445 protein-coding genes, 10 pseudogenes and 3 riboswitches (1 of these 458 running past the window's edge) are annotated in these 441,781 nt (G+C 72.1%); of the genes and pseudogenes, 218 read left to right on the forward strand and 237 right to left on the reverse strand.

The genetic code is table 11. The features are described from left to right. Together OG928_RS02305 and OG928_RS02310 are read left to right on the forward strand one after the other, a co-directional pair. Entirely contained in the window at window positions 1-1,173 is a 1,173-nt protein-coding gene (locus tag OG928_RS02305; protein WP_406278374.1) for an SMI1/KNR4 family protein, read from the forward strand. Between the two features lie 41 nt (window positions 1,174-1,214). After that, window positions 1,215-1,928 carry a TetR/AcrR family transcriptional regulator gene (locus OG928_RS02310; RefSeq protein ID WP_406278377.1) on the forward strand — a complete coding sequence of 238 codons (714 nt, stop codon included), beginning with the start codon at window positions 1,215-1,217 and terminating at the stop codon, window positions 1,926-1,928. Between the two features lie 39 nt (window positions 1,929-1,967). Here the strand turns inward: OG928_RS02310 and OG928_RS02315 are convergent, their stop codons facing one another. Then, the gene (locus OG928_RS02315) at window positions 1,968-2,357 is read right to left on the reverse strand and encodes a glycine cleavage system protein H (protein ID WP_406278380.1); all 390 of its coding nucleotides are present in this window, start codon (window positions 2,355-2,357) and stop codon (window positions 1,968-1,970) included. Window positions 2,358-2,458: 101 nt separating this feature from the next. After that, the gene (locus OG928_RS02320) at window positions 2,459-2,725 is read right to left on the reverse strand and encodes a helix-turn-helix domain-containing protein (RefSeq protein WP_406278383.1); all 267 of its coding nucleotides are present in this window, start codon (window positions 2,723-2,725) and stop codon (window positions 2,459-2,461) included. 47 nt (window positions 2,726-2,772) lie between these two features. Between OG928_RS02320 and map the strand changes: the two genes are divergently transcribed. Next, window positions 2,773-3,540, forward strand: coding sequence for a type I methionyl aminopeptidase (gene map, locus OG928_RS02325; protein WP_406278386.1), 768 nt, complete (start codon window positions 2,773-2,775; stop codon window positions 3,538-3,540). A 94-nt stretch (window positions 3,541-3,634) separates the two neighbouring features. Here map and OG928_RS02330 read toward each other — a convergent pair whose 3' ends face one another. After that, on the reverse strand, window positions 3,635-4,588 hold the full coding sequence (locus OG928_RS02330) for a Gfo/Idh/MocA family oxidoreductase (protein ID WP_406278389.1): 954 nt from the start codon (window positions 4,586-4,588) through the stop codon (window positions 3,635-3,637). 126 nt (window positions 4,589-4,714) lie between these two features. Here OG928_RS02330 and OG928_RS02335 point away from each other — a divergent pair, with 126 nt between their 5' ends. The 4 genes from OG928_RS02335 to OG928_RS02350 all read left to right on the forward strand — a co-directional run bounded on the left by OG928_RS02335 (window position 4,715) and on the right by OG928_RS02350 (window position 7,416). Next, the gene (locus tag OG928_RS02335) at window positions 4,715-5,407 is read left to right on the forward strand and encodes a hypothetical protein (RefSeq protein WP_406278392.1); all 693 of its coding nucleotides are present in this window, start codon (window positions 4,715-4,717) and stop codon (window positions 5,405-5,407) included. Window positions 5,408-5,416: 9 nt separating this feature from the next. Next, complete coding sequence (locus OG928_RS02340) at window positions 5,417-6,019, forward strand: TetR/AcrR family transcriptional regulator (protein WP_406278395.1); 603 nt, start codon at window positions 5,417-5,419, stop codon at window positions 6,017-6,019. Between the two features lie 106 nt (window positions 6,020-6,125). Further along, complete coding sequence (locus OG928_RS02345) at window positions 6,126-6,869, forward strand: L,D-transpeptidase family protein (RefSeq protein ID WP_406278398.1); 744 nt, start codon at window positions 6,126-6,128, stop codon at window positions 6,867-6,869. A gap of 28 nt (window positions 6,870-6,897) precedes the next feature. Beyond that, complete coding sequence (locus OG928_RS02350; RefSeq protein WP_406278402.1) at window positions 6,898-7,416, forward strand: HD domain-containing protein; 519 nt, start codon at window positions 6,898-6,900, stop codon at window positions 7,414-7,416. Between the two features lie 79 nt (window positions 7,417-7,495). Here the strand turns inward: OG928_RS02350 and OG928_RS02355 are convergent, their stop codons facing one another. After that, window positions 7,496-8,257 carry a decaprenylphospho-beta-D-erythro-pentofuranosid-2-ulose 2-reductase gene (locus OG928_RS02355; RefSeq protein WP_406290725.1) on the reverse strand — a complete coding sequence of 254 codons (762 nt, stop codon included), beginning with the start codon at window positions 8,255-8,257 and terminating at the stop codon, window positions 7,496-7,498. Window positions 8,258-8,482: 225 nt separating this feature from the next. Between OG928_RS02355 and OG928_RS02360 the strand changes: the two genes are divergently transcribed. Both OG928_RS02360 and OG928_RS02365 read left to right on the forward strand, forming a co-directional pair. Next, on the forward strand, window positions 8,483-9,532 hold the full coding sequence (locus tag OG928_RS02360) for an acyltransferase domain-containing protein (protein ID WP_406278404.1): 1,050 nt from the start codon (window positions 8,483-8,485) through the stop codon (window positions 9,530-9,532). A gap of 162 nt (window positions 9,533-9,694) precedes the next feature. Next, a complete protein-coding gene (locus tag OG928_RS02365) occupies window positions 9,695-10,489 on the forward strand; it encodes an APH(3') family aminoglycoside O-phosphotransferase (RefSeq protein WP_406278407.1) in 795 nt (264 codons plus the stop codon). Between the two features lie 72 nt (window positions 10,490-10,561). On the opposite strand, the gene OG928_RS02370 is transcribed toward OG928_RS02365, so the two are convergent. Further along, entirely contained in the window at window positions 10,562-11,182 is a 621-nt protein-coding gene (locus OG928_RS02370) for a TetR/AcrR family transcriptional regulator (protein WP_406278410.1), read from the reverse strand. 194 nt (window positions 11,183-11,376) lie between these two features. Between OG928_RS02370 and abc-f the strand changes: the two genes are divergently transcribed. From abc-f to OG928_RS02400, 6 genes are all read left to right on the forward strand, one after another. Beyond that, window positions 11,377-12,993: a ribosomal protection-like ABC-F family protein gene (gene abc-f, locus OG928_RS02375; RefSeq protein ID WP_406278413.1), complete on the forward strand. Its 1,617-nt coding sequence runs from the start codon at window positions 11,377-11,379 to the stop codon at window positions 12,991-12,993. Then, window positions 12,990-13,877, forward strand: a complete 888-nt coding sequence (locus OG928_RS02380; protein ID WP_406278416.1) for a virginiamycin B lyase — start codon at window positions 12,990-12,992, stop codon at window positions 13,875-13,877. The genes abc-f and OG928_RS02380 overlap by 4 nt, the downstream gene beginning before the upstream one ends. A 229-nt stretch (window positions 13,878-14,106) precedes the next feature. Further along, entirely contained in the window at window positions 14,107-14,301 is a 195-nt protein-coding gene (locus OG928_RS02385; protein ID WP_406278419.1) for a hypothetical protein, read from the forward strand. A 78-nt stretch (window positions 14,302-14,379) separates the two neighbouring features. Further along, window positions 14,380-15,141: a hypothetical protein gene (locus OG928_RS02390; protein WP_406278422.1), complete on the forward strand. Its 762-nt coding sequence runs from the start codon at window positions 14,380-14,382 to the stop codon at window positions 15,139-15,141. Next, window positions 15,138-16,067 carry a DUF6895 family protein gene (locus OG928_RS02395; protein ID WP_406278425.1) on the forward strand — a complete coding sequence of 310 codons (930 nt, stop codon included), beginning with the start codon at window positions 15,138-15,140 and terminating at the stop codon, window positions 16,065-16,067. The genes OG928_RS02390 and OG928_RS02395 overlap by 4 nt, the downstream gene beginning before the upstream one ends. Further along, on the forward strand, window positions 16,064-17,134 hold the full coding sequence (locus OG928_RS02400; RefSeq protein ID WP_406278428.1) for a serine hydrolase domain-containing protein: 1,071 nt from the start codon (window positions 16,064-16,066) through the stop codon (window positions 17,132-17,134). Before OG928_RS02395 ends, OG928_RS02400 begins: the two co-directional genes overlap by 4 nt. A 17-nt stretch (window positions 17,135-17,151) precedes the next feature. Here the strand turns inward: OG928_RS02400 and OG928_RS02405 are convergent, their stop codons facing one another. Both OG928_RS02405 and OG928_RS02410 read right to left on the reverse strand, forming a co-directional pair. After that, on the reverse strand, window positions 17,152-17,484 hold the full coding sequence (locus OG928_RS02405) for a hypothetical protein (protein ID WP_406278431.1): 333 nt from the start codon (window positions 17,482-17,484) through the stop codon (window positions 17,152-17,154). After that, a complete protein-coding gene (locus OG928_RS02410; protein WP_406278434.1) occupies window positions 17,465-19,159 on the reverse strand; it encodes a dihydroxyacetone kinase family protein in 1,695 nt (564 codons plus the stop codon). The genes OG928_RS02405 and OG928_RS02410 overlap by 20 nt, the downstream gene beginning before the upstream one ends. Window positions 19,160-19,366: 207 nt before the next feature. On the opposite strand from OG928_RS02410, the gene OG928_RS02415 reads away from it, so the two are divergent. Further along, the gene (locus tag OG928_RS02415; protein WP_406278437.1) at window positions 19,367-19,747 is read left to right on the forward strand and encodes a peptidoglycan-binding protein; all 381 of its coding nucleotides are present in this window, start codon (window positions 19,367-19,369) and stop codon (window positions 19,745-19,747) included. A 161-nt stretch (window positions 19,748-19,908) separates the two neighbouring features. On the opposite strand, the gene OG928_RS02420 is transcribed toward OG928_RS02415, so the two are convergent. Further along, on the reverse strand, window positions 19,909-20,250 hold the full coding sequence (locus OG928_RS02420) for a S26 family signal peptidase (RefSeq protein ID WP_406278440.1): 342 nt from the start codon (window positions 20,248-20,250) through the stop codon (window positions 19,909-19,911). Window positions 20,251-20,376: 126 nt separating this feature from the next. Here OG928_RS02420 and OG928_RS02425 point away from each other — a divergent pair, with 126 nt between their 5' ends. From OG928_RS02425 to OG928_RS02435, 3 genes are all read left to right on the forward strand, one after another. Beyond that, a complete protein-coding gene (locus tag OG928_RS02425; RefSeq protein ID WP_406278443.1) occupies window positions 20,377-20,832 on the forward strand; it encodes a hypothetical protein in 456 nt (151 codons plus the stop codon). A 152-nt stretch (window positions 20,833-20,984) separates the two neighbouring features. After that, window positions 20,985-21,914 (forward strand): antibiotic ABC transporter ATP-binding protein, encoded by a 930-nt coding sequence (locus OG928_RS02430; protein ID WP_406278446.1) that lies wholly within the window; start codon window positions 20,985-20,987, stop codon window positions 21,912-21,914. A gap of 541 nt (window positions 21,915-22,455) precedes the next feature. Further along, complete coding sequence (locus tag OG928_RS02435) at window positions 22,456-23,100, forward strand: LysE family translocator (RefSeq protein ID WP_406290727.1); 645 nt, start codon at window positions 22,456-22,458, stop codon at window positions 23,098-23,100. 10 nt (window positions 23,101-23,110) lie between these two features. Here OG928_RS02435 and OG928_RS02440 read toward each other — a convergent pair whose 3' ends face one another. Together OG928_RS02440 and OG928_RS02445 are read right to left on the reverse strand one after the other, a co-directional pair. Further along, complete coding sequence (locus OG928_RS02440) at window positions 23,111-24,178, reverse strand: DUF2332 domain-containing protein (protein WP_406278448.1); 1,068 nt, start codon at window positions 24,176-24,178, stop codon at window positions 23,111-23,113. 80 nt (window positions 24,179-24,258) lie between these two features. Continuing rightward, window positions 24,259-24,960, reverse strand: a complete 702-nt coding sequence (locus OG928_RS02445) for an MOSC domain-containing protein (protein ID WP_406278451.1) — start codon at window positions 24,958-24,960, stop codon at window positions 24,259-24,261. 206 nt (window positions 24,961-25,166) lie between these two features. Between OG928_RS02445 and OG928_RS02450 the strand changes: the two genes are divergently transcribed. After that, on the forward strand, window positions 25,167-25,331 hold the full coding sequence (locus OG928_RS02450; protein ID WP_406278454.1) for a hypothetical protein: 165 nt from the start codon (window positions 25,167-25,169) through the stop codon (window positions 25,329-25,331). 190 nt (window positions 25,332-25,521) lie between these two features. Here the strand turns inward: OG928_RS02450 and OG928_RS02455 are convergent, their stop codons facing one another. From OG928_RS02455 to OG928_RS02485, 7 genes are all read right to left on the reverse strand, one after another. Further along, window positions 25,522-25,899 carry a VOC family protein gene (locus OG928_RS02455; protein WP_406278457.1) on the reverse strand — a complete coding sequence of 126 codons (378 nt, stop codon included), beginning with the start codon at window positions 25,897-25,899 and terminating at the stop codon, window positions 25,522-25,524. Between the two features lie 173 nt (window positions 25,900-26,072). Then, a complete protein-coding gene (locus tag OG928_RS02460) occupies window positions 26,073-27,050 on the reverse strand; it encodes a ribonucleotide-diphosphate reductase subunit beta (protein WP_406290730.1) in 978 nt (325 codons plus the stop codon). Between the two features lie 17 nt (window positions 27,051-27,067). Further along, entirely contained in the window at window positions 27,068-29,401 is a 2,334-nt protein-coding gene (locus tag OG928_RS02465) for a ribonucleoside-diphosphate reductase subunit alpha (protein ID WP_406290732.1), read from the reverse strand. 76 nt (window positions 29,402-29,477) lie between these two features. Further along, window positions 29,478-29,729, reverse strand: a riboswitch (cobalamin riboswitch). Window positions 29,730-29,892: 163 nt separating this feature from the next. After that, window positions 29,893-30,081: a hypothetical protein gene (locus OG928_RS02470; protein ID WP_406278460.1), complete on the reverse strand. Its 189-nt coding sequence runs from the start codon at window positions 30,079-30,081 to the stop codon at window positions 29,893-29,895. 189 nt (window positions 30,082-30,270) lie between these two features. After that, window positions 30,271-30,825: a G/U mismatch-specific DNA glycosylase gene (gene mug, locus OG928_RS02475; protein ID WP_406290734.1), complete on the reverse strand. Its 555-nt coding sequence runs from the start codon at window positions 30,823-30,825 to the stop codon at window positions 30,271-30,273. Between the two features lie 86 nt (window positions 30,826-30,911). Further along, entirely contained in the window at window positions 30,912-31,736 is an 825-nt protein-coding gene (locus OG928_RS02480) for a GNAT family N-acetyltransferase (protein WP_406278462.1), read from the reverse strand. Between the two features lie 165 nt (window positions 31,737-31,901). Next, on the reverse strand, window positions 31,902-33,617 hold the full coding sequence (locus OG928_RS02485) for an alkaline phosphatase D family protein (RefSeq protein WP_406278465.1): 1,716 nt from the start codon (window positions 33,615-33,617) through the stop codon (window positions 31,902-31,904). 178 nt (window positions 33,618-33,795) lie between these two features. On the opposite strand from OG928_RS02485, the gene OG928_RS02490 reads away from it, so the two are divergent. Continuing rightward, window positions 33,796-34,596: an amidohydrolase family protein gene (locus OG928_RS02490; protein WP_406278468.1), complete on the forward strand. Its 801-nt coding sequence runs from the start codon at window positions 33,796-33,798 to the stop codon at window positions 34,594-34,596. Here OG928_RS02490 and OG928_RS02495 read toward each other — a convergent pair. From OG928_RS02495 to purB, 3 genes are all read right to left on the reverse strand, one after another. Further along, a complete protein-coding gene (locus OG928_RS02495) occupies window positions 34,585-36,126 on the reverse strand; it encodes an ATP-dependent DNA ligase (RefSeq protein ID WP_406278471.1) in 1,542 nt (513 codons plus the stop codon). The genes OG928_RS02490 and OG928_RS02495 overlap by 12 nt on opposite strands. A gap of 92 nt (window positions 36,127-36,218) precedes the next feature. After that, the gene (locus OG928_RS02500) at window positions 36,219-36,647 is read right to left on the reverse strand and encodes a hypothetical protein (RefSeq protein ID WP_406278474.1); all 429 of its coding nucleotides are present in this window, start codon (window positions 36,645-36,647) and stop codon (window positions 36,219-36,221) included. Between the two features lie 358 nt (window positions 36,648-37,005). Beyond that, window positions 37,006-38,448, reverse strand: a complete 1,443-nt coding sequence (gene purB, locus OG928_RS02505) for an adenylosuccinate lyase (protein WP_406278477.1) — start codon at window positions 38,446-38,448, stop codon at window positions 37,006-37,008. 47 nt (window positions 38,449-38,495) lie between these two features. Here purB and OG928_RS02510 point away from each other — a divergent pair, with 47 nt between their 5' ends. The 3 genes and pseudogenes from OG928_RS02510 to OG928_RS02520 form a co-directional block, all read left to right on the forward strand. Next, on the forward strand, window positions 38,496-38,768 hold the full coding sequence (locus tag OG928_RS02510; RefSeq protein ID WP_406278480.1) for a hypothetical protein: 273 nt from the start codon (window positions 38,496-38,498) through the stop codon (window positions 38,766-38,768). Window positions 38,769-38,804: 36 nt separating this feature from the next. After that, a complete protein-coding gene (locus OG928_RS02515; RefSeq protein ID WP_406278483.1) occupies window positions 38,805-40,067 on the forward strand; it encodes a YihY/virulence factor BrkB family protein in 1,263 nt (420 codons plus the stop codon). A 12-nt stretch (window positions 40,068-40,079) separates the two neighbouring features. Continuing rightward, a pseudogene (locus OG928_RS02520) lies at window positions 40,080-40,487 on the forward strand (class I SAM-dependent methyltransferase); the annotation flags it as partial. Between the two features lie 10 nt (window positions 40,488-40,497). On the opposite strand, the gene OG928_RS02525 reads toward OG928_RS02520, so the two are convergent. The 5 genes from OG928_RS02525 to hpnH all read right to left on the reverse strand — a co-directional run bounded on the left by OG928_RS02525 (window position 40,498) and on the right by hpnH (window position 44,867). Further along, complete coding sequence (locus tag OG928_RS02525) at window positions 40,498-41,589, reverse strand: EamA family transporter (RefSeq protein WP_406278487.1); 1,092 nt, start codon at window positions 41,587-41,589, stop codon at window positions 40,498-40,500. A 49-nt stretch (window positions 41,590-41,638) separates the two neighbouring features. Further along, window positions 41,639-42,265, reverse strand: a complete 627-nt coding sequence (locus OG928_RS02530; protein ID WP_406278490.1) for a GPP34 family phosphoprotein — start codon at window positions 42,263-42,265, stop codon at window positions 41,639-41,641. Window positions 42,266-42,312: 47 nt separating this feature from the next. Then, the gene (locus tag OG928_RS02535; RefSeq protein WP_406278493.1) at window positions 42,313-42,606 is read right to left on the reverse strand and encodes a hypothetical protein; all 294 of its coding nucleotides are present in this window, start codon (window positions 42,604-42,606) and stop codon (window positions 42,313-42,315) included. A gap of 9 nt (window positions 42,607-42,615) precedes the next feature. Next, window positions 42,616-43,539 (reverse strand): SPFH domain-containing protein, encoded by a 924-nt coding sequence (locus OG928_RS02540; protein WP_406278496.1) that lies wholly within the window; start codon window positions 43,537-43,539, stop codon window positions 42,616-42,618. A gap of 323 nt (window positions 43,540-43,862) precedes the next feature. Continuing rightward, window positions 43,863-44,867 (reverse strand): adenosyl-hopene transferase HpnH, encoded by a 1,005-nt coding sequence (gene hpnH / locus OG928_RS02545; protein WP_406278499.1) that lies wholly within the window; start codon window positions 44,865-44,867, stop codon window positions 43,863-43,865. Window positions 44,868-45,006: 139 nt separating this feature from the next. Between hpnH and OG928_RS02550 the strand changes: the two genes are divergently transcribed. Then, the gene (locus OG928_RS02550) at window positions 45,007-45,615 is read left to right on the forward strand and encodes a TetR/AcrR family transcriptional regulator (protein ID WP_406278502.1); all 609 of its coding nucleotides are present in this window, start codon (window positions 45,007-45,009) and stop codon (window positions 45,613-45,615) included. Between the two features lie 8 nt (window positions 45,616-45,623). On the opposite strand, the gene OG928_RS02555 is transcribed toward OG928_RS02550, so the two are convergent. From OG928_RS02555 to OG928_RS02570, 4 genes are read right to left on the reverse strand one after another with little or no spacing between them, the layout of a single operon-like run. Next, a complete protein-coding gene (locus tag OG928_RS02555) occupies window positions 45,624-47,093 on the reverse strand; it encodes a penicillin-binding transpeptidase domain-containing protein (RefSeq protein WP_406278505.1) in 1,470 nt (489 codons plus the stop codon). Beyond that, complete coding sequence (locus tag OG928_RS02560; RefSeq protein WP_406278507.1) at window positions 47,090-48,469, reverse strand: FtsW/RodA/SpoVE family cell cycle protein; 1,380 nt, start codon at window positions 48,467-48,469, stop codon at window positions 47,090-47,092. The genes OG928_RS02555 and OG928_RS02560 overlap by 4 nt, the downstream gene beginning before the upstream one ends. 50 nt (window positions 48,470-48,519) lie before the next feature. Further along, a complete protein-coding gene (locus tag OG928_RS02565) occupies window positions 48,520-49,305 on the reverse strand; it encodes an ABC transporter permease (RefSeq protein ID WP_406278510.1) in 786 nt (261 codons plus the stop codon). Continuing rightward, window positions 49,302-50,027, reverse strand: a complete 726-nt coding sequence (locus tag OG928_RS02570) for an ABC transporter ATP-binding protein (RefSeq protein WP_406278513.1) — start codon at window positions 50,025-50,027, stop codon at window positions 49,302-49,304. The genes OG928_RS02565 and OG928_RS02570 overlap by 4 nt, the downstream gene beginning before the upstream one ends. 175 nt (window positions 50,028-50,202) lie before the next feature. Between OG928_RS02570 and OG928_RS02575 the strand changes: the two genes are divergently transcribed. From OG928_RS02575 to OG928_RS02585, 3 genes are all read left to right on the forward strand, one after another. Continuing rightward, window positions 50,203-51,462, forward strand: coding sequence for a sensor histidine kinase (locus tag OG928_RS02575; RefSeq protein ID WP_406278516.1), 1,260 nt, complete (start codon window positions 50,203-50,205; stop codon window positions 51,460-51,462). After that, entirely contained in the window at window positions 51,459-52,109 is a 651-nt protein-coding gene (locus OG928_RS02580; protein ID WP_406278519.1) for a response regulator, read from the forward strand. The genes OG928_RS02575 and OG928_RS02580 overlap by 4 nt, the downstream gene beginning before the upstream one ends. A 104-nt stretch (window positions 52,110-52,213) precedes the next feature. After that, window positions 52,214-53,212, forward strand: a complete 999-nt coding sequence (locus OG928_RS02585; protein ID WP_406278522.1) for a hypothetical protein — start codon at window positions 52,214-52,216, stop codon at window positions 53,210-53,212. Here the strand turns inward: OG928_RS02585 and OG928_RS02590 are convergent. The 4 genes from OG928_RS02590 to tgmA form a co-directional block, all read right to left on the reverse strand. Beyond that, complete coding sequence (locus tag OG928_RS02590; protein ID WP_406278525.1) at window positions 53,154-53,444, reverse strand: hypothetical protein; 291 nt, start codon at window positions 53,442-53,444, stop codon at window positions 53,154-53,156. The two genes, OG928_RS02585 and OG928_RS02590, sit on opposite strands and share 59 nt — an antisense overlap. Before the next feature lie 679 nt (window positions 53,445-54,123). Further along, window positions 54,124-55,197 (reverse strand): methyltransferase domain-containing protein, encoded by a 1,074-nt coding sequence (locus tag OG928_RS02595; protein ID WP_406278528.1) that lies wholly within the window; start codon window positions 55,195-55,197, stop codon window positions 54,124-54,126. Window positions 55,198-55,262: 65 nt separating this feature from the next. Then, window positions 55,263-56,246, reverse strand: coding sequence for an ATP-grasp ribosomal peptide maturase (gene tgmB / locus OG928_RS02600; protein WP_406278531.1), 984 nt, complete (start codon window positions 56,244-56,246; stop codon window positions 55,263-55,265). Then, window positions 56,240-56,464 (reverse strand): putative ATP-grasp-modified RiPP, encoded by a 225-nt coding sequence (gene tgmA, locus OG928_RS02605; protein WP_406278534.1) that lies wholly within the window; start codon window positions 56,462-56,464, stop codon window positions 56,240-56,242. Before tgmA ends, tgmB begins: the two co-directional genes overlap by 7 nt. A gap of 253 nt (window positions 56,465-56,717) precedes the next feature. Between tgmA and OG928_RS02610 the strand changes: the two genes are divergently transcribed. Both OG928_RS02610 and OG928_RS02615 read left to right on the forward strand, forming a co-directional pair. Then, complete coding sequence (locus OG928_RS02610; protein ID WP_406278537.1) at window positions 56,718-58,073, forward strand: tetratricopeptide repeat protein; 1,356 nt, start codon at window positions 56,718-56,720, stop codon at window positions 58,071-58,073. 71 nt (window positions 58,074-58,144) lie between these two features. Further along, window positions 58,145-58,597, forward strand: coding sequence for an NUDIX domain-containing protein (locus OG928_RS02615; protein WP_406290736.1), 453 nt, complete (start codon window positions 58,145-58,147; stop codon window positions 58,595-58,597). Between the two features lie 385 nt (window positions 58,598-58,982). On the opposite strand, the gene OG928_RS02620 is transcribed toward OG928_RS02615, so the two are convergent. Continuing rightward, complete coding sequence (locus OG928_RS02620; protein ID WP_406278540.1) at window positions 58,983-60,239, reverse strand: tannase/feruloyl esterase family alpha/beta hydrolase; 1,257 nt, start codon at window positions 60,237-60,239, stop codon at window positions 58,983-58,985. A gap of 521 nt (window positions 60,240-60,760) precedes the next feature. On the opposite strand from OG928_RS02620, the gene OG928_RS02625 reads away from it, so the two are divergent. The 3 genes from OG928_RS02625 (at window position 60,761) to OG928_RS02635 (ending at window position 63,588) form a co-directional block, all read left to right on the forward strand. Beyond that, window positions 60,761-62,053, forward strand: coding sequence for a sensor histidine kinase (locus OG928_RS02625; RefSeq protein ID WP_406278543.1), 1,293 nt, complete (start codon window positions 60,761-60,763; stop codon window positions 62,051-62,053). 44 nt (window positions 62,054-62,097) lie between these two features. After that, complete coding sequence (locus tag OG928_RS02630) at window positions 62,098-62,859, forward strand: response regulator (RefSeq protein WP_406278546.1); 762 nt, start codon at window positions 62,098-62,100, stop codon at window positions 62,857-62,859. Between the two features lie 84 nt (window positions 62,860-62,943). Next, window positions 62,944-63,588 carry a hypothetical protein gene (locus OG928_RS02635; RefSeq protein WP_406278549.1) on the forward strand — a complete coding sequence of 215 codons (645 nt, stop codon included), beginning with the start codon at window positions 62,944-62,946 and terminating at the stop codon, window positions 63,586-63,588. Between the two features lie 166 nt (window positions 63,589-63,754). On the opposite strand, the gene OG928_RS02640 is transcribed toward OG928_RS02635, so the two are convergent. From OG928_RS02640 to OG928_RS02655, 4 genes are all read right to left on the reverse strand, one after another. After that, window positions 63,755-64,960, reverse strand: coding sequence for a cation:proton antiporter (locus OG928_RS02640; RefSeq protein ID WP_406278552.1), 1,206 nt, complete (start codon window positions 64,958-64,960; stop codon window positions 63,755-63,757). 82 nt (window positions 64,961-65,042) lie between these two features. Next, on the reverse strand, window positions 65,043-65,264 hold the full coding sequence (locus OG928_RS02645) for a hypothetical protein (RefSeq protein ID WP_406278554.1): 222 nt from the start codon (window positions 65,262-65,264) through the stop codon (window positions 65,043-65,045). 775 nt (window positions 65,265-66,039) lie between these two features. Beyond that, on the reverse strand, window positions 66,040-67,254 hold the full coding sequence (locus OG928_RS02650) for an acyl-CoA dehydrogenase family protein (RefSeq protein ID WP_406278557.1): 1,215 nt from the start codon (window positions 67,252-67,254) through the stop codon (window positions 66,040-66,042). Window positions 67,255-67,460: 206 nt separating this feature from the next. Beyond that, the gene (locus OG928_RS02655; protein ID WP_406278560.1) at window positions 67,461-67,856 is read right to left on the reverse strand and encodes a VOC family protein; all 396 of its coding nucleotides are present in this window, start codon (window positions 67,854-67,856) and stop codon (window positions 67,461-67,463) included. A 32-nt stretch (window positions 67,857-67,888) separates the two neighbouring features. Here OG928_RS02655 and OG928_RS02660 point away from each other — a divergent pair, with 32 nt between their 5' ends. The 6 genes from OG928_RS02660 to OG928_RS02685 all read left to right on the forward strand — a co-directional run bounded on the left by OG928_RS02660 (window position 67,889) and on the right by OG928_RS02685 (window position 74,821). After that, window positions 67,889-68,935: an ADP-ribosylglycohydrolase family protein gene (locus tag OG928_RS02660; RefSeq protein WP_406278563.1), complete on the forward strand. Its 1,047-nt coding sequence runs from the start codon at window positions 67,889-67,891 to the stop codon at window positions 68,933-68,935. Between the two features lie 265 nt (window positions 68,936-69,200). Further along, window positions 69,201-70,688 carry a phosphatase PAP2 family protein gene (locus OG928_RS02665; protein ID WP_406278566.1) on the forward strand — a complete coding sequence of 496 codons (1,488 nt, stop codon included), beginning with the start codon at window positions 69,201-69,203 and terminating at the stop codon, window positions 70,686-70,688. A 195-nt stretch (window positions 70,689-70,883) separates the two neighbouring features. After that, the gene (locus OG928_RS02670; protein WP_406278568.1) at window positions 70,884-71,318 is read left to right on the forward strand and encodes a hypothetical protein; all 435 of its coding nucleotides are present in this window, start codon (window positions 70,884-70,886) and stop codon (window positions 71,316-71,318) included. A 642-nt stretch (window positions 71,319-71,960) separates the two neighbouring features. Further along, a complete protein-coding gene (locus OG928_RS02675) occupies window positions 71,961-72,641 on the forward strand; it encodes a uracil-DNA glycosylase (RefSeq protein ID WP_406278571.1) in 681 nt (226 codons plus the stop codon). Window positions 72,642-72,797: 156 nt separating this feature from the next. After that, window positions 72,798-74,087 carry a MurT ligase domain-containing protein gene (locus OG928_RS02680; protein ID WP_406278574.1) on the forward strand — a complete coding sequence of 430 codons (1,290 nt, stop codon included), beginning with the start codon at window positions 72,798-72,800 and terminating at the stop codon, window positions 74,085-74,087. Beyond that, complete coding sequence (locus OG928_RS02685; RefSeq protein ID WP_406290738.1) at window positions 74,087-74,821, forward strand: type 1 glutamine amidotransferase; 735 nt, start codon at window positions 74,087-74,089, stop codon at window positions 74,819-74,821. The genes OG928_RS02680 and OG928_RS02685 overlap by 1 nt, the downstream gene beginning before the upstream one ends. Before the next feature lie 158 nt (window positions 74,822-74,979). Here the strand turns inward: OG928_RS02685 and OG928_RS02690 are convergent, their stop codons facing one another. After that, the gene (locus OG928_RS02690; protein ID WP_406278577.1) at window positions 74,980-76,029 is read right to left on the reverse strand and encodes a cation diffusion facilitator family transporter; all 1,050 of its coding nucleotides are present in this window, start codon (window positions 76,027-76,029) and stop codon (window positions 74,980-74,982) included. Continuing rightward, window positions 76,026-76,412, reverse strand: a complete 387-nt coding sequence (locus OG928_RS02695) for an ArsR/SmtB family transcription factor (RefSeq protein WP_406278580.1) — start codon at window positions 76,410-76,412, stop codon at window positions 76,026-76,028. Before OG928_RS02695 ends, OG928_RS02690 begins: the two co-directional genes overlap by 4 nt. Before the next feature lie 298 nt (window positions 76,413-76,710). Here OG928_RS02695 and OG928_RS02700 point away from each other — a divergent pair, with 298 nt between their 5' ends. Then, window positions 76,711-78,132, forward strand: coding sequence for a S41 family peptidase (locus OG928_RS02700; RefSeq protein ID WP_406278583.1), 1,422 nt, complete (start codon window positions 76,711-76,713; stop codon window positions 78,130-78,132). An 83-nt stretch (window positions 78,133-78,215) separates the two neighbouring features. On the opposite strand, the gene OG928_RS02705 is transcribed toward OG928_RS02700, so the two are convergent. After that, window positions 78,216-79,106, reverse strand: a complete 891-nt coding sequence (locus OG928_RS02705) for a PaaX family transcriptional regulator C-terminal domain-containing protein (RefSeq protein ID WP_406278586.1) — start codon at window positions 79,104-79,106, stop codon at window positions 78,216-78,218. Between the two features lie 180 nt (window positions 79,107-79,286). On the opposite strand from OG928_RS02705, the gene OG928_RS02710 reads away from it, so the two are divergent. The 4 genes from OG928_RS02710 to OG928_RS02725 all read left to right on the forward strand — a co-directional run bounded on the left by OG928_RS02710 (window position 79,287) and on the right by OG928_RS02725 (window position 83,480). Then, window positions 79,287-80,450, forward strand: a complete 1,164-nt coding sequence (locus OG928_RS02710; RefSeq protein WP_406278589.1) for an LLM class flavin-dependent oxidoreductase — start codon at window positions 79,287-79,289, stop codon at window positions 80,448-80,450. Between the two features lie 143 nt (window positions 80,451-80,593). After that, window positions 80,594-81,676: a zinc-binding dehydrogenase gene (locus OG928_RS02715; RefSeq protein ID WP_406278592.1), complete on the forward strand. Its 1,083-nt coding sequence runs from the start codon at window positions 80,594-80,596 to the stop codon at window positions 81,674-81,676. Between the two features lie 345 nt (window positions 81,677-82,021). Next, window positions 82,022-82,450: an ATP-binding protein gene (locus OG928_RS02720; protein ID WP_406278595.1), complete on the forward strand. Its 429-nt coding sequence runs from the start codon at window positions 82,022-82,024 to the stop codon at window positions 82,448-82,450. 154 nt (window positions 82,451-82,604) lie between these two features. Further along, complete coding sequence (locus OG928_RS02725; RefSeq protein ID WP_406278598.1) at window positions 82,605-83,480, forward strand: sigma-70 family RNA polymerase sigma factor; 876 nt, start codon at window positions 82,605-82,607, stop codon at window positions 83,478-83,480. A gap of 54 nt (window positions 83,481-83,534) precedes the next feature. Here OG928_RS02725 and OG928_RS02730 read toward each other — a convergent pair whose 3' ends face one another. Continuing rightward, window positions 83,535-84,041 carry a GNAT family N-acetyltransferase gene (locus OG928_RS02730; RefSeq protein ID WP_406278600.1) on the reverse strand — a complete coding sequence of 169 codons (507 nt, stop codon included), beginning with the start codon at window positions 84,039-84,041 and terminating at the stop codon, window positions 83,535-83,537. A 49-nt stretch (window positions 84,042-84,090) separates the two neighbouring features. On the opposite strand from OG928_RS02730, the gene OG928_RS02735 reads away from it, so the two are divergent. After that, entirely contained in the window at window positions 84,091-84,726 is a 636-nt protein-coding gene (locus OG928_RS02735) for a TetR/AcrR family transcriptional regulator (RefSeq protein ID WP_406278603.1), read from the forward strand. 213 nt (window positions 84,727-84,939) lie between these two features. Here the strand turns inward: OG928_RS02735 and OG928_RS02740 are convergent, their stop codons facing one another. The 3 genes from OG928_RS02740 to OG928_RS02750 form a co-directional block, all read right to left on the reverse strand. Next, window positions 84,940-85,926: an NAD-dependent epimerase/dehydratase family protein gene (locus tag OG928_RS02740; RefSeq protein ID WP_406278606.1), complete on the reverse strand. Its 987-nt coding sequence runs from the start codon at window positions 85,924-85,926 to the stop codon at window positions 84,940-84,942. Between the two features lie 202 nt (window positions 85,927-86,128). Continuing rightward, the gene (locus OG928_RS02745; protein WP_406278609.1) at window positions 86,129-86,593 is read right to left on the reverse strand and encodes a MarR family winged helix-turn-helix transcriptional regulator; all 465 of its coding nucleotides are present in this window, start codon (window positions 86,591-86,593) and stop codon (window positions 86,129-86,131) included. Between the two features lie 57 nt (window positions 86,594-86,650). Then, window positions 86,651-87,454 (reverse strand): ATP-grasp domain-containing protein, encoded by an 804-nt coding sequence (locus OG928_RS02750; protein ID WP_406278612.1) that lies wholly within the window; start codon window positions 87,452-87,454, stop codon window positions 86,651-86,653. Window positions 87,455-87,528: 74 nt separating this feature from the next. On the opposite strand from OG928_RS02750, the gene OG928_RS02755 reads away from it, so the two are divergent. From OG928_RS02755 to OG928_RS02765, 3 genes are all read left to right on the forward strand, one after another. Next, window positions 87,529-88,362, forward strand: a complete 834-nt coding sequence (locus OG928_RS02755; RefSeq protein ID WP_406278615.1) for a HipA family kinase — start codon at window positions 87,529-87,531, stop codon at window positions 88,360-88,362. Beyond that, window positions 88,362-88,754, forward strand: coding sequence for a DUF3037 domain-containing protein (locus OG928_RS02760; protein WP_406278618.1), 393 nt, complete (start codon window positions 88,362-88,364; stop codon window positions 88,752-88,754). Before OG928_RS02755 ends, OG928_RS02760 begins: the two co-directional genes overlap by 1 nt. Window positions 88,755-88,822: 68 nt before the next feature. Continuing rightward, window positions 88,823-88,999: a hypothetical protein gene (locus OG928_RS02765; RefSeq protein ID WP_406278621.1), complete on the forward strand. Its 177-nt coding sequence runs from the start codon at window positions 88,823-88,825 to the stop codon at window positions 88,997-88,999. Between the two features lie 72 nt (window positions 89,000-89,071). Here the strand turns inward: OG928_RS02765 and OG928_RS02770 are convergent, their stop codons facing one another. Together OG928_RS02770 and OG928_RS02775 are read right to left on the reverse strand one after the other, a co-directional pair. Further along, window positions 89,072-89,911, reverse strand: coding sequence for an N-acetylmuramoyl-L-alanine amidase (locus OG928_RS02770; RefSeq protein WP_406278624.1), 840 nt, complete (start codon window positions 89,909-89,911; stop codon window positions 89,072-89,074). 238 nt (window positions 89,912-90,149) lie between these two features. Then, window positions 90,150-90,404: a hypothetical protein gene (locus OG928_RS02775; RefSeq protein ID WP_406278627.1), complete on the reverse strand. Its 255-nt coding sequence runs from the start codon at window positions 90,402-90,404 to the stop codon at window positions 90,150-90,152. A 29-nt stretch (window positions 90,405-90,433) separates the two neighbouring features. Between OG928_RS02775 and OG928_RS02780 the strand changes: the two genes are divergently transcribed. The 3 genes from OG928_RS02780 to OG928_RS02790 all read left to right on the forward strand — a co-directional run bounded on the left by OG928_RS02780 (window position 90,434) and on the right by OG928_RS02790 (window position 93,266). Then, on the forward strand, window positions 90,434-91,066 hold the full coding sequence (locus tag OG928_RS02780; RefSeq protein WP_406290741.1) for a response regulator: 633 nt from the start codon (window positions 90,434-90,436) through the stop codon (window positions 91,064-91,066). Between the two features lie 181 nt (window positions 91,067-91,247). Then, complete coding sequence (locus OG928_RS02785) at window positions 91,248-92,471, forward strand: beta-ketoacyl-[acyl-carrier-protein] synthase family protein (RefSeq protein WP_406278630.1); 1,224 nt, start codon at window positions 91,248-91,250, stop codon at window positions 92,469-92,471. 297 nt (window positions 92,472-92,768) lie between these two features. Further along, window positions 92,769-93,266 carry a hypothetical protein gene (locus OG928_RS02790; RefSeq protein ID WP_406278633.1) on the forward strand — a complete coding sequence of 166 codons (498 nt, stop codon included), beginning with the start codon at window positions 92,769-92,771 and terminating at the stop codon, window positions 93,264-93,266. A 21-nt stretch (window positions 93,267-93,287) separates the two neighbouring features. Here OG928_RS02790 and OG928_RS02795 read toward each other — a convergent pair whose 3' ends face one another. The 3 genes from OG928_RS02795 to OG928_RS02805 form a co-directional block, all read right to left on the reverse strand. Next, entirely contained in the window at window positions 93,288-93,737 is a 450-nt protein-coding gene (locus OG928_RS02795) for an RICIN domain-containing protein (RefSeq protein WP_406278636.1), read from the reverse strand. A gap of 289 nt (window positions 93,738-94,026) precedes the next feature. Then, the gene (locus tag OG928_RS02800; RefSeq protein ID WP_406278639.1) at window positions 94,027-95,265 is read right to left on the reverse strand and encodes a cytochrome P450; all 1,239 of its coding nucleotides are present in this window, start codon (window positions 95,263-95,265) and stop codon (window positions 94,027-94,029) included. Between the two features lie 121 nt (window positions 95,266-95,386). Beyond that, complete coding sequence (locus OG928_RS02805) at window positions 95,387-95,968, reverse strand: TetR/AcrR family transcriptional regulator (protein WP_406278642.1); 582 nt, start codon at window positions 95,966-95,968, stop codon at window positions 95,387-95,389. A gap of 212 nt (window positions 95,969-96,180) precedes the next feature. Here OG928_RS02805 and OG928_RS02810 point away from each other — a divergent pair, with 212 nt between their 5' ends. Beyond that, on the forward strand, window positions 96,181-96,789 hold the full coding sequence (locus tag OG928_RS02810) for a hypothetical protein (RefSeq protein ID WP_406291329.1): 609 nt from the start codon (window positions 96,181-96,183) through the stop codon (window positions 96,787-96,789). Between the two features lie 4 nt (window positions 96,790-96,793). Here OG928_RS02810 and OG928_RS02815 read toward each other — a convergent pair whose 3' ends face one another. Together OG928_RS02815 and OG928_RS02820 are read right to left on the reverse strand one after the other, a co-directional pair. Next, a complete protein-coding gene (locus OG928_RS02815; RefSeq protein ID WP_406278645.1) occupies window positions 96,794-97,252 on the reverse strand; it encodes an NUDIX domain-containing protein in 459 nt (152 codons plus the stop codon). 121 nt (window positions 97,253-97,373) lie between these two features. Further along, window positions 97,374-97,964 (reverse strand): TetR/AcrR family transcriptional regulator, encoded by a 591-nt coding sequence (locus OG928_RS02820; protein ID WP_406278648.1) that lies wholly within the window; start codon window positions 97,962-97,964, stop codon window positions 97,374-97,376. Window positions 97,965-98,234: 270 nt separating this feature from the next. Here OG928_RS02820 and OG928_RS02825 point away from each other — a divergent pair, with 270 nt between their 5' ends. Then, window positions 98,235-99,143, forward strand: coding sequence for a TIGR03620 family F420-dependent LLM class oxidoreductase (locus OG928_RS02825; RefSeq protein ID WP_406278651.1), 909 nt, complete (start codon window positions 98,235-98,237; stop codon window positions 99,141-99,143). Between the two features lie 64 nt (window positions 99,144-99,207). Beyond that, window positions 99,208-99,732 carry an N-acetyltransferase gene (locus tag OG928_RS02830; RefSeq protein ID WP_406278654.1) on the forward strand — a complete coding sequence of 175 codons (525 nt, stop codon included), beginning with the start codon at window positions 99,208-99,210 and terminating at the stop codon, window positions 99,730-99,732. On the opposite strand, the gene OG928_RS02835 is transcribed toward OG928_RS02830, so the two are convergent. The 3 genes from OG928_RS02835 to OG928_RS02845 are packed head-to-tail and all read right to left on the reverse strand — an operon-like array spanning window position 99,724 to window position 101,569. After that, the gene (locus OG928_RS02835) at window positions 99,724-100,356 is read right to left on the reverse strand and encodes a hypothetical protein (protein ID WP_406278656.1); all 633 of its coding nucleotides are present in this window, start codon (window positions 100,354-100,356) and stop codon (window positions 99,724-99,726) included. The genes OG928_RS02830 and OG928_RS02835 overlap by 9 nt on opposite strands. Beyond that, on the reverse strand, window positions 100,353-101,066 hold the full coding sequence (locus OG928_RS02840) for a 2OG-Fe(II) oxygenase (RefSeq protein ID WP_406278659.1): 714 nt from the start codon (window positions 101,064-101,066) through the stop codon (window positions 100,353-100,355). Before OG928_RS02840 ends, OG928_RS02835 begins: the two co-directional genes overlap by 4 nt. Next, entirely contained in the window at window positions 101,063-101,569 is a 507-nt protein-coding gene (locus OG928_RS02845) for a methylated-DNA--[protein]-cysteine S-methyltransferase (RefSeq protein WP_406278662.1), read from the reverse strand. The genes OG928_RS02840 and OG928_RS02845 overlap by 4 nt, the downstream gene beginning before the upstream one ends. A gap of 119 nt (window positions 101,570-101,688) precedes the next feature. Here OG928_RS02845 and OG928_RS02850 point away from each other — a divergent pair, with 119 nt between their 5' ends. Then, a complete protein-coding gene (locus OG928_RS02850; protein ID WP_406278665.1) occupies window positions 101,689-102,240 on the forward strand; it encodes a GNAT family N-acetyltransferase in 552 nt (183 codons plus the stop codon). A 162-nt stretch (window positions 102,241-102,402) separates the two neighbouring features. Continuing rightward, complete coding sequence (locus OG928_RS02855; protein WP_406278668.1) at window positions 102,403-103,632, forward strand: serine hydrolase domain-containing protein; 1,230 nt, start codon at window positions 102,403-102,405, stop codon at window positions 103,630-103,632. Between the two features lie 156 nt (window positions 103,633-103,788). Here the strand turns inward: OG928_RS02855 and OG928_RS02860 are convergent, their stop codons facing one another. The 5 genes from OG928_RS02860 to OG928_RS02880 all read right to left on the reverse strand — a co-directional run bounded on the left by OG928_RS02860 (window position 103,789) and on the right by OG928_RS02880 (window position 107,604). Continuing rightward, complete coding sequence (locus OG928_RS02860; protein WP_406278671.1) at window positions 103,789-104,439, reverse strand: hypothetical protein; 651 nt, start codon at window positions 104,437-104,439, stop codon at window positions 103,789-103,791. 11 nt (window positions 104,440-104,450) lie between these two features. Then, the gene (locus tag OG928_RS02865; protein WP_406278674.1) at window positions 104,451-105,017 is read right to left on the reverse strand and encodes a SigE family RNA polymerase sigma factor; all 567 of its coding nucleotides are present in this window, start codon (window positions 105,015-105,017) and stop codon (window positions 104,451-104,453) included. Window positions 105,018-105,154: 137 nt separating this feature from the next. Then, window positions 105,155-105,490, reverse strand: a complete 336-nt coding sequence (locus OG928_RS02870) for a VOC family protein (RefSeq protein ID WP_406278677.1) — start codon at window positions 105,488-105,490, stop codon at window positions 105,155-105,157. 65 nt (window positions 105,491-105,555) lie between these two features. Continuing rightward, window positions 105,556-106,842, reverse strand: a complete 1,287-nt coding sequence (locus tag OG928_RS02875) for a hypothetical protein (protein ID WP_406278680.1) — start codon at window positions 106,840-106,842, stop codon at window positions 105,556-105,558. 126 nt (window positions 106,843-106,968) lie between these two features. Then, window positions 106,969-107,604 carry a TetR/AcrR family transcriptional regulator gene (locus OG928_RS02880; protein ID WP_406278683.1) on the reverse strand — a complete coding sequence of 212 codons (636 nt, stop codon included), beginning with the start codon at window positions 107,602-107,604 and terminating at the stop codon, window positions 106,969-106,971. Between the two features lie 102 nt (window positions 107,605-107,706). Between OG928_RS02880 and OG928_RS02885 the strand changes: the two genes are divergently transcribed. Together OG928_RS02885 and OG928_RS02890 are read left to right on the forward strand one after the other, a co-directional pair. Next, window positions 107,707-108,342, forward strand: a complete 636-nt coding sequence (locus OG928_RS02885) for an NAD(P)-dependent oxidoreductase (protein ID WP_406278685.1) — start codon at window positions 107,707-107,709, stop codon at window positions 108,340-108,342. Window positions 108,343-108,476: 134 nt separating this feature from the next. Further along, window positions 108,477-108,842 carry a DUF488 domain-containing protein gene (locus tag OG928_RS02890; RefSeq protein ID WP_406278688.1) on the forward strand — a complete coding sequence of 122 codons (366 nt, stop codon included), beginning with the start codon at window positions 108,477-108,479 and terminating at the stop codon, window positions 108,840-108,842. Window positions 108,843-108,901: 59 nt separating this feature from the next. On the opposite strand, the gene OG928_RS02895 is transcribed toward OG928_RS02890, so the two are convergent. After that, a complete protein-coding gene (locus OG928_RS02895) occupies window positions 108,902-109,531 on the reverse strand; it encodes an NADPH-dependent F420 reductase (RefSeq protein ID WP_406278691.1) in 630 nt (209 codons plus the stop codon). A gap of 106 nt (window positions 109,532-109,637) precedes the next feature. Between OG928_RS02895 and OG928_RS02900 the strand changes: the two genes are divergently transcribed. Continuing rightward, window positions 109,638-110,009, forward strand: a complete 372-nt coding sequence (locus OG928_RS02900) for a winged helix-turn-helix transcriptional regulator (protein WP_406278694.1) — start codon at window positions 109,638-109,640, stop codon at window positions 110,007-110,009. On the opposite strand, the gene OG928_RS02905 is transcribed toward OG928_RS02900, so the two are convergent. After that, window positions 109,995-111,374 (reverse strand): MFS transporter, encoded by a 1,380-nt coding sequence (locus OG928_RS02905; RefSeq protein WP_406278697.1) that lies wholly within the window; start codon window positions 111,372-111,374, stop codon window positions 109,995-109,997. The two genes, OG928_RS02900 and OG928_RS02905, sit on opposite strands and share 15 nt — an antisense overlap. Window positions 111,375-111,475: 101 nt before the next feature. On the opposite strand from OG928_RS02905, the gene OG928_RS02910 reads away from it, so the two are divergent. Next, window positions 111,476-112,417, forward strand: coding sequence for a helix-turn-helix transcriptional regulator (locus OG928_RS02910; protein ID WP_406278700.1), 942 nt, complete (start codon window positions 111,476-111,478; stop codon window positions 112,415-112,417). Window positions 112,418-112,582: 165 nt separating this feature from the next. After that, entirely contained in the window at window positions 112,583-113,677 is a 1,095-nt protein-coding gene (locus tag OG928_RS02915) for a hypothetical protein (protein ID WP_406278703.1), read from the forward strand. Here OG928_RS02915 and OG928_RS02920 read toward each other — a convergent pair. Further along, window positions 113,665-114,462 (reverse strand): exodeoxyribonuclease III, encoded by a 798-nt coding sequence (locus tag OG928_RS02920; protein ID WP_406278706.1) that lies wholly within the window; start codon window positions 114,460-114,462, stop codon window positions 113,665-113,667. The genes OG928_RS02915 and OG928_RS02920 overlap by 13 nt on opposite strands. A 295-nt stretch (window positions 114,463-114,757) precedes the next feature. Next, window positions 114,758-115,273: an NUDIX hydrolase gene (locus tag OG928_RS02925; RefSeq protein ID WP_406278709.1), complete on the reverse strand. Its 516-nt coding sequence runs from the start codon at window positions 115,271-115,273 to the stop codon at window positions 114,758-114,760. A gap of 274 nt (window positions 115,274-115,547) precedes the next feature. Between OG928_RS02925 and OG928_RS02930 the strand changes: the two genes are divergently transcribed. Continuing rightward, entirely contained in the window at window positions 115,548-115,754 is a 207-nt protein-coding gene (locus OG928_RS02930; RefSeq protein WP_406278712.1) for a hypothetical protein, read from the forward strand. A gap of 350 nt (window positions 115,755-116,104) precedes the next feature. Continuing rightward, complete coding sequence (locus OG928_RS02935) at window positions 116,105-117,100, forward strand: asparaginase (protein ID WP_406278715.1); 996 nt, start codon at window positions 116,105-116,107, stop codon at window positions 117,098-117,100. 58 nt (window positions 117,101-117,158) lie between these two features. Here OG928_RS02935 and OG928_RS02940 read toward each other — a convergent pair whose 3' ends face one another. Then, window positions 117,159-117,632 (reverse strand): DUF6228 family protein, encoded by a 474-nt coding sequence (locus OG928_RS02940; protein ID WP_406278718.1) that lies wholly within the window; start codon window positions 117,630-117,632, stop codon window positions 117,159-117,161. A 256-nt stretch (window positions 117,633-117,888) separates the two neighbouring features. Here OG928_RS02940 and OG928_RS02945 point away from each other — a divergent pair, with 256 nt between their 5' ends. After that, complete coding sequence (locus OG928_RS02945) at window positions 117,889-118,476, forward strand: hypothetical protein (RefSeq protein ID WP_406278721.1); 588 nt, start codon at window positions 117,889-117,891, stop codon at window positions 118,474-118,476. A gap of 107 nt (window positions 118,477-118,583) precedes the next feature. On the opposite strand, the pseudogene OG928_RS02950 reads toward OG928_RS02945, so the two are convergent. From OG928_RS02950 to OG928_RS02965, 4 genes and pseudogenes are all read right to left on the reverse strand, one after another. Next, window positions 118,584-119,587 (reverse strand): annotated as a pseudogene (locus OG928_RS02950) (IS5 family transposase). 102 nt (window positions 119,588-119,689) lie between these two features. Beyond that, a pseudogene (locus OG928_RS02955) lies at window positions 119,690-120,238 on the reverse strand (S1 RNA-binding domain-containing protein); the annotation flags it as partial. Between the two features lie 140 nt (window positions 120,239-120,378). Next, entirely contained in the window at window positions 120,379-122,064 is a 1,686-nt protein-coding gene (locus OG928_RS02960; protein WP_406278724.1) for an ABC-F family ATP-binding cassette domain-containing protein, read from the reverse strand. 154 nt (window positions 122,065-122,218) lie between these two features. Beyond that, window positions 122,219-122,779, reverse strand: a complete 561-nt coding sequence (locus OG928_RS02965; protein ID WP_406278727.1) for a MarR family winged helix-turn-helix transcriptional regulator — start codon at window positions 122,777-122,779, stop codon at window positions 122,219-122,221. A 98-nt stretch (window positions 122,780-122,877) separates the two neighbouring features. Here OG928_RS02965 and OG928_RS02970 point away from each other — a divergent pair, with 98 nt between their 5' ends. From OG928_RS02970 to OG928_RS02980, 3 genes are all read left to right on the forward strand, one after another. Next, window positions 122,878-124,161, forward strand: a complete 1,284-nt coding sequence (locus OG928_RS02970) for a multidrug effflux MFS transporter (protein ID WP_406278730.1) — start codon at window positions 122,878-122,880, stop codon at window positions 124,159-124,161. A 216-nt stretch (window positions 124,162-124,377) separates the two neighbouring features. Then, window positions 124,378-125,589, forward strand: coding sequence for an LLM class flavin-dependent oxidoreductase (locus OG928_RS02975; RefSeq protein WP_406278733.1), 1,212 nt, complete (start codon window positions 124,378-124,380; stop codon window positions 125,587-125,589). Further along, window positions 125,586-126,452 (forward strand): SDR family NAD(P)-dependent oxidoreductase, encoded by an 867-nt coding sequence (locus OG928_RS02980; RefSeq protein ID WP_406278736.1) that lies wholly within the window; start codon window positions 125,586-125,588, stop codon window positions 126,450-126,452. Before OG928_RS02975 ends, OG928_RS02980 begins: the two co-directional genes overlap by 4 nt. A gap of 414 nt (window positions 126,453-126,866) precedes the next feature. On the opposite strand, the gene OG928_RS02985 is transcribed toward OG928_RS02980, so the two are convergent. The 4 genes from OG928_RS02985 to OG928_RS03000 all read right to left on the reverse strand — a co-directional run bounded on the left by OG928_RS02985 (window position 126,867) and on the right by OG928_RS03000 (window position 131,707). Then, entirely contained in the window at window positions 126,867-128,168 is a 1,302-nt protein-coding gene (locus OG928_RS02985; RefSeq protein WP_406278739.1) for a phosphatase PAP2 family protein, read from the reverse strand. A 402-nt stretch (window positions 128,169-128,570) separates the two neighbouring features. Beyond that, entirely contained in the window at window positions 128,571-129,083 is a 513-nt protein-coding gene (locus OG928_RS02990; protein WP_406278742.1) for a GNAT family N-acetyltransferase, read from the reverse strand. 145 nt (window positions 129,084-129,228) lie between these two features. Next, window positions 129,229-130,680 (reverse strand): MFS transporter, encoded by a 1,452-nt coding sequence (locus tag OG928_RS02995; protein ID WP_406278745.1) that lies wholly within the window; start codon window positions 130,678-130,680, stop codon window positions 129,229-129,231. Window positions 130,681-130,921: 241 nt separating this feature from the next. Beyond that, entirely contained in the window at window positions 130,922-131,707 is a 786-nt protein-coding gene (locus OG928_RS03000; RefSeq protein ID WP_406278748.1) for a histidine phosphatase family protein, read from the reverse strand. Between the two features lie 219 nt (window positions 131,708-131,926). On the opposite strand from OG928_RS03000, the gene OG928_RS03005 reads away from it, so the two are divergent. From OG928_RS03005 to OG928_RS03015, 3 genes are all read left to right on the forward strand, one after another. Then, window positions 131,927-132,799, forward strand: coding sequence for a RimK family alpha-L-glutamate ligase (locus OG928_RS03005; RefSeq protein WP_406278751.1), 873 nt, complete (start codon window positions 131,927-131,929; stop codon window positions 132,797-132,799). 153 nt (window positions 132,800-132,952) lie between these two features. Continuing rightward, window positions 132,953-133,741, forward strand: a complete 789-nt coding sequence (locus OG928_RS03010; protein ID WP_406278753.1) for a ferritin-like domain-containing protein — start codon at window positions 132,953-132,955, stop codon at window positions 133,739-133,741. A gap of 264 nt (window positions 133,742-134,005) precedes the next feature. Continuing rightward, window positions 134,006-134,821 carry a hypothetical protein gene (locus OG928_RS03015; RefSeq protein ID WP_406278756.1) on the forward strand — a complete coding sequence of 272 codons (816 nt, stop codon included), beginning with the start codon at window positions 134,006-134,008 and terminating at the stop codon, window positions 134,819-134,821. 82 nt (window positions 134,822-134,903) lie between these two features. Here the strand turns inward: OG928_RS03015 and OG928_RS03020 are convergent, their stop codons facing one another. The 3 genes from OG928_RS03020 to OG928_RS03030 form a co-directional block, all read right to left on the reverse strand. Further along, window positions 134,904-135,482 (reverse strand): dihydrofolate reductase family protein, encoded by a 579-nt coding sequence (locus OG928_RS03020; protein WP_406278759.1) that lies wholly within the window; start codon window positions 135,480-135,482, stop codon window positions 134,904-134,906. 113 nt (window positions 135,483-135,595) lie between these two features. Continuing rightward, a complete protein-coding gene (locus OG928_RS03025; RefSeq protein WP_406278762.1) occupies window positions 135,596-136,639 on the reverse strand; it encodes a phosphotransferase in 1,044 nt (347 codons plus the stop codon). 81 nt (window positions 136,640-136,720) lie between these two features. Beyond that, window positions 136,721-137,194: a hypothetical protein gene (locus OG928_RS03030; protein ID WP_406278764.1), complete on the reverse strand. Its 474-nt coding sequence runs from the start codon at window positions 137,192-137,194 to the stop codon at window positions 136,721-136,723. A 368-nt stretch (window positions 137,195-137,562) separates the two neighbouring features. On the opposite strand from OG928_RS03030, the gene OG928_RS03035 reads away from it, so the two are divergent. After that, on the forward strand, window positions 137,563-138,336 hold the full coding sequence (locus OG928_RS03035; protein WP_406278767.1) for an aminotransferase class IV family protein: 774 nt from the start codon (window positions 137,563-137,565) through the stop codon (window positions 138,334-138,336). Between the two features lie 58 nt (window positions 138,337-138,394). Here the strand turns inward: OG928_RS03035 and OG928_RS03040 are convergent, their stop codons facing one another. Beyond that, window positions 138,395-138,895 (reverse strand): hypothetical protein, encoded by a 501-nt coding sequence (locus tag OG928_RS03040; RefSeq protein WP_406278770.1) that lies wholly within the window; start codon window positions 138,893-138,895, stop codon window positions 138,395-138,397. Window positions 138,896-138,947: 52 nt separating this feature from the next. Continuing rightward, window positions 138,948-139,553 (reverse strand): HD domain-containing protein, encoded by a 606-nt coding sequence (locus OG928_RS03045; RefSeq protein ID WP_406278773.1) that lies wholly within the window; start codon window positions 139,551-139,553, stop codon window positions 138,948-138,950. A gap of 129 nt (window positions 139,554-139,682) precedes the next feature. Between OG928_RS03045 and OG928_RS03050 the strand changes: the two genes are divergently transcribed. The 3 genes from OG928_RS03050 to OG928_RS03060 all read left to right on the forward strand — a co-directional run bounded on the left by OG928_RS03050 (window position 139,683) and on the right by OG928_RS03060 (window position 142,669). Continuing rightward, window positions 139,683-139,820, forward strand: coding sequence for a hypothetical protein (locus OG928_RS03050; RefSeq protein WP_406278776.1), 138 nt, complete (start codon window positions 139,683-139,685; stop codon window positions 139,818-139,820). 78 nt (window positions 139,821-139,898) lie between these two features. Further along, a complete protein-coding gene (locus OG928_RS03055) occupies window positions 139,899-141,203 on the forward strand; it encodes an MFS transporter (RefSeq protein WP_406278779.1) in 1,305 nt (434 codons plus the stop codon). Between the two features lie 110 nt (window positions 141,204-141,313). Next, entirely contained in the window at window positions 141,314-142,669 is a 1,356-nt protein-coding gene (locus OG928_RS03060; RefSeq protein ID WP_406278782.1) for an NAD(P)/FAD-dependent oxidoreductase, read from the forward strand. 48 nt (window positions 142,670-142,717) lie between these two features. On the opposite strand, the gene OG928_RS03065 is transcribed toward OG928_RS03060, so the two are convergent. Continuing rightward, on the reverse strand, window positions 142,718-143,137 hold the full coding sequence (locus tag OG928_RS03065; protein WP_406278785.1) for an SRPBCC family protein: 420 nt from the start codon (window positions 143,135-143,137) through the stop codon (window positions 142,718-142,720). A 121-nt stretch (window positions 143,138-143,258) separates the two neighbouring features. Between OG928_RS03065 and OG928_RS03070 the strand changes: the two genes are divergently transcribed. Further along, a complete protein-coding gene (locus OG928_RS03070) occupies window positions 143,259-144,395 on the forward strand; it encodes a hypothetical protein (RefSeq protein WP_406278788.1) in 1,137 nt (378 codons plus the stop codon). 37 nt (window positions 144,396-144,432) lie between these two features. Here the strand turns inward: OG928_RS03070 and OG928_RS03075 are convergent, their stop codons facing one another. The 3 genes from OG928_RS03075 to OG928_RS03085 form a co-directional block, all read right to left on the reverse strand. Continuing rightward, window positions 144,433-144,789, reverse strand: coding sequence for a VOC family protein (locus OG928_RS03075; RefSeq protein ID WP_406278791.1), 357 nt, complete (start codon window positions 144,787-144,789; stop codon window positions 144,433-144,435). Window positions 144,790-144,844: 55 nt separating this feature from the next. Further along, window positions 144,845-145,543: a hypothetical protein gene (locus OG928_RS03080; RefSeq protein ID WP_406278794.1), complete on the reverse strand. Its 699-nt coding sequence runs from the start codon at window positions 145,541-145,543 to the stop codon at window positions 144,845-144,847. Window positions 145,544-145,832: 289 nt separating this feature from the next. After that, complete coding sequence (locus tag OG928_RS03085) at window positions 145,833-147,002, reverse strand: winged helix DNA-binding domain-containing protein (RefSeq protein ID WP_406278797.1); 1,170 nt, start codon at window positions 147,000-147,002, stop codon at window positions 145,833-145,835. 255 nt (window positions 147,003-147,257) lie between these two features. Here OG928_RS03085 and OG928_RS03090 point away from each other — a divergent pair, with 255 nt between their 5' ends. Further along, window positions 147,258-147,683, forward strand: a complete 426-nt coding sequence (locus tag OG928_RS03090; protein WP_406278800.1) for a hypothetical protein — start codon at window positions 147,258-147,260, stop codon at window positions 147,681-147,683. A gap of 77 nt (window positions 147,684-147,760) precedes the next feature. Here OG928_RS03090 and OG928_RS03095 read toward each other — a convergent pair whose 3' ends face one another. The 3 genes from OG928_RS03095 to OG928_RS03105 form a co-directional block, all read right to left on the reverse strand. After that, complete coding sequence (locus OG928_RS03095; RefSeq protein WP_406278803.1) at window positions 147,761-148,810, reverse strand: hypothetical protein; 1,050 nt, start codon at window positions 148,808-148,810, stop codon at window positions 147,761-147,763. Then, the gene (locus OG928_RS03100) at window positions 148,807-150,351 is read right to left on the reverse strand and encodes a prenyltransferase/squalene oxidase repeat-containing protein (RefSeq protein ID WP_406278806.1); all 1,545 of its coding nucleotides are present in this window, start codon (window positions 150,349-150,351) and stop codon (window positions 148,807-148,809) included. The genes OG928_RS03095 and OG928_RS03100 overlap by 4 nt, the downstream gene beginning before the upstream one ends. Before the next feature lie 412 nt (window positions 150,352-150,763). Next, complete coding sequence (locus tag OG928_RS03105) at window positions 150,764-151,057, reverse strand: YciI family protein (RefSeq protein WP_406278809.1); 294 nt, start codon at window positions 151,055-151,057, stop codon at window positions 150,764-150,766. Window positions 151,058-151,627: 570 nt separating this feature from the next. Between OG928_RS03105 and OG928_RS03110 the strand changes: the two genes are divergently transcribed. Beyond that, window positions 151,628-151,894, forward strand: a complete 267-nt coding sequence (locus OG928_RS03110; RefSeq protein WP_406278812.1) for a hypothetical protein — start codon at window positions 151,628-151,630, stop codon at window positions 151,892-151,894. Between the two features lie 123 nt (window positions 151,895-152,017). Continuing rightward, complete coding sequence (locus OG928_RS03115) at window positions 152,018-152,551, forward strand: DinB family protein (protein ID WP_406278815.1); 534 nt, start codon at window positions 152,018-152,020, stop codon at window positions 152,549-152,551. Between the two features lie 81 nt (window positions 152,552-152,632). On the opposite strand, the gene OG928_RS03120 is transcribed toward OG928_RS03115, so the two are convergent. Next, window positions 152,633-153,325 (reverse strand): class I SAM-dependent methyltransferase, encoded by a 693-nt coding sequence (locus OG928_RS03120; RefSeq protein ID WP_406278818.1) that lies wholly within the window; start codon window positions 153,323-153,325, stop codon window positions 152,633-152,635. A gap of 210 nt (window positions 153,326-153,535) precedes the next feature. Between OG928_RS03120 and OG928_RS03125 the strand changes: the two genes are divergently transcribed. From OG928_RS03125 to OG928_RS03170, 10 genes and pseudogenes are all read left to right on the forward strand, one after another. After that, the gene (locus tag OG928_RS03125) at window positions 153,536-154,339 is read left to right on the forward strand and encodes an enoyl-CoA hydratase (RefSeq protein ID WP_406278821.1); all 804 of its coding nucleotides are present in this window, start codon (window positions 153,536-153,538) and stop codon (window positions 154,337-154,339) included. A gap of 218 nt (window positions 154,340-154,557) precedes the next feature. Beyond that, a pseudogene (locus OG928_RS03130) lies at window positions 154,558-154,968 on the forward strand (ATP-binding protein); the annotation flags it as partial. 851 nt (window positions 154,969-155,819) lie between these two features. Further along, window positions 155,820-156,533, forward strand: a complete 714-nt coding sequence (locus OG928_RS03135) for a hypothetical protein (protein WP_406278824.1) — start codon at window positions 155,820-155,822, stop codon at window positions 156,531-156,533. Next, window positions 156,488-157,021, forward strand: coding sequence for a hypothetical protein (locus tag OG928_RS03140; protein ID WP_406278827.1), 534 nt, complete (start codon window positions 156,488-156,490; stop codon window positions 157,019-157,021). Before OG928_RS03135 ends, OG928_RS03140 begins: the two co-directional genes overlap by 46 nt. 484 nt (window positions 157,022-157,505) lie before the next feature. Next, window positions 157,506-158,432 carry a hypothetical protein gene (locus tag OG928_RS03145; protein ID WP_406278829.1) on the forward strand — a complete coding sequence of 309 codons (927 nt, stop codon included), beginning with the start codon at window positions 157,506-157,508 and terminating at the stop codon, window positions 158,430-158,432. A 101-nt stretch (window positions 158,433-158,533) separates the two neighbouring features. After that, complete coding sequence (locus OG928_RS03150) at window positions 158,534-158,668, forward strand: TMEM175 family protein (RefSeq protein ID WP_406278832.1); 135 nt, start codon at window positions 158,534-158,536, stop codon at window positions 158,666-158,668. Next, window positions 158,665-159,381: a response regulator transcription factor gene (locus OG928_RS03155; RefSeq protein ID WP_406278834.1), complete on the forward strand. Its 717-nt coding sequence runs from the start codon at window positions 158,665-158,667 to the stop codon at window positions 159,379-159,381. The genes OG928_RS03150 and OG928_RS03155 overlap by 4 nt, the downstream gene beginning before the upstream one ends. A 315-nt stretch (window positions 159,382-159,696) precedes the next feature. Next, window positions 159,697-160,860: a sensor histidine kinase gene (locus OG928_RS03160; RefSeq protein ID WP_406278836.1), complete on the forward strand. Its 1,164-nt coding sequence runs from the start codon at window positions 159,697-159,699 to the stop codon at window positions 160,858-160,860. A 56-nt stretch (window positions 160,861-160,916) separates the two neighbouring features. Next, window positions 160,917-161,309, forward strand: a complete 393-nt coding sequence (locus OG928_RS03165; RefSeq protein WP_406278839.1) for a hypothetical protein — start codon at window positions 160,917-160,919, stop codon at window positions 161,307-161,309. After that, a complete protein-coding gene (locus OG928_RS03170; protein ID WP_406278842.1) occupies window positions 161,306-161,539 on the forward strand; it encodes a hypothetical protein in 234 nt (77 codons plus the stop codon). The genes OG928_RS03165 and OG928_RS03170 overlap by 4 nt, the downstream gene beginning before the upstream one ends. Before the next feature lie 148 nt (window positions 161,540-161,687). On the opposite strand, the gene OG928_RS03175 is transcribed toward OG928_RS03170, so the two are convergent. The 3 genes from OG928_RS03175 to OG928_RS03185 form a co-directional block, all read right to left on the reverse strand. After that, window positions 161,688-162,332, reverse strand: coding sequence for a response regulator (locus OG928_RS03175; protein ID WP_406278845.1), 645 nt, complete (start codon window positions 162,330-162,332; stop codon window positions 161,688-161,690). A gap of 32 nt (window positions 162,333-162,364) precedes the next feature. Continuing rightward, window positions 162,365-163,657 carry a sensor histidine kinase gene (locus tag OG928_RS03180; RefSeq protein WP_406278848.1) on the reverse strand — a complete coding sequence of 431 codons (1,293 nt, stop codon included), beginning with the start codon at window positions 163,655-163,657 and terminating at the stop codon, window positions 162,365-162,367. A gap of 122 nt (window positions 163,658-163,779) precedes the next feature. Then, complete coding sequence (locus OG928_RS03185) at window positions 163,780-165,087, reverse strand: aminotransferase class I/II-fold pyridoxal phosphate-dependent enzyme (protein ID WP_406278851.1); 1,308 nt, start codon at window positions 165,085-165,087, stop codon at window positions 163,780-163,782. A gap of 241 nt (window positions 165,088-165,328) precedes the next feature. Here OG928_RS03185 and OG928_RS03190 point away from each other — a divergent pair, with 241 nt between their 5' ends. Continuing rightward, window positions 165,329-165,985: a pyridoxamine 5'-phosphate oxidase family protein gene (locus OG928_RS03190; protein WP_406278854.1), complete on the forward strand. Its 657-nt coding sequence runs from the start codon at window positions 165,329-165,331 to the stop codon at window positions 165,983-165,985. 208 nt (window positions 165,986-166,193) lie between these two features. On the opposite strand, the gene OG928_RS03195 is transcribed toward OG928_RS03190, so the two are convergent. Beyond that, the gene (locus OG928_RS03195) at window positions 166,194-167,588 is read right to left on the reverse strand and encodes an alpha/beta hydrolase (RefSeq protein WP_406290743.1); all 1,395 of its coding nucleotides are present in this window, start codon (window positions 167,586-167,588) and stop codon (window positions 166,194-166,196) included. 550 nt (window positions 167,589-168,138) lie between these two features. Beyond that, window positions 168,139-168,900 carry a group II truncated hemoglobin gene (locus tag OG928_RS03200; protein ID WP_406278857.1) on the reverse strand — a complete coding sequence of 254 codons (762 nt, stop codon included), beginning with the start codon at window positions 168,898-168,900 and terminating at the stop codon, window positions 168,139-168,141. Window positions 168,901-169,122: 222 nt separating this feature from the next. Between OG928_RS03200 and OG928_RS03205 the strand changes: the two genes are divergently transcribed. After that, window positions 169,123-169,971: an alpha/beta fold hydrolase gene (locus tag OG928_RS03205; protein ID WP_406278860.1), complete on the forward strand. Its 849-nt coding sequence runs from the start codon at window positions 169,123-169,125 to the stop codon at window positions 169,969-169,971. Between the two features lie 76 nt (window positions 169,972-170,047). Here the strand turns inward: OG928_RS03205 and OG928_RS03210 are convergent, their stop codons facing one another. Next, complete coding sequence (locus tag OG928_RS03210; RefSeq protein WP_406278863.1) at window positions 170,048-170,194, reverse strand: hypothetical protein; 147 nt, start codon at window positions 170,192-170,194, stop codon at window positions 170,048-170,050. A 75-nt stretch (window positions 170,195-170,269) separates the two neighbouring features. On the opposite strand from OG928_RS03210, the gene OG928_RS03215 reads away from it, so the two are divergent. After that, window positions 170,270-170,401 carry a hypothetical protein gene (locus OG928_RS03215; RefSeq protein ID WP_406278866.1) on the forward strand — a complete coding sequence of 44 codons (132 nt, stop codon included), beginning with the start codon at window positions 170,270-170,272 and terminating at the stop codon, window positions 170,399-170,401. A 256-nt stretch (window positions 170,402-170,657) separates the two neighbouring features. Then, window positions 170,658-172,964, forward strand: coding sequence for a WD40 repeat domain-containing serine/threonine protein kinase (locus OG928_RS03220; RefSeq protein WP_406278869.1), 2,307 nt, complete (start codon window positions 170,658-170,660; stop codon window positions 172,962-172,964). 72 nt (window positions 172,965-173,036) lie between these two features. Here the strand turns inward: OG928_RS03220 and OG928_RS03225 are convergent, their stop codons facing one another. Beyond that, a complete protein-coding gene (locus OG928_RS03225) occupies window positions 173,037-174,842 on the reverse strand; it encodes a serine/threonine-protein kinase (RefSeq protein WP_406278872.1) in 1,806 nt (601 codons plus the stop codon). Between the two features lie 157 nt (window positions 174,843-174,999). On the opposite strand from OG928_RS03225, the gene OG928_RS03230 reads away from it, so the two are divergent. Further along, complete coding sequence (locus OG928_RS03230; protein WP_406278875.1) at window positions 175,000-175,488, forward strand: GNAT family N-acetyltransferase; 489 nt, start codon at window positions 175,000-175,002, stop codon at window positions 175,486-175,488. A 25-nt stretch (window positions 175,489-175,513) separates the two neighbouring features. Here OG928_RS03230 and OG928_RS03235 read toward each other — a convergent pair whose 3' ends face one another. Then, window positions 175,514-176,509, reverse strand: a complete 996-nt coding sequence (locus OG928_RS03235) for a helix-turn-helix transcriptional regulator (protein WP_406278878.1) — start codon at window positions 176,507-176,509, stop codon at window positions 175,514-175,516. 379 nt (window positions 176,510-176,888) lie between these two features. Between OG928_RS03235 and OG928_RS03240 the strand changes: the two genes are divergently transcribed. Then, window positions 176,889-177,380 carry a nuclear transport factor 2 family protein gene (locus tag OG928_RS03240; protein WP_406290745.1) on the forward strand — a complete coding sequence of 164 codons (492 nt, stop codon included), beginning with the start codon at window positions 176,889-176,891 and terminating at the stop codon, window positions 177,378-177,380. 143 nt (window positions 177,381-177,523) lie between these two features. Here OG928_RS03240 and OG928_RS03245 read toward each other — a convergent pair whose 3' ends face one another. Continuing rightward, a complete protein-coding gene (locus tag OG928_RS03245) occupies window positions 177,524-178,276 on the reverse strand; it encodes an aldo/keto reductase (RefSeq protein ID WP_406278881.1) in 753 nt (250 codons plus the stop codon). 90 nt (window positions 178,277-178,366) lie between these two features. Here OG928_RS03245 and OG928_RS03250 point away from each other — a divergent pair, with 90 nt between their 5' ends. Together OG928_RS03250 and OG928_RS03255 are read left to right on the forward strand one after the other, a co-directional pair. Next, the gene (locus OG928_RS03250) at window positions 178,367-179,260 is read left to right on the forward strand and encodes a DUF5753 domain-containing protein (protein ID WP_406278884.1); all 894 of its coding nucleotides are present in this window, start codon (window positions 178,367-178,369) and stop codon (window positions 179,258-179,260) included. A 37-nt stretch (window positions 179,261-179,297) separates the two neighbouring features. Continuing rightward, window positions 179,298-179,414, forward strand: a complete 117-nt coding sequence (locus tag OG928_RS03255) for a DUF397 domain-containing protein (RefSeq protein ID WP_406278887.1) — start codon at window positions 179,298-179,300, stop codon at window positions 179,412-179,414. A gap of 124 nt (window positions 179,415-179,538) precedes the next feature. On the opposite strand, the gene OG928_RS03260 is transcribed toward OG928_RS03255, so the two are convergent. Continuing rightward, window positions 179,539-181,221, reverse strand: a complete 1,683-nt coding sequence (locus OG928_RS03260; protein ID WP_406278890.1) for an amidohydrolase — start codon at window positions 181,219-181,221, stop codon at window positions 179,539-179,541. After that, a complete protein-coding gene (locus OG928_RS03265) occupies window positions 181,218-182,753 on the reverse strand; it encodes an APC family permease (RefSeq protein WP_406278893.1) in 1,536 nt (511 codons plus the stop codon). The genes OG928_RS03260 and OG928_RS03265 overlap by 4 nt, the downstream gene beginning before the upstream one ends. 193 nt (window positions 182,754-182,946) lie before the next feature. On the opposite strand from OG928_RS03265, the gene OG928_RS03270 reads away from it, so the two are divergent. Both OG928_RS03270 and OG928_RS03275 read left to right on the forward strand, forming a co-directional pair. After that, window positions 182,947-183,573: a TetR/AcrR family transcriptional regulator gene (locus tag OG928_RS03270; RefSeq protein WP_406278896.1), complete on the forward strand. Its 627-nt coding sequence runs from the start codon at window positions 182,947-182,949 to the stop codon at window positions 183,571-183,573. Window positions 183,574-183,720: 147 nt separating this feature from the next. Beyond that, the gene (locus OG928_RS03275) at window positions 183,721-184,401 is read left to right on the forward strand and encodes a lysophospholipid acyltransferase family protein (RefSeq protein ID WP_406278899.1); all 681 of its coding nucleotides are present in this window, start codon (window positions 183,721-183,723) and stop codon (window positions 184,399-184,401) included. 165 nt (window positions 184,402-184,566) lie between these two features. Here the strand turns inward: OG928_RS03275 and OG928_RS03280 are convergent, their stop codons facing one another. After that, window positions 184,567-185,205 carry a hypothetical protein gene (locus OG928_RS03280; RefSeq protein ID WP_406278902.1) on the reverse strand — a complete coding sequence of 213 codons (639 nt, stop codon included), beginning with the start codon at window positions 185,203-185,205 and terminating at the stop codon, window positions 184,567-184,569. Beyond that, window positions 185,202-186,080 (reverse strand): annotated as a pseudogene (locus OG928_RS03285) (NAD(P)-dependent oxidoreductase); the annotation flags it as partial. The gene OG928_RS03280 and the pseudogene OG928_RS03285, both read right to left, overlap by 4 nt. Before the next feature lie 160 nt (window positions 186,081-186,240). Here OG928_RS03285 and OG928_RS03290 point away from each other — a divergent pair. Continuing rightward, a complete protein-coding gene (locus OG928_RS03290; RefSeq protein ID WP_406278905.1) occupies window positions 186,241-187,302 on the forward strand; it encodes a GlxA family transcriptional regulator in 1,062 nt (353 codons plus the stop codon). A 199-nt stretch (window positions 187,303-187,501) separates the two neighbouring features. After that, window positions 187,502-188,230 carry a spermidine synthase gene (locus OG928_RS03295; protein WP_406278908.1) on the forward strand — a complete coding sequence of 243 codons (729 nt, stop codon included), beginning with the start codon at window positions 187,502-187,504 and terminating at the stop codon, window positions 188,228-188,230. A 156-nt stretch (window positions 188,231-188,386) separates the two neighbouring features. Here OG928_RS03295 and OG928_RS03300 read toward each other — a convergent pair whose 3' ends face one another. Beyond that, window positions 188,387-189,253, reverse strand: coding sequence for a spermidine synthase (locus OG928_RS03300; RefSeq protein WP_406278911.1), 867 nt, complete (start codon window positions 189,251-189,253; stop codon window positions 188,387-188,389). A 174-nt stretch (window positions 189,254-189,427) separates the two neighbouring features. On the opposite strand from OG928_RS03300, the gene OG928_RS03305 reads away from it, so the two are divergent. Further along, the gene (locus tag OG928_RS03305) at window positions 189,428-189,751 is read left to right on the forward strand and encodes a DUF4190 domain-containing protein (RefSeq protein WP_406278914.1); all 324 of its coding nucleotides are present in this window, start codon (window positions 189,428-189,430) and stop codon (window positions 189,749-189,751) included. A 214-nt stretch (window positions 189,752-189,965) separates the two neighbouring features. Here OG928_RS03305 and OG928_RS03310 read toward each other — a convergent pair whose 3' ends face one another. Next, window positions 189,966-191,063 carry a winged helix DNA-binding domain-containing protein gene (locus OG928_RS03310; RefSeq protein WP_406278917.1) on the reverse strand — a complete coding sequence of 366 codons (1,098 nt, stop codon included), beginning with the start codon at window positions 191,061-191,063 and terminating at the stop codon, window positions 189,966-189,968. Window positions 191,064-191,124: 61 nt separating this feature from the next. Between OG928_RS03310 and OG928_RS03315 the strand changes: the two genes are divergently transcribed. Further along, complete coding sequence (locus OG928_RS03315; protein ID WP_406278920.1) at window positions 191,125-192,078, forward strand: helix-turn-helix transcriptional regulator; 954 nt, start codon at window positions 191,125-191,127, stop codon at window positions 192,076-192,078. A gap of 84 nt (window positions 192,079-192,162) precedes the next feature. Here the strand turns inward: OG928_RS03315 and OG928_RS03320 are convergent, their stop codons facing one another. Further along, window positions 192,163-192,513, reverse strand: coding sequence for an MmcQ/YjbR family DNA-binding protein (locus tag OG928_RS03320; protein ID WP_406278923.1), 351 nt, complete (start codon window positions 192,511-192,513; stop codon window positions 192,163-192,165). A gap of 145 nt (window positions 192,514-192,658) precedes the next feature. Between OG928_RS03320 and OG928_RS03325 the strand changes: the two genes are divergently transcribed. The 4 genes from OG928_RS03325 (at window position 192,659) to OG928_RS03340 (ending at window position 196,017) form a co-directional block, all read left to right on the forward strand. Then, window positions 192,659-193,243 carry a TetR/AcrR family transcriptional regulator gene (locus OG928_RS03325; protein WP_406278926.1) on the forward strand — a complete coding sequence of 195 codons (585 nt, stop codon included), beginning with the start codon at window positions 192,659-192,661 and terminating at the stop codon, window positions 193,241-193,243. A gap of 223 nt (window positions 193,244-193,466) precedes the next feature. Beyond that, the gene (locus OG928_RS03330) at window positions 193,467-194,849 is read left to right on the forward strand and encodes an MFS transporter (protein WP_406290747.1); all 1,383 of its coding nucleotides are present in this window, start codon (window positions 193,467-193,469) and stop codon (window positions 194,847-194,849) included. Between the two features lie 90 nt (window positions 194,850-194,939). After that, a complete protein-coding gene (locus tag OG928_RS03335) occupies window positions 194,940-195,701 on the forward strand; it encodes an SDR family NAD(P)-dependent oxidoreductase (protein ID WP_406278929.1) in 762 nt (253 codons plus the stop codon). Between the two features lie 172 nt (window positions 195,702-195,873). Further along, a complete protein-coding gene (locus OG928_RS03340; protein WP_406278932.1) occupies window positions 195,874-196,017 on the forward strand; it encodes a hypothetical protein in 144 nt (47 codons plus the stop codon). Window positions 196,018-196,037: 20 nt separating this feature from the next. Here OG928_RS03340 and OG928_RS03345 read toward each other — a convergent pair whose 3' ends face one another. The 3 genes from OG928_RS03345 to OG928_RS03355 all read right to left on the reverse strand — a co-directional run bounded on the left by OG928_RS03345 (window position 196,038) and on the right by OG928_RS03355 (window position 198,517). Continuing rightward, entirely contained in the window at window positions 196,038-196,856 is an 819-nt protein-coding gene (locus OG928_RS03345; protein ID WP_406278935.1) for an alpha/beta fold hydrolase, read from the reverse strand. Between the two features lie 224 nt (window positions 196,857-197,080). Next, window positions 197,081-197,587 (reverse strand): hypothetical protein, encoded by a 507-nt coding sequence (locus OG928_RS03350; RefSeq protein ID WP_406278938.1) that lies wholly within the window; start codon window positions 197,585-197,587, stop codon window positions 197,081-197,083. Window positions 197,588-198,004: 417 nt separating this feature from the next. After that, window positions 198,005-198,517: a DUF6817 domain-containing protein gene (locus OG928_RS03355; RefSeq protein WP_406290748.1), complete on the reverse strand. Its 513-nt coding sequence runs from the start codon at window positions 198,515-198,517 to the stop codon at window positions 198,005-198,007. A 249-nt stretch (window positions 198,518-198,766) separates the two neighbouring features. Between OG928_RS03355 and OG928_RS03360 the strand changes: the two genes are divergently transcribed. Beyond that, complete coding sequence (locus OG928_RS03360) at window positions 198,767-199,348, forward strand: hypothetical protein (protein ID WP_406278940.1); 582 nt, start codon at window positions 198,767-198,769, stop codon at window positions 199,346-199,348. 34 nt (window positions 199,349-199,382) lie between these two features. On the opposite strand, the gene OG928_RS03365 is transcribed toward OG928_RS03360, so the two are convergent. Then, window positions 199,383-200,624 carry a cytochrome P450 gene (locus OG928_RS03365; RefSeq protein ID WP_406278943.1) on the reverse strand — a complete coding sequence of 414 codons (1,242 nt, stop codon included), beginning with the start codon at window positions 200,622-200,624 and terminating at the stop codon, window positions 199,383-199,385. A 103-nt stretch (window positions 200,625-200,727) separates the two neighbouring features. On the opposite strand from OG928_RS03365, the gene OG928_RS03370 reads away from it, so the two are divergent. The 4 genes from OG928_RS03370 (at window position 200,728) to OG928_RS03385 (ending at window position 203,984) form a co-directional block, all read left to right on the forward strand. After that, window positions 200,728-201,588, forward strand: coding sequence for an IclR family transcriptional regulator (locus OG928_RS03370; protein WP_406278946.1), 861 nt, complete (start codon window positions 200,728-200,730; stop codon window positions 201,586-201,588). A 31-nt stretch (window positions 201,589-201,619) separates the two neighbouring features. After that, on the forward strand, window positions 201,620-202,507 hold the full coding sequence (locus OG928_RS03375; RefSeq protein ID WP_406278949.1) for a TIGR03854 family LLM class F420-dependent oxidoreductase: 888 nt from the start codon (window positions 201,620-201,622) through the stop codon (window positions 202,505-202,507). A gap of 374 nt (window positions 202,508-202,881) precedes the next feature. Further along, complete coding sequence (locus OG928_RS03380; protein ID WP_406278952.1) at window positions 202,882-203,538, forward strand: ester cyclase; 657 nt, start codon at window positions 202,882-202,884, stop codon at window positions 203,536-203,538. A 179-nt stretch (window positions 203,539-203,717) separates the two neighbouring features. Continuing rightward, entirely contained in the window at window positions 203,718-203,984 is a 267-nt protein-coding gene (locus tag OG928_RS03385; protein WP_406290751.1) for a DUF6461 domain-containing protein, read from the forward strand. Here the strand turns inward: OG928_RS03385 and OG928_RS03390 are convergent. The 3 genes from OG928_RS03390 to OG928_RS03400 all read right to left on the reverse strand — a co-directional run bounded on the left by OG928_RS03390 (window position 203,938) and on the right by OG928_RS03400 (window position 206,431). Beyond that, a complete protein-coding gene (locus tag OG928_RS03390) occupies window positions 203,938-204,360 on the reverse strand; it encodes a hypothetical protein (RefSeq protein WP_406278955.1) in 423 nt (140 codons plus the stop codon). The genes OG928_RS03385 and OG928_RS03390 overlap by 47 nt on opposite strands. Before the next feature lie 176 nt (window positions 204,361-204,536). Beyond that, window positions 204,537-205,208, reverse strand: a complete 672-nt coding sequence (locus tag OG928_RS03395) for a response regulator (RefSeq protein ID WP_406278958.1) — start codon at window positions 205,206-205,208, stop codon at window positions 204,537-204,539. Continuing rightward, a complete protein-coding gene (locus OG928_RS03400) occupies window positions 205,208-206,431 on the reverse strand; it encodes a sensor histidine kinase (protein ID WP_406278961.1) in 1,224 nt (407 codons plus the stop codon). The genes OG928_RS03395 and OG928_RS03400 overlap by 1 nt, the downstream gene beginning before the upstream one ends. 332 nt (window positions 206,432-206,763) lie before the next feature. Between OG928_RS03400 and OG928_RS03405 the strand changes: the two genes are divergently transcribed. After that, window positions 206,764-207,057, forward strand: coding sequence for a type II toxin-antitoxin system PemK/MazF family toxin (locus tag OG928_RS03405; protein ID WP_406290754.1), 294 nt, complete (start codon window positions 206,764-206,766; stop codon window positions 207,055-207,057). Window positions 207,058-207,129: 72 nt separating this feature from the next. Here OG928_RS03405 and OG928_RS03410 read toward each other — a convergent pair whose 3' ends face one another. From OG928_RS03410 to OG928_RS03425, 4 genes are all read right to left on the reverse strand, one after another. Next, window positions 207,130-208,548 carry an ATP-binding protein gene (locus OG928_RS03410; RefSeq protein WP_406278964.1) on the reverse strand — a complete coding sequence of 473 codons (1,419 nt, stop codon included), beginning with the start codon at window positions 208,546-208,548 and terminating at the stop codon, window positions 207,130-207,132. Continuing rightward, the gene (locus OG928_RS03415; RefSeq protein ID WP_406278967.1) at window positions 208,545-210,236 is read right to left on the reverse strand and encodes an FAD-dependent oxidoreductase; all 1,692 of its coding nucleotides are present in this window, start codon (window positions 210,234-210,236) and stop codon (window positions 208,545-208,547) included. The genes OG928_RS03410 and OG928_RS03415 overlap by 4 nt, the downstream gene beginning before the upstream one ends. 134 nt (window positions 210,237-210,370) lie before the next feature. Continuing rightward, window positions 210,371-211,054 (reverse strand): response regulator, encoded by a 684-nt coding sequence (locus tag OG928_RS03420; RefSeq protein WP_406278970.1) that lies wholly within the window; start codon window positions 211,052-211,054, stop codon window positions 210,371-210,373. A gap of 98 nt (window positions 211,055-211,152) precedes the next feature. Then, on the reverse strand, window positions 211,153-212,655 hold the full coding sequence (locus OG928_RS03425; RefSeq protein ID WP_406278973.1) for a sensor histidine kinase: 1,503 nt from the start codon (window positions 212,653-212,655) through the stop codon (window positions 211,153-211,155). A gap of 96 nt (window positions 212,656-212,751) precedes the next feature. On the opposite strand from OG928_RS03425, the gene OG928_RS03430 reads away from it, so the two are divergent. From OG928_RS03430 to OG928_RS03440, 3 genes are all read left to right on the forward strand, one after another. Next, window positions 212,752-213,012: a hypothetical protein gene (locus OG928_RS03430; protein WP_406278976.1), complete on the forward strand. Its 261-nt coding sequence runs from the start codon at window positions 212,752-212,754 to the stop codon at window positions 213,010-213,012. An 86-nt stretch (window positions 213,013-213,098) separates the two neighbouring features. Continuing rightward, window positions 213,099-213,671 carry an ArsR/SmtB family transcription factor gene (locus tag OG928_RS03435; RefSeq protein ID WP_406278979.1) on the forward strand — a complete coding sequence of 191 codons (573 nt, stop codon included), beginning with the start codon at window positions 213,099-213,101 and terminating at the stop codon, window positions 213,669-213,671. After that, window positions 213,668-214,984, forward strand: coding sequence for an MFS transporter (locus tag OG928_RS03440; protein ID WP_406278982.1), 1,317 nt, complete (start codon window positions 213,668-213,670; stop codon window positions 214,982-214,984). Before OG928_RS03435 ends, OG928_RS03440 begins: the two co-directional genes overlap by 4 nt. Before the next feature lie 87 nt (window positions 214,985-215,071). On the opposite strand, the gene OG928_RS03445 is transcribed toward OG928_RS03440, so the two are convergent. After that, on the reverse strand, window positions 215,072-216,394 hold the full coding sequence (locus tag OG928_RS03445) for a nitrate/nitrite transporter (RefSeq protein WP_406278985.1): 1,323 nt from the start codon (window positions 216,392-216,394) through the stop codon (window positions 215,072-215,074). 288 nt (window positions 216,395-216,682) lie between these two features. Here OG928_RS03445 and OG928_RS03450 point away from each other — a divergent pair, with 288 nt between their 5' ends. Further along, window positions 216,683-218,104 carry an FAD-binding oxidoreductase gene (locus tag OG928_RS03450; protein WP_406278988.1) on the forward strand — a complete coding sequence of 474 codons (1,422 nt, stop codon included), beginning with the start codon at window positions 216,683-216,685 and terminating at the stop codon, window positions 218,102-218,104. A 138-nt stretch (window positions 218,105-218,242) separates the two neighbouring features. On the opposite strand, the gene nirD is transcribed toward OG928_RS03450, so the two are convergent. Beyond that, complete coding sequence (gene nirD / locus OG928_RS03455; RefSeq protein ID WP_406278991.1) at window positions 218,243-218,611, reverse strand: nitrite reductase small subunit NirD; 369 nt, start codon at window positions 218,609-218,611, stop codon at window positions 218,243-218,245. Beyond that, entirely contained in the window at window positions 218,608-221,112 is a 2,505-nt protein-coding gene (gene nirB, locus OG928_RS03460; RefSeq protein WP_406290756.1) for a nitrite reductase large subunit NirB, read from the reverse strand. Before nirB ends, nirD begins: the two co-directional genes overlap by 4 nt. Before the next feature lie 462 nt (window positions 221,113-221,574). On the opposite strand from nirB, the gene OG928_RS03465 reads away from it, so the two are divergent. Both OG928_RS03465 and OG928_RS03470 read left to right on the forward strand, forming a co-directional pair. Next, window positions 221,575-222,702 (forward strand): uroporphyrinogen-III synthase, encoded by a 1,128-nt coding sequence (locus OG928_RS03465; protein ID WP_406278994.1) that lies wholly within the window; start codon window positions 221,575-221,577, stop codon window positions 222,700-222,702. A 292-nt stretch (window positions 222,703-222,994) separates the two neighbouring features. Beyond that, a complete protein-coding gene (locus OG928_RS03470; protein ID WP_406278997.1) occupies window positions 222,995-223,684 on the forward strand; it encodes an ANTAR domain-containing protein in 690 nt (229 codons plus the stop codon). Between the two features lie 178 nt (window positions 223,685-223,862). On the opposite strand, the gene OG928_RS03475 is transcribed toward OG928_RS03470, so the two are convergent. Together OG928_RS03475 and OG928_RS03480 are read right to left on the reverse strand one after the other, a co-directional pair. After that, a complete protein-coding gene (locus OG928_RS03475) occupies window positions 223,863-225,371 on the reverse strand; it encodes a helix-turn-helix domain-containing protein (RefSeq protein ID WP_406279000.1) in 1,509 nt (502 codons plus the stop codon). A 168-nt stretch (window positions 225,372-225,539) separates the two neighbouring features. Beyond that, window positions 225,540-226,493 (reverse strand): helix-turn-helix transcriptional regulator, encoded by a 954-nt coding sequence (locus OG928_RS03480; RefSeq protein WP_406279003.1) that lies wholly within the window; start codon window positions 226,491-226,493, stop codon window positions 225,540-225,542. A gap of 152 nt (window positions 226,494-226,645) precedes the next feature. On the opposite strand from OG928_RS03480, the gene OG928_RS03485 reads away from it, so the two are divergent. Then, window positions 226,646-226,960, forward strand: a complete 315-nt coding sequence (locus tag OG928_RS03485; RefSeq protein WP_406279006.1) for a DUF1330 domain-containing protein — start codon at window positions 226,646-226,648, stop codon at window positions 226,958-226,960. A gap of 474 nt (window positions 226,961-227,434) precedes the next feature. Here OG928_RS03485 and OG928_RS03490 read toward each other — a convergent pair whose 3' ends face one another. Next, window positions 227,435-228,283, reverse strand: coding sequence for a helix-turn-helix domain-containing protein (locus OG928_RS03490; protein WP_406279009.1), 849 nt, complete (start codon window positions 228,281-228,283; stop codon window positions 227,435-227,437). A gap of 377 nt (window positions 228,284-228,660) precedes the next feature. Here OG928_RS03490 and OG928_RS03495 point away from each other — a divergent pair, with 377 nt between their 5' ends. Then, window positions 228,661-229,008, forward strand: coding sequence for a DoxX family protein (locus OG928_RS03495; RefSeq protein ID WP_406279012.1), 348 nt, complete (start codon window positions 228,661-228,663; stop codon window positions 229,006-229,008). A 29-nt stretch (window positions 229,009-229,037) separates the two neighbouring features. Here the strand turns inward: OG928_RS03495 and OG928_RS03500 are convergent, their stop codons facing one another. Both OG928_RS03500 and OG928_RS03505 read right to left on the reverse strand, forming a co-directional pair. Then, window positions 229,038-229,286 carry a hypothetical protein gene (locus tag OG928_RS03500; protein ID WP_406279015.1) on the reverse strand — a complete coding sequence of 83 codons (249 nt, stop codon included), beginning with the start codon at window positions 229,284-229,286 and terminating at the stop codon, window positions 229,038-229,040. Between the two features lie 159 nt (window positions 229,287-229,445). Further along, entirely contained in the window at window positions 229,446-230,153 is a 708-nt protein-coding gene (locus OG928_RS03505) for a TetR/AcrR family transcriptional regulator (protein ID WP_406279018.1), read from the reverse strand. Between the two features lie 99 nt (window positions 230,154-230,252). Here OG928_RS03505 and murJ point away from each other — a divergent pair, with 99 nt between their 5' ends. The 3 genes from murJ to OG928_RS03520 all read left to right on the forward strand — a co-directional run bounded on the left by murJ (window position 230,253) and on the right by OG928_RS03520 (window position 233,856). Further along, window positions 230,253-232,121, forward strand: coding sequence for a murein biosynthesis integral membrane protein MurJ (gene murJ / locus OG928_RS03510; protein WP_406279021.1), 1,869 nt, complete (start codon window positions 230,253-230,255; stop codon window positions 232,119-232,121). 264 nt (window positions 232,122-232,385) lie between these two features. Next, window positions 232,386-233,000 (forward strand): sigma-70 family RNA polymerase sigma factor, encoded by a 615-nt coding sequence (locus tag OG928_RS03515; protein WP_406279024.1) that lies wholly within the window; start codon window positions 232,386-232,388, stop codon window positions 232,998-233,000. Beyond that, window positions 232,990-233,856 carry a hypothetical protein gene (locus OG928_RS03520; RefSeq protein ID WP_406279027.1) on the forward strand — a complete coding sequence of 289 codons (867 nt, stop codon included), beginning with the start codon at window positions 232,990-232,992 and terminating at the stop codon, window positions 233,854-233,856. The genes OG928_RS03515 and OG928_RS03520 overlap by 11 nt, the downstream gene beginning before the upstream one ends. A 16-nt stretch (window positions 233,857-233,872) precedes the next feature. Here OG928_RS03520 and OG928_RS03525 read toward each other — a convergent pair whose 3' ends face one another. The 3 genes from OG928_RS03525 to OG928_RS03535 form a co-directional block, all read right to left on the reverse strand. After that, entirely contained in the window at window positions 233,873-234,556 is a 684-nt protein-coding gene (locus OG928_RS03525; protein WP_406279030.1) for a L,D-transpeptidase family protein, read from the reverse strand. 250 nt (window positions 234,557-234,806) lie between these two features. Beyond that, a complete protein-coding gene (locus OG928_RS03530; protein ID WP_406279033.1) occupies window positions 234,807-235,802 on the reverse strand; it encodes a GlxA family transcriptional regulator in 996 nt (331 codons plus the stop codon). A gap of 183 nt (window positions 235,803-235,985) precedes the next feature. Continuing rightward, window positions 235,986-236,834: a S1 family peptidase gene (locus tag OG928_RS03535; RefSeq protein ID WP_406279036.1), complete on the reverse strand. Its 849-nt coding sequence runs from the start codon at window positions 236,832-236,834 to the stop codon at window positions 235,986-235,988. A gap of 143 nt (window positions 236,835-236,977) precedes the next feature. Between OG928_RS03535 and OG928_RS03540 the strand changes: the two genes are divergently transcribed. Next, window positions 236,978-237,976 carry a GlxA family transcriptional regulator gene (locus OG928_RS03540; RefSeq protein WP_406279039.1) on the forward strand — a complete coding sequence of 333 codons (999 nt, stop codon included), beginning with the start codon at window positions 236,978-236,980 and terminating at the stop codon, window positions 237,974-237,976. Window positions 237,977-238,042: 66 nt separating this feature from the next. Here OG928_RS03540 and OG928_RS03545 read toward each other — a convergent pair whose 3' ends face one another. Continuing rightward, window positions 238,043-239,479, reverse strand: coding sequence for an MFS transporter (locus tag OG928_RS03545; protein WP_406279042.1), 1,437 nt, complete (start codon window positions 239,477-239,479; stop codon window positions 238,043-238,045). Window positions 239,480-239,808: 329 nt separating this feature from the next. Between OG928_RS03545 and OG928_RS03550 the strand changes: the two genes are divergently transcribed. The 5 genes and pseudogenes from OG928_RS03550 to OG928_RS03570 all read left to right on the forward strand — a co-directional run bounded on the left by OG928_RS03550 (window position 239,809) and on the right by OG928_RS03570 (window position 244,601). Beyond that, window positions 239,809-240,444: a TetR/AcrR family transcriptional regulator gene (locus OG928_RS03550; RefSeq protein ID WP_406279045.1), complete on the forward strand. Its 636-nt coding sequence runs from the start codon at window positions 239,809-239,811 to the stop codon at window positions 240,442-240,444. Window positions 240,445-240,508: 64 nt separating this feature from the next. Further along, window positions 240,509-240,712 (forward strand): annotated as a pseudogene (locus tag OG928_RS03555) (RNA polymerase sigma factor); the annotation flags it as partial. A gap of 170 nt (window positions 240,713-240,882) precedes the next feature. Beyond that, window positions 240,883-241,152 (forward strand): hypothetical protein, encoded by a 270-nt coding sequence (locus OG928_RS03560; RefSeq protein WP_406291330.1) that lies wholly within the window; start codon window positions 240,883-240,885, stop codon window positions 241,150-241,152. A gap of 461 nt (window positions 241,153-241,613) precedes the next feature. Then, window positions 241,614-243,401, forward strand: coding sequence for an LCP family protein (locus tag OG928_RS03565; protein WP_406279048.1), 1,788 nt, complete (start codon window positions 241,614-241,616; stop codon window positions 243,399-243,401). A 753-nt stretch (window positions 243,402-244,154) separates the two neighbouring features. Further along, window positions 244,155-244,601: a CBS domain-containing protein gene (locus OG928_RS03570; RefSeq protein WP_406279051.1), complete on the forward strand. Its 447-nt coding sequence runs from the start codon at window positions 244,155-244,157 to the stop codon at window positions 244,599-244,601. A gap of 91 nt (window positions 244,602-244,692) precedes the next feature. Here OG928_RS03570 and OG928_RS03575 read toward each other — a convergent pair whose 3' ends face one another. Then, window positions 244,693-244,896 (reverse strand): hypothetical protein, encoded by a 204-nt coding sequence (locus tag OG928_RS03575; protein WP_406279054.1) that lies wholly within the window; start codon window positions 244,894-244,896, stop codon window positions 244,693-244,695. Window positions 244,897-245,101: 205 nt separating this feature from the next. Next, window positions 245,102-245,536, reverse strand: coding sequence for a RidA family protein (locus OG928_RS03580; RefSeq protein ID WP_406279057.1), 435 nt, complete (start codon window positions 245,534-245,536; stop codon window positions 245,102-245,104). A gap of 139 nt (window positions 245,537-245,675) precedes the next feature. Here OG928_RS03580 and OG928_RS03585 point away from each other — a divergent pair, with 139 nt between their 5' ends. Beyond that, the gene (locus OG928_RS03585) at window positions 245,676-246,122 is read left to right on the forward strand and encodes a MarR family winged helix-turn-helix transcriptional regulator (protein WP_406279060.1); all 447 of its coding nucleotides are present in this window, start codon (window positions 245,676-245,678) and stop codon (window positions 246,120-246,122) included. On the opposite strand, the gene OG928_RS03590 is transcribed toward OG928_RS03585, so the two are convergent. Beyond that, window positions 246,108-247,148 (reverse strand): alpha/beta hydrolase family protein, encoded by a 1,041-nt coding sequence (locus tag OG928_RS03590; RefSeq protein ID WP_406279063.1) that lies wholly within the window; start codon window positions 247,146-247,148, stop codon window positions 246,108-246,110. The genes OG928_RS03585 and OG928_RS03590 overlap by 15 nt on opposite strands. A 156-nt stretch (window positions 247,149-247,304) precedes the next feature. On the opposite strand from OG928_RS03590, the gene OG928_RS03595 reads away from it, so the two are divergent. Both OG928_RS03595 and OG928_RS03600 read left to right on the forward strand, forming a co-directional pair. Further along, window positions 247,305-247,967 carry a GNAT family N-acetyltransferase gene (locus OG928_RS03595; RefSeq protein ID WP_406290758.1) on the forward strand — a complete coding sequence of 221 codons (663 nt, stop codon included), beginning with the start codon at window positions 247,305-247,307 and terminating at the stop codon, window positions 247,965-247,967. A gap of 38 nt (window positions 247,968-248,005) precedes the next feature. Then, the gene (locus tag OG928_RS03600; RefSeq protein ID WP_406279066.1) at window positions 248,006-248,875 is read left to right on the forward strand and encodes a PaaX family transcriptional regulator C-terminal domain-containing protein; all 870 of its coding nucleotides are present in this window, start codon (window positions 248,006-248,008) and stop codon (window positions 248,873-248,875) included. A 36-nt stretch (window positions 248,876-248,911) separates the two neighbouring features. Here OG928_RS03600 and OG928_RS03605 read toward each other — a convergent pair whose 3' ends face one another. Beyond that, window positions 248,912-249,793, reverse strand: coding sequence for a LysR family transcriptional regulator (locus OG928_RS03605; protein ID WP_406279069.1), 882 nt, complete (start codon window positions 249,791-249,793; stop codon window positions 248,912-248,914). Between the two features lie 116 nt (window positions 249,794-249,909). On the opposite strand from OG928_RS03605, the pseudogene OG928_RS03610 reads away from it, so the two are divergent. The 7 genes and pseudogenes from OG928_RS03610 to OG928_RS03640 all read left to right on the forward strand — a co-directional run. Further along, window positions 249,910-250,173, forward strand: a pseudogene (locus OG928_RS03610) (aldo/keto reductase); the annotation flags it as partial. A gap of 72 nt (window positions 250,174-250,245) precedes the next feature. Further along, window positions 250,246-250,956, forward strand: a complete 711-nt coding sequence (locus tag OG928_RS03615; RefSeq protein WP_406279071.1) for an SDR family NAD(P)-dependent oxidoreductase — start codon at window positions 250,246-250,248, stop codon at window positions 250,954-250,956. A 116-nt stretch (window positions 250,957-251,072) separates the two neighbouring features. Then, a complete protein-coding gene (locus OG928_RS03620) occupies window positions 251,073-252,446 on the forward strand; it encodes a PLP-dependent aminotransferase family protein (RefSeq protein ID WP_406279074.1) in 1,374 nt (457 codons plus the stop codon). A 183-nt stretch (window positions 252,447-252,629) separates the two neighbouring features. Next, complete coding sequence (locus OG928_RS03625) at window positions 252,630-253,550, forward strand: branched-chain amino acid transaminase (RefSeq protein WP_406279077.1); 921 nt, start codon at window positions 252,630-252,632, stop codon at window positions 253,548-253,550. A gap of 125 nt (window positions 253,551-253,675) precedes the next feature. Further along, window positions 253,676-253,873, forward strand: a complete 198-nt coding sequence (locus OG928_RS03630; RefSeq protein WP_406279080.1) for a hypothetical protein — start codon at window positions 253,676-253,678, stop codon at window positions 253,871-253,873. A gap of 495 nt (window positions 253,874-254,368) precedes the next feature. Next, on the forward strand, window positions 254,369-256,102 hold the full coding sequence (locus OG928_RS03635) for an ABC transporter ATP-binding protein (protein WP_406279083.1): 1,734 nt from the start codon (window positions 254,369-254,371) through the stop codon (window positions 256,100-256,102). Continuing rightward, window positions 256,099-258,000: an ABC transporter ATP-binding protein gene (locus tag OG928_RS03640; RefSeq protein WP_406279086.1), complete on the forward strand. Its 1,902-nt coding sequence runs from the start codon at window positions 256,099-256,101 to the stop codon at window positions 257,998-258,000. Before OG928_RS03635 ends, OG928_RS03640 begins: the two co-directional genes overlap by 4 nt. Before the next feature lie 54 nt (window positions 258,001-258,054). Here OG928_RS03640 and OG928_RS03645 read toward each other — a convergent pair whose 3' ends face one another. After that, window positions 258,055-258,555: a TetR family transcriptional regulator gene (locus tag OG928_RS03645; protein ID WP_406279089.1), complete on the reverse strand. Its 501-nt coding sequence runs from the start codon at window positions 258,553-258,555 to the stop codon at window positions 258,055-258,057. Continuing rightward, on the reverse strand, window positions 258,552-259,871 hold the full coding sequence (locus OG928_RS03650; protein ID WP_406279092.1) for an MFS transporter: 1,320 nt from the start codon (window positions 259,869-259,871) through the stop codon (window positions 258,552-258,554). The genes OG928_RS03645 and OG928_RS03650 overlap by 4 nt, the downstream gene beginning before the upstream one ends. 135 nt (window positions 259,872-260,006) lie before the next feature. On the opposite strand from OG928_RS03650, the gene OG928_RS03655 reads away from it, so the two are divergent. From OG928_RS03655 to OG928_RS03670, 4 genes are all read left to right on the forward strand, one after another. Continuing rightward, on the forward strand, window positions 260,007-260,711 hold the full coding sequence (locus tag OG928_RS03655) for a FadR/GntR family transcriptional regulator (RefSeq protein ID WP_406279095.1): 705 nt from the start codon (window positions 260,007-260,009) through the stop codon (window positions 260,709-260,711). A gap of 11 nt (window positions 260,712-260,722) precedes the next feature. Further along, a complete protein-coding gene (locus OG928_RS03660; protein ID WP_406279098.1) occupies window positions 260,723-261,931 on the forward strand; it encodes a pyridoxal-phosphate dependent enzyme in 1,209 nt (402 codons plus the stop codon). 165 nt (window positions 261,932-262,096) lie between these two features. Further along, window positions 262,097-262,759, forward strand: a complete 663-nt coding sequence (locus tag OG928_RS03665; RefSeq protein WP_406279101.1) for an RNA polymerase sigma factor — start codon at window positions 262,097-262,099, stop codon at window positions 262,757-262,759. Next, entirely contained in the window at window positions 262,756-263,520 is a 765-nt protein-coding gene (locus OG928_RS03670; protein ID WP_406279104.1) for a hypothetical protein, read from the forward strand. Before OG928_RS03665 ends, OG928_RS03670 begins: the two co-directional genes overlap by 4 nt. Window positions 263,521-263,616: 96 nt before the next feature. Here OG928_RS03670 and OG928_RS03675 read toward each other — a convergent pair whose 3' ends face one another. The 3 genes from OG928_RS03675 to OG928_RS03685 form a co-directional block, all read right to left on the reverse strand. Beyond that, complete coding sequence (locus OG928_RS03675; RefSeq protein WP_406279107.1) at window positions 263,617-264,231, reverse strand: DJ-1/PfpI family protein; 615 nt, start codon at window positions 264,229-264,231, stop codon at window positions 263,617-263,619. 208 nt (window positions 264,232-264,439) lie between these two features. Continuing rightward, entirely contained in the window at window positions 264,440-264,841 is a 402-nt protein-coding gene (locus OG928_RS03680; protein ID WP_406279110.1) for a TIGR03618 family F420-dependent PPOX class oxidoreductase, read from the reverse strand. A 132-nt stretch (window positions 264,842-264,973) separates the two neighbouring features. Further along, on the reverse strand, window positions 264,974-265,831 hold the full coding sequence (locus OG928_RS03685; RefSeq protein ID WP_406279113.1) for an isocitrate lyase/phosphoenolpyruvate mutase family protein: 858 nt from the start codon (window positions 265,829-265,831) through the stop codon (window positions 264,974-264,976). A 198-nt stretch (window positions 265,832-266,029) separates the two neighbouring features. Next, window positions 266,030-266,101, forward strand: a riboswitch (cobalamin riboswitch). Between the two features lie 193 nt (window positions 266,102-266,294). Here OG928_RS03685 and OG928_RS03690 point away from each other — a divergent pair. From OG928_RS03690 to OG928_RS03715, 6 genes are all read left to right on the forward strand, one after another. Next, entirely contained in the window at window positions 266,295-267,797 is a 1,503-nt protein-coding gene (locus OG928_RS03690; protein ID WP_406279116.1) for a prenyltransferase/squalene oxidase repeat-containing protein, read from the forward strand. Then, window positions 267,794-268,861, forward strand: a complete 1,068-nt coding sequence (locus OG928_RS03695; protein WP_406279119.1) for a hypothetical protein — start codon at window positions 267,794-267,796, stop codon at window positions 268,859-268,861. The genes OG928_RS03690 and OG928_RS03695 overlap by 4 nt, the downstream gene beginning before the upstream one ends. Window positions 268,862-268,872: 11 nt before the next feature. After that, on the forward strand, window positions 268,873-270,051 hold the full coding sequence (locus OG928_RS03700; protein WP_406279122.1) for a CbiQ family ECF transporter T component: 1,179 nt from the start codon (window positions 268,873-268,875) through the stop codon (window positions 270,049-270,051). Further along, entirely contained in the window at window positions 270,048-271,670 is a 1,623-nt protein-coding gene (locus OG928_RS03705; RefSeq protein ID WP_406279125.1) for an ABC transporter ATP-binding protein, read from the forward strand. Before OG928_RS03700 ends, OG928_RS03705 begins: the two co-directional genes overlap by 4 nt. Next, window positions 271,667-272,572, forward strand: a complete 906-nt coding sequence (locus tag OG928_RS03710; RefSeq protein ID WP_406279128.1) for an ECF transporter S component — start codon at window positions 271,667-271,669, stop codon at window positions 272,570-272,572. The genes OG928_RS03705 and OG928_RS03710 overlap by 4 nt, the downstream gene beginning before the upstream one ends. Before the next feature lie 251 nt (window positions 272,573-272,823). Next, window positions 272,824-274,290 (forward strand): class I adenylate-forming enzyme family protein, encoded by a 1,467-nt coding sequence (locus OG928_RS03715; protein ID WP_406279131.1) that lies wholly within the window; start codon window positions 272,824-272,826, stop codon window positions 274,288-274,290. Between the two features lie 172 nt (window positions 274,291-274,462). Here the strand turns inward: OG928_RS03715 and OG928_RS03720 are convergent, their stop codons facing one another. The 3 genes from OG928_RS03720 to OG928_RS03730 all read right to left on the reverse strand — a co-directional run bounded on the left by OG928_RS03720 (window position 274,463) and on the right by OG928_RS03730 (window position 276,458). Continuing rightward, complete coding sequence (locus OG928_RS03720) at window positions 274,463-274,885, reverse strand: SSI family serine proteinase inhibitor (RefSeq protein WP_406279134.1); 423 nt, start codon at window positions 274,883-274,885, stop codon at window positions 274,463-274,465. A gap of 192 nt (window positions 274,886-275,077) precedes the next feature. After that, a complete protein-coding gene (locus tag OG928_RS03725; RefSeq protein ID WP_406279137.1) occupies window positions 275,078-275,740 on the reverse strand; it encodes a helix-turn-helix transcriptional regulator in 663 nt (220 codons plus the stop codon). 109 nt (window positions 275,741-275,849) lie between these two features. Beyond that, window positions 275,850-276,458 (reverse strand): superoxide dismutase, encoded by a 609-nt coding sequence (locus OG928_RS03730; protein WP_406279140.1) that lies wholly within the window; start codon window positions 276,456-276,458, stop codon window positions 275,850-275,852. 125 nt (window positions 276,459-276,583) lie between these two features. Between OG928_RS03730 and OG928_RS03735 the strand changes: the two genes are divergently transcribed. The 3 genes from OG928_RS03735 (at window position 276,584) to OG928_RS03745 (ending at window position 278,774) form a co-directional block, all read left to right on the forward strand. Continuing rightward, window positions 276,584-277,636 carry a questin oxidase family protein gene (locus OG928_RS03735; RefSeq protein ID WP_406279143.1) on the forward strand — a complete coding sequence of 351 codons (1,053 nt, stop codon included), beginning with the start codon at window positions 276,584-276,586 and terminating at the stop codon, window positions 277,634-277,636. A 198-nt stretch (window positions 277,637-277,834) separates the two neighbouring features. Then, entirely contained in the window at window positions 277,835-278,101 is a 267-nt protein-coding gene (locus OG928_RS03740) for a hypothetical protein (protein WP_406279146.1), read from the forward strand. 31 nt (window positions 278,102-278,132) lie between these two features. After that, entirely contained in the window at window positions 278,133-278,774 is a 642-nt protein-coding gene (locus tag OG928_RS03745; protein ID WP_406279149.1) for a uridine kinase, read from the forward strand. A 52-nt stretch (window positions 278,775-278,826) separates the two neighbouring features. On the opposite strand, the gene OG928_RS03750 is transcribed toward OG928_RS03745, so the two are convergent. Continuing rightward, the gene (locus OG928_RS03750) at window positions 278,827-280,098 is read right to left on the reverse strand and encodes an MFS transporter (RefSeq protein WP_406279152.1); all 1,272 of its coding nucleotides are present in this window, start codon (window positions 280,096-280,098) and stop codon (window positions 278,827-278,829) included. A gap of 136 nt (window positions 280,099-280,234) precedes the next feature. Between OG928_RS03750 and OG928_RS03755 the strand changes: the two genes are divergently transcribed. Continuing rightward, window positions 280,235-280,681 (forward strand): MarR family winged helix-turn-helix transcriptional regulator, encoded by a 447-nt coding sequence (locus OG928_RS03755; protein ID WP_406279155.1) that lies wholly within the window; start codon window positions 280,235-280,237, stop codon window positions 280,679-280,681. Window positions 280,682-280,756: 75 nt separating this feature from the next. Here OG928_RS03755 and OG928_RS03760 read toward each other — a convergent pair whose 3' ends face one another. Both OG928_RS03760 and OG928_RS03765 read right to left on the reverse strand, forming a co-directional pair. After that, entirely contained in the window at window positions 280,757-281,809 is a 1,053-nt protein-coding gene (locus tag OG928_RS03760; RefSeq protein ID WP_406279158.1) for a lactonase family protein, read from the reverse strand. A 159-nt stretch (window positions 281,810-281,968) separates the two neighbouring features. Further along, window positions 281,969-282,649 carry a TetR/AcrR family transcriptional regulator gene (locus tag OG928_RS03765; RefSeq protein WP_406279161.1) on the reverse strand — a complete coding sequence of 227 codons (681 nt, stop codon included), beginning with the start codon at window positions 282,647-282,649 and terminating at the stop codon, window positions 281,969-281,971. Window positions 282,650-282,745: 96 nt separating this feature from the next. On the opposite strand from OG928_RS03765, the gene OG928_RS03770 reads away from it, so the two are divergent. Beyond that, window positions 282,746-283,531 (forward strand): ABC transporter ATP-binding protein, encoded by a 786-nt coding sequence (locus tag OG928_RS03770; protein WP_406279164.1) that lies wholly within the window; start codon window positions 282,746-282,748, stop codon window positions 283,529-283,531. A 17-nt stretch (window positions 283,532-283,548) separates the two neighbouring features. Then, the gene (locus OG928_RS03775; protein ID WP_406279167.1) at window positions 283,549-284,346 is read left to right on the forward strand and encodes an ABC transporter permease; all 798 of its coding nucleotides are present in this window, start codon (window positions 283,549-283,551) and stop codon (window positions 284,344-284,346) included. 25 nt (window positions 284,347-284,371) lie between these two features. Here the strand turns inward: OG928_RS03775 and OG928_RS03780 are convergent, their stop codons facing one another. Continuing rightward, window positions 284,372-285,349, reverse strand: coding sequence for a helix-turn-helix transcriptional regulator (locus OG928_RS03780; RefSeq protein WP_406279170.1), 978 nt, complete (start codon window positions 285,347-285,349; stop codon window positions 284,372-284,374). A 91-nt stretch (window positions 285,350-285,440) separates the two neighbouring features. Between OG928_RS03780 and OG928_RS03785 the strand changes: the two genes are divergently transcribed. Together OG928_RS03785 and OG928_RS03790 are read left to right on the forward strand one after the other, a co-directional pair. After that, window positions 285,441-285,863, forward strand: a complete 423-nt coding sequence (locus OG928_RS03785; protein WP_406279173.1) for an SRPBCC domain-containing protein — start codon at window positions 285,441-285,443, stop codon at window positions 285,861-285,863. Between the two features lie 107 nt (window positions 285,864-285,970). Then, window positions 285,971-286,237: a hypothetical protein gene (locus OG928_RS03790; protein WP_406279176.1), complete on the forward strand. Its 267-nt coding sequence runs from the start codon at window positions 285,971-285,973 to the stop codon at window positions 286,235-286,237. A gap of 129 nt (window positions 286,238-286,366) precedes the next feature. Here OG928_RS03790 and OG928_RS03795 read toward each other — a convergent pair whose 3' ends face one another. After that, complete coding sequence (locus tag OG928_RS03795) at window positions 286,367-287,098, reverse strand: DedA family protein (protein ID WP_406279179.1); 732 nt, start codon at window positions 287,096-287,098, stop codon at window positions 286,367-286,369. Window positions 287,099-287,303: 205 nt separating this feature from the next. On the opposite strand from OG928_RS03795, the gene OG928_RS03800 reads away from it, so the two are divergent. After that, window positions 287,304-287,774: a GNAT family N-acetyltransferase gene (locus OG928_RS03800; protein WP_406279182.1), complete on the forward strand. Its 471-nt coding sequence runs from the start codon at window positions 287,304-287,306 to the stop codon at window positions 287,772-287,774. Here the strand turns inward: OG928_RS03800 and OG928_RS03805 are convergent. Then, window positions 287,764-288,171, reverse strand: coding sequence for a PPOX class F420-dependent oxidoreductase (locus tag OG928_RS03805; protein WP_406279185.1), 408 nt, complete (start codon window positions 288,169-288,171; stop codon window positions 287,764-287,766). The genes OG928_RS03800 and OG928_RS03805 overlap by 11 nt on opposite strands. A 158-nt stretch (window positions 288,172-288,329) precedes the next feature. Between OG928_RS03805 and OG928_RS03810 the strand changes: the two genes are divergently transcribed. Next, window positions 288,330-288,845 (forward strand): GNAT family N-acetyltransferase, encoded by a 516-nt coding sequence (locus OG928_RS03810; protein WP_406279188.1) that lies wholly within the window; start codon window positions 288,330-288,332, stop codon window positions 288,843-288,845. Here the strand turns inward: OG928_RS03810 and OG928_RS03815 are convergent. Both OG928_RS03815 and OG928_RS03820 read right to left on the reverse strand, forming a co-directional pair. Beyond that, a complete protein-coding gene (locus OG928_RS03815; protein WP_406279191.1) occupies window positions 288,829-289,500 on the reverse strand; it encodes an SDR family oxidoreductase in 672 nt (223 codons plus the stop codon). The two genes, OG928_RS03810 and OG928_RS03815, sit on opposite strands and share 17 nt — an antisense overlap. Window positions 289,501-289,803: 303 nt before the next feature. Beyond that, entirely contained in the window at window positions 289,804-290,412 is a 609-nt protein-coding gene (locus tag OG928_RS03820) for a PadR family transcriptional regulator (protein ID WP_406279194.1), read from the reverse strand. Between the two features lie 138 nt (window positions 290,413-290,550). Here OG928_RS03820 and OG928_RS03825 point away from each other — a divergent pair, with 138 nt between their 5' ends. The 4 genes from OG928_RS03825 (at window position 290,551) to OG928_RS03840 (ending at window position 292,849) form a co-directional block, all read left to right on the forward strand. After that, window positions 290,551-291,003 (forward strand): hypothetical protein, encoded by a 453-nt coding sequence (locus OG928_RS03825; protein ID WP_406279197.1) that lies wholly within the window; start codon window positions 290,551-290,553, stop codon window positions 291,001-291,003. Window positions 291,004-291,084: 81 nt separating this feature from the next. Further along, entirely contained in the window at window positions 291,085-291,537 is a 453-nt protein-coding gene (locus tag OG928_RS03830) for a hypothetical protein (protein ID WP_406279199.1), read from the forward strand. Window positions 291,538-291,542: 5 nt separating this feature from the next. Further along, window positions 291,543-292,067 (forward strand): DCC1-like thiol-disulfide oxidoreductase family protein, encoded by a 525-nt coding sequence (locus tag OG928_RS03835; protein ID WP_406279202.1) that lies wholly within the window; start codon window positions 291,543-291,545, stop codon window positions 292,065-292,067. 11 nt (window positions 292,068-292,078) lie between these two features. Continuing rightward, on the forward strand, window positions 292,079-292,849 hold the full coding sequence (locus tag OG928_RS03840; protein WP_406279205.1) for a TetR family transcriptional regulator: 771 nt from the start codon (window positions 292,079-292,081) through the stop codon (window positions 292,847-292,849). A gap of 87 nt (window positions 292,850-292,936) precedes the next feature. Here the strand turns inward: OG928_RS03840 and OG928_RS03845 are convergent, their stop codons facing one another. Further along, the gene (locus OG928_RS03845) at window positions 292,937-293,815 is read right to left on the reverse strand and encodes an NAD(P)-dependent oxidoreductase (protein WP_406279208.1); all 879 of its coding nucleotides are present in this window, start codon (window positions 293,813-293,815) and stop codon (window positions 292,937-292,939) included. A gap of 354 nt (window positions 293,816-294,169) precedes the next feature. Here OG928_RS03845 and OG928_RS03850 point away from each other — a divergent pair, with 354 nt between their 5' ends. Both OG928_RS03850 and OG928_RS03855 read left to right on the forward strand, forming a co-directional pair. After that, window positions 294,170-295,219 carry an alpha/beta hydrolase gene (locus tag OG928_RS03850; protein ID WP_406279211.1) on the forward strand — a complete coding sequence of 350 codons (1,050 nt, stop codon included), beginning with the start codon at window positions 294,170-294,172 and terminating at the stop codon, window positions 295,217-295,219. A 12-nt stretch (window positions 295,220-295,231) separates the two neighbouring features. Then, on the forward strand, window positions 295,232-295,948 hold the full coding sequence (locus tag OG928_RS03855; protein ID WP_406279214.1) for a helix-turn-helix transcriptional regulator: 717 nt from the start codon (window positions 295,232-295,234) through the stop codon (window positions 295,946-295,948). Between the two features lie 4 nt (window positions 295,949-295,952). Here OG928_RS03855 and OG928_RS03860 read toward each other — a convergent pair whose 3' ends face one another. Together OG928_RS03860 and OG928_RS03865 are read right to left on the reverse strand one after the other, a co-directional pair. Next, window positions 295,953-296,357, reverse strand: a complete 405-nt coding sequence (locus OG928_RS03860; protein WP_406279217.1) for a VOC family protein — start codon at window positions 296,355-296,357, stop codon at window positions 295,953-295,955. Window positions 296,358-296,528: 171 nt separating this feature from the next. Further along, window positions 296,529-297,779, reverse strand: a complete 1,251-nt coding sequence (locus tag OG928_RS03865; RefSeq protein ID WP_406279220.1) for an MFS transporter — start codon at window positions 297,777-297,779, stop codon at window positions 296,529-296,531. Between the two features lie 183 nt (window positions 297,780-297,962). Between OG928_RS03865 and OG928_RS03870 the strand changes: the two genes are divergently transcribed. The 3 genes from OG928_RS03870 to OG928_RS03880 all read left to right on the forward strand — a co-directional run bounded on the left by OG928_RS03870 (window position 297,963) and on the right by OG928_RS03880 (window position 299,924). Continuing rightward, window positions 297,963-298,856, forward strand: a complete 894-nt coding sequence (locus OG928_RS03870) for a LysR substrate-binding domain-containing protein (protein ID WP_406279223.1) — start codon at window positions 297,963-297,965, stop codon at window positions 298,854-298,856. Window positions 298,857-298,980: 124 nt separating this feature from the next. After that, window positions 298,981-299,601, forward strand: a complete 621-nt coding sequence (locus OG928_RS03875; RefSeq protein ID WP_406279226.1) for a YigZ family protein — start codon at window positions 298,981-298,983, stop codon at window positions 299,599-299,601. Between the two features lie 110 nt (window positions 299,602-299,711). Next, a complete protein-coding gene (locus tag OG928_RS03880; protein WP_406279229.1) occupies window positions 299,712-299,924 on the forward strand; it encodes a hypothetical protein in 213 nt (70 codons plus the stop codon). 88 nt (window positions 299,925-300,012) lie between these two features. Here the strand turns inward: OG928_RS03880 and OG928_RS03885 are convergent, their stop codons facing one another. The 8 genes from OG928_RS03885 to OG928_RS03920 form a co-directional block, all read right to left on the reverse strand. Further along, window positions 300,013-300,606, reverse strand: a complete 594-nt coding sequence (locus tag OG928_RS03885) for a DUF1349 domain-containing protein (RefSeq protein ID WP_406279232.1) — start codon at window positions 300,604-300,606, stop codon at window positions 300,013-300,015. Between the two features lie 111 nt (window positions 300,607-300,717). Further along, complete coding sequence (locus OG928_RS03890; protein ID WP_406279235.1) at window positions 300,718-301,512, reverse strand: oxidoreductase; 795 nt, start codon at window positions 301,510-301,512, stop codon at window positions 300,718-300,720. Between the two features lie 109 nt (window positions 301,513-301,621). Continuing rightward, the gene (locus tag OG928_RS03895; protein ID WP_406279238.1) at window positions 301,622-302,383 is read right to left on the reverse strand and encodes a nucleotidyltransferase domain-containing protein; all 762 of its coding nucleotides are present in this window, start codon (window positions 302,381-302,383) and stop codon (window positions 301,622-301,624) included. Between the two features lie 29 nt (window positions 302,384-302,412). Beyond that, entirely contained in the window at window positions 302,413-303,030 is a 618-nt protein-coding gene (locus tag OG928_RS03900) for an HD family hydrolase (protein ID WP_406279240.1), read from the reverse strand. Between the two features lie 29 nt (window positions 303,031-303,059). Beyond that, window positions 303,060-304,454: a GMC family oxidoreductase gene (locus OG928_RS03905; protein ID WP_406279243.1), complete on the reverse strand. Its 1,395-nt coding sequence runs from the start codon at window positions 304,452-304,454 to the stop codon at window positions 303,060-303,062. 92 nt (window positions 304,455-304,546) lie between these two features. Continuing rightward, on the reverse strand, window positions 304,547-305,221 hold the full coding sequence (locus OG928_RS03910) for an ABC transporter (protein WP_406279246.1): 675 nt from the start codon (window positions 305,219-305,221) through the stop codon (window positions 304,547-304,549). Further along, on the reverse strand, window positions 305,221-306,048 hold the full coding sequence (locus OG928_RS03915) for an ATP-binding cassette domain-containing protein (protein ID WP_406279249.1): 828 nt from the start codon (window positions 306,046-306,048) through the stop codon (window positions 305,221-305,223). The genes OG928_RS03910 and OG928_RS03915 overlap by 1 nt, the downstream gene beginning before the upstream one ends. A gap of 113 nt (window positions 306,049-306,161) precedes the next feature. Beyond that, window positions 306,162-306,854 (reverse strand): helix-turn-helix domain-containing protein, encoded by a 693-nt coding sequence (locus tag OG928_RS03920; RefSeq protein ID WP_406279252.1) that lies wholly within the window; start codon window positions 306,852-306,854, stop codon window positions 306,162-306,164. A gap of 75 nt (window positions 306,855-306,929) precedes the next feature. Here OG928_RS03920 and OG928_RS03925 point away from each other — a divergent pair, with 75 nt between their 5' ends. Further along, window positions 306,930-307,169 (forward strand): hypothetical protein, encoded by a 240-nt coding sequence (locus OG928_RS03925; RefSeq protein ID WP_406279255.1) that lies wholly within the window; start codon window positions 306,930-306,932, stop codon window positions 307,167-307,169. On the opposite strand, the gene OG928_RS03930 is transcribed toward OG928_RS03925, so the two are convergent. The 3 genes and pseudogenes from OG928_RS03930 to OG928_RS03940 all read right to left on the reverse strand — a co-directional run bounded on the left by OG928_RS03930 (window position 307,157) and on the right by OG928_RS03940 (window position 310,467). Further along, entirely contained in the window at window positions 307,157-307,765 is a 609-nt protein-coding gene (locus tag OG928_RS03930) for a GNAT family N-acetyltransferase (protein WP_406279258.1), read from the reverse strand. The genes OG928_RS03925 and OG928_RS03930 overlap by 13 nt on opposite strands. Continuing rightward, window positions 307,723-308,384 (reverse strand): annotated as a pseudogene (locus OG928_RS03935) (tRNA (adenosine(37)-N6)-threonylcarbamoyltransferase complex transferase subunit TsaD); the annotation flags it as partial. The pseudogene OG928_RS03935 and the gene OG928_RS03930, both read right to left, overlap by 43 nt. Before the next feature lie 100 nt (window positions 308,385-308,484). Continuing rightward, entirely contained in the window at window positions 308,485-310,467 is a 1,983-nt protein-coding gene (locus OG928_RS03940) for a HEAT repeat domain-containing protein (RefSeq protein WP_406279261.1), read from the reverse strand. Between the two features lie 167 nt (window positions 310,468-310,634). Between OG928_RS03940 and OG928_RS03945 the strand changes: the two genes are divergently transcribed. From OG928_RS03945 to OG928_RS03970, 6 genes and pseudogenes are all read left to right on the forward strand, one after another. Beyond that, window positions 310,635-312,917: an ATP-binding cassette domain-containing protein gene (locus OG928_RS03945; RefSeq protein WP_406279264.1), complete on the forward strand. Its 2,283-nt coding sequence runs from the start codon at window positions 310,635-310,637 to the stop codon at window positions 312,915-312,917. 238 nt (window positions 312,918-313,155) lie between these two features. After that, window positions 313,156-313,914 (forward strand): TetR/AcrR family transcriptional regulator, encoded by a 759-nt coding sequence (locus OG928_RS03950; RefSeq protein WP_406279267.1) that lies wholly within the window; start codon window positions 313,156-313,158, stop codon window positions 313,912-313,914. 11 nt (window positions 313,915-313,925) lie between these two features. After that, a pseudogene (locus OG928_RS03955) lies at window positions 313,926-316,684 on the forward strand (DEAD/DEAH box helicase). Beyond that, a complete protein-coding gene (locus tag OG928_RS03960; RefSeq protein ID WP_406279270.1) occupies window positions 316,681-317,844 on the forward strand; it encodes an SWIM zinc finger family protein in 1,164 nt (387 codons plus the stop codon). Before OG928_RS03955 ends, OG928_RS03960 begins: the two are co-directional and overlap by 4 nt. Before the next feature lie 89 nt (window positions 317,845-317,933). Continuing rightward, the gene (locus OG928_RS03965) at window positions 317,934-318,638 is read left to right on the forward strand and encodes an HAD family hydrolase (protein WP_406279273.1); all 705 of its coding nucleotides are present in this window, start codon (window positions 317,934-317,936) and stop codon (window positions 318,636-318,638) included. 44 nt (window positions 318,639-318,682) lie between these two features. Further along, window positions 318,683-319,135 (forward strand): NUDIX domain-containing protein, encoded by a 453-nt coding sequence (locus tag OG928_RS03970; RefSeq protein ID WP_406279276.1) that lies wholly within the window; start codon window positions 318,683-318,685, stop codon window positions 319,133-319,135. A gap of 340 nt (window positions 319,136-319,475) precedes the next feature. Here the strand turns inward: OG928_RS03970 and OG928_RS03975 are convergent, their stop codons facing one another. Next, the gene (locus tag OG928_RS03975) at window positions 319,476-320,390 is read right to left on the reverse strand and encodes a galactosyltransferase-related protein (RefSeq protein WP_406279279.1); all 915 of its coding nucleotides are present in this window, start codon (window positions 320,388-320,390) and stop codon (window positions 319,476-319,478) included. Between the two features lie 792 nt (window positions 320,391-321,182). Further along, on the reverse strand, window positions 321,183-321,761 hold the full coding sequence (locus OG928_RS03980) for a TetR/AcrR family transcriptional regulator (protein WP_406279282.1): 579 nt from the start codon (window positions 321,759-321,761) through the stop codon (window positions 321,183-321,185). 99 nt (window positions 321,762-321,860) lie between these two features. Here OG928_RS03980 and OG928_RS03985 point away from each other — a divergent pair, with 99 nt between their 5' ends. Together OG928_RS03985 and OG928_RS03990 are read left to right on the forward strand one after the other, a co-directional pair. Further along, the gene (locus OG928_RS03985) at window positions 321,861-322,748 is read left to right on the forward strand and encodes an SCO6745 family protein (protein WP_406279285.1); all 888 of its coding nucleotides are present in this window, start codon (window positions 321,861-321,863) and stop codon (window positions 322,746-322,748) included. 85 nt (window positions 322,749-322,833) lie between these two features. Next, window positions 322,834-323,262, forward strand: coding sequence for a type II toxin-antitoxin system PemK/MazF family toxin (locus tag OG928_RS03990; protein WP_406279287.1), 429 nt, complete (start codon window positions 322,834-322,836; stop codon window positions 323,260-323,262). A 7-nt stretch (window positions 323,263-323,269) separates the two neighbouring features. Here OG928_RS03990 and mnhG read toward each other — a convergent pair whose 3' ends face one another. From mnhG to OG928_RS04025, 7 genes are all read right to left on the reverse strand, one after another. Beyond that, window positions 323,270-323,632, reverse strand: a complete 363-nt coding sequence (gene mnhG, locus OG928_RS03995; protein ID WP_406279290.1) for a monovalent cation/H(+) antiporter subunit G — start codon at window positions 323,630-323,632, stop codon at window positions 323,270-323,272. A 1-nt stretch (window position 323,633) separates the two neighbouring features. Next, window positions 323,634-323,897 carry a monovalent cation/H+ antiporter complex subunit F gene (locus OG928_RS04000; protein ID WP_406279293.1) on the reverse strand — a complete coding sequence of 88 codons (264 nt, stop codon included), beginning with the start codon at window positions 323,895-323,897 and terminating at the stop codon, window positions 323,634-323,636. Then, on the reverse strand, window positions 323,894-324,271 hold the full coding sequence (locus OG928_RS04005) for a Na+/H+ antiporter subunit E (protein WP_406279296.1): 378 nt from the start codon (window positions 324,269-324,271) through the stop codon (window positions 323,894-323,896). Before OG928_RS04005 ends, OG928_RS04000 begins: the two co-directional genes overlap by 4 nt. Next, window positions 324,268-325,053, reverse strand: a complete 786-nt coding sequence (locus tag OG928_RS04010) for a Na(+)/H(+) antiporter subunit C (RefSeq protein ID WP_406279299.1) — start codon at window positions 325,051-325,053, stop codon at window positions 324,268-324,270. Before OG928_RS04010 ends, OG928_RS04005 begins: the two co-directional genes overlap by 4 nt. Further along, on the reverse strand, window positions 325,050-327,947 hold the full coding sequence (locus tag OG928_RS04015; protein WP_406279302.1) for a Na+/H+ antiporter subunit A: 2,898 nt from the start codon (window positions 327,945-327,947) through the stop codon (window positions 325,050-325,052). Before OG928_RS04015 ends, OG928_RS04010 begins: the two co-directional genes overlap by 4 nt. A gap of 87 nt (window positions 327,948-328,034) precedes the next feature. Further along, the gene (locus OG928_RS04020) at window positions 328,035-328,391 is read right to left on the reverse strand and encodes an arsenate reductase family protein (RefSeq protein WP_406279305.1); all 357 of its coding nucleotides are present in this window, start codon (window positions 328,389-328,391) and stop codon (window positions 328,035-328,037) included. A gap of 145 nt (window positions 328,392-328,536) precedes the next feature. Then, window positions 328,537-331,764, reverse strand: coding sequence for a BTAD domain-containing putative transcriptional regulator (locus OG928_RS04025; RefSeq protein WP_406279308.1), 3,228 nt, complete (start codon window positions 331,762-331,764; stop codon window positions 328,537-328,539). A gap of 153 nt (window positions 331,765-331,917) precedes the next feature. Between OG928_RS04025 and OG928_RS04030 the strand changes: the two genes are divergently transcribed. Continuing rightward, the gene (locus OG928_RS04030; RefSeq protein ID WP_406279311.1) at window positions 331,918-332,967 is read left to right on the forward strand and encodes an NADP-dependent oxidoreductase; all 1,050 of its coding nucleotides are present in this window, start codon (window positions 331,918-331,920) and stop codon (window positions 332,965-332,967) included. A 42-nt stretch (window positions 332,968-333,009) separates the two neighbouring features. Next, window positions 333,010-333,615, forward strand: a complete 606-nt coding sequence (locus OG928_RS04035) for an NAD(P)H oxidoreductase (protein ID WP_406279314.1) — start codon at window positions 333,010-333,012, stop codon at window positions 333,613-333,615. Window positions 333,616-333,730: 115 nt separating this feature from the next. Here the strand turns inward: OG928_RS04035 and OG928_RS04040 are convergent, their stop codons facing one another. The 5 genes from OG928_RS04040 to OG928_RS04060 all read right to left on the reverse strand — a co-directional run bounded on the left by OG928_RS04040 (window position 333,731) and on the right by OG928_RS04060 (window position 339,976). After that, window positions 333,731-336,274, reverse strand: a complete 2,544-nt coding sequence (locus OG928_RS04040) for an ABC transporter permease (protein WP_406290761.1) — start codon at window positions 336,272-336,274, stop codon at window positions 333,731-333,733. Continuing rightward, complete coding sequence (locus tag OG928_RS04045; RefSeq protein ID WP_406279317.1) at window positions 336,274-337,023, reverse strand: ABC transporter ATP-binding protein; 750 nt, start codon at window positions 337,021-337,023, stop codon at window positions 336,274-336,276. Before OG928_RS04045 ends, OG928_RS04040 begins: the two co-directional genes overlap by 1 nt. A 49-nt stretch (window positions 337,024-337,072) precedes the next feature. Further along, window positions 337,073-337,675, reverse strand: a complete 603-nt coding sequence (locus tag OG928_RS04050; RefSeq protein WP_406279320.1) for an ArsR/SmtB family transcription factor — start codon at window positions 337,673-337,675, stop codon at window positions 337,073-337,075. Window positions 337,676-337,756: 81 nt separating this feature from the next. Beyond that, a complete protein-coding gene (locus OG928_RS04055) occupies window positions 337,757-338,284 on the reverse strand; it encodes a DUF1697 domain-containing protein (RefSeq protein ID WP_406279323.1) in 528 nt (175 codons plus the stop codon). A 90-nt stretch (window positions 338,285-338,374) separates the two neighbouring features. Beyond that, a complete protein-coding gene (locus OG928_RS04060; RefSeq protein WP_406279326.1) occupies window positions 338,375-339,976 on the reverse strand; it encodes an ABC-F family ATP-binding cassette domain-containing protein in 1,602 nt (533 codons plus the stop codon). A gap of 235 nt (window positions 339,977-340,211) precedes the next feature. Between OG928_RS04060 and OG928_RS04065 the strand changes: the two genes are divergently transcribed. After that, a complete protein-coding gene (locus tag OG928_RS04065; protein ID WP_406279329.1) occupies window positions 340,212-341,363 on the forward strand; it encodes a winged helix DNA-binding domain-containing protein in 1,152 nt (383 codons plus the stop codon). A gap of 54 nt (window positions 341,364-341,417) precedes the next feature. On the opposite strand, the gene OG928_RS04070 is transcribed toward OG928_RS04065, so the two are convergent. After that, window positions 341,418-341,990 carry a TetR/AcrR family transcriptional regulator gene (locus tag OG928_RS04070; RefSeq protein ID WP_406279332.1) on the reverse strand — a complete coding sequence of 191 codons (573 nt, stop codon included), beginning with the start codon at window positions 341,988-341,990 and terminating at the stop codon, window positions 341,418-341,420. Between the two features lie 94 nt (window positions 341,991-342,084). Here OG928_RS04070 and OG928_RS04075 point away from each other — a divergent pair, with 94 nt between their 5' ends. Beyond that, the gene (locus OG928_RS04075) at window positions 342,085-342,579 is read left to right on the forward strand and encodes an FBP domain-containing protein (protein WP_406279335.1); all 495 of its coding nucleotides are present in this window, start codon (window positions 342,085-342,087) and stop codon (window positions 342,577-342,579) included. Between the two features lie 40 nt (window positions 342,580-342,619). Here the strand turns inward: OG928_RS04075 and OG928_RS04080 are convergent, their stop codons facing one another. Then, a complete protein-coding gene (locus OG928_RS04080; RefSeq protein ID WP_406279338.1) occupies window positions 342,620-343,186 on the reverse strand; it encodes an NUDIX hydrolase in 567 nt (188 codons plus the stop codon). 142 nt (window positions 343,187-343,328) lie between these two features. Here OG928_RS04080 and OG928_RS04085 point away from each other — a divergent pair, with 142 nt between their 5' ends. Continuing rightward, the gene (locus OG928_RS04085) at window positions 343,329-344,174 is read left to right on the forward strand and encodes an SDR family oxidoreductase (protein WP_406279340.1); all 846 of its coding nucleotides are present in this window, start codon (window positions 343,329-343,331) and stop codon (window positions 344,172-344,174) included. 291 nt (window positions 344,175-344,465) lie between these two features. Here the strand turns inward: OG928_RS04085 and OG928_RS04090 are convergent, their stop codons facing one another. Further along, on the reverse strand, window positions 344,466-345,509 hold the full coding sequence (locus OG928_RS04090; RefSeq protein ID WP_406279343.1) for a helix-turn-helix transcriptional regulator: 1,044 nt from the start codon (window positions 345,507-345,509) through the stop codon (window positions 344,466-344,468). Window positions 345,510-345,571: 62 nt separating this feature from the next. Here OG928_RS04090 and OG928_RS04095 point away from each other — a divergent pair, with 62 nt between their 5' ends. Beyond that, window positions 345,572-346,183 (forward strand): TIGR03086 family metal-binding protein, encoded by a 612-nt coding sequence (locus OG928_RS04095; RefSeq protein WP_406279346.1) that lies wholly within the window; start codon window positions 345,572-345,574, stop codon window positions 346,181-346,183. A 699-nt stretch (window positions 346,184-346,882) separates the two neighbouring features. Next, window positions 346,883-348,205 carry a hypothetical protein gene (locus OG928_RS04100; protein ID WP_406279349.1) on the forward strand — a complete coding sequence of 441 codons (1,323 nt, stop codon included), beginning with the start codon at window positions 346,883-346,885 and terminating at the stop codon, window positions 348,203-348,205. A 30-nt stretch (window positions 348,206-348,235) separates the two neighbouring features. On the opposite strand, the gene OG928_RS04105 is transcribed toward OG928_RS04100, so the two are convergent. After that, window positions 348,236-348,694 (reverse strand): flavodoxin family protein, encoded by a 459-nt coding sequence (locus OG928_RS04105; RefSeq protein ID WP_406279352.1) that lies wholly within the window; start codon window positions 348,692-348,694, stop codon window positions 348,236-348,238. A gap of 371 nt (window positions 348,695-349,065) precedes the next feature. Here OG928_RS04105 and OG928_RS04110 point away from each other — a divergent pair, with 371 nt between their 5' ends. The 5 genes from OG928_RS04110 (at window position 349,066) to OG928_RS04130 (ending at window position 354,780) form a co-directional block, all read left to right on the forward strand. Further along, entirely contained in the window at window positions 349,066-349,398 is a 333-nt protein-coding gene (locus tag OG928_RS04110; protein ID WP_406279355.1) for a hypothetical protein, read from the forward strand. Between the two features lie 25 nt (window positions 349,399-349,423). Further along, on the forward strand, window positions 349,424-349,618 hold the full coding sequence (locus OG928_RS04115) for a DUF2304 domain-containing protein (RefSeq protein WP_406279358.1): 195 nt from the start codon (window positions 349,424-349,426) through the stop codon (window positions 349,616-349,618). Window positions 349,619-349,723: 105 nt separating this feature from the next. Continuing rightward, window positions 349,724-351,385 carry a hypothetical protein gene (locus tag OG928_RS04120; protein WP_406279361.1) on the forward strand — a complete coding sequence of 554 codons (1,662 nt, stop codon included), beginning with the start codon at window positions 349,724-349,726 and terminating at the stop codon, window positions 351,383-351,385. A gap of 187 nt (window positions 351,386-351,572) precedes the next feature. Next, a complete protein-coding gene (locus OG928_RS04125; protein WP_406279364.1) occupies window positions 351,573-354,092 on the forward strand; it encodes a SpoIIE family protein phosphatase in 2,520 nt (839 codons plus the stop codon). A gap of 313 nt (window positions 354,093-354,405) precedes the next feature. Next, window positions 354,406-354,780 (forward strand): RNA polymerase-binding protein RbpA, encoded by a 375-nt coding sequence (locus tag OG928_RS04130; protein ID WP_406279367.1) that lies wholly within the window; start codon window positions 354,406-354,408, stop codon window positions 354,778-354,780. A gap of 132 nt (window positions 354,781-354,912) precedes the next feature. Here OG928_RS04130 and OG928_RS04135 read toward each other — a convergent pair whose 3' ends face one another. From OG928_RS04135 to OG928_RS04150, 4 genes are all read right to left on the reverse strand, one after another. Then, complete coding sequence (locus OG928_RS04135) at window positions 354,913-355,473, reverse strand: FxsA family protein (protein WP_406279370.1); 561 nt, start codon at window positions 355,471-355,473, stop codon at window positions 354,913-354,915. A gap of 4 nt (window positions 355,474-355,477) precedes the next feature. Beyond that, the gene (locus OG928_RS04140) at window positions 355,478-356,359 is read right to left on the reverse strand and encodes a polyprenol monophosphomannose synthase (RefSeq protein ID WP_406279373.1); all 882 of its coding nucleotides are present in this window, start codon (window positions 356,357-356,359) and stop codon (window positions 355,478-355,480) included. After that, window positions 356,356-358,194: an apolipoprotein N-acyltransferase gene (gene lnt, locus OG928_RS04145; protein ID WP_406279376.1), complete on the reverse strand. Its 1,839-nt coding sequence runs from the start codon at window positions 358,192-358,194 to the stop codon at window positions 356,356-356,358. The genes OG928_RS04140 and lnt overlap by 4 nt, the downstream gene beginning before the upstream one ends. Before the next feature lie 888 nt (window positions 358,195-359,082). After that, window positions 359,083-360,570 carry a PLP-dependent aminotransferase family protein gene (locus tag OG928_RS04150; protein WP_406279379.1) on the reverse strand — a complete coding sequence of 496 codons (1,488 nt, stop codon included), beginning with the start codon at window positions 360,568-360,570 and terminating at the stop codon, window positions 359,083-359,085. Between the two features lie 169 nt (window positions 360,571-360,739). Here OG928_RS04150 and OG928_RS04155 point away from each other — a divergent pair, with 169 nt between their 5' ends. Then, window positions 360,740-361,366 (forward strand): YitT family protein, encoded by a 627-nt coding sequence (locus OG928_RS04155; RefSeq protein ID WP_406290764.1) that lies wholly within the window; start codon window positions 360,740-360,742, stop codon window positions 361,364-361,366. Window positions 361,367-361,377: 11 nt separating this feature from the next. Here OG928_RS04155 and OG928_RS04160 read toward each other — a convergent pair whose 3' ends face one another. Next, entirely contained in the window at window positions 361,378-362,991 is a 1,614-nt protein-coding gene (locus tag OG928_RS04160) for an amidohydrolase (RefSeq protein ID WP_406279382.1), read from the reverse strand. Between the two features lie 159 nt (window positions 362,992-363,150). After that, a complete protein-coding gene (locus OG928_RS04165) occupies window positions 363,151-363,591 on the reverse strand; it encodes an Lrp/AsnC family transcriptional regulator (RefSeq protein ID WP_406279385.1) in 441 nt (146 codons plus the stop codon). A 71-nt stretch (window positions 363,592-363,662) separates the two neighbouring features. Here OG928_RS04165 and OG928_RS04170 point away from each other — a divergent pair, with 71 nt between their 5' ends. Both OG928_RS04170 and OG928_RS04175 read left to right on the forward strand, forming a co-directional pair. Further along, window positions 363,663-364,667: a tyrosine-type recombinase/integrase gene (locus OG928_RS04170; protein ID WP_406279388.1), complete on the forward strand. Its 1,005-nt coding sequence runs from the start codon at window positions 363,663-363,665 to the stop codon at window positions 364,665-364,667. Between the two features lie 181 nt (window positions 364,668-364,848). Beyond that, window positions 364,849-365,217 carry a hypothetical protein gene (locus OG928_RS04175; RefSeq protein WP_406279391.1) on the forward strand — a complete coding sequence of 123 codons (369 nt, stop codon included), beginning with the start codon at window positions 364,849-364,851 and terminating at the stop codon, window positions 365,215-365,217. A 35-nt stretch (window positions 365,218-365,252) separates the two neighbouring features. Here the strand turns inward: OG928_RS04175 and OG928_RS04180 are convergent, their stop codons facing one another. From OG928_RS04180 to OG928_RS04200, 5 genes are all read right to left on the reverse strand, one after another. Further along, a complete protein-coding gene (locus tag OG928_RS04180; protein WP_406279394.1) occupies window positions 365,253-366,398 on the reverse strand; it encodes an acyl-CoA dehydrogenase family protein in 1,146 nt (381 codons plus the stop codon). A 376-nt stretch (window positions 366,399-366,774) separates the two neighbouring features. Continuing rightward, window positions 366,775-367,890, reverse strand: coding sequence for a M24 family metallopeptidase (locus OG928_RS04185; RefSeq protein ID WP_406279397.1), 1,116 nt, complete (start codon window positions 367,888-367,890; stop codon window positions 366,775-366,777). Window positions 367,891-367,942: 52 nt separating this feature from the next. After that, window positions 367,943-368,797, reverse strand: coding sequence for a DUF3050 domain-containing protein (locus tag OG928_RS04190; RefSeq protein WP_406279400.1), 855 nt, complete (start codon window positions 368,795-368,797; stop codon window positions 367,943-367,945). A gap of 253 nt (window positions 368,798-369,050) precedes the next feature. Beyond that, window positions 369,051-370,160 (reverse strand): CaiB/BaiF CoA transferase family protein, encoded by a 1,110-nt coding sequence (locus tag OG928_RS04195; protein ID WP_406279403.1) that lies wholly within the window; start codon window positions 370,158-370,160, stop codon window positions 369,051-369,053. A 289-nt stretch (window positions 370,161-370,449) separates the two neighbouring features. After that, window positions 370,450-371,664 (reverse strand): PucR family transcriptional regulator, encoded by a 1,215-nt coding sequence (locus tag OG928_RS04200; RefSeq protein WP_406279406.1) that lies wholly within the window; start codon window positions 371,662-371,664, stop codon window positions 370,450-370,452. A 753-nt stretch (window positions 371,665-372,417) separates the two neighbouring features. On the opposite strand from OG928_RS04200, the gene OG928_RS04205 reads away from it, so the two are divergent. Both OG928_RS04205 and OG928_RS04210 read left to right on the forward strand, forming a co-directional pair. Next, the gene (locus OG928_RS04205) at window positions 372,418-374,217 is read left to right on the forward strand and encodes an AAA family ATPase (protein ID WP_406290766.1); all 1,800 of its coding nucleotides are present in this window, start codon (window positions 372,418-372,420) and stop codon (window positions 374,215-374,217) included. Window positions 374,218-374,323: 106 nt separating this feature from the next. Then, window positions 374,324-374,452, forward strand: a pseudogene (locus OG928_RS04210) (hypothetical protein); the annotation flags it as partial. Window positions 374,453-374,542: 90 nt separating this feature from the next. Here the strand turns inward: OG928_RS04210 and OG928_RS04215 are convergent. The 8 genes from OG928_RS04215 to ribD form a co-directional block, all read right to left on the reverse strand. Next, complete coding sequence (locus OG928_RS04215; RefSeq protein WP_406279408.1) at window positions 374,543-375,007, reverse strand: PH domain-containing protein; 465 nt, start codon at window positions 375,005-375,007, stop codon at window positions 374,543-374,545. A 46-nt stretch (window positions 375,008-375,053) separates the two neighbouring features. After that, window positions 375,054-375,917: an ATP phosphoribosyltransferase gene (hisG, locus tag OG928_RS04220; protein WP_406279411.1), complete on the reverse strand. Its 864-nt coding sequence runs from the start codon at window positions 375,915-375,917 to the stop codon at window positions 375,054-375,056. An 85-nt stretch (window positions 375,918-376,002) separates the two neighbouring features. Further along, window positions 376,003-376,266 (reverse strand): phosphoribosyl-ATP diphosphatase, encoded by a 264-nt coding sequence (locus OG928_RS04225; RefSeq protein WP_406290768.1) that lies wholly within the window; start codon window positions 376,264-376,266, stop codon window positions 376,003-376,005. Window positions 376,267-376,357: 91 nt separating this feature from the next. After that, window positions 376,358-376,831, reverse strand: coding sequence for a 6,7-dimethyl-8-ribityllumazine synthase (gene ribH, locus OG928_RS04230; RefSeq protein WP_406279414.1), 474 nt, complete (start codon window positions 376,829-376,831; stop codon window positions 376,358-376,360). A 155-nt stretch (window positions 376,832-376,986) separates the two neighbouring features. After that, the gene (locus OG928_RS04235; protein WP_406290770.1) at window positions 376,987-378,288 is read right to left on the reverse strand and encodes a bifunctional 3,4-dihydroxy-2-butanone-4-phosphate synthase/GTP cyclohydrolase II; all 1,302 of its coding nucleotides are present in this window, start codon (window positions 378,286-378,288) and stop codon (window positions 376,987-376,989) included. 41 nt (window positions 378,289-378,329) lie between these two features. After that, on the reverse strand, window positions 378,330-378,992 hold the full coding sequence (locus OG928_RS04240) for a nicotinamide riboside transporter PnuC (protein ID WP_406279417.1): 663 nt from the start codon (window positions 378,990-378,992) through the stop codon (window positions 378,330-378,332). Further along, on the reverse strand, window positions 378,989-379,600 hold the full coding sequence (locus OG928_RS04245) for a riboflavin synthase (RefSeq protein ID WP_406279420.1): 612 nt from the start codon (window positions 379,598-379,600) through the stop codon (window positions 378,989-378,991). The genes OG928_RS04240 and OG928_RS04245 overlap by 4 nt, the downstream gene beginning before the upstream one ends. 3 nt (window positions 379,601-379,603) lie before the next feature. Further along, on the reverse strand, window positions 379,604-380,680 hold the full coding sequence (gene ribD, locus OG928_RS04250) for a bifunctional diaminohydroxyphosphoribosylaminopyrimidine deaminase/5-amino-6-(5-phosphoribosylamino)uracil reductase RibD (RefSeq protein WP_406290772.1): 1,077 nt from the start codon (window positions 380,678-380,680) through the stop codon (window positions 379,604-379,606). 164 nt (window positions 380,681-380,844) lie between these two features. Beyond that, window positions 380,845-380,989, reverse strand: a riboswitch (FMN riboswitch). 233 nt (window positions 380,990-381,222) lie between these two features. Here ribD and rpe point away from each other — a divergent pair. Beyond that, the gene (gene rpe, locus OG928_RS04255; RefSeq protein ID WP_406279423.1) at window positions 381,223-381,897 is read left to right on the forward strand and encodes a ribulose-phosphate 3-epimerase; all 675 of its coding nucleotides are present in this window, start codon (window positions 381,223-381,225) and stop codon (window positions 381,895-381,897) included. A gap of 126 nt (window positions 381,898-382,023) precedes the next feature. On the opposite strand, the gene OG928_RS04260 is transcribed toward rpe, so the two are convergent. The 5 genes from OG928_RS04260 to def all read right to left on the reverse strand — a co-directional run bounded on the left by OG928_RS04260 (window position 382,024) and on the right by def (window position 386,254). Next, a complete protein-coding gene (locus OG928_RS04260) occupies window positions 382,024-382,422 on the reverse strand; it encodes a hypothetical protein (protein ID WP_406279426.1) in 399 nt (132 codons plus the stop codon). Between the two features lie 82 nt (window positions 382,423-382,504). Beyond that, a complete protein-coding gene (locus OG928_RS04265; RefSeq protein ID WP_406279429.1) occupies window positions 382,505-383,206 on the reverse strand; it encodes a hypothetical protein in 702 nt (233 codons plus the stop codon). Between the two features lie 163 nt (window positions 383,207-383,369). Beyond that, window positions 383,370-384,764 (reverse strand): RsmB/NOP family class I SAM-dependent RNA methyltransferase, encoded by a 1,395-nt coding sequence (locus OG928_RS04270; protein WP_406279432.1) that lies wholly within the window; start codon window positions 384,762-384,764, stop codon window positions 383,370-383,372. A gap of 5 nt (window positions 384,765-384,769) precedes the next feature. Then, window positions 384,770-385,702 carry a methionyl-tRNA formyltransferase gene (gene fmt / locus OG928_RS04275; RefSeq protein ID WP_406279435.1) on the reverse strand — a complete coding sequence of 311 codons (933 nt, stop codon included), beginning with the start codon at window positions 385,700-385,702 and terminating at the stop codon, window positions 384,770-384,772. Between the two features lie 6 nt (window positions 385,703-385,708). Next, window positions 385,709-386,254 (reverse strand): peptide deformylase, encoded by a 546-nt coding sequence (gene def / locus OG928_RS04280; RefSeq protein WP_406279438.1) that lies wholly within the window; start codon window positions 386,252-386,254, stop codon window positions 385,709-385,711. 237 nt (window positions 386,255-386,491) lie between these two features. On the opposite strand from def, the gene OG928_RS04285 reads away from it, so the two are divergent. Both OG928_RS04285 and OG928_RS04290 read left to right on the forward strand, forming a co-directional pair. Further along, complete coding sequence (locus OG928_RS04285; protein WP_406279441.1) at window positions 386,492-387,097, forward strand: RNA polymerase sigma factor; 606 nt, start codon at window positions 386,492-386,494, stop codon at window positions 387,095-387,097. Further along, window positions 387,094-388,314, forward strand: a complete 1,221-nt coding sequence (locus OG928_RS04290) for a hypothetical protein (protein WP_406279444.1) — start codon at window positions 387,094-387,096, stop codon at window positions 388,312-388,314. The genes OG928_RS04285 and OG928_RS04290 overlap by 4 nt, the downstream gene beginning before the upstream one ends. A gap of 20 nt (window positions 388,315-388,334) precedes the next feature. Here the strand turns inward: OG928_RS04290 and OG928_RS04295 are convergent, their stop codons facing one another. Continuing rightward, window positions 388,335-390,587, reverse strand: coding sequence for a primosomal protein N' (locus OG928_RS04295; RefSeq protein WP_406279447.1), 2,253 nt, complete (start codon window positions 390,585-390,587; stop codon window positions 388,335-388,337). Between the two features lie 368 nt (window positions 390,588-390,955). Beyond that, entirely contained in the window at window positions 390,956-392,158 is a 1,203-nt protein-coding gene (locus tag OG928_RS04300; RefSeq protein ID WP_406279450.1) for a helix-turn-helix domain-containing protein, read from the reverse strand. Window positions 392,159-392,344: 186 nt separating this feature from the next. Here OG928_RS04300 and OG928_RS04305 point away from each other — a divergent pair, with 186 nt between their 5' ends. The 3 genes from OG928_RS04305 to tgmC all read left to right on the forward strand — a co-directional run bounded on the left by OG928_RS04305 (window position 392,345) and on the right by tgmC (window position 394,903). Next, a complete protein-coding gene (locus OG928_RS04305) occupies window positions 392,345-392,782 on the forward strand; it encodes a hypothetical protein (RefSeq protein WP_406279453.1) in 438 nt (145 codons plus the stop codon). 394 nt (window positions 392,783-393,176) lie between these two features. After that, the gene (locus tag OG928_RS04310) at window positions 393,177-393,782 is read left to right on the forward strand and encodes a hypothetical protein (RefSeq protein ID WP_406279456.1); all 606 of its coding nucleotides are present in this window, start codon (window positions 393,177-393,179) and stop codon (window positions 393,780-393,782) included. Then, on the forward strand, window positions 393,779-394,903 hold the full coding sequence (gene tgmC, locus OG928_RS04315; protein WP_406279459.1) for an ATP-grasp peptide maturase system methyltransferase: 1,125 nt from the start codon (window positions 393,779-393,781) through the stop codon (window positions 394,901-394,903). Before OG928_RS04310 ends, tgmC begins: the two co-directional genes overlap by 4 nt. 299 nt (window positions 394,904-395,202) lie before the next feature. Here the strand turns inward: tgmC and OG928_RS04320 are convergent, their stop codons facing one another. Further along, window positions 395,203-395,490 (reverse strand): hypothetical protein, encoded by a 288-nt coding sequence (locus OG928_RS04320; protein ID WP_406279462.1) that lies wholly within the window; start codon window positions 395,488-395,490, stop codon window positions 395,203-395,205. Window positions 395,491-395,563: 73 nt separating this feature from the next. Then, on the reverse strand, window positions 395,564-397,690 hold the full coding sequence (locus OG928_RS04325) for a restriction endonuclease (protein ID WP_406279465.1): 2,127 nt from the start codon (window positions 397,688-397,690) through the stop codon (window positions 395,564-395,566). 365 nt (window positions 397,691-398,055) lie between these two features. On the opposite strand from OG928_RS04325, the gene OG928_RS04330 reads away from it, so the two are divergent. Further along, on the forward strand, window positions 398,056-399,246 hold the full coding sequence (locus OG928_RS04330; RefSeq protein WP_331765748.1) for an IS110 family transposase: 1,191 nt from the start codon (window positions 398,056-398,058) through the stop codon (window positions 399,244-399,246). Between the two features lie 207 nt (window positions 399,247-399,453). Here OG928_RS04330 and OG928_RS04335 read toward each other — a convergent pair whose 3' ends face one another. Further along, on the reverse strand, window positions 399,454-399,891 hold the full coding sequence (locus OG928_RS04335) for an excalibur calcium-binding domain-containing protein (protein WP_406279468.1): 438 nt from the start codon (window positions 399,889-399,891) through the stop codon (window positions 399,454-399,456). Window positions 399,892-400,068: 177 nt separating this feature from the next. On the opposite strand from OG928_RS04335, the gene OG928_RS04340 reads away from it, so the two are divergent. After that, window positions 400,069-401,472, forward strand: coding sequence for a WS/DGAT/MGAT family O-acyltransferase (locus OG928_RS04340; RefSeq protein WP_406279471.1), 1,404 nt, complete (start codon window positions 400,069-400,071; stop codon window positions 401,470-401,472). Here OG928_RS04340 and OG928_RS04345 read toward each other — a convergent pair. Beyond that, window positions 401,464-402,468, reverse strand: a complete 1,005-nt coding sequence (locus OG928_RS04345; RefSeq protein ID WP_406279474.1) for an alpha/beta fold hydrolase — start codon at window positions 402,466-402,468, stop codon at window positions 401,464-401,466. The two genes, OG928_RS04340 and OG928_RS04345, sit on opposite strands and share 9 nt — an antisense overlap. 133 nt (window positions 402,469-402,601) lie before the next feature. On the opposite strand from OG928_RS04345, the gene pip reads away from it, so the two are divergent. Together pip and OG928_RS04355 are read left to right on the forward strand one after the other, a co-directional pair. Next, window positions 402,602-403,558: a prolyl aminopeptidase gene (gene pip, locus OG928_RS04350; protein WP_406279477.1), complete on the forward strand. Its 957-nt coding sequence runs from the start codon at window positions 402,602-402,604 to the stop codon at window positions 403,556-403,558. Window positions 403,559-403,583: 25 nt separating this feature from the next. Continuing rightward, complete coding sequence (locus OG928_RS04355) at window positions 403,584-404,369, forward strand: alpha/beta hydrolase (protein WP_406279480.1); 786 nt, start codon at window positions 403,584-403,586, stop codon at window positions 404,367-404,369. A 37-nt stretch (window positions 404,370-404,406) separates the two neighbouring features. Here OG928_RS04355 and OG928_RS04360 read toward each other — a convergent pair whose 3' ends face one another. The 4 genes from OG928_RS04360 to OG928_RS04375 all read right to left on the reverse strand — a co-directional run bounded on the left by OG928_RS04360 (window position 404,407) and on the right by OG928_RS04375 (window position 408,064). Next, on the reverse strand, window positions 404,407-404,934 hold the full coding sequence (locus tag OG928_RS04360) for a MarR family winged helix-turn-helix transcriptional regulator (protein ID WP_406279483.1): 528 nt from the start codon (window positions 404,932-404,934) through the stop codon (window positions 404,407-404,409). A 71-nt stretch (window positions 404,935-405,005) separates the two neighbouring features. Continuing rightward, window positions 405,006-405,473 carry a cupin domain-containing protein gene (locus tag OG928_RS04365; RefSeq protein WP_406279485.1) on the reverse strand — a complete coding sequence of 156 codons (468 nt, stop codon included), beginning with the start codon at window positions 405,471-405,473 and terminating at the stop codon, window positions 405,006-405,008. Between the two features lie 71 nt (window positions 405,474-405,544). Next, window positions 405,545-407,479 (reverse strand): hypothetical protein, encoded by a 1,935-nt coding sequence (locus tag OG928_RS04370; protein ID WP_406290773.1) that lies wholly within the window; start codon window positions 407,477-407,479, stop codon window positions 405,545-405,547. Window positions 407,480-407,860: 381 nt separating this feature from the next. Then, entirely contained in the window at window positions 407,861-408,064 is a 204-nt protein-coding gene (locus OG928_RS04375) for a hypothetical protein (protein ID WP_406279488.1), read from the reverse strand. Between the two features lie 607 nt (window positions 408,065-408,671). Here OG928_RS04375 and OG928_RS04380 point away from each other — a divergent pair. After that, a complete protein-coding gene (locus OG928_RS04380; protein WP_406290775.1) occupies window positions 408,672-409,400 on the forward strand; it encodes a ZIP family metal transporter in 729 nt (242 codons plus the stop codon). A gap of 71 nt (window positions 409,401-409,471) precedes the next feature. On the opposite strand, the gene OG928_RS04385 is transcribed toward OG928_RS04380, so the two are convergent. Both OG928_RS04385 and OG928_RS04390 read right to left on the reverse strand, forming a co-directional pair. Next, the gene (locus tag OG928_RS04385) at window positions 409,472-409,876 is read right to left on the reverse strand and encodes a VOC family protein (protein WP_406279491.1); all 405 of its coding nucleotides are present in this window, start codon (window positions 409,874-409,876) and stop codon (window positions 409,472-409,474) included. Beyond that, entirely contained in the window at window positions 409,873-410,301 is a 429-nt protein-coding gene (locus tag OG928_RS04390; RefSeq protein ID WP_406279494.1) for a DUF3995 domain-containing protein, read from the reverse strand. Before OG928_RS04390 ends, OG928_RS04385 begins: the two co-directional genes overlap by 4 nt. A gap of 169 nt (window positions 410,302-410,470) precedes the next feature. Here OG928_RS04390 and OG928_RS04395 point away from each other — a divergent pair, with 169 nt between their 5' ends. Both OG928_RS04395 and OG928_RS04400 read left to right on the forward strand, forming a co-directional pair. Then, window positions 410,471-410,998, forward strand: coding sequence for a hypothetical protein (locus OG928_RS04395; RefSeq protein WP_406279497.1), 528 nt, complete (start codon window positions 410,471-410,473; stop codon window positions 410,996-410,998). A gap of 169 nt (window positions 410,999-411,167) precedes the next feature. Continuing rightward, a complete protein-coding gene (locus tag OG928_RS04400) occupies window positions 411,168-411,584 on the forward strand; it encodes a YrdB family protein (protein WP_406279500.1) in 417 nt (138 codons plus the stop codon). A gap of 38 nt (window positions 411,585-411,622) precedes the next feature. Here the strand turns inward: OG928_RS04400 and OG928_RS04405 are convergent, their stop codons facing one another. Further along, window positions 411,623-412,540 carry an anti-sigma factor RsbA family regulatory protein gene (locus OG928_RS04405; protein WP_406279503.1) on the reverse strand — a complete coding sequence of 306 codons (918 nt, stop codon included), beginning with the start codon at window positions 412,538-412,540 and terminating at the stop codon, window positions 411,623-411,625. Next, entirely contained in the window at window positions 412,537-412,887 is a 351-nt protein-coding gene (locus OG928_RS04410) for an STAS domain-containing protein (RefSeq protein ID WP_406279506.1), read from the reverse strand. Before OG928_RS04410 ends, OG928_RS04405 begins: the two co-directional genes overlap by 4 nt. A gap of 399 nt (window positions 412,888-413,286) precedes the next feature. On the opposite strand from OG928_RS04410, the gene OG928_RS04415 reads away from it, so the two are divergent. Continuing rightward, window positions 413,287-414,123, forward strand: coding sequence for an undecaprenyl-diphosphate phosphatase (locus OG928_RS04415; RefSeq protein ID WP_406290778.1), 837 nt, complete (start codon window positions 413,287-413,289; stop codon window positions 414,121-414,123). Window positions 414,124-414,157: 34 nt separating this feature from the next. Here the strand turns inward: OG928_RS04415 and OG928_RS04420 are convergent, their stop codons facing one another. After that, the gene (locus OG928_RS04420; protein WP_406279509.1) at window positions 414,158-415,003 is read right to left on the reverse strand and encodes a hypothetical protein; all 846 of its coding nucleotides are present in this window, start codon (window positions 415,001-415,003) and stop codon (window positions 414,158-414,160) included. Window positions 415,004-415,062: 59 nt separating this feature from the next. After that, on the reverse strand, window positions 415,063-415,416 hold the full coding sequence (locus OG928_RS04425; RefSeq protein WP_406279512.1) for an ATP-binding protein: 354 nt from the start codon (window positions 415,414-415,416) through the stop codon (window positions 415,063-415,065). Window positions 415,417-415,782: 366 nt separating this feature from the next. On the opposite strand from OG928_RS04425, the gene OG928_RS04430 reads away from it, so the two are divergent. Continuing rightward, window positions 415,783-416,631 (forward strand): SAM-dependent methyltransferase, encoded by an 849-nt coding sequence (locus tag OG928_RS04430; protein ID WP_406279514.1) that lies wholly within the window; start codon window positions 415,783-415,785, stop codon window positions 416,629-416,631. Between the two features lie 54 nt (window positions 416,632-416,685). On the opposite strand, the gene OG928_RS04435 is transcribed toward OG928_RS04430, so the two are convergent. Both OG928_RS04435 and OG928_RS04440 read right to left on the reverse strand, forming a co-directional pair. Beyond that, window positions 416,686-417,327, reverse strand: a complete 642-nt coding sequence (locus tag OG928_RS04435; RefSeq protein ID WP_406279517.1) for a hypothetical protein — start codon at window positions 417,325-417,327, stop codon at window positions 416,686-416,688. Beyond that, window positions 417,324-418,118 (reverse strand): hypothetical protein, encoded by a 795-nt coding sequence (locus OG928_RS04440; protein ID WP_406279520.1) that lies wholly within the window; start codon window positions 418,116-418,118, stop codon window positions 417,324-417,326. The genes OG928_RS04435 and OG928_RS04440 overlap by 4 nt, the downstream gene beginning before the upstream one ends. Before the next feature lie 180 nt (window positions 418,119-418,298). Between OG928_RS04440 and OG928_RS04445 the strand changes: the two genes are divergently transcribed. From OG928_RS04445 to OG928_RS04455, 3 genes are read left to right on the forward strand one after another with little or no spacing between them, the layout of a single operon-like run. Next, window positions 418,299-419,126 (forward strand): MerR family transcriptional regulator, encoded by an 828-nt coding sequence (locus OG928_RS04445; protein ID WP_406279523.1) that lies wholly within the window; start codon window positions 418,299-418,301, stop codon window positions 419,124-419,126. 57 nt (window positions 419,127-419,183) lie between these two features. Further along, window positions 419,184-419,948, forward strand: coding sequence for a tyrosine-protein phosphatase (locus OG928_RS04450; RefSeq protein ID WP_406279526.1), 765 nt, complete (start codon window positions 419,184-419,186; stop codon window positions 419,946-419,948). After that, complete coding sequence (locus OG928_RS04455; protein WP_406279529.1) at window positions 419,945-420,721, forward strand: GNAT family N-acetyltransferase; 777 nt, start codon at window positions 419,945-419,947, stop codon at window positions 420,719-420,721. Before OG928_RS04450 ends, OG928_RS04455 begins: the two co-directional genes overlap by 4 nt. A 275-nt stretch (window positions 420,722-420,996) precedes the next feature. Here OG928_RS04455 and OG928_RS04460 read toward each other — a convergent pair whose 3' ends face one another. Together OG928_RS04460 and OG928_RS04465 are read right to left on the reverse strand one after the other, a co-directional pair. Continuing rightward, complete coding sequence (locus OG928_RS04460) at window positions 420,997-421,557, reverse strand: hypothetical protein (RefSeq protein WP_406279532.1); 561 nt, start codon at window positions 421,555-421,557, stop codon at window positions 420,997-420,999. Between the two features lie 6 nt (window positions 421,558-421,563). Then, window positions 421,564-421,833, reverse strand: coding sequence for a DNA/RNA non-specific endonuclease (locus OG928_RS04465; RefSeq protein WP_406290780.1), 270 nt, complete (start codon window positions 421,831-421,833; stop codon window positions 421,564-421,566). 333 nt (window positions 421,834-422,166) lie between these two features. Between OG928_RS04465 and OG928_RS04470 the strand changes: the two genes are divergently transcribed. Continuing rightward, window positions 422,167-422,685, forward strand: coding sequence for an SMI1/KNR4 family protein (locus OG928_RS04470; protein ID WP_406279535.1), 519 nt, complete (start codon window positions 422,167-422,169; stop codon window positions 422,683-422,685). Window positions 422,686-423,517: 832 nt separating this feature from the next. Here the strand turns inward: OG928_RS04470 and OG928_RS04475 are convergent. After that, a complete protein-coding gene (locus OG928_RS04475; RefSeq protein ID WP_406279538.1) occupies window positions 423,518-423,910 on the reverse strand; it encodes a hypothetical protein in 393 nt (130 codons plus the stop codon). Between OG928_RS04475 and OG928_RS04480 the strand changes: the two genes are divergently transcribed. After that, on the forward strand, window positions 423,909-424,118 hold the full coding sequence (locus OG928_RS04480) for a hypothetical protein (protein WP_406279541.1): 210 nt from the start codon (window positions 423,909-423,911) through the stop codon (window positions 424,116-424,118). The two genes, OG928_RS04475 and OG928_RS04480, sit on opposite strands and share 2 nt — an antisense overlap. A gap of 284 nt (window positions 424,119-424,402) precedes the next feature. On the opposite strand, the gene OG928_RS04485 is transcribed toward OG928_RS04480, so the two are convergent. The 3 genes from OG928_RS04485 to OG928_RS04495 are packed head-to-tail and all read right to left on the reverse strand — an operon-like array spanning window position 424,403 to window position 425,930. Next, complete coding sequence (locus tag OG928_RS04485) at window positions 424,403-424,654, reverse strand: hypothetical protein (protein WP_406279544.1); 252 nt, start codon at window positions 424,652-424,654, stop codon at window positions 424,403-424,405. A 25-nt stretch (window positions 424,655-424,679) separates the two neighbouring features. After that, entirely contained in the window at window positions 424,680-425,216 is a 537-nt protein-coding gene (locus OG928_RS04490) for an SMI1/KNR4 family protein (protein ID WP_406279546.1), read from the reverse strand. Between the two features lie 9 nt (window positions 425,217-425,225). Beyond that, on the reverse strand, window positions 425,226-425,930 hold the full coding sequence (locus OG928_RS04495) for a DNA/RNA non-specific endonuclease (protein ID WP_406279549.1): 705 nt from the start codon (window positions 425,928-425,930) through the stop codon (window positions 425,226-425,228). Window positions 425,931-426,123: 193 nt separating this feature from the next. Here OG928_RS04495 and OG928_RS04500 point away from each other — a divergent pair, with 193 nt between their 5' ends. Both OG928_RS04500 and OG928_RS04505 read left to right on the forward strand, forming a co-directional pair. Continuing rightward, complete coding sequence (locus tag OG928_RS04500; protein WP_406290783.1) at window positions 426,124-426,444, forward strand: DNA/RNA non-specific endonuclease; 321 nt, start codon at window positions 426,124-426,126, stop codon at window positions 426,442-426,444. After that, window positions 426,429-426,965, forward strand: coding sequence for an SMI1/KNR4 family protein (locus OG928_RS04505; RefSeq protein WP_406279552.1), 537 nt, complete (start codon window positions 426,429-426,431; stop codon window positions 426,963-426,965). The genes OG928_RS04500 and OG928_RS04505 overlap by 16 nt, the downstream gene beginning before the upstream one ends. A gap of 531 nt (window positions 426,966-427,496) precedes the next feature. Here the strand turns inward: OG928_RS04505 and OG928_RS04510 are convergent. The 5 genes from OG928_RS04510 to OG928_RS04530 all read right to left on the reverse strand — a co-directional run bounded on the left by OG928_RS04510 (window position 427,497) and on the right by OG928_RS04530 (window position 430,750). Beyond that, entirely contained in the window at window positions 427,497-427,754 is a 258-nt protein-coding gene (locus OG928_RS04510) for a GNAT family N-acetyltransferase (RefSeq protein ID WP_406279555.1), read from the reverse strand. Window positions 427,755-427,846: 92 nt separating this feature from the next. Then, entirely contained in the window at window positions 427,847-428,251 is a 405-nt protein-coding gene (locus OG928_RS04515) for a hypothetical protein (RefSeq protein WP_406279557.1), read from the reverse strand. Between the two features lie 9 nt (window positions 428,252-428,260). After that, on the reverse strand, window positions 428,261-428,452 hold the full coding sequence (locus tag OG928_RS04520; RefSeq protein ID WP_406279559.1) for a hypothetical protein: 192 nt from the start codon (window positions 428,450-428,452) through the stop codon (window positions 428,261-428,263). 259 nt (window positions 428,453-428,711) lie between these two features. Beyond that, complete coding sequence (locus OG928_RS04525; protein WP_406279562.1) at window positions 428,712-429,512, reverse strand: family 1 encapsulin nanocompartment shell protein; 801 nt, start codon at window positions 429,510-429,512, stop codon at window positions 428,712-428,714. Window positions 429,513-429,628: 116 nt separating this feature from the next. Continuing rightward, on the reverse strand, window positions 429,629-430,750 hold the full coding sequence (locus tag OG928_RS04530) for a Dyp-type peroxidase (RefSeq protein ID WP_406279565.1): 1,122 nt from the start codon (window positions 430,748-430,750) through the stop codon (window positions 429,629-429,631). 339 nt (window positions 430,751-431,089) lie between these two features. On the opposite strand from OG928_RS04530, the gene OG928_RS04535 reads away from it, so the two are divergent. After that, on the forward strand, window positions 431,090-431,713 hold the full coding sequence (locus OG928_RS04535) for a DivIVA domain-containing protein (protein ID WP_406279568.1): 624 nt from the start codon (window positions 431,090-431,092) through the stop codon (window positions 431,711-431,713). 241 nt (window positions 431,714-431,954) lie between these two features. Here OG928_RS04535 and OG928_RS04540 read toward each other — a convergent pair whose 3' ends face one another. From OG928_RS04540 to OG928_RS04570, 7 genes are all read right to left on the reverse strand, one after another. Further along, entirely contained in the window at window positions 431,955-433,088 is a 1,134-nt protein-coding gene (locus tag OG928_RS04540; RefSeq protein ID WP_406279571.1) for a zinc-binding dehydrogenase, read from the reverse strand. Next, a complete protein-coding gene (locus OG928_RS04545) occupies window positions 433,085-433,381 on the reverse strand; it encodes a putative quinol monooxygenase (RefSeq protein ID WP_406279574.1) in 297 nt (98 codons plus the stop codon). The genes OG928_RS04540 and OG928_RS04545 overlap by 4 nt, the downstream gene beginning before the upstream one ends. Next, a complete protein-coding gene (locus tag OG928_RS04550; RefSeq protein WP_406279577.1) occupies window positions 433,378-434,040 on the reverse strand; it encodes a glycerol-3-phosphate responsive antiterminator in 663 nt (220 codons plus the stop codon). Before OG928_RS04550 ends, OG928_RS04545 begins: the two co-directional genes overlap by 4 nt. 29 nt (window positions 434,041-434,069) lie before the next feature. Continuing rightward, window positions 434,070-435,623 (reverse strand): FAD-binding oxidoreductase, encoded by a 1,554-nt coding sequence (locus tag OG928_RS04555; RefSeq protein WP_406279580.1) that lies wholly within the window; start codon window positions 435,621-435,623, stop codon window positions 434,070-434,072. Next, entirely contained in the window at window positions 435,620-437,323 is a 1,704-nt protein-coding gene (locus OG928_RS04560) for an FAD-dependent oxidoreductase (RefSeq protein WP_406279583.1), read from the reverse strand. Before OG928_RS04560 ends, OG928_RS04555 begins: the two co-directional genes overlap by 4 nt. 157 nt (window positions 437,324-437,480) lie before the next feature. Further along, window positions 437,481-439,007, reverse strand: coding sequence for an FGGY family carbohydrate kinase (locus OG928_RS04565; protein WP_406279586.1), 1,527 nt, complete (start codon window positions 439,005-439,007; stop codon window positions 437,481-437,483). A gap of 163 nt (window positions 439,008-439,170) precedes the next feature. Further along, a complete protein-coding gene (locus OG928_RS04570) occupies window positions 439,171-440,670 on the reverse strand; it encodes an MFS transporter (RefSeq protein ID WP_406279589.1) in 1,500 nt (499 codons plus the stop codon). Window positions 440,671-440,929: 259 nt separating this feature from the next. Between OG928_RS04570 and OG928_RS04575 the strand changes: the two genes are divergently transcribed. Beyond that, on the forward strand, window positions 440,930-441,781 hold the 5' portion of the coding sequence (locus tag OG928_RS04575; RefSeq protein WP_406279592.1) for an aldo/keto reductase. 141 nt of this gene lie beyond the right edge of the window; the window shows 852 of its 993 coding nt (coding positions 1-852); it begins with the start codon at window positions 440,930-440,932; its stop codon lies off the right edge, out of view.

Here is a 441,781-nt window from a genome sequence, read left to right on the forward strand (position 1 = left end):
ATGGGGGATCGAGTGAGTGACGTGGACTGGGGTCCGTTCCTGCGGACGTGGAGCGCGGAGTGGATCGAGGCGCTGGAACCGGCGGAGGCCGAGGTCTTCCCCGAGGAGGCCCGCGCGGCGGGCTGGCTCGGCTTCGCGCCGGCGACCGAGGAACGGATCGTGGCCTTGGAGGAGCGGTTGGGGCTGCGGTTGCCGCCGTCGTACCGCTCCTTCCTGGCGGTCTCCGACGGGTGGCGCAATGTCGGGGAATTCATCCAGTCGCTGGGCTCCACGGAGCAGGTGGGCTGGTTTCGCGACCTGTCGCCGCAGTGGTGCAAGACCCTGATCGGGATCGAGGACGACGCCTTCCACCGCGGCCTCTACCGCCGGGTGCTGCAGATCTCGCTGGAGGGGGACGCGGCGGTGCTGTTCCTGGATCCGGGCCGGATCGACGCCGACGGCGAGTGGACCGCCTACTTCCACGCGTCGTGGACCGGCGACCTGCCGCGGAAGCACGCCGACTTCGCGGCTCTGATGCGGAACGAGTACCGCTCGTTCCACCGACTGCGCAAACCCGACAACGCGACCTCGCGGGCGATCGAGGACCAGGTCGAGCGGGCGCGCGTGGCGTGCCTGGCCGGCGCGGTCGACGAGCCGCTCGCGGTGTTCGAGGAGGGCAGCGCGTTCGGGCGCTTCCGGGCGGAGCTGATGCGGTTCCAGGTGCACGCGCTGCTGGGGAATCGGGACGAGGCCCGGCGAGCCTTCGGCACCATCACGCGCGGCGACCAGGACGATCCGGCATGGCGCGCGCTGATCGCCGGCGAACTCGTCCCGGTCTTCGGCGCACTGCACCGCGACGAGCCGATGTCGGCGCTGCGGCGGAGCATCTTCGAACGCGAACTCGACGAGCTCGGTGAGCGGTTCGGCGGCGAGGCGGAGGCGGCAGGCGAGATCGCGGGCGAGGGCTCGGGCACCGAGGGGTGGCGGGCGGCGATCGCCGCGGCGCGCGAGTCGGCGGTGGCGGGTGACGACGCCGCGGCCTGGCGCATCGTGTCGGCCGGTCTGGCCAGGTGGCGCCCGATCGGGCCCGACCACGTCGCGCCGGTGGCACTGCTGGCGGATCCGGTACTCGGCCCGCTGCTGACCCCCGAACGGGGCCGCGAGCTGCTCGGCGTTCCCCGCGCGGGCCGATGACCCGGCGGGGCCGATGACCCCGCGGCCCTATCCTGGGCGGCATGTCCACCGGTTCGCCCCGTAGGCGCCCCACCCATCGCGGCGGGCGGCCGACCCTCACCCGTGAGGGCATCGGCCGCGCCGCGCTGGAGCTGGTCTCGCGCGACGGCGGGGTCGAACTGACCATGCGCTCGCTCGCCGAGCACCTGGGCGTGTCCCCGCGCGCGCTGTACAACTACGCGGCCGACCGCCGGGCCGTGCTCGAACTGGCCGCGCTGGTCTGGCAGTCGGACTGGCACCTGCCGCCGCTGGACCCGGCCCGCCCGGCCGAGTCGCTGCGCGCGCTGTGCGCCGGGATGCGCGCGTGGTACCGGCTGCATCCGCGCGCGGTGACGATCGCGGTCGACGAGAACCTGACCGCGGCCGTGCATCCGCGGACGCTGCGCAACAACGAGGCGATCCTGTCGTTCCTGGTCGCGATCGGTCTGAGCCCGGCCGACGCGCAGCGGATGTACCGCGAGCTCGTGCTGCGCGTCGCAGCCTTCGTCCGCCTCAACGACGCCTGGCACGACGCGCCGCCCGGCGACCTGCGGCCCGAGGTCTGGGACGGCACCCCGGCGGCCTGGCCGATCGCCGATCCGGCCTTGGCGGCCGAGCTGCCGACGACCCGGCGGATCACCGAGTCGGTGCCGGTCGAGTCGGTGGACGAACAGTTCGCGTTCACGGTGGAGCTGCTGGTGGGCAGCGTCGAGGCACTGCTGCGGCGCGACCCCTGAGCGGGCTCGGGTCCCCGAGCGCGTCCCCGGAGGACACCGTCAGCGGCGCGCCCAGTCGCGGGTGTAGTCGTCGTACGTGTCGACGTCCATCAACGCGTCGTACTCCGCCGGATCGAGGAACCACCCCTCGGCGATCCAACCCGCGCCGTAGGGGTCGGCGTTGATCGCGCCGAACGTCCAGAGCAGGTCCTCGTTGACCGCCGTGACCTCGGCCGAGACCGGCATCCGAAGCTCGTAGTCGGACCGGCCCGAGGCGATCAGGCCGATCGGCTGCCCCGCCGCGCACCGATCGCCGGGCCGCGGCGTCAGTTCCACGAAGTGGCTGTCGGGCACGGCCCGCTGCAAGAAGTCCGAGACGCCGAGCCGGAAGGCGGCACCGAAGCGGGCCACCCACAGGTGCCGTCGCGAGAATCGCACGGACTCGGCCAACCGTCGCTCTCCTTGTATGCGTTGCACCTGTCGTACCTGTTGTACCTGTCGTATCTGTTGTACGCGTTGTACCCGCTTATTCGGTGTAGGCGCGACCGCCGCTAGGCGGACAGCGCTCCAGGGTCCTCGATCACGCATGCCGCGGCGACCTCGTCCAGGGAGAGGCCGAGTTCGAGGGCGAGCGCGGCGATGGTGAAGAAGGCCGGCGTCGGGGCCCGGCCGGTCTCGATCTTGCGCAGCGTTTCCGGGGACAGCCCGGCGGCGACGGCGACGTGGCCGATGCTCCGGTCGCCGCGCGCGCTGCGGAGCAGGGCGCCCAGATGCAGGCCGCGCTCGCGCTCCAGTGGGGTCAGCGGGGTTCGAACCATGAGCGTGATACTAATACCGGTATAAGAATTGGTCGAGGAGGGACCTCGTGGTCGAGATCAAAACCCGAGCCGAAATCGCCGCGATGCGCGAGGCCGGCCGCGTGGTGGCGAACGCATTGGCGGCGACGCGCAAAGCCGCCGCCATCGGCGTGTCGCTCAAGGAGTTGGACGAGGTCGCGCACTCGGTGCTGCGCGAGGCCGGGGCGACGTCCCCGTTCCTGGGCTACAAGCCGTCGTTCGCGCCGGTCCCGTTCCCGGGCGTGATCTGCGCGTCGGTGAACGACGTCGTGGTGCACGGCATCCCGACGGACTACCGACTGCGCGACGGCGACCTGCTGAGCGTCGACTTCGGCGCGACGCTGCGCGGCTGGACGGGCGACGCGGCGATCACGTTCACGGTCGGCACGCCCCGGCCCGCCGACCTGAAGCTGGTGGCCGCGACCGAACACGCGTTGGCGGCGGGCATCGCGGCGGCCGTCCCGGGCGGCCGACTCGGCGACATCTCCGCCGCGATCGGCGCGGTCGCGCGCGACGCGGGCTACGGCATGCCGCAGGATCTGGGCGGCCACGGCATCGGCCGCACGATGCACGAGGACCCGCACGTCCGCAACGAGGGCCGCCCCGGCCGGGGCATGCACCTGCGTCCGGGCCTGGTGCTCGCTCTGGAGCCGATGCTGATCGCGGGCGGCAAGGATCGCTGCTTCACCGCGAAGGACGGCTGGACCATCCACAGCTCCGACGGCTCCCGCGCGGCGCACGCCGAGCACACGGTCGCGGTCACCGAGGACGGCCCGAAGATCCTGACACTGCCATAGCCGAGCCGTCCGCAAGCGGCGAACGGGCCGGGATCCGCCCGTACGGCGCTCGCGGACGCGGGCCGGACAGCGCGGTCCGCGTCCCGGACCGGACCTACCGCACGCGCACGGGTCGCCCCTCGCGTCGTGACACCACGCACGCCTCGGCGACCGCCTGTGCGGCCAGTGCCTCGGCGCCGGTGCACGGGCTCGCCGCGCGGCCGGCCACCATCGCGACGAACGCGGCGAGTTCCGCGCGATACGCGTCGCCGAAGCGGGTCAGGAAGTCGCCTTCGGTCACCCCGCCGCACGCGTGCGTACCGGCGGTACCCGCGACCTCCAGGCGTACGTCGTAGCCGGGCGCGTGTTGTCGGCCCGCGTGCGCGGTGCCGAGCGTGTCGTCGGCGAGCCGGAACAGCACCGCCGACACGTCCACGTCGTCGTTCTCGCGGAACACGTCCGCGCCCCGGTTCGCGCCGATCGCGGTGACCTCGACGATCGGCACGCCGGTGACCCACGGCACGATGTCGAAGTCGTGGATGTGCGTGTCCCGGTAGATGCCGCCCGAGCCGGGCACGAACGCGGGATGCGGCGGCTGCCGGTCGACGCTGACCGCGTGCACCCGGGTGAGCGTGCCGACCGCGCCCGCCCGGACCGCCGCCCGGGCCGCGACGTACATCGGATCGAACCGGCGCTGGAAACCCACGTGCAGGCCGGCGCCGCGCGCGTGCACGTACGCGACGACATCGCGCGCGATCGCCGGGTCGAGCGCGATCGGCTTCTCGCACAGGATCGGCAGCCCCGCGTCGGCGGCCCGGCGCAGCAGGTCGGCGTGTACCGCCGTGGGCGCGGCGATCACGACCGCGTCGACCTTCGCGTACACGTCCGCCACGGACGCGGCCTCGACTCGGGCGTCGGCCCCGGCCTCGACCCCGGCCTCGACCGCGAAGGCTTCGGCCCGCGCATGGTCCGCGTCCGCGACGACGACCTGCTCGACCTCGTCCATCGCGGCCAGCGCCCGCGCGTGGAACGCCCCGATCCGTCCTACCCCGAGTACTCCGACGCGCATGTCCCGCTCCCCTTAGGCCGTGCCTTCGACGTGGTCGATCATGCCGCTCCGGGCCGGGTTTTTCATAAACCGCGCAGTCAGTCTAAGATTGAATCGACGGATTCACCGCTCGCGGGGAGGCAGCAGATGGGGACGAAGACGCCGTTTCGATACACGCTCGACCACGACGGCAGGCGCCTGGAGGTCGAGTTCTCGTCGGCCGGTCTCGCCTCCACCGCGCGCCTGCTCGTGGCCGGCGAACAGGTGGCCGAACAGACCACCAGGGGCGATTCGGCGACGCTGCGCGCGGAGGGGATCAAGGTCGAGGTCCGATGGGGGTGGCTCGGCCAGGTCACCCGGTGCGAACTGCGCTCGTCCGGCATCGCGTTCGATCCCCCGCCGGGATCGCGCGCCGCGCGGCTGCTCGAACTCGCCGAGGCCCGGCCGACGTTGTACGCCTCCCGGCACGTCGTGCTCGCGGTGGGCCGGATCGTGCTGCCGCTGCTCGGCCTCGGCGTGCTGTTCCGGTTCGTCGCCCCGGCCCTGCCGCTGCCGTCGATCCCGGTGCCGGAGGTCGACCTGCCCTCGATACCGTGGCCCGACCTCGACCTGCCGTCGATACCGTGGCCCGGTTGGGTGCGCGCGATCATCGAGTCGTCGAAGTATTGGGGTCCGGTGCTGTTCGGGCTCCTGATCGCGGCCGACGAGGTGCGCAAGCGTCGCCGCAAGGCCGCCGCCCGAGCCGGGTCCGCGTCGAGCGACGCCGGCGACAACACCACCAGCACCACCAACAGCACCACCAACAGCAACAGCGGGAACAGCGCCGACAACGAGAGGTGATCCGCGCCGATGCGCACCATCGACCCGGTGGCCCAGGCCGCCAAACGGCGCGTGATCCTGGACGCGGCGGCGGCCTGCTTCGCCGCGAAGGGGCTGCACGGCACGCGCACCGCGGACATCTGCGCGCGGGCCGGGATGAGCTCGGGCAACGTGTTCCACTACTTCGCGAGCAAGCACGCGATCGTCGCCGCGCTGGTCGAGCGCGAGGGCGTGGAGACCGCCGCGGCCCTGGCCGAACTCACCGCCTTCGCCGATCCGATCGCCGCCCTGTTCCGGCTGCTCGACGGCGCGATCGCGATCGCGGCGGACCCGGCCGCGGCGAGCCTCGCGCTCGACCTCGCCGCGGAGGCGCTGCGCGATCCGGAGATCGGCGCGCTGTGCAACCGCAACGACCTGGACCTGCGGGTGGCCACGGCCGACCTGCTGCGCCGGGCCCGGGCCGCGGATCGCGTCGATCCCGCGCTGGACCCGGACGACGCCGCGACCTGGGTCGCCGCGCTGATCGACGGTCTGTTCTCCCGCGTCGCGAGCGACCCGGCCTTCGATCCGGCCGCACAGGCCGCCAACCTGCGCCTGATGGTGACCCGCTTCCTGCGGATCGACGAGGCCTGAGCACACACCCCGGAAGGTCCCATACGGCACGGCCGACCGGGTGATGCCGGCGAACACACCGTCAGGGTGCACGGTCGGTTCGCCGCGAGCGGGTAGTCGTGGACGGATGACGATCTCGCGCCGTTCGCTGCTGCTCTCCGCCCCCGCCGCACTGGGCCTGGTCGGCCTCGCGTCGATGCGACCCGCGTCCGGGTACGAGCCCCTGCCGATGGTCGCGCCGGGTCCGATGGTCCCGGGGCCGGCTCCGGTGCCCGTCCCACCCGGGATCGGGCCGCGTTGGGCCGCCGAGATCCCGGTCGAGACCACCCAGCTGCTCCTGGTGGTCGGCGAGCACCAGGACTCCGATCGATGCACGGGAGCGCTGTGGTCGCGGACTGCGCGCGGTTGGCGGCCGCAGGGGGTCTGGCCCGCGCACAACGGCCTGCGCGGCTGGACGACGGGGCACCGCGAGGACGATCTGCGCTCGCCGGTGGGCCTGTACACGCTCACCGACGCCGGCGGACTCCTGCCGAATCCGGGCACCAGGCTGCCGTACGACCACTCGGACGGCTTCGAAATCGACGGCACGGGCTTCGGCGGCGAACCCCTGGCCGGCACGTTCGACCACGTGGTCGCGATCGACTACAACCGGGTCCCGGGCACGTCCCCGCAGGACCCCGGCCGTCCACGCGGCGACGAGTTCGGCGGCGGGATCTGGCTGCACATCGACCACGGCGGCGCGACCCACGGCTGCGTGACGCTGCCGCGCGAGGGCATCGTGGCACTGCTGTGCGCGCTGGATCCGACGGCCCGGCCGGTGGTGGTGATGGGGGACGCGATGGCGCTGGCCCTGGGCGGCCCGGCTTCCTGATGCCGGATCGGCCTCTTACCCTGTGCGGGTGACCTCCGCCAAGCTCCGTCCGTTGCCCACCGAAGTGCTCACCCTCCTGGACCAACTGACCCCGTGCACACGCCTGATCGCGCATCTGCGCATCGTGCACGACGTCGCGTACCGGCTCTGCGACTGGGTCGCGACGACGTACCCGACGGTGGTCTTCGACCGCGACGCGGTGCTGTTCGGGGCCGCCACCCACGACATCGGCAAGTCGCTGTACCCGCAGGAGCTGTCCGGCCCGGGCAGCTGCCACGAACAGGCCGGCTACGACCTGCTGCTCGCCCAGGGCGTACCCGCCGATCGGGCCCGCTTCGCCCGCAACCACGCGGCATGGGATCCGACCGATCCGGACGAACTGCTGGTGAGCCTGGCCGACAAGGTATGGAAGGGCAAGCGTGTCGAGGCCCTGGAACAGGCCCTGACCACCGTGCTGGCCACCGCCTCCGGCCGCCCGGAATGGGAGGTCTTCCAAACCCTGGACGACTTCGTGACCAGCATCGATTCGGACGACCTGCTCCTGTAGGCCGGACCGACCAGGCCACCGCAGGAACGGCCGGACCGCCCGGGCGCAGCCGCGCGCGCACCCGGCCGGCCCGCGCCGCTCAGCGCGGCAGCCTGCGCCACACCCCGCGCGGCAGCATCCGCATCCCGAAGAACACCGGGTGCAGCGCGGCCGGCACCCACACCTCGCCCTTGCCGCGCGCCAGCGCCCGGACCGTGGCGTCGGCGACCTGGTCGGGCGTGCTGGACAGCGGTGCCGGGGACATCCCCTTCGTCATCCGGCCCACCACGAAGCCGGGCCGAACCAGGAGCAGCCGGACCCCGCTTCCGGCGAGCGCGTCGGACAACCCGCTCGCGAAGCCGTCGAGGCCGGCCTTGGCCGACCCGTACACGTAGTTCGCCCGCCGCACCCGTACCCCCGCGACCGACGAGAACACGACCAACCGGCCGTGTCCTTGCGCGCGCAGCACCGCCGCGAGATGGGTCAGGATGCTCACGTGCGCGGTGTAGTCGGTGTGCACGACCGCGACCGCGTGCTCCGCGTCCAGCTCGGCTCGCCGCTGGTCGCCGAGGATGCCGAACGAGGTCACCACGACGTCCAGCGGCCCGTGCCGGGCGATCACGTCGTCCAGCATCGGCCGATGCGAGGCGAGGTCGTCGGCGTCGAACTCGACCCGGTCCACGTGCCGCGCCCCGGCCTTGCGCAGCACCGCCTCCTCGTCGTCGAGGTCGTAACTGCGCCGCGCCGCCAACACGACGGTCCGCGCCCCGCGCCCGACCAGCCGCTCCGCGACCGCCAACCCGATCTCACTGCGGCCCCCGAGGACCAAAACGGTTCCACTCACCCCCACAGTCTGCCGGATCCGAACACCGCGACCGTTCCCCGAGCCGGCGCTCCCGGCCCGACCACGGGTGCATAGCCTGGCGTGCGGCCGGCTGACCGACTTCGTCGCGGTCCACGAAGCGCGCTTCGACAAGGTCTTCTACGCCATCCATCTGCGTACTCCCCCGGCGTGACCCCTCGGCACGTGCACCGGGGAGCGTCGCCGGTTCCGGTTCGGCGGAAATCGGGCCCGAAGGCGTGTTGAATGGAGGGTCTGGGTCGGGTCGGGGTCGGGTGCGGCGAGTCGTTGGGGGACGTGCCGGTGGGAAGCGTGCTGAGCGTGCTGCGGTCGGACGAGTGCCTGTCCGCGTGGATCGACGGGTTGGCCGGTTTCGGTTCGGGGATCGAGGTCGGGCTGCCGGCGGGTGACGAACTGGTGTCCGTGCTGCTGGATCTGGCCGTGCCGCACGAGGACGTCAACGAGCTGCTCGCCGCGCGTGCGGCGGTGTACGCGGATCCGGGGTTGCACGACCTGTTCGAGCGCAGCGTCCGCGCCCTGGTCGCGGGCATCGGCACGATCGATCAACGGCTGGAACTCCCGGCCCTGCCCGACGAGTTGGGTGCGGTCGGCCGCTACTTCCACATCTGCGTGTTCATCGCCGCGCGGCCGCACGTGCTGGCCTACCACCACGACCTGGGCATCCCGGCGGACGTGTCCCGCCGTACGCTCGCCGACCTCGGTCGGCACCTGGCCGTGCACCGTCGGCGGCGCGGTACCGGTGGGCTGATCGCGCGGTTCTGGCCCAAGTTGCACTTTCGCGGCGAACTCTACGAGCTCGGCCGACTCCAGTTCCAACGCTCGCTGCTGGGGCGCGGCGCCGCGAGTGCCGCCGCGGCGGGGCTTCCCTACGGGCCGCGGGACCCCGCGCTGGCGCTGCACATCCCGGACTTCCACGGCCCGCTGACCCCGGCCGCGTGCGACGAATCCCTGGCCCTGGCCCGCGCGTTCTTCCCGCGCCACTTCCCCGAGGAGCCCTATCGGGTCGCGGTGTGCGGATCGTGGCTGCTCGACCCGCAACTGCGCGAATACCTCCCGGCCGACTCCAACATCATCCGCTTCCAGCGCCGCTTCCACCTGGAGACCGACCCGACCGGCGGCGACCCGGAGGACACCGCCGCCATCGGCTTCGTCTTCGGCGACCCCGCCCTGCCCCCCGAGACCCTCCCCCGCCGCACCTCATTGGAACGCGCGATCGGCGACCACCTCCGCGCGGGCCGCCACTGGTACGTGAACGTGGGCTGGTTCGAACTCTGACCACCCACGCCAACCCCTCGACCAAACCGCCGACACGCCACTTCGAACGCCTCGTACACCTCTTCGTCGAACAACACGAACCGCACCTCCTCTCGTCGAACTCGCCGGGTCCCGCGAATTAATCCGCCGGCGTTCCGGGGGCGTGTCGGGTGAGGATGAAGTGTGATCAACGATCTTCGGCGCCGATTCGCGGCGTACACATGGGAATCGGTCACGGACGGCGAGTCGGGGGCCGACGTGTACCGCCTGGAAGGCCGCGACAGCCTGTACCTCAAGGTGGCCCGGACCGGCCCGCATACCGACTCCGGCCTCGATCTCGCCGCAGAGGTGGCACGCGGGGAGTGGGCGGCGAAGCAGGGGATCCCGGTCGCGGAGATCCTCGACCACGCGGTGGACGCGACCGGTGGTTGGCTGCTGACCCGGGCCGTCCCCGGGCGGTCGGCGGCCGACCCGTGGCCGGTCGACCAGCGCGCCGCGGTCGTCGACGCGGTCGCCGACGCGGCCCGCGCCCTGCACGAACTCCCGCTCGACACCTGCCCGTTCGACCGCAGCCTCGCCGTCACGATCCCGATCGCGCGACACGCGGTCGCGGCCGACCTCGTCGACTTGGCGGACCTGGACAAGCACCGCCTTGGCCGCACCGCCGAGGACCTGCTCGACGAGTTGATCGCGACCACCCCCACGACCGAGGACCTCGTCGTCGGCCACGGCGACTACACCCTGCCCAACGTCCTGCTCGACCCCGAGACCCGGCGCGTGATCGCCCTGATCGACCTCGGCCGGCTCGGCCGCGTCGATCGCCACGCCGACCCGGCCCTGGTCACGCGCCAGTTGCTCGACCCCGAGGACGAGCAGTACGGCCCGGCCTACGCCGACCGCTTCCTGGCCCGCTACGACCCGGCGGGCGACCTGGACCCGGACCGCATCGAGTTCTACCGCCTCCTCGACGAGTTCTGAGCCCGCGTCGCCGGCCTGCCCTCGCCGGCCCCGATCCGCCGGCCTGCCCGTGCCGTGCCGCCCGGGCCTGCCTCACGCGCCATCGATCACGAAGACGCCCGCACGGGCCGCCGACACCGCCGCGTCGGCGGCCCGCAGCGCGTGTGCGGCGTCGACCGGCTCGCGGGTGATGAACAGTCGGTAGTACACCGGCGCGACCGCGCTCCGGAGCACCTCTCCCGGGTTCGTACCGACGGGCAACTCGCCGCGTTCCACCGCGCGTTCGACGACCGGTTCGGCCTGCGCCAGGCGTCCGATCAAGAATCCGCGCAACGCGGCGGCCGTGGTCGGGTCGTGCACCGCGGCGGACACCAGGGCCCGCGCGGTGGGGCCCTGATCGGGATCGGCGAAGCCGGTCCGGACCAGTTCCGTGATCGCCCGCAGGTCGCCGCGGATCGTGCCGGTGTCGGGCACCGGCCACGGCTCGTCCGCCGCGAGGTCGAGCGCGTCGGCCGCGAGCCCCGCCGCGTTGCGCCAGCGGCGGTACACCGTCGTCTTGTGCACGCCCGAGCGCGCCGCGACCGCCTCCACGGTCAGCCCGTCGAAGCCCTTGTCGGCCAGCTCGCCCAGCGTCGCCCGCCGGACGGCGTCCCGCGTGCGCGCGGTCCGACCACCGGGGCGGGCGCTGCCGGCCAGTCCTTCCCCGTCGCTCAAAGACAACCCAGTTGCATTAGTGCGTCTCCATCCGTCACACTCATCTTAACGCAACCGCGTTGCATTAATTTGCTCGAACCCTTTCCCGTCGCACCGCACACCGCCAAGGAGCGCAGCAGCCATGACCTTGATCCCGAACATCAGCACCGCCACCACCCCCGCACCCCGTTCGCATCGTCACCCGGAGGCCGCCCTTGTCCGGTTCCACGCAGCTCACTCTGCGCAACGTCTCGAAGACCTACGCCGACCGTCCCGTTCTCGCTGACGTCTCACTGACCGTCAAGCCCGGCGAAAGCGTCGGGATCGTCGGCGAGAACGGCTCCGGAAAGACCACCCTCCTGCGCCTGATCGCCGGCCTGGAGACCCCCGACGACGGCACCGTCACAGTCACGAGCCCCCACGGCATCGGCCACCTCGGCCAGACCCTCGCCCTGCCCGGCACGCACACCGTGCGCCGGGCCATCGACGCCGCGCTCGCCGACCTGCGGGCGATCGAGCGCCGGCTGCGCGAACTGGAGGCCGGGCTCGCCGAGGCCGGGCCCGAACACGAGCACCTCCTGGCCGAGTACGGCGACCTGCTCACCACCTTCGAGGCCCGCGGCGGCTACGACGCCGACGCCCGCACCGACCGGGCCGTCCAGGCCCTCGGCCTCGGCGCCATCCCGTACGACCGCACGCTCGACGCCCTGTCCGGCGGCGAACGCGCCCGCCTCGGACTCGCGTGCCTGCTCGCCGCGGCGCCCGAGGTGATGCTGCTCGACGAGCCCACCAACCACCTCGACGCGCCGTCCCTGACCTGGCTGGAGGACCGGCTGCGCGAGCACACCGGCACGGTTGTGGCGATCTCGCACGACCGCCTGTTCCTCGACCGGATCGCCGGCGCGATCGTCGAGGTCGAGGGCGGCACGGTCACCAGGTACGGCGGCAACCACACCGCCTACGTCGCCGCGCGTGCCGCCGCCCGCCGCCGGCACGAGCAGGCGTACGCCGACTGGCGCCGCGACGTCCGCGCGGCCGAGGTCTTCGCCGCCGGCACCGCCCATCGGGTCGCACCGGGGCGGGCCGCCAAGGACAACAACAAGATGGCCTACGACCGCAACGCGGGCCGGGTGCAGAACTCGGTCGCGAGCCGGGTCCGGCAGGCCCGGGAACGGCTGCGCCGGCTGCACGACGAGGCCGTGCCCGCCCCACCCGAGCCACTGCGCTTCACCGGCGGCTTCGGCACCGGTGCGACCGCGGGCGTCCTGCTCGACGCGCGGGCCGTCCGGGTCGCCGACCGCCTCGCCGAAACCGACCTCCGCGTCGAGGCCGGCGACCGGGTCCTGGTGCACGGCGCCAACGGCGCGGGCAAGTCCACCCTCCTGCGGGTCCTGTTCGGCACCCTCGAACCGGACGCCGGAACGGTCCACCGGCGCGGCCGGATCGGCTACCTGCCCCAGGACCCGGTCTTCGCCGACCCGACCCGAACCGTCCTGGCCGCCTACGCCGCGGGCCGCGCCGGCTATCCCGACGAACACCGCGCCCGCCTGGTCGCCACCGGCCTGCTGCCCGCCGACGTCCTCGACACCCGAGTCGGTGCGCTCTCGATCGGCCGGCGCCAACGCCTCGCGCTGGCCCGCCTGTTGGCCCGGCCGGTCGACCTGCTGCTGCTCGACGAGCCCACCAATCACCTCTCCCCCACCCTGGTCGAGGAGTTGGAGCACGCCCTGGACGCCTACCGGGGCGCCCTCGTCGTCGTCTCCCACGACCGCACCCTGCACGCCCGATTCACCGGAACCCGGATCCACCTGAGCGATGGAGCACTCGTATGACTCCCCCCACCATCGACGAACTCCCGCTGTTCGAGGCCGAATCCGGCCCCTACGCGATCACCCCCGGCCCCGACGGCGCGCTGTGGTGCACGCTCGTGCACGCGGGTCGGATCGCCCGGATCGACACCGCCGGCGGATGCACGACGTTCGACCTCGACGACCCGACCTGCGGACCGACGGTGATCACCGCGGGGCCGGACGGCGCGCTGTGGTTCACCGAGTACAAGGCACACCGGATCGGCCGGATCACCACCGCCGGCGAGGTCACCCACTTCGACCTGCCCACCGGGAAATCCGGCCCGTTCGGGATCACCCTCGGGCCGGACGGCGCCCTGTGGTTCACCGAGACCGCCGCGAACCGGATCGGCCGGATCGACCCGGACGGCGACATCACCGGCTTCGCACTGCCGATCGAGGACGCGTTCCCGTCGGCGATCACCGCGGGCGCCGACGGCGCGTTGTGGTTCACCCTGAACGCGGCGAACGCGCTCGGCCACATCACCACCGCGGGCGATGTCACGATCCATCCGCTGCCGACCGAGGGCGCCGCGCCGGTGGGGATCGCGGCCGACCCGGACGGCTCGGTGTGGTTCACCGAGATCGGCGCGGGCGCGATCGGTCGCCGCGCGGCGACCGGCGAAATCGTCGAATTCCCGCTCCCGGACCGCGAATCGCGTCCGCACGCGGTCGCGCTCGACGCGGCCGGCGACTGCTGGTTCACCGAATGGGGCACGAGCCGGATCGGCCGGCTGACCCCCGAGGGCACTCTGACGGAGTACGACTTGCCGACCTCGGCGGCCGAACCGCACGGCCTCGCGCAGGGCTCCGACGGCGCGATCTGGGTCGCCCTGGAGATCGGCACGGTGGCCCGGATCGCCGGCTGATCCGCGTCGGGAAGCCCTGGTCGGCACCGATCCGCCCGGATCCGGCGGGCTTTCGCCCCGCCCGGACCCGTCGTGGGCGGCCCCGTACGCCTCCCGGAACGCGCCCGCGCGGCCAATGCGGACGAGACGCGCCGCGCATTCCCAAATGGTGCATAACTTCCCAAAAGGTGCATATCGTCAAAACGGCACCGTCGAGCCCGGCGGTGAAGTCACGATGAGGGAGCACCCGATGCTTACTCAACCCATCCGTCAGCCCGCCCAGCGGTCGCCGATCACGCCGAACCAGGCGGGAACGGTCGCGACACTCATGATCGAGGAGGAGACGACCATCAGTGACGCGCCGCTGTACACACCGGAAGACATCGGCGGCGGACTGCTCCTGCTCGGCCTGCTCTTGTCGCCGAAGCCCCCGAAGGAGCGGTAGGTCGAGTCCGATGTCCCAGACATCACCGGATCCGATGCCCCCGACATCACCGGCTCCGACGGGAAGTTGATCACCACCATGCCCTTCGCCGACACCTCGTCGCACGAGGAGTACACGGCGGCGGTCGAGCGGGTGGCAGGCCGTGCCCTCGGCGTCCTCATGGACACCGAGGGCTCGGTCGTGCCCACCGGATGCGCGACCGACCCCTCCCACATCGATCCCGCCGCCGGCGGATCGCGCGACCGCGGCGCCGACCCCGACGCCGACCTGCCGGGTCTGCGCGTCCTCGGCTCCGACATGCTGGCCCCGCACGTCCTGCGCGGCACGCCGCTCCCGGCCGACCAGGCCGAGGCCGCCGCGCGCGCGTTCACCGTGTTCCCGCCCGAAACGCTGGGCACGTCCGCCGACACGGCGTGGATCCTCACCTGGCGGGACTGGGCCACCGCCCGCACGCTGACCCGCTTCGGCCTGAGCGTGGACGTGCCCGTGCCGGGCGACGGCGCACAGGTCGCCGACGCCACGACCTGGCAGGCGTGGTCGGTCCGGATGGCCCAGCTGTCGCCGCTGGCCCTGCCCGGTCTGGACGGTCCGATCCACGCCGCCGCCCGCCGCAACGCCGACTCGCTCGCGCGCGGGACGGTCCGGGCGATGCTGCGCCGCGACTACCGCACGGCCGCCCGGATCGCCCGCTGGCTGGCGTTCGTACGCGCCGACGGCGTCACGTACCCACTGGACCTGGCGCCGCTGTTGCGGCACATCCGCGTCTTCGGCGGCGGCAGCACCCGGACCGTGCTCGACACCCGCATCGCGCAACACGTGACCGGGCTGGAGGGCTCATGAACGCGGACGTGCTCAAGACCGCGCACACCGTGGGCTCGCGCGCACTGCGCTGGCTGCACGAGAACGCCGAGTTCGGCACCCTGCCGACACACACCGTGGTCGACTTCGACGACCGCGACAGCGCGTACAAGCCGCTCGGCGAGGCCGCGCTGGCCACCTCGCTCGTGCTGCGCGAGGGGGTCGCCGGACCGGGCGACCTGGCCGCCGCGCGCACGTTGATCGACTTCGCGTGGGAGCAGTTCCGGCACGGGGACTTCCTGTACGAACGCCAGGTTCGACACACGCTGGTCACCGATCCCCTGGAAACCTACGCGCACTTCGCCCGGGCGGGCATCCGGCACGAGCGGATGGACGACCTGCTGACCCACCTGGACGGGCTGCGCTCGGTGCGCGCGATCGAGATGATGCCCAACCGGCGGCTCGGGGTCGCCAACGCGTCTCGCGTCGTCGGGCTGCCGCATCGGCCGGACTGGGCCGCGCTCGCCGCCGCCACCTGGCTCGGCACCACCCCCGAGCCGTGGGTGATCGACTGGATGACCGCCTACAACATGACCCACACGGTGTTCCACCTCACCGACTGGGGCGCGCACCCCGAGCTGCTGCCCGCCGACATCCGGGACTACCTGCGGATCTGGCTCCCGGTGTGGGTGGACGTGTGGCAGGAGGTATCCCAATTCGACCTCGTGGGCGAGTTGTTGATCGTGGACGCGTGCCTGGAGGAGCCCGTATGCGACTCCCGGGGTTGGGATCGACTCGCGGCGGCGCAGCACGCCGACGGCCTGCTCCCGCGCGACGCGGACCCGGTGGACAAGGACGCCCGGCAGGCGTTCAAGGACCACGAGCACACGGCGGTGGTGGCGATCGTCGCGGGCACCATCACGCTCTCGCGCTCGCTCGGCGCCAAGCCCGCCGCCGCGCTCGCGTGAGCGCGGTGGCGGGGGCGGGGGCGGGCGCGAGGAGCGGGGGCAAGGTCACGGCGGACCTGCTCGCACCGCTGATGCGGTGTGCTCCGGCGGGCGACGCGATGGTGGTGGCGACGATCCGCGGCGGCGAGCGGTCGGTGCTGACCCGGGGCACGGCGGTGGACGCCGACTCGCGGTTCGAACTGGGCTCGGTGACCAAGACGTTCACCGCGCTGCTGCTCGCGGACGCGGTCGCGCGCGGCGAGGTGCGGCTCGACGACCCGCTCATCACCTACCTGCCGCCGGGGTCGCGGCCGCGCTGGTCGTCGGGCGTCACCCTGCTGCACCTGGCCACGCACACGGCCGGGCTGCCGCGGCTGCCGCCCGGTTCGCTGCGGACCGCGTTGCCCGCGTGGTACTCGAATCCGTACGCCGGCTACGACGAGAGTCGTCTGTTCGAACTGCTCGGCCGGACCCGGGTGCACGCGCGCCCGGGTACCCGGGTGACGTACTCGAACCTGGGCGTCGGACTGCTCGGGCACCTGCTCGCGCGCGCCGCCCGTCTGCCGTACCCCGACCTGGTGGCCGACCGGCTGGGCGGGCCGCTCGCCCTGACGATGACCACGTGCGACCCGAACGAACCGCAGCTGACCGGTCATTGGCACGGCCGGGCCCGACCGCCGTGGGACATGCCCGGACTACCGGCGGCGGGGGCGCTGCGCAGCACCGCGACGGACCTGACCCGCTACCTGGCGGCCCACCTGGACCCGGCCGTGGTCGCGCCGCCCTCCCTCGCCACCGCCCTGGTCGAGGTCCGCCGCCCGCGCCTGCTCCGCCCCGACACCGGTGACCGGCTGTGCCTGGTCTGGAACCTGCGCCCGCGCGCCGACCACGACCTGATCTTCCATGGCGGCGCCACCCGCGGCTTCACCTCGTTCGTCGGCTTCAGCCCCCAGGCGGGCATCGCGCTGGCCGCCCTGGTGAACACGACACCGGGGCCCCGCGGCACGTTCGTGCAGACCGCCTACGAGACGCTGCGCGCCTTGGCGGCGGACGCGATGGGCGGCGGACCCGCCCGCCCGCTCATGTGAGGGGCGGGGTGCACGCCCTACGCGTGGGGGCCGACGGTCACCTTGCCGATGGTGAGGGTCGGGGTGGCTTCCAGGATCTCGCCGACGCGGCCCACCTGGGCGTCGAGGGCGGCCAGGTGGGGCCCGGTGAGGTCGGTCAGGGGTTCGACGGCTCGACTGCTCGGCGGCTCGACTGCCGGTTGCTCGACTGCCGGTTGCTCGACGGCCGGTTGCTCGACAGCCGGGTTGCTCGGTTGCTCGACTGCCGGGTTGCTCGGTTGGGGGACGTCCCGGCCGAGCGAGGCCCGGGAACGTCCCCAACCGTAGAGCCCATATAGGCCGGCTTCCGTCCTACTGGTCCATCCAGCCATCCCCGTCCAGGGATTCCGCGACCGCGCGCAGCCAGATCACGACCGCCTCGGCGCCCGGGTCGACGGTGCCGATGGCGCGGTCGCCGAGGTAGCTGCTGCGCCCGCGGCGCGCGCTGTGTGTCGCGGTCGCCTCGGTGCCGGCGGCGGCCGCGTCGATGGCCTCGGCCAGACTCCCACCGCCGGTCAGCACCTCGGCCGCCGGCACCAGCGCGTCGAGCATCGTGCGATCGCCCACCCGGGCGCCGCCGAGTTCGCCGATCGCGCCGGCACCGGCTTCGAGCGCCCGGCCCCAGCCGCGCGCCGACGTGTCCTTGTCGAGCACGGTGGCGGCGCGCAGGAGCAGCACCGAGTACAGCGGGCCCGAGGTTCCGCCGAGCGCGCGGCGCAGTGTGTCGGCGAGGCCGCGCAGCACCGCGGCCGGGCTGCCGCCGCCGTAGCCGGCGAGCTCGCGGCCGATCGCCTCGGCGCCGCGGTCGAGGCTGATCCCGAGGTCGCCGTCGCCGACGATCCGGTCGAGCTCGGTCAGGTGCGGTTCGGCGGCGGTCAGCGCGGCGCACGCGGCTTCGACGGCGCGGGTGAGCGGGGTCGGGCTGGTGAGCGGCGTGGAGGTGTCGGCGGTGGTGGGGGCGGGGGCGGGCGGGAGCACGGTGATGTCGCCCACTCGGCCCACTACGGGCGTCGGCCACGCCGGGGCCGTGGTCGGCGCGTCCAGGCGGGCGAGCCGGGCGTCGTCCACGCGCAGCAGGGACAGCGACACGCCCGCCATCTCCAGCGCGGTCAGGAACGAGCCGCGCCACGCGCGTTCGAGCACCAGTCCGCGCGCGGCCAGATCGCGGACGGCGCCGCGCAGCACGATGTCCAGTTCCATCGTGGGGGTGCCGCCGAGGTTGTTGACGAGCAACGCGACGCGGTCGCCGGCGGCGAGTCCGGTCTCGGTGACGACCCGGTCGAGCAGTTCGGTCACGAACTCGTCGGCGGACGCGATCTTGTCCCGCCGGATGCCCGCCTCGCCGTGGATGCCCAGACCCAACTCGACCTCGTCGTCCGCGAGTTCGAACCCGGCTCGGCCCGCGGCGGGAACCGTGCACGGCGTCAGCGCGACGCCCATCGTGCCGACCGCGCCGGCCGCCGCCTCGGCCTCGCGCTTGACCTCGGCCAGGCTCGCGCCGGAGTCGGCGGCGGCGCCCGCGACCTTGTGCACGAACACGGTGCCGGCGATCCCGCGGCGCCCGGCGGTGTCGTCGCCGGTCGCGAGCGCGACGTCGTCCGCGACCACGACGACCTCGACCGCGATGCCCTCGGCGCGGGCCAGTTCGGCGGCGAGCCCGAAGTTGAGCCGGTCCCCCGTGTACGACTTCACCACCAGCAACACCCCGGCCGGACCCGCGACCGTCCGGATCGCGGCCAGGATCGTGTCCGTGGACGGCGACGTGAACACGTCCCCCGAGACCGCCGCGGTGAGCATGCCGGGCCCGACATACCCCGCGTGCGCGGGTTCGTGACCGGCACCGCCGCCGGAGAGCACCGCGACCCGGCCGCTGTCGGCGTACGCGCGGGCGTCGGCCCGCAGCGCGACGTGCGCCCCGTCGAGCAACGCGATGCCCGGGTTGGCGAGGGCGAGCCCCTCGAGCATCTCGGGGACGACGTCGCGCGCGGAGTTGATCAGTTTCTTCATGGCCGGATCCCTACCTGGAACGGCGCCGAACCAACCCCTGTCACGGGCCGGACCGACGCAATCTGCATGGACTTGTGCCGAATCGGTACTCCGGCGCGGTTCGCCTTCCGGCTTGGCGGCCCGGCGCCGACACTGCTGCGATCGAGCACGCCTCCCACATCCTCGGCCGCATCCGCCACCGGTGTCGACGGCCGGAGAGGAGAAGCCATGCTGATCGAACGCGTCCGGCGCTTGCTGGTGTGCGGTGCCGTCGGAGCGGCCCTGGCCCTGGGCGGACCGGCGATCGCACCGGCCTCCGCCGCCCCCGGTGTGCCCGACATCGGGCCCGGGAGCGAGCCTGGGTGGCCGGTGCAGTGCGTCCAGGCGATCTACTACATGACGGGGTTCAGCACGTTCTTCCCCGACACGGTGTACGGCCCCCAGACCGAGGCCGACACCCGTCGCCTGGAGCGGCTGCTCGGCCTGCCGGAGGACGGGATCGTGGATCCGGTCGTGGGCGAGGTGATGTACCTGGTGATGGAACTCGGCTCCGGCCCCGGGTCGTGGAAGACGATCGGATGCTGGGACGTGGTGCCGTCGCTGCACTGAGCCGGCGGATCCGAACGGCGACGCATGGCGTGCCCGGCCCGCCGGGTGCCGGGCGCGTGATGCGTCGCCGCGCGGAACTCGACGAGGGCGGCGGTTCCCCCGGTTGGGGGTGGGCCAGGGCCAGGGTGGTGTTGCCCGTGCCCTGCGGCGGGCCGGGCGGCCTACTCGGTCGCCACCGGTGTCCGCACCTTCCTCGCGGCGCCCGATCGCGGCACCCCGTCGACGGACACGCAGATCCCGTACACGCGGGCCTGTGACGTCCAACCGTTGGCGCGGCCGCGGTTGTTGCTGATCTGCACGCGCGAGCGGTTGACATCCAGCGCGGAAATCAGGTGCAGGTAGACCCGCCCGGCGACTCTGGCCAGGACGATGTCCCCGATTTCGAGGTGGGCCGGATCGACCGGCGCGACGGTCACGAGTTGGCGACTGCGGATAAGCGGGACCATCGAGGCCCCGCTCGGGCGAAACTCGACGGTGGCGCCGTGCGCCACCTTGGCGGCCATGCTGTCCATCATCGTCATCGCGGAACAGGATGACGGATGAACGCCGAGTCGGCCACGGGTTTTTTTCGGCCCGCCGCCGGCGCCGGAAGCCGCCCCGATCCAGCAGATCCGTCCGGAAGGTCGCAGATGAGTACACGTCAGCACCACTACCGATTCGCGCACGTCGTCTTCCGCTCCATCGCGCTGCGCAACGCGGCGGGCCTGCTCGCGGCGCCGATCGACGAGCTGAACTCGCGGACCGTGGACCTGTGGATCGGGGTCGGCAGCGCGCTGCCCGAGGAGGACCGGCTGTCGGCCGACGGCCTCGCGCTCAGCCACGTCCCGTTGGGCGCGGGCACGGGGCTGCTGGTCCGGTTCCCGCCGGCGCTGTATCCGCCGGAGGCGCACTTCGCACTGCTCGTGGGGCCGGACGTGGTCGGCGAACCGCGCTATTTCGTGCTGGAGGAGAGCGTCGACGTCTTCGGCGGCGGCCGCTCCACCGTCCTCGGCGGGTGGGACGAGGACACCCACCTCAATCTGGGTCCCGGCCCGGCCGTGGACGCGGACGCCTTCGTCGCGGCGGTCGCGGCGCGCCTGGCGTAGGGCGCGTCCTCGCGTACGGGAATCCCCACCCGGTCTCCGCCGTGCCGGTCCATGACGCCACCCTGGAACCGCCTTTCGGACCGACGTGGGGACGGTCCGGCACGGGCCGGCTAGGGTGGCCGCAAGGACCGAGGCAAGACCGGGGAGAGTCAGTGACCAAGGTCGTTTTCGTACACGGCGTGGGCAAGCAATATCTGAGCGAGGACTCGCTCGCGCGGGACATCGTGCCCGAACTCCGGGGCGGGGCAAGGCTGGCCGGGGGGCCGGTGCCGGCCGCCGAGGAGGTCGGCCTCGCCTTCTACGGCGACCTGTTCCGCCCGGCGGGCACCCGGTCGGCGGGCGACGAGCCCTTCGACGCGGCCGATGTCGAGGACGACGTCGAGTTCGACCTCCTCATGGCGTGGTGGGCCGAGGCCGCCCGCACCGATCCGGACGTACCGGGCCCGGACGCGGCCGGCACGCGCGGCGGGGTGTCCTGGGCGGCCTCGCAATCGTTGCGCCTGAAGACCGTCCGGGCCGCGCTGGACGCCCTGACCGGCGCCAGGTTCCTGACCGGCGTCCTCGATCGGGCGCTGATCGGCGATCTCAAGCAGATGGCGCGCTACCTCACGGACGACGAACTCCGCGCCCGGGCGCGGGCCCGGGTCGCGGCCCGGATCACCCCACAGACGCGCGTCCTGGTGGCCCATTCGCTCGGCTCGGTGGTGGCGTACGAGACGCTGTGCAACACCGCCCACCGCGTCGACACGTTCGTCACCCTGGGCTCGCCGTTGGGCATGCGCGCACTGGTGCACGGCCGCCTGCGGCCGGCCCCGATCGAGGGCACGGGTTGGTGGCCGCAGGGCCTGCGGACCTGGACCAACATCGCCGACTCGACCGACGTGGTCGCCGTCGTCCGCGAACTGCGCCACGCCTTCGGCGACCGGGTAACGGACGTACCGGTCCACAACGGCAGCCACATGCACGACGCGACCCGATACCTGACGGCGGTGGAAACGGGCCGCGCGATCACGGCCGGCCTGGTCACGGGCGAATCGGCCGACGAGGCGGTCCTGGCCAGACTCACCGGCCTCGCCGAGTGACCGAACCCCACCGCTACCTCATCGCCGCCGGCACCCGCCACTACGCGAGTGCCGCCGTTCTTCCCGAACCCGAGTTTCGACCCGGCGGCGGAGGTGGGCCCGGACGGCCGCCCCGACCATGAATCCACCGACCTGACCACGCACTTCGAGCCACGCGGACGCGGCGTGGAACACGTCCACGACCCGGGCTCGTACTTCACGGGTCGCACGCACGCGCTCACCACGATCCGGGCCCACCTGGAGAGGGCGCGGCCCTTTGGCCGTCACGGGCGCGCCGGGGTCGGGCAAGTCCGCAGGGATCCTCCGCACCGATGCCCGGTCGCCGTATGCCCAGTACCCGACCACCGCCCGGACCATCGCGAGCCGTGCTCCTGCGGCCTCGCCTGTCCGCCCGCCGGCGGGGTCGGCTCGGGCTCGCCCGGGGGTAATGCGGGGTGACGCGGGGGCGCCCGGTCGACAATTCGGTTGCCGGGGGGTTGTGGGGACCCGGAGAATTGCGCCCGCGGGGGCGCGGAACGCAAAGACGGCGAGGGCAAGTGTGATCATCGACGCGGGCGCGATACTCGGGGTGAGCGCGGTGGCGCTCGGGATGGTGCTGACTCCCGGGCCGAACATGATGTACGTGACGTCGCGCAGCATCACCCAGGGGCGACGGGCCGGGATGGTGTCGTTGCTCGGGGTCGGGCTCGGGTTCCTGATCTACATGTCGATGGCCAATCTCGGGCTTTCGGCGGTGTTCATCGTCGTGCCCGAGTTGTACGTCGCGGTGAAGCTCGCCGGTGCGGCCTACCTCGGCTGGCTCGCGTGCCAGGCGCTGCGGCCGGGCGGGCTCTCGGTGTTCGCGCCACAGGAGCTCACGCCGGACTCGAACCGGCGGCTGTTCACCATGGGGCTGCTGACGAATCTGCTCAACCCCAAGGCCGCGATCATGTACCTGTCCCTGATCCCGCAGTTCATCGATCCGAAGGCGGGCCACGTCCTGCTCCAGGGGTTCGTGCTCGGCAGCATTCAGATCGTGATCAGCCTGCTCGTGAACGGGGCCCTGGTCATGGCCGCCGGCACCGTCGCGGTGTTCCTGGCCCGGCGACCGTCGTGGCTGCGGATCCAGCGCTACGTCATGGGTACCGTTCTCGGCGGGCTCGCGGTCAAGCTCGCCACGGACCGGGCCCACCCCGCGACCGCGTAGGAGCGCGGCACTAGAAGGTCAATGCCTCGGTGACGAGCCGAGCGGGGAGGCCGTGCGGATGCGCCCGGGCGAGGACCGTCGCGGGGGGGCCGCCGTGGCGCACCGTCAGCAGGAAGCGGCCACCCCCCGCCGGCTCGAACGCGACGTGCGCGAAGGCCGCGTCCGAAGTCGCGGACCCGACCAGCCGGTCCACGGCCGCCTCCACGCGCGCCCATTCCGCGGCGGGTACGTACTGGCGCATGATCGAGTGCCACAGCACCGTCAGCGTGCCCGGCTCCGGCCGCAGGGCCTCGACGAAGTCACCGGCGCCGACCCGCTGGACCTCGACCGGGACCCGCGCCGCGAGCGCCAGCGCGCCGTCGAGGCGAGCGGCGCGCACGGTCTGGTCCGGCCACAGGTACGCGCGCAGCGCGAGCGCGCCGTCCGACGACAGCGGGTCGATCGGTGTGAGGTCGCAGCCGCCGCGGTCGGCGATCGTCAACGCGGGCGGGTCGCGCAACCACTCGGGGACCGCGCCCTCCCATGCCTCGGTCAGGACGACGGCCGAGTCCCGCGCACCCCACCCGAAGTCGGCCGCCTCGTAGCGGAACAGGTCGGGCCGCAGGTTCAGCCCGGCGCTCGCCCCGATCTCGAACAGCCGTACCGGCAGCGGGCTTTCGCGAAGGGCCCACAACAGCCCCGTGAGCAGCAGCGAGGCCCGGCCCACCTCGTTCGTCTGCGGCGGCCGGGTCAGCCAGTCCGCCACCCACCCGGGCCAACCGGCCACGGCCGCCCGAAACGCCGGCCACGCCGCGCCCGGGTCCGCCGGATCGAATACGCCGCCCGCGCTGGGGTAGTGCGCGGCCAGGTCCGGCGCCCGCCCCGACAACGCGAGCGCGTGTACCCCGCCCATGAGCCGCAGCGGCACCGCGTCGTCCATCGGCGCGTCCGCGTACCCGGCGACCGCGTCGGCGCACGGCCCGCCGGCCCGGATGTCCTGCGCGACGCGTGCCACCAACGCCGCGTACTGCGGCGAACCGAGCACCGCGCAGGCATTGGCCTGACGCTCCGTCAACGCGCTGAGCCGATCAAGGGACATGCTCGACCTTCCTGCGGCCGGACAATGCGGGGCCGCGGCTGGTGCGGTGACCGGACCCAGGCATGTCCGGCGGATCGAACCTAGTCGGCCGCGGGCGTGAACGGCGCGGGGGCCAGGATCGCGGCCGCGGTTCGTTTGCGGGCGAGTTCGCGGGCTACGCCCGGGAGCGCCTCGATGTCGAGCAGCAGGGGCAGCAGTTCGGGCTCGATGGTCAGCGCCCGAAAGCACTTCCCGACGGTGAGGTCGTGCTCGGGCCGGTACTCGACCGTGATCCGGTCCCCCGCCCGCACCTCGCCGGGTTCGAGCACGCGCAAGTAGGTTCCGGGCAGCGCCCGTTCGGTGAAGGTACGGACCCAGCGCCGCTCGTCCAGCCAGGACGCGAACGTCGCGCACGGGATGCGCGGGACGGACACCTCCAGGAGTGGCCCGGCCGCGCCGACCCGCCAGTGCTCGCCGATCAGCGCGGCCTCGACGTCCACGCCGGAGGTGGTCAGGTTCTCCCCGAACATGCCATTGGTCAGCGTGCGCCCGAGGTCGCGTTGCCACAGGTCGAGGTTCTCGCGCGAGTACGCGTACACGGCCTGGTCGTCGCCGCCGTGGTTCTGCCGGTCGAACACGCCGTCCCCGACCAGCCCGCTGCCGAGGCCGCCGTAATTGGGTCCGGGCGCGCGGACCTCGACCGGATGGTCGACCGGACGCTTGTCGATCCCGGTGGTCCCCACCCCGGACTTCGCCGGGTTGGGATGCGGGTTGGCCAGGTTCACGGAGATCACGTGAGACATACCCGCAGGCTACCGAACGGCCCGCCGGCGTCTGCCGGGGCACCGAACGACGTATCCCGCACTCGCCGACGCCCCGATCTGCGGTACTGGTGCGCTTCCCACCCATATCGGCCGCGTAGACCGGCCGTACCCGGGCACAAACCTGTCATCGGCGCCCTCGGGGCGGCCGATGCCCGCGTGTCCGGGCTCCAGGGAGGGACCACGACATGAGTTCGTTGTCGAAGACCATCAGCAAGATACGCAACTACATCCGCCGCAATCCGCAGCAGGTCGAGCGGGGCCGTCGACTCGTGCGCGACCGCCTCTCCCGCCGCCGCAACGGGCGCGGCCCGGGCACCGGCACCGGCACCCCGCCGGGCGGCTCGCACTGATCCTGTCGGCGCATCACGATGTCGCCCCACGCGCGGCGACGTTCGGCCCCGCACCGCTCACGCGCTCGCGCGGAGTGCACCGGCCACGGCCGAACGGCCACGCGTAGGGCGACGTCGCGCGGTCGGGACGCCCCGGCCCCCCGACCGCGCAACCGCACGACCCCGCGACCCCGCGACCCCGCGACCGATCTCAGTCGATCAAGGTCTTCTTCACCCGCACCACGCAGAACTCGTTCCCCTCCGGGTCCGCGAGCACCGTCCACGACTCGTTGCCGGTCTGCCCGACGTCCACCCGGCGCGCCCCGAGCGCGATCACCCGCTCGATCTCGGCCTCGCGCTCACCGGGCCCCGCGCCCGTGGTCAGGTCGAAGTGCAGCCGGTTCTTCACCTTCTTCACATCCGTCACCGGCATGAAGCAGATCCCGATCGGCGCCCCGGGCTCGGTTCCGATGACGACCTCGCGCTCCCGCTCGGAGAGCACCTCCCACCCCAACACCTGGGCCCAGAACCGCGCGAGCCCCGGCAGATCGTGTGCGTCGATGACAAGGTGATGCAACGAAATGGCCATACCCGCCAGTGTGCGACACGAACCGGCCCAGCCTCAAACCTCCCACCCGCAACACCCACCGCACCCGCCGCACCCGCCGCACCCGCAACATCCACGCGTCCCCGAACGCCGAACCGCCGCGCCACCCCGTTTCCGGGACGACGCGGCGGTTCGATCACGCGAAGGCCGTGCGGTCAGAAGTCCTCGTCGAAGGACACCGAGCCGGTGACCGCGACCTGGTAGGCCGACACCCGACGCTCGAAGAAGTTCGACAGCTCCTGGACGTCCTGGAGTTCCATGAAGCCGAACGGGTTCGACGAGCCGTACATCGGGGCCATCCCCAGCTGGGCCAGCCGCCGGTCCGCCACGTGCTCCAGATACGAGCGCATGTCGGCCACCGTCATGCCGGAGACGCCGCCCGCGAGCAGGTCCTCGGCGAAGGCCGTCTCCGCCTCGACCGCCTCGGCCAGCATCCGGCGGACGTCCTCGGCGAGTTCGTCGTCGAACAGGTCGGGCTCCTCGGCGCGGACCGTCTCGACCACCGCGAACGCGAAGTCCATGTGCGCGGACTCGTCGCGGAAGACCCAGTTGGTGCCCGAGGCCAGGCCGTTGAGCAGCCCGCGCGAGCGCAGGAAGTACACGTACGCGAAGGCGCCGTAGAAGAACAGGCCCTCGATGCACGCCGCGAAGCAGATCAGGTTGAGCAGGAACTGCCGCCGGTCGTCCCGGGATTCGAGCCGGTCCAGGCCCATCGCCGAGTCGATCCAGCGAAAGCAGAACTCCGCCTTGCGCCGGATCGACGGGATGTGCTCGACCGCGGCGAACGCCTGCTCGCGCTCCTCGTGGTCGGGCATGTAGGTGTCGAGCAGCGTCAGGTAGAACTGCACATGGACGGCTTCTTCGAAGAGCTGCCGCGACAGGTACAACCGGCCCTCGGGCGAGTTGATGTGCCGGTACAGGTTCAGCACCAGGTTGTTCGCCACGATCGTGTCACCGGTCGCGAAGAACGCGACCAGGCGCTGCACGAGGTGTCGCTCCGCCGGGCTGAGCTTGTCCAGGTCGGCGAGGTCGCTGTGCAGGTCGACCTCTTCGACCGTCCAGGTGTTCCGGATCGCCGCGCGGTACTTCTCGTAGAAGTCCGGGTACTGCATCGGGCGCAGCGTGAGGTTCATTCCGGGATCGAGCAGGCTCACGTGCACGCCTCACAGGCTTCGGGGTTCTCCAGCGAGCAGGCAATGATGTCGACATCGGAAGCGGCAAGGTCGGAGATCTCTTCGACCGGAGCGGCCGACGCCTGCGCCGGCACCGTCGCCTGCTGGATCCGGGTCGCGGGCCGCGAGCGCAGGTAGTACGTGGTCTTCAGGCCGGTCGACCACGCGTAGCGGTACATCGACGACAGCTTGCCGATCGTCGGGTCGGCCATGAACAGGTTCAGCGACTGCGACTGGTCGATGTACGGCGAGCGGGCCGCCGCGAGGTCGATCAGCGCACGCTGCGGGAGTTCCCACGCGGTGCGGTACAACTCGCGGACGTCGTCCGGGAGTTCGGCGATGCCCTGGACCGAGCCCTCGGCGCGCTTGATCCGGTCGCGGACCTCGGGGGTCCACAGCCCGCGGGCCTTGAGCTCACGCACCAGGTACGCGTTGATCTGCAGGAACTCGCCCGACAGCGTCTCGCGCTTGAACAGGTTCGACACCTGCGGCTCGATGCACTCGTACGCGCCGGCGATCGAGGCGATCGTGGCGGTCGGGGCGATCGCGACGAGCAGCGAATTGCGCAGGCCGTGCTCGGCGACGCGGTCGCGCAGCGCGTCCCAGCGCTTGGTCTGGGTCGGGTACACGCCCTCCCACAGGTCGGGCTGGAGCCGACCGCGCGCGGCGTGCGTCTCGGCGTAGGCCGGGTGCGGGCCGTGCACCTCGGCGAGCGCCGACGAGGTCTCCAGCGCGGTCAGGTAGATCTCCTCGGAGATCAGCGTCGACAGCTCGCGCGCCTCGACCGAGTCGAACGGCATCCCGAGCGTGAAGAACACGTCCTGGAGGCCCATCAGGCCCAGGCCCACCGGACGCCAGCGCGGGTTGGACGCGGCGGCCTGGTCGGTCGGGTAGTAGTTGATGTCGATCACGCGGTCCAGGAAGACCACGGCGGTGCGCACGGTGGCGCGCAGCTTCTCCCAGTCCATGCCCTCGCCGGCGACGACATGCGCGCCGAGGTTGACCGAACCCAGGTTGCACACGGCGGTCTCGCCGTCGCTGGTGACCTCGAGGATCTCGGTGCACAGGTTGGACAGGTGCACCACGTTGCCCGGCTCGGCGGCCTGGTTGCAGGTGCGGTTGGCGGCGTCCTTGAAGGTCATCCAGCCGTTGCCGGTCTGCGCGAGCGTGCGCATCATCCGGGCGTAGAGGTCGCGCGCGGGCAGCTGCCGGACGAACCGGCCGTCCCGCTCGGCGGCTTCGTAGACCTTGTCGAACTCGGCGCCCCACAGGTCGGGCAGTTCGGGGATCTCGTTCGGGTCGAACAGCGACCAGACGCCGTCCTCCTCGACCCGCCGCATGAACAGGTCCGGGACCCAGTTCGCCAGGTTGAGGTTGTGCGCGCGACGCGCGTCCTCTCCGGTGTTCTCGCGCAGTTCGAGGAACTCGAGGATGTCGGGGTGCCAGGTCTCCAGGTACACGCAGGCCGCGCCCTTGCGCCGGCCGCCCTGGTTGACCGCCGCCACCGACGAGTCGAGCGTCTTGAGCCACGGCACGATGCCGTTCGAGTGGCCGTTGGTGCCGCGGATCAGCGAGCCGCGCGAGCGCACCCGCGACCACGCGACGCCGATGCCGCCGGCGAACTTCGAGAGCCGGGCGATCCGCCCGTACATCTCGTAGATCGACTCCAGCTCGTCCTTGGGCGAGTCGAGCAGGTAGCACGAGGACATCTGGGTGTGCACGGTGCCGGAGTTGAAGAGCGTCGGCGAGCTGGGCAGGTAGGCCAGCGACGACATCAGCCGGTAGAAGCCGATCGCCTCGCCGGGCTCCCGGGACAGACCGCACGCGACGCGCAGCAGGAAGTGCTGCGGGGTCTCGACGACCTTGCGCGACACCGGGTGGCGCAGCAGGTAGCGGTCGTACACGGTGCGCAGCCCGAAGTACTCGAACCGGCGGTCGCCGAACGCGTCGACCGCGGCGTCCAGTTCGGCGGCGTGCTTCGCCACGAACGCGGCGGTCTCGGCGCCGATGATGCCCTCGCGGCGGCCCAGCGCGATGCCGGCGCTGAACGACGAGACCCCCGCCTCGGCGGCCTCGGCGGCGATCCGGCCGGCGAGCAGGCGCGCGGCGAGCCGCGAGTAGGCCGGCTCCTCGGCGATCAGCTCGGCGGCGGTCCGGACCGCCAGGTCCGCGGCCGCACCGGGGTCGGCACCTTCGTTCAGGCCCGCGACGACCCGGCGGACGACCCGATCCGGATCGACCTCCGGCAAATCGCGCGCCTGGGTGCGTACCAGGGTCGCCAGTTGGTCCTCGGGGCTTTCGTCGATCCGCATCCGGGTCGCGCCCACGCTGTCCACAACGGTCACGTGCTCTCTCCTCGCGAGCTCGTACGTACAAGTGACCCCGCGCCCGTGGGCGCGGACAGCCGGCAGGTATTCGGACTCGCGGGCATGCCGGGGCGCCGCCGGGCACGGCGTGCTCGGCGGACCGCGGAGTTCCCAGTGGTCGTCGCTCCCCGAACGCCTCTCGGCGTTCGGTGTCGCGTGACGACTATCGTTCCCGCTTACCGCTGCGGGGCAGTCCCGGCTTCGCACCGGGTTCCCTCTCTCGTCACCTTTCCAACGAACAACGGAAAGGTGAACCAGCTGCGTCGCAGAGCATATATGTAGTGGCGGGGTCGTCGTCGCACCCCCAGGTGTTGTGTCGCGTCGCAATTCCCGACGTGTCACAGTTCGCCAAAGACGTGCGGAGATGGTACGGCGAGAACCGTCTCATCCCGCCGTACGGCCGCCCCGACCTCGCTCGATGGACCGTCGCCGACGGGTCACGGCCGACCACTTCGGGGCCCCGCCCCGAGCGGGCGGGCGTGTCGGGGCGGGCGGTCGCGCGGGCGGTCCGTCGACTGCGGCACCTCCCGACCCGAGTCGCGCCACTCCGCGACCAGCGCCTCGTACAGCGGGGTGTCGAACGTCTCGGTGGGCCACGGCCCGAATGGTGCCCGCAGGATCTTCATGGCGGCCCAACAGCGCGAGGAGGCGTGAAGTAATCGCCAACCGGGTGATGCCACTCGGTCGGTTGACGTGTCGACTCGGATACATAGTCGATTCGGAGGCGATTCGGAGGCGATACGTGGGCCGTACGCGACCCTCGAACGGCGGCCGGAGCCCGCCGTCGGCCCCGATGGCGGGCAACCGCGTCCGAGCTACTCGAACGCCGCCTCGCGCAATTGCCCGAACGCCGCCGCGAGGGTCGCCGCCGTCCAATGCGCGTTGAGGCCGCTGGGGTTCGGCAGCACCCAGATCCGGGTGTCGCCGATCGTCTCGGCCTGCTCGCCGACCACGGCCTTGGGCCGCCCGAAGCCGGTCCGGTACGCGCCGATGCCGAGCACCGCGAGCCAGGCCGGCCGGTACGCGCGCACCCTGGCGGTGAGCGCCCGGCCGCCGGCCCGGTACTCGTCCTTGGTCAACTCGTCGGCGCGGGCGGTGGTCCGGGCCACCACGTTGGTGATGCCGAGCCCGAGCTCGATCAGCTCGTCCTGTTCGGCCGGCGCGAACAGCCGCGGCGTGAGGCCGGCCGCGTGCAGCGCGGGCCAGAACCGGTTGCCGGGCCGCGCGAAGTGCCGCCCCGTCGCGCCGGACCACAGGCCGGGGTTGATCCCGCAGAACAGCACCTTGAGATCGGGCGCGAGCACGTCGGGGATGGTCACCCCGTGCGCGGCGGCCAACTCGGCGGCGGTCGGGTTGCGACCGGGCGGAATCGGCAGGACCGGCTTGGGGGTGGTGGGCTCGGACCCGGGAGCGGGGGTGGGCTCGGACCCGGGGATGGGGGTGGGCTCGGGCGCGCTCACGATGCCTCCCCGATCAGCGCCGTGCCCACCGACCGAAAGCCGAGCCGGTCGTACACGCGGGCGACGTCGTCGTCCCCCGCCGTCAGGAACACCGTGTCGCTCCCGCCCGCGAGCGCGTGCTCGGCCAGCTCCCAGGTCAGTGCCGACGCGAGGCCCCCGCGCCGGGCCGCGGGCAAGGTGGCGACGCCGACGATCTCCGTCGTGTCGTACAGCTGCTGGTAACTGCCCACGCACAACGGCCCCGTCGGGCCGTACGCCGCGAACATCACCGTCTCGCCGCTGCGCAGCCGCTCGTTGAGATACGACAGCAGCCCCGGGTCCTGCCCGATCGCGACGGTGTCCCGCTCGGCCGTCCCGTCGGTCCCCGCGTGGGTGCCCGGGTTCGCGAAGCCGACCGCCGCGACGCTGTGCACGATCGCCAGGTCGGTCGCGTCCGCCCGAACCCGGCGCAGCGTCACCAGGTCCGGCAGCGCGGGTCGTTCGGCCGGCCGCTCGCTCGGGTCCAGGACCATCAGCGGGTGCTCGTGCACGTGCAGCTCGGCCTCGATCGCGGCCGACCGCAGCGCGGGGGTGGTCTCGTCGACCCATTCGAAGGTCTCGGGCACTTTCAACTCTCTCTGCCGCGCCCGCACCGCGCGGACATCCGCAGCGGTGGGCTCGGTGTCACCGCCGAGCGTGGGTCGCGCGTAGTAGGGCCAACCCTTGCCCTCGTGGACGAACAGGGTCAGCGCGCCGATCGGCTCCGCCCGGGCGGCCCGGCGTGCCGTCGCGTCGTAGTACGTCTCCAAACGGGCACGCAGTTCCGCGGCGGTTTTCGGCACGCGGGTCAGTCTGACACGGCGCCCGGCGCCGGCACGGGCCGGTGTCCGGGGCCGGTTCGGGGTCCCGCCGTCCGGGAGCGGCCCGGTCGCGGCCGGGCCGACGCGCCTCGACGGCCGGCAGCGCGCGGCGCGGCCCGCACGCCTCGCGCGACCGTCTCCGGCCCCTCACTCCGCCCGCAGCACCGCCCGTCCCACCCGACGCAGCCGGGAGTCACGGCCCTTGCGGCCGCCCTCCGCGCGGTCCAGGGACAAGGTCGCGCGGCGGCCGCGCAGGGTCAGGGTCATCAGGTGGTTGCCGAACCACGGGCCGCCGAGCTTCGTCCAGGTGACCGGAAGCGGGGCGAGCCTCGCGTGCCGGGCGAGGGCGTGGCCGATCCGGGTGGCCGTCCCGCCCCAGCCGAAGCGGAAGCCGATCCGGATCGCGGGCGGCACCGAGTTGTGCACCGGCGAGCAGGTCAACTGGTACACCCGGCCCGTGTCGCCCGTGTCATCCGCCGCGCGCGGCCCCTCCCCGGGGCCGACCCAGTGCGCCTCGGCCGCGTAGGCGTGGTGCACATCGCCCGACAGCACGCACACCGTCGCGGGGGCCGGTCCGCCCGAGCGCGGCCCGTGCAGCGCGATCCGCCCGATCAGCGCCGACAGCGCCTCGAACGAGTCGCGGAACGCCGCCCAGTGCTCCAAGTCGCTCGCGCGCCGCAGCTTCTCGCTCAGCGCCGCGAGCCGCGGCCCGCGCACACCCGCGCACAGCGCCTCGTTCCAGGACTCCAGGTCGTGGATGCCGTGCGGCAGCAGCCACGGCAACGACGTACCGATCAGCAGGTGGTCGTACCCGCCCTCGTCGGCCTGCCGGGTGATCCAGGCCAGCTCGTCCGCGCCGATCATCGCGCGCTCGTCCCCGGTCAGCACGCGACCGGCGCGCGAGTCGATCATCAGCAGCCGGGTCCGGCCGAAGTCGCGCCGGAAACTCCAGCGCGTGGCCCTCTTGCCCTCGGCCTCGGCGTCCGCGCGCAGCGCGAACTCGTGCAGGAGCGGGCCCACGTCCGTACCCGGATCCGCCTCCCGGATCGTCGCGAGCATCTCGTCGTTCGCGAGCGCGGCCGGGTCGAGGTTGCCGATGTGCTGGTACACCCAGTACGACGCGAGCGCGCCCGCGATCCGCTCGGACCACCACTCCGTCGCGGCCATCTCGGTCCGCCACGCGTGCGAGGTGTTCCAGTCGTCGATCACGTCGTGGTCGTCGAAGATCATCGCGCTCGGCACGGTCGACAGCAGCCAGCGGATCTGCGGATCGGACCACGACTCGTAGTAGAGCAGCGTGTACTCGTCGAAGTTCGCGATCTGGCCACCCGGCGGCTTCGAGAGGTCGCGGCGCCGGGCCAGCTGGTTCCGGATCGACCGCGAGGTCTCGTCCGCGTACACCTGATCGCCGAGCAGCAGCAGCGCGTCGGGCAACGGCTCGTCGGGCGCGCGGATCAGGCGGTGCGCGAGCGAGTCGAGCGCGTCGGGGTCCAGGTGGCGTTCCTCGGAGTCCTCGGTGCTCGGCGGGCTGGACCACCGGCACGAGCCGAACACGACGTTGAGGTCGCGCCCACCGTCGTCGACCGCCTGGGTACGGATCACGCTCGGTGGATAGGGCGACCGTTCCTGCGGCCAGCAGGTCCGCTCGTCCAACGCGACCCGGTACTCGCGCACCCGCCCCGGCGTCAGGCCCTCGACGACCACGAGCACGTAGTGGCGCCCGAACACGTTCCAGGTGGCGGCGCTCGCCACGCCGTCGTCGCACGCGACGGTGACGACACACGGGGTGTCGGTCTCCACCCAAACGGTCGCACTCGTTCGGTCCACGTGCCGCAGCACGGGTCCGAGCAGCAACTCGGCCATCGTCCTCGGCCCTCCCCAACAGTCGTCGACGTTCCCCGGTGGCATGTGCCTGCCCGGCGCGGCCGGCGGCAATACTCTCCGCGGCCCCGGGGTCATCGCTACCGTATGCCGCAATCCCGAGCGCCGAGCCGCGCTCGCGGACACCGCCGGCAGCCCGCGATCCGACGGAGGACCCGCAGTGCCCGATCCGCCGCCGAGCCCGCGCCGCGTATTCGACGCGCACCTGCACGTCGTCGACCCGCGTTTCCCGCTCGTCGCCAACCACGGCTACCTGCCGCCGCCCTTCACCGCCGACGACTACCTGACCCGCGCGACGCCCCTGGGCGTGCGCGGCGGCGCGGTGGTCTCCGGCTCGTTCCAGGGCTTCGACCAGGAGTATCTGCTCGCCGCGCTGCGCCGACTCGGCCCCGGCTTCGTCGGGGTGACCCAGCTCCCGGTCGGCGTCGCCGACGAGCGGATCCTGGCCCTCGACGCGGCGGGGGTGCGCGCGGTCCGCTTCAACGTCCGGCGCGGCGGCTCCGAGCGGCTCGAACACCTGGATCGACTCGCCCGCCGGGTGTACGAACTGGCCGGGTGGCACACGGAGTTGTACGTCGACGCGGCCGACCTGCCGGACCTGGCCCCGGTCCTGGACGCGCTCCCGAAGGTGAGCGTCGACCACCTCGGCCTGTCCCGGGCCGGCCTGCCGCACCTGCTGCGCCTGGTCGAACGCGGCGCGCACGTCAAGGCGACCGGCTTCGGCCGGGTCGACCTGGACGTCCCCGCGGCCCTGCGCGCGGTGGCCGCCGTCGCCCCGCACGCGCTGATGGCCGGCACCGACCTGCCGTCCACCCGCGCATCCAGGCCGTTCGCGGACACCGACCTGGACCTGATCGCCGACGCCGTGGGCGCGGACCTGGTCGACGCGGTGCTGTACGCGAACGCGCGGGCGCTGTACGAGCCGACGCCGCGCGTGGGAGGCGCCGCGTCACACGAGTGATCTGACCGTGTCCATGTCGTCGGCCTCCGCCGCCGTCTTGTCCTCGCGGTAGCGCAGCACCCGCGCGAACCGCAGTGCGAGCCCACCCGGATAGCGGGTGCTGGTCTGTAGTCCGTCGAAGGCGATCTCGACGACCAGCTCGGGCCGCACGTACACGGTCCAGTCGTCACTGCGTACCACGAGCTGCCGCAACCGCTCGGTCTGCCACGCCAGCAACTCGTCGGTGAGCCCCTTGAACGTCTTGCCGAGTATCACGAACCCGTCGCCGCCCGGATCCCGCGCGCCCAGGTGCAGGTTGCTGAGCGTGCCGCGGCGCCGGCCGTGCCCCCACTCGGCCGCCAGCACGACCAGGTCGAGCGTGTGCCGGGGCTTGACCTTGACCCACCCGGCGCCGCGCCGCCCGGCCGTGTAGGGCGTGTCGAGCGACTTGACCACCACGCCCTCGTGCCCGCGCGCGACCGCGTCGGCGAAGAACGCGGCGGCCGCCTCGGTGTCGTCGGTGACCAGCCGCGGCACCAGCGACTCGGCCGGCGCGAGCGCTTCGAGCGCGGCCCAGCGCTCGGCGGCGGGCCGGTCGATCAGGTCGACGCCGTCCACGTGCAGCACGTCGAACAGGTACACCGTCAGCGGCGTCTCGGCCCGCAGCCGCGCGGCGTCGCGGGTGCCGGTGCGGGACGCGGTGATCTGGAACGGGTGCGGCCGAGCGTCCGGGCGCAGCGCGATCGCCTCGCCGTCGAGCACCGCGGTACGCGGCGGCAGCGCGCGCACGGCCTCGACGAGTTCGGGCACCCGGGCGGTGATGTCGTCGAGGCTGCGGGTGAAGACCGCGACGTGGTCGCCGTCGCGATGGATCTGGACCCGGATCCCGTCGATCTTCCATTCGAGCGCGACCGCGGCCTCGGGGTGCTTGGCGCGCAGCTTGTCGAGCGCGCCGGACACGTCGGGCGCGGAGGCGGCCAGCATCGGGCGGACCGCGTGGCCGACCTCGAGCGTGAACGCCGCGAGCGCGGCCTTGCCGCCGGTCAGCGCCGCGGCCGCCACCGGCCCGGCCGCGCCACGCAGCATGAGCGCGCGGCGGACCGCGGCCACCGGCACCTCGGCCGCGCGCGCGATCGCGTCCGCCATCACCCCGTCCAACGCACCCTGTCGCACCTCGCCGACCAGCAGCCCGGTCAAGAACCGCTGCTCGACCGCCGTCGCCCGGGCGAACAGGGCGTCGATCAGCGCCCGCCGCGCGGCCTGCGACCCGGCCCCGGTCGTGGCCCCGACCGCTTCGAGCGCCGCGTCCACCTCCACCAACGACAGCGACGGCTCGGCGGCCGGCGCCGGCACCTCCCGCAACGCGGCCGGCCCGACGCCGATCTGCCGCTGGGTCAACGCCCCGGCCAGGTAGGCCACCACGACGGTCGCCTCGGCCGGCTCGGCCCGCCGCAGACACCCGGCCACCAACTCCGCCTTCGCCGACCGCCCGGACTCCGCGGCGATCTCCCGCGAAGCCACCGCCACCTCATGAAACGACAGCGACCCCATGCCCACGACTCCTCACGCCGGACGGTTCCCTCGACCATCGCCGCTGCGAGCCTCGCCCATGCCACCGACAGCCGTCCGAGTGAGCCGCCGTCTCAGAAATTCCCGTTGGAAAGGACGGTGCCGGCCGCGCTGTACACCGTCACCAGCCCGTTCCTGGCGTCCTTCCAGTCCGCGAACAGCCCCACGAGCAGCCTGGCGGATCCGGCGTTCGGCCCGGAAAGACCCCCGCTGTAGTCCGTCGTGATCTCCGCGATCGTCACGAACCCATCGAGTTCCCCCTCGATCCGAACCTTCTGCACATGCTCGGACGCCGCCTTCTCCGCCGCAGTCCCATTGGCATCGGCAAACGCCTTGAACTCATCGGCCAGACTCGGCGCCGTGGGCGACACCGTGGGCCCCACACTCGTGACCTCGACGGAGGGCGCCTCCGCGCCACCGCCCCCACCCCCACAACCCGCGACAAACACAACCAGCGAAAACACCAACACCCCACCGACCCGCTGTCCCCTGTGGACACCCATGGCATCCGCTCCTCGCTCGGCTCCCCCCTCCAAGCCTGCGCCGAACCCACACCACACACAAAACGCGAAACCCAGCCCACTCGGCGCTCGCGGACACGCAAAACGCCGGACGAACAGAAGCCAGCCCGTCCGGCACTTGAGGACACGCGAAACGCCGGACGAACCAAAGTCAGCCCGTCCGGCGTTTGAGGACACCGGCAACCCCACGCCACACGCAAAACGCCGGACAAGCCAAACCCAGCCCGTCCGGCGCTTGAGGACACGCAAAACGCCGGACGAGCCAAAGTCAGCCCGTCCGGCGTTTGAGGACACCCACCGGCCGAAGGCCGGCCGCCGTCGCCACCACAGAGCCGTCCGGCTAGAGGATGGCTCCAGGGCGATACGCCGCCGCCTCCGGATGCTTGGCCGCAACCGCCTCGACCCGACGGACGACCTCGGCGACCTGCCCCGCCGCCGCCCCCGTAAAGGCCAACCGGTCCGCCAGCAGCGCGTCAAGCGCCGCCCGGTCCAACGGAAGACGCTCGTCGGCCGCAAGGCGATCAAGCAGCTCGTTGCGCTCGACGCCTTCGCGCAGAGCCAGCGCCGACGCGACCGCGTGCTCCTTGATCACCTCGTGCCCGGCCTCCCGACCCACGCCGCCGCGGATCGCGGCCATCAGCACCTTGGTCGTGGCCAGGAACGGCAGGTAGCGGTCCAACTCGCGCGCGACCACGGCCGGGAACGCGCCGAACTCCTCCAACACCGTCAGGAACGTCTCGATCAGCCCGTCGAACGCGAAGAACGCGTCCGGCAGCGCGACCCGCCGCACGACCGAGCACGACACGTCGCCCTCGTTCCACTGGTCGCCCGCGAGCTCGCCGACCATCGAGGCGTAGCCGCGCAGGATCACCGTGAAGCCGTTGACCCGCTCGCACGAGCGCGTGTTCATCTTGTGCGGCATCGCCGACGAGCCGACCTGGCCCGGCTGGAAGCCCTCGGTGACCAGCTCGTGCCCGGCCATCAGCCGGATCGTCTTGGCCAGCGACGACGGCGCGGCCGCGAGCTGGACGAGCGCGGTGACCACGTCGTAGTCGAGCGAGCGCGGGTAGACCTGACCGACCGACACGAACGCGTGGTCGAAGCCCAGGTGCGCGGCGACGCGACCCTCCAGGTCGGCCAGCTTCTCCTCGTCGCCGCCGAGCAGGTCGAGCATGTCCTGCGCGGTGCCGACCGGGCCCTTGATGCCGCGCAGCGGGTAGCGCGTGATCAGGTCGTCGAGCCGGTCGTACGCCACGAGCAGCTCGTCGGTCGCGGACGCGAACCGCTTGCCGAGCGTGGTGGCCTGCGCGGCGACGTTGTGCGAGCGGCCCGCCATGACCAGCTCGGCGTGCTGCGCGGACAACTCGCCCAGGCGGACGAGCAGCGCGACGACGCGGTCCCGGACGAGTTCGAGCGAGGAGCGGATCTGGAGCTGCTCGACGTTCTCGGTCAGGTCGCGCGAGGTCATGCCCTTGTGCACGTGCTCGTGGCCGGCGAGGGCGTTGAACTCCTCGATCCGGGCCTTGACGTCGTGCCGGGTGACCCGCTCGCGCTCGGCGATCGAGGCCAGGTCGACCTGGTCGATCACCCGCTCGTAGTCGGCGACCGCGCCCTCGGGCACATCGATGCCCAGGTCGGCCTGGGCGCGCAGGACCGCGAGCCACAATCGGCGTTCGAGCACCACCTTGTGCTCGGGGGACCACAGTGTCGCCAGTGCCGGGGAGGCGTAGCGGTTGGCCAGAACGTTCGGAATGCGGGGCTTGCGCACAGGCTGGGACGTCACGACCGGCGAGTTTACCGAGCCGGTGACCCCGCCTTTGACGGACGTCCATGATCGCCGCGCGTTCCCTCTTCCTGTTCGCCCTCGCCGCGGTCGCCGAGATCGGCGGCGCGTGGCCGGTGTGGCAGCCGGTGCGCGAGCATCGGCCGTGGCGGGTGGCCGGGCTCGGGGTGCTCGCGCTGGGGCTGTACGGGTTCGTCGCGACCCTCCGGCCGGACGCGCACTTCAGGTACGCCCCGCGTCGCCGACACCTACGCCCCACAACGCTGACACCACGTCACAACCCTTGCCTCGTACGGCATGTGCCGACCGGTGCCGGGTAGGCGCCGGCCATCGCGGGACGAGGTTGGGGGCGGCTCATGGGCAGGTGGCGGAGTGCGCGGGACGAGCGCCGGGCGCGCGCGGAGCGCGAGCGGCGGACCGCCCGCGCGTTACGCGGAGACACCCGCGAGGGCGGCGACCCGGAGCGGCTCGACGGACGAAGCGCGGCCGCACCTCCGGACGCGGAGGGGAACGATCGCGGCGGGGCCGCCGCCGTCCCGGGGCCGCGTGGGCGCCCCGGCCCCGACGATCCGAAGGAGCCCGCCGACGCGGTGCGGCTCGCCAAGACGGACGACCCGGACCCCGTCCGCGAGGAGGACCTCCCCGCTCGGCCCGCCGACCTGCCCAAGTCGTCGTGGTTCAAGGCCGCGTGGCGCACGATCCGCGAGTTCAAGGAGGACGACCTCAACATCTGGGCGGCGGCGCTCACCTACCAGAGCGTGCTGTCGATCTTCCCCGCGCTCCTGGTCGTGGTCTCGCTGGTCGGCCTGGTCGGCCGGTCCGCGACCAACGCGCTGACCGAGAACGTGCAGACCGTCGCCCCCGCCGAGACGCACGACATCGTGATCAACGCGATCCAGAACCTCGAACACAGCCGCGGTACGGCCGGGCCGCTCGCGCTCGCGGGCCTGGGCCTGGCGCTGTGGTCGGCGTCGGGCTACGTCGCGACGTTCATGCGCGCGTGCAACACGATCTACGACGTCCCCGAGGGCCGGCCGCTGTGGAAGACGGTGCCCACCCGGATCGCGGTCACGATCGTGACCCTGCTGCTGCTGTCGATCTGCGCGATCGCCGTCGTGTTCACCGGTTCGCTCGCGAAACAGGCCGGGCACGCGCTGGGCGTGGGCGAGGCGGGCGTGCTGCTGTGGGACTACGCGAAGTGGCCGGTCCTGATCGTCGTGGTCAACTTCCTGTTCGCGCTGCTGTACTGGGCCGCCCCGAACGCCAAGCAGGGCTTCAAGTGGGTCACGCCGGGCGGGGTGCTCGCGGTGGTCCTGTGGGCGATCTTCTCCGCGGCGTTCGCCTACTACGTGGCCAACTTCGGCACCTACAACAAGACCTACGGCACGCTCGCGGCCGTGATCATATTCCTGATCTGGCTGTGGCTGACCAACATGGCGATCCTGCTCGGCGCGGAGTACAACGCCGAACTGGAACGGGCCCGCGCGATCGCGGGCGGCCACCCGCCGACCCTGGAGCCGTACGTCCGGATGCGGAACACGCCGAAGCCCAAGGGCGCGTGGAAGAAGTGGTTGCGGTTCGGCCGCCGGCCCACGACGGACGAGGAATCGCGAGAGTAGACAATCGTGGGCATGGACAAGATCCGGCCCGCCTACGAGGAACTGGGCGCCGAGGGCTTCTACGCCCTGCACGGGGCGGCGTACCGCAACCCGCACGAACCGCGCGTACAGGCGGTCCTGGCCGCGGTCCTGGCCGAGCCGCTCGCCGCCGAACCCGAGGTGCTCGACGCGGTGCTCGACCTGGCGTGCGGGAGCGGCGAGGCCACCCTGGCGCTGCTCGGGCTCGGTGCGCGCGACGTCGCCGGGGTGGATCCGTACACGGGTGCCGCGTACCGCGAGCGGACCGGGAACGACGCCGAGCCGCTGCGCTTCGAGGAGATCGCGGCGGGCGCGCTCGCGGGCCGGACGTACTCGCTCGTGGTGTGCAGCTACGCGCTGCACCTGCTCGCCGAGTCGCGGCTGCCGGCCCTGGCCTACGCGATGACCGACGTCACGAGCGCGTTTCTTGTGGTGACTCCGCACAAGCGACCGACGCTGCGCCCCGAGTGGGGCTGGCACCTGCACCGGGAACTGGTCGTGGATCGGGCCCGGGCCCGGTTGTATCGGACATCCGCGCCGGAGCCCTCTCGGCATTCGGAGCCGGACTCCGAGCCGGGGGCGCGGCCGGAGTCGGGGGCGGCGTCGGCGACTGGGTGATCGTCACTCCCGCGCTCGCGACCACCACCAGCGCGATGCCGGCGACCTGGATCAGCGCCAGCGACTGGTTCAGGACCAGCAACCCGGCGATCCCGGCCACGGCCGGTTCCAGGCTCGCGAGCAGGCCGAACGTCGCGGGCGGCAGGTGCTTCATCGCGAGCATCTCGAAGCTGTACGGCAGCGCCGAGGACAACAGCGCCACGCATCCGCCGAGCGCCAGCACCTTCGGCTCGACCAGCGCGCTGCCCGCCGTGGCCACACCGAACGGGGTGACCAGCACGGCCGCGACCGCGAAGCCGAGCGCGAGGCCCTCGATGCCGTCGAAGCGCCGGGAGATCTTCGAGGCCACCATGATGTAGCCCGCCCAGCAGGCCGCCGCCGCCATCACGAACCCGACGCCGAGCGGGTCCAGACCGCTGAAGCCGCCGCGCCCCAGCAGCAGCACGCCGACGGCGGCGAGCACGATCCACACCATGTCGCGCAGCCGGCGCGAGAGCACGACGGCCAGGCCCAGCGGGCCGAGGAACTCCAGCGTGACCGCCGGACCCAGCGGGACTCGGTCGATCGCCTCGTAGAAGAACATGTTCATGCCGGCGAACATCACGCCGAGCCCGAGCACCACGAGCCAGTCCCCGCGCGAGCGCCCGCGCAGTCGCGGGCGCGAGAACCCGAGCAGCATCGCGGCCGCGAGCACCAGGCGCAGGGTGACCGCGCCGGCCGGCCCGACGTACGGGAACAGCTTGGCCGCGAACGCCGCGCCGAACTGGATCGAGCACGCGCTCCCCAGTACCAGCAGCACCGCGCGCCCCTGCTGTCCCGGCAGCAGTCGGTCGACGAAGGCGGGGAGCGCGCGCGGCGTGGCGTCGGGGGCGGTGCGGGAGGTCATCCTCCGACATTACGGATCTCGTCAAGCCGGTTCAGCCGCCGCCCCCGAACTACGTGCTGTTGCGATCCCGGACCACCCTGCGCAGGGCGTCGGGGACCGGGCCGAGACCGGCTTCGAGCTCGCGGACCCGGCCCTTGGCCGCGCGTCGTTCCCGGCCGCCGAGCACGACCCGGAGCTCGCCCTCGTAGGCCATCGCGGTGAGCGCGGCGTCCCGGGACGAGATCCGCGCGACGGGCCGGACGGGCTTGAGGGTGTCCCACATCGCCTGGGTGGCCGCACCGCGCAGTTGCGGTTGGCGCAGCAGCATCCGGTGCCCGGGGACGATGCCGAGGAAGCGGTGCGACTCGAACCTGATCACCCGCTCCCGCTTCAGCTGGTCACCGACCAGTCCGGTCGCGCCCCGGTCGCCCTTCTTGATCCAGTGGCGCCACGGGCGGGCTCGGTCGCTCGCGACGATCCGGGTGAGCAGCGCCGCCGCCAGGTCACACCCGGGCGTCGCGCCACGGGCAGCCGTCGCCCGCACCTTGCCGTCGTCGTCCGCGATCAGGCCCTGCTCGCGCAGGTCCTGCATCGCCGCCGCCTGCAGGGTCGACCCGAGGTGTCGCCTGCTCAGCAGTCGCCGCTTCTCGGGGCTGTAGGCGAGCAGGAACACCCGCTGTGCCAGGGACACGTTCACATCGGCCTCCTCGGCGCCATTGCGTCACGTCGTCGTCGGGGTGCTCGTCACGGCGCGGCGTCGACGTCGCCAACGTCGCCAGGGCCGCCGTCACGCTCGCCAGGATCGCCAGGGTCGTCTCGATCGCCACCGTCGCCTCCGACGGGCTCGTTCTTGCGGGGTCGGCCCCGTCGGGCCGGGCGACCGGCATGGCCGGGCATCCGACCCGCGTCGCCGAGGGCTCGACGCAGCAGGAACTCGATCTGGGCGTTCGTACTGCGCAGCTCGTCGGCCGCCCACTTGGCGATCGCGTCGTGGATCGCCGGATCAAGGCGGAGCAGGATCTTCTTGCGCTCGGTCACAGGGCCGGATTACGAGTACAGGGAGCCGGTGTTGACCACCGGCTGCGTCGCCTGCTCGCTGCACAGGACCACGAGCAGGTTGCTGACCATCGCCGCGCGGCGGTCGTCGTCGAGCTCGACGAGGTCGCCCTCCTCGAGCCGGGTCAGCGCGAGTTCGACCATGCCAACGGCACCCTCGACGATCCGCTGCCGGGCCGCGACGATCGCGCCCGCCTGCTGCCGGCGCAGCATCGCCTGGGCGATCTCGGGCGCGTAGGACAGCCGGGTGATCCGCGACTCGACCACGCTGACCCCGGCGGACGCGACGCGCGCGCCGATCTCGGCGGACAACTTGCCGGTGATCTCGTCGGCGTTGTCGCGCAGGGACAGGCCGCCGTTGCCGTGGTTGTCGTACGGGTAGCTGTTGGCGATGTGCCGGACGGCGGTCTCGGTCTGGATCGCGACGAACTCCTCGAAGTCGTCGACCTCGAACTTGGCCTGCGCGGTGTCCTGGACCTGCCACACCACGACGGCCGCGATCTCGATCGGGTTGCCGTCGTTGTCGTTGACCTTGGCGGGCTGTGTCTCGTGGTTGCGGATCCGGGTGGAGACCTTGGTGCGGTCGGTGAACGGGTTGACATAGCGCAGGCCGTCGGTGCGCAGGGTGCCCTTGTAGTGCCCGAAGAGCTGGAGGACGCGGGCCTCGCCGGGCGCCACGGCGGTCAGACCGCACAGGCCGAACAGCGCGACGAGCGCCACCAGGACGCCGACGGTGATCGCCGCGGCCTTGGCCTCGCCGTGGAGGGTGCCGCCGTACACGGCCAGGATCACGCCGCCGAGCACGAACACCAGCCCTATGCCCAGCGCCGGCAGCCCGGATTTGCCCTGCACGAGCTCCTCCCGGACCTGTGGCGCCGGCATTTCCACGATGGCTTCGGAGTCGATGTCACTCATTGTGGTCTCCCGCTCGAGTCGATGTGGCATCACCACCATAGCAAAGTGATATCACTTTTTATCGAACGACAAACCTTCCGCTCCGCTGCCGGGAAACCCGTGCCGGCCGAGGTGACTCGCCGCCAGGGCGACGACCGGAACTACTCCGTGCCCTTCCGTCGGGGCGACGCGATCCTCACGGTCATGGTTCGGTTCCGCATGGAGGTCGGGACGGACACCCCTGTGGCGCGCCGCGGCCTGACGCGTCGAGGGAAGGCTTCCGGGGATCGCCGACCCGGGGTCCTTCCCTCGACCGATGCACCCGTCGGTGGCAGGCCCCGGCCTCAGCCCGCGACGACCGCGCGCAGGCTCTCCTTGAGGGAACCCATCGTGGCCAGCACGGCCGTCGGCTCGTAGCCGCAGTGCGCCATGCAGTTGTCGCAGCGCGGGTCCTTGCCGCGGCCGTAGTTCGCCCACTCGGTGTCGTCGAGCAGTTCCTTGTAGCTCTGCACGTAGCCGTCGCCCATCAGGTAGCACGGCTGCTGCCAACCGAGCAGCGAGTAGGACGGGATCGCCCACGGCGTGCACTCGAAATCGCGCTTGCCCTCGAGGAAGTCGAGGAAGAGCGCCGAGTGGTTGAGCCGCCACTTCTTGCGGTTGCCGCCGGAGAAGGCCGCGCTGAAGAGCTTCCTGGTCTGCTCGACGCCGAGGAAGCGGTTCTGCACCGGCGCCTTCTCGTACGCGTATCCCGGGGAGATCTGGATCCGGTCGACCTTGAGGTCGTCGTTGAGGAAGTTGAGCACGTCGACGATGGTCTCGGGCGAGTCGGTGTTGAAGAACGTGCTGTTCGTATACACCTGGAACCCCGCGGCCTTGGCCATCTTGATCGCGGCCACCGCCTCGTCGAACACGCCGTCCTTGTCCACGGCCTGGTCGTGCTTCTCGCGCAGGCCGTCGATGTGGACCATCCACGCGAAGTTCTTGTTCGGCTTGAACTTGTGCAGGTGCTTGGGCAGCAGCACCGCGTTCGTGCAGATGATCACGAACTTCTTGCGCTTGAGCAGTTCCTCGACGATCAGGTCGATCTGCTTGTGCATCAACGGCTCACCGCCGGCCAGCGACACCATCGGCGCGCCGCACTCCTCCACGGCCGCCACCGCCTGCTCGACCGACATGCGCTTGCGCAGGACGTCGTGCGGCTGCTGGATCTTGCCGCACCCGCCGCACTTGAGGTTGCAGGCGAACAGCGGCTCGACCTCCACGATCATCGCGAACTTGTCGACGCGCTTGATCTTCTGCTTGACCAGATGCGTGCCGATTTTCACAGCCAGGTTCAGCGGCAGGCCCATGACCGTCGCATCCTCTCTATCCCCGAACCCGGGGGCGTCGGCGTCCGCTGAAGAGTTGCTCGGCGTGGCGTCGTTGCCCGGGGGTGCCCGATGATGACAACATCCTCAACATACAGGCTGTACGTCACGTGGGGGTTGTATGGCGGTCACGCGTCGGGCACAACATGTCGCCGACACCCGTGCGGCCCTGTTGGGCGCCGCTCGCGCGCTGTTCGCGACCCAGGGTTACGCCGGGACCGGCACCGAGGAGATCGTGGCCAAGGCCCGGGTCACGCGCGGTGCGCTGTACCACCACTTCAAGGACAAGGCCGACCTGTTCCGCGCCGTCATGGAGACGGTGGCGCGCGAGGCGGCCGAAACGCTGGTGTCCCACGAGCTGCGTCATGCCCAGGACCACCCCGGCGAACCGTGGGATCAGCTGCGGCACGGGTTCCAGTCGTTCCTGGACGTGTGCACGACCGGGGACTTCCAGCGGATCGTGCTCGTGGACGGGCCGGCCGTGCTCGGGCCCGGCTCGTGGGACGCGCTCGTGGACGAGCACGGGCACGGGCTGCTCGCGGCGTGGTTGCGGCAGGCGATGGACAACGGCGAGATCGACGAACTCCCGGTGCCGCCGTTGGCGCGGCTGCTCGCGTCGCTGATCTCGGAGGCGAGCATGTACACCGCGCGCGCCGAGGACCCCGCGCTCGCACGCCGCGAGGTGGGGCAGGTCATCGATCGCGTGCTGGCCGGGCTGCGCAAGGGTTGACGCACGGCTCATCGGGCCAGCACGGCGGTCATGACCGCCTTCGCGATCGGGGCCGCGAGGCCGCCGCCGGTGATGTCGGCGCGGTCGGCCGCGCCGTCCTCGACCACGACGGCGACCGCCACGGCGGGCCGGTCGTCGTCGGCGGGCTTCGCGTACGCGATGAACCACGCGTAGGGCACGGCGCGGTTGCGCTCGCCGTGTTGCGCGGTGCCGGTCTTGCCGCCGACGACCGCGCCGTCGATCCGGGCGTTGCCGGCGGTGCCGGTGGTGACCACGTCCTGCATCATCTTCTGGAGTTGGCGCGCGACCGGTGGGGTGACCGCGCGGCCCATGGTCCGGTGGTCGGTGGTCTCGACGGTGGTGCCGTCGCTGCGGGTGAGTTTGTCTACCAGGTACGGCCGCATGACCTCGCCGTCGTTGGCGATGCCCGCGGCGACCATGGCCATCTGGAGCGGCGTGGCGCGGGTGTCGAACTGGCCGATCGAGGACAGCGCGGTCTGCGGCCGGTCCGGGTCCTTGGGGAACACGCTCGCGGTGACCGCCACCGGGATCCGCAGCGTGGCGTCGTCGAAACCGAACGCGTCCGCCTGCCGACGCACCGTGTCGGCGCCCATGTCGACGCCGAGCTTCGCGAAGACCGTGTTGCAGGACGCCGTCAGCGCGTAGCGCAGCGAGGCGTCGCGGCAGCCCGAGGACCCGTTGCCCAGCGGCGTGCGGGTGTCCGGCAGCAGGTAGGGGTCGGGGGAGGTGGTCGGCGCGTCGGGATCGGTGACCGTGCCGGAGGTCAGCGCCGCCGCCGCGGTGACCACCTTGAAGGTCGAGCCCGGGGGGTAGGTCTCGCGCAGCGCGCGGTTGAGCATCGGGCGGTCGGGGTCGGTGTCCAGCGCGCTCCAGGCGGACCGGGCCGCCTTGTTCACGCCGGCCAGCACGCCCGGGTCGTACGACGGCGTGCTGACCAGGGCCAGGACCGCGCCGGTGACCGGGTCGATCGCGGCGACCGCGCCCTTGTTGCCGGTGCTCGCGAGGCCGGCGAACGCGGCGCGCTGCGCGGCGGGCAGGATCGTCGTCGCCACGTTGCCGCCGGGGTTGCGCGCGCGGGTGACCGCGGTGATCACCGGCCACGCGCCCAGGCGGGCGTCGGTACCCGCCAGGATGTCGTCCTCCACACCCTCGATCAGCGAGGTGCCGTAGAGCTGCGACGCGTAGCCGGTGATCGGCGCGTAGAGCGGGCCGTCGGTGTAGCTGCGGGCGTAGGCGAGATCGGAGGACGCCGAGGTGCGCTGCGAACCGGTGATCGGCTTGCCGGCCACCAGGATGTCGCCGCGCGCCTCCTGGTAACGAACGATCTGCGGGCGGCGGTTGCCGGCCATGTGGTCGTAGTCGTCGGCCTTGTACGCCTGCACCCAGGTCGCGTTGCCGAGCAGCGCCAGGAGCAGCAGCAGGCAGAATCCGGCGGCCCGGCGGGCGGTGATGATCACAGGTACGCCTCCACGGCCTGCGGCTGCTGCGGCTCGTCGACCGGTGCGGGGGGTCGGCGGCCCCGGTCGCTGACCTTCATCAGCAGCGCGATCAGGGCCCAGTTGGTGACCACGGACGAGCCGCCCTGGGCGAGGAAGGGCATCGTCATGCCGGTCAGCGGGATGAGCGCGGTCACCCCGCCCGCGACCACGAACACCTGGATCGCGAGCACCGCGGACAGCCCGTGGGCGAGCAGCGAACCGAACGGGTCGGGGGCCATCAGCCCGGCCCGGAAACCGCGCGCGACCAGGAGCGCGTAGAGCACGAACAGCGCGGCGATGCCGGTCAGTCCGAGCTCCTCCCCCACCGTGGCCAGGATGAAGTCGCTCTTGGCGGCGAAGCCGACCAGGATCGAGTGCCCCAGGCCGAGCCCGGCGCCGATCAGACCGCCGGCGGCGAAGCAGAACAGCGACTGCGCCAGCTGGTCCGGGCCCAGGCCCGCGTGGATGCTCGCGAACGGGTCGAGCCAGTTCTGCACCCGACTGTGCACGTGCGGTTCGGTCGAGCCGACCACGAACGCGCCGACCGCGATCAGGATCAGGCCCACCAGGATCCAGCCGATCCGGGCGGTGGCGATGTAGAGCATCACGACGAAGGCGCCGAAGTAGAGCAGGGAGGTGCCCAGGTCGCGCTCCAGGACCAGGATGCCGACCGAGGCCAGCCACACCGCGACCACCGGCCCCAGGTCGCGCCCGCGCGGCAGGTTCACCCCCCAGAACCGGTGCCCGATCATCATCAGCGTCTCGCGCTTGGTCGCGAGGTAGGACGCGAAGAAGACGACCAGGAGGACCTTGGCGAACTCGCCGGGCTGTAGCGAGAACGGGCCGAGCCGGATCCACACCTTCGCGCCGTTGATGGCCGGGAAGAACACCGGGACGATCATCAGGAACAGCGCGACCGCCGCCGCGAGGTACGCGTACTTGCCGAGGGCGCGGTGATCGCGCACCGCGATCAGCACGACCGCGAACAGGATCACCCCGATGGCCGACCACATCAGCTGCGAGGACGCCGCCTGCACCTTGGGCGTCTCCAGGTCGAGCCGGTAGATCAGCACCAGCCCCAGGCCGTTGAGCAGGGCGGCGATCGGCAGCAGCACCGGGTCGGCGTACGGCGCGAAGAAGCGCACCAGGATGTGCGCCACCAGCACCAGGAAGCCCAGGCCCAAGCCGTACTTCGCGGTGTCCGGGGGAATCGTGCCGTCCGTGGCGAGACCGACGTTCGCGTACGCGAAGACCGGGACCAGGACCGCGAACGCGAGAAGCACAAACTCGGTGTTGCGCCGCGTCGGCGGCAGGGGTTCCCCTGCCGCCGTCTCGCGCCGCCGCCATCTGGACATGCGCTCTGGGGTTCCCCCAAGTGACCCTGGGTAATCGGAAGCCGCGGTGCCTACGCGTCGCGCCGGCGGATCACCGTCGTGGCCGCGGCCACCGCCGCGATCCCCCACAGCGCCATGACGCCGATGCCGATCCACGGGTCGAGCTCGTAGGCGTTGAACTCGCGGAGCCGCATGATGCGTTGCCCGGCCTTGTCGGGCAGGAACCGCGCCACCTCGCGCACCCCCGGTATCGCCGTGAGCGCGGCCGTGCCCAGGAAGAACAGCGGCATCAGCAGGCCCATCGCGGCCATCGGCGTGCGCAGGACGAACGTGGCGCCCGCGGACACCACGGCCAGCAGCACGAGGTAGGCCACCTGACCGAAGGCCGTGCGCCACGTCTCGGCCGCGGTCAGCGAGATGTCGCCGGCGGGCATGAGCAGGCGGGCCAGCAGTGTGCAGGCCAGGCTCGACACGATCGCCGTGGCCAGCGCGATCGCGGTGATCACGGTCAGCTTCGCGGCGGCGAACACCCGGCGGTCGGGCACCGCGGCGAGCGAGGCGCGGATGGTGCCGGTGCCGTACTCGCTCGCCACGGCCAGCACCGCGAAGGCCACCAGCGCCATCTGGCCGAAGTTGACCCCGTAGTGCACGAGCGTGAAGGCGTCGTATTCCGCGCCGTCCTCACGGCGCTGCCCCTCTGCGACGAAGGCGTCGACGAGGGCGCCGGCGCCGGCGATCAGCACCACCGTCACCAGGGGCAGCCAGCGGGTCGAGGGCACCGAGCGGATCTTGGTCCACTCGGCGCGCAGCGCGGCCGGGAAGATCGGGCCTGCCGTAACCACCGTCGCCGTGCTCATGCGCGGCCACCTCCCACGAACTGCTCGCTCCCGGCGGTCAGCCGGAGATAGACGTCTTCCAAGGTCTGGTCCTCGCCGACGAAGTCGGCCATGGACGTGTCGGCGAGCAGCCGCCCGCCGGCGATCACGACGAGGTGATCGGCGGTCAGCGCCATCTCGCTCATGAGGTGACTGGACACGAACACCGTGCGCCCCTCGGCGGCCAGCGAACGGATCAGGTCGCGGATCCATCGGATGCCCTCGGGGTCGAGGCCGTTGACCGGCTCGTCGAAGATCAACACGCCCGGATCGCCCAGCAGCGCGGCGGCGATGCCCAGGCGCTGGCTCATCCCCAGCGAGTAGGTGCCCGCCCGGCGGCGGGCCGCGTCGGTCATGCCGACCTCCGCGAGCACCTCGTCCACCCGGGATCTCGGTATCCGGTTGGACTGCGCGAGAAAGAGCAGGTGGTCGTAGCCGCGGCGGCGCTTGTGCACGGCGCCCGCGTCGAGCAGAGCCCCCACGTGCCGCAGCGGGTCGCGCAGTTCGCCGTATGCCCGGCCGCCGATCGTGACGGTGCCGGAGGTGGGCCGGTCCAGACCCAGGGCCATCCGCATGGTCGTCGACTTGCCCGAACCATTGGGGCCGAGGAAGCCGGTGACCGTGCCGGCCGCGACCTCGAAGCCGAGGTCGTCGACCGCGAGGACATCGCCGTAGCGCTTCGTCAGATTCCGGATCCGGATCATGTGCTTCGCTCCCTGAACTGGGGTGGCCGGGCGGTTCGCCGGGTGATTCGCCGGGCGGCTGCCGCGGTGCCTCAAGCTTGCGATTTCGGGGGCTGCCGCCGGATCCCCCAACCGTGGGGACGGTCTCCCCCGGGCGGGGGAGGCCCGGAGCGTCCCGACCGGGCAGGATGGCGGGGTGTTCCAGCCCGCGCCCCGCCGCCTAGAGCTCGCCCGCCTCGTGCGGCCACTCATCGCGCCGACCACCTACGCGCGCGGTTTCCACCTGTTCACGGGGCTGCTCCTGGGCGTCGCGGTCGCCATGGTCTACCCGGGTCTGGACGGCAGCGGGGGAACGGAGATCTCCCACGGCATCGCGCTGCTGCTCACGCCGATCCCGATCCTGACCGCGTTCGGCCTCGTCGCCGAGGCGCGCCGGTTCGAGGGGTTCCAGGCCCGGCTCCTGCTGCGACCGGGCGACGAGAGCGACATCGCCGTGACGAGGTCGCAGACCTGGCCGGATCGGTGGCGTACCGCCCTGTGGCTCGTGCTGCGCGTCAATCTGGGCTGGCTGGGCCTGATGCCGGCGGGCAACGCCATACTCCTGGCAGGCGCGATGATCGTGTCGCCGACCACGCGTGAGGGCGTGACGTTCAACGGGCTCACCTTCGGGAGCGGCGCTGCGAACTGGTGGCTCGTCCCGCTGGGCCTGGCCCTGATCGTCGCGGCGATCTACTACGTGGCCGGCGCGGGCGTGGTGCTGACCAAGCTCGGCAAGCGCCTCCTGGGCCCGTCCGCGAGCGAGCGGCTCGTCGCACTGGAGCGCCGCACCGAGCAACTGCTCGAACACAATCGCCTCGCCCGCGAACTGCACGACTCGATCGGGCACGCGCTGTCGGTGACGGTCCTGCAGGCCGGTGCCGCGCGCCAACTTCTGGCCACCGATCCCGGCTTCGCCGAGAAGGCGCTGGACGCGATCGAGGAGACCGGGCGGCGGGCCCTGGAAGACCTGGAACGGATGCTGTTGCTGCTGCGCGACTCGCCGGAGCCGGCCGCGCCGCGCCCGGGCCTCGCCGAGTTCGACTCGCTCGTGGAGAGCACTCGGGGCGCGGGCGCGCGCGTCGAGTTCAAGATCGTGGGCGCGCTCGACGCGGTGCCGCCGGTGATCTCGCGCGAGGGCTATCGCATCCTGCAGGAGTCGCTCACGAACGTGCTGCGGCACGCGGGGCCGGTGATGATCAACGTCACCATCGGGGTCGACGCGCACGATGTCGAGCTGACCGTGACCAACAGCGTGCCCACCCCCGACGACGAGCGCCGGTTGACCGGCAGCGGCAGCGGCAGCGGGCTGCGCGGCATCCGTGAGCGGGCGGCGCTGCTCGGCGGGGAGGCCACCGCCGGGGCGCACGACGGCCACTGGCGGGTGCACGTCCGGCTGCCCCTACGGTGGACGTCGTGAACATCAGGATCCTGCTGGTCGACGACGACGAACTGGTCCGCGCGGGGCTGCGGGCGATCATGGACGCCCAGCCCGACCTGGAGGTCGTCGGGGAGGCCGACGACGGCGCGGGCGTGCTCTCGCTGGTGCGGTCGCTGCGCCCCGACGTGGTCGCGATGGACGTGCGGATGCCGCGCGTGGACGGCATACAGGCCACCCGCGACCTGCTGGCCCACCTCGAACAGCCGCCCAAGATCCTGATCATCACCACCTTCGAGAACGACGAATACGTCTACGAGGCGCTCAAGGTCGGGGCGCACGGCTTCCTGCTCAAGCGGGCCCGCCCCGCCGAGATCACCGGCGCCGTGCGGGCCCTCGCCACCGGCGAGTCGCTGCTGTTCCCGGCCAAGCTGCGGGCGATGGCCGCGCGCTTCGGCCGGGAATCGCGCAGCGACGCGGTGAAACGGGCGAATCTGACCGACCGCGAGGCCGACGTGCTGCGGTCGATGGCCCGTGGGCTCAACAACGCCGAGATCGCCGGCGAGTTGTTCCTGGGCACCGAGACGGTCAAGACCCATGTGAGCGCCGTGCTGGCCAAATTGGGCGCGCGTGACCGCACCCAGGCGGTCATCGCCGCGTACGAGTCCGGCTTCGTCGGACCCGCCTGACGCACGGCCGGACCGGCCGGCCACGGATCGACCGCGCGGGTCGCGCGTGGATCGCGCGTGGATCGCGTGGGCCGCGCGGACCGCGCGGACCGCGCGTCGACCGCGTGGGCTGCGGCGACCGGGCCGCCTCCGCCGCGCAGCCGGTCGGCGGGCTGCCCCAGACGATCCCGGCGGGCGCCTGGACCACCACGACCCGCCTCGACTTCGCGGCCTGGTCCACCCGCGGGGCCCGCGCCGGCGACACGGCACTGCTCCGCCGCGCCGCCCGCGCATGGGCCGACCCCGACGCCAAGGTCACCGTCGCCCTGGGCCCGGGCACCGCACCGGGGCCGCCGTTGGGCCCGCCGCGCCGCCCCGGCCCCTGCTCGGCCCCGGTCCACCGTTCGATGCGCGGGTCTCATGCCGGCTTCGTGCGGACGAACGTGTCGCTCTCGCCTTCCGTCCAGTCGAACGTGAGCGCCTTCCCACTGCCGCTCACCACGGCCTTGCCGCGGGCCGTCATCCCCGGGCAGTTCAACGTCACGCTCGCGGTCGCGGACAAGGTTCCCGAGCACTTCGTCGAGCCCGCCGTCAGCGCCACCGCACTGCCGTCCACGGTCAGCACGCCCAGCGCGCCGTCCGGACGCCGCACGGGCACGTACCAGGTGCCCTGGAAAGCCGCGCCCGCACCGCCGCCCGGGGCGGTGGTGCGGGGTTTCGTGGTCGTGGGACGGGACGACGGCGCGCCGCCGGCGCCCGACGACGAGGATGGCCTCGGGCTTCCGCTCGCGGCCGGTGTCGGCTCCCGCGTGCCCGGGGACGGCGTCGGCGCCACGGTGTCGGGGCTCGCCGCCGCGGACGCGGACGCCGCACTCGGCGCGGGCGTGCCGGACGCCTTCGCCCCACCACTCTTGCCGTCCGAGCAGCCCGCCGCGGCGATAGCCGCCAGCACGGCTGCGGCGACCGACACGCCGCGGCGCACACGGATGGCGGTCGTACAGTTACCGCCGGTTCGGTTTCCGGCGGTTCGGGTCCCGGCCGAGCGGGCCATGGTCGTCACCCGGATCACCGCTTCGACAAATCGGCCTCGCACTGCAAGACCTCGGACGTCTCGCCCCGTTTGAGCGTCTTCTCGTCCACGACCTTGCCGTCCAGACGCACCCGACACGTGACGGTCTCCTCGGGCGCCTCCGACGCGGACGCGTACACGGTCATGTGCATGAGCGTGTCGGGAGTGGTCACCTCGATGCTCTTCGTCCACCCGGACGGGACGGCCTTGGCCTCCTCCCCGTCGGAGCGCGGGTCGTCGACGGCGTACCGCACGTCAACCGGCCCCCGTCCGCCCACCTCGTACACGACGGTGTGTTTCGACGACGCCCCACCACCGTCACCCGAACAACCAACCAAAACAACCGACCCCGCAAGCACAACGGCCGCGGCGGTAACTGCACGCAAAACTATCCCCCGTCTTCCTGTCTCCTGGCGGATTCACGGGTCGGCCCACACTCGAGGACACATCACCCACAGCCGGGACCAGCCGCAATCGGCAATCCCACAAAGGACGTTCGACCCCTGACGGCCGAACACGCCCACGACGCTACACGCAACCCCCGCCAACGCCCGCCCCGTTGTCCATTTCACGCACCACACCCCGACGGCCCACGACGCCACGATCACCTCCACCCAACCCGCCCCCTCGCATTCCCCACCACCCCCGGCGCCCACGCGCACGAATTCCCGCCCCCGAACCCGAACCCGATCCCGATCGACCTGCTCGCAGCCATGTCCACACACCCAACACGGCACCGCGCTGCGGCGCTGAAACCTGGCTGTCTACGCGGCGCTGGTGATCGGCGCGTCCGTCGCCTCACCTCCCACCTGCGTGGGGACTTCCCAACCCCATTTTGTCTCTGGATCCCAGCCGCCTTTCGCTGAAGTTGCGCGCGCCAACTGCCAAAAGGGACATGCGACTCCTTGCCCACGATGGAACACGGCCCCGGTCATCCGGAGCGGGGCCGCGAGACGTTCGGTTTGGTCAGAGGGGCAGGGACAGGCCCGCCGTGGACCAGGCGATCTGCTGACTGCCGGAGTTGATCTCCAGGCGGAGCGAAGCCGGGTCGATCGGTCCGTGCTCCGCGACCAGGTGCCGTGCTCGTTCGAGCTGCCCCCACAAATCCAGCGGCCCCGACGAATGAACGATCGAGGGTCCGGAGGTCGGCACTTCGGCACGGGCCCACGAGCCGGACGGGTGGAGCAGCCAGACCATGGAACGGTCGTCCAGATTGATGGAGCGGTGCTCGATCCCCGGCTTCAGCAGCTCAAGCAGAAGAACGAGCTGCCAGTCCTTCCAGAGGTCGGGCAGATCCCCGGCAAGGTTCGTGGTCTCGTCGCCATGCGCCGTGCGGGCAGATTGGTAGACCTGATCCAGAGCGCCTCCGTCGTCCGGCCCGCGGCGGGCCGGCATGAAGTGGGCCTCACTCGATACGACCACGCCCGTGGCGTGCGCTTCGTCCTCTACCTCCACGCGAAGGTGTAGCGAAGTTCCCTTCAGGGTCGTTGAGATCGTCCCTCCGGGACGGACAGCGCACAGCCAGGACTCGGGGATGCTCCGAGTCGAGAACATCGCTACGGCAGCGTCGAAGCCGTGTCCTGGGATATCTCCAAGGGCGTCGATCGCCGCCACCTTGGGGGCGAGGCCGGCTGCGGTAAGTCTGCGCTGCGCGGCCGTTACAAGGTAGGGGTCCACATCGACCGACACCACTTGTGTGTCACCCAAGCGGCGCGCGAGGAGAGCCGACGAGTATCCGCTCCCCGTCCCCAGGTCGAGGACTTTCATTCCCTCTTCGATGCCGGCGACGCTGAACATCCTGAGCACGAGCGACGGCAACGTGGACGACGAGGTCGACGGCGCCGCGCCCGGGACTGTGGAGTCGTCGGGGGCGGTATCCGCGTGGAGGTCTCCAACCTGCGCAACCAGGGTTCTGTCGTCGTACGCCGCAGCCAGCCATGCCGGTTCGTCGCGATCGCCCCGGTGCTGCCGCCAGTCACCAATGTTCTTGTCGCGTTCCCACCACGCGGGAACGAGGTGATGCCGCGCGGTGCCGGCCACGACGTCGTGCCATGGGGACGCCGCGGCAACCTCGTCCGCGAGGGCCGCGGCGGCTTTGTGCCACCTCAAGACATCTTCCCATCTGCCAGGGCATCGGCCAGGGCCTTGGAAATACCCAATCCGACGCACTTCTTTTCGAGCCAGCGGTACTGGCCGTTGGCGTTGATCTCGAAGAACACCCACTGGCCGTCCGGTTGCACGGCGAAGTCGATTGCCCCGTAGTACAGATGAAACACGCTCATCAGGGCGCGGACGCCTGCCGCGACCACCCCCGGAACGTCCACGACCCGGTACGTCAGCGACCCGTAGTCCACCCGGAAGTCCAGCCGTGATTCCTCCGTGTGGGCCTCGATCGCTACCGCGAACATGTGAGGGCCCACGACCGTCAGTCGCACCTCGTGCGCCTTGACGATTCGCTCCTGAAGCAGCACCGCAGTCGAGCCGATCGAGGCGTCCACGTCGCCCACATCGACCACCGTCGTAGGCACCGTGGCAGCCAGAGACTCTGAGCGCACCCCGCCACCCAGCGCCTTGTAGATCACCTGGCGACCTCCGGCGTGGTGTGCCTGAACGAACGCCTTCGCCTGGACTACGTCGGTGGTGATGATCGTGTCCGGGATGTCGAGCCCTACCCGAGCCGCGGCTGCGAGTTGCAGTGGCTTGTAGTTTGTGGACATGTTCGCCAGCGGGTGGTTGACCCACAACGCGGGCACTGATCCGAGTACGCCCAGCAGGCCCGCTCTGGCCTCGGATGCTGCAAACTTCCGGGTCGTGTCGTCCCACTCGTCGGGAAGCCGGAATTCCGAGGGTCGGCGCCACCACCAGCTCTTGATACGTGTCAGGTCGAGAGTTCTGGTTCCGACGTGCAGCGTGCCGCCCCAGCCCCCTCCCGTCAGGGAGGAGGCCAGGACAGCGCGCCCGGGGAAATCGGCGGTGTCGAACCGCACGACGTGCTCGCCACGTTCGGTCAGATCCAGAACGACCGGATCAACAGTGGCGTCGTCGGGCGACGTGACGACGACGATCGTCCCCGATGGGGGCGTCACCATACGTCGGTGCCGTCTCCGTCGGTCCCGGACCCGGACCCGTCCGGCGTCGTCTCCGTCTGGGTGTCTCCGTCCGCGAGACCCTGCCACGGGTTGCCTTCGCGGGTAACGCCGATCTGAAGGCGGGGGTCGAGCGTTACTCCGTGGTCGGGTCGGGTCGGTGCCTCGGTCAAGTGCCTCATGCCGAACGGTGCCGGCATGACGGTCGTGTAAGACAACATCCAGTTCCCCTATCGGTCGTTCCCGCCTTACCGCGGTTGACCGCAAGGAATCATTGAGGAGGCGGTGTCCGCCGGCTCCGGGCGGGGCGCCCTCCGCGCGTGGATCACTCCTAACGATGAGGTGCTGATCTACTGCCAGGCCCCCGCGACCCTTGGCGGCGTAACAATCAGTCAACTCCCGTGTACTTGTTGTCGGTACCGTGGTGGGGATGGCACGCGGTTTAACGGGTTTAAAGCCAGGATTCAGGGAGCCATGGCGACCGCACGTACACCGAACACGGCCCTCGTGGACGTGATCGCGCAATCCGGTTGGACGTACGACAGGCTCGCGCGTGCAGTGCGCGCGGTTGCGGCCGAGAACGGCGAGGTTCTGCACACCAACAAGTCGGCCATTGCGCACTGGACGTCCGGCGTGCAGCCAGGCAGCCGGACTCGGCGATACCTTGCGGAAGCGCTGTCGAGACGCATTGGCCGAACGGTCACACTGGTTGAGATCGACCTTGCGCAGGCCGAGGACTCACACCCGCTCACCGTCGATCCGATCGCGGCTGCCACAGACCTCGGCCGGGCGGGGATGCGGCGGGACAGCTTCCTCAGCGCGGCGGCGTTTACGGTCGGCTCGATCGGCGCACCGCTGTCCTATGACCACGAATCCGTGTCGCGGATGTTGCGTGCCCGCCGGCCGGGCGCCGCAGTCGGTGTGGAGGAGGTCGCCACCATCCGTCATGTCACGGCCGCACTCGGCGCCGCAGACGAACGTCACGGCGGAGGCCATGGCCTGACCACGGTCATGGCCTACCTTGCCGACACCGCCGCCCCGTTGTTGTCCGGGCGATTCTCCTCTGAGTTCGTACGGCGCGATGCTTTCGGGGCCGTTGCCGAACTCGCATATCTCGCAGGCTGGAAATTCCACGACCTTGGGAGCGAGGGAGCCGCGCAGCGCTACTACCTCACCGCCTATCAGCTCGCCTATGAGGCGGACCCGTTCGGTCACAGCGCGTGGATGCTGCGCGTTCTGGCGCACCAAGCGCTCCATCTCAAGCGTGCTGACCACTGCATGGACCTGACGAACGAGGCGCTGCGGCGCGCATCGGGACGCGTCGACGGGGGCATGGAGGCCGTCTTGTACGTAACGCGTGCGCGTGCCTGCGCGGCCTCCGGCCGGCCCATCGAGGCCGCGCAGGCACTCCTTGACGCGGCCGACGCCGTGGCCCGCGCAGACGGGCCGACCCCGTCCTATGCCACGGCAACCGGCCCGGCTTCAGGCACCGTGGCCAGTCAGACAGCGAGGACCCTCAAAGATCTCGGTGATCACCGCAATACAGAACGGCACTACCGCGCCGCCCTGTCCGAACGCGATCCCGAGGCTTTCCGCCGCATTCACGCCCTCACCTTCGTCGACCTCGGCGCCTCGCTTGCCTCGCAAGCCCGCGCAGATGAGGCCGTCGCTACATGGGGTCAGGCGATGGAACACCTCGGTGGCGTCGCATCGTCGAGGCACCGTGAAGCGGTCGCGGCCATGCGGCGTACCCTCACGACCTACAAGCGACGACGAGTTCCGGGCGCGGCCAACCTCGACGAACGCGCGCGGGGCCTGCTCGCCACGTGACCGGCTCAACGCCGGCACCACGAGGAAGGAGTTCGAACGTGCCCCATGAGGTCCGCCGAGACCAACGTCTGATGGTCATGCTCGCCGTCTCCGTCATCGTCCATGACCGGACGAACAAGCGAGTCGTGCTCCTGCGTCGGGGCGACGACAAGGCGTTCGCGCCTGGGATGTGGAGCCTGCCCAGCGGCAAGGGTGCGCCCGGTGAACCAATTACGCACACGGCCGTCCGCGAACTCCGCGAAGAGACGGGTCTGGAGGTCAAGCCACAGGCACTGCGTCTAACCCACGTAACGCACAGCGCGAACAGCCCGGAAGCCCCGGAGGGGTTCATCGTCCTGGTGTTCGCCGCGGAGGAGTGGGATGGCGAGCCGGTCAACGCCGAGCCCGGCAAGCACTCGGCCGTGGCTTGGGTCGACACAGACGGTCTGCCGACCAACTTCGTTCCGTCGACCCGGCACGCATTGGAGCGTTATCTCGCGGGCGAACGCCCCGAGGTGGCTGTCGACGGATGGAGCGACGTATAGAGCCGCTCAGGTCGGCTCCCGGTCGTTACGCACACCCCCCGCACATGCCTGGCGCAGGCCGGCGGAAGGCGCACGGGCGATGGTGCTGGTGATCGGGCTCACCCCCACCTGCCTGAGGACTTCACTTGCCGACCTGCGACTTCGCGGTGGCGATATCAATCCGTGACCGAATAGCGGTAGTCAGGCAAGGGCTTGCCTGACTGGGGTTTGCTCTCGTTGATCGCGCCCTCGTACAGCCCGAAGAGCCTAACCGTCCCTCGCCGCCTGGCCGGCGGCCCCAGCGCCGTGTTCCCACTGCCGGGCGGTGGCGACCCGGTGGCGGGCCGCCGGAACTTCCCGGCACGCAACTACGACCGGACGTCCCACCGCTGCTGTGGCTGGGGGGCTACAGCGCGCAGGTGTTGATTGTGTCGGTGTTGGGGGGTGGGGTTGGGATGGTTCGGCTTGTGGGGGGTGGGGTGCCTTTTGTGGTCCAGGATGTTAGGGCGTCGAAGGCTGATGTGAAGCAGGGGGACATCGGGCGGAGCAGGGCGGGTTGGGCCGCGTAGAGGCCGTCGGCGTGGGTGCCGCCGGTGATGCGGTAGTAGCGGTGCAGGTCGCCGCGCTGGGAGTCGTCGATCATCTTGGCGTAGACGTCGCCGCTCTTGGTGATCGGCAGGAGGGCGTCGAGGGTGCCCTGGAGGCTGATCAGAGGGCGCTTGATGCGTCCGGTCAGGGAGAGGCGTTCGACCGCCTTGTGGACGCGGGCCGGTCGGTCGGCGTAGACGTAGTCGGTGTCGCAGCCCGCGCCGGTGCCTTCCTTGCAGAACGGGGTGCCCGCCTCGCGGTCGCCGTCGTACGTCGGGTCGATCTCCTCGCGCATGATCCGCTGGAGTGGGTCCCACAGGTTGCGGTAGTGGAACTCCCACAGCGGTTCGGAGCCGACCGGGTAGCCGGCGGCGTACATGGCCTCGCGGGCGCCGGGTTCGCCGGCGAGGTAGCGCGGGTAGGCGCGCAGCGCGGCCGGGGCGGTGGTCAGGATGTTGGGCTCGTCGGGCGTGAACAGCACGCCGTGCAGCTCGATTCCGCCGGTGAAGAGGTTCGGGTTGTTCTCCAGTTGCCAGCGCACCAGGTAGCCGCCGGCCGACGCGCCCGCCATGTAGGTGGTCGCCGGCTTTCGGCCGTAGTGGCGTGCGGCGACCTGCTTTGCGGCCACGGTCAGTTGGGCGACGCGCTTGTGCCATTCGGCGACGGCGTCGCCGGGGCGGCGGCCGTCCTGGTAGATCTGCGTGCCGGTGTTGCCCTTGTCGGTCGCGGCGTAGGCGAAGCCGCGGGCCAGGGCTTGGTCGGCGATGAGGCGGTCGTTGGCGTACTGCTCCCGGACGCCGGGTGGCCCGGCGACGACGAGTCCGCCGTTCCACTTGTCGGGCAGTCGGATCACGAACTGACTGTCGTGGTTCCAACCGTGGTTGGTGTTGGTGGTGGAGGAGTCGGGGAAGTAGCCGTCGAGTTGGACGCCCTTGACCCCCGACGGGTTGATCGTGCCGGGGGCTTCGAGTCCGGCCCAGTCGGCCGGGTCGGTGTGTCGGGACGCGATGGTGCCGGCCGTGGTCAGGTCGGCCAGGCAGGCGCCGATCACGTGTTCGGCGCCGGGGACGCGCACCTTGCAAGGCGACGTGGCGGCGGTTGGGCGGCCTGACTCGGGCACTGCGTTCGCGATGGTCACACCGAGTGTCGCGGCCAGCAGGGTGGCTACTGCGGCGGCGAGTGGTCGGGCGGGTTTCACCAGGGACTACCTCTCGTTGGGGAGCGGGTTGGTTCCGGCGTTGGTTCCGGGATCGGGTCTGGCGTTGGTTCCGGGATCGGGTCTGGCGTTGGTTCCGGCGTTGGTTCTACGTCCGGGTTCGGGTGAAGCCGGAGCTGTCGGCGGCCGGCAATGCGAGGTTAGGAAGGCCCGTTGGGCGGCCCACAGATGCCGAGTGGCCACATCGCCGGGGCTGGGCATGCGCGGCCGGCGGGTGGGCCGGCCGAACGGCACATGACCTTTGGCCAACGTTCGTCACGAGCTGCCGTCGAGGGGGCGGTCGTCGATGTGCGCGCGGGTATCGTTCGGCGCACACCGGCTCGAATCGGGACGGGTGAGTCGCAGCGAGTCGGGGCGGGACAGGCACAAAGGGGAATCGGATGACCACGTCGTCGCCGTCGGATTCGGCCGTGGGGTTGTCGCGCCCCATGCCGTGGGTGCCGCCCATGGTCTACGTCGCCGTGCTGGTCGGCGGACTCTATGGCGGCGTCGTGGCGGACGGGCCGGTCGGCCTGCCGCGGCTCGGCGGGTTCGCCACGTGCCTGCTGCTGCTCTTGGTGCTCGACCACCTCGAACGCCGCCGGCACCCGGTTCGGACCCCGTCCCGCGCGGCGGTGGTACTGCTCGTCGCGCGCCTCGCGTTGTTCGCCGCGGCGGCCGGGTCGGACCGGTCCGGGGTGTCACGGGTGCTGTTCGTGCTGGTGCCGTTCACCGCGTTCTTCGCGTTCGGCCGCCGGGTCAGCGTCGCGCTGAGCATCGCGTGCGTCGGGCTGATGCTGGTCGGGAACGTCCTGACGGTGCCCGAGTGGTACCTCCGGACCGACATCGTCACCGACCTGCTGATGTCCGGCCTCGGCCTGGTACTCGCGGTCGCGATGGCCGCCATCGCGGTGGGTGAACAGGCGGGACGCGTACGGCTCGAACACACGCTGGACGAACTCCGGTGCTCGCACGATCAGTTGGCGGACTACGCCGCCCGGGTCGAGCGCCTGTCCGCCGCGCAGGAGCGCAACCGGCTCGCCCGCGAGTTCCATGACGGGCTCGGCCATCACCTCACGGCCATCGCCATCCAGTTGGAGAAGGCTTCGGCCTTCCAGGACCTGGACGCGGGCGTCGCGCAACGGGCGATCGCCGATGCCCGGTGGTCGGCGGGCAGGGCGCTCGACGAAGTCCGGGTCGCCGTACGAGCGTTGCGTGACGAGGCCGAACCGTTCTCGCTGTCCGCCGCGCTCGCGGATCTGGTCCGCCACATCGACGGCGGGCCGTCCCGGGTGACCCTGGAGGTCTCCGGCGAGGAGTTGGGCTACCACGTCGAATCCCTCACCGCGCTGTATCGGGCGGCGCAGGAAGGCCTCACCAACGCGCATCGGCACGCCGGCGCCACACACGTCGCGGTGTCGGCCCGGTACGGCGACCGCGAGGCGCGGCTCGTGGTCGCCGACGACGGACGCGGCTTCCAGGCCGGCGCGGGCATCGAGGAGGGTGGAGGTGGGCGCGCTGAGGCGACCGCGGACGACGCCGGCGGTCGGGGCGGCTTCGGGCTTCGGGCGATGCGCGAACGCCTCGACCTGCTCGGCGGTCGGGTCGACGTCGCGGCGGCACCGGGACGGGGCACGGTGGTCACCGTGACGGTGCCGCGCGTTCCCGTACGCACGGCGGCGGTCGCCCGATGACCGAGAGCACGAGCACGAAGACGAAGACGAAGACGAACGCAAACGTGAACACGAACACGAACGCGGACGCGGACGCGGCAGCGGACGACTCCGTGCGAGTGCTGGTGGTCGACGATCAGGAGTTGGTACGGGAGGGAATCGCCTCCCTGCTCGGCATCCAGCCCGGCATCACCGTGATCGGCGCGGTCTCGGACGGCAAGCAGGCCGTGGAGGCCGCCGTCGCCCAGCACCCCGATGTGATCCTCATGGACGTCCGGATGCCGGTCATGGACGGCGTCACCGCCGTCGAGGTGCTGAGCAGACGCGCGCCCCTGTGCCGGGTGGTCATGCTGACGACGTTCGACGACGACGAGTACGTGGCCGACGCGTTGCGGGCCGGCGCGGTCGGCTACCTCCTCAAGAACCTGCCCTCGGCCCAACTGGCCGCCTCCGTACGCCTGGCCCATGCCGGCGTCGCCCAACTCGATGCCTCGGTCACCCGCCGCCTGGCCGCCAACCTGGCGGCCGGACCGGGACCGGACGCGCCGCGCCCGGACGTACCGCCCGCCACACCGCAACCACCGCCCCCGCCCACAGATCCGGGGCGGGGGCCGGGGCCGGGCCCGGGGCTCGCCGTCCTCACCGAGCGCGAAACGGAAGTCCTCCGCCTGATCGCCACCGGATCGACCAACCGCGAGATCGCCTCCCGCCTCTTCCTCAGCGAAGGCACGGTCAAGAACCACATCTCCCGCATCCTCGCCCGACTCGGTCTCCGCGACCGCACTCACGCCGCGATCTACGCCCACGACCACGGCCTTCTCCCGTGACCGGCGTCGGGCGGGCCGGTGTCGGCGGTGGGTCCGGCGGTGGCGGAACTTGGTTCGGCCGAACACGTAGGCGACACTGAGGTGATGTTGCCCGTACCGGAAGTCGTGCCGAAGTACCCGGAATACGCGGCCGAGATCGACCACGCCTGGCTGGTGCGTTCACGGGCCAAAATCCTGCGCGCCCATCGCGTCGGCGCCTGGGGAACGGTGTCCGGCGGGGTGCTCATCGTCGTGATGTGCTTCGGGGCCATTTTCGGCCTCGGGCTCCCGTTTGCGGCCACGTTTCCGTTGCTGCTGTCCTCGGTCTCCGGGCTGTTCCTGATCGTTGCCGGCCGACGCCAGTTCCTCGACGTGCGGCGTCGACGCGCGGCGTGGGACGCGAACGCGCTTCCTCAGGTGGCGATCCGCATGTCGGCCGAGGGTGTGTGGTGCGCGACCAACTCGCTTCTCGGGCCGTTCCTGGTGCCATGGTCGGCGCTCGCGGGGGTTCGCCTGTTGCGTCGATTCGGTCGGACGGGGCTCGTACTGGATCTCGCCGCCGGGGTCACCGCGACCTCGCCGGGAGTCGTCGTGGATCTTCCCGCCGACGCACACGAGCGCCGCGCCAAGGCCAGGATGTTCCGCGCCAAGGGCATGCTGGGGATTCCGGAGGAGGCGCTCCGCTCGCCGATCTCGGACATCGACCAGGCGTTCGCTCGGTTCACCGAGGGCCGAGTGCGAATCCGCTGACCCGCCGCCGGTCCCCACCCGCCCGACCGTCGAGGGTCCGGATGGTGGGGGGCCGACGTTCGCGGCGTGCATCAAGTCGAGTCGCGTCGGGCCGACTCGACTCGAGCTACAAACCGAGCTACAAACCGAGCCACAGATCGCGCTACAAACCGAGCCACAGAACGAGCTACAGAGCAGTCAAGTCGTCGTCGTCCTCCTCCACCGGAGCCGGCACCGCCTTGGGTCCGAACATGCGCCGCATGACCGGTTCGGCGTAGCGGGCCGTGAAGGGGCCGGCGATGACGAGGATCAGGACGTAGGCCGTGGCGAAGGGGCCCATGCGCGGTTCGACGCCGGAGGTGGCGGCGAGGCCGGCGATGACGATGGAGAACTCGCCGCGCGCCACGAGGGCGCCGCCGGCCCGGTAGCGGCCGGGTTTGGCGATACCGGCTCGGGCGGCGGCCCAGTAACCGGTGGCGACCTTGGTGAGGGCGGTGACGACGGCCAACGCGGCGGCGGGCAGCAGGACGTGCGGAAGGTCGGCCGGGTCGGTGGAGAGGCCGAAGAAGACGAAGAAGACGGCGGCGAACAGGTCGCGCAGTGGGGCCAGGAGGGTCTGGGCGTGTTCGGCGACGTCGCCGGAGATGGCGATGCCGACGAGGAAGGCGCCGACCGCCGCCGAGACTTGGAGTTTGTCGGCGATGCCGGCGACGAGGAGGGTCAGGCCCAGCACGCCCAGGAGCAGCAGTTCGGGTTGGTCGCTGGAGAGGGCCTTGGAGATCCGGCCGCCGTGCCGGAGGGCGAGAAACAGGACGATGCTGATCGTGCCCAGGGCGATGGCGACGGTGACGGAGCCGCCGAGCAGACCGACGCCGGCGAGGAGCGCGGTGAGGATGGGCAGGTAGAGAGCCATCGCGAGGTCTTCGATGACCAGGATGGACAGCACGACGGGGGTTTCGCGGTTGCCCAGGTGTCCGAGGTCGCCGAGGACTTTGGCGATCACGCCGGAGGAGGAGACCCAGGTGACGCCCGCCAGCGCGAGGGCGGCGATGGGTCCCCAACCCAGGAGGAGGCCGGCCAGGAAGCCGGGGACGGCGTTGAGCAGCGCGTCGATGCCGCCGGCCGGCGCGGCGGCGCGCAGGTTGGTGACGAGTTCGCCGGCGGTGTACTCCAGGCCCAGGAGCAGCAGGAGCAGGACGACGCCTATCTCGGCGCCGATCTCGATGAAGTCGTCGCTTTGGGAGAGATCGAGGAGGCCGCCGTGTCCGAACGCGAGGCCGCCGAGAAGGTAGAAGGGGATGGGTGACATCCCCATCCGACCGGCGACGCGTCCCAGGATGGACAGCGTCAGGATGATCCCGCCGAGTTCGATGAGCAGAGTTGCTGGGTGCATGGGTGGTATGTGCTCGTGGTGTTCGCAGGGGCAGGGGTTCTGCGGCTCGAACGCGGGTGAGGGTGGTCCGCGGGCGGTGGGGTCAGTCCTCGGCGAGGAGCTCGGCCAGAGCGACGGCCTCGGCGCGGGTGAGGCGAACGCCGGGGCCACAGGCGTCGGGGTCGTCGACGTTGTAGAAGGCGATCCGGCGTACGCCGTCGCGGCCGGCGACCACGGAGATGGCCCGGCCGGCCGCCGTGGAGAGGGTGTACTGGGTGCCGATGCCCGGGAGGGCGGTTTCGCTGATGGGGACCTGGCCGGCCATGGGGGTTCTCCTGTTCGAATGAGGAGTTTCAGGTTAGGTGCAACAGAGGGATGGGTGGGGTTCTTCCTGGAGTGTTGGTGGGCGTTTGGGCGGTATTTGAGGTCTGTTTGATCGGTCGGCCGGGGGCGTTGTTCGACCGGTCGACTCGGGACGTCGTGACGCGGACTCGTCGGGGTGACCCGGGGCTCGCGGCGTCCGCGTCACGACGTCCCGAGTCGACCGGGGCGGACGGATTCGCGGTGGCGCAGTGAGGTGGCGCGCGCGGGGGTATTCGCCAGGTGACGCCGTCGTCGCGGCGTGTCCGGATTCGTCCGGATGTGTTTCGTCTCGTGGAGGTTGTCGTGACTGATCCGTGGCCGGACCCCCTGCCGCCGGTGCCGCCGATGCCGGCTCCTCGGCCGCTACCGGAGCCGGGTCCCGAGCCGCTGCCCCCGGACCCGGGCTCTCCCCCGGTGCCGGACGAGCCGGATCCGGTGCCCCAGCCGGGGCCGCTGGACTGAGCGAAGGGGCGACGCGGGCGCGGTGTGGCGCGGCACGGCACGGCCCGCCGCGCCAAGGCGTGACATGGCGCGGCCCGGGCGGCGCGCGGCGGCCGTACGGGCTCACCCGCTCGGCCCAGGCGCGACGACGCCCGGCCGCGTCGGGGGACCGGGCGTCACGGTGTCGGGTCGCGGGGCCCGACACTCTCGGGGTCAGCGAATCGGCGTCAGCGAATCCGGGTCAGCGAATCGGGGCCGCGAATCCGGGTCGGCGAATCCGGGTCTGCGAATCGGCGTCAGCGAATCGGGACGTCCGACAACGTGCGGGCGATGACCAGGCGTTGGATCTCGCTGGTGCCCTCGAAGATCGTGTAGATGGCACTGTCGCGGTGCATGCGCTCGACCGGGTACTCGCGGGTGTAGCCGTTGCCACCGAGGATCTGCATCGCGGCGGAGGTCACCCACTTGGCGGTCTCGCCCGCGTACAGCTTGGACATCGAGCCCTCGGCGGCGGTGAAGGGCTGCCCGGTGGCGGCCATCCAGGAAGCGCGCCAGGTGAGCAGGCGGGCGGCGTCGATGCGGGTGCGCATGTCGGCGATGGTGAAGGCGACGCCCTGGTTGTCGATGATGGGGCGGCCGAACTGTTCGCGGGTCTGCGCGTAGTCCAGGGCGACCTCGTAGGCGCCGCGCGCGATGCCGACGGCCTGGGCGGCGACCGCGGGGCGGGAGGACTCGAAGGTGGCCATCGCGGCGTTGGAGCGCGCCGACGTGCCGGACTTGGCGCGGGCGATCCGCTCGTCGAGCCTGTCCTTGCCGCCGAGCAGGCAGTTGCCCGGGATGCGGACGTTGTCCAGGACGACCTCGGCGGTGTGCGAGGCGCGGATGCCGTGCTTCTTGAACTTCTGCCCCTGGGACAGGCCGGGGGTGTTCGGCGGGATGACGAAGCTGGCCTGGCCGCGTGAGCCGAGCGAGGGGTCGGTGGTGGCGACGACGACGTGCACGTGGGCGATGCCGCCGTTGGTGGCCCAGGTCTTGACGCCGTTGAGGATCCAGTCGCCGGTGGCCTCGTCGTAGGTGGCGCGGGTGCGCATGGAGGAGACGTCGGAGCCGGCGTTGGGCTCGGAGGAGCAGAACGCGGCGACGCGGACGTCGTCGGGGCCGCCGAACAGTTCGGGGGCCCAGGTCAGGATCTGCTCCTGGGTGCCGTTGGCGACCAGGCCGGCGGCGGCCAGCGCGGTGCCGGTCAGGGCGAGGCCCAACCCGGCGTCGCCCCAGAAGAGTTCCTCCATGATGAGCGGCATGCTCAGGCCGGTGGGATCGAAGGCCTGGGTGGTGAAGAAGTCGAGGGAGTACAGGCCGATCTTGGCGGCCTCCTGGATGATCGGCCAGGGGGTCTCCTCGCGTTCGTCCCATTCGGCGGCGGCGGGGCGCATCGTCTCGGCGGCGAAGGTGTGCACCCAGTCGCGGATGGTGGTCTGGTCCTCGTTCAGGGCGAGGCTGAAAGCGGTCATGGGTGGGTGGCCCCCGGGCGTCGTCGAAGATGGTCACCAATTGTCACCGGTGTTGTTACCGGCTGGTAGCTGGAGTGTGTCGCCGCCGGATCGAGGGCGTCAAGGGCCAAGGGGGCAGGCGGCGTACGGCTGTTGCCGCCTGCCCGGGTCCCGGGACGGTGCCGCCGGCGCCCGGGTCCCTACCGTCGCCTCCCGCGGCGGCGTCGTCAGGTCTCCGGGCGGTACCGGATGGGGTGGTCGTCGGGGACCTGGACGACACAGATCCGCACCCCGTCGGGGTCGGCGATCCACATCTCGTCCAGGCCCCACGCCTCGCGGCGCGGTTCGCGCAGGACGGTGGCGCCCTTGCCGAGGAGTTCCTTGTGGGTGGCGACCAGATCGCGTACCTGGAGCCACAGTCGCAGGTCCGCGGACGCGGGCCCCGGCCCCGACGCGGTGCCCGAGACCTCCAGGAAGCCGCCCCCGAGGAAGAAGACGGTCCCGCGTTGGCTGCCGGTGCCGAACTCGCGGGCGATCGCGAGCCCGAGCACGTCGCGGTAGAAGGTCAGCGAGCGGTCGGGGTCGATGGGGCGCAGGAGGATGCGTCCGGAAAGTACGTCCATGCCATCAAGCTTCGCCCCGAGGCCGGCAGGCTATGCGTTCGACGAAGGGTGGTGGCGACGTGGTGGGGAACGCGGAGCGGGTGCGCGGCAGCATGTTCGGGTTGGCGTACGGGGACGCGCTCGGGGCGCCGACGGAGTTCCTGTCGTACGCGCAGATCGTGCGGCGGTACGACCTGCCGGGGCCGATGGACCTGGAAGGCACGCCGGCGCTGGTCACCGACGACACCCAGATGGGCCTGGCGGTGGCGCACGCCCTGGTGAACGCGCGGGCGGGCGGGACGCACCTGCCGGTGGACCGGTTCGAGCGATTGGTGGTCCAGCGGTTCCTGGCCTGGTGGGACTCCCCCGACAACACGCGCGCGCCCGGGCATACGTGTATGTCGGCGTGCGCGGAGCTGGCGGCGGGGCATGCCTGGATCGACGCGACGCGGCGCGGGTCCAAGGGGTGCGGGGCGAACATGCGGGTCACCCCGTTGGGGCTGGCGGACGGGCTCGACGAGGCGACGCGGTGCGGGGCGGCGCAGTTGCAGGCGGCGGTCACGCACGGGCATCCCACGGCGCTGGCGGCCTCGGATCTGACGGCGACGGCGGTACACGCGCTGCGGGCGGGGGTCGCGATCGCGGAGCTGCCCGCGTACCTGCGCGCTCACGCGCAGGCGCAGCGCACCGTGTATCGGGGCGATTGGCTGGGCGACGACCTGTGGCGGGGGCCGTTCGCGGACTCCCCCGAGGGGTTCATCGCGCGCGGCTGGGACGAGTGCCTGGGCGTGCTGGAGCGATTGGACCGCGCGGTGCTGGAGGGCGATCGACGCTCGGATCCGTGCCAGGTCACGGGTGCGGGGTGGATCGCGGAGGAGTCGTTGGCGACCGCGGTGTTGTGCGTGGTGCTGTACGCGGACGACCCGCGGTCGGCGCTCGCGCGGGCGGCGGCCACGTCCGGGGACTCGGACTCGATCGCCGCGTTGGCGGGGGCGATGATCGGCGCCGCGCACGGGATGGACGGCTGGCCGGCGGAGTGGCTCGATCGGATCGAGTACCGAACGGACTTGGACGCGCTGTCGGCGGCGCTTTCGGGGTGACCTGGCGGGCAGGGACGGGGCCGGACCGGGCCGGAGTCGCGTGTCGTCCTCGGTGGCGCGGTCGCCTGGTCGACCGGGCTCGGCGAGCTCGGTGATGCCATGTCGGGGAGATCGGCGAGCTCGGGGAGATCGACGAGCTCTCTGATATCGACGAGCTCGCCGATCTCGGCGATATCGGCGGTTTGACCCGGGTCGTGGCGTGTGGGGGCGGCTGCGGGACGGGCGCATTTGCGGGTTGGAAGCGGTTGCGGGTAGGGATGGCGCCATGGGAAAGATCCATGCCGCCGACCGGGCGGCCTTCGCGTGGGTGGCCTCGCATCATGTGCCGTGGGCGAACAAGGCGTTGCCCGCCTTGTCGCGCGCTGCCAACCATTCGCGACTGTGGGCGGTGACCGGTGCGGGCATGGCGCTCTCCGGTGGGCGCAGCGGGCGTAGAGCGGCGTTGCGGGGCCTGGGATCGGTGGCGCTCGCGTCGACCGTGACCAATGTGGTCCTCAAGAGCTGGGTACGGCGGCCCCGGCCGGTGATAGACGCGGTGCCGCTGGCCCGCCGGTTGCACCGGCAGCCGTGGACGACGTCGTTCCCCTCGGGGCACGCCGCGTCCGCCGCGGCGTTCGCGACCGGGGTCGCGCTGGAGTCGCGCCCGTTGGGGATAGCGGCGGGCGCGCTGGCCGGATCGGTGGCGTTCTCGCGGGTGTACACCGGCGTGCACTACCCCGGCGACGTCCTGGCGGGCGCGGCGATGGGCGCGGGCCTGGCGGCGGTGACGCTGCGGTGGTGGCCGACCCGGCCGGCGGAGGCGGCGTCCGCTCCGCAGCCGCGTAGCGCGGTGCCCTCGCTGGGTGAGGGCGAGGGCCTGATCGTCGTCGTCAACCGCTCCGCGGGTCCCGAGGGCGACACCGCGCAGCGGCTGCGCGAGTTGCTGCCCGGGGCCAAGGTCGTCGAACGCGGGGCGGACGGCGACCTGGTCGCGCTGCTGTGCGAAGCGGCGGACGAGGCGCTGGTGTTGGGGGTGGCGGGTGGTGACGGGAGCGTGAACTGCGCGGCGCGCATCGCGTTGGAGCGCGGGATGCCGTTGGCGGTGTTCCCGGCCGGGACCCTCAACCACTTCGCCGGCGATCTGGGTCTGACCCGGCTGGACGACACGGTGCGGGCGCTGTCGGCGGGTGAGGCGGTCCTGGTGGACGTCGCCGAGCTGCAGCGCGACCACTCGCACCCGTTCCACGACGATGGGCAGGTCCTGGGCCCGGAGCTGTTCCTGAACACCTTCTCGCTGGGCGTGTACCCCGATCTGGTGCGCTTCCGCGAGGAGTTGGAGGGCCGGATCGGGAAGTGGCCGGCCATGGCCGTGGGCCTGGTCCGGGTGCTGCGCGACGCGCGCCCGGTGAAGATGCGGGTCAACGGGCGGCCGCGGTCGCTGTGGCTGTTCTTCCTGGGCAACGGCGAGTACGCCCCGCAGGGGTTCGCCCCGACCTACCGGCCGGACCTCACCGACGGCCTCCTGGACGTGCGCATCGTCGACGCCTCGCGCCCGTTGGCCCGTACCCGCCTGGTGGCGGCGGTGCTGTCGGGGACGCTGGGGACGTCGCGCGTGTACGAGGCCTCCACGACGCGGACGGTGCGCCTGTCCGAGATCCAGGAGGGCGCGGAACTGGCCGTGGACGGCGAGGTACGCCCGGGGGCATCGCAGCTGCGCATCGCGAAGGGACGGCGGCTGGTGGTGTACCGGCCGGAGGGGGCGCAGCGGGACTGACGTGGTGCGGGTGGGGGCGCCCGCGTCGCGTACATCGGCTCGCCGCCGAGTCCGGTCCGGTCCGGTCCGACGGAGCCCGGTCGGGCGGGCCGGGAAACCGCCACCCCGGTATTGCGCGTCATGGGGGTGCGCAGGGCGCTGTACGGGGCACCGCTACGGTGTGGGCCGCCGGTCGATGGGCCGGGGGTTGCGGGTATGGGTCGAACGGGGGATGTGGTGGCGGTTTCGGGGTCGATATCCGGGTCGGCCGAGCGAGTGGCCGCGGTGTTGGCGGCCGGCCGGCTGGCCGCGGGCGTGGTGTCGTTGGTGGCGCCGCGTGGCGGGGTGTGGCTGCGGCCCGCCGCGGTACGCGAACAGTCGATCCTCGGACGCGGACTCGGCGCGCGCGACGTGCTGTTGGGGGCGGGCGTGCTGCGCGCGCTGGCCTCCGGGCGCGGTGGCGCCGAATGGGGCTGGCTGGTCGTCGCCTCGGACGTGGCCGACGGCGCGGGCGGCGCGATCGAGTGGCGCCACCTCACCGCGGCGGACCGCGCATGGGTCGCGGCGGCCTTCGCCTTGGCCGCGTGTGAGGCGGCGGTCGCACTGTCCCTGGCGGGCGTGGACGTGGAGGAGGCGTGGGACGCGCTGTAGCCATGCTCGGTGCGCATCCACCGGGCACGGCCCACGGCTTGGGTCGCGCGACGTGGCTGCGGTTGCGTCTCGGTCGGGAAGTTGCACCCACCCGCTCCGCCCGTTGCCTATGCGTTTCAGGCTGCGGTTCTACAGGCGAGGGGTGGGCCCGATCGGGCCTGGCTGCCCGGTGCGTGGGGTGCGGGTCGCTGCGGTTGCATCTTGGTCGGGTTGGGATGTTGCGCCCACCCGCTCCGCCCGTTGCGTTGTGCGTCTCGGGCTGCGGTTTTAGGGGCGACCGGTGGGCCCGGTCGGGCCTCGTGGCCGCCGGTGTGGCTGGGTGAGGTCGGGTCGGTGGGTTGGCTGCGGTTCTACCGCGTGGGCCGACCCTGGGTCGCCGGTTGTGGCTGCGGCCCTGGCGCGTCAGCGCCCACCGACCGGGTCAAGCTCGTGATCGACGAGCGCAGCGAGGAGAGCGGCCGGAGGCCGCTGGTTTTCATCGACGTCGATGGCCCGGAGCTTGCGGAGGGACATCGACGTGCGAGCGGAGTGCCGCTTTTTCTCGGAGGAGCGCAGCGGGGGAGAGAAAAAGCGGTGCTTCGGGAGCCGGCGGCGAAGCCGCCCAAATAAGGCTGTCCCCCGGTTGCCCTATGCTCTCGGCCCATGGTGGCGCGGCCGTTGGGCGAGATTGTCGAGGCAGGATGGGCCAAGGCCCTGGAACCGGTGGCGGGCCGAGTGGCTGCCATGGGTGACTTTTTGCGGGGTGAGATCGCCGCGGGGCGGCGGTATGTGCCCGCGGGGGCGGACGTGTTGCGGGCGTTCACGCAACCCTTCGCCGATGTGCGGGTGTTGATCGTGGGTCAGGACCCCTACCCCACGCCCGGACACGCGGTGGGCCTGAGTTTTTGCGTCGCCCCGGAGGTACAACCGCTGCCGGGGTCGCTGATCAACATCTTCACCGAGATGGGCCACGACCTGGGCCACCCGATGCCCTCCAACGGTGACCTGACCCCGTGGGCCGCGCAGGGCGTGTTGCTTCTGAACCGGGCGCTGACGACCGCGCCGCGTCGGACCGCCGCGCACCGCGGGAAGGGCTGGGAAGAGGTCACCGAGCAGGCCATCAAGGCCCTTGCCGCGCGCGGGACTCCGCTGGTGTCGATCCTGTGGGGCCGCGACGCCCGCAATGCCCGGCCGCTGCTGGGGCCGGGGGCCGCGGTGGTGGAGTCGGCGCATCCGTCGCCCATGTCGGCCAACGGCGGGTTCTTCGGATCGCGGCCGTTCTCGCGGACCAACGAACTGCTGGTGGGACAGGGCGCGGAGCCCGTGGACTGGCGCCTGCCCTGACGCGGCGCGTCGCCCCCGACGCGGACCTGCGGTGACCGTCTCGGCACGCCGGGCCACCGGCGACGGGAGGGGGCGTGATCTCGATAGGGTGGCGGCCGGTACAACGGGTCATCGGCCACCGCCGGTCGGGGCCGTCGCTTGGAGGATCCTTCTTCGATGTCAGGCAATAGCGTTCCCGGCCAGGGGGGTGCGCCGCAGCGCTCTCCCGAGGCGTTGCCGCCGCGTTCCAAACTGGCGATCACCGCGAGTCGGGTGACCGCGGCCATCTCACGGCGCGCCGGCAAGGGCAGCGGTTCGGTCATCGGGGGCAAGATCGCACTGCGGCTCGCCCCCGACCTGCTCGCGCAATTGTCGGTGGGCCTGCAGGTGGTGCTGGTCTCCGGGACCAACGGCAAGACCACCACGACCCGCCTGATCGCCGAGGCCATGCGCGCCGCCGGCCCGGTGGTCTCCAATGCGCTGGGCGCGAACATGCCCGCCGGGATCACCTCCGCGCTCGCCGGCGCCGGCGCCGAGGCGCGGTACGGCGTGATCGAGGTCGACGAGAAGTACCTCTCCGGTGTCGCCCGCGACTCCGACCCCGTCGCGGTCGCGCTGCTCAACCTCTCGCGCGACCAGCTCGACCGGGCCGCCGAGACGCGCATGCTCGCCGAGAAGTGGCGCGAGGGCCTGCGCGGGCGCGACGCGATCGTGGTCGCCAACGCCGACGACCCGCTGATCGTGTGGGCGGCCTCCTCCAGCAAGGACGTCCTGTGGGTCGCCGCCGGGCAGACCTGGCAGGAGGACTCGTGGTCCTGTCCGCAGTGCGGCGGCGTCATGCAGCGCCCCGGTGACGACTGGTTCTGCTCGCAGTGCGACTTCCGCCGCCCCTCCCCCACCTGGTCGCTCGCCGGTGAGCAGATGGTCGACCCCGACGGGCGCGTGTGGCCGCTGCACCTGCAGCTGCCGGGCCGAGCCAACCGGGCCAACGCGGTCACCGCCGCCGCCGTCGCGTCGCTGTTCGGCGTCCCCGTGGAGGCGGCGCTGGAGCGGATGAAGCACGTCACCGCGGTCGCCGGGCGCTACGACGTCGTCGACTACAAGGGCCGCAAGCTGCGCCTGCTCCTGGCCAAGAACCCCGCCGGGTGGGTCGAGACGTTCTCGCTGATCGACGCCCCGCCGACGCCGGTGATCCTGTCGGTGAACGCGCTGGACGCGGACGGCAAGGACACCTCCTGGATCTGGGACGTCGACTTCACCCAGCTCGCCGGCCGGCCGTTGTTCGTGCTCGGCCAGCGCCGGCTCGACCTCGCGGTCCGGCTGGAGGTCGCGGGTCTGCAGTTCCAGGTCTTCGAGTCGGTCGCCCAGGCGGTCGCGGCCTGCCCGCCCGGCCAGATCGAGGTCATCGCCAACTACACGGCGTTCCAACAGCTGCGCAAGACGATCAAGGAAGCGGCACAGGCATGATCGGTGAGAGCAGGCTGCGCCTGGTCTGGATCTACCCGGACCTGCTCAGCACATACGGCGACCAGGGCAACGCGCTCATCGTGGAGCGCCGCGCGCTGATGCGCGGCATCGAGGTCGAGCGCGTGGACGTGCGCTCGGACCAGGCCGTGCCGACGTCCGGCGACATCTACCTGATCGGCGGCGGTGAGGACCGGCCGCAGCGACTGGCCGCCGAGCGGCTCCGCCGCGACCCGGGCCTGGCCACGGCGATCGGCGCGGGCGCCGCACTGCTCGCGGTCTGCGCGGGCTATCAGATCATCGGTAACGAGTTCATCGACGACCTCGACCAGGTCGAGCCGGGCTTGGGCCTGCTGGACGTGAAGTCCGGACGGGGCGCGCCCGGCAAGCGCTGTGTCGGCGAGGTCCTGGCCGAGGTCGACCCGGCGCTCGGCCTGCCGGTGCTGTCCGGGTTCGAGAACCACCAGGGCGTCACGTACGTGGGCCCCGGCGCCAAGCCGCTGGCCCGCGTCACGCACGGCAACGGCAACGGCACGGGCGACGGCACCGAGGGGGCGTACGCGGGTCGGGTGATCGGCACGTACATGCACGGGCCCGTGATGTCCCGCAACCCCGCGCTCGCCGACCTGCTGCTGACCTGGGCCACCGGCGTCCCGCTCACTCCGCTGGGCGACCACTGGCACGAGCAGCTGCGCTCCGAACGCCTGCGTACGGTACGCGCGGCGGCGGCCAACTAGGCCACCGGGCGGAATCGGACACGACACGACGAAGGGCCCGCACACCATCACGATCACGGTGTGCGGGCCCTTCGTCCACCCACGTTCCCAACCGGAGCAACCGAGTCGGCCGGACGACCGGGTCAACCGGGTCAACCGCGTCAACCGGGTCAACCTGGTCAACCGAAGTGGCTCGCCCCGTGTGGGTCCTCGCAGTGGCCGCGGGTGGTGCCGATGGCCAGCACGGGTGGTTCCGCGTGGTCGACCTGGAGGGTGGTGTGCGTGATCGCGTAGCGGTCGCGCAGGCGTTCCTGCAGGCGGTCGCGGACCCGGTGGCAGTCGTCGCCCGGCTGGACCAGTACGTGCGCGGACAGCGCCGGGAACCCGGACGTGATCGTCCAGATGTGCAGGTCGTGGATCTCGGTGACGCCCTCGATGGCGACCAGGTCCGCGCCCATGGCGTCGGGGTCGATGCCGGCGGGGGCGGCCTCCAGGAAGATCCGCCACGACTCGCGCACCAGCGCGATCCCGGACTTGAGCATCAGCGCCGCCACCACCAGGGAGGCGATCGCGTCGGCCCGGGCGAACCCGGTGGTGAGGACCACGATGCCCGAGACCAGCGTGGCGATGAACGCCCACAGGTCGTTGAGGATGTGCTGGTAGGCGCCCTCGACGTTGAGGCTGGAGCGATTGGCGCGCGAGATCAGCCACGCCGCGATCACGTTGATCACGATGCCCACCGCGGCGGTGACGATCACGAGCCCGCCCTCGACGTCGGGCGGCGAGATCAGTCGGCGTACGGCCTCGTAGATGAACCAGACCGCGAGGACCAGGAACGTGATGCCGTTGATCTGCGCGGACAGGATCTCCGCGCGCTTGAACCCGTACGTCCAGCGCCCGCGCGCCGGCCGCGCCGCGAGCCGCATCGCGACCAGGGCCAGGCCGATCGCGAACGCGTCGGTGACCATGTGCCCGGCGTCGGTGATCAGCGCGAGCGAACTCGCCAGGATGCCGACCGCGACCTCGACCACGATGAACACGCCGATCAGCACGAGCGCGGCGGTCAGATAGCGCCGATCCGCGTCCGCGGCGACACCGTGCGAGTGGCCCGCGTGTCCGGAACCCCCGTGGTCGTGGCCGCCGTGATCGTGGCCGCCGTGGCCTTCGTGTGCACTTTGGCCCTGATGCCCGGGCGCGTCCGGACCGTGGTCGTGCTCGCGGGTGCTCATGAAGTCCCTCCGGAGATCTCGCTCGCGCAGCCGGTGTGGTCGGTGGCGGGGGCATGGCCGATGTGGGCGAGTGCCACGTCCAGCAGCAGGCGCACGTGCGCGTCGGCGAGTCGGTAGTAGGCCATCCGACCCGCGCGGCGCACCGTCACCACCTGGTGGGCGCGCAGCAGCCGCAGCTGGTGCGAGACCGCCGATTCGCCCTGCCCGCACGCGGCGGCGAGATCGCGCACGCACAGCTCGCCCTCCAGAAGCGCGACCAGCAGGGTCAGCCGCCCCGGGTCGCCGAGCAGCGCGAAGACGTCCGCGGTCTCCGCCAGGTGCGCGCCGTCGGGCAACCGCGACCGCACCGAGTCCACCAGGTCGGCGTTCACGGGCAGCGCCATCGGGTCACCTCCCCTTCTTCCCCTTCGCGTCGATGCCGTGCCGTGACGGCATCGACATCGTAACGTCTGAACAGCTCTTCATACGAGAAAACAAGGTAGGGGGTGGGGGTATCGATGCGCAACCGCACCGCCGGCGGACGGGGGGCTCGCCCCACCCCATGAGGACCGGGTGGCGCGCTCCAAGGAGACCGGGTGGCGCCCTGTCCCATACCGACCGATGCGCCCGATCCTGGTCGGGTTCCACGCACGAAGGCACCGACAGGAGCAACCGCACCGGCCTCGGGAACGGGATGAAGCGATGACCAAGCTGCTCAAGACCTGCGTGGCGGTGGCGACCGCCACCCTGCTCGCGACCACCCTCGGCGGCGGCACCGCGACCGCCGCCGAGCACGCGCGACACCCGTCGCCGACCCAGGACGGCGTGTGGCGCATGGACGGCTACGGCACCGTCCTGACCATCCGCCGAAACGGCGCGATGCAGCTGTACGAGACCACGTCGATCAGCTGCCTGAAGGGACCCTCCGCGACCCGCTCGGCGGTCGACGGCCGTACGACCACCTACGACGCCGGCGACGGCGCGGTGCTCACCGTGGAGGTCCGGCCGGATCCGCGGCAGGCCCGGCTGCGGTTCACCTACGCGCCCGGGTACCGCGGTCTGCGCCGCGTGGCGTCCCTCCCGGCCGCCTGCTCGCGCCCCGCGCCGACGGATCCGCGTGCCGTCTTCGACGTCTTCTGGCAGACCTACGCGGAGAACTACCCCTTCTTCGCCGCCAAGGGCATCGACTGGCAGTCGGCCCGCGACCGCTACCGGCCCCGGGTCGGCGCCCACACGACCGACGACGAACTGTTCGCGATCTTCCGCGAGATGCTCGATCCGCTGAACGACGCGCACGTCTTTCTCGCGGCCCGCCCCGACCTGTACTTCGCCGAGGGCCGCCCCGGCACCGTCGTGCCCGACGCCGAGCTGGATCGACGGACCAGGGACTACATCCGGGATCGCGACCTCGGCGGCCGCCCGTTGAGCGAGTACGGGCAGGGCCGGATCGGCTACGCGGACCTGCCCGGCGACCAGGGCTACCTGCGGGTCTCCACCTTCATCGGCTACGTGGAGGACCCGTTGGCGGGCTACGCCGCCGAGAGCGCCGAGCTCGACCGAGCCCTGGACGCCGTCCTCACCCCCGAACGCGTGCGCCGGCTGCGGGGGTTGATCGTCGACCTGCGGGTCAACGGCGGCGGTTCGGACAAGCTCGGGCTGCGACTCGCCGCCCGCCTGACGGACCGGCCGCACTTCGCGTACGCCAAGCGGGCCCGCAACGACCCGCACGACCCCACCCGCTTCACCCGCCCGCAGCCGATGGAGGTGCGGCCCGCCCCAGGCGCGACCCGGTACTCGGGGCCACTCGCGGTGCTCACCGGCGGCTCGACCGTCAGCGCCGGCGAGACCTTCACCCAGGCCCTGATCGAGCGCCCCGGCTACACGATCCGGATCGGCGAGCCCACCCAGGGCGTGTTCTCCGACGTGCTGGAGCGGGTACTGCCCAACGGCTGGCACATCGGCCTGCCCAACGAGGAGTTCCGGACCGCCGACGGCCGCACCTTCGACGGCGCCGGCATCCCGCCGCACCTGGCGGAACCGGTCTTCACCGACGAGGAGTTCGCCCAACACCGCGACTCCGCGTTCGACCGGGCGGTCGCCACCTTGCGCACCGAAGGCACCTGACGCAAACGCGCCGAAGCCGCCCGCCCGACGCCTGAGCCGGTTGAGCCGGCTGACCCTGGCCGGGACGACCGCCCGGGCCCGGGTCAACCCACCCGGGGGTCCCGGTCCAGGTGGGCCCACCAGCGTTCGGCCGGCTCGTGGATGCCGCGCCAGGTGGCGACGAACAGATCGCTCGCCGCCCGGCCCGGCCAGTCCGCCGGCAGCAGGGCGGCGGGCAGGCGCGGGTCGCGTTCGAAGGTCAGCCGCCAGGCGTGGACCAGGCGGGTACGCAGCTCGAACGCCTCCTCGTCGGTGTCCGCCCGCGCGCCGGCGAAGCGGGCCAGGAACGCCTCCAGGTCCGCGCGCACCGCGTCCAGGTCCCACGCCTGCTCGACCAGGGCCCGCTCGCGCGCCGCGTCGCACACGCTCGACGTCATCCAGGTCGCGTGCCCGGCCAGGCCGCGCTCGGCGAGCAGCGCCCGCAACGCGTCCACCCCGCCCGGATCGGCGGCGATCCACACCCCGCGGCCCAGATCGCCGAAGCCCTCGAACGCCAGCTGCTCCTCGACCACCGCGCGCGCCTCGCGCAACGCCGCCGGCGGGCGCAGCAGCAACTGCTGCCACTGCCCCGACCAGGGGGTCTCGCGCATGGCCCGGGACAGCCGCTCGGTCCACCCGGTGAGCAGCCGCGACAGCGGCGGGGCGAGCGTCAGCCGGGTGTACCGCCCCTCGGCGCGGGCCAGCAGCCACCCTTCCTGGGTCAGCCGGGTGATCGCCCGCCGGGTCGCCGCCTCCGGAACGCCCAGGGCACCGAGCGCGGCCACCGCCGTCGGCGACCACACGCCGTCGTGCCCGGGCCAGCGCACGTACTCCCCCAGCACGGTCAACAACAGCGTGCGGGCGCTGGGCCCGCCGTCGGCGGTCCGTCGGGTCCGCGGCCCCGCGGCGGAAGGCGAGCCGGCCGCGGACCCGGACGCGGACCCGGGCGATGACATGGGCGTGGGTGTGGAGGTGCTGATGACGGTCTCCGAAGACGGCTCGGGATTCGGGGGTCGATCACTGCCGGGGTCAATCTAGGCCGCCCCTTGTTTCCTCGACACCCTCCATGTAGGACATAACTTGTTCATGCTTGATCTTATGTCCTACAACCCGTGTCCCAAGAAAGGTCGAGGCTCGTGTACGCAGCCCCGCCGACGCGCTTCGGCGCGTTCATCGCCCCCTACCACGGCATCGACGGCAACCCCGCGCTCCAGATCCGCCGGGACCTCGACCTCGTCGCGCACCTGGACGCGCTCGGCTTCGAGGAGGCGTGGATCGGCGAGCACCACTCGGCCGGGTACGAGACCATCGCCTCCCCCGAGGTGTTCATCGCCGCCGCCGCGGAGCGCACCACCCGGATCCGGCTGGGCACCGGCGTCAACTCGCTGCCGTACCACCACCCACTGGTACTCGCGGACCGCATCGTCCAGCTCGACCTGCAATCGCGCGGGCGCGTGATGTTCGGCTCCGGGCCCGGGCAGTTGGCCTCGGACGCGTTCATGATGGGCATCGACCCGATGCGCCAGCGCACGATGATGGCCGAGGCGCTGTCGGCGATCGTCCCGCTGCTGCGCGGCGAGACGGTCACGATGCGGACCGACTGGTTCACCCTGGACCAGGCCCGCCTGCACCTGGGCCCGTACACCCGCGAGGGCATCGAGGCCGTCTGCGCCTCCACCGTCTCGCCCTCCGGTTCGGTCCAGGCCGGTACGCACGGCATGGGACTGCTCTCGCTCGCCGCCTCCGACCCCTCCGGCTTCGAGGCGCTGTCCGCGAACTGGGACGTGTACGCCAAGACTTGCGCCGAGCACGGCCATGTCGCCGACCGCGACCGCTGGCGCCTGGTGGTGCCGATGCACCTCGCCGAGACCGAGGCCCAGGCCCGCGAGCAGGCCGAGTACGGCGTGCACCATCTCGTCGACTACATCCAGGGCCTGTCCGGGATGACCATGCCCTGGGGTACCCGCCCCGAGGACGCGATCGCACAGTGGACGGGCGAGGGCTTCCCCACGTTCGGCGTCGCGATGATCGGCACGCCCGCCCAGGCGATCGCGCGGATCGAGGCGATGGCCGAGAAGTCCGGCGGCTTCGGCACGCTGCTGCTGCTCGACTTGCCGATCGCGCGCCCCGCCGACAAGCGGCGCAGCTACGAGTTGTTCGCCGAGTACGTCGTCCCGCACTTCACCGGCGCCAACCGGCCCCGGCATGCCTCGATGGCCTGGGCCAACGACAACAGCGAGCGCTTCATCGGCGCGCTGCGCCAGGCGGTCGTGGCCGCGATGACGCCGCCCGCCTCGTGAACGTCCGTACGTCCTCCCGAACGTCCGTACGCCCTCGTGAGCATCCGTACGCCCTCGTGAACGTCCGTACGTCCTCGTAAGCATCCGTACGTCCTCGTGAGCATCCGTACGCCTTCCTCGACACTGCAAGGAGAATCCCCATCATGCGAGCAGCGGTACTGCGCGGCGGCACATTCACGGTCGAGGACATCGCGGCCCCCGAACCCGGCGAGGGCCAGGTCCTCGTGGAGACGGTGGCCTGCGGGATCTGCGGCTCGGATCTGTCCGCGTACAAGCACACCGCCGAGTTCCTGCAGGCCTCCATCGACTCCGACACGCCGTCGTTCGTCTTCGACCCGGACGCCGACCTGGTGATGGGACACGAGCTGTCGGCGCGCGTGGTGCGGCCCGGCCCGGGCGTGAGCGGGTTCGAGGAGGGCGAGGTCGTGGTCGGCCTGCCGTGGGCGCTGGACGGCGGCGGCGTGCTGCGCACCATCGGCTACTCCAACATCTTCCCCGGCGGGTTCGGCGAGCGGATGGTGATGCAGGCCGCCGCCCTGGTCAAGGTGCCCGGGCACGTGCCGGCGCACGTCGCGGCGTTGACCGAGCCGCTCGCGGTCGGCTTCGGCAACGTGGCCCGCTCGGGGGCCGAGAAGGGCGGCGCGGCGATCGTGATCGGCGCCGGTCCGATCGGCCTGGGCGCGATCGCCGGTCTGATCGAACGCGGGGTGGCGCCGGTGGTGGTGTCCGAGCCCTCGCCGCGCCGCCGCGAACTCGCCCGCGCGTTCGGCGCGCACGTGGTGGTCGACCCGGCCGATCGCGACCCCTTCGACGCGTGGCGCGAGATCGCCGAGCAGGGGCAGCCGCTGACCATCTTCGAGTGCTCCGGCAAGGCCGGCATGTTCGACCGGATCACGTACGCCGCGCCGCGCGGCGCCACCGTGCTGCTGATCGGCGTGTGCATGACGCAGGACACCTTCCGGCCGGTGGTGGGGATCTACAAGGACCTCACGGTCAAGATGTGCCTGACCTATCCGCCCGAGGAGTACCCCAAGACCCTCGCCCGGATCGCCGCCGGCAGCGTGGACGCCGCGTCGCTGATCACCGGCCAGGTCGGCTTCGGCGGCGTCGCCGCGGCCATCGACACCCTCGGCCGGCCCGACGAGCACGTGAAGGTCCTGGTCCGGCCGCACCTGGAGGGGGCCGGCGTGCACCCCGCCACGACCGCGCACCCCACCACGCCCTAGCGGCGGTCGCCCGGCGGGTGCGGGTCGGCCGTTCGGCGCGGGCGGGGGCGCGCGGGGCGGGTGTCACGCGTACGGGTGGAGCCGGCCGGTCGCCCCCGGCCCCCGCCATGCGTGGGTGGCGCGCCCGCCAGGGCGTTTCGCCCACCCGCGCCCCCGAACGCCCCGCCGAGAGGGGTACGGATGTGTCGTAAACGGGACGCGTCGGGTGTCGGAATCGGTACGCTCCGAGGGAATTCCCTGGAAGATCCGCACACCCGCCATCGGGGACATCATGAGCCACACCAGGCACCGCCACGGTGCCGCGTCCGTCCATCGCGTGCCCGCCACCGACCCGGGGAGCGCGGCATGACCGTGCTCAACGACGCCCAGCCGGTGTGCCGGTTCGATCTGCCACCGCACGAGGCGGAGGTGTCCGCGGCCCGGCGCAAGGTGGTCGCGGTCGCCGTCGAGTGGGGCATGCCCGCCGACGGCGATCTCGTGGACACCCTGCGCCTGGTCGTGTCGGAGTTGGTGACCAACGCGATCCGGCACGCGGGCGTGCTGACTCCCGCCATCGTGGTCACCGTGCGGGGCACCGGCGACGGCGTCCTGCACGTGGGCGTGCACGACCGCCACCCGTTCTGCCCCAAGGCCCTCCTCCAGACGGTCGACGACGACAGCGGGCGCGGCCTGTTGATCGTCAAGGCCCTGGTCGCGGAGGCGGGCGGGTACGCGGGGATCGAACCGGACGCGTACGGCGGCAAGACCGTGTGGGTGGCGCTGCCGATGCCGTGAAGCCCGGGCGACGCCGGGCCCGAAGCCCGGGTCTCTCGGACGTGCCGAACCGCGTCGTCGAACGTCCCATCGACAGCCTTGCCTCCGGCCTTGTCACATCTACCGGATTTCGTCGGTCAGTGCTGTGACACGACGCGACGAGGGAATGTGACCGATGGACGAGACCGAGTTCCTGGCACGGCAGTTCGAGCAGCACCGGGCGCACCTGCGGGCGGTGGCCTACCGCATGCTGGGCTCGCGCGCCGAGGCCGACGACGCGGTGCAGGACACCTGGCTGCGGCTCAGCGGCTCCGACTCCGAGGACATCGAGAACCTCGGCGGCTGGCTGACCACGGTCGTGGCCCGGGTGTCGTTGAACATGCTGCGTTCGCGCCGGACTCGGCGTGAGGACCCTCTGGAGACGCACGGCCCCGATCGGGTCGTCGAATCCGCGGGCGGCACCGACCCCGAACACGAGGCGCTGCTGGCCGATTCGGTCGGGCTCGCGCTGCTCGTGGTGCTGGAGACGCTCGCGCCCGCCGAGCGGCTCGCCTTCGTACTGCACGACATGTTCGCGCTGCCCTACGACGAGATCGCCCCCATCGTGGACCGCAGCCCGACCGCGACCCGGCAGCTCGCCGGCCGCGCCCGTCGCCGGGTGCAGGGCACGCCCACCGACCACGAGATCGATCCCGCCCGTCAGCGCGAGGTCGTCGACGCCTTCCTGGCCGCCTCGCGCGGCGGCGACTTCGAGGCGTTGCCGGCGCTGTTGGACCCGGACGTGGTCCTGCGGGCCGACGGCGCGGCCGTCGCCGCGGGCGCGGAGAGCGAGGTCCGCGGCGCGCGTGCGGTGGCCGAGACGTTCTCCGGCCGGGCCAAGGCCGCGCAGACCGCGCTCATCGACGGAGTCGCGGGCGCGGTGTGGGCGCCGGGCGGGCAACCGCGCGTGGTCGTCGGGTTCACCGTCTTCGACGGCAGGATCACCGGGATCGAACTGCTCTCCGACCCGGACTACCTGCGCGAGGTCGACGTCGCCATCCTCGGCGGCTGAGCGGCCGGCGCGCGATCGACCGCCCGCCCGCTCCCATCGGGCGGGCGGGTCGCGTCAGAGTTTCAGGTCCAGGCGTTGTTCGACCGCGTCGATGCCCCAGGACCGGGTCGGGTGTTCCTCGGTGAGGGTGAACCCGGCCTCGTCGTACAGGTGCCTGGAGGCGGGCAGGCCCGCGATCGTCCACAGGTACACGCCGGCGGCGGCGCGGCGGCGGGCCTCGGCCAGGGCGGTGGTCAGCAGGGCGCGGCCGATGCCCCGGCCGCGGGCGGCGGGGTCCAGGATCACCCAGCGCAGCCGCATCAGGTCGTCCTGTTCGCGGGTCAGGCCCACCGCGCCCAGCACGCGCCCGTCGTCGGCCACCCACAGTCGCCCGGGGCCGTCGTCGCCCTCGCGGGCCCGGGCCAGCACCAGTTCGGCCATGCCGGCGGCGACGGTCGCCTCCATGGTGGCGTCCATGCCGTACTCGCGGCTGTACAGGACACCGTGCAGCGCGGCGACCGCGCCCAAGTCGCCGGGGCGGGTCGCGTCGCGGATCGTCACGGTGTTCGGCGTTGCGGTCATGGCCCCGAAACCCTTCACTGAAACAGTCGTTTCAGTGAAGGATAGGCGCATGGCCACCGACGCGAAACCCCCCGCCGCCGAACCCCCCACCCCGGAATCCGCCACCGCCGCGCGACCCCCGTCCGCGCGCCGCGACGAGCTGTTGGCCGCGAGCGTGGCCTATGTCGCCGCACACGGCCTGTCCGAGTTGTCGCTGCGTCCGCTGGCACAGGCGATCGGATCCAGCCCGCGCGTGCTGCTGTACCTGTTCGGCTCGAAGGAGGGCCTGGTCCGGGCGATCCTCGAGGTCGGCCGGGTCGAGCAGTTCGCGATGGTGGAGCGCGCCGACGGCCATCCCGGCGGCGCGCGCGAGACGCTCGACCTGCTGTGGGGGTGGTTGGTGGCCCCGGAACGGCGGGGCTCGCTGCGGCTGTTCTTCGACGGCTACGTCCGGCAGTTCGAGGGCGAGGGCCCGTGGGAGGACTTCGCGACGGCGTCGCTGCGCGAGTGGCTGCCGCCGTTGGAGCGGGTCCTGGCCGGGCATCCGCTGCCGCCGACGCTGGTGCTGGCCGTACTGCGCGGCCTGCTCCTGGACCATCTCGCCGGCGACACCCCCGAACACGCCCGCCGCGTACAGGACGCGTGGACGGCCTTCATCGACCACGCGTTCCCAAACCCCGCCCCACTCCGACCGACCCGACCATGAGCGCCGGCCGAGCGCGCATCTGCCCGGACTTCGCGACGACGCCGTCCACAACCCGCAGAGCGCGAACGGGGCGATCCCATCCGGGCCCAGACCTACGCCCCCGCGACCAATTCGCTTCGTCCGCCCGGCCCGTGACGGACCGGGCGGCGGGTCCTCGGGCGACGGCGACCGAGCCCGGGCGACCACGGGCCGCCCGGGCTCGGTCGAACCGGCCTACTCCGCCAGGAGCTTGGCCTCCTTCTCCGGTGCCAGGCCCACCGTCGGGCGGTCCGGGCGGCGCGGGGCGGCGCCGCCGAAGGGCTGCAACCAGGTCCAGGTGTCGGCGACGGTCTCCGCCACCGGGCGGCAGCGCAGGCCGGTGGCCAGCGCCCTGGAGACGTCGCGGCGGTGGACGGTGTCGTAGTCCTCGCCGGCCGGGATCCAGATCGGCAGTTCCATCCACGGCTCGATACCCGCCGCCAGGATCGTGTCGGGGTCGGTCCAGCGCAGCTCGGCGTCGGACCCGGTGACCGCCACGCACAGGTCCAACAACTCGCCCATGGTGCTGTGGCCGGTCGGGGCGACCAGGTTGTAGCCACCGCTCAGACCCGACTCGGCGGCGTCCAGGGTCCAGCCGGCGAGGTCGCGGGCGTCGATGTACTGCAACTGGGACTCGCGGGGGCCGGGGGCCAGGACCGGGCCGCCGCGGGCGATCCGGTGGAGCCACCACGGCAGCCGACCGATGTTCTCGCGCGGGCCCAGGATCAGGCCGGCGCGCGCGTGCACGTGCCGGTCGCCGAACGCCTGCTCCACCGCCAGTTCGGCGCCGCGCTTGGCCTTGGGGTAGACCACGTCGCCGTCGTCGGGCGAGCAGTCCGCCACCAGCGGGGCCTCCTCGCCCAGGCCGGCCACGGTGGGGTATGCGTACGCCGAGCAGCTGGAGACGTACGCGTACCGACCGACCCGGTCGGCGAGCAGGTTCGCCGAGTCGCGGACCACGCGCGGCGCCGCGCTCCAGGTGTCCACCACCACGTCCCACTCGCCGCTCTCCAGCGCGGCCAGGCCGCCCTCGGCGGTCCGGTCGCCGACCAACGACCGTGCACCCGGCGGCAGCTCGTGCCGACCGCGGTTGAACACGGTCACCTCCCAGCCCCTGGCGAGCGCGTCGTCGGTCACGGCGCGCCCCACGAACTCGGTGCCGCCCAAAATCAGAATCTTCATGATCCGACTCTGCCCGGGCGCTGCGGCCGCGTGAACCACCTCACGCTGTGGGCGGAATCGCTGTCAGCGTAAGTCGCTCGCCCGGGCCGATCTTCGGACCCGCCGGGTCCGCGACACCTCGCGCGGCGCGATCAGCGGACGCCCGCCCGCACCCCCGGGCCGGCACGTCCGGACCGGCACGTCCGGGACCGGCACGTCCGCGTCACGCCCGGGACCCGCGCGGGCACGAGTGCTCGTCGCAGTCCTCGTCCAACAGACGCAACAGCCGCAGCAGTTCCGCGCGGTCGGCCTCGCCCAGCCGGTCGAAGACCGCGGCGCCCGCGCCCTGCCGGATCTCGCGGATCCGGCGCAGCTCGGTCCGCCCCGACTCGGTCAGCTCGACCAGCGTGGCGCGCCGGTCGCGGTCGCACGTGCTGCGCCGGACCAGGTCGCGCGCGACGAGGTCGTCCACCACGGTGGTCGCCGAGCGCGGCACGATCTCCAGGCGCGCGGCCAGCTCCGCCATCCGCAGCGGCGCCTCGGCGTGCGAGAGCACCTTGATGGCGTGTGCCTGGGCGGGCGTCAGACCCAGTGGGGCGAGTTCACGGCCGGCGCGGACGCGGATGCGTTTGGCCAGGCGCATGAACAGCTCGCCGATCGGCGCCGAGGTGGATTCCGGCGAGCTCACGCGTGTCACGTCCCGGGGGCGGGGATCCGGGTGGATCCGGGTGCGCCCATTGTCGCGTCAGGACCGGTGCCGGGTGACGGGGGCGTACCGAATGAACGGCGTGTCGCGGGGTCTCTGTTCCCGACGCGGCCCGCCGGCCCGCAGCACGACGTCGAGGACCCGGTCGATGTCGCACCCGTAGCCGCCCGACGCCCACGCGGCATTGGCCTCCACGACCGCCCACCCGGCGTCGGTCTCGCCCACGTCCACCACGATCGCCGACGGCAGGTCGGCACGACTCGCGGCGAGCACGTCGGCGCCGAACGCGAGCGCGTCGGAGCCCCGGGCACACGCGTGGATCGGGGCGATGTCCAAGTCGCCGGCCGTGGCGTAGCGGGAGGCCGCGTGCACGGCGCCGTCGAGGCAGAACAGCCGGTACTCGGTGTGGAAGACGATCGGGTCGCTGACCAGGACGGCCGTGCCGGGGTCGACGATGTCGTCGCCGGGGAGTTCGGTGCCGTCGCGGTACACGCGCGCGGCGAAGGACTTGTCGTTGGGCGGCTTGACGAACGCCGGCCGGCGCAGCGTCCGGGCGTGTTCGAGGGTGGTGGCGGTGATCGCGCGGTGGGTCAGCGCGGGCGGCAGACGCGCGAGCCAGTCGTCGGGCACCTCCAGCAGGGCCAGATCCAGGTCGCGGGCCGTGGCGTCGGCGAAGAGCGGGCCCGCGTACAGGTGTGCGCGGGTGCCCGCGAGGTCGTCGGGGACCCGCCAGGTGTGCAGGCGGCGGACGGGGAGGTCGCGGCGGTGGGCGGCGCCGATCAGGGCGCGGTCGGTGTCGGTGCCGCGCGGGCCGAGGACCAGGACGCGGTCGGCGGGGGTCATGGCGCCAAGGGTGCCGGGGGCGGGCGTGGCGGGGCGAGTGTTTTTCGGCCTGTGGGGCGTGGCATTGTTCGAGGATGCTTCCCCTCGTCCATGCCATTCGATACGTCACGCCGATGCGTGAGGGCGGTTCGCTTCCCGGTCTCGTGGAGGCCGACGATCTGGGCACCTATGTCGTGAAGTTCCACAGTGCCGGGCAGGGTCCCAAGGTCCTGGTCGCCGAGGTCGTGGTGGGCGAGCTGGCCCGCCGGCTCGGCCTGCCGGTGCCGGCCCTGGTGCGCGTGGAGGTGGATCCGGTGATCGTGCGCGGCGAGCCGGACCAGGAGGTCCAGGAGTTGGTCCAGGCCAGCGCCGGGCTCAACCTGGGGATGGACTTCCTGCCGGGCTCGGCCGACTTCACCCCGGCCACCTGGGAGCCGGACGGCGATCTCGCGGCGCGGGTGCTGTGGCTGGACGCGCTGACCTCGAACGTGGACCGCTCGTGGCGCAACCCGAACCTGCTGGTGTGGCACGGCCGGTTGTGGCTGATCGACCACGGCGCCGCGCTGTGGTTCCACCACGCGTGGCAGGCCGCGAGGTCCGCCGCGGCGCGCCCCTTCGACGGCACCGACCACGTGCTGGCCGGCGTCGGCGGCCCGGGCCTGGTCAAGGCGGACGCGGAGCTGGCGCCGCGGGTGACGCGCGAGCTGCTGGAGGAGGTGCTCGCACTGGTGCCCGACGAGTGGCTCCGATCCGGCGAGGCGGAGGTCGCGCTCGGCCTGGACACCCCGAACGCGCTGCGCCGCGCGTACATCGAGCACCTGCTCGCGCGGGTGGCCGCGCCGCGGGCGTGGCTGCCGGAGATCTCGCCCGAGGTGATCGCGCGCCAGGGCGCCGCGAAGCCGTCGAACCGCCCGGATTGGCTCAGGTGATGGCGATGACGCCGCGGCGGGAGTTCTTCGAGTACTCGATCATCCGGTTGGTCCCGCGCGTGGAGCGCGGCGAGTGTCTGAACGTGGGGGTGGCGCTGTACAGCCAGGCGTTCGCCTTCCTGGGCGCGCGCACCCATGTGGAGCAGTCCAGGCTGTGCGCGTTGGACCCGGACGCGGACGTGACGCAGGCGCGCGCGGTGCTGGCCGCGTGGGAGCTGGTGTGCGCGGGCAGCGAGGCGGCCGGGGCCCCGGGGGCCGAGCCGGTGGGGCGCCGGTTCCGCTGGTTGACCGCGCCGCGCAGCACGATCGTGCAGCCCGGGCCGGTGCACGGCGGGTTGACGGCCAACCCCGCGGCCGACCTCGATCGGCTCTTCGATCTGTTGGTGTTGTGACCCCTGCGCTACCGTGCGAAGCACCGGATCATTCCGGACACCGGATCTTTCCGGACGTGGAGGCGACGATGGCGATCCGCACGTACGGTCCGCAGAGTCAGGGCATGGTGGTGTGCACGCTGGTGCTGCTGTCCATGCTGGGTTTGTACAGCGCCCTGTACGACGCGGCCGGGTGGATGTGGCTGCTGTGGTCGGTGATGGCGATCGCCACCGGCCTGCTGGTGGCCACCGACCGCGGCGTATGAGGCACGAGGCTCAGGGGTTCCGGGGTTCCGGGGTTCCGGGGTTCAGGGGCAAGGGCTCAAGGGCTCAAGGGCTCACGCGACGGTGAAGCCGTGTTTGGCGCCGAGTCGGGACAGCGACCGGCGGCCGGGGATGCCGTCCGCGTCGGAGCCGTTGTAGCCGAGTCGGCGCTGCCATTCGGCGTAGGCCCGGACAGTCGCGGTGCCGTAGTGGCCGTCGGCCAGGCTCGGCGCCAGCAGGCCCTCGGCAACCAGCGCGTTCTCGACCATGCGGGTGCCCACGTAGGTGACGGGGGCGCCCTTGCGGGCGGGGTCGGACCTGGCGGCGGCGACCAGCTCGGCCAGGTCGACGGCGGGGCGCGGGGCGGGGATCACCGGGACGGGGTCGCCGCCGGCGGCGGCCACGATGGCGGGGAAGAGCCGCTGGTCGAACTGTCGCACCCGCGCGTCGCCGGGGCACGCGGTGCCGTCGACCGACCACTTGGCGAAGAGTCGGTGGTAGCCGAAGCCGGGGTCGTCCCAGGTGCGGCAGACCCGCAGCGGCACGCCGTGGTGCTGGTGCATCCACACGCCCAGCGCGGTCAGCGTGTCGAGCTGAGCCTCGGTCCAGGGGTCGGTGTGCTGGAGGTTGCTCGCAGTCTCGACGCTGACCGCGCCGGTGCCGTCGGCGCGCCGGTTCGCGCTCGCGTTGGCGTCGGCGCGGGTCTGGGTGCCGATGAACTGGAACAGGCCGCCATCGTAGGCGCAGCCGAAGTGTGATTCGAGGTTGGTGGAGTCGCGCCAGTACTCGTACATCCGCTCCCCCGACCACGGCGCGGCGATCGAGTGCAGGATCAACTGGGTGGGGCGGATCGCGGGTTGGTTGTCCGACTCGGGTTGCAGCTCGCGCTTGGTGGCGCCGGGGTACCAGGCCATGGCGGTCTCCCTGAGGGTGTGCGGCGAGGTCGGGCGGTGTGCCGGGCAGTCGGTCGGAGTGCCCGAGGGGGTCGATCGGGGGGTACCGGAAGGCTGAGGCATGCGGTGAAGTCGTGAATGCCCATGATCACGACGATTCGCAGGGTTTTCGGGGATCTTTATGGAAATCGAGCCAACCGGAACGGCGGTGGCGTACAGTGCGCCCGCCTACCTCCCGGACCTCCGCCCGGGCCGGTACTCAGGGGGCCGTCGAACGCATCGCCCGCCGGGCCGGAAGCACGCTCGCGGCGAGCGCGAGGGCCAGGCAGGCCAAGGCCGCGCCGGTGACCGGGGCCCACGGCACCACCTCCTGGTGGTGGAGGTCGCGGACGACGGGTGCGGGGGTGCGGATCCGACGGGCGGTTCCGGGTTGACCGGGCCGGCCGATCGGGTCGCGGCCGTGGATGGTCGGATGCTCCTGTCGAGCCCGGTGGGCGGGCCGACCCTGGTGCAAGTGGAGATTCCGTGCGGCGTTTGACGGTGGTGATCGCGGAGGACGCGGTGCTGCTGCGCGAGGGTTTGGTGGGGCTGCTGGAGCGCTTCGGGCACGTGGTCCCGGCGGCGGTGGGCGACGGGCCCTCGTTGGTGGCGGCGGTGCGCGAGCACGCGCCGGACGTGGTGATCGCGGACGTGCGGATGCCGCCGGACTTCACCGACGAGGGGCTGCGGGCGATCCGCGAGATCCAGGCCCTGCGTCCGGGGTTGGCGGTGCTGGTGCTGAGCCAGTACGTCGAGCAGACGTTCGCGGACGAGTTGATGGACTCGCGTGACGGCGTGGGCACCGGCTACCTGCTCAAGGACCGCGTCGGTGACGTCGCGGAGTTCATGGCCGCGGTCGAGCGGGTCGCCGACGGCGGCATGGTGGTGGACCCGGAGGTGGTGCGGCAGTTGCCGGCGCGCCGCCGGGATCCGCCGGCGCGGGTGACGCCGCGCGAGCGCGAGGTGTTGGCGCTGATGGCCGAGGGCCGCTCGAACGCGGCGGTGGCGCGGGCCCTGGTGGTCAGCGAGGCGGCGGTGTCCAAGCACATCGCGAGCATCCTGACGAAGCTGGATCTGCCGCCCGCGGCCGACGACCATCGGCGGGTTTTGGCCGTTCTGGCGTATTTGCGCGGCTGACCTCGACGAACGTCGATTGTTGGTTCTCTACAAGTAATAGGACGTCCTCTTTATCGAGGGCAATACCGGCATGCCATCTTCTCCCTGACAGCGTTGCAGAACGTAAAGATCGACTCGTCACGTACGGTTGATCGCAGATGTCGTGTTCCGACAATGCTTCGACAGGACTGAGGTGCGCTCGATGACGGTTGGCAGGACGGACGTGGTGGTGACGGGGATGGGTGCGACCACGCCGCTGGGCGGGGACGTGGCATCCACGTGGGCCGCGATGCTCGCCGGCGAGTCGGGGATCACGCTCCTCGAGGACGCCTGGGCGGACGGGTTGCCGGTACGGATCGCGGGCCGCATGCGGGTCGCCCCGGACACCGTCCTCGACCGGGTCCAGGCCCGGCGCCTGGACCGATGTCAGCAGGCGGCGCTGGTCGCGGCCCGCGAGGCGTGGGCCGACGCGGGCAAGCCCGAGGTCGCGCCCGAGCGGTTCGCGGTGGTGGTGGGCACCGGCATGGGCGGCGCGATGACGATGCTCGCGCAGCACGACGTGCTGGCGGAGTCGGGGGTGCGACGGGTGTCCCCGCACACGGTCCCGATGCTGATGCCCAATGGTCCGGCCGCGCAGGTCAGCATGGAACTGGGCGCGCGGGCGGGTGCGTTCACCCCGGTGAGCGCGTGCGCGTCGGGCTCGGAGGCGATCGCGTACGGCCTGGACCTGATCCGGCTCGGCCGGGCCGACGTCGTGGTCGCGGGCGGCGCGGAGGCCACCATAGGCGCCCTGCCGATCGCGGGCTTCGCGCAGGCCCGCGCGCTGTCCACGCGCGACGGCGACCCGGCGACGGCGTCGCGGCCCTTCGACACCGGGCGGTGCGGCTTCGTGATGAGCGAGGGGGCCGCCCTGGTGGTGCTGGAGCGGGCCGATTTCGCGGCGGCGCGCGGGGCTGTCGTCCAGGCGTACCTCGCGGGCGCCGGCGTGACCTCGGACGCGCACCACATCACCGCCGGGTACGGCCCGGGCCAGGTGCGGGCCCTACGGATGGCGATGGCCGAGGCGGGCGTCACGGGCGCCGACGTGGACCACGTCCAGGCGCACGCGACCTCGACGCAGGGCGGCGACGCGCTGGAGGCCGCCTCGATCGCGGAGGCGATCGGCAAGCACGCGGCGGTGACCGCGATCAAGTCGATGGTCGGCCACCTGTGCGGCGCGGCCGGCGCGATGGGCGCGGTGGCGGCGGTGGCGGCGCTGCGCGACGGCGTCATTCCGGCCACGCTCAACCTCGACTCGCAGGATCCCGAGATCGACCTGGACGTGGTCGTGAAGGAACCCCGCGTGGGCCCGCTGTCGGTGGCGGCGGCGAACGCCTTCGGGTTCGGCGGTCACAACGCGGCGCTGGTGTTCACGGCGGCGAACTGAGGCTTGCGGCTGCGGGGGTCGACGGCGGCTGTCGCCGTCGTCGACCCCCGCAGCCGGCCCCGCCACCCGGACAACCGGTCGGTGCGGACAACCCCGACCCGGAAAACCGGATGCGCCGCCGGGGCTCTTCCAGCAGGCTTGCGGGTACCGCAACCGCCCCGCGCCGAGGGTCGTGTTGCCGCAAACAGCCTTGTCGGAGAGGGGTTTCGGCGATCCGCCATGTTTTTACCGAGCACCACGCGCGCACCTCGTGAATCAGGAACGTCTCTGGCCTCATTCGTTCATAGCCTTGAGGACATGAAGACCACGGGGAACACCACCGCAGACACCACTCCGAAGGCCGGGAAGGCCGGATCGATCGCCGCCTTCGCCCGCTTCGTGGTGTTCGGTGGTGGCACCGGGATCGCTTCCTCGGCGGCGCTGATCGCGCTGTCCGGGACGCTGTCGATCGCGGTCGCCAACGCGATCGTGACCGTGCTCTCCACGATGCTGGCCACCGAGCTGCACAGCCGGTTCACCTTCGGCGGCGGCCGGGCGGGATGGCGCACCCACGCGCAGTCGGCGCTCACCGCGCTGGTGGCGTACCTGTTCACCACCGCCGCGATCCTGGGCCTGCACGCGGCGGCCCCGGGCGCGGGCGTGCTGGTCGAGCAGGGTGTGTACCTGAGCGCCTCGGGGCTCGCGGGGATCGGGCGATTCGTGGTCCTGCGCGTGTTCGTGTTCGCCCGCCCCGCCGCCGCGCCGCGCTCGCTCACCCCGACCCTGGCCCGCACCCAGGTCGTCGTCGCCGCCTAGGCACTCGAACAATGTCCGCGGTCAGCGGGGTTCGAGGGTCCACCACTGCGAAGGCTGGTCGGTGTCCTCCCACTGGCGTACGTTGCCGCCGACCTCGGTACTGGCGTCGGCGACCTCCAGGAGCAGCCCGCTGACGTAGTTGATCAGCGTGACCCGCCCCGGCGCGTCCGCGTGCTGCTCCAGGATCCACTCCTGGGCGCCGAAGTTGTTGGCCCGCCACAGCTGCACGTTGGCCCCGTTCTCGACGGAGGCTCCGGTCACGTCGAGGCGCTTGCCGCTGGTGACGTGCTCCAGGTGATACACGGCTCCCCCGGCGTGCACCGCGGTGATCCGCCAGTGCTGCCCGGCCCCGCCGTCGTCCCGGCCCTGCCACACGTTCGCACCGCTGTTCGTACGCCCGCCCTCGACCTCCAGGACCAGGCCGCTGTGCACGTTGCGCAGTACGTACAGCCCTTCGGTGATACCGCTCACGAACCGTCCCTCGCTAGCAACAACCGATCTTGAACCAGCCACCCTGCCACCCCACCGACACCGACCCCGCATCGGCTTCGCGAGCGCGCGCCCTCCGCATGCGCCGTTCGCACGCCGACTACCGGCACCGGCCCGAGCAGTGCGCCCCTGGACGGTGGACCACAGCGAGGAGGAACGGTCGCGAGCGCGATGAAAGGCGCCGTCCGCTGCTCCCGTTGGCGGACGGCGCCTTGTGTGTTCGACCGGGGCGGGTGATTGTCTTCCGCCGTCCCGGTCGAAGCGGAGTGGGCTACTTGCCGGTGTAGTTGACCTGGAGTTCCTTGATGCCGTTGATCCAGGCGTGGCGCAGTCGCCGCGGGTCGGCGGCCTTGGTGATGTCGGGCATCGCGTCGGCGATCGCGTTGAACATCAGGTTGATCTCCATGCGGGCCAGCGAGGCGCCGAGGCAGAAGTGCGGGCCGCCGCCGCCGAAGCCCAGGTGCGGGTTCGGGTTCCGGGTGATGTCGAACTTGTTCGGGTTCTCGAACACGTCGGCGTCGTAGTTGGCCGAGCTGTAGAAGATGCCGACCCGCTGGCCTTCCTTGATCTCCTGGCCGCCGAGCACGGTGTCCTGGGTCGCGGTGCGCTGGAAGGACATCACCGGCGAGGAGTAGCGGACGATCTCGTCGGCCGTGGTCTCCGGGCGCTCGGCCTTGTACAGCTCCCACTGGTCGGGGTTGTCGAAGAACGCGAGCATGCCGTGCGTGATGGCGTTGCGCGTGGTCTCGTTGCCGGCCACGGCGAGCAGCAGCACGAAGAAGCCGAACTCGTCGGAGGACAGGCTGCCGTCGGTCTCGGCGGTGATCAGCCGGGTCACGATGTCCTGCGCGGGGCACGCCTTGCGCTCCTCGGCCATGCCCATCGAGTACAGCATCAGCTCGGCGGCGGCCTGCGCGCCGACCTCGGTGGACTCCGCGTACTCGGGGTCGTCGTAGCCGAGCATCTTGTTCGACCACTCGAAGATCTTCTGGCGGTCCTCCTGCGGAACGCCGATCAGTTCGGCGATCGCCTGGAGCGGCAGCTCGCACGCGACCTCGGTGACGAAGTCGCCGGAGCCCTTCTTCTTCGCGTCCGCCACGATCTGCGCGGCCCGCTCGGTCAGCGCGGCCTGCAGCGCGTTGATCGCCCGCGGCGTGAAGCCGCGCTGGACGATGCTGCGCAGCCGGGTGTGCTCCGGCGGGTCGATGTTGATCATGATGAGCTTCTGGGCATCGATGTTGCTCATGTCCATGCCCTCGGCGAATCGGATGATCGCCGTGTTCTTGTTCGTCGAGTAGATCTCCGGCTTGGTGGAGACCTCCTTGACGTCCGCGTGCCGGGTGACCAGCCAGTAGCCGTCGTCGCCGAAGTTGGAGACCTCGGGCGTCTGCGGGACCCACACCACCGGGGACGTCTTGCGCAGCTCGGCGAACTCGTCGAGCGGGATGCGCGCGGTGTACAGGTCGGGGTCGGTGGGGTCGAAGCCGTGGTCGAGGACCGGACACGTCATGGTGGAACTCCCGTTGCCGGAGGGTGTGCGAGGTCGCCGCGGGGACCGGCCGGGGACGGGTGCCGGGTCGCGGTGGTGCGGGGTGGTGCGGGTGGTGCGATCGCCTGGGGCCGCGGGACGGTCAGGCGGTGGTGCCGATCGGGCCCGGCGCACGGCGGCGCGGGCCCAGCAGCTTGCGGACGACGCCGCGCAGGATGCGGGCGAGGTCGTCGTCGGGCAGTTCCGGGAACGCGGCGACGGCCGAGTAGATGCCGCCCATGGCCACGGCCGTGGACACGCGGTACTCGACCGAGTCGTCGACGTCGTCGAGCACCTCGCGCACCCGCGCGGTGATCGAGGCGAGTCGGGGCTGGATGGCGGGGTGGCGTCCGATCGCGACGTCGCGGTCGAGGATGACGGCGAGGGTGCGGTACCGGATCAGGAAGTCGACGTAGCCCTCGAACAGCAGGCGTTGCCGCGCGGTGGTGCCGCGTCTGCTCTCGGCGACCTCCAACACTCGGTCCAGATCGTTCAGGGCCGGGCGCAGGAGGGCGTCGAGGAGTTCGTCCTTGGTGCGGAAGTGGTAGTAGAGGGCGGCCTTGGTCACCCCGACCCGATCGGCGATGGCCTGCAGCGAGGTGCCGGCGAAGCCCTGTTCGCCGAACAGCTCCTCTGCCGCCTGGAGCACCTTGTCGTAGGTGTCCTCCGGTGCCGGGATCGCCACGGGTCCCCCTTCCTGTTGGGCATGAACATACGTCGACCTTTGCCAATCAACAAGGCTGATGGGCCGTCAATTTTGATCTCCGCACCGCTGTTCACAAGGAATATGGCTTGACGATCGGTCAGGGATCGGTCCGATTCGACTGACATCGCAGCAAGCCCGGCGGCGCGACCGCATCTGGTCGGGTCGGGCGCCCGGCCCTAGGTTTGACGGACATGAGCGACTTCGACGCCCGCATCGGGGCGGAGCGGCAGCGGTTGGCGGCCCTGGGCGAGGGTGGGGTCGGGGGCGGCGAGGCCCCGGACGGGGTGCGATCGGTGGACTGGACGCGGACGATCCGGCGGGTCAAGGAGGCCCTCGCGGCGGCCGTGGTCGCCTTCGAGAGCGAGCAGGTGGCGCCGGTGGCGGTCGTGACCCGGCCGCAGAAGCGGCTCTTCGGGCGCGTGCCGCGACTGGACGTCGTCGGCCGGCACTGGCCCGTGCTCGGACTCTTCGCGTTGGACGGGCGGGGGCGACCCTTCCGGGAGACGGACACCCTCCGGGTGGAGGACGTCTGGCTGCGCACCGGCAACGCCGGCCGCGCGAGGGCGCTGCGCGAGGCCCTGCGCCGGACCGGCCTGGCGGCGGAGGCGCGCATGGTGTGGCAGGGCCCGCCGATCGTGCTCGACCCGGTCGAGGCCACGTCGCGGGGCCGGGCCGGCGGCTGCTTCGGGGTCGCGGGCGACGGCGCGCTGCTGGTGTATCCGTCGGACGACCGGCGCGACCCCGTCCCCCTGGCGGAGGCGCTCGCGTCGGCGGTGGCGGGCTCGACATCGGAGCGTTGACGGGTCAGGGCGGCCCTTCGACGTACAGGCCGGTGCCGGTCTCGCGTGCGCGCAGCGCGGCCCGGAGCCGTTCGGCGCGCTCGGGCGGCATCGCGGCGGCGCCCTGGGCCGGAGTGAGGAAGTGCCAGGCCCGCAACTCGTCGGCCTGGAGCCGGATCCCCGCGCTCTGACGAGGAGTCAGGACGCCGCCGTCGAACAGCCAGCGCATGCCGCCGCGGTGGCTGTCGGCGGGCGCCAGCCATTGCGCGACGAGCAGGCGCGGCGGACCGGTCAGCACGATCCCCAGCTCCTCGCGGACCTCGCGGACGCAGCCCTCCCACGGTGACTCCCCCGCCTCCAGGATCCCGCCGGGGAACTCCAGGCCGGGCTTGTAGTCGGGCTCGACGAGCAGCACGCGCCCGACCGCGTCGAAGAACAACGCCCCGGCGGCGGTGGTCAGTCGGGTCTCCAGATGGTTGTCCATGACACCGAAGTCTGGCGCAGGGCATCCTCGCGGGCGCGGCGCGGGGAGTGCCGTGCCGTCGGGCGACCTTCGAACGGCGCCACCCGGCGTCCGGATGGGCGACCTCACCCGGGTTCGGGCATCACCGCGCCGGATCGAGGTCGGATCGAGGCCGCGTCGCGAGGCCGAACATGACCACCTCCATGAGCCGGGCCAGGCGGTGCGGGTCGTCGGTGTCGCGCTGTTCGTGGGCCCAGGCGATGCCGTGGGCGAGGGTGAAGAGCTCGTCCGTGTCGATGTCCGGGCGGACCTCGCCGGCCCGCTGCGCGCGGGTGAGCAGGTCCGTGCCGGCGGCGCGCATCGCGTGGCAGGAGGCGTACAGCTGCGAGGTCTCGTCGGCGAGCGTGGTCATCAGCGCCGCGCTCATCCCCCGGAACGTCCCCGCCCCCTCGATCAGCAGACGCAGCCACGTCGCGAGGGCGTCGCGCGCGGCATCGGCGTCGCGAAGCGCCTCGGCGCGCGCGGCCAGCCGGTCGAAGCGGTCCCGGACCACGGCCTCGATCAGCGCGTCGCGGGTGGGGAAGTGCCGGTACAGCGTGCCGATCCCGACGCCGGCGCGGCGCGCGAGCTCCTCCAGCGAGGCGTCGGTGCCGTGTTCGCCGAACACGACCTGCGCCTCGGCGAGCAGTCGGTCGTAGTTGCGGCGGGCGTCGGCCCGCATGGGTCGCGTCATCGGTGCTCCCTTCCGGATGCCTTGCCGCCTGACGCCTTGCCGGCGGATGCCTTCGTGTTGCCAAACGGAGCCTGCCTCCATATGGTGAGCGAAGCAAACCGGAGGATACCTCCGGAAGGTGTGAGGCGGAGCCGTGCCGTACGACGCGCCGGTACGCGCCGAGTCGCCCGACACGCACGGCACCGCACCGCACCGCCGAGACCGACATGACGGCATGACCGGGGTGGACCGGCTGGACCGGCTGGACCGAATACACGAGACGGGGAACCGATGAAGCACGACAAGGCCGCCCTCGGGCGGCTCGGCCTGTGGACGTTCGCGTTCGACGGGCAGCCGGCCGGCGCGGTACGGGAGGCGGCGGCCGAGATCGAGGAGCTCGGCTACGGCGGGCTCTGGGTCGGCGAGGGCATCGGCCGCGAGGCCACCACGCACGCGCAGCTCCTGCTGTCGGCGACGCGTACGCTGCCGGTCGCGACCGGGATCGCCATCATGTCCGAGCGCACCCCGCGCCTGATGGCCGCCGCCGAGCGCACGCTCAACGAGGCATATCCGGACCGGTTCGTCCTCGGCCTCGGCGGACACCGCGCGACCGGCCAGGCCGATGTGCCGGGCATGCCCAAGGCCAACACCGCCCCGGCGGTCGCGACCGTCGGCGCGTACCTGGACGACATGGACGCCGCCGTCCTGATCGGTACCCCGCCGGAGCGACCCGGGCGCCGGGTCCTCGCGGCCCTGGGCCCCAGGATGCTCGCGCTCGCCGCCGAGCGCACGTGGGGCGCGCACACCTATCTGGTCACCGTGGACCACACCGCGCAGGCCCGCGAGACTATGGGCAAGGACGCCTACCTGTCCGTGGCGCTGTCGGTGTCCCTGGCACCGGACCGCGCCCAAGCACTCGCGACCGCGCACGCCGTCGCGGCCGCCTACCGGATCGCCCGGCACCAGATGAACAACCTGCGCCGCCTCGGCTTCAGCGAGGCCGAGCTCGACGGTCGGGGCGATCGCCTCGTCGAGGCCCTGTTCGCCCTCGGCGACGTCGACGCCGTCGCCACCCGCGTCCGCGAACACCTCGACGCCGGCGCCGACCACGTCTGCCTCCAGGTGCTCACCCCGGACCAGGACCGGATGCCCCTCGCCGAATGGCGCGAACTGGCCGGACTCGTGGGCGAGTTCGACTGACCGCAGCCGCCGTACGAGCACCCGCGGGTGCGCCGGTTCCGCCCGATCCACGTATGCTCCCGGGATGCCCGACAGCACTTTCGTCCCGGACTCGTTCGTCGTCCCGCCGCCGCCGTCCACACCGTCGTTTCGGCTGGAGCCGCTGGCCGCGCGGCACAACGCGGCCGACCTCGCCGCCTGGTCGTCGAGCATCGAACACATCCGGGCCACGCCCGGGTTCGCCGACCGGCACTGGCCGCCGGCCGAGGGCATGCCCGCGGCCGACAACCTGCGCGATCTCGTGCGCCACGCCGACGACTTCGCGCGGCGCACCGGCTTCACGTACACCGTGCTGGACCCCAAGAGCGACGCCAAGAGCAACGGCAAGAGCGACGGCAAGAGCGACAGCGAAGGCGACGACGGTACCGCCGAAGGCGACGTGATCGGGTGCGTCTACATCTACCCCGACCGCGACGATCCGGCCGTCACCCAGGTGCGTTCGTGGGTCCGGGCCGACCGCGCCGAGCTCGACGAACCGCTGTACCGCGAGGTCTCCGCGTGGCTGGCCGAGTGCTGGCCGTTCACGAATGTCCGGTACGCCTCACGCTGACCACCAGGTCTCCGCGTCGTCGCCCGGCTCGGTGATCGCGTCCGCCAACGACGCGAAGGCGTAGGTCCGGCCCGGATCCCAGTCGGTGCTGCGCAGCAGCCGTTCGCGCATCCCCGTCCAGCCCGGGGTCGTCCCCGCCACCACCCAGGCGTCGGGGGCGTGCGCGGTCAGCCGCAGCGCCGGGCGCAACCAGGAGGCGGCCTGCTCGGACCAGGACACGATCGCGACCACCTCCCCCGGCCACGCCGCGGCCAGCGCGTGCGCCGCCGCGGTCGAGGCGCGGTCCCGGCCGTGGCCGATCGCCAGCGTGCGGCAGCCGGTCAACCGGCCCAACAGCGCGGCGAGTTCGGCCTCGGTGTGCGGGGTCGGCGGGCGGCCCCGCCAGCGCGCGTACTCCGCCGGCAGGCACACCGCGCACGGCCGGAACCCGGCCGCGATCGCGTCCGCCTCGGCGGCGAAGAACACCCGGCTCGCGACGTATCCGCCGCGTTCTATCGCGCGCAGCGCGGTACGGCAGTCCAGTCGCCCGTACAGGCGACCGCTCGTGGTTCCGCCGAGCGTGCCGGGCGTCGTGCTGCGGTACGGCTGCCCGTCCGGCCCGATCAGCGTGTACACCCGGCTCACGCCGCGTCGTGGAAGACGAGGCCGAGGGTGCGGCGCAGTCCGGACCGAACCGTGCTGACCCCGTGTCGCATCGGCGCCGCCGACCAGCCGCGCGCCGAGCGGATGGGCCGGTCCCGGGTCGTGAAGACCAGTCCGTGCCCCTGCGGCAGAGCGATCGCGGTGCCCCGCGACTGGGCCCGGAAGCGCTGCTCGGCCATCAGGAACTCGCCGCCGGTGTAGTCCACGCCGGGTTCGTCCAGGCCGATCACCACCTGCAACGGGAACACCAGGTCCCCGTACAGGTCGCGGTGCAGCGCGTTCCAGTCCCCCGGCCCGTAGCGCAGCAGGATCGGCGTCGGCCGTCGCTGGCCCGCCGCATGACACATCGTCAGCCACTCGGCCAGGGTGTCCGGCCAGGGCGCGGGCCGGCCGAGCCGCTCGGCCCAGGCACGGGCGACGGGTAGCAGGTGCGGGTAGCACGAGGCGCGCAGCGCCGCGATCGGCTCCGGCACGGGGTCGGCGAAGTAGCGGTACTGCCCGGCCCCGAACCGGTGCCGGGCCATGTCGATCGTGGCGCGGAAGAGTTCGGGGCGGTCGTACAGGGCCGCGATCTCGCGACACGCGGCCGGGTCCAGGATCCGGTGGGTCAGCGCGTGGCCGTGCTCGTCGACCTGTGCGGCGAGCTCCGAGCCGACCGGCTCGACGGCGAAGAGCGTGTCCACGGCGGTCACCCGAGCCGCGCCGGCAGCGCACCCTCGTGGGTGAGCAGGTACTCCTTGCGGTCCAGGCCGCCCGCGTACCCGCGCAGCGCGCCGTCCGCGCCGATCACGCGGTGGCACGGCCGGACCAGGAGCAGCGGGTTGGCGCCGATCGCGGTGCCGACCGCGCGGACCCCCGCCCGCGAGGTGCCCACACGTTCGGCGATCGCGCCGTAGGTGGTGGTGGTGCCGTACGGGATCTCGTCGATCGCGGCCCAGATCTGCTCCTGGAAGATCGATCCACGGGTGGTGAAGGGGAGGTCGAAGTCCCGCAGTTCGCCCGCGAAGTAGGCCCGGAGCTGGCGCAGGACGTCGGCGAACGGCGCCGCGTCGGCGCGCGAGTCGGCGGGCGGTGTGGCACCGCCCTTCTGGCCCGGCACGGAGAGCGAGGCGAGGGCGAAGGTGCCGTCGGCGCGGACGTCGCCGATCAGGAGCAGCTCGCCGAGCGGGCTGTCGAGGGTGGTGTGGACGGTCATGATCGCTTCCTTCGTCGTAGGTGCTTCCATCACCCACTGTGCGTCCTCGCGGGCGCGCCGTCCGGCGGGAATCGGACATCGCGTTTCGGCCCGTCGCGGTGGTCGGGCAGGATGGTTCGATGATCGAGACGGGCCGACTCCTGCTGCGCCGCTGGCGCGACGACGACTTGGACGCGCTCGCGGCGATGAACGCCGATCCCGAGGTGATGCGCTATGTGGGTGACGGCAACCCGCGCACCCGGGCACAGAGCGAGGCCGCGCTCGCGCAGTACGAACGGGACTGGGACGCACGCGGGTTCGGCCTGTTCGCGGTCGAGCTGCGAACCCCCGAGCCGGGCCCGGTCGGCGCGCTCGCGGGCTGGGCCGGCCTGGCCGTCCCGGAGTTCCTGCCCGAGGTCATGCCCACCGTCGAGATCGGCTGGCGGCTGGCCCGCCCCTGCTGGGGCCACGGAATCGCCACCGAGGCCGCCCACGGGGTCCTGCGCTTCGCCTTCGAGTACGCGCGCGTCCCGCGCCTGGTCGGCATCTGCCACGTCGACAACACGGCGTCGGCCCGGATCATGACGAAGCTGGGCATGACCGAGGAACGCCGCACCACGGTCCCCGGCCACGGCCGACCGGTCCTGGTCACCGAACTCGCCCGGGGCCGCTACCTCCGCTCGCGTACCTGAGCCGACCGACCCCGAACAAATCACCCGGCCGCCTTCGGCACTCCCGGGACGCCCGCAATTAGGCTTCGCTCGTCATTGCGCCGAATTGCGCCGAGTGGTGCCCGGTGGTCTCGGTCCCCCGTGGGGACGGCCGGGTCCGATGCGAGCGGTAGGGAGAACGACGTGGACGCGACTTCGTCGAGTGCCCGGCGGTGGCTCGGGAGGGCTCCGGCGCTGGCCGGGGCCGTGGCCGGGAGTGTGTGGTTGTGGCGGAATCAGGGGGACCTGATGATGCGCCGGCCGGTGAACGAGTGGACGTTCACGCACATGCACGCGTTGATGCCCAAGACCGTCGTGCCACGCGCCGCATCGGTGTCGGTGTTGCCGGAGCGGTCCCCGGGGGCCGAAGGGGCCGGGGAGATCGACGCGCGCTACACCTTCGGCGGCTTCGAGCGGTCGTTGGCGGACCTGCACAAGCGCACGTTCACGACGTCGTTCCTGGTGCTGCATCGCGGAGCGATCGTGCACGAAAGCTATCCGGGGCGGTTCGCCGGGCCCGGCGTGCGGTTCCAGGCGTTCTCGTTGACCAAGTCGGTGACCTCGATCCTGATCGGGATCGCGCTCGCCGAGGGAGCGATCAAGAGTGTGGACGACGCCGTCGTCGCGTACTGTCCCGACCTGGTCGGGTCGGCGTTCGACGGGCCGACCGTCGAGCACCTGTTGAACATGTCCAGCGGCGCCGGCGCGATCGAGGACTGGACGATCCCCGAGAGCGCGATCAACCGGTTCGAACGCGCGGTCACCGCCGGTGGATCCGTGTTGGAGGTGATCCGGTCGCTGCCGACGATGAGCGAGCCGGGTATCGCGTTCAACTACTCGACGATCGACACGCAGGTGCTGGGCTGGGTCCTGGAGGGCGCGACCGGCATGCCGATGGCGGAGTACGCGGCGACCCGGCTGTGGAACCGGATCGGCACCGAGCACGACGCCTACTACTTCCTCACCCGGGGCCGGCCGCGGACCGCGCTCGGCGGTGGCTCGCTCAACGCCAGTACGCGCGACCTGGCCCGGATCGGCCTGCTGATGGCGCGTGGCGGCGCACACGGCGGCGAGCAAATCGTGCCCGAGGCGTGGGTCGCGCGCAGCCGTGGCCACGATCTGCCGCATGTGGCGGTCGGCGCGCTCGGGCCCAGTGGATATCCGCACTACGGGTACGCGAACCAGTGGTGGACCCTCGGTGGGGAGCGGCGCGCCTTCACCGGCATCGGCGTGTTCGGCCAATACCTGTACGTCGATCCGGACGCGGACGTGGTGATCGTCAAGACCAGCGCGTGGCCCGCGGCGGACGACGAGGGCCTCGATCGCGAGACGATCACCGCCTTGCGAGCGCTCGTCGCGCACCTGGCCGGGTAGGACGGGCGGGCGCGGTGCCCGGTCCGGGGGGTCGACCTCCGGCCCCCCGTCCTCGAACACCGGACGGTACTGGATGCCGCTTGGCCCGAGCGTTTGATGCCGCTCGGCCCGAGCGCCGCCGGACGGGCTTCATCAGTCCCGTCCGGCGGCGGGCGATCAGTCCTTGGCCGGCGGGTCGATGCTCGGAAGTTGCCGGTCGGCGGCGTCGTAGCCGGTGACCGTGAACTTCGGTGAGCCGCCCTCGGCGGTGACCCTGGCGTGGAACACCCGGATGTCGGCGGTCATCGGCGCGGATCGCACCACGACGGGGGCCTGGGCGCCGTCCCAGGTGATCCTGAGGTGGTCGACCGCGGTCGACGTCGTGCCGTTGAGCTGATAGCTCCACGTGCCGTCGGGATTGGGCTCGGTGCTGCCCGACCAGTTCATCCGCTCCCCGGGGTTCCGCTGGTAACAGGCTCCGCCGCCCTCGACGCCGGTCGGCTCGATTTCGCGCTGGCAGAACATCCCGTCGGCGCGCAGATAGGAACGGATCCGCCAGACCTGGCCCCGGGTGGTCCCCTCCGTCACCACCGAGCCCGGTTCCGTCGACGGCAGCGTGGTCCCCGGGTCCACCGAGATGATCGCGGACGACTCCCCGTTCTCGTCGACGATCGAGGACGCGATGACCGTGCCGCCACCGCCCGCGAGCACGCACGCCGACACCGCCGACGCGAGCAGCAACCGGCGTCGCTTCCCGCGCGCTTTGCCCGCGCGGATCACCTCTTCCGCGCCGGGTACGCGCAGCTCCGCCGTCTCGATTTCCGCCATCAATGCCTCCCTCAGTGCGGCGCCGTGGTCGGCCATGACCGCACCTCCGTGTCGTGAAGCGAGGGGGACACCGCCTGATATGGGATCAGGTCGGCGAGTTGGGGATCCTTACGAAGTTGCGCGAGTCCGCGATGGGCCTGGCTGCGCACCGTACCGATCTTGCAGCCGAGGATCTTCGCGACCTCGGACTCCGATCGATCCTCCCAATACCGCAACACCACCGCGGCCCTGCGCCCGGCCGGCAATCGGCCCAGGGCCGCCACCAGGACGCCGCGTCCCGCCAGGTCGGCGGTGGAATCGGGCCCGGCCCGGTCCGGCAGACGGTCCGTCAGGAAGTGGGCGACGCGGCGTCTTCGGTGCCGGGACACGTTGGTGTTGATCAGTATTCGGCGCACGTAGGCGTCCCGATCGTCCCTGCTCGCGACGCGCGACCAGGCGCCGTAGACCTTGACGAGGGTCGCCTGCGTCAGATCCTCGGCGTCGTCGCGGTCGCCGCACAGCAGGTACGCGGTGTTCACCAAGCCCCTGCGACGGGACTCGACGAACGCCCGAAACTCGTCTTCCTCATGGGATTTCAACGCTCCCTCCCTCACCCGTAAAGACGCCTGGAGAGGGTCGGATCTATGCTCGGGACAGCCACCCGTGCTCGGGACGACGAACCCCGGCGTTCGTCACCGAGACCTCCGCCGGGGGTGAACGGACCTGCGCCACGCCGCTATTCCGAAACGCAGAACTCGTTGCCCGCGGGGTCCTGCATCGTGGTCCAGGCGAGCCCCGGCACGCTGCGGTCGGCGACGACCGACGCGCCAAGCCCGACCAGACGCTCGACCTCGCCGGGCCGGTCGGGGGTGGAGAAGTCCACGTGTACGCGGTTCTTGCCGACCTTGTCCTCGGGCACGCGCTGGAAGCCCAGGAGCAACGGCGTGGCGGCGACGATCACGAACTCACCGAAATCCTTGGCGATCTCCACCCCCAGCGCGTTCGCCCACCAGGCGGCGAGGGTGCGCGGGTCGGCGCAGTCGATCGTGATCATATGTGCGGTCAGTTCCATCTGCGCACGATAGGGGGAGCCCCCGACGCATCGGCGGCTGCCCGACTCGTTCGGGGTGTCGCGGCCTATCCGACCAGGAACTCGCGGTTGGCGCGCACCGGTCCCGGGGCCGCGGGCCGGTCGCGCGTGCCCGTCAGCCAGTGCGGCGCGATCGCGGTCGCGAACGCGGTCAGGGTCTCGTCCGGGTCGGGCGCGGTCGTGCCGTCGCCCGAGGCGTCGTAGGGGCCGGCGGCGACGATGTCCCGCGCGACCTCCTCGACCGCCCGCTCGTCGGCCGCGATCCGCTCGACGCCGTCCCCGCCCCGGCGCGGCCGCTCACCCCACGGTGCGACCACCGACTGGACCAGCAGCGTGCTCAGGTCCGGGGCGATCGGCGACGGTTCGCTCCAGCACGTCGCGTGCTCGAACAGGATCTGCTCCGGGGCCCGGTCGTACACGGCCCGCAGCGTGGGGCGGCCGACCGTGTTGAGGTCGTACGCCACCACCACGGTGTCCCGACGCCCCGGCGCGAACGGCAGCGCGGGCAGGCCCAGGATGTGGCTGTCGCGATCGGACAGCAGCGAGACGGTGGTCGGCGCACGGCCGGTCGCGGCCGGCACCAGCCGCAGCCGGCGCAGGCCGTGCAGGCACATCGCGTAGTCGTCCCGGAGGCGGATCCACCGCCCGGACTCCCCGGCGCCGGAGCCGTACGGGGACAGCGTCGCGAGCACTCCGCCGGTCAGCACGAAGTGCCAGCCGCGCAGGTCCCGGTCGTCCAGCGGGCCGACCGCGCGCGCCGCGCCGACGTTGCCGAGCGCGCTCCGGAGGCGGTCGTCCAGGTGCTGCCACTGCGGGTCCTCGGGAGGGGACATCCGGGCATAGCGCGCCGCGGCACCCTCGATGTCGCCGGTCAGGAGCGTGTTGTAGGCCAGCGAATAGCCTTCCGGCCATTCCGGCAGCTCCGCCTCGTACTCGGTCAGCACCGCGACGGCCTCGGCGTACCGGTACTCCTGCTGATACGCGGCGACCAGTTCCCCGCGCACGTTCTCGGCGTCCGGGTACATCCGCAGCGCCTCGCGCAGCGCCGGTATCGCGAGGAACGGCGCGTTGTGGTCGTTGCACGCGCAACCGAACTTGTACAGCGCCTCGGCGTTGCCCGGATAGGCCATCAACACCGAGGCGTGGATCACGAGTTCGAGGTATTGCACGCGCTGGGCCAGTGCCTCGGTGACGTGCGCCAGGTCGGCCGAGTCGATCGTGTCGGCGGTGCGGCGCAGATGGTTCAGCGCGCCGCCGACGTCGCCGGCCGCGATGAGTGCCCGGGCCCGGTCCGCGTCGGTGGGCTCGGCGGCTCCGGTCGCGTGTTCGCTCATGCTCGTTCCCCCGTGCTCGGTGCGGTCGCGCGTCGTCGGGTGCGGGCGTGGGGGCCCTGGGATCGAGCGTGCCGAGTCCCGTGCCGAACGGGAACACGGCCCGGCCCACCCCTTCTTGACGCCTGGTCAGGCGATCCCCCGGACCAGCGTAGCGGCCGCGGCCGCGGCGAATTCCTCGGCGGTGGGGCCGTCCTCGACGCCCATGAAGTGGCGCAGGAACGCCCGTTGGTAGCACGCGCCGAGGAGCAGTTCGGCTGCCGCGTCGGGGTCGGCGGTCGCGGCGATCCGGCCGCGGTCGCGCTCCACCCGCAGGTAGCCGGCGAGCGCGCGCAGCGGCATGTGCGGACCGGCGCCGATCCCCCGCAGCGCCTCACGGTGCCGGACCAGCAGCGCGGGGTCGGCGAACAGCGACGAGGCGATCGGCATGCTCTGCTCGTAGAACAGCGCGGCCTGGAGCGCGATCGCGGCCAGCCGCTCCTCCACACCTCCCGCGCCGGGCGCGTCGGGATCCGCGGTCAACCGGGCGAGCAGCGGGCCGAGCGGGGGCAGCCGTTCCTGGAGGACCGCGACGAACAGCTCCTCCTTGCCGGTGAAGTGCTTGTACAGCGCGGCCTCCGAACAGCCCGCGGCGCGCGCGATCTCCTTCGTCGTGGTGCGGGCGAGCCCGAGCGTCCGCATCAGCTGCTCGGCGGCGTCGAGGATCCGCTCCCGGGTGGGGACCGCCGGGCGCGGCTGCGTCGGGGGCTGCGTCGGGGGCTGCATCGAAGGGGTCGTCCGTTCGTCGGGGCCGGGACTTGACGTGTGGTGAGTAAGTATTCACCATAGAGAGGTGAGTGAACGCTCACCCACCTCGGGAGGATTGACATGAGGCTCACCGTTTTCGGAGCCACGGGTGCCACCGGCGGGCACATCCTGCGCCAAGCCGCGGCCGCCGGGCACAAGGTCACCGCCGTGGTCCGCGCACCGTCGCAGCCCGCGGTCGAGCATCCGAACATCGACGTCGTCCGGGCGGACGTGACCGATCCGGCCGAGCTGCGGACGGCCCTCGAAGGCCGCGACGCGGTGCTGTCCGGGCTCGGGCCGCGCAACCGCAAGTCCACCGGCATCGCCGAGCGGGGCACCGCCGCGATCCTGGCCGCGATGGCCGACACGGGCGTCCGGCGCCTGGTGACGATCAGCGCCGCGCCGGTGGGCCCCACCCCGAGCGAGGACTCGCTGTTCGTGCGCGGCATGCTGATCCCGATCCTGCGCGCGGTACTCAAGGACGTGTACGCCGATGTCGGCGCGATGGAGGCCGAGATGGCCCGCAGCGACACCGACTGGACCGCGATGCGGCCGCCGAAGCTGACCGGCGCGAAGGTCACCGGCACCTACCGCACGCACATCGGCGGCAGCGTCCCGCGGGGCGCCACCATCGCGCGGGCCGACCTGGCGCACGCGATGCTCGCGGTCCTGGACGACCCGGCGACCTACCGGCAACCGGTGGGCGTGGCCTACTGAGGCCGCGTACCGGCGCCGCGGGCGGGCGCCGCGAAGCGCCATCGGCTCCCGTTGCCGGCGGGCCGGCGGCGTCGCCCGGTGAATCGGCCCCGGCGCGGGTACACGCCGGCACCGATCCCCGCCCGGGAGGCGCCATGGCCGAGCCCACGTTCACCGTCCGCCGCGTGTACGACCCCGCCCGACCCGACGACGGTCTGCGCGTGCTCGTCGACCGGCTCTGGCCGCGCGGCATTCGCAAGGAGGACGCCCTCCTGGACGACTGGGCCAAGGACCTGACCCCGTCCGGCGACCTGCGCCGCGCCTGGCACGCGGGCGGCCTGGCCGAGGACGTGTTCCGGGCCCGCTACCGCGACGAACTCGACACGGAGGAGGCCCGCGCGGCACGCGCGGGCCTCCTCGCCCGAGCGGGCGACGGTCGGGTGACCCTGCTCACCGCGGTACGCGACCCCGACCACAGTCACGTCCCGGTCCTGCTCGACTTCCTGCGCGAGAGCCCCTGATCGCGGCCCTCACCGCGCTCTGCTCCCTCTCCCCGATCCCTCGCCCCCGACCGCGCCGCTCAGCCGTGCGCGTTCTCCGCGAGCGGCAGCATCGTGCGCGGGTCCTGCCCGGCGAACCACATCCCGATCACGATCGCCGCCGTCGCCTCCAGGTACCCCGCGCGTTCCAGGCCGCCCACCGGCAACGGGACCGACCCCACGTCCGCGACCAACTCCCCTGCCACATCGAGCGCGTCCGCGTCGTCCCCGCATAGCGGCACCGCCAGGCCGTCCGCGAGCGCCCCGGCCCACACCTCCGCCGCGCACAGGTGGAACGCCTTGACCACGTGCGCGCCCGGCGCCGCGTCCGCGAGCGCCCGCGCCGCCGAAGGTCCCCCGCCCGTGGTCAACATCAGCCCACCCGGGCCGGGCACGATCGGGTTCGAACAATCCAGCAGGGCCTTGCCCGCGAGCCGCTCGGCCGCCGGCCCGACCACCTCTGCCGCCGCGCCGTGCCCGACCGCCGACAGCACCGCGTCCCCGTGCCCGGCCGCCTCGGCGAACGTCCCCGCCCGGGCCCCGATCCGCTTCGCGAGCACCTCGGCCCGCTCCGCCGACCGCGCCCCGATCACCACGTCGTGCCCGGCCCGGACCCACTTGGCGCCCAACGCGCCGGCCATGTTGCCCGCACCCAGAATCCCGATTCGCATACCGATCCCTCGACTCGATCCGCCTGTTGCCGCCGTTTCCTCGTCCTCGAAACTAGGCGGGTCGATGGGAACCGTTCGGTATCCATCGGCGGGCCAGAATGGACGCATGACGGAGCACGAGGGCGAGTACGTCGCGGACTGCCGCGCCAGGATCGGTTTCGACCTGCTCACCAACCGGTGGAACAGCGTCGTCGTGTACGCGCTGGCCGACGGCCCGATGCGGCCGATCGCGTTGCGCGCGCAGATCGGCGGAATCAGCGCGAAGGTCCTCAACGAGACGCTGCGCCGGTTGGAGTACCACGGCCTGGTCGCCCGACACGCCTACGCCGAGGCCCCGCCCCGCGTCGAGTACGAACTCACCGACCTCGGCCACACCCTCCTGATCCCCTTCCGCGCCCTGGGCGCCTGGTCCGTCGAACACGGCCACCGCGTCCTGGCCGCCCAGGACGCGGCAGACACCGACTCAGCCACGGGATAGCCGGGCCGCCGGGGCGGTGGTGAGGAGGACTGTGGCGGCGATGGCCGTCGCGGTTACTTCGCCCGCGTGGTGGAAGTCGGTGCCGATCGAGAGGTACAGGGTGCCGAAGGCGGCCACGCCCAGGACCTGGCCGAGTTGGATCATCGTCACCATCAGGCCGGACGCGTCGGGCGCCTGCGGCAGCGGGACGCGGCGCAGCGAGAGCATCATCACCGGGCTGTACGCGACGCCCAGGCCGAAGCTGCCCACCACCATCACGGCCAGCAGCACCGCGAGCGGCTGCCCGGTGCCGAACGCCCAGGCGCTGAGCGCGAACCCGACCGCGCCGATCGGCATCCCGATCATCGGGAGCCGCGGGTGCCACGCCGCCGGGAGCAGCTGCCAGCGCAGCGAGACCCCCGCGAAGACGACCGAGGACGGGATGAACGTGAGCCCCGCCTCCAGCGCGCTGTAGCCCAGGCCGTTCTGCACGTACAGCGCGGTCGCGAACATCAGCCCGCCGAACGCGGTCATCACCAGGAGCAGCGTGATCGCGCCCGCCAACACCCCGGGCACGCGCAGCAGCGATACCGGGATCAGCGGTGCCGGTGCCCGCCGCTCGACCGCCGCGAAGGCCACGAACAGCACGACGCACGCCGCCAGGCTCAGCCAACCCCAGGTCGGCCAGTCCAGTTCGTGACCCATCACCAGCGGCACCACGAGCGCCAGCAGCGCGGGGGCCAGCAGCGCCAGGCCCGGCCCGTCCAGGCCGCGCGCCGAGGACGTCCCGCCCGCGGGCAGCGCGCGGCGGGCCAGCACGTACAGCGCGATCCCGACCGGGATGTTGATCAGGAACACCGGCCGCCACGACAGGCCGAACAGGTCGGCGCTGACCAGCAGCCCGCCGACCACCTGCCCGGCGACCATGCCGCCCGCGATCACCGCCGCGTAGCGGCCCATCGCGCGGGCCCGGTCGACGCCGGTGTAGGTGGCCTGGATGAGGTTGAGCACCTGCGGCACCATCAGCGCCGCGCCCGCGCCCTGGACGGCCCGCGCCCCGATCAGCGACGCGTCGTCCCACGCGAGCCCGCACAGCAGTGACGCGAGGGTGAAGACGATCAGTCCCGCGTTGAAGACCCGGCGGAAGCCGAGCCGCCCGCCGAGCCGCGAGCCGGTGACGATCAGCATCGCGTAGACGATCGTGTAGCCCGAGATGACGAGTTGGAGGCCCGCGCCGCTGGTGTCCAGGTCGGTACGAATCGTGGGGCCTGCGACGTTGACGACGGACGTGTCCAGCAACGCCATGAACTGTGCGGTGAGCAGGGCGGTCAGCAACAACGGATGAACGGCTCGCGCCGTGGCCGGCGCCGCGGTGGTGGTGGTCATGGCACGAGCGTGGAGGCGGGCCCATCCTGTTGCCGAGAGCCTGTCGATCCTGGTACCGAGAGCACCTGGCACCCGCCGCGCACTCGCGCGAGGATGGCCGCATGACCACGAACACGGCGAGCCGACGCACGGAGTTGGGCGCGTTCCTGCGCAGCCGCCGCGAGCGCCGCACGCCGGAGCAGGTCGGCCTGCCGCCGGGTTTTCGGCGCCGTACCCCGGGTCTGCGCCGCGAGGAGGTCGCGCTGCTCGCCGGGGTCGGGGTGACCTGGTACACGTGGCTGGAGCAGGGCCGCCCGATCAACGCGAGCGTGCAGGTGCTGAACGCGGTCGCGCACACACTCGGCCTGGACTCGGCCGAGCGCGCGCACCTGTACCGGCTCGCGCAGGTCCGCTGGGAGGTCGAGCCGACGCCGGGCACCGAGCTGCCGGAGGAGGTCCAGGGGATCCTGGACCAGCTCGGCCCGATGCCCGCGGCGGTGTACAACGCGCGCTACGACGTGCTGGCGTGGAACACGGCCTACGCCAAGCTGTTCCCGCCGATCACCCTGCGCCCGCACGGCGAACGCAACGTGATCTGGGCCTCGTTCATGGCCCGGGACTGCTGCAACCCGTTCGTCGACCGCGAGTACGAGATGCCGCGCATGGTCGCCGAGTTGCAGACCGCCTTCGGTCGCCATGTCGGCGAACCGGACTGGGAGCGGTTCGTCGAGCGGCTCTCGCTCGCCAGCCCGGACTTCGCGCGGCTGTGGGAGCGGCGCGAGGTCGCCTCGCCGAATCGGCATGTCAAGCGGCTCCGGCACGGCGAGGTGGGCGAGCTGAGCCTCGCGGGCACCCGCCTGCAACTGGCCGTGCCGGAGACCCGGATGCTCGTGTACACGCCGGCCGACGAGGTGACCCGGGAGCGGCTGGACCGGCTGCTGGCGATGGAGAACCCGCGGACGTGCTGCGAGCGGTGCAAGCAAGCGGACGATTCCGTGGGCCTGCCGCAGGCCGAGCTCATCGGCGCCGCCCCGGGAGCGTCCGCCGGCCGTGGGTCGCGGTGATGTCCTGGTGTCGGACCGCCGTGCGAGGGTCGGCGGATGAGTACGTGCAACCCACCCGCCGGTCGGCTGCGGGCCGACTCCGGTGCGGGCGCCGCTGATTCCGGCCTGACTGCGGGTCGGGAGCTGTTCGCTGCCGAGTCGCTGCGCGGGTAGGTCGGCGTGTCGGTGAGCCGCCCGAGCGGGATCGAGGTCCCCGGATTCGTGGACGCGGACCAGGAACGGCGGTGGTGGGCCGCGCGGCGAACGGCGTTGGACCACGTGTTGCGGCTGTGCGTGGAAGGGTCGTCCGGGGGCGCGTTGGTGCTGCGCGGGAGCATGGCGCTGACCGCGTGGCTGGGCGACGCGGCGCGCGAACCGGGTGATCTGGACTGGGTGATGGCACCCACGTGGGTGTGGCCGATCGACCCCTGCATCTGCCACCCCCACGTGGACCGCGCCGCGGTGCAGCAGTGGCCGGAGGCGTACGACGGCGCGGGCGCGGGCGAGCTGTGGCGCGACGACGAGTTCGACACCCGGGGCATCCGGGCCTACCCGCCGCCCGAGGGGCTGAGCTGGCTGGCCTCGGAACTCGATCCGTACGCCGACGACGACCACGGACTCGGAGACCCTCGGCCGGACCTGCCCGAGCTTCCGGACCTGGAACTCATCGAGGCGCTACAGCTGCACCCGGACGCCGGCGCCGGCGTCGAGCTGGCCGCGGCGGACGCGGAGCGCGAGTACGTGGGGAACTACGACCACTACGCCGTGACCGGCGTCCGTCTGGTCCTGCCCTGGCGCGCGGACGGCGTACCCGACGGGGTGATCCACGTCGACTACGCCATCGAGGAGCGGCTCGCGGAGCCGGCCCGATGGACCGCGATCCCACGCGGCGACGGCGGCCCGCCGGTGGCCGCGGCCACGGTGAGCCGGGCGCTGTCGCTCGCCTGGAAGCTGCTGTGGCTGCGTACGGACGCGGCGGCCGTGGCGGCGGGAGTCGACGGGGCCGCCGGCGCCTTCGGCAAGGACCTGTACGACGCGGTCCTGCTGGCGGAGTCGCCGGACACGCGTCTGGATCCGTCCCTGCTCGGGCGGGTGCTGGGCGCCGAGCCCCTGCCGGCCGGCGAGATCGTGCGGTGGCGGGTCGACTGGGACCGGTTCCGCGCGGATCACCCGTCGGTGCTCGGCGACGGCGAGGCGTGGTTGGCCCGCCTGGCCCGGGCGCTGGAACCGGTCCTGGGTCGAGGGACCCCGCGCGGTGTCGAGCCCGGTCAGATGTCGTAGGCGACGGTCACCGGCGCGTGGTCCGACCAGCGCTCGGCATAGGTGTCCGCGCGCTCGGTCACGGCGGTGAGCGCGACGTCCGCCAGGGCCGGGGTCGCGACGTGGTAGTCGATCCGCCAGCCGGCGTCGGTGTCGAACGCCTTGCCGCGGTAGGACCACCACGAGTAGGGGCCGGGGCCCTCGGGGTGGATTCGCCGGACCACGTCGTGCCAGTCGGCCGCGCCGAACAGCTCGGTGAGCCACTCCCGCTCCGCCGGCAGGAAGCCGGACTTCTTGACGTTGCCCTTCCAGTTCTTGATGTCGTGCTCGGTGTGCGCGATGTTCCAGTCCCCGCACACGAGCGACTCGCGCCCGCCGATCGCCGCCGTCGCCCGCATCACCTTCAGGTGCGCGACCAGGTCCGTCATGAACCGGACCTTCTCGTCCTGCTTGGGGGTCTCCGCCTCGCCGGTGGGCAGGTACAGGCTCGCCACGGTGACCTGGGGCAGATCCACCTCGATCCACCGCCCGGCCGCGTCGAACTCGGCCGACCCGAACCCGATCCGGACCGCGGTGGGCTTCACCCTGCTGTACACGGCCACCCCGGCCCGACCCTTGGCGGCGGCCGGCGCGTAGTAGGCGTGCCACCCCTTGGGATCGCGCACCTCGTCGCTGAGCTGCTCGGGCATGGCCCGCACTTCCTGGAGGCACACGACATCGGCCGAGGTCGCGTTCAACCACTCCGTGAAGCCCTTGCCGGAGGCGGCCCGAAGCCCGTTTACGTTCGCGGTGGAGACGGTGATCATCGGGGCAGATTAGCCCGTTTCGGGTCGAGGCGCGGATGCGGGGGTACCGCTGCCCGGAGACGCTACGCCGAGGCACCGGGGGACGACGCAGCGAATCATTGCCACGAGGTCCGGGGCCTGTTGATCGGCGGTCGGGTCAGTGCGGGTCCGGGCCGGGGGCGAAGTGTTCGGGGGCGAGGCCGCATCTGCCGGACCACTCACCGTAGGGGCGGGGTCGGCCGCCGGGCCGGGCAAATACCCGCAGCGATACACGGTGGTGACACGAGGGGCCCGGCAGCGCGTGGGGGCCGTCGGGTCAGCCGAACAGCGCGGCGTGCAAAGGCAACCACGCGGCGTCGGGGCACCGGCGCGCCACCTCGTCGCGTGCGAGCCACTCGGCGGCATCGCACTCGGAGTCGGGGTCGGGCGCGGTCGCCGCGCCTTCGTGGTCGAGGCGTACGGAGTAGAAGGCCTGGAACGCGTGTGTGGGGTAGCCGTAGTCGGCGGGCGGCGGGGCCAGCAAGGTGATCCGCTGCCCACCGAAGAGGGTGAGCCGGTCGGCCGCCAACCACAGCCCGGCCTCCTCCCCGAGCTCGCGCGCCCCCGCGACGACGGGCGACTCACCGGGGTCCAGATGCCCCCCGGGCACCTCCCAGCCCCGCCCCGGTCGATCCACCCGAGTCAGCAACGTCCGCCCCATGCCGTCCAGGACGAGAACGAAGGCGGTGGTGACGACATATCCCTCCGGGAGGTCTCCGGAGAGCAGCAGGTCGACCCGGTGCGACACCGGGATCCAGGGAACCGTCGTCGAATCGATCACGATCTCAGCCATGGGGCCATCTTCCCGGCCCGGGAAACCTTGACCACCCCCACCGCCCTGTTCCACCATGTACGACCAGGGCTCAGCGGGTGCCTTAGGTCACCCGGGCCCGCCTTAGGCCGCCTTAGATCGCCTTAGATCGTCTTGGTCCGCCTTAGGCGATTGCCCAGGCCCCGGGCCCCGCGATAGATGCGGCATCCACCCCATGTCTGCGACCCCACTGGGCCGCGAAGCTGTTACCACGAGCCGGAGAGACCGGGTCGGAGGCAACAGGAGACAGACAGACATGATCGAGTACGAGATGTTCAAGGCCCGTCAGCGCGACATCCTCGCCACCGCCGACCACGACCGCCTGGTCGTATCGGCGCTGCGCGCTCGGCGCGCCGAGGCCAAGGCCCGCCGCGCCGAGCGTGTGGAGCGCGAGGCCGTGGCCGGCGCCGCCGCGCAGGAGTCCGGGCGGATGCGCCGCAACCTGCAGCTGCTCACCCGGTGACAGCGGCGATGGCCCGGCGCGAGAGCCCGAGCAAGCGGCCCGCCGTGCGATGTCGGAACGAACCGGACCGACATCGCGCCCGGCGGGGCGGCACCACCGCACCGAGCGGTGAACGCGACAAACGCAGCACGACACGGCAGGCAGCGACCCCGAGTGGACCACGGTCCCTCGGGGTCGCCGCACGTCCGGGGCCAAGTCGGGGCGCAGCCGCGAGTTCCCGGTACCCGGAACCCCTTGGGGCCGGCCCCGGACACCGCGTAGCCTCACCGGGTCCGAGAAACGAGTCGGTAAGGTGCGGCGGCGGTCGACCCGACGGCCGTCGGTGGTGGTAAGCGATGGGAGAACCGGCAATGAGCGTCGCGTTGTTCACTCTCGGTGGCACGATCGCGATGGCGGGGGCCGTCGGCTCCGCCACCGGTACGGTCGTGAACCGTCTGACCGGCGCGGACCTGACCGCCGCGGTTCCCGGCCTCGCCGAGCTGGGTGTCACGCTCGACGTGCAGGACGTACAGGCCGTGCCCAGCGGGGATCTGACGTTTGATCAGGTGCTCGACGTGGTCGCCGCCGCGTCCCGCGCGGTGGCCGCGGGCGCCGTCGGCGTCGTGGTCACGCAGGGCACCGACACCCTGGAGGAGACGGCGTACCTCGTCGACCTGGTCTGGCCGCACCCGGAGCCGTTCGTCCTCACCGGCGCGATGCGCAACCCGACCCTGGCCGGCCCCGACGGACCCGCGAACCTGCTCGCCGCGGCCCGTGTCGCGGCCGCCGACGCGGCCCGCGGGCTGGGCGCGCTGGTTGTCCTGGGCGACGAGATCCACGCCGCGCGCCGGGTCCGCAAGGCGCACAGCACCAGCACGGCCGCGTTCACGTCGCCCAACGTCGGCCCGATCGGTCACGTGATCGAGGGCGCCGTACGGGTGTTGGCCACGCCGACGCGGCCCGCGCCACTGGCCGTCCCGTCGCCGACGGCCGCCCTCGCGGGGACCCGGGTGGCGCTGTACACGGTCGCCCTGGACGACGACGGCGCGCTCCTCGCCGGCCTCGCGGACACGCATCAGGGCCTGGTCGTCGCCGGGTTCGGCGTCGGCCACGTCCCGTCCGCGCTCGCGCCGGTGCTCGGCGCGCTGGCCGGGCGTATCCCGGTCGTGCTGACCTCGCGCACCGGCGCGGGCTCGGTGCTGCGGCACACGTACGGCGCGGTCGGCTCGGAGACGGACCTACAGCGGCGGGGGCTGATCAACGGCGGCCTGCTCGACCCGTACAAGGCAAGGGTGTTGCTGCGCCTGCTCCTGGCGACCGGCGCCGACCCGAAGGCGGTCGCGGCGGGATTCGCCGAACACGGCTGAACGGTGGGCGGGTCCGACAACGGTCTACGAGAAGACGCCCGCGTACCTCGGCAGACAATCAGCCGGACAGGAAGTGCCGCACGTCCGCCGCGAGCGCCGCCATCTGTTCGCCCGCCTCCAGAACGGTGGTGACGGACGCCGTCCACGTGCCGTCGGCGGCTCGGCACGGGCGCAGCGTCCAGGTGAGTTCGACCCGCCCGCCCGAGCGGAAGACCGCCGAGACGGCGAAGTCGCGATCGTCGGTGTGCCAGCGGCGCGCACCGTCCCAACCGCCGAAGTCGCGGGCCACGTCGGTGAGGAAGGCGTCCAGCTCGCGCGCCTCCCCGGTCCAGCCGACCACGCGGTCGAGTCGGGCCGTCATTCCGGGCGCGTGGAGTTCGACGGCGTAGTTCACGAGGCGCCCGGCGGCGGCGTGGTGAGTGGCGCCGGCGTCGTCGTCCGGATGGACGGCGTCCCCGAGGCGGATGCCCACGCCTCGGTCGTCGTTGCACCGGACGGTCACGTCGCTCGGTTCGTCGATATGGGAACGCATCCGCCGAACCGTAGGGCAGACCACCCGGTGCCGTCATGCCGATTGCGCGGACTGCGCGTAGCTGACCGACATCCGAATCCGGCCACGAGCCAACCCGACGTGCGGCCTCCAATTCCCCTGCCAGACCGCCTCCATAGCATATTCGTGTCCGTATTTTCGGTGAAAAGGCAATAAAGTCCAACCTCTTGACGACCTGTCAGACCCGCAGGAGTCTGCGCAAGGGGGTGCCGCAACGAGCACCCGAGGGGGGTCGGATATGCCCATCGAACAAGACCTGGCCGCGACCGAGAAGCTGGTCGCCGGCAGCGCCGCACAGATGACGGCGTACGGCAGGATCTGGAACGTGTACGTGTGGATGGCCTCGGACAGCGGCAAGACGTCCGGCCACCGCCAACTGATCATCGACTCGATGAACACGCACCTCGCGTCGGCGAAGCTGCGCATCAGCGGCGGCTGGCAGGCGTACGACCCGACCGTGCGACGCGGTCGGCCGCGCAGGTACGTCGACCTGGCGACGACGCTCTCGGCCGGCGCGGACGGCGGCGCGGGTCAGGCGAAGCTCATCCTGGAATGGGCCGGCGGCACCCGCACGATCGCGGACCTGGGCGCGGAGGCCCAGGAGTTCGTGGTGATCAGCCACTTCGCCGAGGTCGGCCGCAGCTACAGCTCGGCGCTGCCGGACCTGTACGCGCGTCTCAAGCTGATCGCGGCCGCGAAGTCCGCGGCGACGGCGCGGCAGGAATGGTCGGGACTCGCGACCGGCTGGGCACCGACGCTGACCTACAAGCAGGACTCGGCCACCGACTTCATCCCGGACCCGAACGACACGGACAGCGAAGACTGACACCCACACCCCGATGCGGCGCCCCACCCACCCCGGGCCGCCGCATCGGCGTGCCGCTACGTGCCGCCAGTGCCGTGACCGGAACTAGAGCCTGTTCTGGGTTCGGATCATGTGGTGGGTCGGAGGCTGCGGAGCCAGAGGATTGCGCCGCGGAGGTGGAGTCCGGCGAGGTAGCTGTCGGGCGTCTTGTCGTATCGGGTGGCCAGGCCTCGCCATGCCTTGATCTTGTGGATGCAGCGCTCGACGGTGTTGCGGTCCTTGTAGAGCGTGGCGTCGTGGCCGATCGGTCGACCTCCGCGTGAGCCCTTCTTCTTGCGGTTGGCGGCCTGGTCGACCTTCTCGGGGATGACCGCCTTGATCCGGCGTCTGCGCAGGTAGAGGCGGGTGGCGCGACTGGAGTAGGCCTTGTCGGCGGCGACGGCGCCGGGTCGGGTGCGAGGTCGGCCGACGGGGCCCCGGACCCGGATCCCCTCGACGACGGCGACGAAGCGCGGGTTGTCGGCGGCTTGTCCGGGAGTGACCACGAAGGACAGCGGCCGGCAGCGGCGGTCGGCCGACAGGTGGATCTTCGCGGAGAGTCCGCCGCGCGAACGGCCCAATGCGGCCGTCCTCAGCCTGGCCCGGTGTCGGCGCCGCACCCGCCGACGCTCCGCGCGCGCCGCCTCGTCCCCCGCTGCGGGCACCCCCTCCGTCACCGGCCCCTTTTGCCCCTTTCGAGAATCCCCTTTTCCTCGTCGACGGCCTTCTCCACCTCCCGCAGGAGTTCGGCGTCGACGACCATCCCGGCCGCGTCCTGATGCGCACGAACGACGGTGGAGTCCACGCTCACCAGGCCGAGTTCGACCTGCCCGCGGGCGGCGGCCTCGGCGATCATCGCCTCCATCAGGGCCCGGAACGTCCCCGCCAGGGCCCACGCGTGGAACCGCTGGTAGACGGTCTGCCAGGGCCCGTACCGCTCGGGAACGTCCCGCCACGGACTGCCCGTGCGAAAACGCCACATCACCCCGTCGAAGCAGTCCCGCAACCGCCCCGGATACGGGCCGCGCTCCCCGATCGGGAGGAACGGCTCGACCAACTCCCACTCGCCATCGGCCAGATCACCACGCGTCATCCCGACCTTGTATCAAGCAACCGCCCTCCCGCGCAGGAAAACCAGTCCGAAGATTGGAACCCAGAACAGGCTCTAGGGAACCCCCGGTGCCGCCTCCGGCGGCTCCGGACGCCCCGGCCCGGACCCGGGCGACCCCGCGACCTGCTTCATCGAAAGCGCGATCCGCCGCCGATCGAAATCCGTCTCGACCACCCTGACCGCGACCTCGTCGCCCACCCGGACGACCAGTTCGGGGGACGCGACATCGTGATCCGAGAGTTCGGACAGGTGCACCAGACCTTCGACCCCGTCCGCGACCCGCACGAACGCGCCGAAGGGCACCAGCATGGTGACCGTTCCCGGCAGAGTTCGACCCGGTGGGTGGTCGGCGGCGAACTGTCGCCATGGGTCCGGCTGTTGGGACTTCAGCGACAACGAGATGCGCTGTCGGTCCATGTCGACGTCGAGGACCTCGACCCTGACCTCGTCGCCGACCGCGGCGACCTCGGACGGGTGCGAGATGTGTGTCCAGGACAGTTCCGCGACGCTGACCAGACCATCGACGCCGCCGAGGTCGACGAACAGGCCGAGGTTCGGGATCGCGGAGACGATGCCGGTGCGGATCTCGCCGCGTCTCAGATCGCGGAGGAAGGCGAGTCGGAATGCTTCTTGGTTGTCGCCCGTCATCTACCGGGCTCGCAGGGAATCATCACGGCCGGACCGTATCGCGGCTGCTCGGCGACGTCCATCATGCGACCGGGTGGGCGCGGAGGTGATGGGCCCACCCGGTAGGCGGTCGGGTGTGGGGTTGGTCAGCCTCGGGCTCGGTCCACTCGGGCCTCGTCCCAGACCGGGCCGTCGGTTTCGCGGACTCGGCCGTCGGCGCCGAAGACCATGAAGCGGTCGAAGGAGGAGGCGAACCAGCGGTCGTGGGTGACCGCCAGTACCGTGCCGTCGAAGGCTTCCAGGGCGTCCTGGAGCGCTTCGGCCGAGACCAGGTCGAGGTTGTCGGTGGGCTCGTCGAGCAGCAGCAGGTTGGCGCCGGAGAGTTCGAGCAACAGGACCTGGAATCGGGCCTGTTGGCCGCCCGACAGGGTGTCGAAGGGCTGCTCGGCGCCGTACGCGAGTTCGTAGCGGTCGAGCACCTTGGCCGCGCCCTCGCGGCCCAGGCCGCTGCGGTGTTCGTCGCCGCGGCCGAGGATGTCGACGAGCGTCCTGCCGGCGAACTCGGGGTGGTCGTGGGTCTGCGCGAACCACCCCGGCCGGACCCGCGCGCCGAGCCGGGCCCGGCCACTGTGCGCCACCGGCGGGATCACCGTGTCGCCGACCGGCTCGTGCTCGACCTCGGGGTCGGTGCCGCCGGCCGCGAGCAGCCGCAGGAAGTGCGACTTGCCCGAGCCGTTCGAGCCCAGCACCGCGACCCGGTCGCCGTACCAGACCTCGCAGTCGAACGGCTTCATCAGACCGGTCAGTTCCAGCCCCTCGGCGATCACCGCGCGCTTGCCCGTGCGCGAGCCGCGCAGCCGCATCTTGACGTCCTGCTCGCGCGGGATGTTCTGCGGCGGGCCGGCCTCCTCGAACTTGCGAAGCCGGGTCCGGGCGGCCTGGAGCCGGGACGCGAGGCCGTCGTTGTACGCCGCCTTGTTCTTGTACATCAGGACCAACGCCTTGAGCTTGGCGTGCTCCTCGTCCCAGCGTCGGCCCAACTCCTCGAACCGCTCGAACCGCGCGCGTCGCGCGTCGTGGTAGTTCGCGAACGAACCGCCGTGGATCCAGACGGTGTTGCCGGCCGCGCCGAGTTCGATCGTGACGATCCGGTCGGCGGCCTGGGCGAGCAGTTCGCGGTCGTGCGAGACCAGCAGGACCGACTTCTGGGTCTCCCGCAGGGATTGTTCCAGCCAGCGCTTGCCGGGGACGTCGAGGTAGTTGTCCGGCTCGTCGAGGATCAGCACCTGGTCGGGGCCGCGAAGCAGGGCCTCCAGTGCGAGCCGCTTCTGCTCGCCGCCGGAGAGCGTGCGGATCTCGCGCCACTTGGCCCCGTCGTACGTCGTGCCCAGCGCGGACTGACAACACTGGTCCCAGGCCGGCTCGATGTCGTAGCCGCCGGCGTCGCCGAACTCGGCGAGCGCGGTGGCGTACCGCATCTGGTGCTTCTCGTCGTCGTTCTCCATCAGCGCCAGCTCGGCCTCGTCGACCGCGCGCACCGCGTCCCGGATCCGCGGCGGGGCGAGCGAGATGAGCAGGTCGCGCACGGTCGAGGCGTCCCGGATCCGGCCGACGAACTGCGGCATGATGCCCAGCCCGCCGGTGCGGGCGACCGCGCCGCTGTCGGGTTTCAGCTCACCCGTGATGATCCGTAGCAGGGTGGTCTTGCCCGCCCCGTTCGCGCCGATCAGCGCGACGGTCTTGCCGTCGCCGACACGGAAGGACACCTCGTCCAGGAGGACGCGCCCGTCGGGGAGGGTGAAGCCGATGGTGTTGACATCGATGTAGCCCATGGCGTGCGCGCGTCCTTCGTCCTGCTGTCGGCGGTGTCGGTATCAGTGGCGGTATCGGTGGCGGTCAGATCGGCGCCGGCGGCGCCGTTCGTGCGGTCGGTCGGTCGGGTCAGTCCCGGCGTCGGCGCGGGCCGATGCCGGCCGACGTCCCTTCCTATCTGCTTCGCGCCGGACGGGCCAGTGCATTTCGGACCGCCCGGCCGCGCAGCCCGGGCCGCGCCGGCCGGGACTCACCGCCGGGGCCCGGTGTCCCGCTGTGCGCGCAGCGCGCTCCCAGGGCCCGCAGCGCCGGGACCGCCGCGGCGAGCGCGGCGCGCTGCTCGTCGTCGAGGGTCGCGAGCGAGTCCGCGAAGACCTCCGCCCAGGCCTGCTCGATCCGCGCCATGCCGTGCATCGCGTCGGTCGTGGGCAGCAGCCGCACCGCGCGGCGATCCCGCGGGTCCGGCTCGCGGCGGAGCAACCCGGCGGCCACGAGTCCGCGCACGGTCGTGCTCACATTGCTGATCTGGAGGCCGAGCTCACGGGCGAGTACGCCGACCCCGACGCCGGGTGATTCGAGTACATAGCGCAGCACCTCCAGGTCGGAGGGCGGCAGCGGGCGCAGGCCGGCCTCGTCCACCCCGCGCAGGCGCAGCACGCGGGCCAGCGCGTACAGCGGCGGGGTGAGTTCGCCGGCCTCGCGGCGCAGCGCGGCGTCGGTTGTCGTGTCGTCCACCCCTTGATCCTAGCTTTAGTTATAGCTATATAAGTATAACTGGTGTCGACGGGGCCACCCCGACGCCGATTCCACCTGTCGCCCGGGAAGGCACACCCATGTCCATCGAGCCCGCCGCAACACATCCCACGCCGCCACAGTCGCCACCACCGCAGTCGCCGCGGTCACCCGTTCCGCACCCCGGCGCAGGCGCCGACCCGACCCCACTCGCGCTCACCGCCGCGCTCGCCCTCCTGTCGTTCGTCGTCCCGCTGGCCACCGACATGTACCTGCCGGCCTTCCCACGGATGGCCGACGAGCTGCACACCGACGCGTCGGGCCTGCAACTGACGCTCACCGCCTTCCTGTTCGGCCTCGCCGCCGGGCAGCTGGTACTGGGGCCGCTCTCCGACCGGTGCGGCCGGCGGCGGCCGATCCTGATCGGGGCGGCGGTGTGCACGGTGGCCACGGCGCTGTGTGCGGTGGCGCCCTCGCTGTGGACACTGATCGCGCTGCGGTTCGTGATGGGCTTCAGCGGCGCGGCGGGTGTGGTGGTCGGCCGGGCGGTCGTATCGGATCTGGCGTCGGGGGCGGCCGCGGCCCGGCTGTTCGGCGTGCTGATGGCGCTGGGCGGGATCGCGCCCATCGTGGCGCCGCTGGTGGGCGGGGTGGTCGTCGCGGGCGCGGGTTGGCGGGCCGTCTTCGGGATACTCGCCGGCGCGTCGCTGCTGACCTTCCTGGCCGCGCTGTTCGCGGTGCCCGAGAGCCTGCCGGTCGAGCGGCGCGGCGGAGGCGGCGTGCGGGCGGTCGTCCGGGCATCGGCCGGCGTCCTGCGGGACCGGGCCTATCTGGGCTACGCGTTCGCCTTCGCGTTCGGGTGCGGCGCGCTGTTCTGCTACATCGCGGCATCGCCCTTCCTGCTCCAGAACGTGCTGGGCTTCGGCGTACGCGAGTCGTCGGTGGCCTTCGCGGTCGGCGCGCTCACGGCCACGCTCGCGAGCGTGGCGAACGTCCGGCTCGTGGCCCGCTACGACCCCCGCCTGCTGCTCCGGGTGGGCCTGCTGACGATGTCCGCGACGAGTGCGTGCGCGCTGCTGATCACCCTCGCGGGCCGGCTCGACCGCTTCTGGGCGCTGGGCCTGGTCGGCGTCGGCTTCCTCGGTCTGGGGCAGGTCTTCGCGACTGCCACCGCGCTGGCGATCGAGCGGGTGCCACAGGCCACGGGGGCCGGCTCGGCCGTTCTCGGGACGCTGCAGAGCGTGCTCGGGGCGGTCGTGGCCCCACTGATGGGCGTGGCGGGCAGGCATACGGCGGTGCCGCTGTTCCTCGGCATGACGGTGTGCTCGGCGGCGGCGGTGGCGGCGCTGGCGCTGACCCGGGGGCGGGCAGGGGTCGAGGCGTGAGGGGCCGCGGCATGCGGGCATCGGCGCTTCCGAGGTGATTCCGAGGTGATTCCGTCGCGCTTCCGCCGCGATTCCGCGGCGATTCCGCGGCGATTCCGACGCGATCCCGAGGCACCTCCCAGGCAACTCCTTTCGCATAGTGCGTCTATTGATTCGCGCATCGCAACCTGAAACCGTGACGGGTCATCAGTTTCGGGGTTAGGCAAGGGAGTCGCGGTGGCGCACACGGAACCGCAGCAGATCGCTCAGCAGGTCGTCCAGGGCACGCGCAGTCCGCTCAAGTTCGGAGTGTTCCTCGCCCCGTTCCATCAGGCGGGACGCAACCCGACCCTGATGCTGGAGCAGGACCTCGCGCTCGTCGAGCACCTGGACCGGCTCGGCTACGACGAGGCGTGGATCGGCGAACACCACAGCGGCGGATGGGAGATCGTCGCCTCCCCCGAGCTGTTCATCGCGAGCGCGGCGGCCCGCACCCGGCACATCCGCCTCGGCACCGGCGTCGTCTCGCTCCCCTACCACCACCCCCTGCACGTCGCGGACCGCATGGTCCTGCTCGACCACCTCACCCGCGGCCGGATCATGCTCGGCGTCGGCCCGGGCCAGCTCGCGTCCGACGCGCACATGCTCGGCATCGACACCGCGCGCCAGCGGGCCATGATGGAGGAGTCGCTGGAGGCGATCATCGAGCTGCTGGCCGGCCGCGAGCCGGTCACCCGCGAGAGCGACTGGTTCACGCTGCGGGACGCGCAGTTGCAGCTGCGGCCCTACACGCACCCGTCGTTCGAGATCGCGGTCGCGGCGACGTTCTCGCCGGCCGGACCGCGTACCGCGGGGCGATTCGGCGCGGGCATGCTGTCGATCGCCGCGAGCCAGGAGGGCGGCTTCGACGCGCTCGGCTCGCACTGGGCGGTCGCGAACGAGGTGGCGGGTCGGCACGGTCGGACCATGGACCGGTCCAAGTGGCGGCTGATGGGCATGATGCACATCGCCGAGACCGAGGAGCAGGCGCGCCGGGAGGTCGCCTACGGGCTCAAGGGCATCCAGGACTACCAGGCCAAGGTGCTCCCGATCTCGCTGGACCCGAACACGCCGCTCGAGGAGCGGATCGAGCACGGCAACGCGACCGGCTCCTTCATCTGCGGCACGCCCGAGATGGCGATCCGACAGATCGAGCGGCTGTGGCAGAAGTCGGGCGGCTTCGGCACGTACCTGTTCATGGGCGCCGACTTCGCGGACCCGGAGGCGACCCGGCGCTCGTACGAGTTGATCGCCCGCGAGGTGATCCCGTACTTCACCGGCGCCTCGCACGGCCCGATCGCGTCGCACGACTGGCAGGTCGGCCTGTCGCAGACCTGGCGCGACCAGACCGCGCAGGCGGTCGGCGGCGCGATGAAGGACTACGAGAACACGAAGGGGACCACGGCATGAGCACGGCTCGGGACGGGCGCGTCGTCGCCGGTGTCGCCGGTGTCGGCGGTGTCGCCGGTGTCGGCGGGCGGATCGACGGCAAGGTCGCACTGATCACCGGCGCGGCGGCGGGCATCGGGCAGGCGATCGCGCGGCGGTTCGCGGCCGAGGGCGCGTACGTGGTCGCGGGCGACATCGACGCGGCCGGGTTGGCGGCGCTCGCCGAGGAATTGGGCCCGGAGCGGTGCGTCACGCGGCTGTGCGACGTCACCGTCGAGGAGGATGTGGCGGCGCTGGTACAGGCCGCCGTGGACGCGTTCGGCGGCCTGGACGTCGCGGTGGCCAACGCAGGCGGCGGCACGGCGGCGGAACTGGCCGACCACGACTACGCGGTCTGGCGGCGGGTGGTGGACCTGTGCCTGAACGGCGCGTTCCTGACCGTCAAGCACGCGGGGCGGGTGATGCGCGCGCAGGACGGCCGAGGCGGCTCGATCATCAACATGGCCTCGCTCAACGCGGTCCAGGCCGGTCGGGGCATGGGCGCGTACTGCGCGGCCAAGGCGGGCGTGGTCGCGCTGACCGAGGTCGCGGCGCTGGAGCTGGGGTCGGCGGGGGTGCGGGTCAACGCGGTGGCGCCGGGGCTGATCCGGACCCAGGCGACGTCGGGGATGTGGCACGTCCCCGGGGTGGTCGAGGAGTACGTGGAGAACGCCCCGCTGGGCCGCTTCGCCGAGCCCGCGGAAGTCGCGGCGGTGGTGCTGTTCCTGGCCTCGGACGAGGCCGGGTTCGTCTCGGGCAGCGTGTACGGCGTCGACGGGGGCGCGCGGACGCGGCGCTATCCGGACCTGATCGGCGCGTTGGATCGGTTGTCGGCCGGTGGGTGACGGGCGCGTGCGCAGCGGGTGAGGGGGCGGGGGGCCTGCGGTCGAGCGGGTCCGGTGGCTGTCCTTCCGCTTCCTGACGAGGCGTCATGTTTCTGACCGGTAATGACGTTATCGCCTTCGAATGGTCGTGCGCGCGACCGCTTGGCGGCCTGGTCCGGCCGGGTTCGACCTCTTCGATCCGCGCCGTTTTTCCACCCCCGGAGCCGGGAAACCAAAGGGCACCTACCGGGGCGGCCGGGGACCTGACACCCCCAGTGCGCGACGGCGCATCAACCGCCCCGAGGTATCGAGACGCCGACGGCCGGGTCCACTCCCCCGTGCCCGACCGTCGGCTGTCTTTCTTTTCGAGCTTTCGAGCGGCTCCGCCGCCCGTTCGCGGCTCCGCCGCTCTCCTCGGTCGTGGCCGCACAGCGATCACGCCGGCAGGAGTTGCGGTTCCGGTTGCTCCGCTGGTGCGGTTTTCGGCTCCCACAGCTTGGTGGTCCGCACGAAGCAGTAGATGACTGAGGTCATCGCCAGGATGAGCAGTGGTCCGAACACCCACGGATGTCTGGCCATCTCCATCGGCAGATAGCGGTACGACACCAAGAGCACAGCGAAAACCAGCGCGCCGTAGACGACCAGCAGGATTCCTGCCCGGTCCCAGCCACGGTCGAGCGAGCGCATCCCTGCCTCGATCGTCAGCGCGAACACCACACCGGCCACGAGATCCACGCCGTAGTGGTAGCCGAATCCCAGCGTGGCCGCGAGCGTGGCAATCAGCCAGAACGTTCCCGCGAATCGGAAGAACCGCGAGCCCTTGCGGGAATGGATGAAGATCGTGGTAGCCCACGCCGTGTGCAGGCTGGGCATGCAGTTGCGAGGGGTGATGTCGTCGAACCGTATCGAGTGCGGGGTATCGATCGGCGGCGGCGTGTCCGGCCACAGGTTGGCCACCGCCCATTGCCCGCCCTCGGCGCCGTAGGCGTAGATCGGTCCGACCACCGGGAAGATCATGTAGATGGCCGGACCGAGCAGGCCGATGACCAGAAAGGTGCGCACCAGGTGATGGCGCGGGAAGCGGCGCTCGACCGCCACGTGGCGCAGTTGGTACAGCGCAACGATGGCCGCTGCCAGCGGGAGTTGACCATAGACAGAGCCGAGAACATGGGAGCCGATCGGGCCGCCGGCCTCAACCATCCGGCCCATCAGCCACGACGGGTCACCCAGCGCGTGGTCGGCAGTCGCCACGTACGGGTCGAGCACAACCGGGCGGGTCTCCGACGTGATGACCAGCCAGGTATCGCCAGTCTTGTGGCCTGCCACCAGCAGCATTCCCAGCCCGACGCCCTTCAGCAGCAGGGTCCGTTCCCGGCCGGTGCGGCGCGTGATGGCAATGACCGCATAGGCCAAAATCACCAGGAACGCGCCGTTGCCGTACTTCATCTTGGCGTCGACCAGCCACCGCACCAGCCAGAAGGCGAGGTCGATGCCGATCGCGGCACCAACCGCGATGAGCCGTTGCCGCCAGGTGAGCACCACCATCATCAACGCCAAGCCGGCATACAGCAGCGGCCCCGAATGGGGGGCGACTATCACCTCCCGCACCTGGCCTACGACCGGCCCTGGCAGGCCGTAGCTATGTGAGGCGATCTCCAAGGCGACGAGGAATCCGAGGACCGACACACCCGCTGCGGCCCACCGAATCGCCCGCGAATGACGCTGCACGGCGACCATGGTTCTGCGACTTATTCGCGAAAACATTCGCAATACTATGAATATCAATCACTTAGCCGATTTGTGAGATTTTAGTAAAGAGATCACCCTTCGTGCTAGATTGCGCGGCTTTCTAGTGAAGGTTGGCGCTCAGGGCGATCGTTATTGGGTTGATCATGTTATCGGAGCGGCGCGGGTGGGTTTCGCCGGCCTGTCCATCCCAGGATCCGCCGCCCGCGACGACCAACCCTCGGCGAGGCGGCCCAGCGCATGGCCAACGGTGTCGCCATCCGCGGGGCCTCGCGCACTCCGGGCAGACACACGGCGTGGGCGGTGGGCGGTGGGCGGCCTCGATCACACGCGTCGGATCGACCAAGATCGCACCGACTCGCCGAAGAAAGATCTAAATCGCCGATATTGCGCCTATTCGGCGAGTGTGGACCAGTTCGTCTTGATCAGGTGCATTTGCAGTGCAGTCCAGGACTTGCCGTTCACCCGCTCCACGTCCGGCAGGACCATGTACACCTCGAAGCCCAGGCGTTCGTAGAGGCGCCGCGCGTGTTCGTTGTGCGCGAATACTCCCAACTCGACGCGTTCCAGGTGCAGTTGATCGAAGGCGATTCGCAGCACTGCGGTCAGTAACGCCTCGCCCACGCCGCGGCCCCGAGCGTCCGGAGCGACCAGTACGCGTTGCAGCCTGCCGGATGTGCCCTCCGCGTCCAGTCGCAGCGACGTATGCGCCAGGGACCGTCCCGTCTCCGGATCGACGCCCATCCAGGTTCGACGACCCGACTCCGCCGCGTACCCGGCCAGCTGCGACTCGTCCAGCGGCCAGGTGAATGTGGGGCCGGCCCACGTCACCAGCTCCGCCGGCCCGTCGATCCATGCGACGAGGTCATCCGCGTCCGCGACCGTGAACGCACGCAGCTCCACCACGGCTCCACCCACCTTCAAGCTCAAGATCGGCCCCATTGTCTTCCAGTACAGCGGTGAATGCCGCTGCACCTCGACCACGCACACCGAGCACTCGGGGTTCTCCGCGATGAACCGCGCCGAACGGAACGGCGCCCGATTCCCGATGTCACCGTCGCGTGGTGGCGGGTGGCTCGGTCGGCACGACGATCGTGCGCGAGCGGGTACGTGAGCCGCGGCGGTGCAGTGTCGTCAGGAGGGCGACGGCCAGGGCGAAGAGGACGAGCACCGCGATGCCGGCGCGGAATGCCGCGTCCCAGCGTGGGGCGTTCGCGGGTATGGCCCCGGTCGGGCCGCCGAGCACACCGAAGAAGGCCGAGGCCGCGACCGCGCCGCCCAGCACTCCGCCCATCTCCTGGAACGTGCCCACCACCCCGGACACGGCCGCGACCCGCGCGGGAGCGACGCCGGCGAGTACGGCCGAGGTCAGCGGCGCCATCACCAGCCCCATGCCGGCCCCGCTCAGCAACAGCCCGAGCATCAGTACCGGCACGGCGACGCTCCCCGCGCCGGGGGCACCCGCGGCCACACCGAGCCCGCCCGCGAGCAGCAGCGCGCCGCCGGTCGAGAGCCGGTCGCCGAACCGGCCGTACAGCCACCCGGTCCCGGCCGCGGCGACGAGGAAGCCGACGTTGAGCGCCGCGGCCACCCCGCCGGCGGCCAACGGGCCTATCCCGCAACCGAGTTGGAGGTACAGCGGCAGCACGGTCGACAGCGCCGCCGAGGCGCCGAACAGCAGCGCGACCGCGGCCAAGCCGAGCGGGAGGCCGCGCTCGCGAAACAGCGCGGGATCCAGGAGCGGCCGCCGGCCGGTACGGACCCGACCGTGTTGGTGCCGGACGAACCCGGCGAGCAGCACCACCGCGCCCGCCGTGCAGAGCAGCCGCCACGACGCCGGGCCGGCCCCACCGCCGTGCAGGAACGGCCAGGCGGCGGCGGTCAGTCCGGCCGCGACCAGCAGCGCCCCGACGGGGTCGAGCGATTCCTCCGGCGATGCGGATGGCGGCGTCGCGGACGGGGGCGGCGCCGGGATCGATCGCGGGGTCAGGACGAGGGCGGCGATGCCGAGCGGGAGGTTGACGAGGAAACAGGTCCGCCAGCCGAGCCCGGCCGGATCGGCGGCGATCAGCAGCCCGCCGACCACCTGGCCGCCGACACCGGCGAGCCCGACGGTGGCCCCGTATCGGCCGAACGCACGCGCCCGGCCGGCTCCCGCCGGGTACAACTCGCCGATCAGCACCAGCACCTGAGGGGCCATCAGGGCCGCGGCCGCCCCCTGGACGATCCGGCAGCCGACCAGCCCCGCCGCGTCCCCGGCCAGCCCGCAACCGGCCGACGCGCCCGTGAACGCCGCCACGCCGACGCTGAACACCCGCCGCTGACCGTACAGTTCGCCCAATCGTGCGGCGGTGATCAGCCCGGCCGCATAGGCCAGACCATAGCCGGCCACGACGAACCGCAGCGCGGTGTCACTCGCGCCGAGGTCCCGTTCGATCGCGGGCAGCGCCGCGTTGACGACGAAGAAGTCGAGCGTGGTGACCAGAACCGCGCTCAGCAACACCGGCAGCGCCCACCGTGACCCGACCCCACGCGGATGAGGGACCTGCGGGCATGGGACATCGATCGACACGGTCGGGGCTCCAGTTCGGCTGCGCGAGAGACGGCGGCACCCGGCAGAGGCCCACCCGACTCCCATGCAATCGATCGGCGCGAGCGCTTGCCGGCGCATATCGGCCGTCCAGTTGCCCGACCGCGTCGGCCTGGGGCCCCGCCCGGGCCGCGTTCTGCGGTGGAGCGCGGGCTCAATGCACGTCGATGCCCCGAAGGTGGCGCATGTCGTTGTAGCGGATGGCGCGCAGGCGTCCGTCGCGGGCGCGCCAGCGGGAGATCGAGGCGTTGCCCACCGGGTCGGTGCGGACCAGGCGGTCGACGTCGGTCTCGGTGAGACCCTCCAGGATGTACCGCAGCATCAGGACGGTCGCGTCGTGCCCGACGATCAGCACATGCGCTCCCGGCGCGTCATGGCGCAGATCGGTCAGCAGCGTGCGCAGGCGAAGGGCGACGTCGGCGAGCGATTCGCCGCCGGGCGGGCGGTAGTACAGGTCGCCGACCCGGCGCCGACGCGCGGCCTCGTCGGGGTACAGCCGCTCGATCGCGGCGGTCGTGTGCAGTTCCAGGACGCCCATCTCGCGATCACGCAGCCGCTCGTCGCGCCGCGGTCGGGGCAGGAGCAGGCCGACCCGGGCCGCCTCGCGGGCGATGATGCGCATCGTCGAGCGGGCCCGGCGGTAGGGCGAGACCAGGACCACGTCCGGGGTCTCGCCCTTGAGCGCCAACCGGCGTCCGACGGCGGTGGCCTGGTCCTCGCCGAGCGCGGTGAGCGAAATATCGGCATCGCGACCGGTCATCGCGATATCGGGATCGATGTCGGGATCGATGTCGGCGTCGTCGCTCTCGCGGCCGGCCTCGATCGCGGCGGCGGACGCGGCGGCGGACGCGGCGAACGCCGCGTTGGCGGTGCTCTCGCCGTGTCGTACGGCGACGATCTCGGCCGGCCCGAAGGGCGCGGTGTCCGGAGTACTGACCACGGTGCCCCCAAGGCTTCGGTTCCTGAAGTGGTTCTCACCCCCGGGGACGGGCCGAAACTAGACGCACTGTCGCCGCCGTACGTCGTGTTCATCACTCTCACCGCACCAACACCGTCGTAAATCAGTGCGAATCGCGCTTTTCGTCGGACGGGCCGCCTCGGCGGAGACACTGCCGGACTTGTGCGATGATCCATCCGCCTGTCCGGATAATCTGACCTCATGATCGAACCCCGCGTCGCCCTCGCCACCTGCGCCGAGCTGCCCGCCCTCGACCCGGACGAGCGCCTGCTCCTCGAACCGCTGGCCGCGCGCGGCATCCTGGTGGAGCCCGCGGTATGGAACGACTCGACGGTGGACTGGGCCGCGTACGACCTGGTGGTCCTGCGCTCGGTGTGGGATTACCCGACACGCCGCAAGGAGTTCGTCGCGTGGGCCGAGTCCGTGCCGCGCCTCGCGAACCCGGCCGCCGTCGTGGCCTGGAACACCGACAAGACCTACCTGCGCGACCTCACCAGGGTCGGCCTGCCCGTGGTCGAGACGATGTGGTTGGAACCCGACTCCACGGTCACGCTCCCCACCGCCGGCGTACACGTGGTCAAGCCCGCGGTCAGCGCAGGTTCGCTCGACACCGCGCGGTACGACCTGGGCTCCCCCGAGGAGCGGGCGCTGGCCGCCGGCCACGCCACCAGCCTTCTCGCGGCCGGCCGCACCGTCATGATCCAGCCCTACCTCGAGGCCGTCGACACCGTCGGCGAGACCGCGCTCGTCTACTTCGACGGCGTCTTCAGCCACGCCGTCCGCAAGGGCCCGATGCTGGACGGCTCGGCCGAGCCGGTCGAGGAGGGCCTGTACAAGGACGAGCAGATCGAACTGCGTGAGCCCTCCCCCGCCGAACTCGCGGTGGGCGCACGGGTCCTGACCGAGATCCCGGTCGGCCCGCTGCTGTACGCGCGCGTGGACCTGATCCCGGCCGCCGACGGCGCCCCCACCCTCCTGGAACTCGAACTGACCGAGCCGTCCCTGTTCCTCGGCTACGCCCCCGGCGCGGCCGACCGCTTCGCCGACGCGATCGTGACGGCCCTGAACCCGTAGGCGCTTCTTCGAACCGCCTCCGATCCGGCCGGTCGGCGGGGCCGACAACCGGTCGACCCTCCGGTGCGTCCTCCGCAAGGACATCGCAGGGACGTCGACGCGTTGACATCGGATGCGTCGACACCGGACGCGTTCGGATCGGGAGGGGAGCCCATGACGGCGATCGAGGACTTCGGCGGGTGGCTGCGCGACTTCGAGGCGCAGGCGTTACGGCGCGCGGAGCGGGGGGATCCCGCGTGGGAGGCGGGCGCGCGCCTGGACCCGGCGGTCGTACGCAGCATGCAGCGGTTCCAGGTCGGTGAGGGCAGCGACGGCCGCATCCTGATCGCGAAGGCCGTCGACGCGGCGGACCCGGACTACACGGCGGCGATCCGGCTCTTCGTGGCCGAGGAACAAAACCACGCCCGCCTGCTCGAACGCCTGCTCGCCGCGGCCGGCGAGCCCACGATCGCGGGCCACTGGTCCGACGCGGTCTTCCGTCGCCTGCGCCGCTCACTCGGCCTGCGCCTGGAACTGATGGTCCTGATGGTCGCCGAGGTCATCGCGCTCCCCTACTACGGCGCGATCCGCGACGGCATCGACGACCCGTTGGCGGCCGAGGTCGCCGCCCGAATCCTGGCCGACGAGGAACGCCACGTCCCCTTCCACTGCGACCGCCTGCGCGCGTCCTTCACCGACCTGACCCCGGCAACGCGCGCAGTGGCCGTGGCCGGCTGGTGGGCCATCACCGCGGGCGCGACGGCGGTGGTCCTGTACGACCACGGCAAGGCCCTGACCAGCCTGGGCACCACCCGCCGCCACTTCGCCGGACGGGTCGCCACCCACTTCCACCGGGCCACGACCCACGTCCGCGGCCCACGCCCGGCCACCTCCCGCCGGCCGGCCCCGGCCGCCGGCACGATCCGGCGGCCCGACACCGGCCGCGCGTACGCGCACATGTAGCGGGCCGCGAGCGTCGGGGTCGGCGGGGACGGCGGGGACGGCCGGCCTTATGCCTCGTCGAGCACGTCCCACTTGATGTCGGTCATGATCGAATGCATCTGCGGGTCAACTTTCTCCCACGGGCTTCGTCGAGCCCAACTCGGCGCCCCGGCCGCCTATTTCGAACCTAAATCGATCACAATGGATCAGATTCCTCCAATGCCGGGTCAGTCGGTCGGCGGTACTAGATCGGTGCCGAGCCGCCGAGCGAGGGACGATGGATTCATGAAGCCTGATATTTCACTCGAATGGGACAGCGGGCCGGCGGCCGAACACCGCTCGGCCGCCGAGATCTACGCCTCCGTCGGGCTCGCGGTACCGTCCGCGACGCATGCCGGCGTCGACGACGCGGACGACCGGATCGGGACGGTGAGCGCCCGGCACGAGGGGCGGCTGCTCGGCTGGGTGAGCCTGTACCGGCAGAGCGACGCCGGCCTCCGGGCCCAGGGCGAGCGGGCCGGCCGACTGGCCCGCCGCCTGGTGCGCGGCGCCTACGACGGGGACGCCCCGACGACCGCCGAGGAGCGGGAGGCGGTCCGGATGATGTACCGCCGGGCCGCGGAACAGGCCCGCGCGGCCGGCGCGCACGTCCTGCGCTGGACCGGTACCGACACCGGCCCGGAGGGCGAGGCCGCGCACGAGCTCGCGGCCAAGGCCACCGGCGAGATCGCCCGGATCTGGACGATCGATCCGGCCGACTGGCTGCTCCCCGGCGGACTGCCCGCCGTCCGCGTCCGGTCGCTGCCCACGCCGCACGTGGGCGTGATCGGCGAGGGAGCCGAGATCATCGCCACGCTCGCCAGCGGGGAGGCCTACATCAACGCGGCCGAGGCGATCGTCGCCCCCGGGGTCGAGGCCGACATGCTCGCGGCCGTGCTGGCGGAACTGGTCAGGCTGCTCCGCCGGGAATACCCCGACGTGTACGAACTCGCGGTATTCGAGTTCGACGGCGACATCGGCGGCACGGTGCGTCAGGCGCTGCCGCTCGCCGGCCTGCGCATCGAACACCGCCTGCTCGACTACGAACTCCGCCTCGCGTGACCTCGCCGGTCCTCGCCCGACCGCAACCCGACCTCACCGGGCCCCACCGGACCTCGCCTACCGAGACACCGTCACATCGTCGTCACGTCCTGCTGTACGTCGCCACCGACGTCCCGCTCGCCAGCACCGTACCGCCCGTACGGGTGAACGGCGTCACGTCCAACTCGCCTGCCAGCATGGGGATTCCGGTGCCCATCAGGATCGGGTACGTCTTGATGACCAGTTCGTCGATCTCGGCCATCAGGGCGCCCGCGAGCTGTGCGCCGCCGGCCAGCCAGATGCCCTTGCCACCCGATTCGGCCTTGAGTTCGCGCACCTTCGCGACCGGGTCGTCGGCAACGAGGGTGACCGTGGGGTCGGGGCTCTCGACGATGCTGCGCGTGACGACGTACGTGCGCAGGTGGCTGTACGGGCTGGTGATGCCGGCCTTCAGGCCCGGGTCGTACGTGGCACGGCCCATCACGACCGTGTCGAAGTGCCGGAACTCGGCATCCGGGGTGACGCCCACGTGCGGGGCGACGTGCACCGGGATCGTCTCGGGATACTCGGCGACGAGGTGTGCCAGGACATCCTCCCCGACCGGGAAGAAGTCGAAGTTGCCGTCCTTGTCGGCGATGAAGCCGTCGAGGCTGGCGCCGACGAAGTACGTGAGCTTTCGCATGCGGACTCTTTCTGTAGCAGGCCGAACACGGGCCCGGGCGATGATGACTACGTTTATAGTACTTCAAGCGTAGTGGTCGCAACTCTTTCTTCCGCCCGGAATCCGCCTCGGCCTCACCAGGGACGCGTAGCCGGCCCCGGAAGCGGCCGCAGCCCGGGCCACGCGGTGAGCATTCGTCCGCGCAACTCGCGGGCCAGCGAGCCGAGTTCGCGCAGCGATTCGGGTGCCGTCCCGGCAACCGCACCGAGCCGGTGGACCAGGCGCTCGCGGGCCGAGACGTAGCCCCATTCGAAGTCCTCGACCGGGACCCGGGCGAGCTGGTCCACGCTCTCCCGGTGGGCACGCTCGACCAGCGCGTCGCCACGGATCAGCCAGGCCGCGCACGCGTCCCCGACGCCCTCGGCCACGTCGACGTCGCGTCCGGTCAGGTCGCGCCACGTCGAGCGGTACACCGCCTCGACCTCGGCCAACGGCGGCCCGGCGACCGCCATCGCGCACCAACAGGTGGGGAACCCGATCCGGAAGTAGGCCAGTTCGATCAGCCCGTCGCCGAGCGCGGCCTGCTCGAAGTCGACGAAACGGACACCGTCGGCGGTCCGCAGGTCGTTGCCCGGACACGGGTCGCCGTGCAGCAGCGCGTGCTTGCCGGCCGGATCCAGGCGCGCCAACAGCGCGGCGAGCTCGGCCGGTACGCCCGGCGGGACCGGCACCTCCAGCGCCGCGGCAAAGGCCAGGAACGACTCGACGTCGGTGGGCGAGGGCGGCTTCCACGCCGGCAGCGCGCCCGCGTCGGCCGGACCGGTCAGCGCATGCAGCCGCGCGAGCGCCGCGGCGTAGCCGGGCATCCAGTCGTCGACGCGCCCCAGGTCGTCGAGGTACTCCAGGACCATGACGCACGCGGCGGGGTCGGTGCCGAGGACGGCCGGGCCGACCGGGCCGCGGGCGGCCAGGCGCAGACCGGCCACCTCGCGGGCGAAGCGGGCCGGGGCGCCGTGGCGGTTGTCGCCCGCGTCGGTGATCTGCTTGACGATCGCCCGATCGCCGCCGAACTCGACCCGCCACACCCGCGAACGCGGGCTGCTGTCCAGGAGTTTCGCCTTCTTCGGTGCCCCGAACGAGGCCTGCAACTCATCGCCGATCGGCACCCGGTTCCCCATGGGACAGGCACCCTACCCGCTCGATACGCGACGGCGAGCCCCTCCGCCGAGGCCCCGCCCCCGGCGGTGTCCGACCGGGTGTCAGGGCCGCACGGGGATGTCGCTCAACCGGGCCTTGGCGATCAGCACCGGGCGGTCGCCCAGGTCGTCCTCGGTGGTCACGGGCGAGCCCGTGGCCGGGCCGGTGCGCGGCGGGGTCATGACGACCGCGAGTTCATAGCGGGACGGGTGCGCCCACACGTTCGCCCACGTGTCGTCGCACAGGCCCTCGGTGGCGCGTTGGCGCTCGACCGCCGGCCATTCGTACCGCGGTCCCCAAAGGGGCTCCCTGAGCATCCTCGACTTCATCCGGCCCGGACCGACGACGACGCCGTCGCGCAGGACCAGCACGGTCGGATAGATCTCGGACGGGTTCATGCCCATCGGTGTGGGCGCGTTGATCACGGCCTCCACCTCGGCCGGCAGGTCCGGCCGCTCCACGTGCACCGATCGGATCGTCACCGAGAACCCGTCCGCCTCCGACACGGTGTGGCCGGCGATCGGCCTGCCGCACATGAACACGTCGTATCGCGTCTCGTCCAGGTTGTGCGTCGGCCGGTCGCCGCGGCCGACCCGCCGTCCCGAACCGCCCCGACCGCGAGCACCCCGCCGACGAGTTGTCCCCGCACAGCACGAAGGCGTAGCGCTTGAGGGACCGTCCCCTCGTGGTGATCAGCTCGCGGAGGACGTCCTCCTGGTCGCTCATGCCGGCCGTCCCCTGTCCCCCTGTGTCTGGCTTCCCACGCTTCCCAACCCATGACAACGAACGGCCCGCGGGATCCGTTGGGTCGAATCCTGCGGGCCGTGCCTTCGCGCCGGAAAGAAGGGGCGACGGGGAGGCGAGCCACCGCCGGGTGGTCCGCGATGCCTGGCACACTCGCCGCGTGGAGATCAACGGCGCCCCCGCCCACCCCGAAGACCTCGCCGCGCTGGCCCTGTCGAACATCGGCCATTTCACCTCGATGCGCGTCGAGGACGGCCGCGTACGCGGCCTCGGCCTGCACCTGGACCGCCTGGTCCGGGACTGCCGGACCGTGTTCGACGCCCACCTCGACCCCGCGCGGGTGCTGACCCTGGTCCGCCGGGCGGCCGCCGATCGCGCGGGGGCGTTCGTCGTCCGGGTGACGGTTTTCGACCCGGCGATCGGCCTGGCCGACGTGACCGCCCCGGCCACGCCGCACATCCTGGTCACCACCCGGCCGGCCGGGCCCACGACGCTGCCACCGTTGCATGTCCTGCCCGTCACCTACAGCCGCGACCTGCCCGAGGTCAAGCACGTGGGCCTGTTCGGCCAACTCCACCAACGCCGCCTGGCGATCCTCGCCGGTTACGACGACGCGCTGTTCGTCGAGCCGGACGGGAGGATCTCCGAGGGCGGTACATGGAACATCGCCTTCGTCGTAGGCAACCGCGTCCACCGGCCGGACGGCCCCAGCCTGCGCGGCGTCACGGCCGAGCTGCTGCGGGCCGGCCGGCCCGGCTCGACCGGCCCCCTTCGGATCGACGAACTCGCGGCGGTCCAGGGCGCGTTCGCCACCAACACGGCAATCGGGGTGCGCCCGATCGGCGCGATCGGCGAACACGAACTGCCGACCGACCACCCCCTCCTGGCCGAGCTGGCCGAGACCTACCGCGCGATCCCGGGGGATCCCCTCTAGCTCGCGGAAACCAGGTCGCGCGCCCGGACCGCCACGCCACGAATGTCCGGCCGGCACGTCACGGGTAGTCGAAGAACCGGATCCACCACGTGGGCGCGTCCTCGACGGTGTACCGCTCGGTGAGCCGGCTCGCCCCGTCGTACGTGCTCCGGACGACGTCCTCCGGAACGACGGTGTAGCCGAGTTCGTCGAGCACGGCGGCGATCCGGCCGAGGTCTTCCGGCGCCACGCGGGCGGGCGCCGCGCCGCCGCGTTCGTCCGGAGGGCCGACGCTCGCCACCACCAGGTCGCCGAAGTTGCTGACGGTGAGGGTGACTCGCGCCGTTTCGCCCAGGGCCGCGGCCGGTACGACGATGGTGCCGTGCCGGCTCGCGTCGCCGTCCTCACGGTCCACGGCGCAGTCGCACCCGAGGTCCGCGTCCAGCCGCGCCGCGAGCCGGTCGAAGCGGGCCCGCGTGGCGACGTGGTCGTAGTCGAGCGGGCGTGCCAGGCGCTCCGGGTCGTCCAGGGCGCGCAACAGCGCCCATGCCTGGTCGTCGTCGAGCGCGCCGAGGGTCATGTCTCCGCCGATCCGTCCGGTCCGCAACGAGTACCGCCCGCCCCCGATCCCGTCAGCGATCCAGCGGGTTCCCCATGATCCGCTCGGCCCACCCGCCCGGCATCAGTCGCCCCGCGGCGCTCTCCGGCTTGCGCTCCGCCTGATCGCGCGCGGCGTGCAGGAACGCCGACGCGAACCCCGCCCGGGGCACGGCCGTCAGCAGCGCGGCCGAGAACTCCGGGTCGAACGCGTCCAACCCGACGCCCGACACGTCGGCGCTCACCGCGAGCTGGAGCAGGTGGCTCTCGGGATCGACCTCCGCCGCGACGTGGTCCCGCATGTGCAGCACGATGATCTCCGCCAGCCGATCCCGGCGCGCGTCCGCCCACCCGGCGCCCGCCGCGAAGACCCGGGCCAGCTGCGCGCCCGCCTCCTCGAACGCGAGCCGGTGGCTGTCGAACGGCGCGGTCAACGCCAGATCGTGCAGCAGCGCCGCGACGTAGAGCAGTTCGGCGTCGTAGCCGATCCCGCGCTCGTCCCCGATCCACGCGGCCCAGAAGTACGACCGCAGCGAATGGTTCAGCAGCCCGACCTCCGCGTACTCCCCGCACACCCCGGACGCGGCCCGAGCGGCAGCCGTATCCGGCGCCTCGACCCCGCCCACCTCGGCAACGAACATCCCCACTCCAAGTGATCGCGGACCCATTGCGGACCGATGCGGACCGATCGCGGACCGATGACAGACCGATCGCCGACGGAACGACGGCATCCTCGCACAGGCCCCGGAGCGCCCTCCACCGTAATGATCTTGGCGTTTCTGCTCGCCGACCCGTGGGCCAACGCGCGTGCCGACGGCGCCGTGCTCCTGTGCGTGACGGTCGCCGGGATTGTCGCGCGGCCCCCGGTGAACCGGGCCGTGCGGCCCGTGGAGCTACGGTACGAATGACCCGACTCGGGCGAGGCCGACGCCATCCGCCACCCTGTGGGTCTGTCCGTACCTCTCAGACCGGTGGTGAACCACGCTATGACGGCCCTGGATCCGGCCATACCCGAGTCGGTCGACCCGCCGAAGCTCGATCCGCCGCGGGTCGACCGCACCGCATTGCAACGCCGGACCGTGCGCACGCTGATCGCCGCGCAGATCGTCGGCGGTGTGGGCATGGGCTCGGCCCTGACCGTCGGCGGGCTGCTCGCCGAGGACCTGTCCGGCTCCAAGAGCTGGTCCGGCCTGGCGACCACGGCGATCACGCTCGGCGCGGCCGTGTTCGCGATCCCGATGTCGCGCGCGGCCACCCGCCACGGCCGGCGCGTCGCGCTCACCGCAGGATGGGCGGTGGCGGCGGTCGCGGCCGGCGGGGTGGTCCTGGCGGCGGTCCTGGAGTGGTTCCCGCTGCTGATCGCCGCGATGCTCGTGTTCGGCGCCGGTACCGCCGCCAACCTCCAGTCCCGGTACGCCGCGACCGACCTCGCCGACGACACCGGCCGGGCCAAGGCGCTGTCGATCGTGGTGTGGTCGACCACCATCGGCGCGGTCCTGGGCCCCAACCTCAACGAGCCCGGCGCCGTCGTCGGCCGCGCGCTCGGCCTGCCCGAGCTGGCCGGCCCGTTCCTGTTCTCGATCCTGTCCTTCGGCGGCGCCGGCCTGATCCTGTGGATCGCGCTGCGCCCGGACCCGCTGCTGATCGCGCGCGCCGACCTCGGCGACACGGAGCAGGTCAAGGGCAGCCTGCGCGCGGCGTTGGCCGTGGTCCGCCGGGCACCGCGCGCGATGCTGGGACTGGCGACGGTGGCGTTCGGGCACGTGGTGATGGTGTCGGTGATGGCGATGACGCCGGTGCACATGAAGGACCACGGCACCGCGCTGACCCTGGTCGGGCTCACTATCAGCCTGCACATCGCGGGGATGTACGCCCTGTCCCCCGTGGTCGGCTGGGCGGCCGACCGGTTCGGCCGGATCCAGGTGATCCTGAGCGGCCAGTTCATCCTGCTGCTCGCGGTGTTCGTCGCCGGCACCTCGGGCACGTCCACGTGGCGCACGATGGTCGGCCTGGTCCTGCTGGGCTTCGGCTGGTCCTGCTGTCTGGTCGCGGGCTCGGCGCTGCTCGGCGAATCCGTCCCGGCGCACGAACGCCCGGGTGTACAGGGAGTCTCGGACCTGCTGATGAACCTGGCCGGCGCGGCCGGCGGCGCCGTCTCGGGCTCCGTCCTGGGCCTGGCCGGCTATGGCGGCCTCAACCTGGTCGCCGGCCTCCTGACCGCCCCGGTCCTGTGCGTCGCGGCGGGCTTCGCGCTGGGCCGCTCCCGCCGTGCGAGCCGCCCCGCGGCATGACCCCGGATGGCCCGCCCCGGTCGTGAGGCACGATTTGCGCCCATATGTTGGGGACAAAATGTGCCAAACGGTCGCGGGTTCCTGCCCGGGCCATCCCGGAAGGGGCAACCATGGTGCAGCGGGTGGTCGTCGTCGGAGCAGGATTCGCCGGGTTCGAGACGGTGCGCAAGCTGGAACGTTCCCTCGGTCCCCGCGAGGCGGAGATCGTGCTCGTGAGTCCGATGGACTACATGGTGTACCGGCCGCTCCTGCCGCAGGTGGCGGCCGGCGTGCTGTCGTCGCGGACCACCGCGGTGCCCCTGCACCGGATGTTCAAGCGCACGCACGTGCTCCCGGGCGGCGCGATCGGGGTCGACCTCGCCGCCAAGGTCTGCGTGGTCCGCAAGATCTCCGGCGACGTCACCAACGAGCACTACGACAAGCTCGTGCTCGCGCCCGGCAGCGTCACCCGCACGTTCGACATCCCGGGCCTGACCACCTACGGGCACGGCATGAAGAACCTGGCCGAGGCGGTGTACCTGCGCGACCACGTGATCGCCCAGCTGGAGATCGCCAACTCCAGCATCGACCCCGACGAGCGCGCGTCGCGCTGCCGGTTCATCGTGGTCGGCGGCGGCTACGCGGGCGTCGAGACCGCCGCGTGCCTGGAGATGCTCACCACCAACGCGCTCAAGCACTTCCCGCGCCTGGACCCCGCGCAGGTGCGCTGGATGATCGTGGACCTCGCGCCGCGGCTGATGCCCGAGCTGGGCGAGAACCTCGGCAAGGCCACCCTCCAGATGCTCGCCAAGCGCGGCGTGGACGTGCGGCTCGGCATCAGCGTGCAGGACATCACCGAGGACTCGGTGACCCTGACCACCGGCGAGAAGCTGCCCTGCCGGACCCTGGTGTGGACGGCGGGCGTCACCGCGAGCCCGCTGGTGGGCACGCTCGGCACCGACCTCGTCCGCGGCCGGCTCGCGGTGGCGGCCGATCTGGCGGTGCCCGGCCACCCGGACGTGTTCGCGCTCGGCGACGCCGCGGCCGTGCCGGACCTGGCCAAGGGCGAGGGCGCGGTCTGCCCGCCCACCGCGCAGTACGCGCACCGGCAGGCCAAGGTCGCCGCGCACAACGTGGTCGCGGCACTGCGCGGGCAGCGGCTGACGCCGTTCCGGCACAAGGACCTCGGCCTGGTGGTCGACCTCGGCGGCACCCAGGCGGTGGCCCGCCCGCTCGGCCGCGAGATGCGCGGCCTCCCGGCGCAGGCCGTCACGCGCGGGTACCACCTGATGACGGTCCCCTCGATCCGGGCCCGCACCCGCGTGCTCTCCAACTGGCTCCAGCACGCGATCGCGGGCGACGACCTGGTCCGACTCGGTTTCATGTCCGACCAGGACGGGCGGATGGGCAACCTGGAGAAGACCGACGCCTACCTGTCGCAGGCCGAGATCACCGCGCGGACGGGGTCGCGCGCGCCACACCCGTGAAAGGCCGGGCCCGGCGCGTCACGCGTCGCGCCCGGGACCGCGCCGCCGTCAGGACGCCCGCTCGCTGCGCTCCTTGAGGCCGGCCGCCTCCATCCGCAGGTAGGCGCGGATCGACTTGCCCGCGATCAGGCCGATCAGCGGGGTGAGCAGGCCGCTCTGGCGGATGGCCAGCGACACCGTGACCCCCTCGCCGGCCTCGATCCGGTGATCGGCGATCGTGGTCACCCCGCCGCTGCGGGAGATCCAGGTGAACGAGCGGCCCTCCTCGACGTCGGTGACCAGCCAACGCGACGCGGGCAGCCGGGGCTGCTTGACGTAGACGCGGCTGCCGACGCCGAACGGCTCGCGGTCGAGCCGGCGGACGACGCTCATCGATCGGGTCCAGGTGGGCCATTGCTCGACGTCGATCAGGATCTCCCAGACCCGCTCGGGCGCCGCGTCGATGTGGATGCTCTCGTCGTAGGACATCGTGATCCCCCATCCCGCCGGCGAACGGGGCCGGCCGCCCATGTCATGGTCCACAACAAGGGCATGTCCCGACAAGACCGGCGTGCGGGTGCGTCGCGGCCCGCGCGGGTACACGGGGGCCATGGACGACGAGCACGCGGCGGCCCGGCTGCGGACGGCACTCGTGAATCGGTTGCGGGCGGGCGGGAGCGTACGCACCGAGGCGGTCGCGCAAGCCCTGCTCTCGGTGCCCCGCGAGCTGTTCACCCCCGGCTCGACCTCGCTCACCCGCTCCTACGAGGACCGGGTCGTGGTGCTGTACACCGACGAGAGCGGCATGGCGGACAGCACGGTCAGCCAGCCGGCCATGGTCGCGCTGATGCTCGAACAGCTGGACGTGCGGCCCGGTGCGCGGATCCTGGAGATCGGTACCGGCAGCGGGTACAACACGGCGCTGCTCGCGCACCTGGCCGGGCCGGACGGCGAGGTGGTCAGCATCGAGATGTCCCCCGAGCTGGCCGGCTCGGCCGCGCGGCGGCTGGCCGGGATCGGAGTGCACCCGGACGTGCGCACCGGCGACGGCTGGGCCGGGGTCGCCGATCGGGCGCCGTTCGACCGGATCGAGGCCACGGTGGGGGTGCCGGACCTGCCGCCGGCGTGGGTGGAGCAGCTCGCGCCCGACGGGGTCCTGGTGACGCCGCTGTGGCTGCGCCCGGGGCTCGAACTCGCGGTCGCGTGGCGGCGGGCCGCGGGCGGGACGCTCACGAGCGTGTCGGTGACGCCCTGCGGGTTCCTCCAGCTGCGCGGCCCGCACGCGGGTCCCGGTCGCACGCACGCGCTCACCGGCGAGCTCGCGGTGATGGGCGACGAGCTGCCGGCGGCGGCCTTGGACGTGCTGCGCGAGCTGCTCGATCGCGGCGCCGTGGACGCCGGGCCGGTCCTGGGCGAGGTCGAGTCGCGGGTCACCGGGTTCGCGCTGGCCGAGCCGCGCACGGTGCTGTTCCTGGGCCATCCGGGCGACGAGACGACGTGGGGCCTGTTCGACCCCGAGCGGCCGGCCCTGGCGGTGCTGGCGCGCGGGCGCGTGGTGGTCTACGGCGATCTCGACGCGGCGACCGAGCTGTACTACGGCGTCGCGGGCGCGCCGTACGTGGACGCGGATCGGCTGAGGGTCGAGGCGGTCCCGGCCGGGACCGCCTTCGGCGACGCCCCGTTCTCGGACGGCCGGTCGTGGACGGTGGAGCGGGCGCAGTTCCGCTACCGGCTGACCGAGATGTGACGGGCGTCAAGCCCCGGGCGCGGGCCGGTCGGGCGCGCTATTTGGGCGTGCGCAGCAGGCAGAACTCGTTGCCCTCGGGGTCGGCGAGGACGTGCCAGGTCTGCTCGCCCTGGCCGATGTCGATCCGCTTGGCCCCCAGCGCGAGCAGTCGCTCCAGCTCGGCCGGCTGATCCGAGCCCAGCGCGGGGCTGACGTCGAGGTGCAGCCGGTTCTTGACCGCCTTGGTTTCCTCGACCGGCTGGAACAAGATCGTGGGCAACGAGCCGTCGGGCGGGCTCAGTTCGACGTCGTCGCCGTGCTCGGTCGCGTCCCAGTCGAGCACGCGGCGCCAGAACTCGGCCAGGGCGGGAACGTCGTTCGCGTCGACGACGAGTTCGGAAAAGACGGCGGGCATGGCGGCACCTCGAACATGGTGGGGACGGGCGGGCGGGGTTCGGTCGCGCCTTCGCTCACTGGGCCGGTAGCGACTGCACGACCCGACCGAACCTGGCGGACCCCGTGAGCGAGGCGCGATCGGGCGCCGGCCAGTTGATCTCCAACTCCTCCAGAATGCCCTCGTGCCACCAGAACATGCCGGTGGACAGCGGCTGCTGGTCACGCGTCAGCCCCTGGGCGGTCTGGATCACGAAGCCGGCCATGCCGACCGTGCGCTGCGAGTTGAGCGGCAGCGCGAGCAGGGCGTTGTCGGTGGGCAGCACGACCAGCGCGCCCGCCGGAAGCGGGTCCCCGATCGCCTCGCCGAGCCGGAAGAGCTGGGCCGAGCCGGGCCAGCCCTGACCGAGCAGCGAGTGCAGCGTGCTGCCGGTGGAGATCTCCATCGGCGTGCCGCCGTAGCCCTCCATCCGCAGGTTGGTCGCGGCCTGGAGCCACACGTCCTCGACGGCCATCCCCCAGTGCTGCACCATCGGCGCCTCGACCGTGACCGCGGTTCCGTCGGGACCCTTGACGCAGGCCACGGCGACGATCTCGCCGCGATTGCCCAGCGGCCACACCATGCCCTGGGCCCCCAGGTGCGGCCCGGGGCGGCTGATCATCAGCCGCAGATCCTGTCGGATCCGATCCGGCGGCGCGCTCATGAGGACGCCGCGCACGTCCTGCCCCCAAGCGGTGTTCTGCTGGTTTCGGGGCTGGCGACGGAACAACGCCACGGAAGACTCCTCGTGCGAGTGGCGGACGGGCCTGACAAGTTGTAGTCAACACCCACAGCGCTACGCAACATCACCCCCGGCGAGCAGTCCCGATCCGGGCCCCGGGCCGGCCCCGACAGGTACCGACGGCCCACTTGCCCGATACGCGCGTCCGAACGAAGCCGCGCGCACGATCCCGAGGAATGTGCGCGCGGCCGGTGGGACGGATCGAGCCCGTCGGCGTTCGCGAACGGCGGGCGTCCGTCAGCGGTCGGCGATCGGGCCGGCCGGTGGCCGTCGGCCCGCCCCGCTACGCGGTGAGTTCGCGGTCCAGGGGCACCCGGAACCGTGGCGTGATGCACGCGCCGTCGAGCCAGTTCGCGTGTCGGGCCACTTCGGCCTCGACGGCCTTGGTCGCCTCCGGTTCCAGGTCCACCAGTGCGCGCCAGACGAGTTCGCCGTCCGCGCGGGTGGCCCACCCGCCGACGACGCGGCCGTTCCACCACACGGTGGGACCGATGTTGCCCATCCGGTCGAACAGCCGCTCGCGCAGCTCGGGCGTGATGTACCAGTCGCGCTCCTTCCAGCCCATCGGCGTGGCGTCGAGGGCGGGCAGCAGCGCGGCCCACGGCTCGGGCGCGGCGATCGGGTCCTCGTCGCCCGGCAGGACGTAGCCCACGGTGCCGTTGTCGAGCCGGACCTCCACGGCCCGCACCGCGGCCAGCGCGTGCCGGGTGTCGGTGAGTGTCCAGCCGGTCCACCACTTGAGGTCCTCGAGCGTGCCGGGCCCGAACGCGGCGAGCCAGCCCCGCACCAGTTCGGCCTTCGCCTCGGTCTTGCCGATCTCCGGCAGCTCGGGCGCGATCGCGTACCGGAACCGGCTGGAGAGCCAGGATCCCTGTGGCCGGGCCCGGACGATCCTGCCCTCGCACGAGAGCGTGAACAACAGCCGCGTGGACACGCCCTGGTTCGCCTCGTACGGCTTGCCGATCGCGACCCGGATCTGGGTGCGCAGCAGCGGTACGACCGCGCCCAGCTCCATGGCGGTGGCCTCGCCCAGCTCGGTGAGCGCGGCGACGGTGTCCTTCTCGACCTGGTCCAGCCACGCCTCGTCGTAGCCGCCGGAGGCGAGGAACTGGAGCATCACCCGGCGCTGGGTGACGGCGACCGCGTCCGTGCTGGAGCGCTGCACGACGTGTGTGATCTCGCGCGGGACCACGTAGACGGTGCGCCGCATGCCGGGCATCCGGATCAGCGACTTGTCCTCGTAGAGCGCGCGTTGGACCTCGGCGCGCGACGGCTCGGCCAGGCGCGCGCAGGTCGACGCGTACACCGTCGCGGGGTCGGTGGCGTGCAGCAGGAGCACGGCACGGGCCGCGTCCTCGGCACACGCGGCCCGTGCGCTCGGCGCGAGCCGGTGCCGCGCACCCAAACGCGCTCTTCGTTCGTCGTCGGAGATCCGTGGCAACGCAGAGGTCATGGGCCGACCATAGGGGTCCGAACCGACATGTGGCCGGGAATCATGCGGCGCGGCGATTCCTGATCGCTTTACCGTGGCGGGGTCGGCGCACGGGACAATCGGGCGCCGGGTTCGCCGAGTACGACCGCACGTCTGTGTGAAGGAGTCGCCATGCCGCCTGCGGGTGCGCCACGGTTCGATTGGCGTCGGATGACGCTTGCCCGCAGGGCCGCGAACGCGGGTGGCCCGCGGCCGCCGAGAGCCGGGAACGGTCTGGTGATCGGCGCCGTGGTCCTGTCCGTACTGGTGGTCCTGGGGTGGTGGTTGTTCTCCGACAGCGGGAGCGACAACGGCAAGAAGGGCAACGTCGAGAACGTCAAGACGAACGCGTCCTCGTCCTCGACCGCGAGTCACACGGCCGTGCCCAAGCCGGTGTCCACGGTCAAGGTCCCGGTGACGACGCGGCAGGCGATCGGGCTGGAGATACGCGAGAAGCCGGGCAAGGGCAAGACCATCGCCGAGGTGAGCGAGGGCACCGACCTGACCGCGACCTGCACGGCCGACGGGCCCAACGTGTACGGCTGGCGCGGCGGCAAGAGCAACCAGTGGGTGCTGGTGACCACGGCCAAGGGTGTGGGCTACGCGCCCGAGGCGTGGCTGGAGACGACCGCGTCGGCCAAGGAACTGCTGCCCGCCTGCTGAGTGTTCCGCGCTCGCGGCCGGCGTCCGCGCGGCTTTCGGGCCCGGCCGATCAGGACCGGGCCCGGCGGGGTCGACCGTTAGGGGCCGCCCGGTGGGTCGGGGACGAACACCGCGCGGTCCCGGTGGAAGGTCATGGTGCCGGCGGTGGAGCCGTCCCAGCCCAGTCCGCCCGGTTCGTAGCGCTTGCTGACGGTGGCCCACCACAGGTTGGACGTCATGACGTGGCCGACCTCGTCGAGGTAGGCGCGCATGCCCGGTTCGCCGCCGTGCGGGCCGGCCATGATCCGGTCGCGCAGGCCGAGGAACTTGCGTTCGGTCGCGTCGATCAGGCCGCAGATCTTGTTCATCGCGCCCTCGAGGTCCAGGCCCTCGGCCTCGCCGAGGTAGTAGACGAGGTTGACCCGATCGTCCATGACCAGCTCCTTGCGGTAGGAGACCAGGTCGTTGATGAGCGTGTACCCGTCTATCGCGGTGTCGTGGATGGCGACCATGTCGGCGGTGCGGAACGCCTCCTGGGACAGGGCCACGCCGGGGACGCCCTCCTCGGCGAATCCGAACAACCAGCGCACGCCCAGACTGTGCCGGCGATCGTCCATGTACGTCTCGTAGTCGGATATCCCGGCGTCGCGCCAGCTCTCCAGCTCGGTGGTGAAGCCGTGCGCGAAGTCCTCCATGTACGACACGAACCGAATCCAGCGGGCCGGCGGCATCCGGTCGCGCAGCCAACCGAAGTCCTCGCGCAGCGGCGTCGAGCCGTCGCCCCAACCGAGCAGGTCGGACATGAACCGGCCGAAGACGTTGCGGGTCGCGAACGAACTGCCGCCCAGGCCCGCCTTGTCGACGAGGCTGTTCTCGATGCCGATCAGGTAGTTCATCACCTTCGCGGTGGTCAGCGCGAGTTCGTAGTCGGCGTGCGGGACGGACAGCGAAACCAGGAGGGTGCCGTCGACGTTCTTGTCTATTCGAGCCGCGTCGCCGGCGTAGGCGAAACCGAGGTGGCGGTGTGCCCACCAGCGGGATTCGCGCATCAGGCGGTCCGTCTCGGGATGGAACTCCATCGGCAGCAGATTCGCGAGCTTCGGCAGGTGGAAGCTGATCGGGAGGTCGACGACGGTCGGTGTGCTCACGCCGGGCTCCTTTCGCCGGTCTGCGTCGGTGCGGTTCGGCCGGTGCCGGGGGTCCGGGGGCCGGGTGTGGAGGTCCTCAGGGCCGAGGGCTGCGCCTGCCGCACGCCCGGACCGCGCGGTGCGCCCGGGTCGTGCGAGCGGCCGGTCAGGCGGTTGGCCAGGTGACCGAGGGCGAGCAGGGTGAAGTGGTCGGCCAGGCATGGGATCACGTACAGGAAGGGTCTGGTGCCGAGCATGTCCGGTACCGACTCGATGCCGCCGTCCGGGCGTTGCGCCCGGAGCAGGTGCTCGACGCCGCGGACGAGGGGACGCGGGTCGCTCTGCCGGCACAGCGCGATCAGCGCGTACGCGGTGCTGATCGCGTCGCTGGGGTCGCCGGGCTGTTGGCCCCAGCCGCCGTCGGCGTTCTGACCCTCGCGGACCGCGGCGAGCGCGCGCTTGACGGTGGCCCGGTAGGCGTCCGGTCCCCACGCGTCGGTGGCCAGCAGCGCGCGGAAGATCGCGTGGTAGCGGCTGCGGCTCCAGTCCGGCTCGAACGTGCCGTCGGGGTGCTGTGCGCCGGCCAGGAACCGGCGGGCGGCGGTGATCCGTTCGACGTGCCGGGTGGTGCGGACACTGAGCGCGTTGACGGCGGCCGCGGTCATGCACGCCTCCGAGGGGGCGCCCGCGATGTAGGTGGGAAATCCGCCGTCGGGACCCTGGTACCCCCATAGCGCGCGTAAGCCGAAGTCGATCGACCGGCGGTAGCGGATGGGGTCGGTGGCGTGCAGGAACTCGATCGCCACGGACGTGTCGTCGACGTCGGCGAGCGCGGCGGCGTCGGTGTACGACCAGCCGCCGTCCACCCGTTGGCGCGCCGCGAGGTGGTCGGCGATCCGTCGGCGGACCTCGAACGGGGCGCCCGCCGCGTCGAGCGCGACGCCCGCGGTGACGGCGCACCAGGTGTCGGTGTCGGTCACGAACGGCAGCCCGCCGTCGGCGCGTTGGTGGGCCAGGGCCTTGGCGACCCCCCGCACGATCAGGCCGTCCAGGTGCGGCCGGTCGGCGAGCGCGTGCAGCACGAGCAGGTGGACGAGCAGGTTGCCCTCCCACACGCCCGGCGCCTGCTGGGTGTCCACGAGCAGGCGGAGTTCGGCGGGGGTGACCGCGTCCGCGTGGCCGGTGAGGTCGGCGAGGGCGACCTTGAGCGCGACCGTCTGCACATGGGCCCACGGGTGCAGATTGCCGGTGTCGAACGCGTCCGGATCGAACGCTCGGTAGGCGCGACGGGGCGGGCCGAGCAGGGTGAGGACGGTCTCCAACATGACCCGTTTCCGGACGTTGAGGAAGGCCGGCGCGCGTTCGAGGAAGCGGTCCAGCAGGTCGCCCGCGCCGTGCTCGAGGGCGTCGTCCCAGGGGCGTAACGCGATCGTCGCAAGCAACCGGTCGAGCGGTTCGGCGCTGTCTAGGCGACCGGAAAGGAACACCGCGACACGGCGGTGGTGATCGGACTCGATACCGGCACGTTCCAAAAGGCGCAGGAGCAGTGCCGATTCGAGCACTCGGCTCCGACAGGGCCCCCGGACGGCGCCGTCCGGACGCACGGAATCGGCGACTCGCCCGCGGAGCCGCGCGGTGGCCTCGGGCAGCTCGGGCACAAACATCTCCGCAGGCCACCGCGGCATCCGGGTATCTCGCACGCGCATCGGTCAGCGCCTCCCCCACACGTCCTGTCGCAAGCATGTGCCGTTGTATTCGGGTATGGCGCCGAGTGCGGAATGGGGTGAAGCAGTTGGGACACCCGGCGCGGAATTCACGCCCCGGCGCGTGCGCAACCCCCATCGCCCCACCGGGTGTGTTCCCAACACGAAATCACTCGAAGGCGTGAATGCGGAAGCCTGTACTCGTTTGTTGTCTGAATTGGTGAGTTATCGCCATCAAATGTGCTGGAAATGAACGGCTATTGACGGCGCATCAGGCCATCGGGAGCAGTCCTTCGAGCCCCGGAGCCGTCCTGGTGGGCGCGAATTCGACCACGTCGTACGCGGCTGCACCGGCGCGCGCGAACGGATCCTCGGCGAGCACCGCGTCCAGCGCGGCGCGGTCGGCCGCCCGCGCGAGGATCACCCCGCCGGTGCGGGGGACGCGGCGGCCGGAGGCGAGCAGGGTGCCGGCCGCGTAGTGCCGGTCGAGCCACTCGAGGTGGTCGGCCATCAGCGCGTCGATCTCCTCGACGGGGACGGCGTAGGTCAGCGTGATCACGAACATGACTCGATCGTAGGGGCGGCGGCCGGGCCGGACAGGCAGTGTGGCGAATCGGGGAGAAATCGGGGCCGTGACGGGGGTGCAACACCGGCGAATCATGGACGTATCGGCGGCATATCGGCGCGATTTCGACTGAGTTTCGGCGGAGTTCCGACCGAGTCCCGACCGAGTCCCGACGGAGTTCGGGCGCAGTTCCGGCGGAGTTCCGGCGGAGTTCCGGCGGAGTTCCGGCGGAGTTCCAAGGGGCGGGAATGATCGGCCGGGGGCGTGGGTTGTATCCGGCGGTCGGTGAGATCGGTGCCCCCGGGCCCACCCATAGCCGCTGTGGACTACCGTCCGGCTGGAGCCACAGTGTGCCTTTCGCCGCGAGGCGGCCCATCTCACCGACCGCTTGCGTGACGGGTCCCCGCGGTGTCCTCGCGGGGGCCCGCTCTTCGTGGGCGCGGCGGTGGCGGCGCGGTCGGCGGGTGCGACGAAGGTAGCGGCCGACCCGGGGCAGGACTCGACTTTGGTCGAGCAAGTGTGGCCGCTCGGCCGTGTCGCCGACCGAAGGCCGTCACTAGGTTCGGGGATATGCGCAAGATCCTCGACATTTTCGGATTGTTCGTCGTCCTCTCGGGCGTCGGTGGTGTGATCCACCACTTCTTCGGTTGGTTCCGGGCCTGGACGCTCGTGACCCGCCAGGCATTTCTGGACGGCCACGAGTTGGCGGCGGGCTTCGTCCTGATCATTTTCGGCTTGCTCGTGTGGATCCTGGGCGAAGCGCTATTGCCCACCGAGAAGGAGAGGAACAAGAAGGCGGAGAAATCGGCCACTCGCGCCCGCCGAAGCGGCCGATAGTCGTCGACGTCCGCGCCGGCGCGGGTGCCGCCCGCGGCGCGTATCGGCGCAGATCCCCGGTTGCGCCCGAGTGTGAGCAGAAATGCCTTGTTGGTTCGGCGCCGGCTGGGCCATTCTCGGCGCATGATCACACCCGAGACCAAGAGCTGGACATGGGTCCTGGAGACCGCCTGTCCCGACTGCGGCCTGGACACCCCGGCCGTCCCCACCGCCCGGGTCGCCGCCCTGACCCGCGCGAACGCCGCCGCGTGGCACGAACTCCTCGTCGGCGGCGGCGACGAGTTGCGCACCCGCCCGAACCCCGACACGTGGTCCCCGGTCGAATACGCGTGCCACGTCCGCGACGTGTTCCGCCTGTTCGACGAGCGCCTGCGGCTGATGCTGGAGCAGGACGCGCCGGACTTCGCCAACTGGGACCAGGACGCGACGGCGGTCGAGTCGCGCTACGCCGAGCAGGACCCGGCGACGGTCGCGGCCGAACTCGCCGAGGCGAGTGCCGTGCTCGCCGACCGGTTCGCGGCGGTGGCCGACGACCAGTGGACCCGCACGGGCAACCGCAGCGACGGCACCGTGTTCACCGTCGAGTCGTTCGCGCGGTACTTCATCCACGACCCGGTCCACCACCTGTGGGACGTCACGGGCGTGCGGGCGGGCTGACCCGCCGTCAGGGGGCCGACGCCGCGCGCGGGCCGCGCGCGGCCGCGCGGCGCAGTCCCGGCGCACCCGCTCCGCCGCCGGTCAGGCCGCCTGCCGGCGCCAGCGCATCGCGATGGCGAAGGGGAGGTCGACGAAGTCGGCCTCCGGGAAGACCGCGGCGTAGCGATCGCGATACTCGGCGGGCGTCAGGTAGCGATCCGACATCAGGTGGTCGAGCCAGGCGCTGCCGGTGCGGAAGCGGTACAGCCACCACGCGTCGCGGATCGGCAGCCGGCGCACGTCCCGGGCCAGTTCGCGGGCCGCGCTCGCGAAGTATTGCCGGCGGGTCGCGCCCGGCACTGTCACGACGTTGTCGACCAGGACGATCTCGCCGCCGGGCCGCACCAGCGACTTGAGGTGGGCCAGCGCGGCGGCCAGGTCCGGCAGGTGGTGCAGCGTGCCCATGCTCAGGACCAGGTCGAAACCCTCGTCGTCGCGGACGTCGGTGAGCGAGGCGATCTCGTACCGTATGCGCTCGTGCGGCCGGCGCACCCGCGCGACCTCGATCAGCGGCGCGCTCACGTCCGCGGCCACCACCTCCGCGTAGGACGCGGCCAGCGCGAGCGCGTGCCGGCCGGAGCCGCAGCCGGCGTCCAGGGCCCGACCGCCGGTCAGCTCCAGCTCGGCGAGCCAGTCGCCGAGCGGGTCGCAGAGTCCCGCATACCGGTCGTAGTCGCCCGCGAAGGCGTCGAACAGGCGCGGATCGACCTTGAGCGGTTTCGTTGACTTGGTCAACAATGGCTTGCGTGTCCCGAACCACCGACGCCTTGCCGAGCGATCCTCGGCGGCACAGTCGTGGCCGGTCGCCCGATGCGCGGCCGTGCGCTCCGTCGCGATCCGATCCAACGGGGTCGGACGCTCGGTCGCCGGTTCCCCGGCCGTGCGGTCCGACGCCGTGCGATCCGAAGTCCTTCGCCCCTCAATCATGCCGAGGATGACGCCCCCATGTCCTTCGTACTCGTCGACAAGCCCCGCCCCCACGTCACGCTCATCACCCTCAATCGGCCCGACCGAATGAACGCCATGGCCTTCGACGTCATGGTCCCCTTCCGCGAGGCCCTGGAGGCGGTGAGCGCGGACAACGATACGCGTGTCGTCATATTGACCGGCGCCGGGAGGGGATTCTGCTCCGGGGCGGATCTGGAGAACTCCGGACGAATCCCCGGCATCCAGGGACTGACCCGCACCAGTATCGCCCGCCGTTCGATGGAGATCCTGGACGATGTGATCCTGGGTCTGCGCCGAATGCACCAGCCGGTCATCGGAGCGATCAACGGCCCCGCGATCGGCGGCGGGTTCTGTCTCGCGACCGCCACCGACATCCGCATCGCCTCCGACACCGCGTACTTCCGCGCGGCCGGCATCAACAACGGACTGACCGCCAGCGAGCTCGGAATCAGCTATTTGCTCCCCCGGGCGATCGGGTCGTCTCGGGCATTCGAGATCATGTTGTCCGGACGGGACGTCGACGCGACCGAGGCCGAGCGAATCGGACTGGTGTCGCGCGTGGTCCCGGGCGACAAGTTGCTCGACGACGCGTACGAACTCGCCGAGCGAATCGTGGGGTTCAGTCGAGTGGGAGTGGAAGTGACCAAACGGTTGCTGTGGTCCGGCCTGGAGGCCGGCAGCATGCACTCCCACATGGACCACGAGGGACACGCCCAGTTGTACGTACGCATGACGACGCAGAACTTCGAGGAGGCCATTCGGGCCCGCAAGGACAAGAGGGAGCCGGAGTACAAGGATTGACAAAGAGCTCGGGAAACACGGGGAGCAGGGCGTGATTCTCGCGCGGTGTCGGTGTCTTGTGTCCGTAATTTGTTGGTCCCGACTTCACACGTTGAGTGAATGTTGAACATGTGTTGACCGGGAACGGGCAGGCTCACGCTCATAGTGCGGCGGCCCAACCGATTCCGGCAGGGCCGGCCACACCACGGGGGTGTGAGCGACATGCGAGGAGAGTTTCCGTGCTGCACGGAGGGAACGACGAACTGGCCGCCGTCACGGCACTGCTGCAACGGACGCGCGCCGGCGACGGCGGAGCCGTCGTCCTGCGCGGGGCCGCGGGCGCGGGCAAGACGACGCTCCTGGCCGAGGCGCTGTGGGAGGCCAAGGGGATGACCGTCCTGCGGACGGCCGGCCCGCGCGGGGGCGGGGCCCTGCCCTACACGGCGTTGCGCCAACTGCTGGCGACGCTGCACCCGAGGATCGGCCGACTGCCCTACACCCGGGCCCAGGCGCTGCGCATCGCGCTCGGCCTGGCACCGGGTGCCGCCGACCGCGACGTGGTGGCCGCGGCGGCGTGCGCGCTGGTGACGATCGCCGCGCGCGAGCAGCCGGTGCTCGTGCTCGTGGACGACGCGCACTGGCTCGACGCGGCCTCGGCGGCGGTGATCGGCTGCCTCGCGGGCCGTGCCGAGGGGCTGCCGATCGCGGTCCTGCGGGCCACCCGGGAACGGGCCGACACGCGCGCGAACACGACGACGCCCCAGGCGGATCCGACGTCCCGGGCGGCGGCGGAGGCCGCCCGGGACGCGGACGACACGACGAGCGCGGCTGCGGACGACGCCGCGCGCACCCCCACGCAGGGCGCTCGGACGACCGAGTCCGCGGGCGGCGGGGAACTCGCGGCCACCGGCGAAGCGGCCGTCGCCGACGGCGGGTTCGAGGCGGGTACGCCGGCGGACCACGACGCGGCGGGCCGGGCCGCGGGTACCGACGTCTTCCGGGGCGGCGGACCGAGCGAGGACGCGCGGCCGCAGAGCCCCGCGGCACAGGCGGCGGCGGGCGCCGAACCCGCCGCGTGCGCGCCGCCGGACGCCGCCCTGGACCGGGCTACGCGCGGTGCGGACGCCGCCGCCGTCGAGGACCGGCCGGTCGAGGAGACCCGGGCCCCGCGCCGGTCGGCCGTCGGAACCGGTGTCGCGGGCGGCGACGTGGCGTTCGCCACGCTGCCCGAGGACGCTCGGCGACTGCTCGCCCTGGCGGCGCTCGAACCGGCCGCCGACCTGGACCAGTTGGCCGTCGCCGGGCGACGAATCGGGATCGGGCGCTCGGCCCGGCTCGCTGTGCTGCGGGCCGGTCTGGTCGACGCGGCCGAACACCGCGTGCGGTTCCGCAACGCGTCCGCGCGCGAGGAGGTCCGCCGGTCGCTGAGCGCCACGGAGCGCCGATCCCTGCACGGGGCACTGGTCTACGCCGCGAGCGGTGCCCTCGCCTACCGGCGGCCGTGGCACTTGGCCGCCCTCGCGACCGGGCCCGACGCCGAACTCGCCGCGGCCCTGGAGGCCGCGCCGGCCGCACCCGCCGCGAGCTCGGCGCGGGCGCCGCCGCCGCGACCTGGGAGCAGGCCGCCCGACTCACCGCGGACCACCCGGTCGCGCGCCGCCGCTACGTCGCCGCGGCCTACGCCGCATGGGAGGCCGGCTTCCCGGTCCGGGCCCGCACCCTGTTGGACACCGCCGACGCGACCGACGTCGACGGCGCCGCGGACGACGGCAGCTCGGCCGGCTCGTCCGGCACCGCGATCCGGCTGCGCGCCGCGCTGCGGCACGCGGAGGGACACCGCTCCGAGGCGGGCGCGCTGCTCCTGGACGCCGCGCACGGGCGCGCCGCGCTCCTGCTCGCCGCGACCGGCGCCGCGTGGGAGGCGGGCGACCGGGCCCGCACGTCGCAGGCGCGCACGGCGCTCTCGGCGCTGCCGCTGGCCGACGACGACCCGCTGCGCACGGTCGTGGCCGCGCTCGGCGCCGACGGCGTCTCCCCGCGTTGGTGGCGCCGACCACCCGGGCCCGGCTGTACGGCCTGGGCATCGCGCTGTGGGAGGTCACCCCGCTCGCGGTGCACGCGGCGGCGACCGACCAGGCCGCCTACGACGTCCTGCTCGACGAGGCCGCGGTGCTGCGTACGCACGGGGCCCGCGGTGCGCTGGCCGCGGCGCTGATGCCGCTCGCGGTCGCGGGCGCGCTGTCGGGCCGGGCCGTCGAGGCCGAGACGCACGCGGCCGAGGGGCTGCGGCTGGCCCGCTCGACCGGGCAGGGCACGTTGGCCGCGTGGTTCCTGGCCGCGCTGTCGATGGCGGCGACCACCCAGGGCCGGATCGCCGAGGCCCGGGACGGTGCGTGGCAGGCGCTGCGGCTGACCGGCACCAAGGGGCTGACCCCGGTCGGCGCGTACGCGCTCTACGCGCTTGCAGTGGTGGAACGGGCCGAGGGTCGCGTCGACGCGGCCTGCGAGCTCCTGGCGACGGCGCTCTCGGCGCCGGCCGGCGCGCTGATGGAGGTCCGCATCCGGGCCGAGCTCGCCATGGCGGGGCCCAACCGCACCGGGGTCGCGGCCCTCCCCCCGCGGTCGACCCAGCACGAGGCCCCGGTGCTCGCGTTGGCTGGCCGCATCGCGCGGGCGCCGCAGCTCGCGGTCGGCGGCGCGTAGCGCGATACCGCCCACCGCGGGGCCGTCCTCGACCGCCGTGGGGACGGTCCTCCTCGACCGCCGGACGAGCCGGCGGCCCGGGGCGCACCCGGGTTCGGTTCGGCCCGCTCCCGCGCCCCTCGCGCGACCCTCGGCCCGGCATCCGCCGCGACAGCGGATCCGCTCGTAGTGTGGGCAGCACACCGGGTCACGCACGTCTCGCACCGCGCGATGAGAGGGGAGCGCATGCGCCATGACATCGAGTGCCACTGCGCCGGCGGCACGCCGCGCGCGCGGCGGTACGCCCCGGACCTCCCGGCGGCATCGGGCCCGCACCCCGCCGTCGGGGTCACGCACGGAGTCGGCGCGGTCGGTGCACGCGCGCCGCGCCCCGGGTGCCCGGAAACCCCGCGCGGCGGACGCCTCACGGTCCGCGGCGATGGGTTCGAACAGGCGGCGACCCGATGACGGAGTTCTTCCGCGGCCGGCTGGGTAGATCGTCGGCGTGACGGAACCAGGCGCGATCGAGGACTGGGACACCCGGCTGGGCTGGATGCGCGCGCTCGTGTCGGACGACGAGGTCGCCCATCGGCGCGCGCTCGACCGCTACCTGGGCCTGGCCCGGGAGACCCGCGAGACCCGGGCCGCGTACGACATGATCGTGGTGCGGATGCCGCGCTCGGTGTCGGCCGAGGAGGACGCGTGGGAGCGCTTCCGGACCGCGTGGGCGAAGACGCCCGCGGCGGTGCTGCTGACCGAACCCCTCGCGCCCGAGGACGTGCCCTCGTGGCCGGGACTGCCGTACGCGCTCACGTACCTGGAGTGGGAGGCCCACTACCCGGTCGAGTGGACCCGGCACGCCAAGGTGTGGAGCACCAAGCAGCGGCTGATCCGCCGGCTGGCCGTGCCCGGCCACGACGACGCGACCCGGGCGCGGCTGACGGACCTGGTGGAGCTCGTGGTCAACCGCCGGCACCGGTGCAAGGACCGCGAGTACTCGCGGATCGCCCGCGCCGTGGACGGCGAGGACCTGCGCGCGCGGCTGGAGAAGATCCGGGCGACGGGCGCGCCGTGGGCCCGGGACCAGGCGGGGCACGTGCTGTGGCTGCTGCGCAATCCGCAGGTGCCGATCAACCGGGCGAACTGGTTCCGGTGGCTGTCCGCGCACGGAACGGACGCGAAACCGACCCCCGTGCCCGAACCCGAACCCGACGGTCCCGACGGTCCCGACGGTGCGCCCGAACCCGACGGTCCCGACGGTGCGCCGGCCCCGGTCGGCGAACCCGAACAAGAACCCGAACAAGAACCCGAACCGGAAACCGGACAAGAACCCGAGCCCGAGCCCGGATCCGCGCCCCGCCGCACCCTCGATTCCGTCCGCGACATCGCCTCCGCGCGTCGTCCTCCCCCGCCCGGGGACAACCAGTCCTGACCCGGCGTCATTCGCCTTACAGGAGACGGGTTCCCGCCATAGGTTGTGCCACGGCGACTACGGCACGCATTCGGGGGGCGACATTGGGCCGCACGACTGACATGGGCGATACGAATCGCGTCGAGGCGTTCAGCGACGGCGTGTTCGCCATCGCGATCACGCTGCTCGTCCTCGAGATCAAGGAGTTGCGTGTACCGCGCCCGGCGGTGCCGGAAGAGGAGGCCGCGAGCCTGTGACCGATGCTCCGCCCCGCGTATTGGTCGTGGACGACGATCCCTCCATCCGGCGCGCGCTGGAGCGCGGTCTGCGGCTCGCCGGGTACGACGTGACCCTCGCCGCCGACGGCGCCCGCGCGCTCGAACTGATAGCGGTCGACGCGGCCGCGCCCACCCCGCAGGTCGTGGTGCTCGACGTCGCGATGCCCGGCATCAGCGGCATCGAGGTGTGCGCGGCGCTGCGCGCGGGTGGCGGGCAGACGCCCGTGCTGATGCTGTCCGCACGAAACGAGACGGCCGACCGGATCGCCGGCCTCGAAAGCGGTGCGGACGACTACCTCGTCAAGCCGTTCGATCTGCGCGAACTCGACCTGCGGCTGCGCGCGTTACTGCGCCGACGTCCCGAGGTACGCCCCGGCGAACCGGCGCTTCGGGTCGGCCCGGTCACCGTGGACGCCGCCGCGCACGTGGCGACCTGTGCCGGGGCCGCCCTGGAGTTGACCCGCCGCGAGTTCGCGCTGCTCGAGGTCTTCGCCCGCAACCCGGGTCTGGTGCTGACCCGGGATCAGCTCCTGGACCGGGTCTGGGGCTACGACTTCGAGGTCCGCACCGACGTGGTCGACACCTTCGTCAGTTATCTGCGCCGCAAGCTGGAGGCGGACGGTCGCCCGCGCGTGCTGCACACCGTGCGCGGCGTGGGCTTCGTGCTGCGCTCGATGGGCGGTCCCCGGTGAAGCTGTCCACGCGGGTCGCGATCTCGGTCGCGGTCCTGGTGCCGCTGCTGGTGCTCGGCGCGGGCACGCTCGTGGTGCGCTGGGCCCGGCACGACCTGACACAACGCCAGGACCAGCAGCTCCAGCAGCGGGCCAACCGGCTGGCGCCGCCCGCGCGGGCACTGGCCCGGGCCGACCTCGACGAGCGGCAACAGGCGGCGCGGACCCGGCAGTACCGGATGCTCGGCCTCGCGCTGGACGTGGGCGTGCGGGTGGACACCCCCACCGGGCCGCTGGTGGTCGGGCCGCAGCCGCCGGACGGCACCGCGCTGCCCGATGGCGCCGGGCCCGGTGACGGTGCGCGCGGGCGGGCGTTCGTGGCGCATGGTGACCCGGCCGGTGCCGGGCGGGCTGCTGTACGTGTTCCTGTCCTCGGGCGAACCGGAGGCGCAGGCCGCGCTGTTGCGTCGGCGCGTGTACGTCGTGACGGCGTTCGCGGTGCCGCTGTCCGGGCTGGCGGGGCTGGCCGCCGGGGCCGCCGCGACCCGTTCGCTGCGGGCGCTGCGACGGCGCGCGGCGCGGCTGGATCCGGACGACGGCACGGAGGACGCGGTGTTCGTGCCCTCGGGCGTGGTCGAGGTGGACGAACTCGGGCGCACGCTCGACGACGTGCTGGGGCGCTACGTGGCGCAGACCGCGCGCACGCGCGAGGCGCTGGAGACGGCGCGCTCGTTCGCGGCGACCGTCGAGCACGAACTGCGCGGCCCGCTCACGGGGATGCGCACCGACCTGGACGTGCTCGCGACGTATCCGGACCTGGCCGAGGCCGAGCGGGTGGACGTGATCGCGGATCTGCGGGTGGGCCATGAGCGCGTGTTGGCGGTGCTGAGCGCGTTGCGTGCGCTCGCGCAGGGCGATCTGGTGGACGCGGCCGCGTTCGGGCCGGTCGAGTTGGGTGAGGTGGCGCACGCGGCGGGGCGGGCCGGGCCGGCCGGGCGGCCCGGGGCCGACGTGCGGGTGGAGGCGCCGCACGAGGTGGTGGTGTACGGGCTCGCGGCGGGGCTGCGGTTGCTGGTGGACAACCTGGTCGCGAACGCGCTGGTGCACGGGGCCGGTCGGGTGCTGGTCAAGGTCCTGCCGGGGATGGATTGCGGCGTGGTGTGCGTGGACGACGACGGGCCGGGGATCGCGCCGGAGCTGCGCGAGGTGGTGTTCGAGCGGTTCCGGCGCGGCCCGGACAGCCCCGGCGCGGGGCTCGGGTTGACGCTGGTGGCGCAGCAGGTGGCGTTGCACGGCGGCCGGGTCACGGTGGGGGTGCCGCCGTCGGGGCGCGGGACGCGGGTCGAGGTGGTCCTGCCGCTGCGGGCCGATCCGGGCGCCGCGCGAGGGCGGGAGTGGTTGGCGGTGCGGCCGCCGGAGCCGCACGTACCCGAACCCCGCTCGCCGGTGACCCTCGCGCGGGATTCCCACTCACAGGAATCCCACAAGGAAGGCATCTAGTGTCGAGGCACGCCGTGCCCGCCCGGGGTGGGGCGGGCCCGGCGTGCGGGAGGCCCATGATGCGAGCTCTCACCGTTCGGCGGGGCGCGGTCCTCGCCGCCTTTGTGACCTTCGGGGCGCTGCTCTCGGCGCCCCCGGCGTATGCGGGAACGCCCGGTGGCGGCGGCCACCGGGCGCCCGCCCTCTGCGGTCGGCTCCCGCAGCTCGAAGCGCGGATCGACCGGGCACTGGCCCGGCTCGACGGCGACGCGAGCGTCAAGGGATCGATCGCGCGGATTCGAGAGCGCGCCACGGTGGCCGAGGGGAACGGCCATCCGCAAGTGGCGGCGTATCTCGAAGGGGTGCTGGCCACTCGCCGGCACCTGGCACCGGAGCTGCGGCAGCGCAAGGCGGACCTGGCGTTGGTCAAGGCGTGGTGCGCCGCACGCCCGGTGGGCACGACGACGTGAGCCGGGGATACGCGCTGCCGGGGGCGGCGGTGTGTGTCCTGTCGGCGGTGCTGCTCGCGATCGTCGTGCTCACGGCGTGCGGTGGTGGTGGCGACGCGGGCCGGCCCGAGGTGGGAACCACGACGCCCGCGGCGGCGGTGCCGGTCGAGTTCGCGTCGATGGTGGCCGGCGCGCAAGGGGCGGTCGAACGCGCGGAGGCGGACGCGATGGTGCCGGACGCGGTGCCCTGAGTCCGCGGGGGTCCGCGAACGCCGGTGTGGGGTGCGCGGATCACGGAGGGGGCGATCCGGGCATCCCACACCGGCATGCGGACGGCCATGGGGTCCTCGGTCGGTTCGACCCGGCGGTCCGTCGACCCCGCGACCGCTCGGTCGCCGGTCAGAGCTGGAGGTAGCGCAGCACCGCCATCACTCGGCGGTGGTCGGTGTCCGAGGGTGGCAGGTCGAGCTTGGTGAAGATGTTGCCGACGTGCTTCTCCACCGCGCGCTCGGTGACCACGAGCTTCTTGGCGATCGCCGCGTTGGTCCGGCCCTCGGCCATCAGGCCGAGCACCTCGTGCTCGCGCGGGGTGAGGGTGCTCAGGCCGCCGCTGCGCAGGCCGGCGCCGAACAGCTGGGTGACCACCTCGGGGTCGAGCGCGGTGCCGCCGGCCGCGACCCGCTCCAGCGCGTCGGTGAAGTCCCGCGTGTCCACGACGCGTTCCTTGAGCAGGTAGCCGACGCCGGCCGCATTGCCGCCGAGCAGTTGGGCGGCGTACCGGGTCTCGATGTACTGCGAGAAGACCAGGACGCCGATGCCGGGGTGTTGCCGGCGGATGTCGATCGCCGCCCGCAGGCCCTCGTCGGTGTGCGTGGGCGGCATCCGGATGTCGACCACGCACACGTCGGGCTTGTGCTCGGCCACCGCCACCCGCAGTGCGTCGGCGTCGGCGACGGCCGCCGCGACCTCGTGGTCGCGGTCGAGGAGCAGTTGGACCAGGCCGTCCCGCAGGATCGCGGCGTCCTCGGCAATGACGATACGCATGCGCATGATCGTCCCATGGCCCGGGCACCCGATCATCCCCCCGTGGGCAACTCCACCGTCACCTCGGTCGGTCCGCCCAGTGGGCTGACGATCCGCAGCACGCCGTCCACCGTGCGCACCCGCTCGACCAGGCCGGTGAGGCCGCTGCCGCGGCCGGCGTGCGCGCCGCCGCGCCCGTCGTCGGCGACGGTCAGCCGCAGCAGCCCGTCCCGGACCACGACGGTCACCGTGGCGATGCTCGCGCCGGAGTGGTGCGCGACGTTGGTGAGCAGTTCGGCGGCGCAGAAGTAGGCGATCGTCTCGATCGTGGCGGGCGGGCGGACCGTGATGTCGGTGCGCACCTCGACCGGTACGGCGCTGCACGCCGCGAGGGTCGCGAGCGCGGCGTCCAGGCCCTGGTCCAGGACCGGCGGGTGGATGCCGCGGGCGAGGTCGCGCAGTTCGACGATGGCCTCGCGGGCGTTGCCGAGGGCGCTGTCGACGAGCGTGCGCGCCCGGTCGACGTCCATCGGGCGCTGGGTGTCCTCGTCGTCGAGCTTCTCCTTGGCCATGCTCAGGTTCATCGCGAGCGCGACCAGCCGGGCCTGCGCGCCGTCGTGCAGGTCGCGTTCGATCCGGCGCAGCGTGGCGGCGGAGTCGTCGACGGCGAGCGCGCGGGTCTCCTCCAGGTCGGCGACCCGCTGCGAGGTCTTGGTCGGGCCGAGCAGCGCGGGGATCAGGAGTCGGTCGAGCGCGACCACCCCGCGCACGAACCACGGCGCGACCAGCAACAGCACGAGGCCGACGGCACTGACCGCGAACCCACGCTGCCAGGTGTCGACGTACCAGTCGCCGAACTGGATCAGCGAGCGGTGCTCGACGCCCTTGTCGTCCGTGTTGCTCGGGTCGAACACCACCAGGAGCAGCGGGTACGCCAGTGCCGCCAGGCCGTAGAACCAGAACGAGAACGTGACCAAGAACATCACCATCGCGAGCGGGAACTTGAGCACGGTGTACGCGATCGCCCGCCATCCTTCGGCGTTGCCGAGCGAGGAACTCAGCAGTCCGAGCGGGCCGCGCTTGGGCCGGAACTCGCGCAGCGGCGCGACCTCGACCCCGAGCATCTTGCGCGCCAGGCCCTTGTGCAGGCCGCCCCACGACCGGGAGCCCACGACCACGGCACCGATGATCGGCAGGCCGACGAGCGTGACGGTCAGGAAGGCGCCGGTCGCGGCGAGCGCGATGGTCACCATGAAACCCACCACCGCGAGGGGCAACGCGGCGACCGTGTAGCCGGCCTCGGCCCACGTTCGACGTGTGAACGGGGCCTTCAGGAACGTGTTCATGGAGACATCCTCGGAGCGTAAAAGTGGAGGGTTCCCATGCTCCTCGCACGGGGGGACCGGTCGCGAGGGTGACACCCCCCGACCCTGCGGTTCGGTTTGCCCCACCCAATGAATGCGGACATTCAGCGCGACTGGCCGCGCGGGCCGATCCGTAGCGCCGCCGCGACCGCGTCGGCCAGGTGTTCGGTCTCGGTCGCGGTGAGCGTGGCCACCGTGATCCGGAGGCCGGGCGCGGAGGTGATCCGGTAGCGCGAGCCGGGGGCGACGGCCCAGCCGCGGGCGAGCAGCGTCGCCACGGCGGCGGTCTCGTCGGGGACCTCGACCCAGACGTTGATGCCGGTCCGGCCGGTCGCGGCCACGCCGCGCGCGCGGAGCGCGTCGATCAGGCGGGTGCGGCGCAGGCGGTACGTCTCACGCGCGACCTCGGTGGCGTGGGCGACCTCGGGGGTGGCCCAGGCGTGTGCCACGGCGTGCTGGAGGGCGTGGCTGACCCAGCCGGGGCCCAGGCGCTGCCGGCCGGCGATCCGTTCGATCGTCACGGCGTCGCCGGACACGATCGCGCAGCGCAGGTCCGGGCCGTACGCCTTCGCGGCCGAGCGGATGTGCGCCCAGTGCGTGCTCACGCCGGTCAGGGTGTACAGGTCCTCGCCGGCGATGTCGTTGCCGTGATCGTCCTCCAAGAGCAGCACGTGCGGGTGCGCGGCCAGGATCGGGCGCAGCGCGGCGGCGCGGCGGGCGGACACGGCGGCGCCGGTGGGGTTCTGCGCGCGTGCGGTGACGATGAACGCGCGGGCGCCGGCCCGCAGCGCTTCCTCGGTGGCGGCGGGGTCGGGGCCCTGGTCGTCGACGGGTACCGGGCGCGGGGTCAGGTTGAGCGCGGCGAGCAGGTCGAGCAGGTTGCCCCAGCCGGGGTCCTCGACCGCGATCAGGTCGCCCGGGCGCAGGTGCGCGGCGAGCGCGCGCTCCAGGCCGTCGAGCGCGCCGGAGGTCGCGGCCAGGTGCTCGGTGGTGACGCCGACGGCGTTCAGCACGGTCCGGCCGGCCTCGGCGAACGGCTCGTACAGCGCGTCGTGCCGGTAGAGCGGGCGCCATCCGGCCGGGTCGGGGAAGGCCGGCGAGGGCAGCAGCGCGGGGTCGGGCTCGCCGGCGGACAGGTCGCGGGTGCCCGGCGGCACGGTCGGGCCCAGGCTGTCGCGCCGGGTGGTCGGGGGGCGCGCGCGGATCCGGGTGCCGGCCCGGCCGTGCGTCTCGACGATGCCGCGGTCGCGCAGCGTGCGGTAGGCGGCGGCGACGGTGTTGGGGTTGACGCCGAGTTCGGCCGCGAGGGTGCGGACGGGTGGCAGCGCGTCGCCGGGGGCGATCGTGTGGGTGTGGAGGTCGCGCTCGACGGATGCGGCGATGTCGGCGGCGGTGCGACCGGTGGGGGCCATGCGTCTCCTGCGTGTCGCGCTCGGTGCGGTTCGGCCGGGTGGCGGGGCGGGCGTGTGTGCGGGTGGAGGTGTGGGTGTCCGGATGCGTGGATGCGTGGATGCGTGGATGTGCGGTTGTGCGGGCGTGCCGCGTGGCCCGCGGGTGCCGGTGATCGAGGTTATGCCGTTGACACCATCCCCCGACCGAGGCTTATTGTACTACCTCATTAGGAGATTTGAACTAGTACAAAGGATCTTCATCATGGTCGAGTACGCCGCAGCCGAGGCCACCACCCCCAACCGGCACCGCGACCGGATGCGCTACGACGTCGAGGCGGTGCACTCGATCCTGGACGCCGGCTTCCTGGCGCACGTCTCGTTCACGCTGGCCGACCGGCCGCAGCTGATCCCGCTCGCGTTCGGCCGCGACGGCGAGCACCTGTACATGCACACCTCCAGCGGCTCGCAGCTCGCCCTCGCGGTGCGCGCGAGCGGGGCCGAGGGTTTCCCGGCGGCGGTGGCGGTCACCCACGTGGACTCGCTCGTGCTGTCCCGCTCCGCGATGCACCACTCGATGGACTACCGCTGCGTGATCGCGCACGGCCCGCTGACCTACGTCGCCGACCCGGCCGAACAGCTGCACGCCTACCGGGTGATCATCGACCACCTCGTCCCGGGCCGGGCCGACGACTGCCGCGAGCCGAACCCGAAGGAGAACGCGCAGACCGCCGTCTTCCGGCTCGACCTCGATCGGGTCGCCGCCAAGATCCGCGACCACGGCCTGGACGAGGACCCGGCCGACCTCGACCTCCCGCACTGGGCGGGCGTGGTGCCGATCACCACCACCCGCGGCCCGGCCCGCCCGGACACCGGCCAGGACACCCCGGCCTACCTGACCAAGTGGCTCGACGCGTCCTGATCGCACGACCCCCACGCACCGCGGCCGTCGAAGCCGGTGAATGGCGCGCCGTCGAGGACCCGGCCGCGGGCTGCGGTCGGCTGCACGTCCCGGCAGCCTCCGGATCGGACCGGTGGCCTGGAGAGGTGGATTCGACGTGCGGCGCGGACGCCGACGGGCCCGGTCGCCGGGGCGATCGGGCCCGCGTGGGGCGTGTGGTGGGAGTCGGTTACATGGCGGTCTTGGAGACCTTTCCGGGGTTGGCCTTCAGGGTTGCCGCGGCGCCGGTCGGGACCGGGTCGGGGAGCTTTTGGCAGACCGCGTCGGGTCGGCCGTGGCCTCCGCCGCTCGGGGTCTTGCCGGTGACCAGGTACTCGTTCAGGTAGTTGTCCAGGCAGCTGTTGCCGCTGAGCGAGATGCCGTGGTTCCGGCCGCCCTGCTCGACCACCAAGGCCGAGTCGCGCAGCAGGCGATGCATGGTGGCGCCACCCTCGTACGGGGTCGCGGCGTCGTTGGTGGCCTGGAACAGCAGCGTCTTGGGCAGCTTGGTGTTCGCGACGTTCGTGGGCTTCAGGCTCGAGGTCGGCCAGAACGCGCACGCCGCGTTGAACCACACGTTGTTCCACGCCAGGAACGGCGCCTTGCTGTAGACCTTCTCGGCGTCCCGGTGCCAGGTCGCCCAGTCCTTGGGCCAGCTCGCGTCGCGGCACTGGGTGGCCAGGTAGCCGCTGTTGACGTTGTCGTTGGCCGGGCTCGCCGCCGCGAGGTCCTCGTACGCGGTACGCAGCGGAGCGGTGTCGTTGTTCACGACGTAGCCCGAGAAGCCCTCGGCCAGTTCGGCCCAGGTGGAGTCGTTGTACCCGCCCTGCGCGAACGCGTCCTCGACCTCGGCGCCGCCGACGACGCCCTCGGCCGGGTTCTTGCTCAGCTTCTCGCGCATCGCGTACCAGGCGGCCTCGACCTTGGCGGGGTCGGTGCCCAGGTGGTAGTTCGCGTCGTACTTGGCGACCCACCCGAAGAAGGCCTTCAGGTTGGCGTCGAACGCGTAGTCCTGGGAGAGCTGGCCGCCGTACCAGACGCTGTCCGCGCTCGGGTCGACGATGCTGTCCAGCACCAGGCGCTTGACCCTGGACGGGTACAGCTTGGCGTAGACGGAGCCCAGGTAGGTGCCGTACGAGTAGCCGAAGTAGCTGATCTGCTTGGCTCCGAGGGCGGACCGGATCGAGTCCATGTCCGCCGCGTGGGCCGGGGTGTTCATGTACTTCAGGAAGTCGCCGTACTTCTCACCGCACGCCTTGGCGTAGTCGGACGCCCGCTTGATGTTGGTGAGCTCGTCGCGGAAGTTGTCCGGGACGGTGTCCGGGCGGACCGGGTTGTTGAAGCCCGGGACGCAGTCCAGGTGCGGTTCGCTCGCACCCGCGCCGCGGGGGTCGAAGCCGATCACGTCGAACTGCGCGGCCACCTCGGGACTCAGGTTCTTGGCGACGTAGCCGGCGAGGCCGCGGCCGGGGGCGCCGGGACCGCCGGGGTTGACCAGAAGCGGGCCGAGCGACTTCTCGGCGGTGTGCGGAATCCGCGACACCGCGATGGTGATCTGCCGGCCGCCGGGGCGGCTGTGATCCATCGGTACCTGGAGCGAACCGCATTCCATTTTGGGGTAGTTCGCACTACCGCAGTTCTTCCAGGCGATGGGCGTGGACGAGGACTCGGCCAGGGGTTCCGGCGAGTCGTCCGCCAAGGCCGGTGGGGCGAGGGTCAGTAGCCCGCCCACCAGAGTCGTGGCGGCCGCGAACGCGACGAGAGTATTTCTCTTCACGTGTTGGTTCCTCCATGTGACGGAGTTGTCACGAGTGACATCGACGCCGCAGATGCTGCCGTGTCAACGATGTGCGGGACGAGGGGCGGTTGGGCCGTAGTGGGATTCCTTGCCAAGGGGAGTGGATCCCATTACCCAGATTTTGGGTTTGCCAAGAACTTCGCCCGATCGGCCGCATTTGCGAGTGCCTTGAAGGGACGTCAACCGAATCGATGCCGAAGCGACGCGCGTAGCTCGGGCGATCTCCCACCGCTTCCTCACATACCTCGCAATGCCCACCGAACGCGGCAACGCCCGTGAGCGGCCTTGCGGCTTGTCTCGCTCACGGGCGGTCGCGGTCCCCGGTGGGGGCGTGTCTTCAGCCGGTGTAGGGCGGGGTCTGGCCCCAGTCCCAGCGCGGCATCGGCGTCTGGGGCAGCGGCGGCGGGTTGGGGCCGGAGTACATGATCGCCATCCGGGTGCCCCACTCGAGGTAGTAGGCCAGGACGCCGCGGAACTCCGGGTCGGCCGGCAGGCCCACGTCGTCGGCCGTCTCCAGGAGCAGGGCCACCCACCGGCGGCGCTGCGTCTCGGTGATGCCGCGGCCCAGGTGCCGGGACGCCATGTGGCTGTGGCCGCCCAGCTCGGTGCTGTAGCCGGCCGGGCCGCCGAAGACCTCACCCAGCCAGACCGCGACGTGCTCGGCGTGGTGCGAGTCCATGCCCGCGAACACCGGGGCCAGGATCTCGTCCTTGAGCACGCGCTCGTAGAAGGTCGAGAACAGCCGCTCGAACGCGGGCGCGCCGCCGGCCCACTCGTACAGCGTCGGCGTCGAACCGCCGCGGCCGACCACGCCGGTCACGGCGTAGTGCCGCATCTCCTCGATCGACGCCACGTACGGCCGGATGGCGGCGAAGAAGGCGGCGAAGTGCGGGCCCTTGCGGAAGCCCTCGAGGTGCGCCTCGGCGGACTTCCAGCGAATCCGCAGGATGTAGGCGGACGGTTCCTCCGTACACCGGCTCAGCTCGTAGTCCACACACTCCGGCGCGGCCGCGAGCGACTCGGCCGCGCGCACGTAGGCGGCCTCGAATTCCGCGCTCGACGATTCGGCGATCGTGTAGCGGATGTATTCGACGATCATGGGCAGCCCCCGTGGCAGATGGTGCGTCGGTCTCGCCCACTGTAGACAGAATCGGGCTCGATTCGATCATCGCCACGGCCGGATTTCGCCGACCGCGTAAGGGAATTCGCGTTCCCATCCGAGTGGGTGACAGTGGCTTACGCCGCCGAACTGCGGCAGGGTGGCGGCCTTGGCGTCGGGGCGCACCGACACGCTCCGACGCACGCACAACAGGAGGTTCACGTGGACTCGGTCGTGGTCGACGGCGTACGGATCGCGTACCAACGAGTCGGCGAGGGACCGACCGTGGTCCTGGCGGGCGGCACCGGGATGCCGATCGTGGCGTGGGAGCTGTCCGGGCTGCGCGACGCGCTCGTGCACGCGGGCTTCGAGGTGATCGCGTACGCCGCCCGCGGCGTCGCCCCCTCGGCCGCGCCACCGGCGCCGTACACCATCGCGGAACTGACCGGAGACCTCGCCGGCCTGCTGGACGCGCTCGGGGTCACCCGCGCCTCCGTGGTCGGCTACTCGCTGGGCAGCTTCACCACCGAGCTGCTCGCCCGCACCCGCCCCGACCTGGTGCACACGGCCGTACTCCTGGCCGGCGCGGGCCCGGCGACCCCGCTCCTGACCGCGGTCCTGGCCACCGAGGCCGAACTGATCGCCGCGACCGGCCACATCCCGCCGGCCACCGGATCGCTCCTGACCGTCCTGACCGGGCTCTCGCCGACGGTGCTCCGCGACGACCCCGAACAGGTCGCCACGTGGGTCGAACTCGCGGGCACACAGGGCGCGATGTGGACCTCCGCCGAGGGCGAGTGCGGTCAATCGGCGGCGTCGTCGGGCTGGATCCACGACCCGGGTCGGATGGCCGCCCTCGCCGAGATCACCGCCCCGGTCCTGGTCGCCGCGTTCGAACACGACCTCTACTTCCCGCCGGCCGGCGGCCGGGCCGCCGCCGCCCTGCTCCCGACCGCCGAGTTCGTCCGAATCCCGGACGCCGCCCACGCCGGCCTGATGACCCACCCGAAGGAGACGATCGAGGCACTCGTCGGCCACCTGCTCCGACACCGGGACCAGGCCCGGAACTGAGCCCCGGACCGGAACTGAGCCCCGGACCCGGACCGGGACCGGCGACCGGGCCGCCGTCCGCCCCGTCGCGCGATCGTCAGCTCCGGTCGCGCCGAGTCCGCACCTCCGGAACATCCCGTACACCCAGTACATCCAGCACGGCCTTGCCCGTCACCCGCCGCCCCGCGAGCGCCGCGACCGCCTCCGCGACGCGCTCCAGGGCCCGACCTACCTGCGCTGGCACGACCACATCACCGGGCTGCTCGCGCGGTCGCACCCGGACCTGGACGTCGACTTCCTCGCGCACACCCTGCTGGGCATGTTCGACGCCGCCCTGGTCCGACACATCACCGACCACGGCGGCGCCGAGCGCCTGGCGGGCTCGGTCCGTTCCCTCACCGCATCGCTGCTCGGCCTCCGACCGCACGACGAACAGCCCGGCCGGCGCTAGCGGGTGTCGATGGCGCGAGTCCTCCACCGCCGCCGGCTCATCCCCGTACAGCGGTGCGGGACCTCCTCGCGGGGTACGCGGGGCGCGCGGCGGAAGTCGGTGCCGATGATCCGGTCACCGGTGGCGCACGGCCTGCGGGTGGAGGCTGCGGGCGCTGCGGCTTGAGGCGGGTGAGGCCGGTGGGAGAAGGTTGGTGTGTCAGGGGAGCAAACCCGGCCGTCGGGGGCGTGGGTTCGGCCGGGAAGGTGGTTGCGGCGTGGAGCCGTTGCAAGCGGGGGACCCGCTGCGGATGGGACCGTTCAGGGTGCTGCGGCGCCTGGGGTCCGGGGGCATGGGCCGGGTGTATCTGAGCGGCGGCCCGGACGGTGCGGCGGTGGCGGTGAAGGTGGTGCACCCACATCTGCTGGAGGACGGCGCCGGGGGCGAGTTCCGGCGCAGGTTCGCGCAGGAGGTCGGTGCCGCGCGGGCGGTGGACGCGGCGTTCACCGCGGCGGTGGTGGACGCGGATCCGGATGCGGAAGTTCCGTGGCTGGCAACCGAGTTCATTCCGGGGGTATCGCTCGACGACGCGGTGGCGCGCTTCGGGCCGCTGCCCGAGGCGTCGCTGCTCGACCTGGCTGTCGGCCTGTTCACCGCGTTGACGGGGGTCCACGCACCCGGGCTGGTGCACCGGGACATCAAGCCGTCCAACGTGATCCTCGGCGCCGACGGCCCCAAGGTGATCGACTTCGGCATCGCACGACTGGCCGGGGCCACCGCGGTGACCCGTACCGCCCAGACGGTGGGCACCTGGGGCTACATGTCGCCCGAGCAGTTCGAGCGCTCCGACGTCGGGCCGGAGAGCGACGTGTTCTCGGCCGCCGTGTCGCTGGCGTATGCGGCCACCGGGCGGCGGCCGTTCCCCGGCGACAGCCTGCCGGTGCTGTTCGCGAACGTGACCACGCGCGAACCCGATCTCGACGGCCTCCCCGCCACGCTCGCCCCTGTGGTCATGGCGGCGCTCGCGAAGGATCCCGCCGCCCGCCCCACCGCACACCAGGCCCGCGCCATGCTTCCCGCGGCGCCGACCGGGGGCAGCGCCGGCTCCGACTGGCTTCCGTCGGCCCTGACGCGGGCCATCGTGCAGGTCGCCGGCAGCATGCGCGCCGCAATGGACTCGGTGACGCCCGCGGATGCCGACGAGGCGGCCATCCGACCGGTGCCGGAGACTGCGGTGAACGGCCGCCTGAACCCTGCTCCGCCACCTCCGCCCTCGGCGCCGCCCGGCACGTCGGCGCCACACCCGGCGGCGGGAGCGGCGACCCCCGCCACACCCCAACCCGACCCCGATCCATCCATGGTCCCGACGCAGAGTGGTCCGGTCCGCCCACGGCCCTCGGATGCCGTCCTCCGGGACGGCGACCGCCCGGCTCGCAGGCGTGCCGTGCGCTTGTCGATCATCGGTGCGGTCACCGGGCTCGCGGTGGTCGGCGGCGCCGTGGCCTGGACGGTGTCGCCGCTGTCCCAGGGCCGGGCGGACAGCCCGGCGGCGTCCCGAAGTGGCGTCAGTCCTACTCCAACGCCCGGCCACGCCGGCCTTGCACCCACGCCCGAGCCTGCCCCCAGCCTGGTCACCGTCCTGGCGGTCCAGAGCGCGCCCGCAGGGGGCTACACCGACGAAATCCTGGAAGTGGCGTTCAGCCCGGACGGCCGGAAGATGGTCACCAGCGGCACGGACAGCACCATCAAGTTGTGGGACACGAGCTTCCACGCGCAGATTCGAACGCCTATCGACATGAGCGCGAATCCGGTGTTCGAAATCATGGCTTCGACTGTGGTGTTCAGCCCCGACAGCCGGACCATGGCCAGTGGCAACTCGGACGGCACCGTCAGGCTGTGGAATGTGGCCGACCACGGGCAGATCGGCGAACCTCTCTTCGGACACCTCAAAGACGTGGACGGCAACTGGACCGTGCCGGCCCCGGAACGCCGTTGGGGGGCAGTGGCGTTCAGCCCGGACGGCCACACGCTCGCCGCCGGTGCCGACGACGGCGCGGTCGTGCTGTGGGACGCGGCGAGCCGCCGGCAGATCGGGGAACCCCTGACCGGGCACACCGAGGCGATCTGGAGTCTGGCGTTCAGCCCCGACGGCCGCACCCTGGCCACGGGCGGCGGCGACGGCACCGCGAGGCTGTGGGATGTGGCGACCCGCCGACAGGTCGGCCGGCTTCGCGCCGACCGTTTCGTGGCCTTCAGCCCCGACGGCCGCACGCTGGCCGCCGGGAGTTCGGACGGCGCGCGGCTGTGGGACGTGGCGACCCAGCAGGAACGCGGCCTCCTCGACATCGCCAACTTGTCGAGCCTGGCGTACAGTCCCGACGGCCGCACCCTGGCGACCGGGAGCGGGAGCGGGAACGGAAACGTCCGCTTGTGGGACGTGGCAAGCCATCGACAAATCGGCCAACCCCTGGACAGCCATACCAAGAAGATCTGCTGTGTGGCGTTCAGTCCCGACGGCCGCACCCTGGCAACTGCGGGTTCCGGCGGCACCGTGACGCTCTGGGGAATCCCTGTCCGCCCATGACCATCGCACCGCGCATGACGGGCACGGCGGGGCGTTGGGAGCCTCGCGCCTTCGCGCGATGGCGCGCCGGGCTCAGCGGGAAACGCGGCGCAGCTGCGTCGCCCCCTCAGGCCCCAGTACGGTCGCCCGGAGCGCCAGGTAGTCCTTGTTCGTGGTCGTGCCCATGAGCGACTTCCGTTCCTGGGCACACCCGGGATCGGACTTCATACCGGGGTCGAAGCCGGCTATGCCAAGGTGAAGCACACCAGCCCTCACGGAGAACACCTCTCCGCTGTAGTAACACCGTCGCCCGTCCTGCGTTCCGTACTGGAGCAGGACGGGGCTGGTGCCGACGGAGCCCGGGTCGATCCGGACGGACGCCAAGCGGTCGGAGTCCGGCCCCCCGAAAGGCTCCTCCGCCAACCATTGGCCCGTGAAGTCGTCGGGTACCGGCGTGGTGTCCGGTGGCGGCGCCTTCATGTACTGGACCTCGTGCCCACCGGAGAAGTCGAGCCTGTCGTCCACCGTGCGGGTCACGAGGGTGAAGCGCGGGTACGGCGGGCACTGGGCGGCCTTGGGGGCGGAACTCTTGAGCCTTCCGTTTCCGAACGTGACCTCCTGCACCCCGCGTTCGGAGTCCTGGGCCGTGGACTCGAGGGTGTAGGTCCAGGTACAGCGGTGGGACTGATCCAGCCAGGAGAATTCGGCGACCCGGTCGCCGCCACCGCCCGCCCGGATCTGCATTCGCGTGGGGTTGACGCCCTGCGCGCCCGGCTTCGTCGCGTCGCTCAGGTGCCCCTCCCACGTACCGACGAAGGCGTTCGGCACGACTCGGCGCTTCTCCTTCTTCGACGGACCGAGCGCGATCAGCCCGGCGCCGGCGGCGATGACCGCGACGACCAGAGCGGCGAGGAGGACGGCCCGGGTGCGACGCCGACGCCGGGCCCGCGTAGGCATCACCGGTGACAACGGGGGCGACGCGGGCATGGGTGGCGCGGGCATCGGCGGCGTGGGTGTCGGCGGCACGACCTGCGTGGGTTCCGTGTCCGGCGGCGTCGGCGTCGGCGTGGGCGGCCCGGCCGGATCGAAGTCCAGCAACTGCGCCGCGTGTCGACCCAGTTGCCCCAAAACCCGGGCAGGCAGCCAAAGCTCCACATGGTCCGTTCCGGTGCGGGCGGCCACCTCTGGTGGCGTGGGTCGGCGGGCCGGGTCCTTCTCCAGGCAGTCCCGGATGAGATCGAGCAGAACGTGCGGCACGCCTTCCAGGTCGGGCTCTTCCGCCGCGACCCGGTACAACTGCGCGTGCAGCCCATTGCCGTTGCCGGCGAACGGCGGTCGCCCGGTGGCCGCGTAGGCGAGGACGGCCCCGAGGCAAAACACGTCACCGGCCGGCGTGACATCGAGCCCGCGCACCTGCTCGGGTGCCATGAAGCCGGGAGATCCGATGATCACGCCGGTGCGGGTCTGCAGGCTGTCGGCAAGGGTGTCGAGCGCGCGTACGATGCCGAAATCGATGACGCGCGGGCCGTCCACGGTGACCAGGACGTTCGACGGCTTGAGGTCTCGGTGGATCAGCCCGGCGTCGTGAATGGCCGTCAAGGCGAGTGCGAGCCGATTGCCGAGCACCCGCACCGAGTGCTCGGGCAGGGCCCCGAAGTCCTCGGCCACGACGTCGTAAAGCGACGGGCCCGGAACATACTGCGTCGCGACCCACGGCACCGGAGCCTCGGTATCGGCGTCGAGGACAGCCGCCGTCCACTCCCCACCGACCCGCCGCGCCGCGTTCACCTCGCGCCCGAACCGCCTGCGGAACTCGGGGTGCCGGGCGTACTCGGCGTGCACGACCTTGACCGCGACGGTGCGCCCGCCCTCGGACCTGGCGAGATAGACGCGTCCCATGCCGCCCGCACCCAAGCGGGCGATCAGGCGGTACGGCCCAATGTGAGAAGGGTCTTCGGCAATGAGCGGATCCACGCGAGAACGGTAGACCACATGGTCGGCTCCGAACGCTCGGATGAACGATTGGCGGACGCGGCCGGTTCATAGGATTGTCGGCATGGACGCCACGGACTCCGCCGCGACCGCGGACGCCCTTGCCCTCGCGCCGTCGACCGCCGCCGATCTTCCGGGCCTGCACGACTTCCTGGTTCGCGCGGACCTCACGCTCAGCGGCCTGGACGCGCCGACGGTTCGCCTGTGGCTGCTGCGCGACGCGGCCGGAACCGTTCGCGGCAGCACCGGGTACGAGTTGTCCGCCGGGGGCGAGCACGCGCTGATCCGCAGCGTCGCGGTGGATCACGCCGCGCGCGGACAGGGCCTGGGCATGGATCTGGCTCGGTACGCGCTCGACCGCGCCGCCGACGCCGGTGCCCGCCGCGCGTGGCTGTTCAGTCGCCGATCGGGGCCGTTCTGGCGGAAGTTGGGCTTCGAACCGGCCGACCGCGCGCACCTCGCGGACGTGCTCGCCGACACCCACCAGGTCACCCTGTTCCGCAGCACCGGCCAACTCGACCGCGAGGTCGCCTGGGCCCGCGACCTGAGCTGAGGCCCGCACGCCGGCCGCGCGTTCGTCACCCGTACACCCGACCCATCGCCCGCACCGTCTCGGCCATCCGCGCGCGCAGGTCCGCCGGGCCGACCACCTCCACTTCCGGGCCGAACACCAGCAGGCTCTTGACCGCCCCGTCGACCGACTCGATCGGGATGACCACCTCCACCCACCCGGCCGGATCGGGCGCGGACGCGCTCTCCCGCGCGGCGCGGGCGACCGTCGGCTCCACCAGGTCCACCAGCCGGCCGACGGCGGTCGGTGACATTCGGACCGTGGCCGACGCGCGGTATCGGCGACGGTCGAACCGGACCAGGTACTCCTGCCAATGACGCCCCAGTTCGAAGTCGGCCGGCCGCTCGAACACCTCGGGACGGACCTCCAGATCCAGGATCCGCGACACGCGGTACGTCCGGAGCCGGTCCACGTGCCCGGGCAGGTCGGGGCCCGTGTGCGCGGCCACCAGGTACCACGCGCCCGCCTTGAGCACGACCCCGTAGGGGTCTACGACGCGGGTCGTCTCGTGCGGTTCGGCCCAGCGCAGATAGCGGATCCGCACCCGGCGTCGGTTCCACACCGCGTCCGCGACCGCGGTCAGGTGCGGGGTGGGCTCGTCGGCGCCGTACCAGGTCGGCGTGTCCAGGTGGAAGCACTCGGCGATCCGGCCGGCGCGGTCGCGCAGTTCGGCCGGCAGCGCGGCCATCAGCTTCAGGTGCGCGGTGGTCACGACCGATCCCAGGCCCAGGTCGGCGGCGGCCGTCGGCAGCCCGGTCAGGAACAGCGACTCGGCCTCGCCGGCGGTCAGGCCGGTCAGCCGGGTCCGATATCCGTCGAGCAGTTCGTATCCGCCGCGATGGCCCGGATCCGCGTACACCGGCACGCCGGCCGCGCCGAGCGACTCCATGTCGCGGTAGATCGTCCGGACCGACACCTCCAGCGTGTCCGCGATCTCCTGGGCGGTCAGCCGCCCCCGGGTCTGCAACAACAACAGGATGGACACCAGCCGACTCGCCCGCATGGACCCGAGTCTGCCCGAATCCACTGACAGTAGGTGTCAGTGGATCGCGATTACGGTCCCGACCATGAACGACATCGACACCATCAACGCATTCGTGGACTGCTACGTCGCCGTATGGAACGAGTCCGACCCGGTCGCACGCCGGGCCGCCGTCGAGGCGTTGTGGGCCGAGGACGGCATCGAATTCGTCGGCACCGCCCGGCACAGCGGACACGACGCGTTGACGGCACGGGTCACCTCCGCGTACGAACAGCTGGTCCACGAGGGCGGGTTCGTCTTCCAGTCGGCCGGCGACGCGGTCGCGGACGGCGAAACGATCAGCTTCAGGACACACATGCGGCCGGCCGCCGGCGGCGACATCGCGTGGACCGGGCAGATCATGGTGGTCCTGGCCGAGGACGGCCGGATCCGGCACGACGTCCAACTCGCGGTCGCGACCGACCCGACGCCAGGCACCCGCGCCGTCGTCGACGAATTCCTGCGCCGACTGGTCGGCGGCGACCCGGAGCACGTCGCCGAGCTGTTCGCCGAGAAGGTGGACTGGCGGCTCGACTGGCCGGCCGACGGCCACCCCGCGACCCCCTGGATCCGCCCGCGCTCGACCCGCGCCGAGGTGGCCGCCCACTTCCGCGAGCTCGCCGCCGTACACACCCCGCACCCGGACCCCGCACCCGGCTCCCCGCCGCACACCGTCGTCGAGGGCCCACACGCGGTGGTCCTGGCCGAACTCCGCCACACCGCGAAGCCCACCGGCAAGCCGTACACGGCCCACTGCGCGGTCCACATCACCGTCGAAGCCGGCCACATCACCCGCTACCACGTGTACGAGGACAGCCTCTCCGTGGCCCAGGCCCACACCGCCGACGCCTGATCGGCCGCAACCGGCCGCAACCGGCCGCCTGATCCGAGCTTCAGGCCGACCCACTCGGTGACGGTGACGGTGTCGGCGCCCGTGGCCCGGTCCGCGCCCGCAGCGCGGTCCGGGCCGCGCTCACGTCTCGGTCCGGGCCGCGCTCACGTCTCGGTCCGGGCGGTCATGCCCGCCCCGAACGCGTGCCGGTCGCCGACCCATGCCGAGCGTGGGGCGGCGGCCTCCAGGCGGGCCAGGTCGGCGGGCGAGAGTTCGATCGCCGTCGCGGCCGCGTTCTCGGCCAGCCGCGCGGCGTTGCGCGTGCCCGGGATCGGGACGACGTCGTCGCCCTGGGCCAGCAGCCAGGCCAACGCGAGCGGGCCCGGCTCCGCGTCGCGTTCCGCGGCGATCTCGCGGACCGCCGCGACGATCGCCCGATTGCGTTCCAGGCTCGCGCCCTGGAAACGCGGATCGTTGTGTCGGAAGTCGTTCGCGGCCAACGCGGTCGTGTCCACCTTGCCGGTCAAAAAGCCCCGCCCGAGCGGGCTGAACGGCACCAGACCGATCCCGAGCCGCCGGGCCGTGGGGACCACGTCGTCCTCCAACTCCCGCCACCACAACGACCATTCCGACTGCAGCGCGCTGATCGGATGGGTCGCGTCGGCCCGCACCAACTGCTCGCCGTCGGCCTCGGACAGTCCCAGGAACCGCACCTTGCCCTCGGCCACCAGCTCCGCCATCGCGCCGACGCTCTCCTCGATCGGCACGTCCGGGTCGACGCGGTGCAGGTAGTACAGGTCGATTGGTCGACCCCGAGGCGCTCGCGGGACGTCGCCGGATAGCCACGCACGTCGACGGGCCCGGCCACGGAACTCCTCGTAGTGGCCGCGTCCGAGAAGCCGCGGTCCCCGCGCCACGCGAACAGGATGATTAATTACGAAAGCCGTGTGCGATATGCCCGAATCGCTACGGTGGGCGCCGGAATACGAATGACCTCGGGGGTCTTCATGAAGCATCCGAAAACACCGCCCGCCAACCCGGCACTGGTTCGTGCACGACACGCGCTCCAGCTCTATAGCCAGGAGGCGTTTGCCGCCGCCTATGACGACGCCGCACGCGCCCTGGGTTGTCGTACCTCCATCTCCGTCAGGCAGGTTCGCCGCTGGGAGACCGCGTCGCCGCCTTGGCCACACCCTGAGGCGCGACGGGTCCTGGAGGCGCTCTTCGGGTGTCCTGTCGCAATGTTGGGATTCGTGGCACCCGGCACGGCGCCCAACGGCGAACCCCACGACGACTGCACTCGGCTTTTCGACGAGGGGCCCGAACGACTGCGCCGCCTCATGGATTTGGAGGCCGACTCGCTCTCGATCCGCTCGTACGAACCGCAGGTTGTTCCCGGGCTGCTCCAGAGTCCGAACTACGCTTTGGCGAACGCGTATATGAACAAACCCACGCTCACCCTCACCGCCGCCTACGAACGTCAACGGCTGCGCTTGGAGCGCTCTCAGCGCCTTCTTTCCCGAGACCTGCCAACATCGTTCATCATTCCCGAAGTTGCCCTACAGCGCCCGGTGGGTGGTCTCGCGACCATGGCCGAGCAGCTCGACCACCTGCTGGGAATCGTGACCCGCTATGAACACGTCCGCATCCAAGTCCTGACCACGTCGGCGCCCATCGTCGAATCGGTCCCGCTCTACCTTCTGGACATGCTCCCGGGCAGGATGGTGGCGTGGATCGAGGGCCGGCCGGGATCGGTCCTGATGACCAGCCCAAACGACACCGCCGACTTGGAACTGATCTTCGATCGCCTGGCAACCGTCGCCCTCGATCCGGCGGCATCGCTGGAGTTGGTCGACAGGATGAGGCGAGAAGCGTGCGTAGCGATCGAGACCCGCTTGTGAACTGACGTAGGTCTTCGTAACTGAACAACGAAACTGCGTGGAGGCCACCATTCTCGGCCGAACCACAGGGCTTCGGGACAGCAAGTCCCCCGCATTGGCCGTGCTCATCGAACGAGCCGCGTGGACTCGGTTCCTGGCAGAAGTCTCACGCTGAAGCACGGCATGGCCGTGTTCCATGGGGCCGACATCCCACTCGGCGCCACAGCCTCGGGGGCGCGGTCACCCACGTGGGTGACCGCCCCTGAGGCCGCGTCAGGTCCTCGCCCGGACCACCGCGCCTACTCCGCCGCGTACACCCGCTCCCCCGCCACGAACGTCTCCAGCACCCGCGTCGCGCCGATCTCCGCCGTCGGCGCCGCGAACGGGTCGCGGTCGAGGACCACGAGGTCGGCGTGCTTGCCCACGGCGATGCTGCCGGTGTCGTCGAGGTGGTTCACGTACGCGCTGCCCGCCGTGTACGCCGCGAGCGCCGTGCGCAGGTCGAGGCGCTGCTCCGGGAAGAAGACGGGGGCGTCCTCGCCGAAGGTCTGGCGATTGACCGCGACGTGGATGCCCTGGAGCGGGTCCGGGCTCGACACCGGCCAGTCGCTGCCCGCGGCCAGCGTCGCGCCGCTGCGGGCCAGGTCGCCGAACGGGTACTGCCACGCGGCCCGTTCCGCGCCCAGGAACGGGATCGTCAAGGTGTCCATCTGCGGCTCGTGCGCGGCCCACAGCGGCTGCATGTTCGCGCTCGCGCCCAAGGCCCGGAATCGGGCGACGTCGGCCGGGTGCACCACCTGCAGGTGCGCCAGGTGCGGTCGGGTGTCCCTCCACCCGTTCGCCGCCCGCATCGCCGCGACCGCGTCCAGCGCCTCCCGGACCGCGCGGTCGCCCAGCGCGTGGAAGTGCACCTGGAAGTCGTGCGCGTCCAGGGCGGTGACGTACGTGGCCAGCGCCTCGGGGTCGATGAAGCTGATCCCGCTGTTGTCCGACGCGCACCCGCACGAGGTCAGGTAGGGACTCAGCATCGCGGCGGTGAAGTTCTCCGCGATCCCGTCCTGCATGATCTTGACGGTCGTGCACGAGATCCGCCCGCGCGTGCCCGCCGCCCGCCGCGCGATCAGGTCCTCGATCTGTTCGACGCCGCGATCGCGCTCCCACCACAGCGAGCCGACCACGCGCGCGGTCAGCAGCCCGCGGTCCACCGCCGTCAGGTACGCCGTCGTCGCGTCGGTGATGTTCGCGTGCGCGCCGAGCAGCGCGTCCTGCCAGGCCGTGACGCCCAGCGAGTGCAGCAGCTTCTGCGCGCGCAAGAGCCCTTGGAGCTGGTCCTCGGCGGTCACCTTGGGCAGCAGCCGGCCCACCAGGTCGGCCGCGCCCTCCTGGAGCACGCCGGTCGGCTCGCCGTCCGCGTCGCGCTCGATCCGGCCGTCGGCCGGGTCCGGGGTGTCGCGCGTGATGCCCGCGAGGCGCAGCGCGAGGCTGTTCGCCCACGCGCCGTGGTGGTCGCGGTTGGGCAGGTACACGGGGCGGTCCGGGACGATCTCGTCGAGCATCGACCGGTGCGGCAGGCCGCCCGGGAACGCCTCCATCGACCAGCCGCCGCCGGTGATCCACTCGGCGTCCGGGTTGGCGTCGGCGTACGCGCGCACGGTCTGCCGGTACTCCGCGAGCGTCTCGTGCTCGGACAGGTCGCACTGACCCATCTCGGTGCCGCCACCCACGGGGTGCACGTGCGCGTCCTGGAAGCCGGGGATCAGCAGCTTGCCGGCGAGGTCCACGACCTCGGTCCGGGCGCCGATCAGCTCGCGGAGCTCGTCGTGCCCGACGGCGACGATCCGCCCGTCGCGTACCGCCACCGAGGAGGCCCGGCTGCGCGCGGCGTCGACCGTGTACACGGACCCACCGGTGAAGACCACATCGGCGAACCCGGAGGAACCGGCTGCGGTGGAGGTGGCGGAAGTGGTGGTGGCGGTGCTCATACCCGTCCCTTGAACGCGTTGAAGTCTTCGGTGTCGTTGAAGCGGTCCATCGGGAGCTCGATCGCGTCGCCGTCGGTGCCCTGACCGGTCACGAAGTACGGCGACTTGCGCACGTACTTCGCGTACGCGGCGAACGCCAGTCCGCTCAGGATCACCGCCATCGGGACCGAGAACATGAACCAGCCGTTGTCCGGGCTGAGTTCGAAGCTGTCACTCATCGTGAGGTAGTCGTACGCCAGGTAGGCCCCCACCCCGAGCAGCGAGAGACCGCTCACACCCGGAATCACGACGGCGCGGAAGCCCTCGCGCGGGTCGGTTCGCATGGTCGGCCAAAAGCGCACGGCGCACGCGATCGCGGTGAGGCCGTAGTAGAACGCCACGATCAGACCGATCGAGTTGACCGCGGCCAGGATCATGTCGTTGAGCTTGGGGATGCCGATCGCGAGCACGGCCGTGCCGGCGGCGATCGCCATGATCAGCACCGTGCCGATCGCGGGCGAGCCGAAGGTCGGGTGGATCCGGGTCCACACCTTGCCGAGCGTCTGGTCGCGGCCCATCGCCAGCATGCCGCGCGCGGTGGGGATGACGCCGGACTGGAGCGACGCGACTGCGGAGAAGATCAGCGCCAGCAGCGGCAGGCTCGCCCACGGGTCGGCGGCGAGGTGCGCGCCCAGGAAGGTCAGGCCCTGCGGGCCGTTCTCGGCCATCTCGGGGGCGGTCATCACGCGCTGGAAGGCGATCGCGCCGAGCAGGAACATGCCCAGCATCACGAACAGCGCGATCAGGCCGCCGCGCGCCGAGTCCTCGGGGTTCTTGGTCTCCTCGGTGACGCTGAACGCCGCGTCCCAACCCCAGAAGAAGAACACCGCGAGCACCAGGCCCTGGGCGAAGCCCGACGCCGAGTCGATCTCGAACGGGTTGAACCACGAGAACGAGAACGGCTGGTCGCCGGAGGCGATCGCCCACACGCAGAACACCAGCAACACGGCGTACTCGAAGACGAGCAGGTACGTCTGCAGCCGGGTGGCCTGGTGCACGCCGGTGATCGCGAGCACGGTGACCACCACGAGGACGACCAGGCCCAGGATCGTGCTCAGCTTGGTCGAGTTCGGGTCGAGGGCGACACCGACGAAGTCGTGCCAACCCGCCTTGTTGGCGAATTGCAGCAGCACCGAGCCGGTGATCGCGCTGGTGTATGCGAGGAAGATGATCGAGCCCGCGAGGGCGACCCAGCCGGTCAGGAAGCCGGACCACGGGCCGATCGACTTGCCGACCCACACGTAGCCGCTGCCGCAGTTCTGCTCGACCCGGTTCAGCCGGGCGTAGGCGCCGGCGATGCCGAGCATCGGCAGGAAGGCGATCAGGATGATCGCGGGCGTGGCCAGCCCGACGGTGGCGGCCAGGCTGCCCATGCCGACGCCGATGCTCGTGGTGGCGGCGGTGCTCGACGCGGCGACCGCGATGCCGTCGATGACGCCGAGCGACTTGCGCAGCTCGGGCGGGTGGTCGTCCCGCGGCAGGTTCGTGGACATCGGCGCTCCAAGGGAGGCGTGGGCTGACAGTGGGTGGACGCCGATGAAACAACCTGCGTCAGAATTACGTCAATGGTGTTGACATAAGGTGGAGCGGGAAGCCGGGCGGACGAGCGGACGAGCAGTGGAGGATCGAGTGGATCGCATTGTGGGTGAGCGTCGCCGGCGCCGACCGACCAAGTCGGGTCAGGTTTTGTCCGAGGATGTCATCATCGAGTGTGCGGTACGCCTGATCGGACACCACGGGGCGGAGGCCCTGACGATGCGCAAGCTCGGTGCCGCGCTGGGCTGCGACCCGACCGCCGTCTACCGATACTTCCGCGGCACCGACGACCTGCTGCTCGCGATCGCCGACTTCCTGATCGGCGAGACGCTGGAGGGCTACGAACCGGGCCCCGACTGGGTCGCTTCGTTGCGCGAGCTGGGCCTGCGGGTGCGCGCGGGATACCTGCGCCACCCGCGCGTGGCCGCGATCGCGGCTTCCCGGGTGACCCGGCGGCACAACGAGTTCCGGGCCGTGGAGATAGGTGTCGGGCTGCTGCTCGGGGCGGGCTTCACACCCGTCGAGGCGGTGCGCTACTACCGCGCTTTCATCGACACCGTGCTCGGGCACGCCGCCTTGGAGGCGTCCTACGCCGCGCTCGACGTCGACGTGCGCACCGCGGACGACCGGTCGTGGGATGAGACGTACAACACACTGCCGAGCGCCGACTACCCCGCGATCGGCGCGGTGCGCGGACACCTGGCCGCGGGGATGGCCGGGAGCCCGTTCGAGGATGTCCTCGACCTGTTGCTGGAGTCGCTCGCGCGGCGGGTGTGAACAGCGCGAACCACGCCTGTGACGAACATTTGACGCTCCGTCAACAATGCAGGTGGGTACACGCGTCGTGGGGGGTGCCGCAGACTCGATAAGGTGGCCCGTGTCTCCAGACCTCACCCACTTCCGACCCACTCCCACGGGGGATCCGTGCTGATCGACAAGTTCATGCATGGCGTCGTGGCGCCCACCGCGAGGGCGATCTACCGCCCGCGCACCGAGGGCCGCGAGAACGTACCGATGACCGGCCCGGTCATCATCGCCAGCAACCACCTGTCGTTCGTTGACAGCGTCGCGATCCCCATCGTCATGCCGCGCAAGGTGTCGTTCCTCGCCAAGGCCGAATACTTCGACGGCCCCGGGCTCAAGGGCCGCGTCAGCAAGAGCTTCTTCACCGGCATCGGCGCCGTGGCCGTCCCGCGCGGCACGCACAGCGCCGCCAAGGCAGCCCTGGAAACCGCGCTCGGAGTGCTCGAACGGGGCGACGCGTTCGGCATCTACCCCGAGGGCACCCGCTCGCGCGACGGCCGGCTGTACCGCGGTCGGACCGGCGTCGCGTGGCTCGCGCTCGCCGCGCGCTGCCCGGTCGTACCGGTCGGGATCATCGGCACGGACAAGGTCCAGCCGATCGGCTCGAACATCCCCAAGCTCTCCCCGCGCGCGCTCGCGCGGTTCGGCGAACCGCTCGACTTCTCGCGCCACTACGGGCGGACCGACGTCGCACGGGCCCGCCGCGAGATCACCGACGAGATCATGGAAGCGATCCAGAAGCTCTCGGGGCAGGACTACGCGGGCGTGTACAACGAGACGCCGGCCGGATCCGAGGACTGACTGCCGTCGGCCGCGCCTGCGGCCTGATCATTTTGTGACCGAATGTGTCGACTGAAGCCCGGATCGCGTCGCGATCCGGGCTTCTTCGTCCTCATTCGGGCGTATTCGGCGCTCTTCGAACCGGCCCATCGAGTGCGGGTCGACGAAGTGATGGGTACGGCCGGGTCAGCGCACTCGGCCGTCCCAGCTCCACTCCGTTGCCGACACCCGAGCCCGACCGGGCAGCTCGCCCCGGCCCGTGCACCACAACAGGGTGTCGGCCGGGGCGTGCCCCGTCGGGGCGTTCGGGAACAGCCGGGCCAGTGCGGGCGCGGCGAGCTCGGCCGGTGGTGTCCACGCGATGCCGAGCGCCCGGGTGATGTCGTCCGTGTGCATGAGCAGTTCGACCACGCTCATCGCGGCGAAGCCTGCGCCGTCGGAGTGCCCCCACGGATGCCACGCGCGAACCTCCGGCGGCGCGTCGCGCACGGTCGAGGCGAGCAGCGATCCGGCGATCCGGATCCCGTCGAGGCAGGCCCGGATCGGCGCCGCCGCGTCGAGCGACGCGAACAGCGTGATGTAGCGGTCGGTCGGCCGGGCGATCAGCAGGCCGGCGTAGCCGACGAGGCCGAGGGCCAGGTGGTCGAGGAGCTCCCGACACGAGCGCTCGTCGGCGCCGGGGCCGGTCCGGCGGGACCAGTCCGCGTCGGCGCCGCCGACGAGGGCTTCGACGGCCGCCTCGGTCGCCGCCGTGACGCGCGCGGGCCACGTGGTCTCGCCCGCCGGCCAAGCCGTTTCGTCTGGGGCCCTGGTCGCTGTGGTCACGGGCGCAGGCCCTCGATCAGGCGGGCGAAGCCGTCCCCGCCGTGGCCGGCTCGGATCGCGCGCTCGGCGTAGCCGCGGTACAGCTCCGGCAGCGCGGTGTCCACGCCGCGCGCGTGGGCCGCGTGGACCAGGTGGTCCATCGTCGCGAGGTGCACGTCCAGCGTGGCGTCGTCGGCCGGGTAGGCGCCGGCGTCGACCTGGCGGGCGTACAGGTCGATGAATCCGGACACGGAGCGGGTCAGCCAGCGGTTGGCGATCGGCGTGAAGTCGGCCGCGCTCACGCCGTCCGCGCCGACCACGGCGGTGCCGTGCAGCCAGCCGGTGAACGCCGCCCACATCACCCCGAGCAGGGCAACGTCGTACAGGCTCGCGGCGCCGGCGTCCGGACCCAGCTCGATCGGGTCGCCGAGCGTGGCCAGCGTCGCGGCGTGCCGGGCGAACGCCTGCGGGTTGCCGCTGTACAGCAGCATCGCGTCCGACGAGCCGATCCCGGGCGGGGTGCTCATGATCGCGCCGTCGATGTAGTCGATGCCGAGCTTCTCCGCCCACGCCGCGCTCTCGCGGGCCTGTTCGGGCGAGCCGGAGCTGAGGTTGACGAGGGTCCGGCCGGCGAGCGCGGCCTCGTCGGCGCCCAGGATCGCCTGGTTCGTGGCGTAGTCCAGGACGCAGACGACGATCAGCGGGCTCGCCGCGATCGCCTCGGCGACGGTGTCGGCGCGGACCGCGCCCCGGGCGACCAGGTCGTCGGCCTTCCCCGGGGAGCGGTTCCAGACGGTGGTGGGGTGGCCCGCCGCCCGGAACGCCTCGGCGAGGGCGGTACCCATCATTCCCAGACCGATGACCGTCACGGCTTCGTGGTTCATGTTCGTCCTTCGTCCTTCGTCTTTCGTCGTGGAGCTCGCGGCGCTCGTGACGCTCGTTGTAGATCAGTTGTTCGACCGACACGGACAACATTCGCAGCGCCGAAAGCCCGCCGACAGTGGCAGGAATGCCTACCAGCGCAAAATTCGTGCCACGTGATCTAGGCTGTCCCGCATGAGTCATCGACCCGTCGACGCCCGACCCGCCGGCCCCGGAACCGTCGCCGTGGCGGTGATCGAGGAGGCCGACATCCCGCCGTGGGACATGTACGAACTCGGGATCTCCTGCGCGGTGTTCGGCACCCCTCAGCCGGAACTGACGGACCGCTGGTACGACTTCCGGCTGTGCGCGGAGGGGGCGGCGGCCGGAGCGGGCGGCGGCTCGGGAACAGCCGCGGCGGGCTTCGGTTTCGGGATCCGCACCCCGTACGGGTGGGACGGGCTGGCCGGCGCGGACACGGTGATCGTGGCTGCGGTACCGCAGGCGTGCGTCGACGAGGACCTCGAACTGCCGGCCGAGTTCCTGACCGCGCTGCGCGCGGCGGCCGACGCGGGCGCGCGCATGGTGTCGCTGTGTACGGGCGCGTTCGCGCTGGCCGCCGCCGGCATCCTGGACGGCCGGCGGGCCACCGCGCACTGGGCGCATACCGAGGACCTGGCCCGGCGATACCCGAGCGTGACGGTCGACGACAGCGTCCTGTACGTGGACGACGGCGCGGTCCTCACCAGCGCCGGCATGACCGCCGGCCTCGACCTGTGCCTGCACATCGTGCGCACCGACCTCGGCGCGCACATCGCGAACCAGCTCGCCCGCAAGATGGTCGTCCCGGCCCATCGCCCGGGCGGCCAGGCCCAGTTCGTGGACCTGTCGGTCCCGGTGACCGACGACGACGGCCTGGCCCCGGTGCTGGAGTGGGCCGGCGCCAACCTGGACCGACCGCTCACCGTGGAGGACCTGGCCCGGCAGGCCGGGACGAGCCCGCGCACGTTCTTCCGCCGGCTCCAGGCCGCCACCGGCACGACGCCGCTGCAATGGCTGCTCACCCAGCGACTCGCCCGCGCGCAGTCGCTCCTGGAGACCACCGATCTGCCGATCGAGCAGATCGGCGAACGCAGTGGTCTGGGCACCGCCGCCAACCTGCGCCATCACTTCGCCACCCGCGTGGGCGTGTCCCCGGCCGACTACCGCCGCGCCTTCGCGTCGGCGGCCGGGCGGTCGGCTTCGGGCCGGACCTGACGGGGACGACGGGGCAACGGGGCAATCGAAGCCGGCGTCGGATCGGCGCAAGGGTGGTGGTGACCGTCATGCGGTGCGGTTCGGCGCATATGCCTCGCCATCCCTGTCATCATCATCGAGGCCTGAATCAAGGCCCGACCGGCCCGATCCCTGCTCTCGCCGGCGCCGGCGACACAAAGAAGGATGAACGGGTGAACCGATGAGCGCGCGCTTCGAGGAGATCGACTGGCGTCCGACCCCGATGGGCGACATCAGCCTGCGGCGTCGACGGGATCCGGCGACGGGCGACGACGTGTACGAGGTGAAGCTCGGCGACGAGTTCCTGATGTCCAGCCTCTTCACGGCGGGCGAGATCGCGCTCACCCGGCTCGGCCTGGCGGAGCTCCCGGGTACCGAACTCGACATCGTCGTGGGCGGACTCGGCCTCGGGTACACCGCCCGGGCGGCCCTGGACGACCCGCGCGTGCGCTCGCTGATCGTGGTCGACGCGCTCGGCGAGGTCATCGACTGGCACCGGCGCGGCCTGGTGCCGCTGGGCGCCGGCCTGGCCTCCGATCCGCGCTGCCGCCTGGTCCAAGGCGACTTCTTCGCGATGGTCGGCGATTCCCGCGGCCTGGACCCCGAGGAACCGAACCGGCGCTTCCACGGCATCCTGCTCGACGTCGACCACTCGCCGCGCCATGTCCTCCACCCGAGCCACGCGGCCCTGTACCGACTCGAGGGCCTGCGCACGCTCGCCGACCGCCTGCACCCCGACGGCGTCTTCGCGCTGTGGTCGAACGACCCCCCGGACGAGGAGTTCACCTCGGTACTCGCGCGGGTCTTCCCGGAACCGCAGTCCCACGTCGTCACCTTCGACAACCCGCTCCAGGGCGGAACGGCGACCAACACCGTCTACGTGGCCCGAAACCCGGCCGCCGCCGGCTGAGGCGAATCCGGCGAACGCGACGTTCCGCCGGACGACGACCGGGCCCGACCGTCCTCAAGGCGGCGTGACCCGAACACCCCGGCGCGGGACCGGCCCACTCTCGGGCCGGTCCCGCGGTGCGTTGTCCGACCGGGACCGAGTGCCGCGCCCGGCGGGTCAACCGATGCGGAAGGTGCCGCCCGGCGGGGACGGGGACGGGGTCGCGGTCTTGTCGGTCACCGGGGCCACGTCGCGGGAGAAGACCCGGGCCTCGATGCCGGACAGGACCCGGGCCGTCACGTTGTCGCAGGCGGTGCGGCGGGCCAGTTGCGACACCGGCAGGGCGGCCGTGGAGGCGACCACGACGAGGTTGCCGAAGCGGCGGCCGCGGAGCACGCCCGGCTCGGCCATCAGGGCCACCTCGGGGAACACCGCACGCAGCGTGGCCACCTGGGCGCGGGCGAAGTCGAGGTCGCCGCCGTCCGCGATGTTCGCCGCGTACACGCCGCCCTGGCGCAGCACCCGGGCCGCCTCCGCGGCGAATTCGCGCGAGGTCAGGTGGGCCGGGACCTGGGCGCCGCCGAACACGTCGACGATCACCAGGTCGGCCGAGTCCTCGGGCCGCGCGGTCAGCTCCTCGCGGGCGTCGCCCGTCCGGACGTCTATCGCCGCGCCCGCCGGCAGCGGCAGGTATTCCAGGACCAACGAGGCCAGTTCGCCGTCGAGCTCGACGACGGTCTGGAGCGAGCCGGGGCGGGTGGCCGCGACGTAGCGGGGCAGGGTCAGGCCGCCCCCACCCAGGTGCAGCGCGGCGAGCGGTTCGCCGGGCTCGGCGGCGAGGTCGACGACGTGTCCGAGCCGCCGCGTGTACTCGAATTCCAGGTGCTCGGGCTCGTCGAGGTCGACGTACGACTGGGGCGAATCGTTGAGCGTGAGCAACCACGCGTGTGGCCGGTCGATGTCGGGCATCAGCAACGCCGCACCGAGATCCGTCGCCCGCCCCACCGGAATCGACTCGGTCGGTTCTTGCTGGTCGTCGTACATGAATCGATTGTCTCGCAGCCGAGCGACCCTCCTCGACGCGCACCGCGGATCGGAACGGACTGTCGATCACCGGGTGGGGGAAACCCCCGTGGTTGACCGGAATCACTTGTCGCCGCCGGCTGCGGGCCAGCACTATATGCAGCTAACCGATCGGAATTTTTGGGGGGAACCAACATGTCCGGTGGATACGACGGCGGCGGGTACGGGGGCGGCTATGGCGGAGGGTACGGAGGGGGTTACGGTCCGCCGCCGCAGAACCGGTCCAACGGTCTGGCGATCGCGGCGCTCGTCTGTGGCATCGTCGGGCTCCTGTGTTTCGGCTTCATCCTGGGCCCGCTCGCGATCATCTTCGGCGGCATCGGCCTCAGCAAGGCTGAGAACGAGGGCGCCGAGCACAAGGGTCTGGCCGTCTCCGGCCTCGTCCTGGGGATCATCGACGTCGCGCTCCTGGTCCTGATCTTCGCCATCTACGGCACCCTCATCCCCTACGCGGACTGACCACCCCGCGACCCACACGCGCGCCCGCCGACGGGAAGGCGGACCTCGCGGAGATCGGCACCGGCACGCACCACCGCCCGGCCCGACCTCCGCGACGTCCGCCTTCGCGTCTTCGCGTCTTCGCGTCTTCGCGTCCTCTCCTTCCGCACCGGGCGGTTCGGCTCGGTTTCGGCTCGGCTCGGATTCGGTTCGTTTTCGGTTCGGCCATCCCGCGTCAGACGAAGCGAATCTCCGCCCCGTCCGCCCCGTGGAAGGTCAACAGGCGGCTGCCCTCTTCCGCGAGGGCCGACCGGTCCGATTCGCTCGGCTCGCGGAACGGCTCGATGTCCAGCGTGGTCGTGCCGCCGGATCGGGTGAGGCGCCACATGCCCGCGACGAAGCCGTCGATCAGGAACGTGGCGCGGATGATCCCGTTGACGGTGAACACGCGCTTGCGGTCCTCGTCGGAGATGACGCGGGCGCGGTTCGCGTGGGACAGGAGCAGGTTGTCGAACTCCGGGAGGAAGCGCACCGGTGCGGGGGCGTCCTCCTCCGGGAGCGGGGCGTCGGGGAGGTCGAAGAGATCGCGGCCGTTCTCGTCGCGGTACACGGTCAGCTCCGGGCGCAGCCGGTCGATCGCCGCGCGCAAGCCGCCGAGGCCCGACCACGCCTGCATGTCCGCGACCGTGGCCGGCCCGAACGCGGCCAGGTAGCGCAGCAGCGTCGCGTCCGGTGCGGTCTCGGTCCCCAACGGCCGCCCCAGCCAGTGCTCCGCCGTCGTGCACGCCGCCTGGCCGCTGCGTCCCCACAACGCGCGCGGCGGGACCTGGACCAGCGCCGCCTGGCTGCGCAGCGCGTGCGCGAGTGCCTTCGGGTCCTCGTCGGGGAAGCGTTCCACGAGGGCGAGCCCGAGGGCCTTCGCCGTCATCGGCCGCTCCGCCATCAACTCCCGCCCCGCCGCCACCAGTTCGTCCAGGTCCACCTTCGAGTCGCCGAGGCCGTGGGTGGCGTTGCGGTACAGGTCCGCGTCGTAGATCGACTGCACGACGGGGCGGAGCGCGAGGCAGTCCGACGCCGTCACGAGGTGGACCGTGCCGCGCATGAGGCCCAGTCGGACCACCCGACGCGTCGTCAGCAGGTCGGACAGCTCGGCCGGGTCGAAGTCGGCGAGCCGGGTCCACAGTCCGGTGTACGGCGGGTGCGGGGCCTGGGCCTGCATGCCGACCAGGTGCGCGATCGCCGCCTCGGCCGGCATCATGTGCCGCCGCGTCAACAGCTGGCGTTCGAGCAGTATCCGGTTGAGTCGGCGCGCGTTGAGGGTGGTGATCTCCATCCCCGAAGACTAGGACGGAATGCGGTCGGAACCTTGCCGCATTGACCTCCAGACTGGTCACATGATGGAGAACTCGGCACGCCTGCTTCGTCTGTTGTCCCTCCTCCGATCCCGCCCCGACTGGTCCGGGCCCGACCTCGCCGAGCAGCTGGGGGTCAGCCCCCGGACCGTCCGGCGCGACGTCGAGCGGCTGCGCGAGGCGGGGCATCCCGTGCACGCCTCGACCGGTGCGTCCGGCGGCTACCGGCTGGTCCGGGGCGCCTCGTTGCCGCCGCTGTTGCTCGACGACGACGAGGCGGTCGCCGTCGTGGTGGGGCTGCGGACGGCCGCCGGCGGTACGGTCGCCGGCATCGAGGAGACGTCCGTACGGGCCCTGGCCAAGCTCGAACAGGTGCTGCCCGCCCGTCTGCGACACCGGGCCGGCGCACTGGGCGAGGTCACCGTGGCGCTGCCGGTCCGGGGCGAGACGGTGGCCCCCGACGACCTGGCCGCGATCGCCGCCGCGTGCCGGTCGTCCCACACGCTGCGCTTCGACTACCGCACCCACGACGGCGCCGAACGGACGCGCACCGCCCAGCCGCACCGGCTCGCGTGCACGGGTCGGCGCTGGTACCTGCTCGCGTGGGACGTCGAGCGCGCCGACTGGCGTACCTACCGCGTCGACCGGATCCGGCTGCACGCGTCCGCGGGACCACCCTTCACGCCGCGCGAACTCCCGGACCCGGACGTCGCCGCGTACATCTCGGCGGGCATCTCCACCCGCGCCTTCACGCACCACGCGGTGGTGGTCCTGCACGCCCCGCTGGAGGTGGCCGCGAGCGTGGTCGGCGCGGCCGAGGGCGTCCTGGAGGCGATCGACGCCGAGACCTGCCGGTTGACCACCGGGGCGTCCTCGATCGACGCGCTCGCGATCCACATCGCGTTCATGGACCTGGACTTCGAGGTCGAGAGCCCGCCCGAACTCGCCGACCGGGTGCGCCGGTTGGGCCGCCGGTGGACACGCGCCGCCGGTTGAGCCCGGGGCGCCGGTCGAGCTCGCGCCGCCGGTTGAGCCCGGGGCGCCGGTCGAGCCGGGCCGCCGGTCGGGGCGCGAGCCGGCTCAGGCGCCGGTGCCGTGCTCGGCGGCCAGCCGCTTGGGCGCGGTCAGCTGCCACGCGTCGACGACCATCGCCCGCAGCTCGTCCTGGTCGTCGACGGCCGACAGGTGCACGCGGATCCAGCCGCCCATGTCGTCGTGGCCGTCCTTGAGGAAGAACTTGTGCGGCTCGGCCGCGATCAGCTCGGCGCGCTCCTCGGCCGGGCATTTCATGCCCATCGACGCGTCGTCCTCGCCCAACCAGACGAAGATCTTGCCCGCGACGCGGAACGTGGGCATGCCCCACGCGAGCTTCTCCGTCGTCGAGGGCAACGCGAGCGCCAACCGACGCACGTCGTCAGCGTCCACTCCCACCGCACTACCTCCAGAATCGCCGCCGGACCGACCCGCAACGCACCCTATTCCGAGCCGGGGACCGCGGCATTCCGAGACGGCGGCGACGGTTCGCCGCATCGATCTTTCTTGACTGCTCGTTCTCGAATGATCTAGGGTCTTGCTCGTGGCCAGGACCAAGGAATTCGATCCCGACGCCGCCTTGCAGTCCGCTCTCGAACTCTTCTGGGAGCGCGGATACGAGGCCACGTCGATGGCGGACCTCGTGGCTCGCCTCGGGGTCGCCCGAGCGAGCATCTACGCGACGTTCGGAAGCAAGCACGACCTCTACCTCGCGGCGCTCGACCGCTACCGCGACTGGCGCAACCCCGGGCTGGTCGAGGAGCTGTCGCAGCCGGGACCGGTGTTGCCGGCCATCCGCGCGATCGTCGAGCGGTTCGCTCGCCAGTCGCACGAGGAGCCGACCAGGTTGCATGGCTGCTTCATGACCAACACCGCGGTCGAGCTCGCCGCGCATGACGCGGGTGCGGCGCGGATCGTCGAGCAAGGCTGGAACGAGATGGAGACCGCCTTCACCGCCGCGCTCATCCGGGCCAGGGCACAGGGCGAGCTGGGCCCGGACCGGGACCCGCGGGCGCTCGCGCAGTTCCTGCTCGTGCTGATGCAGGGCATGCGCGTGGTCGGCAAGGCCGGACCCGACCCGCAACGACTGCGAGCCGCGGCGCAACAGGCGCTCACGCTGCTCGACTGACCCCCGAAGCACGCACGACGCGGGCCGAACGCCTGCCCTTATTCAAGAACGATCGGTCTATAAAGAGCTGTCGTCAACGGGGGTAACGGACATGAGCAGCACGGAAACACCACAACGCGGAGAGCGGAGATCGACCGTCGCATCGGTCGCATCCGCCGCAACCTCCGGGGCGGACGCCACCGCCGGGACGGACGGCACCGCCGGACCCGCCGCATCCGCCGGAATGGACGGCACCGCCGCACCCGCCCCGACCACCCCACACGCCCCGGCCGCGTTCGCCCTGCTCGGCACCGTGCAGGCCACCCTCATCTTCACCATCACGATCATCGGCGTGCCGCTGCCCGACATCGGCCGGGAGTTCGGCCTCGGATCCGCCGACCTGGTGCTGCTCAGCGCCGCGTACGGACTGCCGTTCAGCGGGCTGCTGCTGTTCGGCGGTCGGCTCGCGGACCGGTACGGCGGGCGCCGGATCTTTACGGCGGGCCTGGTCGTGTTCGGCCTCGCGTCGGCGATCGCCGCGTTCGCACCGGGATTCGCGGTACTGGTCGCGGTCCGGTTCGCACAGGGCCTGGGGGCCGCGCTGACCGCGCCCGCCGCGATGGCCGTCCTGCGCGCCGTGTACCCCGAACCCGCCGCGTACCGGCGGGCGATGGCGACCTGGGGCGGCCTGTCCGTGCTGGGCGCCGCCGCCGGCAACCTCGCCTCCGGCGTGCTCACCACCTGGGTGTCGTGGCGGTGGATGTTCGCCGCACCGGTCGCCGTCGCCGCCCTCGCGCTGCTCCTGACGACTCGTCACCTGCCCACCGCCCGCCCGGTGGACGCGCGCCGCCCCGGCCTGGATCCGCTCGGGGCCGTGCTCGCCACCCTCGGCATCACGCTCGCGGGCTACGGCCTGACCGTGACCGGGGAGCACGCGTGGACGTCGACGACCGTACTGGTCCCGCTCGCCGTCGCCGCGGTCCTGCTCGGCGCGTTCCTGATCGTCGAACGCCGGGTCACCGACCCGCTGTTGCCGCCCGGCTTCATCGCCGATCCCCGGCGCGTGCTGGGCCTGGTCGGCGTCCTGCTCGCGGCGACCGGGACCGGCCTGGTCAGCTTCCTGCTCTCGCTCTACCTGCAACAGGAGCGCGGCTGGTCGCCGCTCGCGACCGCCGGCGCGTTCGTCCCGTTCACGCTCGCGCTGATCGTGACGAGCCGGGTCGCCGGCCCGCTGATCGGGCGGTACGGCCCCGGCCGGATCACGGTGGCGGGCCTGGCGGTCGGCGGCGTCGGCCTGCTCCTGTTGGCCGGCCTCGACGACACGACCGGGTACGCCCTGGGCCTGGCCCCCGGCCTGGTCCTGCTGCCCGCCGGCGCGTCGCTGATCTTCGCCGGCACCGCCGTCCTGGCCACCCGCGACGTACCCGCCCACCAGGCGGGTCTGGCCGGCGGCGTACTGAACACCGCGATGGAACTCGGGCCCACCGTCGGCCTGGCCGCGCTGATGTCGGTGGCGGCCACGCGGGCCGACGTGATCGTCGGCTACGCGTGGGCCTTCGGCGCCGGCGGCGCCGTGTTCCTCCTGGCCGCCCTGGCGGCACTCCGCTCGGTCCGTACCGAGCACTGAACCAACCCGACAGACCCGTCACACCGGGTCAAGCAACAAGCACCGTCAAGCAATCCACCACACAGCACACGCACACCTCGGGAGCCCGTCATGACCGCACGATTCACCGCCAAGACCGTCCTCGTCACCGGCGCCGGCCAGGGCGCGGGCCGCGCGATCGCACTCGCCTTCGCCCGTGAGGGCGCCGCCGTCGTGGTCGCCGGCCGGAGCGCCGCACCGCTCGCGGAGACCGTCGCCCTGATCGAGGCGGAGGGCGGCCGGGGCGCGGCGGTCACCGCCGACGTCACCGACTCGGCGAGCCTGGCCACCCTCGTCGCCCGCACCGTCGAACTGTTCGGCGGCCTCGACATCGCCGTCAACAACGCCGGCGTGATCCAGGGCACGGGCCCGATCGGCGACCTCACCGAGGAGGACTGGCGCGCGACGCTGGACGTCAACGTGACCGGCACGTGGCTGTCGATGAAGCATGAGATCGCGTACATGCGGGCCAACAGCGGCGGCGCGATCGTCAACATCGCGTCCAACCTCGGCGCCCACGCGCGGCTCGCCAACCTCGGCGCCTACGTCACGTCCAAGGCCGCCGTCAGCGCGCTCACCCGCAACGCCGCGCTCGACCACATCGGCGAGGGCGTGCGGATCAACGCGGTCAGCCCCGGCCCGCTGGCCACCACGATGTCGCTGCGCCCCGGCGAGACCGAGGCCGACCGGGCGGACCGGATGAAGACGCAGAACCCCTCGGGCCGGGTCGGCACGTTGTCCGAACTCGCAGCCGCAGTCCTGTACTTGGCATCCGACGAGGCCGCCTTCGCGGTCGGCACCGACCTCGTCCTCGACGGCGGCGCCACAGCCTGACGCGGCCCGACAGCTGACACTTGGCACCCGCCACGCGCTCACCGCCACCGAACCCCGGCCCGACCGCCGTCGCCATCGCGACACGGCCGGGCCGCTTCGGCGTGTCCGGGTCGAGCCGGCACGCCGTCGCGGACACCACCGGCGCCGGATCGGGCCGATCCTGGATCGGCGCGTGCTGATCACCGGCGCGGGCGGCGGCGGGCGGTTCGCGGTCCAACTCGCCGCGCGCGGCGGCGCCGAGGTGGTCGCCGCGACCGGAAACCCGGACCGGGTCGACGAGTTGCGCGCTCGGCACGACCAAGTCGACGGCGACTGACCCGATCGACGCGCGCGCTCCTACCCCTTGCCGTCCAGCACCTCGCGCAGGGTCACGGCGAATTCGTCCGGCACCATCGCGTAGCCCATGTGGCCGCCCGGGAACTCGACGCACCGGCGGTCGAGTTGCTCGGCCAACCGGACCGCGATGCCGTACAGCAGGGTCTCCCGGCCACCGGCTCCGGCCGCGAGCGCGATCGGGGCGTCGCGCAGCGCGGCCAGGTCCGGCTCGTAGCGGGTGAACGAGCGCAGTTCGTACGCCAGGCCGAAGTCCACGTTGACGATCACCCGCTCGACCATCTCGCTTACCCACGAGGGCAGTTCGGCGGGCACGGACGTGGGTGGCGCGGCCACGCCGAAGAGCGCGGACAGCTCACCCATCGCCGCCGCGCCGCCCTCGCGCCGGTACAGCTCGTACACCTCGTCGAACCGCGCGCGCCAGCGCACCGGGTCGGGCGACAGGCCGACCACGAGCGGCTCGTGCGCGACCACCGTGTTGACCCGGTCCGGGTGACGAGCCGTCAGATCCAGCGCGATCGCCGCGCCGGAGCTGGTGCCGAAGACGTCCGCCGGCTCACTCGTGAACGCGCTCAGCAGGCGGAGGGCGTCGTCGGCGTGCTCGGCGATGCGCTGCTCGACCGGCGGCCGGGAGAGCAGGCTGCGGGAGTTGCCGCGCCGGTCGTAGGTGACGACCGTATGGCGCTCGGAGAAGTGGTCGGCGACCGCCGCGAACATCTGCGCGTCGCCACTGCCGCCGGGAATGAACAGCAGGACCGGCCCGGCGCCACGCACCTCGTAATAGAGGTCGGCGCCGGGCACGGTCAGGATGCCGGTGTCCATGAGCAATCGCCTTCCATCCGGAAACCGGGTCGTTGCCACGCTATGCGACGAACCGCGCTCCGTCCGGAGAACGAGCCGATCGGCGGGTGCACCGCAAGGCTGGAGCGGCTCGACGGCACTCGACGGCTCTTGCCCGCCCCACCGTTGACGTTCGGCACCCGGCCCGTGACGTGCCTGGCCGCCGGGGAGGTCGGGAAGGCGACCGCACCCGCGATGTCCTCGCCCTAGGGGCAGACGATGTTGAGCGCGCGCTGCTGCTCCTTGACCGGTTCGGTGTCGGCTTGGAACTTCTCGCTGGTGGTTTGGAACGCCGGGTCGTTGCCCGCGGTCAGCGCCGCGGCTGCCTCGCTGAACGCTTCCACCCTGGCGCCGTACGCGTCGCGCCACCGCGTGTACGGCTGGGCTGCGGTCGCGTCCGCCGGCATCGGCACCGCGCGAATCCGGGTCATCGTGTTCTTCAACTCGCTGCTTGCCTCGTTCATCGCCGTCTTCATCTTCACCTTGTCGTGCGACACGAGGCTCGCCTTGAGATCGTTCAGCCGCTGCGTGATGGTGTCGGTCCGAGCGAGGCAGACATCGTTGATCGCCTGGACATAGGACTCGGGCGTCTGCTTCTTGGGATCGACACCGGTCGGCGCGGCCGCATCGGCCTTGCCGTCGCCGTCCGACAGATCGAACGGCCCGATCCCCATCGCCAAGAGCACACTGACGACGGTCGCCAGTGTGCCCACGAGGGTGAGAATCAGCATGAGCCTCCCGTTGCCGCCACCGTCACCGCCACGCTGTGGAGGTGGTTGCTGCGGCACCGGCGGCATCTGCGGCGGATACGGCCCGTGGGGCTGTTGCTGGTGATATGGAGGTTGTTGTCCATATAACGGAGGTTGTTGTCCATATGATGGTTGCCCACCATAGGGATGCTCCTGGTATGACATGACCGGCTCCCCCTGCTCCGTGCCTCAGCGCGTGCCGCGCAAGGGCGTTCGTAGCTTAGCCACAGGCACACGTGCTGTTGGCGCCGATACCGCAGGCACAAGGGAGGCAGGGGCCACAAGACACCCGGGATCCGGTTGGGTGCCGGATCGTGGGGGTGGCGGGCAGCCGGCCCAGCCCTCGGCCCCTATCCCCACCACTCCAAGGACACGACGCCCCTACGGCGAGGCGATCTCCGCTCCCGCGAAGACCCGCACGCACTCGTCCCGAGCCGGCTCGCTCAGCAGTGGTCCGAACCGGGTGAGCAGGGCCAGGAGTTCCGTGCCCCACCGGGCGCCGAATTCCGGGTCGACCCGCACGATGTCGAGTTCGTTGGCCGCGGTGAGCTCGGCGAAGTCGCGGCGCTCGGCCTCGGTCGGCGTGTACGTCCGGCCGGTGAACCGGTCCCGGAAGGTGCCCTCGACGACCGAGCCGTAGCTGGCGGCCCGGTCGCAGCTGGCGTAGAAGTACACGATCCGCTCGGCGTCCACGCCGATCCGGGTCGCGAGCTCGGCCCGGCGGTCGAGCGGAAGCAGCGCGGTGGCGAATCCGTCCGTGCCGTAGAACGCGTGGCACAGGCCGGCGGTGCGCAGTTCGGGTCGGGCACCCCAGGTGCCGAGCAGCGCCTCGACCCGGCTCAGATGTGCCAGCAGGGTGCCGCCGGGATGCTCGATGCGGTCCGCGCCGAGCATGCGTATGTAGTCGACAATCACGTGCAACCCCTTGCCATGTAATGGGTCGGCGCCGACTGACCGGTGGCCGCCCGATGACCTCGCCCACACGATAGCGCTGACGAACCGTCAGTTCCCAGGGTCTCGGGTGTACACATTGTGAGGTGTCGCTCTCGTGGAATCGGGCCAGAATGCGGGCAATCAAGGCGGGAGTCGCCGGTTTGTGGATACCGTCGACCCCGCCGCCGCGACCGAGTTCGGAGATACCTCGTGGGACCTGATCAGTTCTGTCTGGTTTTGCTGCGCCGGATGGGCGACTACCAGCCCGACCTGGTCGCCGACGCCGTCCGCGAGCTGGAGTTCACCCGCACCCGGATGCGCGAGGTCAACGCGCAGTGGCAGCGGATGGTGCGCAGCCGCTCGGTGGGTGGCTCGGGGCGGGCGTATCGGGCCGCGCTCGGCGAACCGGCCGGGCGGGCGCAGCGCGCCATCGGGGACCTGATCGCCGACGCGCAGTGGTGGGTGCTGCCGTTGTGGCCGGATCTGCGCTTCGAGATCCTGACCGGCCCCGACGGACGGGTCTGGCAGGAGTGGCTCGTACGAGCCGATCCCGCCACGATGCCGCCCGTCGAGGCGGTATCCGAGCTCAGGCCCTGGGAGTACGTGATCGGGGACGTCGCCCGGGCGTTCCCGCAATTGCGTCACATGGAGGGTTCCGCGCCGAGTCGGTGGTCGAGCCTGATCACCGAGGGCGAGGCGACCTACCGGGTCGACTTCGTGTGGGGCCTGCTCCAGGAGGTCGTGCGGATCGACGCGGAGTCCGGCTCGGTACTCGAAGCGCACGCGCGGTAGCGCTCGACGCGCGAACCACGGCCCGCCGCGGCCCTCAGGGCTCCGCCCCGAAGCGCACATGCAGCGATTCCGGTCCGCGCAGCGCCGTACCGAGCAGGCCCCGGACCCGCGTCGGGGTCGCGAGCCGCATCGTCGGCAGCCGCCGCAGCAGCACCGCGAGCGCGGCCCGGATCTCCGCGAGGGCTAGCCAGGCCCCCAGGCACACGTGCGGCCCGTCGCCGAATGCCAACGTCGGGCGGACCCGGCGGCGGATGTCGAACACGTCCGGGTCCGGGTACAGCGCCGGGTCCCGGTTCGCGGCGGTGATCGCGAAGATCAGCGGCGTCTCGGCGGGGATGTCCAGGCCAAGCCCCTGCCAGTCGCGAACCGGCTCGGGGCACATCCGCGGCAGCAGACCCACGGGAGGCTCCCAGCGCAGCGCCTCCTCGACGGCCCATTGCAGTTCCTCGTCCGGGTTCGCGAGCACCCGCTCCAGCTGCTCGGGGTGGGTGAGCAGCGCGTACAAGGCGTTGCCCAGGCCCAGGTAGGTGGTGTCGGCGCCGGCCGGGAAGAGCAGCCGCAGGAACGACATGATCTCCTCGTCGGTCAACCGGCGCCCCTCCGCCTCGGTGGTCGCCAGCGTCGAGAGCAGGTCGTCGCCCGGGTCGATCCGGCGGCGCGCGAGGATCGGCGTGACGTACTCGGTGAATTCGCGCGAGGCCCGCTCGGCCGCGTCGGGCGCCATCGGAAAGTGGAACAGGTCGACGGCCCAGCGCCGGAAGCGCTCCTCGTCGTCCATCGGCAGCCCGAGCAGGCGGGTGATCACCCGGACCGGGTAGCCGTGCGTGAACTCGGTGACCAGGTCGGCCTCGCCGCGCGCCTCGAAGCGGTCGACGAGTTCGTGCGCGAGCGGTTCGAGGATCGCCTCGACCTGCTCGGTGACGATCCTGCGGCGGAACGCCGGGACCACGAGCTTGCGGTTGATCCGGTGCTCGGCGCCGCGCATGCACTGGATGGTGTTCCCGAGCACCGGCTCGGTCGTCGCGGCGTAGATCGCGGCGGCGGGGAACGACTCCTCGTCCTTGAACGCGGCCGTGACCAGGTCGTGGGTCAGGAACAGGACCGCCGGCATGCCCAGGAACGGCACGATCGCGTACGGCTTGCGCTCGCGCGCGGCGGCGATCAGCGCGTGCAGATCCGGGATGTCGTCGAACGCGAAGTCGTGGCCCTCGATGTCGAACGGGCCGAGCGGGCGGAGCCGGCCGAGCCGGTCGGGCGTTTCACGTGTCTCGGTCATGCGGCCTCCCTGGCCGAACCCTTCGGCGACGAATATTCGTCGTCAAAGTGACGTATATTCGTTGACTCTAGGGATGGTCCCGAGCCCGGACAAGGGGTGCCCGATGGTCGCTTCACCACCCACCGATCGCGTCGTCGCGGTCGTCGAGCTGCTGGCCGCCGCGCCGCGCGGGTTGAGCGTGTCCGAGGTGGCGGCCCGGCTGGACCAGAACCGGTCGACGGCGACCGCGGTGCTCGGTGCGCTGGAGCGGCCGGGGTGGGTGCAGCGCGGGGCGGATCGGAGGTACGTGCTCGGGCCGGGGCTGCTCGCCGTCGCGGACGCGGTGCGGGGGCGGGTGCGGTTGCCCGAGGGCGCGGCCGAGGTGTTGGCCGAGCTCGCGACGCGGGTCGGGTGCGGGGTGGCGCTGTCCCTGGTGGGCGTGGATCAGGTGGTGTTCCTCGCGGTCGAGCCCGGCCCGGGGCGGGTGCCGGCGGGCATCGCGGTGGGCACGCGGCTGCCGTTGCGGCCGCCGGCCGGCGCGGCGGTGCTGCCCTGGCGACCGGCCGCCGAGCGCGCCGCGTGGCTCGCGCACGCGCCCGAGTTGGCTTCGACCCTGGACACCATCCGCGCGCACGGGGTCGCCGCGTGGCGGCCGCGCGGCGACTCGGTGGCGCTCCTGGAGATCCTCCGGGACGTGGTCGGCCTGCTCGACGAGCATCCGGGGCGGGCCGGGTTGCGCACGCGTGTCCTCGATCAGCTCGCGCTGATCAGCGCGCACGCGTACACCGAGGCCGAGCTGACGGCGGATCGGGCACTGCCGCTGAGCTACCTCGCCGCGCCGATCCGGGACGCGCGCGGCACACCCACCCACGAGCTCCAGATCGGCCCGTTGCGCGCGGCGGTGGGTCGGGTGGAACGGCGGGAGTACATCGACGCGTTGCGCGCGGCGGCGGATCGGCTCTCCGGGGCGCCGCCGGTTGCTTGACCAGGTCTGACATTCGGGTTTGGCTGAGGTCATGAAGCTCCGTATCGGCGTCGGCCTCGGGCCGCGCGACCCCGCCGACCCCGCGACATTCGGACAGCTCGTCGACCACATGGAACGAATCGGGGTGGACTCGCTGTGGCTGCCCGATCTCATCGGCGGTGACCTGCCCGACCCGCTCGTGGGCATCGGCTACGCGGCCGGCCGGACCGAACGGCTCAAGCTCGGCAGCGGCGTCACCGTGCTGCCCGGCCGCAACCCCGTCGCCGTCGCCAAGGAACTCGCCACCCTCGCCGCGCTCGCGCCGCGCCGGATCCTGCCGGTGTTCGGGGTGCAGCACGCGACGGCGCGCGAGCGTCCGCTCTTCCCCATCCCCGGGCCGCGCGGCGAGGTGATGGACGAGGCGCTCACCCTGGTGCGGCTGCTCCTGGCGGACGAGGACGTCACGTTCGAGGGCAAGTACTACGCGTGCGAAGGGGTCACCGTACGCCCGCGCCCGACCCGGCCGCTCGACCTGTGGCTCGGCGGCAGCGGCCCGAAGTCGCTGCGCCGGGTGGGCCGACTGGCCGACGGCTGGCTCGGTGCCGCGCTGACCCCGGACGAGGCCGGCCTGGGCAGGCGCGCGATCGAGGCCGCCGCCGCGGAGGCCGGGCGCGGCATCGACGACGACCACTACGGGATGAGCCTGGTCGTCGCGTTCGACGGGGTCACCGGCCGCGACTTCGGCGCACTCCGCCGGCAGCGGCCGGACGTGGACATCGCCGACCTGGTCCCGTCCGGGTGGGCCGCGACGCGCGCGTTGATCCGCCGCTACGCGGACGCCGGGTTGAGCAAATTCGTGGTTCGACCGGCGGCCCCACCGCGCTCGTGGACCGCGTTCCTGGACGAGTTCGCCGCCGAACTGCTGCCGCTGGAGAAGTGAACGATCTTCCCGTACACGACAACTGACGCTGTGTGAGCAAAATATTACGCCCGTCGGGGTCAGCCGGAATCGTGCGCTCCATGTGTACGTTCGATTGCCCAGCGTGCCGGCACGTCGATCCCGCACCCCCCTCCGACCTGCGCCGGAGCACATGTCGACACGTGAACAGTCCCTGTATGCCCGGGAGTTGGACGCACCCTCCCATTGGCCGGATTACGTACGGCACCGGCGATCGAATCCGGCCAATCGAGGTGGATCCAAGGCGCCGACGGAGGCTTGCGCACTGTCTGACACTGAGTCAGGATCGCCACCGTTCCCCTCCGGATGGCGCGCGCCACCGAGCGCTGCCGCCGGCAACGAAGGATGGAAATCACGTGTCGACTTCCCCCGCCACCCCGCTCTGGCTCCAGGGACGGGACGCCGTCGTCGCCGCGGCCGCCCCCGGCGACTGGCGCGAAGAGGCCCCCGACTACCACCTTTCGCACACGGTGATGCCGGGTCAGCGGAGCACGCAACACGCCCCCGACTCGCTGGAGGCGATCGTCGAGAGCATCGTGCAGGTCTTCGAGATGGAGGTCTCGCACAAGAAGGACCCGAAGACGTGGGTCTCGATGGTCACCGAGCGGTTCCGCACGAACGTCAACGGCGGCCCGTGGGCGAGCGCCCAGGACATCGTGGACCAGGGCAGCTACAACATCCTGATCGGCGACAGCGTCTTCTACTCGCCGGGCCGGGAGAGCTTCGAGTCCTCGCACCAGATCTTCCACACGGCGTTCCCCGAGGGCTTCTACTGGGAGGTCCTCGAAGTCCTGTCGCCGCCGCCCGTGGTCACCTTCAAGTGGCGCCACTGGGGCAGCTACACGGGCGAGTACAAGGGCTTCGAGCCCACCGGCGAGACGATCGAGATGTTCGGCATGAGCGTCGCGAAGGTCAGCGACGACCTCAGGCTCGTCGAGGTCGAGCACTACTACGACCCCAACGCCTTCCTCGGCAAGCTCACCGGCGGCTGCCCGGTGGCCCACGGCAACTAGCAACCGACGGCTACGGCTACTAATGTCCGCCCGCCCGTCCGGCCGGCGGGCGGGCGGGCGGCGGGCGGCGGGCGGCGGGCGGCGACGATCGAACGACGACGGGCTGTCGGGGGAACTCGCGACAGCCCGTCGACCGCGCCGGGGCCACCTCTCGGCCGGGCGAGCACGGGGGGCACATGATGAGCGTGGGGCCGCAGGCGTACACATGGCTGCACGATCGGGGGCAACGCGTGGCGTTCTGCATGACGTTCGTGCGCGGACTCACGCCGGACGAGGTGCTGCGCCGGATGGGCGCCGATCCGCGGCCCGGCCCGCTGCGCGGACGTCCCGAGGCCGGCCGGCTGATCCGCGCGCGGTGGAGCCCCGCCGGAACCGGTGCCGGCCAAGCTCGGGGACAACTCACAGGCGGGGCAGGCGCGTTCGGGCCAGTCGGGCCCGCTCGGTGATGGCGTCGTCGGCCGTGCGGACGGTGAGCGAGCGGTAGGTGCCCGGGACCGTCGAGACCCAGAAGCGGCCGCCGAAGATCGTCGCCGGGACCGGCAGCGCGAAACGGCCCCGGCGGAACTCGACGCGCGGTGGCACTTCGTCCTCCGGAAGGACGCCCCACGCGAGCGCCCACGGCCGCTCGCCGCGCCGCGAACGCAACGCGCCGCGCACCAGGGTCGGGCCCAGCGCGGCCCCGGCGACCGCCACGTCGACCAACCGGTAACCGGCGTACACCTCGAGGGCCGGCCGGCCGCGCGAGCCGCGGCCCAGGCGCATCGTGTAGTCGCTGAGGCGCAGGTACAGCTCGGTCGTCGGCTCCTGCAAGACGTCGCGCATGGCGCACTCCCCCGGTTCAGGCGGTCCGACGGGCGTTCCATCGGACCCCCCAAGGATTCGCCGTGACGGCCGCACGCCGCATCGGCTGAGCGAACCGTTTCCCGGGACCCGCGTACTTCCCTCGTACGACGGAGGCGCCCGCCCACCTCGCTCGCGCGAGCGATACGAGAGGCCGCTCAGGTCGCCCCCGGGACGGCGAGCCCGGTCTCGTACGCGCAGATCACCGCGTGCACCCGATCGCGCAGCCCGAGCTTGCCCAGGAGGCTGCTCACGTGCGTCTTGACGGTGTGCTCGCTGACCACGAGCGCGTCCGCGATCTCCGCGTTCGACATCCCCTGCGCGAGGCAGCGCATCGTCTCGCGCTCGCGCGCGGTCAGCACGGACAGGCGCTCGGCCGGTTCGGCGGGCGCCTCGGTGCGCGGGAGCCGGCGGGTGTAGTCGGCGATCAGCCGCCGCGTCACCGACGGCGCGAGCAGCGCCTCGCCGCTCGCGACCATCCGCACCGCGTGCACCAGGTCGTCCCGACGCACGTCCTTGAGCAGGAAACCGGCCGCGCCCGCGTACAGCGCGTCGTAGACGTACTCGTCGACGTCGAACGTGGTCAGCATGACGATCCGACACCCCGCCGCCTCGGCCGACACCACGCGCGCCGCCTCGATGCCGTCCATCCGCGGCATCCGGATGTCCAGCAGCAGCACGTCGGGCCGGTGCTCGCGGACCGCGTCGATCGCGGCCAGCCCGTCGCCGGCCTCGGCGACCACGTCGATGTCGGGCTGCGCGTCGAGGATCATCGCGAAGCCACTGCGCACGAGCCCCTGGTCGTCGGCCACGACGACGCGAATCGGCATCACGCGACCCGGGCCGCGTCGAGCGGGATCCGCAGCGCGACCTCGAACCCCCGGGCGTCCGCGCGGGGTCCGGCCGTCACGCTCCCACCGCACGCGGCGGCGCGCTCGCGGATGCCGATCAGCCCGTGGCCCCCGCCGGGCCGAGGCAGCCCACCGCGTCCATCGTCGGTAATGGTCACCGTCATCGTGTCGTCGCCCCATTCGAGCCGCACGTGCACCGTCGTGGCGTGCGCGTGTCTGACCGCGTTGGTCAGCGCTTCCTGGACGACACGGTACGCGGCGATCTCCGCGTCCGAACGCAGCGGACGGCGGGTGCCGACGCTCTCGTACAGCACCCGCAGATCGGTCCGGCCGACCTCGGCGACCAGTTCGGCGATGTTGGCGACGGTGGGCTGCGGCGCCCGCGCGGCGCACTCGTCCTCCTCCTTGAGCGTGCCCAGGATCCGGCGGAGCTGGACCATCGCGTCCCGCCCCGCGTCGGCGATCGCGTCGAACGCGGCCTCCGCACGGGCCGGATCGCTGCGCACGACCACCGGCCCGGCCTCGGCCTGGACAGTCATCAGGCTCACCGCGTGCGCCAGGATGTCGTGCATGTCCCGGGCGATCCGGGCCCGTTCGCGCGCGGCGGCCCGCGCCACCTCGGCGCTCGCCCGCCGGGCCTCCAGGTCCCGCTCGTGCTCCAGCCGCCGGGTGCGCTGCTCGATGCCCTCGATATACGCCTGGCGATGCCTGGTCGCCAGCCCGAACGCCGCCGCCGCGGTGAGTGCCAGGACGTCGAACGTGGCCATCTGGAACGGTTGGTGCTTGGCGTACTCGACGGCCAGCACGATCGGCAGGGTCAGCACCGCGACGGTGATCCGCTGCCACCGCCGACCGATGGCGAAGACCGTGTAGATCGCGATCGTCATCCCGAACTGGAACGGCTGGCCGGGCCGATGGTGCAACGACACCGGGATCGTGGACATCGCGACCACGATCGCGACGGTGAACGGCGCGCGACGCCGCCAGATCAGCGGGATCGCGGTGCCGGACAGGAGCAGGAACCCGAGCCGGTAGGGCGAGCGCCACCACACCAGGAACGGGAGCGACACGAGCAGCCATACGGTCAGCCCGATCATCAGGTCGAGCAGCCGCGGGTCGATCCGGCGCAGGATGTCCAGGGTGTGCCTGGCCCGCTCGCGGACGTGGTGGTCGGCGCCGTGCTCGGTGGGGTGGTCGGACATGCGGCTTACTCCCGGTGGTGTGTTCCCGCCAGTGTCGCGGGTGCGCCCGTTCCACCGCCTCGCTCGCGCGAGGGATCTGCCGAAGTGGTCGGGCGGGGCGCGCCGGCCCCGTTCCCGGCTCGGCGAATCGGACGAATCAGGCCGCCGCCGGCGAACGCGGCCCCCGATGGCATTTCGGGTACCGTCGCGTCTGGTACGACTGGTGCCATGGCTACCGGCAACCGCTTCGTCCCCGACCCCGACCACCCGACCCGGGTGCCCGTGACGTGGTCGGCCGTCGCCGTCTCGGGCCCGACGGGGGCGGAGCCGTGCGGCCACTGAAGCGGGGCCAGGTGTGGACGATTCCCACCGTCGGCCGGGAACGGACGTTCATGATCGTGCAGAACGACCATGTCGCCGCGCTGCATCCCGGCGCGGCGCTGTGCGCGCTGGTCGACACCATCGGCGACCGTCAGGAGTCCCTGGTCACGGTCCGGATCACCACGCCCGTCGAGGGCGTGGTGCTCGCCCCCGACCTGTACACGTCCCGGCACCGCCGCTTCGAACAGGGCACCTACCTGGGCGATGTGGCCCCGGAGGAGATGGAACGCGTGGACATCGCGCTGCGAGCCGTCCTGGGTCTGTGACCCCGGACGACCCGGCGCGACTCGGCGCGCATTCGGCGCAACTCGGCGCGGATCAGCGCGAATCAGCCTGAATCAGCGCGGCAGCGTGATCCGGAAGGTCGTGCGGCCCGGTTCGGAGAAGACCGCGACGCTGCCGGCGTGGCGTTGCACGATGATCCGGTAGGAGATGTCCAGGCCGAGCCCGGTTCCTTCGCCGAGGGTCTTGGTGGTGAAGAACGGCTCGAAGATCCGGTCCTGGATGTCGCGCGGGATGCCGGGGCCGGTGTCCTCGATCTCGATCACCACCGAGACCGGGTCGGAACTCGCCCGCAGGGTCAGCGTGCCCTCGCCGGCCATCGCGTCGGCGGCGTTGTCGATCAGGTTGGTCCACACCTGGTTGAGCTCGGCCGGGTAGGCCTGGATCCGCGGCAGGTCGGCGGCGTAGTCGCGCTCGATCCGGATGTCGCGCAGCGGACCCGCGAGCATCGCGACCGTGCTGTCCAGGCCCTTGCGCAGGTCGGTTTCCTGGTACGGGGCGCGGTCCATCTGGGTGTACTGCCCGGCGGCGGCCAGGAGTTCGGTGATCCGGCCGAGCGCGTCGGCGACCTCGTCCAGCAGCGCCTCGCCCTCCAGGGTCGCCGCGAGCCAGCTCAGTCCCGGTCGCGCGGCCGGGCCCAGGGCCGCGCCCGCTGCCCGCGCCCAGTCCTCGTACAGGCCCACGTGCACGAACGCCGGCGCGGTGTCGTACGCCTCCGGGATGCCCAAGTCCTCGAAGAACTCGGCCACTTCGTCGGTCCGGTCGGAGAACTCCAGCGGGCGCAGCCGCGGCGGCTCGACCTCGCGGTGTGCCAACACGTCGTCCTGTAGCCGGGCCAGCGCCTGTATCGCGGCGGCGTCGGCGCCCGCCTCGGCCAGTTCGGCACGGGCGCGGCGCAGTTCGCCGAGCCGGCCGCGCAGCCCCGCGGCGGCCCGCTCGGCCGCCGCGGCCGGGTTGCCCAACTCGTGGGTGAGCCCGGCGGTGAGCGTGCCGAGCGCGATCATCCGCTCGCGCTGGCCGACCGCGTCCCGATTGCGCTGCCCGCCCAGGAACATGCCCGCCACGAGGTGCGCGGCCATCGGGAACCACTCGGTGAACGCCTGCGCCAGTTCGCCGGCCGGCAGCACGAAGAAGGTCGAGTCGGTGTGCGTGCGCGCGGTGTTGCCGTACGCGTGCGCGGCCGGCGTGTCGCCGTCGCCGTTCAGGGCCAGGGCCGCGCCGACGTACGCGCCGCGCATCGACGAGCGGTGCACCTCCAACTCGCCGCCGCGGACGACCCGGTTCATGGTGACCTCGCCGGTCAGCAGCACGAAGAAGCACTCGCCGGGGTCGCCCTCGTTGTAGAGCGTCGTGTTGGCCGGGAACGCCTTGACCTTGCCGTGCTCGCACAGCCAGTTCAGGTGCTCGTCGGCGAGCTTCTCGAACAGGAAGAGCGTGCGCAGTTCCTCGGGCGGCAGCGCGTCGCACACGCTCATCGGGAGCCCTCCTTCGCCGGGGTCCGGGTGCCCAGGGTGTCGAGGTAGCGGTGCACGAGCATGACCGTCATGGCGCCCTCGCCGACCGCCGACGCGACCCGCTTGACCGACGCCGCGCGCGAGTCGCCCGCGGCGAACACGCCCGGCACCGCGGTCTCCTGGATGAACGGCGGGCGGGCCCAGCCGTCGAGCTCGCCGTCGCAGTCCTCGACCAGTTCGCCGCCGGTGAGGATGTAGCCGTCGTCGTCGCGGCGCACGCCGCTGCCCTCCAGCCACGTGGTGCGCGGGCTGGCGCCGATGAAGACGAACAGCCAGGACGCGGGGACGGTCTCCTCCTTGCCCGAGTCGCGATCGCGCAGGGTGAGTTCGCGCAGCCGGTTGGTACCGTGCGCCCGGGTGATCTCGGTGCGCACGCGCACCTCGACGTTGGGGATCTGCGCGAGCTGCTCGATCAGGTAGTGCGACATGGAGGCTTCCAGGCCCGCGCCGCGGACCAGGATGATCACCCGGCGGGCGTAGCGGGCGAAGAACACCGCGGCCTGCCCGGCCGAGTTGGCCGCGCCGACGATGTACACGTCCTGGTCGCGGGTGTCGGGGCCGGTGGTCAGCGCGGCGCCGTAGTAGACGCCGCGGTCGGTCAGTTCGGCCAGGCCGGGCGCGTCCAGGGTGCGGTAGGACACGCCCGTCGCGAGCACGATCGCGTGGCCCTTGGCGACCACGTCGCCGTCGCAGGAGACGGAGCGGACGTCACCGTCCACGATCAGGCCGGTGACGTCGCGCGTGCTGACTATCTCCGCGCCGAACTTGAGCGCCTGGCGGCGCGCGCGGCCGATGAACTGCGAGCCGGAGATGCCGTCCGGGAAGCCGAGGTAGTTCTCGATCCGCGAACTCTGCCCGGCCTGCCCGCCGGTGGCCTGGCGTTCGACGAGCAGCGTGCGCAGTCCCTCGCTGGCCGCGTACACGGCGGCGCCCAGTCCCGCCGGGCCGCCGCCGACGATCACCACGTCGTACAGGTCGCCGGTCGGCGTCACGGACAGGCCGACGTACTCGGCCAGTTCGCCCTTGGACGGGGCACGCAGGACGGTGGAGTCGGGCGCGATCACGACCGGCACGTCGGCCTCGGTGGTGCCGGTCTCGCGCAGCAGCCGGCGGGCCTCGGCCTGGGTGACGTCGTACCAGCGGTAGGGCACACCGTTGTTGGCGAGGAAGTCGCGCAACTCGAAGGACGGCGCGGAGAAGCGCGCGCCGATCACCGTGGCCCAGCTCTCGTCCGGCACCGGCGCGGTCTCCCACGCGGTGATCAGCGAGTCCAGGACCGGGTAGAGCCGTTCCTCCGGTGGGTCCCACGGCTTGAGCAGGTAGTGGTCGATGTCCACGTCGTTGATCGCCCGGATCGCCGCGCCGGTGTCCGCGTACGCGGTCAGCAGGACGCGTTTGGCGCGCGGGTACAGGTGCGCGGCCTGTTCGAGGAAGGCGACGCCGTCCATCTGCGGCATCCGCTGGTCGGCGATCAGCACCGCGACGTCCTCGCCGCGCTCGTGCAGTTCGGCCAGCGCCTCCAGCGCCTGGTCGCCCGATTCGGCGCGGACGACGCGGTGCCGGTCGCCGTACTGTCGCCGCAGGTCACGGGCGACGGCACGGGAGACCGCCGGGTCGTCGTCGACGGTCAGCAAGACGGGCTTGTCCACGGATGTCCTTACGGGATGGGCGGAGCACGGAAGGGGACGACTGCCCGAAACCGGCCGCGGCCATGCGCCGGGCAGTGCGTCCGCCACGTTATCCTCCCGGCCGAACCCGCAGGTGGGGAGTGTCGTGCCTGCCGTCAGGGCGCGTGCCCGCCGACGATGCCGCTCTCGTACGCGAGGATCGCGGCCTGAACCCGGTTGCGTACGCCCAGGCGGGCCAGGATGGCGCTGACGTGCGTCTTGACCGTGCCCTCGACCAGGTGCAGGCGCTGGGCGATCTCCAGGTTGGACAGGCCCTCGCCGACCAGGGCCAACACCTCGCGCTCGCGGGCGGTCAGCAGGGCCACCCGCGCGCCGCCGTCGGAATCGCGGACGGGTCGGGTCGGGGCCCGGTGGGCGATCACCCGCTTGGCCACCTGCGGGGACAGGTACGCGCCGCCCTCGGCGGCCGCCTTGACGCCCGCGATCAGCTCGCGCGGGTCGCCGGACTTGAGCAGGAAGCCGGTGGCCCCGCTGTCGAGGGCGGTGGAGATGTAGGCGTCCTCGCCGAACGTCGTCAGGATCACCACGGCGGTCTCGGGCACCACCCGGCGCAGCTCGGCGGTCGCCGCGAGGCCGTCCATGTTCGGCATCCGAATGTCCATCAGGGCCACGTCCGGGCGGAACCTGCGGGCCTGTTCGACCGCCTCGCGACCGTCGGCGGCCTCGGCGACCACCTCGATCTCGGGGTCGGCGGCCAGGACCAGGTGGACGCCGGCGCGAATCAGCCGTTCGTCCTCGGCGAGCAGGACTCGGATCCTGGGCCGTTCGGTGGTGCTCAACGCTGCTCCTTGGGGATGGGGCGGGGATCCGGGCGGATCGGGCGGATCGGGTGGATCCGATGGAAGTCGTGGGATCCGTGGGGAAGTCGGGCCGGTCGTCAGGGTCGGGTCGCGTCGCGTCGTCGTTCGAGCGGGACGACGTCCTTGGCCACCAGCACGTCGTGTGCGAAGCACAGCCGGAACACGCGGCTGGGGAAGACATCGCCGTTGGTGTAGTACTCGCAGCGCGCGTCGGCGGGGATCGGCGGCTCGCTCTCGGGGCGGTCCCGGTACTGGTCGTCCGGCAGCGTCGCGGCCAGCTCCGCGCGGGTCTGGCCGATCCGCATCCGGTCGTAGTCCTCCGGGGCCACGGCCGCGCCCGTGGTGGAGAACGCGTACGCGGACGCGGCCAGGACCACCCCGGCGCCGGTCCACGCCAGCGCCTTGACGAAGCCGCGGCGCAGTCGGCGGCCCTGCTCGAACCGGCCCGCGGCGGTGTCCGGGCTCGCGGGCGCGGCGTGGTGCGGGAGGCGGGCCACGACGCGGAAGCCGTCGTCGGTCGGGGCGGCGTCCAGGGTGCCGCCCAGGAGCCGGGCCCGCTCGCGCATGCCGACCAGGCCGTAGCCGCTGCCGGTGGGGGCGACGTCGCCGACGCGGACGGCGGGGCCGTTCGCGACCTCGACGGTGCTGAGGTCGCCCACGTGGGTGACAGTGACCCGGACCACCGCGCCCGGCGCGTGCTTGGCCGCGTTGGTCAGCGACTCCTGCGCGATCCGGTGCACCGCGAGGGCCACCATCGGCGGGATCGGGGTCGGCTGTGCCGGCACGACCGTGTACCGCACCACCATCCCCGACGCCCGGCACCGTTCGACGAGCGCGGCCGGGTCCTCGTGGACCGGATCCGCGGGCGCCGACTCGTCGCTCTCGCGCAGCACGCCGATGATCTCGTGCAGGCGCTGGGTCGCGGCCCCGGCGCCGGCCCGCAGCTCGCCGGCCCGTTCGCGCTGCTCCTCGCCCAGCGTGCGGTCGAGTTCGAACGCGGCGGCGCGCAGCGCGAGCAGGCTCAGGTCGTGGCCGAGCGAGTCGTGCATGTCCTGCGCGATCCGGGCCCGCTCGCGCAGCCGGGTCCGCTCCTCGACCAGGTCCCGCTCGCGTTCGAGCCGGGCGGCCCGCTCCCAGCCGCGCTCGTGCAGCGCGACCCACTGGTGCCGGTAGCGGCCGACCAGCCAGGGCAGCACGGCGAGCATGAGCAGCTCGGCGGGCAGCACCGCGAACTCGGTCGGCAGCGGATCCTCGATCCACGCCCCCACCAGCGCCGGCACGATCAGCGCGGCGAGCCGGCCGGGCAGGCCGGGGCCGTCCGTGGACCGCCGTCCCGCGAGGAACGCGGCGAGCACGACGGCGGCGTAGAACCGGGGCTCGCCCTGGGCGAGGAAGACGGTGACGGTGACGGCCGCGGGCGGATACATCCGGCCGAGCACGGCCGCCGCGCCGAGCCCGATCGCGAATGTCGCGGCGTGTGCGGAGGAGATCGGCAGCGGCGAGTTGACCGTCAGCATGCCGACCGCGACCAGGGACCACAGGGCCAGGTCACCGGCCCAGGCGGCGGGGGTTGTGCGCATGTCCCAGACGGTAGCGAGCCCCGTCGCGACGACACCTCTGTCGAAAGTCCCGGACTTACCCTGCTGGCGCGCCGCCAAGACGCCTAACGTGGCGCTATGTCCGAGAATCGGCGGCCGCCGCATCGCGAGACCGTGCAGGCGTTGGTCGGGGTGACCGTGATCGTGATCGGTCTGGTGGTGACCCTCGTCCTGCACTTCACGCACGACTCGGACGGGCCGCACCCGACCCCGGTCCCGGTGTCGATCAGCCCCACCGAGACCGCGTCCACCGCACCCCATGTGCCGGGCGCGAGCGGGGAAACCGGGGCACCGTGCTGCGGGCCGCCGGCGCCGGCGGCCCTGGGCGGCACGCCCTGAGATCGGGCGACACACCCCGAAATATTGCAGAGGATTCTTTGCAGAGAGTCCTTTGCAGAGAAGTCTCTGCCTATTAGAGTCGGGGCATGCCCAATCCACTCCCGCGGATGGACGCCCGCAGCCTGCGTGGCCTCGCCCACCCGCTGCGCATGCGCATAGTCGAACTCCTCAAGCTGGACGGCCCCGCCACCGCCACCCACCTCGCCGCGCGACTCGGCGAGAGCACCGGCACGGTCAGCTGGCACCTGCGCACCCTGGCCGAGCACGGCTTCATCGAGGACGACCCCGACCGCGGCACCAAGCGCGAGCGCTGGTGGCGAGCCGTCTACAACCCGCGACAGCTGAACACCAGCGACTTCCGTGACGACCCGGCCACGAGCGGCGCGCTGGCCGTGTTCGAGGACGAGTCCCTGCGGCAACAGGCCGAGCGGATGGTCGCCACGTACGGCGACGCCCAGGAGATGGGCCCGGAATGGGTACGCGCCCGGTCCGTCTCGGACTGGAGCGGCGTGCGCCTGACGGCCGATCAGCTCGCCGAGCTCAACGACCGCGTGGTCGCGCTCGTGAGCGAGTACACGCAGGCACCGGAGCAGCCCGGCGCGGTCACGGTCGTGCTCCAGTACCAGTCCCTTCCGCGCCGATCCGAGGAACCGACATGAGTGGACTGCTGCGCAGACACCGCGACTTCCGCCTGTTGTGGTTCGGTGAGACCACCGGCAGGTTCGGTGCCTCGGTCACCGGCGTCTCGATGCCGCTGATCGCGGTCTCCACGCTGGACGCGAGCACGTTCCAGGTCGGCCTGCTCAGCGCGGCGGCCTGGCTGCCGTGGCTGCTGATCGGGCTGCCGGTGGGCGTGTGGGTGGACCGAATGGCGCGCCGGCCGATCATGCTCGGCGCCGCCGCGACGTCCTTCGCACTGTTCCTGTCGGTCCCGCCGGCGCACTGGGCGGGGATCCTGAGCGTCGGCCTGCTGTTGGCGATCACGCTCGCGACCGGGGCGTCCGCGGTCTTCTTCCAGACCGCCTACACCGCCTACCTGCCGAGCCTGCTCGAGCCGGCCGACCAGTCCGAGGGCAACAGCAAGCTGCACGGCAGCGCGTCCGCCGCGCAGATCGCGGGGGTCGGCGCGGGCGGTCTGATCGCGCAGTTCGTGGGCGCGGTCAACGGGATGTTCGTCAACGCGGGCACGTTCCTGACCTCGTTCGCGTGCCTGTCGAGCATCCGGCACCGCGAACCGCCGCCCGAGACGGCCAGGGCGGGCGGGGCGGGCGGGGTGACCGACCGGGCGGCCGACGCGAGAGCCGGGCGCTCGGTGGTCCGCGAGATCGGCGAGGGTCTGCGGCTGGTCGCCCACGACCGGTGGCTGCGCACGTTCGCGCTGTTCGGCGGCGCGTCCAACCTCGGCCTGGTCGGGCTGCAATCGATCCAGGTGGTGTTCCTGGTCCGGACCGTGGGGGTCAGCCCCGGCGCGGTCGGCGGCCTGATCGCGATCGGTTCGATCGGCGGCGTCGCGGGGGCGTTCGTCGGCCGCCGGGTCGCGGCACGAATCGGCACCGCGCGGGCCACGATCGCGTTCGAACTCGGTCTGCCGGTGCTCGTCCTGCTCGTGCCGCTGACCGGCGAGGGCGTCCGCCTCGTACTGTTCGCGGTCGGCAACTTCGCGATGGTGGCCGGGGTCGTGGCGGGCAACGTGATCAAGGCGGGCTTCCAACAGCGCTACTGCCCGCCGCGGTTGCTCGGTCGGATGACCGCGAGCATGCAGTTCATCAACTACGGCACCATCCCGCTGGGCGCGGTCCTGGCCGGCACCCTGGGCTCCACGATCGGCGTCCGCCCCACGGTGTGGGTGATGGCGGCGGCGATCCCGTCCGCCGCCCTGATCCTGCTCTTCTCGCCGGTGGCCCGCCACCGCGACCTGCCGACGACCAGGGAGGCGGGCGTCGACACGCGCGTGGCGGAGCAGGTGGCGTAGGGCATGTCCCGGGCCGGTCCGGGACGTGCCGCCGGTCCCGAGTCCCACCCGGGACTCGGGACCGGCGGTGGTCGGCGACCGACCGTGTCACACCCCGACCAGCCGGTGCTTCGACGGGCGCAGGTAGACCGCCCAGGTGACCACCATGCACAGGCCGTAGAAGCCGAGGAAGGTGAGGTAGGCGGAGTCGCCCCGGCCGGAGTTCAGGAACGATTCCCGGAAGGCGATGTTGACCAGGACCCCGCCGAGCGCGCCGACCGCGCCCGCGATGCCCATCAGGGCGCCGGACAGGCGTCGCGCGGCCGCGCCGGGGCCGAGCTTGGCCGCGAAGATCGCCGGGATCATCTTGTACGCCGAGCCGTTGCCCACGCCGCTGAAGATGAACAGCAGCACGAAGCCGGTCAGGAACAGCGCCAGCGACTCCTGCCGCGACGCGACGTAGACGATCAGCGCGCCCGTCGCCATCGCGACGAAGTTCCAGAAGGTGACCCGCGCCCCGCCCCACCGGTCCGCGAGCAGGCCGCCGATCGGCCGGACCAGGGAGCCGAGCAGCGGCCCCAGGAAGGTCAGGTACGCGGCCTTGACCGGGGTCGCGAACTCGGCGTGGAACTGCACCTGCAACACCTGGCCGAACGCGAACCCGAAGCCGATGAACGAACCGAACGTGCCGATGTACAGCAGCGACATCACCCACGTGTGCGGATCGCGCGCCACCTCGCGCATCGCGCCCTTGTCGTTGCGCAGCGCCGGGAGGTTGTCCATGTACCGCGCGCCCAGCAGCGCCGCGATCACGATCAGCGGGACGTACACCGCGATCAGCAGCCGCGGGTGCTTCGCGCCCGCCGTCGCCAGCACCGCGAGGCCGACCAGCTGCACCGCCGGGACGCCCAGGTTGCCGCCGCCCGCGTTGATCCCGAGCGCCCAGCCCTTGAGCCGCTGCGGGTAGAAGGCGTTGATGTTGGCCATCGAGGAGGCGAAGTTGCCGCCGCCGACGCCCGCGACCGCCGAGACCCACAGGAGCGTCTCGTACGAGACGCCGGGTTCGAGCACGATCGCGATCAGCGTCGTGGGCAACAGCAGCAGCAGCGCGCTCACCACGGTCCAGTTCCGGCCACCGAAGCGGGCGACCGCGAACGTGTACGGGATCCGCATCGCCGCGCCGACCAGGGTCGGCACCGCGGTGAGGGTGAACTTCTGCGCGGGGTCGAACCCGTACGCGGGGCCGAGGAACAGCACGATGACCGACCACAGGCTCCAGACCGAGAAGCCGATGTGCTCGGAGAGTACCGAGTAGATCAGGTTGCGCCGGGCAATCTTGGCGCCGGCGGCGGCCCAGAACGCTTCGTCCTCGGGCTGCCAGTCGTCGAGCGGGCGAACTGCCTGGGTCGAGGCGCTGACGGTTGTCGTCACGGGGACCTGCCTGTCCGGGAGGGCTTGGTAGCTGACGTTCCCTCACGCTAGGAACGTCAGGTTTCGGCCCGGTGCGCCGTCCCGGTCGGCGACGCTACAACTCGCTCAATGTCGCGATAGGCGCGCTGTGAGGAATCGCGGCCGGACCCGGGCGGAAGCTCCCCGCCCGGTGACAGCCGTTCGACAACGGCCGGAAAACTTGACGGCGGGTGTCAAGTTATCGAGGCAGGGTGTCTCGCACAGGAACAAGGGGCGTGCAGACTGCGCCCCGCACGAAGGGAGACACCCATGGCCGAGAACAACGCTCATCGTCACGAGGGCGACCCGGCGTTCGCCGCCGCGATCACCGTGCTGGCCGAGCGGGTGGACGGGCCGGTGTACGTGCCGGGCGATGCCGAATACGACGAGGAGCGGTCCGGATTCCAGGCCGCGTTCCGGCCCCGCCCCGACGTGGTCGTGGGCGCGGCCGGCGCCGAGGATGTGCGCTTGGCGGTGGAGTTCGCCGGGGCGCACGGGCTGCGGGTCGTGGTCCAGGCCACGGGCCACGCCCCGGCGGACGCCGGCGCCGGCGGGCTGCTGATCTCGACGCGGCGGATGGACGGGGTGCGCGTGGATCCCGGGGCGCGGACGGCGCGGGCCGAGGCGGGTGTGCGCTGGGCGGCCGTGGTGGCCGCGAGCACCCCGCACGGCCTGGCCCCGCTCAACGGCTCGGCCCCGCACGTGGGCGTCGTCGCGTACACGCTCGGCGGCGGCCTGGGCCTGCTCGCCCGCGAGTTCGGCTACGCGGCCGACCACGTCCGCGCGATCGACGTGGTCACCGCCGACGCGACGCTTCGACACGTCACCGCCGACAGCGACCCCGACCTGTTCTGGGCGCTGCGCGGCGGGCGGGACAACTTCGGCATCGTGACCTCGGTCGAGTTCGACCTGGTGCCGGTGGCCCGGGTCTACGGCGGCTCGCTGATCTTCGACAGCCACCTCGTCGAGGCGGCGACGGCCGCGTACCTCGCGTGGACCGAGACCCTGCCCGACGAGGTCACGTCGTCGATCTCGTTCATCGGCCTGCCCGACATCGCGCAGGTCCCGCCGCCGCTGCGTGGCCGGCACACCGCGAGCATCAAGATCGTGTACACCGGCGCAGCCGCCGACGGGGAGCGCCTGGTGGCCCCGCTGCGCGCGGTCGGCCCGCGGCTGATCGACGACCTCGCCGACCTGGCGTACGCCGACTCGCACACGATCCACAACGACCCGGCGCATCCGCACGCCTACCTCGGCGACAACGTGATGGTCCGCGACCTGGACCCGGCCACGCTGCGCGAGGTGTACGAACTCGCCGGTCCCAACGCGCCGTTGATGGTCATGCACGAGGTCCGGCAACTGGGCGGCGCGCTGTCGCGGCAGCCGGCCGTCGGCAACGCGGTCGGGCACCGCGATGCCCGCTACATCGTCCGCGTGGTGGCCATGCTCGACGGCCCCGCCGACCTCGACGTCGCACGCGAACTCCAGGCCAAGGTGCAGTACGTCCTGAAGCCGCTGTCGGTCGGCCGCAACCTCAACTTCGTCTACGGCGACGGCGTCCCCCCGACCCAGGACCAGGTCGCCGCGATGTACGACCCGAAGGCCCGCACACGTCTGGCCACCCTCAAGGCGACCTACGACCCGACCAACCTCTTCCCCGGCAACCACAACCTCGACACCACTTCGAGGTGACCCACCTCCCCGGCCCCGCGATCACGAACGCCGAACAGGGTCGGCGGGGCCGTGGGGTCGGGGAATCCCCGTGATCCGCAGGAACAACGCACGAGCGGGTGCGCACGACGTTGGGCGCGCCCGCTCGGCGGTTCGGGACTACCCCCGCGCGCGCACGCGCCACGTGCGCAGTGTGGGCGAGGTGCCGTCCGGGGCGGTCTCCTCGTCCAGGCACTCCCCCGTGCGGAGGTCGAAGACCTGCTTGTACATCGGCGACGCGACGGTCGGCACGTCGCCGCGTCGGCCCACGATGCCGCGCGACATGACGTACGCGCCGCTGAACGGGTCGCGGTTGGCGAGGGCGTACAGCTCGCCCGAGCGGTCCCGGAAGACGGCGACCTGCTCGCCCTCGATCAGGGCCGCGACGCCGCGGCCGGGGATCAGGTGGGTGTACGGGCAGACCGCGGTCCAGCCGGTCCCGGTCGCGATCTCGACGGTCGTCTCGACGGTGGTCTCGGTGGTCGTCATCGGCTGCGTACCTCCAGCTTTTCGAACAGCACGGGCTTGATCTGGTCCCGCTCGGCGGTGAACCGCACGGTCGGGTCGGGCGTACCGGGCGCGTTGGCGAACGACACGAAGCGGCGGACCCGTTCGGGGTCGGCCAGCGTCGCCGCCCATTCGTCCGCGTAGGTCTCGACGTGCCGGCCCATCAGCTCGTCCAGGTCCGCGCAGATGCCGAGCGAGTCGTCCATGATCACCGCGCGCACGTGGTCGAGGCCGCCCTCGATCCGCTCCAGCCACGGCGCGGTGCGCTCCAGGCGGTCGGCGGTGCGGATGTAGAACATCAGGAAGCGGTCGATCGTGCGGATCAGCGTGTCGTGGTCGAGATCGGTCGCCAGCAGGTCGGCGTGCCGCGGGGTCATCCCGCCGTTGCCGCCGACGTACAGGTTCCAGCCCTCGGAGGTGGCGATCACCCCGAAGTCCTTGCTCTGCGCCTCGGCGCACTCGCGGGCGCAGCCGCTCACCGCCGACTTGAGCTTGTGCGGCGAACGCAGGCCCCGGTAGCGCAGTTCGAGCTCGATCGCGAGCGCGACCGAGTCCTGCACGCCGTAGCGGCACCAGGTCTGCCCGACGCACGACTTCACCGTGCGCAGCGCCTTGCCGTACGCGTGGCCCGACTCGAATCCGGCCGCCACGAGCCGGCTCCAGATCAGCGGGAGCTGGTCCACGGTGGCACCGAACATGTCGATCCGCTGCCCGCCGGTGATCTTCGTGTAGAGGCCGAAGTCGCGGGCGATCTCGCCGATCGTGATCAGCCCCTCGGGGGTGACCTCGCCGCCGGGGATCCGCGGCACCACCGAATAGGAGCCGTTGCGTTGGATGTTGGCGAGGAAGTGGTCGTTGGTGTCCTGGAGCGAGGCCTGTTCGCCGTCCAGGATGTGGCCCTGGGCCAGACTGGCCAGGATCGAGCCGACGGTGGGCTTGCACACGTCGCAGCCGTCGGCGTCCGGGCCCTGGACGGTGCCGTGTTCGTCGATCAGGCGGGCGAACGTGGTGATGCCCTTGACCCGGATGATCTCGTACAGCTCGGCGCGGGTGTGGTTCGCGAAGTGCTCGCACACGCCGCGCATGGTCTCGATGCCGGCGGCGGCCAGTTCGTCCTTGACGATCGTGCCGATCAGCTTGACGCAACTGCCGCAGCCGGTACCGGCCTTGGTGCACTTCTTGACCGCGGGCACATCCACGCAGTCGTGCGCGGTGACCGCGTCGCGGATCGTCCCCTTGGTGACCGCGTGGCACGAGCACACCACGGCCGCGTCGGGCAGCGTGAACTGCACGGGCGCGCCGAGCGAGGCCGGCAGCACCAGTTGTTCCGGCGGCGCGGGGAGCGGGCTCCCGGTCAGCGGGCGCAGCGTGCCGTACGCGTCCGCGTCACCGACCAGCACGCCGCCGAGCAGGACGCCGTCCGCGCCGATCACGAGCTTCTTGTACACGCCGGCGAGCGCGTCGGAGTACACCACATCCAGGCAGCCCTCGGCGACGCCGTGCGCGTCGCCGAAGCTCGCCACGTCCACGCCGAGCAGCTTGAGCTTGGTCGAGAGGTCGGCGCCGGTGAAGGTCTTGTCGGGGTCGTCGACCTCGTCGGCGAGTTGTGCGGCGGCCACCTCGGCCATCGCGTAGCCCGGCGCCACCAGGCCGTACACCCGGCCGTCGACGGTCAGCGCGCACTCGCCGATGGCCAGCACGCTCGGGTCGCTCGTGCGGCAGTACTCGTCGACCACGATCCCGCCGCGCTCGCCGACGTCGAGGCCGGCCGCGCGGGCGAGCTGATCGCGCGGGCGTACTCCGGCGGAGAAGACCACCAGGTCGGTGGCCAGTTCGGTGCCGTCGGACAGGATCATCCCGGTGACCCGGCCCGCGGTGTCGGTGATGGCCTGGGTACCGGCGCCGGTGTGCACGGTCACGCCCAGATCCTGGATCTTGCGGCGCAGCAGCTCGCCACCGCCCTCGTCGATCTGCAGGGCCATCAGGCGCGGCGCGAACTCGACCACGTGGGTGTCCAGGCCCATCGCGGTGAGCGCCCCGGCGGCTTCGAGCCCGAGCAGTCCGCCGCCGACCACGACTCCGATCCGGGCGTCGGCGGCGGCGGCCTTGATCGCCTCCAGGTCCTCGATCGTGCGGTAGACGAAGCAGCCGGCGGTGTCGTGGCCGGGCACGGGCGGCACGAACGGATACGACCCGGTCGCCAGCACGAGGGTGTCGTAGGGGAAGGTGTGGCCGGCCCCGGTGGTGACGGTGCGCGCGGCGCGGTCGATCGTCTCGACGGGGTCGCCGAGTCGGATGTCGATCCCGTTCTCCCGCGCGAACTCCGCGCTGCACATCGATAGTTCGTCCGCGCTGGTGCCGGAGAACCACGAGGTCAGGTGCACTCGGTCGTAGGCGCGCCGGGGCTCCTCGGCCAGGACGGTCACCCGCGCGCCGGCCGGTGACCGCTCGGCCAGCGCCTCCAGGAAGCGCTGTCCGACCATCCCGTGGCCGACCAGGACCACGTTCGTCTGCTTGGCATCGGTCACGAGTGGGCTCCTTGAGTGGTGGAACGAGCGGGCCGGTCCGCGTCGGCGCCGGCGGCCTCCCGCGTGGGCGCCCTCGGCGGCCGGCCCTGGGCGCCGGCGGCCCCGGACCCACCGGACGGCCCGCCGGACAGCCCGCCGCCGGTCGAGGCGCGTGGGCCCGGACCGCTTCGCGTGGCGCGGCGGCGGAGGCCGGGTGTCCCGATCGGCACGACGAGTGGCGTCTTCATGTCGGAAGCCTCGCGACTCGCTGTTACGCATCCTGGTCCCGGATGTTGCGCGAGCGGTACGGCTGCCTCACCCCGGCGGGTGGAGACGGTGAGAACGGCGACACGATCGGGCGCCATTCGGATTCGAGCCCTAACCCCCAGGTGATCGGCCCGCAACACCCCCGTAACGCCGATCCGTCAACCTCACGGCATGGTTACTCGTACAGGCGCGACCGAACCCCTCGTCGGGCTCACGGTCGGGGTCACGGCCGCTCGACGCCGCGACGAACTCGTCACACTGCTGGAGCGGCGCGGCGCGAAGGTCGTGGGCACTCCGACGATGAGCATCGTCCCGTTGCGGGAGGACCACGTCCTGCGGCGGGCGACCGAGCGCTGCCTGACGGAGCGGCTCGACTACGTCGTGGCGACCACGGGCGTGGGCTGGCGCGGCTGGATGAACGCGGCCGAGGGGTGGGGGCGGTCGGACGAGGTGCTGCGGCTGTGCGCGGCGGCCACGGTGATCAGCCGCGGCCCGAAGGCCACCGGCGCGGTGCGCGCGTCCGGCCTGCGCGAGATGTACTCGCCCGGTTCGGAGGCCAACGACGAGCTCCTGCACTGGTTGCTCGCCCGGGATTTGCGGGGCCGGCGGATCGCGATCCAGGAGCACGGCGCGCCGCTGGAGGGCTTCGCCTCGGCGCTGCGCGAGCGCGGCGCCGAGGTGATCGAGCTGCCGGTCTACCGCTGGGGTCCACCGGAGGATCCGGCGGCGGTCCGCCGGTTGGTCGAACAGGTGGTCCGGGGCGAACTGCACGCGCTGACCTTCACGAGCGCGCCCGCGATCAGCGCGTTCCTGGAGACCGCCGGGGAGCTGAATCGGCGCGAGGAGGTGCTGGCCGCCTTGCGGACGGAACTCCTGCCGGTGTGTATCGGTTCGATCTGCGCGAAGCCGCTGCTGGACGAGGGCGTGGACGCGGTGTGGCCGGAGCGCGGCCGGCTGGGCTCGCTGGTGCGCACCGTGACCGAGACGCTTCCGGAGCGGGTCCGGCGCGAGTTGGACACCGGCACCGATCGGCTGGTCCTGCAGGGCAACGCGGTCCTGGTGCGGGGCGGGGTGATCTCGCTGTCACCGGTGCCGGCCGCGGTGCTGCGCGCGCTGGCCGAGAAGCCGGGCTGGGTGCTCAGTCGGGCCGAACTCCTGCGCCGGGTCTGGCGCGGAGCCTCCGCCGACGAGCACGCGGTGGAGGCGGCGGTCGCGCGCCTGCGCACCGCGTTGGGGCCGCACAAGGGTTTGATCAAGACCGTCACCAAGCGTGGTTACCGGCTGGCCGTGGCGAGCTGACCGAACCGCGTGACCACCCGAACCGCGTGGACCCTCCGGATGGCGTGGACCCTCCGGACGGCGTGCGCTCGCCGAACCGCTTGCGTTTGCCGTCGCGTCGACGGATCGCCGGGGCGCCGGAGCGCCGCCCAGGGCACGATACGCCGGAACTCCGGAGCGCCGCGCCCAAGGCGCGATTGCGGCGATTGCGCGGCCGTGCGCGAGTAGGCTTCCGGGGACGGAGCCCTCGGTCGAGTGGCGCGCGGTGTGGTGACTTCTGGGAACGGTGGACGCGGTGGCCTCCGGCGCGGACATGGCTCGTGTCCTGCGGAACCTGTCCGCCGGTTCCGGTCCGGATCTCATCGGTGGCGATCCGCACGACTGCGCCCGCGCGCTGGACGTCGACGGGATCGCCGTGTCGCTCGTCGTACCCGGCGCGGCCGGCGAACTGGTGTGGTCGACACCCGGTGTCGGCACCGCGTTGGACGACCTCCAGTCCACCCTCGGCGAAGGTCCGACGCCGGACGCGACCAGGAGTTGTGCGCTCGTCCTCGAATCCGATCTGACGCGGGTCCGCCGCGATCGCTGGCCGATCCTGTTACCCGCCGCGATCGAGTTGGGCGTGGGCGCGGTGTTCTGCTTCCCGCTGCGGCTCGGCGGCGCGTGTCCGGGTGTGCTGACTCTGCATCGGGGGGCGGTCGGACCGCTGTCGGCCGCCACGATGGACGACGCGCTCATCGTCGCGACCGCGTTGACGGCGGTCGTGCTCGACGGCGGTGCACGCGCCGACGCGTTCGCCGACGCGGAGTCGCCGACGCACCTGCATCGGGCGGTGGTGCATCAGGCCGGCGGCATGATCAGCGTGCAGGCGAGCGTGTCGGTCGAACAGGCGTTGGTGCTCTTGCGCGCGCACGCCTACCGCCACGATCGGCCGCTCCTGGAGGTCGCCGAGGACGTGGTGCGAAGGCGGTTGCGGTTCGCGCCGACGGACGGGGGCGCGTGAGGGCTCGCCGGCCGCGGCCGTGGGCGACACGCGAGATTGCGTTAAATGTCGGAATTGATGACAAGCCGAGCCGACCATGGACACGAAATGCGGACGAAAGCCGCTTCGATCCTCCTGGGAGTGCCCGTGCCATCGCCGCTCCACGCCGGTGATTCCCCGCGTCGAGGGTGCCCCACCCTCAGGAGTCCGCCCCGGTCCCCGCGGGCCGTACCGATTCCAGTGCCAGCAACAGGTCCACCCGATCCCGCGCCGAGAACAGGTCACGGCCCGTCAGATCCCGGACCCGGCCCATCCGTTGATGCAGCGTGCTCACGTGCACGCGCAGCATCGCCGCGCAGCGCTGCCACGAGCCGTTGACCGCCAGGAACGCCGCGAGCGTGCCGACCAGATCGGTCCCGTGCTCGGCGTCGTACCCGCGCAGGCCGCCCAGGACGCGGTCGGCGAACACCGCGCGGACGCGCTCCGGCACCGCCGCGAGCAGGGCCGGGTACGCGTCGATCTCGTGGCCGGCGGCGACCGCGAGCCGGCCGGGGCGCGCCCACGCGAGGTCCCGCGCGCCCCTGGCCTCGGCCAATGCCGTCCCCCACGTGGGGGACGTGCCCCCGATCCCCACCGCGACCCGCTCCCGCCCGAGCAAGGGCTCCCACCACCGCGCCGCCCGCTCCAAAGCGCGGGCGATCCGCCCCGCCCCGCCGGGCCCGGCCGACGCGAACACGACCGACTCCTCCTTGCCGTGCGCCACCACCCACCGCGCCGCCGGATCGGCCGCCAGGACGTGCTCGATCAGATCCTCGACCAGCCGCCCCGTCACCGCGTCCGCCGCCTCGCCGGCCGAGCAGCACACGATCGGCACCGCCTCGGCCGCGACGCCCGCCGCGGCCAGCCGGGCCCGTACCTCTGCCGGCTCGGCACCCGATTCGACCAGGTCGACGAGCTCCCACGCGTGCGCGCGCTCGGCGGTCAGGCGTTCGGCGCGCCGCGCGCCCGCGAGGACGAGCAGGTCGGTGCTCTGCGCGAGCGCCGGGTCGGCGGTCCGGTCGCCGGCGCACACCAGGTAGCCCACGAGGGCCGGCCCCCGCCCGAGCGCGAAGACCGTGTTCCCGCCGACCACGACCGGCAGGCGCTCCGCCGCGAGCGCGGCCCGCGCGATCTCGGCCGCACCCGACATCGGGCCCGCCGCCGCGAGCACCCGCCCGGCGGGCGACACCACCCGGCAGGCCGCGCCGAGTTCGCTCGCCAGCAGGTCGACCAGGTCCTGGGTGTCCGCGCCCTCGGCCACCGCCGCGATCAGGCCGCGCTGCCGGCGCAACAACCGCTCGGCGCCGAGCGCGCGTTCGGCGCCGACCCGGGCCGCGACGACGGCCGCGATCCGGTCGTACGCGAGCGCGCGCGGCGCCAGGAACAGCGGCAGCCCGGCCCGCCCGCACGCCTCCACCAGCGCGTGCGGCACATCGCCGAGCACCACCATCGCGGCCGCGCCGCCGCCCGCGAGGACCCGGACGAACCGCGCGGGGTCCTCGCCGCAGCCGGCCGCGCCGACCACCACGAGCTCGCCGGCGGCGAGTTCCCGCCCCGAACCGGGCAGGTTGGCCGGATACACACCGCGCACCTCGCGCCCGGGCCCCTCCGTACCCGCCAACAGGGCCAGTCGCAGCTCGGGTATGCCCAAAAGTTCCTCGACCCGCACCGCCGTGCCCCCAAGCCCTCGCCCATCGTCGTCCGATGATCGTATGAACACGGAGCGGCACGGACACTGTCCTTCCGGATCCACGCGACACGCCTCACACCCGAACCCCGATCGCGCCGGCCCGGGTGCGCGAGAAGCACGCCGGGTTCGGGACCGACGAGCGCGCGGTCAGGCGTACAGCCCGATGATCGCCGCCGCGGTCTCGGCGGCGGTCCGGCGGGCCTCCGGCGGGTCCAAGACTTCGACGTCCGTGCCGAACTGGAGCAGTTGGCGGACCGCGCCCAGCGCGGGATAGCCGAGCTCGACCGTCACCCACTCGGCGTCGTACTCCTCTGGCGGTGTCGCGATCCAGGCCCCGATGATCCGGACGAACATGTCCAGCCGCGACCGCCGCACCCGGGCCCGGACCCGGACCGCGGCCGGCTGCTCGTCGACGTCGCGGCGCAACCCGTGCCACACCTGGGCCAATTCGACCCCGTCCCGGCGCCGCACCGGTTCGTCGGTGACGGTCAGCGCGGTGAGCCGGTCGGTGTGGAACAGCCGCGGCGCGCCGGCCCGGTCCGCGACCAGGTACCACGTGCCGGCCTTGGCCACGAGCCCGTACGGGTCGACGGTGTACGTCCGCGCCGTGCTCGCGCCGCTGCGCCGGTAGCGGATCCGCAGCCGCCGGTCCGCGAACACCGCGTCCTGCAACGCGCCGACGTCCACCGAGGGGCGCGGCCCCACCATCCACCGCTGGGGGTCGATCAGCACCCGGCGGGTCATCTCCTCGGCGGCCGGCCGATGCGGCGCGGGCAACGCGACCATCACCTTGCGCAGCGCCGAGCCGAGCGCGCCGTCGAGCCCGAGGGCCGCGTGGGCGCCCTGCTCGGCGAGCACGAACAGGGCGCGGGCCTCGTCCGAGGTCAGGCCCGTGACATCGGTGCGGAACCCGGGCAGCAACGAGATCCCGCCGTGCCGGCCGCGCTCGGCGTACACCGGCACGCCGGCCGTGGACAACGCCTCGACGTCGCGGTAGATGGTCCGCGCCGACACCTCCAGCCGCTCGGCCAACTCGGCCGCCGGGACGCGGCCTCGGGTCTGGAGGAGCAGCAGGATGGAGAGCAGCCGATCGGATTTCACGCGTCCAAGGATGCGCCCTCGACGTGGTCGACCGACCCCCGCCAAGTACCTATACACGACTGATTCCGTGGCGCCCGCGCGTCCGTAGCGTCTTCCTTGTCGGACCGAGGCCCTCCTCGAACCGTCTCGAAGCCCCTCACGGAGGACGCATCATGACCGCCTACGCGATCGCCCAGCTGACCATCAACGAGCAGCACCCCGACATCCAGGTCTACATCGACAAGATCCAGGCCACGATGGACCCGTTCCAGGGGCGCTTCCTGGTCCACGGCGGCAAGCACGAGCTGCTCGAGGGCGAGCCGAACCCCGACTACCTGGTAATGCTCGAGTTCCCGTCGACGGAGCTCGCGAAGGACTGGTACGCCTCCCCCGCATACCTGGAGATCCTGCCGCTGCGCACGGACCACATCTCGGGCACCGTAATCGTCGTCGAAGGCGTCCCGGAGGGCTACCGCACGGGCGCGTGACCCGGCCGCGCCGCGGACCGGCCCACGACGACCGACCCCTGATCTCCCCCCGGCCGCGCTTCCTTCCCCATGGGCGCCGCCGGACCTGGGAAAAGCCTCGCCCGGCCCGACCAACGTCATCGGCCGGGCGAGGCCATGCCCACGTGCGCCGACTGCCGGTCACGACTGGCCGCCACTCCCGGGTACGGGTACGGGTACGGCTACCGGACCGTGCCGCTCACGCCGCCGAGGTCGACCGCTGGTCGCGGCCCCGATGCCGGCGGAGGGTCCGGGCCGCGCGTGGTGGACCCGGCGTCAGGGGGTGATTCGGAGGCTACGACGATCTTCCCGATCAATGGTCGAGCCCTCCACCGCGCGGTGGACTTCGCGGAGGGTTTCCGGGGTGATCGGGGTGAGCTTGCGGGTCGGGTCGTACGCGGGACGCCCGCGTCGAAGAGCTCGGCCGCCGCGTCGAGCCGTTCGCGCCGCTCGGCGTCAGACCGCGCGCAGCGCTCCCGGGTGCCGGCCCGTCAGGTGGTCGAGGGCGGCGGAGGTGGCCTCGTCGACCGGGAGGTAGACCAGCAGGCTCTGGTCGGCGTCGGCCAGGTCGAGGATCTCGCGCTCCAGGCGCAGCTCGCCCGCCTCGGGATGGACCAGGCGTTCGACACCGACCCGGCGGGGTGGGGCGGAGGGGGCGGCGAGGCGGGTGGTGAAGGGGGTCCCGGCGGAGACGGCCAGGCCGTCGAGGAAGTCGAGGACGTACGGGTCCGAGAAGGAGGACGCCATCCGCAGGACCGCGGCGTGTTCGTCGGCTATGCGCTCCCAGTCGGGGTAGGCCGCGCGGGCCCGGGGGTCGGTGAACACGTAGCGCGGGAGGTTGGGCTCGTCGTGGTCCAGGATCCCGAGCGGGCCCGCGAGCCGTTCGTAGCCGTTGGTGCAGGCGAGTACGTCGCCGAGCCGGTTGACCAGCAGCGCCGGCGCCGGTTCGAGCCGGTCGAGCAGCGCGCGCACGGTGGGCCGTACCGAACGCGCCGGCGGGGCGCCGGCGGTGCAGGGGAACATGTCGCCTGCGGCCGTCTTGGCGAGGTGGCGCACGTGGACGCGCTCGTCCGCGGACAGCCGGAGCGCGTCGGCGAGCGCCGCGAGGACCTGGCCGGACGGGCGGCGGTCCCGCCCCTGTTCGAGGCGCGCCAGGTACTCGACGCTGACCCCCGCGAGGGTCGCCAACTCGGACCGGCGCAGGCCCGGAGTACGCCGTCGGGCGACGTCGGGCAGCCCGACGTCGGCGGGCTTGACCGCCTCGCGACGGGCGCGGAGGTAGGTACCCAGTTCGTTCTCGCTCACGGCTCGCAGTCTAGGCCGAGCGAGGGCGCGCGATCGTAGCCCTGGCAGTGCCCGTCTGGGCGCGGCCTTCCTCGGTCGCGGACGAACGACGACGGTGGAGGCACGCACTCGGCCGCCATGGGACCGGGGGCTTGCCAGTGCCGCGCCAGTTCGCTTCGGCACTCGCCTCGACACGCGCTTCGGAGACCACTTTCGGGTCGGCTTCCGAACGCCAGGAAGGCCCGTCTCCGAGTGCCGCCCGGGCCTTCTCGGGAGCTTTCTTTCGAACCTTCTTCCGAATCTCCTGTCGAACTCCCCGCCGAACCCCTCTCGAACTCCCTGCCGACCCCCATTTCGAACTCTCGTACGAACTCCCGTTCGCCACACCGAGGAATCGCATGTTCATCGCGTACATCGTCGTGGGCGGCCTGCTCGCCGCAGTGCTCACCGCCTCCGCGGTACTGACCTTCACCCGCAACGCACAGATCGTCACCGAGATGGCCGAACTGGGCGTCCCCGTCGGCTGGTTCCCGGGCCTCGCCGCGGCCAAGGCGGCCGGCGTCGTCGGCCTGGTCGCCGGCCTGGTCGTACCCGCGTTGGGGATCGCCGCCGCGGTCGGCCTGATCCTGTACTTCATCGGCGCCGTCGTCACCCACCTCCGCGCGCACAACCACGCCATCGCCGTGCCGACGGTGATCTGCCTCGCCGCGGTCGCGGCCCTGGTCCTGCGGGTGGCGTCGGCATGACGCCGTGGGCCGCCGTCGCGGTGCTCCGCTCAGTGGTCGTGACGTCTCACCGGCAGCCGTTGGATGTCGGTGACGGCGTCGGCGAGCACGGCGAGTTGGCGGCGGAAGGTGACGAAGTCGCGGGACTGCCATGCGGCGGCGGCGCGTTCGAGCGCGTCCTCGACCGCATGCTCGTAGTGCGCCCGAGTCGCCTCGTCCACGACGGACAGCACCGCGGCGTCGATGTGCGGGCGCAGCGGACTGTCGTCGATGACGATGCGAACGTTCGGGCGGTCCATGGGTTCACGGTGGCAGCACCGCATCGTCTTCGGCAGCCGGCGCACAGGGCGCGCATCGGGGCGGGCGGCACGTCGTTCGGGCCCGACACCGGCGCCTTCGGCGCTCGCCGAGCGCCCGGGCGCGAGTCGCCGGTCGATGGCGGCGGTCAGTCGATGCGGTCAGTCGCCGGTCGGTGCGGTCGGGGTCGTTGATGCGGCCGGTGCTTGGGTCGGTGCTTCCTTTGCTGCCTCGTCTGCTGCCTCGTCCGGTATCTCGACCGCCGCGCGCAGGGCCGCGACCGTGGTCGTGGTGAGGCGGTCGAGATAGTCGTCGGTCAGCGGCGTTCGGGTCACGGCCAAGCGCCAGTAGAGCGGGCCGATGATGAGGTCGAGGGCAGGCTCGACGTCGGTGTCCGGGGGGAGTTCGCCGCGCTCGCCGGCGGCCAGGAGCACGGTGGTGCCGAGCCGGCGCTGGGTGCCGTGCAGAACGGTGTCGAGCTTGCGGGTGATCTCCGGGTTGCGGGCCGCCTCGGCCAGCAGGTCGGGGATGATCTGCGACGCCAGCGGGTGCAGCAGGGCGCGCGCGGCCATGCCGAGCAGCAGCCGCAGATCGCCGCGCAGGGTCCCGGTGTCCGGGGCGGGGAGGTCCTGTACCGCGACCGCCAGGATCAGGTCGACGACCATGTCGAGCTTGGCCGGCCAGCGACGGTAGACCGCCGTCTTGCCGACGCCGGCCCGGCGCGCGACCGCCTCGATCGACATCCGCCCGTACCCGACCGCGGCCAACTCCTCGAACACCGCGCCGCGGATCGCCGCGGTGACGTCCTCGCGCAGGACTGCGGCTCCGGCGGGGGCTCGGCGGGGCGCGGATCTCGGGGCGGGGGGCATGCGGCGATCCTACTGCGACACGACGATACGGTTGCGTTCTATCGTAACTCTGGCTACCGTCCCGGAAGGGGGTCGACGGACAAGGGTGGGTGAGCGGCGATGACCGAGCGGACCCCTGGGGGCAGCGACCCCGACGCGGAGACGGTGCTGTTGGCCAGGCTCGACGCGCTGGGCGTCCTCGACGGACCCGGCATGTCCGGGACCTCCGGCACCCCTGGCACCCTTGGCGCCTTCGGCACCCCCACCGCCGCCCGCGACCCTCGCGGTCCCGAGACGCCGTCCCGACCGCGCCCCGCGGTCGGCCCCGCCCGGCTCCCGGGCCGGCATCGCCGCAAGCGCGGCCCCGCCGGCGGCGTGGCCGGCGCCGGCCTGATGATGGCGGCCGGCACCATCCTGTCCCGCGCCACCGGCATGCTCCGTACGGTGCTGATCGTCGCGGCACTGGGCACCGCCGGCGCGGCGGACGCGTACAACGTGGCCAACACCATCCCCAACATGCTGTTCACGCTGCTCGCCGGCGGCGCGCTCAACGCCGTGTTCGTGCCGCGGATGATCCGCGCGATGCGCGACGAGCGCGAGGGCGAGGCCTACGCGAACCGCCTGCTGACCCTGACCGTGCTGGTCCTCGGCACGGTCACCGTGGTCGCGATGTTCGCCGCGCCGCTGCTCATCCGACTGACCGGCGGGCAACTGCCCACCGGCACCTCGGGACAGGGCTACGAGTCGGCGGTGACGTTCGCGCGCTACTGCCTGCCGCAGATCTTCTTCTACGGCGTGTTCACCGTCGTCGGGCAGATCCTCAACGCCCGCGGCCGGTTCGGCTCGATGATGTGGACGCCGGTGCTCAACAACGTCGTGGTCATCGCCACGTTCGCCCTGTTCATCGCGTTCACCAGGGACGGCGGCGCGCAGGGCCTGTCGGCGGAGCAGACCCGACTGCTCGGGATCGGCACCACGCTGGGCATCGTGGTCCAGGCGGCCTGCCTGTTCCCCTACCTGCGGGCGACGGGCCTGCGCCTGCGGCCCAGGTTCGACTGGCGCGGCAGCGGGCTGCGCCAGGACGCCCGACTCGCGCGCTGGACGCTCCTGTTCGCCCTGGTCAACCAGATCGGGTTCACCGTCGTGGTCAATCTGTCGGTGGCCGCGGGCGCGGCTGCGGAGCGGGCCGGCGCGAGCGGCGGGTCCGGGTACACGCCGTACGGGAACGCGCAGACACTGTGGATACTGCCGCAATCGGTGATCACCGTGTCCCTGGTGACCGCGCTGTTCCCGAGGATGTGCCGGGCCGTCTCCGACCACCGCCCCCACGACCTGCGCGAACAGCTCTCGCGGAGCCTGCGCGTGTCCGGCGTGGCGATCGTGCCGGCGGCGTTCGCGCTGTTGTGCTTCGGGCCGCAGCTCACCGAGCTGTTGTTCCGACACGGCGGCACGGGCCACGCCGACGTCACCGTGATGGCCCAGGTGCTGGCGGGGTTCTCGCTCGGCCTGATCCCGTTCTCCGCGCAGTACGTGCTGCTGCGCGGCTTCTACGCGATGGAGGACACCCGGACACCGTTCCTCGCCGCCGTGTGGATCGCCGCCGTGAACGCCGGACTGTCCGGCCTGGCCTATCTTGTGCTGCCGGCCCGGTGGGCGGTGGTGGGCATGGCGGTCGCGTACACGCTGGCCTACACCGTCGGCCTCGCGGTGACCGCGCACCGGCTGCGCCGCCGGATCAAGGGTGCCCGGGGCCGAATCACCGCCCGGACGTACGGCCGGCTGATCATCGCCGGCGCGGTGGCGGGCGCGGCGGGCCTGGCCGCGACCCGGCCGCTGACCGCCGCACTCGACGGGGCCGACCTGGCCGCGCTCCAACTCGCCCTGGGCGGGGCGGTCATGGCGGCGGCGTTCGTCGGGCTCGGCCGGGCGCTGCGCATCCACGAGGTCACGGCGGCGGTCGGCACGGCCCGAACCCGATTGGGTTGGTAGGGCGAGTACGGCGTCACGCCGCCACGAGCACGAGCGCCCCTACGCGGACTGAGACCGAATCCACCGCCGCCGCAGCCTTCGCGGCCGGCGGGAGGTCCGCTTCTTGCCGGCGGGCTCGCCGGTCGTAGCTGATCCGGACGCCGAACGCGCGACGAAAGAAGCCGCAGGCATGGGCGGGAGGGCCCACCAAGATTTCTTCGGCCCCGGTCAACCGATCCGACGCGTCCCGACTCGTAACGGGTGTAGGTCGAGAGCGGGGGACGGATGCACAGAGACGACAGTAAATCGGCCGACACCGAGGTCCGGGCCGAAGCCTCCGCCAAAGCCGGAAGCAAGGCTGGGACCAAGGACGAGACCAAGGATGAGACCAAAGGCCCGACCGATGCCGAGCGGGAGTTCGTCGACTACGCCGAACGCAGCCAACGCGGCCTCTACCGCCTCGCCTTTCTGCTGTCGGGCAGGCGGGAGAGCGCGCAGGACCTGACCCAGACGACGCTCGCCCAGATGTACCGCTACTGGCGCCGGGCCACCCAGGTCGCCGACCTGGACGCCTACGCCCGCACCATCCTGCTTCGGGCCTTCTTCGCCGAGCAGCGCCGATTCCGCCGCGAGCGGGACCTGCACCTGCTGATGGACGCGCCCCGAGCCCCCGACCACCCCGAGGTGCGGCTCGCGCTCCTCGACGCGCTCGCGCAACTGCCGCCGCGCAGCCGCGCCGTCGTGGCCCTCCGGCACTGGGTGGACCTGAGTGTCGAGGACACCGCCGCACACCTGGGCTGTTCCACCGGAACGGTCAAGAGTCTGAATTCGCGTGCGCTGGTACGGCTGCGCGAACTGCTGCCCGAGCACGTATGGGAGGAGTACAGGCATGGAGCATGAACACGTCCACGCGCTGCTGGACGACCTGGTCCACGACGAGGAACCGGACACCGCCACAACGCTGTTGGCGCTCCGGGCCGGCCGGCGCGCCCGCAAGGCGGCCCGCGTGCGCACCACGATCCTCGGCGTCGCGGCCGCCATCGTCGTGCTCGTCCTCGCCGGCTGGGCGGCGACGCGGATCGGCGACGACGCCGCGCGCACGCACGAACTCAGCCCCGCCGCATGGCCGTCCGACTCGCCGCTCGCGCCACCGACCAAGTGGTACCCCACGGTCCACATGTCGGCCGGCGACGACTCGAAGCCGCCCCGACAGAGCGACGAACAGCGCGCACTGCGCCGGTCGTTCGAGCATCGCGCGGCCGAAGTCCTGGGCGAGGTACTGCCCTTGGCCGGTCGGACCAGCGTCGCCGACGACCTGTTCGCGACCTACCGGATCGACACGCCGCAAGGGCGCTACGCGATCAGGATCTCCGCGCTGCCGCTCCAGGGGAGCGTCATTCCCGACTACGAGTCGTGCGCCGCGTACAACCGCCTGCGTTCCGCCGATCGGAACTGCGTACAAGCGGCACTTCCCGGCGGCGCCACCGCCCTTGTCGCCCGGTCCGAATCCCAACCGCCTGGGGGCCCGAATACCCCGGAAGCCAACTTCCTGTACCGGGACATGTACGTGACGGTGCGCTTCCCCTCCGTCGGCGACCACCAGATCGCGCCGCCGATCGCCCCCGACGCCCTGCTCGCCGCCGTCGTGGACGCGCGCTTCGTGCGACTCCTCGACTTCCTCGCCGAGCACCCCGGCCTGGACGGCTACGAGCACACCCGAGTGTCCGCGTCGCGGGGGCCTTCCGACTCGCCCTGAGCCGGCCCTCGGCCGGTCACGTCCCGGGCTTGCGGCCGTACACGTACACCTCGTCGCCGGTACGCAGCAGGCCCCAGTACGCCTTGGCGTCGCCCGGTTGCATGTTGACGCAACCGTGCGATCCGGGCGGGGCCGTGATCGCGCCGGTGATCGAGTGGAACGCGATGCCGCCGTCGAAGAATTGGCTGTAGGGCATCTCGACGTCGTAGATCGTCGACCGGTGGTTCTGCGCACGCCAATAGACCTTGTGCAGGCCGGTCCGCGTCTCGTAGCCGTCACGGCCCGAACGGATGGCGACCGGGCCGTAGACCGTCTTCGCGCCGTCCTGGATCCAGCTGACCTGTCGGCCGAGGTCCACGCACGCGATCCGGCCGACGTCGGTCGGACATGTGCCGTCCGTGCCGGCCGCCTTGCGTTGGAGGGCGCGGTACGTGATGGGGCCGGCGTACCCGGCGGCGGGACGGACGCCGTTCTCGGCCTGGAACGCGCGGATCGTCCGGCAGTCGGCGGCGGACTGCCGGCCGTCGACCTTGAGCCCGAGCGCCTTCTCCACTTGACGCTGGTACGGCCCGGTCCCGGCATTGCAGGCCGAACCGGCGGCACTTGCGGGCGCGGCCAGGACGACGGTCAACGGCACGACGACACCGGTGACGGCGGCGACCACGCCCGCTCGTAGGCCCACGCGGGTGAATATGCTCATCGGTTCCCCTTGGCTCGTTCGACTGGTCACTGACGGATGTGACACCTTGTACGATCCGTCATTCTGACGCAGGGTCATCGAAGCCGTAAACCAACCGGGCGATTCGACCGCATCGGCGAGGCATGTCGCCGCCCGCGAACTCCGGCGCCGAAGGAACCCCGTCCGGCAGAGCAAAGGCGAGGGCGAAGGCAAAGACCAAAGCAAGGACCAAGGCAAGACCCGGGTGATCACCCGTGCGATCGGCCCTCGCTCACGGACGGCCCGGCTCCCCGCCGTTGTCGCGGCCGCCGCGCTGCCCGCCCGAGGCGTGGTGCGCTCGGCGGTAGGCGCGAGGGCTGGTGCCGGTGAGGGTGCGGAAGTGGAGGCGCAGGGCGGCCGGTGAGGTGAACCCCGTGCGGGCCGCTACGCGCTCGATGGGGATGTCCGTCTCCTTCAGCAGACGTTGCGCCTCTTGGAGGCGTGCGCGGAGCAGGTATTGAAGCGGGCTCAGGCCGGTGTGGGCACGAAAACGGCGGGTGAGACTGCTGATGCTGGTCTGCGCGTGGTTGGCGATGTCGGAGAGGGTGAGGGGGAGATGGAGGCGGGTCTCGATCCACCGCAGGGTCGGTTCGAGGCCGACGCTTTCCGTGATCTCCCGGTCGATGGTCTCCCGCACGTCGTCCGCGTAGAGGTGCAGCGGCGTGACGAGTTCCCGGCCCGTCTCGTCGGCCACCCGGCGACCGTGATCACGGCCCAGGATGTGCAGGCAGACGTCCATGCCCCCGAAGACGCCCGCGGCCGTGAGGAACGGCCCGTCCTCGACCGCGGTGCCGAGCGGCTCGACGTCGATGCGGGGATGGAGTCTCGCCAGTTCCTCGGCGTGGCGCCGGCCGGTCGTGGCGCGCCGCCCGTCGAGGAGCCCGGTGGCCGCGAGGGTGAACGTCCCGGTGCCGACGGCGGCGATCCGGCTCCCGCGGTCCGCCGCCGCACGGAGCGCGGCGAGAACACCCGCCGGCGGCTCGTCACGATAGCCGCGGTGGCCGAGGACCAGCACGATGTCCGCGTCCGCGAGGCCCTCCAGGCCCAAAGGCGTGCCGACGCGGAGCGGGGCCGGGGCGCCGGTCGCCCGCAGGCCGGGCGCCGCACAGAGCCTGATCTCGTACCTCACGTCGTGGTGATCGCGGCAGGCGGTCCCGAACACCAGGCCGGGGGTGGTGAGCTGATGCCCCGGGACCCCGTCGAGGGCGAGGACGGCGATCACTGACATGGCTCGAATCTAGTGCCCTGACCGGAAAGGCTCGCCGCGGCCGCATCGGCGCCGGCTCCTGTGCCGGCAACGGCGGGCCGGAGCCCGGGCCCCGGCCCGCGCAACGGTGGGCCCGAACCCGAGCGCCGGCGGCCCGGGACGGGGGCCGCCGGCGCGGAGGCGGGGGCGACCCCCGCCCTCAGGTCAGCTGTTCTCGCGGATCGTCTTCCGGATCCACTCCGCGTACGCGGGCACATTGCTGTAGAGCCCCGGGCCGGTCGAGCACTCCGGCTTCCAGTCGCCGTCCCCCGAGGTCGCCCCGATGAGTTCCCAGCGGCCGTTCTTCGCCCGCTGAAGCTGCGGGCCGCCGGAGTCCCCGAAGCACGCCATGGCTCCCGGCTTCGGGCTGACCGTGCACAGCCGGGTCGCTCCGGCGCGGCCGAAGCACTCGGCATCGGTGCCCACGCGGGTGTTCAACTGCTGGAGCCGATCGGGGAACACCGCATCGTCGAGCGGCCCGTCGACGATGGTGCCGAAGCCGAGAATCCGGGTGGGCGTACCGGCCGGTCCCGCGTTCTTGGCGATCTTGATGGGCTTCTGGGAGACCGGGCGGTCCAGGCGGATCAGCGCGAGGTCGTTCACGTTGGGTCCGCCGTCCTCACCACCCAGCTTGTAGCCCGGGTGGGTCACGATCCTGTCGATGCCCCGGACCGTGCCACCCGTGGTGCGGTTCGGGCTGCCGATCCGCACCTTGCCCTCCAGGACGATCGGCAACTCGGGATCGACACAGTGCCCCGCGGTGAGCACCCACTGCCGATCGATCAGCGTCGCCCCGCACTGGGCGTCGACTCCTGCCGCCTTCTGGGGAAGCGTCGCCATGAACGGATAAGGCTCGGTCGAGTCCTTCCCGTTGACGATGGCTCCGGCGCTGCCGACCATCGCCGTGGTGCCCAGGACGGCCGCCGCGCCGACCACGGCGACCGCTTTCGCGAGCAGGCGGCGCCTGCGCGGGGGCTGGGCTTCGGGGGCCGGCCGGGAGTTCGCGTTGCGCATGTGACGACCTTTCGAGAGCTGTGGTACGGCGGTGTACGGGCCGGGCGCTCTTCCCGCGCCTCCGTCCCTGACCACTGCCATCCTCTGCACCGGGGCCGGCCGGAAAAAGCCGCCACAATGTCATCCTCGGCTAGATTCCGGACATGTCAGTGATCGCTGTCCTCGCCCTCGACGGGGTCCCCGGGCACCAGCTCACCGCGCCCGGGTTCGCCTTCGCCACCGCCGCGCGGCATCACCCCCCAGTCGCCTACGACCTGCGGATCTGCACCGCCCCGGGGTTCAAGGGGACGGGCGGTCCCGGTTCCTTCCGCGTCGAGACCCCCTGGGGTCTGGAGGGACTCGACGACGCCGACACGGTGCTACTGCCGGGACACGAGGGCTTCCGCGACGAACCTCCGCCCGAAATCGTCGACGCCCTCCGCGCCGCCGCCGCGCGCGGAAGCCGCATCGGCGCCGTCGGCACCGGGACGTTCACGCTCGCGGCCACCGGTCTCCTCGACGGCCGCCGCGCCGCCACCAGCCGCCGGAACACGGAAGAACTCGCCCGTCTCCACCCTCTTATCGAGGTCGACCCCGAGGGTGCGGTCGTCGCGGACGGCCCCTGCCACAGCGCCGCCGGTGTCTTCGGCGGCATCGATCTCTGCCTCCATCTGATCACTCTGGACCACGGCGAGCCCGTGGCCATCGAAACCGAGCGGCAGCTGTTCATGCAGCTTCACGCCCAGGCCGACGACCCCGCGTTCGATGCGGCGACGAACGCGCTGTACAACGCCGTCACCCCGCCCGGCAGCAGCATCGAACCGACCACACGGTGGATGGAGGCCAACCTCCACCATCCGCTGACTCTCACCGACATCGCCGCCCACGCGGGACTCGGCGTCCGCAACCTGACCCGCCGCTTCCGCGCCGAGACCGGCCTCACCCCGCTCCAGTACCTGCTCCGCACGCGTATCCAGCGGGCACAACGACTCCTCGAACGCACCGATGACCCCGTGGAGCGCATCGCGGCACAGACCGGCCTCGGCACACCCGCCAACCTGCGCGGTCACTTCCAGCGCTTGACGGGCACCAACCCCAGCACCTACCGCACGGCCTTCCGTTCACTCGTCGCCACCTTCACCGGGTCGGATCCGGTGCCGTGACCGGGAACATTCACCGATTCCCGGCCACGGCACCGGCGGAAGCCGGGCCGTAACGACCCCGGTCGTTCAGCCGCCCCCCGCCCGCGGCCCGGCCGGCACCAACAGCAGCGCGAGCACCGCCGCCACCGCGAGCAGGCCGCCCGCCGCGCCGATCGCCACCGCGTATCCGTGCGCGAGCGCGTGCGCCCGATCGCCGCCGTCGTCCGCGATCACCGACGCGGACAGCGTGACCAGGCCGGCCAGACCGATCGAACCGCCGATCTGCCGCGAGCTGTTGATCAGCCCGCCCGCCATGCCGGCCTCGTGCGGCGCCACGCCGGACATCGCGGCGGTGCCCAGCGGAACGAAGCACAGACCGGCGCCGATGCTCGCGACCATCGACGGGCCCAGGATCGAGCGCAAGAACGTACCGTCGGCGTCGAACGCGAGCCCGAACCACCCGAAGCCGACCGCCGTGAGCGCCCCGCCCAGCGCGAGCAGCGGACCGAGGCCCACCCGCGCGACGGTCTTCGTCGCGATCACCGAGCCGATCGCGATCCCGATCGAGAACGGCAGGAACGCCACCCCGGCGGCGGCCGGTCCGTACCCGAGCACCTGCTGGAGGTACAGCGACGTGAAGTAGAACGCGGCGAACTGGCCGGAGAACAACAGCATCATGAACAGGTTCGCGCCGAGCACCGGACGATGCGTCAGCAGCCGCATCCGCAACAGCGGTTCGGCCGTCCGCAGTTCGACCAGTACGAAGGCCACGAGCAGCGCCGCCGCCACCGCGAGCGTGCCGAGCGTCGTGCCGGAACCCCAGCCCTGCCGCTCGGCCCGCACCACACCCAGGACCAACGCCGTGGCGCCCGTGGTGACCAGCAGCGCCCCGGCCAGGTCGAGCCCCGGCGCACTGCCGGCCGCGGGCTGGTCGGCCGGCAGCCGCCGCGCCACCAACAGCGCGAACACCACGATCGGCACGTTGATCAGCATCACCGCTTCCCAACCCACCGACTGCGTGAGCAGCCCGCCGATCAGGACCCCGAACGCACCGCCGGCGGCGGCCGTCGCGCCCCACAGCCCCAGTGCCCGCGATCGCGCGGGCCCGGCCGGGAACGTCACCGTGATCAGCGCGAACGCCACCGGCGCGAGCGCGGCGGCGCCGATCCCCTGCACCGCGCGGGCGGCGATCAACGCGCCGGGCGTGGGCGCGAAGCCGCCGAACAGGCCGGCCAGGCCGAACACCGTCAGACCGGCGACGAGCGTCCGGCGGCGGCCGACGATGTCCCCGATCCGGCCGCCGAGCATCATCAGCCCGCCGAAGGTCAGCGCGTACGCGTTCACCACCCACGGCAGCCCCTCGGCGCTGAACCCGAGGTCTGCGCCGATGTCGGGCAGGGCGACATTGACCACCGACATGTCGAGCGCCACGGTGAATTGCACGGTCAGCACCACGACGAGCAACATCCGCGTCGCGCGGGACGAACTCGCCCGCTCGGCCGCCGGGTTCGCGATCGTGGTCATGCCGCCTCCCCCGCGCCGACGCGGTCGCCGAGCCGGGTGCCGGCGCGCGGCGCGATCGATATCGGTGTGAACAGGTCGACGGTGGCCATCGAAGCTCCTTGTGATGCGGGCGTGCGGACACGAGGTCACGCGGACGCGAGGGGGTTGAGATCGACACGAAATGACGGACGGGGATGGTGATGGGTATCGAGCGAGGTCGGAGCCCGTCCGATCCGTCCGAACACGCCGAGGAAGCCCGGTGAAGGCCGCCGGGACAGGCGTTGACGTACTCTGTACGTGAACAGCATCAGTCGAACACGTACGTTGTACGTACGTCAAGGAGGGGGATCGTGCCCGCACCCCGAAAGTTCAGCCAGGAGCAACTCCGCACCGCCGCGCTCGCGCTGGTCGACCAACAGGGCCTCGCGGCGCTGACGATGCGCAGCCTCGCGGCGGCGCTCGGGACCGGGGCGATGACGATCTACAACTACGTGGACGGCCGCGAGGGCCTCGACGCGCTGCTCGTCGAGGCGGTCATGGCGTCCGCGCAGCCCGCGGACGAGCCGGCCGGCGACTGGCGCGCGGACGTACGCCGCCACGCCGAGGCGAACTGGCGCGCGGTACGCGCCCATCCGGACGTCATCCCACTGATCCTCACCCGCCGGATCCTGGACGAGGTGACGATGTCCGGCGCGGAGGCCCTCCTTGACGCACTCGCCCGCGGCGGTCGGCACGGCCGGGATCTGCTGATCGCCTTCCGAACGGTGTCCGGCTTCGTGATGGGCTTCGCGCAGGCCGAACTGGCGGGACCACTGTCGATCGCGCCCGACGAGGACGTGGCGGCGATCACCGCCCGGGCTCGCGCACTCCCGACCGGCCGCTTCCCCCGCCTGGTCGAACTGGCCACCGCCGCCGCCGACAGCACTGCGGAAGCCGAGTTCCACGCCGGCCTCGACATCATCATCGCCGGCCTCGCCCGCGAGTGATCGCCCACCACCGGCTCGCCGAACCGCTCGGGAACCTCGACCCGCCCGCCGCACAAGTCAGGGTGTGACCATCACTCCCGTAACCGATCGCGAATTGTGGGAGAGAGCCTGCCGAGGTGAGCCCGAAGCGTTCGGAGCGATCTTCGACCGGCACTCCCACGCGGTCTACAACTACCTGTCCCGTCGTACCGCGTCGTGGTCCGAGGCCGAGGACCTGACCTCGGTGGTGTTCCTCCAGGCGTGGCGGCATCGGAAGGCCGTCACCCTCGATCGCGAGAGCGCGCTGCCCTGGCTGCTCGGGATCGCGCGCAACACCGCCGCCAACGGCGGACGCGCGGTCCAGCGCTACCAGGCGCTCAAGGCCCGTCTGCCGACCCCGTCCCCGGTCCCCGACCACGCCCAGGACGTCGCCGAACGGATAGACGACGACGCGCGATCATGGCGGGCGGCATCTGGTATTCGTCCGAAACCGCCCCGGTCAGGGCGGAACTCTCCGACGACGAGCCTGATTTCGGTCCCCGGATCCGCGGTTACGACGCGGCCGGAAACCTCATCTGGGACTCCGCCCGGGACGCGCCGAAGCCGGGACCGGCGGACTGCGTCCGAACGCCCGACGGACGGCTCCTGGCGTACCCGGGCGACGTGGCCTCCGCCCCCGATCCCGCCACGTGCCGCCCGGCCGTCCCCTGGACCGCCGGCGTCCGCTGAGCCCGCTCCTGAGCCCTCTCCCGAAACTCGAGACCCCCGACCCGAATGTCGGGAATGATCACCAATGCCCGCTCGTTGTACAGAACAGTCGGTGAACGGGTGTCCCCGGGCCCAACCTTTTGCCGCCGCGAGATACCGGTTCGGCCGGAAGCGCGGTGTGCCACCCGCCGAGAGGTGATCTCGCTCACCGACGCCTGAGCGACGGCGCTGCCCCTCCCCCCGAGGGCAGCGTCGTCTTCGTCGTTTCCGGGACGCTTTGCCCTCCCGGGCCGACGGCCTTAGCCGGCCCGGATCGACTCGATGCAACCGCCGCGCGCGGATTGTCGTCCGTTCCCCCGAAAGCTGCCGACGCAACGGTCGGCGGCCGGCACATGAACGGTTCGTTCCGGTCGCCCGGTACGGTGTCGGGCTACCACGCGCCCACGCGGCGGCGGCCCGACGACAGCACTTTCGGGGGCGTTATGAATTCCGCATCGGAGCACGGCGGTCGCCGGCGTCGGTCGCACGCGTCGCAGGCCGACCCGGACGCGACCGACGCCACGCCCGTCGGCGACGTCCCCGATCCGACCGGAGCCGACGACCCCGCCGCGGCCCCCACCCCCGTCGTACCGCGCGCCCGCCGCGCCGACGGCGGGCGGGGCGGCCGGGGCAATCGGGGCGGCCGCAAGGGCAAGCGCACCGGTCACGGCAAGCCGCGCCGCTTCCGCAAGCTCAAGATCACCGCTCTGGTGATGTCGCTGGTCCTGGTCGCGATAGGCATCACGGGCTTCGTCGTCTACCAGAAGCTGAACGGCAACATCAAGCACAGCAAGCTCAACACGAGCGACGTCGAGGTGCCCAAGGAGGCCCCGGACGAGTTCGGTCGCACCCCGATCAACATCCTGATGATCGGCTCGGACGGCCGGAACGACCCGACCGACTGCAAGCTCGGCGGCGCCTGCGACGGCGGCGCGCCGCGCGCGGACGTCCAGATGTTGTTGCACGTGTCCGCGGACCGCAGCAACGCGTCGGTGATCAGCATCCCGCGCGACACCCGCGTGCCGATCCCGTCCTGCACCGACCCCAAGACCAAGCAGAAGTTCCCGGCGACGAACGCCCTGATCAACGAGAGCCTGGGCCGCGGTGGACCCGGCTGCGTGGTCGGCACGTGGCAACAGCTGACCAAGATCCACATCGATCACTTCATGATGGTCACCTTCTCCGGCGTGGTCTCGATGGCCGACGCGGTCGGCGGGGTCAAGGTCTGCGTCCTGTCCAACATCCAGGACGAGCGGGTCGAGTACGTCAACGGCGAGCGGCACGTGGTCGGTTCGCACCTCAAGCTGACCGCCGGCGAGCACGAGATCCAGGGCGAGGACGCGCTGAAGTGGCTGCGCACGCGGCACGCGTTCGAGGACGGCAGCGACGTCGGCCGCGCGCACGCGCAACACATGTACCTCAACTCGATGGTGCGCACGCTGAAGGCGAAGAGCACGATCACCAACCCGGTCAAGCTGTTCAAGGTCGCCGAGGCCGCGACCAAGGCGCTCACCGTCGACGACGGTCTCGGCGGCATCCCGAAGCTGACCTCGCTCGCGACGACGCTCAACAAGGTGCCGACCAACCGGATCACCATGACGACCATGCCGCACGACCCGGACCCGCAGGCGCCCGAGGCGCACCTGGTTCCGTCGGCGGGCGCCGAGACCCTGTTCAAGCTGGTCCGGGCGGACGTGCCGTTCGACAAGAACGGCCCGCCGCCGGGCAGCGAGACGCCGCCCCCCACCACCGAGGCGCCGCCCGCGCCGCCGACCGTGGACAAGGCGGCGATCCGGGTCTCCGTCGTCAACGCCACGACCGGCACCAGCCGAGCCGACGCGGTCGCCGCGGCCCTGGTCGCCCAGGGCTTCACCAAGGCGACCAAGGAATCCACCACGGCCAGGCGCCAGACCAGCTCGGTGATCTACCCGGCCAAGGACCAGGAGCAGGCCCAGGCCGTCGCCGACGCGCTGGGGCTGCCCGCGACGGCGCTGTCCTCGCAGCCGAACGCGACGCACGTGACGGTCCAGCTCGGCACGGACTGGGGCACGGGCACGACCTACAAGGGCGCCAAGCCCACCACCTCCAAGCCGCCCACGACGCCGCCCCCGCCGCCGGCCGGCGAACTGCCCAAGGACTCCAGGGCGCTGAACGCCTCCGACGAGAGCGCGTGCATGAAGGTCTACACCGAGGCCAAGGACCGCAACGGCAAGCCGATCTACACCTGGTGAGCCGAGTGCCTTGACGGCCGGCCCGACAACCGGGCCCCGGCCGCCCGCGACCCGCGGCTCACCGACCTCGAACGCCGGACGGACCGATCCAGGTCCGTCCGGCGTTCGCCGTCTGCCGGCCCCTCGCCGTCCACCGCCCGGCGCCCACCGCCGCAACGGTCACTCACAGCAGTCGACGCGACCCGCGCCCGGCCCCGCCAGTGCCACGAATCGGCCGGATCCCGGACCTCGCGCCGGCCGAAATCGGCGACGCCTTATGCCATTTCGGGGCGGTCCGTCCGGCCGGGATGTCGGTCGACTGTTCGATACACGGTAAGGTGGCCGTACCGAAGACACTTCGTACGTCGGCTGCCCAGTCGACGCCGTTCTCGGTGAGTGACGACGCCGGGCCGTTTACGGCCGGGTCCGCGGGCGGGTTCGACGCATGATCGCGACCGCCCATCGCTCGCCGACCACCGCTCAGCGCCACCTGCCGAGGGCCGCCCCGCCCTCGTCGAGCCCCACGACGTCGACGCCTCACGGCGCATCGTCGGTCCGGCCCGACGATGCGCGGCGGCCGTACCCGCGTGACCTCGCCGCCGAACTCACGTCCCCGATCCGGACGTTCGAAGATTCGGGCGAATCGCCGGGGACCGGTGCTTTCCCGGTCCGACCCGCAGCCGGTACATGCCGGCCGCGGCCCCCCGACTCGACCGACGGCGCCACGGGCCGAACGCCCCGATCCGCCGGACTACTCGAAACCAGGTGCACTCTGTGACGTCCCTCCCCCACCATCCCCGTCGCGCCGCAGCCCCCGGCACGCCCACCGTCGCGCACGCCATGCAGCCGGCCGAGTTGCAGATCGGCGCGGACATCATGGTCGACAAGGCGATCGACATCGTCACCGTCGCCGATGCCGACCACGTGACCCTGCACGCCGCGGACGGCCGCTGCGTCGGCGTCGTCCGCCGGGCGCAACTCGCGCCGTTCTGGAACCGGTCCTGGTACACCGCGCGCACGCCGATCGGGAACATCTCGCACGACCGGGCCCCGTTCGCCCGCCCCGCGATGCCGGCCGCCGAGGCCGCCGCGACCATGCGGGCCCGCGGCCTGCGGGTGTGGGCCGTGACGGACGAGGGCGGCCACGTCGTCGGCGTGCTGACCCTCGACGCCCTGCGCGCCGTCCTCGACGCCGACCCCGCCCTGGACGCGGTCGCGTGATCGGGCGGCGGACGCCGAGGGCGACACCGCCGACGACGTCCGCGCCACCGCACCGTCGAGACGTGACGGTGCGCGGAGGTATCGACCCGGGCTACGCGACGAGCCCCGTTGCCGCCGGGTAATCCACATATCCGCGGGCCCCGCCTCCGTACACGTCGGCCGCCGGCGGCGGTGCGAGCGGGAGGCCCGCGGCGATCCGCTCGGGCAGGTCCGGGTTGGAGATGAACAGTCGGCCGAAGGCCACCGCGTCGGCGAGCCCGGCGGCCACCAGCCGCTCGGCGGTCGCGGGGTCCACCGGCGTCGGTCCGTTGTGGTTCGCGATCAGCGTGCCGGACCAGCGCGGGCGCAGGTCGGCCAGGGCGGCGTACTCCCCGCGTTCGAGGATGTGCAGGTAGGCGAGACCACCGGGTTCGAGCGCGTCGACCAGCAGCCGGTAGGTGTCGCGCGCGTCCGGCTCCTCGATCCGGTCGACTCGGTTCCGTTTCGTGTCGGGGGCGGTGTCAGCGGTCCAGGGCGGTGACCTCGACCTCGATCAGCCACTCCGGCCGAGCGAGCGAGGACACCTCCACGAGCGTGTCCGCCGGGTACGGCAGGGCCAGGAACTCCTTGCGCAGGAGGATCAGCTTGTCGAGGTCCTCGGCCATGTTCCGGACGAAGATGCCGACCTTGACCACGTCCGCGAACGTCGCCCCGGCGGCGGCGAGCACCCGTTCGACGTTGCGGAAGGCCTGCCGGCCCTGTTCGAGGAAGCCGCCCTCGACGGTGCGCCCGGTCTCGTCGAAGCCCGCCTGACCCGAGACGAAGATCAGGCCGCCGGCCCTGATCGCCTGCGAGATGTTGTACGACTCGTACCAATCGGGCGTGGTCGCGACCTGCTCGATTGTGTTGGCGGCGGAAGCGGTGACCTCGGATGCGGTACCGGCGGGAACGGTCATCGTGCGAACTCCAAACGTGTATGCACATACATTGTTTGCTTGTGCATGCATAATCTGGCACTGCATGTAATCTGTTGTCAACACGACCCTCGGTGACCCGCCGGGCGGCCGAGCGGGATCGGCGAGAGAGGACGTGCCCGTGGACACGAGGCTCTGGGATCAGGTCGTCGTGCTGCACGCACGCGTCGAGCACGACCTCGGCAGGGCGTTGCAGCGCCGGCACGGGATCGGCCTGTCCGAGTTCCGCGCGCTGTCCAAACTCGCCGTCGCGCACGACGGCGAACTGCGGATGCAGGAGCTCGCCGACTCGATCGGCCTCAATCAGAGCTCGGTCAGCCGGCTCGCGGTCCGCCTGGAAACCGACGGCCTGACCCGCCGCGACCTGTGCCCCAAGGACCGGCGCGGAGTGTACAGCGTGATCACCGACGAAGGCCGCACCCGACTCGCCGAGGCCCGCGCGACCTACGCCGACGCACTCGCCGCCGCCCTCGCGAAGGCCGCCGCCGACCCGCAACTCGCGGATGTGGCAGCGGCCTTGGGTACGACTGCGGCGGTCGCGGATCGAGTCGGCTCAGTGTCCCTGTAGAAAGCGGCGCTGGTCGCCGAGGTAGCCGGCGACCAGCAGCTCGCGCGGCGCGAAGATCGCCGTGAAGTAGGTCTTCAGGGTCGAGTCCTCGATGCTCTTGCCGACCATCGAGTGCGTGGCGCCCGGGTAGTGGGTGACCGTCAGTTCGGCGTGCCCGCCGAGCAGCCGGCGGTACTCCGTCTCGGTCTCGGCGACGTCCACGTTGACGTCGTGGCCGGCCAGCATCAGCAGCACCGGAACGCGCACGCGCGCCAGGTCCTCGCTCGCGTCGGCCGTGAAGTTCCTGCGCACGAAGTCCCACCGGTTCGCCGCCATGTCCGCGCCGTCGCCCAGCGCCGCGCGATACTCCGCGTGGCTCGCTCCCCGCGCGATCAGCGCGCGGGTCGCGTCGCTGCGCCGGACCGCCTCGTCGATCCGGGCCGCGGACGCGTGGTCGGCACGCAGCTCCGCGAGCAGGTTGAAGCGGCCCTGCCGCAGCCAGTTGATCGCGGGCGACACGGCGATCAGGAACTTCACGTCCGGCGTCCGCGCGGCGACCTTGGGCAACACCCAGCCCGCCTGGCTGGCGCCCCACAATCCGACCCGCGCGTGGTCCACGTCCGGCCTGGACCTGCTCCAGGCGATCGCGGCCTCGGTCTCCCGGGCGCGATCCTCCATGCTCTGGTCGAGCCAATCGCCGGGCGTGCCGTCGATCCCCGGCTTGTTCCAGGACAGCGTCGCGAAGCCGGCCCGCGCGTACGCCTCCATCTGCGGGCGGTAGAAGCCGTCGTTGGTGGCGTTCTTCGGTCCGTCGCCGTGCACCAGGAGCACCAGGCCGTACGGGCCCCGCCCGTTCGTGGGCTTGGCCAGCACGCCGTCCAGGCGCTGCGCCCCGTCCTGGAAGGCGATCCGCTCCTCCTTGATGTCGTACTGGTTCGCGTAGTCCGCGTACACCGCCGCGCCGAGCCCGACGATCAGCAGCATCGCGACGATCGCGGCGCCGATCGTGAGCCGGCGATGGCGTCGTATGACCGGTCCGAGCCTCATGTCGTCGTCTCCTTCATGGTGCGTCCTCGTCCCATAAAACTATCGCGATCGAAACGCTCGTATGTCAAACGAACGTTATGGGTATGATGACCCCAGCAGGGCGGAACGACGACGAACGCGGAGATCGCAGTGAACGAGCCGAACGAGATAAACGAGATGAACGAGCCGAGCGAGCCGAACCCGGCGGACGAGCCGGACGGGCAGCCCTTCCGGCCGCTGCGCGTCGGGCGGGCGTTGCCGCCCGAGGCGCGGGGGCGGGCGGCCGAGCTGTACTGGGAGGCGTTCGGCCGCAAGCTCGGCGCCGCGCTCGGCCCCGCCGAGGCCGGCACCGCGTTCCTCGCCGAGCACTTCAACGCGGACCGCGCGGTGGTCGCCACCCGCGACGGCGTGCTCGTGGGCCTGGCCGGATACACCCACGGCGATCACGGCCTCACCGGCGGACGGCCGCGCGACGTGCTGCGCGCCTACGGCGGGCTGCGCGCGCTGCCTCGGCTCGCCTTGCTCGCGCTGCTCGAACGCAAGCCCGCGGCGGGCGAGTTGGTCATGGACGGAATCGCCGTCGACCCCACGCTGCGCGGTACGGGCATCGGCAGCCTGCTGCTCGACGAGGTCGCGATCGTGGCCGCGGAGCTCGGCTGCCGGCGGATCCGGCTGGACGTGATCGACGTCAACCCGCGCGCCCGCGCGCTGTACGAGCGGCACGGCTTCGTCGCGACCAAGACCGAGCAGACGCCCTATCTGCGCAAACTCATGGGATTCGGGGCCGTCACGACGATGGTCCGGCGGATCGTGCCGGCCGGCACGCCCGCGCGCGGGTGAGCGCGATGGACCGCCGACCGCGCTCGTATGCTCGGGCCATGCCAGGAACGTCAGGAACGGGTCCGGTCGAGATCCCGACCCGCACCCTCGTACACGCGCTCGTCCGCCCCGACGGCAGCGTCGACACCGGCGAGTTGTACACGGTCGCGGGCGTGCTCGGGATGACCGACCAGCAGGTGCGCCTGTGCGTCAAGCGGCTGGTCGCCGAAGGCCGGTTCACCCACGAGGGCCGCGGCCGCAAGGCCGTGTTGAACGCGACCGACGCCACCCGGCGAACCCTCGAACCCAACGTCGAGTTCGTCCGCTTCGCGTACCGTCAGGACCGCGGCCTGGAGCCGTGGGACGGCGCGTGGCGACTGGTCGCGTTCGCGATCCCGGAGTCGGCGCGCGCGGCGCGCGACGCGTTGCGCGACGCGATCCTGCGCCTCGGCGGCGCGCCGCTGCACGGCGGGCTGTACGTCTCCGCGAACGAGTGGGCCGACCTGATCGACGCCGAGGCCCGACGCCTGGACGTGTCCGCCGCGGTCAGCCTGCTCACCAGCCGGGACCTGCGGATCGGCGGGCTCGAGGAGCCGTCCGCGCTGGCCGCGCGGCTGTGGCCGCTGGAGGAGATCGCCGAGCGCTATCACCGGTTGATCGAGGTCGCCCGGCCGCGACTGGAACGGCTCGAATCCACCGACGCGTTCGACGACGTCGAGTTGCTCACCCTCGGCGTCGAGCTGGCCGTCGAGTTCGGCCGCGCGATGGAGCCCGACCCGTTGCTGCCGCCGGAACTGCTGCCCACCCCGTGGCCCGGCGCCGCGGCCCGCGACCTGCTCGCCCGCTCGTGGTCCGCCCTCGCGGCCCGCGACCGCGCCGAGACGACGCGGAGCCTGTACCGGATGTACGAGGACGTGATCGGCCCCTGATCCACCGGATTCGCGAGCGCCGCCCGGCCCGCCCGGCTACGCCGAGCCGAGCGCGTCGACGAAGTCCCGGACCGGGCCGCGGTGATCGTCCGACCGCCACGCGACGGCCAGTTCGCTGGGCGCCAGCCCGGTGACCTCGATCGCGACCGTCCCCGGGCGCTGGTAGATCGCGGCGTTGCCGGCGGCCAGCAGCACGACGCCGCTGCCCTCCTCGATGGCGGCGAACGTCTCGTCCACGTTCGACACGACGGCACCCACCCGGACGGGACGATCGCCGCGCTGGTCGAGCGCGAGCCAGTAGTCGCGCAGCGGCCCCGCGGTGCTCGGCAGCGCCAGGAACGGCTCGTCCAACAGCTCCTCGAACGCGATGCTCTCGCGCCCCGCGAGCGGGTGGTCCTCGCGCAGCATCACCCAGCGCGCCTCGCTCGCCACGACCCGGAACGAGAACGCCTCCGCGTTCGGGATCGGCAGCCACACCAGCGCGACGTCCACCGTGCCGTCGGCGAGCCCCACCGTCGCGTCGTCCCAGTCGATCTGGCGGAACTGCAGACGCCCGTTCGGCCTGCGCACCGCGAAGCCCTCCCTGGCCCGCTGCAAAAGCCCGCGCCCGACGCTCGTGGACAGCCCCACCCGCAGCAGCGCGGCCTCGGCGGCGACCGCGTCGCCCACCACCCGCTGCGCCTCGTCCCAGCAGCGAATCACCTCACGCGCGGCGGGCAGCAGCGCCGCGCCGGCCGCGGTGAGCGCGACGGCCCGTCGGTCCCGGTCGAACAGGCGGGTCCGCAGGCCCTCCTCCAACTGCCGGATCTGCTTGCTCAGCGCGGGCTGGGACACGAACAGCCGCTCGGCCGCGCGGGTGAAGTTGAGCTCCTCGGCGGTCGCGACGAAGTACCGAAGATCGCGCAGATGCGTGTCCATAGCCATTGGTTATCACAACCGCCCTTGGACGCGGAACGAGCACTCGGGCAATGATCGTTGCCCGTCGGGCCGGCACGAAGGGCACCCGGCCGCCACCACCACACCGAGGAGATCCCATGCGCTATCGCCTGTTCGGCAACACCGGCCTGCGCGTCTCGGAGCTGTTCCTCGGCGCGATGACCTTCGGCGGCGAGGGCACCGTCGGCGCCGGGCTCGACGAGAGCCGGCGGATGGTCGACCTGTACGCGGACGCCGGCGGCAACGTAGTCGACACCGCGATCAACTACCGCGGCGGGGAGAGCGAGCGGATCCTCGGCGAGGTGCTCGACGGCCGCCGCGACCGGTTCGTGCCGGCGACCAAGTACACCGTCACGCGCGACCCGTCCCTCGCCGACACGAGCCCGTGGGTGTTCGGCGAGGCGTCCGGGCGCGTCGACGGGCGGCGCTGACCGATGGCCGGCACCTCCGCCCCGCCGGTGGCCCTGGTCACCGGCGCGAATCGCGGCATCGGCCACGAGGTGGCCCGCCAACTCGCCCGGCGTGGGCACACCGTCCTGGTCGGCGCCCGCTCGGCGGAGGCCGCCGAAGCCGCCGCGAGCACGTTGCGCGCGGCGGGCCTGGACACCCACCCGCTGCTCCTGGACGTGACCGACCCGGCCGGCGTCGTGCGCGCCGCCGCGGTGGTCGAGGAACGCTTCGGCCGCCTCGACGCGCTGATCAACAACGCCGCGATCACCTACGACACCTGGCAACGCGCCGCCACCGCCGACTTGGAGGTGGTGGCCGAGGCCGGCGACACCAACCTGTACGGCCCGTGGCGCACCGTGCAGGCGTTCCTGCCCCTGCTCCGCCGCTCGGCCCATCCCAGGATCGTGAACGTGAGCAGCGAGGCCGCGTCACTGACCAACATGGGCGGCGGCACCCCCGCGTACACGGTCTCCAAGGTCGGCCTCAACGCCCTCACCCGCATGCTCGCCGCCGAACTCCGCGCGGACCGCATCCTGGTCAACGCGGTCTGCCCGGGCTGGGTCGCCACCGACATGGGCGGCCCGGGCGGCCGTCCCCCTGCGGCCGGCGCGGCCGGCATCGTGTGGGCCGCGACCCTCCCCGACACCGGCCCCACCGGCGGCTTCTTCCGGGACGCCCGCCCCCTCCCCTGGTGACCCGACCGGTTGGGCCCGCGGCCGCTCCGGTCCCCCACCCCACCTCCCCGGTTCGCCCCGGCCCGCACCATGCCGACATCATCGTGCCCGGCGAACCACACAACGAGGGAGTGCCCATGGAAGTCGACCGGTTCGCCGTCGTGGTCAAGGAGCGCATGGGCCGCCCCCGCCGCAACGAGCGCCGATCACGCGGCGATCGCCTCTTCGACGCCCTGCGCGACCTGGTGGAAACCGGCGACCTCCTCGCCGACACCCGCCTGCCCTCCGAACGGGCGCTCGCCGACGCCCTGGGCCTCAGCCGCGGCACCGTCGCGTCGGCCTACCTCGCGCTCAGCCGGGTCGGCCTGGTCGAGCGCCGGCACGGCAGCGGGTCGTACGTGCGCGCCGGCGGCCGGCCGACCTTCGCCCGCTGGCTGCGTGAGGGGACCATCGTGGTCGACCTGGCCAAGTCGGTGGTGCCGGACACGTCCCTGCTGCCCGACCTGGCGCTGCGGGTCGAGGACCTGCTGGACGCCCGACCGCAGGACGGATACGGCCCGGCCGGCGACGCCCGGCTGCGCGAGCTGATCGCGGCGCACGAGCTGCCCGCCGGCTTCGCGGCCGAGGACGTCGTGGTGACCACCGGGACACAGCAGGCCATCCACCTGGTCGCCGACGCGCTGCTGCGGACCGGTGATCGGGTCCTGGTCGAGCCGACCACCTATCCCGGGATGCTCGCCGCCGTGCAGCGCTTCGGCGCCGAGGCCGTACCCGTGCCGAGCGACCGGCACGGGTTCGAGGTCGACGCGCTGCGCTCGGCGATCCGCCGGCACCGGCCCGCGTTCGTGTTCTCGCTGCCGGTGCACAACCCGACCGGCGCGGTGGTGTCGGCCCGGCGCGCGGAGGCGGTCGCGCGGGTGGCCGCGGCGGAGGGCGTGCTGCTCGTGGAGGACCGCACGCTGGCCCACCTGGCCGGCGGCCCGGTTCCGTCCGCGGCCGCGCACGCGAGCGACCGCACGATCTGCCTCGGGTCGCTGTCCAAGACCACGTGGGGCGGGCTGCGGCTGGGCTGGGCCGCCGCGCCGGCGCCGGTGCGAGCGCTGCTCCTGGAGGCCAAACAGCGCACCGACCTGGCCTGTTCGGCGCTCGACCAGCAGCTCGCGATCCACCTCCTGCGCGACCCCGACCGCCCGGCGCGGGTCCGCGCGTGGTCCGACACGCTCACGGTCCGGCGCGATCACTTCGCCGCCGAGCTCACCGAGCACCTGCCGGAGTGGGAGTGGACCCTCCCGCGCGGCGGCCTGTCCCTGTGGGCCCGGCTGCCCGGCGTGGACGGCGAGGACTTCGTCGCGATCGCGCTGCGACACGGCGTCGCGGTCTCGCCCGGCGCGGTCTTCGCGCCCGTCCCCGGCGCCGCCGCCGACCGGATCCGGCTCAGCTACGCGTGGCCGGAGCCGGTGTCGTCGCAGGCCGTGGAGCTGCTGGTGGCCGCATGGCGGGCCGCCCGGTAGCCGACTCCCGCACCGACCGTTTGGGCAACTCTCGTGCCCGGCCGTCCACCTGACGGACGATCACTAGTGGACCAATAGCGATACGACTAACGTGCCACTCGACAAGTGGCTCATCGTCGTGCCTGCCAACGAGCCACTTGTCGCGACCCCATTCACGGGGCCACGGGACGACGGGAGCAGCCGATGGCACTGACCGAAGCGGACTGGATCTGGATGGACGGCGCACTCGTGCCGTGGCCCGACGCGAAGGTCCACGTGCTCGCGCACGGGCTGCACTACGGCACGGGCGTCCTGGAGGGCACCCGCGCGTACCCGACGCCGCGCGGCCCGGCCGTGTTCCGACTCGACGACCACCTGCGCCGATTCCGCGACAGCGCGCACATCCTGGGCTTCCCGGTGCCCTACGGCCTGCCCGCGCTGCGCGCCGCGACGGTGGAACTCGTCGCGGCGAACGGACACGCCTCGTGCTACCTGCGCCATCTCGCGCACATCGGCTACGGCGAGATGGGACCGTCCTTCCGTCCCTCGATGGACGTCAACGTGGCGATCGCCGGCTGGGAGTGGGACGCCTACCTCGGCGAGGACTCGGCCGAGCGCGGCATCCGATTGGCCACCAGTTCGTGGCGGCGCAACGACCCCAACGCGCTGCCGCCCGCCGCGAAGGCCACCGCCGGCTACCTCAACGCCACGCTGGCCAAGACCGCGGCGCTGCGGGCCGGTTACGACGAGGCGCTGATGCTGTCCGCCGACGGCTACGTCAGCGAGTGCAGCGCGGCCAACGTCTTCGCGGTCCGCGACGGCGTGCTGTTCACGCCGCCCGCGAGCGCGGGCGCGCTGCGCGGGATCACCCAGGACACCGTGCTCACCCTCGCGGCCGACCTCGGCCTGAGCGTGCGGATCGAGAACCTCCTCCGCTCGGACCTCTACACCGCCGACGAGGTGTTGGTCAGCGGCACAGCCGCGGGGGTCGTCCCGGTCGCGTCGCTGGACGACCGCGAGATCGGCACCGGGCCGATCACCCGGAAGCTGCAATCCGCGTACACCGCGGCGGTCACCGGAACGGACGAGCGCTACGCGCACTGGCTCACCCTCGTGCACCAGTAGCGACGGGCCGAACGGGTCGTAACGAGTGGGCGACACGCCCCAAATGGTCGAAATTACCCATGATGTAGCTGTTTTCCGGATATCTGTATACATGTCCAGCTGACGCACACTTATGGGAGATCACCATGCGCATCCGTACCACGCTGATCGCCGTCGCCGGCGCCGCCCTGTTCGCCTTCGCCGGTGCCGGTACGGCCCAGGCGTACGAGCACAGCGATTTCGTGCTCGACCACAACACGAGCGCGGGCGCGTTCCTGGCGGACGGTCACGGTGGCAAGATCGCCGCGTGGTCCGCGACCAACACGTTCATCAAGTTCGACTGACGTTCGCAAGCCCGCACACCGGCGGCCCGCGCACCCCTGGGGGTGAGCGGGCCGCTTCGCTGTGTACGGTTCCGGACGGACGGCGAGACCGGGGAACCGGCCGCCAGGGCGCGTGGATGCCGTCCTTGACTTCAAGTCGACTTGAAGTTCTACGGTTGCGGCACGCGGCTCCGAGGAACCTCCGGGGCGGGCCGAACAAACCGATCGACGGGACTCGGGGGAGACCGACATGATGGCAGCGTCGACACTCGTGTGTGAGTACGACCACAGCGTTCCGACCGCGATCGAGAAGTCGACCCATCCGCACTACGGTCGAGGCGCGGACGGTCTCGGCACCCGCGATCGAGACACAGGCGGTCGAGACACCCGCGGTCGAGACACAGGAGGGCCCTCGGCCGCGTCGCACGGCCCGATACCCCGCGCGCGGCCCGCGCCGAAATCCCGTACGGCAACTGACGAAGGTCGGCTGTACTTCCCCGACCCGAGGAGGGTCCCGTGCTGATCCGATTGATCCGCGCGCATCTGCGCCCGTACGCCAAGCCGATCGGCCTGGTGGTGCTGCTGCAACTGGTGCAGACACTCGCGACGTTGTATCTGCCCACCCTCAACGCCGACATCATCAACAACGGCGTGATCAAGGGCGACACCGGCTACATCCTGCGGATCGGCGGGGTGATGATCGGGGTCACGCTCGTCCAGATCGTCTGCGCCGCGATCGCGGTGTACTTCGGTGCCCGGATCGCGATGGGCCTGGGGCGGGACGTGCGCGCCGCGGTGTTCAACCGGGTACAGACCTTCTCGGCGCGCGAGGTCGGCGAGTTCGGCGCACCGTCGCTGATCACCCGCACGACCAACGACGTGCAGCAGGTCCAGATGCTGGTGCTGATCGCGCTGACGCTGATGGTGTCCGCGCCGATCATGTGCTTCGGCGGCATCCTGATGGCGCTCAACCAGGACCTGCCGATGTCCCTGCTGTTCCTGCTCATCGTGCCGGCGCTGGTCCTGGCCGTGGGTTGGATCGTCCGCGCGATGCCGCCGCTGTTTCGCACCCTGCAGGACCGGATCGACAACGTGAACCGGGTCATGCGCGAACAGATCACCGGGATCCGGGTGATCCGCGCGTTCGGCCGGGACGGCCACGAGCAGGCCCGGTACGCGGACGCCAACGCCGAGATCCGCGAGGTGTCGCTCGGACTCGGCCGGCTGATGGCCTTCATGTACCCGTCGGTCCTGCTGGTGTGGGAGACCTCGGCGATCGTGATCGTCTGGATCGGCGGGCACCGGATCGGCAACGACTCGATGGACATCGGCGCGCTGATCGCGTTCATGAGCTACCTGATGCAGATCCTGATGTCGGTCATGATGGCGACGTTCATGACGATGATGATCCCGCGCGCGGCGGTCTGCGCCGACCGCATCGTGGAGGTCCTGGACACCGAGTCGAGCCTGACCGTGTCGAAGGCGCCGGTCACCGCGCTGCACGAACACGGCCGACTCGAACTGCGCGACGTGAGCTTTTGCTACCCCGGCGCCGAGGAGCCGGTGCTGCGCGGCGTCGACCTGATCGCCCGGCCCGGCGAGACCACCGCGGTGATCGGCAGTACGGGCGCCGGCAAGACCACGCTGCTGGGCCTGATCCCCCGGCTGCTCGACGTGACCGGCGGGTCGGTCCTGATCGGCGGGGTGGACGCGCGCGAGATCGAACCCGCGCTGCTGTCCCGCACGGTGGGCCTGGTGCCGCAGAAGCCGTACCTGTTCTCCGGCACCGTCGCCTCCAACCTCCGCTACGGCAACCCGGACGCGACCGACGAGGACCTGTGGCGGGCGCTGGAGACCGCGCAGGCCCGGGAGTTCGTCGAGGCGCTGCCCAAGGGCCTGGACTCGCCGATCGCCCAGGGCGGCGGCAACGTGTCCGGCGGCCAGCGGCAACGACTGGCGATCGCCCGCCTGTTGGTGGTCCGCCCCGAGATCTACCTGTTCGACGACTCGTTCTCCGCCCTTGACTACGCCACCGACGCGGCACTGCGCGCGACGCTCGTGGCGGAGACCGCGGACGCCACGGTGGTGATCGTCGCCCAGCGGGTGGCGACCATCCGGCACGCGGACCGGATCGTGGTGCTCGACGAGGGCCGCGTGGTGGGCACCGGCACCCACTCCGAACTCATGGCCGGCAACGACACCTACCGCGAGATCGTGCTGTCCCAGCTCACCGAGGAGGAGGCGGCGTGACCACCACCGACGAGACCATCGAGTCGAACGAGTCGACCGAGACCACCGACGGCCCCGCCCGCCGACCCGGCCCACCGCCCGGCGGCGGCCCCGCCGCGCGGATGATGGGCGGTGCGCCGACCGAGAAGTCGATGCACTTCAAGGCGTCCAGCCGCCGGCTCCTGGGCATGATGGCCCCCGAGCGGCGGCACCTGATCGCGCTGCTGGTGTCGGGCGTCGCGGGTGTGGGCCTGTCGGTGCTGACCCCCCGGCTGCTCGGCAAGGCGACCGACGCGATCTTCACCGGCGTCGCGAGCGGCAAGGGCATCGACTTCGGTCACATCCGGGTCATCCTGCTGACCACCTTCGCGGTCGTGCTCGGCTCGGTGGTGTTCTCGTTCGCGCAGGGCCGACTGACCACCACGATCGTCCAGCGGATGACGTACCGGCTGCGCGAGGACGCCGAGACCAAGTTGTCCCGGCTGCCGCTGAACTACTTCGACAAGCAGCCGCGCGGCGAGGTGCTCTCGCGCACCACCAACGACATCGACAACATCGCGCAGACCCTCCAGCAGGCGATGGGCCAGATCGTCCGCTCGCTGCTGACCATCATCGGCGTGCTCGTGATGATGTTCTGGATCTCGCCGCTGCTCGCCCTGGTCGCCCTGGTCAGCGTGCCCACCTCGGTGGTGGTGACGATGCTGATCGGCAAGCGCGCGCAACCGCAGTTCGTCAAGCAGTGGTCGAGCACCGGCAAGCTCAACGCGCACATCGAGGAGATGTACACGGGCCACGCGCTGGTGAAGGTGTTCGGCCGGCAGAAGGAGTCCGCGGAGGTCTTCGACGAGCACAACGAGGCGCTGTACGCGGCCGGGTTCAAGGCCCAGTTCATGTCCGGTCTGATCCAGCCCGCGATGACCTTCGTCGGCAACCTCAACTACGTGCTCGTCGCGGTGATCGGCGGCCTGCGGGTGTCCTCGGGCGCGATGACGCTCGGCGACATCCAGGCGTTCGTCCAGTACTCGTACGAGTTCAACGGACCCGTCACCCAGGTCGCCGCGATGTCCAACCTGCTCCAGTCCGGAGTCGCCTCGGCCGAGCGGGTGTTCGCGCTGCTCGACGCCGAGGAGCAGTCCCCCGACCCGAAGGACCCGGCCCGGATCGAGAAGGTGACCGGCCGGGTCGCGTTCGAGAAGGTGTCGTTCCGGTACGAGCCGGGCAAGCCGCTGATCGACGGCCTCGACCTGGAGGTCCACCCGGGCCAGACGGTCGCGATCGTCGGTCCGACCGGCGCGGGCAAGACCACGCTCGTCAACCTGCTGTTGCGCTTCTACGAGGTCACCGGCGGCCGGATCACGGTCGACGGCGTGGACATCGCGACGATGACCCGCGAGGACCTGCGGGCACCGATCGGCATGGTGCTCCAGGACACCTGGCTGATCGGCGGCACGATCGCCGACAACATCGCGTACGGCGTCGACGGCGTCTCCCGCGAACGGATCGTCGCGGCGGCCAGGGCCACGCACGCCGACCGGTTCGTGCGGACCCTGCCCGAGGGGTACGACACGGTCCTCGACGACGAGGCCGACAACCTGAGCGCGGGCGAGAAGCAACTCCTCACCATCGCCCGGGCGTTCCTGACCGAGCCGCAGATCCTGGTGCTGGACGAGGCGACCAGCTCGGTCGACACCCGGACCGAGGTGCTGATCCAGAAGGCGATGAACTCGCTGCGCCAGGGCCGGACCAGCTTCGTGATCGCGCACCGGCTGTCCACGATCCGCGACGCGGACGTGATCCTGGTGATGGAGTCCGGCTCGATCGTCGAACAGGGCACGCACGACGCGCTGTTGGCGGCCGAGGGTGCGTATGCCCGGCTGTACGCCTCGCAGTTCGCGCAGCCGGTGGCCGAGATTCAGTAGCGGGCCCGGATGCCCCGGGGCGTTGTCGCCCCGGGGCATCCGCGCGAGCGGGGGTCAGAACGGGAAGCCCTCGGCGAGCAGCGCCCACGACTCGTCCACCCGGGCGAAGACGTCCGCGCCCGGGTCGCCCTCGATCGACACCAGCACCACCATCGCGACGCCGAGCACCGCCCCGGCCAGCGTGCGCACCTCGGTCGAATCGGCCGCACGCCCGGTGCGCCGCGCGACGGCGTCGGCGAGCAGGGTCGCCGCGCCGGTGAGCTGGTCCACCAGTGCCGAGCGCAGCTCGGGCACCGCGAGCACCAGCGCCGGCAACTGCCGGCGCTCGGCGATCTCCGCTTCGGGCAGGTCCGCGAGGACCGTGCGCAGCGCCGCCCGGATCGCCTCGATCGTGCCGAGTCCGGCGGGCTGCGCCTCGAACGCCGCGACGAAGGCCGGATCGAGGTCGTCGCTCAGGACCAGGTCTCGCTTTGCCGGGAAGAAGCGGTACAGCGTGCTCTCGGAGACCTCGGCCGCCTCGGTGATCGCGTCAGGAGGCGGCGGGCCTCTTCTCACTCCTCACGCCGGTTCCCGGTGCGCGGGCCGTCGGTGTCGCCGGCGGCGGTATCGGGCGCGCCGGCGCCGGGCCCGGACAGCACCAGGCCGACGACGAGTTGGCCGAGCGCCGTGACGACGAGCGCGGCCATCGGGACCGCCCAGCCGCCGGTGGCGCCGTGCATCAGGCCGAGCGCGAACGGGCCGGTCGCCGCGACCGCGTAGCCCAGCGACTGGGCGAGCGTCGACAGCGCGGTCGTCTCGGCGGCGTTGCTTCCGCCGCCGCCGATCACCGACAGGACGAGCGGGAACGAACAGAAGCCGAGCCCGACCGCCGCCGCCCACAACACGGGCACGGCGACCGGAGCCACGAGCAGTCCCACGAAGCCGATCAGCATGCTTACCGACACCACGACGAACGCGGGCCGGAGCCGACCGGTGGCCCGGACGAAGGCCAGGATCGCGAACGTGGCCGGGATGCCGGCGCCCTGCGTGATCGCCAGCATCGCGCCCGCGCCGCCGCGGCTCATGCCCTCGTCCGAGAGGAGCGTGGGCAGCCATCCGACGAGCGCGTAGCAGTTGAGCGCCTGGAGCGCGAAGTAGGCGGTGCACAGCCGGCCGATCCGGGTGCGCGCCATCGTCCACGGCGAGACGTAGGCGGCCTGCCTGGCCGCGGCTGCCGCTTCGGCTCCGGCCGCCGTCGCGACCTTGGGCGTCAGCGCGTGCGGCGCCCGGACCAGGGACCAGACGAGCAGCGCGACAACCGCCGGGAGCGCCCACACCGCGAGCCCGAGCGACGGCGACCCGAGCCCGCCGGCCACCGGCACGGCCACCGCGGCGGCGAGCGTCGCACCCAGCGCCATCACCGTCGTGTACACGCCGGTCAGCATCGATACCCGGCGCGGAAAATGCGCGCGCAGCAGCGCGGGCAGCAGCACGTTGCCCACCGCCAGGCCGGACATCCCGAACACGGTCCCGGTCAGCAGCGCCCACGTCGAGGGCACCGCCCGGACACCGAGCCCCGCGGCGAGCGCCACCAGGGCCACCAGCACCGCGCGCTCGGTGCCCAGCCGGCGCGCGAGCGGCGCGGCGGTCAGCCCGGCGGCCGCGAAGCACAGGGTGGGCAGCGTGGGCATCAGCGACGCGGTCACCGGGCCGAAGCCGAGCGTGCCGCGCAGCGCCTCCAGGAGCGCGGCGGCACTGCTGATGCCGAGCCGCAGGTTGAAGGCGATCAGCACGATGCCCGCGCCGGCCAGCCACGCGGCGCGGGCGCGGGCGGCGGTGTCGACGCTCGGCGCCGTACGCGTGGCGGTGGTCGGTGCGGGTGCGGTAGCCATTGCTCAAAGGTAAGACGTCTGATGAATTGTGTCCAGGTGACGTCCAATCATCAGATGTATCCTGGAAGCCCTTCCCCACAGCCCTCCCCCACAGCTCTCCCCCGCTCTCCGTCCGTCCCAGGTCAGGAACCTCCGATGAGCCTCGAATCGGTGCGCCGTCCGGCGTTGTCCGCCGAGGTGATCGCCCGCCTTCGCGAGCGGATCACCTCCGGCGACTGGCCCGTCGGCAGCCGCATCCCGCCCGAGCCGGAGCTGATGACTCGGCTCCAAGTGGCGCGCGGGACGCTGCGCGAGGCGATTCGCGCCCTCGCACACGCCGGGCTGCTCGACGTCCGGCAGGGCGACGGCACGTACGTCCGCGCGGTCAGCGAACTGTCCGGCGCCGTCGAGCGGTTGTACGGCGACAGCGGGCTCGGCCATGTGCTGGAGGTGCGGCAGGCGCTCGACCTCCAGGCCGCCCGGCTCGCGGCGGTGCGTGCCGAGGAGGCCGACCTCGACGCGTTGGACGAGGCGCTGCGGCTGCGCCGTGCGGCGTGGGACGCGCGCGACTTCGACGCGTGGATAGCGGCCGACTGGGACTTCCACCGCGGGGTCGCGGACGCGGCGCACAATCCCCTGCTGGGCGAGCTGTACCGAAATCTGTCGGGGCCGGTGCGCGAATCGGTGGCGCACTCGTGGAGGGATCCCGACTACGAGGGCGCGAACCCGGCCGGCCACGAGGACCTGCTGCTGGCACTGCGCGCCCGTGACCCCGCCGAGGCGGCCCGGCAGGCGGACGCGAACCTGACGGACACGCACGACTGGCACGCGGCGCGGCCGGCGGGCGGGGAGACCTCGTAGGCTCGGTTTCCATGATCTCCGAGGACTCCCTGGCCACGGTCCAGCGCTCGATGGGCGACCCGGCGGTGACGTATCCGCTGTGGCCGCCGCTGGTGCGGGGGTGTCCGGCGACGAGTACGGCCGAGATCGCCTACCCGGTCGAACTGGACTACGACTACGACCGGGTCAAGCCCGAACTGTTCGAAGCGACCGGGTCGCGCGGCGGGTTGGAGCGCTGGGCCCCGTTGCTGCCGCCGTTGCTCGCCCCCGGGTTGGGCGAGGGGAACACGCCGCTGATCGAGTTCGGCGAGGGCGTGTACATCAAGGACGAGTCGCGCAATCCGACCTGGAGCCACAAGGACCGGATCAACCGCTGCACGGTGTCCGCGGCCGTCGGGATCGGCGCGCCGGGCGTGGTCGTGTCGTCCTCGGGCAACCACGGCGCGTCGGCCGCGGCGTTCGCGGCCCGGGCCGGGCTGCCGTGCGTGGTGCTCGCGTCGGCGGGGGCGCCGCCGGCGGTCGACTCGTTCCTGCACGCGTACGGCGCGACGGTGCTGACCGTGCCCGCGCCGGCGCGGTGGGAGCTGATGCGCGAGATCGTGGACCGGCTCGGGTTCCATCCGCTCGGCAACCTCACCGACACCCACACGGGGCACGCGTTCGGGCCCGAGGGCTACAAGACGATCGCGTACGAGATCCACGCCGAACTCGGGGTGCCGGCCGCGGTGTTCGTGCCGACGGGATACGGCGAGCTGTTGTTCGGCGTGTGGAAGGGCTTCCGGGAACTGCGCCGCCTGGGCGTGACCGATCGCACGCCGCGGATGTTCGCGTGCGAACCGGCCGCCGGCGGGCCGCTGGCCGCGGCGCTGCGGATGGGCGTACCGGCCGCGCATGTCCCGGTCGGGGCGACCACGGCGTACGCGATCGACTGCCCCGTCGGCGGTTACCGCGGCGTGGTCGCCATCCGCGAGAGCGGCGGCCGGGCCCTCCTGGTCACCGACGCCGACATGGCCGCGGCGCGCGCGGAGCTGGCCGACCAGGGCCTGTGGACGGAAACCTCGGCCGCCGCGGCCCTGGCCGGCCTCCGCATCCACGGCCCGATCGACGGCCCGACCGTCTGCATCACCACCTCGAGCGGCTTCAAGGACCAGGACGTCGCCGCCCACCGACCCCCAACCCCCATCGACCCGACCTGGCCGGCCATCCGAAAGCACCTGAAAGCCGCGGGAATCAACCCCTGACCCCCAACCCCACGACCAACCCCACGACCAAGCCCACGACCAAGGCACCGACCAAACCGACCCGGCCCTCGACCAAGCCCGTACGGCGTTCGAGCCCGTGGCGAAAGAACTTCCGCAGACCCTGAAACGCTCCGGGAATCACGACCCACATACCGGTGACAGGAAATGGCGTCGGAACGGGGAGTGGCTTTGGATGGGTCGGGAGTCGAAGGGGTTGCCGGGATCGGTAGGGATCCGGCGCTCTTGGAGGCGTTCTATCGCAGACACATCGACGCGGTGGGGCTGTTCGTGGCCCGGCGCGTCGGGGATCCGCACAGCGCCGCCGATCTGACCGCCGAGGTGTTCCTGGCGGCGATGGGGTCGGCGGCGGGCTATCGGGGTGGCCCCGGTGGTGAGCGGGCCTGGTTGTACGGGGTCGCGCGCAATGTGGTCGCGAGCGAGCGGCGGCGGTCCGCGCGGGCCGCGGACGCGTCGCGGCGGATCGCCGGGCGTCGGCTGCTGGACGCCGACGACATCGAGCGGCTGGAGGAGCGGATCGACGCCGAGGCCGCCGCACGACGGACGTATCAGGCGGTCGAGCGGTTGTCCGAGGCCGACCGGGCGGTGTTCGAGCTGGTCGGTGTCGACGGCCTGGAAGTCGCCGAGGCCGCCGCGGCGTTGGGGATCCGACCGGTGTCGGCCCGGGTGCGGCTGCATCGGGCGCGGCGGCGACTGGCGAAGGAACTGGGCTCGCCGACGGCGGAGCCGCATCGAGCGACCCGGAAATCAGCAGCGGCACCGGCTCTGACGCAGACACGGACACAGGCACAGGCGGAGGCGAAGGCATGACCGACTTCGAGGAACGACTGCTGGAAGAGCTGAAGGTGCTGGCCGCCCGGGGTGAAGTGCCGGCGGTGGCCGAGCAGCCCGTGCGGACCGCGATGCCGCGCGGTCGCAAGGTCGTGTACGGCCTGGCCGCGTCGGCGGTGCTCGCGGCCGGGCTCGGGGTCGGGCTGCCGATCGCCATTGGCGGAAACAGCGCCGAGGCACGGCCGTTCGAGGTGAAGAAGCAGCCCGACGGGGGCGTGCTCTTCAAGATCAACGAGTTCCGGAACCCCAAGGGGCTCGAACAGCGGCTGCGTGACCTGGGCGTGCGGGCCGTCGTCGACTATGTGCCCTGGGGCAAGAAGTGCGCCGAGCCGCGGTTCACCGAGCACGAACTCCCCGATGACGATCTCGGCGCGATCTACCACTGGCTCAAGTTTCCGGAGGGCAAGCTGACCGACGAGGAACTGGAAACCGTGCAGGAGAGTTGGACGGAGATCCGCCCGGAGCTGATGCCGGCGAACACGACCCTCGTGGTCACCGCGACGCTCTACAAGGTCGACGCGAAAGACCTGCCGGACCCGGGATATCACCAGGCCGGCCCTCGTATACACAACACGGACCAGAGCGGCAGCACCGGTTCCTACGCGCTGGCCGACGGCCCGATCGGGCCCTGCGTCCTGGTCGACGACGAACGGCTGAAGGGCGTGCCCGGACGTGACGACGGGCCCGCCGCCGGCGCACCGGGCGCCGCAACGCCCGCACCGACGGCCTCTACGTCGTAGGGCCGATCCAAGACCGGCGGGAACGGCCACACTCCGGCCCGTCGCCGCCCCCGCCGGGGGCAAACTCCCTTGCGGGCGGCGCGGGTCGGTGGGCGGTCAGGTCACCGACACCCGGTCCCCCGTTCGCAGCACCGAGAAGACGTGGTCGACCGTGGACTGCTTCTCGCCGACCGGGGCGACGTAGTCGATGGCGGAACGGGCCGCGGCCGCACCAAGCGTGCGGGCGATGGTCCAAGCCCCCAGATACGTCGACGCCATGCAGCCGCCGGCCGTCGCGATGTTGCCCCGGGCGTGGAAGGGGGCGTCCAACACCTCGACGCCCGCCGCCTCGACCCAGGGGCGCGACGTCGCGTCCGTGCACGCCGGCAGGTCGGTCAGCAGGCCGAGCCGGGCCAGGACCAGGGCGCCGGAGCACTGCGAGCCGATGATCTGCCGGGCCGGGTCGAGCGGCAGCGCGGCGAGCAGCGTGTCGTCGGCGACGACGTCGCGGGTCTTGATGCCGCTGCCGATCAGGACGACGTCGGCCTCCGGGACGAAGTCGAGCGGCCGTTGGCCGGTGACCTCGACGCCGTTCATGGAGGTCACCGTCGGGGTGGGCGTGGTGATGTACGCCGCCAGACCGTCCTTGCGGCAGCGGTTGATGATCGCCGCCGCGATGAAGCTGTCGAGTTCGTTGAAGCCGTCGAACGTAACCACGGCAACCTGCGTCATGGGTCGAGCCCCCCTCCGGGTCGCTGCGTCGAGACCAATACCGGCAGGCTACGCCTCGGCCTGCGCACCCCGGATCGAGGCCCGGATCGAGGCCCGGATCCGGGGCCGGGCGGGTCGCCTCCCGCCCGGCCCCCGGCCGGTTCGTCACACACGGCGCAACCCAACGCCGCGCGGCACGGCACGGCACGGCACGGCACAGCCCCGTCGACTACACCGTCCCCATCCGCCTGGTCACCGCGATCTCGATCACCACGCGCTCCGGGTTCGCGCGCGGCTGCTTGTAGCGCTCCTCGTAGCGGCGGACCGCGTCGGCGACGGCCTCCGGGTCGCCGTTGACCGTGGCGACGCCTTCGAGGGTGGACCAGCGCGCGCCGGCCACCTGGGACACCGCGACGCGGGCGCCGGAGCCCGCGTCGCGGACGTTGCGGGCCTTCTTGCTGGCGCCGTGCGTGATGATCCGCACGATCCCGGCCTCGTCGTCGTACGTCGCGCCGACGGGGACCAGGTGCGGGGTGCCGTCGGGGCGGTGGGTGACGAGCAGACACAGGTGTCGTTCCCGCCAGAAGGCGAGGAAGTCCGGGGTGGTGCTCGGCGGGACGTGCAGTGTCATCGAACGTTCTTTCGCACTGGACCGGTGGAAGCGGACGGGAGCGGACGGGAGCGGACGGAGCCGTTCCGGTCCGCCGGTCAGCAGTATGACCGCCCGCCGGACGGACGAACCGTCAACGCCCCGAACCCGACGTCAGTCCTCCCGGTAGACCTCCGTCATCGCCTGCGCCTCGGCGTACGACGGGACGGCGCTCGGCGCCGCCTCCGACTCGCCCTGCGCGATCGCCCACGCGAGGTCGACCGCGCTCTGCACGGCGACCCGGAACAACAGCGAGCCCACGCTGATCCGGCGCACGCCCAACTCGCCTAGCCGATCGCGGGACAGCCCGGTCGCGCTGTAGAGGATGTTGAGCGGCGCATCGGTCTCGGCCACCACCGCCCGGATCGCGGCCTCGTCCTGCAGGCCCGGGACGAACACGCCGTCGGCGCCGGCCGACCGGTACGCCGCGATCCGCCGCATCGTCTCGTCGAGCGAGGCCGCCGCGCCGCCCACCCAATAGGTGTCCGTACGCGCGTTCACGAACAGCGTCGGCGCGGCCTCCTTGAGCGCGGCGACCAGCTCGACCTGCCGCCCGAGATCGGTCAACGTGCCGTCGGCCCGCCCGTCCTCGATGTTGATCCCCGCCACCCCGGCGCGCACCAGCTCGACACCCACCGCCGCGACGTCCTCCGGGCGTTCGCCGAAGCCGCCCTCGATGTCGACGCTGACCGGAACGGGCAACCGGGCGATGCCGGCTCCGAGCCGCACCGTCTCCTCGCGCGTGCCGCCGACCCCATCCGGCTTGCCCGCCGCGACCGCGACGCCCAGGCTCGTCGTCGCGATCGCCGGGAAGCCGCGTTCGACCAACGCGGCGGCCGTGGCGTGGTCCCACGCGTTGGGCAGGAAGAGCGGGGCCGCCGCCTGGTGCAACGCCCGGAACTCCTCGAAGCGCGCGCGCTGGGCACGATCGACGGAAGGAGTCGTGCTGCTCGGGGGAATCGTGCTGCTCATCGGCGTGGACCTCCGGATCGGCGACGGACTGCTGATCTTGGTACCCGCTCATCATGCCGCCGTCCATGCCGTCGCGGCGCCGCCGCGTCCGCCGACTTTTCCGCGCGCACCGCTCGCTTGTGCGAACCGCGAACGGTCTCATACGCTCCGAACGCCGGCCTCGGTCGGCACCACTCAACTCCATAGCCGACACACCAGGGGAAGCCGGTCCGAATCCGGCGCTGACCCGCAACCGTGGACGGTGGCCCAGCCACCGTGAGCCGGAACACCTGGGTGAAGGCATTCAAGGCTTCCAGCTGTCGTGGACTGCACGCCGAAGCCCGGACCACGGATCCGCACGCCACCCCCACCCGCGGCCGACGATCTGAAGACCCGTAGGTCACCGGCTCGTTCGCGCAGGCACGAGGGTGATCGCGGCGCTCCGTCGCCGGGACTCTCCAGCAGTCCCGGAAGGGTCCCCCTGATGTCCTGGCTCACCGTCGGAAACACCTGCGCCGCCGCGGTCTGCGGCGCGGTGCTCATCGCAGCCGCGCCCGCCCTCGCGGGTCCGTCCGCCGCGGCCCCCACGAACCCGTACGCGGAACAGGCCACCGCCGCCGCCTCGTGGCAGGCCCACGAACTCGTCGACGGCGGCATACCCGGCTTCGCCGGCTCCGACTGGGGCCTGACGATCGACACCGTGTTCGCGCTCGCCGCGACCGGCGCGAATCCGGCCGCGCTCAATGCCTCGACCGACGCCGTGGCCGCGAACGTCCGCAAGTACAACGGCGCGGGCGACGAATATCCGGACGTATGGATCGCCGGCGCCACCGCCAAGATCCTGGTCGGCGCCGTCGCGGCGGGCCGGGACCCCAAGGCGTTCGGCGGCTTCGACCTGCGGCGGAAGACGCTCGACCTGGTCGCCGGACCGGAGGCGGGCAGCGCCGCGGGTCGGGTCCGGGACAAGATCCCGAACGAGCCCGGCTGGCTCGACAACAGCAACGCGTTCGGCCAGTCCCTCGCGGTCATCGGCCTGGCCCGTTCGGGCGGAGTACCGCAGCCCGTCGTCGACTTCCTGCTCAAGCAGCAGTGCGCGGTCGGCGGCTTCCGGCTGTCCCCGGACGCGTTCGGCAGTGCCGGCGCGACGTGCGACGAGACCCCGAACCAGACACTCGACCCGGACTCGACCGGCATGGCCGTCCAGGCGCTGCTCGCCGCCGACGCCGAGAGCAAGTCGCCCGGTGCGCGGGCCGCCGCCGACAAGGGCGCCGCGTGGCTGGTGTCCATCCAGCGCGCCGACGGCTCGTTCGGCGGCTCGGGCCCCACCGTCGAGTCGAACACCAACAGCACCGGCCTGGCCGGCCAGGCGCTGGCCGCCATCGGGCACAAGGCCGAGGCCGCGAAGGCCGCCGCGTGGGTCGCCAAGCACCAGATCACCCGGGCCAACGCGGGCAAGGCGGACGCCGAGATCGGCACGATCGCGTACAACGAGGCGGCCCTGACCTCGGCCCGGACCGAGGGCATCCCGGACTTCCAGCGCGACCAGTGGCGCCGGGCCACCCCGCAGGCCCTGCTCACCCTCGCCGACGTGGCCCTCGGCGACCTCGGCCGCAAGCCGGTCGAGCCCGAACCGAGCACGACCGTTTCCGCGTCGCCCACCGCGACCGCCACACCCACCACGACCACGTCGGCCACCGCCACACCCACCACGTCGCTCACCCAGACCGCCAGTGCGTCCGTGACCACGTCCGCCACCGCGTCCGCCACCGCTTCCGCGAGCACGTCCACCACCGCGGCCGGCACCGTCGGCGGCGCGGCGGGCGGCTCGGTCTCCGGCGGCGGCTCGCACAGCGGCACCACCGGCACCGGCGGCCTGGCCAAGACCGGCGCCCGGATCGGCGGTCTGCTGCTGCTCTCGCTCGGCCTGGTCGGCACCGGCATCGCCGTCCGCGCCGGCGCCCGCCGCAAGAACGGGACCCACACGTGAGGGGCACCGGGCGGATCACCCGCCTCGTCGCGGCGTTCGCGATCCTGATCGTGCCCGCGGCCGCCCAGGTCACCGCGACCGCCCCCGCGGCCTACGCCGTGGACACCGCCAAGGGCACTCCCGGGTTCTGCCCGACCGCCAACGGCGTGACCGTGATCGTCGACTTCCAGGAGCTCGGCGGCACCACCATCGTCCGCTGCGCGCCCGGCGATCAGGCCACCGGGCACGCCGCGCTCAAGAACGCCGGCATCAACATCGCCGGCACCAGCCGGTGGGGCGAGGCGTTCATCTGCCGGATCGAGGGCAAGCCGGGGCCCAACTCCGAGCCGTGCATCGACACGCCGCCGGCAAAGGCCTACTGGTCGTACTGGCACGCGCCGAACAACGGCTCGTGGACGTACAGCCAGTGGGGTGTGATGAACCGCAAGCCCCCGCTCGGCAGCTTCGAGGGCTGGTCGTTCTCGAAGGACAAGACCGAGACCACCAACCCGCCGCCGCGCGTGGCCCCGCTGCGACCGGCCGCCCCGCCGGTGCACACTCCCGACCCGCCGAAGGCGAACGACCCGCAGCCGGACCAGAACACCTCCCGCGGCGCGCAGGGCACCACGGGAAGCGCGAACGGCGGTGCCACCACCGGAGGAACCAACAGCGGGGGAACAAGCAGCGGGGGGACCACCACCGGCAGCGGCACCACCGGCGGTACGACCGCCGCCGGCGGCTCCACCGGCGACACCTCCGCGAACGCCGACCCACTCGCCCCCGGCCCCGGCGTGTCCGGCAACCCGATGGAATCCCAGCCGGCCGAACCCCCGCCCGCCGCACCGGCCGAAACCGCCGCGGGCCCCGCCCCCGACCCGGCCGCCGCCGGCCCCACCGCGGCCGGCCGGCCCTCCGGCGTCACGCCGCAGGGTCAAACCTGGACCGGTGGCGAGGAGTTGGCCAACGCCGAGAACCGGTCCGGCGTCCCGATCACCACGATCGGCGGGGTCTGCCTGCTCGTCGCGTTCGCCGCGGCCGCCGGCTTCACCGCGTGGCGTCGCCGAAGCACGGACGGGACGACCTGACCGTGCCCGCCATGAGCGACCTGTCGGCCGCCGTCGCGTCCCGTCGCGGCGGCGGCCGGCTGCCCCGCACGGTGCATCCGGGCGCCTGGTGGCTGTGGGCACTGGGCCTGGCCACCGCGGCGAGTTGTACGACCAATCCACTCCTGCTCGCGCTCGTCCTGGCGGTCGCCGGGTACGTCGTCGTCAACCGGCGCGGCGACGCGCCGTGGGCGTTGGCGTTCCGGATGTACCTGATGCTCGGCCTGTTCATCATCACCATGCGCGTGCTGTTCCGGATCGTCTTCGGCGCGGGCGCCTCCGGCGGTCACCTGGTCCTGGACCTGCCGGAGATCCCGCTGCCCGAATGGGCGGCGGGAATCCACCTGTTCGGCCCGGTCACCCTGGAGCACGTGCTCGGCGGTTTCTACGACGGCCTGCGGCTGGCCACGATGATCGTCTGCCTGGGCGCGGCCAACGCGCTCGCGAGCCCCAAGCGCATGCTCAAGGCCGTCCCGGCGGCGCTGTACGAGGTGGGCGCGGCCGTCGTGGTCGCGCTGTCCGTCGCGCCGCAGTTGATCGAGAGCGTGCAGCGGGTCCGCCGCGCCCGTCGGCTGCGCGGCGGCGCGCAGAAGGGCATGCGCGCGCTGCGCTCGATCGCGATCCCCGTGCTCCAGGACGCGCTCGACCGCTCACTGGCCCTCGCGGCCGCGATGGACTCGCGCGGCTACGGCCGCAATCGCCATCTCCCGCGCGGGATCAGGATCCTGACCGGCGTGCTCACCCTCGTCGGCCTGATCGGGGTCTGCGTGGGCGTGTACGCGCTGCTCGACGGCAGCGCGCCGCGGCTGCTCGGCGCGACCATGCTCCCGGGCGGAATCGCCTGCGCGACCGTCGGGTTCGTGCTGACCGGGCGGCGGATCAATCGCAGCGTGTACCTGCCGGACCGCTGGCGGCTCGCCGAGTTCGCGGTCGCCGGCTGCGGGATCGCCGCGGGCGCGCTGGTGTATCTGACCAGCCGGATCGACGCGGGCAACCTCTACCCCTCGCTCAGCCCGCTCGCGTGGCCCGAGCTGTCGCTGCTGCCCACCGTGGGCCTGTTGATCGGCGCGCTGCCCGCGTGGCTCGCGCCGCCGCCCCCGCCCACCACCCCGCGCACCGGAGTCACCATGCCCGCGACCGAGCCCGCCCGTACCGAGGAGCTCGTCCGGTGATCGAATTCCGCGACGTCACCATCACCTACGCGGACGCACCGGCCGCCGCCCTGCGCGATGTTGAACTGCACATCCCGGAGGGCGAGTTGTGCCTGGTCGTCGGCCACACCGGGGCGGGCAAGTCCACCCTGCTCGGCGCGATCAACGGCCTGGTCCCGCACTTCACCGGCGGCACGCTGCGCGGCAGCGTCCTGGTCGACGGCATCGACACCCGTACCCGGCCGCCGCGCGAGTTCGCGCACCTGGTCGGCGTGGTCGGGCAGGACCCGCTCGCGGGTTTCGTCACCGATACCGTCGAGGAGGAACTCGCCTACGGCATGGAGCAGTTGGCCATCCCCTCGGCCGTCATGCGCAAGCGCGTCGAGGAGACCCTCGACCTGCTCGGCATCGCCGAACTGCGGCACCGACCGCTGCGCACGCTCTCCGGCGGACAGCAGCAACGCGTGGCGATCGGCAGCGTGTTGACCGCGCACCCCCGGGTCCTGGTGCTCGACGAGCCGACCTCCGCGCTGGACCCGACCGCCGCGGAGGACGTCCTGGCCGCGATCACCCGCCTCGTGCACGACCTGGGCATCACCGCGGTCGTCGCCGAGCACCGGATGGAACGTGTCGTGCAGTACGCCGACCGGCTCGTCCACCTGCCCGGCGACCGCACCGTCCGCGACGGCCTTCCCGCCGAGATCCTCCGGACCTGCGACATCGCGCCGCCGGTGGTCGAACTGGCCCGCTACGCCGGGTGGTCGCCGCTGCCGCTGTCGGTGCGCGACGCCCGCCGACTGGCCGGACCGCTGCGCGAGCGACTGCGCCCGCTTGCCCCGGAACGCCGCGAACCGGCGGCCGGGGAGACTCTGCTGACGGCCCGTCGGGTGATCGTGCGGTACGGCGACGTGATCGCGGTCCGCGGCCTGGACCTGGACCTGACGGCCGGTCGGGTGGTCGCGCTGATGGGCCGCAACGGGTCCGGCAAGTCCTCGCTGCTCTGGGCGTTGCAGGGCTCGGGGCCGCGCCAGGGCGGGACGGTCCGGGTCGCCGGCGCCGATCCGGCCGCGCTGACGCCGGCCAAGGCCCGAGCGCTGGTCGGCCTGGTCCCGCAGACCCCCGGCGACCTGCTCTACCTGGAGACCGTGGCCGCCGAGTGCGCCCAGGCCGACCTGGAGTCCGGCGCGGCCCCAGGCGCCTGCCGGGCCCTGCTGGATCGGATCGCGCCCGGCATCGACGGCGCGGCGCACCCGCGCGACGTTTCCGAGGGGCAGCGGCTCGCGCTGGTGCTCGCGGTACAGCTCGTCGCCGCGCCCGACGTGGTGCTGCTGGACGAACCGACCCGCGGGCTCGACTACCACGCGAAGCGGCGGTTCGCCGAGGTCGTGCGCGAACTCGCGGACGGTGGGCGGGCGTTGGTGCTGGCCACGCACGACGTCGAGTTCGTCGCGCGGGTCGCGGACCGGGTCGTGGTGATGGCCGAGGGCGACATCGTCGCCGACGGGCCGACCGCCGAGGTCGTGGTGTCCTCCCCCGCGTTCGCGCCGCAGACCGCCAAGATCCTGGCCCCCGAGCCGTGGCTGACCGTCGCCGAGGTGTCCTCGGCGCTCGCGGAACCCGTCCCGGAGGCGGCGATATGAGCACGACCCCCGGCCTGATGCCGGCCGTCGACCCCGACCACCTCCCGCGCCGCAACGCGGTCCGGATCACCCCGCGGACCGCCGTCGTGCTCACGCTCGCGTCGATCGCGGGTCTGGCGATGTTCCTGTGGCCGCTGTTCGGCTCGCCCAGCCCGGAATCGGCCGCGCACTCCGGCGACGCGCCGCTGATCTTCGCGGTCACGCTGCCGTTCCTGGTGGCGATCGTGCTCGCCGAGATGACCAGTGGCGGGCTCGACGCCAAGGCGCTGGCGATGCTCGGTGTGCTGTCCGCGATCAACGCCGCGCTGCGCCCGTTGGGCGCGGGGACGGCGGGCATCGAGACGGTGTTCTTCATGCTCGTGCTCGCCGGGCGCGTGTTCGGACCCGGCTTCGGCTTCGTGCTGGGATGCACGTCGTTGTTCGCGTCGGCGCTGCTCACGGCCGGGGTCGGGCCGTGGCTGCCGTTCCAGATGCTCGCGTCGGCGTGGGTGGGACTCGGCGCGGGGCTGCTGCCGCGGAGTCCTCGCGGGCGGCGCGAGATCGCGATGCTCGCGGCGTACGGCGTGTTCTCGGCGTACGCGTTCGGGTTCCTGATGAACATGTGGTTCTGGCCGTTCCTGGCCGACCCGACCGGCGAGCCGGGGATGGCGTTCGTGCCGGGCGGGTCGATCGTGGAGAACCTGCACCACTTCTTCGTGTTCAGCGTGGTCACCTCCACGTTCGGCTGGGACACCGGGCGGGCGATCACCAACTGCACGGCGATCCTGCTGGTCGGCCCCGCCGTACTGGCCGCCCTTCGGCGGGCCGCGAGGAAGACGGCGTTCGAGGCGCCGGTGGTGTTCGAGGCGGGGGCGGGCGCGGGCGGCCTGCGGCCCGCTGTCCTCAAACGCCGGACTGGCTGAGTGGCCTCAAGCGCCGGCCGGGCTTGATTCGTCCTCAAACGCCGGACGGGCTGATTAGGCCTCACACGCCAGACGGGCCCGATTCGGCCTCGAACGCCGGACGGGCTGATTTCGGCCTCGAACGCCGGCCGGGCTGATTTCGGCCTCGAACGCCGGCCGGGCTTGGGCCTGAGGCCGGCGTTGGAGGGCCAACCGGTCGCGGGGTGGATCTTGGGCTGCGGTAGCGTCCCCGCGAGAAGGTTGGAGGCCCGATGCTGCTGCACGAGATCCTGGTCGACGCGGCTCGGGAGGTACCCGAGCGCACCGCGCTGATCGTGCCGGGACACGCGTCCTGGACGTTCGCCGAGCTGGCCGCGCACGCCCGCGCGCTCGCCGCGACCGTCGCCGCGCGGACCTCGCCGGGCGCCCGGGTCGGGATCCTCGCGTTCAACCGGGCCGAGTACGTCGCCGCGTACTACGGCGTGCCGTGGGCCGGGCGCGTGCTGGTCCCGCTCAACCCGCGCCTGCATCCGCGCGAGTGGGCCGATCAGCTGGCCCGATCCGGCGCGGAACTGCTGTTCGGCGACGCCGACCTGCTCGACCGCCTCGGCCGGCCCGAGGTGCCCACGCTCGACCTCGACACGGTCGCGTCGATGCCCGCTCGCGCCTTCGCGCCCGCCGCCGACGAGAGCGCCCTGACCTGGTTGCTGTTCACGTCGGGCACCACCGGGCGGCCCAAGGGCGTCCGGCTCACCCATCGCAGCCTGACCGCGGCGATGCGCGCGTCGCTCGCGTGCCGGCCGGTGGGCGCCGACACGGTGGTGCTGACCCCGTTCCCGCTCGCGCACGTGGCCGGCTACCAGGTGGGCGCGCACCACCTGGCCCGCCGGCCGGTGGTCGTCCTGCGCCGCTACGAGCCGGCCGAACTGGCGGCCGTCGTTCGCGAGTTCGAGGTCACCAACCTGTCCCTGGCGCCGACCATGATCGACGCGCTGCTCGACCACGTGCGCGAGGGCGACGGGCTGCGCGAGCGGATCCGCTCGATCAGCTACGGGGCCTCCCCCATCACGCCCGACCTGATCCGCCGGGTCGACGAGCTGCTCGGCTGCGGCCTCGATCAGGGCTACGGGATGACCGAGCTGTCCGGCAACGCGGTGTTCCTGGCCGCCGCCGACCACCGGCCCGAGCTGTACGCCGCCGCCGGCCGGCCCGGTCCCGGCGTCGAGATCCGGATCGTCGACGACGCCGGGCGCCCCGTCCCGACCGGCGACACCGGCGAGATCTCGGTGCGCTCCGAGCAGGTCGCCGACGGCTACTGGCAGCTGGACACCGGCGAGTTCGCGGACGGCTGGTTCCGCACCGGCGACCTGGGCCGGCTCGACGCCGACGGCTACGTGTACGTCCTGGACCGCAAGAAGGACGTGATCATCACGGGCGGCGAGAACGTCAGCGCCCGCGAGGTCGAGGCGGTGCTGCGCGAGCACCCGGACGTCCGCGACGTCGCCGTGGTCGGCGAGCCCGACACCCGGTGGGGCGAACGGGTGGTCGCGGTCGTCGTCGCGGCGCCGGGGGCGTCCGTCGCCCCGGACGCGCTCGTCACCCTGTGCCGCTCGCGGTTGGCCGGCTTCAAGGTCCCCCGGCGGGTGCTGTTCACCGACGCGCTGCCGGTGACCGGGACCGGCAAGATCAGCAAGCCCGCCCTGCGCGAACAGGTCGCCGAGGGCTCCCTGCGCGCCTGAACCGCGTCGGCCGGCCACCGCCGGGGCGGCCCTTCGGTCCCGGAATGGCCGGAGGACGCCCGCAGCGGGTGTGGAGCCGGTGGCGCGGCCCTCGACGCGCCACCGACAGGTGTGCCGAGCGGCAGGCCCCGACCCGGGAGACCGGTAGGCGGAAGACTCGGAATGGACGGCCTCAGAAGTCGAACAACGGCGCCTTCGCGAAGCGCAGCGCGCACCGGTTGCCGTAGGTCTCGGTGAAGTCGACCAGCCGGACGCCGCCCCACCAGTAGCCCTCGGCCACGGCGGTGACCGGCTCGTACTGCATCGTGCACGCGCCCGAGGTCCCCGGAACGTTCGCCGGGTCGCCGTCGGCGGCGTCGAGCACGCCGCACGCCCCGTCCGGATCCGGATGGGTGCCGCCGTTGGCGTCGCACCACAGCTCGACCCGGCCCAGCGCGTCACCGTCGGTGTCCTCGCCCTGGTACACCGTCAGGTACAGGTGCCCGTACGCCGGCGGCGTGGCCGACGCGGGCGCCACGCCGCCGAGCATGGTCGCCGCCGCCAACACCGCGCACCCGAATCCGTAACCGAACCGGGCCGGCACTTTCCCGCTCATCGCCTCGCCTTCCGCGGCGGCGCCCGGACCACCCAACGGCCGTCCATCGGGACCCCACCTACGGGGTGGTATCGGCCACGAACGGCCCGACCTTGAGCCGAGCGGGCCGGCCGGCCACGCGGCCGTGTGCGCGAGCGTCCACGCGGCCGTCCCCACGACCGCCCGCCCGCGACCCGAACTCCCTTGCCGCGCCTACTCGTCGCCCGCGGTTTCGACCGGCCGGATCTCGTACGCGCAGTGCGGCGCGCCCGCGACCATGTGGCTGACCCGGACGATCTCGGTGTCCGGCAGGGCCTCGCGCAGGAAGGCCAGCTCCGACGAGCAGGCCGTGCCGCAGCGCACGGCGACGTCGAAGATCGCGCAGTTCTGTTCGACGATCAGCCAGCCACCGCCGTCGGCGAGCGGCTCGGCACCCGCGAGGTAGCCGTCCTCGTCGAGGATCGCGGCAATCGCGGCGACCCGGCTCGCGAGGTCCGGCTCGGTCATCCGGGTTCGGGCGCGTTCCAGGCGGCGTTCGCGGCGACGGTCGAACAGGCGGTCCACGAAGCCCGGATCCTCCGCCTGCGCGGTCTCCAGGAGGTCGCCGACCAGATCGCCGTAGCGCCGCGGGAACAGGTTCTCGCCGGCCGCGGTCAGCCGATAGACGTGCTTGGGCCGGCCCGGGCCGAGCCGGGCCTGACGGTGGGTGACGTAGCCCTCGGCGACGAGGCCGGCCAGTTGTTGGCGCATGCCGCTCGCGGTCATCCCGATCGCGTCGGCCAGTTCCTCCGCGCGCAGTTCACCCGCGCCCTTGAGGTGCCGCAATATCTCGCGCCGAGTCTCGGGCAACAGTGCGAACGCGTCCTGCTCGGTCACCCGCCTGCCCCTCTCGTCGGCCCCGAGTGCGTGCTCGTACACATGGTCGACAACGTCGGACAGGGCCGCACGGGGAACACCCGCGCGACCCTGTGCCGAAGGCCGAACCTCAGGCGCCCTTGGCGGCCGCGAGGCGGGTGGCGACGTCGTCCCAGTTGAAGACGTTCCAGACGGCCTTGAAGAAGTCCGCCTTGACGTTCTTGTACTGGAGGTAGAAGGCGTGCTCCCAGGCGTCGATCGCGAGCAGCGGGACGGTGCCCTGGGGGATGTTGCCCTGGTGGTCGTAGACCTGGGTGACCACGATGCGCTGCGAGAGCGGCTCCCACGCGGCGACGGACCAGCCCGAGCCCTGCACGGTCATGGCGGTCTGCGTCATGTGCGCGCGGAACTGCTCGAAGCCACCGAAGTCCACACCGATCTGCTCGGCGAGGTCACCGGCGGGCTCGCCGTTGCCGGTCGGGCCCAGGTTCGTCCAGAACAGGCTGTGCAGCACGTGGCCCGAGACGTGGAAGGCCAGGTCCTTCTCCAGCTTGGAGATGGTGCCGTAGGCCTCCTTGTCGCGTGCCTCCGCGATCTGCTCCAGGGCGGTGTTGGCCCCGGTCACGTACGCCGCGTGGTGCTTGTCGTGGTGCAGCTCCATGATGGCGCCACTGATGTGCGGCTCCAGGGCGGCATAGTCGTACGAGAGGTCGGGAAGCGTGTAGACCTTGTCGGCCACGGGAGTTCCTCCTGGAAAAGTGGATGCGGTGACGGGCTCGACCCTATGCTTCTCGCAGGATCGTGGGCAAGTTAGGCAAGACTTAACTTGTCTAATCGGAGGCCTCTGCCGCAAGGAGTTTGACGATGCATCAGCATGCCGCCCAGACCTTGGACGAAGCGTTCGAGCGTCTCCATCGCACCGGTTCCGAGTTCGACGACGGGTTGTCCAATCACGGACCGATGGCCGTCGAGTCGCTCGTGCACGCGGGTCAGTGGGAAGCCGTGCCCGCTTGGCTCGACCTTTACACCCCCCGGCTGGATCCGGCGGTCCGGCCGACCGAGCGGATCGCCCGCGACGCGTGGCGTGACGCGCTCGGCGATCGGGCCCGCGACGGCGACTGGATCGCGCTGTTCACCGACGAGATCGCCGAACAGTCGTGGCGCGACGTGCTCGCGCTGTGGTGGCCGCGCCTGCTTCCGGGCATGCCCGGCGGCGCGACACACGGCGTGATCCGGGTCGGGCACGCGGTCCGCGCGTTGCTCGAAGCGGGCGAGAGCCCGATCCGACTCGCCGAGTTCGCGCACGCCATGGCCTACTTCGCGTCCAGCAACCAGCCACTGCCCGAACTGCCGCGGCTCGCGGGGGGCCGCTCGCCGTTCGAGGCGCTGGACGCCGTGCCGCCGCTCCCGATCGGCGAGAAGGACCACATCAGCAGGCGCCTGACGTTCCTGGCCGAATGGGACGAGTGGTTGACCCCCACCCTGTCGGTGGGCCCGGTCGGCACGCCCGAGGAGGCCGAGGCGCTGCTCACCGACACCGTGCACGCGGCCATCCGGCTCTACCTGCGCCGGGGACACGGCAGCGGCGTCATGAACGTGCACGGCGTGACCGCGCCCTCGGCGGTCCTGCGCGTGCTGCCCGCGCTCCCGCGCGAGCTGTGGATCCCGTCGTTCACGGCCGCGTGGGCCACCAGCAGCGCGGTCTTCGCGGTGTACATGGGCCGCGAGGACGCCGGCGAGGCACCCGCCCCCGCGAGCGACGCGAGCAACGCGATGGAGCGCGCGCTCGCGCACGGCGACGAGCACGCGATCAAGCTCGCGGACACCGCGGCGGACGTCTACGCCCGCTCCGGTGACACACGGGCCCTGTCCGCCGCCGCGCTCTCGCTCGAGCTGATCGCACCGTTCAAGGGCTGACCCCACCCGCCGCACGGGCGCAACCGAGACCGCACCCCAGGCGTGGGCCGGCGATCCCGCCGCGACACGCCCTCATTCGAGGGAGGTTCCCCCACTTGGACCATCGGGTTCCGTTCGCTGGTCCCGCACGTACACCCCGTACGTACGAAACCCCCGCACGTACACCCGTACGGGCGCCGACAAACGGAGACCCCCGTCATGCGCGTCACCCGAATCCTGGCCACCGTGGCCACCGGCACCCTGCTCGCCCTCGCGGCGGTCACGCCCGCGCTCGCGGACGCCCGCGAGGACATCCTGACGAGCGAGACCGGTCAGGTCGGCCGGGTCGACGAGGACGACATCCTCAACGAACTGCGCCCGGCGATCATCGGTGTCCACCAGGGCATCTCCGCCTCGTTCGTGGCGGTCCCGCCACCGAACGTGCAGGCCCCGCAGATGCCGAACCTCCGGGAGAACCCGTCTTGATCCCTGCGAACGACCGCCGCCCGGCGGCCCGATGGTGAGCGTGCGACCGGTCACCCCGGCCGGCCTGGTGACCGAGATCGTCGACACGATCGTGCGCCGCGCGGGCGATCGTCCGTGGACGCGGGTCGCGATCGACGGCGCGGACGCCGCCGAACCCGGCGCCGTTGCCGACGCGCTCGTCGCGCCGCTGCGCCTGCTGGGGCGGCCCGTCCTGCGCGTGCGGGCGGGCGACTTCCTGCGCCCCGCGTCGGTGCGCCTGGAGTACGGCCGCACCGACGCGGAGTCCTACCTCTGGGGCTGGCTGGACGACGCCGGGCTGCGCCGCGAGGTCCTGGAGCCGCTCGGCACCGGCGGCACCGGCCGGGTCCTGCCGAGCCTGTGGGACGCCGCCCGCGACCGGGCCACCCGCGCCGACTACACGACGCTGGAGCCCGGCGGCGTCCTGGTCCTGGACGGGCCACTGCTGCTCGGCAAGGGCCTGCCCCTGGACCTGACGGTGCACCTGTGGCTGTCCCCGGGGGCACTGAAGCGGCGGACGCCGGCCGCGGCCGCGTGGACGCTCGAAGCGCTCGAACGCTACGCGGACGAGATCGCGCCGGCGACCGAGGCCGACGTGTGCGTGCGCTACGACCATCCCGCGCATCCGGCCGTGGTCGAGCGCGAACACCCTTGACCCGCCCACCGGGTCGTGCGCGCCAGGCGGCCCCGGGTCCGCGGTCCGGCGCTCAACCGGCGACCGGGGCGGTTCGTTCGGTCTCCCGGGGCCGCTCGCTCGGGGCGCCCTTCGGGCTCTGGGCTGTTCGCACACCGGGAGCTTCGGAAGTGTTGCTCGCCACCAAGCGCGACCGGGTCACGGTGCGGCGTTCGAGGAGGTGGGCGAGCACGGCCAGGCCCAGGGCGGCGAGGGCGAGGGCGGTGCCGACCCAGTTTGCCGACGCGTAGCCGTGGCCCGCGTCGATGACGAGGCCGCCGAACCACGCGGCGATCGCGTTGCCGAGGTTGAACGCGCCGATGTTGACGGCCGCCGCGAGCGTGGGGGCACCGGCGGCGTTGTCCATCACCCGCTTCTGCAGCGACGGCACGGTCGCGAAGCCGAGCGCGCCGATCAGGAAGAGGGTCACCACGGACGCGACCCGGTTGTGCGCGGTGACCGTGAACAGCGCGAGCACGCCCGCGAGCGCGGTCAGCGAGCCGAACAGCAGCGGCATGCTCCACCGGTCGGCGAGCCTTCCGCCGATCGTGTTGCCGACCATCATCCCCAGGCCGACCACCACGAGCAGCCAGGTCACCGCGCCCTCGGAGAAGCCGGCGACGTCGGTCATCATCGGCTTGACGTAGGTGAGCGCGGCGAAGACGCCGCCGAAGCCGAGCACCGTCATGCCCATCGCGAGCAGTACCTGGACGTTGCGGAACACCGCCAGTTCGTGGCGCAGTTCGACCCCCTCGGGCTTGGGCTGTTCGGGGACCAGCTTGGCGATGCCCACCATGCCGAGCACGCCCAGCGCGGCGACCAGGACGAAGGTGAGCCGCCAGCTCACCGACTGGCCGACCAGGGTGCCCAGCGGCACGCCGACCACGTTGGCCAGGGTCAGGCCGGTGAACATGGTCGCGATCGCGGCGGCCTTCTTCTCCGGTGCGACCAGGTCGGCGGCGACCACCGAGCCGATCCCGAAGAACGCGCCGTGCGTGAACGACGCGATCACCCGTCCGAGCAGCACGAGCCCGAACATCGGGGCCACCGCGGTGAGCGCGTTGCCGATGATGAACAGGCCCATCAGCAGGATCAGCATGCGTTTGCGCGACACCCGCGTCCCGAGCACGGTCATCAGCGGGGCGCCCAGGAGCACGCCGATCGCGTAGCCGCTGACCAGGACACCGGCGGTGGTGATCGAGACGTCGAAGGTGCCGGCGACCTCGGGCAGCAGGCCAAGGATCACGAACTCGGTGGTGCCGATCCCGAAGGCCCCGATCGCGAGTGCCAGGAGTGCGAGAGGCACGGGAAACCCCTTCCAGGGGAGAGCGCGGAACGAGTGCCAGGCGTGCTTGCTCGCACGCCTTACAAGCGTCGACAATATTTGCAGACGCCGATCAATGCAAACGCGGGCTATTTCGTTCCGGGGGTATCCTGAGCGCATGGGACAACAGAGGCAGACCATCGAGCCGCCGCTCGCGCGGGGATGGTGCGCGCTCGCGGCGCTGCACAACCGGATCGAGGCGCACATCGAACGCGCGCTCCAGGCCGAACACGACCTGAGCGTGCGCGAGTTCTCGGTGCTCGACGTCCTCGACCGGCAGGACGGCTATCACCTGCGGATGAACGAGGTCTCCGACGCGGTGGTGCTCAGCCAGAGCGCGACCACGCGCCTGGTCACCCGGCTGGAGGAGCGGGGGCTGCTGTCCCGCTACCTGTGCGACACCGACCGCCGCGGGATCTACACCGAGGTGACGGCGGCCGGTTGCGAGCTCCTGAAACTCGCGCGCCCCACGAACGACGCGGCGCTGCGCGAGGCGCTCGACGACGCGGAACAGCGACCCGAGCTGGCGCCCCTGGTCGGCGCGGTCAAGTCGCTGGGAGCCTGACGGTTCGTCCTCGGGCGCCGGACGGGCCGGGCCGGCGCGTGGGCCGGGCCCGTCCGGCGGTCGAGGACACCGCGGCTATCGGGTCGCGAGGATGTTCGCCGGCGTGCCGGTGGTCATCGCGACGCCGAGCGGTGTCAGGGCTCCGGTGTCGGGGTCGCACCGGAAGGCGGTGATGGTGTCGCCGTGCTGGTTCGCGGCGTACAGGACGCCGTTCACGATCGCCACGTCGCGCGGCCACGCGCCGCCGGTCGGCGTCTCCTCGACCAACGCGATCCCGCCCCCGCCGACGGACAGCACCGACACGGTGTCCGGACCGCGGTTGGCGACGTACACGAAGCGCCCGTCCGCCGACGCGACGATCGCCGACGGCACGCCCTGGCCGCCGCTGAGCACGAACGGCTTGCCCGCGATGGTGAGCGCGCCCGTGATCGGGTCGGCGCGCAGCGGCGTCACCGTCGCGTTCAACTCGCCCACCAGCCATGCGAAGCCGGCCGGCCCGTACGCGATGTGTCGCGGTCCGGTGCCCGGCGGCAGGGTCAGCTTGGGGCCCTCGGCGATGGTGCCCGCCTCGGCGTCGAAACGCAGGTGGTACACGGTGTCCGAACCCAGGTCGCACACGACGAGCCACTCGCCGCCGTCCGCGAACGTCACCTGGTGCGCGTGCGAGGACGCCTGCCGCTCCTTCACCGGCCCCGAGCCGGTCAGCCGTACGTGCGTCGCGGCCTCGCCGAGCGTCCCGTCGTCGGCGATCGGGTGCACGGTCACGCTGCCGCCGTAGTTCGCGACCACCACGAACCGGCCGGTCGGATCGGCCGCGAGGTGGCACGGCCCGGCGCCGAGCGTGGAGACCTCGCCCAGCGGCACGAGGCGTTCGTCCTGCACCGAGTAGGCGCCGACCGCGCCCTCGCCGCCGCGCTCGCTCACCGCGTACACGAATCGCCCCGAGGGGTGCGGGGCCAGATACGAGGGCGAGATGGCGGGAATCGCCGCCGACGGCGCGCCGAGCAACCCGGTCGCCGGGTCCTGCCGGCAGACCGTGATGCCGGTGCCACGCCCCTCCATGTCGGGGGTGTACGCGCCCACGTACACGAGGGGTCCACGTCGGTCGGATGCATTTGGTGAGGTCACACGGTTCTCCTGGTGTCTGGCCTGTGGCGGCCGACCGTCGATCGACTCGGAATCCGTCGGCTGATCCGGCGGCGCCGACCACGCAGATCATCTCGGATCGATCGCCGTCGCGCGGCCGATAGCAGTGCTCCTCCCCGACCGCGCCGGCGGCACACCCCGTTACGGGCGCCGCGCGTCGCCGACCCGGATCGCGTAGTCGAGCACCTCGGTGCTCAACAGCGACTCCACCGCGTCGAGTTGGCGCAGGGCGTGTCGGGCCGCGTCCTCCGGGTCGCCGCCACCGCCGATGGCGCGACCGATCCCGCGAAAGAGCGCCTGTTGGATCCCGGCGAGCTGGCCCGCGATCAGGGCCGGGACCGGGTCGTCCGGGTCGGCGCCCGCCTCGTCGGCCAGCGTCGCGGCGAGCGTGTCCGCGCCCAGTTGCTGCATCCGCCACAGTCGGGCCATCAGGGCCGGCGAGCTGTGCATGACCTGCATGAAGCGCTCGTAGCCCGCCACCAGGCCGATCTGCGGCGCGCGCCGGTCGACGTCCCGACGCAGCGAGTTCAGGATCGCGCGGGTCGCCGACTCGCCGACGGGGCGATCGCGCACGATCAGCGCGAGCCGTTCGACGACCTCGGCCTCGCGGTCGAAGAACAGGTCCTCCTTGGCCGGGAAGTAGTTGTAGACGGTGTTGACCGACACCTCGGCGACCTCGGCGATCTGCGCCACGGTCACCGCGTCGAAGCCGCGCTCCAGGAACAGTCCGGTGGCGATGTCCGAGATGTTCTGCCTGGTACGCCGCTTCTTCCGTTCCCTGAGACCCCCGACGGGGTCACCCTCGCGATCCGTCTCCGTCATGACTCCATCCTAGCAACATTGGGGCCAATGCAAATTTTGTGCTGAATGAATTTTAGGGTTGTTGCAAAATTAAATCGACTGTGTTTCGGTAGTGCCATGACATCGGTCATCCACACCACCGGACTCTCCCGAACGTTCACGACCAAGCGCGGTGTCGTCGAGGCCGTGCGCGGTATCGACCTCACCGTCCCCGCCGGCGAGATCCTGGGCTTCCTGGGCCCCAACGGCGCCGGCAAGACCACCACCCTGCGGATGCTCACGACCCTGCTCGCCCCGACCGGCGGCACCGCGACCGTGGCCGGGCACGACCTGCTGCGCGACCCCGCCGGCGTGCGGCGGCGGATCGGGTACGTCGCCCAGTCCGGCGGCGTCGACCCCGCCGTGTCGGTGCGCGAGGAGCTGACCACGCAGGCCAGGCTGTATCGGCTCGGCGCGGCGGGGGCGACGGCGCGCACCCGGGAGCTGGCCGCCGAGCTGGACCTGCTCGACCTCCTGGACCGCCCGTGCGCCGCGCTGTCCGGCGGCCAACGGCGCCGGCTCGACATCGGCATGGGCCTCGTGCACCGGCCCGACGTGCTGTTCCTGGACGAGCCCACCACCGGTCTGGACCCGGGCAGCCGGGTGGACCTGTGGCGGCTGGTCCGCCGGATCCGCGACGAGTGGGGCACCACGGTCTTCCTGACCACGCACTACCTCGACGAGGCCGACGCGCTCGCGGACCGGCTCGTGGTGGTCGACGGCGGCCTGATCGTCGCCGAGGGCACCGCGCGGGCGCTCAAGACCGAGTACGCCGGCTCCCCCGACGCCTCGCTCCAGGACGCGTTCATCGCCATCACCGGTCGGCGCGCCCCCGTGCCGAGCGAAACCCCCGTCGCCGTCTGAACCGGGCCGAGGTAGCCATGTCCACACAGTCCACACAGTCCGGTCGGCCCACGCGGTCCGCTCTGTCCCTCCTCGCCGCCGACACCGCCCTGATCTTCGGCCGCTACCTGCGCCAGACCGTCGCCTCGAAACTCGGCCTGATCTTCGGGCTCATGCAGCCGCTGCTGTTCCTCGTCCTGTTCGGCCCGCTCCTGCGGGACGTCCCACTCGGCGGCACGGGCGACGCGTGGCAGACGCTCGTCCCCGGACTGCTGGTCCAGCTCGGCCTGTTCAGCGCGGCCTTCGCCGGGTTCGGGATCCTGATCGAGAAGCAGCACGGCGTCGTGGAACGCATGCGCGTGACCCCGGTGAGCCGACTCGCGCTGCTGCTGGGGCGGGTCCTCAAGGACGTCGTCCAGTTGCTCGTGCAGTCGCTGCTGCTGATCCTGGTCGCCCTCGCGTTCGGGCTGCGCGTACCGGTCCCGGGCGTGTTGATCGCCTTCGCGTTCGTCGCGCTGGTGACCGCGTCGCTGGCGTCGCTCTCGTACGCGCTGGCGATGCGGGTGAACTCGCCGCAGGAGTTCGCGCCCGTGGTGAACTCGGTGAACCTGCCGGTGATGCTGCTGTCCGGGATCCTGCTGCCGATGGCGCTGGCCCCGGCCTGGCTGGACGGCCTCTCGCGCGGCAACCCGCTGCGCTACGTGGTCGAGGCGGTCCGGGCCGCGTTCGTCGGCGACTACGGCCGCGACGTCGCGCTCGGCGCGCTCGTGGCGATCGCGCTCGCGGCCGGCTCGATGGGGCTGGGCGTACGGCTGTTCCGGCGCGCGGGGGCCTGAGTACGGCCGCGGGCGGCGCGGGCGCTCACGCGTACCGCGCCGCCGTCGCGCGCGCGGTCGCCGCCACCGCGTCGCGCAGTTCGGGCGGGGCCAGGACCTCGATCTCGGGCCCCAGGCGCATCAGCTCCATCGCGGCCACCTCGATCGTCTCGATCGGGAAACGGGCCCGGATCCGCCCGTCGGGGAGCGGCTCCCCCGCGCTCTCCTCGACCGTGTCCGCGACATGCACGCCGAACAGCTGCCGCACCATCCACCGCGCGTCGTCGGTCAACAGGACCTCCGCGTGGATCGGGTGCAGTTGTTCGGCGAAGCCCCGGGACCAGGTCTCCCAGTAGGCCGGGAGGTCGAACTCCGGGTCGCGCTCGAAGACCTCGTCGAGCACGTCCAGCTCCTCGATCCGCACCACCCGGTAGGTCCGGTCGCGGTGCGCGCCCTCCTGGACGGTGCGGGCGACCAGGTACCACGCGCCCGCCTTGAGCACGAGACCGTACGGTTCGAGGTCGCGGGTGACCTCGCCCACCCAGCGCCGGTAGTGCACCCGCACCCGCCGATTGGTCCACACCGCGCCCGCCAGCCGGGCCAGCTCGGGCGACTGGTCCGCCTCGCGATGCCAGCCGGGCGCGTCCAGGTGGAAGCGCTGCTGCGCGCGGCCGACCCGCTCGCCCAGCTCCGCGGGCAGCCCCGCCTGCACCTTGAGCCGCGCGGACGCGACCACCGCGCCCAGCCCCAGCTCGGCCGCGGGCCCCGGCAGTCCGGCCAGGAACAGCGCGTCGGCCTCGTCCGCGGTGAGCCCGTTGATCCGGGTCCGGAAGCCGTCGAGCAGACGGTAGCCGCCGATCGGGCCGCGCTCGGCGTACACCGGGACGCCCGCCGCGCCGAGCGCCTCGATGTCGCGGTACACCGTGCGTACCGACACCTCCAGCTGCTCGGCCAGCTCCGGCGCGGTCACCCGTCCCCGGGTCTGAAGGGTCATCAGGATGGTCAGCAACCGGCTCGCGCGCATGATCGCAAGTGTCCCGCGATCCTGACGGACTTCGACAGGTATCCGGGAGAGGCTGGGTTCGGTCAGGCAATCGGACCCGGAGGAAACGATCATGAGCGACACCACCGGCCGCACACAGGGCGCGGGCTACGAGATCGGCGTCTCGAAGACCGTCCCGTACCCGGTCGCGGACGTATGGGAGTTGATCACCTCCCCCGAAGGGATCGCCCTGTGGCTCGGCGAGGGCGCCGACCTGACCCCGACCAGGGGTGCCCCGTACCGGACGGCCGACGGCACCGTCGGCGAGGTCCGCGGCTATCGCGAGCTCGACCGGGTCCGGGTGACCGCCCGGCCCGCCGGCTGGGATCACGACACGACCATGCAGGTCACCGTGAGTGCGAGCGGACCGGGTCGGACCCAGGTGCGCTTCCATCAGGAGTGGCTGGCGGGGCCCGAGGAGCGGGTTCGTCAGCGCGCGCACTGGAAGGACGTCATGGCGGCGGTCGAGCGGGCCCTGGCGGCGCCGAACGAGTGAAATGACCCGCCGAACCGAAGCATTTCCGTTCGGGATCTTCGCTTTCGTGTCATTCGTTGATCCATTACGCATGTCCTCGATGCGGACCCGGAATGGAGAACGGCGCGATGAGCGGCTTCCTCGACAAGGCCAAGAAGATGGCCGAAGACACCATGAACACCGGCAAGCACAAGGTCGAGGAGGTCCAGGTCGGTCGCGAGGCGTCCGCTCTGCTCAAGCGTCTCGGCAGCGCCTACTGGAACGAGCAGCGCGCCGGCGGCTCGCACGAGGAGGTCACCCGCGCGCTGACCGCGCTCGACGAGCACGTGGCCAAGCACGGCGACGCCGCGCTGCGTGCCGATCACCGCGGATCCTCCGGCGGCCCGACGGCATGACGCCCGGCGCCATGAAATCGCCGACCCGACGAGCACCATGACAAAGGGGGCCGGGCCGGGCCGACCCCGCCCCCCGCACATGCGAAAAGCCGCCCGCGGCGGCATGTGTCCTACGACGATCGGAATCGGTCAGGCGGCGCTGTCCTCACGGACCGCCGCGGTCGCGCCCGCGAGATCGAGACGCTCCTTCACCCGCACCTCGGCCGCGGGATCCCCGAACGCCGACGCGCTCTCGTCCGCCTTGCGGCGCCTGCGCCGGCGGACATAGGTGACGATGCCGGCGATGATGCCGATCGCGACGATCGCGGCCCCTATCCACCCGGGAACGCTCGCCGCCGACGGGTACGCGCTGCCCGCGAGCCGGCCCAGCATGATCGAGCCCGGCACCCACACGAGGATGCCGACCGCGTTCCACGGCGCGAACCGCCGGTAGGGCATGCCCGCCGCACCCGCGAGCCGCGGCAACAGGGTCCGCGCGAACGCGACCCAGCGGCCCAGCATCACGGTCACGCCGCCGGCCCCGCGCCCGCGCGTGAACATCTCCTCGGCCCGCTCCCAGCGCTTCTCGCCGACCTTGCGACCCAGTCGCCCGGTCCTTATGCGTTCGCTGCGATGTCTGCCCGAGAGGTAGCCGAGCGTGTCGCCGACGACCGCGGCCGTCGTCGCGATGATCAGCACCGGAATCAGCGCCAGGTGCCCGGTCGCGGTGAGCAGGCCGCCGAGCAACAGCACCGGCTCGGCGGGCGCGAAGACGCCAAGAAGCAGCCCGGTCTCGATCACCGCGACCAGGGCGATGGCGACATACGCGTACATGGGTGGTAGGTCACCCAGCCGCTCCACCCAATCGTGCACGGCATCCACGTGGAACCTCCCCGTTAGGCCGCTTGCCATGTGGCTTGACCAGCATCCGCCCTCAAAGGTGACAACGGATCCTGCGCGCGACCGAATTCCCGCCTACTCCCCTGGCCGTACGGACGTGCTGTAAGTCATCCGGGTTCCGGCCATTCCGGCGCCATCGGTAATACCGCACGGATGGTCGGCCCGGACCGGCCTCTAGGTTGGGCATATGAACGACATCGAAATTCGGCCGGCGGAGCAGGACGACATCACCGCGATCGTAGGGCTGCTCATCGACGACAAGCTCGGATCCGGACGGGACTCGCTGGAGGACCTGACCCCCTACCTCGAGGCGTACGAGCGGTTGCGGGCCGATCCGAACCAGGAGCTGGTCGTACTCACCCGCCCCGACCCGGCGACCGGCGCGACGAAGGTGGTCGGGACGCTCCAGCTGACGATCGTCCCGGGCCTGTCCCAGCGGGGCACCACCCGGGCCCTCGTCGAGGCGGTGCGGATCGCCGCCTCCGAACGCAACGACGGCCTCGGCACGGTGCTCATGGAGTGGTCCATCAAGCGGGCCCGCGAGCGCGGCGCGACATTGGTCCAGTTGACCTCGAACGGTGAGCGGGAGAGCGCCCACCGCTTCTACCGCCGGCTCGGCTTCGTCGACTCGCACGTGGGATTCAAGCTCAAGGTCTGACGGTCGTCAGCTCGACCCGGATGCCGACCGTGCCCGCGACGCCGCGGCGCAGCCGGCTGCCGAACAGGGTGACCCGGCCCAGCACGCCGAACTTGCGCCTGATCAGGTCGCGGTAACGATCGGTGGCGGCCGCGTCGAGCAGCTCGGCGTGGCCGTCCACCGCTTCGCCGCGCACCTTGCCGCGCGCGTCGCATTCGGCGACGGTGACCCGGCCGCTGTTGCGGATCCGCTTCACCTTGCCGGAGTCGCGCGCCGTCCACACCCCCAGCGCGTCCCCGTCGCGGACCACCCACACGGGGGTGCCCACCGCGCGCCCGTCCCGCCGGAACGTCGTGAGCAGGACATACGATCCGGCCGCGAGCCGGTCCAGGTCCGAGCGAGCATGGGGCGCCGTCATGCCCGCGAGTCTAGAACCTCTCCGCACGGCTTCGTTCGGCGAGCAGCCGGGTCCTGGGAGCGTGCGCACGGCGCGGGCACGGCGCTTGTGGGGGTGAGCCCACGGGTCATCGGGTCCCGGACTGCCCGGCGTATCGCGGTGGGTGCGACGATGATCGGATGTCGCTCACATCGGAGGAAGCCGGCGTCCGGGTCCGCCCCGCCATCGAGGCCGACGAGGAGCCGCTGGCCGAGATAGACCGCCTCACGTGGTCCCCCACCGCCACTCCGGTCCCACGATGGGCCCCCGACAAGGTCTTCTTCCGAGACGCCGGGCACGTGCGGAACACGCTCGTGGCGCACGACGGCGACCTCGTGATCGGTTTCGTGGTGCTGGAGGGCTCGACGCTGTGCGCGTCCAACGCGCACGTGCAGATCCTCAACGGGCTCGCCGTGCACCCCGACCATCAGGGCCGCCGGGTCGGCCGGGCGCTGATGGCGGCGGCCGAGGCCATGGCACGCCGGCGCGGCGCCCGCCGGATCACCCTGCGGGTGCTCGGCGGCAACGCGCCCGCGCGGGCGCTGTACCTGTCCTGCGGCTATCGGATCGAGGGCGTCCTGGAGGGCGAGTTCCTGTTGGCCGGCCGCTACGTCGACGACGTGCTGATGGCGCTCGACCTCACGCGCGGGTCCTAGCGGCGGCGTATCCGACGGCCTCGGCGACCGGGACGTCGCCGCCGACCACCTCCAGGGTCAGCCCGATCGTGCCGGGCTCGGTGACCAGCTCGGCCAGCACGGCGGCGACGTCGTCGCGGCGGATCGCGCCGCGGCCCTCGCTCTCGGACAGCGCGATCAGGCCGGTGCCCGGGCCGTCGGTGAGCCGGCCGGGCCGCAGGATGGTCAGGTCGAGCGCGCCGCGCGAGGCCAGGTCCTCGTCCGCCTCGCCCTTGGCCTTGAGGTACAGCGCGAAGTCCGGGTCGGTGTCGGCCGGCGGATGGGTCGAGGCGCCCATCGCGGACACGATCACGTAGCGCCGTACGCCGGCGTCCTCGGCCGCGTCCGCCATCAGGACCGCACCGCCGTAGTCGACGGTCATCGTCCGCTCGCGGCTGCTGTCCGGGCCCGCGCCCGCCGCGAACACCACCGCGTCCACGCCGGCCAGCAGCTCGACGACCTCCTCGACCGGTGCCCGCTCCAGGTCGCACAGCACCGGTTCGGCACCGGCGGCCCGCAGCTCGTTCGCGTGGTCGGGGTTGCGAATGAGCCCGACGACCGTATGTCCGCGCTCGACGAGCAACCGCTCCAGCCGAAGTGCGATCTTTCCGTGTCCACCCGCGATGACAATACGCATGTATCCGACCGTAAGGTCACGAACCGGGACAGGCGCCCGGCGGCGCCCCACGACACGAACAGGTTCCACTGATCGGCCGCGCGCTCACCGGGGAGACGGGTCGGCGGTCACCGCGCCGGGTAGCGGGCCGTCGCCCCCGCCACGTTGCACGAGAACCGGCTCGCGGTGTACCCGCGTTCACGCGCCGCGTCGGTGTCCGCGAACAGCTTGCGGACGGTGTCGAACATGCCCGTATGCCCGTCGGGACGTGGTCCACAACCGACGGCCGGATCGCGGCGCACATCACCTCGTGCTCGCGGCCGGTCAGTCCGCCATCGACTCGGCGAACGCCGCGAGCGAGTCCTGGCTCCAGGTGAGCCGACCCGTGCGCAGGTCGGTCAGCACCGAGTCGACCCAACGCAGCTCCGCACCGGTGATCGCGCGCAGGTATTCGTCCTCCAGCATCACGACCCGCGGCAGCTCGAAGCCGGCCGTGTTCGCCGCGTCGGCCTCCAGCGCGGCCAGATCGGCCGCGAGCCGGTCCCGACGCCGCTCCAGCAGCTCGCGGGTGGTCTCGGGGGTGATCAGCGCGAGGAAGGACAGCGCGGCCGGGAACTCGGGGAACTCGTTGCGCGGCGTACCGAGCATCTCCGCCATCCACGCGTGGCAGGCCGCCCGGCCGGCGTCGGTGATCTCGTACACCGTCCGTTCCGGGTACTGCTGATCGCGCTCGGTCTCGCGCACCGTCACCAGCCCGGCCTCGCGCAGCCGGTTGATCGTCTTGTAGAGCGAGGCCCGCTGGCCCACGTTGACGACCTTGTCCTTGCCCCATTGCTTGATCCGCTGCTGGATCGCGTACGGGTGCATCGGGTCGCGGTAGAGCAGGCCCAGGAGCGCGAGCGCGAGCGGTGACCTGCGGAATGTCGGCGTCATGGCCCCAATGTACTAGAGGCCCGACGACTAACTCCCTTTGAACTAGTTGCCAAGACACTAGTGATGATGTCACTATTCATTCATCGGCAGCGAAGCCCGAAAGGAGACCTCGCGAAGACCCCCGAAAGGAACATTTCGATGACCACCACTCCGGTCCGCATCCACGCCGACCACACCACCACCAAGCGCCTCGGCCACTGGACCACCGCGACCTCGTTCGAGATCCGCGAGCGTCGCGCCAACACCGTCCTCGACCTGCGCTCGCCGCACATCGACGAGGGCGACATCGAGATCCGCGTCGATCTGGACCACGCCCTGCTCAAGCTGCTCGTCCCCGACGACGCGGTCGTCGAGCACGACGAGCTGCGCTGGACCGGCCGCGGCAAGGTCAAGGACAGCGCCCGCCCCGCCGCCGGCGAGGGCCGCGTCGTCCGCCTCCTCGGCCACATCGACAGCGGCGAGATCCGCGTGCACCGCGGCGGCGTCGCGATCCTGTCCGCGATGTTCAGCCGCGAGTTCGTCGAGGACGCCAAGCGCGCCCACCGCGAAGGCGGCACCACCACCGTCGACGACCCGACCCGCACCTCCTGACGGCGAACTTGAACGTGTTCAAAAACAGGTCTACAGTCCGGACTGTCGGCCAGTTGAACACGTTCAAAAAGGAGCCGGTCAATGGATATGACCGTTGTCACCTATGCCATCTATCTGGTCATCAGCATCGGCCTCACCGTGTGGGTGGCCCGCACGCTGAGCCGGAACGGGCAGGTCTTCCTCAAGGACGTCCTGCACGGGCGCGAGGAACTCGCCGCCGCCGTCAACCACCTCCTGGTGGTCGGCTTCTACCTCGTCAACCTCGGGTTCGTCGCGCTCTACCTCAAGGTCGGCAAGACCGTCGAGGACGCCCGCAGCTCGTTCGAGGCGCTGTCCATCAAGCTCGGCACGGTGCTGCTGATCCTGGGCCTACTGCACCTGATCAACGTCTACGTGCTGAACCGGATCCGCCGGCGCGGCTTCGAGGACGAGCGGGGCGGCCCCCGGCCGCAGCGGGCCCGCGAGTTGTCGGGCCAGGACTACGGCCCGCCGATCCGTCCGCAGGGCATGACCCAGCCGGCTCCCGGAGTCTGACCCCGATGGCCTTCCCGAAGGGGAACATCGCGCCGGGCCGATCGGAGGGGACGGCCCGGCGCGACACCCCCGCCACGCTCCCCCCGGTCCGCCGGATCACCATCCTGTCCGACCCGGACTGCCCGCTGTGTCGGGCGCTCTCCGGCTGGATCGCCGGTCAGCCCACACTGATCGCCGTCGACCTGATCCCGGCCGGTTCGCCGCGGGCCCGCAACCGCTACCCCCACCTCGATCACGCCGCGACCGTGCGCGAGATCACCGTCGTGGGCGGGAGCGGGGAGGTGTGGACGGGGGCCGCCGCGTGGGTCACCGTGCTGTGGGCCCTGCGCACCTACCGCAAGCTGGCCTTCCGACTGGGCACCCCGGCCGGGATGCCGCTGGCCCGCGCCGCGGTGTTGGCCGCGGCCCGGATCCGAACGGTCACCCGCCAGGAGCCGGAGCCGGCCCTGCGGGCCCTGCCGGCCGACGATCCCTTCCACGAGGGATGGACCGTCGTAGCGTGCGACGAACAGTGCGAGATCGAGCACTAACCTTGCCTCCCGTGGAGCACGTGGAAGGCACCGACGAGACGACCCCGGCCGGCACGACCGACAAGCCCGACGCGAGCGCGAGACTCGACAAGGGCGGCAAGTCCGGTCGGCCCGGCAAGAGCGAGCAGACCCGCGCGCTGATCCTGGAGACGGCGATGCGGCTGTTCCGGGAGCGCGGGTACGACAAGACGACGATGCGCGCGATCGCGTCCGAGGCCGGGGTCTCCGTCGGGAACGCCTACTACTACTTCGACTCGAAAGCCGCGCTGATCACCGGCTTCTACGACCGGATGACACACGAGCACGCGGCCGAGGCCGCAGCCCGGATGCGCGGAGTGCCGGACTTCGCCCGGCGGCTGGACATCGCGATGTCGTCGTGGGTGGACTGCGCCGCGCCGTACCACGAGTTCGCCGCGCAGTTCTTCGGCACGGCGGCCGATCCGGACAGCCCGCTCAGCCCGTTCTCCGACGAGTCCCACCCGGCCCGGGCGGCGGCCGTGCAGATCTTCCGAGACGTGCTCCAAGGCTCGGAGCTGGGTCCGAAACTGGACGCCGAACTCGCCGAACTGCTGCCCGACCTGCTGTGGCTGCACCTGATGGGCGTGGTGCTCTATTGGGTGTTCGACCGGACCGAGGACACCGAGCGCACGCGCGCGTTCGTCCGTCGGTGCACGCCGCTGGTGGTGAAGGTGGTGCGGTTGTCCCGCTACCGGGCCTTCCGCCCACTCGTCCGGGACGCGGTGGGCCTGCTGGAGGACTTCGTGGTCCCCACGGTCAGGTGACGCCCGAGATACGGCGCCGGGCGCTCGGAACACCCGGGCGGACCGCGATGTCGTTCCACGTCGCGGCCCGCCCCCGGTTGGCGACGACTACACCGTCACCGTCGTCCCGCGGAAGAGCTCGGTCAGGCGGGTGAAGCTGTCCCCGCCGTACCCGGCCGCGACGCCGCGCCGGAAGATCTCCAGGACCGCGGCGGGCAGCGCCGGGTCGATGCCGGCGTCCTCGGTGGTGTGCAGGACGTGTTCGACGCTCGCCACCCCCATCGCGAGCCTGTCGACGTCGCCGGGGTGCGCGCCCGCGTCGATCCGCGGTGTGTAGAACCCGAGGAAGCCCGGGATGGACTCCATCGTCGCCGTGGCGTACGGCAGGAACTCCTCGGCGGAGATGCCGTTCGCGTCGGCCACCGCCAGCGCGTGCAGCCAACTGAGCATCGCGGTCCAGAACATGTCCATCTGGATCTGGTAGTACAGCGCCGCCAGACCCGGGTCGGCGCCGCGATAGTCGGTGCCGGTGAGGACCGTCAAGGTCTCCCGATGTGCCTCGAAGACGTCCTTCGGGCCGCTGTAGTACGTCGAGGAATCCGGCTTCCCGATGCCCGAGGGCGGCACCTGGACCCCACCGGTGAGGTGCCGCGCACCCCGGGCGGTCGCCCACTCGGCCGCCGCGCGGGCCTTGGCGGGGGTGTCCGAACTGAGGTTGACCAGCACCCGCCCGGCCAGCGCCGCCGAAGCCGGTTCGAGGATCGCGTACATCGCGTCGTAGTCCGTCAGGCTCAGCACCACCAGCTCGTTGGCAGCCAGCGCCTCCTCGATCGTGGCGACCTGCACGGCACCCTTGGCCACCAGGCCGGCGGCCTTGCTTGCGGTCCTGTTCCAGACGGTCACCGGATGCCCCCGATCCAGAAACGCCTCCACCATCGCCCGCCCCATGGGCCCGAGGCCGACAACGGTCACCGATTGCTTGCTCACGAAGAACTCCCGTGCAGTAGAACGAACGATCTATCCAGTGATCAGAGCAGAAGCTAGCACATCACTAGAACGAACGATCTATCCAGAAGATCTCGACGGGCCGGCCGGCCGAAGCCCGGGGGGTCTGCGGTTCTTCGAGCCAGTGGGTCCGTTCGAGGCCCATCGGTGGGCCCGACAGTGTCAAACGGTCACCGTGCGAACAGGTGATCCGCCCGTCACGGCCGGCCGGCTGCGCGCCAGTTGCCGCGCGTACGCCCAGTGCGTGGTGGCCCGCCGGCCGGCGGTGGTGACGTGACCGGGGTCACGACAAAACGGTGACACCACGGTGTCGCGCGACGGCGCGATCGTCTCCCCATGACCACCGCACCACACACCACCGCCCCCATCACCCCCACCGACTCCACCGCCCCCACCACCGGCGTCATTTCCATCGCCACCACCGGCCTCGACCCGGTCGAGCTGGCCGAGACCCGCGCCGCCAACGACCGGCTGGAAGAGCTGCTGGACGCTCAGGTCCCGCTGCACGTAGAGAACGACGCCCCGGCCGCCCGAGCCTTTCGCCGCTCGGGCGGCGGTGGCTTCCCGGCCGCCGTACAGCTCCCGGAGGGCAGTTGGCGCACCGTCACCACGGCGAACGGCAGCCGACTCCCGCTCCGCGTGTTCACCCCGCCGGACGGGCGGCAGCCGGACGGGGTGTTCCTGCACTTCCACGGCGGTGGCGGCGTGATCGGATCCGCCGACGGCCAGGACGCCCGCCTGCGCGACCTGGCGGCGAACGCCAACGCCGCCGTGGTCAGCGTCGAGTACCGGCTCGCCCCCGAGAACCCCTATCCCGCCGGCACCGACGACGCCGAGCAGGCGGCGCTCTGGTTGCTGGCGCACGCCGGGGCCGAGTTCGGCACCGAACGCCTGGTGATCGGCGGGGAATCGGCGGGTGCCCGGCTGACCGTGACCACCCTGCTGCGGCTGCGCGACCGGCAGGGTCTCTCCCCCGCCGCGGCCTTCCGCGGCGCGCAACTCTCCTTCGGGAGCTACGACTTGGCGTACGGAACACCCAGCGCCCGGCACGCGGGCGAGCGCAACCTGCTGATCAACGCCCCGATCCTGAAGTGGTTCCGCGACCAGGTGTTCCCGGGTCGGACTCCGGCCGACCGGCTGGACCCGGACATCTCCCCGTTGTACGGCGATCTGCGCGACCTGCCGCCGGCCCGCTTCACCGTGGGCACCGCCGACCCGGTGCTCGACGACACGCTCTTCATGGCGGCCCGCTGGCGCGCGGCCGGGAACGCCGCGGAGCTGGTGGTGGCGGCGGAGGGTTGGCACGGCTTCACGCTCGCCCCGACGGCCCTGGCCCGGCGCGAATCGGCGGAGCAGGACGCCTTCGTCCGCCGCGCCCTGGGCTAACCTGACCCGGCCATGAACCGCACCGAACGCCTCTACGCGCTGGTCGACGAGCTGCGCGCGATCGCGCCCCGGCCGCGCACGGTGGACTGGCTGGCGACCAGGTTCGCGGTGTCGCGACGCACCGTGCAGCGCGATCTTCAGGCGCTGATGGCGACCGGGGTGCCCGTGCGCGCCGAGGCCGGCCGGCACGGCGGCTGGTTCATCGACCGCAACGCCACCCTTCCCCCGATCAACCTCACCGCGCCCGAGGCGCTCGCGGTCGCCGCGGCCCTGGCCGGCGCGGAGAACGCCACCCCGTTCTCCGCCGCCGGCCGCGGCGCGATGCGCAAACTGGCCGCCGCGCTCGGCGAGTCCGCGATCGAGGAGGTCCGCGCCCTCACCGACCGGATCCACGTGCTGCCCTCGCGGACCGTGCCGCACGTCCTCGCCGCCGTCGAACAGGCGGTGGCGCAACGGCGGGTGGTGTGGATCCGCTACGCCGACGCGGCCGGCCGGGAGAGCGAACGCGAGGTCGAACCGGGCGGCCTGCTGGCCGCCGAGGGCTCGTGGTACCTGATCGGCTGGTGCCGCACCCGACGCGCCGGCCGCGGCTTCCGTCTGGACCGCATCCGCGCCGCCGAACTCCGCGACGAACCGGCTCCGGACCACGCCATCTCCCGCCTCGACCACGACCTGGCCGGCCGCGCCCGCCACGCGGAGTCCCTCCGGTCGCTCAGCGGGTCGCGGTAGGCGGTCAGGCGCCGGCGCCCGGCAGTGGGGCCAGCAGGTCCACGCCGTTGCCGTCGGGGTCGAGGACGACCGCGTAGCGCTGGCCCCAGAACGCGTCCCACGGCTGCATGTGGCCGGTGTGGCCCGCCGCGACCAGGGCTGTGTACACCTTGTCGACCTCGGCCGGGTCCGCGCACGCGAAGGCCAGGCTGGCGCGGTGGCTCCCGGTCGGCGCGGTCCAGTCGGGATCGAACGAACGGATCGTCTCGATCGAGTCGAAGACGAGCAGCGGCCCGGCCGGCAATTGCACCTCGACGTGCGGCTGCGTGTCGGCCTCGGCCGGGATGTCCAGGCCGAGCGCCCGGTAGAAGGCGAGCGACGCGGCCATGTCGGCGACGCCGAGCCCGATGAAGTGGAAACGTGGAGTCATGCCACCAAACTAGACACCGGGCGACGCCCTGGTCTTGAACGAATCGGACGCGTTCGGGTCCGATTCGAGCCCGGGTCCGGCTCGGAGTTCCGCTCGAAATTCAGGTCGGGGTTCAGGTCGGAGTTCGGCTCGGGGTTCAGACCGGGTTCAGATCGGAGTTCGGCTCGGGGTTCAGGCCCGAGCCCGGCGTCCCGCGACCACGGCGAGCACGGTGGTGGCGGCGGCCAGGATGCCGCCGAACCACAGGACGCTCGACGTCGCGACCGCGTCCACCGCGACGCCGCCGAGCAGCGAGCCGAGCGAGATCGCGACCTGGAACCCGGTCACGAACACCGCCGACCCCGCCTCCGGCGAGTCCGGGGCCGAACGCAGCATCCACGCCTGCAACGCGACCGGCACGGCGCCGTACGCCAGCCCCCACGCGAGCATCGCCACCGCCGTGCCCGGCGTCCACGCGCCGGCCAGTGCGAGGCCGAACACCGCCACCGCGAGCAGCCCGGCCGCCACGGCGAGCGTGCCGTGCGGGCTGCGGCCCGCGTACGAGCCGACCACGAAGTTTCCGACGATCCCGGCCACGCCGTACCCGAGCAGCAGCCCGCCGATCGGGCCCGGGCCCAGGTCGCCGACGCCTTCCAGGATCGGCCGGATGTAGGTGTACGCGCCGAAGTGCCCGGCGATCACCAGGATCAGGCCCGCCGTGCCGGCGAGCACGGTGCCCCGGCGCAGCAGCGCGGGTATCTCGCCCAGCCGCACGGCCCGTTCGGCGGGCAGCGGCGGGAGCAACACGAGGAGGGCGACGAGCACGGCCGCGCTGAGCCCGGCCATCGTGGCGAACGCGACGCGCCAGCCCGCGAGTTCACCGATCATCGTGCCGGTGGGCACGCCGGCGACCGAGGCCACCGAGACCCCGCCGAAGATCAACGCGGTGGCCCGGCCCACCGAATGCGCCGGCACGAGCCGGACCGCCAGGCTCGCGCCGATCGCCCAGAAGCCGCCGATGCTGGCGCCCACGAGGACCCGCGCGACCAACAGCATCGCGAAGTTCTGCGCGAACGCGCTGATCGTGTTGGCGAGCAGCAGGACGACCATCATCGCGGCGAGCACGATCCGCCGGTCGACCCGTCCGGCGGCCACGATCACGGTCGGCGCCGCGAACCCCGCGACGACCGCGGCCAGGGTGAGCGCGAGCCCGGTGGTGCCGTCGGACACGTTCAGGCCGTGCGAGATCGGGGTCAGCAGGCCGACCGGCAACATCTCGGTGGTGACCACCGCGAACGTGCCGACGGCGACGGCGGTGACGGCGAGCCACGACCGGAACGTGGCGGTTTCGGGAGCCTTGGGAGCGGAGGCGGACGTGGCATCGGAAGGGGGGCCGGGGGCGGGCGAAGCGAACGATCCGGCTTCGACGGCTGCGTTGGACATGCCCTCAACCCTGGACACACGCCGGGTGCCGAACAACGGCGAAGATCGCATGCGAGCACAAGCCTTGCTTATGCTTGCAGGTCAGGGGTCATCCGAGTGCGGACGTCGGCGGCCTGCCGGGGATCCGTGAGTCGTGGAGGAGACCGAACATGAGCTTGGAGTTCGCATGAGCCTGGAGTTCGCATGAGCTTGGAGTTCCGCGAGCTGGAGTGCTTCGTCGTGCTGAGCGAGGAACTGCACTTCACCCGCACCGCGACCCGGCTCTTCACCTCACAGGCCCGGGTCAGCCAACTGCTGCGCCAGTTGGAGACCCGGATCGGCACACGCCTGTTCGAGCGCAACAGCCGGCTGGTCCGGCTGACCCCGCAGGGCGAGCTGTTCCTGGCCGAGGTGCGACCGGCCTACGACGACGTCACCGGCGCCGTGGACCGGGCCCGCGCCCGAGCGCGCGGTGTCGAGGGCGTGTTGCGGGTCGGGTTCGTCGGCACACCCTACGGAACCCTGCTCGACCTGGTCGCCGACTTCCGCGAGCGGCACCCGCACGCGCGGGCCGAGCTGGTCGAGATGCGGCTCTCCGACCCGTTCGGGCCGGTGCTGCGCGGCGAGCTCGACGCGGCATTCGTGACCCTGCCGGTCGCCGACGCCAAGCTGAGCACCGGCGCGCTGATCGCGTCCGACCCGCTCGTGCTCGGCGTCTCGCTGCGGCACCCGTTCGCGCGGCGCGCGCTGGTCGACGCCGAGGACCTCGCCGACTGCGCCTTCGTGGACATCGCGGGGCCCGCTCCCGCGTCGTGGCGCGAACTCCAGTCGCCGACCACCACCCCTGGCGGCCGGCCGATCCCGCGCGGGCCGGGCGCGTCCACGCTCCAGGAGGCGCTGTCGCACGTCGCGGCCGATCAGGGCGTACTGCTCTTCTGCTCGCAGTTCGCGGCCTACAACGGCCGCCCCGACGTCGCGTTCGTGCCGGTCGTGGGCCTGACCGAGTCGGCGGTCACGCTCGCATGGCGGACCGGCGACGAGACGAACCTGCTGCGCTCCTTCGCGGACGCGTCGGGTCGCGTGCCCGTCTCGACCTGACCCATCACCCACCGCTCACCGCTCACCACCGTCGACGCGGCGCCGCCCACGCCGCTGCCGAGTGCTCTCGCGGGGCGCCGGTAGCGTGGGGGCGTCAGCCGTCTTCGTGCCGAAGGACCTCGTCATGCCCCTGCTCACCATCAAGTCTGAGGGGGAGGTCGAGATCGAGGTTCGGCGTTCGCGCTTCCTGTGCGCGCTCGCGCGGGTGTCCGGCGACGCCGAGGCGCAGGCGTTCGTGGCCCGGCGCCGCATGTTGCACGCGTCGGCGCGGCACAACTGCTCCGCGTGGATCGCGGGCGGGCAGGAGAAGGGCTACGACGACGGCGAACCGTCCGGGACGGCGGGCGCGCCGATGCTCCAGGTGCTCCGGCGCCGCGAGCTGACCGAGACGGTCGCGGTGGTCACCCGCTACTTCGGCGGCATCATGCTCGGCGCCGGCGGCCTGATCCGCGCGTACGGTTCGGCCGTGACCGAGGCCGTCGACGCGGTCGGCGTGGTCGAGCTGCGGCCGATGCTGGTGCTGACCGTCGACGTCGACCACGCGCACGCCGGCCGCCTGGAGAACGACCTGCGCGGGCTCGGCCACGAGGTTCGCGACATCCGTTACGGCGCCGAGGTCGCGATCGACGTGTGCGTACCGGAGCCGGACCGTGACCGCTTCACCGCACGCCTGACCGATCTGACCGGCGGCCGGGCCACCGCCCGCGAAACGGGGCGCACATTCGTCGAGGTGGACGCCTCCTGACGACTTTTCTCACGCCGGTACGCGCCCAGGCCGGTTGAAGTGCGCCCCATGTCGGAACACCAAGAGAAAGGTGTACGCGCTTGGTACGGGGCTGCTGGAAATGAGGAGTGATGACGGCTGGGTTCGACGAGCAGTCGGCGTTCGACCAGGCGGACTTCGCCCAGGCCGTGCGTGAACGGGTGATTCGGGCCCGTTCGGTACTGTCCGAGGCGAGCGACACGCATGATACGAACGCCTTGTCACCCGCGATCGACGAGTTGGAGGACGCCCTGCACGCCGCGCGCGAGTACGGCGTGACCGTCCCGCCGGCGGACGGTGCCTAAGCGGGATGCCGGGCCTCGGGTGACCGGGGGTTTTGGGCTGCCCGGAGGGTCTCCGGGCGTCTCGGGGTGTCTCGGGCTGTTCGTGTGCTCAGGGGTTCTCGTGTAGCCCCGCGTCGGCGGGTCCGACGACGAAGCGCGTGAAACGCACGCGCATACCCTCGCGTTCCGGCGAGCAGCAGAAGGGTCCGGCCGCAGCCGGCGCGTCCGGGGACAGCGGTGCGAGCCGGATGGTCCGCCAGGGACCGTCGGCCGAGCGCGCGCGGATCGTGAGCGCGTCGCCGGCCCGGCTGACCCGGACCGTGATCGGCGTGCCCGCCCACTCGGGTACGGGCGCGATCGACCAGTCGGAGACGCCGTGCGTGACGACGGCCCCGACGTGCAGTTCGCCGTCGGTGACCTCGACGCCGGCCTTGACCCAGGTCCGCTCGTCCACCCGGACGAAGACGCCGGCCTGATCGTAGAGCGTGTCGAAGTCGGCCTCGAAGGTCACCTCGACCGCGGCGCCGAGCGGCAGCTCGGACAGCAGCGCGCTTCCGGTGTCGCGGGTGAAGCCGTACGAGGTCTGCCGCCAGAAGTCGGCCCCGGCCACCGGGGTCACCACGAGCGCGGCACCGTCCCGCTCGGCCGCGGTCGGCGGGTTGAGCCAGCGTGCGTCGTCCCAGTTCACAGCCTTGGCATCCATTCGGGGACAGTAACGGATGTCGACCGGAACGATCTTGGAGTTTCCGGGGTCCGGAACATGGAGTTTCCGGTGCCCGGGCGCCGGGGTTCCGGCGCCCGGGCACCGAGTGGGTCAGATCGACTTGTGCATGCCACCGTCGACGATGTAGTCCACGCCCATGGTGTTCCCCGCCCGCTCGGAGGCCAGGAAGAGCACGATGTCGGCGACCTCCTCCGGCTCCGAGACGCGGCCCGTGGTCACGCCCATCGCCTGCGGCAGGACCTCGTCCATGAACACCTGCGCGGTGGTGCCCGCCCCCGCTGCCATCATGTCGGCGAACGCGCCCGGGGCGGTCCACATCGGCGTCCGGACCGGGCCGGGCGAGACGGTGTTGACCCGGACGCCCTGCGGGCCGAACTCCTCGGCGAGCGCCTTCGAGTACGAGCTCAGGGCGGCCTTCGAAGCCGAGTAGTGCACCAGGGACGCGGACGGGAGGTGGCTGTTCAGCGAGCTGACGGTGACGACCGCGCCGCCACCGCGGGTGACGATGGACGGCATCGCGGCGCGGGTCGCCCGCACGGCGCTGAACAGGTTGATGTCGAAGATGTGCTGCCACTCGGCGTCCTCGACCCCGAGGATCGAGGGCGTCGGCGCACCGGCCCCGACGTTGTTGATCAGGATGTCCACGCCGCCGTGCGCGTCGATCGCCGCCTGTACCAGCTCGGCCGGGCCGTCCGGGTGGGACAGGTCGACGGCGACCGGAATGACGTCGAACTCATCGCGCAGTGCCGCCAGTTCACCGGAGACGGTACGGCTGCCGGCCACGACGCGGGCGCCCTCCTCCGCGAAGCCGCGGACGATCGAGAGGCCGATGCCCTTGCTGCCGCCGGTGACCACGACGACCTTGTTCTTCAGGTTCAAGTTCATGGCTCAATCATTGCGACGCGGATAGGTCACGTCTGGCGGAAATCTGCCATCGCGTTTGGCGGCCCGGATCGCCCCCGCCCCTCGGTATTCGGACCACCGGGCCACCGGGTCACCGGGAATGCGCGGCCAGCGCCTTGTCCAGCAGCGCGCCGGCCTCGGCGATCGCGGCGGGCAGCGCGGCCGGGTCCAGGCGCGCGGTGATCGCGTCGATGCCGCGCAGGTCGGCGCGGTCGAGCAGGGTCTTCTCGTTGGTCACCCATTCGCCGCGGCCGGCCAAGACCGCGTGCGCGGCCTCGCACGCGGCGCGGCCGATCGCGCCCGCGACGTCGGTGACGTGGCCGCGCGCCGCGTGTGCCCTGCCCGCGTACGCGAGGGTCGTCCGCGCGTCGCCGGCCCAGCGCGCGTGCGCGGTGCGGCGCAGCGCGTCGGGGTAGGAGGGCCGTGGCAGGTCGCCGAACAGGACGCGGTTGACCGCGAGTTCGGCGACCACGAGGTAGGTCGGCACGCCCGCGAGGTGGAACATCAGCCGTTCCACCTCGAACCGGCCCTCCCGGGCTTGGGCCAACCGCCTTTGTACATCCGCGAGTTCGCGGTAGTGCAGGTCGACCGGGCGGCCGTCCACGGTCAGCCACGCGCCGCCGTTGAACACCCCGCCGCCCCACCCGCCGAACTCCGAGACCTCGCCCGGCCAGCCGAGCGCGCGGACCACGTCGGGGGTGAAGCCGGCGCCGTAGTACACGGCGAAGTCCCAGTCGCTGTCCGGGCGGTGGGTTCCCTGCGCGCGCGATCCGCCCAGGGCCACGGCCGTGACCCCGGGCAGTGCCGCGAGCCGCTCGCCGACATGGGTGGTGAAGGACGCGTCGCTGGCCATGGGGAGCAGGTTACGACGATGCGGGGTGGTCAGGGACGCAGATATCCGCGCTCGACGGCCTCGGCGAGGAGCTCCTTGGTGTACGCCCACAGCGTGGGCGAGCCGTCCTCGATCGTGCTGCCCTGCTTGGCCAGCACCTCGCTCAGAGTGAGGTCGTACTCGCGCCATGTACCGCCCTCGGTGTGGAAGTTGAGCAGGCACGGGTGGAAGCGGTCGACGGCCTTGGCGAACCGCGCGTCCGGGGTCTCGCGGGCCTCGAACTCCTCCCACAGCGCTCGCAGTTCGCCGCCCTGCTCGATCGGGAGGAGGCCGAAGATCCGCTCGGCGCCCTTTTGTTCGCGCTCGCCCTGGTCCACCTCGGCGACCGAGTCGTAGTAGAACGTGTCGCCCGCGTCGATCTCGACCAGGTCGTGGATCAGCAGCATCCGGGTCACGCGGGCGACGTCGACGTCGGTCGAGGCGTGCTCGGAGAGCGTGACGGCGACCATGGCGAGGTGCCACGAGTGCTCGGCGGTGTTCTCCCGGCGCGAGGCGTCCGCGATCAGGTTGCGCCGGACCACGCCCTTGAGCCGGTCGATTTCCATGACGAAGCCGATCTGGGCGGCCAGGCGCGGGTCGGTCGGCGGGAACAGCGGGACACCGGACAAGGGGGGCTCCTCGGTCGAACGTCGAACGGTCAGGCGGCGTCCAGATCGCACCACCGTTCCGCGAGGGCGGTCACCAGCAGATGGGTGTTCGAACGCGGGACGGTCGGGATCACGGACGCGTCCACGATATGCAATCGCTCCACGCCGAAGACGGCCCCGGTGGGATCGACCACGCCCTCGGCCGGATCCTCGGCCATCCGACACGTGCCGACGCCGTGGTAGAAGGCGTAGTGCGTACGGCGGATCAGGTCGTCCACGTCGGCGTCGGACATCCCCGCGGCGCGGTCCACGTCGCGCCGGTCGAGCAGGATGCCGCTCTCGCCGGCCACCCGGGCCGCGAGGCGCCAGCCCGCGCGCATCCGGGACACGTTCTCGGGCATGGCCAGGAACGGCCAGGTGATCCGGGCGGGCGCGCTCGGGTCGGGGCCGGTGGCCGTGACGGTACCGGCGCCGTGCGGGAGTTGCAGGCTGACACTGATCTCGAGGTCGCGCGTGCCGTCGGCGTTGCGGCGGGCGACCGGGGTCAGTTGCAGGTCGTGCCGGCGGCGGGCGGTGGTCTTGGCGATGACCTGGAGCGTGGGCGCGTCGTCCGGGACGGTGGCGGGGTCGACGCCGGTCACGAAGGAGACCACCGGATGGTCCGTCAGATGCCGTCCCACGTGCGGGTTCTCCTGCGCCAGGCCGGAGCGCGCGAGCAGCAGCGGGGTCTGTACGACGCCGGCGGTCAGGATCACCCGGCCGGCTCGCAGGTGTGTCCCGTCGGCGAGTTCGACGCCGACCGCGCGGCCGTGGTCGAGCAGGACGCGGGCGACGTGCGTGTCCGGCCGTACGGTCACCCGGTCGCACGCGCCGGCCAGGTAGGCGGCGGCGTTGGAGACCCGGATCCGGCCCTGTCGGTTCATCGGGATCGCGCCGACGCCGGTGGATATCGGCGCGTTGTGGTCGGGGCAGTACGGGATCCCGACCGCCGTGCAACCGGTCGCGAACGCGGCCTGGATCGGCGCCCAGTCGGCGCGCGCGTGCCGGGTGATCGGGATCGGCCCGCCGGTGCCGTGATAGGGCCGGCCGCCGAAGTCGAGGTCGTGCTCGATCCGGTTCAGCCGCGGCAGCATGTCGTCCCAGGTCCACCCGGTCGGCCAGGTGTCGAAGTCCTCGGGCTCGGGCCGCAGCGCCACGGCGCCGTTGGTCGCGGACGAGCCGCCGACCACGCGGCCGCGCGCGTACTTGAGCTCGCGGCAGTCCGAGTCGACCGTGTCGCCCCAGTCGTACGGCGCCCGGATCGGCCGGGACAACCGGCGCAGTTCCTCCGGCAGCGCGGCGGGCCCGGCTTCGAGCAGCAGCACGTCGTGCCGCTCCGACATTCGCGCGGCCACGACACATCCGGCCGAACCGGCCCCGACGACGATGACCTCGAAACTGCGCACGCTGCCCACTTCCGTACGGAACCTGACGACCCGTCATAGCTATCATGGCCATGATGGGCCCGCAAGGAAGGGTGTGGGCATCGGCCCCCGGATCAGTCGTGGTCGACCTTGGCCGCGACCCGGCAGGCCGCCGCGACCGCGACCACGAACACCGCTGCGACGATGGCGAGTTGCGTGGTCGGCAGATCGACCGCGTCGTGCCTGGCGGCGTCGGTCAGCAGTTCCAGGACCTTCGCGGCGGGGCTGCCCTTGGTGATCAGGACGGCCAGGGTGGCCAGCGCCGCGAGGGCCACGGAGTACGCCGGGCGGCGCAGCACCGGGCGGTTGCTCAGCGCGCCGATCGCCACGCCGGCCAGGATGGTGACCAGTTGGGCCACCGCGCCGGCGGCGACGGCCTCGCCCTTGGCCACACCGTGCGTCGCGTGGTCGGCGATCCGGTCGGTGGAGAGGGCGAGCGCGCCGGTGCACACGGCGGCGAGGACGCAGGCGAGGACGAGCGCGAGCAACAGGGCGGCGAAGTGCGCGCGGCCGGGTCCGACGGCGGCCGAGGTGGTCTGCCGGGCCGCCGCGGGCTCGACGGTGACACAGACGCGGGTGAGCCAGACCGCGATCGGCATGATCGCGGCGGTGGCCCACCCGAACGAGCCGAGCAGGGGCTCGTTGCCGCCGACGCCGATGGCCATGATCACGGCGTACAGCAGGACGGGCGGGACCCATCGGTGGGAGCGCAGCACCAGGGCGGCCTGGTAGCGCAGGACGGCCGACATCAGGCGCCGTCCCCTTCCCGGTGGACCGCGCGCACGCTGACTCCGGGCACGGCCGTGAGCAGGTGGCGCAGCAGCGCGTCGGAGTGCGCGGTGGTGCTGTGCAGGCGCAGCACGCCCGGTCGGCCCTCTTCGCGGACGGGGCTGCCCGGGAGGCGGTCGAGCAGGGGGCGGGGCCCGGTCTCGATGTCGATGACCACGCGGGTGGCGTTCACGGCGGGGACGGCCGGGGCGACGGCTCCGTCCTCGACCCGGTAGGTGTCGGTGACCTCGTCGGCGAGGTGTCCGGGGCCGTGGTCGACGAAGACGACGGTGGCGCCCGATTCGACCCGGTCGACGACGCAGCCGTCGAGCACGCGCCGCGAGCCGGCGTCGAGTCCGGTCCACGCCTCGTCCAGCACGAGCAGATCGGGCTCGGCCATGAACGCCTGGGCGAGCGCGACCTTTTGACACGTGCCCTTGGACAGCCCGCGCAGTGGCTCACGCACCTTGTCGCCGAAGTCGAGCCGCTCGGCCCAGGCCTTGGCGCGCTTGGCGCTCTCGCGGCCGGTCAGCCCGTGCAGCCGGCCCAGGTGGGTGAGGTAACGGAGCGCCGTCATCGGCAGGTCGGGCGGGAACCGCTCGGGAACGTAGGCGGCCGACCCCCGGTCGGTGACGCGCCCGGTGGTGGGCTCGCAGACTCCGGCGACGACGCGCAGGAGGGTGGACTTGCCGCTTCCGTTCTCCCCCTCGACGCGCACGAGCCCGCCTCGCGGCAGGTGCAGGTCCACGCCCCGCAGCACCCAGGCACCACGCACCCCGTACCGCTTTCCGACACCCGCCAGCCGCACCGCTGCCCCCTCGCACTGGACTTCGGCAGCAGACCTTACGGCAGAAGCCGATCCCCCACGCGGGTGCCGGCGTTGCGGAACGGCCTCGATCGCCGCCGGCACCTGCCGTGCGGCTACGCGGCGGCGGCGGTGATCAGGGCGCCCAGGGGCACGCCCGTCAGGGCCTTGACGTCGCGGGAGAGGTGGGACTGGTCGGCATAGCCGGCCGAGGCGGCCACACCGGCGGGTGGGAGGCCGTCGCGGGCCAGGGTGAGGGCGTGGTCCAGGCGTAGGACGCGGGCCAGGGTCTTGGGGCCGTAGCCGAACGCGGCGCGGGAACGGCGGCGGAACTGGCGCTCGCTCAGGTTGACGGCGTGCGCGACGGACGCGACGTCGGCGCCGGCGCGCAACGCGGCGACCACGGTGGTGGCGAACGGGTCGGGGTCGGCGGCGCGCATCCGGGCGGCGGCCAGCTCCTCCAGGCACGCGGCCGGGTCGGCTGCGGCGGCGACGCGTTCGGTGAGGATCCCCACCTCCGACTCGGCCCACAGGTCGGCCAGCCGCACCCGCCGGTCGCGCAGCTCGTCGGCGGGCACACCGAACAGGGTCGGCCCGGTCCCGGGGTCGCAGCGCAGCGCCGCGTAGCGCGCGCCGGGCTCGTCCACCACGACGTGCGCGCCGGTGTCGGGGCCGGCCACGATCAGCTCGCCGCCGGACCAGATCAGGTCCATGCAGCCGTCGGGCAGCACCCGACCGAAGCCACCCGATTCGGCCGTGCGGGTCCACACGATCAGCGGGGCTGTCCGGGATCGACGTTCGAAGTACACGACCCCAGTATCGTCCCGGGCGCCGGCGGTACCGTTGAGGCATCATCGTGCGCGGCCTGGACGAGGACGGTACACATGGACATCGAACGTGAGCGTGCGGGCGAACACCCGCGGGTCGATGACGAGACCGCGCGGGCATCGGCGGACACTCCCGCGACGACCGGGGAGCAGACCGCCCGCGCCGAGCGCTGGGGCAAGCTGCCGGAGCGCGTCGCACCGGCGGACCAGGTCGAGGAGCGGCCGGCCGACCCGCCCAACGACCCCGAGTTCGGCCGCGACCCCGACAACGACTGGCTGCTGCGCTACGCGCCCTGAGGCGCGTCCGGCGCCGGATGGCCCGGGGCGAGCAGTACCGCCGGAGCGTCCTGCTCCGCCGTCGTGACCCGCCGCCACCCCTGGCGGGCGTAGAAGCGCAGCGCCGCTTCGGCGCGCGGGGACGTGATCAGCCAGCACCGGCCGTCCGGGGCGTCCGCCGTGACCGCGGCCAGCAGCGCGGCAGCGGCACCGGAGCCGCGCGCGGCGCCCGCGACCGCCAGCTCGTCGACTTTCAGGGCGCCGCACAGCCACGCCGCGACCCGGTCGGGACCGAGCGCCTCGGCCACCCGCCCGTACAAGCCGCCGGTGGGCAACGGTGTCCCGATGAGCCACGCGGTCGAGAAGCCGAGTACCTCGCCGGTGTCCGCGGCCGTGGCGACGGCGCCGACGAAGCCCGGCCGGCGCGCGTCGTCCGCGAGTCGGCGCACAAACCCGGCGGCCTCCTCCGGGCCCTCGTTCCACGGCGGTTCGGCGAAGGCCTCGGCGTAGACGGCACGGATGCCGTCTACGTACTCCGCGAGTTCGGCGCCGGTGACCCGGTGGACGTGGGCGGTCAGCCGGTCGCTCGCAAGGGCGTCGCGACGGGGTGCAGGCATGCGTACTCCAAGGGCGCGGAAGGATCGACGGACAGATGGAGGGGCGCCGGCTCGGCGCCGGAGCGGATCAGCAGGTCGCCGATCGCCGATCGCCGATCGCCGCGATCATCGCCCCGTTGTCGGTGCACAGGCCCGGCGGCGGTACCCGGAGCGTGATGCCGGCGGCGGCGCAGCGCTCCGCGGCCAGGGCGCGGACGCGGGAGTTGGCCGCGACGCCGCCGACCACGACCAGGGTTTCGACGCCGTGCGCGACGCAGGCGGCGACGGCCTTGCGGGTGAGCACGTCGGCCACCGCCTCCTGGAGGGACGCGGCGCCGTCCGCGACCGGCAGCGGGCCGCCGCCGGCGCGGGTCTTCTCGGCCCAGCGGGCGGCGGCGGACTTCAGGCCGGAGAAGGAGAACGCGTAGGGGTCCCCGCGCGGCCCGGTCAGGCCGCGCGGGAAGGCCACGGCGCGCGGGTCGCCGTCCCGGGCGGCCCGGTCGATGGCCGGCTCACCCGGGTAGGGCAGGCCGAACACCCGGGCGACCTTGTCGAAGCACTCCCCCGCCGCGTCGTCGAGGGTGTCGCCCAGGTGGGTGATCGGGTCACGCGCGAGGTCGCGGACCAGGCCGACGCCGGTCTCGTCGCAGGACGATTCGATGCCGAGGACGACTGGCGAGGCGTTCATGGGGCAAGCCTATTTGCTCAGCACACGCAATTGCGAGTCACTTGCAACAAGGTCATGTCTCCAGGGCTCGGCGGATCGTCGCCCGGGTGGCGGTCGCGAGTTCGACCAGGCGTTCGTCGGCGCGCATGTCGCCGTCGAAGCTTCCGGTGTCCATGGGTGGCCGCTCGTCCAGGGCGAGCAGGCCGTCGAGGGCGGGCAGCGCGGGAGCCGCCAGGGCGCCCAGTTCGCTCAGCACGCGGTTGCAGACGGGGCCGTAGGCGTTGTCGTCCAGATACTGCGGAAGGTGTGCCAGGACGGCGGGTGCGGCGGCCTCGCCCGCGTGCCGCCACAGCGTGTCGAGGACGCGGGGGTACGGCGATCGGGGGCCCTCGAACATGGCCCACAACAACCGGGAGTGGCGCGGGGCGAGCCCGCCGTTGTCCACCAGCCAGTCCAGCAGCGCCACCCTTCGGTGGACATTGCGCACGGTGGGCTCCAGGGCGTCGAGCCTGGCCTCCGCGCGATGCCGGTCGCCGGTGATCTTGATCAGCGCGAGCGGCACGACGTCGGCGTCCCGGCGGCCGTCGTCCTGCGGATCGAGCCCTTCGAGCAGGGGAAGCGCCGCCCGTGCGGCCGGGCCGATGGCGCCGAGGACGCCGGCGAGCAACCCCCGCATCCGCGCGTGGCCGGCGGAGATGGCGACGTCCGCGAGGGCCGCGATCAGCTCGGGCACCGCCGGCGCCGCCGCCGGGCCGGCCGGGTGCATCCCGAACAGGGCCGCCTGCAACGAGCAGCCGCGCCGGTGGTCCGCCCCCGGGCAGGAGGAGGTGTCGTGCCGGCGGATGCGGGCCCGCGCGTCGTCGAGCAGCGGTTGCCCGGGGTCCGCGGCGAAGTCGGAGACGGCCCAGAGGAGTTCGCCCCCGGTCGCGGCCGACCGCAGCAGCGCTCGGGCCCGCGGGAGCGCGCGGGTGTCACCGACGCGGGCGAGTCCCTCGGCGGCGATGTCGCCCAGGTCGGGGTCGGTCAGCAGCTCGGCGAGCGGATCGGCGGCCGCCCGGGAGGCCGTGCGCGATGCCGCGATCGCCTGTGCGGCCGCCCGGCGTACGGCGTGATCCGGGTGCGCGAGGGCCCGGACGAGGGTCGGCGTCAGCCGGGTCGGCGCGGCCCGCCAGGTTCGCATGGCGCTCCGGGCCAGCTCGACGCCCACGCGCACCGCGATCGGCCGGGGCTCGGCGGTCAACCGCTCGACCCACGCGTGGCAGTCCGCCTCGCACCGCCGGCGGCGGAACGCGTGCCCGAGCAACTCGCCCGCGTTCCAGGCGACCCGCGAGCCCGCGCCGCCCAGGCGGTCGGCGGCATCCAGGTCGGCCAGGATCGCGCGCTCCGCCGCCGGCCACTCGTGCGGTTCGCCCAGCCGCAGCACCTCCAGTGCCGCGCGCAGGCGTACGGCCGGATCGGGGTGCCGGTCGAACAGCCGCCGGGCGAGGGCGTGTTGCCCGGCCATCCGGTCCCTGGCCCCCAGGGCCAGCGCGGCCTCGACGACGGCGAGCCCGGCCACCGGGTCGGCGGGCGGCGCGGCCGCCGTGCGCATGAGCCGTTCCGGGTCGGCCGCCGCGAGCAGTCCGGCCGCGGCGCGCCGTACCCGTTCGTCGGGGTCGTCCAACCGGTTCTCGGCGAGCTCGACCATCGCCGGCCAGGGCTCGTCGCCCGGGCTCAGATCGCTCGACAACCGCAGCACCGCGAGCCGGGTGTCCGGGTCCGGGGAGTGCGCGTACGCGTTCAGCAGGCGGGTCGTCGGACCGTCACGGTCGACCCTTACGGCGTCGAAGATCGCGCTTCGGGACGCGCCGTAACCGCCGCCTCGCGAGTCGGTGCCCACATCGCGCAACCAGGCGTCGACCATCTCGCTCGACGCGAGAGTCGCGGTCGGTTCGGTCGGTTCGGTCGGTTCGGTGGGGCCGGTGGGGCCGGTCGATTCGGTCGATTCGGTCGGTTCGGTCGGTCCGGTCGTGCCCGTCGTCTCGCTCGGCTCGTCCGCCGACGTCGGGCCGTTCACGTGCTCGGGCGGTCGCCGCCCTCTCGTGTCGTCATGGCGCCGATCGTGCTCGACCCCGGCTCCCGGGCGCAAGTCGATTTCGCTGCCCTCCGCGGGCCGTACGGGGTCCGGGATCGGTCGATAGTTCCTGACAGCACGTGTCAGGGACCCCTTCGTACCGTGACCGCATGGACTACGACAGCATCGTGATCGAGGGCGCCCGGGAACACAATCTCAAGGACGTGTCCCTGCGCGTCCCCAAGAACCGGATCGTGGTGTTCACCGGCGTATCGGGCTCCGGCAAGTCGTCGATCGTGTTCGACACGATCGCGGTCGAGGCGCAGCGGCAACTGGGCGAGACGTTCACCGCGTTCGTACGCAATCGGCTGCCCAAGCACGAGCGGCCCGACGCGGACACGATCGAGAACCTGTCGACGGCGATCATCGTCGACCAGCGGCCGGTCGGCGGGAACTCGCGGTCCACCGTGGGCACGATGACCGACATCCACCCGCTGCTGCGGGTGCTCTTCTCGCGGCACGGCACGCCGTCGGCGGGGCCGTCCAACCACTACTCGTTCAACGACCCGAACGGGATGTGTCCGACCTGCGAGGGGCTCGGGCGCACGGTGCGGCTCGACCTGGACGCGCTGCTCGACCGCACGCTGTCGATCCGGGACGGCGCCATCCGGCACCCGGGCTTCGCGGTCGGCGGGTGGCAGTGGCAGCTGTACGCGCAGCACGGGCTGTACCCGACCGACGTCCCGGTCGGCGAGTTCACCGACGAGCAGTGGCGGCTGTTCCTGCACGGCAGCGGCGCCAAGGTCGAGATCGTCAACAACAACGGCACGCACCACATCGACTACGAGGGCCTGGTCGACCGGTGCGAACGGCTGTTCCTCAAGCGGGACACCTCCGCGCTGGCCGAGAGGAGCCGCGAGACCATCGCGCGGTTCGTCGCCGAGGGCCCGTGCCCGGACTGCGCGGGGGCCAGGCTGAACGCGGCGGCGCGCTCGTCGCTGATCGACGGCCACTCGCTGACCGACTACGCGGCGATGGAGATCGGCGATCTCGTGGACGTGCCGGCGCGGATCGAGGATCCGGTCGCGCGCCGGGTCGCCCGCCCCGCGATCACGGCGCTGGAGCGGATCGTCGCGATCGGGCTCGGCTACCTGCACCTGGACCGGCCGACCTCGACCGTGTCGGGCGGTGAGGGGCAGCGGCTCAAGATGGTGCGCTACCTCGGGTCGAGCCTGACCGGGATGACGTACATCTTCGACGAGCCGAGCGTGGGCCTGCACCCGCGGGACGTGGTCCGGCTGAACGACCTGCTGGTGCGGCTGCGGGACAAGGGCAACACCGTGCTGGTGGTCGAGCACGACCTCGACGTGATCGCGATCGCCGACCACGTCGTCGACGTCGGCCCCGGGGCGGGGATCCACGGCGGCACGGTCACCTTCGAGGGCACGTACGACGAACTGCGGACGGCGGACACCCCGACCGGGCACGCGCTGCGCCGGCTCACCCCGCTCAAGCCGGAGTTCCGCACGCCCACCGGCACGCTGCCGATCCGCGGCGCGGACCTGCACAACCTGCGCGACGTGGACGTGGACATCCCCACCGGCGTGCTGACCGTGGTCACCGGGGTCGCGGGGTCGGGCAAGAGCACGCTGATCACCGACGTGCTGGTGGCGGCGCACCCGGACGCGGTCGTGGTGGACCAGTCGGGCGTGGGCAAATCCTCCCGCTCGACCCCGGCGACCTACGTCGGCGTGCTGGATCCCGTGCGCAAGCTGTTCGCCCGGGCCAACGGCGTGGACCCGGGGTTGTTCACGTTCAACTCGACCGGCGGCTGCCCACAGTGCCAGGGGCGCGGGGTGATCCAGACCGACATGGCGTTCATGGATCCGGTCACCACGCGCTGCGAGGCGTGCGAGGGGCGGCGGTTCCGGGACGAGGTGCTCGGGTACAGGCTGCGCGGCAAGTCGATCGTGGACGTGCTCGCGCTCACCGCCGAGGAGGCGGTGGACTACTTCACCGAGAAGGCGCAGCGGACCCGGGTGGAGTCGCTGGTCGCGGTCGGGCTCGGGTATCTGACCCTGGGTCAGCCGCTGAGCTCGCTGTCCGGCGGCGAGTTGCAGCGGATCAAGCTCGCGAGCGAGCTGCACAAGACGGGCAGCGTGTACATCCTCGACGAGCCCACCACCGGCCTGCACATGTCCGACGTGGACACGCTGGTGCGGCTGCTCGACCGGCTCGTGGACGCGGGCAACACGGTGGTGGTCGTCGAGCACAACCTCGACGTGGTCAAACGCGCCGACCACGTGCTCGATCTGGGCCCGGGCGGCGGCAAGCACGGCGGCACGGTGGTGTTCGAGGGCACGCCGGCGGAGCTGGTCAAGGCGGAGGACTCGGCGACGGCCCGATTCCTGCGGGCCGCGCTGGAGTACGCGGAGCTGGCGCGGACGGGCTGACCGGGGCGGGGTCGCGTGCTCGGCGCTCGGCGCTCGGCGCTCGGCGCTCGGCGCTCGGCGCCCGGTGCCCGGTGCCGGGTGCCCGGTGCCGGGTGCCCGGTGCCGGGTGCCCGGTGCCCGGTGCCGGATGCCCGGTGCCCGGTGCCGGATGCCCGGTACTCGATACTCGGTACACTGTACGGACCGCATTCGTATGCTGTACCGTACGCCATACGGAGTTATCCAGGAGGTCGCCCGCGTGGCACGGGAGAAGAGCGGGCGCACCGACCCGGCGCGCACCCTGGCCCTGTTGTGGCGCACCGGCGAAGGACCCAGCCGCGGGCCCAGGCAGGGGCTGACCGTCGACCGGATCGTCCGAGCCGCGATCGAGGTCGCCGACGCCGAGGGGCTCGGTGCGCTGTCCATGCGCGCGGTGGCCCAGCGGCTCGGGGTCGGCACGATGTCGCTCTACACGTACGTGCCCGGCAAGGCCGAGCTGCTGCACGTCATGTTCGACACCGTCCTCGGCGAGGCCCCGCTGCCCGACGCCGCCGAGATCGGCTGGCGCGCGGCCCTGGAACAACACGCGCGCGCCGACCGCGCGCTCGCCATGCGGCATCCGTGGGTGGTCGAGCTGTGGGGGCCCGGCCTGCTGCTGATGGGCCCGAACCTCACCACCCGCGCCGACGCGGTCCTGCGCACCGTCGCCGACCTGGGCCTGACCGAGGCCGAGATGACGAACGTGGTCCAACTCGTGGACGCGTACGTGCGCGGGGTCGGCCAGGTCAGCATCGACATCGACCGGGACGCCGCATCGACCGGTGTGGGCTACGAGGACTGGTGGGCCGAGAGCACGCCCTACCTGGAGCAGCTCATCCGACCCGAGCGCTTCCCCATCCTCACCCGGGTCTGGACCTCCGGCGCCTACGAGGCCGGCCCGGACGCCGGCTTCGAGTTCGGTCTGCGCCTGGTCCTCGACGGCGTCCAGACCCTGATCGACTCCCGACGCACGACCTAGGAGCAGCGAACATCAGCCACATCGCGCAAGCCCGGACCGACCTGATCCAGCACGCGGCCACGTTCGCCCCGGCCGACCCGCCCCGGGCCGGGACCGTCGCGTTCTGGCCGTACCCCGACGGGGCCGACACGGTCACCGCGCTCGACGCCGACGGCGTCGAGCACACCCATCCGGCCGTCCGGCTGTCCGTCACCGAGGCCGTGCGGGTGCTCTCACGCGCCCGTCGGGCTCCCGACGCGCACCCGGCCGCGGCCTTCTGGGGCGCGGCCACCGTGCTCGGGCTGCAACTGGTCGCACGCGGGCGGATGTTGCCCGGGCTCACCCCCGGCGACCACGACGCGTGGCGGGCCGGGCCGCTGGACGCGGCCGACGTCGAGCGGGTCCGGGCGCTGGCCGACGCGATGCCGGGCCAGGCCCGCGCGACGCCGGTCGCCGGGACCGGGCTGCTGCCCGAGGCGATCCCGCTGGTCCGCGCGTTCCTCGACGCCGTCGCCGACACGATGCCGCGCACCGCCGCGCGCCCCGCGCGACCGGCACCACCGCGTTCGCCGCTCCCGCGCCGCACCGGCTGCCCGCGCTGCGCGCCTGGTCCGACGAGGTCGCGGCCGGCCTCGACACGGGTGTGCGGATCTCGCTGCGCCTGGAGGCCCACGACCTCGAACGCGCGCCGTTCCGGGCGATCGTCCAGGTGCACTCGCTCGCCGACCCGACCGCCGTCGCGGACGCGGCCACGGTGTGGACCGGCACCGACGCGCGCTTCGGCGACCGGGCCCGCCTGGACACCGTCCTGGCGCTGCGCCGGGCCGCCCGCGTGTGGCCCGCGCTCGAACCGCTGCTGAACGCCGGCGTGCCGGACGAGGTGGTGGTCGGCGACGACGACCTCGGCGCGCTGCTCGGCGCCGCGACCGCGCGACTGGCCGCCGCGGGCGTCGACGTGCACTGGCCGCGCGACCTGGTCCACGACCTCACCGCCACGGCGGTGATCGGTGCGCACGACAAGGCCCCGAACGACATGCGGTCCTTCTTCGGCGGCGACACCCCGCTCGGCTTCGACTGGCGACTCGCGCTCGGCGACCGGCCGTTGACCGTCGCCGAGATGGACGCGCTGGCCGAATCGCACCGGCCGGTCGTGCGGCTGCGCGACCAGTGGGTCCTGGTCGATCCCGCCCTCGTCGCCAAGGCCCGCGACCGCTCGATCAAGGCGCTCACCCCGATCGAGGCGCTGACCGCCGCGCTCACCGGAAGCGCCGAGGTGGACGGCCGCCGAATCGAGGTCGGCACCTCCGACTGGCTCGACGACCTGCGCGAGCGGATCGCCGATCCGGACGCGGGCGGCGAACCGATCAGCCAACCCCCGGCCCTGGCCGCGACCCTGCGCGACTACCAACTGCGCGGCCTGCGTTGGCTGGACCGGATGACCTCGCTCGGCCTCGGCGGCTGCCTCGCCGACGACATGGGCCTGGGCAAGACCATCACGCTGATCGCGCTGCATCTGCACCGCCGCAGCGACGAGGCCACGGCCGGACCGACCCTGGTGGTGTGTCCCGCGTCGCTGCTCGGCAACTGGGAACGGGAGATCAAGCGCTTCGCGCCGGGCACCCCCGTCCGCCGCTTCCACGGCGGCGCCCGCACCCTCGACGACCTCGCCGACGGCTTCGTGCTCACCACGTACGGCACCATGCGCCTGGACACCGCCCGGCTGGCCGCCACGCCGTGGGGCCTGGTCGTCGCGGACGAGGCGCAACACGTCAAGAACCACACGTCCGGCACCGCCAAGGCCCTGCGCACCATCCCCGCGCAAGCCAGGATCGCGCTCACCGGGACACCCGTGGAGAACACGCTGTCCGAGCTGTGGGCGATCCTCGACTGGACCACCCCGGGGCTGCTGGGCACCCTCACCGCGTTCCGCCGGCACTGGGCCAAGCCGGTCGAGGCCGACCGCGACGGCCCGACCGCCGACCGACTCGCCGCGCTGATCGCGCCGTTCCTGCTCCGTCGGCGCAAGTCCGACCCGGGCATCGCGCCCGAGCTCCCGCCCAAGACCGAGACCGACCAGCCCGTCTCGCTCACCCGCGAACAGGCGGGCCTGTACGAGGCGGCCGTGCGCGAGGCGATGGCCGAACTCACCGACAGCACCGGGATGGCCCGCCGCGGCCTGATCGTCAAGCTGCTGACCGGCCTCAAGCAGATCTGCAACCACCCCGCGCAGTACCTCAAGGAGACCGAGCCCCGGCTCGACGGCCGCTCCGGCAAGCTCGAACTGCTCGACGAACTCCTGGACACGATCGTCGCCGAGGACGGCGCCGTGCTCGTGTTCACCCAGTACGTCACGATGGCCCGACTGCTGGAGGGGCACCTCGCCACGCGCGGCATCGGCACCCTACTCCTGCACGGAGGCACCCCGGTGGCCCGCCGCGAGGAGATGGTGCGGCGCTTCCAGGACGGCGCCGTACCGGTGTTCCTGCTCTCGCTCAAGGCCGCCGGCACCGGCCTCAACCTGACCCGCGCCGACCATGTCGTGCACTACGACCGGTGGTGGAACCCGGCCGTCGAGGAACAGGCCACCGACCGCGCCTACCGGATCGGCCAGACCCGGCCTGTCCAGGTGCACCGCTTCATCGCCGAGGGCACGATCGAGGACCGGATCGCCGAGATGTTGCGCGACAAGCGCGCGCTGGCCGACTCGGTGCTCGCGTCCGGCGAGGCCGCCCTGACCGAACTCACGAACACCGAACTCGCGAACCTGGTCGAACTGAGGAGCGCCCGATGAGCGCCGGACCCGCCCGCGGCTTCCCCGCCCTGGCGCCCCGCAAGTCGCGCGGCGCCAAGGGACAGACCTGGTGGGGGCGGGCCTGGACGGACGCCCTGGAGGACACCGCGCTCGACGGCCGGCAGCTGCGCAAGGGCCGCGCGTACGCCAACACCGGCCGGGTCGGCCCGATCACGGTCGGCCCGGGTCGCATCGCCGCGCCGGTGTACGACGCGGACGGCACGCAGTACGAAACCGTCGTGTTCGTCGAGGAGTTCGACGACGCCCAGTGGGATCGGTTCCTGGACCAGGTCGCCGCGAAGGCCGGGCACATCGCCGCGCTGCTCGACCGCGACATGCCGCAGGACCTGGTGGCCGCCGCCGAGGACGCCGACGTGCGACTGCTCCCGGGCATCGGCGATCTGGAACCCGAATGCGGCTGCCCCGGCTGGGAGTTGCCGTGCCGACACGCCGCCGCGCTGTGCTACCAGGTGGCGTGGCTGCTCGACCGGGATCCGTTCGTGTTGTTGCTGATGCGCGGGCGGGACGAGCGCGCGTTCCTGGATCTGCTCCGGGACCGGGGAGTCCGGGCGCCCGAGCCGAGTTCCGGGGTCGACGCCCGGACGGCGTACCGTGCGGCCGACCCGCTGCCGGAGGATCCGCCGCCGGTGGCCGAATCGGTGCAGCCGCGGTTCGGGCCCGCGCCCGGGATACCGGCGGGCGCGCTCGAACTGCTGGTCGCCGACGCCGCGATCCGCGCCCGCCGGATGCTCGCGGGCGACCCGGCCGACCCGCTCGGCCCGTGGCCCGACACCGTGCGCTGGGCCGCGACCCACGACGACCCGCTCGTACAGGCCAACCTGCGCGACCCCGCGCTGCCCCGCGCGCTCGCCGCGTGGGGGTACGGCGGCCCGACCGGCCTCGACACGCTCGACGCCGCGTGGACGCCGCCGGCCGCCGAACTGGCCCGTGCGCGCACCGCGCTCGCGGCGGCCTGGGAGGACGAGGACGCGCCCGCCTTCACCGCCTCGCACAACCACTGGACCCTCACGGACCGCGGCCTGCAACTGCGGTACGGCCGGGACGGCCGCTGGTATCCGTACCGCGACCGGGCCGGCGAGTGGTGGCCGGCGGGCGACCCGGACCGCGATCCGGGGGCGGCGCTGGTGGCGGTGGCCTGAGCGGGCGCGGAAACCTGATGGTGGGGTGGTTCCCGGGCGTCCTAGGATGATCGCCGCAGTGTCGCCGAGCGGACAGAGAAGACCGAACCATGCACACGACAGCGGGCCCCGCGCGCCAGGTCCTGATCTTCGACGCGGACGACACGTTGTGGGAGAACAACGTCCTGTTCGAGCGCGTCATAGACGACTACCTCGACTGGATCGACCACCCCACGCTCGATCGGACCGAGATCCGCGCGATCCTCGACGACATCGAGGCCGCGAACGCGGTCACGCACGGCTACGGCAGCAAGATGTTCCTGCACAGCCTCGGCCAGACGCTGGAACGCCTGCGCGCCCGCCCCGTCACCGAGGCCGAGAGCCGGCACATCGAGCAGCTCGCGGTCGCGCTCCTGGAGAACCGGGTCGAACTCGTCCCCGGCGTCGCCGAGACGCTCACCGCGCTCGGCGCCCGGCACGACCTGATGCTGCTGACCAAGGGCGACACCGAGGAGCAGCAGCGCAAGATCGACGCGTCCGCGCTGGCCCACCACTTCGGCAGCGTGCACATCGTGCCGGAGAAGGGCGTGGACGCGTACCTCGACCTCACCCGCGCGTACGACCTGGTGCCCGAGAGCACATGGATGATCGGCAACTCCCCCAAGTCGGACATCCTCCCGGCCCGCGGCGCGGGACTGGGCGCGGTCTTCATCCCCAACGCGCACACCTGGGTCCTGGAACAGACCGACCTCGACCCGCAGGACAACCGGGTCCTGCACCTCAAGGCCTTCCCGGAACTCCTCAACCACTTCTGACGAACCATCTACCGACCGACCGATCCGACGAGGAAAACACCGACATGCCCCACCCCGAAACCCCATCCGTCTCCTGCGTGTTCATCTGTCACGACGGCGCGGGGCGAGTCCTGCTGGCGCGGCGCGCGGCGGCGGCACGCGACGAGGCCGGCACGTGGGACACGGGCGCGGGTGCGTTGGAGTGGGGCGAGACGTTCGAGAGCGCGGTGGCGCGCGAGGTCCGCGAAGAGTACGCGACCGACGCGCTCGAGATCGCGACCATCGGTGTGCGCAACGTCCTGCGGGGTGACCCTGTCGGGTCGCATTGGGTGGCGGTGGTCTTCGCGGTCCGAGTGGATCCCGAGAAGGTAACCATCGGCGAACCCCACAAGTTCGACGCACTCGAGTGGTTCACCACAGACACACTCCCGACCCCACTGCACTCACAATGCGGCGCGGGCCTGTCCCTGTTCAAAGCCTGGCAACCCGCACCGCCCTCAAACACCGGCCGGCCTTAAAACCCGGCCTCAAACGCCGGCCAGGCTGTTCGGCCTCAAACGCCGGCCGGGCTATAAACCGCCCAGCCGAGTCCCCCTCCACGCGCCCCCACCCAGCCCAAGCCAAATCAGCCCGGCCGGCGCTTGAGGCCATTTCTTCGACCCGGCCGACCCGCCGCGCCCGCTGAGCCCCGCGACCGCCGTCGTGCTCGACCTGTACCGCGACTTCACGGCCGACGGAAGGTTCCGCGCCCGATGACCGCCGCCCCCGTCCGGGTCCCCGTCACCGTCCCGGCTCGGGCGCGCGGGCGCGGGCACGCGGATCGCCGCTCGGTGGAGCTCGGTGACCGGGTCGAGGCGATCAGCCATGGGGCGCGCCCCCCGGGCCGGCATGCGCCGCCAGGTCCTGCTCGATCATGGCGTCCGGTCCGGCCGCGATCCGCGCGGCGAGCAGGCTCTCGTTCGCCGCCTGCTGCGGGGTGCCGTCGTAGGGCGTGGGATGCTCGAAGTGCAGGCAGTTCAACGACGGATCGAGCTGCCTGCCCCGGCGCAACCGGGTGCGCGCGGCCACCTTCGCCAGCAGGTCGTCGTCCTCGCCGCCCCAGCCCAGATAGCCCAGGCAGTACCCGCCCACGGCGTCGAACGTCGCGTGGTCGAGCAGCATCGCCCCCAGGTGGTACGGCGCGCGCCACAACCGACTCCGCGGGCCGTACGGCGCCCGCGCCCGCGGCGGCGGCAGCACCCGCGGCGTCACCGTCGCCCCCACCGGCGCGCCGATCGGCGGCGGGTCCCACACGAGGCGCTCGTCCGGGAATCCCCGCAACACGCCGTCGGGTTCTTCCCGCACGAAGCAGAACGGCGGCTCGCCGACCGGCACCACGTCCACCACGGATCGTTCGTCGAGCGCCCGGGCCCCGCCGACGAACCGGTACATCCACGGCTGCGCCAGCGCGCCGCCGGCCGCGAGTTCGAGCGCGCGGTCCAGGAAGTCCCGCCCCAGCGGGGCGACATCGGCGTCCGTCAGATACAGCAGGGACGCCCGGGCCCGCTCGGCCGCGACGTTGCGCAACAGCCCGGCGGCGGTGCTCGCGGCCGGGGCCCGCACCACCCGCACCCGGCGGTCGTCGTCCAAGTCGGGCGGCACCGTCAACGCGAGGTCGCCGGCCGTCGCCACCACGACCTCGCAGCACACGCTCTGCGCGAGCCACGCCGACGCGACCGCAGCGAAGGCCCTTCGCGCCTCGTGGTCCCCATAAAGCGGAACGACCACGCTCACCTTCGGCATTTTCGCCCCCATCCATGACCGTGAATTACGCGACCCGCGCAGTGCGCCGCGCGTCGCGCATCGCTCTTTTCTACCCATTCACCGCTGTGCAAACGGCTCCGCCCACACCTTCTTCAGCCTTTCCGTTCCGGCCGACCCGAGGAAAGTCCGCTATCCCCTGAAGTCGATTTCCCGGAATTCACGAACAGGCCCCGAACCACGCCGTGGAACGGGGACTCGGCAACTCGGGGCGCCGGGCACGGCATGCGCGCAGCACAAAGCGGCTCGGCCGTCATGACGCACTCGCGTCGCCCGGCCCGAGCCGACCGCCGAGCCGACCACCGCGCCGGTTCGCGGACCGGACCGCCTCGACGACCCCCCGGTCGTCGACCTCGACCTACTCCATCGGCTCCGACTCGGCCGGGCGCTCGCCGCGGTGTGGCACCGGGCCGGGGCGCGTCGGGATCCGGGTCGCGTCGCCGTGCCGCAGGCGGGTCGGTGAACGCGAACGTGACCGTGTGCCCGCGGTGTTGCGGCCGTTCCGGGAGTCGCCGTGCGGGGGTCGCCGGGTCAAGGGCCACACCTTCCACCGGATCGAGGCGCCGAGGCGCGGGAGGACCCCGGCTCGACGATGCGCGGATCTCCAGGCGGTACGGGACACGTGCGCGGGTCGTCTGCCAGGTGTACTAGCGCCCGGACGTCACGGTCAAGAGTTCCACGGTCACGCTTGGTGCGCACGAGGCGGTCGGAATCGGGGCATTCGAGGCATCGAGCGGGACGGGCGCGAACCGGAACGGCCCCGCCTCAGTGTTGCGCGGGACCGGCGAACAGGGTGCCGGCGAGTGCCCGGAAGGTGGCGGCGGGGTCCTCGGGGGCGGGGATTCCGCCGGACAGGTACAGCGTGGCGAAGCCGTGCGCGAGCGACCAGGCCGCGAGCACCGCCCGATCCAGGTCGCCGCGCCGCTCTGCGGGCACGCGCGCGACGCCGCCGCGCAGCGATCCGCCCGCCCGCGCGCGTTGGCGCAGCAGCTCCGGGTCGTCGGCGCGGACCGCGTGCGGGCGGTTCATCACCTCGAAGTGGGCGGGGTTCCCGAGCGCGAACAGCACGTAGCGCACCCCGAGTTCGCGCAGCGCCTCGACCCCGTCCGGCTCGACCTCGGCGAGCGTGTCGGCGAGCAGCCCGTAGCCCTCGGCCGCGATCGCGGTCAGCAGCCCGGTCTTGTCGCCGAAGTGGTGCGCCGGCGCGGCGTGCGAGACGCCGGCGCGGCGGGCCAGGTCGCGCAGGCTGATCGCGCCGATGCCGTCCGCGGCCACCACGTCGAGCGCGGCGGTGAGCACGGCTCGGCGCAGGTCGCCGTGGTGATAGGGGCGTTGCGAGGTCATGCGTCGATGGTATCGCCCATCTAGGCATTGACAAGTTGGGGCCGCGAGAGGAATCTAGTCATCGACAAGTTCTACGGGAGTTCCACGGGAGGAAGCGTCATGAGCGAGAACCTCGAGCCTGGTCTGGTCCGGCGGATGTGGCAGACCCTGGAGCCGCTGCACGCGTTGAACTACTACTCGCCGGAGATGTTCAAGGAGGCCGAGTCGCTCGGCTACGCCGTGGACGAGCGCTGGCCCGCCTACTTCGCGATGCGCGCCGCGGCCCTGGGGCCGGCGTCGGCCGAGCTGGTCGCCGCGACCTTCTACAGCTTCAGCCCGGCCATGATCGCCCGCTACGTGCCCCGCGCGTGGGAGATCGCCACGCCGGCCGCCGTGCTCGACGCCCGGCTGCGGGCCGCCGACGCGACGCTGCGCTCGGCCCTGGGCGCCCGGATCGAGGCCCCGGAGATCGCCGAGGCGGCCGAACTGGCCCGCGAGGTCGCCGAGTCCGCCGACACCGCGGGCCGCCCGCTGGCCGCCGCGCACGCCGCGCTGCCGTGGGCGGACGAGCCGCACCTGGTGCTGTGGCAGGCGATCACCCGACTGCGCGAGCACCGCGGCGACGGCCACATCGCCGCCCTGCTCACGCACGGCCTCGACGGCACCGAGGCGCTCGTCTCGCACAGCGCCGCGGGCGCCGCCCCGGCCGAGGTCTTCGCGAGCCGGCAGTGGACCGAGGACGAGTGGAACGCGGCCCGCGACCGGCTGACCACCCGCGGCTGGCTGGCCGCCGACGGCACCGGGACCGCGGACGGCATCGCCGGCCGCAACTCCCTGGAGCGCCTGACCGACGAGCTCGCCGCGCAGCCGTGGACCACGATCGGCGCGGAACGGGCCGCCCACCTGGCCGACATCGTCCTGCCCGCGGTGATGGACGCGGTCGGCACCGGCCTGCTCCCCATGCAGACCACCCTGGGCATCGGCATGACGTACCCGCACCAGGGCTGACCGCACGCCGCACCCCGACGCGGGGGCCGGGCCGGCGGCCACACACAGCCGGCGTCCCGGCCCCCGCGTCGGGTAGACAGGCGCCATGAAGATCCTCGTGCCGGCCCTCCTGGTAGTCCTCGCCGCGGCCGCGGTCCTGTGGTTCCTCCGGCACCGCCGCCGGCGCGTCGCGGCCCCGTCGCCCGCCGGCCGCGGCGCCCGCCCCGCCCCCGGCCAGATCTGGTGGGCCGCCGTGCCCTTCGACGAGGGCGACGCGGCCAAGGACCGCCCCTGTCTGGTCGTCCGGGTGGGCCCGCGCGGCGCCGAGGTGCTCAAGATCACCAGCCGCGACCAGAGTTCGCGCGAGCGCTACGTCCGGCTGCCCACCAAGACCTGGGACCCCGACGCCGACCACAAGAGCTGGTTGGAGACCCACCCGTTGCGCGTCGTCGGCCACGACGCCTTCCGCCGCCCGGCGGGCGTCTGCGACCGCCGGGTGTGGACCCGGATCAGCCGCGCCCACGGCACCCGCTGACCACGGGTCAGCTCCCTGACTCGCCCACCGGCCGACTCCGGTCCGCGAGTTCGTCCACGGCCAGGTCCCCGGTGGGCAGCTGCGGCAGCCGGTAGACCGCGCGGCCCACCAGGTGGGTCGCCACCGGGACCGTGGTGAGCTGGAAGAACGCGACCATCACCAGCATCCCGACGTCGATCCCGCTGCGCAGCCGAAGCCCGAGCCCCAGGGTGACCAGGAGCAGGCCGAGCACCTGCGGCTTGGCCACCGTGTGCATCCGCGACAGCAGGTCCGGGAACCGCAGCAGGCCGACCCCCGCGACGAACGCGAGCGCGCAGCCCGCGAGCAGGCACACCGCGGCCGCGATGTCGGCGATCTCGCCCGCGCGCATCTCAGCCGTCCTCGCGGGCCGAGAAGCGCACGATCGACACCGAGCCGAGGAAGCCCACCAGCGCGAGCGCGAGCAGCACCGGCACGGTCGTGGTGTGCCGGTTCAGCGTGGCCTCCGCCGCGACCGCCGCGAGCACGACCGCGAGCAGCATGTCCACCGCGACCGCGCGGTCCAGCGTCGAGGGCCCGCGCACGAGCCGGATCAGCGCCGCCACCGCGGCCGCGCCGAGCAGCACGACCACGGCGACACCGACGAGGGGATTCACGAGCGACCTCCGGGGTTGCCGGCGAGCAGGGCCAGTTCCGCCCGGGTGCCGAAGGCCGCGACGACGCGCGCCTCCAACCGCACCGCGGCGCGCCGGGCCGCTGCCACGGCGGCCGGCGTGTCGGCGCCCAGCGCGTGGATGAACAGCGTCGTGGGGCGGCCCTGGCGGATCTCGACCACGATGCTGCCGGGCATCACGTTCAGGGCGAGCACGGTCATGGTGAGCAGAACGTCCGAGTGGGTCGCCAAGTCCACGCCCACGACCGAACTGCGCGGCAACTCCCCCGGCCACAGCGCCTGCCACGCGACCCGAAGCGACGACACGACGGCGCCGAACAGCGGCAGCAGGACCGGAAGCGCGACCAGATGGTTCACCGGCGCTCGTTCCGGCGTCCCCGTTCTGCGCCGGCGGCTTCGCGACGCCGCGGGAACTCGGTGTCGGGCACGGCGTCCACGACCCGGTCCGCCCGGGCCACGGCCGCCCGCTCGGCCCGCGCCTGCCGGTTCAACGCGCGGCGCGCGCCACGAAAGCGGGCCCGCAACTCGGCCTGCTGCACGCGGTGCTCGGACTTGATCCCGCGCAGCCGCAGGCGCAGTTCGATCCGCCGCTCCCGGGCGATCCGCCGCGCCTCGGGTCGGCCGCCGTGACCGCGCCGGTCCACGCCCAGCCGCCGACACTCGTCGGCGTAGGCGGCCCGCGCCTGTGCCGCCAGCCGCCGCAGCACCGCGCGACGCGCCACCGTCTGCTCGCGCAACTCGCGCCGCAGTCGGCGGTGTTCGGCCCTCAGGTCGCCCCGCTCGGCGCGCCGCACCACGCGCAGGTCCTCGGCGTCGTCCTGGATCTCGTCGGTCCCGGTCAGCTCCCAGTGCCGGTGCACCATCGCCAGCACGAACGCGGTCACCGCGAGCGTGATCACGATCGCGGTCAGCACCATCGCCTGCGGCAGCGGATCGTTCATCCGCTCGGGGAGCGTGATCCCGAGCACGGGCGCCCCGCCGGCCCGGCCGCCGCCGGAGAGCAGGATCAGGTTGGCGCCGTTGCCGATCAGTACCACCCCGAGCAGGACCCGGGTCAGGCTGCGGGCCAGGATCAGGTACACCCCGACGCCGATCAACACGGCTGCGGGCAGGATCAGGGCCAGGGTCGGGCTGTTCACACGATCACCGTCCGTTCGGCGTTCCGGTCGCGGGTCTGTTCGATCCGCCGGTCCAATTCGGCGCCAAGGGCGCTCAATACGTCCTGCACCACACCGAGCACGAGCAGGTACACGCCGATGTCGAAGAAGACCGAGGTGGCGATGTGCACGCTGCCCAGGAGCGGTATGGACTGGTCGATCACCGCGCTGCGGAGCGCGGAGCCGCCCGCGATCAGGCCCACCAGGCCGGTTCCGGCGGCGAACAGCAGGCCGGCGCCGATCAGCAGACCGGCGGGCAGCGGCGCGGCCTCGGCCAGTTCGTAGCGCCCGCCCGCGAGGTAGCGCAGCAGGAGGGCGAGACCCGCGGTGATCCCGCCGGCGAAGCCGCCGCCGGGGGTGGAGTGTCCGCTGAAGAGGAAGTAGAGCGACAGGATCAGGATCGTGGGGAACGCGACGCGTGCGACCACCTCGAACAGGACCGTGCGCCGCTCCGGCGCGAGCGTGCGGGCCGCGGCCAGCCAGGGGATCCGGTCCCGGTCGTGGTCGTGGTCGGCCGGTTCGTCGACCACGCGGATGCCGGATCCGGGCGGCACGGCGCCCACGGCCCGGTCCCGCGCTCGGTAGCCCAGTCGCGGCAGTTCGCGGGTGCGGCGCACGAAGATCAGGCTGGTGACGCCGATCGCGGCGACCGCGAGCACGGCGATCTCGCCCATCGTGTCCCACGCGCGGATGTCGACGAGCAGGAGGCCGACGACCTCCTTGCCGCCGGCCTCCTTCGCCGCCGCGGGGAACGCCTCGGACACCGGCCCGGCGACCCGGGCCGCGAACGCCGTCGTCGCCACGCCCGCGACCAGCGCGCCGGTGAGCACCGCGATGCCGATGCGCAGGGCGCGGCGGCCGGAGAGGGTGCCGGCGCCGAAGCGGCGCGGGAGTCGGCGCAGTACGAGCAGGAACACCACGACGCTGACGGTCTCGACCAGGCCCTGGGTGAGCGCGAGGTCGGGGGCGCCCTGGAGGACGAACAGGGTCGCGCAGCCGTACCCGGCCACGCCCACGAGCAGCACCGCCGGCAGCCGGGCGCCGGTCCCGGCGACGAGCAGCGCGGTCGCCGCGACCAGGGCCGCGACCACGACCTGCGCGCCGGAGTCCCACCAGCGCGGCGGGTGCGGGAACGGCAGCGGCAGGTCGCCCAGGGCGGCGGCCCCGGTGATCGCGATCAGGCTCAGCAGGATCACCCCGACGTAGACCGGCATCGAGCCGCGCTGGGTGGTGCCGGTCAGTTGCAGCGCGCCGCGGTCGACGCCGCGCACCAGCGCGTCGTACAGGCCCGAGGGTTCGACCCGCGCGGTGGCGAGTTGCAGGCGGGCGACCGGTTCGCGGGCCAGGAACAGGAGGGCGCCGGCGCAGATCGCGCCGGCCGACAGGTACAGGGGTGTGCCGAGGCCGTGCCACAGGGCCAGGTGGTAGTCGGTGCCCGCGGGCGGGAACAGGTCGGCGTACGAGGAGATCCAGTGGTCGAGGGAGCCGGCTGCCAGGCCGAGCGCGACGCAGCCGACACCGAGCAGCGCCGCGGGGGTCGGCAGCAGTGCACCGAGCGGTTCGCACGGTGTGCCGGGCACGCCGGGTTTGCCCGCGAACGCGCCCCACACGAAGCGCAGGCTGTACGCGGCGGTCAGCGCCGAGCCGACGACCAGCGCACCGAGCACGACCGTGTCGGCGGTGCCGCGGTACAGGAACGCCTCGTACACCGCCTCCTTGGCGACGAAGCCGACCGTCGGCGGCAGCCCCGCCATGGACATCGCGGCCACCACCGCGATCGCGCAGGTGAGGGGCATCGTGCGGGCCAGGCCGGAGAGCCGGCGCAAGTCGCGGGTGCCGGCACCGTGGTCGATGACGCCGACCACCAGGAAGAGGGCGGCCTTGAACAGCGCGTGCGCCACCAGCATCGCGATCCCCGCGAGCGCGGCGTCACGGTTGCCCGCGCCGGTGACGACGGTCAACAGGCCGAGCTGGCTGACCGTGCCGTAGGCGAGCACGCGCTTGAGGTCGTCCTCGCGCAGCGCCCGCCACCCGGCCAGGAGCAGCGTCGCGCAGCCGGCCGCCATCACCAGCGGTCGCCATGGCGCGAGTTCGGCGAAGCCGGGGGCCAGGCGCGCGACCAGGTAGACGCCGGCCTTGACCATCGCGGCCGCGTGCAGGTAGGCGCTGACCGGGGTGGGGGCGGCCATCGCGGCGGGCAGCCAGGAACCGAACGGCACGATCGCCGACTTGGCCAGCGCGCCGACCAGGATCAGCAGGATCGCGGTGGTCGCCGCGGTGCCGCCGGGCGGGTCGGCGAGGATCTCGGACAGCCGGTAGGTGCCGGCCCGTTCGCCGAGCAGGATCAGCCCGACCAGCATCGCGAGCCCGCCGAACGTGGTCATCGTCAGCGCCTGCGTCGCGGCCCGGCGCGATCCGCGGTGCTCGCTGCGGTGGCCGATCAGCAGGTAGGAGAAGACCGTGGTCAGCTCCCAGAACACGTACAGCAGGATCAGGTCGTCGGTGGTGACCAGGCCGATCATCGCGCCGGCGAACGCGACCAGGACGCCGGCGAACGCGCCCAGCCCGGGTTCGTCGTCGGCGAAGTAGCGCGCGCAGTAGACCAGGACCAGAACGCCCACGCCGGCCGCGAGGAAGACCATCAGCAGCGCGAGCGCGTCGCAGCGGAACGCGAGCGCGACGCCGATCCGGGGGATCCACGCGCGCGTCTCGACGACGACGTCGCCGTCGAACACCGCGCCGGCCCGGGCCAGCGCCCACCCCGTGGTCGCCGCGGGCAGCGCGGCGAGCACGAGGAAGGCGTTTCGCCCGAAGCGTCGGACCAGCCATGGCGCGAGAGCCGCGACCACGAAGTACGACGCCACCGAGAGGATCATCCAGCCAAGCTATGGGACATTTGTCACAAAACATCACTAATTGGACATCATGTCACCCGTTTCCACGCGTCTCCCCGCCCGGGAAGGTCAATCGAGCACGGACCGAACCGCCTCCGGCGTCCGCCCGATCACCGCGGTGTCATCGTCGGCCGTGATGATCGGGCGCTGGATCAGAATCGGATGCTCGACCAACGCCGCTATCCACCGCTCGCGCTCACCCGCCTCCCGGGCCCACGTCTTCAGCCCCAGCTCGACCGCGACCGCCTCACCGGCACGCACGATGTCCCACGGCTCCAGCCCCAGCCGTCCCAACACCGCAGCAAGTTCGACGGCGGTAGGCGGATCCTCCAGGTAGCGCCGCACGGTGTACTCGGCCCCCTCCGCATCCAACAACGACAACGCCGACCGACACTTCGAACACGCGGGATTGATCCAGATCTCCATGAGCCCATTGTCCCGGGCCCAAAATCGCCCCCTCGATCGACGCCACCCAGCCGGGCCGGCAGTTGAGCCCACCTGGCCAAAGGCCGGCTCCCGTAGCCCGGCCGGCGCTTGAGGCCACCCAGCCCGGCCCGCGCTTGAGGCCGGGTTACGGGGCGAGTGGGTCTGCTGCGCCCCTTGCGTGTTCTGCCGCGAATGCCGCGTCGCCCAGCACCCTGCGTGCCGCCGCCTCGATCCGGTCCACGTCACCCCGTTCCGCCGAAGGCAACGGCGCCCCGACCGCCGTCCGCAGGACCTCCGCACGGCCCAACAGTCGCGCCGCCCGCACACCCCCGTCCGCCGCGATCGACTCGGCCCCGGCCAACCCCTCGAGCGCAAGCGCGACCGCACGCGGGTCCGCGGTGGCCCGCGCCGCCGTCAGGCCCTCCTCGTGCAGCGCCCGCGCCGCAACCGCGTCACCGCGCAGTTCGGCCACGAAGCCGAGTTCGGCCAGCAACAACGTCACCCCGTAGAACGGCACGCCGTAGTCCTCGTGCAGCCGCCGATTCCACTCCAGCGCGTTGCGCAGATGCCCTTCCGCCCGGTCCAGGTCGCCCTGCCGCCGGGCCCCCAGACCCAAACCGACCTCGGCGAACTCCTCGGCGAACCGGTCCGACTGCTCGACCGCGAGCCGCCGCCCCCGCTCGTGGAACTCCCGGGCCTGCTCGAAGTCGCCGCGCAGCAGCGCGATCCGCCCGAGCCCGGACAGCCGATACGACACGTCGGTCCACAGACCCAGCTCCTCGGCCCCGCGCAGCCCTTCGCGATGCAGCGCCGCGGCCCGGTCGTACTCCCCCGACACCTCGGCCACATACGCGAGCATGTCCGACGCCTGCACCCGCCCCCACCGCTCGCCCAACACGCCGAACCGCGCCGCGCTGTCCGCCGCCGCCTCGGCCGCCGTGCCCAGGTCGCCGCGGAACATCGCGTGCTTGGCCCGGCTGCTCAACGCCGCCGCGATCCCCCACGCGTCGTCCGCCTCCCTGAAGCCCGCCAGCGCCCGGTCGATCAGCTCGCCGCCGGTGCCCGCGTCCCCCACGTGCAGGTGCGCCAGGCCCAGGAACCACTGCGCGCGGGCCCGGCCGGCCGTGATCTCGTCGTACGCCTTCAACGCGTCCCTGCTGTGCCGCACCAGATCGCTGCCGTCGCCGATCAGCATCGCGAACCCGGCCCGCCACGCGCCCGCCCCCGCACGCGCCGATCCGCCACCCCCGCCCTCGACGGCCAGCGCGGCGGTCAGCGCCCGGTACGCCTCGCGATAGCGCCCGCGCAGGAACCGGTACCAGGCCGCGCCGCCGGCCAACCGCACCGCGAGTTCGGCGTCCCCGCGCCGCACCGCGCCGTCGAGCGCGCCGCGCAGGTTCGCGCTCTCCGCGTCCAGGCGCGCGAGCCACACGCGCTGGTCCGCCCCGTACAGGTGCGGCCCCGCCAGCTCGACGAAGTCGGCCAGATACGTGTCGTGCCGAGCCTGGACGCGCTCGAACTCGCCCGCCGCGTGCAGGTGTTCCACGCAATACGCGGCCACCGACTCGAGGAGTCGATACCGCGGCCCCTCCGGCCCCTCCACCGCGACCACCAACGACCGGTCCACCAGCCGACCCACCAGGTCGAGCACGTCCGCGCCGGGCAGGTCCGCGTCCGCGCAGACCGCCTCGGCCGCCGCCGGGGCACACCCGTCGACGTGGATCGCCAACCGGCGCAGCACGATCCGCTCGGACGCGCCGAGCAGTTCCCAACTCCAGTCGATCATCGCGCGCAACGTCTGCTGCCGGGCCGGTACCCCGCGCCGGCCGACGCCGAGCACCCGGAAGCGGTCGTCCAGTCGGGCCGCCAACCCGTGGACGCCGAGCCCACGCACCCGGGTCGCGGCCAGCTCCAGGGCCAGCGGGATCCCGTCGAGTCGCCGGCAGATCGCCGCGACCGCGTCCGCGTTGTGCGCGTCGAGCCCGAACCCGGGCGCCGCCGCCGCGGCCCGCGCGACGAACAGCCGCACCGCGGTGGACTCCGCGAGCGCCGCCGGATCGGCGGCCGGATCGGGCACCCCCAGTGGCCGCACCACGTGCAGCGCCTCGCCGCCCACCGCCAGCGGCTCCTGACTGGTGGCCAGGATCCGCAGCCCGGGCGCGGCCCGAAGGAGCAGATCGGCGAGCACCGCGACCGGTTCGATCACGTGCTCGCAGTTGTCCAGGACCAGCAGCAGCCGGCGCGCGCGCAACGCGTCGGCGAGCCGGGCCCGCGACTCGGGCGCCCGATACGCGGCCCCCGTCGCGACCTCGTCGCGGATCCCCAGCGCCGCCGCGATCGCGTCGGCCAACTCCGCCTCGCCGGGATCGCGCTGCCCGGCCAGCTCGACCAGCCACACCCCGTCCGGGAACTCGGCCGGCTCCTCCTGTGCCGCCCGCGCGGCGCACTCCAGCGCGAGCCGGGTCTTGCCGACCCCGCCGGGCCCGGTCAAGGTGACCAGGCGGGCCGTCCGCACCAGCGCGCCCACCTCGGCGACGGCGTCCTCGCGCCCGACCAGGTCGGTCAGCGCGGCGGGCAGGTTGGTGCGCGGGCGCGCCGCGGAGGTGGCCGGCGCGGCGACCGCGGCCAGACCCGGGTCCTGCTCCAGGATCGCCTGGTGCAGCGCGGCCAGTTCGGGGCCCGGGTCCAGGCCCAGCTCGTCCGCCAGCCGTTCGCGCAGCTCGCCGTATCCGGCCAGGGCCTCCTGCTGGCGCCCCGAGCGGTACAGCGCGCGCAGGTGCGCCGCCCGCAGCCGCTCGCGCAGCGGGTGCAGCCCGACCTGCTCGCCCAACTCGTCGGCGAGGAGCGTGTGTTCGCCCAGCTCCAGGCGCGCCTCGGCGTGGTCCTCCAAGGCGGTCAGCCGCTGCTCGTCCAGCCGGGTGATCGCGGCGCGGGTGAACTCCTCGTCCCGGAAGTCCGCGAACGCCGGCCCGCGCCACAGCGCGAGCGCGTCCGCGAGCAGCCCCGCCCGGGCGCGCGGATCGGTGTCGGCCCGGGCCCGCGCGGTCAGCGCGACGAAGCGGTCCGCGTCCACCGCGTCGGCCGCGATCCGCAGCTCGTAGCCGGGTGGGCGGTAGGCGACCAGCTCGCGCCCGCCGGGCTCGCCCGCCTCCAGCGCGCGGCGCAGCTGGGAGACCTTGGTCTGCAACGTGTTCGCCGGATTGCCCGGCGGGTCCGCGCCCCACAGGTCCTCGACCAGCAGGTCGGCCGAGACCGGACCGTCCCGATGCACCAGCAGGTCCGCCAACAGCGCGCGCACCTTCGACTCGGGGACCCGAACCGGCTTTCCGTCGGTGCTCCACACGGCCAGCGGACCCAACACCCCGAAGCGCATGGCGCCACGTTAGCGCAGGTCAGCCGCGTCCTGACGGTCGCCCGTCGGCGACCGTGCGCGGACCCCCAGCAGACCGTGCGCGGCCGGCGGCACAGTGCTGTCAACGAGTTCGGGACGGCCCGAACCAGACACACCAGACCGGGAGTCCACACCATGTCCGTCACCACCACCCCCGCCGCCGGCACCTCCGCCACCGTCACCACCGGCCGCGAGATCCGGCTCGCCTCGCGCCCCGTCGGCGCTCCCACCGCCGAGGACTTCGAGCTCGTCACCGCCGCGGTCCCGGCACTGGGCGAGGGCCAGGTCCTGGTCCGCAACACCTGGATGTCGGTCGACCCCTACATGCGGGGTCGCATGGACGACGCCGAGTCGTACATCCCGCCGTTCGAGCTCGGCGCGGTCCTGGACGGCAGCGCGGTCGGCGAGGTGATCGCCTCCCGCGCCGACGGCGTCCCGGTCGGCGCGACCGTGTCGCACTTCGCCGGCTGGCGCGAGTACGCGGTGATCGACGCCGCGACCGCGATCGTGCTCGACACCTCCGCCGTCCCCGCCCAGTCCTACCTGGGCGTGCTCGGCACCACCGGCCTGACCGCGTACGCCGCGCTGACCGAGGTGGCCCCGGTGCGCGAGGGCGACACGGTGTTCATCTCCGGCGCCGCCGGCGCGGTGGGCAGCGTGGCCGGCCAGATCGCCCGCAAGCTGGGCGCGACCACGGTGATCGGCTCGGCCGGCGGACCGGCCAAGGCCGAGCGCCTGGTCACCGATTTCGGCTACGACATCGCCCTGGACTATCGCGCCGGCGCGATCGGCGACCAGCTCGCCAAGGCCGCGCCCGAGGGCATCGACGTCTACGTGGACCACGTCGGCGGCGACCACCTGGAGGCGGCGATCGCGCACGCCAAGGTCGGCGCCCGGTTCGCGCTGGTCGGCGCGATCAGCGGCTACAACGCGACCGAGCCGGTGCCCGGCCCGAGCAACCTGTTCCAGGCGTACACCAAGCGGCTGAACCTGCGCGGCATGCTGATCAACGACCACTTCGCGCAGTTCCCGGAGTTCATCGGGCGGGCGATCGGCTGGCTCTCGGACGGCTCGCTGCGCACCGAGGAGACCGTGTTCGAGGGCATCGAGCAGGCTCCCGCCGCCTTCCTGGGCGTGTTGGCCGGCGCCAACACCGGCAAGATGCTCGTCCGCCTCGGCGCCTGATCCCACTCCCCCACCCACCCATCCCTGAGGAAGGCAACGACCATGACCACCCGCGCCCCGCACGCCCTCGTCGTGCTCGCCCACCCCCGCGGCGACTCGCTGACCGCGCGGATCGCCGACCGCACCCGCGAACGCCTGGTGGCCGAGGGCCACACCGTCGACCTGCTCGACCTGGGCGTCGAAGGCTTCGACCCGCGCATGACCACCGAGGACGAACCGGACTGGTCCGACCGGGACAAGGTCTACAGCCCGCAGGTGCGCGCGCACATGGCGCGGATCGAGGCCGCCGACACGATCGTGGTGGTCTTCCCGGTGTGGTGGTTCGGGCTGCCCGCGCTGCTCAAGGGCTGGGTGGACCGGGTCTGGAACTACGGCTTCGCGTACGGCCGCAGCCGTCCGCGGCTGGCCGGCAAGCGGATGTTGTGGGTGGGGCTGGCCGGCTACTCGCGGGCGCACTTCGCGGCCGGCGGCTGGGCCGACCTGATCGAGCAGCAGCTGACCGTGGGCATCTCGCGGTTCAGCGGCATCGAGGACGCCCGGCTGCACCTGGTGTACGACACGGTCGCCACCGGCGCGCACGACACGGAGCTGCTCGCCTCCGCCGACGCGGCGGTGGGCGAGTTCGCCCGGCCGCCGGCGACGGTCTAGGGCCGGCGGGTCCGACGACGACGGGAGTTCTTCGTTCCCCTTACAACCACGACCACAACGACGTGTGGTGCTCGGCGGCCCCGCTGCCGAGCACCACACGTCGTCGTGCGTCGGGTCAGTCCCGCAACCCCATCGTGTCGGCCGGGTTGCCGCGCAGTGCGAGCCGCGCCGGCAGCACGGTCGACACCAGCGCGAGCGCCGCCGCGGTGAGCACGACCGCCGCGTACGTCAGCGGCGGGGCGTACGGCGCCGCGCTGCCGGTCATGCCCACGCTGTACGCGGTCAGCGTCGCGAACGCCACCGCCGTGCCCAGGCCGGTCGCGAGCAGCACCACGGCCCCGGTCTCCCAGCGCAGCATCCGCATCACCTGCCGGCGGGTGGTGCCCACCAGTTGCAGCAGCGCGAACTCGCGGCGCCGCGCGGAGGTCGCCATCACCAGCGTGTTGACCACCGCGATCCCGGTGAACGCGATGATCAGGCCCATTCCGACGTAGTTGACCTGCGCCTGGGTGCCGGCCCGCTCCTTGCGGGCCTGCTCGACCTCGCCGCGGTCGAGCACCCGCACCCCGGGGAAGCCGCCCAGCGCCTTCCGCAGCGCCGCACGGTCGAGGGCGGGGGTGCCGGAGATCAGCACCGCGTCGGCCGAGGGCCGGTCCACGTGCGCCGCCGCCACCGCGTGCGGCAGCGTCAGGTCGCCGAAGCCCAGGCCGCGTTCGTACACCGCGACCACCCGCAGCGGGACCACCACGCCGTCGCCCATGGTGACCTTGAGCTCGTCACCGACCCCGACCCCCTTGGTCTTGGCGGCCAGGTCGCTGACCGCGACCGTGCCGTCGGTCATCCCGGCCAACGAGCCGGCCGAGGTGCGCAGGTCGAGCGAACGGTCGAGCCCCTGCGGGGTGACACCCTGCGCGGCGAACTTGTCCTTCCCTGCGCGCACCATCGTGTGCACCACCTCGGTGACCACCTCGACGCCGGGCACCGCGCGCGCCGCCTGCGCCGCCGCGCCCGGAACGCCGGGGTCGCCGGCCGCGAGCGTGTAGGAGGCCAGGGTGCCGTCCGCCGCCTGGTTCTGCGCGGCGTGGCTGGTGGTCGACTGGGTGAACAGGATCGTCGACGCCATCGCGACGGCCAGGCTCAGCGGGGTGACCACGGCGGCCACCCGCTCCGCGGCGGCCCGGGCGTTGCGCGCGGCCAGGAATCCGCTGACCGGCGACAGCCGCCCGACGACCGCGCCCAGGACCGCGGTTCCGGCCCGGGCCAGGACCGGCCCGAGGAGTGCGATCGCGACCGCGGCGAGCACCACGGTCACGAACGTGACCGGCGTCGACTTGGGTTCGGTGTCGAGGGTGCGCAGCACCAGCAGCAGCACGACGTAGCCCGCGAGCGCGATCACGCCGGCGATGGTCCGGCCCAGGCCCAGGCGGGATCGCTCGATCACCGATTCGGCCATCGCCTCGCTCGGCCGCACCCGCGCGGCCCGGCGCACCGACACCCGCGCCGCCGCCCAGGCCGCGAGCAGGGTCAGCAGCGCCGCGCCGATCATCGGGATGGGGGTCAGCTTCAGGGCCAGGGTGTCGGGCAGCGCGCCGAACGAGACGAACCGCCCGTGCAGCCACCGGGCCAGGCCCAGGCCCGCGAACGCCCCGAGCGCGCCCGCGAGCAGACCCACCACCAGCGCCTCGCGCCCCACCATCCGGCGCACCTGCCGAGGGGTGGCGCCGATCGCGCGCAGCAGGGCGATCTCGCGCCGGCGCTGCTGGATCGACAGCGCGAAGGTGCCGACCACGACCAGGATCGCGATCAGCAGGGACGTTCCGCCGAGCGCGCCGCCCAGGCTGATCAGGCCGACCCGGGCCTTGGCCGCGGCCGGGAACTCGGCCGGGCCGCGATCGGTGCCGGTGCGCACCTGCGCGCCGGTGCCCGCCAGCGCCGCGCGGGCCGCCGTGCGCACGGCGGCGGTGTCGGCGCCGGGCGCGGTCCGCAGACCCACCGCGGCGACCTGCCCGGGGTGGCCGGCCAGTCGGCGGGCCTCGCCGCCGGCGAAGAACACCGTGGCCTGCCGGGCCAGTCCGTCCCGACCGTGCGGCGCCGCGACGCCGACCACGCGGTAGCTGCCGGGGGCCTGGGTGGACTGCACGGTGACCGTGCCGCCGACCTCGACCCGGGCGCGGCGGGCGAGATCGGCGTCGAGCACGATCTCGTCCGGCGCCGTCGGGGCCCGGCCCGCGCGCAGCGTGAACGGGGTGAGCTCGGCCGACTCCCACGCGTGTCCCCACGCGTTGCCGCCGCTCTCCAGCGCGTGGCCGCCGGCGGTGAGCACGTGTGCGGGGAAGGTGAGTTCGGGCACCGCGGCGGCCACGCCCGGGATCGCGCGCAACCGCTCGACGGCGGCCTGGTCCAGCCAGGCCCGCTCGGTCAGCGGCTTGGACTTGACCTTGGTCTTGCCCTTCTTGTGCTTGGTCCAGTGCAGGTTCTGGTCGGCGGTGACGACCGTGTCGGTGCCCGCGTAGCGTTCGATCCGGATCTCGCCGCGCAGGCCGGTCTCCAACAGCGCGCCGCACGCGGTCACCAGCGCGGCCGCGCACACCAGCGCGACGAACGCGCCCACGAAGCCGCCCTTGCGGGCGCGGAGGGTGCGAAGAGCGAGGAAGAACATCAGGCCCACGCCCCCAGGTGGGTCATCCGGTCCGCGATCCGATCGGCGCCGGCCCCGGTCAGCGTGTCGGTGATCCGGCCGTCGGCGAGGAAGAGCACCTCGTCCGCGTAGGACGCGGCGACCGGGTCGTGGGTGACCATGACCACCGTCTGGCCCATCGAGTCCACGGTGTCGCGCAGCAGCGCGAGCACCTCCTTGGCGGTGACGGTGTCCAGCGCGCCGGTGGGCTCGTCGGCGAACACCACCTCGGGTCGGGTCACCAGCGCGCGGGCGATCGCCACCCGCTGCTGCTGCCCGCCGGAGAGCTCGGCCGGCCGGTGCCCGGTGCGGCCGGTCAGGCCCACCCGCCGGACGATCTCCTCGACCCACGCCCCGTCCGGGCGCCTTCGGGCCAGCCGCAGCGGCAGCGTGATGTTCTCCAGGACGGTCAGCGAGGGCATCAGGTTGAACGCCTGGAACACGAAGCCGACCCGCTCGCGCCGCAGTTCGGTCAGCTGGGTCTCGTTCAGGCCGGTCAGCATCGTCTCGCCCAGGCGCACGGTCCCGGCGGTCGGGCTGTCCAGGCCGGCCGCGCATTGCAGGAACGTGCTCTTGCCGGAACCCGAGGGGCCCATCACGGCCGTGAAGCTGCCGCGCGGGATCGCGACGGTGATCTCGCGCAGGGCCGTGACGGCGGTGGATCCCTTGCCGTGGATCCGTTCGACTCCGGCCAGCGATACGGCGTCGGGTATGCGGTCGTGCGTGGTCATGGTGCGATGCCTTGTCTGGTGGGGAGGTTGGTTCGGGTGTTTCCGGCGGTCACGGGGTCGCGTCGTCGGGGGCGGTGTCCGCGCCCTCGGCGTGCGGGGTCGGGAAGGCGATGAAGCGGGTCTGTACCTCGCGGGCCCCGGCCGGCAGCGCTCCGTCGCGCTTGTACCGGTTGACCAGCGCGATGTACTCCTCGAAGAAGCGGGCCAGTTCCGTCGGCGTGACGTGGATGCTCCCGCGCGAGTAGGGCATGTCCATCCCCGTGTCGTCCTCGGTGCCGCTCTGCGCCTGCGAGCGCGTGTACGCCTCCAGGTCGGCCGCGAAGGCCAGCCGGTTCATCTCGTCGACGACCGGCCGGACCTCCTCGCTCTGTTGGCTGCGGGGCGGGAATCGCAGGTCCTGCCGCACGACCCGCCACCAGCGCTCGCGGCCGTGCGCGTCGGGGACCGTCGAGTCCTCGACGAACCCGTGCCGGGCCAGCTCGCGCAGGTGGTAGCTGGTCGCGCCGGTGTTCAGGCCGAGCGCGCGGGCCAGCGACGCGGACGTCGCGGGCCCGCCCGCCGCCAGTTGCCGCAGGATCCGCTGTCGGCGCGGGTGCGCGAGAGCTTTCAGCGCCTCGAAGGTGCTGACATCACGGCGTTCGGACGGCGTCATGTATGCACAATAATCTGTGCACAAAAATCTGTGCAATGGGTCTGGACCCACCCCGGTGGGCCGGTTGGCCCCCCTCGACGGCTACTCGACCATCGCGAGCAACTTGGTCACCGTGTTCCAGTTGCGCACGGTCGCCGCGCCGCCCAGCCGGCGCATCAGGATCGGAGTCACCCGCGCCTTGCCGAGCCCGTCGGGGCAGTACATGTACAACTCCCGCTCCCCCGTGCGCAGTTCGTCCGGCGCGTAGCTCTTGGGGTCGAGCCCGGCCGACACGTCGGGATCGGGCGCCTCGGCCAGAAACGCCACCGCGAGCTTCGCCGGATCGCGCACCTCCAGCGGATTGGCCGCGGCCACCGCCCGCAACTCGTCGGCGCTGCGCACCATGACGTCCACCGCGAACCCGAACTCGGCCAGCAGCTGCGGCTCGATCGCCGCCACCAGGTCGGCGGTCGGTTGCTCGGCCGCCTCGAACACGGCGTTGCCGCTCTGCAGCAGCGTGCGGACCTCCGTGTACCCGAGTTCCGTCAGCGTGCGCCGCAGATCCGCCATCGGGACCTTGCGATGCCCGCCCACGTTGATACCGCGCAACAGCGCCACGTACTTCGTCACGACACGCCTCCAGCGAATCCGGTCCGGAACCACCCGGGCGTACCGCCCGTGCGCACCATGATCGTTCCCGTCGGCCGCGATCCCGGCATGTCACGCACCTTCGAAGAGGTCCAGGTAGTCCGGGTCCCACAGGTCCTCGGCGCCCTCCGGCAACAGCAGGACACGGTCCGGGCGCAGCGCCCGGATCGCGCCCTCGTCGTGGGTGACCATCACGATCGCGCCCGGATAGGTGCCCACCGCCGCGAGCACCTCGGCGCGCGAGGCCGGATCGAGGTTGTTGGTCGGCTCGTCCAGGAGCAGCACGTTGGCGCCCGAGTGGACCAGGCCCGCGAGCGCGAGCCGGGTCTTCTCGCCACCGGAGAGCACCCGGGCGGGCTTGTCGGCGTCGTCCCCGGTGAACAGGAACGCGCCCAGCACCCGCCGGGCCTCGCCGTCGCTCAGGTGCGGCGCGGCACAGGCCAGGTTCTCCCGGACCGTGCGCCGCGGGTCGAGCGTGTCGTGCTCCTGGGCGAAATAGCCCACCCGCAGCCCGTGGCCGGGCACCACCCGGCCCGCGTCGGGGCGTTCGCGCCCGGCCAGGATCCGCAGCAGCGTGGTCTTGCCCGCGCCGTTGCGGCCGAGCACCACGAGCCGGCTGCCGCGGTCGACGGCCAGGTCCACCCCGGTCAGCACGCGGTGCTCGCCGTACGTCTTGACCAGGCTGATCGCGCCGAGCGGCGTGCGTCCGCACGGGGCGGGCTCGGGGAGCCGGATCCGGGCGACCCGGTCGGCGCGGCGGACCGGTTCCAGGTCGGCGAGCATCCGGTCGGCTCGGCGGGCCATGTTCTTGGCCGCGACGGCGGTCGCGACGTGCGAGCGCATCCGGTCCGCCTGGGTGCGCAGCGCGGCGGCCTTGCGTTCGGCGTTGGCCCGTTCGCGGGTGCGCCGCCGCTCGTCCGCGTCGCGTTGGGCCAGGTAGGCGGACCAGCCGGTGTTGTGCACGTCGATGCCGGCGCGGTGCGGGTCGAGCCGGAAGACCCGGTTGACGATGTCGGCCAACAGCCCCGTGTCGTGGCTGATCACCACCAGGCCGCCCCGGTGCGCGGCCAGGAAGGTGCGCAGCCACCCGATCGAGTCGGCGTCCAGGTGGTTCGTGGGCTCGTCCAGCAGCAGCGTGCCGTGCTCGGCGAACAGGATCCGGGCCAACTCGACCCGGCGCCGCTGCCCGCCGGACAACGCGCCGACCGGCTGGTCCAGGACCCGGTCCGGCAGCCCGACGCCGGCGGCGACCCGGGCCGCCTCGGCCTCGGCGGCGTATCCGCCCAGGACCTGGAACTCGGCCTCCGCCCGGGAGTACGCGGCCATCGCGCGCTGTTGCCCGGCCGGATCCGCGGCGCCTGCCATCGCGGCCTCGGCGGCCCGCAGCGCGCCGACCGCGCCGTCGAGGCCGCGCGCGGACAGGATCCGGTCGGTGACGGTGCCGGCGGGGTCGGCGGCGCGCGAGTCCTGCGCCAGGTAGCCGAGCGAGCCGGTGCGCGCGATAGTCCCGGCGGCCGGCCGGTGCACGCCGGCGAGGGTGTTCAACAAGGTGGTCTTGCCCGCGCCGTTGCGGCCGACCAGGCCGATCCGGTCGCCGGGGGCGATGTGGAAGGAGACGTCGGACAGCAGGAGGCGGGCGCCGACGCGAACGTCGACACCGCGAACGGTGATCAAGGGAATACGCTCCGAAACAGCTCAAGGACACACGGGTGACGTGAAGGCGTGTGTCCGAGCTAGGAGATTCGAGGCGTAGACATGTGACCGACTATAACCGGACGCCCATCGCTACGACCGGGCATTTATTCGGCGCCGCCCATGCGTCGTGCGGATCCGGCGGAACCCGTTAACCGTTCGATCCGCGCCGCATTGCGGCCGGAAGCCGGCCGCATTCGTGCCTATCGTCGCCACCATGGAAGCCCGCACCGCGCGAAGGATCCCCATGGCCCCGCTGCTCGACATCCGCGCTCTCAACCGCGCCACCCTGGACCGGCAACTGCTGCTGCGCCGCTCGGACCTGACGGCCGCTCAGGCCGTGCACCACCTGGTCGGGCTCCAGGCGCAGACCCCGCACACGTGGTACACGGGCCTGTGGAGCCGGCTGGCGGACTACACGCCGCAGGACACGTCGGGGCTGCTGCGCGACGGCGGCCTGGCGCGGATGGCGTTGATGCGCTCGACCATCCACCTGGTGACGGCCGACGACTGCCTGTGGTTGCGGCCGCTGGTGGATCCGGTGATCGAGCGCAGCACCACGAGCGCGTTCAAGCGCGCGTGGGGCGACGTCGACCTCGCCGCGGTGGCCGCCATGGGACGGGAGCTGCCGGCCGAGGGGCCGTTGACGTTCAGCGCGTTGGGTCGGGGCCTGGCCGAGCGGTGGCCCGATCGCGATCCGGCCGCGCTGGCCCAGGCGGTGCGCGCGTACGTGCCGTTGGTGCAGGTGCCGCCGCGCGGGCTGTGGGGTACGAGCGGGCCGGTGGCGCACACGTCGGTGGAGAACTGGCTCGGCCGCCCGGTGGATCCCGCGGCCGAGGCGGCGGACCTGGTGCTGCGCTATCTGGCCGCGTTCGGCCCGGCCACGGTGCGCGACGTGCAGAAGTGGTGCGGGCTGACCCGGCTGGCCGAGGTCCTGGACGGGCTCCGGCCGCGGCTGATGGTCTTCCGGGACGCGACGGGCCGCGAACTGTTCGACCTGCCGGACGCCCCGCGCCCCGCCCCGGACACCCCGGCGCCGGCGCGCTTTCTGTACGACTTCGACAACCTGCTGCTCTCGCACGTCGACCGCGGCCGGGTGGTCGACGCGAACCGCGTGGACTACACCGCGCAGGACTTCTTCACCGGCAGCCCGGAGCAGCCGAGCTCGGTCCTGATCGACGGATTCGTCGCGGCGACCTGGCGGATCCGCTCCACGCGCGAGGGCGCGACGCTGCGGATCCGCCCCTTCCGCGCGCTGACCGGCGCCGAGGAGGAGGACCTCGTGGACGAGGGCACCCGCCTGTTGGCCTTCACCGCGCCGGGCGCCGCGACCCGCGAGATCACGATCGAGGCGCCGGTGCCGGGGTGAGCGTGGCGCGCCGGGGTGGGTCCCCCGCGTGCACCTCTGACGGCGCGGCTCGACTCAGGACGGCGACGGCCAGTGCTCCAGCGCCGAGTGCAGGGCCTCGACCACGCGATCCCACGACTCCCGCGGCAGGCGGGCGGCGCCGAACCCGCCGGCGGCCTCCAGGCTGACGAAGCCGTGGAAGGTGCTGCGCAGCAGCCGTACGGCGTCGGTCAGGTCCGGCTCGGCCAGCCCGTACGCGCGCAGCATCGCGTAGCAGTTCTCGGCGTTGCGCAGGAACGCCGGCGACGAGGCGGCGAGGGCCTGGTCCAGCCGGATCTGGGTGGCCGCGTAGCGACCGGGGCGTTCGTGCGCGAACTTGCGGTACGCGTCGGCGAACGCGACCAGGGCGTCCTTGCCGGCCCGGCCCGCGAGCGCGGCGCCGGTGCGGTCGGTGAGTTCGCTCCCGGCCAGCAGGGCGACCCGTTCCCGCAGGTCCTGGAGGTTCTTGACGTGCGAGTACAGGCTCGCGTCCTTGACGCCGAAGCCGCGAGCGAGCGCCGACAACGTGACGTTGTCGAATCCGATCTCGTCCGCGAGATCGGCGGCCGCCTCGACCACGCGTTCGGCCGTCAGTCCCATCCGGGCCACGCGCCGTCACCTCCCCGAAGCACTTCCTAGACCTTCTAGGTATTTGCCTAAATTACTTTGCCCAAGATACACAGGCGCTGTTAGTTTCCCGACCATGAACCCCCTCACCGAATCGGACATCCGTTCGTCGTTCGTCAACTGCTCCAAGGGCGAGGCCCAGCGCCTGCCCGTGCCCCGCGACCTGGCCGAAAGCCCTTGGGAGGATCTGGACTTCCTGGGCTGGCGCGACCCCGGCGCGCCGGATCGCACGTATCTGGTCACCGAGCACGACGGCGCCCTCATCGGCATCACGCTGCGCTTCCCCGCCCAGCGCCGGGGCTACCTGCACCGCAGCATGTGCTCGCTGTGCCTGACCACCCACCCGGGCAGCGGCGTCTCGCTGATGACCGCCCGCAAGACCGGCAAGGCCGGCCGCGAGGGCAACTCGGTCGGCGTGTACATGTGCACCGACCTCGCGTGCTCCCTGTACGTTCGCGGCCGCAAGTCCCCGGCCCCCGGCAGCCGCTTCGAGGAGACCCTGACCCTGGACGAGCAGATCGAACGCACTCGGACCAACCTGTCGGCGTTCCTGGCCAAGCTCGCGGAGTGACCCGCGGGGCCGTCGCCACAGCCTTGGCCGAAGACACGCCCTAGACCCAGGTGTAGTCGGCGTCGGTGACCGAGGGCAGGCCGGCGTGGGCGACCGGGCCGCGGGGGCCGGTGAGGGCGGCGAGGGCCGGGCCGATCGGGGGGAAGATCGGCAGCCCGGCGGCGGCGCGGTGGTCGACCCACTCGACGACGCCGATCTCGTGGCCGCCGCCGGGCAGTGCGTCGTGCTCCTCGGTGGCGAGGCCGGCCCGGACGGCCTCGCCGACGTGCAGTCGGTAGATCAGGTGCAGCTTGCGCGGCGGCGGGGTGGGCCCGGGGCGGGACACCATCTGGTCGACCACCCACACGAGTTCCGGGTCGCTCGCCTCGGCGGGGTCCAGGGCGAGTTCCTCGGACAGTTCGCGGCGCAGCGCGACCAGGAGGTCCTCGCCGGCTTCGACGTTGCCGCCGGGCGGCGTGTAATGCACGGAGTCGGGGCGGTCTCGGCGGATCAGGGCGACCTCGGCACCGCAGAACACCAACGCGCCGACGCGGATCTTGACCCGCGAGAACGGCACGGGGCCGGCGTCCGGGCGGGTCGGGGCGGTGCCGTCGGTGTGCGTCGTCATGGCGGCCAGTATCGCGGCCGGTCGGGCGGCACGGGACGGAACGGCGGCGCCGGCGCCGGCGCCGCCCGGTTGACCTCAAGGGCGGTTGAGGTTGCAGGATCGTGACGACCGCGGCGGATCCACACACCCTTGGGGATGGCTCATGATTCTGGTTACCGGAGCGACCGGGAACGCCGGTCGACAGGTCGTCGACCGACTCCTGGCGGCGGGTGTCGCCGTACGGGCCCTGGCGCGCGATCCCGCGGCGGCCTCGGCCGTACTGCCGGCGGAGGTCGAGGTCGTGCGCGGGGACCTGGCCGAGCCCGACGGCCTTCGGGCGGCGCTGACGGGGGTCGAATCGGTGTTCCTGGTCTGGCCGTTCATCACCGCGGCCGGTGCGCCCCCCGTGCTGGACGCGATCGCGGCGCACGCCCGCCGCGTCGTCTACCTCTCGTCGGCCGGCGTGGACGACGGCGCCGAGCGGCAGGCCGATCCGATCAACCGATTCCACGCCGACATGGAGCGGTCGATCGCGAAGTCCGGCCTGGAGTGGACCGTCCTGCGGGCGAGCACGCTCGCGAGCAACGCGCTGGGGTGGGCCGGCCAGATCCGCGCCACCGGCGTCGTGCGCGGGCCCCTGATGCCGGCGAAGCCGGTGGTCCACGAGCGCGATGTCGCGGCGGCGGCGGTGCGCGTGTCGACCGAGGACGGGCACGCGGGGGCCACGTACGTCCTGACCGGCCCGGAGGTGTTGAGCAGGGCCGATCAGGTCCACGCGATCGGGGCGGCGATCGGCCGGCCGCTGCGCTTCGAACAGGTCACCGCGCAGGCCGCCCGGGCGCAACTGCTCGCCGACGGCCGCCCGCCCGAGCTGGTGGACGCGTTGCTGGCCACCGCCGAGACGCAGCCCCCGCCGCCGCCGATCACCACCACGGTGCAGGACCTCACCGGCATCCCGCCCCGCACGTTCCGGCAGTGGGCCACCGACCACGCCCCCATCTTCCGCTGAGCGCGCGCCCGGCCCGGCGCCGGCGGGGTACGGGGCAGGGCGCGGCCCGCCACGGCGAAGCCGCCGAACCGGGCGTGGGACGGCCCGGCCTCCGAACACGGAGACCGAGCCGTTCGCCCACCACCCTGCGGCGGACATGGCCGATCGCAGCCGACGGCCGCTCGCAGCATGACGGACGGGTCCGACACGACGACGGCCACCCCCCTGCGACCGAGACGAAAGCTCCGCCTGCGTTCCTCCGATCCCACGGCCCTGCGGCCCCGTAGCCCCGCGACCGCGCGACCCCAGCAGCTAACGCCGCGTCGTCGCCTCGGCGTCGGCGCTCGGCCTCGCATCCGGGTCCGGCCCCGCTTCCGCACTCGGGTCCGGGTCCGGATCGGGGTCCGGACCCGGCGGTCCGTAGATCGTGGCGAGTTCGACCGCGAGGCGGGCCAATCGCGTGCGGGCCTCGGGTGGTTCCAGGAGTTCCACCTGTGCGCCCAGTCCGGCCAGTTGCGCGGCCAGTGCGCGCAGCGAGGGGCCGTCGACCTCGAACTCGATCCACCCGTCGGCCCGCGTGCCCAGGATCCGCAGGCGCGCGCCCAGGAGCCGGTGCAGGATCACCTCGGCCTCCGGGACGGCCCGCGCCCGCACCGTGGCCGCGAGCATCCGGTCCTCCAGCCGCGCGGCCAACGAGCGCCACACGGTCGGCAGGTCGAAGTCCTCCGGCCGCTCGACCGGTTCGCCCGTGGGCCGCACCGAGGTGACCCGGTCCACCCGGAAGGTCCGCAGCCCCCGCGGGGTGCCCGCGACCAGATAGCGCACGCCCGCCTTGGCCGCCAGGCCCAGCGGGTCGACCGTCCGCTCACCGGCCGGCCGGCCCGGCCCCGCGTACCCGAGCCGGATCCGCCGACCGTCCACCACCGCGCGCTGGAGCGGGTCCAGGTACGGCGTAGCGTCCGCGTCGGACGACCGCGACCACGTGGTCTCGTCGGTGACGCCGGCGTTGGCCGCGGCCTCCGCGCCGGAGCGCAACGTCGCCGGCAGCGCCCGCACCAGCTTGCGCAGCGCCGTCCGCAGCTCGGGTGTGGTCGAGGACGGCCCCGCGACCAGGAACAGCGCCCGGATCTCGCCCGCGGTGAGCCCGGTGAGGTCGGTCCGGGCACCGCCGACCAGCTCCCAGCCACCGCCGCGCCCGCGCTGCGCGTACACCGGGACACCGGCGCTCGCCAGCGCCTCCAGGTCGCGCCGGGCGGTGCGTTCGGACACCTCCAGCTCCGCGGCCACCTCCAACGCGGTCACCCGTCCGCGCGTCTGCAGGAACAACAGCGTCGCCACGAGGCGGTCGGCCTTCATACCGATCATTCTCTCCGGAAAACCGGCCAGGAGATGGCCACTTTGGGTTCCAGGATGGCGTCATGACCGACACCGCGAACACCACCGCCGCCGCCACCGCCGCCCTCCCCGACCCGCGACCGGCCTTCGCCGGCGCCCTGGCCCTGGCCGGGCGCACCCTCGCCGCCGTGCACCCCGACCGCCTCGACGACCCCACGCCCTGCGCCGACTACACGGTGCGCGACCTCTCCGATCACCTCGTCGCGATCCTGCGCCGGGTCGCCGCGATCGGCCGCGGCGAGGACCCGCTGGGCCTGCCGGACCGGGCGACCGACATCGCCACCGGCACGTGGGCGGCGGCGTGGGACGAGGCCGTACGCGAGGTCGAGGGCGCGTGGTCGGACCCGGCGGTCCTGGGTCGGCAGTACCGCCTGCCGTTCGGCACGCTGCCCGGCGCGCTCGCCCTCGTCGCCTACAGCACCGAGTTCACGCTGCACACCTGGGACCTGGCCACCGCGACCGGCCAGGACCCGGCATGGGACCCGCACGTTCTGGCGCCCTCCCTCGCCGCGATGCACCGCGCGCTCCCGGCCGAACCCCGCGGCCGGCCGGTGCCGTTCGCCGCCGTGGTCGACACCGCCCCGGACGCGCCCGACATCGACCGCCTGGTGGCGTGGTACGGCCGCCGACCGTAGCCGACTCGGCTCGTGGGGGTGGTCGAGACACCCGGCCCGAGACGCGGGCTCGGCGAGACGGGGGCCAGTGACGTGGGCGCGGCGGTGCTTCTTTTTGGGCGGCTTCGCCGCCGGCTCCCGAAGCACCACTTTTCCTCTCCCCCGCTACGCTCCTCCGAGAAAAAGTGGCCCTCCGCTCGCACGTCGCCGTCCCTCCGCAAGCTCCGGGCCGGCGAGGTTGGGAAAAGCAAAGGCAGCGCCCTCCGGCCGCTCTCCTCGCTGCGCTCGTCGATCACGAGCTCGACCCGGTCTGTGGGCGCTGACGCGCGGAACCACAGCCAAGCCAAGAGGTACGCGGACGGATCACGCTCGCCCGTCAACCCACCCGCACGCGCGCACCAAGGCCACCGGCGCGATCGCCTCTACAAGGCTCTGGGCTATCGGCCGATCCCCCCGTACGGCAACGACACCGGCCCCGTCGAACTCGAATGCTTCGAACTCGTCCTGTAACCCCCCGTAACCCCCCGAGCACATCACGGGAAAGGTCGATTCGGCCACCTTCCAAATCTCGACGAATCAACTCACCGTCCCCCATTTGCCGTAACCTGCCCTACTCCTTCCCCGCACGATCGGGCGGATTTCGCACTTTGCCCTCCCCTGCGGCCCGCAGCCGTTCTATGGTCGCCCCGTTCGGTGTCACCCGTACGGAAGGGGCCGGTCGTGACCCGAGGAGGCATCGGTGCGGCGCGTGTCGGCAAGGCGTTGGGGCTCGTTCCCCGGCAAGTCCGCCTCGCCGCCCGGACAGGACTGCTCGCACAACACCAGGACGGCACCTTCGACGCCGACGCGGTCGCCCGCGCCGCCGCCGACCCCGTACCGTTCCTCACCGCACTGCGCCGCGAGGAGCCCCTCACCACCACCGAGGCCGCGCACCGCCTGGGCATCAGCCGCGAGCGCTTCCGCCGCGTCGCCCTGGCCGCCGCCCTGCCGGTGGTCGACCGCGTGCACGTCTCCCGCTACGGCCGCGACCTCGAAGTGCGCTACTACCGCACCGCCGACGTCGACACCCTGCACCCGCACATCACCGCCGACCGCGAACTCCGCGCCGCCGCCCGCACCGTGGCCCGCTCGCTCGCCGCCACCAAGGCAGCCGCCACCCGCGCGCACAACCGCGAACGCGCCCACCACGCCCGCCTGTACCTGGCCGGCCTGGCCCCCGGCACCGACACCGATCCCGCCGACGCCATCGCCTTCACCTGCGCCCTCGCCCACCTGCACGGCACCGCCCCCGCCCGGCTGCGCCGCTTCATGGGCGACCCGCGCGTCCGCGACATCACCGAGATCGCCGTCCAGTGCCGGTACAAGCCGGCCGAGATCGCCGACCTCCTGACCGCCGCCACCCCCCGCGCCCTCGCCGCGCTCCGCGCCCTCGCCCGCCCGCACCGGGTCTGGGCCACCTTGGGCGTCCCCGCCGAGGACATCGCCCACCGCGTCCCCTCCATCGACCAGCACATCAGCGCCGACCTCCTGCAACAGCTGGCCACCGAGCCGCCACGCTGGCTCCTGGAACTGCACGCCGACCGCGAGCTCGAACACGCCACCGCCGCCGTCACCCGCTGGCTCGACCGCGAATGGCACGCCCAGCAACGCCGCGCCGAGGCCGTGTGCCGCGCCGCCGAGGCCGTCATCGACCACCTCGCCGACGAGGCCGTCGCCGAACTCTTCGGCCTCCCGCTGGAACTGGTCCTGGACCTGCGCCCGCGCAGCAACAAATGGACCACCGCCTACGTCGAGGAACTGCTGCACACCCGCCCCCTGTGGCTCCGCAGCGAAACCCTCGCCCGCGCCGAGATCGACCGCCGCGCCACCGCGCGCGCCCGCCGCGAGACCGCGCGCACGCAACGCCGCCTCAGCTGGCGCCGCACCTGGGCCAGGGCCCTGGCCCTCCCCCTGGACGCGGTCCCCGACACGGTGGAACGCCCCACCCCCGCCGCCCTGCACGCCGCCCGCACCCACCCCCCACGCTGGGCCCGCAGCTCCTGACCCGGACACCGGTCGCGGCGAGCACACCCGTCACGCCTGGTCCATCAGCTCCGCCGCGACGATCGCGCCCAGTTCGGTACAGGCCGCCAGGGCGTCGCGGGTGAGCGGGCCGGCGATGTCGACGGGCGGACGGACGCGCCGCCACTGCAACCCCGTTGCCGCCGACTCGACGGACCGCACCGCACCGGTGGTGTCGCTGCCCCCGTGCACGTACAGCCCGTACGGGCGCCGCACGGTCTCCTGCTGCACGACGTAGTACACCGTGTCGAAGAAATGTTTCAGAGCCCCGGACATGTAGCCCAGGTTCGCGGGCGTGCCGAGCAGGTAGCCGTCCGCCTCCAGGACCTCGACCGGCGAGCAGGTGAGCGCGGCGCGGACGCGGATCTCGACGCCCTCGATCTCGGGATCCCGGGCGCCGGCGAGGGTCGCCTCCAGCATCTCGGCGAGCGTGGGCGAGGGCGTGTGGTGCACCACGAGCAGGATGGCCATGGCCTCACGCTGCCAGAACCCGGGGTCGCACCCGCGCGTACCCCCGCCGACCATCACCTCAACGGGTGAGATTGTCGGGAAATCGACCCTCCCCGCGCCCCGCCGGGACGGGCCCGTCGCCGCGCATCGCCCGCCGCGACCCTCGGCCCCCTGGCCCCTCCGCCCACGCGGTCCGGCCGAGCCCCCGGCGATCCCGCCGAGTCCCCCATGCGAGTGGATCGGCGCGAAAAAGATAGCAATTCCACCCATTTGATGCTTTGACAGCAGCGCACCATTTGTGACGATAAGAGCACTTTAAGTAATAGATCGACACATCAACCGGCCGACAGACGGTCACCCGACCAACCGGCACCTCGGGGAGAACCACCCACATGCGACTGCTGCCCTACCCGCGCACCAAGCCCAGCAACACCCCCGCCCCCGCACCGAGCACCACGACCACCACCGCGACGACCACCACGGTCGCCCCCACGTTCCCCACCCTCACCGCGGTCGTCCGGCGGACCCTCACACCGGCCACCCGGGCCGCCACCCCACAAGCCCGCACCTTCCACACCGTCTACGCCCTCACCACCCTCCCCCTCGTCATCGCCCTCCACGCGGCCCTCTGGGCCCTGTCCACCCCCGGCCGCCTCGCGGCCGCCGTCCTCGTCCTGTACGGGCTCGCCCGCACCGGGATCCTCACCCCCCACACCACGTACTGAATGCGCCCCCGAAGGAGCACCCACCATGATCCTTTCCGTCTCCGGCGTCCTGCTGCTCGGCGTCATCGCCTACATCTTCTTCCGCAAGGACGGGCTCCGGATTCCACACGCCCTCACCTGCGCGCTCTTCGGCTTCTACCTGGCCGGAAGCTCCATCGCCCCGCAGATCACCGCGAGCAGCAACAGCATCGCCAACCTCCTGAGCGGCCTCACATTCTGACCGCGCCCCCAACCCGCGCGATCACGTAGGCCCCGGCTCGGCCCCCCGAACCGGGGCCTCCCGCCTACCCACCACCAGCGTCGGCCCACCCACCACGGAGACCGCATGTCCCCCGGCCCCAAATCCCTCGCCACCATCGCCCAACGTGCCAAGGACGGCATCGGCAACACCCGCTCACGCGCCCACCGCATCCACCACCACACCCGCGACACCTTCTCGCCGATCCTCACCCTCAGCCGCGGCCTCAACAGGCAGATCGCCTGGTCCCGCGGCTGGTGGAAGACCGCCTCGACCGACAAGCGCAAAGCCGCCGCCGCCGGGGCCGCCGCCTGCCTGCTCGCCCTCTACTACCTTCCCTACGCGCCCTTCGTCGCCCTGCTGCTCGTGATGGCCGGCGCCGCCTGGCTCGGCCACGCGGAGAAACCCCCCGCCCCCGACCCCGGACCCGACCACACCGAAGTCAAGCTCCAGTCCGTCTACAACGGCCTCGTCCCCTACCTCGCCGACGACCACGACCCCGCCCGGCTCTTCCGCCCCGGCGGCCCGTACAAGAACGCCTTCCAACACTGGGAATTCGACGGCGACAAGATCACCCGCCTCGAACTCACGTACAGCCCCTACTTCACCGACGACGACCCCGGCGCCCGCGCCCGGATCGAACGCGCCCTCCAGGCCAAGATCGGCCGCAGCCGCGAATACCTCTACGCGTGGGACACCGAGAACAACCAACTCACCCTCGCCGCACTGCCCCCGCTCCCGCCCGCCGTCCCCGCCCAGCAATACGTCACCGCACCCTGCGAGATCCTCCTCGGCATCACCGACGCCACCAGCACCAACCGGCTGACCCCCATCCGCATCGACGGCACCACACAGCAGCTCCCACCGGTCATCTGGCGCACCGGCAACCGCACCACCGACCCGCACCTGCTCGTCGTCGCCGCCCCCGGCGCGGGCAAATCCAACCTGCTGCGCACCATCGCCCTCCAGGCCGCCCGCGACGGCGACATCGTCGTCATCGACGGCAGCGGCTCCGGCGACTACGCCTGCCTCGCCGGCCGCAAGCACATCCTCCGCGTCGAAACCGGCTACAACGGCGCCCTCGAAACGCTCACCTGGCTCCGGCACGAGACCGAACGCCGCATCGCCGCAGTCACCCACGCCAAGCAGCACGGCACCCCCGTTCCCGACAACGCCCGCCGCCCCCTGTGGGTGATCCTCGACGAGATCACCGAACTCACCGACCTCGCCACCGGCCAGGGCAGCACCGACCCCCAGGAACTGCTCGACCTGCCACTGCGCCTGGGCCGCGCCACCCACATCGGCATCATCACCAGCGCCCGGCCCACCCACCTCGACCGGCTGCGCCCCGCCCTGATCGCCGACACCCACACCCGCGTCACCCTGGGCCCGCTCGACCCGGAGACCATCCACACCGTCCTGGGCACCGCCTCCGGCGTCTCCGGCGGCGACGCCATGCCCGTGGGCCGGGGCTACGTCCGGATCGGCAACAGCCCCGTCGCCCGCATCCAGATCCCGCACACCCCCGACCCGCTCGAAGAGGACACCCCCGAAGCCGACCGCAAACGCGTCCTCACCCTGCTCCCCCGCCTCGCCGGCAGCCCGGAGCACAACCCGGTCCCACTCGACAAGAAGCCCGCTGCGGAACCCTTCACGGGGCCGGCGACAGGACCCGCGACGGGACCCGCGATCAACCCCGTACCGGAGCCCGCGCTGGAGCCCCGACGGGAACCCGAGCCGAGCGCCTGAACACCCCGCACCACCCCTGACCCGACACCCCGACACCCAGACACCCCGAACAGGCCCCCCGAGCCACCGAGCCCGGGGGGCCTACGCGCACGCCCACCACGCCACCAAATACGCAAAACGCACCACTGCGCCCCCACCACCGCGACATGATGGTGACCCGCACCCCCACGGAGGACGTGGCCGCCCAGTGTTCGACCTCGCCAACTTCACCGTCAGCGACATGGTCGTGTGCAGCTCCGAACTGCGCCAAGTCACCGCCGACTCACCGACCATGGAGGACGCGGCCCGCGCGATCGTGCAGCACCTGCGCGCCACCTTCCGCGACCCGCACACCGGCCGACCCCAACTCGTCCTCACCCGGCTCTTCCAGACCATGCCCTGGCGCAACCTCACCCCCGACCTCGAGGAACGCGCCCTCCACCGCCAACCCGACCTCGTCCCGCACCCCGACCTCCGCTGCCTCACCCTCCTGGCCACCACCGGCGACCACCCCGACTGGTGCGACCGCACCCGCTCCCGCCACCACCAGATCGCCGCCTTCCCCAGCGCCGAGGCCGTCCGCCGCGCCCCGATGATCAGCGCGATGCTCGACCAACTCGGCGTCACCCCCGAACAGATCGTCGCCGGCCCGCTCCCCACCGACAACGACTGGGACCGCCACGACATCCACCACATCCCCGACGCCCTCACCAGCGGCGCCGTCCCCGACAAGGACTTCATCCGGGACAACGGCATAAAGTCCGTCGTCGGCTACGCCGGCAACCTCCCCGACGGCGAACTGTTCACCGTCCTGATGTTCACCCGCGTGCACGTCCCGGCCCGGATCGCCGAACTCTTCCGCACCGTCGCCGTCTCCACCCGGCTGGCTCTCCTCCCGCTCAACACCGCACCCCTGTTCGCCGGCGGACCCACTCCGCACATCCCCACCACCCACGTCGCCGCCGCCCGCCTCGACGCCCTCGAACAACTCCTCGCCGCACACGAGGGCACCACCGCCCAACAGGCCCTCGCCGCCGAGGACGCCCGCGACCGCGTGCGCTCCCAACAGGAGCAACTCGCCCACAAGCAACGCCGCCTCGACCAGGAGACCCGGATCGTCGAAACCCTCTACAGCGTCGGCCAACAACTCACCCGCGAACTCAACCTCGAACGCCTGGTCCAAACCGCCACCGACGCCGCCACCTCGGTGATCGCCGCCGAACACGGCATCTTCCGCTACATCGACTACGACACCGGCGGCGTCGCCGGCACCCGCTACGCCGTCACCAGCCCCGACCCCACCCTCATCGACCGCCTCCCCAGGCCACGCCCGGTCAGCGCCGCCCGCACCCGCCCCAAGACCACCTGCGCCCCACCCTCCACCGTCCGCCGCGGCGACCTCACCGAAGACCCCGCCGCCGCCCACCTGTTGCCCTATGCGATCACCGCCGACGGCCATCCCCCCGTCCGCAGCCTGCTGACCATTCCGGTCACCACCGCGACCGGCGAGGACCTCGGCGCGTTCTCCTTCTGCCACACCAAGGCCGACGTCTTCACCGAACGCGACGAGCAACTCGCCCTCGGCATCGCCTCCCAGGCCGCCACCGCGATCGAGAACGCCCGCCTGTTCCGCAGCGTCCGCGACACCGCCGTCGAGCTCCAGCGCAGCCTGCTCCCCCAGGTCCCACCCGACCTCGACGAGCTCAACATCGCCTTCCGCTACCTGCCCGGCGCCAAGGGCCAACAGGTCGGCGGCGACTGGTTCGACGTCATCCCGCTGTCCGCCGGCCGGATCGCCCTCGTCGTCGGCGACGTGATGGGCCGCGGCCTCCAGGCCGCCGCCGTCATGGGCCAACTCCGCACCGCCGTCCGGGCGTACGCCGTGATGGACCTGCCGCCCGCCCAGGTGATGCGCCACCTCAACCGGCTGGTCACCGGGCTCGGCGGCGAGGACCAGATCATCACGTGCGTCTACGCCGTGTACGACCCCGGCGACGCCACCATCCACTGGTCCAACGCCGGCCACCTGCCGCCCGCCCTGATCGGCGCCGACGGCAAGGTCGAGCTGCTCGAGGACGACCTCGGCGTCCCCCTCGGCCTGGACGGCACCACCTTCGAGGACGCCTACGTCGGCTTCGACACCGGCGACCAGCTCCTGCTGTACACCGACGGCCTGGTCGAATCGCACAACGCGTCGCTCACCGATCGCCTACAGGAACTGACCAAGCACATCGACAGCACCACCGGCGGCGCCTACAACGTCGCCGACGTCGCCGACCTGCTCGCCAAGACCATGCTCACCGGCCAGGAGCCCGACGACGTCGCGCTCCTGCTCGTCCGGGCCCGGCACAGCGTCGAACGCACCGCCAACCTCGACCTGCCACCCACCCCGCGCTCCGCGCGCGAGGCCCGCGACTTCGTCCGCGCGACCCTGGGCCGCTGGGGACTCGCCGACCACAACGACACGCTCTGCTCGGTCGTCACCGAGCTCGTCGCCAACGCGGCCGAGCACGCCCGCACCCCGATGGAACTGCGCCTGCGGCACCACCCGGGCCGGCTGATCGTCGAGGTCGTCGACCACGACGGCAGGCTCCCCAAGGAGATCGCCTCCCCCGGCCACGACGAGCGCCATCGCGGCCTGTGCATCGTCGCCGGCCTCACCACCGACTGGGGAGTGCGCCCCACCGACACCGGGAAAATCGTCTGGGCCGAGGTCCGGGACCGCTGACACCATCCGCGAGCGGCGGTCGATTCGAGCACCGGGTTCACCCGCTGCGGCGTTCGGTTTTGCTGTGCGTGGTGACGGATGTCGCTCCGGGCCAGTTATCGGCAAGAAAGTGATCGAACGGGCGAGTTTTATGTCACTTTCTCCCAACGATGTGATGAATCACCCGAATTCGGGTAGCTACCCACCGTTACGGACCTCCGGTCGTTCCCACCGGCCCCTCGGTCGGGAATCTTCGAGGCCCGTCACGCGTTCTGCCATCGGACGAGACAGCAAGACCTGTCGATGTGGGTTGACAAGCCAGGAGGCACGATTCATGAGTGAGCGAGCTCTCCGCGGCACACGCCTTGGCGCCACCAGCTACGAGACCGATCGCGGTATCGATCTGGCGCCGCGTCGCACCGTGGAATACGACTGCCCCCGTGGGCACCGCTTCGAGATGCCGTTCTCCGTCGAGGCGGAGATCCCCTCGGTGTGGGAGTGCCGCAACTGCGGTGCCGTCGCGCAGTTGGTGGACGGCGCACCGCCGGAGGAAAAGAAGAACAAGGCGACACGCACGCACTGGGACATGCTCATGGAGCGTCGTACCCGTGAGGAGCTGGAAGAGGTGCTCGCCGAGCGTCTCGCCGTGCTGCGGTCGGGTGGGATCAACCTCCACCACGACCCGCGCAACAACCGCAAGAGCGCCTGAGCGAACACCGTGCCCGCCCGCTCCGGGCGCGCGCGGATCCCGTCGACAGGTAGCACCGACGCCCGGGGCGCCGACGACCGTCATGGTCGTGGCGCCCCGGGCGTCGTTGTGTCGCGGTACCGGTCCGATCCGTCAGGGCAGCTGACGCGGCGGGGGCGGCGGATCGTCGTCACGGCGCTCGTCCGGGTCGATCACCTCGCCCCGCACGATCTTGCCGTCGGGGCGATGGATCCGGATGTCCTGCACCATGCCCCCCAGCTTCGGACTGGCGGCGACCTTCGCGGCCACCACCGTGCCGATCAGGCGCCGGATCAGCGGCCGGGTGAACGGCAGCACGCACAGCAGCCCCAGCGCGTCGGAGATGAACCCGGGGATCATCAGCAGGATGCCGCCGAGGATGACCACGCCCGCGTCGGCCGCGGCCCTGGTCGCCTCCTGGGCCTGGGCCGCAACCGCGGCCGGGTCGCCCTGGCCCTCGCGCTGCGCCCGCTCGCCGATGGCGCGCAGGCGGTTGAGTACGCGGCGCCCCTCGTACCGGATCACCAGCCCGCCCAGGACGAAGCCGGCCAGGATCAGCAGGAACGTCTTGCCCGCCCCGATGGCGCTGCCGACCAGGCTGATCACGTAGATCTCGGCCAGCGGCAGGGCGACGATCGGCAGGAGCTTGACCGTTCGGCGCAGCGGGGTGTTCACGGGATCACGTCCTCGGCGGGGTGGTACCGGTGGTGCCGGCAGAGCTGTCGATGCCGGTGTGGCCGACGGCGGCGTGCTCGGGCTCGGCGGGGGTGTCGTCGGCGTGCGCCGGGCCGCTCTCGTCCGGGTTCTCGTCGCGGTACTTGCCCACTCGGCGGCCGACGCCCCACGCGGTGACGCGCCACAGGGCCTCGGTGACGATGGAGTTGCTCATCTTGCTGTTGCCGCGTTCGCGTTCGACGAAGGTGATGGGGACTTCGAGGACGCGGTAGCCCTTGCGGATGGCGCGCCAGGCCAGGTCGACCTGGAAGCAGTAGCCCTGGGAGGCGACCTCGTCGAGGCCGATGCCGAGCAGGGTCTCCTTGCGGAAGGCGCGGTAGCCGCCGGTGACGTCGTGGATGTCGACGCCGAGCATCAGGCGGGAGTACGTGCTGCCGCCCTTGGAGATCAGCTTGCGGTGGCCGGGCCAGTTGACCACGCCGCCGCCGGGAACCCAGCGCGAGCCGAGTACGAGGTCGGCGTCGCGGGTGGCCTCCAGCAGCCTCGGGAGCTGCTCGGGCTGGTGCGAGCCGTCGGCGTCCATCTCGACGAGGATGTCGTAGCCGTGGTCGATGCCCCAGCGGAAGCCGGCCAGGTACGCGGCGCCGAGGCCTTCCTTGGCCGTGCGGTGCATGACCTGCACGTGCGGGTCGTGCTCGGCGAGCGTGTCGGCGATGTCGCCGGTGCCGTCGGGGCTGTTGTCGTCCGCGATGAGGACGTCGACGTCGGGGACGGCTGCCCTCAGTCGCGCGACGATCGGCTCGATGTTCTCCGATTCGTTGTAGGTGGGGATGATGACGAGCACCTTGCCGAGGTCGGCGAAGCTGGTCTGCTCGCTGTCGGTCACATCATCTCCTTGATGGCGTTGGCATCGGCGAAGCTGCCGGTGCCGGCGTCTTTGGCGGTCGGCTGGTTGCCGGGGGTGGTCGTGGCGGCCTCGCGGCGACGGCGGAGGATGCCGTAGGCGCAGGCCAGGAGTCCGACGATAGCCAGGATCCACTCGGGAGCCGAACCGAGTCGGGTGGCCAGGGTGCGGTCGTCGCGCAGCGGCACGTTCATGACCAGCGTGTCCGCCGTGAATTCGCGGGTGCGTTCGACGACTTTTCCACCCGGCATGACGATCGCGCTGATGCCGGAGGTGGCGGCGATCAGCACGGCGCGGCCGTGTTCGACGGCGCGCAGCCGGGACATAGCGAGCTGTTGCTCGGGTTGTCCGCTGCGGCCGTACGTGGCGTTGTTGGTTTGTACGACCAGTACGCGCCCGCCGTGGGTGACCGCTTCGCGGGTGACGTTGTCGTAGGCGATCTCGAAGCAGATCACGTCGCCGATGCGGGCGGGGCCCAGTTGCAGGACGCCGACGGTCTTGCCCGGGTAGAAGTCGCGGGGGACGCGTTCGAGCCGGCTGATGAACTTGGTGAGCAGGTCCCGCATCGGGATGTACTCGCCGAACGGCACCGGGTGGCGCTTGGTGTAGGAGGCGCCGGGCCCGGTGACGGGGTCCCAGACGATGCCCTGGTTCTGGATGTGGGTGGCGTCGGGGCCCGCGACCAGGACGCCGGTCAGGACGGGCACGCCGATGTCCTTGACCGCGCCGTCGATGAGGGCGTAGGCGTCGCGTTCCTCGAACGGGTTGAGGTCGGAGGAGTTCTCCGGCCAGATCACCAGTTCGGGCTTCTCGACCCGGCCCGCGCGGACGTCGGCGGCCAGCTTGTGGGTGGCCTTGACGTGGTTGTCCAGGACGGCGCGGCGTTGGCCGAGGAAGTCCAGGCCGGTGCGCGGCACGTTGCCCTGGACGACGGCGATGGTCGCGGTGTCGGGGCCGGCGGCGTCGCCCTTGGTGGGGATGGGGACGGCGTAGGCGCTCGCGGGGATGGCGACCGCGAGGGCGATCGCACCGAGGGCCGTCGGCAGCGTGGCGCGGCGGCCGGCGCGGGCGGTGCGGGCTTCGCCGGTCGCGGATGCGGCGCCGGGGCCGTAGGCGCCGTACAGGCGCAGCGCGGCCCACGCGATCAGCGCGCCGGAGAGGGCGACGGCGAAGGTGACGGCGGGGGCGCCGCCGAGCGCCGCGAGCGGCGTGAAGGGCGTCGCGGTGTTGGCGAAGGCCAGGCGTCCCCAGGGGAAGCCGCCGAAGGGGATGCGGTCGCGGATGAGTTCCTCGGCGACCCACAGGCAGGCGGTCCACAGCGGCCACAGCCGCAGCCGGCCGATCAGGGTGAGCGCGGCGGCGAGGGCGGCGATGTACAGGGCCTGGACGACGGACAGCACGATCCAGGCGTCGGGGCCGACCACGCGGAGCCACTTGAGCAGCCACAGCATGAACGGAAGGCCGAAGAGCAGGCCGTAGCCGAAGCCGGTGCGGGTGCGCCGGCCGTGCACGGCGATGCTCAGCGCGGTGACGCCGACGACGCTCAGCGGCCAGATGTCGTACGGCGGGAAGGCGAGCGCCAGCAGGACGCCGGCGATCAGCGCGGTCAGCGGGCGGGCCGGGCGCCGGTACACGCTCACGGCGGTCGCGCGCGTGCGCCTGAAGCGGCGGCGGGCGGACGCGGGCTCGCGCGTGGGTCCGGACGCGGGCGCGGGCGCGGGATCGGACGCGGGCGCGGGTTCCGGGGGTGAGGTTCCCTCGGGTGCTGTGGCGCTGTCGTGCTGCGGCACCGTGGGGCCCCCTCGCTGGGTCGTCATGGGTCGCTGCTGCCGGTTTCGGCGCGGGGTTGCGCCGGTCGGGTGATGCAGTGACGTTACAACGTTCGAGGTGGATGTTCGGTTTCGGCTCCGGGTGGGCTGCGGGGTGATGGCAGCGGGAGCACGGTCGCCCTTCGGGCCGACCCCGGACCGGCTGGCTGTCGGTTGCGGTGGTCGTTGTCTACTGGGCGACCGGGCTCTGCCGCGGTCTCACCTTCCGGCGCGGGGTGTGCTCGCGTCCGGCGGGGCGGCTGCACGGGTGCCGCTCTGCCGTTCGTGGCCGCGTGGGGCGGCCTCCCGGCGCGTGTCACGCCGGTTCCGGACCTGGCGCCCGGTGGCTGTGCCACCTGTGGCCCGGAGGCGTGCGCGTGCTCGGGGAGGGTGTTCTCCTGCCGGTCGTCCTGCGGTGGACTGGGTCGAACGTACTGGTCGGGACGGGCGCGGTGTCAACATCGCGCTGACCTGCGTGGATGCGGTAAGTGTGCAGGTCAGGGCATGGGGTGGTGCACCGCGGGTGTGGGTGGTGTACGCCCGCCGGGTGGCGCAATCGTTCCCCTAATGGGTCGCGGTGGGGCTTCCGCGCGGAATGGGCACGGCACTCGCGGCGAGATCCCGGGGGCCGGGCCGGGTGCCGAGCGATCGGGACGTCGGCGGTCGGCAGGCGGATTCGGCGTGTCGTGGTTGCCTGTTCCCAGGATGTTGTACACGGAGCGGGGCGTGGTGCGCGAGTGCGGTGTGGCCGTTCCCCGTGGGGAACTCCCCCGGACGGCACGGGATTACGCCGTTGGGGTGTCCATCCGATGACCATCGGACGGGCGAACGTCCATCCTCTGGCGTCGATCCGCGGCGGTCGTCCCGTGAACGTCCTCCGGCCGGGGCCTGGCGTCCTCAGGCGAGGCAGGCCGTGGTGGAGAAGCCGGCGTAGGCGGTGGGGTGGCTGCGTTCGGTCTCGGTGACGGCGGCGGCGAGCCGGCGGATGGCCTCGGTGAGGGTGGCGGGGTCGTGCGCGTACGGCAGGCGTACGTGGTGTTCGAAGGTGCCGTCGGTGCCGAAGTGGGTGCCCGCGGCGATCCGGACACCGTGCCGGGCGGCGGTTTCGGCGAGGGTGAGGCTGGAGGTGCCGTCGGTGCGCACCCATAGCGAGAGGCCGCCGACCGGCATGGTGAAGGTCCAGGCCGGCAGGTGGTGGGCGAGCGCGTCGGCGAGTGCGCCGCGGGCGGTGCGCAGGGCCGGGAGGCGGGCCTCGAGGATGGCGTCCTCGTGGTCGGTGATCAGGTGGTGGGTGACCAGCTGGTCCAGGACGGGGGCGCCGACGTCGAAGGACGCCCGGGTGGCGGCGATCCGGCGGACCAGGTCGGGGGTGGCGCGGATCCAGCCGATCCGCAGGCCGCCCCAGAAGGTCTTCGAGGTGGAGCCGATGGTGACCACGTTGTTGGTCCGGTCGAACGCGGCGGTGGGCAGCGGCCGGTCGGCGGGGTCGACGTCGAGGGCGAGGTCGTGGCAGGTCTCGTCGACGATCAGCGTGGTGCCGGTGTTGCGGGCCAGGTCGACCAGGGTCCTGCGGATCTCGGCGTCGGCGAGGTGTCCGGTGGGGTTCTGGTAGTCGGGGATCAGGTAGGCCAGTCGCGGGGCCGCGGTGCGCAGCGTGTCGCGCCAGGTCTCGACGTCCCAGCCGGTGTCGGTCATGGGGACCGGGACGAGCCGGTTGCCGGCTTGGCGGATGGCGTCCAGGACGTTGGCGTAGGTGGGCGACTCCACCGCGACGCGGTCGCCGGGGCCGGCGAGGGTGCGCAGGACGAGGGTGACGGCGGCGAGGGCGCCGGGGGTGATCAGGATCTGGTCGGGCGTGGTGGGCACGCCGCGGCGGGTGTAGCGCTGGGCGAGGGTGTCGCGCAGCACCGGCAGGCCGCCGGGGAGGTAGCCGTGCCCGGTGGTGTAGGCGGGCAGCGAGTCGGTGGCGTCGGCGACGGCCTGGTGCAGGGCGCGGCCGGGGCCGGGGAGCGCGGCGACGCCGAGGTCGATGACCCCGGTGGTGGTGCTGGGGCTGAGGCCGCGGGTGGGGATCTCGGTGTGCGTGCCGGGCAGGGTGGTCCAACTGCCGGAGCCGCGGCGGCTGGTGAGGTAGCCGTCGGTGCGCAGGAGTTCGTAGGCGGCCGCGACGGTGGTGCGGCTGATGCCCAGGCGGTCGGCGAGACCGCGTTCCGCGGGCAGGCGTGCGGTGAGTGGGATGCGGCCGTCGAGCAGGAGGGCACGGATGCGGTCGGCGAGGGTGCGGTACGCCGGGCCGCTGCGGGCGCCGGCCTGGGTGGCGGAGTTCCACGGGTGCAGGAGGTCGGCGAGGCGGGTGCTGCTGACGGTCAGGTGAGGCGCACTCATCAGTCCACTCCTGTCGAATTGGCTATGGATCCGTGATCCGGTGTCCGCGATTCTTTCACCGTTGGCTCTTTTTGGGCAGTCCGGTGGAGAACGAGGTAGCACGGTGGCTTGGTCATGGGTCCGGCGGTTGGTCCAGTTGTACGCGGGGCTCGCGCTGTACGGGTTCAGCATGGCGTTGATGCTGCGGGCGGGGTTGGGCCTGGATCCGTGGGATGTGTTCCATCAGGGGCTCGCGGAACGGACCGGGTGGAGCTTCGGGGTGGTGACCATCGTGGTCGGCGCCGCGGTGTTGTTGCTGTGGTGGCCGATGCGCCAGCGCCCGGGCCTGGGCACGGTGAGCAACGTGTTCGTGATCGGGATCGCGGTGGACGCGTCGCTGGCCTGGCTGCCGAGTCCGGACGCGCTGGGGTGGCGGTCGGCCTTCCTGGTGTCGGGGGTGCTGCTGAACGCGATCGCGGGCGGCGCGTACATCGGGGCCCGGCTGGGCCCCGGCCCGCGGGACGGGTTGATGACCGGGTTGGTGCGGATCACCGGGCGCTCGGTCCGGCTGGTGCGCACCTCCATCGAGGTCTCGGTGCTGGTGGTGGGGGTCGTCCTGGGCGGCTCGATCGGCCTCGGCACGGTCGTGTACGCGTTTGCGATCGGCCCGCTGGTGCAGGTGTTCCTGCCGTTGCTGACCGTCCCGGAACGGGGTCGGGGCCCGGTCGAGACGGTCGAGACGGCCGCCGCTCGACCGGCCCGCGGCCCGCTGTCCTCGGACGCCGGACGTGCCGAGATCAGCCCCTCCGGCGTGTAAGGACAGGCTTCCTAGCGGAGCGTGCCGTCGGCGGCCTCGTACACGGTGGTGCCGCGGACCGAGGTGCGAAGGCAGCGTGGCAGGGGGTGGTCCGGGGCGAGGTCGGGCAGGCCCGGGGTGCCCGAGCGCGGGTCGGTGGACCAGCCGGAGAGCCGGCTGTCCGGGGCCTGGACGACGAGTTCGGTGGTGTCCCACACGGCGTAGGTGGCGGGCGCGCCGGGGACCAGGACGCCGGCGTCGTCGCGGCCGGCGGCACGGTGGCCGCCTCGGGTGTGCGCGGCGAACGCGGCGCGCACGCTGATCCGTTGCTCGGGCGTGCGGTGGAAGGCGGCGGCGCGGATGGTGCCCCACGGGTCGAGCGGGGTCACGGGGGCGTCGGAGCCGAACGCGAGCGGGACGCCGGCGGCGCTCAGCGCGGCGAGCGGGTTCATCCGGGCGGCGCGTTCGGCACCGAGCCGGCGCACGTACATACCGTCGGGGCCGCCCCACACGGCGTCGAAGGCGGGCTGTACGGACGCGGTCAGGCCCAGTTCGGCGAAGGCCGCGACGGCGGCGTCGTCCAGGAGTTCGGCGTGTTCGACGCGGTGGCGCAGCGCGCGGAACGCGGCCCCGTCGGGGCCCTGAACGAGGGTGCGGGCGGCACTGGTGACGGAGTGGATCGCGGCGTCGCCGATGGCGTGGAAGCCTGCCTGGATACCGGCCCGGGTGCACGCGGCCAGGTGGCCGGCGACCTGCTCGGGGTCGATGTGGGTCAACCCGGTGCCGGCCTCGTCGGCGTAGGGGTCGCGCAGGCACGCGGTGTGCGAGCCGAGCGAGCCGTCGATGAACAGGTCGCCGCCGAGTCCGTGCGCGCCGAGGTCGGCGCGCAGCTCGCGCGCGTGGTCGGCGTTGGCGGCGAGGGCACCCCAGTAGCCGACGACGTCCGGACCGGCCTCGGCGGCGGCCAGCGACAGGAGTTGGCGGAAGTCGGCCTCGCCGGCGATCTCGGGCCCACCGCACTCGTGCACCGTCCCGATCCCCAGCGCGGCCGCACGGGCCCGCGCGACACGCTGGGCGGCGGCCCGGTCGGCGAGGGTCAGGGCCGCGTGGGCGGCGGCGCGCGCGGCGTGGTGCACGTCGCCGGCGAGCGGCGCGTCGCCGTGGTCGCCGGCCACGAGCGCGAGCAGTGCGGGCGAGCAGGCGGCGGAGTGCACGTCGGTCCGCGACAGGTACACGGTGGCGCCGCCGGTGGCCCGGTCGAGCTCGGCGGGCGTGGGCGGGCGCCCCTCGGGCCACGCCGTGTCGTCCCAGCCGTGCCCGAGCACCACGTGGCCCGCTCCGTACAGCCCATTGCGCTTCGCGTGGTCCTCCAGCGCGGACAGCGCGTACGCCAACGACGGCACGCCGGTGAGGTCGAGCCCGGTCGACGCGAGCCCGGTCGCGGTGGCGTGGACGTGCGCGTCGACGAAGGCGGGCGTGACCAGCGCACCGCGCAGATCGACGACGTGGTCGACCCCGTCGACGTGAGCCGCGGCGGCCCCTTCGGCGCCGATCCAGGCGATGGTCTCGTCCTCGACGACCATGGCGGTCGCGAAGGGATCGGCGGGACTGTGCACGGCGCCGTTGCGCAGCAGGAGCGTGGTCATGCCCCCAAGTGTGGCGCCCCGCCCCTCGCCCTCCGGACGGCGGTCACCCCATCGAGTGGACCGAAAGGTGCGGCCAAGGTGGCAAGGTCCCCGGGGCGTATCCCAGGGCCTGTCTTCAATCCCACGCCGAGCACCGCGGCGCGGGATTGAAGACAGGCCCTAGAACCGCGGCGCCCTGGCCTCGTAGGGCGTCGACAGCACCACCGTCGTACGCGTGGACACGCCCGCTTGTAGGCGGATGCGGGCGAGCAGGAGTTCGAGGTCGCCCGGGGTCTGGACGCGGACCTTGAGGATGTAGCTCTCGTCGCCGGCCACGCTGTGGCACGCCTCGAGTTCCTCCAGGTCGGCCAGCCGCTCGGGGGCGTCGTCGGGGGCGCTGGGGTCGATGGGTTTGACGGAGATGAACGCGGTCAGCGGCAGGCCGATGCCCTCGGGGTCGACCACGGCGGCGTAGCCGCGGATGATCCCGCGTTGTTCGAGTCGGCGCACGCGCTGGTGCGCGGCCGAGGTGGACAGGCCGGTGGCCTTGCCCAGGTCGGTGTAGCTCATCCGCCCGTCGAGCAGGAGCAGTTTGACGATCTGTCGGTCGAGGTCCTCCACACGATGAACCTAGGGCATCGACGTCGGTCACCGCGCCCCTGGCCCGTTATCTGTTTGGCTACAGTGGCGTCATGGCTGCCGTGGACCGTGCTCCCGCGCTCGATCAGCTCGACCGCGCCCTGCAACGGGTGACCGCCCGGGCGGACACCTCCCCCGCCCGGGCGCGCCAACTGCGCTGGGTCACGGGCGAGTTGCGGCGCGCGCTCGCCCGCGAGGACTTCCCGGTCGAGGCCCGCGCCTCGCTCGCGGCGCTGCTGTCGGCCGGCTCGACGACCCGCTACCTGGACCTCGCGCAGAGCGGCGGGCTGCGATCGCGCGCGGTCGCGGGACCGGGCACGTCGACGGCGGCGAGCATGCGGGTGCGGATGGACTGCTTGGAGATCCTGGCCCGCGCCGGATCGGTGCCCGCCGTGCTGCCGGATCGCCCCGCGATGCCCGATCTCAAGACGCCGGTGGACGCGCGCCGGCGCTCGCTGCTGCTGGACTGGTTGACCGAACACGCGGACCGCCCGGGCGCCGACGCGGGCCGGATCCGGTTGTTCGCTTTGGTGGGCGTCGTCCTGGACACCGGCGCGCGGGCGGGCGAGTTGTGTGCGCTGCGGCTCGACGACCTGGACGCGGACGAGCGGACGGTACGGATCGTGCGGCGTCCGCAGGCGCGTTCGGTCAATCCGGCGGTGACCGAGGTGCTGCCGCTGTCGGGCCCCACCCGGGCGGCGCTGCGGCGCTGGCTGGACGTACGCGAGGAGCTGGTGCGGCACGTCCAGGGCGCGGTCACCGCCATGTGGGTGTCGGTTCGCGGCAACCACGCGGGCGTACCGGACTCGGACGGCAACGCGCGACGCAGGCCAGCCGGCATGCCGTTGATGCCGCGCGGCCTGGCCCGCGCCTACACGCGCACGGTCGTCCAACTGAACGTGGACATGGTCGGCCGACCGGGCTGGGAGCCGCTCCCCTACCGCCTGGAACAGCTGCGCCGCGCCATCGAACCCGATCCCGAACCCGATCCCGAACCGGCGGCCGAACCGGCGCCCGAACCGGCTGCCGAGCCCGCGGCCGACCCCGCCCGCCCGTAGCGAGCGAACACCCCCGACGACCAGCCTCCCGACGCACGGCACCGCCCGCCCCGGGAAGTTTGCGGACGATTGCCCCACGGGGTGAATTGGCCCATGAGGAGTACTGCAACGTTCCGGTCGGGCGCACTATCGTCGGCGAAGCGCGCCGTCATCACGGCGCCATGGCGACAGGGGGAGTCCCATGAGTATCGCCGTCGACGCGTCCGCCGGGACACACGCGCGGGATCTCGTCGAGGACTTCGACGACGCCTTCCATCTCGACCCGGATGTGCCCGTATCCGCCCTGCCGACAGAGCGCCGCGCGTGCCCGGAATGTGGTGTGGTGTTGATCGTGGAGGCGGACGCGGACCGCACGACGGTGCCGGATCACGCGGTGTGCCCCAGCGCGCGGGACCCGTTCGGGATACGGGCCTGCCCGGGCTCCGGCGCGGTGTTCGCCGACGCGGCGGACGCGGCGACCGGCACGCCCCCGCCGCCGCCCAGGCCACCCGTCACGGCGCTGCCGGTGGGACTGGACTGGCGCGCCCAGCCGTTCTCACACACGTTGTAACGCACCGGACGTCCGAGGGAGCGACCGCTCGTGGTTCACCCCCGCAGCAGGTCGCGGGCGATGACCATGCGTTGGATCTGGTTCGTGCCCTCGACGATCTGGAGGCACTTGGCCTCGCGCATGTAGCGCTCGGCCGGGAAGTCGGTGGTGTAGCCGTAGCCGCCCAGGATCTGCACCGCGTCGATCGTCACCCGCATCGCGGAGTCCGTGCAGAAGAGCTTGGCCATCGCCGCCTGGCGGCCGAAGGGAAGGCCCGCGTCGCGCAGGCGCGCGGCGGACAGGTACAGCGCGCGGCCGGCCTCGATCGCGGTCGCCATGTCGGCGAGCATGAACCGGATGCCCTGCTTGTCGGCGATCGGGCCGCCGAACTGGGTGCGGTTGCGCGCGTACTCGCTCGCGAGGTCGAGGGCCGCCTGCGCGACACCGGTGGCGCACGCGGCGATGCCGAGCCGGCCGCAGTCCAGCGCGGCGAGCGCGATCGAGAAGCCCTGGCCCTCCTTGCCCACCCGACGCTCGCGGGCGACCCGCGCACCGTCGAGGTGGATCTGCGCGGTGGGCGAGGAGCGCATGCCCATCTTGTGCTCGGGCGCGGCGGCGGACAGGCCCGGGGTGTCCGCGTCGACGAGGAACGCGCTGATGCCGCGCGCGCCGTCGGGCGAGGTCCGGGCCAGGACGGTGTAGAAGTCGGCGACGCCGCCGTGTGTGGTCCACGCCTTCGTCCCCGTGAGCACGTACTCCTCGGCCTCGGCCGCGGCCTTGGTGCTCAGCGCCGCGGCGTCGGAGCCCGAGTGCGGCTCGGACAGGCAGTACGCGCCGAGCAGTTCGCCCGACAGCATCGCCGGCAGGTGCGCGGCCTGCTGCTCCGGCGTGCCGTAGGTGGCCATCGGGTGGCACGCGAGCGTGTGTACGGATACCCCGAGGCCGACCGCGAGCCAACCGGCGGCCAACTCCTCCAGCACCTGGAGGTAGACCTCGTACGGCTGGTCGCCCCCGCCGTGTTCCTCCGGATAGGGCAGCGACAACAGGCCGGCCGCGCCCAGCGTCGTGAACACCTCTCGGGGAAAGCGCCCGGCGGCCTCGTCGGCGGCGGCGCGCGGCGCGACCTCGCGCGCGTTGATCTCCCGGGTGAGCTCGAGCAGGGCGCGAGACTCGTCGGTGGGCAGCGTGCGCGTAACGGCCATGGCAAGCGTCCTTCCGTACGGTCCGGGATGACCGAATCCGGCGGTGACAGGCACCGACCGGGACGGGGGTCACCCCCCGATCGTTGCGCACGATCGTACGGCGCCCCCACCCACACCCCCGACTCCGACGCGTGCAAGGACAGCAGCCCCACCCCCAAACGCCGAACGAGCAATCTCAGCCCGTCCGGCGCTTGAGGACACCAGACCGCAGCCCCACCCCAAACGCCGGACAAACAAATCTCAGCCCGTCCGGCGTTTGAGGACAAGCAGCCGCAGGCCCGGCGGCACCGCAGCCCCACCCGCAAACGCCGGACGAACCAATCCCAGCCCGTCCGGCGCTTGAGGACAAAGCAGGCCGCAGGCCGGCCGACCACGACTAGAGCACGACCAACCCATGCGGCCGCACGTTCATCGGATCGCCACCGGCAACTCCGCACACCACGATGTCCTCGATCCGGGCCCCGTGCGTGCCCGGGATGTAGATGCCGGGCTCGATCGAGAACGCCATGCCGGCTTCCAGAGGCAGGGTGTTGCCCTTGACGATGTACGGCTCCTCGTGGCTCTCGAGGCCGATGCCGTGCCCGGTGCGGTGGATGAAGTACTCGCCGTAGCCGGCCTCGGTGATGATGTCGCGGCCGACCGCGTCGAGCTCCTCACAGGTCAACCCCGGCCGCACCGCCGCGAGTTGCGCGGCCTGGGCGCGCTCCAGCACGTCGTAGTAGCGGCGGAACTCCGCGGGCGGCTCGCCGACGCTGTACGTGCGGGTCTCGTCGGAGCAGTAGCCGTCCTCGGTGGTGCCGCCGATGTCGACCACGACGACGTCGCCGGTCTCGATCACCCGGTCGGACAGCTCGTGGTGCGGGCTCGCGGCGTTCGGGCCGGAGCCGACGATCACGAAGTCCACCCGGACGTGGCCCTCGGCGATGATCGCGTCGGCGATGTCCGCGCCGACCTCGCGCTCGGTGCGACCGGCTCGCAGCCATTCGCCAACCCGCGCGTGCACGCGGTCGATCGCCGCGCCCGCCCGGCGCAGCGCCTCGATCTCGGCGGCGGACTTGCGCATCCGCAGTTCGCGCAACACGTCGCCGGCGAGCGACTGTTCGGCGGCCGGGAGCGCGGCGCGGAACGCGAGGACCTTCTCGGCCCACATGTGGTTGTCCAGGCCGATCCGGGCGACGCCCGCGGGCAGTCGGCTCGCGATCAGCGCGTACGGGTCCTCGGTCTCGCTCCAGCCGGTCACGTCGATGTCCAGCGCGCCCGCGGGGGACGCGAGGGCCGCGGGCCGCTCCAGGCCGGGGACCACCAGGAAGGGGTCGGCGCCGACGGGCACGACCAGGCAGGTGAGGCGTTCCAGCGGAAGCGCCTCGTAGCCCGTGAGGTAGCGCAGATCGGCGCCGGGCGAGATGAGCAGGGCGTCCAGTCCGGCGTCGGCGGCTGCCTTTTGGGCGCGGCCGAGGCGGTCTGTGGGAAAAAGGGCTGCGTCGTGGGTCACGCGCCCAACATATGACACGTCACACGGCGACCGGCAAGCCCCATGGCCGAGTTCAGGCGGTGCCCGCGCGGGCCGCGGCGATCGCGACGCACACGGAGTCCCACAGGTCGGCGCGGGCACGCAGCGAGACGGTGACGGTGCCCGCGCTCTCGCGCCACGCGCGCGAGGCGTCGGGGGTGGCGGCGCACAGCTGCGCGAGCAGGCGCAGCGCCATCGGACCGTGGTCGTCGCCGTCCACCTCGATGTGCCGGGCCAGGTATTCGTGGAAGATCGCCAGGCTGCCCTCGTGCAGGTCGTCGAGTGCGGTGAGGTGGTCGAACATCCGCGGGATGAGCTCCTCGCGGCCGAGCGCGAAGGACGCGGCGATGCAGTGCAGCGGGGCGTGTTCGACGACCTGCCAGGTGCGGGTCACGAACGCGGCGGCGCCGGCGGGCGCACCGCACGAGGCGGTGGCCTCGGGGACGGGTACGCCCTCGGCGATCAGGCCGAGGAAGCGGCGCGCGGGGCGGGTGTCGGCGCCCGCCGCGTCCATGGCGGCGAGGTAGAGCTCGAAGTGGCTGAGCGGGCCGAGCGAGGTGGTGTCGCTCTCCTCGCCGAGGACGATCTCGTTGACCATGCGGCGGATCTCGGCGTCGCCGCACGGCACCCACGGGACCGCGACGCACGTGAGGTCGCGTTGCAGGCTCTTGAGCAGGGACATGAAGTCCCATACGGCGAACACGTGGTGCTCCATGAACACCCGGATCGCGGTGAGGTCGGTGAGGTCGCGGTAGACGGGATGGCGCAGCACGCGTTGGCGCACGGGCGCGGTCTCGCCGAGCAGCCGCGCGATCGGATCGACCGCGGTGCGGGCGCGCGGGATCTCGGAGGTCGTGCCGGGGGCGGCGGTGAGGGCGGTGGTGTCCATGTTTCCTCGCGTGTGGTGGGCACGGATGCGGCTACCGATCGTAGGGAGGCCGCTACGCGGTGAAACATTTGTCGCCGAAAATCCGACATGATTCGGATGTACGTGCCATGATGCGCGGTTGCGCGCGGGATTTTTGGCCGCGGGTTCGTCTTGGTCGGCTCGGGTTTCGGTGCCCACCCGCGCCGCCCTTGCGTTTTGCCCGGAGGCTGGGGTCTTTACGGCGGCGGGTCGCCGAACGGCGCTCGCGGCCCGGTCAGGCGTCCGGGGCGAGTTTCGCGGCTTCTTCCGGGGTCAGGCCCCAGGCTTCCAGGGTGCTCGCGTCGATCCGTCCCGAGGCATCGCGGGCCAGCGACGGGGTCCTGGACAGCCGGGGTGCGGCGGCCGGTTGGAGGGTGCCGTCGGGGCGGACGAAGGTGGCGCGGGCCTGGTTGTGCGGGTGTTCGGCGGCCTCGTCCCAGGTCAGGACCGGGGTCACGCACGCGTCGACGGGCTCGAAGATCTCGGTCCACTCGGCGCGCGTACGGCCGGCGATCACGGCGGTGAAGCGTTCGCGCAGGATCGGCCAGCCGGCGGTGTCCGTCTGCGCGGGCAGGTACTCGTCGGCGAGCCCGAGGCCGGCCAGGAACAGGGCGTAGAACTTCGGTTCGAGCGCGCCGACGGCGATGTGTCGGCCGTCGGCCGTGGTGTACACGTCGTAGAACGGCGCGCCGGTGTCCAGCAGGTTGTGGCCCGGTTCGCCCTCCCAGCCGCCGAGGCCGCGCATGCCGTGGATGAAGGCGCTCAGCGTCGCGGAGCCGTCGGTCATCGCGGCGTCGACGACCTGGCCGTGCCCGGACGTCCGGGCCTCCAGGAGCGCGGCCAGGATGCCGAAGGCGCAGAACATCGCGCCGCCGCCGTAGTCGCCGACCAGGTTGAGCGGCGGCACGGGGCGGTCGCCGGCCCGGGTGAAGGCGTGCAGGACGCCGGAGATCGAGATGTAGTTGATGTCGTGCCCGGCGCGCGGCGCGAGCGGGCCGTCCTGGCCCCAGCCGGTCATCCGGGCGTAGACGAGCTTGGCGTTGCGCTCCAGGCAGGCGTCGGGGCCCAGGCCCAGGCGTTCGGCGACGCCGGGGCGAAAGCCCTCGATCAGCACGTCGGCGCCGTCGATCAGGCGCAGCACGGTGTCGCGCGCGGCGGGGTCCTTGAGGTCGGCCTCCAGGGTGCCGAGCCGGCCCCGGCCGACGGCCATCGACGGCATCGCGGCGCCGCCGGGCCGGTCGACCCGGATGATCTCGGCGCCGGCGTCGGCGAGCATCATGCCGATGAACGGACCGGGCCCGATCCCGGCCAGCTCGATCACCTTGATGCCGTTCAGTGCGCCCATGCCGACTCCTCGCTCACGCCACCACGCCAAGTGTGTTGCACAGTCAAGCAGATGCGCGGTCGGCTGTCGCCGGTCCGGCCCGGTCGGCCGGCACGCGGTGGCCCGACACCCGGAGACGCGCATGCCGGTGCGAGCACTCGCCCGCGGCCCGACGACGGTGCGGCTCCCGGACCCGGTAGGTAGCGCCGGGCGACCCGCCCGATCCCGACGCGCCGCGCGGACGCGTTCCGTGACGCGTGAGCGACCGCGCGGCGATTCGGCCGCGGGCGCGCTCCGGAGCCGAGCCGCGTCAGCGCCCCTGCATCCGCACGATCTGCAACGCGATCATCAGGTTGAGCCGCAGATGCGGATCCTGCGTGAACGGCCCCAGCAGCCGTTCCAGCTTCGTGATGCGATAGCGCAGGGTGTTGTAGTGGACATAGAGCCGGCGGGCCGTCTCGGCCACGTTGAGGTTGGTGTCGAGCAGGACCTGCAACGTGTTGCGCAGGTCGGCGGCCTCGGGGTCGCGCGGATGGGCGAGCGAGCGCAGCGCCTCGTGGCCGAAGCGGTCGAGTTCGCCGGGGTCGGGGATCAGGCTGAGCAGCCGGAACACGCCGAGCTGGTCGAAGTCGGCGACCGCGCCCGGACCGTGGATGCGCCGGCCCGCGGCGACCGCGCGGCGGGCCTGGTCGTAGGCGGCGGGCAGCGCGTCCAGGGTGTCCGCGGGGCGGCTGATGCCGGTGGTGAACGAGCGGATCGCCCCGCCGCAGTCCGCGTGCACGCCGGCGGCGAGCTCGCCCACCAGGCGCGCGGACTGGCCGTCGGCCGGCGCGCCGAGCAGCGCGACGACCTCGCGCGGATAGGCCGCGACGGCCGCCTCCGGCGCGTGCGCGCCCACCGCGGTGGACCACGCGAGCGCGAGCGCCTCCTGGCCGGCTCGCACGACGTGCGGGTCGCCGCTCGCCGCCGGCGGGTCGGCCTCGGCGACCACGACGAGCAGCGGACCGCTCGGGATCACCGCCCAGCCGGTGAGGTCGGTGCTGCGCCCGGTCAACAGATCGCGCAACAGGTCGCTGCGGTACTTGGCGTCGGAGGCGGCCTCGGCGAGCCTGCCCGCGAGACCGATCGCGGTGTCCACGAGCGGGCGGCCCAGCGGTCTCCGACCGCCGGTCTTGGCCGAGTTCGGGGCGGAGTTCGGGGCGGAGGTCGGAGCCGGCGTCGGAGCCGGGACCGAGACCGAGACCGAGGCCGCCGAGACCGCCGAGACCGCCGAAACCGAGGCCGGGCGCGGATCACCGCCGGCGTCCCACGCGGTCGAGGCGCCCGCGACCCGCGCACGCGGCACATGGCCCGGCTCGGGGGCGCTGGCGCCGCCGCCGACGGCCTTGCGGCGGCGTGGCGGCAACCGGCGGGGTGTCGCGCCGGCCACCGCCGCCCGCGCGATGCCGCCGCCCGTCTTGTCCGCGGGACGAAACTGTGGTTCGCCCCCGGCTGCCGTTCCGCCCGCGTCCCCGAGGTTGCCCATATACCGACCGTAGCGTTACGAACACGCGCGCGTCAGCATCCGGGAGAGCGCGCGGGCAGTGCACGCCCGGAGTGCGCTGGGCGCACGATCCCCCGTGCGATCCCCCCACGCGAGCCACTGCACGAGCCGCCGTACGAGCCACAGTGGAGAAATCCGACGCATCGCCACCCCTCCCCGCGTGGCGCGCTTGACCGTTGTGTCCGGATCGCCATAGCTTGCGAACGAGCGGTGGCGGTTCGCCCCGCAGCGAGACGAAGCCCCCGGTCGTTCCCCCGTGGCCGGGGGCTTCCCCGCGCGGAGCCGCCCGCGCCACACCACCCCGGCGCACCTCCCCGCCCCGCCTCCTCGCCGCTCCGCCCCGGCTCACCACACCGAATGCCGTTCGCCCCTCGGATTGCCCGGCCCCGCTCGATACGATGCGCTGGGACGAACGCGTGGCGGTGCGGACACCATCCGTGACCATTGCGTGCGTGACGGGCAGCGGAACGGGAGAGGCTCCAGGACGTGGCTTGTGGATGTCGCCGGACGCGGACCCGGCGGGATCCACAGGCCGCGCCCTGAGGGCGTCGCGATCCGGCGACGGGGGAATGGGCGCACCGGGATCATCGGCAGCGGGCCGGAATCCTCTCGAAGTCCCCTCGGGGACGCGGGTACGCGGGAGAGGGCCGGCCGGGGGAAGGGGGGTCCACCGTGGGACAGACCGATCGTGGCGCACGTACCGGAAGTCCGGCCGAACTGGCCTGGCTGCGCGGCATGGACGCCTATGTCGCCGGCGAATACGGCCAGGCGGAGGTGCAGTTCCGGGCCGCCGTCGAGGCCGACCCCGCGATGGCCGACGCCTGGCTGGGCCTGCACGCGCTCAAGGTGGACGTCGCGGCCGCGGTGGTGGCGATGCATATCAACCGCGAGCGGTTCGGCGAGCAACGCGCGAAATACGGCCGGCCGCTCAACTCCTGGTACTGGCTGGGCTGGTGGGTACAACTGGTCCTGGAGACCCCGCGCGACCTCGCGCTCGCACACGCCTCGCACTGGCTGGACGGGCGACATCTGCCCGAGCTGGACGCCGCGCTCGCGCTGTGTCCGCCCGCCGAACAGGACGCCGCCACCCGGTTCCTGCTCGCCTGCCGGGCCTATCTGGGCAAGGACTGGCAGCAGTTGCTCCGGCACACCGCGGGCCTGGACGACGACGCGCTGCTCGGCGTGGAGGCGGGCCTGTTCGCGGGGATGGCCCGGGTCCGCCTGGGCCTGTACGCGAAGGCCGAGCAGGTGCTGGCCACCGCGCTCGTGCGCTGCCGCTCGGAGCACCCGCAGCGCAAGGAACTGCGCTACTGGCTCGCGCGCGCGTACGAGGAGACCGGGCGCACCCCCGCCGCGCTGCCGCTGTATCGCGCGGTGCACCAGGCCGACCCCTCGTTCATGGACACCACCGCCCGGTTGTCCTCGCTGGCTGCGGGCGAGCCGCTGGACGAGTACGGCGGGGTGACCGCGCGCCTGGCCGGCCCCGTCGTCGGCCGCGGCCCGCTCCCGGACGTGCTCCCACCCGTGTCCGCCACCGCTCCCCCGCCGCCCGGCATACCGCCGACCGCCGAGGTCGAGCACGAACCCGATCCGGTCCCGGACCCCGGCGACGAGGAACCGGAGGCCGACGTGGACGTGCGCGTGGCCGTGGGGCCCGCGCCGATGCGCGCCGAGGCCGCCCCCGAGGAACTCGCGCTGGTGCTGCACGAGTTGGAGTCGATGGTCGGCCTGGAGCCGGTCAAACGCCAGGTCCGGGCGCTGTCCGCGCAGATGCGGATGGCCCGCCTCCGCGAGGCGCAGGGCCTGCCCGCTCAGGCCCCCAAGCGGCACTTCGTCTTCTCCGGCCCCTCCGGCACCGGCAAGACCACCGTCGCGCGGCTGCTCGGCCGGGTGTTCGCGGCCCTGGGCTTGCTGGAGAGCGACCGGCTCGTGGAGGCGCAGCGCTCCGATCTGGTCGGCGAATACCTGGGCCAGACCGCGGTCAAGACCAGCGAGCTGATCGATTCGGCGCTCGGCGGCGTGCTGTTCGTGGACGAGGCGTACGGACTCACCAACGTGGGCTACTCCAAGGGCGACGCGTACGGCGACGAGGCGCTCCAGGTGCTGCTCAAGCGGGCCGAGGACGACCGGGACCGGCTGGTGATCATCCTGGCCGGCTATCCCGAGGGCATGGATCGGCTGCTGACCTCCAATCCCGGTCTGTCGTCGCGGTTCACCACGCGGGTGGAGTTCCCCTCGTACGGCGCGGAGGACCTGGCCCGGATCGCCGAGGTGATGGCGACCGGCGGCGGCGACTCGTGGGACGAGGACGCGGCGGCGGAGCTGCGCAGCATCACCGCGCACGTGCGCGAGCAGGGTTGGATCGACGAGCTGGGCAACGCCCGCTTCGTCCGCACCCTCTACGAGAAGTGCTGCATGTACCGGGACGTGCGGCTGGTGGAACTGCCGGACGGTCCGGACCTGGCCGAGCTGACGACGCTGCGGCTGTCCGACCTGTTCCAGGCGTACGGAGACCTCGCGGACGGTCGGGGATAGCCGCGCGGTCTTCGGGTAGCCCTCTCCGATCATCGGTTTTCCCGGTGACCACGGCCCCGACCCGTCGGCGCGGCCGCGACCGGACGCGGTAGGGACGAACTCGCACGCGCCGGTGGGGCACGCGCTGCGGGGCAAGGAGCACATCCAGTACGACAACCCGTTCGACGTGGGGATGTCGGGGCTGCTGGGCTACGGTGCCGCGTACGAGGCGATGCACGAGGCGGACCTGCTGATCCCAATTCGGCCCGGCCGGCGCTTGAGGCCAACCAAGCCCGGCCGGCGCTTGAGGCCAAGCGGGCCGCAGGCCGGCCAACCCCCGCGATGCCTACCGCTCGTCCGGCGCCGTACCGTACTTCTCCGCCAACGCCCGAAGCTCCCGCGCAGCGGAAATCGCCTGGGCCTTGCCGTTGGACGTCTGGATCCCCATCACCGGCAACGTGTCCCCATCGGACATGTCGATGTACACCCAGGGATCCCCCGGCCGCAGGTAGACCCGCACGATCTGGGCCCATTCCAGATGCGTGGTCCGCACCAGGTTGACCACGGTCACCCCGCCCGCGGCCGCGACCACCTTCGGCCGACCCAGCATCAACATCGCGCCGAGCCCGAGCACGCCGGTGAACGCGACCCCGGCCCGCGACCCGAACCCCCAGCCGCCCTTCTCCGGAAGCATGAGTGCCAACACGCACAGGCCGACGAGGATCACCGCGCCGACGACCGCGGTGATCAGGCGGCTGCGCTTCGCGTACCAGGTACGCGGGAGGTCGGCGCCGGGTGTAGGGGTGCTCATGGTGGAACGGTGCTCCGTGGGGGTGGGGTTGGCCGGCCGGGGAGTGTCAGAGGCGGCAGGCGTGGATGCCGGTGACCAGGATCGCTCGGGCGCCGATCTCCCACAGGTCGTCCATGATCTGCTGGGCGTCCTTGCGCGGAACCATCGCGCGCACCGCGACCCAGCCCTCGTTGTGCAGCGGGCTGACGGTGGGCGATTCCAGGCCGGGGGTCAGCGTGACGGCCGCCTCGACCCGTTCGACCCGGATGTCGTAGTCCATCATCACGTAGCTGCGCGCGACCAGGACGCCCTGCAGCCGGCGGACCAGCTGCTCCAGGGCGGGCGAGGTCTCGGCGCCGGCGCGGCGGATCAGCACCGCCTCCGAGCGCAGGATCGGCTCGCCGAACACCGCCAGGCCCGCCTGCGCGAGGGTGGTGCCGGTCTCGACGACGTCGGCGATCACGTCGGCGACGCCGAGCTGGATCGCGGTCTCCACCGCGCCGTCCAGCTTGACCAGCGCGGCGGCCTCGATGCCGTGCTCGGCGAAGTCGCGCTCGACGATCCCGATGTAGGAGGACGCGACGCGCAGGCCGGACAGGCCCTTCTTGCCCTGGCCCTCCAGCTCGCGGGCCATCTCGGCGGGCGCGGCGTAGCGGAACGTGGCCTTGGCGAGCCCGAGTTGGAGGATCTCGTCGGCCTCGGCGCCGGAGTCCATCAGCAGGTCGCGCCCGGTGATGCCGGCGTCGAGCCGGCCGGAGCCGACGTAGATGGCGATGTCGCGCGGGCGCAGGAAGAAGAACTCGACGTTGTTGTCGGGGTCGGTGAGGACCAGTTCCTTGGAATTCTTGCGCTGGCGGTAACCGGCCTCATGGAGCATCGCCGACGCAGGCTCGGAGAGGGAACCCTTGTTGGGGACGGCGATGCGCAGCATGAAATGACCCTTCGGGGTGGTGCCGAACGATGGTGGCGGTACAGCGGCGTCCCCGGCCCGGGCAGCGGACCGGGGACGGCGGTTGTCACAGGTGAGCGTATACGTCCTTCAGGGAGATACCGCGGGCGACCATCATCACCTGCAGGTGATAGAGGAGCTGCGAGATCTCCTCGGCCGTGCGCTCGGCGCCCTCGTGCTCCGCGGCCATCCAGACCTCGGCGGCCTCCTCGACGACCTTCTTGCCGATGGCGTGCACGCCGGCGGTCACGAGTTCGACCGTGCGCGAGCCCTCCTGGCCGGACGCCGCCTTGGCCTGCAGCTCGTCGAAAAGCTCTTCAAACGTCTTCATGGTGCCCATCGCGTGGTTGTGGGTGGCGGGAGGTGACGGCCGTGCCCAGGACTCGGAACTCGGAACTCGGAACTCGGGCCGAACGCCGCGGTTACGAGAGCGTACGCAACGCCATCGCGGTCGCGACGGCCGCCTCCACCGCTTCGCGGCCCTTGTCCTCGCGCGAACCCGACAGGCCCGCCCGATCCAGGGCCTGCTCCTCGGTGTCGACGGTCAGCACCCCGAAGCCGACGGGTACGCCGGTGTCGAGCGCGACCCGGGTGAGGCCGTCGGTGGCGGCCGAGCACACGTATTCGAAGTGCGGGGTGCCGCCGCGGATCACGACACCGAGCGCGACGACCGCGTCGTAGCCGCGGCCGGCCAGCGCCTTGGCGAGCAGGGGCAGCTCGAACGCGCCGGGGGCGCGAATGAGGGTGGGGTCGGTGATGCCCAGGTCGGCCAGGGCCTTGAGGGCCCCGTCGACGAGTCCGTCCATCACGGTGGTGTGCCACTGCGCGGCGACCACGCCGACGCGCAGGTCGCGGCAGCCCTCGACGGTCAGTTTCGGGGCTCCTGCGCCACTCATGTCTGTGGGTGTCCTTTGGCTGAAACGGCTGGGAAATCGGCGGTGGTGGGGTGATGCGGCGGGTCGAACCTACCGGCGCGGCGCGGACGGTGCCGCGCCCGTGTCACCGATACGGGTGAGTCTTCACGCGTGTTCACGCGTGTTCACGCGTGCGTTCACGCGGTGGAGACGGCGTGTCCGTTCGCGTCGACGATCTCGGCGACGGCGGCGACGTCCGCGGGGCTCTCGCTCGGGTCGAGCCAGGGCAGGTCGTGGCCCATCCGGTCGCGCTTGGTCAACAGGTAGCGCAGGTTGTCGGCGGTGGCGTGCACGGGCAGCGGGACGCGGCCGGTGATCTCCAGGCCGTAGCCCTCCAGGCCGGCGCGCTTGGCCGGGTTGTTGGTGAGCAGACGCATCGAGCGCACGCCGAGGTCGACCAGGATCTGCGCGCCGGTGCCGTAGTCGCGGGCGTCGGCGGGCAGGCCCAGTTCGAGGTTCGCGTCCACGGTGTCGTGGCCGGCGTCCTGGAGCTGGTAGGCCTGCAGCTTGTGGATCAGGCCGATGCCGCGACCCTCGTGGCCGCGCATGTACAGGACCACGCCGCGGCCCTCGGCGGTGACCCGGTCGAGCGCGGCATCCAGCTGCGGCCCGCAGTCGCAGCGCATGGAGCCGAACACGTCGCCGGTCAGGCACTCGGAGTGCACCCGCACCAGGACGTCGTCGCCGTCGCCCAGGTCGCCGGCGACCAGCGCGATGTGCTCGACGCCGTCGGCGGTGCTGCGGTAGCCGATCGCCCGGAAGGTGCCGTGCTCGGTGGGCAGCCGGGTCTCGGCCGCGCGCTCGATGGTGCGCTCGGTGCGCCGACGGTACGCGATCAGGTCGGCGATCGTGACGATCTTGAGGCCGTGCTCGCGGGCGAACGGGACCAGCTGCGGCAGCCGGGCCATCGTGCCGTCGTCGTTGACGACCTCGCAGATCACGCCGACCGGCGCGAGCCCGGCCAGTTCGGCCAGGTCCACGGCCGCCTCGGTGTGGCCGGGGCGCACCAGCACGCCGCCCTCGACGGCGCGCAGCGGGAAGATGTGGCCGGGGCGGGTGAGCTGGGTGGGCTCGGTCGCCGGGTCGGACAGCAGCCGCACGGTGTGCGTGCGGTCGGCGGCCGAGATGCCGGTGTCGACACCGTCCTTGGCGTCGACGGAGACCGAGTAGGCGGTGCCCTTGCGGTCCTCGTTGACGGCCGTCATCGGCGGCAGCTTGAGTCGGTCCAGGTCGGCGCCGCGCATCGGCACGCAGACCACGCCGGAGGAGTAGCGGATCATGAAGGCCATCAGGGCCTGGGTGGCGAGTTCGCCGGCGAAGATCAGATCGCCCTCGTTCTCCCGGTCCTCGTCGTCCACGACGACGATCGCCTCGCCCGCGGCCATCGCCTTGATGGCGTCCTCGATCGTGTCGAGCCGCAGCTCGTCGGGAGCGCTCATCTGTGCCGGAACCTCGATCTCGGTGGTCTTGCTGCCGGTGCTCACGCCATTGCCCCTTCCAGGTGCCGTTCTGCCCCGAGGGCAGCCCCCTTGTCCCGGTACCGCCGGGAGCGGTTCCACCAGTCGACGAGCCCGGCGACGCACATCACGAAGAAGACGCCGTAGACGAGTCCGCTGAACACCAGGCCGTGCTGCACGGCGAGCGGTACGCCCACCACGTCGACGGCGATCCACACCAGCCAGAACTCGAACAGGCCGCGGGCCTGCGCGAGCATCGCCACGACCGAGCCGACGAAGATGTACGCGTCCGGCCACGGCGCCCACGAGATGCCCGTGTGCTCCAGCAGCAGCGCGAAGCCCACGGTGCCGGCCGCCATCAGCGCGACCAGCGCGATCCGCTCGTAGGCGGTCGCGAAGCGGATCTCCACCTCGCCGGCGCCGCGCCGCCCGCGTGACCAGCGCCACCAGCCGTAGCCGGCGGCGAGGATGATGACGGCGTTGCGCATCGCGCTGCCGCCCAGGTGCACCGACGTGTTGGCCGCGATCAGCAGCGCCGCGCCCAGGATCTGCACGGGCCACGCCCACAGGTTGCGGCGCAGCGCGAGCCACACGGTCGCAAGTGACGCGGTCTGGCCGAGCAGGTCGGACCACGGCACGGGCTTGTCCGCGACGGTGAACGCGGCGTCGTTGAGCCAGCCGATCACGATGTCCCCCCGTGGCTGCCCAGCCGTTCGACGTACTTGGCGATGATGTCGACCTCGAGGTTGACCGGGTCGCCGACCGCCTTGACGCCGAGCGTGGTGAGGGCGAGCGTCGTGGGGATCAGGCTGACCGTGAAGCTCGCGTCGTGGGCCTCGACGACGGTGAGGCTGATCCCGTCCACGGTGATCGAGCCCTTGTCGACGACGTAGCGGGCCAGGTGTGCGGGCAGCGCGATCTCGACGATCTCCCACTCCTCGCCGGGCGTGCGGGCGAGGATCTCGCCGGTGCCGTCGACGTGGCCCTGGACCAGGTGTCCGCCGAGTCGGCCGCCGAGCACCATCGGGCGCTCCAGGTTGACCCGGGAGCCGGCCGCGAGCGCGCCCAGGCTCGATTTGTCGAGGGTCTCCTGCATCACGTCCGCGGTGAAGACGGCCTCGGCCGGGTCGACCTTGTCGTCCACGACGGTCAGACACACGCCGTTGACGGCGATCGAGTCGCCGTGGCGGGCGCCGGTGGTGACGACGGGCCCGCGGATGGTGATCCGGGCCGAGTCGGCCAGCCGCTCGATGGCCACGATCTCGCCGAGTTCCTCAACGATTCCGGTGAACATGCGTCAGGACTCCTTCGTACGGTCGGCGGGCGCCGGCCGGGTGCGGGCGGTGATGCGGATGTCGGGTCCGAGCCGGGTGACGTCCTCGACGTCCAGTCGCAACACCTCGGCGATCGTGCCGATTCCGGCCGGGCCGAGGGCCGCGGGTCCGGCGCCGAGGAGTGCCGGGGCGAGGTAGCCCACGACGGTGTCGATCAGGCCGGCCGCGGCGAACGCGCCGGCGAGGGTGGGGCCGCCTTCGAGCAGCACCGCGCGCACGTCGCGCGCGTACAGCTCCTTGAGCAGCGTGTGCGGGTCCAGTCCGCCTTCGGCGCGCGGTACGCGCAGTACGGCGGTCGCGGGCAGGTGCGCGGCGTCCGCGTCGGGGGCGACCGCGATCAGTGTGGGCGCGGCGTCGTCGAGGACGCGGGCGCCGGCGGGGGTGCGGGCGTGCGTGTCGACGATCACGCGCAGGGGTTGGCGCGCGCCGGGCACGTCGCGCGCGGCCAGGTGCGGGTCGTCGGCGCGCAGGGTGCCGGATCCGGCGAGCACGGCGTCGACGCTCGCGCGCAGGGTGTGCACGTCGGCGCGGGACGCGGCGGAGGTGATCCACCGGCTGGTGCCGTCGGCGGCGGCGCTGCGGCCGTCCAGGGTGGCCGCGTACTTCCAGGTCACGTGCGGGCGGCCGAGCCGGGTCGCGGTCAGCCACGCGCGGTTGCCGGCCTCGGCCTCGGCGGCGAGCAGGCCGCCCTCGGCGTCGATGCCCACCGCGCGCAGCACCGCTCCGCCGCCGGCCGCGGCCGGGTTGGGGTCGGCGACGGCGTAGCGGACGCGGCGGATGCCGGCGTCGATCAGGGCTTGGGTGCAGGGGCCGGTGCGGCCGGTGTGCGAGCAGGGTTCGAGGGTGACGAACGCGGTGCCGCCGCGGGCTTTGCCGGCCGCCGCGCGCAGCGCCTCGACCTCGGCGTGCGGGGCGCCGGCGCGGGTGTGGAAGCCCTCGCCGACGATGGTGCCGTCGGGGCCCAGGAGCACGCAGCCGACGACGGGGTTGGGGCTGGTGTGGCCGAGGCCGCGGCTCGCGAGCGATATGGCGCGGCGCATCGCCGTGGTCTCGTCGACCGGCGGGGTGGTGTTGCCCTCCACCTCGTGCCTCCTCGCGTTCGACGCGGGGCACCGGGATGTTTTCGGGCAGGACGGCACGACGGAATCGACGTGCGGGGATGGCTGCGCACACTGGGTACGCGGACATGCCGCAGTCGCTCGCCGCGCGCAACCTCCCATCCGGACTTTAACCGTCGGTACCGGAATTCCACCGGTTCAGCCAGCCGTCGCTCCGCGTGATGCGGGACGTCGACCGGGTCGCGGACTGTAACCGCCGGTTCGGATTTTCACCGACCCCGGAGCGCGCGTACGTGACTTTCGTACACCTCGAAGTGTGCCACGACGGCCGACAACGTTGACCTTGTGCAACCTGTGCTGTCCGTCACGGTGTGTTCGTACGCCGAAACACGGTTTCGCCCTTGCCGACCTGACGCCCAGTCAGATACTCGGGGCGGGACCGGGTTCCGGGTTCGGTCGAGGCGGTTCTCCGGTTCGACCGAGGCGGTTCCGGGGCGGAGTCGCCGCGATGAGATTCTGTGCGCATGACCGTGCAGATCAATCCGAGCATCCTGTCCGCCGACTTCGCCCGCCTCGCCGACGAGGTGGCGCAGGTGCGAAACGCCGACTGGCTTCACGTGGATGTCATGGACAACCACTTCGTCCCGAACCTGACCATCGGATTGCCCGTGGTCGAGAGCCTGATCAAGGCGACCGACACCCCCATCGACATGCACCTGATGATCGAGGACCCCGACCGTTGGGCGCCCGCCTACGCGGAGGCCGGCGCGGGCAGCGTCACCTTCCACGTCGAGGCCGCGACCGCGCCCGTCAAGCTCGCGCGCGACCTGCGCGCCAAGGGCGCGCGGGCGTCGATGGCGCTGCGGCCGGCGACGCCGATCGAGCCGTACGAGGACCTGCTGCCGGAGCTGGACATGCTCCTGGTGATGACGGTCGAGCCCGGTTTCGGAGGGCAGAGCTTCCTGGAGATCATGCTGCCGAAGATCCGCCGGACCCGGCAGTTGATCGCCAAGCACGGCCTCCAGATGTGGTTGCAGGTCGACGGCGGCGTGTCCGCCAAGACGATCGAGATGTGCGCCGAGGCCGGGGCGGACGTGTTCGTGGCCGGCTCCGCGGTGTTCGACGGACGCGACCCCGGCGCGGCCGTGGACAAGCTGCGGGGGTTGGCGACGAACGCCGCGGAGCGCTGCGCTCACTAGGGCGGGATTTTCGTCCCACCCGCCACCCGTTGCGGTGGGTGAGCGGGCTGCGGGTTCACGGGCTCCCGGCGGGGCCCGTCGGGCCGCTGGGGCTTCGTCACAACGAGTGAATGTCCGGGCCTCTCGTCATCCTCGCCGGGGCGAGGGGCCCGCCGCTCGGGCGGACCACACCGTCCAGTGGTCGCTCTCGTGGATGGGGCCCTCCGCGGGCAGTCTCGACTCGATGTAGGCGGCCAGGTCGGCCAGTTCGCGGTCGGTGAGTTCGTGCAGGATCGAGCGGCCGGTGCGGGCCCGCAGGTCTGCGGTGACCTCTCGGGCGTTCGCGTACACGCGGCGGGTCTCCTCCAGGGCGGTGCCGCGGACCGCGCCGAGGCCGGCCGCGCGCAGGGCCGCCTCGACCGCGGGAGCGGAGGGGCGACGGGCCGCTTCGACGTCGAGCAGGGCCGGGAAGCGGGCGAAGAACCAGCCGCGCAAGTGGGTGGGTGTCCCCGGGCGGGCGACGTCGTCGAGGGTGCGGTCCTGCACGATCAGCGTGCCGCCGGGCGCGAGCAGGCGGCGGGCCTCGCGAAAGCACGGTCGAGGCGGGCCTCAAGGGCCGCGCGGTCGGTCAGGCCCGCTCGCGGCTGCGCCGTCGGGACAGGTATGCCGCGGTCAGGATCGTGATCCCCGCCATCGCCGCCAGGTGTTCGCGCCCGGCCAGGTTCGGCTTGATCGCGACCTCGGCGATCATCAGGATCCACACGCCCGTGAACAGGATCGGCGCGCGGCGCACCATCGCCAGGCACACCACCAGGCCCACCACCGCGGCCGAGGGCCCGGTGTCCAGGACGTCGCCGTGCCGGGCGTCGATGCCCAGGAGGTGATCGGGGCCGATCGCGACCATCGCCCGCGCGGCCAGCGTGCCGCACAGCGTCGCGACGTAGGCCACGATCAGTGTGCGGCGCCGGCCGAGGTCGAGTTCGGCGAGCCCGAAGACGATCAGGACCTGGGCCAGCGCGCCCCACACCGGCAGATCCGGGGCCGGCACGAACAGCGAGATCGGGGTCCGCAGCAGCGCGAGCGGCAGCGGGATGTTCGCGCTGACGCCGCCCAGGATCCGGGCCGCGTCGCCGCCCCACTCGGTGCGCCACGCCAGCCAGAAGGCGAACATCGACAGCACCGCGCAGGTGGTCAGCGGAATCGCCCGCGCCCCGTGCGCGCGCAGTTCGCGGGCCGGGACCGCGGTGAGCCGGCGCCATTCGCCGAGGACCGCCGTGCCCGTGCGGGCGAACGTACCGGGCCGCGCGGAGGTGCGGTCGAGCGTGGGCATGGGCGGGACGGCTCCTGCGTCGGCGGGCTCCGGCCGCTCCTCGGTACTCCTGGGACCCGAGGGGCGGCCGGTGCGGCCGAGCCCGTTGTGGCGACCGCACGCCCGCCGTTATGCCCTTCTTCTACCGATTTCAGCCCTGTCTCGGGCCATCCGTGCGGGTGATTCAGCCCGTCCGGCGGAGCAGCGCCAGATACATCGCGTCGGTGCCGTGCAGGTGCGGCCACAGCTGGACGTCGGGGCCGGTGCCCAGGTCGGGCACACCGGGGAACAGCGGCCGGGCGTCGATCAGCTCGGCCTCCCCCGCGCGCAGGATGTCGTCGACCACGACGCGGGTCTCGGCCGGGTGCGGCGAGCAGGTCACGTACGCGATCACCCCGCCGGGGCGGGCCGCGGCCACCGCGGTGCGCAGCAACGCGCGCTGGAGCTCGGCCAGTTCGGGGATGTCCTCCGGCTTGCGGCGCCAGCGCGACTCGGGCCGCCGGCGCAGCGCGCCCAGGCCGCTGCACGGCACGTCGGCGATCACCCGGTCGAAGCTGCCGGGCAGCCAGGCCGGCTTCGTGCCGTCCGCGGTGATCACCTGATGGTGGGTCAGGTGTCCGATCGCGTTGCGGACCAGGCGCGCGCGGTGCTGCCGGCGCTCGACCGCCAGCAGCCTGACGTCGCGGCCGGTGGCGATCGCGGCGAGCAGGCCGGCCTTGCCGCCGGGTCCCGCGCACAGGTCGAGCCAGCGGCTCTCGTCGCCCTCGACGTCGGCGTTGGCCAGCGCGGTGGCGACGAGTTGACTGCCCTCGTCCTGGACGGCGGCGCGGCCGTCGCGGATCGCCTTGATCCCGGCGGGGTCGCCCTCGGGGAGGGTGGCGGCGTACGGGGACCAGCGACCGGGGACGGCGCCGGCCTCGTACAGCTCGGCGAGTTCGACCCGGCCCGGGCGGGCGACCAGGGAGATCACCGGGGCGATGTTGTCGGCGCCGAGCAGGGCCTCCATCGCGGCCCGGTCGTGGGCGTTGCCGCGCGCGCCGAGGGCGTCCCACAGGGCCTGCACGATCCAGCGCGGGTGCGAGTGCAGGACGGCGAGGTGGCCCTCGGGGTCGTCCTCGTAGGCCGGCGCGATCTGCCGCAGCCACGTGTCCAGGTCCTGCTTGGAGACCCGGCGCAGGATGGCGTTGACGAACTTCGCGCGGCCGTCGCCGAGCACGGCGCGGGCCAGTTCCACGGTCGCCGAGACGGCGGCGTGCACGGGCGTGCGCATGCTCAGCAGCTGGTGCACGCCGAGCGCGAGCACGTCCAGGACCGGCGGGTCGATCTCCTTGACCGGCCGGTCGGTGCAGGCCGCCACGATCTGGTCGTAGGTGCCCTGGCGGCGCAGCGTGCCGTGGACGAGCTCGGTCGCGAAGGCGGCGTCGCGGGGGATGATCTTGCGCTCGCGCAGCAGCGCGGGCAGGACCAGGTTGGCGTAGGCGTCGCGTTCGCCGACCGCGTGCAGGACGTCGTAGGCGGCGAGCCGGGCGGCGTCGGGGCGGGGGCGGCGGTAGGGGCGTGCGGCGGGGGCGTTGGTCACGGTGCTCAGTTCGTGCCGAGGGTTTCACCGGGCTCGGGGTGTGCGCCCCTGGCCCAGTCGGTGGCGGCCATCATGCGTTTGCCCTGGGGCTGGACCTGGGTGAGTTCGACGGCGTGGCTGCCGGTACCCACCCGGACGACCTTCTTCTCGACCGCGATCTCGCCGGGGGCGAGCGCGTTGTCGCCGCCGCGCAGGCGGACCGGGGCGAGCTTGAGGCGCTCGCCGCGGAAGGTGGTCCAGGCGCCGGGGGCGGGGGTGCAGCCGCGGACCAGGCGGTCCACCCGCAGTGCGGGGGCGGTGAAGTCGACGCGGGCGTCCTCGACGGTGATCTTGGGCGCGAGGGTGACGCCCTCGGGCGACTGCGGGCGCGGGTACAGGCTGTCGTCGGCGATCCCGTCCATGGTCGCCACCAGCAGGCGGGCGCCGGAGCGGGACAGCCGGTCCAGCAGGTCGCCGCTGGTGTCGGTGGGGCGGATCTCGTCGGTGACCACGCCGTACACCGGGCCCGAGTCGAGGCCCTCCTCGATCTGGAAGGTGCACGCGCCGGTGATGTCGTCGCCGGCGATGACCGCGTGCTGGACGGGGGCCGCGCCGCGCCAGGCGGGCAGCAGCGAGAAGTGCAGGTTGACCCAGCCGCGCGCGGGGATGTCGAGCGCGGCCTTGGGCAGCAGCGCGCCGTACGCGACGACGGGGCAGCAGTCGGGGGCGATCTCGGCGAGACGGGCCAGGAACTCCGGATCGCGCGGCTTGGCCGGGCGCAGGATCTCGATCCCGGCCGCGGCGGCGCGTTCGGCGACGGGGCTCGCGACGAGCTTGCGGCCGCGGCCGGACGGGGCATCGGGTCGGGTGACGACGGCGACGACCTCGTGGCGCGATTCCAGGAGGGCTTCGAGGGCTGGGACGGCGACCTCGGGGGTGCCGGCGAAGACAAGACGCATGGGGGTTTAGAGGGCCTTCCCGAAGGTGCCGTGGGGAGAGAACTTGACCTGCGGCGGGGCCTGTCCGGCCCACGCGGCGTCACGCAGCGCGCGCAGCGCGGCCTTGCGCTGTTCGCGGTCGAGCCGGTCGATGAACAGGATGCCGTCGAGGTGGTCGGTCTCGTGCTGGATGCAGCGCGAGAGCAGTTGGGTGCCCTCGATGGTGACCGGGTCGCCGTGCATGTTGAAGCCCTTGGCGACCACGCCGTACGCGCGCTTGGTGTCGTAGCGCAGCCCGGGGAGGGACAGGCAGCCCTCGGGGCCGTCCTGTTCGTCGTCGGACAGGTCCAGGTCCGGGTTGATCAGGTGCCCGACCTCGCCGTCCACCTGGTACGTGAAGACCCGCAGCGCGACGCCGATCTGCGGGGCGGCCAGGCCGCTGCCGGGTGCGTCGCGCATGGTGTCGGTGAGGTCCGCGACCAGCCGGCGCAGCTCCTTGTCGAACACGGTGACCGGGTCGGCCTTGCTCCGCAGGACGGGATCGCCGAACAGGCGGATCGGCTGGACTGCCACGGGTGCGCTCCCCCATCGATGGTCGGGCTGCGATGCCGATCGCGTCGGACCGGAGGGGCGTAAGTCTACTGAGCGCCCACGCCCCGCGATCGCACCCGCCGAGTGGGCGCCCCCGGTGCCGACGGCGCGAGCGCGGGAGCCGTTCGGGGCCGGCACGCGCGTCGTTTCGCGCCGTGCCCGCGCGCCGGGGTGCGCCCGGGCGGCAACCCGGGTTCGGGGGCTGGACACTCTCGGGGTGTGACGACGCATCAGGAGCAGTGGGACGGGGACCGCGAGGTGTGGTCTCGGGTCCAAGCCGGGGATCGTGAGGCGTTTGCGATCGTCTTCGACCGATACGCGGGAGCGGTATATGGACATGTCTTGCGGCGCATGGGCGATCCCCACGAGGCCGAGGACCTGACGTCCGCGGTCTTCCTGACCGCGTGGCGCCGCCGCACCGACGTCCGCTTCGACCGCGAGAGCGCGTTGCCGTGGTTGTTGGGGACGGCGAATCGGACGGTGGCCAACAGCAGGCGATCGTTGCGGCGGTATCGGGCCCTGGCCGAACGGGTGCCCCTGCCGCCGCAGGTACCCGATCACGCCGACGAGGTCGCGCGGCAGGTGGACGGACAACGGGACGCGGCCGCGCTGCGTCGTTCCGTCGAACGGCTGCCGCGGCACGAGCGCGACGTCGTCGAGTTGTGCGTGTGGGGCGGATTGGACCAGCAGGCGGCGGCGGTCGCGTTGGGCGTCGCGCTCGGCACGGTCAAGGCACGGATGCACCGGGCCCGCAAACGCCTCGGCGGCTTGCTGGCCGAAGAGGGCGTGCGAGCGCCCGGCGGAACATTGGAGGAATCGCGATGAGCCCGTACGAGGACGACCGACTGCCGGGACACGAGCGGCGCAGGCGAGAGCTGCTGACGCTGCTCGACGTCGCCGAGCAACCGCGCCGGCGGACCCGGGTCGTGGTGCCGTTCGTGGCCGCGGGAGCGGTCCTGGCGGCGAGCGGGATCGGCGTCGTGATCGCGGACCCGTGGGGCGGTGGGCGGCAGTCGACGGTCGAGCGGGGGGCCACCCGGGGCCAGGATCCGTCGATGGGCGTCCCGAAGGAATCGGCGCGGTGGGGCGACCCGGTGCCGTGGGACATCGCGACGGCGACCCTGAAGTCGTGTCTGCGCAAGGGCCGGGAGGGGGCCCCGCCCCGGGCCGCCTCGATGCCGCCGACGCAGCCGCCGAACCCGAGGAAGGGCATGCCGAGCATGCCGACCGAAGTGTTGCCGCCCAAGTCCTCGCCGGTGACACCGCCCGAGTCGCCGTCGGGCCCGCTGCCACTGCCCACGGGGACGATGTACCTGCCCAAGTCCTCGTCGGGCCCGCTGACACCGCCCCCGGGGACGCCGCCGTCCGGCATGGCCGTCGCGGACCGCCCGCTGACTACGGAGGAGGCGGCCGTGGAGCCGCCCCCGCTGATGGACGACGAGCCACCCGTGGCCGGCCTCCATCAGCGCAGGCGTCAGGCTTGGGAGGTCACCGAGGCGGACAGTGCCTTCAAGCCGTACTTCACCGCGTGGGAACCGGACGGTCGGGGTTCGCTGCGTCCCTATGTGATGGGCCGCGCGAAGCAACCCACGCTCGTGGTGTGCCACGGAGACAACGGCGCTCCCGACGCGCCCGCCCCGTCCCAGCCGGACCAGTGGATCCTCGAGACGATCGAGACCACGTACGGGGTGGTGTACGGGCCCCCGCCGGCGGACAACCACGTCGGGGCCCTGGTCGCTCAGACCCTGTGGGGCCGGGCGATCGCCGAGGTTGCGAAGGTCGAGGCGGAGCTTCCGGACGGGTCCAGGCACGTGGCCGCCCTGCGCGACGGGGTGTGGTTCATCAGCATTCCGACGCCGGGATCGAAAGAGAGCCGCGTGCGGATCCGGGCCTATGACGCCTCGGGCGCGGAGTTGCCCACGGGCGACGGGGCGCCCTACACGAAGTGCTATCGCACCCCGGCGGGGGTGTTGTTGTCGCAGTTCCCCTTGGAGGGGGCCCAGGACATCTCGACATGCATCGTGGCGAAGCCCTGGCAGTGACGCGCACGAGCGGCTCGGCCTCAGCCGATGTCCGGCGGATCCACCCTGATCCGGACCGGATCGGCGGCCGCCCTGGCCAGCCGTAGGGTCTGGGCGGCCTTGATCGCGTGCGCCAACTCCGCGCCCCGTCCCGGTTCGATGCGCAGCAGGATGCGTTCGAACCGGGGCGGGGCTTCGGGCTGTTCGTCGCGGTCGCGGTCCCTGGGCGGGGGCGGGGCGTTGCCGAAGAGGGCGCGGGTGAGTTCGGCACGGGTGTCGGCGGCCTTGGGGTTGGGCTTGGCGTTGGGCTTGGGGTTCGGCCTGGCGGGGGGCGGTTGCGGCGCGGTCGGGGCGACCGGGACCGGGCCCATGACGTCCACGCCCTCCGGGAGGCGCAGCACGGCCAGGAAGTCGGCGATGCCGGCGGGCGGGCCGGTCACCGAGGCCATCCGAGACACCGGGGGCAGGTCGAGTTCGGCGCGCTCGATCAGTTCGGCCAGCGCGTACCCCTGCGGGTCCCAGCGCACCAGGGCCTGGACCGGGCGCAGCGTGGACTCGGCGACGACCACGAGGGTGCCGCCCTCGCCTGCGGGGCGGACCAGGCTCGCCGCGTCCAGCCAACGCCGCAGCGCCTCCTCGCCGGCGCGCAGGTCGGGCCGGGTCAGCAGGGCCCAGCCGTCGAGCAGCAGGGCCGCCGCGTAGCCGGACGGCGCGACGGGTTCGGCGCCGGGCGTGGCGATGATCAGCGCGGGCAGGTCCGGCACGGTGGTCAGGATCGCGTCGCGTCCCGACGTGCGCACCGGCACGGCGGGGAAGGCCCGGCCCAGCTCCTCGGCGGTCCTGCGGGCGCCGACCACGCTCGCCCGCACCCGGTCTCCGCCGCACACCCGGCACTGCCACCCGGGGGCCGGTCGGGCGCACCACCCGCACGTCAACGTGCCGTCGCCGGACGGGAGTTCGAGCGGCCCGGAGCAATGCGCACAGCGTGCGGGCTCGCGGCAGCGCTGACACGCGGTCCGGACGAGGTAGCCGCGGCGCGGTACCTGCACCAGCACCGGGCCGGTCTGCAACGCCTTGCGCGCGACGTCCCACGCCAGACTCGGCAGCCGCGCGGCGCGCGCGGCCTCGTCGCGGGCGAGGTCCAGGTCGCTGCCGATGGTGCGGACCAGCGGGGCGGCGGCGCGAACGCTCGCGCGATCGGCGTCCAGCGGCCGGGCCCAGCCGGAGCGGACCAGTTGCGCGGCCTCGACGGTCGTGGCGTGGCCGCCGACGGTGAACGCGGCGTTCTCCCGCGCGGCCCGCATCGCGAGCACCTCGCGCACGTGCGGATAGGGCGCGTTGGGGTCGGCGTGCGAGCCGTCGCCGTCGTTCCAGACCAGGGCCAGGCCGAGTTCGACGACGGGCGCGAACATCGCCGCGCGGGTGCCGACGACCGCGCGCACGGTCCCGCGGTTGACCGCGAGCCAGCGGCGGTAGCGCTCCTCGGGCCCGAGGCCGGCGCTCAGCGCGACATGCCGGCCGGGACCGAGCAGCGCGGTCAGCGCCGCGTCGACCCGCTCGACCGACTTGGCGTCGGGGACGACCGCGAGCGCGCCGCGCCCGGACGCCAGGGTCGCGGCCAGCGCGCGGGCGATCTCGTCCGGCCAGTGCGGCCCGGGCAGCGCGGTCCACACCGTGCGCGGCGACTCGCCCGCCGCGAGGTCGGCGAGGTGGGCGGCGCCGGCGCGATACCGCGTCCACGGTCCCGGCGCGGGCGCGGCGGGCCGCACCGGCGGCTCCCCCACGGCCTCGGCCTCGGCGCGCGCGTGTCGGGCGGGCAGCGCGATCTGGACGATGTCGGCGAGGGTGCCCGCGTACCGGTCGGCGACGGCGCGGGCGAGCTCGATCATCGGCGGGGCGAGCACGACCTCGGGCGAGGTGACGCTCGTGATCGGCGCGAGCGGCCCGCCGTACGTACTGCGCGCGACCCGCTCGACGATCACGCCGTCGATCAGCCCACCGCCCTGCCGCCGCCCGTCCACGACCTTGGCCCCGAACCGCACCCGCACCCGCACCCCGGGCTGCGCCTGCTCGGCCAGCCTGGCGGGCACCGAGTAGTCGAAGAGCCGATCCAGGTGCACGAGCCCCTTGTCCACCACGACCCGGGCCACGGGAAGATGCTCGGCCTGCGCCTTCGGCTTGGCCTTCCGCGACCGCACCGCCCGAACGACCCGCCGCGCGTCGTCGACGCCGAGCACGAGCTGCCCATCGTCACCCGCGCCCACATCCGGATCGTTCGTCGCCACACCACGCATCTTGACAGACCCGACCGACGCCCAAGATCCCCCGGGGATCCGTCACCCGCGTCCGGCCTCCAACCGGCAGATGGGCAAGTTCGGCCGCACACCCAGGCACGTCAGTGCCCGCCCAATCAGGCCACCCGCGTGATCGACGAGCCGCACGAGAGTGCGCCGCGGGGCGGACTGGTTGGGCTTGTCGAATGGATGCGTATCCCCGAAACCGGGCTTTGGCGGCAGTGGGCCCCCTGGACCGCTTGTGCACCCGAGCGTCACCGCGGGCTGCGAGCCGTCGCCTAGCCGACGCCTGCCGCACATGACGAAGCCCCGCCGCCTTCAAACGGGGGTGGCGGGGGCCTCGAACGGGGGCAAGAGAACCCACCTGCTCATCGAAGTACCAACGGCACACCGATCGCTCGCGTCAGTTTCGCAACCTTCGACGTGGACACCTCGCCGAGACGCTGCACGATGGCACCGGACAGAGCTTGATGACGAATCCAATCCGGAGCTTCCTGCGCAATGTCCAACAGAGTGCGCGTAGCCGCATCCCACTGCTTCGCGTCGCACTGCGCAAGCGCCACGTCCAGGGCGTACCGCGACCTAGCCACGATGGGGATGTGACGCGGGATGCGCGTCTGGTTGATGAGTTCGAGGGCCTTGCCGGTCTCTTTCAAGGCCAAGGCCACCGTGACCGCCTGAATCCGAGCGTCGGTAGGTCCGAATCCCGTCTGATAGTGGTTGACATCCTTGCCCAGCCGGGCAGCCGCAGCGTGACCCTGGGAAAGGTAGTCGTGCGCCCGGTCGGCGTCTTCGTAGCGCGACGCCGCCACCGCGCCACGAATCATCAGCCGTCCGTACACAGCAAGGCGTGCAGGGGCGGGCTCCGAGAACGTCGGTTGAATTCGAAGCGCGGCTTCCTCGCACACGCGCACCGCATCCTGTGGCCGGCTGTCACGCATGTAGACCCATGCCAGGGTGGCAGCGAGAACCGCCGTCATGAGTTCATCGCCGGAAGTCGTCGCCGCTTGGCCGGCGTACACCAGGGCCGCGAAGGCGAGATCCCGCGCCCCCAAAACGTTCGCCACGCATGCGGCAGCTTGATAGGCATCCGCGAGGATCACTGCGGCGTGCTCGCGCTCGGGCCCGGTCGACGCGTCGAAACGGGCTTTCGCTTCCGGGAGGAGTTGACGGGTCAGTGATCCGAACTCCACGTAGTCGCCCACCCAGTAGGCCGCCCACATGGTTGCGCGGACCGCTTCGAGTTCGGCCACCGAACAGGGGTCAATGTCTGCGTCGGAGAAGCCAAGGGCGCTGTTGTGCACCACGCGTGACAGCGCTCGAATGACGAAGCGCTCGGCGTGGCGCATGGCACGCCGCGGTGCCTGCTCGCCGAGCAATACAGACGTGTCTGTCCCCAAAGCATTGGCGAACTTGACCAGCGACCCGACCGTGACCGTGCCGCCCTGTTCGAGCTTCTGGACCAGGGACAGCGACACGTCGGCCGCCTCGGCCAACCCCTGTTGAGTGAGTTCGGCGCCGCGGAGGATCTTGACGCGCTCACCCGTCGTGTATTCGGACCAAGCCACCATGTCTACCCCTGAGTAGCGTTCGGACGCGTATAGCCACTGTAGGCAGGGGGTTGAGCTAGGCAAGAGATCATTTAGCCGATCACAGGGCGAACTCACATGCTCCATGCGAGTAGCCGTGAGACGACTCCGGGTAGTCCCACACTTCAAGCGTTCACCGTCGGTGATCACTCTGCCACGCTCGCTCACATGGTTACTCAAGGCAAGATCGCCCGGAGTCCACACGACCGCATTCGACGCACGGCGCTGGCCGCCGCAGCTGGCGGACGCATCGAGCGTGTCAAGGTCGCGATCTACGTAGCCGCGCCGTCCGCGCCCGAATACCTTGCGCTTGCACAGACCTGCCGTACTTACGCCGAGCTGCATGACTGGTGTGTAGCAGCAGTTTTGAGCGAGTCGACCGACGAACCCCGACCGCTGCGGGCCGAGTTGAACCGCGCGCTGTTGATGGTGACGAATCGAGTCGTCGCCGGCATCGTCACGGCGAGCCGGTCGATGATCTCGCCCGTTGATAGCGACGTCGCATCCGTCGAAGAGAAGTTGCGCCGGGTTGGCGCCTTCCTGACTGTGCTGCCGACACAAGTCGCTGAAGTCGCACAGCATGACCAGCCAAGGCACTTTCGATGAATCCCGGCACCGGAATGACGCTCGCGGTCTACCAGGTTGGCCCGGACGGGACGCGCGTGGTGAAGCCACCCATGCGGTGCGCGGTTTCGGAACCGACAGCGTGGCCGTGGGGTATCGGGTCCATGCCGCCGGACCCCCCGTGCGAGTGCTCGCCGGGCTGCTCCCGCTACCCGCCGCCCGCGCAATGAACTGCCCTACGTGCCGCGTTGGTTCACCCCCGCAACACGGCACGCCGGGCACCAAGCCCCGCCGCTCGACTCGTGACAGGTACCGCGACGGGACCGCGCCGATGGAATGCGTCCGCCGGCGCGGCGGGGCGACTCACCCACCTACCAGAGCCGGGGCGAGTCGCCCGACAAGTTCGGCGCCGATTGATGGGAAAGGAACTCGCAGGATGACGAAACCCTCAGCCGCGGAGCGCGGTGCCGAGCGCCGGGTGTACATCGACGGACGGGCCACGCTGCCGCATCCGGACGCATTCCGGCGCACGGTCATCCTGCGAGCGGCACGCAGGCTGTACTTCTCCACGATCTACAAACCGCTGCACGCGCAGCCGTACACCGTCGATGACCGACCAGCAGGCATCTTCGCGGCCCCGGTCACGGCCAGCGAACTGACCGACGCCGTACGGACCTGCCCCCACCTGTTTCAAGAGCGCGTCGACAAGGTGGCCGACGTCCGCGTGACCGTCGTCGGGGAACGAACGTTCGCCGCGCGCATCACAGCCCCTACCGATGTCCTGGATTGGCGCGCCGACTACGCGCACTTGAACTATGACGTGGTCGAGTGCCCGCCCGAGGTCACCACGGGCATGCAACACATGCTGCGTCAGTTCGGCCTGTCGTTCGGAGCGTTCGACTTCGCCGTGACTTCCGCCGGCGAGTGGTGGTTTCTCGAACTGAACCCCAACGGCGAATGGGCATGGGTGGAAGACCGGACCGAACTACCCATCGCGTCGGCACTCGCCGACGTCCTCCAGGACGGAGAGACCAGGACATGAGCAGCGACCAGGAAGGTTCGGCACTTCGCGGCCGACTCGCCGACCTACTCACGAAGGAAGGAACGTTGCGGTCACCCGAGTGGGACTCGGCGGTACGGGCCGTACCCCGGGATGCCTTCCTCGCCGGCGGTTGGTTCGAGTACGAGGACGGAGGTTGGTACCGACCGGCATCCGTCACGGACGGAACCGACAGGCTCGCCCGGGTGTATGAGAACGACAGCCTTGTCACTCAGCTCGGCGGGGTCATCGTGCCCGAACAGGTCGACGGACGGGTGATGCAACTGCCTACGTCGTCAAGCACGTTGCCGGGGCTTGTCGTTCGGATGCTCGAAGAACTGGGGGTGTCGGACGGCTCGCGGGTTCTCGAAGTGGGGACCGGTACGGGCTACTCGACAGCGCTTCTCACGCATCGACTCGGCGACGACCAAGTGACGAGTGTCGAAGTCGACCGTGACGTGTCGGCAAGCGCCGGGGCTGCTCTCGCGGGGCTGGACTTCTGGCCGACCCTGGTCGTGGGCGACGGGCTCGCAGGGCACTCCGCGGGGGCACCATATGACCACGTGATCGCGACATGCGGAGTCAAGACCGTGCCCGCCGCGTGGGTTGCGCAGACTCACCCCGGTGGGGAAATCCTCGCTCCCATCTACGGCGGATGGATGGGGGCGAGTGAGCTGGTTCGGCTTACGGTCGCCGACGACGGCACGGCCGAGGGTCCAATGCTCGGCGGGCAGGTCGGTTTCATGATGGCCCGACCGCAGACACCGCCCCCGCTCGGGTTGTTGCCCGACCTGGATGCGGCCGACGAACAACCGACCGAACTCGGCGCCGACGCGTTGAACGACTGGACAACCCGATGGGTCGCTCAGTTCGCCGCGCCGACCGTTCAACGGCTCGCACTGTCGAAGAACGGTCTGCCCCTTCACGTTCTGGTCGACGTCGAAGCCGGGTCGTGGGCGAGCCTGTACGCACGCAACGGTCGATGGCTCGCCCGGCAGGGTGGACCCGCCCGACTGTGGGACGTGATCACGGAACGCGTAGCCGAGTGGCGGGCGGCCGAGTTGCCCGCCGAGAGTCTGCGGGTCCACGTGGGGCCGAGCGGGCAGCGTCTCGTCTGGGAGTAGTCCGAGCTGCTCCGGTCGCTCGCAGACGCAACATGCGGTCGGGCGGGGCTTCTTTCGACCGTTCTCCGCTTAGTCACCATCGTGTGGCGAGCGCAGCGAGGAGAGCGGCGGAGCCGCAGAGGTTCAGACGTCGGTGACCCGGAGCGCCAGCGGAGGGGCACCGACGTCACGAGCGAGGCGCGTCGAAACACCACGGCCCGCCCCCTCTCGCCGGCGGACCGTCGTGTTCGAACTCGCCATGAAGTCCGCGCTGTTCGTCCTTGGTGACAGCCAACCAGAGGATTGCCCTCCCCGCTGCCCTACAGCGCCCAGCAGTTCGTGGACAAGGGCTGGTCGCGGAGCGAGGCGCGGATCAGGCCGTACACGCTGCCGTCGAAGATCAGGCCGAGGTGGCCGACGACCCGCAGGGGGCAGTGGTCCTGGAGGATCGCGTCGTCCGAGTCGCCGCCCACGAGGTTGTTGCGGATCGGTAGGACGAGGATGTCGCTGCGGCTGGTGAGCGCGGTATGGCGAACCTCGCCCGGGGTGGGGTCGCCCTGGGCCGCGTGCCGCCTTGATGTGAATAGTCGGTTTTGAGAATGTTGCACACGAGGCTTGATCCACAAGAGATTGCGGCAGGAATGTGAATCCGGATTCGGCTCCCATGCGGTGCCTGCCGGGCTACTCGACCTCGACGCCGTGCGACTCGGCGACGCCGAGCAGGCCGTTGCGGTAGCCGTTGGTCGTGGGCGAGAACGACCACGTGCCCTCGGAGCGGACGAACGCGCCCAGCACCATCGCGGTCTCGCCGGCTCGGCGGGTCGGCACGGCGTGGTCGCCCAGGCGGCGGCCGTCGGCCTGGTCGAGCCGGGTCAGCCGGGCGCCGCGCAGCGTGGACAGGTCGCGGCCCGGCGCGCTCTCCTCGTCGACGGCCGCGGCCAGGACGAGCCGGTCGGCCTGGCTCGGGAGCAGCGCCAGGTCGACCAGGAAGGCCACGCCGTCCCCGACCCGTACCGCCCCCTCGGGGCTGGCCGGGTTGTTGAAGAACACGAAGTGCTCGTCGCTGAGCACCCGCCCCCGCGTACACACGAACGCGCACGGGTCCAGGGCCGGCACGTCGCCCGCGTCCCATCCGAGTTGGACCAGGACCCGGCTGCCGGGCGCGGCGCTCGGGCCCGCCCCGGCGGCACCGGCCCCCGGACCGAGTCGGCCGCGCAGGCCGTGTTGCGCGAGCAGGCCGACCAACTCGGGGCCGGTGACCAGGCCGAGCGGCTTGTTACGGATGAACTCGTGCGAGCCGGGCCCGAATCCGGACGTGGTGACCAGCAGGCCCTTGTTCGCGCCGTGGTGCTGCACCGTCCCCCACAGGTCGCGCACCGCCGTCGGCGGGACGGTGTTGCGGTAGCGCTTGACCTGCACGACGATCTTGCCGCCGCGGATCGGGTCGGAGTCCACCGCGACCACGTCCACGCCCTGGTCGCCGCTGCGCGCGGTGGTCTCGACCTGCATGCCCATCCGCTGGAACAGGTCGGCGATCAGGTCCTCGAACGCGATCGGGTCCATCACGAACAGATCGGGATCGTCGTCGCCGGAACCGAGGGTCGGGCGGACGGGAACGGGCGCCACCGGCACCGGCGTCGGGGCGGACGCGACGCTGTCCGCGAGCCTGCTCGGCTGTACCGGCGTGGGCCGGTCCGGGCGCGCGGACAGTGTGCCGTTCATCGCGTCCAGGCACGCGACGGCGTCCACTCGGTCGAGGCTGATGTGCCGGAAGTCCTCGGCACGGGCGGTCACGGTCAGCAGGTACGTCTGGCCGGGTCGCCCGGTCGCGGGGTTCACCGCGTCGACGAAGCCGTTCAGGACCACCGAGTCGAGAATCCGCTCGTGGTCGGCGAAGAACACCTCGGCGAGGATCCGCACCGCGCTCTGCGCGAGGACGTCGCGGTGGATCGCGCGCCGGTCGGTCGCGGTACGCGCGACATCCTTCTCCTGGTCCTCGGACTTGACGTAGCGCACCCGTGCGATCGCCGGCACCACGTCGACGCCCGGGAGTTCGTGGTCGACGACCAGTTGCCGAAGGGCCGGGTCGAACGCGACCGTCGAGCGGTCGGAGAAGCCCTCGGGCCAGTCCGGCGACGCGAGCAGGACACCCTCGAAGTAGTCCTCGATCGCCTCGGGGTCGCGCGCCGCGAGCCGGCGCACGAGGTCGTCGACCTGGCCGTTGCGCTGATCGGCGAGCGCGCGTTGGCCGTTCGCCCAGTCCTGGTATTGGCGGTGGTAGTCGGTGTAGCGCTGCTGCCGGTCGTACTCGGCGGCCTGCGCGGCGCGCAGATCGTGGTCGTAGCGGGCCTGCGCCTGCGCGCGGTCGTACTCGTACCGCGACTGGGCACCGGGCGCGAACGACCCGAACCCCGACGGCGGGGCGACCTGGTAGCGCGCGGGGTCGGGCATCGGGATCGGCCGGGCGAGTTCGCCCGGCTGGAACGGCGGGATCTCGACCCCGACGCGCAGGCGTTCGATGTGGAATCCCGGCTCGCTCAGCCGGGCCCGCAGCACACCTTGGAGTTCGGCCACCCGGTCGTCGATCTCGGCGGTGCGCCGGGCCACTTCGGCTTCGCGGGACTGTTGGTAGGCGCGTTGCGCCTCGCGGTCGGCGCGGGCGGCGGCCTTCTGCGCGTCGCGCCGGCGTCTCTCGTCCGCGCGCAGTTGCTGCTGCTGTGCGCGGAACTCGGCCTCGCGTTGCCGTTGTTGTTGCCGCTGTAGCTCGGCCCATGTCCCCAGCACACCGGTGCTTCGCCGACTCGCCACGCCTTCGCCTTTCGCCCTGCACACGATCGCCCCACGCCCGAGTGACATCCTGCCTTGTTGGGTGGGCCAATGCGAAGGTGGCCTTTGGCGCGGGGGTGGATCACCGGGGTCGGTGGTGGGCCGGGTGTCCTCAGGCGTCCCTACCTTGTTGATGGGCAGGGCGAGCCATTCGTAGGGTTCTCCCACCCAGGGGTGCCGGGTGTGGCTTTCAGGCGTCTGCCGATCGTGGCTTTGTTCGATTTGCCGCCCGGCACCCCGCGACGACTCGGCCGCTGATTAGGAACTGCGATTCGGTCGCTGTGTAGGGACTCGACGGCGAGGTCGTCTGCGGGACAACACGAACCGACAGACTTGCGGAGGCGCTTGTGGCGAGGATCTGGGCCGGGGTGGACGCGGGGAAGACCCACCACCACTGCGTGGCGATCGACGAGAACGGGAAGCGGCTGCTCTCGCGCCGGGTGGCCAACGACGAGCCGGTTTTGCTCGACCTGGTGGCGGACGTCCTGGCCCTGGACACGGACGTGGTGTGGGCCGTCGACCTCACGGACGGCGCCGCGGGCCTGCTCATCGCGCTGCTCGTCAACCACGACCAGCACCTCCTCTACATTCCCGGCCGGGTCGTCAACCGTGCGGCCGACGGCTACCGGGGCGAGGGCAAGACCGACGCGAAGGACGCGGCGATCATCGCCGACCAGGCCCGCGTCCGCCGCGACCTGCACCCGCTGCGGCCCGGCGACGAGCTCACCGTCGAGCTGGGGCTCCTCACCGCCCACCGTATGGACCTCGCCGCCGACCGCACCCGCTCGATCAACCGCCTCCGAGCCCTGCTGACCGGAATATTCCCGGCCTTGGAAAGGGAGTTGGACCTCACCAATGTCGGACCGTTGGTTCTCCTGACGGGTTATCAGACCCCGGCGGCGATCCGCCGCGCGGGCGCCCGGCGACTGGAGACCTGGCTGCACAACCGCAAGGTTCGCAATGCCGCGCAGCTCGCCGCCGGCGCCGTCGCAGCGGCCGAGCGCCAACACACCGCGGTGCCGGGCGAGAAGATCACAGCACGGCTGGTCCACACGTTGGCCAGGGAGGTGATGGCCCTCAACGAGCGGATCGCCGAGACGGACAAGCTCGTCGAGGGCCGGTTTCGCGAGCACGAACACGCCGCCGTGATCACGAGCATGCCCGGCATCGGGCCGTTGCTCGGCGCCGAGTTCCTCGCCGCGACCGGCGGCGACATGAGCGCGTTCGCCACCCCCGACCGCCTCGCCGCGTTCGCCGGCGTCGCCCCGGCCCCGCGCGACTCGGGCAAGGTCAGCGGCAACCTCCACCGCCCCCAGCGCTACAACCGGCGCCTCCAACGCGTGTTCTACACCTCCGCGCTGATCAGCATCCGGTACTGCGACGAGTCCCGCCGCTTCTACGACCGCAAGCGGGCCGAGGGCAAGCGGCACACCCAGGCAGTCCTTGCTCTGGCCCGCCGTCGCGTCAACGTCCTGTGGGCCCTGCTGCGTGACGGACGGTGCTACGAGCCCACACCACCCGTCACACTCGCCGCTTGACAACAAGATTAGGAATCGGACGGGCTTGGGATGCCGGGCCTCAAGCGCCGGCCGGGCTGTTTGGCCTCAAACGCCGGCCGGGCTTGAAAAGCTTGGCCTCAAACGCCGGCCGGGCTATGGATGGCCCGCCCTGCGTCTGAAGGCGAAGCCTTCGTCCGCGTTAGGACTGTAGACCTCGGGGCGAACGAGCGTGCGACGTCTGCCCGTTCACTCACAGGCTGTGCCGTCTCCGTCGCGGTCCAGGTGTCGGCCGTAGCCCGGCTCGCCGCGGTGGATCGGGGCGGCGCCGGCGGCGCGGACCGCCGTGCAGTTCTTGTAGTACACCGGGCCGTCGCCGCCCGTGCTCCCGCCGCCGGAGACCGTCCCGCCCGGACCCCCCGGCGTCGGTGCGGCCGCCGTCGGCGCGGCGGTCGTCGGCGGTTTCGAGGGCGGCGCCTGCGTCGTGGGCGGCCTCGTGCTCGGCGCGGCGGTGGTGGCCGGCGCCGTGGTCGCCGGTGCCGTGCTCGCGGATGCCGTGCTCGCCGGCGTGCCGGTCCGCGACGGCTTCCCGGTCTTGCCGTCGCCATCGTCGTCTCCGCCGCACCCGGCCAGGGCCACCGTCAGTGCGAGCGCGACGAACGCCATGCTCGTGGTCATGGTGCGCATGTGCGAGTTCCCCCCTCGATACGTGCCACACGGACTCTAGTGCCGCACCCGGCAACGTTTGCCCCGTCGAGTCGGTCCTCGGTTCCGCCGTCACCGGCGGTTCCGGGGTCGGACCGGACGCATGACGTTTCAGCGGAGATCTGGACCATGCCCCGCGACCGGACCTACGGTGCCTGAATGGACCGATTGAGCGCCATGGATGCCGGGTTCTACTTCGTCGAGGACGAGAACGTCCCCATGCACGTCGGATCCGTCCTGGTCTTCGAGGGGCCCGCGCCGTCGTACGGCGACGTGATCCGCCTGTTCGTCTCCAAGCTCCCGGACGTACCGCGCTACCGGCAGCGGGTCCGCACCCTGCCGCTGCACCTGGGTCGGCCGGTCTGGGTCGACGACGACCACTTCCAGATCCTGTACCACGTCCGCCACACGGCGGTCCCCGCGCCCGGCGGTGACGACCAGGTGCGCAACCTCGCCGGTCGGCTGTTCGCGCAGCGCCTGGACCTGAGCAAGCCGCTGTGGGAGGTCTGGCTCGTGGAGGGCCTCGCGGACGGCCGCTGGGCGATCATCTCCAAGGTGCACCACTGCCTGATCGACGGCGTGGCCGGCACCGATCTGCTCCAGATGCTCCTGGACTGGCGCGAGCACCCCGAGCCGGTCGAGCCGGCCATCCCCGACCCGTGGGTGGCCGATCCCGCGCCGAGCACGCTCGACCTGATCGCCGACGGCCTGCGCGACGCGATCGCCGCCCCGGTCAAGCACCTCGCGGCGGTACCGGCCCTGGCCCGGGAGATGCGCAGCGCCTCGGAGGTCCTGGAGACCGTCCGGACCCTGGCCGGGAGCCTGCCCGGAACCGCCAATCGACTCCTCGAGACGTCGGCCGGCTCGCTCAACGGTTCGATCGGGCCGCACCGGCGCTGGGTGTGGGCGAGGTCGGACATCGCCGAGATCAAGCGCGTACGCAAGGAGGTCGGCGGCACGGTCAACGACGTGATCCTGACCGCGATCACCCGGGGCTTCCGCGATCTGCTGACGGAGCGCGGCGAGTTGACGGCGGATCAGGTGGTTCGGTCGCTGGTGCCGGTGTCGGTCCGCTCCCCCGGCGAGCGCAACACGCTCAACAATCGGCTCAGCGCGGTCCTGGTGAACCTGCCGGTCGGCGAGGACGACCCACTGGCCCGCCTGGCGTCGGTACGCGCGCAAATGGACGACCTCAAGCGCAGCCGGCAGGCGGCCGGCGCGGATGTGCTGACCGGGCTGGGCAACTTCGCCGCGCCGACGCTGCTCGCGCTCGGCTCGCGGACCGCGTTGCGCTTCCCGCAGCGGATCCTCCAGACGGTGACCACGAACGTGCCGGGGCCGCGCGTGCCGCTGTACATGCTGGGTCGGCCGCTCGCGGAGATCTACCCGTACGTGCCGATCGCGAGCACGATGCGGATCAGCGTCGGGATCTTCTCGTACCTGGACCGGATCACGTTCGGGATCAACGCCGACTTCGACGCGGTGCCGGACGTACAGGTCCTCGCGGACGGGATCCGCGCGGGGTTCGAGGAGTTGGTGGTGGCCGCGACGGGATCAGCGTGACGAGGAGGCGGCGGCGGTGTCGTCGAGCCAGCGGGTGACGCGGTCGGCGACGGTGTCCGGGATCTCCAACTGCGGTACGTGGCCCACCCCGGGGAAGGTCTCGAACCGCCAGGCCGGTCGGCGGGCCGCGGCCTCCCGGGCCTGGCGGACCCGTACGAAGCGGTCCTGTTCGCCGTGCAGCAGCAGGACCGGCATCCGCAACGCGGCCAGTTCGCCGCGATAGCGCGCGAGCGCGGCCCGACCCGGCCGCGCGACGGAGGTCGCGGCCTGCACGAAGGCGCGGTCCAGGTCCGGGATCCGGGCGCGCTCCTCGGCCGGCGCGGTCGCGGCTGCGATCATCTCCTCGGGGATCCCCGCGGGATTCGCGCACACCAGCGCCAACACCCGCAGCACCTGCTCGCGCGGCGTGTACCGGGCTCGGTTCCGGGCGAGCACGGCCGGCCCCAGGCCGGGGATCGCGTACGCCAGGAACGCCGCGATCACGCGCGGGTCCGGCAACACGCCCAGGACCGGCGGCAACACGGGGTCCAGGAGCACCAGACCGGTGACCGTATCGGGCGCGATCGCCGCCTGCCGGATCGAGATCATCCCGCCCATCGAGTTGCCGATCAGCACCGCGGGCCCGCCGATCACCTCGCGCAGGAAGCGGTCGAGCAGCACACGATTGGCGGACACGTCGGCCCGCCGTCCCTCGACCCGGGTCAGCCCGAACCCGGCCAGGTCGATCGCCACCACCCGGGCCCGCCCGATCAGCAGCGGCGCGAGCAGCGCCCAGTTGAGGTGCGACCCGCCCAGCCCGTGCACGAGCACGATCGTCGGCGCACCGGCGTCTCGGCCCGCACCCGCGCCCGCGTCCCCATTCACTCCCGCGCCCGCGCCCGCGTCCCCGTTCGCTCCCGCACCCACGTCCACCGGTCCGCCGAAGTCCACCCAGTGGGTGGCCCCGTCCAGATCCGCGACCCGGCTCGTCCCGCCCCAGCGCGCGATCGTCGTCATCCCCGCAGTATCGAACACGCGCACCGCCCAGCCCAGCCGCCGGCCCGAGACCGATCGTCGTGATCTGCTTGGCCCGACGATCCTGTTCGCGTGGCGGCACAAGCGGCCGCGCGACCGAGCGAGGGAGACCCCCGTGCGCACGTTGTACCCCGCGATCGAGCCGTACGACCAGGGCATGCTCGACGTCGGCGACGGCCAGTCGCTCTCCTGGCGGCGGTTCGGGAATCCGGACGGCAAGCCGGCGGTCTTTCTGCACGGTGGGCCGGGCGGCGGCGCTCTGCCCGACCACGCGCGCGCGTTCGATCCCGCCAAGTACGACGTCCTGTTGTTCGACCAGCGCGGCTGCGGACTGAGCACGCCGCACGTGAGCCGGTTCGACACCGACCTGACCGCGAACACCACGTGGCACCTCGTCGCCGATATCGAGAGGCTTCGCGAACTCGTAGGCGTGGAGCGGTGGTTGGTGCTCGGCGGGTCGTGGGGCAGCGCACTGGCTCTGGCGTACGCGCAGACCCATCCCGAACGGGTCACCGAGCTCGTCCTGCGCGGGATCTTCACGCTGCGGCGGTCCGAGCTGGAGTGGTTCTACCAGGGCGGCGCTTCGATGCTGTTCCCCGAGCGCTGGCAGGAATACCTGGCGCCGATTCCGGAGGCCGAGCGCGGCGACCTGATGGCCGCGTTCAATCGTCGGCTCAACGACGCGGATCCGAAGGTGCGCGAGGAGGCCGCGATCGCTTGGAGTGCCTGGGAGGGCGCGCTGGTCACGCTGCTGCCCAACGCGGAGCTGCTCGCGATCCACCAGGAGCCGAAGTTCGCGTTGGCCTTCGCCCGGATCGAGAACCATTACATGGTCAACGGCGGATTCCTGGAGGAGGGCCAACTCATCCGTGACGCGGGGTTGTTGCGGGACATCCCGGGGGTGATCGTGCAGGGCCGCTACGACATGTGCACCCCCGCCGTGACCGCGTACGACCTGCACCGGGCCTGGCCCGAGGCCGAGTTCGTGGTCGTCGACGACGCGGGGCACGCGTTCTCCGAGCCCGGCATCACGCACCACCTGATCGAGGCCACCGACCGGTTCGCGGGCTGATCCTCGCCCCGGGCACAATACGGGCATGAGCGATTCCCGTGACGTTCTCACCCGCCCGGCCGCCGGACCGGACCGCACACTGCGGTACGGCCCGGCGGCGGACCACGTCGTCGACGTCTGGACGCCCGCGGCCGAGCCGCGCGGGCTCGTGGTGGTGGTGCACGGCGGCTACTGGCGAGCCGAGTACGACCGCGTGCACACGTACCCGATGTGCGTCGCGCTCGCGGCCGAGGGGTACACGGTCGCGAGCATCGAATACCGGCGGGCCGGGCAACCCGGCGGCGGCCGGCCCGGGACGTTCGCCGACGTCGCGGCGGCCCTGGACCTGCTGTGTGGCGAGGCCACCGGGCCCGTGGTCGTCGTGGGCCACTCCGCCGGCGGACACCTCGCGGCCTGGGCGGGCCTGCGCCATCGGCTGCCCGCCGGCGGAGTGGGCCGGCTGCCGGAGCCGCCCCCGCTCACCGGCGTCGTGTCGCTCGCGGGCGTGCTCGACCTGGGCGCGGCGCTCGCGCTCGATCTGGACGACGGGGCGGCGGCGGAGTTCCTCGGCGAGCCGTCGGAGGAGGTGCTCGCGCACGCGGACCCGCTGCGCCTGACCGGCACCGACGTGGGCGGACCAAGGTTCGTCCTGCTGCACGGCGACGCCGACGACCTGGTCCCGATCGAGCTGAGCCGGGCCTTCGCGAAGGCGTCCGGCACGGAGCTGCGGGTACTGCCCGGGATCGGACACTTCGAGCCGATCGACCCGCACTCGACGGCGTGGCCGGAGGTACTGCGGGCGGTGTCCGAGGCGTTCGCGGCCGGGCGTTAGGTCCGGGAGCCGCAGTCGGCGACCCGTCGGCCGCGGCTCACACGCGGTCGACGCCGGACGGGCTGGAGCGGCCCAGGGTTGAGGCGAGGATGCGGAGGGCCTTGTCGACGACTTCGCGGTCCGGGGTGGGGATCGGGTCCAGGAGGGCGTCGAGGGCGTCGATGCGTGCGCGCATCGCCGTCCGGGCGCGTTCGCGGCCGGGATCGGTCAGGCAGACCAGGACCGAGCGGCCGTCCTCGGGGTTGGGGCGGCGTTCGACCAGGTCCTTGCGGGCGAGCCGGTCCACGCAGTGCGTCATGCCGCCCGACGAGTACATGACCAGCGGCTGGAGCTGACGCAGGGTCAATCCCGGTTGGTCCGGCCGGGTCGCCAGCACGGCGAGCACCATGTACTCCGGCGCCGTCAGGTCCAGCGCGCCGATGCTGCGCCGGTCGAACTCCTCCATCGCGATCATCGCCTGGTGCAGGCGGACCACGAACCCCACCGACGACGCCTCCACGTCGGGCAGTACCGCGGACCACGCCGCCACCACGGAGTCGGCGTAATCGGCCTGTGGATCGCTCACGTCGTACTCCCTGACGGCCCGGCCCTGCATGGTTCCCGCCGCCACCGTAGTGTCGGCCGGCCACGCCGTCGTCAGGCCATCCGGAAATCCTCGAACGAGAACGCCGGCGAGACCACGCACGACACCAGCACCTCGTCCTCGGTCAGGGGTCGGGCATCCTGCCACACCCCCGGCGGGATCAGCGCCTGCGGGTGTTGGCCGGCGGCCACGTCCGGGCCGAGCATGATCCGGCTCGGCTCGGCGTCGGGGGTCGTGCCGTCGCCGCCCAGGCGCAGTTCGAGCGGGCCGCCGCGGTGCCAGAACCACAGTTCGGCCGACCTGACCACGTGCCACGCGGATTCCTCGCCGGGGCAGAGCAGGAAGTAGATGCCGCTCGCGGTGTCACGCGGGCCCGGATAGCCGGGCGGGGTCAGGCTCACCCCGCTGCGCCAGGTCTCGCGGTACCAGCCGCCCTCGGGGTGCGGCGACAGGCCCATCTCCCGGGCCAGTTCCGGCGGAACGAGCTTCGGACGGTCGACGGGCCGGGGTTCGGCGGACATGTGCCCTCCCAGGGGTGATGCGGGTTCCGGCGACGTCGCGGCCGGAACCCCCACCCTCACACGTGCGAGTCCTATCCCGCCGGCGCCGTGCACGGCGCGCCGCCGCACACGTCCACGACCAGGCCGGTGGCCAGGAACGCGCCCTTCTGCTGCCGGGCGACCGGCGAGTTGCGCGGATCCGAGTGCGGGTCGCGCCCGTACTCGGGCCCGATCGGCGGCGTGTTGGTCAGCGGTGGCGCGGGCGTACCGCTGTCCCACACCACGAGCGCGGAGCCGCGGTACGGGTCGCGCGGGAGCGGCCGGATCCCCCAGTACGGGTCGCGATCGGGGTTGCGGCCCGGCGCGATCGCGGGCTCGTGGATGCGCGCGCCGATCGTCCGGGCCTCGATCTCGGCGGCCACGGTGGTGACCTGGTGGTCGCCGAACGCGATCTGCATGAGCACCTGGTGGCGCGGCGTACGCGGCAACGGACTGCGATCGAGGCCGCTGACGTACCCGTTCGTCTCGCCGCGGTCCCACAACATCTGGAACAACGACAGGACGACCTGCTGGTCGAGCCGGTCGGGATGGGCGCCGTCCAGGATCCGCCCGTAGGGGCCGAAGTCCGAGCTGCGGTTGAGCAGCACGCTGTAGTTCATCCCGGTCACGCCGAGCACGCCGCGCTTGGCGTCCTGGGACACCGCGAGCAGCGATCCGCCGAGGATGCCGCCCTGGCTGTTGCCGTCGTAGACGAGGCCCTTGTCGATGTCGATCAGCGGCCGGCCGGTGTCGGTACGAAACGCCGGGTCGGCGCCGAAGCCCCGCCGGTGGATCATGTCGCGGCCGAGGAACAGCGCGTTGAGGAAGCCCTGCTGCGTGCGGTCGGGGATCGCGTCGAAGGTGCCGATGTCGGCGAGTGCGCGGGCCACGGTGGGCAGGTCCTCGTCGGCCATGCCGATCCACTTGGTCGCGCAGAAGGTGATGTCGTGCTCGTTGGCCATCGCCTTGACGTTGCCGCCGCCGACCTCGTTGTTGCTGCCGAGCAGGCCGTGGCCGTACAGCGACGCCTGCGAGGGCTTGTCGAACGCGCTCCTGGGGATCTCGCAGCGGAACTGCGCCTGCTGGGTGTTGCCCGGGAGCTGCCGGGGCAGGCCGTCGCGGCCGAGGTTGAGCCGGGACCCGGTGGGGCCGCCGGGCCGGTCGAGGTAGCTCGGCACGGTGACGGTGCCGGTGACCTCGCGGGCGATCCGCGGATCCTGTTCGGGCGTCATGTTCTTGACGCCGGTCACCACGAACTCCGGTGCCCGGTCGCCGAGTCGCTCGAACGCCTCGTCGCGCATCCGGAGCATGCCGCCGGTGAGGTTGCGTTCGCTCGCCACGGTGAAGTCCCAGGCGAGGTAGAGGCCGCGGCGGTCGACGCCGGCCCGGTCGAGCCGGTCCAGGACGGGACGAAGTTGCGCCTGGCGGGCGGCGAGCGGGTCGTGGCGCGGGAGGGTGCGGCCGGCGATCTTGGCGAACGCCTCGGGCGCGGCGAGTATGCGGCTGTCGGCGCCGCGGAGATTGCGCAGACCGACGACGTAGTGATGGCCGGGCACGAAGTTCTTTGCCGGGTGGACCAGGAGGGCCTGCCGGGCCGGGTCGGTCGCGTTGGCGTCGAGTTCGGCCCAGTAGGGCCACCGTTCGCCGGTGTCCGTGTCGACGATCACGATCGGCGCGGTGCGCGCGAGCGACCGGCCGACATCGGTGACCGGGGCCACGCCGCTCTTGACCAGGTCGACGCCGGGGATCCGGGTGGTCAGCATCGAGCCGGGCGAGAACCCGTCGTTGCGGTTCCACGAGGCCTGGTGCGGCAGCATCGCCGCGGTGAACGCGACGCGGCGACCGGTGTCGGTGTGCCGATCGGCCTTCGTGTACCAGTCGTTGGGGAACGGCAGCAGACACGCGGCCGGGTCGATCGGGTCGCAGCCGGGTTCGGTGGGCGGGGTATGCGGGTGCGCTTCGGCGGCGGGTGGAACCAGGAAGACCATCAGCAGCGCGGCCACGGCGACGATCACGGCCGGCAGCCGGCGTCGCGGATGGGGGCGGGGGTGGGGGCGCGGATGGGGGCTGCGGGTGCGGCTGGAACGGGGCGCGGATCGGCTCACTATTCCTCCAACTCCTACGGCGAGGGCTGTGCAGGAATGTCCACGGACATCTTGCAGCGCGCGGGTGTTGGGGGGAACGGGAACGGGGGGACGGGTGGGAATCCTGGGGGCGGGCACGGGTGGCGGTCGGAGCGGCGGTCGGCCGGCCGCGAACGTCGCGTTCCCCGTCACGAGGAGCCGTGACGGGGAACGCGGAGATGTCGTGCTGTGTGGATGTGGCGCGGTGGTGCCGCGTGAATGTGGTGCCGTCGTGCCGTGGTCGGGTCAGAGCTTGACGATCTTGTCGGGGGCGACCGAGACCTCGACCTTGCGGGTGCCGCCGGCTACGCCAGGAATCGTGAAGCACACGTCCGCGCGGCCCATCGAGGTCCGCACGACGATTCCCTCTGCGCCGGAGGAAATCGACTGCTTGGTGAGGCCACTGATCTGCTGCTTCGTCTTGACCTTGTCGCCTACGTTGAAAATCATCGTTCCGTCTCTCTCCCCCGATGCGTGCATGGCATGGGTCTCCGTGCGCCACGTGCCTCTTTGGGGTCGCCGAAGTCACGCGGCGGCGGGGTTGTACGGATTCGGCGCGCCGCGGACCGGGCCCTCGGCGTGGTTGCCGAGCGGGGTCGCGGAGGCGGCCGAGAGACCACAATACGGCGGCGGATGGGGACTTCGCCCCTCTATTTCATTGCGGAAGTCCTACTTGTCCGCGTGGTGTCGGGCTCGCGCGGGTGGCGAACGCGGATGGCGCAGGGGCCGCGACCGGGCGGCAACGGGATCGCGGTGGACCGCGAGAGGAGCGCCTCGCGGTCCACCGGGCCCTCGGTCGGGCGAACCCCCCGAGGGCGACCTGACATCCGGCCAACTCGGTTTGATGTTAACCGACTTCGAGCCCTGGGGCGGGCGCGTGGACGGCGCGTGGACAGCGCGTGGCGCGCACATGCGGCCACTCGTACGGCGCAGCACCGGGCGCGATCCGATGGGCGCTCGACGACGATTGACGGATGACGACGCCGTCGCGGGTGGGTCGCGGCACCGGGCAGGCGCGGACGTGACCGCCGTACTGGTCGCCGCCGGCGCCTTCCTGATGACGCTCCTCGGCGGCTGGGTCGCACTGCACGTCGGCGACCGTCGCCACCTGGTCCTGGGTCTGGCCGCCGGGCTGATGCTCGGTGTGGTCGCGTTCGACCTGCTGCCCGAGGCGCTCGACGCGGCGGGCGACCGGCTGGGCGGCGTGCCGCAGGCGCTGCTGATGTTCGTGCTCGGGTTCCTCGTCCTGCACATCGTCGAGCGCTGGGTGGCCATCCACCGGGGTCACGAGAGCGAGTACGCGCCCCACGCCCACCAACACGGCCCGACCATCGGGGCGGACGGCCGGGCCAAGGGCATCGGCCTGACCGCCGCGGCCGCCCTGGTGGGGCACAGCGTGATGGACGGCTTCGCGATCGGCGCGGCCTTCCAGGCCGGTACGACCGTGGGCACGACGGTGGCGATCGCGGTCGTGGCGCACGACTTCGCGGACGGCTTCAACACGTACACGGTCACCCGCATGTACGGCAACGACCGCCGTCGCGCGCTGACCCTCCTGGGCGCCGACGCGATCGCCCCGGTCGCCGGCGCGGCCATCACCCTGGCCTTCACCATCCCCGAGCACGCCCTCGGCCTATACCTGGGCTTCTTCGCCGGCTTCCTGCTCTACCTGGCCACCGCCGACATCCTCCCCGAGGCGCACAGCCCCCACCCCTCCCGCTCGACCCTCCTGTGCACGGTCGCCGGCGTGGCGTTCCTGTGGCTGGTCATCGCGCTGGCGCAGTGACCGCCCGGCGCCGCGAGCACGCCGAGGACAGCCGCCGGCACGCCGGCACCACACCCGCGAGCCGTCGAGTGTCACGCCGGCGTGGTCGGTTGGAGCAGGTCCCATCTGTTGCCGTACAGGTCGCGGAAGACCGCGACCGTGCCGTACGGCTCGTGGCGCGGCGGCTCCTCGAAGAGCACGCCGGCGCCGAGCATGCGGGCGTACTCGGCCGCGAAGTCGTCGGTGTACAGGAACAGTCCGACTCGCCCGCCGGTCTGGTCCCCCACGCGTGACTCCTGCCGGGCGTCCACCGCCCGGGCGAGCAGGATCGCCGTCCCCGCCGACGCGCCCGAACCGGGCGGTGCGACGACGACCCACCGCTTGCCCTCGCCCAGCGGTGTGTCCTCACGCAGCTCGAATCCGAGCGCGTCGGTGTAGAACGCGATGGCCTCGTCGTAGTCGCGCACCACCACGGCGACCAGCCCGACGCGATTCACCGGGCACGCCGAGCGGCCACGGCCGAGGATGCGGCGAGCACGAGGCACAGCGGCGAATACGCGAGCCGATCCAGCCGCCGAAAGCGCTCCGACGACGACCCGGGGGACAACAGGTCGGTCCGCCCCGCGAGCCCCGCCAAGCCGCGCACGGCGAAGACGCCGGCAACACCCCGCGCACCGAGTCGAGCCAACGCCGGCCACCGCCGAGGGCGCCCCGCCACCAGCAAAGCCGCGCTACCCAACGCTCCCGCGACCGCGAAACACGCCGCCGGCCCGGGCGTCATCGGTTGGCCCACCACCGCGTCCGACAGGGCGTCCCGATCGGGCAACGGCCACGGCGACCCCATCCCCCACACGACATGCAGGCCGGCGAGGGCGGTCAACGTGGTGACCGACATCCGAGTGGCAACGCGCTCGATCGTCATACGCCTCAAGCTAGTGCCGGCGCGCCTCGGATCGCCTCGCGGATGCCCCGCCCGCCCCTCGAAGGCACAGGTGCCCGACACCGCCACTCATCGGTGGTTTTCTCCCTTCGCCTTTCCGCTCTGGGCGGACCTCCTTGTCTTTCGGCAGTATCGGCGTAAGTTGAATTACATGATTACAACGAAGCAGGAAGCAGTACGAGGCTGGTTCACCGGACGCCTCCCCGAGGGCCTGTTCACCGCGCTCGTCGACGTGACCGTCGACCGCGAGGAGATCACCGTCATCGGCCGCATCCCCGAGCCGGAACTCGCCGCCGACGTCTCGGCCGACGAGCGCGACGCGGCCCTCGACGGCCGCATCGCCGAGTTCCGCGAGCGCACCCGCGAGGACCGGATGGCCGTGGCCCGTGAGGCCGAGCACCGCTTCGGCCGCAAGGTGTCGTGGGGCGTCGAGTGCGGCGACACCCGCGCGCTGTACACGACGGTCTCCGTGCCGGTCATGACGCGCCTGCGCCAGCCGGAGCGCCAGGTCCTGGACACCCTGGTCGCGAGCGGCGTGGCCCGCAGCCGCAGCGATGCCCTCGCCTGGTGCGTGCGGCTGGTCCAGCGCAACACCGACACCTGGCTCACCGAACTCCGCGACTCCCTGGAGCACGTGGAACGAGTCCGCGCCCAAGGCCCCGACACCCCCACGAAGTAACCCTCACCCACCCGCGCGACCCCACCCGCCGGGCGACCCCGGCCGGCGAGGTCGCTTGGGCTCGGACCGGGCGCCGCCAACGACTACGACCCCGACCGGTGCGCGTTCTCATCGAGAACGGTGCACGCAAACGAGAGCACTGCTCTTGACTCGGAGCAGAGGACACAGAATGATGCTCTCAGACGAGAGCAGTGCTCTCGCGCCGAACGGGGAGGCCCACATGATCGTGCTCTACTGGATCGCAATGACCGCCTTGTTCCTCGCCGAACTGGCCGTCATCGGTGCCACGTCCTACTGGGGCTTCACGCTCGGCGCGGGCTGGGCCTTCCGGATTCTCGTCGGTCTCGCGGCGCCGGCCGTGATGATTTTCCTGTGGGGTCGCTTCGCCGCCCACAACAACGCCAACGCGCTCACGGGTCTCCCCCGCGTCCTGTTCGAGACCGCCTGGTGGGGCACCGGCATCGCCGCGTTCGCCGCCTCCGGTCTGCTCGCCGGCGCGATCGGCGTCGCCGTCGCCCGCTTGACCGGGCTCGCCGCCCAGCGCAGCGGGTTGCACGCCAAGCGCGACGAGAACATCCCCGCCTGAATCGGGTGCGCCGCGACGCGGGCAACCGGTCCGGCGCGCTACTCCGCCATCCGCACCCGCACCGTCGTCCCCGCCTCGCCCGACCGGATCTGGACCAGGTCACAGATCTGATTGGCCATCCACAACCCGCGCCCCCCGTCCTGGTCGGGTGTCGGGCGGTGACGGCCGGCGAGCGGGTCGACGATGTGGCCGGCGTCCTCGATCTGGCAGACGAACGCCGTGCCCTCCGCCCAGATGGCGATCGTGCCGTGGCCGCCGCCGTGTACGACGCTGTTGCCCGCGATCTCGCTGACCGCCAGGATCGCGTGGTTCACGAACGAGCGCGGCGCGTCGGTCAGACCGGCCCGGACGAGGGCGCGGACGCCCGCCAGTTCGCCGGAGCGGAAGGCGAGGCGTGCCGCGTGCGCGGGGACCTCCGGCAGCGGCGGTCCGAGCAGGGTCGCGGCAAAGTCGGCGGCGCTCGGGAAGGCTCCGCCGCGGGCGGTCGAACCCGCCAGAACCTGCGGGTGCGAGTGCCCCACCCCGTCGATCACGTCGGGGTCGAGCGCGGATACGTCGTACGGGCACAGGAGTTGCCACGGCACCGCCTCGAACGCAAGGTTGAGCAGCGCCTCGTGGTGCCGGCACTCGACGATCTCGGCGGGCGTACGGCCGGCCCAGATCGGTTCGCCGATGCCGCGGAACACCCGCGCGCCGTTGTCCTCGGTCCATTGCTGCCAGGCCGGGATGATCCGGGCGGGGTTGCGGCCCACCCGCTCCATGTCGATCCACGCGACCCGCGCGGCCTCGGCGCCCAACTCCTCGCGCAGCGCCCCCGCACGGGGCTCGATCACGGCCACGCCGACCGCCTCGTCGGCCGCCAGGCCCGCGCGGACGAACGCGGCGGTGTCTCGGACGAACTCGTCGAGTCCCGCGTAGAGCAGGGCTTCGTGCCGGAACAGAGTGGCCGTCGTCATCCGATGGTCACCTGCTCCAGCACCAGGCCCGGAACCCGGTCCCATCCCGCGAGTCTCACGAGTACGCACAGGTCCTCGGAGGCGCTGTGCAGGACGAGTCGCCTGCCCGGCTGTAGGCGAAGAGCCGCCTCGACCAGGGTGCGCATCCCGGCCACGTCGATGAAGCGCAGCGCCGACACGTCCACGTGGAGATCGCCGAGATCGCCGGCTCCCGCGGCGCTCTGCGCGACCAGCGCGGATCGCACGTGGGTGCAGTTCTCGAGGTCGACCTCGCCGAACAGGCGGATACCGGGTGGTGGCCAGGTCCGCTCCACGCGGAGCACCCCGTCCATGTAGTCGATGGCCATCCGATGCCTCCCACCCGCCGATCTTCCCGAGCAAGCTACCCAGCGGCCGGCATTCGACACCGTCTACCCCAAACGTCTCCGCAGCCACGTCAGTGCCCCGTGCGCCTGCGCAAGCTGGAACGGCCGCAGCGTCGGCAGGCCGGGCGGGGCCTGTCCGCGCGCACGTCGCAGTGCACGAGCGCGGTGCCCGCAGCGGCGGTTGCCCAACCCGCGGGGCCCGGCGAAATCCGCGTGTTCCATGAATTCGAGCCGCGCAAACCCGGTTCCCGGAGGATCGGCCCGACCGTCACCCAGCCGTCCATTTCCCGACATCTGTCGTCCACCTGACGCTCGGTCGCACGCGGATAGCGTGACGCGCATGATCCGCTTCCCTGTCTCGTCCCTCGGAGTCGTCCGGTGATCGGTTGGTTCGAGGCCGTCGTACTCGGCCTGGTCCAGGGACTCACCGAGTTCCTGCCGATCTCCTCCAGCGCGCATCTGCGCATCGTGTCGGCGTTCGCCGGCTGGGAGGACCCGGGCGCGGCGTTCACCGCCGTGACCCAGATCGGGACGGAGGCCGCCGTCCTGATCTACTTCCGCAAGGACATCGGCAACATCGTCACGACGTGGGTGAAGTCGCTGTACACGCCGTCGCTGCGCGGCGAACTCGACGCGCGGATGGGCTGGTACATCATCGTCGGCACGCTGCCCATCGCGATCCTGGGTCTGGCGTTCCAGGACACGATCGAGACGACGTTCCGCGATCTGCGCCTGATCGGCACCACGCTGATCGTGTTCGGCCTGATCCTGCTGGTCGCGGACCGAATAGCGCTCAACAACCGGGGGCTGGACAAGCTCAACGGCAAGGAGTCGCTGATCTACGGCTTCGCCCAGTCGCTCGCGCTGATCCCGGGCGTATCGCGCTCGGGCGGCACGGTCACGGCGGGCCTGCTGATGGGGTATCGGCGCGAGGTCGCGGCGCGCTACTCGTTCCTGCTCGCCATCCCGGCGGTGCTGGCCTCGGGCGGGCTGGAGCTGTTCAAGATCGGCGAGGGCCCGTCCCCCGCCTGGGGCCCGACGATCCTGGCCACCGTGGTCGCGTTCGTGGTCGGGTACGCGGCGATCGCGTGGTTCCTGAAGTACATCAGCACGCACAGCTTCACGGTCTTCGTCGCCTACCGCGTCGTCCTGGGCCTGATCGTGCTGGGCCTGGTGATCTTCGGCGCACTGGAGCCGACGGCGGGCGCGACGGAGTAGCGGCACGCGACACTCGGCGCCCCGCGGGCATTGGTCATTCGTCGCCGAGCATCGCGAAGGCGAAGGCCAATCGGCGGTCGACCCATGGCGCCAGCAGGCGGACCGGCTGGTGCCGGCCGTCCGTGGTCATCACGAGGTCGCCGTCCGCCTTCCACGCGAGCACGCGCGGGCGGACCGGGCCGAGCGACTCCTCGGGGCCGGACAGCAGCGTGTCGAAGGTGAGGCTGACCGCGGTGTCGGCGGTGTGCGCGACGAAGCGGCGGGGGTCGGTCGTGGTGAAGAGATTGCGGCCGACGATCTCCGGGTGGCCGGGTTGGTCGATCCGCCACGTGTGCTTGAGCAGTCTGCGGGTGGGCGGGATCCGGCGGATGGTGCCGACGAGTTCGCCGTCGGCGGCGCGGACGCGGTCGTGTCGTACGTCGTCGATCGTCTCGCTCGGGTCCACCGCGCACAGCAGGGTGCCGTCGGGCAGGTACAGCGAGCGGCGGTCGGAACCGGCGTACGCGCACGGCGTGAAGAAGCGGTCGGCGGCGCCGCGCAGGATCCGGATCCCGGTCTTCGACCCTGAGGTGCTTTCGGGGGCGTCGTTCGAGGCGTTGTTCGAGTCGTTGTTCGGGGCGTTCCTCGGGGTGCGCTTCGCCCCGACGCGGGCGAGCGGGCCGAAGGTGAACGCGGTGACGAGGCACCAGTCCGCCGAGTCGGTGGGCGCGGGTTCGGAATCGGGCCCGATCTCGGGATCAGGCCCGATCTCGGGATCAGGCCCGATCTCGGGATCGAGCCCGGTCTCGGGTTCGACCTCGGGCTCGGCCGCCGGCGGACCCGGCTCCGGTATCGCCGTCCGTTCCGCCTCGGGCCGCGTCCTACGCCTGCCGAACACCATACGAGCCCGATCCTTCACGTCCGTATCGGAATGCAGGCGTCCAACCGTATCGGGACCGCTCAGTCCACTTCGAACCCGGCACACACGGCCTTGCGTCCGCTGCTGCGCAGCTCGACCTTGAAGCGGTGCGTGAGCGCCGCGACCACGAGCAGGCCGCGGCCGGCCTCGGCGTCCTCCAACACCTCGACGGGCGACGGCAACGAACACGGCAGGCAGTCCAGCACCTCGACCCACAGGACGCTGCCGTGCAGGGCCGCCGAGACCTCGTAGTCGCCGTAGTCGCCCGCGTGTTCGACGGCGTTGGACGCCAGTTCCGACGTCACCCGTACCGGATCGTCGGATTCGAAGCCGACCCGCTCGCAAAAGCGCCGCACGTGCGCGCGGGCCGCGGAGACGGTCTGCGGTTTGGACACGAGCCGCACAGTCGATCGCGTTCTGGACACGGTGGTGGCCACGTCTCCCCCTCCAGTCGGTCGGGCTGCTGAGAGCACCGTGATCGAATGCGCCCCGGAAACGGACCCGAACTGCGATTGTCCGTCGTCGAGCACCCGTGATCTGGTAGAAACCGCGGCAAGATCGGTGGACCACTTGGAAGCTACCGAATCGGAGCGCCTTCCGGGCGGATCGCTTGGCAAAGAAAACCGCGAATCGGATCCGGACAAGCTGCCTCTTTGGCGCGAACCAACCATCCTGTCAAGGTAGTTCGGGTAATTCACCGACTCAAGCACTAGCATCGGCCCGATGGTGGCGATCTTGCCGACTACCTGCGGGGGGACTTCATGACCGACGCACGACCCGACGCGGCGTCCGAATCACACCCGGACTCGTCCTCCGACGACTGGGCGCCCACCGGCATCGACGTGACCACGCCGAGCATCGCACGGGTATACGACGCGGTTCTGGGCGGCAAGGACAACTACCCGGCCGACCGTGCGGTCGCCGAGCAGATGCTGCAGGTCATGCCCGGCGGTCGGGACGGCGCGTGGGAGGGTCGCAACTTCCTGGCGCGCGGCGTCCGGGCGATGGCGGAGCAGGGCATCCGGCAGTTCCTGGACCTGGGTTCGGGTCTGCCGACGGTGCAGAACACGCACGAGGTGGCCCAGGCCGCAGCCCCCGGCGCGCGCACGGTGTACGTCGACATCGACCCGATCGTGCTGGCCCACGGCCGGGCGATCCTGGCCGGCGACGAGTTCACGTCGGTGGTCACCGCCGATCTCGGCGCGCCGGCCGAACTGCTCGCGTCGCCCGGGGTCCGCGACCTGATCGACCTGTCCCAGCCGGTCGGCCTGATCCTGCTCAACGTCACCCACCACATCGTCGACGACGCGGCGGTCGCCAAGATCGTGGACGCGTACAAGGCCGCCACCGTGCCGGGTTCGGGCCTGCTGCTGGCCCAGTTCTGCAGGTCGACCGAGCCGGAGCTGGCAGCCCTGGAGCAGGTCGCGCTCAAGGCGCTCGGCAGCGGGCGGTTCCGCACCATGGCGGAGATCGAGGCGTTCTTCGACGGGTGGGAGATCGCCGAGCCGGGCATCGACTACATGGCGAAGTGGCGCCCGGAAACCCCGCTCACCGGCGACCTGACGATCGCGCAGAAGGTCGCCGGCGGCGGGTTGGCGTTCAAGCGCTGAGGCTTCGAGTGGCGGGGCCGAACGCGCTTTTGGTACATGGGTGTCGACGTCTCGTCAGAAGCGCACCGAACGCTCGATCGACTCGATCTCGCCGAACCGTTCGGTCGCGCTGCTCGGCGCCGAGGACAGCATGTAGATCGGCACCGTCCCCGTGTCGATCACCGTGATCCGCAGCCGGAACGGCGCCACGTTCTTGTCCTCGGGCGTGCACTCGATGTCCATCAGCCACGCGTTGCGGCCGTCGAGGCGGGCCGCCTCGCTGGATCGCACCGTGTCCTGGGCCTTGGCCGGGTACATCAGTTCGAGCTGGGCGCGTCCGACCGTCTCGGCCATCTCGGGCATCGAGCGGGGCTTGGCCACGTACGCCTCGGTGTCCACGACGCCGACCATGAACGTCCCGAGCGGATTCTTCGGGTCGGCCGAGGGCTTGGCGCTCGCGTTCGCGGTCTTGGGGTCGACCGTGGTGGCGACCGACGAGTACAGGCCGACGACGGTGTCCGGCGGCTTCGCGTACCAGCCCTGCGGCAGCACGTAGGAGACGTGCGCCTTCGGGTCGCGGATCTCGCCGGGCCGGGCGGGCTGCGTGGTCGACGGCGTCGCGGACGGCTCCGCCTTCGCGTCCTTGTCCTCGCCGGCGTCGCACGCGCCGACCGCTATCAGTGCGGCCACGGTCGCGCCGACCGCCACGCGCCTCATTCCTCGACCTCCACGTCGCCCGCCTCGACCGCGACGCGGTAGGCGGCCTCGATCTCGTCGCGGTCGGCGCCCTCGCGGTCGAGCAGGTGCGCGTACAGCAGCCGCGAGCCGTCGATGCCGGAGTCCATCGCGCGCCGAATGTGCTCGCGCGCGGCGCCCATGTGGCCGGCGTCCAGCTCGGCGTCGCCCAGGTCCACCAGCGCGTCCTCCTGGCCGGCCTCGACCGCGTGGGTCAGCCAAGCGATGCCCTCGTCGATCGCGTCCCCGTTGAGCAGCAGCCGGCCGAGGTTGGCCATCGCGAACTCGTCGCCACTCTCCGCCGCCGGCCGCAGCAGCGCCTCGGCCTCGGCGTCCCGGTCGAAGTCCTGGAGGAAGGCCGCGAAGTCGTTCGGCGCGTCGGGGTCGCCCGCCTCGACGGCCGCGGCGTACCACCGCTCGGCCGCCTCCGGCTCGTCGAGCGCGTCGGCGAGCAGGTTGGCGATCGCCAGCGCCCAGTGGGTCTCGCCCTGAAGGTGGCGCTCGGTGAGCAGCTCGACGGCGGCATCCGCCCGGCCGGTGACCTCCAGCAGCTCGCTGAGGGCGTCGACGGCCTCGGTGTCGCCTTCGGCGAGTGCCTGGCGCAGTACCGCCTCGGCGTTCTCGTCGCCGCCCGCGAACATCAGCTCGCCGGCCTTGCGGCGGGCTTCGGGCGCACCGGCGTCGGCGGCCTCGAGGTACAGCTTGACGGCGGCGTCCATGCGTCCCTCGCGCACTGCTTGGTCGGCCTGGGCGAGGTGGTTCGTGCCGGGCATGGTCCTGCTTTCGGATCGCGGAGCGTAACGCCACGAGCCTGCCACATCGGACGGCATTTGACGTTGCCCGCCCGCTCACGCGGCGTTTGACGTTGCCGGTGCGTCAACGCCTAGCGTCGTTGGTGGGCGATGACGAGGGCAGCGCCGGGCCCGGGCGGGCCGAGACGAACGGAGCAGTCGATGACCTGGTCGATCGTGGAGGTGGCCCGCATGTCGGGGGTCACGTCGCGGGCGTTGCGGCACTACGACGCGATCGGGCTGCTGCCGCCGACCCGGATCGGCGCGAACGGCTACCGCCATTACGGCGAGGCCGAGCTGCTGCGGCTCCAGCGGATCCTGGTGCTGCGCGAGCTGGGCGTGGGCCTCGGCGAGATCGCGGCCGTACTCGCCGCCGAGACCGACGAGGTCGCGGCGCTGCGGGCACACCACGAGCGGCTGCTCGCGGAGCGGTCGCGGCTCGACCGCTTGGCGGCCACGGTCGCCCGGACCATCGCGGAACTCGAACGCGAGAGCGCACGCGGACACGGGGGCGAACACGGGCGCGATCGCGAACACGGACACGGACACGGACACGGACGGAAGGACGACACCATGGCGAGGATCCACAAGCCGGAAACCCTGTTCGAGGGCTTCGATCCGGCCGCGCACGAGGCGGAGGCCGCCGAGCGATGGCCCGAGCAGTGGGCTTGGTCGAAGCAGTACACGGACACGCTCGGCCCCGACGACATGTCGGGCCTGCGGCGCGAGAGCGCGGCGCACATCCACCGGATGGCCGATCTGATGACGGCCGGCGCGACCGCGGACGACGACGTCGTGCTCGCCGAGGTCGACGTGCACTACCGCTTCGTGTCCCGGTTCTGGACCCCGGACGCGGCGGCGTACACGGGGCTGGGCGAGATGTTCGCGGCCGACGAGCGGTGGCGGGCGACGTACGACGGGGTCGCGGACGGGTTGGCCGAGTTCATCCGGGACGCGATGGCGGCGTACGCGCGGGGGCGCATGGACTGAGCTCTCGGCACGAAAAGCCACGGGACATCGGCGCCGCACGCGCCATACGATCCTTCGATGAGCCAACCGCACCGCCGCCACGTCGGCTTCGCTCGCCTGCACAACTTCCGCGACGTGGGCGGCTATCGGACCGCCGACGGGCGCACGGTGCAGTGGGGCCGGCTGTACCGCTCCGACTCGCTCGGCAAACTCGAAGGCGCCGACTGGGACGCCTTCCTGGCCCTCGGCGTCCGCACAGTCATCGACCTGCGCTACCCGTGGGAGATCGAGCATCGGGGCCGCGTCCCGGAGCATTCCTCGCTGAGCTACCACAACCTCAGCATCGAGCACCGCCCGTACAACCAACCGGACTTGACCGAGGACATAGAGCCTGGCCCATACCTGGCGGCCCGGTTCGCGGAGGTCGCCGAGGACGGTGTCGCGGAGATCCGCGAGGCCCTGGCCCTGATCGCGGCGGCGGACCGCGCGCCGGTGGTCTTCCACTGCGCCTCCGGCAAGGACCGCACGGGCCTGATCGCGGCGCTGGTCCTGAGCCTGCTGGGCGTCTCGGACGAGGACATCGTCGCCGACTTCGCTCTCACCGAGTTGGCCACGGCCCGCCTGCTCGCGGACTGGCGGGCGGAACACGGCGGCGCCTCGCCTCGCTGGCCCGGCTTCGGCCGAGCCCCGGCGGAGGTGATGCGGCTCGTCCTGGCCGGGTTGTCCACCACATACGGCTCACCGCACGCGTACGTCGTGGAGCAACTGGGCTTCACCGAACCCGAGATCGCCACACTCCGGAACACACTCCTGACATCGCCGGCCATCGGGGACCCCGCATGAACCCGCCGACATCCCTGGGATACCGCACCGACCTCATGCTGCTCACCCTCCAGGGCAGCCTGGTCGAGCAACGCGACGGCTATCTGGTCGTACGAACCCCGAGCAACCCGACCTTCTACTGGGGCAACTTCCTGCTCCTGGCCGCCCGACCGGCCCCGGGCACAGCCGCCGAGTGGGTGCGCACGTTCCGCCGCGAGTTCCCGGACGCGGAACACGTCGCCCTGGGCATCGACAGCGTCGACGGCGACGCGGGCGAGACCGCCGACCTGGCGGCCGCGCACCTGACGGTGGCCCGCAACACGGTGCTGACCACGACCGCGGTCCAGCCCCCACCCCGCCCCAACACCCAGGCGACCTACCGCGCCCTGTCCGGCGACGACGACTGGGCCCAGGCGCTGACCATCTCCGAACCCGGCACCGAGATCAGCGAGTTCGCAAGGGCTCGGATGGCCGGCCTCCGCACCCTCCAGGACCACGGCCACGGCGCCTGGTTCGGCGCCTTCAAAGCCGACCAAATGGTCGCCGGCCTGGGCCTGTTCACCGACGACAACGGCGTCGCACGCTACCAAAACGTCGACACCCACCCATCCCACCGCAACCAGGGCCTGGCCTCAACCCTCCTCCACCACGCAGCCCACCACATCCAGACCCACCACAACGCCAACCACTTGGCAATAGTCGCCGACCCCACCTACACAGCCATCAACATCTACAAAACCCTCGGCTTCACCGACAAAGAAACCCAACTCCAACTCCAACTCGAACCCACCTGACCACCCAGAGATGAAGATCGACCCGCGTAGGTCGCCGGCGCAGGTGCGGCCCCCGGGTGGACTGCGTGTACAACCAGGTAGGCGCGCATGTGATCGACAAAGCCCAGTCGGTGAAGCGTCGTGGTACATATCAATCTTTGCTAGGACCTCTCAGCCGCTTGACGCCGCACCGGCCTGGTAGTCGGCAACGAACCCGAAGCAGTTCACTGGCACTGGTTCATGCCTGCGGCCCCCGGCTACCCGATACTACGAGACGGCGAAAAAGAGCCCTACGACTATGGAAGTCGGCCATCCCAATCGAAGTCATCGCCGGTTCTGCTGCTGGGCCTGAAGAATGGCTGACCCATGCGCTGGGCCGTACGCGAGAACGGAGCCGTCGCAGTCGAGGACAGAGTGTCCAAAATGAATCGCGTGGTAGAAACTTCGAACTTATGCCATTCCTCGCCTTGCTCTCTGGCCACAATAGGCCATTTATTTGGATCCTTGTCGTTTGTAAGCCAATAAAATTCGTCTTCAGTCTCGCTTTCAGCCCAGCGAAGCAAGCCGCCAGGATTCGGGAAGATGGAGTAGGGATCGTATGGATTTCCATACCAATCCACGCTCGCAAGTTCATGCAGTTCGCGCGCGGTGGAGATTATATCGCCCGCCCCATACTGCGACGGCGGAGTAAGGAGATCCAGATAGTCATTGAAGGATCCCGCACCGAATATGTCGACAAGACGCATATATTCTTGCGGAAGGGCAGTTCCCAATTCCGATTCCGCCGTCGCCCAATCCTGGACGAAGCCAATCGCCTGGGGAGGCTTAACAACCTCGATCAATCGATCGATTGACATGAATACTTACCTTCCTGGCGTATTTGGAATCGTTATGTGTCTGGTTCTGAGATGTCCAGACGCAGTGATTACAATTGAATCTGGAATTCCCGAATGTCCGCTATAAATGGGTCGCGATGTAAAGTATATCGAATCTCCCAGCGCCAGGTCTCGCGCAATATCGTCTTCAAATCCACTCATGTGTGGGGTATTTGTTTTCGCGTACAGCGGAACGAGATTTCGAACATCCTTGCCATTGCCACCCAACTGACGGGCAAGCAGGTGTCCTCGATGCATCGTCTTGTCTGCCACATATCCGTGCGGAACCTTCCACGGGTCCACGCTCGGATACTCCGTCGGAGTACCAAGAATCTTGCTGTCATTGCCATTCTTTCGATTTCCCTCCTTGTCTGTATAGTCCACGTCCTTCTGATTCAGGCATGCCTGAACCCCAGTGGCCCTACCGGCCGCGTCCAATTGGAGTCTTGCCTATATACGGTAACCCAAGTCAGCATTCCGGAGTTCCGAACGAGATTCGAATGGTTGCTCAAGGAAGCGGTGGATATGCCCTGAACTGCACTGTGTATAATCAGCCTCAAGGTGGATACAGCTGCACGCAAAGGACTTCTGGTGGACCTCTCTCACGTCCTTAGTGGACCGAGCTTGAATCATAACGTCGATTCCGACTGGCGGGATTTCGAGACCGAATTCAACGTTGCTCTTCCATCAAGCTACAAAGATTTTATTTCCGCCTATGGGCCGTGTGTCATCAATGACACACTAACGCTGTTCCATCCGCGAGCCCCGGAGGCAGACGACAGCCTGAGTCTGCGATGGAAGGTCTCGGTCGTTGCTGCGGCGTATGGCGAGATGGACCCATCTCTCGTGCCATATCGAATCTTCCCTGCACCCGGCGGAATTTTTCCGGTGGGACATACGACCTGGGGGCATGAGGTGTTTCTGCGCCCTAGGGCGCATCTGAGCATCGATGGGTGGGCCGTTCTCGTCGACTGGGACGGAACGTGGCTTGATTACCAGATTTGTTTTCGGGATTTTCTCGAAAGGGCACTGACGGGCGATATTCACTTCTTCCACGAGTCGGTTCTCGATGAACCGTCGTCGTACGAACTGGTTGGGCGCGTGCTGTGACTTTTAGGACTGGCTTGGGCGCCGGTTTGCGGTCGAAGGAGCCCGGCGGTCCGGGCCCGAGGATCGCCCAGCAAGGTCAGCAGGCTGCCGCCAAATTTGCCGCGTAATCCGGTGCACGTCGTTGCGATCGACTGAATCTCCGAGTCTCGGCTCGCTGTTCGGGCTGCGATCGAATTCAACCTCGTCGCAGACGGCACCACCACATTCACCCGAGACCCCGACGGCGACCCCATCGCCACCGGCAACGGCACCAGCGCCACCCTGACCATCACCGACCAACACGGCGACGTCACCGCAACCATCGACCCCACCACCCTCAACCGCGCGAGTTCCACCACCGGCCAGATCAACATGGCCAGCCGCTGGTACGACCCCACCACCGCCACCTTCGACTCCCGAGACACCCGGACCCTCACAACCCCACCCCATCCGGCAACGCAAACCGGTACGCATACGGGAATAGCGATCCGCTGGGAAATGCGGACCCGAGTGGACATTGCGTCGATGGTTGCGTCATCGAGGCGGCGATCGCCGCCGCTCTGATCGGATGGGCGGCTACGAGCCTCGCTGATGAATGTCGAAAGAGTTGCGGTGCCCTGGCGCAGTCCCTCGCCGGGGCCGCCTCGGGAGCGTGGTCCGGTACCAAGAGCGCTGGGTCCAGCCTCAAGAGCAAGTGGAACTCCTGGACCGGCAGTGGCGGCGGCACGCTCGCCGGTACCGCAGTCCTCAGCGGTTGGTAGCTGAGGCAGCAGACACTGGTCAACAACGCAGCGACCAGTTCGGCTGCCGCGGGCACTCGCGCGGGTGATCTCAACCTGTGGGCTTGCCGTACCTACGGCGCCTGCGGATCCAGCGGTGGGCCCGGTAGCGGCCCCGGTGCCAGTACCGGTCCGGGTGGCCCTGGCGGCCGCTGTGTAATCGGATGCCGCAGCGGAAACAGCAAAGGACGCTCGACGTTCCGCGCCACGTGGTGGAGTTCCTCGCCCGACTCCTGGCCGCACACCGGCGCATGGTCCGCACCCGGAAGGGCTCGCGCGCGTTGGGCCCGTTCCGGCAGGCGGTGTTCGTGCTGCGCCGGGTCCGCGAGCGCGGCTGTGTGCACTGCCTGGCCCGCGATGCCGGGATCTCCCAGGCCACCGGCTACCGCTACCTCCACGAAGGCATCGACGTCCTCGCCGACCGCGCCCCGAACCTGCACGACGCCCTGCTGCCCGCGCGAGGGCATGACGCACGTGATCCCGGACGGCACCCTGATCGAATCAGACCGCGCGGCCGGGGTCCGCGACAACGGCAACGACTGGTGGTTCAGCCGGAAATACAATGCTGCCCGTCAGGCTGCCGTTTCCCAGGATTTGGCCGATGACGTAGAGCCAACGACGGAAATCTATTCTGCGGCGGCGACCTTCAAGACGTGGTCTGGGATGGAATCGTGATGATCGAGCCCGCAGGCAGGCAACACGCGTACCGCATTGCGGTTCGTCCCGCCCACACGGTGAGGCCGAACGGTGTCCTCGCACTCCGAGGCTGAATTCGACTCGGGCTCGGAGTCGTGCTGTCGCCGTGTGCCGACCTGTGGATCAGCGTGTTCGCAACGGGAAGTCCTCGGTGGCGCGCACTGCCCGGACCGCCCGGGGATCCGGTTGTGCAGGTCGAGCCCGGGCGAACGGGATCTCCACTGCACACGGCCGGGTCCGGGAGATGCTCACCGGGCCGGTGCCTAGCACCTACGCCCCCACGCGCGGGACGGTTCCGTCGTCTTGAGTGGGCACAATGGGCAAGCCTGCGAGGGGGCGACCTGCTCGAAGTGGCCGCCCCAGGTGACCCAGTGCCTGAGTGCGGCCCGGCCGATCAGGTGGATTCGCTCCTCGGCGAAGAACTTCCTCGCGCCCTTGGTGAATCCTGCGTTCGCCGCCATCACGACGATGTCCGCCCGGAGCGGCGCGCACGCGTGCTCCCACAGCACCGCCACCAACCAACCTCCCCGCAGGCCGAATCTATTCCTCGATTCTTCCGACGGAAACAAATGCGGGATATTCACCATCTTCCGCCGGAAAGACCGGAGGATCCAGAGTGGCCGACAAGCCCTTTATCATGAAATCCGTAAAGCTCATCTGATATTCATCCCAGCCGAAATGCCAGTCGAAAATCAGCGAATACGATCCGCCCTCCACAAGACTTCTGCGTAGCAGGAATTGCGAACCTCTCGATTCGCGCGCGATAGGCACTACCCAACTGGGCTCCGGATAGATGGGCCACGGCACCAGAGACGGATCGATCGAACGGGTATCAAGATATGATTTGGCAGTTCTTTGAATCTCGCGCTCCAAGCTCAGACTACCAGACTCCATCGGAGATTTCGGATGAAAGAAGATGACATTGTTGCGAACTCGCCCAGGCCCATAGGAAGAGATGAAATCCTTATAGTCCCACGGCAGTGATATCCTGAAATTCTCCTCGAATTCTCTCCAATCTGCATCAACATCGCGGTTGACCGTCGGCCTCCCGAGGAATGTGGAAATATTGCTCAACATGCTGCTCCCTCACGTACACGTGACACCGCGGTTGATGGCCGCGCTCTGCAGATCCAGAGAGACCGTACAGTTGAGACTGAAGCCCTTCGATCCCTCCGCCTTGAAGCGCAGGGAAGACGCGATCGCCGGACCTGACGGGAAGTTCGGATCGGCGGATCGTGTGTAAATGGGAAGAACACCGACAGTCACGGTCTGGGTCTTAGCGGCAGTGTTCACCGGCTTCTCAAGAGCCCAGAACATATTGGGATAGTTTACCGGATCTTGATATCCCGAGACGAAGTTCCGGAGCATATTTCCTGCTCCACCATTAGCACTGGCAATCAAATGCAGAGCCGCTCGGTTATCGGCAGGGAATTGATCAATACCCGCCGGATCATTCCAGCTCGGATTAACGCGAGCATTCCTGCCCTCCCGGCGATCGGAATTATTGATGACGGCGACCGCCCCGGTTGCTCTACAGTCGTTCGACCCAGGGACGAAACGTGTCATCGGCGCATAGAAGTAACCGACGTCTTGCGATGGATAATCGCGCTCGCACGCGGCCGACGTGCTTCTACTTTGAATATTTGCGCTTGAACCACCGTAACCCAGCTCCGTGTCTATATTTTCCCCCGGGAAAAATTGCTTGAGAAGCTCGAGCGAATATTTGTCCGCCTCGATCTGCTCCGGGGTGTGCCGGTCCCCCTGCGGCGCCGCCACCTGGATCGGGTCCAAGATCTGCGTCGCATCGAGAACACCGCGGATGATGTTGACCAGTGGGTCGACGATCGGCGTTGCTGAGGTCGGTGGGCGGTTTTTGGGGGCGGTGGGGCGGTGTGGGGGCTTCGGTTTGATGGGGGGCTTTGCGGTTGAGCCCTTGGCCGAGCCGCGGCCCGTTCCGTGTCCTCTGGTTGTGGAGTGTCGATATATGATTCACGTCATAATAAAGCCGTACAACCTTCGCGCAGCCTCAATCGTCTGGGTGACCCAAAGACGAGCAGAAAATCTCTTGCCGGGATATCGAAACTTCAATATCAGCTCCATGAAGCAATGCGAGAATAGAATGGCTGACCGATTGAAGCCTGGCAAAGAAAATACCGTATACTATCGAGGCGAGGTTCTCTACACGTCAGACGACAAGCGCGATTTTGCGGGTTTGAGGATGACGGCGTATACGAAGAATGGACTCCTCTTCGATGTAAATGTTACCCAGGCCAAGGCAAAGCAGGGACTATGTCCAACAAGGTAGACGAACTGGAATCGATCATCCCGGCCCTGCTCCCCTGCAGGGCAGACTTGGTCGCATCGCCTGATTGGCCATCCATCGAAAGAGATCTCGGGACGGCGTTGCCACACGATTATCGATGCCTGGCCGATCGCTATCGATCAACACTCAGGCTCGATAACTTCATTGGCATCGCATTGCCTCGGGCTGGTAAAGAAGATCTATTCGTACACAACGTGCGAGATCAGCTCGCCAACTTGGCCATGTTCGCGGAGGACGGTGATGCTGGCGGCTACTCGGCGTTTCCCGTGCCGGACGGCCTACTGCCGTGGGGGGAGTCGATCGAGGGCGATACCTTCTATTGGCATACAGCAGGGAATCCGGATGAGTGGAGCGTTGTTGTGAACACCTCTTATGATGGTTGGTATCCGTACCCGGAAAGTGCTGTCGGTTTCCTGGTGCGCTTCTTCGGCAGGCGAGCCCCGGTGAAGGGATTCCCGCCCAACCTCCCGCGCAACCCGGTGAATGTTGTGGCCATTCCGTAATCGTCCCCACCCCTCGATGTCGCGTCGCACCCGTGCCGACCGTTGGGTTGCGACCTCGGGGGGAATTGAGTTCAGGGCGTGCTGGCCTGGCGGTTCGGCTGACGGTTGATCAGTAGGTATTGTCGCGGGCGAGGACGAGTTCGGTGCTTGTCCGGTGGCAGGTGGGGCGCTTGGCGGCCCGGTCGGAGACTGGCCAGGCGATCGCGATATGGGTCTCGGCGTACGTTTCACGGCGGCCGGTGAACCGCCGAAGGGGAGCCCGCTGCCGGAGTTCGGCCCCTTGCCTGTGAATCGGTCGCGCGGTGTAGAACCCGGCGCGACAGCCGAGTCGTCGACGCACCCGAAGAATGACCGGCCGCTGGTACAACCCATCAAGCGTCGCCTTCAACGCCCTGAGACACCTGGACCCCGAACCCGAACACGTTCGGTGACGCCAATCACCACGCCTACGCGGGTGGGATCCGATGACCACATCGACCCGACCGGCTATTGCGCCCCGCCGACGCGGCGCGCCCGCCCGCCTCGGGCGGATCAAGTGGGTTCGAGTTGGAGTTGGAGTTGGGTTTCGGTGTCGGTGAAGCCCAAGGTTCTGTAGATGTCGATGGCCGTGTAGGTGGGGTCGGCGACGATTGTCAGGTGTTTGGCGTTGTGGTGGGTCTGGATGTGGTGGGCTGCGTGGTGGATGAGGGTTGAGGCCAGGCCCTGGTTGCGGTGGGCCGGGTGGGTGTCGACGTTTTGGAAGCGGGCCACGCCCTCGTCGTTGGTGAACAGGCCCAGGCCGGCGACCATTCGGTCGGCTTTGAGAGGACGGAACGCGAGCTGATGTCCGGTTCGTCCTTGGTGTTGGGTAAGGCGTGCTGATCAGGGTCGCCGGAGCGGGTTCACGGGCGTGTCAGGGTGAACAGGCCCGGGTTGTTCTCGGTGGCGATTCCTGCGTTGACCAGGCGTTTGAGCTTGGCGCGCATGCTTTCGATGTGGCGGGGCTCGGTGCCGGTGTCCAAAGCGTGGCACGGGTCTTTCGCGCGCAGCGCGGTGTTGGCGTCGGCCAGGACGGTGAGGATGTGCTGGTAGGCGGGGTTGTCCGGCAGCGCCGGGTACGGACGATTCGGGGGTTCGTCGTCGCCGAGTGCGAGGATGACCTTGCGGGCGACGGTCAGGTCCGTGAGTTCGGTCGCCAACTCGCGTAGGCGACCGGTGAGTTCATCGATCCGGGCGCGGACCTGTTCGGCCGCCGTGTTCACGGCCTGCTCGCGGTCGGCGATCCTCTGCAGGGTCGTCGTGCCCATCGCCGTCTCCTACGCTCCGCGCCAGGTCGGGGTGCCGGTGCCGGTCAGGCGGCGGGTCATGGTTGCCGTGTTGTTCCAGGTCGAGCTGGCCTTTGGGGTGTCGTTGACCGACTCGATCAGCTGGCGGACCTTCTTGAGTCGGGGCTCCCCGGGCCGTTTCCTCTCACGTTTGAACGAGGGTCGAAGCAGTTCGACGCCCACCTCGGCGAGGTCCTTCTCGAAGGCTTTGGATGCGAAGCCCTTGTCCGATATGAGCAGGATCCGTCGCGTTCGGCGACCAGGCGGGCGTCGACCTCGAGCATGGCCGCGAGGACCTCGCGCTCGTCGACCTTCGGGTTGGCCAGGGCCCACATGATCGGCATGCCGGTCGGCGTGCAGACGAGATACAGGCGCAGGCCCCAGAAGTAGCGGGAGTGTGAGGCGCAGTAGCCGTAGCCGGCCCAGCCCGCGAGGTTCGATCCTAGGGCCGGGTGAAGCCGATCGCTGCCTCGCCTGTGTGCATCAGGAACGTCAGGGTTTCCTGGAAGTACAGCTGTACGGTGTTCGCGTCGTGGGAGAGGTAGCCGATCGACAGGTCCTGGCCGAGGCGCAGTTCGTAGTCGCCGCCGCGGGAGGACACCACGAAGGCGCCGTCGATCGCAGGTGCCCAGATCGGCTCGCCGCTGAGGATCCGGGTCAGGTGTTGGCGGATCGGGTAGCCGTGGTCGGCGGCCTCGTTGACCGCGGTGTACGCGTCGGCGCCGAGCACGAGCTGGTACCCGCCGTTGACGCCGGCCAGGCGCAGTTCGGTGAGCGCGCGGCTGACCGCGTCGGGGTATTCGCGCACGTCCACCGGCAGCGTCACCGCCGCGTTGGTGGAGCCCTCGCGGATGCCCTCGATCGAGCCGGCCGCGTAACCCTCGAAGATCAGCCGGTCCTCGGTGAAGGCCATCTTGCGCGCGGCGTCCTTGACCGGCTGCCAGTCCGCGTCCTTGGCGCCGCGCTCAACCGAGTCGACCGCGCCGCGGTCCACGGTGAACGGTACGCGCAGCTCGATCAGCGGGCGGAACTCCCGGGTGCGGGCCTGGACTCCGTCGCTCGGCGGGGTGATGTCGGTCAGGTGACCGGTCCCCACGCCGGCCGTCTCGATGCCGTCCGGGCCTTGGACATCCACGACCCGGCGGCCCGCAACGTGTCGCTTGAACGTGCGCCTGGCCTCGTCTTCGAGGTCGGTCCAGGCGGCGTCGGAGATGGGGGCGAGATCCCGGTGCAGGTTGTTCATCAGGTGAGGCTCCTGTCTGTCGTGGTTGCAGTGTTCGCGGTGTTCGCGGTGTTCGCGGTGTTTGTAGTGGTTGCAGTGTCCGCAGTGTTTGCGGCGTTCTCGGTGCTGCCGGTGTTTCAGGAACGTCGGGAGAGTCCACCGATTCCGAGCGAGCCGTCGGAGGCCCCGGAGGCGACGGAAGCTGCCGCGGGCGAAGCGGGGGCCGGCAGCACGACCGGGTCGGCCGGCAGGTCGCCGCCGGCGGGTACGGATGCCGCGCCGGACGCCTTGGGCGGGCCGGGCGGGTCCTCCAGGAAGTCCGCCGTGGGTACGAAGAAGAGGTTGCCGGTGATCGCCGTGGAGAAGTCGAGGATCCGGTCGTAGGTCCCCGGTGGCTTGCCGATGAACATGTTCCGCAGCATCTGTTCGGTGACGCTCGGCGTGCTGGAGTAGCCGATGAAGTAGGTCCCGAACTCGCCGTTGCCGACGGTGCCGAACGGCATGTTGTCGCGCAGGATGTCGCGCTCGGTGCCGTCCGGGTCGGTGATCGTGTTGAGTGCGACGTGCGAGTCGATCGGCTTTACGTCGTCCGGCAGTTCGAGGTCGGACAGCTTGGTCCGGCCGATCACCTTCTCCTGCGCCTCGACCGGCAGCGCGTTCCAAGCACGCATGTCGTGCAGGTACTTCTGGACGATGACGTAGCTGGCGCCCGCGAAGTCCGGGTCGTCCTCGACGGTGATCGTGATCGCGGCTACGGCGTCCTGGCCCTCGGGATTCTCGGTGCCGTCGACGAAGCCCATCAGGTCGCGCTGGTCGAAGTACTTGAAGCCGTGCACCTCGTCGACCACGGTCGCGGCCCCGGCCAGCCGGTCGGTGATCACCGTCGCCAGCTCGAAGCACAGGTCCATCTGCTTGGCGCGGATGTGCAAGAGCAGATCGCCCGGCGTGGAGGGGGCGTGGTGCTTGGCCCCGAAGAGTTCCTTGAACGGGTGCAGTTCCGCCGGACGCGGCCCGGCGAACAGGCGGTCCCAGGCGTTTGATCCGATGCCGACCACGCATTTCAGGTCGCCGTCCGGGATTCGGAGGCCGACCGAACGGCGCAGCCCCGACAGGTCGGCGAGGAAGTCGCGGACGGTGTCCTCGGCATCGGTGTCGGCGGCGATCGTCAGGACCAGGAACATCGCCGAATGGGCGGGCATGCCGAGGATGGGTTGCGGCTGGGGCCGGTCCGGCGGGGCGGTCTCCTGCGGCTGGGTCATGGTCGTCGGCTCCTTGGCGATGGTGGCGGTGAGGTAGCGGGCATCGGCGTCCTCGGCTGTTCGGCTGTGCGGTCTCGGGCGTGCGGTCTCGGGCGTGCGGTCTCGGGTGTGCGGTCTTGGGTGGGGTTCGCGTTGGGTGATCGTTTTCCGGCTGCCCGCATCATGGCCGATCAACTCTCCGATGCGGCGGCGGGCTCGCTCGGTTGCGACACGGGTCGCGCGATCGGCAAACCTGATTGGGGCGTTCGGGTGCGTTCGTTCGGGGGCGTCGGAAGCACTCGGCCCGAGTGGGCGAATGTGTGGCCGAGTGGGCGGGCACGCCGGTTGTAGTCTTCGCGGATGGGGGCACGCGAGGCTTGGGGCGGGATGGAGTGGCGGTTCACCCGGACGCGGCTTCGGGAGGGGTACGCGGTGGCCGACGTGGACGCCTTCATGGAGCTGGTGCGGTCCAGCCTGGACGGCACGGCGGTGGTGTCGTTGACGCCGACGCAGGTGCGGGAGCAGCAGTTCGCCACGGTGTGGTGGCGCGACGGGTACGCCGAGGACGAGGTGGACGCGGCGCTCGACGAGGTCGAGGTGCGGTTGGCCGAGCGGGCGGCGGGCGACGCGCGGGGGCCGGCGATCTCGTCGGACTTGGGTGCGGACGCGGTTCCGACGCGGATGGACGTCGCGGCGAACCGGTTTGCCGAGGCGCGGGCGGAGGCGGACGTGAAGGCGGTCGCGCTGCGGCCGGCGCTGGAGCGTTTCGAGCTGGTGCGGCGTGGTTATGCGCGGGACGAGGTGGACCTGTTGGTCGACCGGGTCATGGAGGCGCTGCGCGGTCGTGTTCGGTTGGCGCCGGAGGAGGTGTTGGCCGTGCGGTTCGACGTGGTCTGGCGGGGTTATGACCGGGCTGCGGTTGATGGGTGGTGTGATCGGGTCGCGGACCTGTTGGTGCGGCGGCAGTTGGGCGATTGGGGCTGATCGCCGTCGGGGGTCCTCAAGCGCCGGACGGGCTGTTGTCCTCAAGCGCCGGACGGGCTGGATTCTGGACGGCCTTCGGCCGAATCGGCCTCAAACGCCGGCCGGGCTGAGGGGCCCCAAGCGCCGGACCGGGTGATGGCCCCGAGCGCCTGGCCGGCTGAGGGCCCCAAGCGCCGGGCGGCCTGTGAATGGTCCGGTCGGCGTCGTGTGGCTCGGCCGGCGGTTGGGGTTGTGGCCTCCGTCAGGTCTCGGTTGTGTGGATTATCTGGCGGATTGCCTCGCCGGTTGCCAGGAGTTCCATGGCGTCGTTGAGGTGGGTCAGGGGGACCGTGCCTGTGTGTAGGTGCTCCACCGGCATCAGGCCGGCTCGCCACAGGTCGAGGTAGCGCGGGATGTCGCGGCGGGGGATCGCGTCGCCCATGTATGAGCCGATCAACGACTTTCCCTCGCCCGCGAAGGCGAGTGCCGGGACGCCGTCGAGCATGCGTCCGGGCGCCGGGAGGCCCACCGACACGACCTTGCCGCCGCGGTCCACCGCGGACAGGCAGTCCGCGACCACGCGCGCGCTGCCGACCGCCTCGATCGCCACGTCGAGCCCGCCGCCGGTGAGGTCGCGGATCGCCGCGACCGCGTCGGCCGGGTCGTACGCGTGCGACGCGCCCAGCCGCAGCGCGAGTTCGCGCTTGGCGGGCACCGGGTCGACCGCGACGATCGGGTACGCGCCGGCCGCCCGCGCGCCGAGTACGGCGGACAGCCCGACCCCGCCAAGCCCGAACACCGCGACGGACTGCCCGGGCCGTACCGCGGCTGTGTTGATCACCGCGCCCGCACCGGTGAGCACCGCACAGCCGAACATCGACGCGACCGCGAACGGCACATCGGCCGGGATCGGCACGACCGACTCCTGCGCCACCACCGCGTGGTCGGCGAACGCGGACACCCCGAGCTGATGGTGGACGACCTCGCCGGCCGCGTCGCGCAGCAGGGACGGCCCGTGCAGCAGCCCGCCAGAGCCGTTCGCCGCGGCGGCCGCGGAACACAGCGCCGGGCGGCCCTCGTCGCACCGCCCGCAGTGTCCGCAGCTGGGCACGAACACGATCGCGACGTGCTCCCCCGCCGCGACCCGGTCCACCCCGGGCCCCACCGCCTCGACCACGCCGACCGCCTCGTGCCCCAGCGCCATCGGCAGCGGCCGGACCCGGTCGCCGTTGACCACGGACAGGTCGGAGTGGCACAGGCTCGCCGCGGCGATCCGAACCAGCACCTCGCCCTCGCGCGGTGCGCCGAGTTCGAGTTCCTCGATCGCGACCGGCCGGCCGGCGCCGTACGGGCGTTCGCGTCCCACCGCCCGCAGCACCGCGGCCCGGATCCTCATATCGAGACCCGAGGCGTCAGCCGCGCCACGTCGCGGCTCTCCAGGAGCGGCACCACCTTGCCGAGCACGATCTCCCGGAAGTGCTCGGACGCGCAGTGCGCGGTGAAGTCGGCCTCGGCGTCGTACTCCTCGTACAACACGACCACGCGCGGGTCCTCGGTCCCCTGGTGCACGCGGTAGCCGCGACACCCGGGTTCCTCGATCGAGCGCCGGGCCATCTCGTCGAGCAGGCCCAGGACCTCGTCCTGCGCGTCGGGGTTGGTGCGGTAGCGGGCGACGACGACGTAACTCACGTAGTACTTCTCCTGACGGTGGGGGTGGCGGTGGGCGCGAGCGCCGCGAGCCGATCGCGGCGCAGGTCCCACAGCCGAGGGTCGGACGTGGCCACCGCGACCGCGCCGAGCGCGAGCGCCGCCGCCGCGTCCTCGGCGGTCTCGACGAACCCGGCGGCCACGAACGGGGACATCCCGCGCTTGGCCTCGGGGGTCATCCGGGCGACGATCGGCGACGGCATGATCTCGACGAGATCCGGGCCGCCGCGCGCGATCGCGTCCGTGCTGCGGCGCATGTTGTTGCGGTCCGTGACGAACACCTTCTGCATGGTCAGCAGCCCGAGCGGGCGGCCCTTCTCGACGAGCGAGAGCCGGGTGCTGACGATGCCGTGCGCGCCCATGGCCTTGAGGAACTCCAGCGCGCCCTTGTCCTGCGCGAGGCCGGGGCAGCTGTCGACGTTGACGAAGACGGTCTTGCCGGCCTGGCCGAGCAGCTGCACGATCTTGAGCAGCTGCCCGACGGGTATCGACGCGAGGATGCACACCCTGGCCGGTGCGCCGATGAAGTTCTGCAGCCGCTGGGGGCCGATGATCGAGGCGATGACCGGTACCTCGGCGAAGGCCGAGGACAGGACCGAGGACATCCGGGGTGCGCCTGCCGGGCGGTGACTGGTGCTCATGACCTACCTGAGTGCGGGCCGGGGCCGCCTCAGCGGGTGGAGTCCGCGTCGAAGCGGCTGGGAAGCCCCAGTTTGCCAGGATTGAGTATTCCGGCCGGGTCGAGGGTCTCCTTGACCTTGACGAAGGTCGCGAACCCGGCGCCGAGCGCGTCGGGCAGGTACGGACCGCGCAGCAGCCCGCAGCCGTGGTGGTGGCTGAGGGCCGCGCCCTGCCGGATCAGCACGGCGTTCGCCGCGTCCCACACCGCGCGGTACCACTCGCGCCGCCTGGGCCGATCCACGTCGCCGCGCAGCGAGAAGTACACGCACGCGCCGTCGGTGTACGCGTGCGACTGGTGCGCGGAGGCCGCCAGCGTGCCGGGCACCGCCTGGATCGCCGCGACGACCTCGTCGTAGACCTGCGCCAGCGCGGTCCAGGACCCGGCGATCTCCAGCGTGTCGGCGACGAAGCCGGGGCCGGGCGTGAAGCCGTCCGCGGACTTGCCCACCAGCATCCGCTCCTTGAGCCAGCGCTCGAACACCGCGTCGCTGTCCAACTCGGGACCGTACGCGAGGCAGACGTCCGCGGCGACCGCGAGCATCGCGTCGACCAGGATCGGGTCGCCCTCGTCCGCGATCAGCAGCAGGTTGGTCTCGGGGTGGTCGAAGTGCACCCCGCTCTCCAGCCTGTCGTACAGCCGCAGCACGGCCGGGGTCGCACCGCGCTGCATGATCTTGCGGCACGCGTCCAGGCCCTCGGCGAAGGTCTCGAAGCCGAACGCGAGCGCCTTGGCGTAGGACGGCAGCGGGTGCACCCGGATCCGCGCGGAGGTGATCACGCCGAGCGTGCCCTCCGAGCCGATGAAGACCTGCCGCAGGTCGGGGCCGGTCGCGGCGCGCGGATAGTCGCCGTACGTGGCCCGGGTGCCGTCGGCGTGCACGACGTCGATGCCGACGACCATGTCCTCGATCTTGCCGTAGCGGGTGGAGAGTTGGCCGGCGCCGCGGCACGCGATCCAGCCGCCGACCGTGGAGACCGCGAACGCGGACGGCCAGTGGCCGGTGGTGGCGCCGTAGGTCTCCTGGAGCTCCTGCTCGAAGAGGTCGCCGAACATGCCCGCCTCGACGTCCACGACGAGCGACTCGGCGTCGAAGGAGACGATCCGGTTCAGCCCGCACAGGTCGAGCACGACGCCGCCGTGCACCGGCAGCGCCGCGCCGGTGACGTTGCTGCGGCCCGCGGACGCGGTGACCGGGACGCCGGCCGCGTTGCAGATCCGCAGTACGGCGGCGACCTGGTCGGCGTCGACGACCTCGACGATCACCGCGTCCGGGGTGGCCGGGCGGCCGTCGGTCTCGCCGATCATCGTGCCCGCCCACCAGTCGCGGGTGCGGGTGACGACCTCGGCGCGGTCGGTGTGCACGGCCTTGGCGACGCCGCGCAGAGCCTCGATCACCGGGTCCGGGACCTCGACCACGGTGCCCTGGAGCGACGCCTCCCCGTCACCCACCGGGGTGGCGCGGGCCCACTTCGGCGGTGTGGGCGCGCCCACGATGTAGTCGCCGCGGTTGAACGGGTTGGTGATGGTCTGCCTGCTGATCACTTCGCTGCTCCTTCGAGTGCTTCGAATGCTTCGGGTCCTTCGAGAAGCACGGTCTTCTCGTGCTTGACGGCCGCGAGGTAGTCCGCGACCTGCTGCTCGATCTGCCGGGCGGTCAGGCCCAGTTCGGCGCCCAGGAGGCGGCCCACCTCCGGCGCGGCGGCGGCCGAGGCGTCGCGCGCGAACAGCCGCGCGCGGGTGCGCCGGGACAGCACGTCGTCCACCGAGCGGGCCATCTCCGAGCGGGCCGCGTAGACCACCTCGGCCTTGATGTACGGCATGCCCGCGACCACCGGCTCGGCCAGCGTGGTGTCGTCGGCGAGCAGGTCGGAGACGAACCGGGCCTCGGTGCCGTAGCGCTCGCCCAGGTGCGCGGCCATGCCGCCGGAGGCGGCGACCGCCTCGGCGTCGTAGCCGGCGCCGCCGATCAGCGCGAGGTTCGCGGTCCGGCTCCGGCCCTTGCGCCCGAGCACCTCCATGACCTTGTCGATCACCAGCTCGCCCATGTGCCGGCTGGTGGTGAGCTTGCCGCCGGTGACGGTGACCATGCCGCCGGCGCCGACGTCGATGTGGTGGTCGCGGCTCATGTCGAGCGTCGCGCCCTCCTTCTTGCCCACCAGCGGGCGCAGGCCGCCGATGCTGCCGACCACGTCGTCGGGGGTGAGCTTGCCCTCGAAGGCGGTGTTGGCGCCTTCGAGCAGGAACTCCATCTCCGGGCGCGTGCAGTGCACGTCGTCGGCGGAGCCCTGGTAGTCCTCGTCGGTGGTGCCGAGCACCACCGAGTCGCCCCAGCGCGTGCAGGTCGCGCGGCGGGCCCGGCCCGGGATCGGCACGGTGACCGTGCAGTCGATCCGGACCTTGCTCCACGGCACCACGATGTGCACCCCCTTGGCGGGGCGAACCTGCGGCTTGTGGTCCGCGTCGGCCATCCCGTCGACGGTGTCGCTCCATACGCCGGTCGCGTTGACCACGGCCGACGCGCGGACGTCGATCTCCTCGCCGTCCACCACGATCCGGGCACCGGCGGCCCGGCCGCGCTCGGTCAGCACCCGGTCGACCCGCGCGCCGTTGAGCACGGTGGCGCCGAGGGCGACGGCGGTGCGCACGATGGTCAGCACCAGTCGGGCGTCGTCGGCGCGGCCGTCGAAGTACATCAGGCCGCCCTTGAGGTTCTCCGCGCGCAGCGTGGGGGCGTGCGCGAGCACCTCGTCGACGGTGAGCCGCTGGTGCAGCTTGCCGATCCGCCAGCCGCCGACCAGGTCGTAGGTCCAGAGCAGGCCCTCGAAGCCCTTCGCGAGGCGGGCGTCGAAGATGCCCTCCTTCTCCAGGATCGGGAACAGGAACGGCAGGCGGTGCACCAGGTGCGGCGCGTTCTTGCGGAAGCGGTGCCGCTCCAGGAGCGAGTGCCGGACCAGGTTGACGTTGCCCTGCTCGATGTAGCGCAGGCCGCCGTGCACCATCTTCGAGGACTTGGAGGATGTCCCCGACGCGAAGTCGTCCTTCTCCACCAGGGCCACGTCCAGGCCGCGCGAGGCCGCGTCGAGGGCCGCGTAGGCACCGGTGACGCCGCCGCCGATCACGAGCACGTCGAACCCGTGGTCCGCCAGTCGGCGCTTGGCCGCGCTCCGGTCGAGAAGCAACGGCTTCCCACGGGTGGCCGCCGCTGACGCACGCCGAGGCTTGCGGGCGGGCAAGGTGATCACAGTCAACTCCTGGGGTTTGTCCGGGGGTCCGATGACGGACCCCCGGGGTCGTACGTGGTGCCTGGTACGTGATGCCTGGTACGTGATGCCTGGTACGTGATGCCTGGTACGTGGTGCCTGGTACGTGGTGCCGCAGTGCGTGCCGCCCGTGCGTGGTTCAGCCGAGGTGCGGCGCCAGGACGGCACGCCAGACCGCCCGTTGTTCGCCGCGCCACCCGGCCGCGGTGGCGGGTTCGAAGACGCGGCCGCGCGGCTGCGCCTCGACCACCTCCTCGAGCGAGGACCACAGGCCCTCGCGGACGCCGGCCAGATACGCGGTGCCGCGCAGGCTCGCGGTCGCGGAGTCGGCGGCACGCTCCAGCGGCAGGCCGACGAGGTCCGCCTGGATCTGCATGAGCGTGTCGCTGCCGGCGACGCCGCCGCCCACCCGCAGCCGCCGGAACGGCGCCTGCATGGTCTCGGCGACGCCGTCGATGAGGTCGCACACCGAGTGCGCGATCCCGTCGAGGACGGCCCGGGCGACGTCGGCCCGGGTGGTGGCGAGGGTCAGGCCGCTGAGCGCGGCCTGGGCCTCGGGACGCCACGCGGGGGTACGGATGCCGGCCAGCGCGGGCACGAACCACGCGCGCCGGCCCGCGCCCGCCTCGGCGTGCGCGGCGAGTTCGCCGATCTCCGCGGGCGAGGCGAAGAAGCCGAGGTCCTCGCACAACCAGCGCAGCGCGGACCCGGTGGTCGAGCAGTACGCCTCCAGGCTGAAGTGCGTGGTGTCGCCCTGCCGCCACCCGGGCTGCGCGAGCACGCCGGTCACCCCGGGGATCGGCAGCGCGGGGGTGCCCCCGGTGGCCGCGTCCACGAACGTGCCCGTGCCGTACACGCACATGCCCTGCCCCGCGCTCAGCCCGCCGAGCGCGATCAGCGCCGCGTGCTGATCACCCATCACCGCAGCCAACGGCAGGGCGACGCCCAGGAGTTCGGGGTCGGTGTCGGCGTAGCCCCGGTCGTCGTCGGCGAACAGGTCCGGCAGCAGTTCGAGCGGAAACCCGAGTTGCTCGACCCATGCGCGGTCCCACGCGTGTTCGCGCAGCAGGTAGGCGCCGGCCGAACCGGCGTTGCTCGCCGAGATCGCGTGCGCGGCCCCGCCGGTGAACTTCCAGGCCAACCAGGTGTCGACGGTGCCGAAAGCGAGCGTCCCGGCCGCGTAGGCCGCCGCCACCGCCGGCACCTCCGCGATCTGCCGCGCGGCCCAGTAGAACGGCGCCCGGCTGCCCACCGGTCGCCCGAGCCGCGCGGTCAGCACGTCGTCCCACTCGGCCTCGTAGGCGAGCAGGTGCCGGGCGTACCGCCGGTCCTGCCACACGCACGCCGGCACCAGCGGCAGACCGGTCCGCCGGTCCCACAGCATCGCGGTGGCCCGCTGCGTGGACAGCGCGAGCGCGGCGATCTCGACGTTGTTCGCGCGCGCCCAGGCCAGCGCCTCGCGACAGACGGCCAGCGTGGCCGTCCAGATCTCGACGGGGTCCTGCTCCACCGAGTTCTCGTCCGGGTGGTTCACCGCGATCTGCCGGTACACCACGTGTCCGACCGTCCCGGAGTCCAGCACGACTCCGGCCCGGGTCCCCGTGGTGCCCTCGTCCACGGACAGGATGCCGAGGCGCCGTCCGGGGTCGTGGAACGTCTGCGTCATCACAGCCCTTTCGGTCTGTTGGTTCCGATGAGCCCAATGGGCACGATGAGCTCGATGAGCCCGATTGGCCCGCTTGGCCCGATGAGCTTGATGAGCCCTATGGGCCTTATGGGCACGATGAGCCCGATGAGCCCGATTGCGAGTCTTTCGTGGTCGACCCCGCTCAGCGGGTGACCAACGCGGACTTCCCGGGCTCACCTGACTCGCCGGGCTCCCCGGATCCCGCGGGCTTCGCCGCCCGCTCCGTCAGGACCGGCACGTCCGGGTCCTCGTCCGGCGCGATCGCCCGGGTCGGGTCCCACTTGATCAACAAGCAGGTGATCAGGCCGAGCAGCGGCACCACGGCCAGCACCAGGAACGTCTTGTCGAGCCCGATCCCGTCCTTGATCTGCGGGAACAGGTACAGCCCCGCGACGCTGCCGAAGCTGCCGATCATCCCGGTGACACCGGTGCCGAGGGTGCGCACCTCACTGCGGTAGGACAGCGCCGCGATCGACTTGCCGTTCGCGCCGGGTCCGGCCGAGTGACAGAAGATGAACATCGCGGGGAGGATGAAGGCGATCCAGGTCGGCACCCGGTCGAAGGTCAGGCCCATCGCGACGAGCATCACGAACACGCCGCCGAAGCCGATCGCCGAGCTCACCCGCAGGCCGAGCCTGCGGCCGACGTACGCGGACAGGAGGCCGCCGACGATGCCGAAGGCGTTGAACACCATCGACCCGACCGTGGCCTTCTCGAAGCTGTTGCCGAAGATGGCGAGGCTGATCACCGGCAGGTACCAGCCGACCGCGAAGTACTGCATCGACTGCGCGAGCGAGATCGCCGAGGACAGGATCGTGCGCGGCAGGTACTTGCCCCGGAACAGGATCCCGGCCTGCTTCATCCCCACGTTCGGTGGGACCTCGTCGGCGTCCGCGTCGTCGTGCGCGGCACCCGCGGCGGCCGGCGTGGCGGCGACGGCTCGAATGCCGTAGATCCGTTCCAGGTTGCGGACCGCGTCCTCCAGGCGACCCTTGGTGGCCAGCCAGGACGGGCTCTCGACCAGGAAGAGCCACTGGAGGACGAACAGGCTCAGCGCGATCACCCCGGCCGAGCCGACCGACCAGCGCCAGATGTCCGCGCCGACGTCGAACTTGAAGCAGATCAGGGTGAGCAGCAGGTTGCCGGTGGTGGCGATGTACCAGATGCCCTGCCACAGGTTGAGCCGGCCGCGCAGCGACTTGGGCGTGTACTCGGCCAGCAGGGCCATCGCGACCGCGAAGTCGACGCCGTACGCGACGCCGACCAGCACCCGGCCGAACCACACGACGGTGAAGTCGTCGGCGGTGGCCGCGATCACGGCACCGGCAAGCGCGAACAGCTTGGCCATCAGCAGTGGGGGCACCCGGCCGATCCGGGTCGCGAGCCAGCCGCCGATGGGGTTGAACAGGATCGCGAGCGCCGGCGCGGTGGCGGTGAGGATGGAGACCTGAGTGCTGCTCAGGTCCATCTGCTTCGTCATCGGGGCGAGCCCGGCGCCGAGCGCGGCGTTGGAGTATGCGTCGAGGAACAATCCCCCGAACACGAGGAACCAGATGACCTTGGCCCGACCGGAGATGCTCCCCAGCCGGTCGATGAGCGCGACGACGTCCTTGACGCCTCTGACGCTCTGCTTCTGTGCCATAAGCCCGTCCTTCGAAAAAAGGACCAGTCGGCGACACGCGAGCGCTAACGCGTAGGAGGGCACAGCGAAGCCACCGACAGGTGGTCTTCGTCTGTTCCTGCCAAAGAATGATCTGGACCCTATGAGCGGTATTTGGGGCTGTCAAGGGTCCGTATCGCCCCGATCGCCCCGATCACCCCGGGGCCGCCGATCACCGGCGTTCGAGATGCCCGCTCGCGGACGCTGTCGGGAGCGGCGCTCAGGCGGGAGGATGGGGCCCATGATCCACTCAGCCGCGGACAACCGCTACGAATCGATGCGCTACCGCCGGGCCGGTGCCAGTGGGGTCAAGCTGCCGGCGGTCTCGCTCGGACTGTGGCACAACTTCGGTGACACCCAGCCCATGGAGGTTCAGCGCGCGGTGCTGCGCCGGGCCTTCGATCTCGGCGTGACGCACTTCGACCTCGCGAACAACTACGGCCCGCCGTACGGCTCGGCCGAGGCCAACTTCGGCGTGCACTTCCGGGCCGACTTCCGGCCCTACCGCGACGAGTTGTTCATCGCCTCGAAGGCGGGCTACGACATGTGGCCGGGGCCGTACGGCGACGGCGGCTCGCGCAAGTACCTGCTCGCGAGCCTGGACCAGTCGCTCGGTCGGATGGGCCTGGACTACGTCGACGTCTTCTACTCGCACCGCTACGACCCGGAGACTCCGCTGGAGGAGACGATGGGCGCGCTGGACACCGCCGTTCGGTCCGGGCGCGCGCTGTACGCGGGCATCTCGAACTACGGCCCCGAACAGCACCGTCGGGCGGTCGCGATCCTGCGCGAGATGGGTACACCGGTACTGCTCAACCAGGCGGCGTACTCGATCCTGGACCGCGGGCCGGAGCAGGGCGTGCTGGACGCGGTGGGCGAGACCGGTACCGCGTTGATCGCCTATTCGCCGTTGGCCCAGGGCCTGTTGACCGACCGTTACCTCGACGGCGTGCCCGCCGGCTCGCGGATGGCGGTGGGCCACTTCCTCCGGGAGGACGCGCTCACCGACGGGCGCCTGGCGCTGATCCGCGCGCTGAACAAGCTCGCGCGGGACCGCGGTCAGACGCTGGCCCAGCTCGCGCTCACCTGGCTG

The organism is Embleya sp. NBC_00896 (assembly GCF_045207785.1).
Lineage (GTDB): Bacteria > Actinomycetota > Actinomycetes > Streptomycetales > Streptomycetaceae > Embleya.

What these genes read in the sequence shown, in the direction of transcription:
- OG928_RS02305 (WP_406278374.1), top strand. Translation starts at nt 1, where the DNA reads ATGGGGGATCGAGTGAGTGACGTGGACTGGGGTCCGTTCCTGCGGACG.
- OG928_RS02310 (WP_406278377.1), top strand. Translation starts at nt 1,215, where the DNA reads ATGTCCACCGGTTCGCCCCGTAGGCGCCCCACCCATCGCGGCGGGCGG.
- OG928_RS02320 (WP_406278383.1), bottom strand. Translation starts at nt 2,725, where the DNA reads ATGGTTCGAACCCCGCTGACCCCACTGGAGCGCGAGCGCGGCCTGCAT.
- OG928_RS02330 (WP_406278389.1), bottom strand. Translation starts at nt 4,588, where the DNA reads ATGCGCGTCGGAGTACTCGGGGTAGGACGGATCGGGGCGTTCCACGCG.
- OG928_RS02335 (WP_406278392.1), top strand. Translation starts at nt 4,715, where the DNA reads ATGGGGACGAAGACGCCGTTTCGATACACGCTCGACCACGACGGCAGG.
- OG928_RS02340 (WP_406278395.1), top strand. Translation starts at nt 5,417, where the DNA reads ATGCGCACCATCGACCCGGTGGCCCAGGCCGCCAAACGGCGCGTGATC.
- OG928_RS02345 (WP_406278398.1), top strand. Translation starts at nt 6,126, where the DNA reads ATGACGATCTCGCGCCGTTCGCTGCTGCTCTCCGCCCCCGCCGCACTG.
- OG928_RS02360 (WP_406278404.1), top strand. Translation starts at nt 8,483, where the DNA reads ATGGAGGGTCTGGGTCGGGTCGGGGTCGGGTGCGGCGAGTCGTTGGGG.
- OG928_RS02380 (WP_406278416.1), top strand. Translation starts at nt 12,990, where the DNA reads ATGACTCCCCCCACCATCGACGAACTCCCGCTGTTCGAGGCCGAATCC.
- OG928_RS02385 (WP_406278419.1), top strand. Translation starts at nt 14,107, where the DNA reads ATGCTTACTCAACCCATCCGTCAGCCCGCCCAGCGGTCGCCGATCACG.
- OG928_RS02390 (WP_406278422.1), top strand. Translation starts at nt 14,380, where the DNA reads ATGCCCTTCGCCGACACCTCGTCGCACGAGGAGTACACGGCGGCGGTC.
- OG928_RS02395 (WP_406278425.1), top strand. Translation starts at nt 15,138, where the DNA reads ATGAACGCGGACGTGCTCAAGACCGCGCACACCGTGGGCTCGCGCGCA.
- OG928_RS02405 (WP_406278431.1), bottom strand. Translation starts at nt 17,484, where the DNA reads ATGGCTGGATGGACCAGTAGGACGGAAGCCGGCCTATATGGGCTCTAC.
- OG928_RS02410 (WP_406278434.1), bottom strand. Translation starts at nt 19,159, where the DNA reads ATGAAGAAACTGATCAACTCCGCGCGCGACGTCGTCCCCGAGATGCTC.
- OG928_RS02415 (WP_406278437.1), top strand. Translation starts at nt 19,367, where the DNA reads ATGCTGATCGAACGCGTCCGGCGCTTGCTGGTGTGCGGTGCCGTCGGA.
- OG928_RS02420 (WP_406278440.1), bottom strand. Translation starts at nt 20,250, where the DNA reads ATGGCCGCCAAGGTGGCGCACGGCGCCACCGTCGAGTTTCGCCCGAGC.
- OG928_RS02425 (WP_406278443.1), top strand. Translation starts at nt 20,377, where the DNA reads ATGAGTACACGTCAGCACCACTACCGATTCGCGCACGTCGTCTTCCGC.
- OG928_RS02440 (WP_406278448.1), bottom strand. Translation starts at nt 24,178, where the DNA reads ATGTCCCTTGATCGGCTCAGCGCGTTGACGGAGCGTCAGGCCAATGCC.
- OG928_RS02445 (WP_406278451.1), bottom strand. Translation starts at nt 24,960, where the DNA reads ATGTCTCACGTGATCTCCGTGAACCTGGCCAACCCGCATCCCAACCCG.
- OG928_RS02450 (WP_406278454.1), top strand. Translation starts at nt 25,167, where the DNA reads ATGAGTTCGTTGTCGAAGACCATCAGCAAGATACGCAACTACATCCGC.
- OG928_RS02455 (WP_406278457.1), bottom strand. Translation starts at nt 25,899, where the DNA reads ATGGCCATTTCGTTGCATCACCTTGTCATCGACGCACACGATCTGCCG.
- OG928_RS02460 (WP_406290730.1), bottom strand. Translation starts at nt 27,050, where the DNA reads ATGAACCTCACGCTGCGCCCGATGCAGTACCCGGACTTCTACGAGAAG.
- OG928_RS02465 (WP_406290732.1), bottom strand. Translation starts at nt 29,401, where the DNA reads ATGCGGATCGACGAAAGCCCCGAGGACCAACTGGCGACCCTGGTACGC.
- OG928_RS02470 (WP_406278460.1), bottom strand. Translation starts at nt 30,081, where the DNA reads ATGAAGATCCTGCGGGCACCATTCGGGCCGTGGCCCACCGAGACGTTC.
- OG928_RS02485 (WP_406278465.1), bottom strand. Translation starts at nt 33,617, where the DNA reads ATGGCCGAGTTGCTGCTCGGACCCGTGCTGCGGCACGTGGACCGAACG.
- OG928_RS02495 (WP_406278471.1), bottom strand. Translation starts at nt 36,126, where the DNA reads ATGGGGTCGCTGTCGTTTCATGAGGTGGCGGTGGCTTCGCGGGAGATC.
- OG928_RS02500 (WP_406278474.1), bottom strand. Translation starts at nt 36,647, where the DNA reads ATGGGTGTCCACAGGGGACAGCGGGTCGGTGGGGTGTTGGTGTTTTCG.
- OG928_RS02510 (WP_406278480.1), top strand. Translation starts at nt 38,496, where the DNA reads ATGATCGCCGCGCGTTCCCTCTTCCTGTTCGCCCTCGCCGCGGTCGCC.
- OG928_RS02515 (WP_406278483.1), top strand. Translation starts at nt 38,805, where the DNA reads ATGGGCAGGTGGCGGAGTGCGCGGGACGAGCGCCGGGCGCGCGCGGAG.
- OG928_RS02525 (WP_406278487.1), bottom strand. Translation starts at nt 41,589, where the DNA reads ATGACCTCCCGCACCGCCCCCGACGCCACGCCGCGCGCGCTCCCCGCC.
- OG928_RS02540 (WP_406278496.1), bottom strand. Translation starts at nt 43,539, where the DNA reads ATGAGTGACATCGACTCCGAAGCCATCGTGGAAATGCCGGCGCCACAG.
- hpnH (WP_406278499.1), bottom strand. Translation starts at nt 44,867, where the DNA reads ATGGGCCTGCCGCTGAACCTGGCTGTGAAAATCGGCACGCATCTGGTC.
- OG928_RS02550 (WP_406278502.1), top strand. Translation starts at nt 45,007, where the DNA reads ATGGCGGTCACGCGTCGGGCACAACATGTCGCCGACACCCGTGCGGCC.
- OG928_RS02560 (WP_406278507.1), bottom strand. Translation starts at nt 48,469, where the DNA reads ATGTCCAGATGGCGGCGGCGCGAGACGGCGGCAGGGGAACCCCTGCCG.
- OG928_RS02565 (WP_406278510.1), bottom strand. Translation starts at nt 49,305, where the DNA reads ATGAGCACGGCGACGGTGGTTACGGCAGGCCCGATCTTCCCGGCCGCG.
- OG928_RS02570 (WP_406278513.1), bottom strand. Translation starts at nt 50,027, where the DNA reads ATGATCCGGATCCGGAATCTGACGAAGCGCTACGGCGATGTCCTCGCG.
- tgmB (WP_406278531.1), bottom strand. Translation starts at nt 56,246, where the DNA reads ATGGTGACGCCCCCATCGGGGACGATCGTCGTCGTCACGTCGCCCGAC.
- tgmA (WP_406278534.1), bottom strand. Translation starts at nt 56,464, where the DNA reads ATGTTGTCTTACACGACCGTCATGCCGGCACCGTTCGGCATGAGGCAC.
- OG928_RS02610 (WP_406278537.1), top strand. Translation starts at nt 56,718, where the DNA reads ATGGCGACCGCACGTACACCGAACACGGCCCTCGTGGACGTGATCGCG.
- OG928_RS02615 (WP_406290736.1), top strand. Translation starts at nt 58,145, where the DNA reads ATGGTCATGCTCGCCGTCTCCGTCATCGTCCATGACCGGACGAACAAG.
- OG928_RS02625 (WP_406278543.1), top strand. Translation starts at nt 60,761, where the DNA reads ATGACCACGTCGTCGCCGTCGGATTCGGCCGTGGGGTTGTCGCGCCCC.
- OG928_RS02635 (WP_406278549.1), top strand. Translation starts at nt 62,944, where the DNA reads ATGTTGCCCGTACCGGAAGTCGTGCCGAAGTACCCGGAATACGCGGCC.
- OG928_RS02640 (WP_406278552.1), bottom strand. Translation starts at nt 64,960, where the DNA reads ATGCACCCAGCAACTCTGCTCATCGAACTCGGCGGGATCATCCTGACG.
- OG928_RS02645 (WP_406278554.1), bottom strand. Translation starts at nt 65,264, where the DNA reads ATGGCCGGCCAGGTCCCCATCAGCGAAACCGCCCTCCCGGGCATCGGC.
- OG928_RS02650 (WP_406278557.1), bottom strand. Translation starts at nt 67,254, where the DNA reads ATGACCGCTTTCAGCCTCGCCCTGAACGAGGACCAGACCACCATCCGC.
- OG928_RS02655 (WP_406278560.1), bottom strand. Translation starts at nt 67,856, where the DNA reads ATGGACGTACTTTCCGGACGCATCCTCCTGCGCCCCATCGACCCCGAC.
- OG928_RS02660 (WP_406278563.1), top strand. Translation starts at nt 67,889, where the DNA reads ATGCGTTCGACGAAGGGTGGTGGCGACGTGGTGGGGAACGCGGAGCGG.
- OG928_RS02665 (WP_406278566.1), top strand. Translation starts at nt 69,201, where the DNA reads ATGGGAAAGATCCATGCCGCCGACCGGGCGGCCTTCGCGTGGGTGGCC.
- OG928_RS02670 (WP_406278568.1), top strand. Translation starts at nt 70,884, where the DNA reads ATGGGTCGAACGGGGGATGTGGTGGCGGTTTCGGGGTCGATATCCGGG.
- OG928_RS02675 (WP_406278571.1), top strand. Translation starts at nt 71,961, where the DNA reads ATGGTGGCGCGGCCGTTGGGCGAGATTGTCGAGGCAGGATGGGCCAAG.
- OG928_RS02680 (WP_406278574.1), top strand. Translation starts at nt 72,798, where the DNA reads ATGTCAGGCAATAGCGTTCCCGGCCAGGGGGGTGCGCCGCAGCGCTCT.
- OG928_RS02690 (WP_406278577.1), bottom strand. Translation starts at nt 76,029, where the DNA reads ATGAGCACCCGCGAGCACGACCACGGTCCGGACGCGCCCGGGCATCAG.
- OG928_RS02695 (WP_406278580.1), bottom strand. Translation starts at nt 76,412, where the DNA reads ATGGCGCTGCCCGTGAACGCCGACCTGGTGGACTCGGTGCGGTCGCGG.
- OG928_RS02700 (WP_406278583.1), top strand. Translation starts at nt 76,711, where the DNA reads ATGACCAAGCTGCTCAAGACCTGCGTGGCGGTGGCGACCGCCACCCTG.
- OG928_RS02705 (WP_406278586.1), bottom strand. Translation starts at nt 79,106, where the DNA reads ATGTCATCGCCCGGGTCCGCGTCCGGGTCCGCGGCCGGCTCGCCTTCC.
- OG928_RS02715 (WP_406278592.1), top strand. Translation starts at nt 80,594, where the DNA reads ATGCGAGCAGCGGTACTGCGCGGCGGCACATTCACGGTCGAGGACATC.
- OG928_RS02720 (WP_406278595.1), top strand. Translation starts at nt 82,022, where the DNA reads ATGACCGTGCTCAACGACGCCCAGCCGGTGTGCCGGTTCGATCTGCCA.
- OG928_RS02725 (WP_406278598.1), top strand. Translation starts at nt 82,605, where the DNA reads ATGGACGAGACCGAGTTCCTGGCACGGCAGTTCGAGCAGCACCGGGCG.
- OG928_RS02730 (WP_406278600.1), bottom strand. Translation starts at nt 84,041, where the DNA reads ATGACCGCAACGCCGAACACCGTGACGATCCGCGACGCGACCCGCCCC.
- OG928_RS02735 (WP_406278603.1), top strand. Translation starts at nt 84,091, where the DNA reads ATGGCCACCGACGCGAAACCCCCCGCCGCCGAACCCCCCACCCCGGAA.
- OG928_RS02740 (WP_406278606.1), bottom strand. Translation starts at nt 85,926, where the DNA reads ATGAAGATTCTGATTTTGGGCGGCACCGAGTTCGTGGGGCGCGCCGTG.
- OG928_RS02750 (WP_406278612.1), bottom strand. Translation starts at nt 87,454, where the DNA reads ATGACCCCCGCCGACCGCGTCCTGGTCCTCGGCCCGCGCGGCACCGAC.
- OG928_RS02755 (WP_406278615.1), top strand. Translation starts at nt 87,529, where the DNA reads ATGCTTCCCCTCGTCCATGCCATTCGATACGTCACGCCGATGCGTGAG.
- OG928_RS02760 (WP_406278618.1), top strand. Translation starts at nt 88,362, where the DNA reads ATGGCGATGACGCCGCGGCGGGAGTTCTTCGAGTACTCGATCATCCGG.
- OG928_RS02765 (WP_406278621.1), top strand. Translation starts at nt 88,823, where the DNA reads ATGGCGATCCGCACGTACGGTCCGCAGAGTCAGGGCATGGTGGTGTGC.
- OG928_RS02770 (WP_406278624.1), bottom strand. Translation starts at nt 89,911, where the DNA reads ATGGCCTGGTACCCCGGCGCCACCAAGCGCGAGCTGCAACCCGAGTCG.
- OG928_RS02785 (WP_406278630.1), top strand. Translation starts at nt 91,248, where the DNA reads ATGACGGTTGGCAGGACGGACGTGGTGGTGACGGGGATGGGTGCGACC.
- OG928_RS02790 (WP_406278633.1), top strand. Translation starts at nt 92,769, where the DNA reads ATGAAGACCACGGGGAACACCACCGCAGACACCACTCCGAAGGCCGGG.
- OG928_RS02800 (WP_406278639.1), bottom strand. Translation starts at nt 95,265, where the DNA reads ATGACGTGTCCGGTCCTCGACCACGGCTTCGACCCCACCGACCCCGAC.
- OG928_RS02810 (WP_406291329.1), top strand. Translation starts at nt 96,181, where the DNA reads ATGAGCGACTTCGACGCCCGCATCGGGGCGGAGCGGCAGCGGTTGGCG.
- OG928_RS02815 (WP_406278645.1), bottom strand. Translation starts at nt 97,252, where the DNA reads ATGGACAACCATCTGGAGACCCGACTGACCACCGCCGCCGGGGCGTTG.
- OG928_RS02820 (WP_406278648.1), bottom strand. Translation starts at nt 97,964, where the DNA reads ATGACGCGACCCATGCGGGCCGACGCCCGCCGCAACTACGACCGACTG.
- OG928_RS02825 (WP_406278651.1), top strand. Translation starts at nt 98,235, where the DNA reads ATGAAGCACGACAAGGCCGCCCTCGGGCGGCTCGGCCTGTGGACGTTC.
- OG928_RS02830 (WP_406278654.1), top strand. Translation starts at nt 99,208, where the DNA reads ATGCCCGACAGCACTTTCGTCCCGGACTCGTTCGTCGTCCCGCCGCCG.
- OG928_RS02845 (WP_406278662.1), bottom strand. Translation starts at nt 101,569, where the DNA reads ATGACCGTCCACACCACCCTCGACAGCCCGCTCGGCGAGCTGCTCCTG.
- OG928_RS02850 (WP_406278665.1), top strand. Translation starts at nt 101,689, where the DNA reads ATGATCGAGACGGGCCGACTCCTGCTGCGCCGCTGGCGCGACGACGAC.
- OG928_RS02860 (WP_406278671.1), bottom strand. Translation starts at nt 104,439, where the DNA reads ATGGCGGAAATCGAGACGGCGGAGCTGCGCGTACCCGGCGCGGAAGAG.
- OG928_RS02870 (WP_406278677.1), bottom strand. Translation starts at nt 105,490, where the DNA reads ATGGAACTGACCGCACATATGATCACGATCGACTGCGCCGACCCGCGC.
- OG928_RS02875 (WP_406278680.1), bottom strand. Translation starts at nt 106,842, where the DNA reads ATGAGCGAACACGCGACCGGAGCCGCCGAGCCCACCGACGCGGACCGG.
- OG928_RS02880 (WP_406278683.1), bottom strand. Translation starts at nt 107,604, where the DNA reads ATGCAGCCCCCGACGCAGCCCCCGACGCAGCCGCGCCCGGCGGTCCCC.
- OG928_RS02885 (WP_406278685.1), top strand. Translation starts at nt 107,707, where the DNA reads ATGAGGCTCACCGTTTTCGGAGCCACGGGTGCCACCGGCGGGCACATC.
- OG928_RS02890 (WP_406278688.1), top strand. Translation starts at nt 108,477, where the DNA reads ATGGCCGAGCCCACGTTCACCGTCCGCCGCGTGTACGACCCCGCCCGA.
- OG928_RS02895 (WP_406278691.1), bottom strand. Translation starts at nt 109,531, where the DNA reads ATGCGAATCGGGATTCTGGGTGCGGGCAACATGGCCGGCGCGTTGGGC.
- OG928_RS02900 (WP_406278694.1), top strand. Translation starts at nt 109,638, where the DNA reads ATGACGGAGCACGAGGGCGAGTACGTCGCGGACTGCCGCGCCAGGATC.
- OG928_RS02905 (WP_406278697.1), bottom strand. Translation starts at nt 111,374, where the DNA reads ATGACCACCACCACCGCGGCGCCGGCCACGGCGCGAGCCGTTCATCCG.
- OG928_RS02910 (WP_406278700.1), top strand. Translation starts at nt 111,476, where the DNA reads ATGACCACGAACACGGCGAGCCGACGCACGGAGTTGGGCGCGTTCCTG.
- OG928_RS02920 (WP_406278706.1), bottom strand. Translation starts at nt 114,462, where the DNA reads ATGATCACCGTCTCCACCGCGAACGTAAACGGGCTTCGGGCCGCCTCC.
- OG928_RS02925 (WP_406278709.1), bottom strand. Translation starts at nt 115,273, where the DNA reads ATGGCTGAGATCGTGATCGATTCGACGACGGTTCCCTGGATCCCGGTG.
- OG928_RS02930 (WP_406278712.1), top strand. Translation starts at nt 115,548, where the DNA reads ATGATCGAGTACGAGATGTTCAAGGCCCGTCAGCGCGACATCCTCGCC.
- OG928_RS02935 (WP_406278715.1), top strand. Translation starts at nt 116,105, where the DNA reads ATGAGCGTCGCGTTGTTCACTCTCGGTGGCACGATCGCGATGGCGGGG.
- OG928_RS02940 (WP_406278718.1), bottom strand. Translation starts at nt 117,632, where the DNA reads ATGCGTTCCCATATCGACGAACCGAGCGACGTGACCGTCCGGTGCAAC.
- OG928_RS02945 (WP_406278721.1), top strand. Translation starts at nt 117,889, where the DNA reads ATGCCCATCGAACAAGACCTGGCCGCGACCGAGAAGCTGGTCGCCGGC.
- OG928_RS02960 (WP_406278724.1), bottom strand. Translation starts at nt 122,064, where the DNA reads ATGGGCTACATCGATGTCAACACCATCGGCTTCACCCTCCCCGACGGG.
- OG928_RS02970 (WP_406278730.1), top strand. Translation starts at nt 122,878, where the DNA reads ATGTCCATCGAGCCCGCCGCAACACATCCCACGCCGCCACAGTCGCCA.
- OG928_RS02980 (WP_406278736.1), top strand. Translation starts at nt 125,586, where the DNA reads ATGAGCACGGCTCGGGACGGGCGCGTCGTCGCCGGTGTCGCCGGTGTC.
- OG928_RS02985 (WP_406278739.1), bottom strand. Translation starts at nt 128,168, where the DNA reads ATGGTCGCCGTGCAGCGTCATTCGCGGGCGATTCGGTGGGCCGCAGCG.
- OG928_RS03005 (WP_406278751.1), top strand. Translation starts at nt 131,927, where the DNA reads ATGATCGAACCCCGCGTCGCCCTCGCCACCTGCGCCGAGCTGCCCGCC.
- OG928_RS03010 (WP_406278753.1), top strand. Translation starts at nt 132,953, where the DNA reads ATGACGGCGATCGAGGACTTCGGCGGGTGGCTGCGCGACTTCGAGGCG.
- OG928_RS03015 (WP_406278756.1), top strand. Translation starts at nt 134,006, where the DNA reads ATGAAGCCTGATATTTCACTCGAATGGGACAGCGGGCCGGCGGCCGAA.
- OG928_RS03020 (WP_406278759.1), bottom strand. Translation starts at nt 135,482, where the DNA reads ATGCGAAAGCTCACGTACTTCGTCGGCGCCAGCCTCGACGGCTTCATC.
- OG928_RS03025 (WP_406278762.1), bottom strand. Translation starts at nt 136,639, where the DNA reads ATGGGGAACCGGGTGCCGATCGGCGATGAGTTGCAGGCCTCGTTCGGG.
- OG928_RS03030 (WP_406278764.1), bottom strand. Translation starts at nt 137,194, where the DNA reads ATGTGCGGCAGGCCGATCGCCGGCCACACCGTGTCGGAGGCGGACGGG.
- OG928_RS03040 (WP_406278770.1), bottom strand. Translation starts at nt 138,895, where the DNA reads ATGACCCTCGGCGCGCTCGACGACGACCAGGCATGGGCGCTGTTGCGC.
- OG928_RS03045 (WP_406278773.1), bottom strand. Translation starts at nt 139,553, where the DNA reads ATGTTCGTTGCCGAGGTGGGCGGGGTCGAGGCGCCGGATACGGCTGCC.
- OG928_RS03055 (WP_406278779.1), top strand. Translation starts at nt 139,899, where the DNA reads ATGACGGCCCTGGATCCGGCCATACCCGAGTCGGTCGACCCGCCGAAG.
- OG928_RS03060 (WP_406278782.1), top strand. Translation starts at nt 141,314, where the DNA reads ATGGTGCAGCGGGTGGTCGTCGTCGGAGCAGGATTCGCCGGGTTCGAG.
- OG928_RS03065 (WP_406278785.1), bottom strand. Translation starts at nt 143,137, where the DNA reads ATGTCCTACGACGAGAGCATCCACATCGACGCGGCGCCCGAGCGGGTC.
- OG928_RS03070 (WP_406278788.1), top strand. Translation starts at nt 143,259, where the DNA reads ATGGACGACGAGCACGCGGCGGCCCGGCTGCGGACGGCACTCGTGAAT.
- OG928_RS03075 (WP_406278791.1), bottom strand. Translation starts at nt 144,789, where the DNA reads ATGCCCGCCGTCTTTTCCGAACTCGTCGTCGACGCGAACGACGTTCCC.
- OG928_RS03085 (WP_406278797.1), bottom strand. Translation starts at nt 147,002, where the DNA reads ATGACCTCTGCGTTGCCACGGATCTCCGACGACGAACGAAGAGCGCGT.
- OG928_RS03105 (WP_406278809.1), bottom strand. Translation starts at nt 151,057, where the DNA reads ATGTTCGTGATCACGCTGACCTACGCCGTCCCCGTCGAGGAGATCGAC.
- OG928_RS03110 (WP_406278812.1), top strand. Translation starts at nt 151,628, where the DNA reads ATGCGCAAGATCCTCGACATTTTCGGATTGTTCGTCGTCCTCTCGGGC.
- OG928_RS03115 (WP_406278815.1), top strand. Translation starts at nt 152,018, where the DNA reads ATGATCACACCCGAGACCAAGAGCTGGACATGGGTCCTGGAGACCGCC.
- OG928_RS03125 (WP_406278821.1), top strand. Translation starts at nt 153,536, where the DNA reads ATGTCCTTCGTACTCGTCGACAAGCCCCGCCCCCACGTCACGCTCATC.
- OG928_RS03150 (WP_406278832.1), top strand. Translation starts at nt 158,534, where the DNA reads ATGGGCGATACGAATCGCGTCGAGGCGTTCAGCGACGGCGTGTTCGCC.
- OG928_RS03160 (WP_406278836.1), top strand. Translation starts at nt 159,697, where the DNA reads ATGGCGCCGGGCCCGGTGACGGTGCGCGCGGGCGGGCGTTCGTGGCGC.
- OG928_RS03165 (WP_406278839.1), top strand. Translation starts at nt 160,917, where the DNA reads ATGATGCGAGCTCTCACCGTTCGGCGGGGCGCGGTCCTCGCCGCCTTT.
- OG928_RS03175 (WP_406278845.1), bottom strand. Translation starts at nt 162,332, where the DNA reads ATGCGTATCGTCATTGCCGAGGACGCCGCGATCCTGCGGGACGGCCTG.
- OG928_RS03180 (WP_406278848.1), bottom strand. Translation starts at nt 163,657, where the DNA reads ATGAACACGTTCCTGAAGGCCCCGTTCACACGTCGAACGTGGGCCGAG.
- OG928_RS03185 (WP_406278851.1), bottom strand. Translation starts at nt 165,087, where the DNA reads ATGGCCCCCACCGGTCGCACCGCCGCCGACATCGCCGCATCCGTCGAG.
- OG928_RS03190 (WP_406278854.1), top strand. Translation starts at nt 165,329, where the DNA reads ATGGTCGAGTACGCCGCAGCCGAGGCCACCACCCCCAACCGGCACCGC.
- OG928_RS03195 (WP_406290743.1), bottom strand. Translation starts at nt 167,588, where the DNA reads ATGGATCACAGCCGCCCCGGCGGCCGGCAGATCACCATCGCGGTGTCG.
- OG928_RS03200 (WP_406278857.1), bottom strand. Translation starts at nt 168,900, where the DNA reads ATGATCGTCGAATACATCCGCTACACGATCGCCGAATCGTCGAGCGCG.
- OG928_RS03215 (WP_406278866.1), top strand. Translation starts at nt 170,270, where the DNA reads ATGTTCGACGCCGCCCTGGTCCGACACATCACCGACCACGGCGGCGCC.
- OG928_RS03225 (WP_406278872.1), bottom strand. Translation starts at nt 174,842, where the DNA reads ATGGGACGCGTCTATCTCGCCAGGTCCGAGGGCGGGCGCACCGTCGCG.
- OG928_RS03230 (WP_406278875.1), top strand. Translation starts at nt 175,000, where the DNA reads ATGGACGCCACGGACTCCGCCGCGACCGCGGACGCCCTTGCCCTCGCG.
- OG928_RS03235 (WP_406278878.1), bottom strand. Translation starts at nt 176,509, where the DNA reads ATGCGGGCGAGTCGGCTGGTGTCCATCCTGTTGTTGTTGCAGACCCGG.
- OG928_RS03240 (WP_406290745.1), top strand. Translation starts at nt 176,889, where the DNA reads ATGGTGGTCCTGGCCGAGGACGGCCGGATCCGGCACGACGTCCAACTC.
- OG928_RS03250 (WP_406278884.1), top strand. Translation starts at nt 178,367, where the DNA reads ATGAAGCATCCGAAAACACCGCCCGCCAACCCGGCACTGGTTCGTGCA.
- OG928_RS03260 (WP_406278890.1), bottom strand. Translation starts at nt 181,221, where the DNA reads ATGAGCACCGCCACCACCACTTCCGCCACCTCCACCGCAGCCGGTTCC.
- OG928_RS03265 (WP_406278893.1), bottom strand. Translation starts at nt 182,753, where the DNA reads ATGTCCACGAACCTGCCGCGGGACGACCACCCGCCCGAGCTGCGCAAG.
- OG928_RS03290 (WP_406278905.1), top strand. Translation starts at nt 186,241, where the DNA reads ATGAGTCATCGACCCGTCGACGCCCGACCCGCCGGCCCCGGAACCGTC.
- OG928_RS03295 (WP_406278908.1), top strand. Translation starts at nt 187,502, where the DNA reads ATGAGCGCGCGCTTCGAGGAGATCGACTGGCGTCCGACCCCGATGGGC.
- OG928_RS03300 (WP_406278911.1), bottom strand. Translation starts at nt 189,253, where the DNA reads ATGTACGACGACCAGCAAGAACCGACCGAGTCGATTCCGGTGGGGCGG.
- OG928_RS03305 (WP_406278914.1), top strand. Translation starts at nt 189,428, where the DNA reads ATGTCCGGTGGATACGACGGCGGCGGGTACGGGGGCGGCTATGGCGGA.
- OG928_RS03310 (WP_406278917.1), bottom strand. Translation starts at nt 191,063, where the DNA reads ATGGAGATCACCACCCTCAACGCGCGCCGACTCAACCGGATACTGCTC.
- OG928_RS03315 (WP_406278920.1), top strand. Translation starts at nt 191,125, where the DNA reads ATGATGGAGAACTCGGCACGCCTGCTTCGTCTGTTGTCCCTCCTCCGA.
- OG928_RS03330 (WP_406290747.1), top strand. Translation starts at nt 193,467, where the DNA reads ATGGACGGCACCGCCGCACCCGCCCCGACCACCCCACACGCCCCGGCC.
- OG928_RS03335 (WP_406278929.1), top strand. Translation starts at nt 194,940, where the DNA reads ATGACCGCACGATTCACCGCCAAGACCGTCCTCGTCACCGGCGCCGGC.
- OG928_RS03345 (WP_406278935.1), bottom strand. Translation starts at nt 196,856, where the DNA reads ATGGACACCGGCATCCTGACCGTGCCCGGCGCCGACCTCTATTACGAG.
- OG928_RS03355 (WP_406290748.1), bottom strand. Translation starts at nt 198,517, where the DNA reads ATGCTCGGCGCGGACCGCATCGAGCATCCCGGCGGCACCCTGCTGGCA.
- OG928_RS03365 (WP_406278943.1), bottom strand. Translation starts at nt 200,624, where the DNA reads ATGACCGAGACACGTGAAACGCCCGACCGGCTCGGCCGGCTCCGCCCG.
- OG928_RS03370 (WP_406278946.1), top strand. Translation starts at nt 200,728, where the DNA reads ATGGTCGCTTCACCACCCACCGATCGCGTCGTCGCGGTCGTCGAGCTG.
- OG928_RS03375 (WP_406278949.1), top strand. Translation starts at nt 201,620, where the DNA reads ATGAAGCTCCGTATCGGCGTCGGCCTCGGGCCGCGCGACCCCGCCGAC.
- OG928_RS03385 (WP_406290751.1), top strand. Translation starts at nt 203,718, where the DNA reads ATGAGCGTGGGGCCGCAGGCGTACACATGGCTGCACGATCGGGGGCAA.
- OG928_RS03390 (WP_406278955.1), bottom strand. Translation starts at nt 204,360, where the DNA reads ATGCGCGACGTCTTGCAGGAGCCGACGACCGAGCTGTACCTGCGCCTC.
- OG928_RS03395 (WP_406278958.1), bottom strand. Translation starts at nt 205,208, where the DNA reads ATGCCGATTCGCGTCGTCGTGGCCGACGACCAGGGGCTCGTGCGCAGT.
- OG928_RS03400 (WP_406278961.1), bottom strand. Translation starts at nt 206,431, where the DNA reads ATGTCCGACCACCCCACCGAGCACGGCGCCGACCACCACGTCCGCGAG.
- OG928_RS03410 (WP_406278964.1), bottom strand. Translation starts at nt 208,548, where the DNA reads ATGAGCGTGTGCGACGCGCTGCCGCCCGAGGAACTGCGCACGCTCTTC.
- OG928_RS03425 (WP_406278973.1), bottom strand. Translation starts at nt 212,655, where the DNA reads ATGCGCACAACCCCCGCCGCCTGGGCCGGTGACCTGGCCCTGTGGTCC.
- OG928_RS03430 (WP_406278976.1), top strand. Translation starts at nt 212,752, where the DNA reads ATGTCCGAGAATCGGCGGCCGCCGCATCGCGAGACCGTGCAGGCGTTG.
- OG928_RS03435 (WP_406278979.1), top strand. Translation starts at nt 213,099, where the DNA reads ATGCCCAATCCACTCCCGCGGATGGACGCCCGCAGCCTGCGTGGCCTC.
- OG928_RS03440 (WP_406278982.1), top strand. Translation starts at nt 213,668, where the DNA reads ATGAGTGGACTGCTGCGCAGACACCGCGACTTCCGCCTGTTGTGGTTC.
- OG928_RS03450 (WP_406278988.1), top strand. Translation starts at nt 216,683, where the DNA reads ATGGCCGAGAACAACGCTCATCGTCACGAGGGCGACCCGGCGTTCGCC.
- nirD (WP_406278991.1), bottom strand. Translation starts at nt 218,611, where the DNA reads ATGACGACCACCGAGACCACCGTCGAGACGACCGTCGAGATCGCGACC.
- nirB (WP_406290756.1), bottom strand. Translation starts at nt 221,112, where the DNA reads ATGGTCGGACAGCGCTTCCTGGAGGCGCTGGCCGAGCGGTCACCGGCC.
- OG928_RS03465 (WP_406278994.1), top strand. Translation starts at nt 221,575, where the DNA reads ATGGTTACTCGTACAGGCGCGACCGAACCCCTCGTCGGGCTCACGGTC.
- OG928_RS03470 (WP_406278997.1), top strand. Translation starts at nt 222,995, where the DNA reads ATGGCTCGTGTCCTGCGGAACCTGTCCGCCGGTTCCGGTCCGGATCTC.
- OG928_RS03485 (WP_406279006.1), top strand. Translation starts at nt 226,646, where the DNA reads ATGACCGCCTACGCGATCGCCCAGCTGACCATCAACGAGCAGCACCCC.
- OG928_RS03495 (WP_406279012.1), top strand. Translation starts at nt 228,661, where the DNA reads ATGTTCATCGCGTACATCGTCGTGGGCGGCCTGCTCGCCGCAGTGCTC.
- OG928_RS03500 (WP_406279015.1), bottom strand. Translation starts at nt 229,286, where the DNA reads ATGGACCGCCCGAACGTTCGCATCGTCATCGACGACAGTCCGCTGCGC.
- OG928_RS03505 (WP_406279018.1), bottom strand. Translation starts at nt 230,153, where the DNA reads ATGCCCCCCGCCCCGAGATCCGCGCCCCGCCGAGCCCCCGCCGGAGCC.
- murJ (WP_406279021.1), top strand. Translation starts at nt 230,253, where the DNA reads ATGACCGAGCGGACCCCTGGGGGCAGCGACCCCGACGCGGAGACGGTG.
- OG928_RS03515 (WP_406279024.1), top strand. Translation starts at nt 232,386, where the DNA reads ATGCACAGAGACGACAGTAAATCGGCCGACACCGAGGTCCGGGCCGAA.
- OG928_RS03520 (WP_406279027.1), top strand. Translation starts at nt 232,990, where the DNA reads ATGGAGCATGAACACGTCCACGCGCTGCTGGACGACCTGGTCCACGAC.
- OG928_RS03525 (WP_406279030.1), bottom strand. Translation starts at nt 234,556, where the DNA reads ATGAGCATATTCACCCGCGTGGGCCTACGAGCGGGCGTGGTCGCCGCC.
- OG928_RS03530 (WP_406279033.1), bottom strand. Translation starts at nt 235,802, where the DNA reads ATGTCAGTGATCGCCGTCCTCGCCCTCGACGGGGTCCCGGGGCATCAG.
- OG928_RS03535 (WP_406279036.1), bottom strand. Translation starts at nt 236,834, where the DNA reads ATGCGCAACGCGAACTCCCGGCCGGCCCCCGAAGCCCAGCCCCCGCGC.
- OG928_RS03540 (WP_406279039.1), top strand. Translation starts at nt 236,978, where the DNA reads ATGTCAGTGATCGCTGTCCTCGCCCTCGACGGGGTCCCCGGGCACCAG.
- OG928_RS03545 (WP_406279042.1), bottom strand. Translation starts at nt 239,479, where the DNA reads ATGACCACGATCGCGAACCCGGCGGCCGAGCGGGCGAGTTCGTCCCGC.
- OG928_RS03560 (WP_406291330.1), top strand. Translation starts at nt 240,883, where the DNA reads ATGGCGGGCGGCATCTGGTATTCGTCCGAAACCGCCCCGGTCAGGGCG.
- OG928_RS03565 (WP_406279048.1), top strand. Translation starts at nt 241,614, where the DNA reads ATGAATTCCGCATCGGAGCACGGCGGTCGCCGGCGTCGGTCGCACGCG.
- OG928_RS03580 (WP_406279057.1), bottom strand. Translation starts at nt 245,536, where the DNA reads ATGACCGTTCCCGCCGGTACCGCATCCGAGGTCACCGCTTCCGCCGCC.
- OG928_RS03590 (WP_406279063.1), bottom strand. Translation starts at nt 247,148, where the DNA reads ATGAGGCTCGGACCGGTCATACGACGCCATCGCCGGCTCACGATCGGC.
- OG928_RS03595 (WP_406290758.1), top strand. Translation starts at nt 247,305, where the DNA reads ATGAACGAGCCGAGCGAGCCGAACCCGGCGGACGAGCCGGACGGGCAG.
- OG928_RS03600 (WP_406279066.1), top strand. Translation starts at nt 248,006, where the DNA reads ATGCCAGGAACGTCAGGAACGGGTCCGGTCGAGATCCCGACCCGCACC.
- OG928_RS03605 (WP_406279069.1), bottom strand. Translation starts at nt 249,793, where the DNA reads ATGGACACGCATCTGCGCGATCTTCGGTACTTCGTCGCGACCGCCGAG.
- OG928_RS03615 (WP_406279071.1), top strand. Translation starts at nt 250,246, where the DNA reads ATGGCCGGCACCTCCGCCCCGCCGGTGGCCCTGGTCACCGGCGCGAAT.
- OG928_RS03620 (WP_406279074.1), top strand. Translation starts at nt 251,073, where the DNA reads ATGGAAGTCGACCGGTTCGCCGTCGTGGTCAAGGAGCGCATGGGCCGC.
- OG928_RS03625 (WP_406279077.1), top strand. Translation starts at nt 252,630, where the DNA reads ATGGCACTGACCGAAGCGGACTGGATCTGGATGGACGGCGCACTCGTG.
- OG928_RS03630 (WP_406279080.1), top strand. Translation starts at nt 253,676, where the DNA reads ATGCGCATCCGTACCACGCTGATCGCCGTCGCCGGCGCCGCCCTGTTC.
- OG928_RS03650 (WP_406279092.1), bottom strand. Translation starts at nt 259,871, where the DNA reads ATGGCTACCGCACCCGCACCGACCACCGCCACGCGTACGGCGCCGAGC.
- OG928_RS03655 (WP_406279095.1), top strand. Translation starts at nt 260,007, where the DNA reads ATGAGCCTCGAATCGGTGCGCCGTCCGGCGTTGTCCGCCGAGGTGATC.
- OG928_RS03660 (WP_406279098.1), top strand. Translation starts at nt 260,723, where the DNA reads ATGATCTCCGAGGACTCCCTGGCCACGGTCCAGCGCTCGATGGGCGAC.
- OG928_RS03665 (WP_406279101.1), top strand. Translation starts at nt 262,097, where the DNA reads ATGGCGTCGGAACGGGGAGTGGCTTTGGATGGGTCGGGAGTCGAAGGG.
- OG928_RS03670 (WP_406279104.1), top strand. Translation starts at nt 262,756, where the DNA reads ATGACCGACTTCGAGGAACGACTGCTGGAAGAGCTGAAGGTGCTGGCC.
- OG928_RS03675 (WP_406279107.1), bottom strand. Translation starts at nt 264,231, where the DNA reads ATGACGCAGGTTGCCGTGGTTACGTTCGACGGCTTCAACGAACTCGAC.
- OG928_RS03680 (WP_406279110.1), bottom strand. Translation starts at nt 264,841, where the DNA reads ATGACACTGCACGTCCCGCCGAGCACCACCCCGGACTTCCTCGCCTTC.
- OG928_RS03685 (WP_406279113.1), bottom strand. Translation starts at nt 265,831, where the DNA reads ATGAGCAGCACGATTCCCCCGAGCAGCACGACTCCTTCCGTCGATCGT.
- OG928_RS03690 (WP_406279116.1), top strand. Translation starts at nt 266,295, where the DNA reads ATGTCCTGGCTCACCGTCGGAAACACCTGCGCCGCCGCGGTCTGCGGC.
- OG928_RS03700 (WP_406279122.1), top strand. Translation starts at nt 268,873, where the DNA reads ATGAGCGACCTGTCGGCCGCCGTCGCGTCCCGTCGCGGCGGCGGCCGG.
- OG928_RS03710 (WP_406279128.1), top strand. Translation starts at nt 271,667, where the DNA reads ATGAGCACGACCCCCGGCCTGATGCCGGCCGTCGACCCCGACCACCTC.
- OG928_RS03715 (WP_406279131.1), top strand. Translation starts at nt 272,824, where the DNA reads ATGCTGCTGCACGAGATCCTGGTCGACGCGGCTCGGGAGGTACCCGAG.
- OG928_RS03720 (WP_406279134.1), bottom strand. Translation starts at nt 274,885, where the DNA reads ATGAGCGGGAAAGTGCCGGCCCGGTTCGGTTACGGATTCGGGTGCGCG.
- OG928_RS03735 (WP_406279143.1), top strand. Translation starts at nt 276,584, where the DNA reads ATGCATCAGCATGCCGCCCAGACCTTGGACGAAGCGTTCGAGCGTCTC.
- OG928_RS03740 (WP_406279146.1), top strand. Translation starts at nt 277,835, where the DNA reads ATGCGCGTCACCCGAATCCTGGCCACCGTGGCCACCGGCACCCTGCTC.
- OG928_RS03745 (WP_406279149.1), top strand. Translation starts at nt 278,133, where the DNA reads ATGGTGAGCGTGCGACCGGTCACCCCGGCCGGCCTGGTGACCGAGATC.
- OG928_RS03755 (WP_406279155.1), top strand. Translation starts at nt 280,235, where the DNA reads ATGGGACAACAGAGGCAGACCATCGAGCCGCCGCTCGCGCGGGGATGG.
- OG928_RS03765 (WP_406279161.1), bottom strand. Translation starts at nt 282,649, where the DNA reads ATGACGGAGACGGATCGCGAGGGTGACCCCGTCGGGGGTCTCAGGGAA.
- OG928_RS03770 (WP_406279164.1), top strand. Translation starts at nt 282,746, where the DNA reads ATGACATCGGTCATCCACACCACCGGACTCTCCCGAACGTTCACGACC.
- OG928_RS03775 (WP_406279167.1), top strand. Translation starts at nt 283,549, where the DNA reads ATGTCCACACAGTCCACACAGTCCGGTCGGCCCACGCGGTCCGCTCTG.
- OG928_RS03780 (WP_406279170.1), bottom strand. Translation starts at nt 285,349, where the DNA reads ATGCGCGCGAGCCGGTTGCTGACCATCCTGATGACCCTTCAGACCCGG.
- OG928_RS03785 (WP_406279173.1), top strand. Translation starts at nt 285,441, where the DNA reads ATGAGCGACACCACCGGCCGCACACAGGGCGCGGGCTACGAGATCGGC.
- OG928_RS03790 (WP_406279176.1), top strand. Translation starts at nt 285,971, where the DNA reads ATGAGCGGCTTCCTCGACAAGGCCAAGAAGATGGCCGAAGACACCATG.
- OG928_RS03800 (WP_406279182.1), top strand. Translation starts at nt 287,304, where the DNA reads ATGAACGACATCGAAATTCGGCCGGCGGAGCAGGACGACATCACCGCG.
- OG928_RS03805 (WP_406279185.1), bottom strand. Translation starts at nt 288,171, where the DNA reads ATGACGGCGCCCCATGCTCGCTCGGACCTGGACCGGCTCGCGGCCGGA.
- OG928_RS03810 (WP_406279188.1), top strand. Translation starts at nt 288,330, where the DNA reads ATGTCGCTCACATCGGAGGAAGCCGGCGTCCGGGTCCGCCCCGCCATC.
- OG928_RS03815 (WP_406279191.1), bottom strand. Translation starts at nt 289,500, where the DNA reads ATGCGTATTGTCATCGCGGGTGGACACGGAAAGATCGCACTTCGGCTG.
- OG928_RS03820 (WP_406279194.1), bottom strand. Translation starts at nt 290,412, where the DNA reads ATGACGCCGACATTCCGCAGGTCACCGCTCGCGCTCGCGCTCCTGGGC.
- OG928_RS03825 (WP_406279197.1), top strand. Translation starts at nt 290,551, where the DNA reads ATGACCACCACTCCGGTCCGCATCCACGCCGACCACACCACCACCAAG.
- OG928_RS03830 (WP_406279199.1), top strand. Translation starts at nt 291,085, where the DNA reads ATGGATATGACCGTTGTCACCTATGCCATCTATCTGGTCATCAGCATC.
- OG928_RS03835 (WP_406279202.1), top strand. Translation starts at nt 291,543, where the DNA reads ATGGCCTTCCCGAAGGGGAACATCGCGCCGGGCCGATCGGAGGGGACG.
- OG928_RS03850 (WP_406279211.1), top strand. Translation starts at nt 294,170, where the DNA reads ATGACCACCGCACCACACACCACCGCCCCCATCACCCCCACCGACTCC.
- OG928_RS03855 (WP_406279214.1), top strand. Translation starts at nt 295,232, where the DNA reads ATGAACCGCACCGAACGCCTCTACGCGCTGGTCGACGAGCTGCGCGCG.
- OG928_RS03860 (WP_406279217.1), bottom strand. Translation starts at nt 296,357, where the DNA reads ATGACTCCACGTTTCCACTTCATCGGGCTCGGCGTCGCCGACATGGCC.
- OG928_RS03865 (WP_406279220.1), bottom strand. Translation starts at nt 297,779, where the DNA reads ATGTCCAACGCAGCCGTCGAAGCCGGATCGTTCGCTTCGCCCGCCCCC.
- OG928_RS03870 (WP_406279223.1), top strand. Translation starts at nt 297,963, where the DNA reads ATGAGCTTGGAGTTCCGCGAGCTGGAGTGCTTCGTCGTGCTGAGCGAG.
- OG928_RS03875 (WP_406279226.1), top strand. Translation starts at nt 298,981, where the DNA reads ATGCCCCTGCTCACCATCAAGTCTGAGGGGGAGGTCGAGATCGAGGTT.
- OG928_RS03880 (WP_406279229.1), top strand. Translation starts at nt 299,712, where the DNA reads ATGACGGCTGGGTTCGACGAGCAGTCGGCGTTCGACCAGGCGGACTTC.
- OG928_RS03885 (WP_406279232.1), bottom strand. Translation starts at nt 300,606, where the DNA reads ATGGATGCCAAGGCTGTGAACTGGGACGACGCACGCTGGCTCAACCCG.
- OG928_RS03890 (WP_406279235.1), bottom strand. Translation starts at nt 301,512, where the DNA reads ATGAACTTGAACCTGAAGAACAAGGTCGTCGTGGTCACCGGCGGCAGC.
- OG928_RS03895 (WP_406279238.1), bottom strand. Translation starts at nt 302,383, where the DNA reads ATGGCCAGCGACGCGTCCTTCACCACCCATGTCGGCGAGCGGCTCGCG.
- OG928_RS03910 (WP_406279246.1), bottom strand. Translation starts at nt 305,221, where the DNA reads ATGTCGGCCGTCCTGCGCTACCAGGCCGCCCTGGTGCTGCGCTCCCAC.
- OG928_RS03925 (WP_406279255.1), top strand. Translation starts at nt 306,930, where the DNA reads ATGGACATCGAACGTGAGCGTGCGGGCGAACACCCGCGGGTCGATGAC.
- OG928_RS03930 (WP_406279258.1), bottom strand. Translation starts at nt 307,765, where the DNA reads ATGCCTGCACCCCGTCGCGACGCCCTTGCGAGCGACCGGCTGACCGCC.
- OG928_RS03945 (WP_406279264.1), top strand. Translation starts at nt 310,635, where the DNA reads ATGGACTACGACAGCATCGTGATCGAGGGCGCCCGGGAACACAATCTC.
- OG928_RS03960 (WP_406279270.1), top strand. Translation starts at nt 316,681, where the DNA reads ATGAGCGCCGGACCCGCCCGCGGCTTCCCCGCCCTGGCGCCCCGCAAG.
- OG928_RS03965 (WP_406279273.1), top strand. Translation starts at nt 317,934, where the DNA reads ATGCACACGACAGCGGGCCCCGCGCGCCAGGTCCTGATCTTCGACGCG.
- OG928_RS03970 (WP_406279276.1), top strand. Translation starts at nt 318,683, where the DNA reads ATGCCCCACCCCGAAACCCCATCCGTCTCCTGCGTGTTCATCTGTCAC.
- OG928_RS03980 (WP_406279282.1), bottom strand. Translation starts at nt 321,761, where the DNA reads ATGACCTCGCAACGCCCCTATCACCACGGCGACCTGCGCCGAGCCGTG.
- OG928_RS03985 (WP_406279285.1), top strand. Translation starts at nt 321,861, where the DNA reads ATGAGCGAGAACCTCGAGCCTGGTCTGGTCCGGCGGATGTGGCAGACC.
- OG928_RS03990 (WP_406279287.1), top strand. Translation starts at nt 322,834, where the DNA reads ATGAAGATCCTCGTGCCGGCCCTCCTGGTAGTCCTCGCCGCGGCCGCG.
- mnhG (WP_406279290.1), bottom strand. Translation starts at nt 323,632, where the DNA reads ATGCGCGCGGGCGAGATCGCCGACATCGCGGCCGCGGTGTGCCTGCTC.
- OG928_RS04015 (WP_406279302.1), bottom strand. Translation starts at nt 327,947, where the DNA reads ATGATCCTCTCGGTGGCGTCGTACTTCGTGGTCGCGGCTCTCGCGCCA.
- OG928_RS04020 (WP_406279305.1), bottom strand. Translation starts at nt 328,391, where the DNA reads ATGGAGATCTGGATCAATCCCGCGTGTTCGAAGTGTCGGTCGGCGTTG.
- OG928_RS04025 (WP_406279308.1), bottom strand. Translation starts at nt 331,764, where the DNA reads ATGCGCTTCGGGGTGTTGGGTCCGCTGGCCGTGTGGAGCACCGACGGA.
- OG928_RS04030 (WP_406279311.1), top strand. Translation starts at nt 331,918, where the DNA reads ATGTCCGTCACCACCACCCCCGCCGCCGGCACCTCCGCCACCGTCACC.
- OG928_RS04035 (WP_406279314.1), top strand. Translation starts at nt 333,010, where the DNA reads ATGACCACCCGCGCCCCGCACGCCCTCGTCGTGCTCGCCCACCCCCGC.
- OG928_RS04040 (WP_406290761.1), bottom strand. Translation starts at nt 336,274, where the DNA reads ATGTTCTTCCTCGCTCTTCGCACCCTCCGCGCCCGCAAGGGCGGCTTC.
- OG928_RS04045 (WP_406279317.1), bottom strand. Translation starts at nt 337,023, where the DNA reads ATGACCACGCACGACCGCATACCCGACGCCGTATCGCTGGCCGGAGTC.
- OG928_RS04050 (WP_406279320.1), bottom strand. Translation starts at nt 337,675, where the DNA reads ATGACGCCGTCCGAACGCCGTGATGTCAGCACCTTCGAGGCGCTGAAA.
- OG928_RS04065 (WP_406279329.1), top strand. Translation starts at nt 340,212, where the DNA reads ATGGAAGCCCGCACCGCGCGAAGGATCCCCATGGCCCCGCTGCTCGAC.
- OG928_RS04075 (WP_406279335.1), top strand. Translation starts at nt 342,085, where the DNA reads ATGAACCCCCTCACCGAATCGGACATCCGTTCGTCGTTCGTCAACTGC.
- OG928_RS04080 (WP_406279338.1), bottom strand. Translation starts at nt 343,186, where the DNA reads ATGACGACGCACACCGACGGCACCGCCCCGACCCGCCCGGACGCCGGC.
- OG928_RS04085 (WP_406279340.1), top strand. Translation starts at nt 343,329, where the DNA reads ATGATTCTGGTTACCGGAGCGACCGGGAACGCCGGTCGACAGGTCGTC.
- OG928_RS04090 (WP_406279343.1), bottom strand. Translation starts at nt 345,509, where the DNA reads ATGAAGGCCGACCGCCTCGTGGCGACGCTGTTGTTCCTGCAGACGCGC.
- OG928_RS04095 (WP_406279346.1), top strand. Translation starts at nt 345,572, where the DNA reads ATGACCGACACCGCGAACACCACCGCCGCCGCCACCGCCGCCCTCCCC.
- OG928_RS04105 (WP_406279352.1), bottom strand. Translation starts at nt 348,694, where the DNA reads ATGGCCATCCTGCTCGTGGTGCACCACACGCCCTCGCCCACGCTCGCC.
- OG928_RS04110 (WP_406279355.1), top strand. Translation starts at nt 349,066, where the DNA reads ATGCGACTGCTGCCCTACCCGCGCACCAAGCCCAGCAACACCCCCGCC.
- OG928_RS04115 (WP_406279358.1), top strand. Translation starts at nt 349,424, where the DNA reads ATGATCCTTTCCGTCTCCGGCGTCCTGCTGCTCGGCGTCATCGCCTAC.
- OG928_RS04120 (WP_406279361.1), top strand. Translation starts at nt 349,724, where the DNA reads ATGTCCCCCGGCCCCAAATCCCTCGCCACCATCGCCCAACGTGCCAAG.
- OG928_RS04130 (WP_406279367.1), top strand. Translation starts at nt 354,406, where the DNA reads ATGAGTGAGCGAGCTCTCCGCGGCACACGCCTTGGCGCCACCAGCTAC.
- lnt (WP_406279376.1), bottom strand. Translation starts at nt 358,194, where the DNA reads ATGACGACCCAGCGAGGGGGCCCCACGGTGCCGCAGCACGACAGCGCC.
- OG928_RS04150 (WP_406279379.1), bottom strand. Translation starts at nt 360,570, where the DNA reads ATGAGTGCGCCTCACCTGACCGTCAGCAGCACCCGCCTCGCCGACCTC.
- OG928_RS04155 (WP_406290764.1), top strand. Translation starts at nt 360,740, where the DNA reads ATGGCGTTGATGCTGCGGGCGGGGTTGGGCCTGGATCCGTGGGATGTG.
- OG928_RS04160 (WP_406279382.1), bottom strand. Translation starts at nt 362,991, where the DNA reads ATGACCACGCTCCTGCTGCGCAACGGCGCCGTGCACAGTCCCGCCGAT.
- OG928_RS04170 (WP_406279388.1), top strand. Translation starts at nt 363,663, where the DNA reads ATGGCTGCCGTGGACCGTGCTCCCGCGCTCGATCAGCTCGACCGCGCC.
- OG928_RS04175 (WP_406279391.1), top strand. Translation starts at nt 364,849, where the DNA reads ATGAGTATCGCCGTCGACGCGTCCGCCGGGACACACGCGCGGGATCTC.
- OG928_RS04180 (WP_406279394.1), bottom strand. Translation starts at nt 366,398, where the DNA reads ATGGCCGTTACGCGCACGCTGCCCACCGACGAGTCTCGCGCCCTGCTC.
- OG928_RS04190 (WP_406279400.1), bottom strand. Translation starts at nt 368,797, where the DNA reads ATGGACACCACCGCCCTCACCGCCGCCCCCGGCACGACCTCCGAGATC.
- OG928_RS04195 (WP_406279403.1), bottom strand. Translation starts at nt 370,160, where the DNA reads ATGGGCGCACTGAACGGCATCAAGGTGATCGAGCTGGCCGGGATCGGG.
- OG928_RS04200 (WP_406279406.1), bottom strand. Translation starts at nt 371,664, where the DNA reads ATGGGCAACCTCGGGGACGCGGGCGGAACGGCAGCCGGGGGCGAACCA.
- OG928_RS04205 (WP_406290766.1), top strand. Translation starts at nt 372,418, where the DNA reads ATGGACGCCTATGTCGCCGGCGAATACGGCCAGGCGGAGGTGCAGTTC.
- OG928_RS04215 (WP_406279408.1), bottom strand. Translation starts at nt 375,007, where the DNA reads ATGAGCACCCCTACACCCGGCGCCGACCTCCCGCGTACCTGGTACGCG.
- hisG (WP_406279411.1), bottom strand. Translation starts at nt 375,917, where the DNA reads ATGCTGCGCATCGCCGTCCCCAACAAGGGTTCCCTCTCCGAGCCTGCG.
- OG928_RS04225 (WP_406290768.1), bottom strand. Translation starts at nt 376,266, where the DNA reads ATGAAGACGTTTGAAGAGCTTTTCGACGAGCTGCAGGCCAAGGCGGCG.
- ribH (WP_406279414.1), bottom strand. Translation starts at nt 376,831, where the DNA reads ATGAGTGGCGCAGGAGCCCCGAAACTGACCGTCGAGGGCTGCCGCGAC.
- OG928_RS04235 (WP_406290770.1), bottom strand. Translation starts at nt 378,288, where the DNA reads ATGAGCGCTCCCGACGAGCTGCGGCTCGACACGATCGAGGACGCCATC.
- OG928_RS04245 (WP_406279420.1), bottom strand. Translation starts at nt 379,600, where the DNA reads ATGTTCACCGGAATCGTTGAGGAACTCGGCGAGATCGTGGCCATCGAG.
- ribD (WP_406290772.1), bottom strand. Translation starts at nt 380,680, where the DNA reads ATGCGCCGCGCCATATCGCTCGCGAGCCGCGGCCTCGGCCACACCAGC.
- rpe (WP_406279423.1), top strand. Translation starts at nt 381,223, where the DNA reads ATGACCGTGCAGATCAATCCGAGCATCCTGTCCGCCGACTTCGCCCGC.
- OG928_RS04265 (WP_406279429.1), bottom strand. Translation starts at nt 383,206, where the DNA reads ATGCCCACGCTCGACCGCACCTCCGCGCGGCCCGGTACGTTCGCCCGC.
- fmt (WP_406279435.1), bottom strand. Translation starts at nt 385,702, where the DNA reads ATGCGTCTTGTCTTCGCCGGCACCCCCGAGGTCGCCGTCCCAGCCCTC.
- OG928_RS04290 (WP_406279444.1), top strand. Translation starts at nt 387,094, where the DNA reads ATGAGCCCGTACGAGGACGACCGACTGCCGGGACACGAGCGGCGCAGG.
- OG928_RS04295 (WP_406279447.1), bottom strand. Translation starts at nt 390,587, where the DNA reads ATGCGTGGTGTGGCGACGAACGATCCGGATGTGGGCGCGGGTGACGAT.
- OG928_RS04300 (WP_406279450.1), bottom strand. Translation starts at nt 392,158, where the DNA reads ATGGTGGCTTGGTCCGAATACACGACGGGTGAGCGCGTCAAGATCCTC.
- OG928_RS04305 (WP_406279453.1), top strand. Translation starts at nt 392,345, where the DNA reads ATGGTTACTCAAGGCAAGATCGCCCGGAGTCCACACGACCGCATTCGA.
- OG928_RS04310 (WP_406279456.1), top strand. Translation starts at nt 393,177, where the DNA reads ATGACGAAACCCTCAGCCGCGGAGCGCGGTGCCGAGCGCCGGGTGTAC.
- tgmC (WP_406279459.1), top strand. Translation starts at nt 393,779, where the DNA reads ATGAGCAGCGACCAGGAAGGTTCGGCACTTCGCGGCCGACTCGCCGAC.
- OG928_RS04335 (WP_406279468.1), bottom strand. Translation starts at nt 399,891, where the DNA reads ATGCGCACCATGACCACGAGCATGGCGTTCGTCGCGCTCGCACTGACG.
- OG928_RS04340 (WP_406279471.1), top strand. Translation starts at nt 400,069, where the DNA reads ATGGACCGATTGAGCGCCATGGATGCCGGGTTCTACTTCGTCGAGGAC.
- OG928_RS04345 (WP_406279474.1), bottom strand. Translation starts at nt 402,468, where the DNA reads ATGACGACGATCGCGCGCTGGGGCGGGACGAGCCGGGTCGCGGATCTG.
- OG928_RS04355 (WP_406279480.1), top strand. Translation starts at nt 403,584, where the DNA reads ATGAGCGATTCCCGTGACGTTCTCACCCGCCCGGCCGCCGGACCGGAC.
- OG928_RS04365 (WP_406279485.1), bottom strand. Translation starts at nt 405,473, where the DNA reads ATGTCCGCCGAACCCCGGCCCGTCGACCGTCCGAAGCTCGTTCCGCCG.
- OG928_RS04370 (WP_406290773.1), bottom strand. Translation starts at nt 407,479, where the DNA reads ATGGTCTTCCTGGTTCCACCCGCCGCCGAAGCGCACCCGCATACCCCG.
- OG928_RS04375 (WP_406279488.1), bottom strand. Translation starts at nt 408,064, where the DNA reads ATGATTTTCAACGTAGGCGACAAGGTCAAGACGAAGCAGCAGATCAGT.
- OG928_RS04380 (WP_406290775.1), top strand. Translation starts at nt 408,672, where the DNA reads ATGACGCTCCTCGGCGGCTGGGTCGCACTGCACGTCGGCGACCGTCGC.
- OG928_RS04390 (WP_406279494.1), bottom strand. Translation starts at nt 410,301, where the DNA reads ATGACGATCGAGCGCGTTGCCACTCGGATGTCGGTCACCACGTTGACC.
- OG928_RS04395 (WP_406279497.1), top strand. Translation starts at nt 410,471, where the DNA reads ATGATTACAACGAAGCAGGAAGCAGTACGAGGCTGGTTCACCGGACGC.
- OG928_RS04400 (WP_406279500.1), top strand. Translation starts at nt 411,168, where the DNA reads ATGATGCTCTCAGACGAGAGCAGTGCTCTCGCGCCGAACGGGGAGGCC.
- OG928_RS04405 (WP_406279503.1), bottom strand. Translation starts at nt 412,540, where the DNA reads ATGACGACGGCCACTCTGTTCCGGCACGAAGCCCTGCTCTACGCGGGA.
- OG928_RS04410 (WP_406279506.1), bottom strand. Translation starts at nt 412,887, where the DNA reads ATGGCCATCGACTACATGGACGGGGTGCTCCGCGTGGAGCGGACCTGG.
- OG928_RS04420 (WP_406279509.1), bottom strand. Translation starts at nt 415,003, where the DNA reads ATGGTGTTCGGCAGGCGTAGGACGCGGCCCGAGGCGGAACGGACGGCG.
- OG928_RS04430 (WP_406279514.1), top strand. Translation starts at nt 415,783, where the DNA reads ATGACCGACGCACGACCCGACGCGGCGTCCGAATCACACCCGGACTCG.
- OG928_RS04435 (WP_406279517.1), bottom strand. Translation starts at nt 417,327, where the DNA reads ATGAGGCGCGTGGCGGTCGGCGCGACCGTGGCCGCACTGATAGCGGTC.
- OG928_RS04440 (WP_406279520.1), bottom strand. Translation starts at nt 418,118, where the DNA reads ATGCCCGGCACGAACCACCTCGCCCAGGCCGACCAAGCAGTGCGCGAG.
- OG928_RS04445 (WP_406279523.1), top strand. Translation starts at nt 418,299, where the DNA reads ATGACCTGGTCGATCGTGGAGGTGGCCCGCATGTCGGGGGTCACGTCG.
- OG928_RS04450 (WP_406279526.1), top strand. Translation starts at nt 419,184, where the DNA reads ATGAGCCAACCGCACCGCCGCCACGTCGGCTTCGCTCGCCTGCACAAC.
- OG928_RS04455 (WP_406279529.1), top strand. Translation starts at nt 419,945, where the DNA reads ATGAACCCGCCGACATCCCTGGGATACCGCACCGACCTCATGCTGCTC.
- OG928_RS04460 (WP_406279532.1), bottom strand. Translation starts at nt 421,557, where the DNA reads ATGTCAATCGATCGATTGATCGAGGTTGTTAAGCCTCCCCAGGCGATT.
- OG928_RS04465 (WP_406290780.1), bottom strand. Translation starts at nt 421,833, where the DNA reads ATGCATCGAGGACACCTGCTTGCCCGTCAGTTGGGTGGCAATGGCAAG.
- OG928_RS04480 (WP_406279541.1), top strand. Translation starts at nt 423,909, where the DNA reads ATGACGCACGTGATCCCGGACGGCACCCTGATCGAATCAGACCGCGCG.
- OG928_RS04475 (WP_406279538.1), bottom strand. Translation starts at nt 423,910, where the DNA reads ATGCCCTCGCGCGGGCAGCAGGGCGTCGTGCAGGTTCGGGGCGCGGTC.
- OG928_RS04490 (WP_406279546.1), bottom strand. Translation starts at nt 425,216, where the DNA reads ATGTTGAGCAATATTTCCACATTCCTCGGGAGGCCGACGGTCAACCGC.
- OG928_RS04500 (WP_406290783.1), top strand. Translation starts at nt 426,124, where the DNA reads ATGATTCACGTCATAATAAAGCCGTACAACCTTCGCGCAGCCTCAATC.
- OG928_RS04505 (WP_406279552.1), top strand. Translation starts at nt 426,429, where the DNA reads ATGTCCAACAAGGTAGACGAACTGGAATCGATCATCCCGGCCCTGCTC.
- OG928_RS04510 (WP_406279555.1), bottom strand. Translation starts at nt 427,754, where the DNA reads ATGGTCGCCGGCCTGGGCCTGTTCACCAACGACGAGGGCGTGGCCCGC.
- OG928_RS04515 (WP_406279557.1), bottom strand. Translation starts at nt 428,251, where the DNA reads ATGGGCACGACGACCCTGCAGAGGATCGCCGACCGCGAGCAGGCCGTG.
- OG928_RS04525 (WP_406279562.1), bottom strand. Translation starts at nt 429,512, where the DNA reads ATGAACAACCTGCACCGGGATCTCGCCCCCATCTCCGACGCCGCCTGG.
- OG928_RS04530 (WP_406279565.1), bottom strand. Translation starts at nt 430,750, where the DNA reads ATGACCCAGCCGCAGGAGACCGCCCCGCCGGACCGGCCCCAGCCGCAA.
- OG928_RS04535 (WP_406279568.1), top strand. Translation starts at nt 431,090, where the DNA reads ATGGGGGCACGCGAGGCTTGGGGCGGGATGGAGTGGCGGTTCACCCGG.
- OG928_RS04540 (WP_406279571.1), bottom strand. Translation starts at nt 433,088, where the DNA reads ATGAGGATCCGGGCCGCGGTGCTGCGGGCGGTGGGACGCGAACGCCCG.
- OG928_RS04550 (WP_406279577.1), bottom strand. Translation starts at nt 434,040, where the DNA reads ATGAGCACCAGTCACCGCCCGGCAGGCGCACCCCGGATGTCCTCGGTC.
- OG928_RS04565 (WP_406279586.1), bottom strand. Translation starts at nt 439,007, where the DNA reads ATGACGCAGACGTTCCACGACCCCGGACGGCGCCTCGGCATCCTGTCC.
- OG928_RS04570 (WP_406279589.1), bottom strand. Translation starts at nt 440,670, where the DNA reads ATGGCACAGAAGCAGAGCGTCAGAGGCGTCAAGGACGTCGTCGCGCTC.